At 69.3% G+C, this 461373-nt stretch carries 415 protein-coding genes, 4 tRNA genes, 1 pseudogene and 1 riboswitch (1 of these 421 cut by a window edge); of the genes and pseudogenes, 165 read left to right on the top strand and 255 right to left on the bottom strand.

From position 1 onward, the window contains the following. Positions 1-170 carry the beginning of a DUF3040 domain-containing protein gene (locus FB384_RS16055; RefSeq protein ID WP_183783939.1) on the bottom strand. Its footprint begins 289 nt before the window's first position, so only the first 170 of its 459 coding nucleotides appear in the window; it begins with the start codon at positions 168-170; its stop codon lies beyond the left edge, outside the window. A gap of 314 nt (positions 171-484) precedes the next feature. Between FB384_RS16055 and FB384_RS16050 the strand changes: the two genes are divergently transcribed. From FB384_RS16050 to FB384_RS16015, 8 genes are all read left to right on the top strand, one after another. Further along, complete coding sequence (locus FB384_RS16050; protein WP_183783937.1) at positions 485-1567, top strand: sensor histidine kinase; 1083 nt, start codon at positions 485-487, stop codon at positions 1565-1567. Further along, positions 1564-2379 (top strand): LytR/AlgR family response regulator transcription factor, encoded by an 816-nt coding sequence (locus FB384_RS16045; RefSeq protein ID WP_258936688.1) that lies wholly within the window; start codon positions 1564-1566, stop codon positions 2377-2379. The genes FB384_RS16050 and FB384_RS16045 overlap by 4 nt, the downstream gene beginning before the upstream one ends. Next, positions 2376-2813 carry a hypothetical protein gene (locus FB384_RS16040; RefSeq protein WP_183783935.1) on the top strand — a complete coding sequence of 146 codons (438 nt, stop codon included), beginning with the start codon at positions 2376-2378 and terminating at the stop codon, positions 2811-2813. Before FB384_RS16045 ends, FB384_RS16040 begins: the two co-directional genes overlap by 4 nt. Beyond that, entirely contained in the window at positions 2810-4594 is a 1785-nt protein-coding gene (locus FB384_RS16035; RefSeq protein WP_183783933.1) for a sodium/solute symporter, read from the top strand. The genes FB384_RS16040 and FB384_RS16035 overlap by 4 nt, the downstream gene beginning before the upstream one ends. 94 nt (positions 4595-4688) lie before the next feature. Then, positions 4689-5030 (top strand): DUF485 domain-containing protein, encoded by a 342-nt coding sequence (locus FB384_RS16030; protein WP_183783931.1) that lies wholly within the window; start codon positions 4689-4691, stop codon positions 5028-5030. Further along, the gene (locus FB384_RS16025; RefSeq protein WP_183783929.1) at positions 5027-6637 is read left to right on the top strand and encodes a solute symporter family protein; all 1611 of its coding nucleotides are present in this window, start codon (positions 5027-5029) and stop codon (positions 6635-6637) included. Before FB384_RS16030 ends, FB384_RS16025 begins: the two co-directional genes overlap by 4 nt. Positions 6638-6721: 84 nt before the next feature. Next, complete coding sequence (locus tag FB384_RS16020; RefSeq protein WP_183783927.1) at positions 6722-7939, top strand: cysteine desulfurase-like protein; 1218 nt, start codon at positions 6722-6724, stop codon at positions 7937-7939. 192 nt (positions 7940-8131) lie between these two features. Further along, positions 8132-8578, top strand: coding sequence for a lamin tail domain-containing protein (locus FB384_RS16015; protein WP_183783925.1), 447 nt, complete (start codon positions 8132-8134; stop codon positions 8576-8578). Positions 8579-8727: 149 nt separating this feature from the next. Here the strand turns inward: FB384_RS16015 and FB384_RS16010 are convergent. Beyond that, positions 8728-8801: transfer RNA gene (locus tag FB384_RS16010), tRNA-Pro, on the bottom strand. Between the two features lie 75 nt (positions 8802-8876). On the opposite strand from FB384_RS16010, the gene FB384_RS16005 reads away from it, so the two are divergent. Continuing rightward, positions 8877-8947, top strand: a tRNA-Gly gene (locus FB384_RS16005). A gap of 130 nt (positions 8948-9077) precedes the next feature. On the opposite strand, the gene FB384_RS16000 is transcribed toward FB384_RS16005, so the two are convergent. From FB384_RS16000 to FB384_RS15985, 4 genes are all read right to left on the bottom strand, one after another. Continuing rightward, entirely contained in the window at positions 9078-9545 is a 468-nt protein-coding gene (locus FB384_RS16000) for a GNAT family N-acetyltransferase (RefSeq protein WP_228726041.1), read from the bottom strand. 13 nt (positions 9546-9558) lie between these two features. Next, positions 9559-10224: a methyltransferase domain-containing protein gene (locus tag FB384_RS15995; protein ID WP_183785636.1), complete on the bottom strand. Its 666-nt coding sequence runs from the start codon at positions 10222-10224 to the stop codon at positions 9559-9561. Between the two features lie 166 nt (positions 10225-10390). Continuing rightward, the gene (locus FB384_RS15990) at positions 10391-10849 is read right to left on the bottom strand and encodes a nuclear transport factor 2 family protein (protein ID WP_183783923.1); all 459 of its coding nucleotides are present in this window, start codon (positions 10847-10849) and stop codon (positions 10391-10393) included. A gap of 13 nt (positions 10850-10862) precedes the next feature. Beyond that, a complete protein-coding gene (locus tag FB384_RS15985; RefSeq protein WP_183783921.1) occupies positions 10863-11732 on the bottom strand; it encodes a TIGR03619 family F420-dependent LLM class oxidoreductase in 870 nt (289 codons plus the stop codon). A gap of 231 nt (positions 11733-11963) precedes the next feature. Between FB384_RS15985 and FB384_RS27320 the strand changes: the two genes are divergently transcribed. Next, the gene (locus tag FB384_RS27320; RefSeq protein WP_258936674.1) at positions 11964-12740 is read left to right on the top strand and encodes a C40 family peptidase; all 777 of its coding nucleotides are present in this window, start codon (positions 11964-11966) and stop codon (positions 12738-12740) included. A 120-nt stretch (positions 12741-12860) separates the two neighbouring features. Beyond that, complete coding sequence (locus FB384_RS15975; RefSeq protein ID WP_183783919.1) at positions 12861-13655, top strand: hypothetical protein; 795 nt, start codon at positions 12861-12863, stop codon at positions 13653-13655. Between the two features lie 18 nt (positions 13656-13673). On the opposite strand, the gene FB384_RS15970 is transcribed toward FB384_RS15975, so the two are convergent. Further along, positions 13674-14483 (bottom strand): Fpg/Nei family DNA glycosylase, encoded by an 810-nt coding sequence (locus FB384_RS15970; protein WP_183783917.1) that lies wholly within the window; start codon positions 14481-14483, stop codon positions 13674-13676. Next, positions 14483-14956 (bottom strand): ribose-5-phosphate isomerase, encoded by a 474-nt coding sequence (locus FB384_RS15965; protein ID WP_183783915.1) that lies wholly within the window; start codon positions 14954-14956, stop codon positions 14483-14485. Before FB384_RS15965 ends, FB384_RS15970 begins: the two co-directional genes overlap by 1 nt. 59 nt (positions 14957-15015) lie before the next feature. On the opposite strand from FB384_RS15965, the gene FB384_RS15960 reads away from it, so the two are divergent. Next, positions 15016-15756 (top strand): 2-phosphosulfolactate phosphatase, encoded by a 741-nt coding sequence (locus tag FB384_RS15960; RefSeq protein ID WP_228726040.1) that lies wholly within the window; start codon positions 15016-15018, stop codon positions 15754-15756. Then, the gene (locus FB384_RS15955; RefSeq protein WP_183783913.1) at positions 15749-16546 is read left to right on the top strand and encodes an MBL fold metallo-hydrolase; all 798 of its coding nucleotides are present in this window, start codon (positions 15749-15751) and stop codon (positions 16544-16546) included. The genes FB384_RS15960 and FB384_RS15955 overlap by 8 nt, the downstream gene beginning before the upstream one ends. Before the next feature lie 188 nt (positions 16547-16734). On the opposite strand, the gene FB384_RS15950 is transcribed toward FB384_RS15955, so the two are convergent. The 3 genes from FB384_RS15950 to FB384_RS15940 all read right to left on the bottom strand — a co-directional run bounded on the left by FB384_RS15950 (position 16735) and on the right by FB384_RS15940 (position 19637). Then, the gene (locus FB384_RS15950) at positions 16735-17820 is read right to left on the bottom strand and encodes a fatty acid desaturase family protein (RefSeq protein ID WP_183783911.1); all 1086 of its coding nucleotides are present in this window, start codon (positions 17818-17820) and stop codon (positions 16735-16737) included. A 96-nt stretch (positions 17821-17916) separates the two neighbouring features. Next, a complete protein-coding gene (locus tag FB384_RS15945) occupies positions 17917-18774 on the bottom strand; it encodes an alpha/beta fold hydrolase (protein WP_183783909.1) in 858 nt (285 codons plus the stop codon). 251 nt (positions 18775-19025) lie between these two features. Continuing rightward, positions 19026-19637, bottom strand: coding sequence for a mycothiol-dependent nitroreductase Rv2466c family protein (locus tag FB384_RS15940; RefSeq protein ID WP_183783907.1), 612 nt, complete (start codon positions 19635-19637; stop codon positions 19026-19028). A gap of 290 nt (positions 19638-19927) precedes the next feature. Between FB384_RS15940 and pepN the strand changes: the two genes are divergently transcribed. Further along, positions 19928-22489, top strand: a complete 2562-nt coding sequence (pepN, locus tag FB384_RS15935; RefSeq protein ID WP_183785630.1) for an aminopeptidase N — start codon at positions 19928-19930, stop codon at positions 22487-22489. 166 nt (positions 22490-22655) lie between these two features. Here pepN and FB384_RS15930 read toward each other — a convergent pair whose 3' ends face one another. Further along, a complete protein-coding gene (locus FB384_RS15930) occupies positions 22656-23156 on the bottom strand; it encodes a DUF5130 family protein (protein WP_183783905.1) in 501 nt (166 codons plus the stop codon). Beyond that, on the bottom strand, positions 23143-23364 hold the full coding sequence (ctaJ, locus tag FB384_RS15925; protein ID WP_183783903.1) for an aa3-type cytochrome oxidase subunit CtaJ: 222 nt from the start codon (positions 23362-23364) through the stop codon (positions 23143-23145). The genes FB384_RS15930 and ctaJ overlap by 14 nt, the downstream gene beginning before the upstream one ends. 510 nt (positions 23365-23874) lie before the next feature. Here ctaJ and FB384_RS15920 point away from each other — a divergent pair. Continuing rightward, positions 23875-24240: a hypothetical protein gene (locus tag FB384_RS15920; protein ID WP_228726039.1), complete on the top strand. Its 366-nt coding sequence runs from the start codon at positions 23875-23877 to the stop codon at positions 24238-24240. Positions 24241-24734: 494 nt separating this feature from the next. Here the strand turns inward: FB384_RS15920 and FB384_RS15915 are convergent, their stop codons facing one another. After that, the gene (locus FB384_RS15915) at positions 24735-25469 is read right to left on the bottom strand and encodes an HNH endonuclease (protein WP_323985250.1); all 735 of its coding nucleotides are present in this window, start codon (positions 25467-25469) and stop codon (positions 24735-24737) included. 202 nt (positions 25470-25671) lie between these two features. Between FB384_RS15915 and FB384_RS15910 the strand changes: the two genes are divergently transcribed. Then, on the top strand, positions 25672-26655 hold the full coding sequence (locus FB384_RS15910; protein ID WP_183783901.1) for a mechanosensitive ion channel family protein: 984 nt from the start codon (positions 25672-25674) through the stop codon (positions 26653-26655). Between the two features lie 59 nt (positions 26656-26714). Next, complete coding sequence (locus FB384_RS15905) at positions 26715-27119, top strand: globin (RefSeq protein ID WP_258936665.1); 405 nt, start codon at positions 26715-26717, stop codon at positions 27117-27119. A 99-nt stretch (positions 27120-27218) separates the two neighbouring features. On the opposite strand, the gene FB384_RS15900 is transcribed toward FB384_RS15905, so the two are convergent. From FB384_RS15900 to FB384_RS15860, 9 genes are all read right to left on the bottom strand, one after another. Beyond that, positions 27219-27965 carry an ATP-dependent Clp protease ATP-binding subunit gene (locus FB384_RS15900; protein ID WP_183783898.1) on the bottom strand — a complete coding sequence of 249 codons (747 nt, stop codon included), beginning with the start codon at positions 27963-27965 and terminating at the stop codon, positions 27219-27221. Positions 27966-28050: 85 nt separating this feature from the next. Continuing rightward, positions 28051-28371: a hypothetical protein gene (locus FB384_RS15895; RefSeq protein ID WP_183783896.1), complete on the bottom strand. Its 321-nt coding sequence runs from the start codon at positions 28369-28371 to the stop codon at positions 28051-28053. A 79-nt stretch (positions 28372-28450) separates the two neighbouring features. Beyond that, on the bottom strand, positions 28451-29089 hold the full coding sequence (locus FB384_RS15890; RefSeq protein WP_183783894.1) for a hypothetical protein: 639 nt from the start codon (positions 29087-29089) through the stop codon (positions 28451-28453). After that, complete coding sequence (locus FB384_RS15885; protein WP_183783891.1) at positions 29082-29519, bottom strand: acyl-CoA thioesterase; 438 nt, start codon at positions 29517-29519, stop codon at positions 29082-29084. The genes FB384_RS15890 and FB384_RS15885 overlap by 8 nt, the downstream gene beginning before the upstream one ends. Next, positions 29516-34453 carry an NAD-glutamate dehydrogenase gene (locus tag FB384_RS15880; RefSeq protein ID WP_183783889.1) on the bottom strand — a complete coding sequence of 1646 codons (4938 nt, stop codon included), beginning with the start codon at positions 34451-34453 and terminating at the stop codon, positions 29516-29518. The genes FB384_RS15885 and FB384_RS15880 overlap by 4 nt, the downstream gene beginning before the upstream one ends. 107 nt (positions 34454-34560) lie before the next feature. After that, positions 34561-38400, bottom strand: a complete 3840-nt coding sequence (locus FB384_RS15875; protein ID WP_183783887.1) for a hypothetical protein — start codon at positions 38398-38400, stop codon at positions 34561-34563. A gap of 157 nt (positions 38401-38557) precedes the next feature. Beyond that, complete coding sequence (ettA, locus tag FB384_RS15870) at positions 38558-40234, bottom strand: energy-dependent translational throttle protein EttA (protein WP_183783885.1); 1677 nt, start codon at positions 40232-40234, stop codon at positions 38558-38560. A gap of 95 nt (positions 40235-40329) precedes the next feature. Next, the gene (gene ssb / locus FB384_RS15865; protein ID WP_183783883.1) at positions 40330-40770 is read right to left on the bottom strand and encodes a single-stranded DNA-binding protein; all 441 of its coding nucleotides are present in this window, start codon (positions 40768-40770) and stop codon (positions 40330-40332) included. Between the two features lie 155 nt (positions 40771-40925). Continuing rightward, the gene (locus tag FB384_RS15860; RefSeq protein ID WP_183785626.1) at positions 40926-42887 is read right to left on the bottom strand and encodes a cytochrome c oxidase assembly protein; all 1962 of its coding nucleotides are present in this window, start codon (positions 42885-42887) and stop codon (positions 40926-40928) included. 336 nt (positions 42888-43223) lie between these two features. Between FB384_RS15860 and FB384_RS15855 the strand changes: the two genes are divergently transcribed. Both FB384_RS15855 and FB384_RS15850 read left to right on the top strand, forming a co-directional pair. Beyond that, positions 43224-43700: a peptidase inhibitor family I36 protein gene (locus tag FB384_RS15855; RefSeq protein ID WP_183785625.1), complete on the top strand. Its 477-nt coding sequence runs from the start codon at positions 43224-43226 to the stop codon at positions 43698-43700. A gap of 400 nt (positions 43701-44100) precedes the next feature. Continuing rightward, a tRNA-Arg gene (locus FB384_RS15850) sits at positions 44101-44174 on the top strand. Between the two features lie 417 nt (positions 44175-44591). Here FB384_RS15850 and FB384_RS15845 read toward each other — a convergent pair. After that, the gene (locus FB384_RS15845; RefSeq protein WP_183783882.1) at positions 44592-45080 is read right to left on the bottom strand and encodes a DUF1707 SHOCT-like domain-containing protein; all 489 of its coding nucleotides are present in this window, start codon (positions 45078-45080) and stop codon (positions 44592-44594) included. Positions 45081-45325: 245 nt separating this feature from the next. Next, the gene (locus tag FB384_RS15840) at positions 45326-45655 is read right to left on the bottom strand and encodes a hypothetical protein (RefSeq protein WP_183783880.1); all 330 of its coding nucleotides are present in this window, start codon (positions 45653-45655) and stop codon (positions 45326-45328) included. A gap of 607 nt (positions 45656-46262) precedes the next feature. On the opposite strand from FB384_RS15840, the gene FB384_RS15835 reads away from it, so the two are divergent. Further along, positions 46263-46817: a glycerol-3-phosphate responsive antiterminator gene (locus tag FB384_RS15835; RefSeq protein ID WP_183783878.1), complete on the top strand. Its 555-nt coding sequence runs from the start codon at positions 46263-46265 to the stop codon at positions 46815-46817. A 3-nt stretch (positions 46818-46820) separates the two neighbouring features. Here FB384_RS15835 and FB384_RS15830 read toward each other — a convergent pair whose 3' ends face one another. From FB384_RS15830 to FB384_RS15810, 5 genes are all read right to left on the bottom strand, one after another. After that, positions 46821-48185 carry an FGGY-family carbohydrate kinase gene (locus FB384_RS15830; protein WP_183783876.1) on the bottom strand — a complete coding sequence of 455 codons (1365 nt, stop codon included), beginning with the start codon at positions 48183-48185 and terminating at the stop codon, positions 46821-46823. Beyond that, a complete protein-coding gene (locus tag FB384_RS15825; RefSeq protein WP_323985249.1) occupies positions 48185-49576 on the bottom strand; it encodes an FAD-binding oxidoreductase in 1392 nt (463 codons plus the stop codon). The genes FB384_RS15830 and FB384_RS15825 overlap by 1 nt, the downstream gene beginning before the upstream one ends. A gap of 83 nt (positions 49577-49659) precedes the next feature. Next, entirely contained in the window at positions 49660-50451 is a 792-nt protein-coding gene (locus FB384_RS15820; RefSeq protein ID WP_221212751.1) for an SDR family oxidoreductase, read from the bottom strand. Positions 50452-50462: 11 nt separating this feature from the next. Further along, the gene (locus FB384_RS15815) at positions 50463-51875 is read right to left on the bottom strand and encodes an MFS transporter (protein WP_183783872.1); all 1413 of its coding nucleotides are present in this window, start codon (positions 51873-51875) and stop codon (positions 50463-50465) included. Between the two features lie 436 nt (positions 51876-52311). Then, complete coding sequence (locus tag FB384_RS15810) at positions 52312-53913, bottom strand: BCCT family transporter (protein ID WP_183783870.1); 1602 nt, start codon at positions 53911-53913, stop codon at positions 52312-52314. 235 nt (positions 53914-54148) lie between these two features. On the opposite strand from FB384_RS15810, the gene FB384_RS15805 reads away from it, so the two are divergent. Genes FB384_RS15805 through FB384_RS27315 form a run of 8 tightly spaced genes read left to right on the top strand, consistent with a single transcriptional unit; the run spans position 54149 to position 61073 of the window. Beyond that, entirely contained in the window at positions 54149-54850 is a 702-nt protein-coding gene (locus tag FB384_RS15805) for a GntR family transcriptional regulator (RefSeq protein ID WP_183658693.1), read from the top strand. Position 54851: 1 nt separating this feature from the next. After that, on the top strand, positions 54852-55985 hold the full coding sequence (locus tag FB384_RS15800; protein WP_183783868.1) for an LLM class flavin-dependent oxidoreductase: 1134 nt from the start codon (positions 54852-54854) through the stop codon (positions 55983-55985). Further along, positions 55982-56605, top strand: coding sequence for an amino acid synthesis family protein (locus FB384_RS15795; protein WP_183783866.1), 624 nt, complete (start codon positions 55982-55984; stop codon positions 56603-56605). The genes FB384_RS15800 and FB384_RS15795 overlap by 4 nt, the downstream gene beginning before the upstream one ends. Next, positions 56602-57156: an amino acid synthesis family protein gene (locus tag FB384_RS15790; protein WP_183783864.1), complete on the top strand. Its 555-nt coding sequence runs from the start codon at positions 56602-56604 to the stop codon at positions 57154-57156. Before FB384_RS15795 ends, FB384_RS15790 begins: the two co-directional genes overlap by 4 nt. 2 nt (positions 57157-57158) lie before the next feature. Next, a complete protein-coding gene (locus FB384_RS15785) occupies positions 57159-57926 on the top strand; it encodes an alpha/beta fold hydrolase (RefSeq protein ID WP_221212750.1) in 768 nt (255 codons plus the stop codon). Next, on the top strand, positions 57923-59449 hold the full coding sequence (locus FB384_RS15780; RefSeq protein ID WP_183783860.1) for an aldehyde dehydrogenase: 1527 nt from the start codon (positions 57923-57925) through the stop codon (positions 59447-59449). Before FB384_RS15785 ends, FB384_RS15780 begins: the two co-directional genes overlap by 4 nt. An 11-nt stretch (positions 59450-59460) precedes the next feature. Then, positions 59461-59985, top strand: coding sequence for a flavin reductase family protein (locus tag FB384_RS15775; RefSeq protein WP_183783858.1), 525 nt, complete (start codon positions 59461-59463; stop codon positions 59983-59985). Then, positions 59982-61073 carry a 3,4-dihydroxy-2-butanone-4-phosphate synthase gene (locus FB384_RS27315; protein ID WP_183783856.1) on the top strand — a complete coding sequence of 364 codons (1092 nt, stop codon included), beginning with the start codon at positions 59982-59984 and terminating at the stop codon, positions 61071-61073. Before FB384_RS15775 ends, FB384_RS27315 begins: the two co-directional genes overlap by 4 nt. A 178-nt stretch (positions 61074-61251) precedes the next feature. Here FB384_RS27315 and FB384_RS15765 read toward each other — a convergent pair whose 3' ends face one another. From FB384_RS15765 to FB384_RS15745, 5 genes and pseudogenes are all read right to left on the bottom strand, one after another. After that, positions 61252-61833, bottom strand: coding sequence for a peroxidase-related enzyme (locus FB384_RS15765; RefSeq protein ID WP_183783854.1), 582 nt, complete (start codon positions 61831-61833; stop codon positions 61252-61254). Positions 61834-62239: 406 nt separating this feature from the next. Continuing rightward, positions 62240-64273, bottom strand: a complete 2034-nt coding sequence (locus FB384_RS15760) for a CocE/NonD family hydrolase (protein WP_183783852.1) — start codon at positions 64271-64273, stop codon at positions 62240-62242. Between the two features lie 87 nt (positions 64274-64360). Then, positions 64361-65629: an ATP-grasp domain-containing protein gene (locus FB384_RS15755; RefSeq protein ID WP_183783850.1), complete on the bottom strand. Its 1269-nt coding sequence runs from the start codon at positions 65627-65629 to the stop codon at positions 64361-64363. 140 nt (positions 65630-65769) lie between these two features. Next, positions 65770-66918 (bottom strand): M20 family metallopeptidase, encoded by a 1149-nt coding sequence (locus tag FB384_RS15750; protein ID WP_407676083.1) that lies wholly within the window; start codon positions 66916-66918, stop codon positions 65770-65772. Between the two features lie 17 nt (positions 66919-66935). Then, positions 66936-68494 (bottom strand): annotated as a pseudogene (locus FB384_RS15745) (AbgT family transporter). Positions 68495-68622: 128 nt separating this feature from the next. On the opposite strand from FB384_RS15745, the gene FB384_RS15740 reads away from it, so the two are divergent. Beyond that, the gene (locus FB384_RS15740; protein WP_323985248.1) at positions 68623-69624 is read left to right on the top strand and encodes an Lrp/AsnC family transcriptional regulator; all 1002 of its coding nucleotides are present in this window, start codon (positions 68623-68625) and stop codon (positions 69622-69624) included. An 84-nt stretch (positions 69625-69708) separates the two neighbouring features. Here FB384_RS15740 and FB384_RS15735 read toward each other — a convergent pair whose 3' ends face one another. Together FB384_RS15735 and FB384_RS15730 are read right to left on the bottom strand one after the other, a co-directional pair. Beyond that, on the bottom strand, positions 69709-71130 hold the full coding sequence (locus FB384_RS15735) for a sugar porter family MFS transporter (protein ID WP_183783848.1): 1422 nt from the start codon (positions 71128-71130) through the stop codon (positions 69709-69711). 191 nt (positions 71131-71321) lie between these two features. Continuing rightward, positions 71322-72083, bottom strand: coding sequence for a DeoR/GlpR family DNA-binding transcription regulator (locus FB384_RS15730; protein WP_183783846.1), 762 nt, complete (start codon positions 72081-72083; stop codon positions 71322-71324). A 766-nt stretch (positions 72084-72849) separates the two neighbouring features. On the opposite strand from FB384_RS15730, the gene FB384_RS15725 reads away from it, so the two are divergent. Further along, positions 72850-74439 carry a glycoside hydrolase family 32 protein gene (locus tag FB384_RS15725; protein WP_183783844.1) on the top strand — a complete coding sequence of 530 codons (1590 nt, stop codon included), beginning with the start codon at positions 72850-72852 and terminating at the stop codon, positions 74437-74439. A 145-nt stretch (positions 74440-74584) separates the two neighbouring features. Here the strand turns inward: FB384_RS15725 and FB384_RS15720 are convergent, their stop codons facing one another. From FB384_RS15720 to FB384_RS15690, 7 genes are all read right to left on the bottom strand, one after another. After that, positions 74585-75817 (bottom strand): cation:proton antiporter, encoded by a 1233-nt coding sequence (locus FB384_RS15720; RefSeq protein WP_183783842.1) that lies wholly within the window; start codon positions 75815-75817, stop codon positions 74585-74587. 111 nt (positions 75818-75928) lie between these two features. Beyond that, a complete protein-coding gene (locus FB384_RS15715; protein WP_183783840.1) occupies positions 75929-76915 on the bottom strand; it encodes a sugar kinase in 987 nt (328 codons plus the stop codon). Continuing rightward, positions 76912-77559 (bottom strand): bifunctional 4-hydroxy-2-oxoglutarate aldolase/2-dehydro-3-deoxy-phosphogluconate aldolase, encoded by a 648-nt coding sequence (locus tag FB384_RS15710; RefSeq protein ID WP_183783838.1) that lies wholly within the window; start codon positions 77557-77559, stop codon positions 76912-76914. The genes FB384_RS15715 and FB384_RS15710 overlap by 4 nt, the downstream gene beginning before the upstream one ends. Before the next feature lie 20 nt (positions 77560-77579). Further along, positions 77580-78824 (bottom strand): D-mannonate dehydratase ManD, encoded by a 1245-nt coding sequence (gene manD / locus FB384_RS15705; RefSeq protein WP_183783836.1) that lies wholly within the window; start codon positions 78822-78824, stop codon positions 77580-77582. A gap of 87 nt (positions 78825-78911) precedes the next feature. Then, a complete protein-coding gene (locus tag FB384_RS15700; protein ID WP_183783835.1) occupies positions 78912-80312 on the bottom strand; it encodes an MFS transporter in 1401 nt (466 codons plus the stop codon). Positions 80313-80360: 48 nt separating this feature from the next. Next, positions 80361-81365, bottom strand: a complete 1005-nt coding sequence (locus FB384_RS15695) for an L-idonate 5-dehydrogenase (protein WP_183783833.1) — start codon at positions 81363-81365, stop codon at positions 80361-80363. Between the two features lie 52 nt (positions 81366-81417). After that, on the bottom strand, positions 81418-82896 hold the full coding sequence (locus FB384_RS15690) for a mannitol dehydrogenase family protein (RefSeq protein ID WP_183783831.1): 1479 nt from the start codon (positions 82894-82896) through the stop codon (positions 81418-81420). Positions 82897-83045: 149 nt separating this feature from the next. Here FB384_RS15690 and FB384_RS15685 point away from each other — a divergent pair, with 149 nt between their 5' ends. The 6 genes from FB384_RS15685 (at position 83046) to FB384_RS15660 (ending at position 89182) form a co-directional block, all read left to right on the top strand. Next, positions 83046-83837 (top strand): IclR family transcriptional regulator, encoded by a 792-nt coding sequence (locus FB384_RS15685; protein ID WP_183783829.1) that lies wholly within the window; start codon positions 83046-83048, stop codon positions 83835-83837. 142 nt (positions 83838-83979) lie between these two features. Further along, positions 83980-84768, top strand: coding sequence for a DeoR/GlpR family DNA-binding transcription regulator (locus tag FB384_RS15680; protein WP_183783827.1), 789 nt, complete (start codon positions 83980-83982; stop codon positions 84766-84768). A 206-nt stretch (positions 84769-84974) separates the two neighbouring features. Then, entirely contained in the window at positions 84975-85874 is a 900-nt protein-coding gene (locus FB384_RS15675; RefSeq protein WP_183783825.1) for a PfkB family carbohydrate kinase, read from the top strand. Next, a complete protein-coding gene (locus FB384_RS15670) occupies positions 85871-86791 on the top strand; it encodes a hypothetical protein (protein ID WP_323985247.1) in 921 nt (306 codons plus the stop codon). Before FB384_RS15675 ends, FB384_RS15670 begins: the two co-directional genes overlap by 4 nt. An 8-nt stretch (positions 86792-86799) precedes the next feature. Beyond that, positions 86800-87810, top strand: a complete 1011-nt coding sequence (locus FB384_RS15665; RefSeq protein WP_183783823.1) for a zinc-dependent alcohol dehydrogenase — start codon at positions 86800-86802, stop codon at positions 87808-87810. Between the two features lie 10 nt (positions 87811-87820). Next, the gene (locus tag FB384_RS15660) at positions 87821-89182 is read left to right on the top strand and encodes an MFS transporter (RefSeq protein WP_183783822.1); all 1362 of its coding nucleotides are present in this window, start codon (positions 87821-87823) and stop codon (positions 89180-89182) included. Positions 89183-89246: 64 nt separating this feature from the next. Here FB384_RS15660 and FB384_RS15655 read toward each other — a convergent pair whose 3' ends face one another. Genes FB384_RS15655 through FB384_RS15640 form a run of 4 tightly spaced genes read right to left on the bottom strand, consistent with a single transcriptional unit; the run spans position 89247 to position 92940 of the window. Next, positions 89247-90017: an SDR family NAD(P)-dependent oxidoreductase gene (locus FB384_RS15655; RefSeq protein ID WP_323985246.1), complete on the bottom strand. Its 771-nt coding sequence runs from the start codon at positions 90015-90017 to the stop codon at positions 89247-89249. A gap of 8 nt (positions 90018-90025) precedes the next feature. Next, positions 90026-91420, bottom strand: coding sequence for a TRAP transporter large permease (locus FB384_RS15650; RefSeq protein ID WP_183783820.1), 1395 nt, complete (start codon positions 91418-91420; stop codon positions 90026-90028). After that, positions 91417-91929 carry a TRAP transporter small permease gene (locus FB384_RS15645; RefSeq protein WP_183783818.1) on the bottom strand — a complete coding sequence of 171 codons (513 nt, stop codon included), beginning with the start codon at positions 91927-91929 and terminating at the stop codon, positions 91417-91419. Before FB384_RS15645 ends, FB384_RS15650 begins: the two co-directional genes overlap by 4 nt. A gap of 3 nt (positions 91930-91932) precedes the next feature. Further along, positions 91933-92940 (bottom strand): DctP family TRAP transporter solute-binding subunit, encoded by a 1008-nt coding sequence (locus FB384_RS15640; RefSeq protein ID WP_183783816.1) that lies wholly within the window; start codon positions 92938-92940, stop codon positions 91933-91935. 131 nt (positions 92941-93071) lie between these two features. Here FB384_RS15640 and FB384_RS15635 point away from each other — a divergent pair, with 131 nt between their 5' ends. The 5 genes from FB384_RS15635 to FB384_RS15615 are packed head-to-tail and all read left to right on the top strand — an operon-like array spanning position 93072 to position 98428. Continuing rightward, positions 93072-93998, top strand: coding sequence for an IclR family transcriptional regulator (locus tag FB384_RS15635; protein WP_183783814.1), 927 nt, complete (start codon positions 93072-93074; stop codon positions 93996-93998). Then, positions 93995-95167, top strand: coding sequence for an acetyl-CoA acetyltransferase (locus FB384_RS15630; protein ID WP_183783812.1), 1173 nt, complete (start codon positions 93995-93997; stop codon positions 95165-95167). Before FB384_RS15635 ends, FB384_RS15630 begins: the two co-directional genes overlap by 4 nt. Next, complete coding sequence (locus tag FB384_RS15625) at positions 95164-96717, top strand: acyl-CoA synthetase (RefSeq protein WP_183783810.1); 1554 nt, start codon at positions 95164-95166, stop codon at positions 96715-96717. The genes FB384_RS15630 and FB384_RS15625 overlap by 4 nt, the downstream gene beginning before the upstream one ends. Next, positions 96714-97625, top strand: a complete 912-nt coding sequence (locus FB384_RS15620) for a PCC domain-containing protein (protein ID WP_183783808.1) — start codon at positions 96714-96716, stop codon at positions 97623-97625. Before FB384_RS15625 ends, FB384_RS15620 begins: the two co-directional genes overlap by 4 nt. Next, entirely contained in the window at positions 97622-98428 is an 807-nt protein-coding gene (locus FB384_RS15615; protein WP_183783806.1) for an SDR family NAD(P)-dependent oxidoreductase, read from the top strand. Before FB384_RS15620 ends, FB384_RS15615 begins: the two co-directional genes overlap by 4 nt. A gap of 16 nt (positions 98429-98444) precedes the next feature. Here the strand turns inward: FB384_RS15615 and FB384_RS15610 are convergent, their stop codons facing one another. The 6 genes from FB384_RS15610 to FB384_RS15585 form a co-directional block, all read right to left on the bottom strand. Next, a complete protein-coding gene (locus FB384_RS15610) occupies positions 98445-99977 on the bottom strand; it encodes an amidase (RefSeq protein ID WP_183783805.1) in 1533 nt (510 codons plus the stop codon). A gap of 244 nt (positions 99978-100221) precedes the next feature. Beyond that, on the bottom strand, positions 100222-100956 hold the full coding sequence (locus FB384_RS15605) for a hypothetical protein (protein WP_372497753.1): 735 nt from the start codon (positions 100954-100956) through the stop codon (positions 100222-100224). Continuing rightward, positions 100953-102770 (bottom strand): carbamoyltransferase family protein, encoded by a 1818-nt coding sequence (locus FB384_RS15600; RefSeq protein ID WP_183783803.1) that lies wholly within the window; start codon positions 102768-102770, stop codon positions 100953-100955. Before FB384_RS15600 ends, FB384_RS15605 begins: the two co-directional genes overlap by 4 nt. A 17-nt stretch (positions 102771-102787) precedes the next feature. Next, positions 102788-104086: a hypothetical protein gene (locus FB384_RS15595; protein ID WP_323985245.1), complete on the bottom strand. Its 1299-nt coding sequence runs from the start codon at positions 104084-104086 to the stop codon at positions 102788-102790. A gap of 2 nt (positions 104087-104088) precedes the next feature. Beyond that, the gene (locus FB384_RS15590; RefSeq protein WP_323985244.1) at positions 104089-105300 is read right to left on the bottom strand and encodes an ATP-grasp domain-containing protein; all 1212 of its coding nucleotides are present in this window, start codon (positions 105298-105300) and stop codon (positions 104089-104091) included. Beyond that, on the bottom strand, positions 105297-106232 hold the full coding sequence (locus FB384_RS15585) for a glycosyltransferase (RefSeq protein ID WP_323985243.1): 936 nt from the start codon (positions 106230-106232) through the stop codon (positions 105297-105299). The genes FB384_RS15590 and FB384_RS15585 overlap by 4 nt, the downstream gene beginning before the upstream one ends. 338 nt (positions 106233-106570) lie before the next feature. On the opposite strand from FB384_RS15585, the gene FB384_RS15580 reads away from it, so the two are divergent. Genes FB384_RS15580 through FB384_RS15560 form a run of 5 tightly spaced genes read left to right on the top strand, consistent with a single transcriptional unit; the run spans position 106571 to position 111662 of the window. After that, positions 106571-107356 (top strand): hypothetical protein, encoded by a 786-nt coding sequence (locus tag FB384_RS15580; protein WP_183783801.1) that lies wholly within the window; start codon positions 106571-106573, stop codon positions 107354-107356. Then, on the top strand, positions 107353-108414 hold the full coding sequence (locus FB384_RS15575; protein WP_183783799.1) for a peptidogalycan biosysnthesis protein: 1062 nt from the start codon (positions 107353-107355) through the stop codon (positions 108412-108414). The genes FB384_RS15580 and FB384_RS15575 overlap by 4 nt, the downstream gene beginning before the upstream one ends. Beyond that, entirely contained in the window at positions 108411-109541 is a 1131-nt protein-coding gene (locus FB384_RS15570; protein WP_228726037.1) for a hypothetical protein, read from the top strand. Before FB384_RS15575 ends, FB384_RS15570 begins: the two co-directional genes overlap by 4 nt. Before the next feature lies 1 nt (position 109542). Further along, positions 109543-110586, top strand: coding sequence for a GNAT family N-acetyltransferase (locus FB384_RS15565; protein WP_183783797.1), 1044 nt, complete (start codon positions 109543-109545; stop codon positions 110584-110586). After that, positions 110583-111662 (top strand): GNAT family N-acetyltransferase, encoded by a 1080-nt coding sequence (locus tag FB384_RS15560; protein WP_228726036.1) that lies wholly within the window; start codon positions 110583-110585, stop codon positions 111660-111662. The genes FB384_RS15565 and FB384_RS15560 overlap by 4 nt, the downstream gene beginning before the upstream one ends. A gap of 72 nt (positions 111663-111734) precedes the next feature. On the opposite strand, the gene FB384_RS15555 is transcribed toward FB384_RS15560, so the two are convergent. From FB384_RS15555 to FB384_RS15530, 6 genes are all read right to left on the bottom strand, one after another. Next, positions 111735-112112, bottom strand: coding sequence for a succinate dehydrogenase hydrophobic membrane anchor protein (locus FB384_RS15555; RefSeq protein ID WP_183783794.1), 378 nt, complete (start codon positions 112110-112112; stop codon positions 111735-111737). Continuing rightward, positions 112109-112612, bottom strand: coding sequence for a succinate dehydrogenase, cytochrome b556 subunit (sdhC, locus tag FB384_RS15550; protein WP_183783792.1), 504 nt, complete (start codon positions 112610-112612; stop codon positions 112109-112111). Before sdhC ends, FB384_RS15555 begins: the two co-directional genes overlap by 4 nt. Continuing rightward, entirely contained in the window at positions 112609-114354 is a 1746-nt protein-coding gene (locus FB384_RS15545) for an FAD-binding protein (RefSeq protein ID WP_221212749.1), read from the bottom strand. Before FB384_RS15545 ends, sdhC begins: the two co-directional genes overlap by 4 nt. After that, complete coding sequence (locus tag FB384_RS15540; protein WP_183783790.1) at positions 114341-115078, bottom strand: succinate dehydrogenase/fumarate reductase iron-sulfur subunit; 738 nt, start codon at positions 115076-115078, stop codon at positions 114341-114343. Before FB384_RS15540 ends, FB384_RS15545 begins: the two co-directional genes overlap by 14 nt. Continuing rightward, on the bottom strand, positions 115071-116582 hold the full coding sequence (gene argH / locus FB384_RS15535; RefSeq protein WP_183783788.1) for an argininosuccinate lyase: 1512 nt from the start codon (positions 116580-116582) through the stop codon (positions 115071-115073). The genes FB384_RS15540 and argH overlap by 8 nt, the downstream gene beginning before the upstream one ends. A 108-nt stretch (positions 116583-116690) precedes the next feature. After that, entirely contained in the window at positions 116691-117416 is a 726-nt protein-coding gene (locus tag FB384_RS15530) for a sulfite exporter TauE/SafE family protein (RefSeq protein ID WP_183783786.1), read from the bottom strand. Between the two features lie 126 nt (positions 117417-117542). On the opposite strand from FB384_RS15530, the gene FB384_RS15525 reads away from it, so the two are divergent. Further along, complete coding sequence (locus tag FB384_RS15525) at positions 117543-119183, top strand: SLC13 family permease (RefSeq protein ID WP_183783784.1); 1641 nt, start codon at positions 117543-117545, stop codon at positions 119181-119183. Positions 119184-119219: 36 nt separating this feature from the next. Here FB384_RS15525 and FB384_RS15520 read toward each other — a convergent pair whose 3' ends face one another. From FB384_RS15520 to FB384_RS15510, 3 genes are all read right to left on the bottom strand, one after another. After that, positions 119220-119954, bottom strand: a complete 735-nt coding sequence (locus tag FB384_RS15520; RefSeq protein WP_221212748.1) for a FadR/GntR family transcriptional regulator — start codon at positions 119952-119954, stop codon at positions 119220-119222. A 105-nt stretch (positions 119955-120059) separates the two neighbouring features. Next, positions 120060-121085 (bottom strand): Ldh family oxidoreductase, encoded by a 1026-nt coding sequence (locus FB384_RS15515; protein WP_183783782.1) that lies wholly within the window; start codon positions 121083-121085, stop codon positions 120060-120062. Continuing rightward, positions 121082-122065 (bottom strand): hydroxyacid dehydrogenase, encoded by a 984-nt coding sequence (locus FB384_RS15510; protein ID WP_183783780.1) that lies wholly within the window; start codon positions 122063-122065, stop codon positions 121082-121084. Before FB384_RS15510 ends, FB384_RS15515 begins: the two co-directional genes overlap by 4 nt. A gap of 181 nt (positions 122066-122246) precedes the next feature. Between FB384_RS15510 and FB384_RS15505 the strand changes: the two genes are divergently transcribed. Beyond that, positions 122247-122549, top strand: a complete 303-nt coding sequence (locus FB384_RS15505) for a UxaA family hydrolase (RefSeq protein WP_183783778.1) — start codon at positions 122247-122249, stop codon at positions 122547-122549. Beyond that, positions 122528-123688: a UxaA family hydrolase gene (locus FB384_RS15500; protein ID WP_183783776.1), complete on the top strand. Its 1161-nt coding sequence runs from the start codon at positions 122528-122530 to the stop codon at positions 123686-123688. Before FB384_RS15505 ends, FB384_RS15500 begins: the two co-directional genes overlap by 22 nt. A 72-nt stretch (positions 123689-123760) precedes the next feature. Here FB384_RS15500 and FB384_RS15495 read toward each other — a convergent pair whose 3' ends face one another. Further along, positions 123761-124684: a YeiH family protein gene (locus tag FB384_RS15495; protein WP_183785600.1), complete on the bottom strand. Its 924-nt coding sequence runs from the start codon at positions 124682-124684 to the stop codon at positions 123761-123763. Positions 124685-124852: 168 nt separating this feature from the next. Between FB384_RS15495 and FB384_RS15490 the strand changes: the two genes are divergently transcribed. The 4 genes from FB384_RS15490 to FB384_RS15475 all read left to right on the top strand — a co-directional run bounded on the left by FB384_RS15490 (position 124853) and on the right by FB384_RS15475 (position 129738). Beyond that, entirely contained in the window at positions 124853-125806 is a 954-nt protein-coding gene (locus FB384_RS15490) for a LysR family transcriptional regulator (protein WP_183783774.1), read from the top strand. Positions 125807-125903: 97 nt separating this feature from the next. Beyond that, positions 125904-127325, top strand: a complete 1422-nt coding sequence (locus tag FB384_RS15485; RefSeq protein ID WP_183783772.1) for an NAD-dependent succinate-semialdehyde dehydrogenase — start codon at positions 125904-125906, stop codon at positions 127323-127325. Positions 127326-127363: 38 nt separating this feature from the next. Next, positions 127364-128821 carry an MFS transporter gene (locus FB384_RS15480; RefSeq protein WP_183783770.1) on the top strand — a complete coding sequence of 486 codons (1458 nt, stop codon included), beginning with the start codon at positions 127364-127366 and terminating at the stop codon, positions 128819-128821. A 53-nt stretch (positions 128822-128874) separates the two neighbouring features. Further along, positions 128875-129738 (top strand): NAD(P)-dependent oxidoreductase, encoded by an 864-nt coding sequence (locus FB384_RS15475; RefSeq protein WP_183783768.1) that lies wholly within the window; start codon positions 128875-128877, stop codon positions 129736-129738. Between the two features lie 18 nt (positions 129739-129756). Here the strand turns inward: FB384_RS15475 and FB384_RS15470 are convergent, their stop codons facing one another. From FB384_RS15470 to FB384_RS15455, 5 genes are all read right to left on the bottom strand, one after another. After that, positions 129757-130866, bottom strand: a complete 1110-nt coding sequence (locus FB384_RS15470; protein ID WP_323985242.1) for an acetate/propionate family kinase — start codon at positions 130864-130866, stop codon at positions 129757-129759. Further along, positions 130863-133247, bottom strand: coding sequence for a phosphoketolase family protein (locus FB384_RS15465; protein ID WP_183783766.1), 2385 nt, complete (start codon positions 133245-133247; stop codon positions 130863-130865). The genes FB384_RS15470 and FB384_RS15465 overlap by 4 nt, the downstream gene beginning before the upstream one ends. 124 nt (positions 133248-133371) lie before the next feature. Continuing rightward, positions 133372-133548, bottom strand: a complete 177-nt coding sequence (locus FB384_RS15460; protein ID WP_183783764.1) for a hypothetical protein — start codon at positions 133546-133548, stop codon at positions 133372-133374. A gap of 30 nt (positions 133549-133578) precedes the next feature. Beyond that, the gene (locus FB384_RS27135; RefSeq protein ID WP_267459290.1) at positions 133579-133710 is read right to left on the bottom strand and encodes a hypothetical protein; all 132 of its coding nucleotides are present in this window, start codon (positions 133708-133710) and stop codon (positions 133579-133581) included. Then, positions 133685-134356, bottom strand: coding sequence for a GntR family transcriptional regulator (locus FB384_RS15455; protein WP_183783762.1), 672 nt, complete (start codon positions 134354-134356; stop codon positions 133685-133687). The genes FB384_RS27135 and FB384_RS15455 overlap by 26 nt, the downstream gene beginning before the upstream one ends. Before the next feature lie 105 nt (positions 134357-134461). On the opposite strand from FB384_RS15455, the gene FB384_RS15450 reads away from it, so the two are divergent. The 5 genes from FB384_RS15450 to FB384_RS15430 all read left to right on the top strand — a co-directional run bounded on the left by FB384_RS15450 (position 134462) and on the right by FB384_RS15430 (position 139266). Then, positions 134462-134677: a hypothetical protein gene (locus FB384_RS15450; RefSeq protein ID WP_183783760.1), complete on the top strand. Its 216-nt coding sequence runs from the start codon at positions 134462-134464 to the stop codon at positions 134675-134677. Then, on the top strand, positions 134674-135909 hold the full coding sequence (locus tag FB384_RS15445; protein ID WP_183783758.1) for a CoA transferase: 1236 nt from the start codon (positions 134674-134676) through the stop codon (positions 135907-135909). The genes FB384_RS15450 and FB384_RS15445 overlap by 4 nt, the downstream gene beginning before the upstream one ends. Positions 135910-135950: 41 nt before the next feature. Beyond that, positions 135951-136691 carry a 3-oxoacyl-ACP reductase FabG gene (gene fabG, locus FB384_RS15440; protein ID WP_183783756.1) on the top strand — a complete coding sequence of 247 codons (741 nt, stop codon included), beginning with the start codon at positions 135951-135953 and terminating at the stop codon, positions 136689-136691. After that, positions 136691-137920: an acetyl-CoA C-acetyltransferase gene (locus tag FB384_RS15435; protein ID WP_183783754.1), complete on the top strand. Its 1230-nt coding sequence runs from the start codon at positions 136691-136693 to the stop codon at positions 137918-137920. Before fabG ends, FB384_RS15435 begins: the two co-directional genes overlap by 1 nt. A 110-nt stretch (positions 137921-138030) precedes the next feature. Next, positions 138031-139266 (top strand): acyl-CoA dehydrogenase family protein, encoded by a 1236-nt coding sequence (locus FB384_RS15430; RefSeq protein WP_183783752.1) that lies wholly within the window; start codon positions 138031-138033, stop codon positions 139264-139266. Positions 139267-139291: 25 nt separating this feature from the next. Here the strand turns inward: FB384_RS15430 and FB384_RS15425 are convergent, their stop codons facing one another. After that, a complete protein-coding gene (locus FB384_RS15425; protein ID WP_183783750.1) occupies positions 139292-139825 on the bottom strand; it encodes a pyridoxamine 5'-phosphate oxidase family protein in 534 nt (177 codons plus the stop codon). A gap of 97 nt (positions 139826-139922) precedes the next feature. Here FB384_RS15425 and FB384_RS15420 point away from each other — a divergent pair, with 97 nt between their 5' ends. Continuing rightward, entirely contained in the window at positions 139923-140450 is a 528-nt protein-coding gene (locus FB384_RS15420; protein ID WP_228726034.1) for a winged helix-turn-helix transcriptional regulator, read from the top strand. 48 nt (positions 140451-140498) lie between these two features. Here the strand turns inward: FB384_RS15420 and FB384_RS15415 are convergent, their stop codons facing one another. The 5 genes from FB384_RS15415 to FB384_RS15395 all read right to left on the bottom strand — a co-directional run bounded on the left by FB384_RS15415 (position 140499) and on the right by FB384_RS15395 (position 144657). Further along, a complete protein-coding gene (locus FB384_RS15415; RefSeq protein ID WP_183783748.1) occupies positions 140499-141554 on the bottom strand; it encodes a zinc-dependent alcohol dehydrogenase family protein in 1056 nt (351 codons plus the stop codon). A gap of 86 nt (positions 141555-141640) precedes the next feature. Further along, on the bottom strand, positions 141641-142108 hold the full coding sequence (gene rraA / locus FB384_RS15410; RefSeq protein WP_228726429.1) for a ribonuclease E activity regulator RraA: 468 nt from the start codon (positions 142106-142108) through the stop codon (positions 141641-141643). Positions 142109-142194: 86 nt separating this feature from the next. Continuing rightward, the gene (locus FB384_RS15405; protein ID WP_183783746.1) at positions 142195-142404 is read right to left on the bottom strand and encodes a hypothetical protein; all 210 of its coding nucleotides are present in this window, start codon (positions 142402-142404) and stop codon (positions 142195-142197) included. Between the two features lie 29 nt (positions 142405-142433). Continuing rightward, complete coding sequence (locus FB384_RS15400) at positions 142434-143552, bottom strand: fatty acid desaturase family protein (protein WP_183783744.1); 1119 nt, start codon at positions 143550-143552, stop codon at positions 142434-142436. 10 nt (positions 143553-143562) lie between these two features. Then, positions 143563-144657, bottom strand: coding sequence for a ferredoxin reductase (locus FB384_RS15395; protein WP_228726033.1), 1095 nt, complete (start codon positions 144655-144657; stop codon positions 143563-143565). A 124-nt stretch (positions 144658-144781) separates the two neighbouring features. Between FB384_RS15395 and FB384_RS15390 the strand changes: the two genes are divergently transcribed. Beyond that, positions 144782-145399: a TetR family transcriptional regulator gene (locus FB384_RS15390; protein ID WP_183783742.1), complete on the top strand. Its 618-nt coding sequence runs from the start codon at positions 144782-144784 to the stop codon at positions 145397-145399. Positions 145400-145483: 84 nt separating this feature from the next. Here FB384_RS15390 and FB384_RS15385 read toward each other — a convergent pair whose 3' ends face one another. Genes FB384_RS15385 through FB384_RS15375 form a run of 3 tightly spaced genes read right to left on the bottom strand, consistent with a single transcriptional unit; the run spans position 145484 to position 148354 of the window. Next, positions 145484-147784 (bottom strand): heavy metal translocating P-type ATPase, encoded by a 2301-nt coding sequence (locus tag FB384_RS15385; protein ID WP_183783740.1) that lies wholly within the window; start codon positions 147782-147784, stop codon positions 145484-145486. A 41-nt stretch (positions 147785-147825) separates the two neighbouring features. Beyond that, on the bottom strand, positions 147826-148032 hold the full coding sequence (locus tag FB384_RS15380) for a heavy-metal-associated domain-containing protein (RefSeq protein ID WP_183783737.1): 207 nt from the start codon (positions 148030-148032) through the stop codon (positions 147826-147828). Between the two features lie 40 nt (positions 148033-148072). Continuing rightward, a complete protein-coding gene (locus FB384_RS15375) occupies positions 148073-148354 on the bottom strand; it encodes a metal-sensitive transcriptional regulator (protein WP_183783735.1) in 282 nt (93 codons plus the stop codon). A gap of 194 nt (positions 148355-148548) precedes the next feature. Here FB384_RS15375 and FB384_RS15370 point away from each other — a divergent pair, with 194 nt between their 5' ends. Together FB384_RS15370 and FB384_RS15365 are read left to right on the top strand one after the other, a co-directional pair. After that, a complete protein-coding gene (locus FB384_RS15370) occupies positions 148549-148989 on the top strand; it encodes an Hsp20/alpha crystallin family protein (RefSeq protein ID WP_183783733.1) in 441 nt (146 codons plus the stop codon). Between the two features lie 92 nt (positions 148990-149081). After that, a complete protein-coding gene (locus FB384_RS15365) occupies positions 149082-149477 on the top strand; it encodes a hypothetical protein (protein WP_183783731.1) in 396 nt (131 codons plus the stop codon). Here the strand turns inward: FB384_RS15365 and FB384_RS15360 are convergent. Together FB384_RS15360 and FB384_RS15355 are read right to left on the bottom strand one after the other, a co-directional pair. After that, positions 149467-149865 (bottom strand): hypothetical protein, encoded by a 399-nt coding sequence (locus FB384_RS15360; protein WP_183783729.1) that lies wholly within the window; start codon positions 149863-149865, stop codon positions 149467-149469. The genes FB384_RS15365 and FB384_RS15360 overlap by 11 nt on opposite strands. A gap of 245 nt (positions 149866-150110) precedes the next feature. Next, on the bottom strand, positions 150111-151436 hold the full coding sequence (locus tag FB384_RS15355) for an aminotransferase-like domain-containing protein (RefSeq protein WP_183783727.1): 1326 nt from the start codon (positions 151434-151436) through the stop codon (positions 150111-150113). 79 nt (positions 151437-151515) lie between these two features. On the opposite strand from FB384_RS15355, the gene FB384_RS15350 reads away from it, so the two are divergent. Continuing rightward, positions 151516-152343 carry an alpha/beta fold hydrolase gene (locus tag FB384_RS15350; protein WP_221212747.1) on the top strand — a complete coding sequence of 276 codons (828 nt, stop codon included), beginning with the start codon at positions 151516-151518 and terminating at the stop codon, positions 152341-152343. A 3-nt stretch (positions 152344-152346) separates the two neighbouring features. Here the strand turns inward: FB384_RS15350 and FB384_RS15345 are convergent, their stop codons facing one another. The 5 genes from FB384_RS15345 to FB384_RS15330 all read right to left on the bottom strand — a co-directional run bounded on the left by FB384_RS15345 (position 152347) and on the right by FB384_RS15330 (position 158385). Continuing rightward, positions 152347-153480, bottom strand: coding sequence for an NAD(P)/FAD-dependent oxidoreductase (locus FB384_RS15345; RefSeq protein ID WP_183783725.1), 1134 nt, complete (start codon positions 153478-153480; stop codon positions 152347-152349). Positions 153481-153577: 97 nt separating this feature from the next. Next, positions 153578-154444, bottom strand: a complete 867-nt coding sequence (locus tag FB384_RS15340; RefSeq protein ID WP_183783723.1) for an RNA polymerase sigma-70 factor — start codon at positions 154442-154444, stop codon at positions 153578-153580. Positions 154445-154481: 37 nt separating this feature from the next. Next, positions 154482-157067 carry an ATP-dependent Clp protease ATP-binding subunit gene (locus tag FB384_RS15335; protein ID WP_183783721.1) on the bottom strand — a complete coding sequence of 862 codons (2586 nt, stop codon included), beginning with the start codon at positions 157065-157067 and terminating at the stop codon, positions 154482-154484. Positions 157068-157198: 131 nt separating this feature from the next. Next, the gene (locus FB384_RS27130; RefSeq protein WP_258936610.1) at positions 157199-157333 is read right to left on the bottom strand and encodes a hypothetical protein; all 135 of its coding nucleotides are present in this window, start codon (positions 157331-157333) and stop codon (positions 157199-157201) included. Between the two features lie 128 nt (positions 157334-157461). Next, positions 157462-158385, bottom strand: a complete 924-nt coding sequence (locus FB384_RS15330; protein WP_183783719.1) for an AraC family transcriptional regulator — start codon at positions 158383-158385, stop codon at positions 157462-157464. Between the two features lie 92 nt (positions 158386-158477). Between FB384_RS15330 and FB384_RS15325 the strand changes: the two genes are divergently transcribed. Then, positions 158478-158918: a pyridoxamine 5'-phosphate oxidase family protein gene (locus FB384_RS15325; protein WP_183783717.1), complete on the top strand. Its 441-nt coding sequence runs from the start codon at positions 158478-158480 to the stop codon at positions 158916-158918. 297 nt (positions 158919-159215) lie between these two features. Here the strand turns inward: FB384_RS15325 and lpdA are convergent, their stop codons facing one another. The 7 genes from lpdA to FB384_RS15290 all read right to left on the bottom strand — a co-directional run bounded on the left by lpdA (position 159216) and on the right by FB384_RS15290 (position 166293). After that, a complete protein-coding gene (gene lpdA, locus FB384_RS15320; RefSeq protein ID WP_183783715.1) occupies positions 159216-160616 on the bottom strand; it encodes a dihydrolipoyl dehydrogenase in 1401 nt (466 codons plus the stop codon). A gap of 109 nt (positions 160617-160725) precedes the next feature. Next, entirely contained in the window at positions 160726-161130 is a 405-nt protein-coding gene (locus tag FB384_RS15315) for a nitroreductase family deazaflavin-dependent oxidoreductase (protein WP_183785587.1), read from the bottom strand. Positions 161131-161181: 51 nt separating this feature from the next. After that, positions 161182-162201, bottom strand: coding sequence for a threonine ammonia-lyase (locus FB384_RS15310; RefSeq protein WP_183783713.1), 1020 nt, complete (start codon positions 162199-162201; stop codon positions 161182-161184). A 24-nt stretch (positions 162202-162225) separates the two neighbouring features. Next, entirely contained in the window at positions 162226-163380 is a 1155-nt protein-coding gene (locus FB384_RS15305) for a Gfo/Idh/MocA family protein (RefSeq protein WP_183783711.1), read from the bottom strand. A gap of 96 nt (positions 163381-163476) precedes the next feature. Next, positions 163477-164253, bottom strand: a complete 777-nt coding sequence (locus FB384_RS15300) for an ABC transporter ATP-binding protein (protein WP_183783709.1) — start codon at positions 164251-164253, stop codon at positions 163477-163479. A 97-nt stretch (positions 164254-164350) separates the two neighbouring features. After that, on the bottom strand, positions 164351-165373 hold the full coding sequence (locus FB384_RS15295) for an ABC transporter substrate-binding protein (protein ID WP_183783707.1): 1023 nt from the start codon (positions 165371-165373) through the stop codon (positions 164351-164353). A gap of 38 nt (positions 165374-165411) precedes the next feature. Next, the gene (locus tag FB384_RS15290; RefSeq protein ID WP_183783705.1) at positions 165412-166293 is read right to left on the bottom strand and encodes an ABC transporter permease; all 882 of its coding nucleotides are present in this window, start codon (positions 166291-166293) and stop codon (positions 165412-165414) included. A 204-nt stretch (positions 166294-166497) separates the two neighbouring features. On the opposite strand from FB384_RS15290, the gene FB384_RS15285 reads away from it, so the two are divergent. Next, positions 166498-167535, top strand: coding sequence for a LacI family DNA-binding transcriptional regulator (locus FB384_RS15285; protein ID WP_183783703.1), 1038 nt, complete (start codon positions 166498-166500; stop codon positions 167533-167535). A 97-nt stretch (positions 167536-167632) separates the two neighbouring features. On the opposite strand, the gene FB384_RS15280 is transcribed toward FB384_RS15285, so the two are convergent. Next, positions 167633-167776, bottom strand: coding sequence for a hypothetical protein (locus FB384_RS15280; RefSeq protein ID WP_183783701.1), 144 nt, complete (start codon positions 167774-167776; stop codon positions 167633-167635). Between FB384_RS15280 and FB384_RS15275 the strand changes: the two genes are divergently transcribed. From FB384_RS15275 to soxR, 3 genes are all read left to right on the top strand, one after another. Further along, positions 167775-168944: a dihydrodipicolinate synthase family protein gene (locus FB384_RS15275; RefSeq protein WP_183783699.1), complete on the top strand. Its 1170-nt coding sequence runs from the start codon at positions 167775-167777 to the stop codon at positions 168942-168944. The genes FB384_RS15280 and FB384_RS15275 overlap by 2 nt on opposite strands. After that, entirely contained in the window at positions 168941-169756 is an 816-nt protein-coding gene (locus FB384_RS15270; RefSeq protein ID WP_183783697.1) for a sugar phosphate isomerase/epimerase family protein, read from the top strand. Before FB384_RS15275 ends, FB384_RS15270 begins: the two co-directional genes overlap by 4 nt. A gap of 68 nt (positions 169757-169824) precedes the next feature. Beyond that, positions 169825-170292: a redox-sensitive transcriptional activator SoxR gene (gene soxR / locus FB384_RS15265; protein WP_183783695.1), complete on the top strand. Its 468-nt coding sequence runs from the start codon at positions 169825-169827 to the stop codon at positions 170290-170292. A 213-nt stretch (positions 170293-170505) separates the two neighbouring features. On the opposite strand, the gene FB384_RS15260 is transcribed toward soxR, so the two are convergent. The 7 genes from FB384_RS15260 to nucS form a co-directional block, all read right to left on the bottom strand. Continuing rightward, positions 170506-171624 (bottom strand): alkaline phosphatase family protein, encoded by a 1119-nt coding sequence (locus FB384_RS15260; protein ID WP_228726032.1) that lies wholly within the window; start codon positions 171622-171624, stop codon positions 170506-170508. Positions 171625-171719: 95 nt separating this feature from the next. After that, complete coding sequence (gene dhaM, locus FB384_RS15255; protein ID WP_183783691.1) at positions 171720-172451, bottom strand: dihydroxyacetone kinase phosphoryl donor subunit DhaM; 732 nt, start codon at positions 172449-172451, stop codon at positions 171720-171722. Next, complete coding sequence (dhaL, locus tag FB384_RS15250; RefSeq protein ID WP_183783689.1) at positions 172448-173077, bottom strand: dihydroxyacetone kinase subunit DhaL; 630 nt, start codon at positions 173075-173077, stop codon at positions 172448-172450. The genes dhaM and dhaL overlap by 4 nt, the downstream gene beginning before the upstream one ends. Continuing rightward, positions 173077-174078 carry a dihydroxyacetone kinase subunit DhaK gene (gene dhaK, locus FB384_RS15245; protein WP_183783687.1) on the bottom strand — a complete coding sequence of 334 codons (1002 nt, stop codon included), beginning with the start codon at positions 174076-174078 and terminating at the stop codon, positions 173077-173079. The genes dhaL and dhaK overlap by 1 nt, the downstream gene beginning before the upstream one ends. A gap of 141 nt (positions 174079-174219) precedes the next feature. After that, on the bottom strand, positions 174220-174501 hold the full coding sequence (locus FB384_RS15240; protein WP_183783685.1) for a hypothetical protein: 282 nt from the start codon (positions 174499-174501) through the stop codon (positions 174220-174222). A gap of 10 nt (positions 174502-174511) precedes the next feature. Further along, positions 174512-176209 (bottom strand): sodium:solute symporter family protein, encoded by a 1698-nt coding sequence (locus tag FB384_RS15235; protein ID WP_183783683.1) that lies wholly within the window; start codon positions 176207-176209, stop codon positions 174512-174514. A 324-nt stretch (positions 176210-176533) separates the two neighbouring features. Next, the gene (gene nucS, locus FB384_RS15230) at positions 176534-177193 is read right to left on the bottom strand and encodes an endonuclease NucS (RefSeq protein ID WP_183783681.1); all 660 of its coding nucleotides are present in this window, start codon (positions 177191-177193) and stop codon (positions 176534-176536) included. 527 nt (positions 177194-177720) lie between these two features. Here nucS and FB384_RS15225 point away from each other — a divergent pair. Next, a complete protein-coding gene (locus FB384_RS15225; RefSeq protein WP_183783679.1) occupies positions 177721-178485 on the top strand; it encodes an amino acid ABC transporter permease in 765 nt (254 codons plus the stop codon). Beyond that, complete coding sequence (ehuD, locus tag FB384_RS15220; protein WP_183783677.1) at positions 178482-179138, top strand: ectoine/hydroxyectoine ABC transporter permease subunit EhuD; 657 nt, start codon at positions 178482-178484, stop codon at positions 179136-179138. The genes FB384_RS15225 and ehuD overlap by 4 nt, the downstream gene beginning before the upstream one ends. Positions 179139-179192: 54 nt before the next feature. Here ehuD and ehuB read toward each other — a convergent pair whose 3' ends face one another. Beyond that, positions 179193-180095 carry an ectoine/hydroxyectoine ABC transporter substrate-binding protein EhuB gene (gene ehuB, locus FB384_RS15215; protein ID WP_183783675.1) on the bottom strand — a complete coding sequence of 301 codons (903 nt, stop codon included), beginning with the start codon at positions 180093-180095 and terminating at the stop codon, positions 179193-179195. A 72-nt stretch (positions 180096-180167) separates the two neighbouring features. On the opposite strand from ehuB, the gene FB384_RS15210 reads away from it, so the two are divergent. Then, positions 180168-180701 carry an NUDIX domain-containing protein gene (locus FB384_RS15210; RefSeq protein ID WP_183783673.1) on the top strand — a complete coding sequence of 178 codons (534 nt, stop codon included), beginning with the start codon at positions 180168-180170 and terminating at the stop codon, positions 180699-180701. Here the strand turns inward: FB384_RS15210 and FB384_RS15205 are convergent. Next, the gene (locus tag FB384_RS15205; RefSeq protein ID WP_183783671.1) at positions 180698-181471 is read right to left on the bottom strand and encodes an enoyl-CoA hydratase-related protein; all 774 of its coding nucleotides are present in this window, start codon (positions 181469-181471) and stop codon (positions 180698-180700) included. The genes FB384_RS15210 and FB384_RS15205 overlap by 4 nt on opposite strands. A 121-nt stretch (positions 181472-181592) precedes the next feature. Then, positions 181593-182363, bottom strand: coding sequence for an ectoine/hydroxyectoine ABC transporter ATP-binding protein EhuA (gene ehuA, locus FB384_RS15200; protein WP_183783669.1), 771 nt, complete (start codon positions 182361-182363; stop codon positions 181593-181595). 381 nt (positions 182364-182744) lie between these two features. Here ehuA and FB384_RS15195 point away from each other — a divergent pair, with 381 nt between their 5' ends. After that, entirely contained in the window at positions 182745-183368 is a 624-nt protein-coding gene (locus FB384_RS15195) for a LysE family translocator (protein WP_183783667.1), read from the top strand. A gap of 42 nt (positions 183369-183410) precedes the next feature. Here the strand turns inward: FB384_RS15195 and murA are convergent, their stop codons facing one another. Beyond that, positions 183411-184688, bottom strand: a complete 1278-nt coding sequence (gene murA, locus FB384_RS15190) for a UDP-N-acetylglucosamine 1-carboxyvinyltransferase (RefSeq protein ID WP_183783665.1) — start codon at positions 184686-184688, stop codon at positions 183411-183413. Between the two features lie 142 nt (positions 184689-184830). On the opposite strand from murA, the gene FB384_RS15185 reads away from it, so the two are divergent. Next, positions 184831-185403, top strand: coding sequence for a cob(I)yrinic acid a,c-diamide adenosyltransferase (locus tag FB384_RS15185; protein WP_183783664.1), 573 nt, complete (start codon positions 184831-184833; stop codon positions 185401-185403). Between the two features lie 401 nt (positions 185404-185804). Here the strand turns inward: FB384_RS15185 and FB384_RS15180 are convergent, their stop codons facing one another. From FB384_RS15180 to FB384_RS15125, 12 genes are all read right to left on the bottom strand, one after another. Continuing rightward, positions 185805-186239, bottom strand: coding sequence for a DUF2550 domain-containing protein (locus FB384_RS15180; protein ID WP_183783663.1), 435 nt, complete (start codon positions 186237-186239; stop codon positions 185805-185807). Between the two features lie 27 nt (positions 186240-186266). Beyond that, positions 186267-186632 (bottom strand): F0F1 ATP synthase subunit epsilon, encoded by a 366-nt coding sequence (locus FB384_RS15175; protein WP_258936604.1) that lies wholly within the window; start codon positions 186630-186632, stop codon positions 186267-186269. Positions 186633-186767: 135 nt separating this feature from the next. Further along, positions 186768-188192, bottom strand: coding sequence for a F0F1 ATP synthase subunit beta (gene atpD, locus FB384_RS15170; protein WP_183783662.1), 1425 nt, complete (start codon positions 188190-188192; stop codon positions 186768-186770). A 3-nt stretch (positions 188193-188195) separates the two neighbouring features. Beyond that, entirely contained in the window at positions 188196-189146 is a 951-nt protein-coding gene (locus FB384_RS15165) for a F0F1 ATP synthase subunit gamma (protein WP_183783661.1), read from the bottom strand. A 12-nt stretch (positions 189147-189158) separates the two neighbouring features. After that, on the bottom strand, positions 189159-190799 hold the full coding sequence (gene atpA, locus FB384_RS15160; RefSeq protein WP_183783660.1) for a F0F1 ATP synthase subunit alpha: 1641 nt from the start codon (positions 190797-190799) through the stop codon (positions 189159-189161). 61 nt (positions 190800-190860) lie between these two features. Then, positions 190861-191682, bottom strand: coding sequence for a F0F1 ATP synthase subunit delta (locus FB384_RS15155; protein ID WP_183783659.1), 822 nt, complete (start codon positions 191680-191682; stop codon positions 190861-190863). 12 nt (positions 191683-191694) lie between these two features. Continuing rightward, positions 191695-192237: a F0F1 ATP synthase subunit B gene (locus tag FB384_RS15150; protein ID WP_183783658.1), complete on the bottom strand. Its 543-nt coding sequence runs from the start codon at positions 192235-192237 to the stop codon at positions 191695-191697. 49 nt (positions 192238-192286) lie between these two features. After that, complete coding sequence (locus tag FB384_RS15145; protein ID WP_308216334.1) at positions 192287-192523, bottom strand: ATP F0F1 synthase subunit C; 237 nt, start codon at positions 192521-192523, stop codon at positions 192287-192289. Positions 192524-192653: 130 nt separating this feature from the next. Next, positions 192654-193436, bottom strand: a complete 783-nt coding sequence (atpB, locus tag FB384_RS15140; RefSeq protein ID WP_183783656.1) for a F0F1 ATP synthase subunit A — start codon at positions 193434-193436, stop codon at positions 192654-192656. A gap of 242 nt (positions 193437-193678) precedes the next feature. Further along, positions 193679-194356 (bottom strand): hypothetical protein, encoded by a 678-nt coding sequence (locus FB384_RS15135; protein WP_407676082.1) that lies wholly within the window; start codon positions 194354-194356, stop codon positions 193679-193681. 56 nt (positions 194357-194412) lie between these two features. Next, the gene (locus FB384_RS15130) at positions 194413-195576 is read right to left on the bottom strand and encodes a glycosyltransferase family 4 protein (RefSeq protein WP_183783654.1); all 1164 of its coding nucleotides are present in this window, start codon (positions 195574-195576) and stop codon (positions 194413-194415) included. Positions 195577-195696: 120 nt separating this feature from the next. Further along, a complete protein-coding gene (locus FB384_RS15125) occupies positions 195697-196347 on the bottom strand; it encodes an L-threonylcarbamoyladenylate synthase (RefSeq protein WP_183783652.1) in 651 nt (216 codons plus the stop codon). A 117-nt stretch (positions 196348-196464) separates the two neighbouring features. Here FB384_RS15125 and FB384_RS15120 point away from each other — a divergent pair, with 117 nt between their 5' ends. Beyond that, the gene (locus FB384_RS15120) at positions 196465-196812 is read left to right on the top strand and encodes a hypothetical protein (RefSeq protein ID WP_183783650.1); all 348 of its coding nucleotides are present in this window, start codon (positions 196465-196467) and stop codon (positions 196810-196812) included. Positions 196813-196820: 8 nt separating this feature from the next. Here FB384_RS15120 and prmC read toward each other — a convergent pair whose 3' ends face one another. The 5 genes from prmC to FB384_RS15095 form a co-directional block, all read right to left on the bottom strand. Continuing rightward, entirely contained in the window at positions 196821-197684 is an 864-nt protein-coding gene (gene prmC / locus FB384_RS15115; protein WP_183783648.1) for a peptide chain release factor N(5)-glutamine methyltransferase, read from the bottom strand. 260 nt (positions 197685-197944) lie between these two features. Continuing rightward, complete coding sequence (gene prfA, locus FB384_RS15110; protein ID WP_183783646.1) at positions 197945-199015, bottom strand: peptide chain release factor 1; 1071 nt, start codon at positions 199013-199015, stop codon at positions 197945-197947. 204 nt (positions 199016-199219) lie between these two features. After that, positions 199220-199447 carry a 50S ribosomal protein L31 gene (gene rpmE / locus FB384_RS15105; RefSeq protein ID WP_183783644.1) on the bottom strand — a complete coding sequence of 76 codons (228 nt, stop codon included), beginning with the start codon at positions 199445-199447 and terminating at the stop codon, positions 199220-199222. A gap of 448 nt (positions 199448-199895) precedes the next feature. Continuing rightward, complete coding sequence (locus FB384_RS15100) at positions 199896-201251, bottom strand: GntP family permease (protein WP_183783642.1); 1356 nt, start codon at positions 201249-201251, stop codon at positions 199896-199898. A 77-nt stretch (positions 201252-201328) separates the two neighbouring features. After that, complete coding sequence (locus FB384_RS15095) at positions 201329-203080, bottom strand: IlvD/Edd family dehydratase (protein ID WP_228726031.1); 1752 nt, start codon at positions 203078-203080, stop codon at positions 201329-201331. 127 nt (positions 203081-203207) lie between these two features. Between FB384_RS15095 and FB384_RS15090 the strand changes: the two genes are divergently transcribed. Next, positions 203208-203834 (top strand): GntR family transcriptional regulator, encoded by a 627-nt coding sequence (locus tag FB384_RS15090; protein ID WP_183783640.1) that lies wholly within the window; start codon positions 203208-203210, stop codon positions 203832-203834. A 138-nt stretch (positions 203835-203972) separates the two neighbouring features. Here the strand turns inward: FB384_RS15090 and rho are convergent, their stop codons facing one another. The 6 genes from rho to argS all read right to left on the bottom strand — a co-directional run bounded on the left by rho (position 203973) and on the right by argS (position 212775). Next, positions 203973-205958 carry a transcription termination factor Rho gene (rho, locus tag FB384_RS15085; protein WP_183783638.1) on the bottom strand — a complete coding sequence of 662 codons (1986 nt, stop codon included), beginning with the start codon at positions 205956-205958 and terminating at the stop codon, positions 203973-203975. Between the two features lie 383 nt (positions 205959-206341). Next, positions 206342-207235 carry a homoserine kinase gene (gene thrB, locus FB384_RS15080; protein ID WP_183783636.1) on the bottom strand — a complete coding sequence of 298 codons (894 nt, stop codon included), beginning with the start codon at positions 207233-207235 and terminating at the stop codon, positions 206342-206344. Continuing rightward, a complete protein-coding gene (thrC, locus tag FB384_RS15075) occupies positions 207232-208326 on the bottom strand; it encodes a threonine synthase (RefSeq protein ID WP_183783634.1) in 1095 nt (364 codons plus the stop codon). The genes thrB and thrC overlap by 4 nt, the downstream gene beginning before the upstream one ends. After that, a complete protein-coding gene (locus tag FB384_RS15070) occupies positions 208323-209618 on the bottom strand; it encodes a homoserine dehydrogenase (protein ID WP_183783632.1) in 1296 nt (431 codons plus the stop codon). Before FB384_RS15070 ends, thrC begins: the two co-directional genes overlap by 4 nt. A gap of 58 nt (positions 209619-209676) precedes the next feature. Beyond that, positions 209677-211116 carry a diaminopimelate decarboxylase gene (gene lysA, locus FB384_RS15065; RefSeq protein ID WP_183783630.1) on the bottom strand — a complete coding sequence of 480 codons (1440 nt, stop codon included), beginning with the start codon at positions 211114-211116 and terminating at the stop codon, positions 209677-209679. Positions 211117-211119: 3 nt separating this feature from the next. Then, the gene (argS, locus tag FB384_RS15060; protein ID WP_183783628.1) at positions 211120-212775 is read right to left on the bottom strand and encodes an arginine--tRNA ligase; all 1656 of its coding nucleotides are present in this window, start codon (positions 212773-212775) and stop codon (positions 211120-211122) included. Positions 212776-212938: 163 nt separating this feature from the next. On the opposite strand from argS, the gene FB384_RS15055 reads away from it, so the two are divergent. Together FB384_RS15055 and FB384_RS15050 are read left to right on the top strand one after the other, a co-directional pair. Continuing rightward, positions 212939-213748, top strand: a complete 810-nt coding sequence (locus FB384_RS15055) for a DUF3105 domain-containing protein (protein ID WP_183783626.1) — start codon at positions 212939-212941, stop codon at positions 213746-213748. Positions 213749-213802: 54 nt separating this feature from the next. Next, positions 213803-214708, top strand: a complete 906-nt coding sequence (locus tag FB384_RS15050; RefSeq protein WP_183783623.1) for a DUF305 domain-containing protein — start codon at positions 213803-213805, stop codon at positions 214706-214708. Between the two features lie 23 nt (positions 214709-214731). On the opposite strand, the gene FB384_RS15045 is transcribed toward FB384_RS15050, so the two are convergent. Beyond that, positions 214732-215652, bottom strand: coding sequence for a cation diffusion facilitator family transporter (locus FB384_RS15045; RefSeq protein ID WP_183783621.1), 921 nt, complete (start codon positions 215650-215652; stop codon positions 214732-214734). Between the two features lie 247 nt (positions 215653-215899). On the opposite strand from FB384_RS15045, the gene FB384_RS15040 reads away from it, so the two are divergent. The 3 genes from FB384_RS15040 (at position 215900) to FB384_RS15030 (ending at position 218756) form a co-directional block, all read left to right on the top strand. Further along, positions 215900-215972: transfer RNA gene (locus FB384_RS15040), tRNA-Arg, on the top strand. Between the two features lie 274 nt (positions 215973-216246). Next, positions 216247-217002: a histidine utilization repressor gene (gene hutC / locus FB384_RS15035; RefSeq protein WP_258936596.1), complete on the top strand. Its 756-nt coding sequence runs from the start codon at positions 216247-216249 to the stop codon at positions 217000-217002. Between the two features lie 338 nt (positions 217003-217340). Continuing rightward, positions 217341-218756 carry an amino acid permease gene (locus tag FB384_RS15030; protein ID WP_183783618.1) on the top strand — a complete coding sequence of 472 codons (1416 nt, stop codon included), beginning with the start codon at positions 217341-217343 and terminating at the stop codon, positions 218754-218756. Between the two features lie 101 nt (positions 218757-218857). Here FB384_RS15030 and FB384_RS15025 read toward each other — a convergent pair whose 3' ends face one another. The 4 genes from FB384_RS15025 to FB384_RS27515 all read right to left on the bottom strand — a co-directional run bounded on the left by FB384_RS15025 (position 218858) and on the right by FB384_RS27515 (position 222813). Further along, on the bottom strand, positions 218858-219700 hold the full coding sequence (locus tag FB384_RS15025) for a serine protease (RefSeq protein ID WP_183783617.1): 843 nt from the start codon (positions 219698-219700) through the stop codon (positions 218858-218860). A gap of 628 nt (positions 219701-220328) precedes the next feature. Continuing rightward, positions 220329-220700 carry a LapA family protein gene (locus tag FB384_RS15020; RefSeq protein ID WP_183783616.1) on the bottom strand — a complete coding sequence of 124 codons (372 nt, stop codon included), beginning with the start codon at positions 220698-220700 and terminating at the stop codon, positions 220329-220331. Between the two features lie 325 nt (positions 220701-221025). After that, positions 221026-222276, bottom strand: coding sequence for a hypothetical protein (locus FB384_RS15015; protein WP_183783614.1), 1251 nt, complete (start codon positions 222274-222276; stop codon positions 221026-221028). Positions 222277-222489: 213 nt separating this feature from the next. Next, positions 222490-222813, bottom strand: a complete 324-nt coding sequence (locus FB384_RS27515; protein ID WP_407676081.1) for a helix-turn-helix domain-containing protein — start codon at positions 222811-222813, stop codon at positions 222490-222492. 66 nt (positions 222814-222879) lie between these two features. Between FB384_RS27515 and FB384_RS15005 the strand changes: the two genes are divergently transcribed. Then, positions 222880-224136, top strand: coding sequence for an amidohydrolase (locus FB384_RS15005; RefSeq protein WP_183783612.1), 1257 nt, complete (start codon positions 222880-222882; stop codon positions 224134-224136). Between the two features lie 235 nt (positions 224137-224371). Here the strand turns inward: FB384_RS15005 and FB384_RS15000 are convergent, their stop codons facing one another. Genes FB384_RS15000 through FB384_RS14985 form a run of 4 tightly spaced genes read right to left on the bottom strand, consistent with a single transcriptional unit; the run spans position 224372 to position 228198 of the window. Further along, positions 224372-225127, bottom strand: a complete 756-nt coding sequence (locus FB384_RS15000; protein WP_183783610.1) for a succinate dehydrogenase/fumarate reductase iron-sulfur subunit — start codon at positions 225125-225127, stop codon at positions 224372-224374. A 1-nt stretch (position 225128) separates the two neighbouring features. Next, entirely contained in the window at positions 225129-227042 is a 1914-nt protein-coding gene (locus tag FB384_RS14995; protein ID WP_183783608.1) for a fumarate reductase/succinate dehydrogenase flavoprotein subunit, read from the bottom strand. 24 nt (positions 227043-227066) lie between these two features. Next, complete coding sequence (locus tag FB384_RS14990; protein WP_323985297.1) at positions 227067-227876, bottom strand: hypothetical protein; 810 nt, start codon at positions 227874-227876, stop codon at positions 227067-227069. A gap of 19 nt (positions 227877-227895) precedes the next feature. Further along, positions 227896-228198 (bottom strand): hypothetical protein, encoded by a 303-nt coding sequence (locus FB384_RS14985; RefSeq protein WP_183783604.1) that lies wholly within the window; start codon positions 228196-228198, stop codon positions 227896-227898. Between the two features lie 256 nt (positions 228199-228454). Here FB384_RS14985 and edd point away from each other — a divergent pair, with 256 nt between their 5' ends. Together edd and eda are read left to right on the top strand one after the other, a co-directional pair. Then, a complete protein-coding gene (gene edd / locus FB384_RS14980; protein WP_183783602.1) occupies positions 228455-230359 on the top strand; it encodes a phosphogluconate dehydratase in 1905 nt (634 codons plus the stop codon). Next, positions 230356-230982 carry a bifunctional 4-hydroxy-2-oxoglutarate aldolase/2-dehydro-3-deoxy-phosphogluconate aldolase gene (eda, locus tag FB384_RS14975; protein ID WP_183783600.1) on the top strand — a complete coding sequence of 209 codons (627 nt, stop codon included), beginning with the start codon at positions 230356-230358 and terminating at the stop codon, positions 230980-230982. The genes edd and eda overlap by 4 nt, the downstream gene beginning before the upstream one ends. A gap of 114 nt (positions 230983-231096) precedes the next feature. Here the strand turns inward: eda and FB384_RS14970 are convergent, their stop codons facing one another. From FB384_RS14970 to FB384_RS14955, 4 genes are all read right to left on the bottom strand, one after another. Beyond that, the gene (locus tag FB384_RS14970; RefSeq protein ID WP_183783598.1) at positions 231097-232458 is read right to left on the bottom strand and encodes an MFS transporter; all 1362 of its coding nucleotides are present in this window, start codon (positions 232456-232458) and stop codon (positions 231097-231099) included. A gap of 42 nt (positions 232459-232500) precedes the next feature. Continuing rightward, positions 232501-233721, bottom strand: a complete 1221-nt coding sequence (locus FB384_RS14965; RefSeq protein WP_183783597.1) for a cytochrome P450 — start codon at positions 233719-233721, stop codon at positions 232501-232503. Positions 233722-233784: 63 nt separating this feature from the next. Continuing rightward, positions 233785-234675: a PDR/VanB family oxidoreductase gene (locus FB384_RS14960; protein WP_183785581.1), complete on the bottom strand. Its 891-nt coding sequence runs from the start codon at positions 234673-234675 to the stop codon at positions 233785-233787. A 179-nt stretch (positions 234676-234854) separates the two neighbouring features. Continuing rightward, positions 234855-235610 carry an IclR family transcriptional regulator gene (locus tag FB384_RS14955; protein ID WP_183783596.1) on the bottom strand — a complete coding sequence of 252 codons (756 nt, stop codon included), beginning with the start codon at positions 235608-235610 and terminating at the stop codon, positions 234855-234857. A 29-nt stretch (positions 235611-235639) separates the two neighbouring features. Here FB384_RS14955 and FB384_RS14950 point away from each other — a divergent pair, with 29 nt between their 5' ends. Next, positions 235640-236365 (top strand): CPBP family intramembrane glutamic endopeptidase, encoded by a 726-nt coding sequence (locus tag FB384_RS14950; protein ID WP_221212741.1) that lies wholly within the window; start codon positions 235640-235642, stop codon positions 236363-236365. 51 nt (positions 236366-236416) lie between these two features. On the opposite strand, the gene FB384_RS14945 is transcribed toward FB384_RS14950, so the two are convergent. Then, a complete protein-coding gene (locus tag FB384_RS14945; protein WP_183783595.1) occupies positions 236417-237988 on the bottom strand; it encodes a PucR family transcriptional regulator in 1572 nt (523 codons plus the stop codon). A gap of 160 nt (positions 237989-238148) precedes the next feature. Here FB384_RS14945 and FB384_RS14940 point away from each other — a divergent pair, with 160 nt between their 5' ends. The 6 genes from FB384_RS14940 (at position 238149) to FB384_RS14915 (ending at position 244448) form a co-directional block, all read left to right on the top strand. Then, positions 238149-239030, top strand: coding sequence for an FAD binding domain-containing protein (locus FB384_RS14940; protein WP_183783594.1), 882 nt, complete (start codon positions 238149-238151; stop codon positions 239028-239030). Continuing rightward, complete coding sequence (locus FB384_RS14935; protein ID WP_183783593.1) at positions 239021-239491, top strand: (2Fe-2S)-binding protein; 471 nt, start codon at positions 239021-239023, stop codon at positions 239489-239491. The genes FB384_RS14940 and FB384_RS14935 overlap by 10 nt, the downstream gene beginning before the upstream one ends. Beyond that, positions 239488-241830 carry a xanthine dehydrogenase family protein molybdopterin-binding subunit gene (locus FB384_RS14930; RefSeq protein ID WP_183783592.1) on the top strand — a complete coding sequence of 781 codons (2343 nt, stop codon included), beginning with the start codon at positions 239488-239490 and terminating at the stop codon, positions 241828-241830. Before FB384_RS14935 ends, FB384_RS14930 begins: the two co-directional genes overlap by 4 nt. Before the next feature lie 37 nt (positions 241831-241867). Continuing rightward, complete coding sequence (locus FB384_RS14925; RefSeq protein WP_183783590.1) at positions 241868-242362, top strand: nucleoside deaminase; 495 nt, start codon at positions 241868-241870, stop codon at positions 242360-242362. Positions 242363-242568: 206 nt separating this feature from the next. Then, positions 242569-244026, top strand: coding sequence for an NCS2 family permease (locus FB384_RS14920; RefSeq protein WP_183783588.1), 1458 nt, complete (start codon positions 242569-242571; stop codon positions 244024-244026). 44 nt (positions 244027-244070) lie between these two features. Then, positions 244071-244448, top strand: coding sequence for an allophanate hydrolase-related protein (locus FB384_RS14915; protein WP_183783586.1), 378 nt, complete (start codon positions 244071-244073; stop codon positions 244446-244448). A gap of 31 nt (positions 244449-244479) precedes the next feature. Here FB384_RS14915 and FB384_RS14910 read toward each other — a convergent pair whose 3' ends face one another. After that, complete coding sequence (locus tag FB384_RS14910; protein ID WP_183783584.1) at positions 244480-245280, bottom strand: LysR family substrate-binding domain-containing protein; 801 nt, start codon at positions 245278-245280, stop codon at positions 244480-244482. Between the two features lie 57 nt (positions 245281-245337). On the opposite strand from FB384_RS14910, the gene FB384_RS14905 reads away from it, so the two are divergent. Then, a complete protein-coding gene (locus FB384_RS14905; protein ID WP_183783582.1) occupies positions 245338-245748 on the top strand; it encodes a DUF5997 family protein in 411 nt (136 codons plus the stop codon). A gap of 246 nt (positions 245749-245994) precedes the next feature. On the opposite strand, the gene FB384_RS14900 is transcribed toward FB384_RS14905, so the two are convergent. The 3 genes from FB384_RS14900 to FB384_RS14890 form a co-directional block, all read right to left on the bottom strand. Next, on the bottom strand, positions 245995-246222 hold the full coding sequence (locus tag FB384_RS14900) for a DUF6480 family protein (RefSeq protein ID WP_183783580.1): 228 nt from the start codon (positions 246220-246222) through the stop codon (positions 245995-245997). 295 nt (positions 246223-246517) lie between these two features. Further along, positions 246518-247144 carry an MBL fold metallo-hydrolase gene (locus tag FB384_RS14895; protein WP_183783579.1) on the bottom strand — a complete coding sequence of 209 codons (627 nt, stop codon included), beginning with the start codon at positions 247142-247144 and terminating at the stop codon, positions 246518-246520. Beyond that, a complete protein-coding gene (locus FB384_RS14890; RefSeq protein ID WP_183783577.1) occupies positions 247141-248226 on the bottom strand; it encodes an S-(hydroxymethyl)mycothiol dehydrogenase in 1086 nt (361 codons plus the stop codon). Before FB384_RS14890 ends, FB384_RS14895 begins: the two co-directional genes overlap by 4 nt. A 137-nt stretch (positions 248227-248363) precedes the next feature. Here FB384_RS14890 and FB384_RS14885 point away from each other — a divergent pair, with 137 nt between their 5' ends. Together FB384_RS14885 and FB384_RS14880 are read left to right on the top strand one after the other, a co-directional pair. Next, complete coding sequence (locus FB384_RS14885; RefSeq protein WP_183783575.1) at positions 248364-249635, top strand: LuxR C-terminal-related transcriptional regulator; 1272 nt, start codon at positions 248364-248366, stop codon at positions 249633-249635. A gap of 68 nt (positions 249636-249703) precedes the next feature. Continuing rightward, on the top strand, positions 249704-250150 hold the full coding sequence (locus FB384_RS14880) for a hypothetical protein (protein WP_183783574.1): 447 nt from the start codon (positions 249704-249706) through the stop codon (positions 250148-250150). An 11-nt stretch (positions 250151-250161) separates the two neighbouring features. On the opposite strand, the gene FB384_RS14875 is transcribed toward FB384_RS14880, so the two are convergent. Genes FB384_RS14875 through FB384_RS14860 form a run of 4 tightly spaced genes read right to left on the bottom strand, consistent with a single transcriptional unit; the run spans position 250162 to position 254186 of the window. Further along, positions 250162-250998 carry an ABC transporter ATP-binding protein gene (locus tag FB384_RS14875; protein WP_183783572.1) on the bottom strand — a complete coding sequence of 279 codons (837 nt, stop codon included), beginning with the start codon at positions 250996-250998 and terminating at the stop codon, positions 250162-250164. Next, complete coding sequence (locus FB384_RS14870; RefSeq protein ID WP_323985240.1) at positions 250995-252044, bottom strand: FecCD family ABC transporter permease; 1050 nt, start codon at positions 252042-252044, stop codon at positions 250995-250997. The genes FB384_RS14875 and FB384_RS14870 overlap by 4 nt, the downstream gene beginning before the upstream one ends. Then, positions 252041-253192 (bottom strand): FecCD family ABC transporter permease, encoded by a 1152-nt coding sequence (locus FB384_RS14865; protein WP_323985239.1) that lies wholly within the window; start codon positions 253190-253192, stop codon positions 252041-252043. The genes FB384_RS14870 and FB384_RS14865 overlap by 4 nt, the downstream gene beginning before the upstream one ends. 10 nt (positions 253193-253202) lie before the next feature. Beyond that, positions 253203-254186 (bottom strand): ABC transporter substrate-binding protein, encoded by a 984-nt coding sequence (locus tag FB384_RS14860; protein ID WP_323985238.1) that lies wholly within the window; start codon positions 254184-254186, stop codon positions 253203-253205. A gap of 282 nt (positions 254187-254468) precedes the next feature. Beyond that, a riboswitch (cobalamin riboswitch) is annotated at positions 254469-254649 on the bottom strand. A 128-nt stretch (positions 254650-254777) separates the two neighbouring features. On the opposite strand from FB384_RS14860, the gene FB384_RS14855 reads away from it, so the two are divergent. Both FB384_RS14855 and FB384_RS14850 read left to right on the top strand, forming a co-directional pair. Further along, on the top strand, positions 254778-256736 hold the full coding sequence (locus tag FB384_RS14855) for an aconitate hydratase (RefSeq protein ID WP_183783567.1): 1959 nt from the start codon (positions 254778-254780) through the stop codon (positions 256734-256736). A 121-nt stretch (positions 256737-256857) separates the two neighbouring features. Then, positions 256858-258033 (top strand): AAA family ATPase, encoded by a 1176-nt coding sequence (locus FB384_RS14850; RefSeq protein ID WP_183783565.1) that lies wholly within the window; start codon positions 256858-256860, stop codon positions 258031-258033. Positions 258034-258241: 208 nt separating this feature from the next. On the opposite strand, the gene FB384_RS14845 is transcribed toward FB384_RS14850, so the two are convergent. The 3 genes from FB384_RS14845 to FB384_RS14835 all read right to left on the bottom strand — a co-directional run bounded on the left by FB384_RS14845 (position 258242) and on the right by FB384_RS14835 (position 260097). Next, positions 258242-258865, bottom strand: coding sequence for an MmpS family transport accessory protein (locus FB384_RS14845; RefSeq protein WP_183783564.1), 624 nt, complete (start codon positions 258863-258865; stop codon positions 258242-258244). 151 nt (positions 258866-259016) lie between these two features. Further along, a complete protein-coding gene (locus FB384_RS14840; RefSeq protein WP_183783562.1) occupies positions 259017-259553 on the bottom strand; it encodes a hypothetical protein in 537 nt (178 codons plus the stop codon). 328 nt (positions 259554-259881) lie between these two features. Continuing rightward, positions 259882-260097 carry a hypothetical protein gene (locus FB384_RS14835; RefSeq protein WP_183783560.1) on the bottom strand — a complete coding sequence of 72 codons (216 nt, stop codon included), beginning with the start codon at positions 260095-260097 and terminating at the stop codon, positions 259882-259884. A gap of 164 nt (positions 260098-260261) precedes the next feature. On the opposite strand from FB384_RS14835, the gene FB384_RS14830 reads away from it, so the two are divergent. Next, a complete protein-coding gene (locus FB384_RS14830; protein ID WP_183783557.1) occupies positions 260262-260561 on the top strand; it encodes a hypothetical protein in 300 nt (99 codons plus the stop codon). Positions 260562-260589: 28 nt separating this feature from the next. On the opposite strand, the gene FB384_RS14825 is transcribed toward FB384_RS14830, so the two are convergent. Beyond that, positions 260590-261138, bottom strand: coding sequence for an NUDIX domain-containing protein (locus tag FB384_RS14825; RefSeq protein WP_183783555.1), 549 nt, complete (start codon positions 261136-261138; stop codon positions 260590-260592). 433 nt (positions 261139-261571) lie between these two features. After that, positions 261572-262507 carry a mechanosensitive ion channel family protein gene (locus FB384_RS14820; protein ID WP_183783553.1) on the bottom strand — a complete coding sequence of 312 codons (936 nt, stop codon included), beginning with the start codon at positions 262505-262507 and terminating at the stop codon, positions 261572-261574. A 401-nt stretch (positions 262508-262908) separates the two neighbouring features. Here FB384_RS14820 and FB384_RS14815 point away from each other — a divergent pair, with 401 nt between their 5' ends. The 3 genes from FB384_RS14815 to FB384_RS14805 are packed head-to-tail and all read left to right on the top strand — an operon-like array spanning position 262909 to position 266263. Then, on the top strand, positions 262909-264099 hold the full coding sequence (locus FB384_RS14815) for an iron-containing alcohol dehydrogenase (RefSeq protein WP_183785573.1): 1191 nt from the start codon (positions 262909-262911) through the stop codon (positions 264097-264099). Between the two features lie 56 nt (positions 264100-264155). After that, positions 264156-265538 carry a MadS family sensor histidine kinase gene (locus FB384_RS14810; RefSeq protein ID WP_183783551.1) on the top strand — a complete coding sequence of 461 codons (1383 nt, stop codon included), beginning with the start codon at positions 264156-264158 and terminating at the stop codon, positions 265536-265538. Then, on the top strand, positions 265535-266263 hold the full coding sequence (locus FB384_RS14805) for a MadR family response regulator transcription factor (RefSeq protein WP_183783550.1): 729 nt from the start codon (positions 265535-265537) through the stop codon (positions 266261-266263). The genes FB384_RS14810 and FB384_RS14805 overlap by 4 nt, the downstream gene beginning before the upstream one ends. Positions 266264-266317: 54 nt before the next feature. Here FB384_RS14805 and FB384_RS14800 read toward each other — a convergent pair whose 3' ends face one another. The 11 genes from FB384_RS14800 to FB384_RS14750 form a co-directional block, all read right to left on the bottom strand. Then, positions 266318-266938, bottom strand: a complete 621-nt coding sequence (locus tag FB384_RS14800; RefSeq protein ID WP_183783549.1) for a hypothetical protein — start codon at positions 266936-266938, stop codon at positions 266318-266320. A gap of 9 nt (positions 266939-266947) precedes the next feature. Continuing rightward, the gene (locus tag FB384_RS14795; protein WP_183783548.1) at positions 266948-268189 is read right to left on the bottom strand and encodes a WXG100 family type VII secretion target; all 1242 of its coding nucleotides are present in this window, start codon (positions 268187-268189) and stop codon (positions 266948-266950) included. A gap of 12 nt (positions 268190-268201) precedes the next feature. Next, entirely contained in the window at positions 268202-268501 is a 300-nt protein-coding gene (locus FB384_RS14790; protein WP_183783546.1) for a hypothetical protein, read from the bottom strand. Then, positions 268498-268872, bottom strand: a complete 375-nt coding sequence (locus FB384_RS14785; RefSeq protein ID WP_183783543.1) for an SAV_915 family protein — start codon at positions 268870-268872, stop codon at positions 268498-268500. Before FB384_RS14785 ends, FB384_RS14790 begins: the two co-directional genes overlap by 4 nt. A 374-nt stretch (positions 268873-269246) precedes the next feature. Beyond that, positions 269247-270146: an ATP-grasp domain-containing protein gene (locus FB384_RS14780; RefSeq protein ID WP_221212740.1), complete on the bottom strand. Its 900-nt coding sequence runs from the start codon at positions 270144-270146 to the stop codon at positions 269247-269249. A gap of 143 nt (positions 270147-270289) precedes the next feature. Further along, a complete protein-coding gene (gene mftM, locus FB384_RS14775) occupies positions 270290-271315 on the bottom strand; it encodes a mycofactocin oligosaccharide methyltransferase MftM (RefSeq protein WP_228726030.1) in 1026 nt (341 codons plus the stop codon). Beyond that, positions 271312-272808 carry a VWA domain-containing protein gene (locus tag FB384_RS14770; protein WP_183783541.1) on the bottom strand — a complete coding sequence of 499 codons (1497 nt, stop codon included), beginning with the start codon at positions 272806-272808 and terminating at the stop codon, positions 271312-271314. Before FB384_RS14770 ends, mftM begins: the two co-directional genes overlap by 4 nt. Before the next feature lie 9 nt (positions 272809-272817). Continuing rightward, positions 272818-274011 (bottom strand): AAA family ATPase, encoded by a 1194-nt coding sequence (locus FB384_RS14765; RefSeq protein ID WP_323985237.1) that lies wholly within the window; start codon positions 274009-274011, stop codon positions 272818-272820. An 87-nt stretch (positions 274012-274098) separates the two neighbouring features. Further along, a complete protein-coding gene (mdo, locus tag FB384_RS14760; protein WP_183783537.1) occupies positions 274099-275391 on the bottom strand; it encodes an NDMA-dependent methanol dehydrogenase in 1293 nt (430 codons plus the stop codon). Between the two features lie 248 nt (positions 275392-275639). Further along, positions 275640-277142: an FAD-dependent oxidoreductase gene (locus FB384_RS14755; protein WP_183783535.1), complete on the bottom strand. Its 1503-nt coding sequence runs from the start codon at positions 277140-277142 to the stop codon at positions 275640-275642. 16 nt (positions 277143-277158) lie between these two features. Then, the gene (locus FB384_RS14750; RefSeq protein ID WP_183783533.1) at positions 277159-278073 is read right to left on the bottom strand and encodes an AurF N-oxygenase family protein; all 915 of its coding nucleotides are present in this window, start codon (positions 278071-278073) and stop codon (positions 277159-277161) included. A 284-nt stretch (positions 278074-278357) separates the two neighbouring features. On the opposite strand from FB384_RS14750, the gene FB384_RS14745 reads away from it, so the two are divergent. The 14 genes from FB384_RS14745 to FB384_RS14680 all read left to right on the top strand — a co-directional run bounded on the left by FB384_RS14745 (position 278358) and on the right by FB384_RS14680 (position 292153). Then, positions 278358-278963, top strand: a complete 606-nt coding sequence (locus tag FB384_RS14745; protein ID WP_183783531.1) for a class I SAM-dependent methyltransferase — start codon at positions 278358-278360, stop codon at positions 278961-278963. A 299-nt stretch (positions 278964-279262) separates the two neighbouring features. After that, positions 279263-279751 carry an NUDIX domain-containing protein gene (locus FB384_RS14740; RefSeq protein WP_183783529.1) on the top strand — a complete coding sequence of 163 codons (489 nt, stop codon included), beginning with the start codon at positions 279263-279265 and terminating at the stop codon, positions 279749-279751. A gap of 117 nt (positions 279752-279868) precedes the next feature. After that, positions 279869-281104, top strand: a complete 1236-nt coding sequence (locus tag FB384_RS14735) for a Tm-1-like ATP-binding domain-containing protein (protein WP_183783527.1) — start codon at positions 279869-279871, stop codon at positions 281102-281104. 1 nt (position 281105) lies between these two features. Next, positions 281106-281954: a phosphoenolpyruvate hydrolase family protein gene (locus FB384_RS14730; RefSeq protein ID WP_183783525.1), complete on the top strand. Its 849-nt coding sequence runs from the start codon at positions 281106-281108 to the stop codon at positions 281952-281954. Continuing rightward, the gene (locus FB384_RS14725; protein WP_183783523.1) at positions 281955-282383 is read left to right on the top strand and encodes an SRPBCC family protein; all 429 of its coding nucleotides are present in this window, start codon (positions 281955-281957) and stop codon (positions 282381-282383) included. Positions 282384-282787: 404 nt separating this feature from the next. Then, a complete protein-coding gene (locus FB384_RS14720; protein ID WP_183783522.1) occupies positions 282788-283774 on the top strand; it encodes an LLM class flavin-dependent oxidoreductase in 987 nt (328 codons plus the stop codon). Positions 283775-283946: 172 nt separating this feature from the next. Beyond that, positions 283947-284516 carry a DUF421 domain-containing protein gene (locus FB384_RS14715; RefSeq protein ID WP_183783520.1) on the top strand — a complete coding sequence of 190 codons (570 nt, stop codon included), beginning with the start codon at positions 283947-283949 and terminating at the stop codon, positions 284514-284516. 178 nt (positions 284517-284694) lie between these two features. Next, on the top strand, positions 284695-285606 hold the full coding sequence (locus tag FB384_RS14710; protein ID WP_221212738.1) for a bile acid:sodium symporter family protein: 912 nt from the start codon (positions 284695-284697) through the stop codon (positions 285604-285606). A gap of 512 nt (positions 285607-286118) precedes the next feature. Further along, the gene (locus FB384_RS14705) at positions 286119-287351 is read left to right on the top strand and encodes a YncE family protein (protein WP_183783518.1); all 1233 of its coding nucleotides are present in this window, start codon (positions 286119-286121) and stop codon (positions 287349-287351) included. 279 nt (positions 287352-287630) lie between these two features. Continuing rightward, positions 287631-288224 carry a DUF998 domain-containing protein gene (locus tag FB384_RS14700; RefSeq protein WP_323985236.1) on the top strand — a complete coding sequence of 198 codons (594 nt, stop codon included), beginning with the start codon at positions 287631-287633 and terminating at the stop codon, positions 288222-288224. A gap of 324 nt (positions 288225-288548) precedes the next feature. Further along, positions 288549-290636 (top strand): acyltransferase family protein, encoded by a 2088-nt coding sequence (locus FB384_RS14695; protein WP_183783516.1) that lies wholly within the window; start codon positions 288549-288551, stop codon positions 290634-290636. Between the two features lie 100 nt (positions 290637-290736). Then, on the top strand, positions 290737-291099 hold the full coding sequence (locus tag FB384_RS14690; RefSeq protein ID WP_183783514.1) for an ArsR/SmtB family transcription factor: 363 nt from the start codon (positions 290737-290739) through the stop codon (positions 291097-291099). After that, positions 291096-291584: an SRPBCC family protein gene (locus FB384_RS14685; RefSeq protein ID WP_183783512.1), complete on the top strand. Its 489-nt coding sequence runs from the start codon at positions 291096-291098 to the stop codon at positions 291582-291584. Before FB384_RS14690 ends, FB384_RS14685 begins: the two co-directional genes overlap by 4 nt. Positions 291585-291586: 2 nt before the next feature. After that, the gene (locus FB384_RS14680; protein ID WP_183785564.1) at positions 291587-292153 is read left to right on the top strand and encodes a TIGR03086 family metal-binding protein; all 567 of its coding nucleotides are present in this window, start codon (positions 291587-291589) and stop codon (positions 292151-292153) included. 175 nt (positions 292154-292328) lie between these two features. Here FB384_RS14680 and FB384_RS14675 read toward each other — a convergent pair whose 3' ends face one another. Further along, a complete protein-coding gene (locus tag FB384_RS14675; RefSeq protein WP_258936559.1) occupies positions 292329-294422 on the bottom strand; it encodes a BCCT family transporter in 2094 nt (697 codons plus the stop codon). 219 nt (positions 294423-294641) lie between these two features. Between FB384_RS14675 and FB384_RS14670 the strand changes: the two genes are divergently transcribed. Next, positions 294642-295211: a TetR/AcrR family transcriptional regulator gene (locus FB384_RS14670; RefSeq protein ID WP_183783509.1), complete on the top strand. Its 570-nt coding sequence runs from the start codon at positions 294642-294644 to the stop codon at positions 295209-295211. A gap of 3 nt (positions 295212-295214) precedes the next feature. Here FB384_RS14670 and FB384_RS14665 read toward each other — a convergent pair whose 3' ends face one another. Together FB384_RS14665 and FB384_RS14660 are read right to left on the bottom strand one after the other, a co-directional pair. Further along, entirely contained in the window at positions 295215-296414 is a 1200-nt protein-coding gene (locus FB384_RS14665) for an acyl-CoA dehydrogenase family protein (RefSeq protein WP_183783508.1), read from the bottom strand. Between the two features lie 20 nt (positions 296415-296434). After that, positions 296435-297643, bottom strand: coding sequence for a CaiB/BaiF CoA transferase family protein (locus tag FB384_RS14660; RefSeq protein WP_183783507.1), 1209 nt, complete (start codon positions 297641-297643; stop codon positions 296435-296437). A gap of 142 nt (positions 297644-297785) precedes the next feature. On the opposite strand from FB384_RS14660, the gene FB384_RS14655 reads away from it, so the two are divergent. After that, positions 297786-298694, top strand: a complete 909-nt coding sequence (locus tag FB384_RS14655) for a LysR family transcriptional regulator (RefSeq protein WP_183783506.1) — start codon at positions 297786-297788, stop codon at positions 298692-298694. Between the two features lie 46 nt (positions 298695-298740). Here the strand turns inward: FB384_RS14655 and FB384_RS14650 are convergent, their stop codons facing one another. From FB384_RS14650 to FB384_RS14625, 6 genes are all read right to left on the bottom strand, one after another. Continuing rightward, a complete protein-coding gene (locus tag FB384_RS14650; protein ID WP_183783505.1) occupies positions 298741-299592 on the bottom strand; it encodes a CoA-transferase subunit beta in 852 nt (283 codons plus the stop codon). Then, on the bottom strand, positions 299589-300512 hold the full coding sequence (locus tag FB384_RS14645) for a CoA transferase subunit A (RefSeq protein WP_183783504.1): 924 nt from the start codon (positions 300510-300512) through the stop codon (positions 299589-299591). The genes FB384_RS14650 and FB384_RS14645 overlap by 4 nt, the downstream gene beginning before the upstream one ends. Beyond that, on the bottom strand, positions 300509-302662 hold the full coding sequence (locus FB384_RS14640) for a TRAP transporter permease (RefSeq protein ID WP_183783503.1): 2154 nt from the start codon (positions 302660-302662) through the stop codon (positions 300509-300511). The genes FB384_RS14645 and FB384_RS14640 overlap by 4 nt, the downstream gene beginning before the upstream one ends. Next, the gene (locus tag FB384_RS14635) at positions 302655-303785 is read right to left on the bottom strand and encodes a TAXI family TRAP transporter solute-binding subunit (RefSeq protein WP_183783501.1); all 1131 of its coding nucleotides are present in this window, start codon (positions 303783-303785) and stop codon (positions 302655-302657) included. Before FB384_RS14635 ends, FB384_RS14640 begins: the two co-directional genes overlap by 8 nt. Before the next feature lie 467 nt (positions 303786-304252). Beyond that, on the bottom strand, positions 304253-305281 hold the full coding sequence (locus FB384_RS14630) for a Gfo/Idh/MocA family protein (protein WP_183783499.1): 1029 nt from the start codon (positions 305279-305281) through the stop codon (positions 304253-304255). Between the two features lie 253 nt (positions 305282-305534). Continuing rightward, positions 305535-306008 (bottom strand): small multi-drug export protein, encoded by a 474-nt coding sequence (locus tag FB384_RS14625; RefSeq protein WP_183783497.1) that lies wholly within the window; start codon positions 306006-306008, stop codon positions 305535-305537. A 158-nt stretch (positions 306009-306166) separates the two neighbouring features. Between FB384_RS14625 and FB384_RS14620 the strand changes: the two genes are divergently transcribed. Beyond that, positions 306167-306733, top strand: a complete 567-nt coding sequence (locus FB384_RS14620; RefSeq protein ID WP_183783495.1) for a TetR/AcrR family transcriptional regulator — start codon at positions 306167-306169, stop codon at positions 306731-306733. A 46-nt stretch (positions 306734-306779) separates the two neighbouring features. Here the strand turns inward: FB384_RS14620 and FB384_RS14615 are convergent, their stop codons facing one another. After that, entirely contained in the window at positions 306780-308279 is a 1500-nt protein-coding gene (locus FB384_RS14615) for an MFS transporter (protein ID WP_323985235.1), read from the bottom strand. Positions 308280-308380: 101 nt separating this feature from the next. On the opposite strand from FB384_RS14615, the gene FB384_RS14610 reads away from it, so the two are divergent. Further along, a complete protein-coding gene (locus tag FB384_RS14610) occupies positions 308381-308974 on the top strand; it encodes a TetR/AcrR family transcriptional regulator (protein ID WP_183783494.1) in 594 nt (197 codons plus the stop codon). Positions 308975-308997: 23 nt separating this feature from the next. Here the strand turns inward: FB384_RS14610 and FB384_RS14605 are convergent, their stop codons facing one another. The 5 genes from FB384_RS14605 to FB384_RS14585 all read right to left on the bottom strand — a co-directional run bounded on the left by FB384_RS14605 (position 308998) and on the right by FB384_RS14585 (position 311786). Beyond that, positions 308998-309180, bottom strand: coding sequence for a hypothetical protein (locus FB384_RS14605; RefSeq protein WP_183783493.1), 183 nt, complete (start codon positions 309178-309180; stop codon positions 308998-309000). A gap of 24 nt (positions 309181-309204) precedes the next feature. Then, positions 309205-310284, bottom strand: a complete 1080-nt coding sequence (locus FB384_RS14600; RefSeq protein WP_183783492.1) for an Rv2629 family ribosome hibernation factor — start codon at positions 310282-310284, stop codon at positions 309205-309207. Positions 310285-310298: 14 nt separating this feature from the next. Next, positions 310299-310679 (bottom strand): hypothetical protein, encoded by a 381-nt coding sequence (locus FB384_RS14595; RefSeq protein WP_183783491.1) that lies wholly within the window; start codon positions 310677-310679, stop codon positions 310299-310301. Between the two features lie 212 nt (positions 310680-310891). After that, positions 310892-311122, bottom strand: coding sequence for a hypothetical protein (locus FB384_RS14590; protein ID WP_183783490.1), 231 nt, complete (start codon positions 311120-311122; stop codon positions 310892-310894). A gap of 220 nt (positions 311123-311342) precedes the next feature. Further along, positions 311343-311786, bottom strand: a complete 444-nt coding sequence (locus tag FB384_RS14585; RefSeq protein WP_183783489.1) for a DUF4383 domain-containing protein — start codon at positions 311784-311786, stop codon at positions 311343-311345. A 136-nt stretch (positions 311787-311922) separates the two neighbouring features. Between FB384_RS14585 and FB384_RS14580 the strand changes: the two genes are divergently transcribed. Then, positions 311923-313314, top strand: coding sequence for a cytochrome P450 (locus FB384_RS14580; RefSeq protein ID WP_183783488.1), 1392 nt, complete (start codon positions 311923-311925; stop codon positions 313312-313314). Between the two features lie 59 nt (positions 313315-313373). On the opposite strand, the gene FB384_RS14575 is transcribed toward FB384_RS14580, so the two are convergent. From FB384_RS14575 to FB384_RS26875, 5 genes are all read right to left on the bottom strand, one after another. Then, positions 313374-314507 carry an ABC transporter permease gene (locus tag FB384_RS14575; RefSeq protein ID WP_183783486.1) on the bottom strand — a complete coding sequence of 378 codons (1134 nt, stop codon included), beginning with the start codon at positions 314505-314507 and terminating at the stop codon, positions 313374-313376. Then, a complete protein-coding gene (locus FB384_RS14570; RefSeq protein ID WP_183783484.1) occupies positions 314507-315412 on the bottom strand; it encodes an ABC transporter ATP-binding protein in 906 nt (301 codons plus the stop codon). Before FB384_RS14570 ends, FB384_RS14575 begins: the two co-directional genes overlap by 1 nt. Before the next feature lie 107 nt (positions 315413-315519). Further along, positions 315520-316197: a response regulator gene (locus FB384_RS14565; protein ID WP_183783482.1), complete on the bottom strand. Its 678-nt coding sequence runs from the start codon at positions 316195-316197 to the stop codon at positions 315520-315522. Then, positions 316194-317606, bottom strand: a complete 1413-nt coding sequence (locus FB384_RS14560) for a sensor histidine kinase (protein ID WP_228726027.1) — start codon at positions 317604-317606, stop codon at positions 316194-316196. Before FB384_RS14560 ends, FB384_RS14565 begins: the two co-directional genes overlap by 4 nt. A 46-nt stretch (positions 317607-317652) precedes the next feature. Continuing rightward, positions 317653-319497 carry an MFS transporter gene (locus FB384_RS26875; protein WP_228726026.1) on the bottom strand — a complete coding sequence of 615 codons (1845 nt, stop codon included), beginning with the start codon at positions 319495-319497 and terminating at the stop codon, positions 317653-317655. Between the two features lie 105 nt (positions 319498-319602). Between FB384_RS26875 and FB384_RS14550 the strand changes: the two genes are divergently transcribed. From FB384_RS14550 to FB384_RS14535, 4 genes are all read left to right on the top strand, one after another. Further along, positions 319603-320307, top strand: coding sequence for a TetR/AcrR family transcriptional regulator (locus FB384_RS14550; protein ID WP_183783480.1), 705 nt, complete (start codon positions 319603-319605; stop codon positions 320305-320307). Between the two features lie 125 nt (positions 320308-320432). Further along, a complete protein-coding gene (locus FB384_RS14545; RefSeq protein ID WP_183783478.1) occupies positions 320433-321734 on the top strand; it encodes a cytochrome P450 in 1302 nt (433 codons plus the stop codon). Positions 321735-321852: 118 nt separating this feature from the next. Beyond that, positions 321853-322725 (top strand): SDR family oxidoreductase, encoded by an 873-nt coding sequence (locus FB384_RS14540; RefSeq protein ID WP_183783476.1) that lies wholly within the window; start codon positions 321853-321855, stop codon positions 322723-322725. A 114-nt stretch (positions 322726-322839) separates the two neighbouring features. Beyond that, positions 322840-324297, top strand: coding sequence for a cytochrome P450 (locus tag FB384_RS14535; protein WP_183783474.1), 1458 nt, complete (start codon positions 322840-322842; stop codon positions 324295-324297). 21 nt (positions 324298-324318) lie between these two features. On the opposite strand, the gene FB384_RS14530 is transcribed toward FB384_RS14535, so the two are convergent. From FB384_RS14530 to FB384_RS14515, 4 genes are all read right to left on the bottom strand, one after another. After that, a complete protein-coding gene (locus FB384_RS14530; RefSeq protein ID WP_183783472.1) occupies positions 324319-325689 on the bottom strand; it encodes an FAD-binding oxidoreductase in 1371 nt (456 codons plus the stop codon). Positions 325690-325813: 124 nt separating this feature from the next. Beyond that, positions 325814-327220, bottom strand: a complete 1407-nt coding sequence (locus FB384_RS14525; protein WP_183783470.1) for a prolipoprotein diacylglyceryl transferase — start codon at positions 327218-327220, stop codon at positions 325814-325816. Positions 327221-327246: 26 nt separating this feature from the next. After that, positions 327247-328437 carry an MFS transporter gene (locus tag FB384_RS14520; RefSeq protein ID WP_183783468.1) on the bottom strand — a complete coding sequence of 397 codons (1191 nt, stop codon included), beginning with the start codon at positions 328435-328437 and terminating at the stop codon, positions 327247-327249. A gap of 166 nt (positions 328438-328603) precedes the next feature. Next, positions 328604-329320, bottom strand: coding sequence for an SDR family NAD(P)-dependent oxidoreductase (locus FB384_RS14515; protein WP_183783466.1), 717 nt, complete (start codon positions 329318-329320; stop codon positions 328604-328606). A gap of 59 nt (positions 329321-329379) precedes the next feature. On the opposite strand from FB384_RS14515, the gene FB384_RS14510 reads away from it, so the two are divergent. Then, the gene (locus FB384_RS14510; RefSeq protein WP_221212737.1) at positions 329380-329916 is read left to right on the top strand and encodes a MarR family winged helix-turn-helix transcriptional regulator; all 537 of its coding nucleotides are present in this window, start codon (positions 329380-329382) and stop codon (positions 329914-329916) included. A 42-nt stretch (positions 329917-329958) separates the two neighbouring features. Here FB384_RS14510 and FB384_RS14505 read toward each other — a convergent pair whose 3' ends face one another. The 3 genes from FB384_RS14505 to FB384_RS14495 all read right to left on the bottom strand — a co-directional run bounded on the left by FB384_RS14505 (position 329959) and on the right by FB384_RS14495 (position 333303). Beyond that, the gene (locus FB384_RS14505) at positions 329959-330369 is read right to left on the bottom strand and encodes a CoA-binding protein (RefSeq protein WP_183783464.1); all 411 of its coding nucleotides are present in this window, start codon (positions 330367-330369) and stop codon (positions 329959-329961) included. A 266-nt stretch (positions 330370-330635) separates the two neighbouring features. Further along, a complete protein-coding gene (locus tag FB384_RS14500) occupies positions 330636-332279 on the bottom strand; it encodes a thiamine pyrophosphate-binding protein (protein ID WP_183783463.1) in 1644 nt (547 codons plus the stop codon). Positions 332280-332301: 22 nt separating this feature from the next. Next, positions 332302-333303, bottom strand: coding sequence for a glutathione S-transferase family protein (locus FB384_RS14495; protein WP_183783462.1), 1002 nt, complete (start codon positions 333301-333303; stop codon positions 332302-332304). A 221-nt stretch (positions 333304-333524) separates the two neighbouring features. Here FB384_RS14495 and FB384_RS14490 point away from each other — a divergent pair, with 221 nt between their 5' ends. Continuing rightward, entirely contained in the window at positions 333525-334895 is a 1371-nt protein-coding gene (locus FB384_RS14490) for a WS/DGAT/MGAT family O-acyltransferase (protein WP_183783461.1), read from the top strand. Between the two features lie 129 nt (positions 334896-335024). Here the strand turns inward: FB384_RS14490 and FB384_RS14485 are convergent, their stop codons facing one another. Continuing rightward, entirely contained in the window at positions 335025-335999 is a 975-nt protein-coding gene (locus FB384_RS14485) for an aldo/keto reductase (protein ID WP_183783460.1), read from the bottom strand. Between the two features lie 135 nt (positions 336000-336134). Here FB384_RS14485 and FB384_RS14480 point away from each other — a divergent pair, with 135 nt between their 5' ends. Together FB384_RS14480 and FB384_RS14475 are read left to right on the top strand one after the other, a co-directional pair. Continuing rightward, positions 336135-336650: a helix-turn-helix domain-containing protein gene (locus FB384_RS14480; protein WP_183783459.1), complete on the top strand. Its 516-nt coding sequence runs from the start codon at positions 336135-336137 to the stop codon at positions 336648-336650. Beyond that, complete coding sequence (locus FB384_RS14475) at positions 336647-337894, top strand: MFS transporter (protein ID WP_183783458.1); 1248 nt, start codon at positions 336647-336649, stop codon at positions 337892-337894. Before FB384_RS14480 ends, FB384_RS14475 begins: the two co-directional genes overlap by 4 nt. A 19-nt stretch (positions 337895-337913) precedes the next feature. Here the strand turns inward: FB384_RS14475 and FB384_RS14470 are convergent, their stop codons facing one another. Then, on the bottom strand, positions 337914-338891 hold the full coding sequence (locus FB384_RS14470; protein WP_183785556.1) for a D-2-hydroxyacid dehydrogenase: 978 nt from the start codon (positions 338889-338891) through the stop codon (positions 337914-337916). Positions 338892-339050: 159 nt separating this feature from the next. On the opposite strand from FB384_RS14470, the gene FB384_RS14465 reads away from it, so the two are divergent. Further along, positions 339051-339776, top strand: a complete 726-nt coding sequence (locus FB384_RS14465; RefSeq protein WP_183783456.1) for a maleate cis-trans isomerase family protein — start codon at positions 339051-339053, stop codon at positions 339774-339776. Next, positions 339773-340468, top strand: a complete 696-nt coding sequence (locus FB384_RS14460; protein WP_183783455.1) for a GntR family transcriptional regulator — start codon at positions 339773-339775, stop codon at positions 340466-340468. The genes FB384_RS14465 and FB384_RS14460 overlap by 4 nt, the downstream gene beginning before the upstream one ends. Positions 340469-340499: 31 nt before the next feature. Here the strand turns inward: FB384_RS14460 and FB384_RS14455 are convergent, their stop codons facing one another. From FB384_RS14455 to FB384_RS14445, 3 genes are all read right to left on the bottom strand, one after another. Beyond that, a complete protein-coding gene (locus tag FB384_RS14455; RefSeq protein WP_183783454.1) occupies positions 340500-341111 on the bottom strand; it encodes a class I SAM-dependent methyltransferase in 612 nt (203 codons plus the stop codon). A 242-nt stretch (positions 341112-341353) separates the two neighbouring features. Further along, the gene (locus FB384_RS14450; RefSeq protein ID WP_183783453.1) at positions 341354-342409 is read right to left on the bottom strand and encodes a tartrate dehydrogenase; all 1056 of its coding nucleotides are present in this window, start codon (positions 342407-342409) and stop codon (positions 341354-341356) included. Next, the gene (locus tag FB384_RS14445; RefSeq protein ID WP_183783452.1) at positions 342406-343872 is read right to left on the bottom strand and encodes an NAD-dependent succinate-semialdehyde dehydrogenase; all 1467 of its coding nucleotides are present in this window, start codon (positions 343870-343872) and stop codon (positions 342406-342408) included. Before FB384_RS14445 ends, FB384_RS14450 begins: the two co-directional genes overlap by 4 nt. Before the next feature lie 331 nt (positions 343873-344203). Here FB384_RS14445 and FB384_RS14440 point away from each other — a divergent pair, with 331 nt between their 5' ends. From FB384_RS14440 to FB384_RS14425, 5 genes are all read left to right on the top strand, one after another. Continuing rightward, on the top strand, positions 344204-345457 hold the full coding sequence (locus tag FB384_RS14440) for an aspartate aminotransferase family protein (protein ID WP_183783451.1): 1254 nt from the start codon (positions 344204-344206) through the stop codon (positions 345455-345457). A gap of 14 nt (positions 345458-345471) precedes the next feature. Continuing rightward, entirely contained in the window at positions 345472-345969 is a 498-nt protein-coding gene (locus FB384_RS14435) for a DUF3830 family protein (RefSeq protein WP_183783450.1), read from the top strand. Positions 345970-346609: 640 nt separating this feature from the next. Then, a complete protein-coding gene (locus FB384_RS27125; protein ID WP_258935567.1) occupies positions 346610-346732 on the top strand; it encodes a hypothetical protein in 123 nt (40 codons plus the stop codon). A gap of 281 nt (positions 346733-347013) precedes the next feature. Continuing rightward, a complete protein-coding gene (locus FB384_RS14430) occupies positions 347014-348660 on the top strand; it encodes an FAD-binding dehydrogenase (protein ID WP_183783449.1) in 1647 nt (548 codons plus the stop codon). Between the two features lie 43 nt (positions 348661-348703). After that, entirely contained in the window at positions 348704-350248 is a 1545-nt protein-coding gene (locus FB384_RS14425; protein ID WP_183785554.1) for an acetolactate synthase large subunit, read from the top strand. 373 nt (positions 350249-350621) lie between these two features. On the opposite strand, the gene FB384_RS14420 is transcribed toward FB384_RS14425, so the two are convergent. Both FB384_RS14420 and FB384_RS14415 read right to left on the bottom strand, forming a co-directional pair. Beyond that, positions 350622-352793 carry a 3-hydroxyacyl-CoA dehydrogenase NAD-binding domain-containing protein gene (locus FB384_RS14420; protein WP_183783447.1) on the bottom strand — a complete coding sequence of 724 codons (2172 nt, stop codon included), beginning with the start codon at positions 352791-352793 and terminating at the stop codon, positions 350622-350624. A 16-nt stretch (positions 352794-352809) separates the two neighbouring features. After that, entirely contained in the window at positions 352810-354021 is a 1212-nt protein-coding gene (locus FB384_RS14415; RefSeq protein WP_183783445.1) for an acetyl-CoA C-acetyltransferase, read from the bottom strand. A 163-nt stretch (positions 354022-354184) separates the two neighbouring features. Between FB384_RS14415 and FB384_RS14410 the strand changes: the two genes are divergently transcribed. The 3 genes from FB384_RS14410 to FB384_RS14400 all read left to right on the top strand — a co-directional run bounded on the left by FB384_RS14410 (position 354185) and on the right by FB384_RS14400 (position 358480). Beyond that, positions 354185-355621 (top strand): TetR/AcrR family transcriptional regulator, encoded by a 1437-nt coding sequence (locus tag FB384_RS14410; protein ID WP_183783444.1) that lies wholly within the window; start codon positions 354185-354187, stop codon positions 355619-355621. Between the two features lie 332 nt (positions 355622-355953). Then, a complete protein-coding gene (locus FB384_RS14405; RefSeq protein ID WP_183785552.1) occupies positions 355954-357249 on the top strand; it encodes an acyl-CoA dehydrogenase family protein in 1296 nt (431 codons plus the stop codon). A gap of 22 nt (positions 357250-357271) precedes the next feature. Beyond that, complete coding sequence (locus FB384_RS14400; RefSeq protein WP_183783443.1) at positions 357272-358480, top strand: acyl-CoA dehydrogenase family protein; 1209 nt, start codon at positions 357272-357274, stop codon at positions 358478-358480. A 183-nt stretch (positions 358481-358663) separates the two neighbouring features. Here FB384_RS14400 and FB384_RS14395 read toward each other — a convergent pair whose 3' ends face one another. From FB384_RS14395 to FB384_RS14385, 3 genes are all read right to left on the bottom strand, one after another. Next, positions 358664-359590, bottom strand: coding sequence for a serine hydrolase domain-containing protein (locus FB384_RS14395; RefSeq protein WP_228726025.1), 927 nt, complete (start codon positions 359588-359590; stop codon positions 358664-358666). Between the two features lie 170 nt (positions 359591-359760). Further along, positions 359761-360405, bottom strand: a complete 645-nt coding sequence (locus FB384_RS14390; RefSeq protein WP_183783442.1) for a LysE family translocator — start codon at positions 360403-360405, stop codon at positions 359761-359763. A gap of 300 nt (positions 360406-360705) precedes the next feature. Then, positions 360706-361632, bottom strand: coding sequence for an NADP-dependent oxidoreductase (locus FB384_RS14385; protein ID WP_183783441.1), 927 nt, complete (start codon positions 361630-361632; stop codon positions 360706-360708). Positions 361633-361773: 141 nt separating this feature from the next. Between FB384_RS14385 and FB384_RS14380 the strand changes: the two genes are divergently transcribed. The 4 genes from FB384_RS14380 to FB384_RS14365 all read left to right on the top strand — a co-directional run bounded on the left by FB384_RS14380 (position 361774) and on the right by FB384_RS14365 (position 366049). Further along, positions 361774-362385 (top strand): TetR family transcriptional regulator, encoded by a 612-nt coding sequence (locus FB384_RS14380; protein WP_183783440.1) that lies wholly within the window; start codon positions 361774-361776, stop codon positions 362383-362385. Between the two features lie 75 nt (positions 362386-362460). Next, positions 362461-364113, top strand: coding sequence for an MFS transporter (locus tag FB384_RS14375; protein WP_183783439.1), 1653 nt, complete (start codon positions 362461-362463; stop codon positions 364111-364113). A 209-nt stretch (positions 364114-364322) separates the two neighbouring features. After that, the gene (locus tag FB384_RS14370) at positions 364323-365429 is read left to right on the top strand and encodes an LLM class flavin-dependent oxidoreductase (protein ID WP_183783437.1); all 1107 of its coding nucleotides are present in this window, start codon (positions 364323-364325) and stop codon (positions 365427-365429) included. Beyond that, a complete protein-coding gene (locus FB384_RS14365; protein ID WP_183783435.1) occupies positions 365426-366049 on the top strand; it encodes an FMN reductase in 624 nt (207 codons plus the stop codon). Before FB384_RS14370 ends, FB384_RS14365 begins: the two co-directional genes overlap by 4 nt. Here the strand turns inward: FB384_RS14365 and FB384_RS14360 are convergent. The 17 genes from FB384_RS14360 to FB384_RS14280 form a co-directional block, all read right to left on the bottom strand. Beyond that, complete coding sequence (locus FB384_RS14360; protein WP_183783433.1) at positions 366034-366789, bottom strand: maleate cis-trans isomerase family protein; 756 nt, start codon at positions 366787-366789, stop codon at positions 366034-366036. The two genes, FB384_RS14365 and FB384_RS14360, sit on opposite strands and share 16 nt — an antisense overlap. Before the next feature lie 5 nt (positions 366790-366794). After that, positions 366795-367838: a M29 family metallopeptidase gene (locus tag FB384_RS14355; protein ID WP_183783430.1), complete on the bottom strand. Its 1044-nt coding sequence runs from the start codon at positions 367836-367838 to the stop codon at positions 366795-366797. A 13-nt stretch (positions 367839-367851) separates the two neighbouring features. After that, the gene (locus FB384_RS14350) at positions 367852-368712 is read right to left on the bottom strand and encodes an alpha/beta fold hydrolase (protein WP_183783429.1); all 861 of its coding nucleotides are present in this window, start codon (positions 368710-368712) and stop codon (positions 367852-367854) included. Continuing rightward, positions 368709-369359 (bottom strand): isochorismatase family protein, encoded by a 651-nt coding sequence (locus tag FB384_RS14345; RefSeq protein WP_183783427.1) that lies wholly within the window; start codon positions 369357-369359, stop codon positions 368709-368711. Before FB384_RS14345 ends, FB384_RS14350 begins: the two co-directional genes overlap by 4 nt. Next, on the bottom strand, positions 369346-370044 hold the full coding sequence (locus tag FB384_RS14340) for an SRPBCC family protein (RefSeq protein WP_183783426.1): 699 nt from the start codon (positions 370042-370044) through the stop codon (positions 369346-369348). The genes FB384_RS14345 and FB384_RS14340 overlap by 14 nt, the downstream gene beginning before the upstream one ends. Next, positions 370041-370544 (bottom strand): (2Fe-2S)-binding protein, encoded by a 504-nt coding sequence (locus FB384_RS14335; RefSeq protein WP_183783425.1) that lies wholly within the window; start codon positions 370542-370544, stop codon positions 370041-370043. Before FB384_RS14335 ends, FB384_RS14340 begins: the two co-directional genes overlap by 4 nt. Then, positions 370541-372949 (bottom strand): xanthine dehydrogenase family protein molybdopterin-binding subunit, encoded by a 2409-nt coding sequence (locus FB384_RS14330; protein ID WP_183783424.1) that lies wholly within the window; start codon positions 372947-372949, stop codon positions 370541-370543. Before FB384_RS14330 ends, FB384_RS14335 begins: the two co-directional genes overlap by 4 nt. After that, complete coding sequence (locus FB384_RS14325) at positions 372946-373800, bottom strand: FAD binding domain-containing protein (RefSeq protein ID WP_183783423.1); 855 nt, start codon at positions 373798-373800, stop codon at positions 372946-372948. The genes FB384_RS14330 and FB384_RS14325 overlap by 4 nt, the downstream gene beginning before the upstream one ends. A 34-nt stretch (positions 373801-373834) precedes the next feature. After that, on the bottom strand, positions 373835-375220 hold the full coding sequence (locus tag FB384_RS14320; RefSeq protein ID WP_183783422.1) for an MFS transporter: 1386 nt from the start codon (positions 375218-375220) through the stop codon (positions 373835-373837). A gap of 90 nt (positions 375221-375310) precedes the next feature. Next, the gene (locus FB384_RS14315) at positions 375311-376579 is read right to left on the bottom strand and encodes an FAD-dependent monooxygenase (RefSeq protein WP_183783421.1); all 1269 of its coding nucleotides are present in this window, start codon (positions 376577-376579) and stop codon (positions 375311-375313) included. 256 nt (positions 376580-376835) lie between these two features. Next, positions 376836-377294 (bottom strand): MarR family winged helix-turn-helix transcriptional regulator, encoded by a 459-nt coding sequence (locus FB384_RS14310; RefSeq protein ID WP_258935555.1) that lies wholly within the window; start codon positions 377292-377294, stop codon positions 376836-376838. Positions 377295-377416: 122 nt separating this feature from the next. Further along, positions 377417-378478 (bottom strand): alpha/beta fold hydrolase, encoded by a 1062-nt coding sequence (locus FB384_RS14305; protein ID WP_183783420.1) that lies wholly within the window; start codon positions 378476-378478, stop codon positions 377417-377419. A gap of 23 nt (positions 378479-378501) precedes the next feature. Beyond that, positions 378502-379284, bottom strand: coding sequence for a type I methionyl aminopeptidase (map, locus tag FB384_RS14300; protein WP_183783419.1), 783 nt, complete (start codon positions 379282-379284; stop codon positions 378502-378504). A gap of 120 nt (positions 379285-379404) precedes the next feature. Beyond that, a complete protein-coding gene (locus FB384_RS14295) occupies positions 379405-380559 on the bottom strand; it encodes an acyl-CoA dehydrogenase family protein (RefSeq protein ID WP_183783417.1) in 1155 nt (384 codons plus the stop codon). Further along, a complete protein-coding gene (locus FB384_RS14290; protein WP_183783415.1) occupies positions 380556-382529 on the bottom strand; it encodes an ATP-binding protein in 1974 nt (657 codons plus the stop codon). The genes FB384_RS14295 and FB384_RS14290 overlap by 4 nt, the downstream gene beginning before the upstream one ends. Before the next feature lie 95 nt (positions 382530-382624). After that, on the bottom strand, positions 382625-384238 hold the full coding sequence (locus FB384_RS14285; RefSeq protein ID WP_183783413.1) for a carboxyl transferase domain-containing protein: 1614 nt from the start codon (positions 384236-384238) through the stop codon (positions 382625-382627). 102 nt (positions 384239-384340) lie between these two features. After that, positions 384341-385138, bottom strand: a complete 798-nt coding sequence (locus tag FB384_RS14280; RefSeq protein ID WP_183783411.1) for an SGNH/GDSL hydrolase family protein — start codon at positions 385136-385138, stop codon at positions 384341-384343. Positions 385139-385292: 154 nt separating this feature from the next. On the opposite strand from FB384_RS14280, the gene FB384_RS14275 reads away from it, so the two are divergent. After that, complete coding sequence (locus FB384_RS14275; protein WP_183783408.1) at positions 385293-385883, top strand: SACE_7040 family transcriptional regulator; 591 nt, start codon at positions 385293-385295, stop codon at positions 385881-385883. A gap of 73 nt (positions 385884-385956) precedes the next feature. After that, positions 385957-386445, top strand: a complete 489-nt coding sequence (locus tag FB384_RS14270; protein ID WP_183783406.1) for a hypothetical protein — start codon at positions 385957-385959, stop codon at positions 386443-386445. A gap of 63 nt (positions 386446-386508) precedes the next feature. Here the strand turns inward: FB384_RS14270 and FB384_RS14265 are convergent, their stop codons facing one another. Beyond that, positions 386509-386895 (bottom strand): glyoxalase superfamily protein, encoded by a 387-nt coding sequence (locus tag FB384_RS14265; RefSeq protein WP_183783404.1) that lies wholly within the window; start codon positions 386893-386895, stop codon positions 386509-386511. 81 nt (positions 386896-386976) lie between these two features. On the opposite strand from FB384_RS14265, the gene FB384_RS14260 reads away from it, so the two are divergent. After that, entirely contained in the window at positions 386977-388539 is a 1563-nt protein-coding gene (locus FB384_RS14260; protein WP_183783402.1) for a PucR family transcriptional regulator, read from the top strand. A 27-nt stretch (positions 388540-388566) separates the two neighbouring features. On the opposite strand, the gene FB384_RS14255 is transcribed toward FB384_RS14260, so the two are convergent. Further along, positions 388567-389526, bottom strand: a complete 960-nt coding sequence (locus FB384_RS14255) for a zinc-binding dehydrogenase (protein ID WP_183783400.1) — start codon at positions 389524-389526, stop codon at positions 388567-388569. Between the two features lie 213 nt (positions 389527-389739). Here FB384_RS14255 and ald point away from each other — a divergent pair, with 213 nt between their 5' ends. From ald to FB384_RS14230, 5 genes are all read left to right on the top strand, one after another. Continuing rightward, on the top strand, positions 389740-390846 hold the full coding sequence (gene ald, locus FB384_RS14250; protein ID WP_183785548.1) for an alanine dehydrogenase: 1107 nt from the start codon (positions 389740-389742) through the stop codon (positions 390844-390846). 931 nt (positions 390847-391777) lie between these two features. Then, positions 391778-392869 carry an ABC transporter ATP-binding protein gene (locus tag FB384_RS14245; RefSeq protein ID WP_183783398.1) on the top strand — a complete coding sequence of 364 codons (1092 nt, stop codon included), beginning with the start codon at positions 391778-391780 and terminating at the stop codon, positions 392867-392869. After that, positions 392869-393756 (top strand): ABC-2 transporter permease, encoded by an 888-nt coding sequence (locus FB384_RS14240; protein ID WP_183783396.1) that lies wholly within the window; start codon positions 392869-392871, stop codon positions 393754-393756. Before FB384_RS14245 ends, FB384_RS14240 begins: the two co-directional genes overlap by 1 nt. A 120-nt stretch (positions 393757-393876) precedes the next feature. Continuing rightward, positions 393877-397737: an ABC transporter ATP-binding protein gene (locus FB384_RS14235; RefSeq protein WP_323985296.1), complete on the top strand. Its 3861-nt coding sequence runs from the start codon at positions 393877-393879 to the stop codon at positions 397735-397737. 262 nt (positions 397738-397999) lie between these two features. After that, positions 398000-401806: a multifunctional oxoglutarate decarboxylase/oxoglutarate dehydrogenase thiamine pyrophosphate-binding subunit/dihydrolipoyllysine-residue succinyltransferase subunit gene (locus tag FB384_RS14230; protein ID WP_183783394.1), complete on the top strand. Its 3807-nt coding sequence runs from the start codon at positions 398000-398002 to the stop codon at positions 401804-401806. Positions 401807-402033: 227 nt separating this feature from the next. Here FB384_RS14230 and FB384_RS14225 read toward each other — a convergent pair whose 3' ends face one another. From FB384_RS14225 to FB384_RS14205, 5 genes are all read right to left on the bottom strand, one after another. Beyond that, positions 402034-403521: a S8 family peptidase gene (locus FB384_RS14225; RefSeq protein WP_183785544.1), complete on the bottom strand. Its 1488-nt coding sequence runs from the start codon at positions 403519-403521 to the stop codon at positions 402034-402036. 361 nt (positions 403522-403882) lie between these two features. Next, complete coding sequence (locus FB384_RS14220) at positions 403883-404803, bottom strand: ABC transporter substrate-binding protein (RefSeq protein ID WP_183783392.1); 921 nt, start codon at positions 404801-404803, stop codon at positions 403883-403885. Next, positions 404800-405486, bottom strand: a complete 687-nt coding sequence (locus FB384_RS14215) for an ABC transporter permease (protein WP_183783390.1) — start codon at positions 405484-405486, stop codon at positions 404800-404802. Before FB384_RS14215 ends, FB384_RS14220 begins: the two co-directional genes overlap by 4 nt. After that, a complete protein-coding gene (locus tag FB384_RS14210; RefSeq protein ID WP_183783388.1) occupies positions 405483-406178 on the bottom strand; it encodes an ABC transporter permease in 696 nt (231 codons plus the stop codon). The genes FB384_RS14215 and FB384_RS14210 overlap by 4 nt, the downstream gene beginning before the upstream one ends. Before the next feature lie 7 nt (positions 406179-406185). After that, entirely contained in the window at positions 406186-407325 is a 1140-nt protein-coding gene (locus FB384_RS14205) for an ABC transporter ATP-binding protein (RefSeq protein ID WP_183783386.1), read from the bottom strand. A gap of 178 nt (positions 407326-407503) precedes the next feature. On the opposite strand from FB384_RS14205, the gene FB384_RS14200 reads away from it, so the two are divergent. After that, positions 407504-408931: a bis-aminopropyl spermidine synthase family protein gene (locus FB384_RS14200; protein WP_183783384.1), complete on the top strand. Its 1428-nt coding sequence runs from the start codon at positions 407504-407506 to the stop codon at positions 408929-408931. Positions 408932-409021: 90 nt separating this feature from the next. Here the strand turns inward: FB384_RS14200 and FB384_RS14195 are convergent, their stop codons facing one another. Then, entirely contained in the window at positions 409022-410188 is a 1167-nt protein-coding gene (locus FB384_RS14195; RefSeq protein WP_183783382.1) for an NAD(P)-dependent malic enzyme, read from the bottom strand. Between the two features lie 587 nt (positions 410189-410775). Between FB384_RS14195 and FB384_RS14190 the strand changes: the two genes are divergently transcribed. Beyond that, positions 410776-411381 (top strand): dTDP-4-dehydrorhamnose 3,5-epimerase family protein, encoded by a 606-nt coding sequence (locus FB384_RS14190; protein ID WP_183783380.1) that lies wholly within the window; start codon positions 410776-410778, stop codon positions 411379-411381. A gap of 135 nt (positions 411382-411516) precedes the next feature. Here FB384_RS14190 and FB384_RS14185 read toward each other — a convergent pair whose 3' ends face one another. Further along, positions 411517-413136 carry a GMC oxidoreductase gene (locus tag FB384_RS14185; RefSeq protein WP_183783378.1) on the bottom strand — a complete coding sequence of 540 codons (1620 nt, stop codon included), beginning with the start codon at positions 413134-413136 and terminating at the stop codon, positions 411517-411519. Positions 413137-413504: 368 nt separating this feature from the next. After that, positions 413505-414008: a hotdog fold domain-containing protein gene (locus FB384_RS14180; RefSeq protein WP_183783376.1), complete on the bottom strand. Its 504-nt coding sequence runs from the start codon at positions 414006-414008 to the stop codon at positions 413505-413507. A 60-nt stretch (positions 414009-414068) separates the two neighbouring features. Between FB384_RS14180 and FB384_RS14175 the strand changes: the two genes are divergently transcribed. Then, positions 414069-414659: a histidine phosphatase family protein gene (locus tag FB384_RS14175; RefSeq protein ID WP_183783374.1), complete on the top strand. Its 591-nt coding sequence runs from the start codon at positions 414069-414071 to the stop codon at positions 414657-414659. Positions 414660-414714: 55 nt separating this feature from the next. Further along, positions 414715-415191, top strand: coding sequence for a GNAT family N-acetyltransferase (locus FB384_RS14170; protein WP_183783372.1), 477 nt, complete (start codon positions 414715-414717; stop codon positions 415189-415191). A gap of 47 nt (positions 415192-415238) precedes the next feature. Here FB384_RS14170 and FB384_RS14165 read toward each other — a convergent pair whose 3' ends face one another. Then, a complete protein-coding gene (locus tag FB384_RS14165) occupies positions 415239-415709 on the bottom strand; it encodes a hypothetical protein (RefSeq protein ID WP_183783370.1) in 471 nt (156 codons plus the stop codon). Between the two features lie 225 nt (positions 415710-415934). On the opposite strand from FB384_RS14165, the gene FB384_RS14160 reads away from it, so the two are divergent. Both FB384_RS14160 and FB384_RS14155 read left to right on the top strand, forming a co-directional pair. Beyond that, positions 415935-417077, top strand: a complete 1143-nt coding sequence (locus FB384_RS14160) for a diacylglycerol/lipid kinase family protein (protein WP_183783368.1) — start codon at positions 415935-415937, stop codon at positions 417075-417077. A gap of 287 nt (positions 417078-417364) precedes the next feature. After that, the gene (locus FB384_RS14155) at positions 417365-417619 is read left to right on the top strand and encodes a WhiB family transcriptional regulator (RefSeq protein ID WP_183655860.1); all 255 of its coding nucleotides are present in this window, start codon (positions 417365-417367) and stop codon (positions 417617-417619) included. 315 nt (positions 417620-417934) lie between these two features. Here the strand turns inward: FB384_RS14155 and FB384_RS14150 are convergent, their stop codons facing one another. Further along, entirely contained in the window at positions 417935-419419 is a 1485-nt protein-coding gene (locus FB384_RS14150; protein ID WP_183783366.1) for a sensor histidine kinase, read from the bottom strand. A 207-nt stretch (positions 419420-419626) separates the two neighbouring features. Between FB384_RS14150 and FB384_RS27510 the strand changes: the two genes are divergently transcribed. Further along, the gene (locus FB384_RS27510; protein WP_369299109.1) at positions 419627-419701 is read left to right on the top strand and encodes a 50S ribosomal protein bL37; all 75 of its coding nucleotides are present in this window, start codon (positions 419627-419629) and stop codon (positions 419699-419701) included. A gap of 168 nt (positions 419702-419869) precedes the next feature. Here FB384_RS27510 and rsrA read toward each other — a convergent pair whose 3' ends face one another. After that, complete coding sequence (gene rsrA, locus FB384_RS14145) at positions 419870-420220, bottom strand: mycothiol system anti-sigma-R factor (protein WP_183783364.1); 351 nt, start codon at positions 420218-420220, stop codon at positions 419870-419872. Then, positions 420217-420924, bottom strand: a complete 708-nt coding sequence (locus FB384_RS14140; RefSeq protein ID WP_183785542.1) for a sigma-70 family RNA polymerase sigma factor — start codon at positions 420922-420924, stop codon at positions 420217-420219. The genes rsrA and FB384_RS14140 overlap by 4 nt, the downstream gene beginning before the upstream one ends. A 235-nt stretch (positions 420925-421159) precedes the next feature. Here FB384_RS14140 and ybaK point away from each other — a divergent pair, with 235 nt between their 5' ends. Beyond that, positions 421160-421636, top strand: coding sequence for a Cys-tRNA(Pro) deacylase (gene ybaK, locus FB384_RS14135; RefSeq protein WP_183783363.1), 477 nt, complete (start codon positions 421160-421162; stop codon positions 421634-421636). Positions 421637-421710: 74 nt separating this feature from the next. Here ybaK and FB384_RS14130 read toward each other — a convergent pair whose 3' ends face one another. After that, positions 421711-422325, bottom strand: a complete 615-nt coding sequence (locus FB384_RS14130) for an alpha/beta hydrolase family protein (RefSeq protein ID WP_183783361.1) — start codon at positions 422323-422325, stop codon at positions 421711-421713. Continuing rightward, positions 422322-423146, bottom strand: a complete 825-nt coding sequence (locus FB384_RS14125) for an SOS response-associated peptidase (protein WP_183783359.1) — start codon at positions 423144-423146, stop codon at positions 422322-422324. The genes FB384_RS14130 and FB384_RS14125 overlap by 4 nt, the downstream gene beginning before the upstream one ends. Positions 423147-423318: 172 nt before the next feature. Between FB384_RS14125 and rsgA the strand changes: the two genes are divergently transcribed. After that, positions 423319-424317, top strand: a complete 999-nt coding sequence (rsgA, locus tag FB384_RS14120) for a ribosome small subunit-dependent GTPase A (protein ID WP_183783357.1) — start codon at positions 423319-423321, stop codon at positions 424315-424317. 163 nt (positions 424318-424480) lie between these two features. Beyond that, a complete protein-coding gene (locus FB384_RS14115; protein WP_183783355.1) occupies positions 424481-425323 on the top strand; it encodes a LolA-like protein in 843 nt (280 codons plus the stop codon). A gap of 116 nt (positions 425324-425439) precedes the next feature. Here the strand turns inward: FB384_RS14115 and pruA are convergent, their stop codons facing one another. From pruA to FB384_RS14100, 3 genes are all read right to left on the bottom strand, one after another. Next, positions 425440-427068: an L-glutamate gamma-semialdehyde dehydrogenase gene (gene pruA / locus FB384_RS14110; RefSeq protein ID WP_183785540.1), complete on the bottom strand. Its 1629-nt coding sequence runs from the start codon at positions 427066-427068 to the stop codon at positions 425440-425442. Positions 427069-427413: 345 nt separating this feature from the next. Further along, positions 427414-427947: a DUF6912 family protein gene (locus tag FB384_RS14105; protein WP_183785538.1), complete on the bottom strand. Its 534-nt coding sequence runs from the start codon at positions 427945-427947 to the stop codon at positions 427414-427416. Beyond that, entirely contained in the window at positions 427944-429356 is a 1413-nt protein-coding gene (locus tag FB384_RS14100) for a WS/DGAT/MGAT family O-acyltransferase (RefSeq protein ID WP_183783353.1), read from the bottom strand. Before FB384_RS14100 ends, FB384_RS14105 begins: the two co-directional genes overlap by 4 nt. A 51-nt stretch (positions 429357-429407) precedes the next feature. Between FB384_RS14100 and FB384_RS14095 the strand changes: the two genes are divergently transcribed. Then, complete coding sequence (locus tag FB384_RS14095) at positions 429408-430205, top strand: TrmH family RNA methyltransferase (RefSeq protein WP_183783351.1); 798 nt, start codon at positions 429408-429410, stop codon at positions 430203-430205. Between the two features lie 86 nt (positions 430206-430291). Here FB384_RS14095 and FB384_RS26515 read toward each other — a convergent pair whose 3' ends face one another. Further along, positions 430292-430747, bottom strand: a complete 456-nt coding sequence (locus tag FB384_RS26515) for an HAD-IA family hydrolase (RefSeq protein WP_258935540.1) — start codon at positions 430745-430747, stop codon at positions 430292-430294. Positions 430748-430852: 105 nt separating this feature from the next. Between FB384_RS26515 and FB384_RS26510 the strand changes: the two genes are divergently transcribed. Then, positions 430853-431407: an Rv3235 family protein gene (locus FB384_RS26510; protein WP_221212733.1), complete on the top strand. Its 555-nt coding sequence runs from the start codon at positions 430853-430855 to the stop codon at positions 431405-431407. A 152-nt stretch (positions 431408-431559) separates the two neighbouring features. Here the strand turns inward: FB384_RS26510 and secA are convergent, their stop codons facing one another. From secA to mtrA, 6 genes are all read right to left on the bottom strand, one after another. Further along, positions 431560-434409: a preprotein translocase subunit SecA gene (gene secA / locus FB384_RS14085; RefSeq protein WP_183783349.1), complete on the bottom strand. Its 2850-nt coding sequence runs from the start codon at positions 434407-434409 to the stop codon at positions 431560-431562. 388 nt (positions 434410-434797) lie between these two features. Further along, a complete protein-coding gene (gene hpf / locus FB384_RS14080) occupies positions 434798-435529 on the bottom strand; it encodes a ribosome hibernation-promoting factor, HPF/YfiA family (RefSeq protein ID WP_183783347.1) in 732 nt (243 codons plus the stop codon). Positions 435530-436048: 519 nt separating this feature from the next. Beyond that, complete coding sequence (locus FB384_RS14075) at positions 436049-436735, bottom strand: ComF family protein (RefSeq protein WP_308216699.1); 687 nt, start codon at positions 436733-436735, stop codon at positions 436049-436051. A 96-nt stretch (positions 436736-436831) separates the two neighbouring features. After that, positions 436832-438745, bottom strand: a complete 1914-nt coding sequence (locus FB384_RS14070; RefSeq protein WP_183785532.1) for an LpqB family beta-propeller domain-containing protein — start codon at positions 438743-438745, stop codon at positions 436832-436834. 62 nt (positions 438746-438807) lie between these two features. Continuing rightward, complete coding sequence (locus tag FB384_RS14065) at positions 438808-440577, bottom strand: sensor histidine kinase (protein WP_183783345.1); 1770 nt, start codon at positions 440575-440577, stop codon at positions 438808-438810. A gap of 7 nt (positions 440578-440584) precedes the next feature. Continuing rightward, on the bottom strand, positions 440585-441262 hold the full coding sequence (gene mtrA / locus FB384_RS14060) for an MtrAB system response regulator MtrA (protein WP_221213272.1): 678 nt from the start codon (positions 441260-441262) through the stop codon (positions 440585-440587). A 356-nt stretch (positions 441263-441618) separates the two neighbouring features. Between mtrA and FB384_RS14055 the strand changes: the two genes are divergently transcribed. Then, entirely contained in the window at positions 441619-442365 is a 747-nt protein-coding gene (locus FB384_RS14055; RefSeq protein WP_258935589.1) for an IclR family transcriptional regulator, read from the top strand. Between the two features lie 141 nt (positions 442366-442506). Here the strand turns inward: FB384_RS14055 and FB384_RS14050 are convergent, their stop codons facing one another. The 5 genes from FB384_RS14050 to hxlA form a co-directional block, all read right to left on the bottom strand. Beyond that, a complete protein-coding gene (locus FB384_RS14050; protein WP_183783339.1) occupies positions 442507-443889 on the bottom strand; it encodes an ATP-dependent 6-phosphofructokinase in 1383 nt (460 codons plus the stop codon). Positions 443890-443945: 56 nt separating this feature from the next. Beyond that, the gene (glpX, locus tag FB384_RS14045; protein ID WP_183783337.1) at positions 443946-444926 is read right to left on the bottom strand and encodes a class II fructose-bisphosphatase; all 981 of its coding nucleotides are present in this window, start codon (positions 444924-444926) and stop codon (positions 443946-443948) included. Between the two features lie 127 nt (positions 444927-445053). After that, positions 445054-445629 carry a 6-phospho-3-hexuloisomerase gene (gene hxlB / locus FB384_RS14040; RefSeq protein ID WP_183785530.1) on the bottom strand — a complete coding sequence of 192 codons (576 nt, stop codon included), beginning with the start codon at positions 445627-445629 and terminating at the stop codon, positions 445054-445056. Between the two features lie 236 nt (positions 445630-445865). Continuing rightward, a complete protein-coding gene (gene tkt / locus FB384_RS14035) occupies positions 445866-447998 on the bottom strand; it encodes a transketolase (protein ID WP_183783335.1) in 2133 nt (710 codons plus the stop codon). 254 nt (positions 447999-448252) lie between these two features. Continuing rightward, positions 448253-449029 (bottom strand): 3-hexulose-6-phosphate synthase, encoded by a 777-nt coding sequence (gene hxlA, locus FB384_RS14030; RefSeq protein WP_228726023.1) that lies wholly within the window; start codon positions 449027-449029, stop codon positions 448253-448255. Between the two features lie 21 nt (positions 449030-449050). On the opposite strand from hxlA, the gene rpe reads away from it, so the two are divergent. After that, complete coding sequence (gene rpe, locus FB384_RS14025; protein ID WP_183785528.1) at positions 449051-449731, top strand: ribulose-phosphate 3-epimerase; 681 nt, start codon at positions 449051-449053, stop codon at positions 449729-449731. Between the two features lie 145 nt (positions 449732-449876). On the opposite strand, the gene FB384_RS14020 is transcribed toward rpe, so the two are convergent. Further along, on the bottom strand, positions 449877-451463 hold the full coding sequence (locus FB384_RS14020; protein WP_228726022.1) for a DNA-binding protein: 1587 nt from the start codon (positions 451461-451463) through the stop codon (positions 449877-449879). 495 nt (positions 451464-451958) lie between these two features. Here FB384_RS14020 and FB384_RS14015 point away from each other — a divergent pair, with 495 nt between their 5' ends. The 3 genes from FB384_RS14015 (at position 451959) to FB384_RS26505 (ending at position 454310) form a co-directional block, all read left to right on the top strand. Then, positions 451959-453353, top strand: coding sequence for a DNA-binding protein (locus tag FB384_RS14015; RefSeq protein WP_183783333.1), 1395 nt, complete (start codon positions 451959-451961; stop codon positions 453351-453353). 73 nt (positions 453354-453426) lie between these two features. Next, positions 453427-453828: a VOC family protein gene (locus FB384_RS14010; RefSeq protein ID WP_183783331.1), complete on the top strand. Its 402-nt coding sequence runs from the start codon at positions 453427-453429 to the stop codon at positions 453826-453828. Between the two features lie 230 nt (positions 453829-454058). Beyond that, entirely contained in the window at positions 454059-454310 is a 252-nt protein-coding gene (locus FB384_RS26505; RefSeq protein WP_323985232.1) for a LytTR family transcriptional regulator DNA-binding domain-containing protein, read from the top strand. Between the two features lie 537 nt (positions 454311-454847). On the opposite strand, the gene FB384_RS14000 is transcribed toward FB384_RS26505, so the two are convergent. The 4 genes from FB384_RS14000 to katG form a co-directional block, all read right to left on the bottom strand. Continuing rightward, positions 454848-456527: a PQQ-dependent dehydrogenase, methanol/ethanol family gene (locus tag FB384_RS14000; RefSeq protein ID WP_183783329.1), complete on the bottom strand. Its 1680-nt coding sequence runs from the start codon at positions 456525-456527 to the stop codon at positions 454848-454850. Positions 456528-456544: 17 nt separating this feature from the next. Next, on the bottom strand, positions 456545-457000 hold the full coding sequence (locus tag FB384_RS13995; RefSeq protein ID WP_183783328.1) for an MSMEG_3727 family PQQ-associated protein: 456 nt from the start codon (positions 456998-457000) through the stop codon (positions 456545-456547). Between the two features lie 515 nt (positions 457001-457515). Continuing rightward, positions 457516-458595 (bottom strand): sodium:calcium antiporter, encoded by a 1080-nt coding sequence (locus tag FB384_RS13990; RefSeq protein WP_183783327.1) that lies wholly within the window; start codon positions 458593-458595, stop codon positions 457516-457518. A gap of 374 nt (positions 458596-458969) precedes the next feature. Then, positions 458970-461204, bottom strand: coding sequence for a catalase/peroxidase HPI (gene katG, locus FB384_RS13985; RefSeq protein WP_183783326.1), 2235 nt, complete (start codon positions 461202-461204; stop codon positions 458970-458972). Between the last annotated feature and the right edge of the window lie 169 nt (positions 461205-461373).

Here is a 461373-nt window from a genome sequence, read left to right as displayed (position 1 = left end):
ATCACGACGCCGCCGACGATGAAGAGGGCGACCAGGCCCGCGCCGATCCACAGCATCCGTGAGGTGCCGGGCCGCAGAGTGGCCAGGCGCTGGGCCAGACGTGGGTCGTCCTCGCCCAGGCGGCGTTCGATCTCGGCGAGCTGTCGCCGTTCCTCGTCACGCAGGCCCATACGGCATCACCACCTTCGATTATGGATCAGCGCGACCGTTACGGACAGTCCCAACCGGTATCGATTTCGATCCGGTCCGATACGGGTGTCCGCTCCGCCGCCGGTACTCACATGGGTCGCGGCCATTCGCTGGTCGCGGCCGCGCCTGCGGGTGCCGCTCCGCCTGGGGCACCCGGTCGGCCCGCCAGGTGCACGGGCCTTCACGCTGGGTACGCCGGGCGGCTAGATTCACGCTAGATTCACACCGTCGGTGACCCGCAACGGTGAACCGCCCAGGACATAGGACGCAGTCGTCGGCGCTACCGGGAGTTCGCATGTCCGTGCCAGCGCAGCACGAGCCCGTGGGCGGGCTCGCGTGGCCGCGCAGGCTGCGCGACCCGGCGGCGATCCTGCGGACGGCCCGGCACATCGCCGACGACCTGGTCGACGGGCTCAGCGGGCCGCGTGTCCGCTCCGCGGCCCGCGGCATCCGGCGGCTCCTCGCATCCGACGGCGTGGCTCTGTCGGACCTGTCCGGTGAGCTCACCGTCGCGGGGGCGCTCCCCCGGGACGTGGACGTCGCGGCGCTCGTCGACGACGTCCTGCACAGCGAACACCGCCGCCGCCGGGCCGAGGTCGTCGCCGAGCCGCTCGTCGTCCACGACGAGCTGGCCGGTGTGCTGGTCGTCGCGGGTACGACGCGGGTGTCGGCCTTGCGCGAGGTGAGCGGCGTCCTGGTCGCCGCCCTGGAGCGCGGCAGGCTGGAGGCGTCCGCGGAAGAGGCGGCCGAGGCCGAGCTACGGGCGTTGCGGGCAGAGATCTCGCCGCACTTCGTCTACAACGCGCTCACCGTCGTCGCCGGGCTGGTGCGCCCCGATCCGGCCCGCTCCCGCGAACTGCTGCTCGATTTCGCCGACTACATCCGCTACAGCCTCGCCGGCCACGGTGAGTACACGACCGTGGCGGACGAGTTCCACGCGATCGAGACGTATCTGGCGTTGCAGCGCGCAGTCCTCGGCGACCGGCTGAAGGTGCAGGTCCGGGTCGCACCGGAGGTACTGGCCGTCGCGATCCCGTACCTCGTGTTGCAACCGCTGGTCGAGAACGCCGTACGCCACGGCATCGAACGCCGCACCGGGGGTGGGGCCGTCCAGGTGTTGGGCGAGGCGGAAGGATCGGACTGCGTCATCACCGTCGAGGACGACGGCGCCGGCATGGACCCTCGCGATGCCGAACGTCTGCTGGCGGCGGGCGGCGCCGACACACGGGATACCGGAGGCATGGGACTGGCCAACGTGGACCGGAGACTGCGCAACGTGTACGGGCCGTGGTTCGGGCTCGTGGTGGAAACGGCCGAGGGCGAGGGCACCCGCGTCGTGGTGCGGGTGCCGCGGTTCCAACCGGGGGTCGTGCCGTGACGGTGCAGGAGACCCCGCAGCCGCTGCACACCTCGGCGCCCGGGCTCCGGGTGCTGGCGGTCGACGACGTACCCGCCGCACTGGACGACCTCTGCAGCCTGCTGCGGGAGGCACCCGAGGTCGCGTCGGTGACCGCAGCGGCCGATCCGCTCGACGCCCTGCGCTCCATCCGGGGCGGCGAGTACGACGCGGTGTTCCTGGACATCGCGATGCCCGGGCTCGACGGGATCGAGCTGGGCGAACTGCTGAGCAAGCTCGCGACGCCACCCGTGATCGTCTTCGTGACGGCCTACGACGAGCACGCGATCGCCGCGTTCGGCATCGGCGCGGTCGACTACCTGCTCAAGCCGGTGCGCGCGGAACGGCTCGCGGATGCGCTCGGCCGGGTCGCCCGGATGGCGGGCGCCGATGAGCAGCCGGCACGGCAGGCGGCGGACGCGCCGGTGCCCGACGCCATGGCCGCGCTGCCCGTCGAGGTCGCGGGCAGGACGCGGTACGTGCAGCGCAGCGAGGTGCGCTTCGCCGAGGCGCACGGTGACTACGTCCGACTGCACGCGCCGTCGGGCGTGCACCTGGTGCGCATGCCGATCTCGCGGTTGGAGGAGTACTGGGAGGGCGCCGGGTTCGTCCGGACGCACCGAGGGTTCCTCGTGGCGCTGTCGGCGGTGCGGGAGCTGCGGAGCGATTCGGTCGGCGGCGTACTGGCCCATACCGACCTGGGCGACGTTCCGGTCAGCAGGCGGCATGCCCGGCAGCTCAGGGAGCGGTTGCTCAAAGCCGCGCAGCAGGGCGAGTTCGAACGGCCGACATGACCGGTCGCCGTGTCGCCGTCACCAGTCCGCAGACCCGGCTCGCGCACGCCCGCAGGCGCTATCGCGGGCCGTGGCGGCCGACGACGCTCGATCCGGCCGAGATGCCGCGTGCGATCGCGCTGTACCGCGCCGGCCGCCGCCGTGCGATCGCTGCACTGGCGGCGCTCGGGGCGCTGATCTTCGGATTGCCGTTCGCACTGTTACTGTGGCCCGCGCTGGACGACATGCGCGTGGCGGGCGTGCCGGTGTCGTGGGCCGCGATCGTGCTGGTGCCGTTCCCGGCGATGGTCGCGATGGCGTTCTGGCAGTTGCGCCGCGCCGAGCGGGCGGAGCGCGACCTGCTCGACCCGGAGGCGCCCGCCGGCTCCGACGACGGCGGCCACGGTGACACGAGCGCCGGCCCCGGACAACCGGCGCGCGAGGGCGCCTCGTGATCGTCGCCCTCGCGGTCGCGCCGGTCGTACTGGTGACGATGCTGATCGGCCTGCGCGGTGTCGCAGCGATGCGCACCACCTCGGACTTCCTCGTCGCCTCCCGCCGCGTGTCGCCGTTGTTGAACTCCGCGGCGGTGTCCGGCGAGTACCTGTCGGCGGCCTCGTTCCTCGGTGTCGCGGGGCTGGTCGTCAAGGACGGCATCGGCTCCCTCTGGTATCCGGTCGGCTTCACGGCCGGATACATCGCGATGCTCGCCCTCGTGGCCGCCCCCATGCGCCGGTCGGGAGCGCTCACCGTGCCGGACTTCGCCGAGGCGCGGCTCGGCTCGGCCACGCTGCGCAGGCTCGCAGCGGTGGTCGTCCTCGTGATCGGTGTGCTGTACCTGGTGCCGCAGTTCCGCACGGCCGGACTCGTCCTCAGCGTCGTGACCGAGACGCCCTACTGGGTGGGCGTGGTCCTGGCGGGCGGGGTCGTCAGCGCCACCCTCGCGCTCGGCGGAATGCGGGCGGCGACGTACGTCCAGGCGTTCCAGTTCGTGTTCAAGCTGATGATGTTCATCGTGCCCGCGATGTGGCTGCTCATCCAGGCGGGACCGGACGTGCGCACCGAGGCGACACAGCCGACCGAGTTCACCCACTTCCGCGACGACACGACGGTCTCCTTCCGCGTCGGCGCGACGCTCGACGTCCCGACCGGTGTCGAGGTCGTCGGCCGCGACGGCGGTCTGCGCGAACTGGAGCCGGGCCCGTGGGAGGTGCCGCCCGGAACGACCGTCACCTTCGCCGACGGCACCCCGGTACCCGAGGTCCGCGGTGAAGCCGTGCCCGGGGCCGACGGCTGGGAGCGGCCCCTGCTCGATTTCGACGACGAGGGGTATCCGCTGCTGGGCACGTGGGCCGTGCTGATCGCGACGATGCTCGGCACGATGGGGCTGCCGCACGTGATCATGCGGTTCCACACCAGTCCCGACGGCCGCGCCGCACGCCGCACGGCCGCGTTCACCGTCGCCCTGCTGAGCGTGTTCTACCTGTTCCCCGGCATCTACGGCGTGCTCGGCCGGGTACTCGTGCCCCATCTGTACCTCACCGGTGCCACGGACAGTGCCGTCGTCGCATTGCCCGCACAGGTCGACGACGGCACGGCGGGAACGGTGTTCACCGGACTGCTCACCGCCGGCGCGTTCGCGGCGTTCCTCGCCACGTCGCTGGGACTGCTGCTCGTGGTGTCCGGGGCCATCTCCCACGACCTGGTCCCCGGCGGGCTGAGACAGCTGCGTCTGGCGGTCGTCGGCGCGGCGGCGGTGATCGTGCTGCTCGCCCTGCCCGCAGCCGCTTTCGACGCCGGAACACTGGTCACCTGGGGATTCACGGTCGCGGCTTCGACGTTCTGCCCGCTGCTGGTGCTGGGCATCTGGTGGCGCCGGCTCACGGCCGTAGGCGCGATCACCGGCGTCGCCGCAGGTCTGGTGTCCACGATCGGCTCGTTCCTGGTCAACGTCGGCGGGCCGGATCTGGACGGTTGGGTGGCGATCCTGGTCGCCCAGCCGGCACCGTGGACCGTCCCGCTCGCGTTCCTCACCATGATCGTCGTGTCGCGGCTGGGCCGGCCTGCCCCGTGGGCGACAGCCGCGATGCTGCGACTGCACCTGCACGAACACCGTCTCTCGCCGTTCGTGTCCCGCACTCAGAGCGACGGTGCCGCGCGTGACTTGGGCCACTCGTCGTGGCCCGCACGCCGCTCGTCGGCCGTTCGTCGCATCACACGCCGGTTGGGCCGCTGACCGGTTCACCCGGATCCGGCCCGCGCTTACGGTGTCGCGCACAGCACACTCCCCGTGCCTTTTCCGAGGCGTGCACCGTGACAAGGAGGTCACCGTGAATTCCACCGAGCCTCAGCCACCTGAGGCGGAAACGTGGGCGCGAGTCCACGCGAGCGAGGATTTCCAGCGGCTGCGCAGAAGGCTGCGGAACTTCGTGTTCCCCATGACCGCGCTGTTTCTGGTCTGGTACCTGACCTACGTACTGCTGGCCGACTACGCGCACGGCTTCATGTCGATCAAGGTCGTGGGCAACATCAACCTGGGCCTGATCCTCGGTCTGCTGCAGTTCGTGTCGACGTTCGTGATCACCGGGCTCTACGTGCGCTACGCGAACCGCAAGCTGGACCCGATCGCCGAGAGCATCCGGGCCGAGGTCGAAGGTGGTGACAAGCAGTGAGCACACTCGCTCAGGGCAGCGTCGAGGGCGGCAACCCGCTGGTCAACATCGGCATCTTCGCCCTCTTCGTGATCGTCACGCTGGTGATCGTCTTCCGCGCCTCCCGGAACACGAAGACCGCGTCCGACTACTACGCGGCGGGCCGGTCGTTCTCCGGACCGCAGAACGGCACCGCGATCGCCGGTGACTACCTGTCGGCGGCGTCGTTCCTCGGCATCGCCGGCGCCATCGCCGTCTACGGCTACGACGGCTTCCTGTATTCGATCGGCTTCCTCGTCGCCTGGCTGGTGGCGCTGTTGCTCGTCGCGGAGCTGCTGCGCAACACGGGCAAGTTCACGATGGGCGACGTACTGGCGTTCCGGATGCGGCAGCGTCCGGTGCGTGCGGCGGCCGCCACGTCGACGCTGGCCGTGTCGTTCTTCTACCTGCTCGCGCAGATGGCCGGTGCGGGCGGCCTGGTGTCGCTGCTGCTCGGCGTGGAGGGCGACGTCGGACAGGGCGTCGTCATCGCCGTCGTCGGCATCGTGATGATCATCTACGTGCTGGTCGGCGGTATGAAGGGCACGACCTGGGTGCAGATCATCAAGGCGGGCCTGCTGATCGCCGGTACGGCCGTGATGACCGTGTGGGTGCTCGGCAAGTACGGCCTGAACCTGTCGGAGCTGCTCGGCTCGGCCTCCCAGGCTGCGGGCGGCGGCGACGCGCTGCTGAACCCGGGTGAGCAGTACGGCGAGAGCGGCACGACGCAGCTCGACTTCCTGTCACTCGGTATCGCGCTGGTCCTCGGTACGGCGGGCCTGCCGCACGTGCTGATGCGCTTCTACACGGTGCCGACATCGAAGGAGGCGCGGCGCAGCGTGGTGTGGGCGATCTCGTGGATCGGCCTGTTCTACCTGTTCACGCTGGTGCTCGGCTACGGCGCCGCGGCGCTGGTCGGCACCGACACGATCACCAACGCACCGGGCGGCGAGAACGCGGCGGCTCCGCTGCTGGCACTCGAACTCGGCGGACCGGTACTGCTCGGCTTCATCGCGGCCGTGGCGTTCGCGACGATCCTCGCGGTCGTCGCCGGTCTGACGATCACGGCCTCGGCGTCGTTCGCACACGACGTCTACGCCAACGTGATCAAGAAGGGCAACGTCGACAGCAAGACCACCGAGGTGAAGGTCGCCCGGATCACCGCGTGCGTGATCGGCGCAGTCGCGATCATCGGCGGCATCCTCGCGAAGGACCAGAACGTGGCCTTCCTGGTGGCGCTCGCGTTCGCCGTCGCGGCGTCGGCGAACCTGCCGACGATCCTGTACTCGCTGTTCTGGAAGCGGTTCAACACCCGCGGCGCGCTGTGGTCGATCTACGGCGGTCTGACGACCACACTCGTGCTGATCGTGTTCTCCCCCGCCGTGTCGGGCAGCGACAGCGCCATGATCCCGGGTGCGGACTTCGCGTGGTTCCCGCTGTCGAACCCGGGCATCGTCTCGATCCCGTTGTCGTTCCTGCTCGGCATCATCGGCACGCTCACGTCGAAGGAACACCTCGAGGAGAAGCACAAGGAGATGGAGGTCCGCTCGCTGACGGGCGCAGGCGCCGAGAAGGCGAGCGCGCACTAACGAGCAGTCCCGCACCGCATGAAGGGCCGCCCGGCGCGTGTTGCGCCGGGCGGCCCTTCGCGTGGACTGGTCCATACTCGGGGCATGGCCGGTTTCGACGTCACCCAGTTCCGTTCCCAGTTCCCCGCGCTCGCCGATGGCGCCGCGCACTTCGACGGGCCCGGCGGTTCCCAAGTGCCGCGGCCGGTCGCCTCGGCCGTGGCGGACACGCTCTGCTCTGCCGTGGCGAACCGCGGCGCGAACACGGCCGCCGAGCGGCGGGCCGACGCGATCGTGCTCGACGCGCGCCGCGCCGCGGCCGACCTCGTGGGCGCCGCGCCCGGCGGAATCGTGTTCGGGCGCAGCATGACGCAACTGACCTACGACCTCGCGCGCACGCTCGCGAAAGGATGGGGCCCCGGCGACGAGGTGGTCGTGACCACGCTCGACCATGACGCGAACATCCGGCCATGGGTGCAGGCGGCCGAGGCCCGCGGGGCGACCGTCCGATGGGCCGAGTTCGACGCCGTCACCGGCGAGCTCGACGTCGCCGCGGTGACCGAGCTGCTGTCCGAGCGCACGCGGGTGGTCGCCGTGACCGCGGCGTCGAACCTGCTCGGCACGCGACCGGACATCCCCGCGATCACCGCCGCCGCCCGCGAGGCGGGTGCGCTGTCCTATGTGGATGGCGTGCATCTCACGCCGCATGCGCTGATCGACGTCGAGGCGCTCGGCGCGGATTTCTACGCGTGCTCGCCGTACAAGTTCTTCGGGCCGCACCTCGGGTTCGTCGCCGCGCGGCCGGAGCTGTTGGAGACGCTGAGGCCGGACAAGCTCGCTCCCTCCACCGACGCCGTGCCGGAGCGATTCGAGCTCGGCACTCTGCCGTACGAGCTCCTGGCCGGCACGACGGCCGCGGTCGACTTCCTCGCCGGCATCGGGGCGGGCGGGCCCACGGTGTCGCGACGGGACGCGCTCGCGGCCGCGTTCGACGCCGTGGTGCGGCACGAGGACGCCCTCATGGCGAACCTGGAGGACGGCCTGGCTGCGACCGGCCGCGTCACGCTGCACGGCTCGCGGATGCGGCGGCGCACGCCGACGGTGCTGTTCTCGGTGGACGGCCTCGCCCCGGCGGACGTCTACGCCCGACTGGCCGAGCGCGGGGTGAACGCACCGGCGGGCACGTTCTACGCGCTGGAATGCTCCCGCCGCCTCGGCCTCGGCGACACGGGCGCCGTCCGAGCCGGGATCGCTCCGTACACCACCGAATCCGAGGTGCAGCAGCTCGTGACCGCGGTCGAGGACATCGCGACGGCGGACTGACCCGCCGGTGGCCGAGGAGCACCATCGCCGACGCCACACGGGGGTGTCTCGGTGAGCCACGGAGCACGGTCGACGACCGGCGCGTACTCCCGAACATCGGGGCCTGTAACGGCAGCGCCTCGTGGTCCGACGTCAAGGCACATCCATCGGCCGCTCGCGGTGCAGCCGGGCCGCGTTCCCGGAAGGTTCGCCATGCGAAGATCCCTCGCCACAGTCCTGCTCACCGTCGGCATGCTGACACTCGGCCTCGTCACCGCGCTTCCCGCGGAAGCCGCGGCACGGATGCAGATCGCCGCCGTCCAATACGACTCCCCCGGCACGGACCGAGGCAGTAACAGCAGCCTCAACGCCGAGTGGGTCAAACTGCGGAACACGTCCCGGGTGCCCATCAACATCACTCGTTTCCGAGTGCACGACCGCCAAGGACACACGTACCGCTTCCCGCAGACGACCGTGATGCCCGGCAAGGAGATCACGGTGCACACCGGCCGAGGGAAGAACAATCCGTGGCACCGCTACTGGGGCCGCACGTCGTACGTCTGGAACAACACCGGCGACGGCGCCACGCTGCGCGACGCCCACGGTCGATGGCTCGACGGGTGCGGCTGGGGAAACGGCCGCGGCTGGGTCAGGTGCTGAGCTCGGTCCGCGACATACCTCGTGTCGACGACGGGCGGTGGCGCGGTCGCGCGCTGCATGCGACCGGACCGGGCGGCCCAGCCCCCAGTAACGACGAAGTCGCCTCTGACCCCGCAGCGTTCCTGCAGGTCAGAGGCGACCTCCGACGGTCGGGGTGACAGGATTTGAACCTGCGACCCTTCGCTCCCAAAGCGAATGCGCTACCAAGCTGCGCCACACCCCGGCCACCACGCGGGGTGGTGTGAATACACCATAGCGCTACCGGTAGACTGCCCACGCAGCCGGTCACCGGCGGCATGCGGGCGTAGCTCAATGGTAGAGCCCCAGTCTTCCAAACTGGTGGTGCGGGTTCGATTCCCGTCGCCCGCTCAGAGCACGAAACCCCAGGCCAGGAGCCCTTCAGGGCCCTGGCCTTTCGTGTGTCCAGGCCATGTGCGCGCCCCGGCCATGCGCGTGTCCCGCGACGGATCGTGACGCCGACCGTGGCCGGCCCGACCCGTCAGAGCGTCCTCGTCATGAAGACACTGTTCGGATCGGGCCGGTAGTCGGCGAACGGCTCGCAGTAGGAGAACCCGAACTTCTCGTACAGTCTCCGCGCCGGGAGGAAGAATTCGTCCGAACCGGTTTCCAGGCTCAGCCGCGTCAGCCCCATGCGCCACGCCTCGGCCAGGATGTGCTCCAGCAGTCCGGACGCGATGCCACCGCGTGCGTGGTCGGGCGAGGTGCGCATCGACTTGAGCTCGCCGTGTTCGAGGTCGAGACGCTTGATCGCGCCGCAGCCGACGACGGACTCGCCGCTGCGCACCGACCAGAACGTCACGTCCGGCTTGCGCAGGTCCTCGAGATCGAGGGCGTGCTTGCTCTCGGGCGGCGACGTGGCCCGCAGCTGCCGCAGGTGCTCGGCCAGGAACTCCGCGATCCGCGGACCGGACAGATCGTCGACCACGATCTCCATGCGCGCCTCCATCCACTCACCCTCATCAACCGCGCGTCACGAGCCGGAAGCCGACATCCAGTTCGTCGCGGCCCAGCAGGTCGCGGTGCCGTTCATGCCAACGACCGGAGGCAAGATCCTCTCGTAACCGCTCGATGCCCCGCGACACCGCCGCCTCGTCGGTCTGGGCCAGAGCGGAACAGTTCCGCCGGACCCGGGCATCGAGATAGGCCTCAGGGCGCCGCCAGTGCGCCGGAAAGACCCCGTCGGCGAAGTCCCACGGGACGGGCAACGCTGTCACATCGTCGGCGCCGAGCTCGTCGGCGATGTCGGTTGCGGACGGACGCGAGGCCTCCAGTCGTGCGATCTCGGGGATGTATTCGCGCGTCAGCCAGAACTCGGCGTGCAGGCGGGTCTCATAGGCCACGATCACCTGACGGTGGGAAGTGCGCCGCAGTTCCGCGAGGCCACGGCGCCAGTCGCGCCAGTGATGCACCGTGAGCACGGCCAACGTAACGTCGGCAGCCCGGTCGCGCAGCGGCAGCTGCTCTGCCACAGCCTGCACGGCGGGGACCGCGCCGGCCCGTTGCGCGAGCATGCGACATGACGGTTCCACCGCCAGCACGGTCGACCGGTCGGGCTCGTACGAGCCCGCACCGGCACCGACATCGACGACGGCGCCGTCGTCCACGGCCCGGGAGATGCGGGACATCCACCGGCGATCGGTGCGCCGGCCACGGGCGTAATCGGTACCGATGCGGTCGTACACGTGCGGCGACACGAGACCTCCGAATGCCCGGCACCGGCCGCTCACGACCGGGGTGTATCCGGAAGGAGATCACTCCCGCGGCGGGCCGTCCAGCCAATGTCGGCACGCGTCACAGGGACGTGTCGTCATCCACCTGCCGTGCCGTGGCCGCCGCACGGTCGGTCTCCCAGAACGCTCTGACCGACAGGAGCCGCCCGTCGGAGCCGGCCCGGTAGACGATCACGCAGTCGGTGTCGACACGGTAGCCGCCGTCGAAGAACGTGGTGATCGTGGCGACGTTCGCCACCTCGTCGCCTCCTGCGTGCGAATCGCGGACGACGAACTCGAACCGCTGCACGTGCGCGATCGTCAGGTCCCAGAACGCCGAGATGCCCTCCGCGCCGTGGTGTCCCTTGCCCTCCTCGTCGAACGGCGACGGCCCGACCGGATCCTCGATCACCGCCGCCGGGTCGAACAGGTTCAGCCAGCGCTGCTTGTCCCCCGCCGCGACGGCCTCCATGGACCGCAACGCCGCGACACGCGCGGGCGGCTGTTCGGAGTCGACATCCCAGCACACCGTGACACCCATACGCCGGACCTCCTCAGAACCGCTCGATGATCTCGTCGGCGAACTTCTTGATCGAGTCCTTCTTCTGCTCGACCGGGGCGTCGAACCCGAGACCGTCGAACACCCAGGGCACGGTGATCACGTCGGTGACGCCGACGTCGGCCTGCTCGCGGTAGCCGTCGAGGCCGAACCGGTCGATGCACACCGCCTGGAACTCGAAGGGCTCATCGGCGCGGCCGTACTCGGCGCGCAGCGTGTTCAGCCGGGCGATCGTGTCGCGCAGGTCGTCGAGTTTCATCATCGCCGACGACCAGCCGTCACCGACGCGGGCGGCGCGGCGTAGCGCCGGTTCGCTGTGCCCGCCGATGTAGAACGGCACGTGCCGCTTCGGCGCGGGGCTCATGCACAGCTTGTCGAAGTCGAAGAACTCGCCGTGGTACTCCACCATCCCGCCACCGAGGATCAGCCGGAGCACGTCGATGGCCTCGTCGACCCGCTTGCCGCGCCGCCGGTACGGCACCCCGCACCATTCGAACTCCTCCGGAGCCCAACCCACACCGAGCCCCAGTCCGAACCGGTCGCCCGTGAGGTTCGCGACCGAACCCACCTGACGGGCCAAGAGCACCGGATTCCGCGAACCGAGTTTCAGCACGGATGTGTAGAACGTGATCCTGTCCGTGGCCGCACCCATCGACGCCGCGGCGATCAGCGGGTCGACCCACGGCGTGTTCTCGTCCCAGAACCGACTTCCGTCCGGAGTGTACGGATAGTCCGCGGATACCTGCTCAGAATAGAAAAGCGAGTCGGGAAGGGCGATCGAGGAGAACCCGCACTCCTCCGCCGTGACGGCCAGTTCGGTCAGTTGATCCAGCGGGGTCAGGGCCACCGACAGTGTGAACCTCATGCCGCAAAACAGTAACGTGTTCTAGTTCGCTGCGCCAGAGTCGACGGCGATCCGGGGCCATACGCAGCTTCACCGGTGTGGGTGCTCTCGACTCGCGACCACCGCGGAACCCGTGTTTACGGTCGTCCCGGCCGGTGGTTCACCCCATCGGCCCAGCACGGTGCCGATGCCACGACGGCCTCGGCGAGGTCGGGGGACCATGACGTGTGACGTTCCTGTTGGAGGATCGGCGTGTCCACACCGTGGAAGCGCACAACGGTCATCGGACTGGTCGGTGGCACGGCTCTCGTCGCCTTCGCGGGCAACGCGGCAGCCGTCGTACCGAGCGAGCAGTCCCTGCACGACGTACCGAACACCGTGGAGAAGGGCACACGGGTGACGCTGTCGGGCACCCTGACCGGGCTGCGGGACCGCCCGGTCAGCGGTGAGCAGGTCGCCCTCGAACGCCGGGCCGCCGACGGCCGGTGGCAGGCCGTCGACACCACAACCACGGGCGACGACGGCAACGCCACGTTCCACCGCACCCCGGACCGCACCGCCGAGTGGCGGCTCACCTACGACGGCAGCACGTTCCTCGACCCGGCTGCCTCCTCACCCCAGCGGGTCGAGGTGCGCCTGCCTCCTCCGCCACCACCGGCACCGGAGCGGCCCACGAAACCGATCGGCAGACAGCTCGTGGACGTCGCGGCGGCCCAGGCCGGCAAACCGTACGCGTACGGTGCCGCGGGACCACAGCGGTTCGACTGTTCCGGGTTCGCCCAGTTCGTCCACGGGCAGGTCGGGATCCGGCTGCCTCGCACGTCGAGTGAGCAGCACCGGGCCGTGCGAGCCGTCGCCAACCACGCGAAGGTGCCGGGTGACCTGGTGTTCTTCCACGAGGGAGGCTCCGTCTACCACGTCGGCATCTACGCGGGCGGCAACCACGTCTGGGCCGCACCCGAGAGCGGTGACGTCATCCGCAAGCAGCGGATCTGGACGGACGCGTACTACACGGGCCGCGCCTGGTGATCACGTGGGAACTATCGAGGCGCCGCGGGCGTTGTCCGGTTCGAAGGAGTCTGTCCGGTCAGCCGGCAGCCTCCCCGCAACGCGTACGCCCCTGGAGCACCTCATGGAGCGGAGTACCTCATGGAGCTCGTCCTCGTCGTCCTCGTACTGATCATCGTCGGTGGCGGGTACTACCTGATCCAGTCGAACCAGCAGGCGAAACGCAGCCGGCTGGAGGATGCGAAAGCCGAGGCACGCCGCTGGCTGGAACGACTCGGCGGCCAGGTGCTCAACCTGACCGGCACCGACACGGCCTCACAGCAGGCGATCGCCGACGCGTCGGAGCGCTACAACGCGGCAGGCTCGCAGATGGAACAGGCCCAGACCGAAGAGCAGGCGAAACTCGTCAAGGAGACCGCGCTCGAAGGGCTCTACTACGTCCGCGCCGCGCGGGAGGCGATGGGCCTCGACCCGGGACCCGCACTGCCGGAGGACCGCGAGCGGCAGGCCGCGGGCAAGGTCACCGAGCACCGCTCGGTCGACGTCGAGGGCAAGCACTACGAGGCCTCGCCGCAGCCGAGCTCCGACACCCCGCACTACTACCCCGGCGGCCGTGTCGCAGGCAGGCCGGTGCCGCAGGGCTGGTACAGCGAGCCGTGGTGGAAACCCGCACTGGTCGCCGGCGCGTGGGGCCTGGGCTCGATGATGCTGTTCAGCACCATGTTCGCCGGCATGGCGGGTGTCCCCAGCGGCGAGGCCTGGGCCGACGGCTACAGCGCGGGCCAGGAGGACGCCATGAGCGAGGGCGGCGACGGCGGTGGCGGCGATGCCGGTGACGGCGGCGGCGACATGGGCGGAGACGCCGGCGGTGACATGGGCGGCGACTTCGGTGGCGGCGACATGGGTGACATGGGCGGGTTCGACTTCGGGTTCTGACCGCCCCGGTCCGTCACGTCACGCGGGCTGGCAGGACGGACACCAGTAGAGGTGTCTGCCCGCCAGTTCGGTGTGGGCGACCGGCGCGGCGCAGACCAGGCAGGGCTGCCCTGCCCGCCGGTAGACGTACACCTCGCCACCGTGCCGGTCCTGCCGCGGCGCGCGGCCCGTGACCTCGGGCAGGTGTTCGTCGGCGACCGTGTCGATCCGCCCGCTGCGCACACCCGCGCGCATGAGCGTGACGAGGTCGTCCCACATCGCCTTCCAAGCCGTCTCGTCGAGGTCGCGGCCGGCGAGCATCGGGGTGACGCCGTGGCGGAACAGCACCTCGGCGCGGTAGACGTTCCCGACCCCGGACAGCACCTTCTGGTCCATCAGCAGCGCCGCGATCGAGGTCCGCGACCGCGTGATGCGTTGCCAGGCGAGCTCCGGCCGGGCATCGCGGCGCAGCGGGTCGGGGCCGAGCCGCGCGACGATGGCGTCGGCCTCGGGCTCGGTGAGCAGTTCACACCGGGTCGGGCCACGCAGGTCAGTCCAATGTGTCCGGCCGGACAGTCGCATCCGCACCTGGCCGACGGGGTCCGCCTCGGGGAGCGCAGCCTCGGCGAACGCGCCGTACAGCCCGAGGTGGACGTGGACGACGCCGAGCGGACCGTAGTCGTGGAACAGGTGCTTGCCGTGTGCATCGGCCCGCACGAAGGTCGCACCGTCGAGCAGCGCGGCCTCGGCGGCGAACCTGCCCTGGGGGCTGCTCACCCGCACCGGCGCACCCGCGTAGCGCCGCTGATGCAGCCGGGCGAGCCGGTGCAGGGTGTGCCCTTCGGGCATCAGGCCTCCGGCAGAGCGGGGGCGTCGCCGGTCTGTTCGAAGTCGGTCAGCTGCTGCACCCGGCGCGTGTGCCGCGGGTCGTCGTCCACCCGCGTGTCCAGGAACGCCTCGACGATCCCGGTGGCCTCCTCGACGCTGTGCATCCGCGCGCCGACGCCGATGACCTGGGCGTGGTTGTGCTGCCGCGTGAGCTGGGCGGTCTCCACGCTCCAGCCCAGGCCGGCCCGGCAGCCCGGCACCTTGTTGGCGGCGATCTGCTCGCCGTTGCCGGACCCGCCGATGACGACACCGAGGCTGCCCTCGTCGGCGACGACGCGCCGCGCGGTCTCGATGCAGAACGGCGGGTAGTCGTCGGCGGCGTCGTAGACATGCGGGCCGACGTCGGTGACGTCGTGGCCCTGCTTCTCCAGATGGGCGACGAGGTGATTCTTCAGCTCGAAGCCGGCATGGTCGGATCCCAGATAGACACGCACAGCGGCAGTGTGCCATCCCCGCTGCATATGGCCTCGGGCCACCCGGCAGGGTGTGAGCCATGACGGATGCGATGCCGGCGAACTCGACTCCGACGACACCCGGGACGAACCCCGCGACCACGCAGACCCCGGCGCTGCTGGCCCAGGACGGCCACGACGTGCGGCTCGACTGGGGCGCGTCCGGGCTGGCCGCACTGGGCGGCCGGTGCGCGGTACTGGTGATCGTGGACGTCCTGTCGTTCTCCACGCGGGTGGACCTGTTGCTCGCGGAGGGCACCGCGGTGCAGCCGGTGCGATGGACGGACACCGTTACCGAGGCGCCCTCCGGCGGGGCAGAGCCGGTGCAGTCGCCGAACGGGGCGACACTGACGGCCGACGCCGCCACGACGGGTGCGCACGTGCTCACGGCCTGTCTGCGCAACGCCGACGCAGTGGCGAAGCACGCCGCGGACCTGGCGGCGGGCGAACCGATCGGCGTGCTGGCCGCGGGAGAACGGTGGGGCGTGGCGGCCGGCGCGGCGCCGGGATCCGACGGACCGTTGCGGCCGTGCGTCGAGGACCAGCTCGGGGCAGGGGCCGTCGTCGCGGGCCTGCAGTCCTACGGCGACGTCTCCCCCGAGGCGGTCGTGGCGGCGCAGGCGTTCGCCGTGGCCGACGTGCCCGCGGCGGTGAGCGGCTCGGCCTCGGGCCGCGAACTGACCGCACACGGCGACGGCGAGATCGTCGAACGGGCCGTCGAGGTCGGCATGTCCGCGGGTGTGCCGATACTGGGCACCGACGGGGTGCTGACCGGTGCCTGACTGGTCCGAGCAGGAACCGGGCGTGTACTCGCGCCGCTACGCCGAACTGGACCTGACCGTCGGGCTCGTCGTCGGGTCCGAGCGGTGCCTGGTGATCGACACCCGCGGCTCCCGCGGGCAGGGCGAGGAGCTGGCGGCGGCGGTCCGCGAGGTGACGTCGGCGCCGCCGGTGATCGTGCTGACGCACGCGCACTTCGACCATTCCTTCGGTGCCGCAGCGTTCGGCGACCGTCCGATATGGGCACACACCGGATGCCGGGGCGCACTGGCGGAACACGCCGAGACCGACCGTCGGGAATGGATGGATCGATACCGGGCCGAGGGCAGGCACGCGCTGGCTGACGACCTCGCGGCGACGCCGATCGCCGCACCGACGCGGACCTTCGACCGCGCAGCGCGGCTCGACCTCGGCGGCCGCACGGTCGAGCTCGTCCACCCGGGTCCCGGACACACCGACCACGACGTGATCGCCGTCGCCGGTGACGTCGTGTTCGCCGGCGATCTCGTCGAGCACGCACCGGGCGGATCGTTCACCGAGGAGTCCTTCGGGCCCGACACGCACCTCGCGGCGTGGCCCGCCGCCCTGGACCAGGTACTCGGACACCGGCCGCGGGTGGTCGTTCCCGGCCACGGCGAGCCTGTCGACGCCGCGTTCGTCGCACGGGCGCGGGCGGACCTGCACGCGCTGGCGGATCTGCGAACCGGAGTCCGCGCGGGCACGCTCACCGTCACCGCGGCCGTCGACGCCGCTCCCCTGCCGCCGGAGGTCTGCCGGGCCGCGCTGTCGTGAACCGCGCTCAGCGGGATCGCCGACCACGTCCCACTGTGGCGCTGGCTGCGGTCCGGTCCCGCCGGGGCGCTGAGCGCTGTCTCGCCATGCGCTGTGCTGTCCGGCCGCGACGCTGTGCTGTCCGGTCGCGACGCTGTGGTCTTCGGTCGCGACGCTGTGGTCTTCGGTCGCGACGCTGTGGCCTCCTGTCACGACCCTCGGCCGGTCTCACCACGGCGAAGCGGCTCGCCGACGCGGTGCAGATGGCCGAGCGCTTCGGCCCACGAGCTCAGCAGCCCCGTCTCGTGGTACGGCACGCCGATCTCCGCGCAGTACCGCCGCACGATCGGCTGCGCCTTCCGCAGGTGCGGCATCGGCAGATGCGGGAACAGGTGGTGCTCGATCTGGTAGTTCAACCCGCCCATCAGGGTGTCGACCACCGGACCACCGCGGACGTTACGGGTCGTCAGTACCTGCTTGCGGAGGAAGTCGAGCTTCTCGCCCGCCTGCAGCGTCGGCATTCCCTTGTGTCCCGGCGCGAACACCGATCCCATGTAGACACCCCAGAGCGCCTGATGAACCAGCAGGAACGCGAGCGCCTTCCCCGGCGAGAGGACGAGCAGCAGCGCGCCGAGGTATCCGGCGATGTGGGCGGCGAGCAGCGCCGCCTCCACACCCCGACTCTTGATGCGCGGGTTCGCGTTCCGGCCGATCACCGCCCGCACGCTGGAAAAGTGCAGGTTGAAACCCTCCAGAGTGAGCAGGGGGAAGAACCACAGCGCCTGCCTGCGCCCGATGAGACGCGGCAGCCCCCTGCTGGCGAGCGCCTGCTGCCGGGACCACACCAGGATGTCCGGGATCACGTCCGGATCGTGTTCCTCGTGGTTCGGGTTGGCGTGATGCCGGGTGTGCTTGTCCATCCACCAGCCGTAGCTCATCCCGATACCGAGGTTGCCCGCGATGAGTCCCGCGATCTTGCCGGCCCGCCGGGTGCGCAGCACCTGCCGGTGTGCCAGATCGTGCGACACCAGTGCGACCTGTGCGAACACGACCGCGAAGAACGCGGCGACGAACAGCTGCCACCAGGTGTCGCCGAACCAGAGGAACGCGGCGATACCGGCGCCGTACAGAGCGGCGACGATGCCGATGCGAGCGGCGTAGTAACCGGGGCGGCGGGCGAACAGGCCTGCATCGGCGATGCGGCGGGACAGCACGGCGAAGTCGCTGCCCTGCCTGGTCTCGGACGGTTCGGATACGTCGGCTGCGGCGGCCGTGTCGGCCGGGGTGGGCGTCATGCCCTCAACCCTGTCCCGCACCACCCTCGCGCGGACATCCCGCGCGCCCCCGGATCCCGCTGGTGCAGCCCCCACCGGCCTACCGCGCCCGCAGCGTCACGCCAGCGCGGCGCGCAGCGCGGGCGCGAACCGTTCCGGCACGCCCGCGTGGCCGAACTCCCCGCCGACGAAACCGCCGTGATCGCCGGGGAACACCGTGGCCTCCTGCCCGAGCAATGCCGCGGTGCCGACCGCGGTGCGCCCTGTAAGCAGGTTCGTGGACTCCTCCCCGACGCCGACGACGATGCGAGTGGGCCCATGCCGCAGCGCGCCGGCATCCGGCTGGAAATCGCTCACCGCCCAGGACCGTTCGGACAGCAACGGGTCGTCGCGGGAACCGTCGTCCTCGGCCGGCAGTCCGTACGTCGACGGATCCGGTGCCCGCCGGGCGAAGTAGGCATCGGTGAACTCGCCCTGCCACGACGACATGTCGATGAACGCCGCCATGCCCGCACCCCAACCCCGCGCGGCGTAGGCGTCGCGGACGCCCGCACGGGCGCGTTCGGCCGCGTTGGCGTCGGGCAGCACGGTGAGCAGCGGCGGTTCGTGGGCAACGAGCGTGTGCACATCGTGCGGGTAGGTCGCGACGAGCGCCAGCGCAGCGACGGCACCGCCGCTGCTGGCAAACATGTCGACCGGGCCCGCCCCAAGGGCTTCGATGAGCGTGTGCACGTCGACAGCCTGAACGAGGGGATCGTTGTCGACCCTGCCGTCCTTGCGGACACTCCTGCCCAGTCCGCGTGGGTCGTAGGTGACGACCGTGCGGTCCGGCATCAGTCCGACGAGCGCGGCGAATCCGCTCGCGTCCATCGGCTGACCGATCATCAGCAGTGGTCGGCCGTCACCGGGAGGCCACTGCCCGTGGACATCGTAGGCCAGATCCACGTCGGGGGTCTCGAGCACCTGTGCCGTCATCGCTCCCCCTTCCGCCTCGCCCTCCGATGAGTCACCACGTCAGACCCTAGTGGTCGTGACCGAAACCCGCGACGTCACGGAAGACCCCAAGGACACCCTGGTTGCACTGCGTGCGACGAATCCTCCGCTCACTCCGAGGCCGTCGATGTGCACGCACAGCGCGCCCTGACGCGAGGGAGATCGTGCTACGAGAGGACGATTCGTTGCGTTGAACGCCCCCAAGGGCACCTCGGGGGCGTCAACCCGCGGTGTCAGTCGAAGTTCAGCTCACCGGTGCGGGTGCGCTTGAGTTCGTAGAAGTCCGGGTAGCTCGCCATCGCGACGGCGCCGTCGAACAGCTTCACCGCGTCCTCGCCACGCGGAATGGAGGAGAGCACCGGGCCGAAGAACGCGACGCCGTCCACGTGCAGCGTCGGCGTGCCGACATCCATGCCCACCGGGTCCATGCCCTCGTGATGACTCTTGCGCAACGCCTCGTCGTAGTCGGTCGACGTGGCCGCGTCCAGCAGCTCGGCCGGTGCCGACACCTCGGCGAGCGCCTCCTTCAGCACCAGGTCGATGTCCTTGTTGTCCTGGTTGTGGTAACGCGTGCCGAAGGCCGTGTAGTAGTCGCGCAGCACCTGTTCACCCTGCTGCTGGGCGAGTGCGACGGCAACGCGCACCGGGCCCCACGCCTTCTTCATCAGCTCGACGTACTCGTCGCCCAGCTCGCGCCCGGAGTTCAGCAGGGCCAGGCTCATCACGCGGAAGTTGAGGTCGATGTCCCGGTGCTTCTCGACCTCGAGAATCCAGCGCGAGGTGATCCACGCGAACGGGCAGATCGGGTCGAAGTAGAAGTCGACGCGGGTGCGGGACTCGGTCATGAACGTTGCTCCTCGCTCGGCCTGGTCGGATCTATCCCGGCCAACACCGCCGGCACGGATGTTGTTCCCCGGCCGGCGGATCGTTCCCACGGCCTGACCGAACCGTTCCGCACGGGCAGGTACGCGCGGCACGGGAGGCGGCCGCCGAGGCGCCGGTCCGCCGCGTCTCCCCGTGCGGGGACACCGCCCTGGGCGCCGAGTGAGGCGATTCCCCGTGCGGGCGGAGCAGTGGCCATGATTGGATCGGCGAACGTCCTGTTGTCCGCCCACGATCGATGACCGAGGTGTCCGTGCCCGCCCCCAACCTGACTCGGGACGCTGCCCAGCAGCGCGCCGACCTGCTCGACGTCCAGTCCTACGACATCCTTCTCGACCTCACCGACGGCCAGGGCCGCCCCGGCGAGAAGACGTTCGACTCCAGGACCACGATCACCTTCGCCGCCGCCACTCCCGGGGCGGAGTCCTGGGTGGACATCGTCGCCGAGGGTGTGCGTTCCGCGACGCTCAACGGCACGCCGCTCCCGGTCGACGGGTACGTCGAGGACGACGGCCTCGCCCTGCCGGACCTCGCGGAGACGAACGAGCTCACGATCGAGGCCGACTGCCGGTACATGAACACCGGTGAAGGGCTGCACCGCTTCGTCGACCCGGTGGACGAGTCGGTGTACCTGTACTCACAGTTCGAGACGGCCGACGCCAAGCGCATGTTCGCGTGCTTCGACCAGCCGGACCTCAAGGCGACGTACCGGCTCACCGTGATCGCCCCGAAGGGCTGGAAGGTCGTCTCCAACGCGCGCGTCGAATCCGAGTCGGAGACACCCGAGGGTGCGGTGCGGCTCGTGTTCGCCGAGTCCGAGCGCATCTCGACGTACCTGGTGGCGCTCGTGGCAGGCCCGTACGCCGAGTGGCGCGACGAGTACCGCGACGAGAACGGCACCATTCCGCTCGGCATCTACTGCCGCGCCTCACTGGCCGAGTACATGGACGCCGACCGACTCTTCAGCGAGACGAAACAGGGCTTCGGCTTCTACCACCGCAACTTCGGTGTGGCCTACCCGTTCTCGAAGTACGACCAGCTGTTCGTGCCGGAGTTCAACGCGGGTGCGATGGAGAACGCGGGCGCGGTGACGTTCCGGGAGGACTACGTCTTCCGTAGCCGCGTCACCCGCTATTCCTACGAGCGTCGCGCCGAGACGCTGCTGCACGAGATGGCGCACATGTGGTTCGGCGACCTCGTCACCATGCGCTGGTGGGACGACCTGTGGCTGAACGAGTCGTTCGCGACGTTCGCCAGTGTCCTCGCGCAGGCCGAAGCGACCGAGTACACCGGCGCGTGGACGAGCTTCGCCAACATCGAGAAGTCGTGGGCCTACCGGCAGGACCAGCTTCCCTCCACGCACCCGATCGCCGCCGACATGGTCGACCTGCAGGCGGTCGAGGTGAACTTCGACGGCATCACCTACGCCAAGGGCGCGAGCGTGCTCAAGCAGCTCGTCGCCTACGTCGGGCAGGACAACTTCCTGTCGGGGTTGAAGGTGTACTTCGACCGTCACGCGTGGGGCAACGCGACGCTGGCCGACCTGCTCGCCGCCCTCGAGGAGGCGTCCGGCCGCGACCTGTCGTGGTGGAGCGCCCAGTGGCTCGAGACAACGGGGCTGAACTCGCTCCGCCCGGCGTTCGAAACCGGCGCCGACGGCAGGTTCACCTCCTTCGCCGTCCTGCAGGGCGGAGCCAAACCGGGTGCAGGAGAGTTGCGGACCCACCGCGCCGCCGTCGGCATCTACGACGACGTCGACGGCAAGCTGGTGCGCACCAAGCGCGTCGAACTCGACATCGACGGCGACCGCACGGAGGTGCCCGACCTGGTGGGCGCCGACCGCGGCAAGCTCGTGCTGGTCAACGACGACGACCTCACCTACTGCACGATGCGGCTGGACAACGAGTCGCTGGTGACGCTGATCGACCGGATCGGCGAGATCACCGACCCGCTCCCCCGAACGCTGTGCTGGTCGGCCGCGTGGGAGATGACGCGGGAGGCCGAGCTCAAGGCCCGCGACTTCGTCACGCTCGTGCAGCGCGGTATCGGCGCGGAGACCGAGGTCGGCGTCGTCCAGCGACTGCTGATGCAGGCCCAGACGGCCCTGAACTCCTACGCCGAACCCACGTGGGCGCAGCAGGAGGGCTGGCCCGCGTTCACCGCACGGCTGCTCGAACTGGCACGCACCGCCGAGGCGGGGTCGGATCATCAGCTGGCGTTCGTCAACGCGCTGACCGCGGCCGTGCTCGACGAACAGACCCTGTCGGTACTGGCGGGCTGGTTCGACGGCTCGGCGACCCTGGAAGGCCTGGTCGTCGACACCGACCTGCGGTGGCGGCTGTTGCACGCGCTGGTCGCCCACGGCCGGGCGGACGAAGCGGAGATCGCGGCCGAACACGAGCGGGACAACACCGCGACGGGCCGCCGCCACGCCGAGCGTGCCCGTGCGCTGCGGCCGACGGCCGAGGCCAAGGCGGAGGCCTGGGAGCGCGCGGTCCACGACGACGAGCTGCCCAACGCGGTCAACGAGGCCATCATCACCGGCTTCTCCCACCCGGGACAGAAGTATCTGCTCGAGGGCTACGTCGACACGTATTTCGCCACGATCGACGACGTGTGGACGCGCCGTTCCAGTGAGGCCGCTCAGCCGACGGTGGTGGGCCTGTATCCGTCGTGGTCGGTCACGCGCGAGTGCATCGCCGCGGCCGACGCGTGGCTGGAGGGCGAGCACTCGCCCGCGCTGCGCAGGCTGGTCTCCGAGGGCCGCGCCGGGGTCGTGCGCGCGCTCGCGGCCCGGGAGTTCGACGAGAGCTGAGGCCGGCCCGACACCACGACGCCCCGACACCACGACGCGTCGGGCAACAGGACGCGGATCCTCCCAGCACAACGCCCCGGCACCGAACTGATCGGTGCCGGGGCGTTGGGTTTGGCTGTGCTGAGTGGTCAACACCGCGCGCGGTGTCGCCCTCCGGCGTCGGCCGTCAGTGGGTGGGGCGGCTACCCGCCTGGTCGGCCATCATGCGCAGGCCGCTGACGAAGCCGCCGGTCAGATCGCCCTCCTTGAACGAGGCGACCATGCTCATGACGGCCAGCTTCACGGCACGATCGGGCACGCGCTGCGTCGTGTTCGCGCCCGTGACGATCTCGACGACCCGTTCACCCGGCGACACGGCGATCAGCACGGCGTCGTCGCCCCGCGTGCCGAGCCGGTCGTGCAGCTGCTCGGCGGCCGCACGCGAGTCCTCGGCGCCCAGTGAGCCGAGGTAGATGCTGAAGTCGATACCCGTGTCACGCGTCGCCAGCGCGAGCGCCTCGTCGATACGGCTCAGCTGTTGTGTCGTGAATGGGCCGTTCGGAGCAGCGGGTACGTACTCCTGGGCGCGCGAGATACGCCCGCTTTCCGTAACTGCGGCGCCGTACGGCAACTCGGCCGGGTCGACCGCGGCGGCGTCACGGTCGTGGACCAGTTCACCAGTTCCCACGGGCACCTCCTCGGTCCGTCGAGGGTTTGCCGGACGTACCGGCGCTGACCGGGTTGGCACTCCACCATGTCGCAGGGTGGTCCCATTCCTGCCCCGGGCGATACCGTGGCCGCCCTGCGAACTTCGAACGCAGGGTGACCAGGGCGAATACGCCGCAGATGGCGAGCGGGATCACCGCGAAGACCAGGGTCGTCTCGAGGATGCTCACGAGCGCAGGGTATCCGACGGGCCCGCAGGTGCGACCACCTGGAGCCTCCGCCACGCCGCACTGACCTGTGCCGCTCGCCGCATCTCAACCACCGTCCGCCGCTTGCCGGAGACGTAATGGCACGTTGAGCCGAAGCGCCACTGGCAGACGGTTGCAACTCGACGTACACCCGGACTCACCGGGCGCATCGTGCTTGTCAGGGGTCAGGGACCCTCGTACGTTTTTCACACGTACGGGTTCTTGCGCCCCGACGTTCCCAACCCCACTGACTTCCGCCTGTCACAGGAGGCCCACATGCTTCACGTCCTGAGCCCCGCCGCGACGAGCGACAACGCGACGTCGTCCGACGCCGCCCGCCCCGCAGAGCTCGGAACGCGAGTCACGCGCGGTACCCGCGTCACCTGTGGCACCCGAGTGACGGCAGGCACGCGCGTCACGCGCGGTACACGAGTGACCCGCGGCACGCGCGTCACGATGGGCACGCGTGTGACTCGGGGTACCCGGGTCACGATGGACACCGACGCCACCATGGGCACCCGCGTCACCCGTGGCACTCGGGTCACCTCCGGCACCCGCGTCACCATGGGCACGCGCGTCACCCGCGGTACTCGGGTCACGATGGACACCGACGCCACCATGGGCACCCGCGTCACCCGTGGCACCCGGGTGACGATGGACACCGACGCCACCATGGGCACCCGCGTCACCCGTGGCACTCGGGTCACCTCCGGCACCCGCGTCACCATGGGCACGCGCGTCACCCGTGGCACCCGGGTGACGATGGACACCGACGCCACCATGGGCACGCGCGTCACCCGTGGCACCCGGGTGACGATGGACACCGACGCCACCATGGGCACCCGCGTCACCGTCTGATCGGTACGACCCGGAACACCGCCTCGGCGTTCCGTTTCCGGCGACGCTCCCGACGAAAGTTCCATCGGCTACCGGCACCCGTGACCGTCCACGCCTCCGCGAGCGGCGTTCTCCTGGGCGACGTCTCAAGAGCGCCGTTCCGCGGGCGCTGTTTCCTCGGGGCTGTTCCGCAGGTAAGGACGTCACGTGCGGCCGGAAGGCTGGCATGCCTGCGCGGCGAGTTCGGTTCCGCCGGCGTGCGTTGTCCGGCGGGCACGACTCGGCAGTGAAGGTCGTCCCGGTGCCCACGGGTGCCCGAGGCCGGACGCCCGACAACACTCGGCCGGAGCATCACGGCTGCATGTCGCGCTCGGACACCGTCGTCCGCAGCGCTCCGCCGTGGTGGACCGGCCGCGAGAGTCGACCGACCTCGGAACGAGGGCCGGTGAGGTGCTGCCACGCGCGCCGTTGCAGACCGCGCCATTGCGGATGCGGACGCGTGGTGGCGGAACGCGCTAGGCTGCGGGCGCTCCGAGGTACTGCCGCCACAGCGGGTCGGTTTCCTTCGCGTGTGCGAGCAGCCGCCAGTGCGGCCCGTGCGGCGCGCGGGGAATGGTCCGCATGGTCCAGCCGAGTTCCGAGAGCAGCTTGTCGGCCTTGCGATGGTTGCACTTGGCGCAGCAGGCGACGCAGTTCTCCCACGAGTGTTCGCCGCCCCGGCTTCGCGGCTGGACGTGGTCGATCGTCTCGGCACGGCCGCCGCAGTAGGCGCAACGGAAGCGGTCTCGGTGCATCAGACCGGCACGCGTGAGCGGCACCTGCGCGCGATAGGGAACGCGCACGTAGTTCGACAACCGGATCACCGACGGCACGTCCACGGTCATCGTCGCGGCATGCAGCGTGAGCCCCGACGGATCCTCGTGCACGACTTCGGCCTTGCCGCAGACGAGCAGGACGATCGCCCTGCGCAACGGCAGTGCCGTCAGCGGTTCGAACGTCGCGTTCAGCAGCAGGACCCGGCGTTTTCCCCAGCCGGGGCCTGACGAACCGGAGCCAGCCTCACGGGAGCGCCACGCCCCGGGCGTTCGGGGAACCCTGCCCGCGCGCGGCGGGCCGGTGGGATGCGGCCCCGTCGGAGCCGTTCCACCGCGGTTCACGCCGGATGCCGGCGCGCACAGCATGACCTCCGACGCCGTCCCGGCCGGCTGCCGGGGGTGAGCGCCGTGAGGGCTCGGTTGTCGGTCTGGCACGCGACCACCTCCACCGGTGCTGCCCTAGTCGACCACACATCGCCCCTGAAACGCACGTGTGTTAATGCACGTGTCCGCCCCGAGTACCGTGGCTGTGGAATTCGACGTGGTCAACATGCCTCACCTGCGCCCGGGCGGGATCAGTGAAGTGGGCGGCGTCACACATTCCCTCGATCATGCAACGGAAGGAAAAACACGCCCCGTGGACCAGTTGCTCAGCGAACCCCCGTCCTGCATTCAGGAGGCGGGCACCTGGTGCCAGCAGATCTGGCAACTCACCGGCAACGAATGGCTGGCCGGTTCGGCGAACTGGCTGATCGCCAAGCCGCTGACCATCCTGCTCATCGCCATCATCGCGTTCTTCGTGCGCCTGGTCATCCGCAGGCTCATCGAGCGAATGACCCGCACTCCCGAGGACGACGCCAAGGACAAGGTCCCGGCGCTGCTGAAGCCGTTGAAGGAGAAGGCCCCCGACCTCATCGGCCCCGGCATCCTCGAACGCCGCAGGCAGCGGGCCAGGACCATCGGCTCGGTGCTGAAGTCGATCACGACCGTCGTCGTCTACACGATCGCCTTCGTGCTCATCCTCGGCGAGCTGGGCATCAACCTCGCCCCGATCATCGCCTCCGCGGGCATCGTCGGTGTAGCCGTCGGTTTCGGCGCACAGAACCTCGTCCGGGACTTCTTGTCCGGCATCTTCATGATGATGGAGGACCAGTACGGCGTGGGCGATGTCGTCGATGTCGGCGAGGCTGTCGGCACCGTCGAGGCCGTGGGGCTGCGCATCACGACGTTGCGCGACCTGAACGGGACCGTCTGGTACGTCCGCAACGGCGAGGTGCTCCGGGTCGGCAACTTCAGCCAGGGCTTCGCCGTCGGTGTCGTCGACATCCCGGTGGCCTACGACGCCGATCTGGACCGTGCGACGTCGCTGCTCAAGGAGGTCCTGGCCACGTCGGCCGAACGTGAAGACCTCGCGCCCGACATCTTGGAGACCCCGACGGTGCTGGGCGTCGAGAGCGTGACCCCCGAGGCGGTGCTCCTGCGCCTGACCGTGAAGGTGCGTCCCGGCAAGCAGTGGGCAATCCAGCGTGCGCTGCGCGCCGACGCGATGGCCGCGTTCGAGCGCGCAGGCTTCCAGCCGCCGTTGCGGCGGCTGTTCCAGAACGGCAACAACAACGCGTGACGTCACCGGGACAATGAAGACCAGCCCGACCATCGTTCGAGATATCCGAGGTGCCCGAAGTGTCTGAGGCCAGCGGCGGAACCGCCGACCCGCGCACGTTCTACGACGCGGTGGGCGGTGAGGAAACGTTCCGGAAACTCGTGGCGCGGTTCTACGCCGAGGTCGCCGACGACGAGGTGTTGCGACCGCTGTATCCCGAGGAGGACCTCGGCCCGGCCGAGGACCGGCTGCGACTGTTCCTCATGCAGTACTGGGGCGGTCCGCAGACCTATTCCGAGCAGCGCGGCCACCCGCGGCTGCGGATGCGGCACGCGCCGTACAAGATCGGCCCGATCGAACGGGACGCGTGGCTGCGGGCGATGCGCATCGCCGTCGACGAGACCGGTATTCCCGAGCCGTACCGGACGAAGCTGTGGGACTACCTCGAGATGGCGGCCCAGTCGATGATGAACAGCTGGGTCTGACGGCCGGCCGACGACTACGGGGAGGGCGCTGTGATCGCGTGATCACAGCGCCCTCCCCGTAGCGGCCGTCCTCGGGCGGCCGAGTCACGCGCGGCCGAGTCACGCGCCGTCCCGCTGGCCGACGAGCACGGCCAGCGCGGCATGGACGAATGCTTCGACATCGGCTTTGGCGACGCCGGCAGTGGTCAGGACGCCGTCGTCGCCCTCGTGTTCGAGCAGTGCCAGCAGCACGTGCTCGGTTCCGATGTAGTTGTGCCCGAGGCGCAGCGCTTCCCGGTAGGTCAGCTCGAGCGCCTTCTTCGCCTCCGCCGAGAACGGCGGCAGGTCCGGAGCGTCATCGGATTCGCCGTCCTCTGGCAGCGCGGCGATGGCGGCCGCCCGCAAGGACCGGTCGGTCACCCCCTGATCGGCGATCGCCTTTGCGGCCAGCGCCTCCGGTTCGGTGAGCAGGCCGAGCACGAGATGGACGGGTGTGATCACGGAGTGGCGGTGCTCGCGGGCAACGTCACCGGCCGCCATGACGGCGTTCCTGGCACGCGGGGTGAATCGCGAGAAGCCTTCGTTGGGGTCGAGCACCTCGTCCCCCTTCGCGACGAATCGCTTCTGGGCGGCCTGTTTGCTGACACCCATGCTCTGGCCGATGTCGGTCCACGAGGCGCCTGCGCGACGGGCCTGGTCGACGAAGTGCCCGATCAGATGGTCGGCGATCTCGCCGAGGTGCTGTCCGGCGAGGACGGCGTCGGAGAGCTGGTCGAGCACGTCGGTGCGTGCGGTTTTGATGGCGTCGATCAGGTCGTCGAGCCTGACCGGGTGCGCGATGACGCGCGGTTGCGGTGTTTCGGTCATGCGTCAACCATAGGTTGACCTTCTCCATGTCGTCAACACTGGGTTGACGACAAGCGGGTTGACGGCAGGTGTGGCGTGGGCGTGATCAGCCTTCGCCCATACCCATGTCTTCCATCCCGCCATGACCGCCGGCCTCGTCGGCGTACTCGTCGTAGGCCTGGGCGCTCACCCAGCCCGCCGCGCCGCCGGCAGCCAGATACGGCGCCGCGCCGCCGACAGCGCCGGCGACCCGTTGGAATCGGGTCCGCTCGTTGGCGTCGGGAATCGGTGACCCGGCTTGCTCGGCGGGCGGCCGTTCGGTCCGCCACGGTGTCTCCTCGGGACGGACGTCCGCCAGGAACTCGGCGGTCGGATCGGCAGGTTCGTCGGCCCGATCGTCGTCGGCGCGTCGCGACTCCTCGCTCATCGGCCAACTATGACACCCGCGACGGACCGCGGCCACTGATTCGCTGCGATCGCCGCAGGTCACCCGCAGCTGTGCGGTTTCAGAACAGCAGCGGCAGCAGCGCGTGCCTGCGGCGGACGACCGCGCCGTACCGGCCGTCGAGCCGCAGCCACGCGTCGGTGGCCGTGACCCGCACGACGTCATCGGCGACGGAGGAGTCGACGAACCCCATGCCGGACATCGCGAACAGGCACCGCATCGGCACCTCGAGCTCGGTGTTGTCGTCGCCGGACACGGTGAGCACGGTCTGATCCATGAGCGACGCGGGAGGCGTGCCCTGCGGTCCGACGTTCTCCCTGGCCACGGCGACCCCACGATCGGCGAGGTCGGCGACGACGGCCGCAGGCAGCGTGTCGACCTGTCGCCACCCCGCACCCGACGGTAGTTCGGAACGCCACAGCAGATCGCGCGACGGACCCGGGTCCATCCGCTCGCCCGGCGCGACGGTCAGTGCCGCGAGCAGCTCCGAGCCCGACACGGTCACGTCGCCCGGCTCGATCTCGCCCTCCACGGCACGCGTCACGAGCACCTCGAACGGGGTACTCGCCCATGCTTCCAGCACGCCGGGCCTGCGCATGCGCAGCCGCACGACCGCCTGCCCGTCGAGGCGGACCGCCCTGGCTATGAACGCACCCAGCGACTCGCGGTCGGCCGGGTCGGGGATTCGCAGCTCAGGCACGGTCCGCCTCCGGGATGTGGTCCGTCAGGAAGGCACGCTCCTGCGCGGCGAGCCTGCGGGGACGCGCGGCTCCGACGTCGTACGGCGCAAGCAGCGTCCACGCCGTCACGGCCACCGGGTCCGATTCGGACGGTCCGTTGTGGACACGATAGGCGAGTGTGAACGACGCCTGCTGCAATCGGGTCATGGTGATACCCACCCGCAGTTGTTTGCCGTCGACGATCACCGGCTCCTTGTAGTCGACCCCGAGCTTCACCACGACCGTACCCTTCGCGAACTCGCCGAGACCCTGAGCGGTCGCGTCGTCGAACAGCAGCGGCACCCGCGCCTCCTCCAGCAACGTCACCATGCGCGCATGGTTGACGTGGCCGAACGCGTCCATATCGGACCAGCGCGGCCGGACATGCGTGACGTACTCGCCGACACTCATCCGACCGTGCTCCGGATCTGCCGCGCGGCGACCGACAGCGTCGCGAGGTCGATCCGCCCGGACCGCGAGATCTCGTCGAGCGTCACCCGGGAACGGGCCAGCCGGGAAGCATTCGCCTGCTCCCACTTGGCGATCTTTTCGTCGACCGAGTCGCCCGGATCGCTGTGCCGCAGGGCGTCACGCGTGATGGCCCGCAGCGAACCGTACAGGTCGTCCCGCAACGCGAGCCTGGCCAGCGCGTGCCACCGGTTGTCACGCTCGAGCTGGTTCACCGACGCGAGCATGTGATCGAAACCCAGGTGGTCCGACAGCGCGAGATACAGTTCGGCGATGTCCACCGGGGTGCCCTCGCCGTCCGGCTCGGCCACCTCGGCGACCTCCGTGATGTCCAGCAGCGCATACCCGAGCAACAGCTCACTGACGCGCTCCGCGAGCTCCGTGGGCACGCCCGCCGCGGTCAGCCTGCCAACCTCGGCACGCACCTTCTCGGCCTCACGCCCGCGCACCAGCTTGCCCAGCCGGCCGGTCAGCGCCCGCACCGGCTCACCGAACCGGTTGATCTCGGCACCGACGGCCAGCGGCTGCGGACGGTTCGTCAGGAACCACCGGGACGCCCGGTCGAGGAGCCTGCGGGTCTCCAGCACCATCTCGTCGGCGATGTCGGTCGCCACAACGGTGTCCAGCTCCGCGATCGCCTGCCACACCTCGGAAAGGCCGTAGACGTTCGTGACGACCGAGTACGCCCGCACCGCATCGGTCGCCGTGGCGTTGAGCTCCTCGGAGAGGCGGAACGCGTACGTCAGGCCTGCACCGTCGACCACCTCGTTGACCAGCCAGGTCGTCGTGATCTGGCGCAGCAGCGGGTGCTTGGCCACCGACGCGCCGAATCGGTTGCGCAGCGGTGTCGGGAAGTACTCGGCGGCGCGACGGCTGAACACCTCGGCGTCGGGCAGTTCGCTGGCGAGGATCTCGTCCTTCAGGTCCAGCTTGACGTGCGCCAGCACAGTCGCCAGTTCGGGCGACGTCAATCCCTGACCGGCGTGCTCGAGCTCGCTGAACCCGGAGTCGACGGGCAGCGCCTCGAGGTGCCGGTCCAGCGCCCCCTTGGCCTCGAGCGCGCCGACGAGCCTGCGGTGCACCGACACCATCGCGTCCGTGTGATGACGCGCGACGCCCAGCACCGCGTTCTGCGTGTAGTTGTCCCGCAGCACCAGCTCACCGACCTCGTCGGTCATCACCTCGAGCAGCTGGTTGCGCTCGGAGACCTCCAGCTCTGCCGTCTCGACGAGCTTGTCGAGCAGGATCTTGATGTTGACCTCGTGGTCGGAGCAGTCGACCCCCGCCGAGTTGTCGAGCGCGTCGGTGTTGACCTTGCCGCCGTGCCGGGCGAACTCGATCCGCCCGCGCTGGGTGAGACCGAGGTTGCCGCCTTCGCCGATGACCTTCGCACGCACCTGGCTGCCGTTGACGCGCACGGCGTCGTTGGCCTTGTCGCCCGCGTCGGCGTGCCGTTCGCCGGTGGCCTTCACGTAGGTGCCGATACCGCCGTTCCACAGCAGGTCGACCGGCGCCTGCAGGATCGCGTGGACCAGCTCGGCCGGCGACATGCTGTCGACCCCGTCGATGCCGAGCGCCTCGGCCACCTGCGGCGTGATCGGGATGGTCTTCGCGCTACGCGGGTAGATCCCGCCGCCCTCGCTGATGAGCGAGCGGTCGTAGTCGTCCCACGTCGAACGCGGCAACTCGAACAGCCGTGTGCGCTCGGCGAACGCACTCGCCGCGTCGGGGTTCGGGTCGAGGAAGATGTGCAGGTGGTTGAACGCGGCCACGAGACGGATGTGCTCCGACAGCAGCATGCCGTTGCCGAACACGTCGCCGCCCATGTCGCCGATGCCGACGACCGTGAAGTCCTGGCTCTGCGTGTCGACGCCGAGCTCGCGGAAATGCCGCTTGACGCTCTCCCACGCACCCTTCGCGGTGATGCCCATGTCCTTGTGGTCGTAGCCGACCGATCCGCCGGAGGCGAACGCATCACCCAGCCAGAAGCCGTAACTCTTGGCGACCTCGTTGGCGAGGTCGGAGAACGTCGCGGTGCCCTTGTCCGCGGCGACGACCAGGTAGTTGTCGTCACCGTCGTAGCGGACGACGTCGCGGGCGGGCACCGTGACACCGTCGACGAGGTTGTCGGTGAGATCCAGCAGGCCGGAAATGAACATGCGGTAGCAGGCGACGCCCTCGGCGTGCTGCGCCTCGCGGTCGATGCCCGGGTCGCCCGTGGCCGCCGGCGGACGCTTGACGACGAACCCGCCCTTGGCTCCGACCGGCACGATGACCGCGTTCTTGACCGCCTGCGCCTTCACCAGGCCCAGCACCTCGGTGCGGAAATCCTCGCGGCGGTCGGACCAACGCAGCCCGCCCCTGGCGACCGAGCCGAAACGCAGGTGGACACCTTCCACGCGCGGCGAGCACACGAAGATCTCGTAGGCCGGACGCGGCTCGGGCAGGTCGGGCACCTGCTGCGGATCGAGCTTGAACGCGAGGTACGGGCGAGGGTTGCCGTCGGTGTCGGTCACCCGGTAGTTGGTGCGCAACGTCGCCACGATGACCGACAGCAGCCTGCGCAGGATCCGGTCCTGGTCCAGGCTCGTGACCTCGTCGATCATCGAGCTGATCTCGTCGACCTGCTCGTTCGAACGGTCCTCGCGCTGCGCGTCGTCCGGGCCGAAGCGGGTTTCGAACAGCCGCACCAGCGCCGTCGCGATGTCGGTGTGCGCGAGCAGCGTCGTCTCGATGTAGTCCTGCGAGTACGGCGAGCCAGCCTGCCGCAGGTAGCGGGCGTACGCGCGCAGCACCGCCACCTGCCGCCAGTCGAGTCCGGCACGCAGTACGAGAGCGTTGAACCCGTCGACCTCGGCATCGCCCCGCCACTCGGCGGCGAAGGCGTCCTGGAAGCGCACCTGGAGGTCCTTCTCGGCCTCCACCGCGGCCATCACGCCCGGGTCGATACGCAGGCCGAAGTCGTAGATCCACAGGCGGGCACCGTCCTCCCGCGAGAGTTCGTACGGCCGCTCGTCGACCACCTCGACGCCCATACGCTGCAACAACGGCAGCATCGTCGACAGTGTCACGCCGTCGCCCTGGGTGTAGAGCTTGAACCGGCGCTCCCCCGGCGCCGCACCGTCAGGCAGGTAGAACGACATGCGCACGTCGGCGCGCCCCTCGAGGGATTCGAGCATGCGCAGGTCGCGCAACGCCGACTCGGCGTCGAAGTCCTCCTTGTAGGCCTCGGGGAACACCGTCGCGTAGCGCTGTGCCTGCTCGGTGGCCGATTCCTCGCCGGCGAACGTCACGGCCTTGCCGTCGCCCGCACGCTCCCTCCGTTCGGCGAGGATCGCCTCCACCATCAGGTCGTCCCAGCTGCGCATGGCCTCGGCCAGCCGCTCCTGGATCCGCAACGTGTCGGGTTCGACGGTCGCACCGGGATCGGTGTGGACGGTGAAATGCACCTGAGCGAGCTGCGTCTCGCCCAGCCGCGTCGCGTACTCCAGGTGCGTGCCCTCGAGCTCGTCCAGCAGCACCTGCTGCATCGCCAGCCGCGACCGTGTCGTGTACCGGTCGCGCGGCAGGAACACCAGGCACGAGTAGAACCGGCCGTACGTGTCGCGGCGCAGGAACAGCCGCAACCTGCGCCGATCGGCCAGCGTGATCGCACCCGTGGCCGTGGCGTACAGCGAATCCGGATCCGCCGAGAACAGGTCAGCCCGCGGCCAGTTCTGCAGCACCTCCAGCATCCGCTGGCCGGAGTAGGACTGCATCGGGAACCCGGCGCGGTGGATGACCTCCCGCACGCGGCGTTCCACAACCGGGATGTCGAGTACGTCCTCGTGCAGGGCCGTCGTGGTGAACATGCCGAGGAACCGGTGCTCGCCGGTGACGTTGCCGTCGGCGTCGAAGGTCTTCACACCGACGTAGTACGGGTAGATCGGGCGGTGCACCGTCGACGGCGCACCCGCCTGCGTGAGCACCAACAGCTCCGGCTTCAGCGCCTGAGCTGTCGAATCCGGTCCGGCGGTGAGGTTGCGAGCGGCGAGGCTGTCCTGCCGCAGCACACCGAGCCCCGACGCCAGCACCGCACGCAGCGCGGCCTCGCCGCCGTCGTCGATCACCTCGTAGTGCCGGTAACCGAGGAACGTCAGGTGACCGTCCGCCAGCCAGCGCAGCAGCTCCGCACCGTCGCGGACCTCCTGCTCGGACAGCGGCGGCGGCGTGTTGTCGAGTTCGTCGGCCAGGGAGAGCGCGGCGGCGGCCATGCGGTCGGTGTCCTCGACGACCTCCCGGACGTCCTCGAGCACAGCCAGCAGCCGGTGGTCGCACTCGCGTGCGCGATCCACATCGGTGATCGAGTCGATCTCCAGGTACATCCACGACTCGACCGTCGCGCCCGCGGGCGGCTGTTCGACGTCCCCGCCAGGATGGAGCTGCTGCAGACCGCCGGACATGTCCCGCGTGACCAGCATGATCGGGTGGACGATGCGCTGCACGTGCACACCACCGCGCGCCAGCTCTGCCACGACCGAGTCGACCAGATACGGCATGTCGTCGGTGACGACCTGGATGACGGTCGATTCGCTCGACCAGCCGTCCTCGGCGGTCGTCGGGTTGAACAGACGGAGTGCGGGCCTGCCCGGCACCCGGTTGCGTGCCAGCTCCAGGTGCGACCGCACGGCGCCGACGAGGTCGTCCGGGCTCTCACCGATGATCTCCTCGGCGGGGATCAGGCGGTAGTAGTGACCGATGAGGTCGGCGATGTCCGGGGCCTGTGCCGCCGCAGCGGCGATCAGGTCGTCCCGGAGTTGTTCCGGGCTCCGCCGGCTGGGCGTGGGGCCTTCCCGGTCCGCGTTCTGCGAACGGGACTGGACACCGGTCGAGCTCATGTCGGGCAACGCAACTCTCCAACTCTGGCGATGACAGCTCGGACGTGCCGTTCGGTCGTCGCCACTGTATCGGGACGCTGCCCTCCGGGTTGCCGGATGGCGCGGTCCTAACGATCGTGGCGGCCGCCGTGTCCCCGAGCGTGCGCGCTGCCGTTACGGCGACGGCCGTTCACGCCCGCCCCACTGCCGACGGCGTGGCCGTCACGGTCGTCGCCACCCGGCGTCGATGCAAGGGCCGCACCCGACGCGACCTGGTGCTCCGCGAGTGCACGCGCGAGCAGCTCCGCCAACCCGGCGTCCTCCGGCGGTTCGTCGAGCGGAAGCTCGTGGCGTGGCAGGTCGGGCACGCCGGTATCGGACACGGCCGGTTCGTCGACGCCCGATTCCGGGCGGGCGGATTCCGACGGTCCGGGCTCCGACGGTCCGGGCTCCGAGGTGCCAGAACCCGCGGTGCCGGAGGCCGAGGTGCTGGGGTCCGCGGTATCGGAGTTCGCGGTGTCGGAGTTCGCGGTGTCGGAGTTCGCGGTGTCGAAGTTCGGGGCGCTGGGGTCGGATGCCGTGGTTTGCCAAGAAGTGGCTTGCCAAGCAGCGGGTTGCCAACCAGTGGGTTCCGGAGCGGCGGGTTCGGGAACGGTGGATCCGGAAGCCTCATGCTCCGAGGGGACGGAATCCGAGGCGCTGGGCTCCGTCGCGGTCGTTCTGTCGTCCCTGGGGTCGTAGAACGCCGAATCCGGGAACGTGGCGGATTCGGTATGTCGTCCGGCATCGCTACTCGGCGCGATGTCGGTGGGCCTGGCCGGAGTAACGCTCGCCCCCGAAGCTCCTGTCGAGGAGTCGGCGACCGGTTCGTGACCGGACAGCGCGTGAGTGGCCGACAGGTGCGCACCACCGCGTGTGGTCGTCCGGTCCGATTCGGCCCCCGCGGCGTCGCCCCCTGAGCCCGGTTCCCCTTCCGGCGCGAGCGCTTCCATCGGCAGCAACGGCGGCGGCAACTTGACCCGCGGCAGCCACGGGTCTGCCACCGACTCACTCGCAGCGCCGATGCCACTGCCGGAACTGCCGGTCTCGGTAATTCCGGGGTCGAACCCGCCGTCACCGACCTCTGCGCCCACACCGGCACTGTGATCGACGGCAGGGCTGAAGTCGGTGGTGCTGAAATCCGTGGTGCTGAAATCCGTCGTGCCGTGATCGGCGGCGCCGCGGTCGCCGCTGTGATCGCCGGCGCCGTGGTCAACTGCCCAGCGAGCGTCCGCACCGAAGTCCGCAGTGTCGTTGCCGGTACCGGTGGTTCCGGTTTGTGTGGCCGCCGGGCCGATCGTGGGCTCGTCGGTGATCGCGGGAAGGATCGCCGTCGAGTCGTCGACCTGGGGCGCAGACGCCGTCGCTGCCGCGAGGATCGGCTCGACGCTGGCTCCCGCCGTCCCGGAGTCCAGCACGTCCGCCGCCGCCGACTCCGTGGAGCGGGACCTCGCAGGGTCGTCGGCCCCCGCCGGCCTGGTCGCCCCGGCACGGGTATCGACCGTCGACGGCGACGCGGACGACGAAGCCTCCGATGACGGCGACGCGGGCGACGACGAGCCCGCATCCGCGGCCCGGTGCGAGGACGCTGCCTCGCCACCGTTGTCGGCATCGGGAGAGTCGGATGAGGCTGCGTGGCGGCGGCCGCCGCGCGACGGCGAGATGCCCAGCCGGTCCAGCACCGAGCGTGCGGTGACCGAGCCGTGATCCACATCGCGGCGGCGGCGCTTCCGCGGCGTGGCCGGTTCGGACGAATGTTCGGACGAGGTATCGGCATCGCCGGCATTCGATCCGCCCGATGCGACCGCGTCTGCCACGGAATCGGTCTCTCCTGCCGACGTGTGGGCCCGCCTCGGCGCCGCCTGGTCGGACTCCGCGGCGTCAGCGGCCGGAGCGTCCACGGCCGGGGTGTCCGCGGCCGGGGTGTCCGAAATTCCTGAGGCGGCGGTCGTCCCCGTGCCATCGGCCGATGACAAGGCTGTCCCGGCTGTGCCGATCACCCGAAGGTCCGCCGTCGAGGTTTCCGCGGCCCCGTGCGAGACGGCGGCGTCCGACTCACGGTCGGCAGCCGTGTGGTCGGTGACCCCGTGCGCCGTGGCCGGTCGTACCGGGGCCCGTTGTTCCGGGGCCCGCTGTTCCGGGGCCCGCTGTTCCGGGGCCCGCTGTTCCGGGGCCCGCTGTTCCGCGGCCCGCTGGGCTGTTTCCGTCTGTTCCGGGGCCGCCTGTTCCGTGGCGCTCTGCTCGGTAGCGCTCCGTTCGGTGGCGCTCGGTGCGGTGTCCGCGTCGCCGGTGTCCGTGGTCGACACCGCGGTCGCCGGAGCGTTCGACTCCGCGGTCGTGGACCGGTCCGCCGGTGGACCGTCTGCGCGCGGTATCGCGGGCATCACCATGGTGGCTTCGGCTGCCGCCTCAGCCGGTTCGTTCGTGGAGGCCCGGTCGGCCGCAGCGGTAGTCGCATCGCTCGACCGGGACGTCTCACTGCCCGCTGCCGACGACGCGCCACCGGCGACGGTTGCTCCGTTCCGGGCCTGCGGGCCGTGGCCGTTGACCGGCTGATGCCCGTTCACGGCCGCACTGTCGGCGCGGGTGGAGACGTCGCTCTTCGGGGACCTGCCGCCCGCGGGGGTTCCGTTGACCGCTCCGGCACGCTGGGCATCGGCCGCGACCTGCGATGCGGCGGGATGCGCGGACGCCGGTCCGACGGCCGAGGGCACCCCCGCGGCCGGAGCCGGGACCGACTGCTGCGGACGCGCCGAGGTGACGATCTCGGCCAGATCCACCGGCGCCTGCTCACCCGAACCGAATTCACCGTGCAGGACGGCACGCGCCTGACTGCGAGCACGCGCGTACCGCTGCTCGGCTGCCCGGGCGTTGTGCAGACACGTGACGGCTTCGGCGGGATTGCCGATGCGTTCCTCAACGTTCGCCAGTTCCAGCCAGAGCCGCGCGACCACGGTGTCGAGGTCGTGGCGCACCACGCCGTACAGCGCGTCACGCAGCATCGTGGCGGCGGATTCGGCCGCGCCGTTGCTCAGCAGGACGCGCGTGGCCAGCGCGGCACGGAGCCACGCGGTCGGCGCGACGGCCGCGGCACGCTCCGGTTCGTCGAACAGTGACTGCGCCGCTTCCAACGCGGGCTCACCGTCCCCGCGGTCCAGCAGCGAGCACACGAGCTCCAGGACGAGTCGGACCCTGGCGACCCCGCCGTCCCGGGACGGGTCGGCCATCCGATCGAGGAAGCCGATGCCCGTGCGGGCTGCATCGGCGGCGCCCATCGTGTCGCCGTGGCGCCTGCGGTGCGCGGACACCCCGAGCCTGATCATGCCGCGCGCCATGAGCTTGTCGTCCTCGTCGAGTGTGGCGTCGGCGGCCACGAGACGGTCGCCTTCGAGGAGCACCCGATCGAGCTCGGCCTTGCGTCCCAGCGTGCCAAGGCAGCCCACGAGGTGACACAGCGCGGTCGCGCGCCGCACTGTCGACAGGCCGCTCACGGTGAGCACCGGCCGCAGGATGGCCAGTCCGGTGAGGGGCGCACCGACACTGCGCGCGCACACGGCCAGGTCGGTACGGACCTGCGCGGCGATCACCGGGAGTTCGGCGTCCTCCGCCGCGCGCAGGGCCGCGACCGCCCGCCCGACAGTGGAGGCCCGATGCCCGAGCAGGACGTGTGCGTGAACGACCGTGGCCTCGGCCCGCACCCACAGCGCGTTCGCGCCGGAGGCCTCCGCCAGGCTCGCCGCCCGTTCACCGAGAATCGCGGCGAGCTCGGGCGCCCGCCACTCCATCGTGTCGGCGCGATCCAGGAGCTGCTCCACTGCGGACAGGTCGCCGACGCCGCCCGCCGTGACGTCGTCTCGGTGCACACCACGAGGAACCGCGGTGTCGCGGCCGTTGACCGCGTGCGTACCGGCCGACTCAGTGGCAACCACGGGGACTCCGCTCTGTGAGGCCTTCCATTCCTGCAGATGGGCGTGCCGACGAGCCGGCGGTCCGGGGCCGGTTCCCGTGCTCGGGTTACCCGGCCCGGCCGCCGACTCGTGAGAGACCGACCCTATCCAACGTCGCAGCGGTCCCTGGTCCGGGTGATCAGTCCCGGGTGAGCTTGCGGTGGGTCACGCGGTGCGGCCGCGCCGCCTCCTGCCCCATGCGCTCGATCTTGTTCTTCTCGTAGCCCTCGAAGTTGCCCTCGAACCAGAACCACTTGGCCGGGTTCTCGTCGTCACCCTCCCAAGCGAGGATGTGGGTGGCGATGCGGTCGAGGAACCAGCGGTCGTGGGAGATGACCACGGCGCAGCCCGGGAACTGTTCGAGCGCGTTCTCCAGCGAGCCCAGCGTCTCGACGTCCAGGTCGTTGGTCGGCTCGTCCAGCAGCAGCAGGTTGCCGCCCTGCTTGAGGGTCAGGGCGAGGTTCAGGCGGTTGCGCTCGCCGCCGGAGAGCACGCCTGCCTTCTTCTGCTGATCGGGTCCCTTGAACCCGAACGCACTCACGTAGGCACGGGACGGCATCTCGACCTGGCCGACGTTGATGTGATCGAGCCCGTCCGAGACGACCTCCCACACGGACTTGTTCGGGTCGATCCCGGCCCGCGTCTGGTCCACATAGGCCAGCTTCACGGTGTCGCCGATCTTGACGCTGCCCTCGTCCGGATCCTCGAGGCCGACGATCGTCTTGAACAGGGTCGTCTTACCGACGCCGTTCGGGCCGATGACGCCGACGATGCCGTTGCGCGGGAGCATGAACGACAGGTCGTCGATCAGCAGGCGGTCGTCGAAACCCTTCTTGAGGTGCTCGACCTCGACCACCGTGTTGCCCAGCCGCGGGCCCGGCGGGATCTGGATCTCCTCGAAGTCCAGCTTCTTGCTCTTCTCCGCCTCCTCGGCCATCTGCTCGTACCGTTCGAGACGCGACCGGGACTTGGTCTGCCGGGCCTTGGCGTTGGAGCGCACCCACTCCAGCTCGGACTTGAGCCGCTTGGCGAGCTTGGCGTCCTTCTTGCCCTGCACCTCGAGGCGTTCCCGCTTCTTCTCGAGGTACGTGGAGTAGTTGCCCTCGTAACCTTCGACACGGCCGCGGTCGAGTTCCATGATCCACTCGGCCACGTTGTCCAGGAAGTACCTGTCGTGCGTGACGGCGAGGACCGCGCCCGGGTAGTTCGCGAGAAACTGCTCGAGCCACAGCACGCTCTCGGCGTCCAGATGGTTGGTGGGCTCGTCGAGCAGCAGCAGGTCGGGCTTCGACAGGAGCAGCTTGCACAGTGCGACACGGCGCCGCTCACCGCCGGACAGGTGCTCCACGGGCTCGTCGCCGGGCGGGCAGCGGAGTGCGTCCATGGCCTGCTCGAGCTGCGAGTCCAGTTCCCACGCGTCGGCGTGGTCGAGGTCTTCCTGGAGCTTGCCCATCTCGGCCATGAGCTCGTCGGTGTAGTCGGTCGCCAGCTGTTCGGCGATCTCGTTGAACCGGTCGAGCTTGACCTTGATCTCGCCGAGGCCTTCCTCGACGTTGCCGCGCACGGTCTTCTCCTCGTTCAGCGGCGGCTCCTGCTGCAGGATGCCGACGCTGGCGCCGGGCTGGATGAACGCCTCGCCGTTGCTGGGCTGGTCGAGTCCCGCCATGATCTTCAGGACGGTCGACTTGCCCGCACCGTTCGGGCCCACGACGCCGATCTTCGCGCCCGGGAAGAACGCGGTGCTGACATCGTCGAGAATCACCTTGTCCCCGACGGTCTTGCGCACCTTCTTCATGGTGTAGATGAACTCGGCCATACCGCGATCGTAGAGCCGAGCCGCGAGCCGGCTGACGGCGCCTCGCCTTGTCGCCCTGAAGGTCCGCGGCTCGGCCCTCGACGGTCACGGACACGTCAGGCCGCCGAGGCGGTCGCCATCGCCGGCTCCGCCGTTTCCCCGACGCCGTGCCCAGGGTCGGGACGATTCCTGCCCCGGGGGTTTCGCTGAACCCCACTGGTGCACCACGAAAGATTCGGGCCGACGGCCTGTGCCTCCAACTCGGTCACCGTGCGCGACTGCCCGTCCGTGACGAACTCGGTTGTGTACAACCGCCCGCTCACCACGACGGGATCGCCCTTCGACAGCGAGTCGCGCACGTTCTCCGCGAGCCGCCGCCAGCAGGAGACGCGCACCGCGAGGGACCGGCCGTTGCACCACTCCCCCGATTCCTTGTCGTAGCGCCGTTCGTTGCTGCGCAGCCAGAATCCGGCCACCGAGCCGCTGTGGGTGTCCTTCATGAACACCTCGCTGGAGATGTTGCCCACCACGGTCACCGTGGTCTCACCGATCGCCATTGCCGTTCCTCTCGCCGGGTTTGTTCGGTGTCTCCACCGTGCCCGGCGACGTGGGCCGGCAAGGCCGCCGCGGCGAATCTGTGGACAGCTGTCGGCGACGTGGACAACCCGGCCGGGACCAGGCCGGTCCCGGCCGAAATCGTCGGTGGGGCGTGCTACTCGCGCCGGGTGCCGCTCGCGAGCTCCTTGAGCATCGTGTTGTAGGCGGCCAGGTCCTGCTCACCAGTGGCGTCCTCCCGCCGGTCACGGCGGCGTGCCTCGCGGTCGTCGGCCCTGGCCCACTGGACGAGCAGCGCGACCATCACGATCACCACGGGAATCTCACCCGTCGCCCATGCGATGCCGCCGCCGGTCTGCTGGTCGAGCAGCAGGTCCTCGACCCAGGGCAACCCGAGCCCCCGGTAGAACGCCTCGCCGATCACCGTCTGCATGTTCATGAGCGTCACGCCGAAGAACGCGTGGAACGGCATCGACACGAACACCATGCCGAGCTTGACCAGGTGCGGCAGTCGCCGCGGTGACGGATCGATGCCGATCACGGGCCAGTAGAAGACGTACCCCGCCAGCAGGAAGTGGGCCTTCATCGCCAGATGCGCCCAGTGGTAGTTCAGCGCGGCGTCGAACATCCCCGAGTAGTAGAGGCCGTAGAAGGAACCGACGAACAGCGTCGTCGCCACCACCGGGTTGGTCAGCACCCGCGTCACGGGCGAGTGGACGAACGCCAGCAGCCACTCCCGCGGCCCCGGGGGCGCGTTCCTGCCCGCGGTCGGCAACGCACGCAGCGCCAACGTGACCGGGCCGCCGAGTACGAGGAGTACAGGCACGCCCATCGACAGGAACATGTGGCTGACCATGTGCATGCTGAACATCGACGGCGAGTAGCGCCCGATGCCGGACGAGGTCGCCACCAGCAACATGGCGCAGCCGAGCACCCACGCCCAGGTCCGGCCGACGGGCCACGGGTCACCTCGGCGGCGCAACCTGCGCACCCCGGCCAGGTAGAGCCCCGCAAGCACGATCGCCGCTGTGCCGTAGACGAGATCGAACCGCCATGCGGTGAGCAGCGTCCAGAACGTGGGAGCGCCGGAGAGTTCGTAGCCGAGCAGCAGCTCGGTCGTCGACGGCTGAGCGGCGATCTCCGAGGGCGGCGGGGTCCGTGCGAGCGCGGCCGCGAGCCCGATCGTGACGAGCATGATCAGCACTTCGACACCGGCGAGGCGCAGCAGCTGCCCTCCGCCCGCACCGTCGCGCAGCCCCGCGATGCTGCGACTGCGCTGCTGGTGCCCGAACACTCCGAGCATCAGCAGCAGGACCACCTTCGCCAGCACGAGCAGGCCGTAGTCGGTGGTGAGCAGGTCTCCCGGCTCCACCCGCACGAGCGCGTTGACGACTCCGGACGCGGCCATGACGATCCAGGCGACCAGCGCGATCTTCGAGAACCGGGTGGCAGCGAGCGTCAGGTGCGCGCCGCGTCTGCGTCCGTGCGCGAGGAGCGCGATGAGCCCGCCGACCCACAGTGCGGCGCCGAGCAGGTGGAACAGCAGGCTGTTCGTCGCCATGTCGTGGGATCCGCCGCTGGCGGAGTGGCCGGTCACGGCGACGGGCAGCAGGCCCGCGACCGCGACGAAGAACAGCACCGTCGTCCAGCCCCACGTCAACACCAGGCGGCAGCCGAGGACGAGCAGCAGCGCGATGCCCGACGTCATGAGCCAGGCCTTCGGCTGTTCGATGGCGCCAACGAAGTTGAGGAAGACCTCGGGCTCGAGCAGCTCGGTGACCGGGCGGCCGGCACCGTCGGCGGCGACGAAGAACACCGAGGTCAGCGCGAGGACGAACCAGGCCCATGCGGCGTGACCGGCGGTGCGGACGGCCGCGTAGCCGTCGGCGGCGAGCGTGCCGGAACGCTGGGGCGGCACGAGGAACGCGGCGAGCAGCAGCGATCCGATGCACACCGCCGACGCGAGGTCGGCGGCTACCCGGACGACCGTGATGCCGTAGGTGGTGAGCGGGCCGGGGTCGGAGATGCCGGCGACCGCGCCGAGTCCGCCCGTCAGCGCTACCAGGCCGACCGCGACGACGATGCCGAGGAGCGCGCCAACGGTCAGGAGGGGTGCGATGCCCGCCCCGCGTGGCACGCGGACGTCGGATTCGGGGTCGGCTTCGGTGGACACGGTTACGAGGGTAGGCCGCCGACCAGCGGCCAGGGCCGCCGGTCGGCGCGTGACGCCGGGCACGCCGCGACCGCCTCGCCGTAGCAGCGTTCGACACCCGCCACAAGCGGTTCCCTGGAAAATGTGGACAACCGTCGAACGTGAGTAGGTACCCGTAACTCGAACGAGTCTTTCATCGCGAGTTGTCCACAGAATCGCGTTTCCGTGCTGACATTCCGGTCAACCTTCGCCATCGTTGGATCAGACCCGAACACGACGAATCGACCATGGGGGAGAAAACCGATGACCCGACGTCACGTCACCTTCCGTACCGCCCTGCCCGCCGTTCTGCTCAGTGCCGTCGCAACGGTGGCCGGCTTCGCGGCGCCGGCCGCCGCGGGAACCGCCGACGGCGCGTCCCCGCACCGCACGACCTCGACCGCACCGTCGGGGTCGACCTCGGCATCGGGTTCGGCGGCGTCACCGCAGCCGCACCATCCGGAGTCGGCCTGCAACTCGGGAGAGTTCTGCGCCTGGCAGGAGGAGTTCTACGACGGAAAGCTCCAGCGGTTCGACCTCCGGAATACCCAGACGGAACAATGCGTGACACTCGACAATGAGATGGAGGCACACTCGTTCGCTACCAGAATGGAGCGGCACGTGACGGTCTATCAGGACGACAAATGCGCTACGCAGGCCGATTTCAGCACTTATCCGGGCCCGGGAACGTACGTTCCGCAGGCGCCGTACGTGGTGCGTGCGATCCAGGTCTGGGAGTGACAGCGCGTCATCCCACCGGCCAGGCCGGTACGTCCGGACGTCACGGCTGGGGAACCCGTGACGTCACGACGGCCGGTCAGGATGCGGTCACGGAGCCCCGACCGTGACCGCGCCGTGGGGGCGCCGTTCGAGGGAGCGTGCTCCCCGCGCTCCGTCCCGCGCCCGGCGCCCCCACGGCACCTCCTCACTCGCAGGCAGCATGCCGCGCCGTATCCTGGGGCCACTCCCGGTGACCCCAGGTTCGCCGGCCACCGCGATGCGGACACGGGCGGCCCGCCCGCGGTGCAAGTGTGATCCACGTAGCACCATGAGACACGAGTGAAACGAATCGGGCACATTGCACGATCACCCATACGGCGATGACTAAGCTGGCTCACCGCGGCCGGCACGGTCGCGCCGAGCCTCCGTAGCTCAGCTGGATAGAGCAAGAGCCTTCTAATCTCTAGGTCGCAGGTTCGAGTCCTGCCGGGGGCGCTACCAGCGGAAACGCTGGAATCGTTGCAAGTAGAGCAAGAAAGTGGCGAGCGACGATTCGGCGTATGTCCGCCGATGCCTCTCCCCTGCGCGACCTCGCCGACGACTGGGAACGCTCCCCGGCCGCCGGCAGGGCCAAGGGCACCGTGTAGCTGTACCTGGGCCACGTGCGTTACGTCGATACCTGGCTCGCCGAGACCGATCGGCCGCGCGACCGGCCGGCCGACCGCCGAGACCTATTTCGCCGAGCCTGCCCAGCGCCGCACCCGCAGCAACGGGCGGGAGGGCGAACAGGCCAAGCCGCCTACGTCGCGGCCAACTACCGCAGCTTGCAACAGTGACCGTCGACGGGCTGTGGGATCCCACCCGCCACGCCTGAAACGGCGGTGGGAGTCAACAGCCTCCTGCCCGCACCAGCTAGTCATTGCCCCCGAGCTGCGGGGCGGAGTCGTCAGCGAGCCGCCGGCGCCCCTTCCTGTGTCTCACTGACTGCACGATCATGAGGGTCCCGCCCCAGCCCCCAGCGACCCAGATCCACCAGGGGTGGACGGCCTCGAAGCCCTGGTCGAGTCCGAGCACGATCCACACACCGAAGCTCAAGAAGCTCACGATGAACCAGGCGCGGACGGCGTCGAGCATCCACGGCGGTCCCATCGCGGTCTCGGCCCGTGCATTCTCGGGGAGTAGTTCTGTTTCCCCGGCCGGCGTTGGTGGCCTCTGGGGCAAGTCGGCGGTGAGCGTATGCAGCTCACCGTAGGTGGTGGCGCTGTACGCCTTCTGAAGTCGCGTGTCGAGCTCGTCCGTGCTCAGCCTGCCCTCCGCGTAACCGTCGCGGAGCTGCTGCGCGACCTGCTCACGATCCCGGTCGCCGGCACGAAGGAGGTCGCGCCGTTCGGATTCAGGCATCCTGATCACATCCACGAAGGGCTTGTCGCGACTTGACCAGCATCTTACCAAGATGTCAGGCAGCTGAGCGAGAGCGCGCCACCGGCTGCAGGTCGCTGAGCAGGCCGACGAATGGCGCCGCATCACACCATGTTGCCCCGCCACCCGGCCAGGGTGTTGAGCAGTGCGTCGAGGTCCGCCGCGCTCTCAGCGACTGCTGAGCCGCGGTGCTCGCACCACGCTGCCAGCGCTCGCATCGGTATCACTCAGCGCAGGGCTGCCGTTGCCCACACGTGGGGCGCTGACCGGTTGCGACAAACTCCCGGACCGCATCGAGCGCGGCCCTTGACGGCCACCTCGGCACCGACGGGCTGAACGAAGTGGTGACCGTGCCACGTGAAGTAGTCGACCTCGCTGTCGTTGGACCCGTTCGCGGGTACATACTCCGTGCCGTCCTCGGCCTCCCACGTCAGGCACCCGACGGCGCCGTTCACACCCGCGACCAGACCAGCGGGCGACTCCGTACCGGGCAGCAGGTGCCGGACCACGCCGCCCGCGCGGTCCGGGGCCAGCCCGTCGTCGAGTCGGCGCATCATGAGCACGACGCCACGGCTTGACGTCGGCGAAACCGAAGTCGGGATTCTTTACATGTCCCCGAAAAAGTCCGACAAGAGGCTCATGAGCGGCTTGGAAACACGCGCGACGCACGCCGGAGAGCACCGCCACGACTCCGCGCCCTGGGGTTGCGGCAGGAACGACACCGCCACCACTTGCGGAGTATCCGTTTCGACTCAGGCGATCGTCATCGACTACCCGGCCCCGGTAACGGCCACTGGTTCGATCCCGGCATCGCGCACCACCTGTTTCAGGGAGGACGTCGCAGGAGATGACCTGGCCCTACCTGTAGTCGCCCACATGTGTTCACCGGAAACCAACGACTCCGGGCGGGTTCGTAACCATCACTGATACGGCGCCCGCGGGCTGCTGACGACTGCCACCCGCGTCGGGGTGGCGCCCCGGACCCTGGCGCAGTCGTGGGACAACGCCGTCGCTAGATCCTGCGCATCGGCCTCGCCTTTCCGCAGGTTCGGGCCCGTCGAAACGCTCACCGCTGCAGTGATACGCGCGCCGATATCGGGATCGAGTACGCGGATCGACCTCCATCTCGTTCGGAGCATCGCGATCCTGTGTCATAGTTGAACCATGCACGAACTTTTGCTGGACCAGCCCGTCATTGCCAGCATTAAGGACGAGTCCGGACTTCAGGCTGTCGCCACGGCCGATCCGCAGGTCACTTTCCTGCTGCACGGGTCGATTCTGACGCTGCCTGATCTGGTTGAGCAACTGCGCGCCACCGGTAAGACCGTGCTGGTCAACGTGGACTTGGTCGAGGGACTGGTGAATCGGGACGTCGCCGTCGACTTCGTCGCTGAGCGGACGCGAGCCGACGGCGTACTCAGCAGCAAGGCGAGCATCGTGCGGGCTGCCAAGGCACGCGGGCTACTTGCCGTTCACCGCTTCTTTCTTGTCGACTCGTTCTCCTACCACAACCTCGGCAAACAGCTGGCGATCTCTAAGCCCGATTACATCGAGATCCTTCCTGGCTGCGTACCGCGCGTGATTACTTGGATACGGGAAGAGACCGACGTCCCGATCATCGCGGGCGGGCTCGTGTGCGACAAGGATGACGTGGTGGCGGCACTGCGTGCGGGAGCCACTGCCATCGCGTCGTCCAATGTGGGCGTTTGGGCTATGTGACGCTCACCCTCCCGCCGACGCCAGCCAGTTGAACAGCGGATCGGTGTAGGTTGGCAGCTCACGGTAAACCTCCTGCAACCGCCGGTAGTGTTCGTGGGCCTCGCGGGAAGGCGTGAACTCCTCGCCCGGTCGCACCATCGCCGCCACCGCCTCGTCGAAGCCGCCGAATAGGCCCAAACCCACACCTGCGCAGATCGCCGATCCCAATGCCGCGCCGCCCTGCGCACGTCGCGCCGGCCGGTCGAACGCGTCGGCGATGATCTGCATGAGCACATCGGATCCGGCACCGCCACCGGACACCAGTAGCTGTTCGAACTCCGTGTCCAGCTCCGCAGCCATCGCATTCCCGTTGCCGCACATGGTCAACGCGATCGCTTCGAGCACGGCTCGGTACATGTGAAACGGGCCCTGCGTGCCGTCGAACCCGAGGAACGCTCCCCTGCGGAAAGGCGCTCCCACCGGAGCAAGCCAGTCGAGAACCGCGATGAGGCCGTCGCACCCGGGCGGCACGGTACCGGCTCCCTCGTTGAGCCAGGCTTCTTCTCCCAGCATGTCGCGCAACCAGCTGACCGTCCACATGCCGCGGCGGATGCCATGACTCTCGTAGAGGTACTTCTTCGGGCGGCATGCGAAGTTGGTCCAGAACGCGTCGGCGTCGTGGATGTTCCTCGTACCGGTGGTCATGCCCGCGATGTAGGTGCCAAGCGACAGCAGCAGCGTACGCTCGTCGCCGAGGCCACCGCCGAGCGCTTCCACCGCCTTGTCGTTGGCGGTGGCGAACACCGGCACCCCCTCCGGCAGGCCGGTGTGTGCCGCCGCCTCCGCCGTCACCGTCCCGAGCTCGTCGCCGGGGTGGACCAGCTCGAACAGCATCTCGCGCGGGATGTCGGGTTGGTCTTCCCACGCCCACGTGTCGGTGTCGATCGGCCACATTCCCTGGTAATTCGCGGCAGTGTCGCGGAACTGCCCGGTCATCCGGGCTGTGATGTAGCCCGAGGACGCGGTGACGTAGTGGACGTCGGGGTTCACGTGCACATACGGCCGAGAGACGCGCTCGTCCATCCAGCTCAGCACCGGCTGGGCGAGTGTAGCGTCGGGGCGCAGCAGTGCACGGCAGAACCTGATCGTGCACAGTCCGACGCCGATGATGTCTTCGGGCTCACCGTTGAAGGCCACCAGCGCCGCGCGCGTGGCCGCGCCGATCGAGTCCCACAGATCGTCGTCGGGATGCTCGACTACGCCAGGCCGGGGTGTGTCGTTGGGGCGCAGCGGAACGCGGGCGCGCGAGTGCACCACGCCGCGTTCGTCGAACACGGTGACCTTGGTGCTTTGCGAACCGTTATCGATGCCGATCAGGTATCCGGTCATCAGCGGTTTCCAGCAGGGACGATGGTGCCCGGATTCATGATGCCGTTGGGATCGTACACTTCTTTGAGCTTGCGCAGGATCGGATATGCGCTGCCGTGTTCTTCCTCGGTCCACTGCGCGCGGTACTTGCCGATGCCGTGGTGGTGCACCATCGATCCGCCGCGCGCCAGCGTCTCCTCAACGATGATCGCGTTGAGCGGGATGTGGTACTTCGTGATTTCCTCGCGCGGCTCGCAGTCGATGTCATAGTCGTAGACGAAGTACATGTTCGTACCGGTCTGATAGCTGTGCGAGGAATGCCCGCCCAGCATCGTGATGTCCTGGAAGTGGGGGTACTCCTTGGTGATACGGGCGATCACCGCCTCGTAGATATCGCCGATCACAGACCAGTTCGCCGCCACCTCGGTGGTGTAACCGAGGTGACGCTCAGCGAGCATCGTCTCGTGCTCGGCGCGGATCTTGTCCGGGCCCCAGTTCAGGTTGTCGAACCATTCGCGGATCAGCTCCGGCGCCACCCGCTCGTGCGGTTGCCTGCCCACCACTCGTTCGATCTCCGCACTTGTCGCCTCCACGAGTCCGGCGGGCCCCTCTGCGAGGAACACTGCTACGCATTTGCCCCCGGCGAAGTGGGAGAAGTGCTGCGCGGCGTCCTGCTCGGAGTAGACCCTCGCGACCGATGGGCGGAAGCCGTTCGTCACGATCTCACGCAGGATCTCGATGCCGGTGCGCACGTCATCGAGCAGGTAGCCGTGGAAGCGGTTGTTCTCCGGCTGGTACTTGAACAACTTCACCGTGACTTCGGTGACGAAGCACAGCGCGCCCTCGTTGCCGATCACGACGTGCCGGATGTCCGGGCCGGCGGCGCGGCGCGGCACGTTCTTGATGCGGCCGACGGTCCCGTCCGGGAACACTGCTTCCAAGCCGACGACCATGTCCTCGATGCCGCCGTAGAGCGTGGAGAACTGCCCGATCGAACGCGTGGCGACCAGTCCTCCCATCTGCGCGAGCGGCTTGGATTGCGGCGAATGGCCGGTGGTCAGGCCCAGTTCCCGCACGCGTTCCTCCAGCAGCTCGAGCGACACCCCGCACTGCACGGTGACCTGCATGTCGACCGGGTCGACGTGCACAATCTCGTCCATTTCGGACCCATCGAGCACCACGGTGCGCTCGAAACTGGTCTCGAGTCCGCCCTCAGTGCCGGTACGTCCGGTACGCGGGACGATGTTGACACCGTGTTCGTTCGCGAAAGCCAGCACTGCGGCGACCTGCTCCGTGCTGCCGGCGCGCACGATGGCGATCGGGAACGGCCCGTCGTAAATGCCATGCACTGCCGTGTACTTCTTGAACCGGTCGACACTGGCCTCGCGCAGCAGCCGCTCGTCGGTGTCCACGCGCTCGGGCCCGGCGATCTCTCGCAGCCGTTCGATGATGGCGGTGGTGTCCATGGTTTCCTTCGCTCCGTTCCAATTGAGGTTCATCGGGTGAGGTAGCCGCCGTCGACGGTGAGGACGTGCCCGTTCACGTAGTCGGATGCCCGGCTCGCCAAGAAGACCAGTGCGCCCATCAAGTCTCCCAGCTCGCCCCAGCGCCCGGCCGGAATGTGGTCGAGCACGCGCTGGTTGGTGACCGGGTTCGCGCGGGTCTGCGCAGTGATCGGCGTGGCGAAATAACCGGGGGCGATGGCGTTGCACTGAATGTTGTGCGCGCCGAGCTCGTCGCAGTAGGCCTTCGTGAAGCCGACGATGCCGTGTTTGGTCGCCGCGTACGCGGGCGACATCTGGCCGCCGAGGAAGGAGAACAGGGAGGCAACGTTGATGATCTTGCCGTGACCCTGCTCCACCATCTGCCGTGCAGCCACCCACCCGAGCTCGAACGGTGCGGTCAGATTGAGCGCCACCATCGGATCCCACTCGTCGCGGCCGAACTCCGCCACAGGTGCCAGCTTGGAGATGCCCGCGGAGTTCACCAGGATGTCGACCGATCCGAGAACGTCCACGCAGGACTTCACGACCCTACCGGGCGCACCTTGCTCGGTAAGGTCGATCTGCAGCGTCTCGAACCGGGCACCTGCGTCCTCCACCAGCCGCCTGGTCTCGCCGTCGTCATCGATCACGCTCGGCACGTACACGTTCGCACCTGCCTTGGCCAGGGCAACGGTGAACGCTTGCCCGAGACCGGTGTTGCCACCGGTGACGATCGCGTTCCACCCGCGCAGCGAGAAGAGATCGAGGGAGAAGTCTCGGATTTCCAACGAGAAGCCTTTCATCGCATGGTCGGTCAGGTCAGGGTTGGGGTGAGCCGATCCGGCTCGGCAACCGGTTCCCGCCGCTGCACCCACAGGGTGACCGAGGTCAGGACCAGGCCCAGCACGCCAACGACCGCTAGGAAGCCGAACAGCGCGGTGTAGCCCCCGTTCGGAGCCGTGCCGGCGGTCGGATCGCCGATCCAGCTGGCCACGAGACCGGGCAGGAACGCATCCGGCAGGTAGGCAAGCCCCGAAGCCAGACCGATCACGCCGCCGCGCTGATCCTCCGGGATGCGCGCCTCTGTGATGCTCGCCCAGTACACACCGCGACTGGCGAACACCATCAACGACAGCATGAACATCAGAGTCACCGCCGCCCACTGCAGCGCGGCCGAACTGGGCAGTATCAGCAGCACCACGACGCACAGCGTCGCGCCGGCGAAAGTGAACCGCAGGAACCGCGGCGTGGACCGCGTCACCTTGTCCACGCAGAATCCGCCGAGTGGACCGGCGACGAACTGGAAGACGTAGCTGCGCACCACACCGAGGATGCCGATCAGCCCGGCCGTGACGCCGAAGTCGTGTTGCAGCATGGGCGAGAAGTAGCCGAGCGTGGTGTAGAAGCAGTACATCAGCATGATCGTGCCGCCGAGCAGCCAGGTGTACTTGTTCCGAGCAGCCGAAATCAGCTGGCGAATCGACAGGGCCGAGCGTTCACCGTCCGAGACGCGGTCCGCCTGGCCGCGCAGTGCGAACCAGATCAATGCGGCGAGCACAAGGCACAGGCCGCCGTAGATCGCGATGAGCACGAGCACCCCGACGGTCGGGGCCAGTGCGACACCGACCAGGTACGCGCCAAACCCGCTAATCAGCGTCGACGTGACACCGCGGATCGCCTCCAGGAAACCGAACAACCTGCCTTGCTGTTCGGCGGGACCGAACGAGCCGATCACCTTCACCAGTGCGGGCCAGTAGAGCGCCATTCCGGCGAATGCCATCGCGACGTGCGCGAGCAGCACCGCGGCGTAGCCTGGGATGGTGGTCAGTGCCATGTCTGCGAGGCCGGTGATCACCAGCGCAGCGACAACCAGCGTGCGCGGGGCGAAGCGGTCGGCGAACCAACCTCCGACGAAGTACATGACCGCGGCCACGGCGCCGAACACGGACATGATGTCGCCGTATTCCTGCGCGGTGAGGCCGAGTGCGTGGTAAGTCGGCTCCAGGAAAACGAAACGAATGTAGGCGACCTGGAAAACAACACCACCAGAAATGCACAGCAGCAGATAGCTGAACCGCCTCCGCGCATCGTTCACCCGGACCACCTCACTGTGGGTATTAGGACACAAAAAAAGAGAACAGCATAGCCCGGGGTCAAAATCCGGGTTGCTGTTCTCTGCATCTCTAGCAACGTTTATTCGATTATGAGCGAGTAGGATTCTAACCATAGGAATCCGACCGCGTCAACACCCATCCACCTGCAGGTTTACCCGTGCCCACATCGATCCCGCAGTCGATGGGACGGTCGCCACAAGACGACGGATCGCCCTGGATGGCTTGCCGGCACGTATTGACACCCCGAAAAATACTCCCGTGCTCGGTACTCAGCCCGACAGGAACGCGTTCCAAGACCGGAACAAAAGGCCGTTGGGGGTGGCTGTCCGAATCTGCTCACGAGGGGTTGCCCGTTTGGGGGTTCTTGCCGCCGTTCTCGAGGAGGCCCGCGCTCCCCTACGGCTGCGCACTCGCACGCTCGACCAACCCGCAGCCGGCGAGGTAGCCGTGAGGATTGTCGCAACCGGCGTGTGCGCCAGCGATGCTCACCATCAGCGAGCGCATCCGCCCGCTCGGCATTCGTTTCGAACCACTCGAGCGGCCCACTCCTCATTCCCGGGATGCCGCCGCCTCGTTCAGCTCGAGTCCGGATCGCTCAGCTCGCACTGTGTGCTCATTGGCCGCCGCCGGCGGACCTGTCTGCGGTCGCTCCGACATCACGTCTTTCGCGAAGGCGACCGCGACGGCGATCACGATGACGAGGAACGGTGCCGAACTGACGATCACCATCTGCTGGAGCGACTCCAGCCCACCAGCCGCCAACAGGGCAATGGCCGCCGCGCCGGTCACGGCACCCCACAGCGCCAGCACCCCGCGCGACGGTTGCTCCGTACCGTGACTGGTGAGCATTCCCAGCACGTACGTGTTCGCGTCGGCGCCGGAGATGAAGAACAGGATCACCAGCACGATCGTCACGATCGATGTGATGGCGGTCAGCGGCAGCGAGTCGAGAGTCGCAAAGAATGCAGCGTTCGTGTCCTCCGCGGCTGCGGCCCCGATCGCCGTCTCGCCACCCATGTCGCGATTGATCGCCGTACCACCGAAGGCCGTGAACCACGCCGTGAACACCACAGTCGGCACGAGCAGCACCCCGGTAACGAACTCGCGCACTGTCCGTCCCCGCGAGATACGGGCCAGAAAGACCCCGACGAAGGCCGCCCACGACAGCCACCACGCGAGCATGAAGTACGTCCAGTTCTGCATGAAGCCCAGGTCTCCGCTCGCCGGCGTGATGAGGCTGGTCGCGACGAGCTCGCTGAGGTACCGGCCGACCGACTCCACGTACAGGTTCGCCAAGTAGATGGTCGGGCCGACGATGAGGACGAACACGAACAAGGCCCCACCGAGCCCCATGCTCGCCTCGGACAGATAGCGAATCCCCTTGGCGACACCGGTCAAGGCCGACGCGGTGAACAACAACGTGATGACCGCGATGATGGCGAACTGCACCGGCAGCGAGTTCGGGATGCCGAACAGACTCGTCAGCCCTCCGTTGATCTGCAGAGCCCCGAGGCCGAGGGAAGTCGTGGTGCCGAACAACGTCGCGATGACGGCGAACACGTCGACTCCTTTACCCGCAGCTCCCTCCACACGGCGCCCCAGTAACGGGCGCAACAGCGCGCTGACGAGCCCGGGCCGCCCCCGGCGGAACATCGACCACGCCATAGCCAGCCCGACGACGGCGAAGATGCCCCAGGCATGCAACCCCCAGTCGAAGAACGAGAACTGCATCGCCGTGACCGCCGCGCCGGAGGTCATCGGTGCTGCGAGCCCGTGAGGCGGGGCAGCGAGGTGGCTGATCGGTTCCGCCACCCCGTAGGAGACCAGGCCGATCCCCATGACGGCTGAGACGATCATCGCGTACCAGGTGACACGACGGAACGCCGGTCGATCGTCGTCCTTTCCCAAACGCAACCGGCCATACCGGCTGCATGCCAGCACGAGAAGGAACACGAGGAAGCCGAGCGACGCCGCCAAGTAGGCCCACCCGAGCCCGCGCGTGATCCCGTCGAGAGCCGTGGCACCCGCTACCGCAAGCGAGTCACTCGCGACAGCGCCCCAGACGACGATCGCCAGGGCCAGCGTGAGCGAGACGTACAGGACAGGTCCGGGACGCCGGCGAACCGGCGGCACGGTCAAGAAATCGGACATCGTTGTCTCCGTCGAGATTCTCCGTGGGACCGCGGGAAGGAGCGTCCGCGCCGCATCCCGGTTCCGGGAGTGCGCATGACGCGTTAATGTGGCATGCAAGAAGACGACTGGTCAATGCCAACCCGGAAAGTACGAAAGACCCTCATTACCCGGAAGTTGGGAGTTTTCAGCGGTGACAAGCGTAGGAAGGTAGACGTCTTGACGCCGTACAGGGATCCGCCGTAGCTTCTCTTGCATGCAAGAACCTACCGAGGTTGTCGGGCGGAACGGGGCGCAGGCGCGGGTTCTGGCCGGTGTGCGGAGCGCGATCATCGAAGGTCGGCACGCTCCCGGCGAGCCACTCTCCGAACTCGCCCTCGCCGCCGAGTACGACGTGTCGCGGACTCCGGTTCGAGAAGCGCTCAAGCAGCTCCAGATCGAAGGACTGGTCGAGGTCCGCGCACGAGTCGGCACGTTCGTCCGTTCCCCGAGTCGGCGCGAAGTCGTGGAGCTGTTCGAGCTCAAGGAGATGCTCGAAGGCATGGCCGCACGACTGTTGGCCGCCCGCGGGCCGGTGCCCGTCCTGGACGAGATCGAGGACAACCTCGAGCGCTCCGGGCGGGCCGTGGCACAGGGCGACACCGAGGACTACGCGCGCCTCGTACACGGCTTCCACGAACTGCTCGTCGTCGGGGCCGACAACTCACAACTGGAATCGCACTACCGGACGCTCATGAACCAGCTCGCCTACCACCGGCTGGTATCCGCATCGCTGACCCGGCCCGGCCGACTCGGCGCATCGCTGGCAGAGCACCGGAACGTGCTGGAGCTGATTCAGGAGAAGGACGGCTTCGGAGCCGAATTCGCCATGCGTGACCACGTCCGTTCCAGTGAACGGGCGACCCTCGCCGCCGACGACCCTCTCGCCGGAGGCACGCCGCTGCGGAAGGAAGTGTGACATGCGGTTCTCGATCTTTCACAACATCGGAGCGCCGGGTCGGCTCGACGACGTCGCGACAGTCCTCGACGAGGTCCGAGAGGTCGCGACGTTCGCCGACAACGCGGGCTACCACTCCATCTGGTACACCGAGCACCACTTCGGACACGAGGGCTTCGAACTCGTCCCGAATCCGCTGATGGTCGGAGCCGACATCGCGGCGCGCACCTCCCGCATCCGCATCGGACAAGCGGCCAACATCGTCACGTTCTGGAATCCGATGCGCCTCGCCGAGGACATCGCGATGCTCGACCAGCTCTCCCGCGGCCGCGTCGAGGTCGGTGTCGGACGCGGTCTGTACGGCCGGGAGGCGATGAACCTCAACCCGCTCGCCGACCCTCGAGACCAGGAACAGAACCGCGAGCTGTTCGAGGAGACGATCGACATCCTCCGCAAGGCGTGGAGCGGCGACTTCTTCTCCCACAACGGACAGTTCCACCAGTACCCAGCGCCGGGTGTGTCCTGGGACCATCCACTCTCCCCAGCCTCCCCGGAATTCGTCGGCGACGACGGCACGATCTCCGCCATGAAGGTCGTGCCGAACACGTTCCAGGACCCTCACCCGCCGCTGTCCCAGGTCATCGACAGCCCTCGGTCGATCCAGAGTGCGGCCAGAGCCGGCATGAACGGCATGTTCTGGATGCCACCCGTCTCCGAGCTGAAGGGCCGGTTCGAGCTCTACCGCGACACGCTGTCGGAGGCCACCGGCGTCGAACAGGACCTGGGCACCGGGCTGTCGCTCGTCCGCGACGTCTACGTGGCGGACACGATGGAACAGGCCCGCGCGGACTTCGAGGAAGCGCTCCTCACCTCGTATCGTTGGGTGTGTCACTGGCGAGGGCTCGGCAATCTGCGTGAGGTCGGCGAGGACATCGCGGGTCGCGAGCTGGACTACGATTTCCTCGCCGAGCGCAACCTTCTCGTGGGCACGCCCGACTACGTGGCCGAGAAGGTTCACGAGCTGCAGCAGGAACTGAACCTGCAGGACCTGCTGTTGTGGACTACGCACCCCGGCATGGACCACGGCAAGGTGATGCGCAGTTTCGAGCTGTTCACCGAGAAGGTCATGCCCCAGTTCGCGGAGAACCCGGCGTGAGTAGGAGTATCCGCCGGATCGTCACGGTGACCGACGAACCGCTGCACGAGGCGGGAGAGCCGGTCCGAGTGCCGGTGCGCCGCGTCGCAGCCGTCGCCGTCGTTTCCAACCCATGGGTCGGCCGCGGGGTCCTGAACGACCTGTCCGCAGAGGTGTCGGCGCTCGCCCCGGAGATCGCACACGCCCTGTCGGACCGACTGGTCTCGGCGCTGGGCGGCGCCGAACACGTCGAGGCGTTCGGGAAGGCCGCCCTGGTCGGTGTGAACGGAGAAATCGAGCATGCCGGCGCACTGATCCACACACCGTACTTCGGCGACGTGCTGCGGAGGCGCACGGACGGCGAATCGATCATCGTCTTCGCCGATCAACGAGCCGGGGCCGGAACTTCCCTGCCGGTGCCGATCTGGCACAAGAACCACGCGTCCACCCGGTCGCACTACCAGACCGTTCCGGTGCGGGTGCCCGATGCGCCGCGGCCCGACGAGATCGCGGTGATCGCCGCGGCGTCGGACGGACCTCGTCCGAACGCGCGCATCGGCGACCGGCGCACCGACACCGCGCTCGCCGATCACATCCTGACCGGTCATCCCGTCGCTGCTGAGAAGGAGCCACTGCCATGAGCACCGTCCGCGCCATCCACACGATCGTCGACGAAACCCACATCGAAGGGGGCAAGCAGGTCGACCCGCCCGCCAGGGTCGCGGTCGTGCTCGCCGCCGTCGAGAATCCCTGGGCCGGTAAGGGCTTCGTCCAGGATCTCCAGCCCCTCATCGACGAAGTCGCACCACAGCTGGGCAAACTGCTGAGCGACCGCGTGGTCGGCGCTCTCGGCGCTCCGGTCGAAGCCTACGGAAAGGCCGCGATCGTCGGGTTGGACGGCGAGATCGAGCACGGCTCCGGTCTGATCCACACACTCAAGTTCGGCAACCACTTCCGCGACGCCGCACAGGCGACGACGCTGCTGCCCGCGGTGGAAAAGCGTGCCGCCGCAGGCTCGACGTTCGACATCCCCCTCAAGCACGTCACCGATGCGACGATCCGCTCGCACCACCAGACGGTCGAGGCACGGATGCCGGACGGGCCCCGTGCGAACGAGATCGTCATCGGGCTCGCCGCCGCCGCGCAGGGCCGTCCGCAGGCCCGGCTTGCCCCGCTGACCTCGGAGCAGTGAGCATGCCGGCCGATGTCGTCCTGCTGCACGGTGTGGGGCTCGACCACACGATGTGGCGGCGTGTCGCCGGCCCCCTGTCAGCCTCCGCGCAGCGAGTGCACACTCCGGACCTGCTGGGGCACGGAACCGCGTCCGACGCCGACGACGGCACCACGCTCGCGGATCTCGCCGCACCGATCACGGGCCTAGTCGGCTCGCTGCCTAGTCCGGCCCACCTGGTCGGATTCTCACTGGGCGCACTCGTGGCCACCCGCGTGGCACTCGACCGCCCGGACGAGGTGGCGTCGTTGACACTCGTCAGCGGGGTCGCCGACCGACGCCCCGAGGAACGCGCCGCCGTGGACCGACGCCTGGCCGCCGCCGAATCCGACCTGGCCGCGACGTTCGACGCCGCGATCGACCGCTGGTTCTCGCCGCGGTGGCGCCGAGCCGAACCGCGGTTGGCGGCGGAGACCCGTGCGGTACTCGCGGCCAACCGGCAGGCGAGTTACCTCGCCTGCTACCGGATTTTCGCCGAAGCGGACGCCGAGGTGTGGCCGGAGTTACCGGACCTGGTTCCGCCGGTGCTGGCCATCACCGGAGCCGACGATCCGGGATCGACACCTCGCATGTCCGCAGCCGTGGCCTCTCGCGTACCGAACGGCCGCTCGGCGACCGTTCCGGGAGCGCGCCACCTCCTGCCGTTGGAACGTCCGGACATGGTCACCGCAGCCGTCCTCGCCCAGATCGAAACCCGAACCTTCGCCGTTGCTGGAGAGACAACATCATGAGCACCACAGCTGCTGCCCAGTCGTCGTCCACCGGTTCCGCGCGCCTGCCACGGTGGGAGCACCATATTGCGGGAAAGGAAACCGCACCGGCCGACGGCCGCTACTTCACCAGCGACAACCCCACTACCGGCGAGGCCTGGTACGAGTCCGCGCGCGGCACAGCCGCCGACGTCGACCGTGCCGTAGCAGCCGCGCGGAGTGCATTCGAGTCGCCGCACTGGCGCAGAATGTCGCAGACGACGCGCGGCGCCCTGCTGCGCCGCGTCGGTGAGCTGGTCGGCCAACACGCCGATCGTCTCGCGTGCATGGAGTCGACCGACAACGGCAAGCTGCTCCGCGAGATGACGGCGCAGCTGGCGGGCTTGCCCGAGTATTTCCATTACTACGCCGGTCTCGCGGACAAGATTCACGGCGAAACGATTCCCGCGAGCAACGTCGACGTCCTCAATTACACGAGCCGGGAACCGGTGGGCGTCGTCGGCGCGATCACGCCGTGGAACTCACCGCTGACGCTGACGGTGGCGAAACTCGCCCCACTGCTGGCCGCGGGCAACACGGCCGTGGTGAAACCGTCGGAACACACCAGTGCCTCGATGCTGGCGCTTGCGCCACTGTTCGAGGAGGCGGGCTTTCCACCGGGCGTCGTCAACGTCGTGACCGGCATGGGTGACGAGGCGGGAGCGCGGCTGGTGGATCACCCCGACGTCGCGAAGCTGTCCTTCACCGGCAGCACCGCGACCGGAGCGTGGATCGCCGAACGCGCCGGCAGGCGGTTGATCCGTGCGGGTCTGGAGCTGGGAGGCAAATCGCCGCAGCTGGTGTTCGGCGACGCCGATGTGGCGAGTGCCGCGAACGGGGTGATCGCGGGGATCTTCGCCGCGGCCGGTCAGACCTGCATTGCCGGTAGCCGGGTGTTCGCCCACCGCAGTGTCTACGACGAACTCGTCGAACGGGTCGTCGGCAGAGCACGGACCATCCGGATCGGCGACCCCTTGGCGCCCGAGACCGAGCTGGGACCACTCGCCATGCGTGCGCAACTGGCCAAGGTGGAGGATTACGTCGCTGCAGGGCGCGCCGAGGGTGGTCAGGTCGCGCACGGCGGCAGGCGTCCCGAGATCGGGCTCGGCGGCTGGTTCCACGAGCCCACCGTGTTCACCGACCTGCCGAACGACGCCCGAATGTGCCGGGAAGAGATCTTCGGCCCGGTCGTCGCGATCATGCCTTTCGACGACGACGCAGAGGCTCTGCAGCTCGCGAACGACACGGCCTACGGCCTGGCCGCGGGTGTCTGGACCACGGATCTCTCACGCGCACACCGTGCCGCAGCCGCACTCGACGCAGGGACCATCTGGGTCAACATGTACCGCGCCATGTCGCCGATGTCGCCGCGGTCCGGGTTCAAGGCTTCCGGACTCGGCGTCGAGCACGGCACCGAGGTGATTCGGGAGTACACACGGTTGAAGAGCGTCTGGATCAACACCAGCGACGAACCCGCCGGCGACCCGTTCGTCCTGCGCTCCTGAAGGGAGGACTCATGAGTCTGAGCACGACCGTCGCACCGAACGGAACGGTCGACACCGATGCCGTGCGCGCCACGTTCGCCCGGTTTCCCAGCGGTGTGACAGCCGTCTGTGCGCTTGACGCCGACGGAACTCCGATCGGGTTGGCTGCCAGTTCGTTCGTGGGTGTCTCGCTTGATCCGCCACTGGTCGGCGTGTGCGTGCAGTACACGTCCACGACGTGGCCGCGGCTGGCGCACAGGCCTCGGTTGGGACTGTCGGTGCTCGCCGCTTCACAGGACCGGACGTGCCGCCAACTCGCCGCAAAAACCGGCGACCGATTCGCAGGACTGGACTGGCATGCCACCGACGACGGCGCGCTCCTGCTGCAGGGCGCGACCGCATGGCTGGACTGCTCGATCGAACGAACCGTTCCCGCCGGAGATCACGAGTTCGTGCTGTTCCGGGTGCACGAACAGGGCAGCCAGCCGCAGCGCGGCCCACTCGTGTTCCACGCAAGCGGATTCCACACCCTGTCCCGACTGGAACACGCATCGTGACCACACAGATCGACCGGGTGACTCAAGCGCCCGACGCATCCGACGTTCCGTCCGCGCTCTCCGCGTTGCGCTCAGGCAGCCCCGTGCTGCTGGTGAGCCGCGAACGGCCCGAGGTAGCCGACGTCCTGCTGCCTGCCGCGCTGGCCGAAGCCGACCAGGTCGCGTGGATCGTCAGGCACACGTCCGGGCTGCTGAGCACCCCGATGCCCGCCGACCGTGCCGACGCGCTCCACCTTCCCCCGATGGTCGGGTCCGTTCAGGCGCCGGATACGGCGGCATACGCGGTATCCGTGGACGCGGCGGACGGGATCGGCACCGGGATCAGCGCTCGCGACCGCGCTCGCACAGCACGGGTACTCGCCGACCCTGATTCGAGCCCGGATGCGCTGTGCCGTCCCGGACACGTGCTCCCCGTCCGCGTGGGAACTGCCGCGTCGTCCACCCCGCATGGAGCGGCGGTCGCACTGTGCCGGGAGGCCGGGCTTCCCCCGGTTGCCGTGACCGCGGGGCTGGTCGCGGGAGAGGACAACGCTGTGACCACCAACGGGCCGGGACAGTGGGAGGTCGTCGCGCTGGCAGACCGGCACGGTCTGCCCCTTGTCGACGTCGACGACGTGTGGTTCACCAGCCACGGTGCCGAAGCCGCACCTGGCGCATCGCTCACAGCCCGACCATGCGGGACGCTCACCACGGCGCACGGAGCCGTGTCGGTCGTGGAGTACCGGGACGAGTTAGTCGGCGTCGAGCACCTCGCGATCCACCGCGACCTCGCGGCCGCACCGCCCCGCTTGGCGGTACACATCGGATGCGCGGTCGGGGACCTTTTCGGCAGCAGCGCGTGTGCGTGCCGCGCGCGTCTCGACGACGCAGTCGCCGCGACCGCTCGATACGGCGGCCTGCTGGTGTACCTGCGCGCCGGAACCGACCCTGGACTCTGCGGCCGCGCCTCTGGTGCTGCCAGCGCTCCTACCCCGCTCGTCGCGACTGTCCTGGCCGATCTCGGGGTATCCCGGATCCAGCTGGACCGCGATGCCCCGATCTCTCCGCGGTATCTGATGACGCGGGGCATCGAGGTCGTGGCCGCCTGACCCGGCCAGCCGTTCGGTCCGAGCTACTCGAACACGGCCGCCAGCCCGGCAGAGCCGATCAGGGACGTGGTCTCCACGGGGGGTGGCCGATACGGCTGGTCCGGGGCGCCGCCCGGCGGCTGCGGCGGCTCTGCCATCGAGCCCGCCGTCGTACCGAGCGGACAACGCGCACCTGTTGTCAGTCGCGGCCCATACCGTAGAACTCGGGGTTCGGCCGCATGTCGGTGACATTCGCGATGCGGTTGGAAAGACTGAAGAAGGCGGATATGGCGGCGATATCCCAGACGTCCTCCTCGGTGAAGCCGTGCGAAGCCAAGGTAGCGAAATCTGCTTCGGACACCGCGTAGGCCTCAGCCGAAACCTTGATCGCGAAGTCGAGCATGGCCAGTTGCCTCTCGGTGATGTCGGCCTTGCGGTAGTTGGCAGCCACTTGGTCGGCGATGAGGGGATCCTTGGCTCGGATCCGAAGTATCGCGCCGTGAGCGACCACGCAGTACTGGCACTGGTTGAGGCTGGACGTGGCGACAACGATCATCTCGCGTTCCGCCTTCGTCAGGTTCCCTTCCTTCTCCATCAGCGCATCGTGATATCTGAAGAATGCGCGGAACTCCTCCGGCCGGCGCGCCAGCACGAGGAAGACGTTGGGGACGAAGCCGGACTTCTCCTGCACCTCGAGGATTCGCGCCCGAACGTCGTCGGGCAGGGTATCGAGCTCAGGGACAGGAAACCGGCTTACAGCGGTCTTCTCGGTGCCAGTCATGATTCGGGCTCCCTAAGCTCGTTGGGGTTGTTCCACGACCCTGCCCACGTCGCCATCCTGGCCCGTTGACACGGTGCGCACCACCGCCATCCGTCCGACGACGGCCGGCACGTCCCCGCGGCTCGACGTCGACCTGCCACCCGAACTGTCACATCTCCCTCGTCCCACCGCCCGACGGGAGCGCGATGGCCGACAGCTCGGAGACCGCGCAGCTGCACAGCTCGGCCAACCATATCGGATACGCAGTCCGCGCACCCGGCTGCCGACCACATGCCTGCCAGTGTCATCGCCGGCGAGCTGCCGGGTACACCGTGAGCGATGACAGCGACAAGCTCGTACTCATCTCGCCGTGGCTCGACCTCACCATGGCGCCCTGCCGTGGCGGCGCAGCGACAGGATGGCACGCTCACACGTGGTCTCGTGGAATAGTCGAGCTCCAGTTCAGCGACGTGACACGTTCACCGTTGTGATACGCGTCGAGCTGGGCGTGCAGCACGAAATGCTCCGGAGTGGAGGTCAGGATCGTGCGCGTGTCCGTACGCACGTGCCAGCCGCCCCTGGCGAAGGCGACCCGCCAGACGGTTTCGCCGCGCACCGTGGTGAAGTCGTCGCCGACCCACCGGTAGCGTTCCTCGCCACGTTGCGACACCTCCAGGTCGATGTCCTCGAACCGCTCGGTACCGGAATCCTTGACGACCTCGAGCTGCGACGCGTAGTCGACGAGATCCCGCGACACCTGCCACCGGTGCTCGCCAGGCCGCAGGGCCGTCGTGCCGAGACGCGGCGCCCCTTCCGGCGGGTCGAACGGCCGGAGCGTGACCTCGTCGGATTCTTCGACCGGCCGCGTCGGCAGGATCAGCGTGCTCGTGTCGGGGTACACGGTCAGCTGCACCGGTTTCGGTGGTGGCCACGCCAACGGCCAGTACGATGTGGACAGTGACAGCCGGATGCGGTGTCCCGTGGGGAAGGTCTGGGCCACTCCGTTGAGCGCCAGCGACAGCCGGTACCGCTTGCCGGGTTCGAGCTTCTCCGGCCGCGCGTGCGAATCACGGTGTGTCAGGTTCAGCAGTCCGTAGGTCACCCGGGTCGCCCTGCCGTCCTCGGCCACATCGGACAACCGCGCCGCGAGCATTGCCACGGGACGGTCCACGGAGATCTCCAGCTCCACCTCGGCGGCGCCGAGGATCTCCCACGGTTCGGTCAGAGTCTCGGTGTCGAACACCAGCGAACCGCCGTCCTCCTCGCGCTGGTCGTAGGGCAGGTCCGGCGGCGCGCTGTAGGAGCACCACTTCCCGGCGAACTGGCCGACCGACAGCGGCGACTGCAGGACCAGACCGTCCGGTGAGGTCGGCCCACCGCTGTCGTCGTCGGTGAGGATCCTGTGGCGGCGCAGCGGAAGCCGTTGCGGTCGCACGTGCGTCGACGGCCACGAAGGCTCGCCGACCCACCGGCCGGGCCGCTCCTCGTACGCGGTGGACGGCGGCACGCTGTCTTGCATCCACACGCGCAGCATCGGCTCGTCCATCACCGCGTTGTCCTCACCTTTGAGCCAGTGGTCCCACCAGCGCACCAGCTCCTGCAGGAAGCCGATGGCCGGGCCGGGATCACCCAGGTGCGGATACTTGTGCGACCAGGGTCCGATCAGTCCTTTGCGGGGAACTTCGAGGTGCTCCATCAGCCGGAACACCGCGTTCGAATAGCCGTCGGCCCAACCGCTGACGGCGAGGACCGGACACCGCAGTGAACCGGGGTCCTCGCAGATCGAGCCATGACGCCAGAACTCGTCCCGCCGCTGGTGACGCATCCAGTCCTCGAGCCACAGGCCGCTGCCGTGCAGGCGCTGCTGCCACATGTCGAACCAGCGATCCCCCACCAGCTCCGGATCCGGCGGCGTAGAGGTCTGGGCGAACATGGTCGAGGCCCACGACAGGTTGTCCCCGAGCAGACACCCGCCCATGTAGTGCACGTCGTCGGCGTAGCGGTCGTCGGTCGAACACACCGTGACGACGGCGCCGAGACTCTCCGGTCTGCGCGCGGCGACCTGCAGCGCGTTGAACCCTCCCCAGGAGATGCCCATCATGCCGGTGTTGCCGTCGCACCAGGGCTGCGCCGCCAGCCAGGCCAGCACGTCCTCCGCGTCCACGAGTTCCTGTTCCAGGTACTCGCCGGTGAGCACGCCCTCGGAGTCGCCGCTGCCGCGCAGGTCCACCCGCACGGCCGCGTAACCGTGGCCCGCCAGGTAGGGGTGGTGGATCGAATCGCGTTTGGCCGTTCCGTCCCTCTTGCGATACGGAATGAACTCCAGAATCGCGGGGACCGGGTCGTCGTTCGAGGACAACGGCCGCCACAGTCGTCCTGCCAGCCGTGTCCCGTCCGAGACCGGGATCCAGAAGTGCTTTTCCTCGGTCACCGTGTGGGGAAGACTGGTCACTTCGTGCATCGCAAGGCACTCCCCTTCGGTCGGGTGCGATGTCGCTTCGGCGGGCCGGTCTTCGCGGACGCTGGTCACTTCCCGTGCATGCCGCTGTCAATCGTCGAATTCGAACGGGAGGAGCTCGAGGCAGCGCTCGTACTTATCCTTCAGCTCCCGTTCGTCGGCGGCACCGACGTGGACGGTGGCGTAGGCGTAGCTGTAGCTGTCCTGCTCGCGCAGCTCGGAGAGCCGTTCGCCTTCATCGACCATGAGCTCGGCCCTGCAGCCGGGCAGCGCGCGCTCCACGTTCGCCAGTTCCTCCGCCGTCGGCACCCGCCGTGCGAGTCCGTCCGAGAACCGCCGGACGAACCACTTCGCCGCAACCCGGTACGGACCCTGCCGGTACGGCAGGTCGGGGTCGGCGCCGACCGCGAGACGCAGCACGCACTGGTGATTCGGTACGCCGTCGACCAGGTCGAAGAGGATGGCGTGCGACTGCGAGTGCCGCGGGTTGATCTCCAGTAGGGTGATCGCACCGGTGTCGGGGTCCCAGAAGTACTCGATGTTGAACGGCACCGAACGCAGCCCGATGTGCTCGACCACGCGCCGCGAGAGGTCGGCCAGGTGGGTCTGCACCTGCTCCGGCAGCGACGACGGGTACTGATAGCGCTGGAAGCTGGGCGTCCCGGGATAGTCGTGCGAATCGACGATGCCGTAGACGTGCACACCCTCGCCCGCGTCGTAGCCCTCGACGGTGACCTGCCTGCCCCCGACGGCCTCCTCCGCCAGACATGTCTGCCCACCGAGCCGTGCGATCTGTTCGGACAGCTCGGCGTGATCGAGGACGACGTCGAACGGCTTACCGACGCGGTCGATGCCCTCACGGATGCGGGCCAGCGCATCCGTGAAGCCGGCCGTGTCCTCGATCCGGAAAGCCAGCTCCGACGAGAACGCCTTCACAGGTTTGAGCCAGAATGGGAACCCGACGTCAGCGGGCAACTCGGCCGCGTCCAGCGGCACGGCGGCGAACCGCGGATACTCGTCGATCACCTCGGACTGGACCACGCGGCTCCAGTACTTGTGTTCGCACTTGAGTACCGACTCCAGCGTCGCCGACCGCAACCCGCGCTCCCGGCACAGGATGGGCACCATCGAACTCACCGGGAAGTCCCAGTACCCCACGATCGCGTCCACGCTGCCGTCGAACTCGGACAGCTGCCGCCGCGCCCTGTCGAGCAACGACTGCATCGGCAGCCGATCAGCCTCCACCAATTCCTCGACCGACAACAGCGGCCGGAACCGATAGTCGGCGAAGCCCGCGACATCGTGCAATGTGCTCAGGTTCTGCTCGTCGAGTCCGAGCACGAAGATGTTTCCGGCCATGCTCGCCGGATACCCGGCACCGGGCGCAGCACACTCCCGCCGCCGCGCCGGGCACCAGCGCATCGCACACGCACCTCGTAGCCATCGTCGAGTGGAACGGCGCCGCGGACGGCGGAGGTGACTGGTCCGGTCCTACCCGATCACCGGTCGGCCAGTGCCATGAGCAGTTCTGCGATCAACGCGGTGCGGCCCGGGACGTGGTCGAGCAGCACGTGCTCGTGCCGCGCATGGGCGCCGCCGCCCACCGCGCCGAGCCCGTCCAGCACCGGCCTGCCAAAAGCCGACACGAAGTTACCGTCACTCGCACCACCGACACCGACCTGCCCGAGCTCCCAGCCGGCCTCGGCCGCGATGCTCTCCGCGATCTCGAACAGTTCGTCGGAACCCGGATTGCGCACCATCGGCGGCCGGTTCCATTCACCCTCGACCGTCACGCTCGCCCGGCCGTCGGACGTCCGCAGCGCCGCGAACGCCGCGTCGATCCTCGCCATCTCGTCGGGCTCCGACACTCGCACGTCGATGCCGCACGTCGCGGACCCCGCGACGACATTGCAGCCGGTGCCGCCCTCGATGAGACCGACGTTCACGGTGGTGCCCCGCTCCCGGTCCCCGAACGTCGCGATCTGCCCGACCAGCCGCGCGAGCTCGTGGATCGCACTGACGCCGGCGTCGGGATCGAGCCCCGCATGCGATTCCACACCGGTGACCGTGACCTCGAACAGCCCGACCCCCTTGCGCACGGTCTTCAGGTCGCCGTCCGCCGACGCCTCGCACACCAGCGTCGCGCGAGCGTCCTCACTGAGCCGTTCGATGAGCGGCCGTGCGACCGGACTGCCGATCTCCTCGTCACCGTTCAGCAACAGCCGCACCGTCGGACGCGGCATGCCGAGCTCACTGAGGCACCGCAACGCCCACACCGCCTGCACGAGACCGAGCTTCATGTCGAACGCACCGGGCCCGCTCACCCGGTCGCCCTCCACCGTGAACGGCCACTCGGTCAGCGTCCCCTCCGGCCAGACGGTGTCGTAGTGGCACAGCACGAGCACGGTCCCCGGTGCGGTTCCGGGATAGGCGACCTCCAGTGCGTCCCCGTACTTGCCGCCGTCGTGCAGCCGCCGCTCGCCCGGCTCTCCGAGCCGTTCGGCGAGCCACCGCTCGATCGCCGCGATCCCTGCGCCCAGCAACGTCTTGTCGTCGCTGGGCGTCTCCAGCTCGACGAGCGTGCGCAGGTCGGCGGTCATGTCGGCCAGCGCGCGCTCCGTCCAGCCCTGAATGGTCAACTCCGACACGGTCTCTCCCCTCCTCGTCAGCGCACGGGTGCGCCGGGTCCGAGCGGGATGCCGATCCCCCACCAGACCAGGAACAACAACGTCCACGCCGTCAGCACGCTCAGCGCGATCGGCAACGTCAGTGACATCAGCGTCCCGATGCCCGCCTGCTTGCGGTACCGCTGCAGGAATCCGAGCGCCATCGCGAAGTACGGGCTCATCGGGCTGATCAGGTTCGTGCCCGAGTCGGCGATGCGGTACAGCGCGAGCGTCGTCTCGGCCGGGACGTTCAGCAGCAGGAACATCGGCACGAACACGGGCGCGATCAGCGTCCACAACGCGGACCCGCTGGTCAGCAGCACACCCATGACACACGCCGCGACCAGCATGCCGAGGAACATCACGACCGTCGGCACGTCGGCGTTGTCGAGCAGCTCCGCCCCGCGGATCGCGACGACCTCGCCCATGTTCGTCCAGCTGAAGTAGGCGATGAACTGGCTCGCCGCGAAGAACAGCACACGATCACCGGCGCCAGGTCCCGCACGCCCTGCGCCATGGCGACGGGGATCTCGCGAGCCCTCGTCAGGCTGCCGGTCGTGCGGCCGTAGACGTACCCCGTGAGCAGGAACGTCAGCCCGAGCACGACGGCGATACCGGTGACCACGGCGGAGTCGAGCACCCCGCCGTCCTCGCCGCGCGCCGGCGAGGACGGCGGGATCAGCGCGGCCGCCACCACGACGACGATGCCCAGCAGCACCCAGCCCGCGTTGCGCAGCCCCTTGCGCTCCGCGTCGGACAGCGTCATCGAGCCGAGTTCCTCGTCGACCCCGTCGCCGTCGACCTCGATGCTCTGCGCTCGCCGCGTGAGCACGAACTCGGTCACGGCGGTGATCACCAGCGCGAGCACGATCGCCGAGGACGCGGTGAAGAAGTAGTTCGCCAGCGGGCTGACGACGTGACCCGGCTGGACGAGCTCGGCGGCACTGGTCGTGATTCCGGCGAAGAGCACGTCGCCCGCCGTGATGAACACCGATGCGTCGTAGCCCGCGGCGATCGACGCGTACGCGACGACGAGACCGAGGATCGGGCTGCGCCCCGCCGCCTTGAACACGAGCGCACCCAGCGGCACGAGTACGACGTAGGCGGCGTCCGAGGCCACGCTCGCCGAGATCCCGGCGAGCGACAGCGCGAAGGTCAGGTACTTCGGCTGCACCCGCGTCACCGTGCGCCGCAGCAACGCCGTGAGCATGCCGCTGCGTTCGGCGACCGCGACGCCGAGCATCACCGCGACGATCAGCGCCAGCGGCGGGAACGACGCGAAGTTGTCGACGGCCTCGCCGAGCATCATGTGCAGGCCGTCCCGGGACAACAGGCTGGTGATCTCGACCCGCTCGCCGTCGGCGGGCGACACGGCGAACACGCCGAGGGCATCCAGGATGCCGCTGAGCACGATGACGACACCCGCCATCAACACGAACAGCCAGAACGGGTGCGGCAGCTTGTTGCCGACGCGCTCGATGACACCGAGCAGTCGCAACAGCCACCGCAGCGGCCGCGAGGTCTCCGGCGGCCCCGCGTTCGTCTCCGTGGAAGTCAACGAGGGCCCCCGATCGCCGTAGGTGGGAAGTTGCCTGATTAGAGAACCTAACGAACGGTCTAGTCAAGTTACGAGTTGGTGTCGCATGTTTCACGCGCAGCAACCCGCCTGAGTGCTAGTTTCATTCGGTGAGCACTGGGGAGTTGGCGAGCGCCGGAAAGCTGGAGCCCGGGGACCTCGATCTCGTCGCCGCGCTGCAGGTCGCGCCGCGTGCACCGCTGGCCGCGATCGCCTCGACACTCGGTGTCTCGTCCAGCACCGTCAGCAGGCGGATGGCACGGCTGGAGGCCGACGGTGTGCTCCGTGTCATCGGGCAGCTCGACTGGTCGGTGACCGGGCACGGCAACCCGTGGCACGTGTGGGTCAACGCGGGTGCGGGCAGTGCCAGGAAGGTGGCCGCCACCATCGCGGAGCTGCCGGAATCGCAGCTCGTGGCCACCACCGCGGGCCGTGCCGACGTCTACTGTGCGGTGCAGGCCGCGAGCCAGGACGCCGTGCAGGACCTGCTCGGTGAGCGGATCGCCGCGATCCCCGGAGTCGACTCGGCGCACAGCGAACTGGTGCTGCGCGGGGTCGCACTGGCCGACTCGTGGCGGCTGCCGAGGCTTTCCGACGATCAGCTCGCCGCGCTGCGCGCGCATGCAGAGGCCGACGACGTCAGGACCGAGCCGCCTGGCGAGCTCACCGAGGACGCACTGCGCGTGGCGAGGATACTGCGCGAACACGGCAGAATCACCGCCGCACAGCTGGCCAGGGAACTCGGCAGCACCCAGTCCACCGCCTACCGCCTGCTGCACACCCTGCTGGACCGCGGGATCGTGCGGCCGCGCGTCGAGATCGAGCCCCGGCTACTCGGCTACGGCCTGGAAGCGGTGATCGCGCTGACCGTCGCACCGGGGTCCATCCGCACCGTCAGCGAATCCCTCGCCCGTCACACCTCGGCGCGTTACGTCTCCATCGTCGCCGGCAACTCGTCGGTGATCCACCAGGGAGTGTTCCGCGACGAGGACGGGCTCGCGGAGTTCCTCACCAGCGATCTCGGCGCGCTGCCCGGAGTGTTGTCGTTCGACGTGTCGGTACTGCTGGATGTCCGCAAGCGCTACTGGCGGGATCGGACGACCGTGCGCTGAGGACGGGTCGGGCGGCGGGAGCACGAATACGGGCACGGCTTCCCGGCACCGCATCGGCGCCGGGAAGCCGTGCCCGCCGGGCCGCTACCGGCCCGAGTCCGAACGAACCTGCCGGTTGTCGCCGACGCCGAGCACGCTTTGCAGCTTCTCCAGCGGGACGCCCTTGGTCTCCGGCATCAACACCAGCACCCAGACGAGCTGGGCGACCATGCACACGAAGAAGAACGCGAACGCCGTACCCCCGCCGACGACTTCGGCCAGCAGCGGGAAGACCCAGGAGATGGCGGCCGCGAACCCCCAGTGGACCAGCGAGCCGAACGCCTGCCCGCGGGCCCGGACCGAGATCGGGAAGATCTCCGAGATGAAGACCCAGATCACCGCGCCCTGACCGAACGCGTGCGCCGCGACGAACAGCATCACCAGGACGACGACGAACATGCTGGCCGTGCCGGAGAAATCCTGCCCCTGGCCGAAGAAGATCGCCGAGAGGAGGCCCAGCGTGATCAGGTATCCGATCGACCCGATGAGCATCAGCTTGCGCCGCCCGAGCCGGTCGATCACGAACAGGGCGAGCATCGTCGAGATCAGGTTGATCAGCCCGACACCACCGCTGCTGAGGAACGACGCGCTCTCGCCCATCCCCGCCGAGGCGAAGATCGACGGGGCGTAATAGAGCACCGCGTTGATCCCGGAAAGTTGGTTGAACGCGGCGATCGCGAACGCGAGGAAGATGACCTTCCGGTGGCGGCGTGTGAAGAACGTGCCGCGCTGCTGCGCGCCGTCGGTCTCGAGTGCCTCGGTGATCTCCTGGTGGGCGAGGCGTGCCTCGTCCGGATCGGATGCGAGAGCTTCGATCACGCGGTCGGCCTCGTTCACCCGGCCCACCTTCATCAGCCAGCGCGGGCTCTCCGGCACCAGGAAGAGCAGGAGCACGAACGCGAGCGCCGGCAACGCCTCGACGCCGAACATCCACCGCCACGCCGTCGCTTCCGGCGCCAGTTGCAGCATGACGTAGTTCGACAGATACGCCAGCAGAATGCCGAGCACGATGTTGAACTGGAACAGTCCCACCATGCGACCGCGGAGCTTCGGCGGTGCCACCTCGGCGTTGTAGATCGGCGCGACCGCGGCCGCCGCGCCGACCCCGATGCCTCCGACGAACCGGAACACCATGAACGTCATCCAGTCCGGCGCGAGGGCCGAACCGACGGCGGATACGAAGTAGAGGATGCCGATCGCGTAGAGGACTTTCTTGCGCCCGAACAGATCGGCCGGCTTCCAGAGACCGGTCACGGCGGCACCCACGATGGTGCCGATCAGCGCGGTCGCGACGGTGAACCCCAGCCCGCCTGCGCTCAGCGAGAACACGTCCTGCAGCGCGTCGGTGGTACCGGAGATCACGGCGGTGTCGAAACCGAACAGCAGCCCGCCGAGCGCGGCGATGACGGCGCTCCGCATGGCCAGTCGGCTCCCGGACGTACCTGCCCGGGTCGGTGCGTTCTGCATGGCGGGGAACCTTCCTCGTTGAAGGAGACGGAAAACGGGGATCGTGGTGCGGCGCCGGAGGGTCGGTCCGGGTTCGTTACGCCGCCCCCCGGCGGACCTGCTGCGCTGCTAACGGGTCGCCGCACAGCGGAGCGGTTCGAAGGAACCCGCCCTGCCGATGGGCGTCGCTGCCGGACCGGCGCGTGTCGCGGTCATGCGAGCACCACCTCGATCGCGGCCTCGTTGAGTTCGGCCACGGCCTGTTCGTCGAGACCGGAGTCGGTCACCACGACGTCGATCTCGCCGAGCGTGGCGAACCGGGCGAACTGATCGTCGCCGTACTTGCTGTGATCGCTGAGCAGGACCCGACGACGGCAGGCCCCGACCATCGCCGCCTTCACCGCGGATTCGGCGGTGTCCGGTGTCGTACAACCGCGCGCGGCGGAGAATCCGTTCGTCCCGAAGAAGCCGATGTCCACGGTCAACCCGGCCAGGACGTGGAGCGCCCAGGACTCGACCGTCGCCAACGTCGCAGGCCGAATCCGGCCGCCCAGCATGTGCACGGTGACGTCGGTGCGGGTGGCGAGCTGGGAGGCGACGGGCAGCGAGTTCGTGACGATCGTCAGGTCCCGCCCCTGTGGCAGCAGTGCCGCAAGGCGGCTGCTGGTGGTACCGGCGTCGAAGAGCACGGTTCCGCGCTGCGGCACCAGATCGAGCGCGGCGCGCGCGATCCGGTCCTTCTCGGCCGAACGTGTCCGATCGCGTTCGTTGACCGCGGGTTCGAAATCCAGCCGTTCCAGCAGGATCGCGCCGCCGTAGACCCGGCGGACGAGGCCCTGGCGTTCCAGGGCTGCGAGGTCTCGCCGGATGGTTTCGGGCGCGACCCCCAACTGCTCGGACGTGGCGGTGACGTCGATCCGCCCGTCCGTGCGCACCTGCTGTGCCAGCAGCTGTTGGCGCTCCGCACCATACATGCCCGTTTCCCTCCGGTGCGTTTTGGTATTGCCTGATTCTGACGGTTGTTGCGTTCTTGTCAACCCTCGCAGCCCTAACCGCAGGACGGACCGCCACCCGGCGTGGCGCCCGTCGACACCCCGGACGCGGACATCGTCGGGGAATCACACCGAACACCGAGGACCGTCGGCCGCATCTGCACTTCCGGCCGACGGCCACGACCTCGGACAGCGCACGGAAGGTTCGAACCCCGCACGGCGCCGCACCCCGAGCCGCACGAGCCCCGCCCAGCCGAGTCCGCCGATTCCGAGGATTGACAACCCCGCAACAACAAGCACAATCAGTCGGCACCAGAGAGAAACCGGACCCAATCGGGCACCGGATCAATCGGACACCGCGAGACAGTCGGTCGCCGAAAGTCCCGGCGCGTGGACCGGGGACGCGGAGCTCCCTCCGGCAGCTCCGAACCCCTCGCCGAACTCGCCGGAGGACTACGGAGAGCGGCCGCTCTCCGCAGCGTCGTCACTTCCCGATCAAGGAGGATCGCGTGACCGCAGGCTCGCCGCCATCGACCCCGCCCGTTCCCGCTCCGGCAACCGAGCGATTCCCCATGTCCGGAGCCCGAGCACGGCGACCCGGCCCCCGCTCCGGTTCCGGTCCTGGCCCCCGCTCCGTCCCCTGCTCCGGTTCGTGAACACCGGTACCGCCCCGTTTCGACATCCGCAGAACCCCACCCATGCACTGCCGCGTGCCCACCGGGCGGCAGGAAAAGACGAGGAGGCAACGATGGAAAACTCCGCTGACGGCACCGCCGCTTCCCGGCATCCACTGACACGGGGATTCGGACGCCGCAACTTCCTGGCCGGGGCCGGCGCGCTGGCCGGGCTGGGGTTGACGGCGACGCTGCCCGGTTCACCGACCGCCCGTGCCGGAACGACCGGCTCCGCCTCGGAAACGTCGCAGTGGCGTCCCTCGGTGTGCTTCACCCCGGAACGCAACTGGATGAACGATCCGAACGGGATGGTCTACTTCAAGGGCGAGTACCACCTGTTCTTCCAGCACAACCCGTACGGCGACCAGTGGGGCAACATGTCCTGGGGGCACGCGGTGAGCACCGACCTCGTGCACTGGAAGCAGCTGCCGGTGGCACTCGAACCCGACGAGCTGGGCGACATCTTCTCCGGCTGCGCAGTCGTGGACCAACACGACACCAGCGGTCTCTTCGGCGGCGGGCCCGGCCTGGTCGCGCTCTACACCAGCGCGGGCGACACACAGCAGCAGAGCCTGGCCTACAGCAGCGACCGCGGTCGCAGCTGGACCAAATACTCCGGCAATCCGGTGATCCCCAACTCCGGCGAGGCCGATTTCCGTGATCCCAAGGTCTTCTGGCACGCAGCGACGAACCGGTGGGTGATGTCGATAGCCGTGGGCGACCGGATCCGCTTCTACGGCTCGCCGAACCTGCTGCAGTGGGAACAGCTCAGCGAGTTCGGCGCGAACCACGGCGCACACGGCGGCGTGTGGGAGTGTCCCGACCTGTTCCGGCTGCCCGTGGATGGCGACGACCGCCGTGGCAAGTGGGTCCTCATCGTGAGCATCAATCCGGGTGGACCGGCAGGTGGCTCGGGAATGCAGTACTTCCTGGGCGACTTCGACGGCACCACGTTCACCCCCGACGCAGCTCCCGACGACGTCCTGTGGGCCGATGAGGGCTCGGACTTCTACGCCGCGGTGTCCTGGTCGGACGTTCCCGACGGCCGCCGACTGTGGCTGGGCTGGATGAGCAACTGGTCGTATGCGGCCGACGTCCCCACCTCGCCGTGGCGAGGTGGCATGTCCGTCCCGCGCGAACTGGAACTGGTCTCCACCGCAGCCGGAACGCGGCTCGCGCAGCAGCCGGTCAGGGAGCTGGAGCGAGTACGCCGCAACCGGCGAGCCTGGAGCGGAACCGTCTCCGAGCAGGGCGGAGCTCCGGACACCGCGGGAACGGCGCTCGACATCGTCGCCGAGTTCCGGCTCGCCGGTGCGACGGCGACCTCGTTCGGATTCGACGTCTTCGCGGGTGGCTCCTACCGCACCCGCATCGGGTACGACGTCACGACGCAGGAACTGTTCGTCGACCGGCGCAGTTCGGGCCGGACGACCGTCCACTCGAGCTTCCCGGCACGCCACACCGTCGCGCTGCCACCGACCGACGGCGTGCTCCGGCTCCGCATCGTGCTCGACCGGGCCAACGTGCAGGTGTTCGGCGACCGGGGTCAGGCCGTGATCACCGACCTCGTCTTCCCGGACGAGGGCAGCACCAGGGCGAGCACGTTCGCCACCGGTGGTGAGGTCACCGTGCAGTCGCTCGAAGTCTTCGACCTGGACGCGTGAGGTCCGGTGCCGCCCCGCACCGGGCAGCGGGGCGGCACCGGCGACCTCCGACATCACGACTTCCGGTCGGCGGCCCCGTTCCCGCGACGGCGAGTACCGGGCCGGCGGGCACGCGCCGTGCCGCCCGTCTCAGGAGCCACGGCGTTCATCGCGAGCGGCGTGCCGTCCTCGAAGACCCGGCCTTCCCGCCGGCGACGATCCTGTTCGCCGCCAGCGGGAAGGCCAGCACCGTGACGGCACCGGCCGTCACCATCACCGAGGCGGTGGCCGCAGTGATCAGCTGCGACGAGGCCGCGATCTGCGTGACCGCCACGATGATGGGCAACCCGGTCGCCGCGTAGAGGCCGAGCGCGAGCCGGTCGCGGGTCGTCGTGACGCCCGAATGGGTGCTCGTCCACATCTCGCGGGCGAACACCGGGAATCCGCGCACGACGAGGATCGCCCCGACGAACGCGAGCAGCAGCGGCCACTTCGACGCGACGGCACCAAGGTCGATGGTCATTCCGCTCGTCACGAAGAACACGGGGATGAGCAGGCTGAATCCGACGATCTCCAGTTTGTGCGCGATCTCCTCCGCGTGATCGGCCGCGACCGCCCGCAGCACCGCGTTCGACAGCAGGCCCGCGGAGAACGCCCCGAGCGCGACGTCCAGCTCCAGGACGGCCGTCAGCAGCATCAACGTCACCAGCACCAGGACGGTGATCCGCGCCGTGGTCTGCATCGTCGTGTTCGACGCCCGCATCACGGCACGTCCCAGCAGCGGCACCCGGCGCAGAATCCTGGCGGGCAGTGCCACCACGACCACCGCGGCCGCGGCGAACGCCAGCAGCACCGCCGCCGCCTGCCACGTCGCCCGCGTCGACAACAGCACCGACATCGCCAGGATCGGCAGCAGCTCGCCGTAGGCGCCGTGGATCATCGCCGCTCGGCCCAACGGCGTCGCCAGCGCGCCGGAGTCCTTGAGGATCGGCAGCAGGGTGCCGAGGGCCGTGGACGTCGAGGCGATCGCGAGCACGATCGCCACCTGGACATCGCCCCGCACCAGCAGCAACCCCGCTCCCACGCCGAGGGCCGCGCAGATCAGCCACGTCAACGCCGCGTGCCCGCCCTGCTTGCCGCGCATGTCCTCGACCCGCACCTCGAACCCCGCGAGCAGGAACAGGAAACCGAGCCCGAGTTCGCGCAGGAACCCGACCGCCTCGGTCTCGGCCGCCAGCCCCAGGGCATGGGGCCCGATGATCGCCCCGAACACCAGCAGCCACACCACGTCGGGGATCGCGCGCCGGGTGATCAGGGCCAGAACGGGCCCCAGCGCCGCTGCGAGCGCGATCCACCACACCGACAGCAGATCCGCGACCAGCGCATGCCCCTCGCTCATGGCCGCAACGCTAGCCCGCGGCGGGCACGACGGCAGGTCGGCCGGTCACCCCGGTCCACACCGGCGACTACCGGCGCCGCGCCGGTCGGCACCCACCCGCCCACCGGCTGCTCAACGCTGGACCGGATCGCCTCCCGACGCCAGGAACGCGTCGAGTTCGGCAGGGGTGGGCGCCGCCTCCCAGTCGCCGGGCATCGTGCACATCACCGCACCGCAGGCGTTCGCGCGGGCGAGCTTCTTCTCGACGCTCCATCCGTGCACGTCACCACTGAGATAGCCGGCCACGAACGCGTCCCCCGCACCGACGGTGTCGACCACGTCGACCCGGTGACCGGGGGCGTCGACGAGGACGCCGTCGCGGTAGACCGTCGCTCCGTCGGCACCGCGCTTGACGACGATCTCGCGCGTCCCGCCGGGATCGAGCGCGCGTACCAGCGCGCCGATGTCCGCAGCAGCCGCCCGGTCGTCGGTGGGGGCAGTACCGTCGGGGGCGACGTGGGCGAGCTCGTCGGGTGAGCCGAACACGAGGTCGGCCTGCCCGACCAGTTCGCCGAGCACCTCGGCGGCCACGTGCGCCGGCGCGAGCGTCGACCGGTAGTTCACGTCGACGCTCACGCGCACGCCCGCAGCCCGCGCGCGCCCCACCACCGACCGGCACGTCTCCCGAGCCGAGTCCGACAGCAGCGGCGTGATGCCCGTCAGATGCACGAGCGCGGCGTTCTCGACCAGGCCCGCAGGAACGTCCGCCGCGGCCAGCCGGGAACCGGCCGAGCCCGCACGGTAGTAATACACCCGCGCGGTCCCCTGGCCCGTGAGTTCCTTGAGCATGAGTCCCGTTGCCGCGTCGACGTCGACCTGCGCACGCACGTCGACGCCCTCACCGCGGACCTCACGCACGATCCGCCTGCCGAGCGAGTCGTCGCCGACCCGCCCGATCCACGTGACGGGCACGCCGAGCCTGCTCAGGCTCACGGCGACGTTCGTCTCGGAGCCGCCGATGCCCACGTGCGCGTCGGACACGTGCGCGAGCGATCCGATGCGGCCGCCCGTGATCAGGCCCATCGTCTCGCCCAGAGTCAGAACCGGGGAGTCGGTCATGCCGCTCCACTCCCCGCACACACCTCGACGAATCGCCGCGCCCGCGCGGCGAGCGCAGTCAGCTCGCCGCCTGCGAGCGCGTCGCCGAGGAGCGGTCCGCCGACGCTGACGGCCGCGGCGCCGGCCGCGAGCCACGCCCCCGCCGCATCGAGATCGACGCCTCCGGACGGAACCACGGCAAGCTCGGGGAACGGACCGCGCAGGTCCTTCAGATACCCCGGCCCCACCTGGCCCGCCGGGAACACCTTCACCGCAGGCACTCCCCTGCTCCAGGTGGACCACACCTCCGTCGGGGTGAGCCCGCCGGGGACGACGGGGACGTCGCGAGCCAGGGCCCGATCGACGACCGTGACGTCCGAGATCGGGGTGACCAGGTAGCGCGCTCCCCCGTCGGCGGCGGCGTCGACCTCGCCGGGACGGGTCACGGTGCCGACGCCGATGTCCGCGGTGTCGCCGTACCGTTCGACGAGTCCGGGCAGTGCGGCGGCCGTACCGGGCGTGGTGAGCGTGAGCTCGAAACTGCGCACTCCCGCTTCGACCATGGTGTCGATCACCGGCACGTAGTCGTCGGCGTGTTCACCGCGGATGACGACGACGAGCCGCGTTTCGGCGGTCCACCGAGGCAAAGCCTGTCGCTGGCTCATGACGTGTGTCCTCTCCCGACTCACCAGTCGTGCACGGTGCCGTCGAGCAGGCGGTTCACCGGTAGATAGGCAGCCGTGTAGGGGTGGCGCGCCGCGACCTCCTCGTCGAGTTCCACGCCGAGACCCGGGGTCTCGCCCGGGTGCAGGAAGCCGCGGTCGAACGTGTACGAGGTGCGGAACGCCTCGAGGGTCAGCTCGCTGTGCGGCATGTACTCCTGGATACCGAAGTTGTGGATCGCCAGGTCGAGGTGCAGCGCGGCGGCCATACCGACCGGCGAGACGTCGGTCGGGCCGTGGATGCCGGAGCGGATGCCGTAGATCGCCGCGAAGTCGAGCAGCTTCTTCATCCCGGTGACACCGCCGGTGTGGGTGGGCGCCGATCGCACGTAGTCGATAAGCCGCTCGGTGATCAGCGTCCGGTAGTCATGCACGGAGTTGAACACCTCGCCGGTGGCCAGCGGTGTCGTGCTGTGCTGCCGGACCAGCCGGAACGCCTCCTGGTCCTCGCCGGGCGTCACGTCCTCGAGCCAGAACAGGTCGTAGGGTTCGAGCGACTTGGCAAGCCGCGCCGCCTCGATCGGCGACATCCGGTGATGCGCGTCGTGGAGCAGCCGCAGCTCGGGGCCGAACTCCTCCCGCACCTTCTCGAAGATCGCGGGTACGTGCCGCAGGTAGGCGGGCGTGTCCCAGTCCTCTTCCTCGGGACGCGTCGCGGCGCCGCCGTCGGCACCGCGGTGTGCGGGTTCGTAGTCGTAGCGCTGTCCCGGCTCCGCGGTGTCGGACACGCCGTACACCCGCTCGAGACCGGGAACGCCCGTCTGGATGCGCACCGCCGTGTAACCCTCGTCGACATATCCACGGATCGCGCGCGCCAGCGCCGGGTAGTCGTTGCCCGAGGCGTGGGCGTACACGCGGAGCTTGTCCCGGCTCGCCCCGCCGAGCAGCTGGTACAGCGGAACGCCCGCCTTCTTGGCCTTGATGTCCCACAGCGCCATGTCGACGGCGGCGATCGCGGCCATCGTCACGGGTCCGCGCCGCCAGTAGGCCCCGCGGTAGAGGTACTGCCACGTGTCCTCGATGCGGTCCTCGTCGCGGCCGATGAGCGTGCTCGCCAGGTGGTCCCGCAGGTACGAGGCCACGGCCAGTTCCCGCCCGTTGAGCGTCGCGTCGCCCCAGCCGACGACCCCGTCGGAGGTGACGACCTTGAGGGTGACGAAGTTGCGTCCGGGGCTGGTGACGATGACCTCGGCGGTCGAGATGCTCACGGCGGGTGTTTCCTTCCGGGCTGATGTGTCGATGGTGGACGGTGGGGCGGTCCCGGGTGCGGCGCGGCGGCCGCACCCGGGACCGGTTCAGACCGCGTTGCGCGGATCCCTCAGGTCGCGGCCCGCGACCTCCGGCATGAACAGCGTCCCGATGAGCGGGCACAGCGTGAAGAACCCGAGCAGGACCGCGACCGGGATCCACGAGCCGGTGGTGGCGGCGACCCAGGCGGCGGCGACCACTGGGCCGATGCCGGTGGCGATCATCGCGGCGATCTCCCGGATGACACCGGTCGCGGCGTAGCGGTGCCGGGAGCCGAAGATCTCCGGCAGCGTGAGGTTCTCGAGCGAGGCCAGCGCCATCACCGACACGTTGTGCATGACGATGTAGCCGACGAACACCTTCGGCACGTCCGCTCCCGCGATCAGCATCATGGTCGGCACGATGAGCACGAGCGAGATCACGCTCATCACCTGGTACATGCGGCGCCTGCCGAACCTGTCGCCGAGCGCACCCACGACGGGCACCGTGACGAACGCGCACAACGACGAGACGATCACGACGGTCGTACCCACCGACGCCGACATCGCCAGCGTCACCGTGATGAACGAGACCATGTAGGTCTGCAGGATTCCCGAGTTGCCTGCCTGCCCGAAGCGGAGCAGGAACGCCGGCACGAGTGCGCGCCACTTCTTCTGCTCGAGCGCCTCGAGCATTTGCGTGTCGTTCTCCCGCTCGGCCTTCGCCCTGACCTCGGCGGTCGACAGCGCCACCCCGTCGGAGACGTGGGAGCTCTCCTCGAACACCGGGCTCTCCTTGAGCCGGAACCGGATCCACACGGCCACCAGCAGGATCACGGCGCTACCGAGGAACGGAATGCGCCAGCCCCACGAGAGCAGCTGCTCCTCGGACATGACCGCCACGAGAATGCCCCAGATCGCGGACGCACCGAGCGTGCCGCAGTTGGTGCCCAGTGCCACGAGCGAGGCAATCACGCCGCGCCGCCGCCTCGGCGCGTACTCGGCGAGCATGACACCGGCACCGGAGATCTCCGCACCGGCGCCGAAGCCCTGCCCGAGCCGCAACACCACGAGCAGGATCGGCGCGAGGATGCCGATGTCGTGGGCCGTGGGCAGCGCGCCGATGAGCGTCGTCGAACCGCCCATCAGCGCGATCGTGATGAACAGGACCTTCGTGCGTCCCACCCGGTCGCCGAGGCGTCCGAAGTACCAGGCACCCACGGGGCGGGCGACGTAACCGACGGCGTACGTGGCCATCGCGGCGACGACGGCGAGCGCGGCGCTGTCGCCCACGAAGAAGAGCTGGCCGAAGACGAGCCCGGCCGCGAGCGAGTACAGCTGGAAGTCCATGAACTCGAGCGCGGTGCCCAGCCAGCCGGACATCGCGGCGCGTGTGAGGTCACTGGTGCTGCGTTCGGCCTGGCCTGCTTCGGCGGTGCCCGTGTCGGGCGGCGGTGCTGAAGTGGACATCGTTGTTCCTTCTGCGGTGTCGGATGGGGACGTGAGGGCGGGTGGGGGTCAGAACTCGATGAGGACCTTGCCGGAGGCGGCGGAGTCCTTCGCCGTCGCGAACGCCTCGACCGCGTCGGCCGCGGGCAGGACGTGCGTGACGACCCGGGCGATGGTGGGGTGGGCGGCGAGCAACTCGACGGCCTCGTCGATCTCCGTCGAGAAGCGGAAGGTGCCGCGCAGCTGCAGTTCCTTCGACACGAGCGGCGCGAGGTTCACACCGATCGCGGCGTCGGCGAGCATGCCGACCTGGACCACGACGCCTGCCCTGGCCGCGGATGCGACCGACTGGGTCAGCGAGGCCGGCGCTCCGGAGCATTCGAACACGACGGGATACGAGGTCGCGGGCACCTCGTCGCGTCCGATGAGGAACGTCTCGTGGGCTCCGAGGTCGCGGGCACGGTCGAGGGCGGACTGCTGGACGTCGCCGACCGCCACGTGACCGACGCCCCGCGCGGCGAGCGCCGCGACGGTCAGCAGGCCGACGGGCCCCGCACCCAGCACGAGGGCGCGGTCGCCCAGGTCGCCACCTGCGACCGTGAGAGCGTGCAACGCCACGCCGAGCGGTTCGGCGAGCGCGGCGTCCCGCAGCGACAACCCGTCGGGCAGCCTGCGGAGCATGGGTTTCTCGACGAGCACGTATTCCGCCGCCGCGCCCTGCCGGTGGGGGAAGTCCGCGGCGCTGCCGAGGTAGTCGCCGCCGGGCCAGAGGTGCGGCCGGTCGTCGAGGCCCGTCACCGGGCAGCCGTACCGAGCGGGGTGCACGGTCACCGGCGTGCCGGTAGCCCACTCGCCGGACGGATCGGACTCGACGGTCGCCGAGAACTCGTGGCCGGGAGCGAACGGCTCGCGGACGAGGTTCTCACCGTTCTTGCCGTGGAAGTAGTAGTGCAGGTCCGAACCGCAGATGCCGACGTAGCGCACGCGCAGCAGCACCTCGCCCTCGCCGGGTTCGGGCACGGCGACGTCGTCGAGGCGCATGTCCTCGGCGCCGTGGATGAACAGACCTTTCATCGGTGATCAGCTCCAGGGGTCGGGGCGGGGCTCCGGGGAGGGCGGGGCGGGCTCAACGGGAGGCTGCGGCCACGTCGGCGGCCGCGGTGCGCACCCCGTCTCGGGTGATGAGCGTCAGCAGCTCGGCGACACGGGCGGTGAAGACGTCCTGGTCGGCGAGCGCCGCGGGGAAGAAGCCGCCGGTCATGATCCGGCGCACGTGGTCACTCACGGTCACGGCGCCGTCGACCGTCTCGGCGAGCCGTTCCCGGGCGGGTTCGGCGATGCGCTCCGCCAGCGGGTCCGGGTCGAAGCCCGCGGGCGGGGCGACGCACGCGATCCACGCGGCGGTGCACAGCGCGAGACGGTGCGGTATGCGGCCGCGCCGGAGGTGGAACAACGCCGCGTCGGGGATGCGCTGGAGCAACTTGACCGAACCGTCGGAGCCGACCTGCGTGGTGGCGTGGCCGATCAGCGGGTTGCGCCACCGGGCGTCCAGTTCGGACACGTACGCGTCGGCATCGAACCCGGTGGGCGGGGTGAACGTGGGCAGGTAGTCCTCGGCGATCCCGCCGAGGACCGCTTCGCGCACGAAGTCCAGCCCCCATGCGGTGTCGATCGTGGGTGCACCGGCGAGGACGCCGAGGTAGGCGATGAGCGAGTGCGACCCGTTGAGCAGGCGCAACTTGACCATCTCGTAGGCCTCGAGCTCGGTCGAGAACGTCGCACCCGCAAGATCCCATGCGGGACGGCCGCCCGCGAAGTCGTCCTCGAGCACCCACATGCTGAAGTCCTCGGCCGGCACGGGACACCGGTCGGTCACCCCGAGCAGGTCCTCGACACGCTGCGAGTGCTCGGCCGTCGTCTTCGGCACGATGCGGTCGACCATCGCGTTCGGGAACGACACCGACGAGGACACAAAGGACAGTACGTCGTCGTTCACGCCCGCCGCGTTGAGGAACTCCTCGACCACGGCGCGCGTGACGTCGCCGTTGGACTGGAGGTTGTCGCACGAGAGCACGGCGACCGGCGCACCGGAGGCGGCCCGCAGTTCGAGGCCCCGCGCGATCATGCCCATCGCGGTGCGCGGCGTCGAGCCGGCGACGAGGTCCGCGGCGACCTCGGGGTGGTCGAGAGCCAGGCGGCCGGTCGCCGGATCGCGCGTGTAACCGACCTCGGACACCGTGAGCGAGACGATGCGATGCGCCGGATCCGCGATCGCGGCCACGACGGCCGCGGGGTCGTGCGCCGCTACGCCGGTGTCGCGGTGGACGTCGACGACACCGGCCTTGGTGCCGCCCTCGGTCAGCTGCAGGATCGAGTACAGGTTGTCCTGGGCGCGCATCGGCGCGACGACACGGTCCGACGAGTGAGCGAAGCCGCGGATGCCCCAGTCGCCTCCGGCCGCGGCCATCGCCTGCGCCGTGTAGACGGCACCGTGCGCGCGGTGGAAGTTGCCCAGACCGAGGTGCACAATGCCGGTCCGGTCGGGCGCTGATGCTCCGATGAGCGTTCCCGCGGGCACGCTGCTGCGCCCGAGTCCCTGTGTCATGACGTCCTTGTCCTTCCGCGACGCGCGGCGGGCGCTGCCGGCACCAACCGTGTGCGTTTCATATCGCGAACCGGTCGTTTTGTATGTCGGACCATAAGTTAAACTCGCACTGAACGCGACGCAATACCGACCCCGGCGACAATGGAGCCATGGAGACCGAACCCACATCGGAAACGCCACCCGTGACGAGCCTCGATCGTGCGCTCGTCGTGCTCGAGACGGTCGCCGCCGCCGGCCCGGAGGGCATGGCACTCGGCGAGATCGCGGCGCACACCGGGATCAACAAGGGATCGGTCCACCGGCTGCTCCGCGGGCTTGCGCACCGCGAGTACGTGACGCGCGACGATGACGACCGCAACTACATCCTCGGCGAGGCACTCCGGCGGATCGTGCGCACGTTCGGCGCCGAGGAGAACCTGCCGCTGCTGTTCCGCCCACTGCTGCTCGAACTGTCCCGCCGCACGGAGGAACTCGTCCACCTCGGCATGCTCGACGGACGCCGCGTCGTCTACCTCGACAAGATCGAGCCCGAACGTTCCGTCCGCGTGTGGTCACGCGTCGGCAGGCGTGCGCACATCGCGAGCACGGCGCTGGGGCGCGCGCTCATCGCAACCGCTCCCCCGAGCGACGCTCTGCTGACCGGCTACGCCGACGAGGCCGACCCCGACGGGCAGCACCCGACACTCGCGGACCGGTTCCGCCACGCCGTCGAGTCGGCGCGCACGCTCGGCTGGGCGGTCGAGAACGAGGAGAACGAGCCCGGAATCGCGTGTGTCGGTGTCGCCCTCACCTCGGGGACCGGACAGGACGTCGCGATCAGCGTCACCGGCCCCGCGGACCGCATGACCACCGACCGGCTGGCCGACGTCGGCGCACTGATGCGGGAGCTCGCAGGCAAACTCGCACCGGAGGAGTACACGCTGGCGCCGGCCACCGGGTGAGCGTCTCGGCAACGCGGAGACTCGCACCGCCGGACAGCGACCACCGCGACGATGTTGTATTTCCAACATCATCGTCCTCGCCTCCCGGCCCGGCGACGCCGCCCGTGTATCATTTCGAACAACTACGAGGGGAGGACGTGGCGTGGACAGTGCATCTGCCGGACTGCTGCGCTACGACGACGCCCCCGCGCGCCGCGGTGTGATCCTCGAACAACTCCACACCGCGGGATTCCTCGCGATCAGCGACCTCAGCAAACAGCTCGGCGTGTCGGACATGACAGTGCGCCGCGACGTGCGCCGGCTCGAACGGGACGGCAAGGTGCGGGTCGTGCACGGCGGCGTCAGCCTCCCTCCTGCCGACCAGCCACCGGCGTTCGAGGGCCGAGTTCGCGCCCGGCACGAGGCCAAACAGCGAATCGGCGCGCACGCGGCCGGCCTGCTCGCCGGATCCGACACGATCGCCGTCGACGCCGGTACGACGCCGTACGAACTCGCACTCGCCCTCCCCGACGACTTCGCCGGTTCCGTCGTCTCGCACTCGGTGCCCGTGCTGCAACGCATGCTGAGCCTGCCGGCCGCACGAACGGTCGCACTCGGCGGCGACCTCAACCACGACAGCCAGGCCTTCGTCGGGCCCATCACCGTGGACACCGCGGCCCAGCTGCGGGTGAAGACGTTCTTCCTCGGCGCCGCGGCCGTCGACGAGCGCGGCGTGTACGTCGCCACCGACCGGGAACGTCCGACCAAGCTCGCGCTGATGGACATCGCCGACCGCGTGGTGCTGCTCGCCGACCACAGCAAGTTCGACGCCGCCGCGGCGGTCCTGCTGTGCCCGCTGAGCCGACTCGACACCGTGGTCACCGACCGCAGACCCGCACTCGCCGACCTCTTCGACGGCGCCGGCGTCCAGCTCGATCTCGCCACCTCCTGACCCGGTCCGCACCGGCCTCGGGGCACCGGTGTGTCCACCGAACCGCCCCGCTGAGTCCTCCCAACGCCGAGTCCTCCCCACTGAGCCCTCTCAGTTCAATCTTTTCCACTGAATCTTCTCCGCTCAATGTTCTATTTTCGACAGCGAATGTTGACTTATGAACATCCCCGGCCGACACTATGGGCGCCATCGGGCGAGGAGGAACCGTGGACACCGTTGTCTTCGTTGGTGCGGCGACCGAGGACGCCATCGCCGTCACCGCGCATCACCCATCCCCTGACGAACGCGTCGTCGTCGACGACCTGGTCCGCAGCGGTGGTGGCCCCGCCGCCACCGCGGCCGTGACAGCCGCGCGCCTCGGAGTACCCGCCCAGGTCATCGCGGCCGTGGGAGACGACCGGCCCGGGCACGACGTCATCGACGGCCTCGACGCCGCAGGAGTCGACACGCGCCACGTGCGGGTGACCCCGCACGCCGGCACCCAGTCGGTCGTCGTCATCTGCAGCCGCAGCGACGCCACCCGCGCGATCTGTACCACCGCGGCACCACCCGTCGAACTCGACGAGGCCGCCGCGGAAGCCGTGCGTTCCGCCGACTGGGTCCACGTCGACCACCATGGGTGGCCACCGGTCGCCCGCCTGCTCGCGGACATACCGCCATCGGACCGTCCCCGACTGTCGGTCGATGCGGGCTACGCGGTCGATGATCTCCGATGCCGTCCCGACGAGGTCACCCTCTACGTGCCCACTGCGGACCGATTGCGAGCCGAGTACGGATCGACCGATCTCGACGCGGCACTCGCTGCCTGCACGGCCCACACCGTGGTGGCCACCGACGGCGCGAACGGTTCGATCGGCCGCGACCACCGCGGCCGACTACGCCGCGTGCCCGGACTGCCGATCGAGCCGGTCAGCACTCTGGGCGCAGGCGATGTCTTCCACGGCGCCCTGCTCACCGCCGTCGTTCGCGAACGTCCGCTGCACGAGGCGATGGCATACGCGGGTATCGCGGCGGCTCTCTCGTGCCGGGCCGTCGACGGCCGTTCCGCCATCTCCACCGACCACGAGATCGAGACCCACCTGAGCGAACTGAAGGAGTACGCGTGACCTCCCCTACGCCATACGACCTGACCGACCTGGCACGACCGTCGGGCGGCTTCGCGATGCTGGCGGTGGACCAGCGCGAGGCTCTGCGACTGATGTTCGCGGGAGCGGAGCCCGCCGCGGACGGCACGACGCCCGACGAGGTGCTTCGCCGCGTCGACGACGCGACCCTCACGGAGTTCAAGCTCGCCGCCACCCGCGCCCTCACTCCGTATGCCTCCGGTGTTCTGCTGGACAAGCAGTTCGTCTTCGACACCGCTGTCGACTCGGGAGCGGTCGCCCCCGGCTGCGGGCTCATCGCCGCCGCCGACCGGTTCGTGCCCGGGAACGGCGAGGCCGTCACCGACTCGGTGCTGGACGACACCGTCGACCCGCACACGGTGCGAACCCAGGGCGCCGTGGCGATGAAACTCCTCGTCGTGTGGCGGCCCGATGAGGACGCACACCGCCGAGTCGCCATGGTCGAACGCTTCGTTGCCAGGTGCCGCGCCGCCGGCCTCGTCAGCATCATCGAACCGGTGTCGAAAGCCCCTCGCCGCGGAGGCCACTGGGACTGGAACGCCGGCGTTCACGCGGCGGCCGACGAGCTCGGCGGACTCGGCGCCGACCTGTACAAGTCCGAGGTTCCCTTGCGCGGCAAGGCCGACGCCGACGTCCTGCACCGCGAATGCACCCGGCTCGGCGCACGGATCGCGTCACCGTGGGTGGTGCTGTCCTCCGGGGTGGATGCCGACGTTTTTCCCCGCGCGGTCGAGGTCGCCTGCGCGGCAGGAGCGTCCGGGTTCCTCGCCGGCCGTGCGGTATGGCGGGCCTGCGTCGGAGCCGCGAACCTGCCCGACGCGCTCGAGGCGGACGCCGTCCCGCGGTTGCAGCGGCTGGCGGATCTGGTCGATCGCGCCGTGAGCGCCCCCACTCGCTGAAGGAGGACATGGTGTTGGTCAAGGAGATCCGCTTCCCCGACGTCGGCGAGGTCGAAGTGGGCGAGGTCGCCGACAATCCTCGTCCCGGGCTGGGAGAAGCACTGGTGGCGCCCTCGTATGTCGGCATATGCGGCTCGGATCTGCACGTTTATGCCGGACGGCATCCGTTCGTCCGTCCTCCCGTGGTGACCGGGCACGAAAGCATCGGCGAAGTACTCGCGATCGGCGACGGCGTCACCGGGATCGACCGCGGCGAGCGGGTGCTGATCAATCCGCTGGTCCATTGCGGACAGTGTGCGGCGTGTGCGGCCGGTGCCCTCAACACGTGCGAGTCCGCGCGGGTTCTCGGGTTCAAACTGCCCGGCACGGCGCGCACCCGAACCGTCCAGGACGCGTCCCGCCTGCATCGCGTTCCCGACGCGGTGGCCACGGATGTCGCCTGCCTGGCCGAGCCACTGGCCACCGCAGTCCATGCGGTGGGCCGCACCCACGGGCCGCCGGCCCTGGAGAACGTGTTGGTGATCGGCGGCGGCTGCATCGGCCTGGCCGTACTGCTGGCCGCTCGCGCCCACGGTGCCGGCAGGATCACTCTCGTCGAACCCGTCGCGGCGAAACGTGACCTGGCTTCCCGACTGGGCGCCGACCGGGTGGTGGAACCCGAGCGCCTCGGCGAGCTCGCCGGATTCACGACGGCATTCGACTGCGTGGCCGGTGCGGACACGCTCCGCGCTGCCGTGGCCGGCACTCGCGGTGGCGGACGGGTCGTGGTCGTCGGCGTGCCGTCACGGACCGAGCTCGACCTGCCGTTGCCACGGATGCAGCGCTTCGAGGTCGACCTCGTCGGCAGCGGTATGTACCTGCCCGCCGACATCGACTCCGCGCTGTCGCTCATCGCCGACGGGGCCATCGACCCACGGCCCCTCATCTCCCGATGTTTCCCGCTCGCCGACGCCTCGTCCGCCTACCCGGCGGCGGCCGACCCGGACACCGTGAAGGTTCTCGTTCGACTCTCCGACTGAAGGAGCACACATGACCCCCGTCTCGCAGCGTGGCGAGCGGAAACGCATGCGCACCGTCGCCATCGCCAGTTTCATCGGCGCTCTCATGGAGTGGTACGACTTCTTCCTCTTCGGTACAGCCTCGGCGCTGGTGTTCGGCCCCGTGTTCTTCCCCGATGCGGAACCCACCGTCGGCACACTGGCCGCGTTCGCGACGTTCGGCGTCGGGTTCGTCGCACGCCCGCTCGGCGGTGTCGTGTTCGGACACTTCGGCGACCGGGTGGGACGCAAATCGATGCTCGTGATCACGCTGATGATCATGGGCGTCGGTACGTTCGCGATCGGATGTCTGCCCGACTACGAACAGATCGGCATCGCCGCTCCGATCCTGCTGGTCGTGTTCCGCCTCGCGCAGGGACTCGGGCTCGGGGGCGAGTACGCGGGCGCGGCCCTGATGACCATCGAACACGCACCCGAGGCCCGGCGCGGGTTCTGGGGCAGTCTCCCCCAGGCTGCCGCGTCCGGGGGCATCCTGTTGTCCACCGGCGCTTTCGCATTGGTCAGCCAACTGGACAGGGCGGAGCTGCTGTCCTGGGGTTGGCGGCTGCCGTTCCTCGTCAGCATCATGCTGCTCGGGGTCGGTCTGGTCATCCGGCTGAAGGTGAGCGAAAGTCCCGAGTTCGAGCGAACCGCGGCGGAACGGAAGCGGAACAACAGCGGCAAGCAGCCGATCCCGCTGTTGCAGGTGTTCCGCAAGCATCCCCGTAACCTGCTGCTCGCCTTCGGCGCTCGGCTCGGCGAGACGGTCACCTCGAACGCGATCAACGCCTTCGGTATCTACTACGTCTCGACCCACGTCGGCGTCGCGGAGTCGACGGCGCTGAACGGCATGCTGTTGGCCTCGGTCATCGGGCTGGTGACCGTGCCGATCATCGGAGCGCTGTCCGACCGGATCGGCAGACGCAGGATCTATCTCGCGGGCTCGGTGTTCGGCGTCGTGTTCGCCGTCCCGTTCTTCCTGATGCTCGACTCGGGGTCGATACCGATCATCACGCTCGCGTTCGTGATCGCATACGTGTTCGTACCGACCATGATGTTCGCCGTGCAGTCGACGTTCTTCTCGGAGCTGTTCGGTGCCGACGTCCGCTACACCGGACTGTCGCTGGCCTATCAGGTGTCGGCGATCGCGGGCGGGTACGTCCCTGCCGTCGCCACCTCCCTGCTGGTCGCGGGCGGTGGTGAACCGTGGCTGGTGGCCGCGGTGTTCGCAGTGGTGTGCCTGGTGACGACGGCCTGTGTGCTGCTGGTGGCACATCGCCCCGCGGGCGCCGCCGCCGACTCCGCCGCCGAGACCGCCGACCGGCCGGAGACGACCGGCGAGCGCATCTCCTAGCACCCGCGGCGACGGCCCGGCTGCTGCCCACGTCTCGGTGCGTGGCAGCGGCCGGGCCACGGTCTCAGCCGATGGCAGCACCGCCGCAGACCTTGAGCACCTGACCCGTCACGTATCCCGCGCCCGGTCCTGCCAGATAGCCCACGGCCGCGGCCACCTCCTCCGGCGTGCCCATACGTTTGATCACCTGGTCGTCCAGTGCGTAGGCGACGTCGGCGGTCAGCGCCGTCGCGATCGGGCCGGGAGCGACCGAATTACAGGTGATCCCGTCCTCGCCGAGCTCCTTGGCGAGCCACTTCGTCAACGCGATCACGCCGCCCTTCGACGCCGCGTACGCGGGACCGGACCGACCGCCGCCGGCACCTCCCGACCGCGGGCCGCCCATGATCCCGGAGATCGAGCTGACGTTGATGATCCGCCCGTCTCCCCGTGCCTTCATGTGGGGTTCGGCGGCGCGGCAGTACAGGAACATCCCGCGCAGGTTGGTGTCCAGGTCGCGGTACCACTCGTCGTCGGTGAGCGTGTCCAGGCCGTTCCTGCTGGCCGTGCCCGCGTTGTTGACCAGGACGTCGAGCGAACCGAGTTCGTCGACCGTGGCATCGACCGAGGCGCGCACGGCCTCCTCGTCACGCACATCCACTTTCCGGTACCGCACGTGCTGCTCCGGGAAGTCCGCGGCGAGAGACGTCACCTCGGCCGACTCGTCGGCCAGGTCGACGGCCACCACGTGCGCGCCCTGTCCCGCCAGGCCCCGTGCGACGGCCAGTCCGATACCGCGCGCTGCGCCGGTGACCAGGGCGACCCGGCCGGTGAGGTCGAACGGATTCACTTCCACGTTCCCTTCTAGAAGCCCAGCAGATCGGGAAGCCAGTTGGACAGCGCCGGTACGTACGCGACGAGCAGCAGCACGACCAGGCCGGCGGCGAAGAACGGCCGGATGCCCTTGACGACTTCGGCAAGCGGAACCTTCGCGATACCCGCGGCCACGAACAGGTTGACGCCGACCGGCGGGGTGACCAGCCCGAGCGCCAGGTTCACGACCATCATCACGCCGATGGTCGTCACGTCGACGCCCGCTTCGAGCAGCACCGGCGCGATGATCGGCACGAAGAGGTACAGCGCGGACACCGCGTCGATGAACGCGCCGACGATCAACAGCACCACGATGGCCATCAGCACGATCAGCACCGTGTTGCCGGTCAGCCCCAGCAGTGCTTCCGAGATGTTCTCCGCGATCTCGTTGACGGTGACCACGTAGGCGAACACCGAGGCCGAACCCACGATCAACATCACCACGGCCGACTGCGCCGAAGCGGTCACGAGGATGCGGTACAGCTGCCGTGGGCTGATCTCCCGGTATACGAACAGGCCGACCAGCAGCGCGTAGACCGCCGCGACCACGGCCGACTCGGTCGGTGTGACGATGCCGCCGTAGATGCCGCCGAGGATGATCAACGGGACCAGCAGACCCGGGATCGCCTTGCCGAAGGAGGCGGCGAACCCGTGCGACGCGATCACCTCGGCACCGTCGCCGGCAGCAGGCGCATCCGCGTCGCCGCCGCTGCGACCGCCGTTACCACCGCTGCCACCATTGCCGCCGCTGCCACCTGCGGCGCCCGCCGCGACCGTGACGGGTTGGGTCCGCGGCAGCAGCAGGCTGGCCACCACGAGCGCGGCGGCCAACAGGATGCCGGGCACGATGCCCGCCACGAACAGCCGCACGATCGACACACCGGCGTAATCGCTCACGACCACCGCGAAGATGATGAACGCGACGCTGGGCGGCACGATGATGCCCATCGAACCGGCACTGGCGAGCAGGGACGTCGCGTGCCGGGCTGCGTAACCCTGGCGGATCAGCGCCGGAATGAGGATCGACCCGATGGCCGCCACCGTGGCGGGGCCCGATCCCGAGATGGCCGAGAAGAAGAACGCGGCGATGATGACGACGATCGCCAAGCCGTGCTTGCGCCTGCCCACACAGGCGTGTGCGAAGTCCACGAGCCTGCGCGAGATACCGGCGTACTCCATGATCACGCCGGCGAGGATGAAGAACGGGATCGCCAGCAACGTCTCCGACGCGACGGAGGCGGTGAAGACGTTCGGCACGATCGACAGTTCCCCGAAACCGCCCATGGCCACCAGCGAGACGCAGGCCGCCACCCCGAGCGAGAACGCCACGGGAACACCCATCAGCAGCAACACGAAGAAGCTGCCGAACAGCACGAAACCGATCACCGGTCGGCCTCCTCACTCGGCTGAGAATCCACTGTGGACCTGCGGAAGCCGATCCGACTCGCCTGCAACGTGCGGTACACACCGAAGATCGCGCCCACTGGGAGAGCGGCGGTGAACAACCACTGCGGAACCCGGATCGACGGTGTCGCCCTGCCACTGCCGAGCTGAGCGATCGCCATGTCGATACCGAAGTACAGCAGTACGGCCAGGAACGTCAGGATGGCGATGGTGATCAGAACCGTCATGGCCTGCCGCACCACCCCGGTGGCCTTCTCGTGCAGTGCACTGAAGCCCAGGTGGGCGCCTTCCCTGAGCCCGATCACCGCGCCCATCATCACCATCCACACCGCGAGGTTCACGGTGAGTTCCGAGGTGAAGGCCAGTGAGGCGTTGAGGAAGTACCGGCTGATGACGTTGACGAACGCGACCACAGCCACCACCGCGAACGGGACGGCTGCCAGCACGTTCTCCGCGGCTGTGAGCACGCGTTCCGAAGTCGACTTCTGCATGGCTCAGCGCTCCGGGCTCACGGCGCGGACCATCGCGGGCCCCCACACCGGTTCGTAGGATTCGTACAGCGGCCGTACCGTCGCGCGGAAGCGGGCGAGCTGCGCATCGGTGAGCTCGGTCGTCTTCATCAGCTTCGACTGCTCGTCGATCTGCTGCTGTTCGAGCCCCCGGTTGGTCTCGATCTGGAAGGAGTTCGCGTCGGCCGCGGCCTTCTCCACGATCTTCCGGTCGGCGGGGCTCAGTGATCGGAACAGGTCCTGGTTCATCCCGAGGATCAGCGGGTCGTAGACGTAGTTCCACACCGTCAGATGCGGCTGCACCTCGGCGAGCCCGGCCGACGAGATGACGTCCATCGGGTTCTCCTGGCCCTCGATCGTGCCCTGCTGGAGCGAGGTGAACACCTCGGAGAAGTTCATCGTCGTCGGGTTGGCGCCGAGCCCGCGGAAGATGTCGGTGAACATGCCGATCCCCGGGATGCGCACCTTGATGCCGGCCAGGTCGGCGGGCTTGCTCACCGGGCGGACGTTGTTGGTCAGCTGCCGGAAGCCGCTCTCGCCGAACCCGAGCATCTTCACGCCGATCTCGGAGGACAGCTTCTCGTAGGCGGCGGTCGCACCGCCCTGCAGTGCGCGGTCGGCCTCGTCGTAATCGCGGTACAGGAACGGGGCGTTGATCGCGCCGAACCGCGGGTCGATGCCCGCGTAGATGATCGTGGAGTTGTAGGAGAAGTCCTTGTCGCCGTTCATCAGCTGTTCGACCCCGGCAGCAGGATCGCCCGCCGACAGCTGTTCGCCGGTGAAGATCCGGAGTTTCATCCGGCCACCGGACTCGCGTGACAGGGTTTCGGCGAACCTCTCCGCCGCTTGATACCAGGTGGAGGACTCGCCGACCGTGACGGTCATGTCCCAGGTGTAGACCGGTCTGTCCGGTGTGGCCGTCACCGAGCCGCATGCACCGAGCACCAGGCAGGCCAGCAGCGCGACGGCGCCCCGAAGGCGCTTCGACATCATTGTCCGTTTCTCCTCGTCCGCCCCGGAAGGGCACACCGATATTGAGAGAAGCCGATCAGCGATGTCAATGCACATTCGCGATCCATGGTCCACAATATGGACCATTGCGGTCCGGCTCGAATCGACCCATCATGGCTGATGTGAGCGCCGATGCCGACGCGCCGCGACCCGCCGCGCCCCCTCCTGAGCTTGGAAAAGCAGCACGTAGGTCCGCATCATGGACCATCGCTCACACCGCCGACGACGGCGCCGACCGGCCGTCCGGATCGCAGAGCATCCAGCGGGCACTCGTGCTGCTGAATCTCGTCGGTGTGCTGGCTCGTGACCGCCCGGACGGCGCGTCACTCGCCGAGCTCACGCGCGTCAGCGGCCGCCCGAAGGCGAGTGTGCACCGGATCCTCGTCGCGCTGGTCGCCGAGGGATACGTCGAACAGGATCCCGACACGGCGTGCTACCGCCTCGGACTGCAGGCGGGTGTGCTCGGCGAACTGGCGGGCCACCGGGCCGACGACCTCGGCGAGGCGAGCACCGACAGCCTCATCCGGATCGCGGACTCCTCGACGGACACGACGTTCCTGACCGTGCGCCACGGCAGCTACGGCGTGTGCACGCGCAGACAGGAAGGTCCCGGTCCGATCCGCAACTACGCCCTGGCCGTCGGGGACCGGCACCCGCTGGGCATCGGCGCGGGCAGTCTCGCCATTCTCAGCGCACTGTCCGACGACGACGTCGAAGACGTGCTGGCCTCGACGGCCACGACCCGCGACCACTACCCCGGATTCGACGACGACACGCTGCACGACCTCGTGCACCGGTCCCGTCAGAACGGGTACGCGCTGAACGACGGCCGCGTCATCGCCGGGTCCTGGGCACTCGGCGTCGCGGTGCGCGACGCCGCCGACCGGCCGGTCGCCGCGCTGAGCGTCGCCAGTATCGCCGAACGCTTCGACGGCGCCCGGCGCGACGAACTCGCCGCACTGCTGCACGCGGAGGCACGGTCCATCCGTGCCGCACTGACCGATTCTCAGAAGTCCCGATCCGCGAGAGGACGATCATGACAACCACCCCCGCGATCATCGGCTGGGCGCATTCCCGGTTCGGCAAGGCGTCCGAACCGGACGTGGAAGCGCTGCTGGCCGGTGTCACCGGCGCCGCCCTCGACCACGCGGGCACCGAACCCGGAGACGTCGACGGGATCTTCGTCGGCGTGTTCAACGGCGGGTTCTCCCGGCAGGGTTTCGAAGCGGGCCTGGTCGGTGCGGGCAGGCCCGAGCTGGCGACCGTGCCCGCGGTGCACACCGAGAACGCCTGCGCGACCGGATCGTCGGCACTGTTCACGGCGCTGGACTTCGTGCAGTCGGGCCGCGGCCGGATCGCGCTGGTCGCCGGTGCGGAGAAGATGACGGCGGCCGAGCCCGAGGTCGTGGGCGACGCGCTGCTCACCGCCTCCTACCGCAAGGAGGAGGAGCAGGCGGGCAGTTTCGCGGGCGTGTTCGCCGGGATCGCCCGTGACTACTTCGAGCGATACGGCGACCATCGCGACACGCTCGCCCGCATCGCCGCGAAGAACCACCGCAACGGTGTCGGCAATCCGTACGCGCACCTGCGCAAGGACCTCGGCTTCGAGTTCTGCGCCGAGGCGTCGGACCGCAACCCGCTCGTGGCCGATCCGCTCCGCCGCACGGACTGCTCACTGGTCTCCGACGGCGCCGCCGCACTCGTCGTGGCCTCCCCGGACGTCGCCGCGAGCGCACCGCGCGCCGTGGGCTGGCGCGGCAGGGCCCACGCCAACGATCACCTGCCGCTGAGCCGCCGCGACGACGTGCTCGCCTTCGCGGGTGCGAAGTCGGCGTTCACCCGGGCCACGGCCGAGGCCGGTGCCGGACTGTCCGACCTGGACCTCATCGAGACGCACGACTGCTTCACCGTGGCCGAGCTGCTGCAGTACGAGGCGTTCGGCCTGGCCGAGCCGGGCAAGGGTGCCACCGTCATCGACTCCGGACGCACCGAACGCGACGGCGAGCTACCGGTGAACCCGTCGGGCGGGCTCAAGTCGAAGGGGCATCCCATCGGCGCAACCGGGGTGTCGCAACACATCATGGCCGCCCTTCAGCTGACCGGCGACGCAGGCGAGATGCAGGTCCCCGGAGCCGAACTCGCCGCGGTGTTCAACATGGGCGGCGTCGCGGTCGCCAACTACTGCTCGGTGCTGGAGCGAGTGCGATGACCCTGCGTGCCGTCAACCTGGCCCATCTGCTGACCGCAACGGCCACCCGGCTGTCCGGCCGCGACGCCGTCGTGTCCGGCTCGACGCGGCTGACGTGGCGGGACCTGGACACGCGTGCGTCCGCGGTCGCCGTCGAGCTGCGCCGCCGGGGCATCGGCCGTGGCGACGCGGTGCTCGTGCACTCGCCCAACCACGTCGAATTCATCGCGGCGATGTTCGGGGTGTGGCGCGCGGGCGCAGTGTTCGCCCCCGCCAACTTCCGCCTCACCCCGTCCGAGGTCGCCGGGCTGGCCGAACTGACCACGCCCGCTGCGCTCATCTGCCACACCGACTACGCCGACCATGCCGATGCCGTCGCCGCGGCCTCGGAGCTCACCGGCGGCACGCTGTGGATCGGCGCCGCGTCCGGTGCCGACGGTGCGATCGCCGGCCTGCCCATCCCGCAGGCCGGCGAACCGGACGAGCCCGTGTGGAACGGTGACCACGCCTGGTACTTCTTCACGTCCGGCACCAGTGGCAGACCCAAGGCCGTCGTGCTGACCCACGACCAGCTGGGCTTCGTCGTCAACAACCATCTCTGCGACCTGATGCCCGGCCTCGGCGCCGACGACGCGCAGATCGTGGTCGCGCCGCTGTCCCACGGCGCCGGGATCCACCTGCTGCCGCAGGTCGCACGGGGCGCGAAGACGGTGCTGCCCACGTCGACCCGGCTGGAGCCCGCGGAGGTCTGGCGGCTCGTCGAGGCCGAGCGGGTGACCAACGCCTTCACCGTGCCGACGATCCTCACGACGCTCGCCCAGGCGCCGGAGGCGGCCCACCACGACCTCGGCTCGCTGCGCTACGTGATCTATGCAGGCGCACCCATGTACCGCGCCGATCAGCAACGCGCCCGCGCGGTGCTCGGCGACGTGCTCGTGCAGTACTACGGACTGGGCGAGGTCACCGGCAACATCACGGTGCTACCACCGGACGAGCACGACCGCAGGCCGCCGGACGGCGTCGAGTACGGCACCTGTGGTCATCCGCGCACCGGAATGCAGGTCAGCATCCAGGACTCCGACGGTACGGAACTGGCCGCGGGAGAGCAGGGCGAGATCTGTGTGGCGGGCCCCGCGGTGTTCGCCGGCTACCTGCGCAACGACGAGGCCAACGCCGAGTCCTTCCGCGACGGATGGTTCCGCACCGGGGATCTCGGCATGGTCGACGACGAGGGATATGTCTACGTCACGGGCAGGGCTTCCGACATGTTCATCTCGGGCGGGTCCAATGTGTACCCACGGGAGATCGAAGAACGCCTGTTGCACCATCCGGCCGTGGCCGAGGCGGCGGTTGTGGGTGTACCGGACCCGAAATGGGGCGAGATCGGCGTGGCGGTCTGTGTCGCCGCCGACGGCACCATCGCCGACGACGAGGAGTTGCGGTCGTGGCTCGGGGACTCGCTCGCGCGGTACAAGATCCCGAAACGCTTCGTGTGGTGGGACGAGATCCCGAAGTCGGGATACGGCAAGGTGGTCAAACGCACCATCAAGCAGCGATTGGCGGAGTCGTGACCGCGCACCGGGCCGGGTTCCCACTGCAGCACCCCGGGCCCCGCTCGGCGGAGCGGATCGTGTCGGTGCCCACCGGCGTGACGGTCGTGCGGACGGAGCTGCCGCCCGGCGCGCGCGTCGCAGCGGAGCTGTGGCGGATCACCGAGTCCGCAGGTCACCGTGCGGCGTGCGTCGAACTGGCGCACGGCAGCTTCGGCACGCTGCGCTACGTGCACCCGGCCGTCGGCGCCGAGCGTCCCGCCTACTTCAGTGAGACCTACGAACCCGCCGGTCCGTGTTTCGTACTGGGCGGTTCCGCGACCGTGGGGAGCCGTGAGGGTTCGGGGTTCGCACACGTGCACGCCACCTGGCTCGACGAGCACGGACGTGTCCGCGGCGGCCATCTGCTGCCGGACACGACGGTCGGCGCGGTGCCGATCGAAGCGACGATGCGGTTGCTGCACGACGTCGCGTACGTCAGCGACACCTGCCCGGAGACGGCGATGCCCGCGTTCAGCCCGCACCCGCGCTGGGAGGCGGCGGCCACGCAGGCCGTCGCGGCGCGCATCCGCCCCGGCGAAGACCTGCACACCGCGGTCACGGACGTGGCGGCACGGGCGGGTTTCCGTTCCGCGGTGGTCCGCGCCAGCCTGGGCAGCACCGTCGGCGCGCGGCTGCGCACCGGTCCCGGCCGGATCGCGGAGGCAGACTGGCCCGCCACCGAGTTCACCTCGCTCACCGGCACCGTCGCCGACGGCGAGGCCGTGCTCACCGCGTCGCTCGTGGACCGCAACGGTGACGTGCACTCGGGCCTCGTACTGCCGGGGCAGAACCCGGTGGCGGTGACGTTCGAGCTGTACGTCGAGCGCGCCGATTCCGGTGCGATATCCCGCGACATCGACAACACCGCCGAGGAGGCGCCAGCATGACCGACACTCCACGACTTGCCGGCCGGACGGCACTCGTGTTCGGCGGCGGTGGCGGGCCGGACGGAGCGACCAACGGCCAGGCCGCCGCGATGACCTACGCCCGGCACGGGGCGTCGGTCGCCGTCGTGGACGTCAGCGCGGAGGCGGCGGACCACACCGTCGATGCGATCCGCGCCGAGGGCGGTTCGGCGACGGCGATCACCGCGGACGTCACCGACGCGGGCCAGGTCGCCGACGCCGTCGGCCGTGCGGCCGAGGCGTTCGGGCCTGCGGACATCCTGCACAACAACGTGGGTGTCACGGTGTTGGGCGGTCCGATGGAGCTGAGCCTGGAGGAATGGCGCCGCGCATTCGCGCTCAATGTGGACGGTGTGTTCCTGGCGTGCAAGCACGTGCTGCCGGCCATGCTGGACCGCGGCAGCGGGGCCATCGTCAACGTCTCGTCGCTCGCGGCGCTGCGCCACGTCGGTTACGAGTACCCGGCGTACATGTCGGCGAAGGCCGCGGTGAACCAGGCGACGGTGTCGCTGGCGCTGACGTACGCCGCCCGCGGTATCCGCGCCAACGCCGTGGCACCCGGTTTCATCGAGACGCCCCTCGTGCGCCAACAGCTGGCGTCGCAGGCGGGGTCGATCGACGAGCTCATGGCCGACCGCCACGCGGCGAGCCCCACGGGGCGGATGGGCACCCCGTGGGATGTCGCCAACGCGAGCCTGTTCCTGGCCTCCGACGAGGCCGCCTACGTCAACGGGGTGTGCCTGCCGGTCGACGGCGGCCTGGCCATGACCTGCGCACCCGGCTGAGCCGGCCGGTCACCGGTCACCTGTCGCCGGCAGGCGGGGCCGGGAAGCCGCCGACGGCCTGTTCGAACGTCCGTGCCACCCGCAGCACCGCCGCGTCCTCGAAGTGCCTGCCGACGATCATCATTCCCGTGGGCAGGCCGTCCACCGGTGCGGTGGGCACGCTGCACGCCGGGTGGCCGGTCGTGTTGAACGGCGCGGTGTTGCCGATCATCGACAGCGCGGTGTCCAGGTACTGCCCCAGCGGGACGTCGGCGGCGGGCAGCGGGCGCGCGGGGTAGGGCACGGTCGGCATGACGAGGACGTCGCAGCGGGTCAACGCGGCGTCGTAAGCGGCCCGCGCCTGGTGCGCCAGGTGACGCGCCATCGCGTAGTACCGGCCACCGCCTTCCTCGAACGTGTAGCGCCCGGACAGGCCGACGAGTTTGACCGTCTTGGACAGTTCGGCGCCGTGTTCCAGCCGGTTCCTGCCGTAGTGCGCGATGAGCTCGGGATCGTAGAAGTCCTCGACGTTCATGCCGAAGGCGTTGCCGTCGAGCATCTGGTACGCGGCGCCTTCGGTGGCGATCACGTTCCAGGCGTGCATCACGTCGACGTGCCACGGGATCGACACGTCCTCGGTCTCCAGCCCCGCCGCGCGCAACACGTCCACACCTGCGCGGACCGCCTGGTCCACGGCGGGGTCGGACACCGGGGTGTCGAAGCCCTGCGTCACGACACCCACACGCATGCCCGCCGCGGACCGGCCGAGCGCCGACACGTAGTCGACGGCGGAGATCTCCGTGGGCTGGCGCGGATCGGCCCCGTCCACGCCGGCGAGCACGGTCAGCATGCGGGCCGCGTCCTCGACGGTGCGGGTCATGGGGCCCAGGTGGTCGATCGTCCGCTCGATCGGGAACGCACCGGTGTAGGGCACGAGCCCGTGGGTGGGCTTGTGCCCGACGATCCCGCAGAAAGCGCTCGGCATACGCACCGAACCGCCCTGGTCCCCGCCGAGCGCGAGGTCCACTTCGCCGCCGGCGACGAGCGCGGCGCTCCCGCTGGAGGAGCCGCCCGCGTTGCGTGTCCCGTCCCACGGGTTGCGCACCGGTCCCGGTTTCGAGGTGAAACTCCCGCCGGAGAAGCACAGGTCCTCGCACACCGACTTGCCCGCGATCGTCGCGCCCGCAGCGAGCAGCCGGGTGACGACCGTTGCGTCGCGAATCGGGACGAAGCCCTCGACGGCGCGCGAACCGTTCATCATCGGCACCCCGGACACGGCGACGTTGTCCTTGATCGCCACGGTCCGTCCGGCGAGCGGCCCCTGCTCCGACTCCCTGACGGACGTCGTCACGTGCCAGGCGCCCCACGGGTTGTCCTCCGGATAGGACCACTGCCGCTGTTTCGGAGCCGGCGCAGTGCGCCGGTACAGTTCCTCGACGGCCTCCGGATGTTCGAGGGTGCCGGCCACTGCCGGGCCGAACTCGTCGAGTTCGGCCTCGGACAGTCCGAACCGGAAATGCTCGTCGAGCGACGCCAACCGGGACCGGTCGGGCGGAGGCAACGGGGACATCGACAACACCGTCCTTTCGCCGCGGAAGCGACCCGGCACCACGAGGCCGGGGCGGATCGCGGACGGCGGCCTGGCAGGCCGGTCGGGATGTGCGAAACGTCCACGACCTTAAGCGGCTCCGCGACCTGGAGCAACGCGGCGAACAAGAGCATCGGACTCCCGCGCCGCCCACTCACCGCCGCCGCTCGCCGCCACTGCTCGCCGGTGAGCAGGCCGGCGAGGAGGCCGGCAGCAGGGCGGATCGTCAGCCGCGCGCCGGTTCGACTCCCAGCGCCCGGTCGACCCAGCGGCCCACCGGAAGCGCGATGACGACGGCGGCCAGCACGACGTGGACGACCATGAACACGACCGCAGTGGCGACGCTCGGCACGCCGGTGAACACGATGATGTGCGAGGCCCACGGCAGTTCCGACGGCCGCGATCCCGCCGCCCACACGTCGTTGAGCGCCCAGAACGTCAGGTCGTTGAGCCCCGACACCACGACCAGGATCGCCGCCACACCGGTCTTGAGCACGTTCGCGGTTCTGGCCCCGCCCAGCCGGTAGGCCAGCAGCATGAACAGCACGATGAAGGTCGTGATGAACAGCTCGAACTGGTACACCGGTTCGAAGGAGCCGTCCTGCTCGGCGTTGCGCCCGAACTCCTGGATGCGCATGACCATCTCGGTGTCGATGTAGGCCATGTACCCGATCACGCCGAGCAACAGCAGTCCCGGGGCGGCGCGCCATTTCGGCAACAGGGCTACAGCCACTACGGCGAACGCGAACGGGCTCAGTTTGAACGCCCATTCCGCCACGTTGTCCAGCGTCTGGTCGGGCGGCAGCACCACCATGATCAGCAGCGCCAGTACCGCCGCGGGAACCGTGGGCACCACCCACAGCCACCCGCGCGCGCGATACAGCGCGGCCACCCAGCCCGTGCCCTGGTCGCCACCCGGCCTCCCGGCCGCGGCATCCGCTCCCGGCATCGTCGCGGTCATGCGTCGTCGTCCTCCAAGCGCGGCTTCTCGACCCAGAACGGGCCGAGCGCGAGTGCGTCCACATCGGTCTTGAGGTAGCACGCCACGGCGTCGGCCGGCGTCATGACGATCGGTTCCTCGTTGTCGTTGAACGAGGTGTTGACGACCATCGGGACACCGGTCAGCCGCTCGAAGTGCTGGATCATGCGGTAGTAGAGGGGATTGTCCTCCTCCGACACCGTCTGCACCCGGGCGGTGCCGTCGACGTGGGTGATCGCCGGCACCACCTCACGCTGGTGCTCCAGCACGTCGAACACCAGCAGCATCACCGGCGACGGATAACCGCTGGCGAAGAACTCCCCCGCACGTTCGGCGAGACAGGACGGTGCGAACGGCCGGAACGCCTCGCGATGCTTGACCTTCTCGTTCATCCGGGTCTTCGACTCGGGATCGCGCGGGTCGGCCACCAGCGAGCGATTGCCGAGTGCACGCGGACCACACTCCATCCGGCCCTGAAACCAGCCGATGATCAGACCGTCGGCGATCCGCTGGGCGGAGTGAGCCGCGATGTCGTCGTGGCGTTCGTAGTCCAGTCCCGCGTCCTTGAGCGCCAGCTCCATGTCCGTCTCGGTGTACTCGGGGCCGGTGTAGGTGAAGCCGCTCCGGGGGCGCGGGCGGTGGTAGGTCCCCACGCTGACGTCGAGGGCCGCACCGACGGCGCACCCGTCGTCGGCCGCGGCAGGCTGTGCGAAGAAGTCCTCGAACGGGGTCTCCAGCAGGATCCGCCCGTTCATCACGCTGTTGAGCGCCACCCCACCGGCCACGCTCAGTCTCGTCGACCCCGTTTCGGCCTGCAGCCACCTGGCGAGGTGCAGACCGGCCTCCTCGAGCGTCACCTGCAACGCGTAGGCGATGTCGCAGTAGTGCTGCGGCACCGGGTTCTCGGCCGTGACCCGTGTCTTCGGCCGGGCTGGGCCGAACAGGTCGTGGAACTTCTGCGACATCACGTGTTTGCCGGTGCGGTGGTGCTCGAACCAACTCAGGTCGAGTTCGAACCCGCCGTCCGGGTCGAGGTGGACCAGGTCGCGGAACGCCTCGACATACGTGTCGCGGCCGAGCGGGGCCAGGCCCATGACCTTGCCTTCGTCCCGGGTCGGGTAGAAGCCGAGGTATCCGGTGACGCCCGCGTACATCGCACCCAGCGAATGCGGGAACTTCATCCGCCGCAGCTCGGTGATCGTGTCGCCCCTGCCGTGCGCCAACAGCGTCGAGGCGCCGTCGCTGCCGATGCCGTCGAGCGTCAGCACCGCCGATTCGTCCCAGGGACAGATGTAGTACGCACTTCCTGCGTGTGCACGATGGTGGTCGACCAGGTGCACTGTGAAGTTCATGGGCCCGGAGTGGCCGACGGCCTCCTTGATGTCTCGCTCGAGGGTGTAGGTGCGTTTGATGTGCGCGAGCAACGCACCGCCGACGTGGTAGTCGTCGACGCCCTTGCCTCCGCCGCTGCGGAGTGTCTTCAACAGCCCGGCGGCCCGGCCGCCCGACGCACCGTCCGGATTGCGGAAGACGTCGAGCGTGCCGGGGAAGTACCGCGCGAACACCTTCGCGGCGTGGATCGCCTCCCGCCACCGCTGCCAGTAGTAGGCGACGTGATCCACCTCGGCGAGCGTGATACCGGCCTGGTCGAGGCAGAACCGGATCGCGTTCGCGGGCAGGCCCCCGTCGTGCTTGACGCGGGTGAACCGCTCCTCCTCGGCGAAGGCGACGATCGTGCCGTCGTGGACCAACGCCGCCGCCGAGTCGTGAACCCTGCTGATACCCAGTACGTACATGTTCTCGCTCCGTGGTGTTACGTGGTGGATGACAGGCCGGACCGTGCGGGCCGTCCGGCAGGCGGACCGGATGGACGTCGTCGCACCATGTGGTGCAACGCCGCCGCCTCGGCCGACAACGCGAACACGACTGCGGCGAACCCACCCGCGGCGCCGAGGGGCGGCACCAGGCACAGCGCACCCACCGTCGTCGCGAGGAGCCGGCACAGCGCTCCCCTGAGGCTCACCCCCAGCAGCGGGCCCCCGGTGTTCTCGATCAGGAAGATTCCGTACATCACGGCGATCGCGGTGACGATCTCGACGGCGGTGAGCACGCCGAGTGCCGCCCACATCGCGATCCCCGTGTCGGCGAGCAGCGCGTCGCGCGATGAGGGCACCAGCAGGGCGGCACTGAACAGCACGGCGAACGCCGCCCCGCCCACGACGACCGCTCGCAGGATCGCCATGGCCTTCGCCCGCGCCACCACCGCGCCGGCTCCCCGCTGGCGGAGCGATACGCCCGGCTGGTGGATCCGGAACTGGTATCGCACGATCGAGCAGAACGCCCCCGCCGCGAGCATCGCGAGGTAGAACGGCCCGCTGTCGGACACCCGGCCCACGGCGGCGAGCACGAAGAACACCACCGCCACGGTGAGGGCGTCCAGCAACTCGGGCACACCGAGGAGCCAGGTGGTGCGCCCGTAGGCGAGCACGAACCGGCGCCGCCGCAGCGGTTCCGGCCGTCGCCAGTCCCGGGGCAGTAGACCGACGGCGACCAGCGCGACGGCGGCCAGTCCCGCGGGCAGCACCAGCAGCACGGTGCGCGGGGACCACTCGGCCAGCCAGGTCGACAGCGTCACGGCCAGCACCAGCACCGCGCCCGCGGTGAACGCCCAGGCGTCGAGCGCGGCCCTTCCCCTGAGCCGGTGGAGTCCGGCCACCGTCATCAGCATGCCGGAACACGTGTGCCAGCAGGCTGCGGCCAGGTACGGCAGCAGGGCCGATTCCGGTGCCACGACGACGGTCACGATCAGGCCGGTCGCGAACGCCAGCACCGGCGCGGCCGCGAACCGAACGGCCAGCGCCGCCACCGTCGCCCGCGTCGCCCTCACCCGCGGAGCCAGCCTCAGTGCGCTCTTCTCGGCCGCATTGGGCAGGAAGACCAGCCACGCGCACGCGCCGAGGGCGTTGGCGAACGGGCCGTAGGCGACGGTTCCCCACACGACGGCCAGCGCCACCTGCATCACCTGCACGCTGGCACGGAACGAGCCCCGGCCGAGGAGCAGCCGCAGCATCATCGATCGGCGGGGGGCCGCGCTCACCGCAGCGCCGGTCACGGCTACGGCACCGCCTGCGTCACGTCGTCGAGGCGGAACTTCAGTGCGCCGCGCACCGCCTCTGCCGCGGCACGCAGATCATCCATTGTGGGCGCTTGGAGAACCGCGTAGCCGAGTTTGTAGCCGGCCTGTTCGTAGGCACGCACGAACGTTCCCTCGTCGGCGAACAGCCGCAGATCGACCACGGCCGGATGCGAGCGGACCTCCTCGATGCCACAGACCTCGGCGAGTCTGCCGGCCCGGTCCGCCCCGAAGACCTGCACCATCGTGGGCACCGGTTCCCGGGAAGCGAGCACCGGCTCGTCACCCATCGCCGTCGCCATGGTCGCCGCCATGACGTCCACGCCGTAGCACGACTCGATGAGCTCGGCGAGACCGTTCCCTCCCATGCGCGCACCCATCTCGACCAGATACAGCCTGCCGTCACGGCCCAGCACCGCGTCGAGTGTCAGCGGACCGTCCGGGTAGTCGATCCGCTCGCAGACCGCTTCGAGCATGCCCACCAGCTCGGCGTCCACTCCGGACGGAAGTTCGGCCGGAACGAGGTGCGAGGTGGTGACGAAGTACGGCGGCGGCGTGATCGTCCGTTCGGTGACGGCGTGGAAGGCCACGCTGCCCTGCCGCATGAGAACCTCGACGGTGAGGTGCATCCCCGTCACGTACTCCTCCACGACGAGCTTGCCCTCGGGCGAGAACGCCACCGATTCGGCGAACGCCGATCGCAGGAATCCCGGTCCGGCGCACGCCACCACTCCCCTGCTCCCCGACGAGTCGACGGGCTTGACCAGCGCGGGGAATCGCAGTTCACGGGCGCGCTTGACGAGGTCGTCGTCCGGTGTGCCACTGACGGCCCGATACCCCGGCAGATCCAGTTCGGCGCACAGCTCACGAAACACCGATTTGTCGACCGAAGCGCGCATCGCCAGGTCCGGCAGCGAGGCGGGGAGGTTCCAGTGCCGGGTGAGCCAGGCCAGGGCCGGCAGTCCGACGTCGCTGGCCGGGCACAGCACACCGACGATGTCGTCGCGTCCGGCCAGCGCGCTCGCGATCCGCTCCGGGGCGCGCACGCTCAGCTGGACGAACTCGTCGGCGTGGAGCACGCCCGGCGCGCTCGGCCGGATGTCGACGCAGATCGTCCGGTATCCCAGCCCGCGCGCCCGTTGGTACACGCTGACCGAACCGTCGGCGCCGCCGAGCACCACCAGAGTCTTCACGAGGCCACCTCCGCACGCCGGGGCTGCGGCGCAGCCTGCCGTTCGTCGAGGAGCAGGTCGGCCGGATCGACTCGGTCGCACAGCGACGTCTCCCGGATGTAGAACTGTCGCGGCCGCGGCCCTCCGGATCCGACGGTGACGAGGTAGCGAATCCCCACCGACAGCACGGCCGTGATCACGGCGAGGACCACGAACACCGCGGCCGGCACCGCGGCACCACCGACCACTCCGGCGGCCGCACCGACGGCCAGCAGGCCGCACAACGCCGCGGTCCCCAGCGCGAGACCTGCCGCGACGCCGGGAAGCCTGCGGGTGAACCCGACGAACAGTTCCACCGCGTGCGAGGCGAGGAAACGGAACCCCACCTTCGACTCACCGCGCTCCCGCGCGCGATGGCCGACGGCCACCGTCGTGTACCGGCCGGTGAGCCGCGGCACGGTCGCCATGAAGTACGGAGTGCCGAGCTCGAGGTCGACGACGCGACGTGCGAGGTCCGTGCGGACCAGCCGGAACGCGGTCGCACCACGCGGTATCTCGACGCGCAGGACGCACTGGGCCAGATAGTGGAACACGGCGGTGCCCCATCGCCGCAGCAGCGGGTCCTGCCGGTTGGTCCGGACCCCGAAGACGGCGTCATAGCCCTGCTGCGCCTCGTCGATCAGCACCCGCGCCTCGGCGGCGGGGAACTGCTGGTCGGCGTCGATGTGCAGCACCCACGGCTGTGCGGCGTATCGATATCCGGCCGAAAAAGCCGCCTCGAAACCGAAGTTCCGCGTGAAGGAAATGAAACCGACTCGCGGGTCTTGTTCCGCGATTCCGCGAATGATATCCAGCGATCCGTCCGAGCTTCCGTCGTCGACATAGATGACTTCGAGCTCGATATCGCCGAGCTCTTCGACGATTTCCTCGTATGATGCCGTTATATTGTCCACTTCGTTATAACACGGAACCACAACTGTGATACTCGATATACTGGCGCGATCCCCACTCGGCCCTGTCACAGCTCACGCACCAGAACCGGAGCGGATTCCCGTAAGCGAATCCATCTCGGCGAACACGGCATGAATGTCCTCGCGTTTCTACTCGTCAGTAGTCTCTGCCCCCAGCAGGAACGATTCGAGAGTTATATCCGACAAAACGGCGGCAGCAAGGAGGAAAGTCCGGATTGAGCCGTTCAGCCGAGGTCGAAATGAGGGCATGGGCGACCTTTCGGCGCAATCACGGAATTCCCTGCACGAATCCGGTTACTGCGGTGGCACACTGCTCAGCCATGTGGAATTCGCTGGCCTTCCGGTTGTGGCGGGCCGCCTATCTGCGGGCCGTCTCCTCGGCCTTCGCGACCGTGCCGCTGTACCGCGAGACCTGGGCGCTACACGGCCGCACGGATCCGGTCCTCGTTCCGGGCAAAACCGGAAGCAACGGCGGGGCGCTGCCCGCCGACGAGGTGCACCGCCGACTGGTCGACACCGCTCCGCTCGCGGGCGGATCGACCGAACCGGATCCGGCACGCGGCCTCGCCGGGCTGCTGACCCGCGCCACCCACCGGCCCTCCCACCGGCTGGTCGTCATCGTGGACTCCGACGTCACCCGCCCGCCGACGGGACTGCCTCGCGGTTCCCGCGGATGCGTCCTGCACCCCGACGCCGCCACAGCCGCAGGGGACGAGCCGGTAATCAGAGAGGTCGTCGACACGCTGCGGCGTGGTGAGCGCGTACTGACCGTCGGCGAGGGCAAAGACCTCGACGCACTGACCGCGGCCCTGCCTGCGCAGCTGCCACCGCCCGATCGCGTCCCTCACCACCGCATCGACCGCCCGGGCACGGGGCCGTTCGGGCTGCTCCACGATCCGTTGCTCGGCTATCTCGGCGTCCTACGGGAGTGCGGCCGTCTGCACGTCGACCATTGGCACGTCTACGTGCGTGAGACCGCGGGCGGGCTCGCCTTCACCGTCCTCGACCGCACTTCGCCACGCCTGGTCGACGTACTCATCGGCGGCGGGGTGCCGGGCGAGGTGCACGCCTGCCCGAAGCACGGCTCTCCCGTGATCGAGACATGACGGCTGCGTCCGCGCGCACCGCCGTCGCCGCCGCGCGCATCTGCGACCCACGCGTCGACCCTGCTCCCGTCGGGTGGTCCGAGTTCATCGGCACCGCACGTCCGCACGCCGTGTGGGATCCGGATCTGCTGCGCATCGAGGGCTGGCTGGCGCGCAATCCGCCGCTGCTGGTCACCGTGCACGACGCCGACGGCATCGTGGCGGCACTGTCGGCGCTGGTCTGCCGGCCGACGCGCACACCCCGCTACGCGCCCCGTCGGCCCCGTCGCGGTCCGATGTGGGTGGAAGTCAGCCAGCCGTGGCTCAGCGGACTGCCCGGAATCGTGTGGCGGCCCGAGGCGCAGGGACACCGGTTGCACGCGGCCGTACGCGCGGCGGAGCGCGCCCTCGCACGGCACCTCGGGCCCGGCCTGGTCGGGGTGTTCTACCGCGGGGTCGGCCCGGAGCTGCTCCCCGAGCTCGACGGCCACGGCCGCATCCACCGGCGCACGGATTCCTCCGCCGTACTCGACAACACCTTCGCCGACGTCGACGAGTGGCTCGCATCGCTGAGCAAGAGCCGGCGCGCCGGTCTGCGCAGACAGCACCGGCGGGCCGAGTCCGACCGGACGCTGCTCATCCGCGGTGGCCCCGGCCGGACCGACATCGACGCAGCCGCCGTGGCGGATCTACTCAACGACCATCGCGCCCGGTTCGCCGCGCAGGCCGGCGACACGCGCTCACCCGTCGCGGCACCGTATGTGGAGGCGTTCGTGCGCAGATCCGACGTGCACACACTCACGTATCACGACACCGACGGCAGGCTGCTCGCGCTCAACATCCTGCTCGACCACCGCGACGTCGTCGTCAAACAGCACTGGGCGGCGCTGCCGCGCGAGGACGAGGGCAGACAGGGGCTGTACTTCGATGCCTACGTCCGCGCCGTGCGCTGGTGCATCGCGCACCGCAGGCCGCGAATCTCGTCGGGCCGGGGCAAACTCGACGTCAAGACGTCGATGGGGTTCGCCCCGCAGGACGTCCACGGGGTCATCGCGCCGAGGCCGGTGATGGGGCGGTGAACGTCGAGATCCTCGACCCCCGTGTCGACCCGGAACCGTCCGGCTGGGCGGGCTTCGTGGGCTCCCACGGCCTGCATCCCGTCTGGCGTTATCCGCTGCTGCGGCTCGAGGCGTGGACCGCCCGCAACCCGCCCGTGCTGGCCGTGGTGCGCGACCACGGGCTGGTGGTCGGAGGCCTTCAGGTCATGGTGTGCCGCAGCTGGCGCACCGGCCGTTTCGGACCCCCGGTCACTCGGCGGCCGGTCCGGTGGCGGCCGCGCTGGGCCGAGGTCTACCTTCCTCTGCACAGCGGCTACCCGGCCGCTGCCTTCCATCCGGACGCCGACGCGCCGGCCGCGGTCCGCGAGTTCGAACGCGCACTGGTGCGGTGGGTCGGCCCGGGCCTGCTCGGAGTGCTGTACCGGGCCATGACCGCCGAGCTGGCCGATGCGATGTCCGGACCGGGCCGGCCGCGCAGAGAGATCGACCCGGCGGCCGGGCTCCGCCCACCGGAGACGTTCGACGCGTGGCGCGCGAGCCTCGCCGACGACGTGCGCGCCACCATCGACGAGATCGACGCCGGCCCCGACGTGCGTACCGACGTCGGGGCCGGCCGCGACGACCTGGACGCGACCGAGCTCGCCGCGCTCCTCAACGCCCACCGGGCGCGCCAGGACGCCCGTGCGTGGTCGGGCGGGCAGCGTTCGCGGTTCGCAGGCCTGCACATGGACACCCGCAGTCCCGTGTCCCCCGCCTACCTGGATGCGCTGCTGCGCAGATCGAACGTGCTCACGCGCACCTACCGCACGGCGGCGGGCCGGCTGCTCGGGTTCAACACGATGATCAACGACCGGGCCACGGCCGCTTTCCATCACTGGGCGGCGCTGTCCCGACAGGACGGCGGCCAGCCGGGGCTCTACCTGCACGCCTACGCCCAGGCCGTGGCCAAGGCGATCGAACGGGGAACGACCGAGCTGACCGCGGGCAGGGCGATGCTGGACGAGAAGGCCGCCCTCGGCTTCCACGATACCCGCGAACTGCACACCGTCGCGGCGCCACGGCCCCTGCTCGGCGACCGCTGGTCGGCAGCGGCCTGGCGCCGGCGACCCGGCAGCACCCGTCCACGCCAGCACGTACCGGGAGCGTGACATGACCGTGCACATCGACGTCCTGGATCCGCGCAGCGAACCCGAGCCCGCCGACTGGGCCGATTTCGCCGCGGCCCAGTCGCTGCCCGCGCCCTGGGACTACGGCATGCTGCGCCTGGAAACGGCGTCGTCGCGATGCCCCAACCTGCTGGTCGTCGCACGCGAAGGGGGCGAGCCGGTCGCAGCGCTCTCGGTCACCGTCGCCCGCCCCGGCGATCCGCACCGCCGCAGGCCCGTCGGCGGCATGGCACGGTTCGCACCCCGGCTCGCCGAGGTGCACCAGCCGTGGATGCCCGGCACGTCGGGGCGGGTGTTCGCGCCCGGGCTCGACGCCACCACGCGGCGGGACATCACGCGGGCGGCCGAGCGCGCTGTCGTGGCCTTCATCGGCCCCGGCTGCTGCGGGGTCGTCCACCGCTATGTCCGTGACGGTGAGCTCCCGGACATCACCGGCAGGGGCAGGGCGGTGCGCGACGCCGTGCCCACGACGTTGCTCCAGAACGGTTTCACCGATGTCGACGAGTGGGTCTCGTCGCTCGCGCGGAGCAGGCGGCACAGCATCCGCGGCCAGCGCCGCAAGGTCGCCGCCGACCCGTCGTTGACGATCCGATGTGGACGAGGCAGGGAGGACGTCGACGGTGCGGAGCTGGCCACACTGCTGCACGCGCACCGGGCGAAGTTCGGCCGCGTTCCACTCGACCTGCGCGGAGCCGTGACCGCCGAGTACCTGCACGGGCTGGTGCGCAGGCCGGACGTGGCCACCCTGACGTACCGCGACGCGGCATCCGGGCGGCTGCTCGCGTTCACCAACGTGCTCGATCACGTCGTGACGCCGCTGCACCAGCACTGGGCGGCGGTCCCGCCCGACAGAGGAGGAAAGCGGCACCTGTACTTCGACGCCTATGCGCGCGTGGTCGGATTCATGATCGACAACGGCAGGCCGTCGATCTCGTCCGGCCGCGGCATGCAGGACGTCAAGGGATCGCTGGGGTTCGCGCCGCAGCCGCTGCATACCGTCATCGCTCCGCGGCCGGTGTGCCGATGATCGGGCCGCCGGCGGATTCCGGCTCCCGGGCGGCCGTTCGCACCCTGCAGGGTTCGGCGCGGGCCGCCCACTACGAGGTGTTCGACCCGCGTTTCGATCCCGAACCGGCCTACTGGTCCCGACTGCGGGCAACCGCAGGTCTGTACGCGGACTGGAGCTGGGCCGCCCTGGCCGCCCAGGCGTGGGCGGCTCGCACACCCCAGTACGTCACGGTGCTGCACGCCGACGACGGCCCGTGCGGGGTGGTGTGGGCCGCGTGGGTCGGACCTCCGACGAGGCGACACCGCTTCGCACTCACGACGCGCGGCGGACGGATCGGTGGGCTCGACGTCCGGGCACCGAACAACGCGTCGGCGCCGGGCTGGTGGTTCGCCGACGGCACCGGGCAGCGGCTGCTCACCGACTACGCGCCTGCGATGCGCGACCGACTGGGTGGCGGATCGCGCCTGCTGCTCGCCCGCCAGCTCGGCGACACCGATGCCGCGGCCGTGAGCGCGCCGCTGCGGATCGTCCGGCCGACCGAACCGATCAGCATGCTCGACACCGCCTCGTTCGAATCCGTCGAACACTGGCAGTCCGAACTGCGCGCCACCCGCAGGCGCAGCCTCACCCAGATCGAGCGGACCGTCGACGACGATCCGCACCTGGAGGTGAGAACCGGCCCGATGGCGGACACCGACGCCGGCGAGGTCGCCACACTGTTGCGGCACAACGCCGAGAAGCACCACGATGTGCCGATCGTGCCGCTGCCGATGTTCACCGGCTACCTCGAGCACCTGTTGCGCCAGCCGGACGTCGTCGGCGTACGGTATGTCGACCCAGTCTCCGGAGCGCTGCGTGCGCTCGCACTGATCCTCGACCATCCACAGTGGCCGGTGATTCGCTCGTGGTCGACGCTGCCGCTGCACCGCGGCGGGCGACGGAATCTGTACTTCGACATGTACACCCAGGCCGTGCGGTTCGCGCTCGCATCCGGCAAGAAGGGCATAGTGCTCGGCAAGAAGATGACCGAGCTCAAACGCACCTTCGGCGCCAGGACGGTGGCCCAGCACGCGGCCCTCGTCCCGCTGCACTGACCTCCCGTGAGCCGGCCCGGATCCGGCAACGACCGGTCAGGATGCTGTGGCCGGTCAGGCTGGCGTGCCCGGTCAGGATGCCGTGGCCGCGAGCCACAACAAGGTCATCCCGCCGACGAGGACGGCTCCCGCTCCGCAGAGCAGGACCACCCGCCATATTCGCCTGCGTCTGCCCGCGGTGTAGTCGGCGATCACCGCCCACAGGCCGAGCACCGCGTGGCCCAGTGTCGCCGCCAGCATCACCCCGTCCCAGACCAGCCACAGTGCGGTCGCCCACCGCTGGTCGATGAAGCGGGAGTCGGTGTCCGCGACGTCCGTGGTGACGTGGGTGGCGACGAAATGCCCCAGCACCAGCACGGCGAGCAGCACGCCGGACAACCGCAGCGCGACGTACGCCGCCCGCCTGCGGCGTGCGGAGTTCGCATCACCCTTGATGTCGGCCACCGTCATACGATCACCGGTCCCAGAATGAACACGGCACCCGCGAGCGTGCCGACCACACTCACCCCGAGGACGCCGTAGAGCGCTCGTGTGGAGCCCGTCAGCCCGAGATCGACGAGGTCGACCGCGACCAGCCGCAACCCGTTGGCCGTGTGGAACAGCAAGCCGAACAGCAACCCGACCTCGGCAAAGCGCATCGGCACGCTGCCGTACACCTGGTGTACCTCGTCGTAGATCTCACGCGAGATCACGTACAGGCTGACGTCGCCGACGTGCAGGCACAGGAAGGCGAACAGTCCCAGGCCGCTGACGCGGTGGAGGTAGAACGCCCACCGTTGCAGCTCGGCCCGGTCGCGTCCCGGCCGGGCGAGCCGAGCGACCAGCGAGCGCGACACGAACGGCCCGCCGTCGTCCCGGCGAGCGCTGCGCACGACCACGACGCTGAACGCCACGATCGCGACGGCCACCAGCGCGAATCCACAGAAGAACACGAACTGCGCCACGCTCACGAGCCCGGCCTCCCATCGAGATCGGCCGGCCGGAGGTGGCTGAACTCCACGTCGCGCACCTCCGACTCGATCGCACCGGTCGGGCCGTCGCCGGCCGCCCGCTGCACCAGATACCGGGGACGAGCGTCCGTATCGGGGAAGTCCGACCGTGCGTGCGCCCCGCGGGTCTCGGTACGCCAGGCCGCCGCGTGAGCCATGGCCCTGGCGACGGTCACCTGGTTGGCCAGGTCGAGCGCCTCCTGCCAGGCGAAGTTGACCTGTGGCGGACCGGGAACGGCGATGTGCTCGATCTCGTCGGCCAGCGCGTCGAGTTCCTTGCCCGCGTGCTCGAGCGAGGCACCGTCGCGTACGACGCCGACCGAGCGCCACATGAGTTCCTTCAGCCGCCGGGTCAGATCGAACGGCCACGGACCGAGTGATCGGGTCAGCGGCGCGTACGCTCGCGCCAGCGACGCGTTCACCTCGGTCCGCTCCGGTGTGCGTAACCGCCGCTGCCGGGCCAGCCGGGCGGCAGTGTCCCCGGCGCGTGCACCGAACACGGTCGACTCGGCGACGCCGTTGCCACCGAGCCGGTTGGCGCCGTGCGTACCGCCGGCGTCCTCGCCCGCCACGAGGAGTCCGTCGACGTCGGTCCGGCAGTCGGCGTCGATGAGCACACCGCCCATGTGGAAGTGTGCCGTGGGCGAGACCTGGACGGGACCGATCGCCAGGTCCTGTTCGATCTGCCGGGTTCTCGCGACCATGCCCGGAAAACGCCGCTCGACCTCGCCGCTGCCCAGGTGCGAGATGTCGATCAGGACGCCACCCTCGTCCGTACCGCGTCCCGCCATGATCTCGAGGTATCCGGCCCTCGCCACGACGTCCCGTGTGGATCGTTCCATCCGCTCCGCGTCGTACCGGGCCATGTACCGCTCGCCGGCCGCGTTGTACAGGTGCGCCCCTGCTCCGCGCAGCCCCTCCTCCAGCACCGCGCCGGTCATCCGGGACTTACCGGCCAGCAGCCCGGTCGGATGGAACTGCAGCATCTCCATGTCCCGCATCGGCAGGCCGGCTCGCCAACACATCGCCACGCCGTCGCCGGTCTTCTCTCTAGCCGGCGCCGCGACGCGGTACATCGTCGCCGAACCGCCCGTCGCCACGACCACCACCCGAGCCCGCAAGACCAACGGATCGCCGGTGCGCACGTTCAACGCCGTCAACCCGGCCAGTTCACCCTCGGCATCGTGGACGAGGTCGAGGGCACGAACGTCTTCCAGCTCGCGAGGACCGAGACGGAACATCTGATCGCGAAGCCGTCCCATGATCTCGATGCCGGTCAGGTCACCGCGATGCACCGTCCGATCGAACGCCTGCCCGGCGAAGGCCTTCTGATGGATGCGGCCGTCGGGCCTGCGATCGAAGAAGCACCCGACCCTGGTCTCGAGCTCGTTGATCACCCGAGGCGCGTCGTCGACCAGCGTTCTGGCCAACGACTGGTCGTTGAGGAACTTCCCGCCCTGGACCGTGTCGCGGAGATGCAGGTCCACCGAGTCGTCGGGGTCGAGGACCGCGTTGTAGCCACCCTGCACCATGCGGGTGCACCCGGAACGTCCCACCGCGCCTTTGCTCACCACGGTCACGTCCAACTCCGGACGAGCCGTCAAGGCGTGGAGCACGCACATCAGACCGGCTCCCCCGCTGCCGACCACTGCGACGTCGGTGTCCAGCACCTCCGGTTCCCGCCATACCTCACCGGTCGCCACGGAACCTCCTGCCACGCAGTCGGCGGATCGCACGCGCGGGATCGAGCCCCTTGGGACACGCAGCGGTGCATCCGTAGATGTAGTGACACCGGTCGACACCGGATTCCGCCCCGACGACCTCCAGGCGTTCGGCCGTGGCACTGTCCCGGCTGTCGGCGACCAGCACCATCGCGCGGTTCAGCGCCGCGGGGCCGACGAAATCCCGATGCGCACTCGCGATGCCACAGCTCGAGAAGCACGCCGCGCACCCGATGCAGTCCAGAGCAGGATCGATGGCGCGGCGTTCGGCCGAATCCGGCGCGATCACGGCCGGCTCGGCGTCCATGCCGACGTCGGCGTCCTCGCCGGGCACGAGATACGGCCGCACCGATGCCCACGCCTGCCAGAAGGGTCCGGTGTCGACGATCAGATCCCGCACCACGGGCAGGCCCGCGAGTGGGTCGACCCGGATCCGATCGGTGTCCGCCGGGATCTCCGTCTGACACGCGAGCGCCGAGCGTCCGTCGACCCGCACCGTGCACGTCCCGCACATGCCGACCCGGCACGAGAAGCGGAAGGCCAGCGCGGGATCGTGCTCCCGTTGTACGGCGAGCAGCGCGTCGAGAACCGTCATCGGACGGATACGCGCGACGAGGAACTCCGACCGCGTGCCCTCGACGCTGCGCGTCACGGTCACCCGTACCAGCCCGCCGGCGTTCGTGTCCGCATCGGCGGTATCAGCCATGGGAGTCGCCCAGGTAGTCGCGCACGCGGGTGGTGAGACGGTCCGACGCCTCGTCGAGTCCGCTCCGTGCGCGGTCCAGCCACTCCCGCCGATCGGCCAGCTGCTGCCGTGCACCGGCGAGCGCGTGCCGCATCGGTTCGGGTGCCGGCCCGCCCTGCACCTGGTGCGCCGCGACGAACCCGGACGGGTCGAGAGCGTCGCGCACCTGGGAATCGGCCAGACCCGCATCCCGTCCGAGGACCTCACGTGCCGCTTCGTCGAGCAGTGCGGCGCCGACCTCACCTGGCGACAGTCCTCGGGTCGTGGCCAGCAGCACCAGGTGCCCGACCACACGGTGGGCCGACCGGTAATCCAGGTCCGATTTCCGATGCAGCACGGCGGCGAGCTCGGTGGCCGTCGAGAAACCCGACGCGGCACGGGCAGCGCAACGTTCTCGGTGGACCACCAGCGTGCCCAGCGTCCCGCCGAGCAGACGCAGCGACGTCACCATCTCGTCGCACCCGCGGAACACCGGCGGCACCATCTCCTCCTCGACGTCCTTGATGTCGCCGAAGTTCGTGTTGTGCAGCGCACCGAAGGCCGAGGTCATCTCGCCGACCGCACGTGCGCCGCGGGCGCGCACGTACTCGAACGGGTAGGCATTCTTCTTCTGGGGCATCATGCTGCTGGAGCCTGCGAACGAGTCGCCGATCTCCACCAGCCCGAATTCGTCGGTGTGCCACAGGTAGAGGTCTTCGCAGAGCCTGCTGAGGGTGACACCGATGTTCGCGACGGCGGCCGCCGTTTCGAGCCCGTGGTCACCGGAGGCGACGCAATCGATCGTGTTCTCCCGCACCTCGTCGAAGCCCAGCAAGGCTGCCACGAGGTCCCGGTCGACGGGGTAGGACGTGCCGGCGAGAGCGCCGCAGCCGAGCGTGCAGGCGTTGGTCGTCCGGTAGGCGGCCGAGAGCCGGTCCACATCCCGCAGCAGCGCGCCGGCGATACCGAGCAGGTAGTGCCCGAAGGTCGACGGCTGCGCCGGTTGCATGTGCGTCCACTGGGGCATCACCGTGCCCGCCTCGCGGGCTGCAAGATCGAGCAGTACCTCGACCAACGACAGCAATTCCCCGTGAATCCGGATGATCCGTGGCCGAAGCGCCATCCGGGTGAGCGGCTCGGGCCGCGTTCTGCCCAGGTTGATCTCGCCCGCGGCCGCCGCACCGGCCAGTTCGGCCAGCCGGTGTTCGAGGTGGGAGTAGAAGTACTCGAAATCCGGGTTGAACTCCGCGAAGGCCGCCGCACCCTCCTCCGACATCCGGTCCAGCGCCCCCAGCAGGCGCCGGACGTTGTCGGGCGCGACGATCCCGGTGTCGCCCAACATGACGGCCCAGGCCCGGTTCGTCTCGAGCAATGGGTCGAAGTACTCGTCGAGCATGAACCGGAAGCTCGGCTCGAGCACGGTGGTCGTGTAGATCTCACCCGGTGGTTCGGTCAGTCGTTCGCGAGAGATCCGCTCGGCCGGCATCGCTACCTCCAACTCCGCGACGGTGCGGATGTGGTTTGACCTCTGCCCTCAAGGCACATGCTTACTACCTGTTGATCAGGTGTCAACGCCCCAGTGGCGCCGGCCACATCACACCGACAGCAGCGTCGCCACACCGGCCGCCATCACGAGCACGAACGTTGCGATACGGAACACGTCGGGCCGGACACGGCCACCCCATGCCGTGCCGATCCAGTTCGCGACCAGAGCACCGGGCAACCACCACGCCAGCAACCCGACATCGCCGAGGAACGCCCCGTCCCGAACGCCGAGCACGACGAGACCGACCACATTGCTCGACACGAAGTACACCGCCAGATCGGCGATGAAACTACGCTGACCGTCAGTATCTGCCGCGAGAGTCAGCGCCACCGGCACGCCGTTCAACGATGTCGTCGTACCCAGCGCTCCCCCGGCGAAGCCCGCGAGCGCATAGCGACTCCGCGACCGTTCACCAGGACTCGGCGTCCGGAACACCATCACCGGTGCGACGACGAGTACCACCACCCCGGTGACGAGCCGAATCCCGGACGGATCGATCAGGCCGCCGAGCAGCGCTCCGACGACAAGCCCGGGGAAGCTCGCGACGGCGAGTGGGATCGCACGACGCCACCGGATCGAATGCCACAGGCGCGCCACGACCGAGACCCGTGTCGCGAGCGCGATCGCCAGATTCACCGCCACGACGGTCGGGGGATCGAAGCCGAGCAGCAGTATCAGCGGAGTCGCGATGAGGTTGTAGCCGAATCCGGTCATGCCACCGAGCACGGCCGCAAGGATGACGATCCCGGCACCGCCGACGATCACCGTCGACATCGGCCACCCCTTCCGCTGATTGCGATCGCACCCTATCGCAGGATCGATTCATCCAGAAAGAAAGAGGTAAGACCTCTGGTGGTCTGGGTCTAGTGGTCTGCGTCACTCGTCGGTATGGTGCGGCGCATGGCTACTGAGGTCAACGACAACGCCGGACCCGACGGAGTGTCCGGCGACTCCCGGAGCAGCTCCGGAAGTGATGTCACCTCCGTCCTGCTGTCGGGAACCACATACCGGAGTCTCGGCGAACAAACCCTGTCCCCCACCGAAGAACGCTTCGAACGCGCCCGCCGCACCATCGGGCTCGTGCTGGCGCCGCTGGTGACCGTGGTGTTCCTGTTCCTGCCCACGTCGCTCGACGGTCCGCAGCACAAACTGGCCGCGATCCTGCTCGGAGTGGTCGTGCTGTGGGTCTGCGAACCCGTACCCATCCCTATCGGCGGACTCATCGGCGTATCCGCCATCGTCCTGTTGGGTGTCGTACCGGCCGACGAAGCACTGGCACCGTTCGGTTCGTCGACGATCTTCGTGTTCATCGGCGCCTTCATCCTGGCGCAGGCGATGCTTCGCCACGGCCTCGCGAGACGGTTCGCCTTCCTCGTGTTGTCACTGCCCGGGGTGGGCAAGACGTCGGCGCGCGTGGTGTGCGCGTTCGGCGCCATCACCGCCGTACTGTCCGCCGCGATCTCCAATACGGCTACGGTGGCGATGCTGCTGCCAACCGCCGTCGGCATCCTCGCCGTCATCGCGGAACTCGTCCGCAAGGATCTGCCCGAGGGCACCCCGTTCGACCCGCTGCGCCTGCGCATCGGTGTGGCACTGATGCTGATGCTCGCCTACGGCTCCGGAGCGGGTGGACTGCTCACCCCGATCGGATCCGCGCCGAACCTCATCGGTCGCGAGTTCATCGAGCAGGCCACCGGGCAGCAGATCTCGTTCCTCAGCTGGTTCCTCACCGCACTACCGGTCTGCATCGTGATGTTCCTGCTGCTCGCCGGTGTCCTCCTGCTGCTCAACCGTCCGGAAATCAAGAGGCTGTCCGGCATCGAGGACTACGTGACCGCTGAGCGGGCGAAACTAGGGCGCATGTCGTGGGCGGAACGCAACACCCTGATCGCCTTCGGGGTGACGGTCACACTCTGGATGGTGCCGGGTCTCGTGGCCTTGGTCGCCGGCGACGACTCGGCCGCCTACCGGACGGTGAGCTCCCACCTCGACGAAGGCGTGGTCGCGGTACTCGGGGCGGCGCTGCTGTTCGTACTGCCGACCAAATGGTCCAACCGCGAGTTCACGCTCACCTGGTCGGAAGCCAGTCGCATCGACTGGGGAACGATCGTGCTGTTCGGCTGCGGCATCATTTTCGGCACGCTGCTGGCCGAGACGCAGCTCGCCGAGTCGATCGGCACCGGAGCGGCAGCGATGCTGGGGCTGGGCAGCAACATCGCCATCCTCGTGTTCGCCGTCGTCCTCGCAGTCGTCATCTCCGAAACGACCTCCAACACCGCTGCGGCGTCGGTGGTGGTGCCGATCCTCATCCCGGTCGCGACGGCTGCGGGCGTCGATCCGTTCGTTCCCGCGCTGGCCGCGACGTTCGCGGCCTCGTTCGGCTTCATGCTTCCGGTGTCGACGCCGCAGAACGCCATCGTCTACGGGTCGGGCGCGGTGCCCATCACCAAGATGGTCCGCTCGGGTTTCACCTTCGACATCGCCGGAATCGTCCTGGTGGTGTTGTTGCTGCCGCTCATGGTGGGCATGGTCTTCGGCTGACAGCAACAGAACCCGAACCGTGGCGGTGGAAGCCGGTCAGAGTTCGCCGGCTTCCACCGCCACCGGGTTCTCCGTGTGTCTCCGCGCCGCCGCGTACGCACCGCGGATGTGTGCCCGAGCCGCCGAACGGGCCGCGCGCGAGTCGCCCGCCTTGATCGCCTCAAGAATCCGGGTGTGCTCGGCGGCCGACTTCTCCAACCTGCCCGGCAGGCGCAGCGTCGTTTCCATGCCGGTCACCATGATCTCGTTCAGCACCCCCAGGGTGCGCATGAGGAAACGGTTGCCCGCAACTCGCACGACCGCCTCGTGAAACGCGGCGTCCAGTCGCTGCACCTCGTCCCAGTCGACCGGATCCCGCGTGGCCTCGATGAGCTTGTCGTACGCGTCCTGGAGCCACTCGATGCCCACCTCGGTGCAGTTCTTCGCGGCCCAACCGGCGGCGGGCACCTCGAGTACCTCACGCATGGCGAACAGCTCGTCGAGGTCGTGCTCGTAAGAGGTGAGACTGTGGGTCAGCCGCTTCGTGGTCGCAGGCTCTTCGACGAACACGCCCTGACCGTGCCGCACAGCGAGCCGACCGCGCGCGGACAGGGAGCGGATGGCCTCGCGCAGCGACGGACGGCTCACGCCCAGCATCGTGGCCAATTCCCGTTCGGGCGGAAGACGATCACCCGGCCTCAATTGCTCCGCCGTGATCAGTTCCTCGATCCGCTCGGCGATCCGCGCGGCGAGCGAACCCGGTGGCTGAATCGGCTCCCACAGATTGTCCAACGCCTCATCCTTCCGGCCAACTGGTCTGGCCAGTCTACCTTCGGAATGGGGACGACCCCGGCACGGGACACGGCCGTGGCACGGTGCCCCCTGCCCGGGTGAACGTCACACCTGCGCAGCGGTCGTATTCAGGCGTTTCGCCCAGTCGTCCAGGTGCGCCGCGGTGCTGTCCGCCACCTCGACGACACGGTCGTCGGCCAGGTCCGCCGGGCCGATCCGCGAGGCGCCCGGTGTGCGCCCACCCGCGTCGCCCACCTGCTCGGCGAGTGCGGCGAATCGCTCCATCGCGGCCGGATCGAACGCACCGGGACGTACCGTCACCACCAGATGGCCGATACCCTGCGGAACCGCGTCGTCGGCCCGGTTGAACATGTCGGGCACCGCCGAGGACAGGTTGGGGCCCACCAGACCGCCGGTCAACGCTTCGACCAGCAGCGCGATGACGAAGCCCTTGCTACCGCCCATGGGAGCGAGCATGCCCTGCAGGGCTGCCTGCGCATCGGTGGTCGGCTCCCCGTCGACGTCGAACGCCCAGCCCGGTTCGAGCTCGATGCCCTGCTGCGCCCGCCACGCGATGGCACCGCGCGCCACAGCACTGGTGGCCAGGTCGACCACCACGGGCCGCGGCGCCGCGGGTACACCGGCAGCGAGCGGACTCGTCGACAGCACCGACCTCGTGCCCTGCCACGGTGGCATGACCGCAGGGCCGTTGCTGAACACCAACGTCAGCAATCCCTCGTCGAGAGCCGGGTACACGTACGCGCCGAGCGCGCCGCAATGAGACGAGTTCCGCACCGCCACGGCCGCGATGCCGGTCGAGCCACTCAGTTCCGCCGCCCGTTCGGCCGCGCGCCATAGCTGCCAGTGCCCCAGGCCGGCACCGCCGTCGTACACCACCACGCCGCCGGTGTCGGACACCGGCGTCAGTACCGCGTCCGCCCTGCAGCCTCCCGCAGCGAGCCGTTCCAGATAGTGCGGAAGCCGCATGAGTCCGTGCGTGTGCACTCCCCACACGTCCGCCAGCACGAGCATCTCGGCCGTCCGTGCCGCGTTCGGCTCGGGCACCCCGGACGCCGTCAACAGCTGCTGTGCGCGGGATCTCAGCTCGCCGGCTGTCCTGGTGCCGTTCATGCCGGTGTCCACAGGTCGTGCTTGCCGACCGCATTCACCGCGCGGCGCCCGGCCAGCACGGCCTGGACGTCGTCGGCGAGCACCGATGCGATGCGCTCCTGGCTCTCCACCGTCAACCCCGCTACGTGCGGGGTGTAGATCACCGTCGGGTGCGCGTCGAGCGGACTTCGGCCCGGTGGCTCCGACTCCCGCACGTCCAGGCCTGCCCCGGCCACGGTCCCCGACCGCAGTGCTGCCGCGAGCGCCGATTCGTCGATCACTTCCCCGCGGCCCGCGCTCACCAGCACCGCGCCGGGCCGTATCGCGGCGAACGCCTCGTCGCTCAAGACATGCCGAGTCTCGCGGGTCGCCGGGAGGTGGACACTGAGCACGTCGGCGGACCCGAGGACCTCGTCCCACCCCGTTACGGTCACCCCCGCCTCGCGGACGTCCGCCGCCGCCGGATCGACGTACGGGTCGTACGCCAGGACACGCACGTCGAACCCTCGCAGCACGCGCGCCACCGCCATACCGGTGGCGCCGAAGCCGAGCAGTCCCCACGTCTTGCCTGAGAGCTCCCGGCCCGAACTCCGGTTCCATTCCCCGTTCCGGACTCCACGGTCATGGGCGGGAATCTCGCGCAGTACCGCGAGCGCCAACGCCAGGGTGTGCTCGGCCACGCTCATCGCGTTCACGCCGAGCGCCGCAGACACCACCACACCCGCGTTGTCGGCGGCATCGAGGTCGATGTTGTCCAGCCCCGTGCCCGCCCGCGCCACGATCCGCAGGTCCGGCGCCGCCGCCAACATCTCCGCCGTCATGCGCGCCTTGTTCCGCACCACCACTGCCTGTGCACCGGAGAGCGTGTGCCGCAGCAGGTCATCGTCGACCCACGCATCAGGCTCCCATCGGACGTCGTGTGTTCGCGCGAGCTTGTCGAACGCCTCGCCCCACACGTTCTCGACAACCGCCACCGAACCGGCCATCTCCGCACCGTTCATTCGATCTCAATCCTCGTCCCATTGAGGTTTGACCTCTGTCCGATGAACGTAACGCACCGAAGATCGCTTGCCAACACGGCCGACACTGCGAGTGAGCCCTCACCTCGCGTTGACAACGCTTCTCCCCTGCTTCTAACGTCGGAAACGGAAGAGGTAAGACCACTTACCGAAAGAGGAGAACATGTCAGCTCCCCGGCCAGACTTCCTGGCCCATCGCTCGGGTGACGCGGTCGGCGTCGCGGTACGGGACCTCACCCCCGGCCCCGTCAAGGGCGGGTACCTCGACAGCGACGCCGTCGAGGAACTCGAACTCGCCCACGAGGTGCCGCTGGGCCACAAGGTGGCGCTGCGAGACATCCGCAGCGGCGACGACGTCATCGAGTACGGCGTCCGGACCGCCATCGCGTCGCAGGACATCGCACGCGGCGACTACGTCCACACTCACAACGTTAGGAGCGCACGGTGGCTCAGCAGCGTCGCCTGACCGGGTACCGACGGCCGGACGGTTCGGTCGGCACCCGCAATCATGTCGCAATCCTCCCGGTGGACGACCTGTCCAACTCCGCGGCCGAGGGCATCGCGTCGCTGGTGCCCGGCACCCTCGCACTCCCGCACGCATTCGGACGACTCCAGTTCGGCGACGATCTGGACCTCACGTTCCGCACCCTCATCGGCGTCGGCGCCAATCCGAACGTCGCCGCGGTCATCGTCATCGGGATCGAGCCGAACTGGACGGACGTCGTCGCAGACGGCATCGCCAAGACCGGCAAACCCGTGCATCGCATCGCCATCGAGGGACGAGGCGACCTGCGCGTGATCGAGAGCGCCTCGCGGTACGCCAAGAAGTTCCTCCAGGACGCCAGCGAGATCACGCGCGAACAGGTTGATCGGTCCGACATCGTGCTGTCCATGAAGGACGGCGAGTCCGACACCACCACCGGCCTCGGATCCTGTCGTGTCACCGCTCACCTCGTCGACCGGTGGGTCGAGTCGGGCGGCACCATGATCTTCGGTGAGACCAGCGAGCTGACCGGTGGGGAGCACCTCATCGCCGAGCGCTGTGTGAGCGACGAGGTCCGCAAGCGGTTCCAGGGTTTCTACGACGACTACGTCGAGATGATCGAACAGACCGGGGCGAATCTGCTCGGCTCCCAGCCGACGCAGGGCAACATCGCCGGCGGGCTGTCGACCATCGAAGAGAAGGCCATGGGCAACATCGTGAAGACGGGATCCGTGCCGATCATGGGTGCACTCGCCCCGGCCGAAGCACCGACCGGGCCCGGTCTGCACTTCATGGACACCTCATCGGCCGCAGCCGAGTGCGTCACGCTCATGGCAGCCGGGCGCGGGGTCGTCAACCTCTTCCCCACGGGACAGGGCAATGTCATCGGCAATCCGGTCCAACCCGTGGTCAAGATCAGCGCGAACCCGAAGACGACGTCGGCGATGTCCGATCATATCGACGTCGACTGCTCCGACGTGCTGACTCAGGAATCGACCGTGGAGCAGGCCGGAGATGCGCTGATCGACCTGGTCGAACGGACGATCAACGGCCGGGTGACCGCATCCGAGGCACTGAACCACCGCGAGTTCACGCTCACCAAGCTCTACCGCAGCGCATAAGCGATCGACCCCCGCGTGGATGGGGCGCACCTCGACCGGAGGTGCGCCCCATCCACATGTGCGGGTTGCGGGTCAGACCGCCCCGGCCGCCGCCAACGCGGTGTACCCGACGACGGCCACCAGCAGCGTGGACAGCGCCCCGAGCGCGAGCCCCCGCCGGCCTGTCCGGAGCAGGGAACCCAGGTTCACTCCCGTACCGAGGCCGAACAACGCGGCGGCGAACAGCAATGTACCGACCACATCGGACACCGAAAGCAGCACCGATGGCACGGCGCCCGTGCTCCGGACCAGCATCATCACCAGGAACGCGACGACGAAGAGCGGAATCAGCGGCGGACGTTTCCCGGTCGTCGCAGCGCCCGCGGGGCCGTTGCCGCGGCGATTCGCCATGCTTACTCCTGCCACCATGGGGGCCAGCAGCACAACGCGGGTGAGTTTCACGACCACGGCCACGGCCACGGCCGCCGCACCCGCCGGTGATGCCGCGGCCACGACCTGCGCCACCTCGTGGATCGACACTCCCGCCCAGGCGCCGAGTTGCTCGGGCACCATGCCGAGCCACTGGCCCAGCAGCGGAACCACGGCGATCGCCCCGCTGCCGTACAAGGTCACCAGAGTCACACCGGTTGCGACATCCTCCTTGTCGCTGTCGGTCACACTGTCCATCGCCGCGATGGCCGAGGCTCCGCAGATCGAGAACCCCGTGGCCACCAACAGTCGAAGGCCCGGCGACACTCCGATGAGACGCCCCATACCCAGCGTGCCGAAGAACGCCACGAGCACCGTCACCACGACGGCGGCGACCACCCCGGGCCCCAGTTCCAACACCTCGCCGAGCCCGAGCTGCAGGCCGAGAAGCACAACTCCCACTCGCAGGAATCGTTTGGTGGCCCACGCGAGCCCCTCCCGCGCCCGCTCGGGAATCCAGCGGCCGACGGCCACCCCGAGGACCACCGCAACGGTGAGGGCGCTCAGCACCGGCCACAGAAGCGACATCCCGAACGCCACGGCCGTTCCCGCCGTCGCCACCGCGACACCGGGTACGAGTGCACGCCAACGCGCGGACCCGTCCACGATCGACTCTTGCTTTGTCACCACTTCATCGTCGTTTCGGGGCTCGGACGGCGGTACCACCAGCTCGTTCGCACGTCATAACCTCTGGGAATGACCGAACTGCCGGACATCGAATCCCTGCAACTGCTCGTGCTCGTGGGTGAGCACCGCAGCCTCACCACCGCCGCCGCGCAGGTCGGAACCACCCAGCCCGCCGCCAGCAAACGTATTTCCGCGCTGGAGCGCCGACTCGGCGTACGGCTGCTCGACCGGTCCCGCACCGGTTCGACGCTGACGCCGGACGGGCGGCTGATCTGCAGCTGGGCGGAGCGGGTGATCGAGAACGTCAACCTGCTCGTCGAAGGCGTCAACGCACTGCGCAGGGAACGCACCGCCCAACTGTCACTGGCGGCGAGTCTGACGGTGGCCGAGCACCTGCTGCCCACGTGGATCGGTGAGCTGCGCAGACAGGTTCCCGATCTTCACGTGGGACTGCAGGTGCTCAACTCCACACGGGTGTGCGAGCTGGTCCGGAACGGCGAGATCGACCTCGGCTTCATCGAATCCCCCCGACGGCTCCGGAGACTGCGTTCCCAGATCGTCGCCAGGGACAGGCTGGTCCTGGTCGTCGCCCCGGGGCACCGCTGGGCGCGCAGGCGCACGCCCGTCGACGCAGCGGAACTAGCCGCAACCCCGTTGATCAGCAGGGAGAGCGGGTCGGGTACCCGTGACACCGTTGAACAGGCCCTGCTCGCGACAGGCCTCACCCCTGTGGAACCGCTGTTGGAACTGGGCTCCACCACCGCGGTACGCAGTTCGGTCGCCACTGGAGCGGGCCCTGCACTGCTCAGCGAACTCGTCGTCGCATCCGATCTCGCGGCGGGGAATCTGCGGGAAGTGGCCACCTCGGGAGTCGACCTGCACCGGACACTGCGCGCCGTCTGGCACACGGGCGCAGCACCGTCCGGTGCCGCGGCCGAGTTGCTCGCACTGGCTTCGCGCGCCGGCGCCGGGCCCCGTACAACATCGGTGCGCCGTACGCAGTCCGAACGCGACCGCGGCTGACCCGACGATCGATGCGGGACTTGTCCCGCACTCGTGCACCCGCTACCGTCACCCCCGCAAGAGGTAAGACCTCTCGCCAAAACGTGAGGAGTCGTTGATGGGGCAAGGGACCATGCTCGTGAACGGCGAGTGGTTCGACACGGAATCGGTCCGGGACGTACGGAATCCGGTCGATGACACCGTGATCGGAACCGTCGCCTGTGGAGGCGGCGCGGAGGCCACTGCGGCGGCCGACGCCGCGGCCGACGCGTTCCCCGGCTGGGCCGCGACACCACCACGACAGCGCGCCGATATCCTCCTGCGGGCCGCAGACCTGCTCCGCGAACGCTCGACGGAGCTCGGCACGTTGCTGGCCAGGGAGGCGGGAAAACGCCTTCCCGAGGGAATCGGCGAGATCGCCTTCTCGGCCGAATACCTGCGCTGGTTCGCCGAAGAGGCACGCCGGCCTGCCGGTACGGTGCATACCCACGAGGCAGCGGACCGCAGGCACCTCAGCATGCGCAGACCCGCGGGCGTCGTCGTGAGCCTGACCCCGTGGAACTTCCCGTGCTCCATTCAGGCTCGCAAGCTGGCCCCGGCGCTCGCAGCGGGATGCACCGTGGTAGCGCGGGTGTCGGAGAAGGCACCCCTGGCGGCGACCGAACTCGTGCGCTGCCTCCACGATGCCGGTCTGCCGCCGGGCGTGCTCAACCTCGTGCACGGCCCCGCAGCCGAGATCACCGAAGGGTACCTGGGCCATCCGGCGGTGCGGGTCGTCAGTTTCACCGGATCGACCGAAGTGGGCAGGCGCATCATGACCGCCGCCGCCGGTCGGATCGTGCGGCCGCTGCTCGAACTCGGCGGCAATGCGCCCTTCGTCGTGTTCGACGACGCCGACATCGACGCCGCAGTCGAGGGCGCCATGCTCGCGAAGTTCCGCAACACCGGACAGTCCTGCATCGCGGCCAACCGCTTCCTGGTGCACGCAGCGGTCTATCAGCAGTTCACCAAGCGGCTGGCAGCGGCCATGGATGCGATGTCGATCGGCGACGGACTCGCCGAGCCCACCCCCGACCTCGGTCCGTGCATCGATCACGACCGGGTGCGCGAGGTCGAGGCGATCGTCCAGGAGGCCGTCGCCGCCGGCGCACACAAGCTGACCCGTGACACCGAGGTACCGGGCCCGAATTTCGCCCGGCCCGCCCTGTTGGCCGATGTCCCCGGTCACGTCCGGCTGGCGACCGAGGAGGTGTTCGGCCCCGTAGCAGGAGTGTTCCCATTCCACACCGAGGAGGAAGCGCTCGCCGCGGCCAACGGCACCGAGATGGGCCTGGCCGCGTATGTGTACACCCGCGATCAGGCACGCGCATGGCGCTGGTCGGAGCAGTTGGACAACGGCATCGTCGGTGTCAACAATCCGCTTCCCAGTGTTGCGTTCGCCCCGATGGGCGGGACCAAACAATCCGGCCTCGGCCGCGAAGGCGCAGCCGCAGGCATCGAAGAGTTCGAAGAGACCAGGTACGTCGCAATCGGTCTCTGATCCGAGTACCGAACGGCCATGGACAAGGACGTCTCATCATGCCGACCCCACACTCCGACCCGCCCCCTGTCATCTCATCGGCGGCGGACGTCAACGAGCTCATCAATTCCGGACGGGCCAAAGGCGGTAAATCGACGGCGATCACCATCATCGCCCTCGGTGGAATCTTCATCGACGCCTACGACTTCTCGGCGATCGCCTTCGGCCTCAAGGACATCGCGGTCACCTTCGAGCTCAGCTCGATCCAAGAAGGCATCGTATCGGCCTCCATCATGGTCGGTGCGCTCCTCGGCGCCCTGGTCGGCGGATACCTCGTCGACCGCATCGGGCGCTACAAGATGTTCATGGCCGACATGGTCTTCTTCGTCGTCGCGGCCCTGGCCTGCGCGGTCGCACCCACCTTCGAGCTACTCACCGGAGCGCGATTCGTCCTCGGCATCGGGATAGGTATCGACTTCCCCGTCGCGCTGGCATTCATCGCCGAGTTCAACGCGCTCCGCGGCCGCGGCGGAAAGGTGTCGCTGTGGCAGCCGATGTGGTATTTCGCCACCGGCTGCAGCTTCCTGGTGCTGGTGCCCTTCTACTTCCTGATACCGGAATCGGGCCACGCCGACCTCTGGCGATGGGCCGTGGGCTTCGGCGCTGTTCCTGCTCTCATCGTGATGCTCATCCGGCATCGGTACATGAACGAATCGCCCGCATGGGCCGCTCGACAGGGTGATCTACACCGAGCCGCCGAGATTCTTCAGTCGTCGTACGGACTCACCGTCACCGTCGACGACTCGGCACAGGAACCCGCCGCGACAGGGCCGCCGTCGTCCGGACTGCGCGAGTTCGCACGCCTGTTCAGCCCGCGCTACCGAGCACGTACGATTCTGGCCGCGTCGGTGAGCGCGCTGCAATCGGTGCAGTACTACGCCGTCGGGTTCGCGTTGCCGGTGATCATCGCGGCGCTCCTGCACCAGGGCAGACTCACCTCCATCGTGGGCCCGCTGATCTTCAACCTCGTGTTCGGCGTCCTCGGCGGCCTGCTCGGTGTGCGGTTGAGCAACAAGCTCGGCTCCTGGAAGCTCGCGGCCGGCGGCTTCGCCGTCTGCTTCGCGATGCTCATCGGCCTGGGTTTGGTCGGCGACGCAGAAGGCGCGATGCTGATCCTCGTCGGAGCGATGCTCGGGGTGTTCGTGTTCTTCCACTCCTACGGCCCCGGCGCTCAGGGCATGACCATCGCAACCCTGAGCTATCCGACGTCCCTTCGCGGCGTCGGCAGCGGTTTCGGCCAGGCGATGCTGCGCATCGGATCCATGGTCTCGCTGTTCTTCTTCCCCATCCTCAGCGCGAACCTGGGAACCGGCGTGTTCTACGTCGTCGCAGCGGCCCCGCTGCTCGGCCTCCTCGTCCTGCTGGCGATCAGATGGGAACCCACCCGCGTGGACGTCGATGCCGAGGAAGCGGCCGACCTCGCTGCAGCGGCACCCGACCGACATCCAGCCGTGTGACGGCCGTACGCGCACACCCGATCCCCACGCGGGACCACAAAGGAGATGCTCGAATGAGAATCGCATTCATCGGCGCAGGCAACATGGGCGGCGCCGTGGCCCGCCGCCTCGCCACCGGCGGGTACGACGTCCGGGTCGCCGACACCTCGCCGTCCGCAGTGGAGCGCTGTACCGCAGTCGGTGCCGAAGCCGCCGAGAGCGCCGCGGCAGCGGCGAAGGACGCCGACGTCGTGTTCACCAGCCTTCCCACGCCGGAGGTCGTCACGGAGGTGTGGCGGGAGGTGGCACCGCACCTGTCCGGGACCGCGATCGCTGTCGACGTGTCGACCATCGACCCCGCCACGGCCGACCAACTGGAGACCATGCTCGCCGAACACGGTCACGCGTTCGTCCACTGCGCCCTGGGAAAGACCCCGGCCGCTGCGGAGCAAGGCGCCATCCCACTGTTCGCGGGCGGTTCCGGCGCGGCGATCACCACCCTCGCCCCGGTGTTCGACCGGATGGGCGAGCGGACGTACGACTTCGGTTCACCGTCGGCCGCGGCCGTGTTCAAACTCATCTCGAACATGATCGGGATGACGAACGTCGCCGTGCTGAGCGAGGGTTTCACGCTCGCGGAGAAGGCCGGGATCGACCCGGAACTGTTCGCCTCGGCGCTCGATGACACCGGCGCCTACTCGTTCCAATCGCAGGTCCGCCTCCCGTGGATGATCGCGGGCGACGACACGGCCCGGTTCAGCACGGCACTCGCGGCGAAGGACCTCCGACTCGCGGTGGACGCGGCGGGGCGGCTCGGGATTCCCACCCCCGTGTCCGCGCAGACCCTGGCGCAGTTGCTGAGCACCGTGGTGCACGGCTACGGCGACCGGGACGTCGTGGCCATGCGCTCGCTGCTGACGCCACCCGGCCGGGACTGAGCTCCCTGCCCACACCCGTCACTCGGCGAGCGTGCGACGGGTGTGGGCGGTGATCTCGAGGTCCTCCCGAGCGGGGACCACGAGCGTGCGCACCGGCGCCGCTGCCCCGCTGATGTCGGCCTCCCCGGTACACGCCTCGTTGGCCTTCGTGTCCAGGGTCACGCCCAGATACCGCAGTCCACCGGCGGCCTCGGCCCGCACCCGGGCGTTGTGCTCCCCCACGCCGCCGGTGAACACCAGCACGTCGATCCCGCCGAGACTGCCCGTCATCGCCGCGATCTCCCGTCGCAGCCGGTGGACGTACACGTCGAACGCCAGCCGGCACGCCTCGTCACCGGAGTCCATTCCGGACATGATCTCGCGCATGTCGCCGGTTCCGCCGGACAGTCCCGCGAGACCGGACTCGCGCTCCAGCGCGTGTGACAGACAGTCGGCGTCCATTCCCGCCTGTTGCTGCAACCACAGCACCAGGCCGGGATCGACGCTTCCGGTGCGGGTCGCCATCACCAGCCCCGCCAGTGGCGTGAAGCCCATCGTCGTGTCGACCGATCGGCCGCCCGCAACCGCCGCGAGTGACGCGCCGGCCCCGAGGTGGCAGGACACGATCCGCGGTTCCCGCGCCGGTGGCCTCGTCAGCTCAGCCGCCCTCCTGGTCACGTAGGCGTGCGACAGGCCGTGGAACCCGTACCGGCGCAGCCCCCACCGGCGATTCCATTCCGCGGGCAGCGCGTACGTGGCTGCCGCGTCCGGGATCGTCGTGTGGAACGCCGTGTCGAAGCACGCGACCGCCGGTGTGCCCGGCAGCACCTGCGCCACCGTATCGATCCCGGCCACGCCACGCGGCTGGTGCAGCGGGGCGAGATCGGCCAGGCCGCCGATCGCCTCGCGCACCTCGTCGTCGATCCGCACCGGTTCGCTGAACCGACGTCCGCCGTGGACGATGCGGTGCCCCACGGCATCGACCGAGGGCAGGCGGCGCACGAACCTCTCCAGTTCGGCCGTGTCGGCTCCGTCCCAGTTCTCGAGGGCCACGGCATCCACGACCTCGTCGGCGGCGTCGAGCAGCCGTAGCTTCAGGCTCGACGATCCGGCGTTGACCACCAGCACGTGCACCGGCGCTCCCGTCACGACTGCCAGACCCAGTCCCGCACCTCGGGCAGGTCGTCACCGTGCGCGCGGGTCCACGCGTCGTGGCGGGTGCGGGTGTCGACCATGTCCTGCCGCAGCCCCGCTGCCGGAACCCCGAGCTGGGGCACCCGGTCCAGCACATCGATGACCAGGCGGAACCGATCCATGTCGTTACGCACGACCATGTCGAACGGCGTGGTCGTCGTGCCTTCCTCCTTGTAGCCGCGGACGTGGATGTTCCGATGGTTGCGCCGCCGGTACGTCAACCGGTGGATCAGCCACGGATAGCCGTGATACGCCAGCAGCACGGGCCGGTCCGTCGTGAACAGCGCGTCGAACTCGGCGTCCGTCATGCCGTGCGGATGCTCGCTCGCCGGCTGCAGCCGCATCAGATCGACGATGTTGACCACCCGCACCGCCAACTCCGGCAGCCGCTCCCGCAGGATCGACGTCGCGGCCAGCACTTCCAGTGTCGGCGCGTCCCCTGCACACGCCATCACCACGTCCGGTTCCCTGCCGGCGTCCGAACTCGCCCACTCCCAGATGCCAGCGCCGCGGGCACAGTGCAGCACCGCCTCGTCGGCGTCCAGCCACTCCGGCGTCCGGTTCTTGCCCGCCACCACGACGTTGACGTAGTCGCGGCTGCGCAGGCAGTGGTCGGCCACCGACAGCAGCGTGTTCGTGTCGGGCGGCAGGTAGACGCGGATGATCTCGGCCTTCTTGTTCATCACGTGATCGATGAACCCGGGGTCCTGGTGCGAGAAGCCGTTGTGATCCTGCCGCCACACGTGCGAGGTCAACAGGTAGTTCAGCGATGCGACGGGCCTGCGCCAGTCGAGTCCCTTGCTCGTCTTCAGCCACTTCGCGTGCTGGTTGAACATCGAGTCCACGATGTGGATGAACGCCTCGTAGCAGGACAGCAGCCCGTGCCTGCCGGTGAGCAGGTACCCTTCGAGCAGGCCTTGGCACACGTGCTCGGACAGCATCTCGATGACGCGCCCGTCCCTGGCCAGGTTTTCGTCCGTGCCGCGGAGCTCGCCGAGCCACTGTTTCGCGGTCCCGTCGTAGACCGCGTCGAGCCGGTTCGACGCCGTCTCGTCCGGGCCGAACAGGCGGAAATTCCGGTGATCGTCGTTGGCGCGCATCACGTCCCGCAACCAACGTCCCAGCACCCGTGTCGGCTCCGACATCGTCGACCCGGGCTTCTTCACCTCCGAGGCGTACTCGCGGAAATCGGGCAGTCGCAACGGTTTCAGCAGCAGTCCGCCGTTGGCGTGCGGGTTCGCCCCCATGCGGCGGCCGCCCGCAGGGACCTGCGCCACCAGCTCGGGACGGGGCGCACCACGCTCATCGAACAGCTCCGCCGGCCGATAAGACCGCAGCCACGACTCCAGTTGCTCCCGATGCCCGGCGTTCTCCCGCACCTCGGCCAGCGGGATCTGGTGCGAACGCCACGTGTCCTCGATCGGCATACCGTCCACTTCGATCGGACCTGTCCATCCCTTCGGGGTGCGCAGCACCAAGACAGGCCACTGTGGACGGCCGGTGAGTTCTCCTTCGCGTGCGCTGTGCTGGATGACGTCGATCTCGCCCATGATGCGGTCGATCGTGGCGGCCATCTCCCGGTGCATCGTGGCCGGCTCGTCACCGTCGACGTAGTACGGCACGTAACCGCAGCCGCGCAGCAGCGCGTCGAGCTCCTCGCGCGGGATACGGGCGAGAACCGCCGGGTTGTCGATCTTGTACCCGTTGAGGTGCAGGATCGGCAGCACTGCACCGTCGGTTGCGGGGTTGAGGAACTTGTTGATGTGCCAGCTGGTGGCCAGCGGCCCCGTCTCCGCCTCGCCGTCCCCGATCACACACGCGACCAGCAGGTCCGGGTTGTCCAGCACCGCACCGTAGGCGTGTGCCAGCGAGTAGCCGAGCTCTCCGCCCTCGTGGATCGAACCGGGCGTCTCCGCGGCCACGTGGCTCGGCATGCCACCGGGGAACGAGAACTCGCGGAACAGCCGGCGCATGCCTTCCTCATCCTGCCCGACGGCGGGATAGGCCTCCGAATAGGTACCTTCGAGCCAGCTGTTCGCCAGCAGGCCAGGACCGCCGTGGCCAGGGCCGATCACGTACATGACGTTGCGGTCGCGGCGCCGGATCATCCGGTTCAGGTGCGCGTAGACGAAATTCAGACCGGGGGTGGTGCCCCAGTGACCCAGCAACCGCGGCTTGAGGTGCTCGACCCGCAGCGGCTCCCGTAGCAGCGGGTTGTCCAGCAGGTACAACTGCCCGACCGACAGATAGTTCGCCGCGCGCCAGTACGCATCGAGTGCGTGCAACTCGTCGTCGTCGAGCGGATGAACATCGGTCACGGTCGCCTGTCCGGCCATGTCGGATCCCCTCGTGTCCGGGTATTCCCACGTCGCCGTGGACTACCCGGACAGCGAGGCGACTCAATCCCGTGGTCGGTGGCGTGGCCCGATCGGAGGCCGTGATCGACCGGGCCGGGGACGGTCAGTCCTCGCCGCCCTCACCGTCGCCGTCGTCCTCGTCGCGGCCTTCGTCGCCGTACTGGCCGCCGCCGTCTTCCTCCTGCTGGTTGCCGTCATCCTCGACCGGCTCGTCACAGGCGGCCACTCCACCGAGCGCACTCACCGCGGCCAATGCCGCGACCGTCTTCCTGATCCTCATACGGGTCAGCGTACGGACATCACGGGCGTTTCACACGACGCCGACCGCCGCGCACGAGGACGACTCCGGACCGGAGCGCGGTCCGCCCGGCACGGCGATCTCACCCAGCACCGTGGCTTCGCCCGGTACGGCGATCTCACTCGGCGGCGCGGCGATCGACATGCCGCCCGAGCAGCTCACCGGCGTGACGGATGTGGTCCTGCATGGCCTTTCGCGCGGCCTCCGGATCTCGCGCGTGCAGCGCCTCGAGAATCGGATAGTGGTCGTCGACGGACGCCTGCACCCAGCCGTCGATCGTCTCGTAGTAGCGCGACGGCGTGTGCTTGACCGCCTGCCCGAGAAACCACGTCAGCTTGGGCGACCGACCCGCCATCGCCAGCAGGTGGTGGAACCGGTGGTTGAGGTCCTCGATCTCGTCGAGCCTGCCCTCGGCGAGCGCGTCGGCGAGGCCCCGCTGCAGCTCGTCGAGCCGGGCGAGGTCGTCGTCGGACAGCCGCGGTGCCGCGCGTGCCGCGAGCTCGCCTTCCAATTGCGCCTGCACCCAGAACAGGTCGCGGACGTCGTCCCCCGACAGCGGGGCGACCATGAACCCGCGCCGCGGTTCGAGCTGCAACAAGCCCTCGGCACGCAGCGTCAGCAGTCCCTCGCGGACCGGCGTGACGCTGATGCCGAGGTCGGCGGCGACCTGATCTAGCCGTACGAACTCGGGGAATCGCAACTGCCCGGACATGATGAGCTCGCGTACGTGCGCGGCGACCTGGTCGGGCAGGGACCGCTTTCCCCTGGTGCGTGACGTCGTGTTCGTCATGACCCGCCTCACTCACATCCGCCGAGGTTCGACCCTTCCCCAGATCATATATTTGGGCTATAAAAAATAGAAGGACGCCCGCCTGCACCGTTGGAGGTCGCGGACATGCCCGATGAGCCCATGCCGGTCGCGCCGTTGCCGGTCGCGCCGTTGCCGGTCGCGCCCGAGCTCGTGGCACCCGAACTCGTCGCGCCCGTGCCCACGGCACGCAGGCTCGTCGCGCCGGTGCACACAGCACTCGAGCCTGCCGTCCTCATGTCCGCAGCGCCCGCGCCCGGTGCCCACGTCCGCCCCGTCGGCGCCGCCGGACCGCGGGCATGACGGCGCCCGGGCCTCCGACCTCTGCGGCCGACCCGCTCGCCGGACTCCGTGTCGTCGAATGCGCAAGCTTCGTGGCTGGGCCTTCGGGAGGCATGGCACTGGCCAGACTCGGCGCCGACGTGCTACGGGTCGACCCGCCCGGCGGCGGGGGCGATTTCCACCGCTGGCCCGTCGACGATCGGGGCACGAGCCTGTACTGGGCCAGCCTCAACAAGGGCAAACGTTCGCTCGCCCTCGACTTCCGCGCCCCGGAAGGCCGCGAACTCCTCCTCGCGCTGGCCACCGATCCCGGCCCCGACGCCGGGATCTACCTCGACAACGTCGCGGGGCGCGCCCGGCTGACCTCGGACGAACTGTCCACCCGTCGGGCCGACACGATCCACGTGCACGTCGAAGGAGTGGCGGGAGGCAAGCCCGGCGTCGACTACACGGTCAACGCCGCCGTCGGCGTTCCGGATCTCACGGGCCCGGCCGACCACCACGGTCCGGTCAACCATGCCCTGCCGGCCTGGGATTTCCTGTGCGGCCAGTACGCCGTGACGGCGATTCTCGCCGCGCTGCACCGTCGCACCCGCACCGGTGCGGGTTCGTCGTCGACGATCGCGCTGTCCGACGTGGCACTGGCGGCCGTCGGCGACCTCGGCTGGCTCGCCGAGGCCCATCGGACGGGCCGCAGCCGCGAGCGCATCGGCAACCACACCTACGGCAGCTTCGGAGTCGACTTCCCCACTGCCGACGGCCGCCGGGTCATCGTCGTCGCGCTCACCGGCGGCCAGTGGACCGCGCTGTGCAGGGCCACCGGCACCACGGAGGTGTTCGCCGCGCTCGAACCCGCGCTCGGTGCCGACCTGTCGGACGAGTCCGATCGCTACCGGTTCCGCGAGACGATCGAGGCGATCCTGCGGCCGTGGTTCGCCGCGCGCCCCTACGACGAGGTCGCCGACCTGCTCGACGAGTCCCGCGTGCTGTGGGGTCCCTACCGGGACATGGCCGAGGCCACCCGGCTGGCGCTCGCCGACGCCACGTCCGTGGTACGGGAGATCGACCAGCCCGGCATCGGCCCGATGGCCGCCGCAGCCGGTCCCATCCGCACGGCGGGCGAAGCCCGCCCACCGCAATCCGCACCGGCGCTGGGCGCCGACACCGACGCGGTACTGAGCGAACGCCTCGGCCTCAGCCCTGCCGAGATCGGCAGGTTGCACGACGCCGGGCTCGTCGCGGGCCCCGCGTGATCCGTACGCCAGCATCCACAGAGAAGGGACACCGCCACCACATGGGTCTGCTCGACGGCAAGGTCGCCGTGATCACCGGCGCCGCACAAGGAATCGGCTTCGCCATAGCCGAACGATTCGTCGCCGACGGTGCGCGGGTGGTCGTCGGCGACGTCGACGACCACGCGGCAACGGCCGCGGCGGAGAAACTCGGCGGCTCCGCCGTCGCGACGGCCGTGCGCTGCGACGTCACCGCACCGGACGACGTCGACGCGCTCCTGGCCGCCGCCACCGACCGCTTCGGCGCGCTCGACGTCCTGGTCAACAACGCGGGCATCACCCGCGACGCCACGATGCGGACGATGACCGAGGAGCAGTTCGACCAGGTCATCGAGGTCCACCTGAAAGGCACGTGGAACGGCCTGCGGAAGGCCTCCGCCATCATGCGCGCGCAGCAGAGCGGCGCGATCGTCAACATCTCGTCGCTGTCCGGCAAGGTCGGCATGGCCGGCCAGACCAACTACTCGGCGGCCAAGGCGGGCATCGTCGGCATGAGCAAGGCGGCCGCCAAGGAGATGGCCCACCACGGCGTGCGGGTGAACGCGATCCAGCCGGGCCTGATCCGCTCGGCGATGACCGAGGCCATGCCCGAGCACGTGTGGGATCACAAGATGGCCGAGATCCCCATGCAACGGGCCGGCGAGGTGTCCGAAGTGGCGAGCGTGGCGCTGTTCCTCGCCTCCGATCTGTCGTCCTACATGACCGGGACCGTGCTCGAGGTCACCGGTGGGAGGTTCATGTGATGAGCACCGGAACGACCCGTGAGGCCGTGATCTGCGAACCGGTCCGCACCCCGATCGGCCGGTTCGGTGGCGTCCTCCGTCCGCTGAGCGCCGCCGACCTCGGCGAGGTCGCACTGCGCGGTCTGCTGGAGCGCAGCGGCGTCGCCCCGGATGCGGTCGACGACGTCGTACTCGGCCACTGCTATCCGACCAGCGAAGCACCCGCGATCGGCCGCATGGTCGCGCTCAACTCCGGGCTGGGCGAGCACACCGGCGGCATGCAGATCGACCGCCGCTGCGGTTCCGGGCTGCAGGCGGTGCTGCAGGCCGCGATGCAGGTGCAGAGCGGGGCGAGCGACGTCGTCGTGGCCGGCGGCGCCGAGAGCATGAGCAACGTGGCGTTCTATTCCACCGAGATGCGCTGGGGCGTCAAGGGTGCCGGCGTGATGCTGGAGGACGGACTCGCCCGGGGCCGCATCACCGCGGGCGGCCGGAACCATCCCGTGCCGGGCGGGATGCTGGAGACCGCCGAGAACCTGCGCCGCGAATACTCGATCCCGCGCGAGGAGCAGGACCGGCTGGCCCTGACCTCCCACGAGCGCGCCGTGGCGGCGCAGCGGTCCGGCGTGTTCGCCGAGGAGATCGTGCCGGTGACCGTTCGCACCCGCAAGAGCGAGTCCGTTGTGGATACCGATGAGCACCCGCGCGCCGATGCCTCGCTCGAGACGTTGGGCGGACTGAAACCCGTGCTCGGCAAGCAGGACTCGGACGCGACCGTCACCGCGGGCAATGCCAGCGGACAGAACGATGCGGCCGCGATGTGCATCGTGACCCACCCGGACAAGGCCGCCGAGCTGGGCCTGCGCCCGCTGGTGCGGATCGTTTCGTGGGCCGTCGCCGGGGTACCGCCCGAAACGATGGGCATCGGGCCGGTTCCGGCGTCACGGCAGGCGCTGGACCGCGCCGGCCTGGCACTGTCCGATATGGACCTCATCGAGCTCAACGAGGCGTTCGCCGCACAGGTGCTCGCGTGCACGCGCGAGTGGAACTTCGGGGCCGGCGATTTCGACCGCCTCAACGTCCACGGCTCCGGCATCTCGCTCGGCCATCCCGTCGGAGCGACCGGCACGCGGATCCTCGCCACCCTGGCCAGGGAAATGGACCGGCGCGAAGTGCGCTACGGCCTGGAAACGATGTGCATCGGCGGTGGTCAGGGCCTCGCCGCGGTCGTCGAACGCGTCACAGGCTGACACCCGCGGCGGGCATGCCACCCGGCCGGCCGCCCTCAGACCGACGCCCCGTCCGCCGGCCCGGCGGGCGGGGCGCGAACCCACACCGCTCCCTTGGAGGCCGCACAGCCATGGCCCGCTTGGCGCACACCGCAGGACTGTCCGATGTGCAGTCCGAGATCCTGGCGACGGTCAGGAAGTTCGTCGACAACGAGATCATCCCGCATGCACAGGAACTCGAGCACGGCGACACCTATCCCGCCGAGATCGTCGAGGGCATGAAGGAGATGGGGCTGTTCGGCATCACCATCCCTGAGGAGTACGGCGGGCTCGGCGAGTCACTGCTGACGTACGCGCTCGTCGTCGAGGAGATCGCGCGGGGCTGGATGAGCGTGTCGGGCGTGATCAACACCCACTTCATCGTGGCCCACATGATCGCCCGGCACGGCACCGAGACTCAGAAACGCCACTTCCTGCCGCGCATGGCCACCGGCGAGGTGCGGGGCGCGTTCTCGATGTCCGAACCCGGCCTCGGTTCCGACGTCGCCGCGATCAGCACGAAGGCCACCCTCGACAGTAATGGGGGCGCCTCCGCCGGTGGGGGCGTGGCCGGCGGGGGAGAGTACGTCATCGACGGCACCAAGATGTGGCTCACCAACGGCGGCACGTCCACCCTCGTCGCACTGCTGGCCCGCACGGACGAGGGTGCCGACAGCCCGCACCGGAACCTGACGACCTTCCTCGTCGAGAAGCCGGAGGGCTACGGCGAGGTGCTGCCGGGGCTCACGATTCCCGGCAAGATCGACAAGATGGGCTACAAGGGCGTCGACACCACCGAGGCCGTGTTCGACGGCTTCCGTATCGGCTCCGACATGGTGCTCGGCGAAGCTCCCGGCCGGGGCTTCTCGTACATGATGGACGGCATCGAGGTCGGTCGCGTGAACGTCTCGGCTCGTGCGTGCGGCATCGCGATCCGTGCCTTCGAGCTGGCGATCGAGTACGCCCAGCAGCGCGAGACGTTCGGCAAGCCCATCGCCGAGCACCAGGCGATCTCGTTCAAGCTGGCCGAGATGGCCACGAAGGTCGAAGCCGCCCACCTGATGATGGTCAACGCCGCACGCCTCAAGGACTCCGGCGCACGCAACGACGTCGAAGCCGGCATGGCCAAGCTCATCGCCAGCGAGTACTGCGCCGAGGTCACCCAGGAGGCGTTCCGCATCCACGGCGGCTACGGCTATTCCACGGAGTACGAGATCGAACGCCTCATGCGCGAGGCGCCGTTCCTGCTCATCGGCGAGGGTACGAGCGAGATCCAGAAGACGATCATCAGCAAGGGCCTGCTCAAGGAGTATCGCCTCCGCAGCTGAGCCGCTCACATGGCAGCGCACCGGGTCACGTGAATCGCCACCGGGTCGGCAGGAACGTGCCCTCCATGGGAAACGCGAACGCCGTCTCCGGGGCGATCTCGAATACCGCGTACGGCGGCCCACCGGAGGTCGGCGCGCCGAACGGAGCGTCGAGCAGCTCCCCCGCGACCGTCGTCGGCCAGCCGTAGACCGCAGCGAAGGCATCCGATGTGCGCCGGAGCGTGTCCTCATCGGACACCCGTAGGCCACGACCCTCGACGATCACGTGCGCCGCGTCGACGTCGGTGGTGACCACGCACCGGCCGTCCGCGATGAGGTTCCTGCTCTTGCGTGTCGTGTCCTTCGAGCACACGTACACCCGGGACTCCGACCACACCGCGAACAGCGGAGCCACGTGCGGCGCCCCGTCGGGGCGCACGGTCGCGAGCCAACAGGACGCGTCGGTGTTGAGGCGGCGTTCGGCCTCGGCCCAGGACAGCGGTTCCAGCTCGGCCTGCGCGTCGAGCGCGGTCCCGCGGCCGACGGGTGGAATCGCCTCGACGACGGGATGTGCCTGCATCGTTCCTCCTCGGATCAGCTACCGCTGCAATTTTGCAAGCAGTTGTAGACTAGAGGTGACCGATGCAAGAACACAACCGGTTGGAGAATCGAAGCGGATGGCAGAGCCGGATCGGATGACCGCGTCTCCTCGTTCCCTGTGCCCGGTCAACCTGTCGCTGGAGGTCTTCGGGGACCGCTGGACGCTGCTGGTGCTCCGCGACATCGTCTTCGCCGGGAAGCGGCACTACCGTGAGCTGCTCACCTGCGACGAAGGCATCTCCACCAACATCCTCGCCGACCGGCTGAAACTACTGGTCCACCGCGGACTGCTCACCAGGAGCGACGACCCCGGACACAAACAGAAGGCGCTCTACAACCTGACCGAACGGGCCATCACGCTGGTGCCGGTGTTCGTCCAGATCGGGGTGTGGGGCAGGAGGCAGCTCGGAGCCGACGACGAGCTGAGCCGCTACGCCGAGGTCCTCGAAGACGGCGGCCCTCCGCTGTGGGAAAGCTTCATGGACGACCTCCGTGAGGCGCACCTGGGCGCGGCGGCACGCCACCACCCACCCGGACACGGCCCGTCGTTCGAACTCGCCGTCGAGCGGGCCCGTACGGGCAGTCGATCCACGGGCGGTGCGTGAGCGGAACCCCACTCGCCCCTGCCGACGACCGCCTCGCTCGCCGGTGACTCAGCCGGGCAATTCGACCACGGTCATCCCTGCGCCGGTGCCGGCCGTCGGCTCGTCCATCGCCTCCAGTGCGGCCGGTGCCTGCCGGAGGCCGATGGTCTCGCCGATCAGCTCCTCGGGGCGCAGCGTGCCGTCGGCGAGCATCGCGAGCAGCTGCGGGTAGTCGCGCGCCGGCATCCCGTGGGAACCATGCACCTCCAGCTCCTGCGCGGTGACGACGTCCATCGGGATCGGCGGGGTCGCCGCCTCCCCGAACAGCAGGCCGACCTGCACGTGCCTGCCGCGGCGGCGCAGACTCCGCACCGACGAGATGCACGTACCGGCCGAACCGAAGGCGTCCATCGACGCGTGCGCCCCGCCGCCGGTGAGCTCCCGCACGGCCGCCGCCGTCTCCGGAGCATCCGATCCAGCCGAGTTCACGACGGCCTGCGCACCGAGGCGGCGCGCGTTATCGAGCGGCGAATCCGCGACGTCGACGGCGACCACCCGCGCGCCCAGCGCGACCCCGATCTGCACCGCCGACAGTCCCACGCCACCGCAGCCGTGCACCGCCAGCCAGTCCCCCGGCCCGACCCGACCGTGGACCGTGACCGCGCGGAACGCCGTGGCGAACCTGCAGCCGAGCGAGGCGGCCGCCGTGAAACCCACGGTCTCGGGCAGCGGCACGAGATTGAGGTCGGCCGCGTGCAATGCCACGCGCTCGGCGTAGGAGCCCGGCCCGGTGAAGCCCGGCTGCGTCTGATGGGGGCACACCTGCGCCTCACCGGCGGCGCAGTACTCACACCGCCCGCACCCGCACACGAACGGCACCGTCACCCGCGCGCCGGGCCGCCAGCGCGTGACGTCCACGCCGACCTCGGTGACGACACCGGCCAGTTCGTGTCCAGGGATCTGCGGCAACGGCACCTGCTCGTGCCCCTTCCAGGCGTGCCAGTCCGACCGGCACACGCCGGTGGCGCGCACGGCGACCACCACGCCGTCGGACGGGCACTCCGGCTCCGGGACATCGGTGAGCACGGGCGGTTCGCCGTAACCGGCGTAGACGACAGCCTGCATGCCGTCAGTCTGACCGCGGCGCCCCGGCGCATCACCCCCGGCCCGCCGCGAGTCGTGGACGGAGTCGGAGTCGGCCGCGCGGCCGGTCAGGCCCGTGGCAGCAGCACCACGCCGTCGTCGTCGGCGTACAGCGTGTCGCCGGGGTGGAAGGTGACGCCGCCGAACTCGACCGGGATGTCGACCTCGCCGACCCCGTCCTTGCTGCTCTTGCGCGGGTTCGTGCCGAGAGCCTGCACGCCCAGCGGCAACCCGCCCAGCACGGCCGAGTCCCGCACCGCGCCGTTGATGACCAGCCCGGCCCAGCCGTTGCGCACCGCGGCACCCGCGATCAGGTCACCGGTCAGTGCCGTGTGCAGCGACCCGCGGCCGTCGACCACGAGCACGCAGCCCTCGCCTTCCGAGTTCAGCAGCTGCTTGACCAGGCCGTTGTCCTGGTGACAGGACACCGTTCGCACCCTGCCGGAGAACTCCCGGTGCGAGCCGAACTGCCGGAACTGGGTATCGCACACGCGCAGCGCCTCGCCGTGCTCGTCGACGAGGTCTGCCGTACTCATCACGTCACTCACGCGGGACATCATGACCACCGGGTACGCACCCGGTCCGCCCGGGGAGGCGCACGCCACACAGGCGCGTGCCGGGCTCAGCGGTCGCCCGTCTCCCGATCCTCGTCGGCCACGGCCTTCCCCGAGGCCTCCCGCATCTCGATCAACTCGGTCACCCAGTCGCCCGTCTCGCGCGCGACGTCGCGCACCGCGCCGGTGATGATCCCGGCGATGTTGCCGACATGCGACGCCGCCTGCTCGGTGAGTACCTGGACCGTGTCCTTGCCCGCCTCGAATCGGCCGACCATGTCACCCTCCCTCGTCGTGTCTGCGTGCCTCAGGCCGCAGCAGGTGTCCGGTCGCGCTCGACTGTAGCCGGTTCGGGCTCGCGGTCCCCGCTGCCGGGAAGCGCGAACTTGACGATCTTTTTCGCCACCGACCACAGCTGCTTGTGCAGCGGTCCGGTGTGGTACGGCAGGCCGTACTTCTCGCAGATCGCCCGCACCTCGCCCGCGATCTGCGGGTACCGCCGCGCCGGGATGTCCGGGAACAGGTGGTGCTCGATCTGGTGCGAGAGGTTGCCGGAGAGGATGTGGAACAGCGAGCCGCCGGTGATGTTGGCCGAGCCGAGGATCTGCCGCAGGTACCACTGGCCGCGCGTCTCGCGTTCGGTCTCCTCCTCGGAGAAGCTCTCGACGTCGGCCGGGAAGTGGCCGCAGAAGATGATCCCGAACGCCCACAGGTTCCTGGCCAGGTTGGCCGCTGCGTTGCCCGCGAACGTCAGCGGCGCCAGCGGCCCGGTGAGCAGCGGGAACAGCACGTAATCCTTGCCGATCTGCCTGCCCATCTTCCGGCCGATGCGGCGCCGCTCCTCGCTGAACTCCGACCACTTGCGCTCGCCCTTGAGGACCCGGTCGACCTCGAGGTCGTGGAGCATGACGCCCCACTGGAAGAAGATCGCCAGCAACGTCGCGTACACCGGGTTGCCGAGGTAGTACGGGTGCCATTTCTGCGCCGGGTCGATGCGCAGGATGCCGTAGCCGACGTCGCGGTCCTTGTCGACGATGTTGGTGTAGGTGTGGTGGATGTAGTTGTGCGAGTGCCGCCAGTTCTCGGCGGGCGCCACGTTGTCCCATTCGAACCGCTGCGAACTCAGCGCCGGGTCACGCGTCCAGTCGTACTGACCGTGCATGACGTTGTGGCCGATCTCCATGTTGTCGAGGATCTTCGCCAGCGACAGTGCGCCCACTCCCGCGAGCCAGGCGGGCGGGAAGAACCCGGCGTACATCAGCGCCCTTCCGGCGACCTCGAGGCCCCGCTGGGTCTTGATGACGTTCTGGATGTACTCGACGTCCTCGGCGCCGAGGTCGGCGACGACCCGCCGGCGCAGTTCGTCCATCTCGCGGCCGAACTCTTCGACCTGTTCCGGCGTGAGCCGGTCCTGCAAGCCCGTCATGAGGTGGCTCCTAACAGTCGATCTCGACGTCACCCACCGCGGCGGTGACGCACAGCTGGATTTCTTCGTCGTCCTCGGCCGATTCCTCGCCACCTGCGGTGCGCACGACGCCGGACACCTTGCGCTGGGTGCACGAGAAACAGATACCCATGCGGCAGCCGTGTTCCGGGGACAGGCCCGCGTCCTCGGCCTGTTCCAGCAGCGGCCGACCGTCGCTCACGATGTCCACCCCACTGCGCACGAAGCGGATGCGACCGCCCGCCTCGGACGCAGCGACCGTCAGTACCGGCGGCGTGAACTCCTCGGTGTGCAGGTGTTCACTGATCCCCGCGTCGGCGTAGTGCGCGCGCACCGCCTCCATCAGCGACGACGGCCCGCAGAGATACGTGGTGGCGCGGGCGAACCACGGTGCGACCCGGCGAAGGTGGTCGGCGGTGAAGTGCCCGTCGGTCGCCGTGTGCCGGACGTGGATGCGTACGCCCCGCCTGGCCGCGAGCTCGTCGAGTTCGTCGGCGTAGGGCACGTCGTCGGGGGTCCGCGCGTAGTACAGCAACGACACCTCGCCCGGGTGCCGTTCGTCGACCAGTGTCCGCAGCATCGACAACACCGGCGTGATGCCGCTTCCTCCCGCGATGAGCACGATCGATTCGGGCCGCGGTTCGGGCAACGCGAACGTGCCGTCGGCCGGTGACAGCCCGAGCACCATGCCCACGTGCCCACGTTCGTGCAGGTGCCGGGAGACCAGTCCGCCCTCGTGCGCCTTGACGGTGAACTCGAGCTCGTCACCGCGATGCGCACTGCCGGCAGGCGAGTAACAGCGCGTACGCCGCACCCCGTCGATGTCGACGGTGACGCGGACGAACTGCCCCGCGGCGAAACCCCGCCACGCCCTGCTCGGGCGGACCGTCAGCGTGATCGAATCCCTGGTCGGCCTGCGCAGGGCCACGACCTCGCCACGGATCTCGCTGCGCACCAGCATCGGGTCGATCAGTTCGAGGTAGCGGTCGACCCCGTGCGGCGTCAGCAGTTTCTCCGCCAGTGACGCGAGCGAAGCGGGCAGCGATCCCGGCCGGGTCGCCGCTCGCCGCACTGTGCGCATCGCCATTCCGCGCCTCCATTTTCAGTGAACGACTGTACACTCAATCTTGTAGGCGATCAGGTGGAGGCGCAAGGTGACCAGGGTCGATGTGAACGGGGTTACAGAACCGGCCGACGTATGCTCGACAGCCATGACGGCACCGGAGACCCGCAACGAGCGCAAGGAACGGACGCGGCGCGCACTGCTCGACGCGGCGCTGCGACAGGCGTCCGAGCGGGGATTCGCCGGGTTGAGCCTGCGGGAGATCGCCAAGCAGGCCGGTGTCGTGCCGACGGCGTTCTACCGTCATTTCGAGTCGATGGACGAACTGGGCGTCACGCTCGTCGAGGAGTCGATGCGCACGCTGCGGACGATGATCCGCGGAGCACGCAACGCGCCCGGTGGTTCGGCCGACCTCATCCGCGCATCGGTGCGAACTCTTTCGGAGCACGTGCGTTCACACGAGGAGCACTACTGGTTCCTGGTGCGGGAGCGCTACGGCGGCACCGGCGCGGTGCGCCAGACCATCGGCGTGGAGCTGAAACTCCTCGCGGGCGAACTGGCGGTGGACCTCGCACGCTTCGACGGCCTGCGCGACTGGTCGACCGACGACCTGCGCATGCTGGCCGACCTCATCGTGTCCGCGATGCTGGCGACCGTGCTCGACCTGCTGGAAGCACGCCCCGGCTCGGAGGCCGAGATCACGGCCGAAGCCGAGCGGAAACTCCGCCTGATCTTTCTCGGCGTGCCGCACTGGCGCAGCAGCTGAGAGCACCGCGCTGATGCACGCGAGAAGCCCCCAAGGGCACTTTGGTTGCATTGAGTGCAACCAAAGTGCCCTTGGGGGCGCCGGTCAGGAGAAGCGGCGCAGCCGCAGGCTGTTCGTCACCACGAACACCGAGCTCAGTGCCATGGCGGCACCGGCGAGCATCGGATTGAGCAACCCGGCCGCCGCGAGCGGCAACGCGGCGACGTTGTAGCCGAACGCCCAGAACAGATTCCCCTGAATGGTCCGCAGGGTCCGGCGCGACAACCGGATGGCGTCGGCGGCCGCGGTCAGGTCGCCGCGCACGAGCGTCAGGTCGCCCGCCTCGATCGCGACGTCCGTGCCCGTTCCCATCGCCAGGCCGAGGTCGGCGCAGGCCAGTGCCGCGGCGTCGTTCACGCCGTCGCCGACCATGGCGACCACCCGGCCCTCGGACTGCAGCCGCTCCACGACGGCGACCTTGTCCTCGGGCAACACCTCGGCGATCACGTCCGCCGGCTCGATGCCCACCTGCGTGGCGACAGCCCGCGCGACGGCGTCGTTGTCACCGGTCAGCAGTACCGGGCGCAAACCCAGCGACCGCATCCGCCGCACCGCTTCGGCCGACGTCGCCTTGACCTCATCACTGACGACGAGCACGGCACGTGCCTCGCCGTCCCAGCCCGCGATCACCGCGGTGCTGCCGTTGCGTTCCGCGGCTTCCTTCGCGGCCACGAGTTCGTCCGGCAGCGTCAGGCTCCATTCCCTGGCCAGCGCCTCCCTGCCGACGACGACGGCGTGACCGTCGACGACACCGTGCACCCCGAGGCCGTTCGTCGTGGCGAAGTCGCCGGCCTCCGGCACGTCGCCGAGTTCCCGTTCCGCCGCATCCGCGATCGCCCGGGCAATGGGGTGCTGTGAGGCGTTCTCGACGGCACCGGCGAGTCGCAACGCCTCGACGCGGTCGGTGCCCTCGGCGACGTGCACCGCGCCGAGTGTCATCGTGCCGGTGGTGATGGTGCCCGTCTTGTCGAGCACGACGGTGTCCACCCGGCGCGTGGACTCCAGTACCTCGGGCCCCTTGATGAGGATCCCCAGCTGTGCGCCCCGGCCCGTACCGACGAGCAACGCCGTCGGCGTGGCCAGGCCCAACGCGCACGGGCAGGCGATGATCAGCACGGCGACGGCCGCGGTGAACGCCGCCTCGACGGCACCACCGGTGGCCAGCCAGCCGATCAGCGTGCCCACTGCCAGCACGATGACGATCGGCACGAACACCCCGGAGATGCGATCGGCGAGCCGCTGCACCTCCGCCTTACCCGCCTGGGCGTCCTCGACGAGCTTGGCCATCTGCGCCAGCCGCGTGTCCCCGCCGACGCGAGTCGCCTCGACCACGAGCCTGCCGCCCTGGTTGACGGTCGCCCCGACGACGGTGTCGCCCTCGGTGACCTCGACCGGCACCGACTCGCCAGTGAGCATGCTGGCATCGACCGCGGACACGCCGTCGACGACGACGCCGTCGGTCGCGATCTTCTCCCCCGGCCGCACGACGAACCGGTCGCCGACGCCGAGGTGGTCGACGGGGATGCGCTCCTCGCGACCGTCACGCAGGACGCCGACGTCCTTGACTCCCAGGTCCAGCAACGCCCGCAGCGCGGCACCGGCGCGGCGCTTCGCACGCGCCTCGAAGTACCGGCCTGCCAGCAGGAACATCGTGACGCCTGCCGCGACCTCGAGGTAGATGTTGGTGCTGCCGTCGCCGCGTTGGATCGTGAACTCGAAGGCGTGCGTCATACCGGGCATGCCCGCACCGCCGAAGAACAGTGCGTACAGCGACCACGCGAACGCAGCCGACACCCCCATCGACACCAGCGTGTCCATCGTCGCTGCGCCGTGCCGCAGGTTGACCAGCGCACTGCGGTGAAACGGCCACGCCGCCCACACCACGACCGGGGCCGCCAGTGCGAGCGAGGCCCACTGCCAGTTGTCGAACTGCAGCGGCGGCACCATCGCCAGCACGATCACCGGTACCGACAGCAGGATCGCGCCGATGAGGCGCTGCCGCAGCGATTCCGCCTCACGGTCCACGGGTTCGGCCGAGGCCGACCCGCCAGGCGCTCCCGTGGTGTCGGGCGTCTCCCTGACGGGTAGCACCGCTCCGTAGCCGGCGGCTTCGACCGTCTCGACCAGCCGGTCCGGCGATACCCCTTCGGGGTAGGACACGCGCGCCTTCTCGGTCGCGTAGTTCACCGACGCCGCGACACCGTCCAGCTTGCCCAGCTTGCGTTCGATGCGGTTCGCACACGAGGCACACGTCATGCCACTGATCGCGAGCTCGATCTCGTGCTCCGCCGCCGGGTCCTGCCCGGCGGCCTCGACGCCCTCCGATGCCCGAGATCCGGCCGTCATCACCGCCTCCTTCACGGATCATCCATTGCCGACGTGCAGCCTCACGCAGCCAGCGTGTACCCGGCTTCCTCGACCGCCGACCGCACCGCCTCGTCGGCCACCTCGGCGTCACTGCTCACGGTGACGGCTCCGGTGTCGAGGTCGACGTTCACGGCACGCACGCCATCGACCTCGCCGACCTCCTCGGTCACCGACGCCACGCAGTGCTGGCAGGTCATTCCGGTCACGGTGTAGGTCTTCTCGAACATCACGATCGCCTTCTCTTCAGAATCACCAATGGTTTGCCGGTCACGAGCGCACGAGGCGGGCAATCGCCTCGCTGGCCTCGCGAACCTTCTCGTCGGCCGTCTCGCCGCCTTCGGCGACGGCCTCCGCGACACAGTGCTTCAGGTGCTCGTCCAGCAGGCCCAGCGAGAGCGACTGGAGCGCCTTCGTAGCGGCCGAGACCTGCGTGAGGATGTCGATGCAGTACTCGTCGTCTTCGATCATCCGCTGCAACCCACGGATCTGCCCTTCGATCCGGCGTAGCCGCTTGAGATAGGCGTCCTTGTCGCCGCTGTAACCCCGCATGACATGCCTCCTTCGTTGTCGACACCATCATCATATACCCCCTACCCCTATAAGGCTAAGGTGGTCCCCCGGACTCGCGAGAAATCGCCTTGAGCGAACAAGGCTCAACTTTAGGAACAAGGACTGCCGCAACTCCGTTGGACGAGATGGCAGGCCCGAGCCGCGGGCCTCGAGCCCGAGAAGGGATGAACGAGATGGCATTCCCGGTACTGCACACCCGCACGGCGCGCCCGCTGCGCACGTCGACCCCGACCTGGAGCCCGCTGCGCGAGCTCGACGAACTGCAGCGCCTGCTCGCCGGCGCCGCGAACGACAGGACACCGGCCTGGTCGCCGGCCGCCGACGTCCGCGAGACGGACGAGGCCTACACGGTCGAGATCGAACTGCCGGGAGTCAAGCGCGAGGACATCGCCGTCGACCTCACCGAAGGGACCCTGGCGGTCAGCGGCGAGATCGCCGAGCGGGAAGGGCACTTCCGCCGACGCACCCGCCGCACCGGCCAGTTCCGGTACGCCGTCACCCTCCCCGAGGGCGTCGATCCCGACCAGGTGAGCGCGGAGCTCGCCGAGGGAGTGCTGACCGTGCAGGTGCCGAAGCGCCCCGAGGACGCGACGCGCCGCATCGAGATCAAGTAACGACGAGTTCGGCCGGGCCGGAATCCGGAATGCCGGGTTCCGGCCCGGCCGCGTCGCCATTTCTGTGCCGTGACTCACATCGAATGTGGCATGTGTCCTCAATGGACTTTCGTGCTGGACCGTGCCGGTTTGGGAACCATGGCGCCGGGTATCTGCAGAATATGGTGCACATCCCGGAACAGCAGGAAAATGACAATGCGAACATGGCCGAACTCGCAGAGTCGGCACGGGCCGTCGGTATCTTCGCCACGGCCCACATGAGCAAAGCGGAACTGATCGAAGCGATCAGGCAACAGCGTGAAACGAACGCAGTCCTACGTGCCGACCCGCAACGCACCGACGAACCGGACGCCGACCGTCGGCCGTCCGCCACGAAACCGTCCGATCAGCCGCGGTCCGACCGGCAGCGCACCGGAAGGCGACGCGCCGGTGACCGCACCGATCAGCGCGCGGCAGCGCGGCGGCTGGCCGGCGGCATCACTGGGTGACGAGCGACCGGCTGGCGAGTTCGGCGGTGTGGAGTTCACGACCCAACTGAGCCGCCATGCGCTGCGCACGCGCCAGCGCGGCAGCCGCTTCGAACGTCGACTGTGCCAGCTCGCCGTAGGCCGTGTCCTCACCGACGTTGCCCGACCAGAGCTGCTGCTCGAGCCACGTGCCCGATTCGGGCAGGAACCGGGCGAGGTTCTCGGCGAGCTGCCGCAGCGAACTCAGCACTTCGTGCAGCTCCGCCTCGTGATCGGCCCGCGGGTGAGAGCCGCGGCGGGCGGCCCACTGCTGCAGGGTGCGCGTCGCGTCTTCAGCACGGGCGGCCAGCACGCCGGGGTCGGCCGGGGCGCCCACGTTCGTCTGGTCGGCGTTGCCGGATGCGGTCATGGCGGTTCCCTACGGTCATGGCACAAAGCGCGGTGAAAACACGGGCATGAGAAACTCGGGGCCGGAAATATCTCCGGAGAATCCGAGCTCGCATCCACGTTAACGTCGGGTAGCCGGTGTTTCTGCCACGATGTGGCGAAGCTCAAGTTTTGCCGAGCTATCGTCGGCAAACCCGATTCCGGCGCGACTCGCCGACGAACGAAGATCGAATTCCGCTGAAACCGGATGACTCCCTCGGATTCGGATCAGCTCGGACCCGTGTCGTCCGGTCCGCCGCGGGCGAGTCGAGCGAGAACCTCGAGCGCTCCCGTGAGCACGGATTCGGGCGGTGCCGCCAACGCGAGCCGGACCGCGGACGGCGCATGTCCCTCGTCGACCGTGAACGACGCCGCCGGGCTGACCGCGATGCCGTGACGGGCCGCCGCGGCGACGAAGGTGTCCGCCCGCCACGGCTCGGGAAGCTCCCACCAGCAGTGATAGGCACGAGCATCGGCGCGGATCGCGAATCCGTCCAGTCGAGCACGCATCAGTTCCTGCCGCCAGGCCGCGTCCGCACGTTTTCCCCCGACGAGTTCGTCGAGCGTGCCGTCGACAATCCACCGCGTGGCCGCATCGAGGGCGAATCCGCTCGCGGCCCATCCCCCGCATCGCAACGCCCGCGCGACCTCGCCCCACAACTTCGGTGGCACGGCGACGAAGCCGAGGGTCAGCCCGGGGGCGATCCGTTTCGACAGGCTGTCCACGACGATCGTGTATTCCGGTATGTGGTCGGCCAACCGCGGTTCGTCACAGAGGAATGCGTTCACGCGGTCCTCGATCACCGGAACCCCGCGGTCGCGGACCACCTCGGCGAATGCCGTCCTCCGCTCCGCAGACATCGTCGATCCGAGCGGATTCTGCAACGCCGGCTGGACATACACGGCGTCGACCGCCGCCCGCTCGAGCGCATCGGGGCGAATGCCGTCCTCGTCGAGTTCGAGCGGTACGAGTGTGACGCCGCGATTCCTGGCGATCCCGCGGACGACCGGGTACGTCAGCGCCTCCACCCCGAGCCTGCCGCCCGCGGGCACGACGGCCGCGATGGCGGCGCCGATCGCCTGCCGACCGTTGCCGGCGAGCAGCACCTGGTCCGGGTCGACCTCTCCGAGCAAGCGGGCCACGGCCCGCCGCGCCTCGGCGGTACCGCCGACGGGGACCGGCGCCGACGCCGCGTCGAACGCATCCGGCCGGAGCGCGGCTGACAGGCTGCGGGTCAACATTTCCGACTGCCCCGGCAGCGACGGGAAGTTCAGTTCGAGATCCACTCCTGCCCGCGCCGGTTCCCCACCGGGCGGGTCGACGGGCGGTGCGGCGGCCCGGACGAACGTGCCCCTGCCGACCTCTCCGACGACGAGGCCGCGCCGCGTCAGCTCTGTGTACACGCGAGCGGCCGTCGACGTGGCGATGCGGCGGTCGCGCGCGAAGCGACGCTGCGGGGGCAGCTGCTCCCCCACACGCAACCGGCCCGCCGCGATGTCCGCGGCGACCCCGTCCGCGATGGCCCGATAGTCCTCGTCACTGGAACCGACCATGCTCGAACGATGAAGGAGAATTGCACCGATGTCAATGATTTTATTGCACCGATCAGAGCGGACTTCTAATGTCTCAACCATGACGGCGACGAGACCGACAGCGACCCCTGGCACCCGGATGGCCAACGACGACGCAGGACACGGACCCGCCGTCGTGCTGGTCCACGGACACCCGTTCGACCGGTCGATGTGGTGGCCGCAACGGGAACGACTGACCACGGCGGGATGGCGTGTCATCACCCCGGACCTGCGTGGATACGGCGAAACCCCGAGCAGCGACACGTGCACCCCGCTCGAGGTGTTCGCCGGGGACCTCCTCGCCCTGCTGGACGAACTCGACGTCGAACACTTCATCCTCGGCGGCCTTTCGATGGGCGGGCAGATCACCCTCGCGACCCATCGATTGCTCCGAGAAAGATCGGAGCAATATCGCATCAGGCGAATGCTGATCGCCGCGTCATCCCCGCACCCGGAGGACGCCGCAGGCGTCCGAGCTCGTCATGCCACGGCCGACCGGCTACTGACCGAGGGTATGGAACGGTTCGCCGAGGACATGCTGCCGCGGATGCTGGCCCCCGCCAGTATCCGGAGGCTGCCCGCCACCGCCCGGCACGTCCGCCGCATGATGGCCGCCGCGCCGCCGAACGGTGCCGCAGCCGCACTCCGCGGCCGCGCGATGCGGCCCGACTACCGAACCGAACTCGCCGAGGTCACGGTCCCGACGCTCGTCGTCGTGGGCCGGCACGACACCCTCACCCCGGTTCCGATCGCCCGGGACACGGCAGCCGCCCTGCCCCGGGGCCGGCTCGCCGTCCTCGACGGCACGGCACATCTGCCGAACCTGGAGCACGAGGTCGCCTTCAACGACACGGTGCAGCACTTCCTCGGCGAGACGATCGACGGCTGAGTTTCACGCCGGAACGGCGCGCGCCGGACGATACGGGCCGGGGTGTGCCGCGAACCACGACGCACCCCGCACCACGGCCTCCTTGTACGACGCGGCCACCCGCCCGCCGAGGATCATCCGAAGTGGACTGTCATCGCCGTCGACGGCCTGGATCACGCCGTCCCGCCTGCCGAGGCTGATGCACTGGTTGACATACCGGAAGCGCAGCCCGGCGGGCTTGCGCCCGGCCAACCGGTCGGCGATCGCCGTGCCCGCGGCCGCACTCATCGGCAACGCCGTCGCACAGGCCATGCGGAAGTCACGCCCGTTCGGCAGCTCCGGCACGGCCGCGTCGCCGACCGCGTAGACGTCCGGATGGGACACCGAGCGCATCGTCCCGTCGACACGGATCCGCCCCGTCCCTTCGACCGCCAGTCCGGATCCGGCAGCCAACGACGGCACCGCGAAACCCGTACACGCCAGCGTGAGACCCGCGCCGACCACCCGGCCGTCGGTCAGCTGCACCGCACCGTCCCGAACATCGGCGACCGAGCCGCTGACGACCTCGATCCCGAGCCTGCCGAACACCCGCCGCAGATGCCGCTGCGCCCGGTGCGACAACCACGACCCCGGATCCACATCGGACACCACCCGCACCCGCACGGCCGGATGCCGCTCGGCGAGTTCGGTCGCCGCCTCGATACCCGTCAGCCCACCTCCCACGACGGCCACCGGACCGGGTTCGGCCGCAAGTGCGCCGATCCGATCACGCGCCCGCCACGCGTCGTCCACCGTCGCCAGCGCGACGGCGTCGTCCGGTGCGGGCGCCGCCTGACTGCCGAGCGCATAGACGAGCGTGTCGTACGGCAGCCGCTGCGCGCCGGACGAGGCCCCACGCTCCAGTACGACTTCCCTCCGGTCGAGATCGATGCCACCGGCCCTGGCCACGACGACGGTGACGCCGGGCCGTACCCGCTCACGCAACGGCCGCAGGACGATCGACTCCCCCGCCGCGACCTGATGCAGTCGCACCCGCTCGACGAACGTGGCACGTTCGTTCACCAGCGTCACCTCGGCACCGTCGAGCCTGCGGGCGATCCGGTTCGCCGCCGTCACACCCGCGTAGCCACCACCGAGGATCACGATCCGATGAGCCATGAGGAACTCCTTCCGAACCCGAGCACGTCACCTCATGAACCGCACAGCGGCGCGAGAACTGACAACGGGCCGGAGTGTCACGCGTCACAACTCCGGATCACGGCACGACGAGCCGGGCGAGCTTGTCCGGGTTGGCGACGAGATAGATGTCCGCGATCGCCCCGTCGACGATATGCAGCGACACGGCCAGCACGGTCACGCCGTCGATCGAGGCCACCACGCCCGGCGTCCCGTTGATGTCCGGCAGGTCGACCACGAGGCCGGGGATGTCCCTACTCATCCACGCCAGGTAGCGGGTCACCCGGTCGGCACCCGAGACCGGGCGGCGGGCGGCCGTGGTCTTGCCGCCACCGTCGGCCCACGCGACGACGTCCTCGACGAACAGGCTGCGCAGCGCCTCCTGGTCGCCTCCGCGGGCTGCGGACAGGAAGCGTTCGGTGATCCGCCGGCACTCCTCGGCCGACGTGGTGAACCTGGCCCTGCCGTCGGCCACGTGCCCGCGGGCCCTGCGGTACAGCTGTTGGCTGGAGACCTCGGTGATGTCGAGCACGGCCGCGATCTCCGCGTGCGAGTGGCCGAACGCCTCCCTCAGCACGAACACCGCTCGCTGCGGTGGCGTCAGCCGTTCGAGGACCACGAGCATCGCCATCGACACCGACTCACGTTCGGCGAGCGTCGTCAGCGGTTCTTCGGTGACGACGGGTTCCGGCAGCCAGGGCCCGACGTACTCCTCACGCCGGGCCCTGGCCGACGTCAGCCGGTTCAGGCACACATTGGTCAGCACCCGCGTCAACCACGCGACCGGTTCGCGCACGTCCCCGTGCTCGGCTCCCGACCAGCGGACGTACGTGTCCTGCACGGCGTCCTCGGCGTCGGCGACGGTGCCCAGCATGCGATAGGCGATGGCCGACAGCCGGCCACGCGCCTCCTCGAAGGTGCGAACGTGTTCGTCGGCGATGGACACGCCCCCACCGTAGCCACGCGGTCAGCCGACCACCCGGTCACACTCCGGCGTGCTCGACCACGTCGAACCGCAACCCGCCTTCGGACGCGACGTCGATCCGCACCGTGGCACCCTCGCCGATCTCCCCGCCGAGCAGCATCCGGGACAACACGTTGTCCACCTCGCGCTGGATCGTGCGCCGCAGCGGCCGCGCGCCGTACTCGGGCTGGTAACCGGTCTCGGCGAGCCAGCGCACCGCCTCGTCGCTGACGTCCACCTCGACTTCCTGGGCACGTGCCTTGCGCCGCGTCTCCTCCAACAGCAGCGACGTCACCTGTTCCAGCTGCTTGGAGGTGAGCTTGCGGAACACGATGATCTCGTCGATGCGGTTGAGGAACTCCGGCCGGAAGTTGTCCCGCAACCTGCGCATCAGCCGGTCCCGCAGTGGTTCGTCCCCGTCGTCGCCGCTGGATGCGGTGAAGCCGAGCGCACCCTGCGTCCCGCTCAGCACGAGTTCCGACCCGATGTTGCTCGTCATGATCAGCACCGTGTTGGTGAAGTTCACGGTCCGACCGCGGCCGTCGGTGAGCCTGCCGTCGTCGAGAACCTGCAGCAGGACGTTGAACACCTCCGGGTGCGCCTTCTCGATCTCGTCGAGCAGCACCACCGAGTACGGCGTCCGCCGAACGGCCTCGGTGAGCTGGCCCGCCTCCTCGTAGCCGACGTAACCGGGTGGGGCGCCGAGCAATCGGGAGACGGTGTGCCGTTCGCCGTACTCGGACATGTCGAGCCGGATCATGCGGCCGTCGTCACCGAACAGCGCCTCGGCGAGCGCCCGGGCCAGCTCGGTCTTGCCGACCCCGGTCGGGCCGAGGAACAGGAAACTGCCGGAGGGCCGGTCGGGCTCGGCGAGGCCCGCGCGGGTGCGGCGCACGGCCTCCGAGATCGCCTCGACGGCCTCGTCCTGGCCGACGACCCGCCTGTGGAGGTGTTCCTCCAGCTTGAGCAGTCGTTCGCGCTCCTCCTGGGTCAACTGTGCGACGGGAATGCCGGTGAGCCGCGAAACGACCTCCGCGATGTCGGTCTGCCCGACCTCCGTCTCCCCTGCCGGCCGGTCCTGGCTGCGAGTCTGCTCGATCCGTTCCCGGAGTTCGTTGATCTCGTCCCGCAGCGCCGAGGCCCGCTCGTAGTGTTCCTCGCTGACGGCCTGGTCGCGGTCGCGGGACAGTTGGTCGAGGCGGTCTTGCAACTCGGTCAGGCCTTCCGGCCGCTGCGCCGACCGCATACGCACCCGCGCCCCGGCCTGATCGATGAGATCGATCGCCTTGTCGGGCAGATGCCGGTCGGTGATGTAGCGGTCGGACATGGTGACCGCGGCGTTCAGGGCCTCGTCGGTGAACCGCACCTGATGATGCGCCTCGTACTGGTCGCGCAGCCCGTGCAGGATCTTGAGCGCGTCCGCCACGCTCGGCTCCGGCACGAGGATCGGCTGGAACCGACGTTCGAACGCGGGGTCGGTCTCGACGTTGGTGCGGTACTCGTCGAGCGTCGTCGCGCCGACGATGTGCAGCTCACCGCGGGCGAGCGCCGGCTTGAGCATGTTGCCCGCACCCATCGAGCCCTCCGACGACCCTGCCCCCACGACCATGTGCAGCTCGTCGATGAACACGATCAGCTCGTCGCGGTGTTCACGGATCTCGTCCAGCAGCGCCGTCATCCGTTCCTCGAAATCCCCGCGGTACCGGGTGCCCGCGACCATCGCCGTGAGGTCGAGCTGGATCACCCTGCGGTCGCCGAGGATGTCCGGCACCTGCCGGTCGGAGATGCGCTGCGCGAGTCCCTCAACGATCGCCGTCTTGCCCACGCCCGCTTCACCGATCAGCACCGGATTGTTCTTCGTCCGGCGGGACAGCACCTCGATGGTCTGCTCGATCTCCGTGTCCCTGCCGACCACCGGATCGAGCTCACCACCGGAAGCCAACGCGGTGAGGTCGCGGCCGTACTGCTCCAGCGTCGGTGTGTTGCTCGTCCCGCCGCCGCCTCGCGACGTCCCGGAGCCCCCGCCACGTGCCGCGGCCTGCCCTGACTGGGGCGCACCGGCTGCGCCGCCGGCTTCCGGGCCGGCCAAGCCGCGGCGGATCGTCTCAGGGGTCACACCGCCGTCACCGAGCATCCGTCCAGCCGGGGAGTCCTGGTGCGCCACGAGCGCCAGCAGGACGTGCTCCGGGCCGATGTAGCTCGAGCGCAGCTGCCGGGAGATCTGGTGAGCGTCCATCAGAATGCGCTTGGCCCCCGGGGTGAGCACCGGCGCCGACGACGGGCCGCCGGTGGAACCCTCGGACTGTTCGCCGATCCGCGTGGCTAGCGCGTCCGGATCCCCGCCCGCGCGCTGGATCAGCTCGCGACTGCCCGGCACCTGCGTCGCGCCCCAGAGCAGGTGCAGCGAGTCGAGTTCGGCGCGTCCCTGTGCGGCGACCTGCTGCACCGACGCCGACAACAGTGCCAGCGCCTGCTCGCTCATCAGCCGCGTGATGCCCAGCGGGGCCTGTCGTCCCGGCATCCCACCGCGGCTGGAACCGCCGAAGAACTGTGCCAGCAGCTGGTCGAACGGACTGGGGCCGGGGTCGCCGAAGAAGCCGGACATGGACAGCCTCCTCCTTACCGATGGCGGGATCTGCCGCGCACGTGACTACCCACTGAGCCGAGGTGTCAACCAGCCTGCCGTGTTGCGGATCCTGGGGGCCGTGTTGCGCTTTCCGGAGTTCGTGTTGTCACCTACGGGGTCGCGTGTCCGCCACGTGGGTAGACCACGGATTCCCGGTGCGCGTGGAAGACCACGCGCGTCGGCGTGCTGCGGAGGTTCTCCCGGTGCCAGTCGAACCGCCACTGCGGCACGGCGTCTCCACCCACGGAATTTCCACCCACGATCCGCGCGGTGCCGGGTCATGGTGCGTGCTGCGAGCCCGCAGGTCTGCAACACGGGCCCCGGAAAACGCAACACGGGCTCCGGAATCGACAACACGGTGGTCAGACACCAGTTAGGCGGTCGCGGTCCTGCGGAACTCGCTGGGGTTGACACCTCGGACGCGTTTGAAGGCCGCACTGAAGCCGAACGGGTCGGAATAACCCACGGCGCGGGCGACGTCGGCGACGGTCGCCGAGCTCCGCTCGACCAGCATCTCCGCGGCGAGGGTCATCCGCCAGCGCGTGAGGTACGTCAGCGGAGGTTCGCCCATCAACTCGCCGAATCGTTTGGCCAAGGTCGACCGTGACACGCGGGCGCGATCGGCCAACACGGCGACGGTCCACGGCGCCGCAGGCTCGGCGTGCATCCGTCGCAGCGCATCGCCGACGACGGGGTCGTGCTGCGCCGCCCACCACGCCGGGGGCCGGCCACCCGGCCGGTCGAACCACTCGCGCAACGTGCAGACCAACATCCAGTCCAGTAACCGATCGAGGACCACTTGCTGACCCGGCCGGTCGATCGCGACCTCCTCGGCGAGATGGTCCAGCACGCCGTCACCGGTTCCGCCGCCGTCCACACGCAACACACCGGGCAGCGCCTCCACCAGTCTGCGGCTGATCTCGCCGCGCACGGGATAGGCACCGACGATCAACGTCACGTCGGCGTCACCGCTGTCGTGCCAGCCGCGGCGATGCCGCGTGCCTCCCTGGCCGGGGACCGCGCAGTGCTGCCCGCACGAGACGGGTGCGGCCCGCGTGCCGACCTCGTCGACGAAGCTGAACGGCTCCGGACCACGGACGACGACCGTCTCGCGATCTCGCAGTGGGACCGGCTCACCGTGCTCCGGCACGATCCAGCCCGCGCCGCCGAGCACGGCGCACAGCGTCAACGGCGCACCGTCGGCGAAGTGCAACGACCACGGCGGCGTCAGCACCGAGCTGCCGAACAGCGACCCGTGCGCACGCACCCCGCGGATCAGGTCGTCGAACACGTCCACCGTGCCGAGCATAACCGTGCCGAGACGAATACACAGGCGACTCGGTGTCCTACCTATGGGATCGTCCGATCGACTCGGATTGACTGGTCGACATGACTACCGAGACCGCTGTGTCGACTCCGTTGCTGACCGCCGCCGACCTGGCGTTCCTCCGTCGGCCGCTGCACGGCTTCCTGTCCGTGGCGGCGGGACCGCTTCCGCCGCAACCGCGCCCCGTGTGGTTCGAGGCCACCGAGGCGGGCACCATCCAGCTGTTCACCTATCCGGACGCGCCCAAGGTACGGCGGCTGCGCCGGGACCCACGCGCCTCGATCGTCGTCGCCGCACCGGTGGGTGAACAGGAGCAGTGGATATCGGTCGCCGGTCGCGTCACGATCGAGTCCGAGGGTGCGCACGAACTGCTGGACCGTCTCGCGGCTCGGTACTGGGACCTGGACGACCCCGGGCACGCCGCCGACCTGGCCACCATGCGGTCGGAGAACTGGGCGCGCATCGTCATCCGGCCAGAGTCCGTCCGGCGTGCCACGGGCTGACGGGCCTGAAAGGCGCTGACCTGGCCCCGCGGCACCGCCCCGGCAAGTTGGGTCTCGTGTCGGCGCGTCGACGAGGAACGGCAGCCGTACGACGGGTGGGAGCGACACGAACCCCGCATGCGCAACACGCGCGGGAACGCCGTCACGCGGCAGCATGTCGGTGAGGAGTGGGGACCGGGTCACGGACGCAGAACACGCGGCGTTGAGCGCAGAACACGCGGCCGAGGTCGGGGTCGCCCACCTCGGCCGCGTGTCGATTCGGCGCCTTCGCGCGTGTCTGCCGACAGCCCCGGACGGTCACATGTTGATCATGTGCCCCGCGAGGCCGTGGACCGCCTCCTTGATTCCCTCGCCGAGCGTCGGGTGGGCGTGCACGTTGCGGGCGACCTCGTGCACGGTGAGGTCCCACTGCTGGGCGAGCGTCAGCTCCGGCAGCAGCTCCGTGACCTCGGGGCCGATCAGGTGGGCACCGAGGAACTCGCCGTACGCCGAGTCGGCGATGACCTTGACGAACCCGACCGGCTCGGCGAGGCCGTGCGCCTTGCCGTTGGCGGTGAACGGGAACTTCTGCACCTGCACGTCGTGGCCCGCGTCGCGTGCCTCCTGCTCGGTGAGCCCGAACGAGGCGACCTGCGGCTGGCAGTACGTCGCGCGGGGGATCATGCGGAAGTCGAGTTCCATCGTCTCGGCGTCGGCGATGGTCTCCGCGGCGATCATTGCCATCGACTCGGCGGCGTGCGCGAGCATCAGCTTCGCCGTCACGTCGCCGATCGCGAAGATGTGCCCCGCGCTGGTGCGGCCGCGGCCGTCGACGTCGATCGCGCCCCGCTCGGTGAGCCGCACGCCGGTGTTCTTGAGCCCGTAACCCTCGACGTTCGGTGTGAAGCCCATGGCCTGCAACACCTTGTCGGCCTCGAGGACCTGCTGCTGGCCGCCGGACGAGACGGTGACGCGCACCCCGGTCCCGTTGTCCTCAATGGACTCGACCTTCGTGGACGTCAGCACGTCGACGCCGAGCTTGCGGTAGCGCCTCGCCAGTTCGGCGGACACCTCTTCGTCCTCGGCAGGCACCATGCGGTCGGCGAACTCGACGATGGTGACCTGTACACCGTAGTTGTGCAGCACGTAGGCGAACTCGACGCCGATCGCACCCGCGCCGGCCACAACGATGCTGTTCGGCAGCTCCTCGGCGAGGATCTGCTCCTCGTAGGTGACCACGTTCTGGCTGCGCTGCGTACCGGGCAGCAGTTTCGGGCTGGCGCCGGCGGCGATGATGCAGTGGTCGAACGTGACCGTGTCCGTCTCGCCGTCGCTGCGCCGCACGTCGATCGCGTTCGGGCCGGTGAACGAACCACGACCGTTGAACTGGGTGATGGCATTCTTCTTCATCAGGTAGTGAATGCCCTTGACGCGACCGTCGGCGACCTTGCGGCTGCGCTGGTAGGCCGCGCCGTAGTCGAAGGTGACCTCGCCGGTCGTCTGGATTCCGAAGGTCTTGGCCTCGGACGTGAACAGGTGGGCAAGCTCGGCGTTCCGCAACAGCGCCTTCGACGGGATGCAGCCCACGTTCAGGCACACACCGCCCCAGTAGCGCTCCTCGATGATGGCGGTGTCGTACCCGAGCTGGGCCGCCCGGACCGCGGCGGTGTATCCGCCGGGGCCGGCGCCCAGGACCACAACGTCGAAGTGTTCGCTCATGGCGGCGATTATGCCCCGGACCACACCGAGGGGCCGTCACCCCGGCCACGGGCGTGACGTGGGTCGCTCTGCCGGATCGGCTACCGACCCGGCAGAGCGTCTGTGCAGGTCACGCCGGGTCGAGGACCACGACGGGGATGTCACGGTTGGTCTTGGCCTGGTAGTCGTCGTAGGACGGCCACACCGCGGCCATCAGCGGCCACAACTCGGCCTTCTCCTCGGCACCGGCGGTGCGGGCGACCGCGTCGAACTTCTCGGCACCCACCTGGACCTTCACGTGCGGGTCGGCGTCCAGGTTCTTGTACCAGCCGGGGTTGTCGGGCGCGCCGCCCTTGGACGCGACGACGACGTACGCACCACCGTGCACCTGGTAGATCAGCGCCGACTTGCGCGGCTCGCCGGTCCTCCGCCCGGTGGTGGTGAGGACCAGTGTCGGCACGCCGTTCTGCCACACGTGGCCGACCTCGCCGTCGGTCTCCTCGTACCTCTGAACGTGTTCGTCGCCGAACAGCACGTCGCTCATCGTCGGCCCCTTCGTCACGCGTCGGCTGGCTCTGCTCTCCCGTCAGCCTAGGACGTCGGCGAGCATCGCGCGGTCCACGTTTCCGCCGGAGACCACCACGACGGTGCGCCCCCGGGGCAGCTCACCCGACCGGTGGAGATAGGCGGCCAGCGGGACCGCGCCGGACGGCTCGGCGATCAACCGGCTACGGGTGGCGAGGACCCGCATCGCGTCGCGGATCTCGTCCTCGGTGACGGTCACGATGCCGTCGACGACGGCCTGGAGGTGCGCGAACGTCAACTCCGACGGCTGTGAACGCAGCCCGTCGGCGATCGTCCTGACACGGTCCTCGACCGGCCACTCGACCACCTGCCCTGCGCGCAGACTGTCGGCGGCGTCCGCGGCCAGCTCCGGCTCGACCCCGACGACGGTGGCGTTCGGGCAGAGTGCCTTCACCGCGGTGCCGACACCCGAGGCGAGCCCTCCGCCACTGATGGGGACGAGCACGAGCTCGACGTCAGGCAGGTCGTCGCCGATCTCGAGCCCGGCGGTCCCCTGACCCGCGATGATGTCGGGGTGGTCGAACGGCGGCACCAGCACCGCGCCCAGCTCGTCGACCAGCCGGTAGGCCGCCGACTCGCGCTCGCCGACGGGCACCAGGACGACCTCGGCGCCGTACATCCGCGTGCCCTCGACCTTCACCTGCGGCGTGTTCTCCGGCATCACGATGTGCGCCGCGACGCCGAGCCGCTGCGCCGCACACGCCACCGCCTGGGCGTGGTTTCCGCTCGAGTACGCCACGACGCTCGGCCTCGCTGCGACACCCTGCCCATCGACACCCTGCCCAGCTGCGCCACCCTGCCCGGCGGCACCGCCCTGCGCACCGGCCCGTTCGTCGAGCGCCGCGAGCGCGTTCACGGCACCGCGGAGCTTGAACGCGCCGATCGCCTGCAGGCTCTCGGGTTTCAACCACAGCGGCCGGTCGGTGTCGGCCCAGGGAGCGGGCAGAAGCGGGGTGCGCAGGACCTGGCCGCGAACGCGGTCGGCGGCGGTCCGGATGTCGTCGAGTGAAACGAGCTGCATACCCCGCAGTCTGCCCGCGGCCCGTTACAGCGCCAGCGTCGGGATCTCGACCCTGCGGCCCTCCCGCGCAGACCGGAGTCCCAGCTCGGCGAGCTGGACACCCCGCGCCCCGGCGAGGAAGTCCCACGGGAAGGGCTCGTCACCCGCGACGTGCCGCAGGAACATCTCCCACTGGACCTTGAACCCGTTGTCGAACTCGCCGTTGTCCGGAACCTCCTGCCACTGGCCGCGGAAGTCCTCCGTGGCCGGCAGGTCCGGGTTCCACACGGGTTTCGGCGTCATCGAGCGGTGCTGCACCCGGCAACGGCGCAGCCCGGCAACGGCGCTGCCCTCGGTGCCGTCGACCTGGAACTCGACGAGCTCGTCGCGGAACACGCGCGTCGCCCACGACGAGTTCAGCTGGGCCACGACACCGCCCGCGAGCTCGAAGATGCCGTAGGCCGCGTCGTCGGCCGTGGCCTCGTACGTCCTGCCCTGCTCGTCCACCCGCTTCGGGATGTGTGTCGCCGCAAGCGCTTGCACGGAACGCACCGGCGCGAAGATGTCCTCGAGCACGTAGCGCCAGTGGCAGAACATGTCGACGATGATGCCGCCGCCGTCCTCGGCCCGGTAGTTCCACGACGGGCGCTGGGCCTCCTGCCAGTCACCCTCGAACACCCAGTACCCGAACTCCCCGCGCACGGACAGGATCTCGCCGAAGAACCCGCCGTCGACGAGCCGCTTGAGCTTGCGCAGCCCCGGCAGGAAGAGCTTGTCCTGCACCACGCCGACCTTCACGCCCGCGTCCCTCGCCAACCTGCCGAGTTCGAGCGCGCCCTCGGTGTCCTCGGCGATCGGCTTCTCGGTGTAAATGTGCAGCCCCGCGGCGACGGCCTTGCGCACGCCTTCTGCGCGCCTGCTGGTGACCTGCGCGTCGAAGTAGATCTCGGCGCCGGAACGCAGCGCCTCGTCGAGGTCGGTCGTCCACCGGTCGAGTCCGTGTTCCTTCGCGATGGCGGCGAGCTTCGATTCGCTCCGTCCCACCAGGATCGGCTCCGGCCACAGCAGTGTGCCGTCCGGCAGGGACAGTCCGCCCTGCTGCCTGATCGCCAGGATCGACCGGACGAGGTGCTGGCGGTAGCCCATCCGGCCCGTGACACCGTTCATCACGATCCCGACGGATCGCAGTTCGTTGACCATGACGCCCTTTCTGAGGTTGCCGTGCGCGTCGGGCCGGCGGCGGTCACCGCGGCCGGCTGGAAGTCGACGCCGTTCGGGTTTCTCGGTCTCGGCCCGCTATTCGGCCGCTGCGGCCGCACCGAGGTGATCGCGGATGTGGCGGGTGGCCTTGGCGAACTCGGGTTCGGCCATCGTCGGGCCGTAGTCCCGCTCCACCGGAAGGTTCACGTCGACGACGCCGGCGACCGTTCCCGGCCGAGCGGAGATCATCACGACCTGGTCGGACAGGTACACCGCCTCGGCGATCGAGTGCGTCACCAGCAGGACGGTCGTGCCCGTCTCCTGCCAGATGCGGCGCAGTTCGACGTTCATCTGCTCCCGGGTGAGTGCGTCGAGCGCGCCGAACGGCTCATCCATCAGCAGCACCGGCGGACGGTGCAGCAGCGCCCGGCACAGCGCGACGCGCTGCTGCATGCCGCCGGACAGCTCGTGCGGCAAGGCGTCCTCGAAGCCCGAAAGCCCGGTCATCTCGATCAGCTCGTCGGCGCGGGCCGCCGCCTCCTTGGGCGGCAGTTTCCGCATCTCGGCCTGCAGCAGGATGTTCTTGCGCGCCGAACGCCACTCGAGCAGCGCCGCCTTCTGAAAGACGTAACCGATGTCCTTGCGCGGCCCGTGCACCGGTTCGCCGAACAGCCGCACATCGCCCGTCGACGCCGGCAACAGTCCCGACGCGAGCTTGAGCAATGTGGACTTGCCGCATCCCGACGGCCCGACGATGGAGACGAACTCTCCCGGTTCCACGCGCATCGTCACGTCGGTCAACGCCGTCACGTCACGCTTCTTACTGCGGAACCGCACCGTGACGTCGTCGATTTCGACCGCGTAGCCAGCCATGTGCCTTCCCCACTCCTCGGACCTGTTCTCGGGTGGCGGTTGTCCTCCGGCGATGCGGGGCGGCCGCACCGGGGTGCGCGACCGCCCCGCGTCGCCGTTACTCCTGTGCGACGAGGTCGCGCTCCCAGTACTCACCGGGCTCGCCCGCCTCGTCGATGACGCCGGCGTCGGCGAAGATGCCGATGGTCTTCTCCCAGTCCTCCGGCGTGTTGACGCCGGGACGCTCACCCTCGGTGGCATCGGTGTGGAGCAGTTCGAGCGTCTCGTCGAACTGCTCGGTCAGCACCGGCTTCGACGGCAGTTGCTCGGAGGCGCCTTCCATGGCGTCGACCGCCGCCTCGCGGTCCTGCCCCGCCTGCTCCCACGCCTCGGTGGTCGCGGCAACCATGCGCTGGGCGAGATCGCCGCGGTCGTCGAGCACGTCCTGCGCGGTGAGCAGGCCGTTGCTGTAGAAGTTCAGCCCGTGCTCGGCCCACCGCAGGTACGAGACGTCCTTGCCCGCCTTCTCCTGCATCGTCGGTCCCTGGTCGGTGGCGTAGCCGAGCAGAGCGTCGGTCTGGTCCTGCATGACCGCGGCCATCTTCCCCGCAGCATCGGTGTTCTGCACCTGAACGTCCTGTTCGGACAGTCCGTTGGCTTCGAGGAACAGCGGGAACACGTTCGTCAGGGCGTCGCCCGCCGTGCTCGCGACCGTCTTGCCCTTGAGGTCGTCCGGCGACGAGATGCCCTCCTCCGAGAAGAACTGCACGGACGAAGGCGTGGTCTGCAGGTAGACACCGATGCTCTTGACGTCGAGGCCCTGTGACACGCCCGCCAGCAGCGCAGGTGTGTCGGCCCAGCCGAAGTCGGTCTGCCCGGCCGCCGTCGCCTGTACGGTCTTCTGCGAACCCTGGCCCGCGCGGATGTCCAGCGAGATTCCGTGTTCCTCGTAGATCCCCTGCTGTTTGCCGTAGTAGAAGGGCGCGTGTTCGCCGTACGGGTACCAGTTCAGGGTGAGGGTGACCTTGTCCAGCTCCTCGCCCTCGGCGTTGGTGACGGTCTCGCCTTCCGATCCGCCGCAACCGGCGGCCAGCAGCAGCGCTGTGGCGGCCGTGCCTGCGGTGAGTGCACGTAGCTTCATTGCTCTCCTTCGACTCACTGGGCTCTCGTGGATACGGGTCAGAGGGTGGTGCTGGCGCCCTCGTCGCGGCGGCTGGCGTGCCAGGGCAGCAGGAGCTGTTCGAGCCATTCCACGATCACGAACAACAGCACGCCGAGCAGCGACATGATCAGCAGACCCGCGAACAGCACCGGGGTGTCGAGATTGCCGTTGGCCTGCAGGATCACGAACCCGAGGCCGGCGTTGGCTCCGACGAACTCACCGACGACGGCGCCGGTGACGGCCATCGTCGCGGCCACCTTCAGGCCCGAGAACAGGTGCGGCAACGACGCCGGGAATCGGATCTTCCAGAACGTCTGCCCCGACTTCGCGCCCATGGTCGAGGACAGCTGCAGCATCTCCGGGTCGACGGACTTCAGGCCCGTGACCATCGAGATGACGACGGGGAAGAACGCCATCAGCACGGCGACCAGGATCTTCGGCCCGAGGCCGAACCCGAGCCACACGACGAACAGCGGCGCGATGGCGATCTTCGGGATGACCTGTGCGAACAGCAGCAACGGGTACAGCGTCTTCTCGAGCGTGGAGGACTGCACCATGGCCACGGCCGCGACCACGCCGACCGCGATGGCGATGACGAATCCCAGGATGGTCTCGTACGTCGTGGTCCAGGTGTGCTCCCAGAAGTACTCCGGGCGTGCCGCGATGGCGTCGAACGTGTCCCCGGGGGAAGGCACCAGGTAGGGCTCGACGAGCTCGGCCGCCGTGACGCCCCACCATGCCACGAACAGCGCTGCGAGCAGCGCGAACGGCCGCCACGAGCGTTCCAGGAAGCCGCCCAGCCGCTGCCCGATCCCGGGGCGGCCGCGCTCGGCGACGCCGGAGGCTTCGCCCGCTCGCTCCCGCTGCCCGGTCCGCGCGGACTGTGTGTGCGTGACCATGACCCTCCGTTCACCGTCGAACGTGTCGCTAACAAGAACCTGATCGAGACCCGGCACACGTTGTGTGAATGCGCTTTCTGAATGCGCTTTCACGCTAGGATGTGGACAGCGTATGCAGACCGGAGAGAGCCGGTCAAGCGTCGGGTGCCGAACCGAGGGGCCTACCCTGGCCGGTGCTCATGAGACGAGCTGGGAGAGTCGCGAATGGACGATCGGCCGCACGTCACGCTCGAAGACGTCGCGCGGGAGGCTCAGGTCTCCCTCGCCACGGCATCGCGCGCACTGAACGGAACCACAAAAGTACGCTCCGACCTGCGAGAACGTGTCCTGGCAGCGGCTAACCAGCTCGCCTACACGCCCAACGCGCATGCGCAGGCGCTCGCGGGCGGAGCACACCGCACGGTCGGTGTCATCTGCCACGACGTCAGCGACCCGTACTTCGCGGGCATCTCGCGCGGGGTCATGCGCGCGGCCGACGAGGCCGGCCTGCTCGTGATGCTGGCCAGCACCTTCCGCGATCCCCAGAAGGAGATCGCCTACATCTCGATGCTTCGCGCCCAGCGGGCCTCGGCGATCCTGCTGGTCGGCTCGGGTTTCGAGGACCGGGAGTGGGAGCGGGCGCTCGCGGCCGAGATCGAGCCGTACCAGCGCGGCGGCGGCCAGGTCGCGGTGGTCAGCAGGCATCGGACGCTGCGCGTCGACAGTGTGCAACCCGAGAACCGGGAGGGCGCCGCGCAACTCGCCCGCACGCTCACGGCACAGGGGCACCGCCGGTTCGCCGTGCTGGCGGGGCCGCGCGCGCTGACCACGGTCGTCGACCGGCTCCGGGGCTTCCGGGAAGGTCTCGCCGAGGCGGGCGTCGAGCTGGCCGAGAGCCACATCGTCGAGGCGTCGTTCACGCGCGACGGCGGGCACGCCGCGATGTCCGAGCTACTGGCACGCGGACTCGACGCCACCTGCGTGTTCGCGGTGACCGACGTGATGGCGATGGGCGCGCTCGCGGCACTGCGGGAGGCGGGCAAGTCGGTTCCCGAGGACGTCTCGCTCGCCGGTTTCGACGACATCCCCGTGGTGCGCGACCTCGCTCCCCCACTGACGACCGTGGCGCTCCCCCTCGAGGAGCTGGGCGAGAAAGTCATGGAGCTGGCCGTGCGTGACAACCGCGGCAAGCGCAGCCGCATTCTCCGCATGCCGGGCACGGTCGTGGTCCGCGAGAGCACCCGCGCCCCGACTGCCCCCTGACCCGCTCCCGACCAGCCCCTGCCCCGGGCCGACACGGCGCCTTGTCGCGTGCGGCGACGGCGTCTAAGGTGTGTGAAAACGCTTTCTACAAGCGCTTTCAGCAGACATCGCAGGGTTGGGCACGTGTCGCGAAGGCCGGGCCGAGCTGCCGTGGCCAGCCGTAGTCACCCACCGGGTGCCCGAGTCCGGAGTCGTCCGCATCGAATCCCTGGCCGACGTCCGGCCACAAAGGAGTGATCATGAGCTCGTTGCTGCTTCCGTCACGCGACCGCACGCTCGAACGGTGGTCCCCGTCCGGAACGCCGGTCCGACCACCGGCCGCGGCACAAGCGACGCCGCCGACCTCGCGCATCGCCTACGCGGCCGCGCACGTGGTGGCCGACGCCTCCTGCCCCGACGACCCGACGCACGTCGTGGAACTCGACTGGGAGACGACGCTCGCCTTCCGCGAGCACCTGTGGTCGTGCGGCCTCGGGGTGGCCGAGGCCATGGACACGGCGCAGCGCGGAATGGGCCTGCACTGGCCGGCCACACAGGAACTCATCCGCCGCACCGGCGCCGCGGCCCGCGCCGGAAACCGGCCGTGGGTCGCGGGCGTCGGCACCGACCAGCTCCCGCCCGGCCCCGCCACGATCGACGACGTCGTCGGGGCGTGGCGGCAGCAGCTCGACCTGGTCGCCGGGGAGGGCGCCGTGCCGGTGGTCATGGCGAGCCGGGCCCTTGCGGCCGCGGCAGCCGGCCCCGAGCTCTATCGCGACGCCTACGGCAAGCTCCTGTCCGCCGCGGACGGCCCCGTGCTGCTGCACTGGCTGGGCGAACCGTTCGACCCGGCCCTGGCCGGCTACTGGGGGCACTCGGACGTGCGCGCGGCCGCCCGCGAGCTCGCCGCGCTCTGCGCGGAGCACGCCTCGACCGTGGCCGGCGTGAAGGTGTCGGTCCTCGATGCCGACGTCGAGCGGGAGTTCCGGCGCGCGCTGCCGGACGGAGTCGCGTGCTACACGGGCGACGACTTCAACTATCCGGAGCTCATCGCTGGTGACGAACAGGGGCACAGCGAAGCACTACTCGGGATCTTCGATCCGATCGCACCGGTCGCCGGCGCTGCGCTCACGGCCCTCGACGACGGCGACCTCACCCGGTTCCACGAGCTGCTGGCACCGACCGTGCCGCTGTCCAGGGAGATCTTCCGGGCACCGACCCCGCACTACAAGGTGGGCGTGGTCTTCCTGGCGTACCTGAACGGCCATCAGGACCATTTCCGCATGGTCGGTGGGCTCGAGTCGGCGCGGTCGATCACGCATCTGTCCGACGTGCTGCGGCTCGCCGATCGCGCCGGACTGCTGACCGACCCCGAGCTGGCCGTCTCCCGGATGCGCTCGCTGCTCGACGCCGCGGGGGTGCGCTGGTGAACCGCCTCAGCCTGAACCAGATCACCACGAAGCGCTGGTCCCTGCCGGAGGCCGTGCGCGGCTGTGCCGATCAGGGAGTCGAGTGGATCGGACTGTGGCGGGACAAGATCGCCGAGGTCGGCGCCGCCGAGACCGCACGGCTGCTCGCCGAGCACGGTGTGCGCGCCTCCTCGGTGTGCCGCGGCGGCTTCTTCACCGGTGTGACGCCCGAGGGCGCCGAGGTCGACGGGGTGGCGGGGACCCGCGAGGCGATCGACGAGACCGCCACCGTCGGTGCGGACACCCTGGTGCTCGTGGTCGGCGGGATCGCGGGCGGCGACCTCGCCGCCTCCCGCCAGCGCGTCGCCGACGCCGTCGGGGAACTCGCCCCGTACGCCGCGCAGCGCGGGGTGCGGCTCGCACTCGAACCGCTTCATCCCATGCAGTGCGCCGAACGGTCCGTGCTGTCGACGCTCGACCAGGCGCTGGAGATCGCCCAGGAGCACCCGTCCGGCGCGGTCGGTGTGATCGTCGACGAGTTCCACGTGTGGTGGGACCCTCGCATCGAGGAGTCGATCGCGAAGGCCGCGGACCGGATCGCCGGCTTCCACGTCTGCGACCAGCAGGTGCCGATCACCGACGGGCTGATGGCACGCTCGCTGCCTGGCACCGGGCCGATCGACCACCGCAGGCTGCGGTCCTGTGTCGAGGCGGCGGGCTACGACGGGCCCATCGAGGTCGAGGTGTTCGACGCCGACCTGTGGCAGCAGCCGGGTGATGAGGTGCTTCGGCAGGTGATCGCGGCCTACGAGGAGCACGTGGCACCGCGGTGAACGAGCGGACCCGCCGCCGACTTCGAGTTAGGTGGAAGTCGGCGCGCGGGTTCGGTTACCGTGGCGGAGTGACCACCAGGCTCGCCGATCATCTCACGATCGGGCAAGTCGCTCAGCGCAGCGGCGTGCCGCACACCGCGTTGCGATTCTACGAGGACCGCGGCCTCATCTCGTCGGAGCGCTCCAGCGGCAACCAGCGACGCTACCCGCGTTCGGTCCTGCGCCGCATCGCCTTCATCCGCGCCGCGCAACGGGTCGGCCTGAGCCTCGACGAGATCGGCTCCGCCCTCGACACGTTGCCCCACGACCACGCGCCGACGAAGGCTGACTGGGCGCGGCTCTCGCGGGACTGGCGCGACGAGCTCGACGCCCGTATCGACGCGTTGCAACGTCTCCGCGACCAGCTCACCGGCTGCGTCGGCTGCGGCTGCCTGTCGCTGAAGGCCTGCGGGCTCCACAACGTCGACGACCGGCTTTCCCAGTTCGGGCCAGGGGCACCGCTGTTGAAGCCCGCCAACGAGGGCGGACTCGAGTAGGCGTCGGCCAGCCCAAGCTGCCCGGCCACGCGGCTGCCCGGCCACGCGGCTGCCCGGCCACTGTCCCGACGACACCCTGCCGCGCAGGCATCGTCGCGCGTGTTCTGCACTCAGCACCGCGTGTTCTGCGCCCGCCCGTCACCCGGCCACCGCCCCCAACGCCGCACTGACGCGCGACTGCATCCTCTCGCGTGTCCTGCACCCGAGCCCTGGTCAGCCCACGGTGTCGGCGACCGCGAGGGGCACTAGCTGCTCCGCGGCGGTGAACGAGCCGTGGTGCCCCGTCAACGAGGTCTCTGCGGGCTCGGCCGTCGCGCTCACGATGCCGTACCGGGCACGGGCCGCGGCGACGACGTCGCCGATCCGCGGGCGCACCCGATCGCCGACGTGTGGCCCGAACCAGCCCTCCTCGACGGCCTGTTCGCGCGATGCGACCCAGGCCCGTTCGCCGAGCAGTTCCCGCCAGGCCGCCAGCACGTCGTCGGCCGCACCGGGCTCGGCGTAGACGTGGCGGGCGCGTACCTCACCGCCCAGCGCACGCACCCCCTCCCGCAGCGCGGGTGTCGCGTCGACGTCGACGGTCTCCCCGATCCGCACCATCCCGTGGTCGGCCACCACCGCCAGAACCGCACCGGAGGGCATTCCCTCGACAACGGATTCGACGAGCCGGTCGACCTGGCGCAGCTGCATGCGCCACGCCGTCGACCCCGGTCCGTACAGGTGGCCGAGCATGTCGAGTTCGCTGTGATAGCCGTAGACGAACGCGCGCTCCGGCCGCAGCGCCTCCGTCACCCGCATCGCGAGATCCCCCAGCGCATGCACGCCGACGTACCGGCCGCCCCGTAGCACCGCCCTGGTCAGCGGTGACCCGTCGAACTGCGCAGCCGACACCACGCTCGTCGCCACGCCCGCCGCTGCGGCGCGCTCGAACGTCGTCGGCAGCGGCTGCACATCCTCCGCGGCGAGCTCGTCCGACAGGTCGCGCCCACCGGGATGCCTGCACCAACGCAGCGCATTCACCACGCCCGTGCCCGGCACCTCGAAGCTGTAGCCGGCCATGCCGTGCTCCCCCGACGGCGAGCCGGTGCCGATGGCGGCCAGCCCCGCCGCCGTCGTCGCCGGGTACCCGACCCGCAGCGGCCTGCGGCACAGCTCCAGCAGCACCGGCGCGCAGTCGGCGTGCTCGTGCAGCAGCTCCCAGCCGAGACCGTCGATGAGCAGGACGCACGACCGTGTCGTTTCGGGCAGTTCCGGCACCGAGCGTGCGAAGCCCGGCACTCCCGCCGCGGCGAGCATCGTCGGCACGACCTGGGACAGGTGCGGGTGATCCATGCCGCCCAGCATCGCCGCGACCCCGTTCCGCGCGCCAGCCGATAACCGGACGCCGGGCGCGGCTTCGGAGCACCGACGCCGGCGTGCGGCGGGACCTACTCGTCGAAGTTGCGGTCCGCCAGGGCGGTGATGCGCGCGACGGCGTCCTCGGCCTGCGTTCCCGTCGCCGTCACGACGACCGTGTCGCCCTTCCGGGCGGTCAGCGACATCAACGAGAACACACTCCTGGCGTCGGCGTCGGTGTCGCCGAGCGAGATCCGCACGTCGGCGTCGACGTCGGCGATGCTCCTGGCGAGCAGGGCCGCGGGCCGGGCGTGCAGTCCGACCTCGTTCTCGAGCGTGATCTCCGCGCGGGCGCCCGGCTCCGGCTGCGCACCGGACTCCGGCCCTGCACCGACGGTGTCACCGGAACCTGGCGCCTCGGCGGTATCGGCCACTTCGGACCGGCCCGCCGCCGCACGGGCCGCTGCCGCCACCGCACCACGGTCGCCGCCGCCCTGGGCCGAGACCGCAGCCGCGATCGCACCCTCCACGAGCGGGGCGTCGACGACCACGGCCGTCTCCGGCTCCGGCAACGATTCCACGGCCATCTCCGCCGTCATCTGCGCGCTTCCCAGGTCGTAGAGCACGACCACGCCCGCTGCCGCCGCGGCCTCGGTCACCGCGGCGAGCACGGCCTCGAAATCGGTGCCGATCCCGCCGTCGGGAAGCCCACCGGCCGGCTTCACCGTCACGTCGGGCGCCATCTGGGCGGCGACCTCGGCGACCCCGTCGGCCAGCCGGCCGCTGTGCGACACGATCACCAGCCCGACCAGGTCGCCGCTCATCGTGCGGCCTCCGCGAAGGACCGCAGCAGCAGCGCCGTCGACGTCGCGCCCGGATCGGCGTGACCGACACTGCGCTCGCCCAGATACGACGCGCGCCCCTTACGGGCGGTCAGCGGCACGGTCGAGTCGGCGCCCTCCTTCGCGGCGTCGGCCGCGGCGCTGAGTACCGCCGCCACATCCCCGCCGTCGGAGTGGGTGCGCTCCGCGGCTTCGACCGCGGGCTCGAGCGCGTCGACCATCGTGGCGTCGCCGACCTCGGCTTTGCCGCGGGCGACCACACCGTCCAGCGCTGCCCGCAACCCCGCGGCGACCGCGGCGCCGTCCAGTTCGGACACATCGCCGAGTTTGGTCGCCGCACGCAGGAACGCCGTACCGTACAGCGGCCCCGCCGCTCCGCCGACCTTCGAGATCAGCGTCGTCGCCGCGACCTTCAGAACCGCACCTGGCGTCTCCGGCACACCGGCGTCGAGCGCGGCGAGCACCGCCGCGAAACCACGGTCGAGATTCTCCCCGTGGTCGGCATCGCCGATGGCACGGTCCAGGTCGATCAGTTCGGCCTTGTGCTCGGCGACCGTCTCCGCGCCCGCGCGCAGCACCCCGGCCACCCGTTCCGCGTTGCAGCCCATCAGACCCCCCACCGCAGCGACGGGGTGTGCACCGGGGCGTCCCACAGCTCGGTCAACTCGTCGTCCATCCGCAACAACGTCAGGCTGATCCCCTGCATCTCCAGGCTCGTGATGTACGGGCCGACGAGCCTGCGGGTGACCCGGATGCCCCGGTCCGCGAGCAGCCGCTCGGCGATCCCGTGGGCCAGATACGTCTCCATCGGCGGTGTGGCGCCCATGGAGTTGGTCAGCAGCAGCACGTCGTCACCGTCGCCGAACGGCAAGTCCTCGACCACGGCCGTGACCATGCGCTCGACGAGCGCGTCGGCCTGCTCGGCGGGAATCCGCTCCCGGCCCGGTTCACCGTGAATGCCGATGCCGAACTCGAACTCGTCGGCTCCGAGGTCGAAACTCGGCTCCCCGGCGTGCGGCACCGTCGGCGGCGAGAGCGCCACGCCGATCGACCGCACCTGGCCGACCACTCGCCGCGCGAGCGCCTCGACGGCATCGAGCCCGTCCCCACGTGCGGCAGCCGCGCCGACGATCTTCTCCAACGGCACGGTGCCGCCCACACCGCGCCTGCCGGCGGTGAACGTCGAGTCGGCCACCGCGACGTCGTCGTCGATGACCACGCTGCGCACGTCCAGCCCTTCGGCGGCGGCCAGCTCGGCGGCCGTCTCGAAGTTCAGCACGTCGCCCGTGTAGTTCTTCACCACCAGCAGCGCACCTGCCTGCCCGGTCGTCGCCGAGACCGCCGCCTGCACCGCGTCCGGCGTCGGCGAGGTGAACACCGGGCCGGGAACGGCCGCATCGAGCATCCCCGCACCGACGAACCCGGTGTGCAACGGCTCGTGGCCGGAGCCTCCGCCCGAGATCACGGCCACCTTGCCGGAGACCGGTGCATCGGCACGCACCACGTGGTTCGGGTCGTAGGCCACGCGCACCAGGTCCGCGTGCGCGGCTTCCAGTCCTCGGAGCGATTCGGCGACCACCGCCGCCGGATCGTTGATGATCTTCTTCACGACGCCCTACTTTCCGTGTCACCTTCGACTTCGCCCGCGAACGCGGCGCGTGCTCGAGGCAACGCTAACGACAGAAGCAGGCCGGGCGCCACGCGAGATTCCGCGTCGGCAGCCCGGCCTGCTTCTCGTGTTCGGTCGTTCTCAGTCCTGCCCGGCCTGGGAGGAGTCGTTCTCCTCGTCCTCGGGCACAGGCACCGTCAGCGGACGGAGCTTCACCCACAGCAGGAACAGGCCGGTGAACACGAGCATGCCGATGCCCGCGAGCAGGTTGATGTTCATGCCGTCGGCCTTGGCCAGGTCCTCGTCGGAGACGAACCCGATCCCGAGGATCGTGATCACCAACCCGTACACACCGGTCAGCAGTGCGATGACCAGCCGGACGTCGAACGCACCGGCGGTGCGCTTGCGCGTGTCGCTGCCCATTGTCCGCCTCCTAGAAGAAGATGTTCAGGACGATCGTGAGGACCAGGACGATGCCCGCCAGCAGGCCCGGGTTGCGGTACCAGCCCGCGTCCTCGCCCACCGTCGAACGCTTCAGCTTCTCCTTCGGCGTCAGCGAGTAGACCAGGCCCACGAGCTGCGCCTCCGGCTTCGGCTTCGTCACCATGGTGACCACGACGCTGACCACGATGTCCACCACGAACGCGGCGCCGGCACCGATGAACGAGGCGCCCTGGCCCGGCAGGTCCCACACTCCGGTCTCGGCGAGCATGAAGACACCGACCGCGGCAGCGGTACCGGTGACCAGGCCCGTCCAACCGGCGGTGGGCGTCATCCGCTTCCAGAACATACCGAGGATGAACGTCGCGAACAGCGGTGCGTTGAAGAACGAGAACAGCTGCTGGAGGTAGTCCATCAGGTTGCTGTAGGTGGAGGCGATGAACGCCGTGCCGATCGCGAGGATCGTGGCGCACGCGGTGACCACCCGGCCCGCCCGCAGGTAGTACTGATCCGGCTTGTCCTTCTTGATGTAGGCCTGCCAGATGTCGTACGTGAAGACGGTGTTGAACGCGCTCAGGTTCGCCGCCATACCGGCCATGAACGAGGCCAGCAGACCGGCGATCGCGATGCCGAGCATGCCGTTCGGCAGCAGGTCACGCATCAGCAGCAGCAGCGCGTCGTTGAAGGTCGCGCCGCTCGGCGCGGCCTCGCCCGCCATCAGGGCGGCCTTGTTCTCGCCGGACAGCTCGGTGACGCTGACACCGGCGATCATGCCCGGAATGATCACGATGAACGGGACGAGCATCTTCGGGAACGCACCGATGATCGGCGTGCGCTGGGCTGCCGACATGCTCTTCGAGGCCATCGCGCGCTGCACCTCGACGAAGTTCGTCGTCCAGTAGCCGAACGAGAGCACGAAGCCGAGACCGAACACGAGGCCGAGCACCGACAGGAAGTTGTCGCCGAAACCGGTGAGCTGGTTACCCGGCCAGGAGCTGAGCTGTTCCTCGCCGCCGGGGCCGTTCGCGACCTTGTCGACGAGGCCCTCCCAGCCGCCGACCTCGTGCAGCCCGACCAGCGTCAGCGGCAGCAGGGCCGCGACGATGACGAAGAACTGCAGCACCTCGTTGTAGATCGCCGCCGACAGTCCACCGAGCGCGGTGTAGGCGAGCACGATGACCGCCGCGAGGATGATCGACACCCAGAGCGGCCAGCCCAGCAGCAGGTTCACGACGCTGGCAAGCAGGAACAGGTTCGCACCTGCGATGAGGATCTGCGCCATCGCGAAGCTGACACCGTTGACCAGGTGTGCCGGCTTGCCGAATCGCCGGAGCATGAACTCCGGGACACTGCGCACCTTCGACCCGTAGTAGAACGGCATCATCACGATGGCCAGGAACAGCATCGCCGGGATCGCGCCGACCCAGAAGTAGTGCACGGTCGGCAGGCCGTACTGAGCGCCGTTCGCCGACATGCCCATGACTTCGATCGCACCCAGGTTGGCCGCGACGAACGCCAGGCCGGTCACCCACGCGGGCAACGACCTGCCGGAAAGGAAGAAGTCCAGACTCGACGACACCTGTTTCCGCGCCAGGTAACCGATACCGAGCACCAGGGCGAAGTAGAACGCGAGCAACGCGTAGTCGACCGCGTTCGCGTCGAGCCGTAGATCCTGGGCTAGGACGGTCATCGGCCCACCTCCGGAATCAACAGTAGTCAACAGAAATGATCACAGATCAAGCTGCGCGCGAACATTACCGCACGCAGATACTCACCTGAATCCCACATCGCGAATTACGCAACGACCACGTCGAGACACGGACAGTGACGCCAATTGGTACATACCGGATGCCCGGCAAGCCGGTGAACGCGCATTCCGACACGGCCACGACGGCGAGGCCCGAACAGGAGGTCCGAACAGGAGGAGATCCGAACAGGCTGTGACCCACGGCGGCGCCCACGTCCCCACCAGGGAGCGAGAGCGGCCTGCACGGCTTGCTCGGCGCGCCGCCCGTCAGAACAGGCGGAACTCGTCCGGTTCGATGCCGCGAAGCGCGTCGTAGTCGAGCGTGACGCAACGGATGCCCCGGTCCTCGGCCAGCGTCCGCGCCTGCGGCCGGATCTGCTGCGCGGCGAACACACCCTGGACAGGCGCCAGCAACGGGTCCCGGTTGAGCAGTTCGAGATACCGCGTCAGCTGCTCGACACCGTCGATCTCGCCGCGCCGCTTGATCTCCACCGCCACGGAGGCCCCTTCGGAGTCACGCGCGAGGATGTCGACCGGGCCGATCGCGGTCGGATACTCCCGCCGCACGAGCGAGTAGCCGTCGCCGAGCGTGGTGATGTGTTCGGCCAGCAGCTCCTGCAGATGCGCCTCCACACCGTCCTTCTGCAGGCCCGGCTCGGCACCCAGATCGTGCGATATCTCCTCGACGACCTGGTCGATCGTGATGACCAGCTTCTCGCCGGCCTTGTTCTCGACGATCCACAGGTTGCCGTCCTCGATGAGCCAACACGGCGGACTCATCCAGTTCAGCGGCTTGTAGGCGCGGTCGTCGGAGTGCACCGACACCGAACCGTCCGACTTGACCAACAGCAGCCGGGTGGCCATGGGCAGGTGGGCGGTGAGACGGCCGGCATAGTCGACCTGGCACCGGGCAATGACCAATCGCACCCGGCAGAGATTAGGGGACTTGCCACGGCACGTGACGATGGCCCCGGCGATGGATCGCCCACGTCGGCCGAGAGGGGCGACCCTTCCACGGCGACGCGCGCACCACACCGATGACGTCTCCGGTGACCGTGGCGAAGGGGCACGGTGCGACCGGACCGGACATCGCACCCCACAACGGCATTGTCTTCGCTGGTCATCGCAGGAGCCGCGGACTGCACGCGGGACTACCGTGGTCCGGACATCGACGTCGGCATGGCCCGTGGCCTTCCCCGGACACACCGTGACGACCGGGCGAGCGCACGACCATGCCGAGCGGCCGGTCGACACGCCGGTCACGACTCCGAAAAGCCGGCTCACGGGAAAACCCGACTATGACATTCCTATATCGGTCGGCTCATTCGTCCGAGATCCATTCGGGAAGTCGCGGCGCACGAAGCCCTCTCCCCCGTTAGTGTCATGCGGGTGCCGGCGCTGGCCGCCGCCTGTCGCAGCAGGCGTCGCGAGCGAAAGACCGACGAGAGGTGCTGATGAACGATATACCGACTGTCTGGGACTGGACGGGAAACCTGCTCACCGGTTTACGCATCACTCTGCTGGTCACGGTACTCGGCACGATCCTCATGATCGCGATCGCCATCGTGCTGGGACTGATGGCCCGCTCTCGCCGCATCGCGGTACGGGGCATCGCGCGCGTGGTGATCGAGTTCTTCCGCGGCACGTCGCTGCCGATCCAGCTGTTCTTCCTGTTCTTCGGCCTGCCACTGCTGGGTATCCGCTTCGATCCGCTGGCATGCGGTGTGATCGCGTTCGGCCTGAACTACGGCGCCTACGGCTCCGAGGTGGTGCGCGGCTCCATCAACGCCGTGCCCAAACCGCAGTGGGAGGCCGCGACCGCGCTGAACCTGTCCGCGTGGCAGCGGATGACCCGCGTGATCTGGCCACAGGCGATCCCGCTGATGATCCCGGCGATGAACAACCTGTTCATCCAGCTGCTGAAGAGCACGCCGCTGCTGTACGCCATCTCGCTGGCCGACATCATGACGAAGGCGGAGGACTTCCGTAAGGCGGGTGGCGACGCCACGCTCATGTACCTGGCCCTGATGGTGATCTACTTCGTCCTGGCGTACGCAGTGACCCTGCTGTCCAATATGGCCGAGGTGATCGCCAAGACCCGACTCGGTCAGCACGCCGGTCTGCGCAGCGTGTTCACCTTCCGCAAGCCGAAACCCGCTGAGGAGGCGAAGCTCGTGGATGCGAGCTCCGCGGCCGGCGGACCGGGAGGTGTCCGATGAACTTCGACCTCGAATACGCGGGCGAGATCCTGCCCGACCTGCTGCTGGCCTTCGTTCAGTACACGTTGGTCGCCACACTCCTCGGTATCGGTGTCGCCGCCGTGCTCGGCCTGCTGTTCGCGGTGATCCGTCAACTCCGGATCCCGGTGTTGACGCAGCTGCTGACGGCGTTCATCGAGTTCATCCGCAGCACACCACTACTCGTGCAGCTGTTCTTCCTGTTCTACGCGTTGCCGGGCATGGGCGTAACGCTCTCGCCGATGATGGCCGGGGTGACGGGGCTCGGTGTGCACTACGCGTGCTACATGGCGGACGTTTACCGGTCCGGCATCGATGCGGTCCCGCGTGGACAGTGGGAAGCGAGCGTCGCGCTGCAGCTGCCGCCGCGGGTGACCTGGCAGCGTGTCGTACTTCCGCAAGCGATCCGCAACGTGCTGCCCTCACTCGGCAACTATGCGATCGCGATGTTCAAGGAAACCCCGTTCCTGGCGTTCATCACGGTGCCGGAACTGCTCCACCAGGCGCAGGAGGTCGGCGCCAACACCTACGAGTACGTCGAGCCGTTCGCGCTGGCAGGCCTGATCTTCCTGGCCGCGAGCTACCCGACCGCGCTACTGCTGCGTCGCTTGGAACGCAGGCTGGAGACACGCTGATGCGTTGAGGGGCGTGAGCGCTCGACCGCGTTCACGCCCCTCAACGCATTCTCCTCAACCCTCCGTGGCGCAGAGTTCCTCGGTGGTGGCCTTACGGGCCTCCTCGGCCGGGAATCCCCACTTGTTCATCAGCTGCTCGAACTCCGAGCTTTCCTTGAACTTCTCCAACTCCCTGTTGTAGTTGTTGAAGAATTCCTTGTCCCCTGGCCGGAACGCCGCGCCGGAACCCGTGGTCGGGAACGCTTCGAGCGGCTCGGTGATCTCGAAACCGCCCTGCTGATCCTTCAGCTTCTCCAGGGACAGTGTCGGCAGGAGGATCGCGTCCACCCGGCCGTCCCTCATACCCTGCAACGCGTCGGGCGCCAGCGGGTAGGTCGGCAGCTTGGACTCGTCGATGCCCAACGACTTCGCGGTCTTCAACTCGAAGCTGCCTTCCAGCACCGCGACCGTGACGTCCTTGTTCTTCAGGTCGTCCACCGTGGTCAAGCCCTTGGGATTGCCCTCCGGCACCGCGAACGACTCCGTCGACACGAGCACCGGCGACGAGTACTGGACTTTCGCGCACCGCGTCTTGTTCATGAATAGCCCGGCCGTCACCATGTCCCAGCGGTCCGCATTGAGCCCGGGGATCATCGAGTCGTAGTCGGCCTGCACGCCCTTGATGTTGTCGATGCCCATGCGCTTGAGCACGGCCTGTGCCACGTCGGGTTCGGCACCCGTGAGCTCACCGTTCTTCTCGAGCACGGTGTACGGCGGCTCGTTCGCGACCGCGAGGCGCAGCGCCTGGCCCGAGTCCACCCGCTGCTGCAGGCCCGGCGCATCGTCGGACTGTCCGGTCTCGGGGTCGGTCGTCTGGCACGCACCGAGGAGCAAGCCGCCCCCGACGGCGGCGACACCGGTCGCGGAGTAGCGCAACATAGCCCGGCGGGAAAGGCGGTTCATCTTCGGTTCCGACACAATCTCTCCGTTCGAAAGACAACGGTTCATCGGACCCTAACCCAAACGAGTGGATCGGGCAGAATCTTCGCCATGGAACAGCTGAACTCGCGGCAGGTATACGCGAACAACTGGATGACGGTGCGGGAGGACGCGATCCGGCGGGACGACGGATCCCCAGGTCTGTACGGGGTCGTCGACAAACCCGACTACGCGCTCGTCATTCCCTACGAGGACGGCAGGTTCCACCTCGTCGAACAGTATCGTTATCCGCTCGGTATCCGGCGATGGGAATTCCCGCAGGGCACGGCGCCCGATCGGGCCGACGTCGAACCGGCCGTGCTGGCCGCGCGCGAGCTACGCGAGGAGACCGGACTGGCCGCGGGCGAACTGGTCGAAATCGGGCGACTCGACGTCGCGCCCGGCTTGTCCAGCCAGCGCGGCAGGGTCTTCGTCGCCACCGGCCTCACACACGGTGAGCCGCAACGGGAGCACGAGGAGCAGGACATGCGCTCGGCGTGGTTCGAACGGGCGAAGTTCGAAGCCATGATGAGAGCGGGCGAGATCACCGACGCCCAGTCCGTCGCGGCGTACGCGCTGCTCCAGCTGTGGGAGAAGCGCTCCTAGTCCGGCCAGTCGGGCTTGCGCTTCTCCAGGAACGCGGCCATCCCCTCGCGGGCGCCCGGCAACTGGGACGCCGCCGCCATGACCTCGACGGCGATGCGGTACGCGTCGTCCTCGGGCCGGTCGAGCTGCGAGTACAGCGTCTGCTTGCCCAGCGCCTTGGCCGCCCGGCTGCCGCGAGTCGCCCTGCCGAGCAGCTCGGTGACGGCCTCGTCGAGCTCCGCGTCCGGCACGACGCGGTTGACCAGGCCCCAGTCCAGGGCCGTCACGGAGTCCACGACGTCGCCGGTCAGCGCCATCTCCATGAGACGTTTGCGGCCGATCGTCCTTGCCACGGGCACGGCAGGCGTGTGGCAGAACCAGCCGCCCTTGCCGCCCGGCAGCGCGAAGCCGGCCGATTCGGCCGCCACTGCGAGGTCGCACGACGCGACCAACTGGCAGCCCGCGGCCGTCGCAAGCCCGTGCACCCGCGCGAGGACGACCTGTGGCACCGACTGCATCGTGTGCATCAGCCGGGTGCACACCTGCAGGAGCTCGCGTACCCCGACGAGGTCGCGCTCCGCGACGTCGCCGAAGTCGTGCCCGGCCGAGAACACGGGGCCCGCGCCTGCCAACACGATCCCGGTCGCGTCCGACTCGCCGACCTCGGTGAATGCGGCGAGCAGCTCCCGGAGGTGCTCCTCGGTCAACGAGTTGCGCCTGCTCGCGCGGTTCATCGTGATCGTGACGGTCTCGCCGTCGCGCTTGACGAGGACGTGCTCGTACTCACCCATGCAACGACCGTAACCCCGCCTCACCGGCTCGCGGAAGCGGCAGCTTCGCGGCGGAACGGGACACCCTGCGCGCACGGTTCGATCATCGAGCGCGTCACGGCTCCGCGAGAACCGTGAGGGATTAGGACGCTTCCCTGTCGATCACGGCGTGCAGGAACGCCTTCGTGCGTTCCTCGTCGGGGTCGGTGAACAGCTTGTCCGGCGCCGCATCCTCCACGATCTGACCGGCGTCGAACATCATCACGCGGTCGGAGACGTCGCGCGCGAACTGCATCTCGTGCGTGACGCACAGGAACGTGATGTCGGTGGTGCGGGCGATCTCGCGCAGCACTGCCAGCACACCTGCGACCAGCTCGGGATCCAGCGCCGAGGTGACCTCGTCGAGCAGCAGGATCTCGGGCTCCATCGCCAGCGCCCGCGCGATCGCGACGCGCTGCTGCTGCCCACCCGAGAGCCGCGAGGGATGCTCGTCGACCTTGTCGGAAAGGCCAACCATGTCCAGCAGCTCCTTGCCGCGCTGCTCGGCCTCGTCGCGAGACTTGCCGAGCACCCTGATCGGGGCCTCGGTGATGTTCTGCAGCACCTTCATGTTCGGGAACAGGTTGAACTGCTGGAACACCATGCCGATGCGCTTGCGGACCTGGCGCAGGTGCCTCTCGTCCGCGGGGACGAGTTTGCCGCCGCGATTCATGTGACTGAGGTATTCGTCGCCGACCTGGATCGTGCCGCCGTTGATGCGCTCCAGCGTCATCAGCAAGCGCAGAATCGTCGTCTTTCCGGACCCGCTGGGCCCGATCAGCGAGACGAACTCGCCGGGACTCACGGAGAAGCTCAGATCACGCAACACGACGTTGTCGTCGAACTTCTTGACAACATCCTCGAACCTGATCATCACATCCGAGCCAAGACCGGTCGATGTCTCACTCTGGGGGCACAAAACGACGCTCCAAAAGTCGGACGAGCAAAGGCATGACGAGCAAGCCGTAGGGTAACTCACAAGCAGGAACCCGCACGCCCACAACGATGATCGGCTCAACATACTTGCGCGTTTGCCCACGAATCGTGGAGGGTTCCGCTCTGCGGCGCCCCGGCAGGGACCCCCGCGGTGTTGCCACGGGGAGGACGTCCCGCTCCGGCTGCGGCCGAAGCCCCCGCCGCCGCGCCCGACCAGATGGCCCGAGGGCTTCGCTGCCGGACCCCGCCACCGTGTGGTGCCCGTACGCGCTCACCTGTGCGGCGGGCTCCGGCACGTCATGCCCTACCGTGGAACGCCGTGACGTGGAGTGCGTACAGCAGCTACCTGATACTGACCATCCTGGTCGTGATCGCCCCGGGCCCCGACACCGTGGTGACGCTCAAGAACGCGTTCGCGGGCGGATTGCGGGGCGGCATGATGGCCACCTTCGGTATCGCCGTGGGCAACCTCGTACAGGGCACGCTCGTCGCACTGGGACTCGGCACCCTGATCGTCCAGTCGCAACCGGTGTTCACCACGATCCGCTGGGCCGGTGTCGTCTACCTCTGCTACCTGGGCATCCAGGCACTCCGGTCGGCCTGGCGGGGCGACTACGCCACGATGGACGCCCAGGGCGCGGACGTCAGCGCGTTCCGCCGGTGGCGCGAAGGCTTCCTGTCCAACGTCACCAACCCGAAGGTGCTGGCGCTGTACCTGTCGGTGCTGCCGCAGTTCCTCGATCCGGTCACCAGCACACCGCTGCACGCGCTGCTGCTCGCGTACACCGTGGCCGTCCTGGGCGCCGTGTGGCTGGTCCTGTTGCTGATGTTCGTGCACCGCGTCCGCGCGTGGCTGCAGCGACGCCGCGTGCGCCGCGGGCTCGACATCGCGACGGGCGGCACCCTCATCGGCTTCGGCGTGTCCCTCGCGGCTGGCGGCTGACCAGCGGCCCTGCGACACCGCCGCGGCGAACGCGGACGGTCCTCAGCCGCCTTCCGGACCCGACGTGCCGACCCGGTCGATGCGCGCGCCGAGCCGGTTGAGGTTCTCCACGAAGTGCGGGTAACCGCGGTCGATGTGGAACACGTCCCACACCTCGGTGATCCCATCGGCGCACAGGCCCGCGAGCACGAGTCCCGCACCCGCACGGATGTCCGAGGCCCACACCGGCGCGCTCGACAGCTGCTCCACCCCGCGGACGACGGCGTGGTGCCCGTCCGTCCGCGCATCCGCGCCGAGCCGCACCATCTCCTCGATGAAGCGGAATCGCGCCTCGTAGACGTTTTCCGTGATCATCGACGTGCCGTCGGACACCGACGACAGCGCGACCGCGAACGGCTGCAGATCGGTGGCGAAGCCGGGATACGGCAGGGTCACGAAGTCGACCGACTGCGGCCGTTCGGGCTGCCGGACCCGGAAACCCTTGCCGTCGTAGGTCGTCACCTCGGCGCCGGCCAGGCGCAGCTTCTCCAGGACCAGTTCGAGGTGATGCGGGTCGACCCCGGTGACGGTCACGTCGCCACGGGTCATGGCGGCCGCGAACGCCCAGGTCGCGCCGACGATGCGGTCGCCGATCACGCGGTGTTCGGTCGGCTTGAGCTCGGCCACCCCCTCGACGGTCAACGTCGACGTGCCCGCACCCGAGATCTTCGCGCCCATTTCGCCCAGCATCGCCGCGATGTCGGCGATCTCCGGCTCCCGCGCCGCGTTGTCGATGACCGTCGTGCCCTCTGCGAGGACGGCCGCCATGAGGATGTTCTCGGTGGCCCCGACGCTCGGGAAGTCGAGCCAGATCTGCGCACCGTGCAGCCCCTCTGCCTGGGCGACCACGCAGCCGTGCTCGATTGCGCTCGTCGCGCCCAGCTTGCGGAGACCGTTCTGGTGCATGTCCAACGGCCGCGACCCGATCGCATCCCCGCCCGGCAGTGCCACGACCGCCTTCTTCAGCTTGCCGACCAGCGGGCCCAGCACACAGACCGAGGCCCGCAGCTTGCTCATCGCACCCGAGGACGCCTCGTGGGACAACTCCGCCGGAGTGGTGATGCGCACCACGTCGTCGTCGATCTCCACGTGGCAGCCGACACTGCGCAGCACGTCGGCCATCAACGGCACGTCGAGGATCCGCGGGCAGTTCGTGATCGTGGTCGTGCCCTCGGCGAGCAACGCCGCCGCCATCAGCTTCAGCACGCTGTTCTTGGCTCCGACGACCTCGACCTCGCCGGTCAGGCGCGCTCCGCCATGTACGTCGAAGTGCTCGCTCATGCGGACATCTTGCCCGCCCGAACCACGCACTCTGCGCAGGGGCATGCTTACAGCAAGAGTGGTCACAATTCGGCCACGACCGAAACACATGATCTCCGCCCGACGATGCCCCGCGCACGAGATCCTGACGTAGCCTCGTCGCATGTCTGTCCGGATCAACCGCGTGTACACCAAGGTCGGCGACACCGGCACCACCGCTCTCGGCGACGGTTCCCGCGTCGCCAAGACCGATCCGCGCCTCGGCGCCTACGCCGACGTCGACGAGACGAACTCGGTCATCGGCGTCGCCATCGCCCTGGGTGAACTGTCCGACGAGGTCGCCGGCGTGCTCCGCGGGGTGCAGAATGACCTGTTCGACGTCGGCGCGGACCTGTGTTCCCCCGTTGTGGCCGACCCCGAGTACCCGCCGTTGCGCGTGACCGAGCCGTACATCGAGCGGCTCGAAGGCTGGTGCGACGAGTTCAACGAGCGGCTCGGCAAACTGACCTCGTTCATCCTGCCCGGTGGCACTTCGGGAGCAGCCCTGCTGCACCAGGCACGCACCGTCGCCCGGCGTGCGGAGCGGTCGGCGTGGGAGCTCGCGGAGGCCGATCCGGAGCGCACCAACACCCTCGCGGTGAAGTACCTGAACCGGTTGTCGGACCTGCTGTTCATCCTCGCCCGGTTGGCCAATCCGGACGGCGACGTCCTGTGGCAACCCGGCGGCGGCCGCTGAGCACGATCTCTGAGCACGGCCCCTGAGCGGCACGTCCCCGCCGCTCAGGGCTGGTCGTCCGCCAGCACGTCCAACGCCGTCACCAGCGCAGGAAGCCGTTCACGGCCAACAGTGAGAATCTGCGTATCGGTCGACCAGTACCCCTGGCCGACCCTCTTCCGCATGTCCGCGGGACGACGCCGAGGGGACATCGGGGTGGCGTTCCTGGACGGCGCTCGACACCTTGGTGGCCGCTTCGGCCAGCACAGTGAGTTTCCACAGGAGGGCGTCGACCACGTTCTGAGCGCAGAACACGCATTACGGAACGCAGGACACGCGTGAGGCGCAGTCGCGCGTCAGCGCGGCGTCGGGGGTGGTGGCCGGGCGACGGGTGGGCTCAGAACACGCGCCGCGAGGTCTCGTCAGGAGGCGCGACGTATGCGCCTGCCGGGAGGCGCCGATTCGAGCCACGACAGGAAGCCGGTGAGCGCGTCCGGTCCCATCGCCACCTCGATGGGTTCACCGTGTGCCGGCTGACAGCGCAACACGGTCGAACCGGACGGGACGGCGTAGGACTCGGTGCCGATGGGATCACGCCGATCCGCGATCTCCAGCCCTTCCCGGCCCAGCACCCGGTCGGGCCCGCTACGCAGGCTCCACACGCGATACCACAGGAACTGCTCGCCGTGATAACGCGCGATACCGAGGTGCCAGCCGGAACGCTCCCGGTCCGGGTCCCACCGCAGCGCCACGCTCACGCCACCGCGGCGGCGCATCGCGACCCACCGCAGGCCGTACCAGAGCGCGAAGACGAGCAGTACCAGCAGGAGGGCGGAGACCACGATCGCTGCGTCCACGGCCGGCACCCCTGCTGGTCTCGCCTGTCAGACCGACTGGCCGGCTGCGCGGAGTTTCGCGGTCGCTCTCTCGCGTTCGACCTCGTCGTCGTCGGTCAGCGCGGCGCGCGCGGCCTCGACGTCGACCTCCTCGCCCAACTCGGCGCTCTCGGCGAGGACGCTCACACGCTCGGCGGTCACCGAAAGGAAGCCGCCGTGTACCGCGGCCGTGACGGTCTCGCCGGCTGTCGTCGTCACCTTGACCACGCCGCCCTCGACCAGTTGGCCGAGCATCGGCTCGTGGCTCGGCATGATGCCGATCTCGCCTTCGGTGGTCTGCGCGACGACGAACGAGGCCTGGCCGGACCACAGCCGCCGTTCGACGGCGACCAACTCGACGGACATCTCAGCCACGTGGGGTCTCCTTCTTCATCAGCGCTGGCGCCAGTGTAACCGCCACGCTGTCCTTGCCAGGGGGTGAGTACGGAAGCGACGGGGCCGGGAGTCCCCGGCCCCGTCGCGCCGCATGTGTCACTCGAGGTCAGCCGGTCACTTGCCGGTGAGCTCGTGGTACTTCTTCTCCAGGTCCTCGAGGCCACCGATGCCCAGGAACGCCTGCTCCGGGTAGTGGTCGAAGTCGCCCTTGGCGATCTTGTCGAACGCCTCGACGGTCTCGGTCACCGGCACGGTCGAACCGGGCTGGCCCGTGAAGACCTCGGCGACGAGCATGTTCTGCGAGAGGAAACGCTCGATGCGGCGGGCCCGCTGCACCGTGAGCTTGTCCTCCTCGGACAGCTCGTCCATACCGAGGATCGCGATGATGTCCTGCAGTTCCTTGTACTTCTGCAGGATCCGGATGACCTCGGAGGCCACTCGGTAGTGCTCGTCACCGACGATCGCCGGGTCCAGAATCGTGGAGCTCGACGCCAGCGGGTCGACCGCCGGGAAGATGCCCTTCTGGAACACGCCACGCGAGAGCTCGGTGGTGGCGTCGAGGTGGGCGAACGTGGCCGCCGGAGCCGGGTCGGTGTAGTCGTCCGCCGGCACGTAAACCGCCTGCATCGAGGTGATCGAACGACCCTTGGTCGAGGTGATCCGCTCCTGCAGCACACCCATCTCGTCGGCCAGCGTCGGCTGGTAACCCACCGCCGAGGGCATGCGGCCCAGCAGCGTCGAGACCTCCTGGCCCGCCTGCGTGAACCGGAAGATGTTGTCGATGAACAGCAGCACGTCCTGGTTCTGGACGTCGCGGAAGTACTCGGCCATCGTCAGCGCGGACAGCGCGACCCGCATACGGGTGCCCGGCGGCTCGTCCATCTGACCGAACACGAGGGCCGTGTTGTCGATGGTGCCGTCCTCGCTCAGCTCGAGGAACATGTCGGTGCCCTCACGCGTGCGCTCACCGACACCGGCGAACACCGAGCTACCACCGAAGTTCTTGGCGATACGGGTGATCATCTCCTTGATCAGCACCGTCTTGCCGACACCGGCACCGCCGAACAGGCCGATCTTGCCACCCTGCACGTACGGGGTGAGCAGGTCGATGACCTTCAGACCGGTCTGCAGCACCTGCGTGCGGCCTTCGAGCTGGTCGAACGCCGGCGGGTGGCGGTGGATGGTCCAGTGCTCCATGTCGGAGCCGTAGCCGGGCTCGTCGAGGCACTCGCCCAGCGCGTTGTAGACGTGGCCCTTGACCTTGTCGCCGACCGGCACGGAGATCGCCGAGCCCGTGTCGGTGACCTCGGCGCCGCGGACGAGACCGTCCTGCGGCGCGAGCGAGATCGCACGGACCAGGTTGTCGCCGAGGTGCTGCGCGACCTCGAGCGTCACGGTCTTGCGGAGCTCGGCGAACTCGATCTGGACCTTGAGCGCGTTGTTGAGCTCGGGGATGTGGCCGCGCGGGAATTCCACGTCGACGACCGGACCGGTCACCGAGACGATGCGCCCCTTGACGGCAGCTTCAGTGCTAGTCATAGCTCAGTCATCACTTCCTACTGCGGCGAGCGCATCCACTCCGCCGACGATTTCGCTGATCTCCTGGGTGATCTGGGCCTGGCGGGCCTGGTTCGCCAGCCGGGTGTAGGTCTCCACGAGTTCGCTGGCGTTGTCCGACGCCGCCTTCATCGCGTTCCGCTGAGCCGCCAGCTCGGAGGCCGCCGATTCCAGCAACGCCGCGAAGATCCGCGTGTTGATGTATTTCGGCAACAGGGCGCCGAGCAGCGCCTCCGCGTTCGGTTCGAAGTCGTACGCGGGTGCGACCCCACCGCCTGCCTCCGCGGCACCGTCCTCACCATCGGTGTACTCGACCTCCAGCGGCGCCATCCGCTTGGCCACCGGTGTCTGCGTCAGCATCGACCGGAACTCGGTGTAGACGATGTGGAGCTCGTCCACGCCCAGTACCCCGTCCGGCCCCTCGGTGCCGCCCTCGTCGTCACCACCGGCGAGGAACGCATCGACCAAGGTCTCACCGACCTCGGCCGCGTTCTCGTAGTGCGGCTGCTGGGAGAACCCGGTCCAGCTGCCGGCCAGCTCCCGGCCACGGAACGTGTAGTAGTTCAGGCCCTTGCCGCCGATGACGTAGAGCTGCGGGTCCTTGCCCTGTTCACGCAGGAGCGAGAGGAGCTCCTCGGTGGCCCGCAGGACGTTGGCGTTGTAGCCACCGCACAGCCCCTTGTCACTGGTCACGACGAGCACGGCGACCCGACGTACCGGTTCGCGCTCGACCAGCAGCGGGTGGTCGAGGTTCGACGACGCGGTCGCCAGCGCGGAGAGCACCTCGGTGATCTCCGACGCGTACGGACGCGCGGCCTCGACCCTCGCCTGCGCCTTGCTGATGCGCGAGGTGGCGATGAGTTCCATCGCCTTGGTGATCTTGCCGATGTTCTTGGTGGACCGGATCTTCGACCGGAGCTCACGAAGCTGTGCCATGGCTACCGCCCACTACTTCTTCGGAGCCGGACGGTTCACCTTCACGGATTCCTGTCCGACCTTCTCGGCGTCCATCGCGTCGGCCTCGGCCTCGTTGAGCTGCTTACCCTCCGAGGTGGTGAAGCCCTTCTTGAACTCCGTGGCTGCGGCGGCGACCTTCTCGGCCAGCTCGTCGTTCCACTGTCCCTTCTCGCGGATCTCCGCCAGGACGTCCTCGTGCTTGTGCCGCATGTTCTCGAGCAGCTCGCTGTTGAACCGCGCGGTGTCCTCGACCGGGACATCGTCGAAGTGCCCGTTGGTGCCGAGGTACACGGTGACGACCTGCTGCTCGACCGGAACCGGCGAGTACTGCGGCTGCTTGAGCAGCTCGTACAGGCGGACACCGCGGTCCAGCTGGGCCTTCGAGGCCGCGTCGAGGTCGGAGGCGAAGGCGGAGAACGCCTTGAGCTCCTCGTACTGCGACAGGTCGATACGCAGCGTACCGGCGACCTTCTTCATGGCCTTGGTCTGCGCGTCACCACCGACTCGCGACACCGAGGTCGTGGTGTCGACGGCGGGACGCTGACCCGAGTTGAACTTGTCCGACTGGAAGAAGCACTGCCCGTCAGTGATCGAGATGACGTTCGTCGGAATGTAGGCCGAGATGTCGTTGGCCTTCGTCTCGATGACCGGCAGCCCCGTCAGCGAACCGCCGCCCAGCTCGTCGGAGAGCTTGGCGCAACGCTCGAGCAGACGCGAGTGCAAGTAGAAAACGTCACCGGGGAACGCCTCGCGGCCCGGCGGACGACGCAGCAGCAGCGAGATCGCTCGGTAGGCCTCGGCCTGCTTGGTCAGGTCGTCGAAGACGATCAGGACGTGCTTGCCCTGGTACATCCAGTGCTGGCCGAGCGCGGAACCGGAGTACGGTGCCAGCCACTTGAAGCCGGCCGGGTCGGACGCCGGGGCGGCGACGATGGTCGTGTACTCCAGGGCGCCCGCGTCCTCGAGGGACTTGCGCACCGCGGCGACCGTCGAGCCCTTCTGGCCGATGGCGACGTAGATGCAGCGGACCTGCTGGTTCGGGTCGCCGCTCTCCCAGTTGGCCTTCTGGTTGATGATCGTGTCGATGCAGACCGCGGTCTTACCGGTCTTGCGGTCGCCGATGATCAGCTGACGCTGGCCGCGGCCGATCGGCGTCATCGCGTCGATGGCGGTGATACCGGTCGCCAGCGGTTCGTCGACCGGCTGACGCTCGACCACCGAGGCTGCCTGCAGCTCCAGCGCGCGGCGCTCGTCCGACTCGATGTCACCGAGGCCGTCGATCGGCGTGCCGAGCGGGTCGATGACGCGACCGAGGAAGCTCTCACCGACCGGCACCGACAGGATCCGCCCGGTGCGCTTGACCTCCTGGCCCTCCTCGACCTTCTCGAAGTCGCCGAGGAGCACCACGCCGATCTCGCGCGGCTCCAGGTTCTGCGCAACGCCGTAGACGCCGCCGGGGAACTCCAGCAGCTCGTTCGCCATGGTCGACGGCAGGCCCTCGACGTGGGCGACACCGTCACCGGTGTCGACGACGACGCCGACCTCTTCCCGGCTTACCTCCGGGGAGTAACTCGAGACGTAGTTCTCGATCGCACTGCGGATCTCATCCGAGGAGATCGTCAGCTCCGTCATGTCGTTCCCGCTCTCACTTCGTGTCTTGCCACTGTGCAAAGTTTGTGTTGCGTCCGCGCCGTCAGCCCGCGAGCTGCCTGTGCAACGCCTCGATGCGACCCGCGACGCTTCCGTCGATGACCTCGTCACCGACGCGGATGACGAGCCCGGCACCCACCTTGTCGTCGACCTGGACGTGCAGGGCCAGCCTGCGCCCGTAGATCTGCTCGAGCCGCGCGGTCAGCTGCTCGCGCTGACCGCCGGTCAGCTCGGTGGCACTCCTGACGTACGCGACCGACTTCGAGCGGTACGCCGCGGCTTGCTCGACGAGCGCGTCGATACCGGTCGCGATGCCACGTCCACCCGGACGTGCCACGACCTGCTCGGCCAGTACGAGCGTGACCGCGTCGACCTTCTCGCCGACCAGACCGCGCAACAGCGACCGTCGTCCGGAGACGGACCCGACCTGGTCGGACAGCGCCCGCTCCAGTTCCGGTCTCGCCTCGACGATACGGGCGAGCTGGAACAGTTCCACCTCGACCGTGTCGAGCTTCCCGGCCTTGTCGGCGCTGATCAGCAGCGCCTTGCGGGCGACGGTCTCCAGGCCGTCCAGCAGCTCACGCGGGCTGGACCAGCGGCTGCCCACCACGGTGTCGAGCACGCCGAGGGCGGGTTCGGACACCTTGCCTTGCAGCAACGACCTGACGAGCCGCTTGCGGGCCTCGGGATCGGACGAACCGTCGCCGACGGACCGCCGCAACCCCACCTCCCTGGTGAGCAGTTCCACCACGGAGAGCAGCTCTTCCCCGACGGCGGACGGGTTCGTGCCCGCATCGCCGAGCACCTCGTCGAGACGGGTCTCGGCGAAGCCAAGAGCGTCCCGGCTCGCAGCATGCAGCGTCATGTGCGCCTACTCCTAGTTCCTGGCTCCGGCACCGTCGGCACCGGCGTCGAGTTCGGTGAGGAACCGGTCGACGGTGCCGCGCCTGCGGGCCTCGTCCTCCAGCGACTCACCGACGATCCGGCTGGCCAACGCCACCGAGTTCCGGCCGAGGTCGGCCCGCAGCTCAGCGACGAGCTGCGCACGCTGCTGCTGCAGCTGCGCCTCGCCCTGAGCGACGATCCGGCTCGCTTCCTGCTCGGCTTCGGCACGCAGTTCCGCCTTGATCGTCTCGGCCTCGAGCCGTGCGTCGTCGCGGATCTTGGCGGCCTCGGACCGTGCTTCGGCCAGCTGCGCCTTGTACTGCTCCAGCGCCTGCTCGGCTTCGGCCTGAGCCTTCTCCGCCTTCTCGATGCCGCCCTCGATCTTCGCGGTCCGCTCCTCGTACAGCTTCTCGAAGCGCGGCACCACGAACTTGCGCAGCACCCACAACAGAAGCAGGAAGGCGATCAGACCGATGATGATCTCGGCAACGTGCGGCATCACCGGGTTGTACTCTTCTCCAGCCGCCAGAATCATCGTCGTCTCCACTTCATCCTGTCATTACCGGCGTCGGCGGTCGCCGACGTCAGGCGAGGAAGAAGAGAACGAAGCCCAGCAGCGCCAGAACCTCGACCAGGGCGAAGGTGGTGAAGCCGATGTTCATCAGCTTGCCCTGGGCCTCCGGCTGGCGAGCGGTGCCGCTGATGACGGAGGAGAAGATCATGCCGACACCGATACCACCACCGATGGCACCGAGGCCGTAGCCGACGACGGCAAGGCCCGAGTTGATGCTGGTCTCTGCGGCCTGCTGGGCGAGAACAATGGAGCTCACGTGTTTTCCCTTTCCAACTTCGTCCGTGTTCGGTAACGGATGTCTTGTCTGTGGGTTCGGACGGACGTTCTCGTCGCTCGCGCGTGAGCCGTCCGGGATCTGAGGGTCGGTGCGGTTGTTCCTAGTGCTCGTCGGCCAGTGCCGCGCCGATGTAGTTGGCCGACAGCAGCGCGAAGATGAAGGCCTGGATCGACATGATCAAGACCTCGATGAACGTAATCGCGAGCGCTCCGCCGAACGAGAAGACGGAGAAGATCTTCGTGATGCCGTCGCCGTGGAGCAGCAGGAACTCCGCTGAGATGCCGAACAGCATGATCAGCAGATGACCCGCGAACATGGCCGCGAAAACTCGAATCGCGAGCGTCAGCGGGTTCATGATGAACTTCGTGAAGAACTCGATCGGTGTCAGCAGGATGTACACGGCCTTCGGCGCGCCCGGCGGAACCAGCTGGTGCTTCAGGTAGCCACCGAGCCCGTGCCGGCGGATGCCCGCGTAGTGGTACACGGGGTAGACCACCAGCACCGACAGTGCGAGCGGGAAGCCGATGTGCGACATCGTCGGGAACTGCAGGATCGGAACGATCCCGAACAGGTTGTTCACGAGGACGAAGCTGAACAGACCCAGAATCAGCGGTAAAAAGCGAAGGAAGTCCTTCGAACCGATCTGCTCCCGGGCAATGTTGTTGCGCCCGAAGTCGTAGAACGACTCGACCAGGAACTGTCCCTTGCCAGGCACGACGCTCAGCTTCCTGCTGGAGAGCAGGAAGAACCCGATGATCAGGACGACCGACAGCACAATCAACAGCATGGGTTTGGTGACCCAGCCGAAAATGGGAGGCAGATTAAACGCCTCGGCCGTCGGCGGCGTGAATTCGTCACCCGCGGCTAGTACCAGCGCGCCCAACTGGGCTCCTTCCGGTTCTCCCGGCCGGCGTTCACTCCGCCGGGGGAATCGATGCAACCTGGGCATAACGTACCGGATGCAGATCCGGTGCTATGCGGGGTGTCCCTTCACGTGAAGCAAGGGCAACCTTGGCGGGGACGTTATCAGCCCCGTAACAGCCCCAGCCGTACGGGCATACTTCTACGGTTTTGCAATGCCGCCGACCTGGAACTACGCCATGTCGTAGGGATTCGTGGAACGATTCAGTTGTCTTTCCCGGAACGCGTGTGCGCTGGGACGTCCGCGGCGGCCGTCGTGCCGGAAATGTCAGCAGCGTCACGTCCGGTGGGGACGCTGTCGACCGTCTCGGCGTCGTCATCGCCTGTCCCTCGGCCGGCCGGTTCGCCCACCTCGGCGCCCGGGTCGGCGGGCCCGGAACCCTCGGACTCGGCATCGGTGGGAGCGGACTGCGCCGGCGGGATGACCAGCGTCGGTGTCTTCGTGCGCTGGAAGGCGACGACCTCCCCCGCCGCCCACGCGACGACCACCACGAGCATGCCGAAGGCCAGTGCGGGCCTGCTGAACCCGTCGACGTCGCGCAACAGCAGCATGACGACCAGCAGCGCGGTCATCTTCAGCGCATATCCGCCGAGCGCGAAGCCCAGCAGCGAGTTCGGACCGCGCTGCGCGGCCATGCGCATCATCGTGATCGTCACCAGCGCCGACCCCTGACCGAGCACGACGCCGAAACCACCGCCCACCAGCCCAGCGGTGCCCGCGACCAGCACCGAGACACCCAGGGTGATCAGGCTGAGCGGCAGCGAGATCCGCAGCCCCCAGCTGAGCATGGCGTCGGCCAGCCGGTGCACCGACCGTGCATGCTCGGCACGGACCGCGGCGTCGGGCTCGGCCGGGGTCGCTGACTCGGTCTCGGCATTCATCGGATGGCCTTCGGATCGTGGACGTGGCGGACTGGGCGCAGCACCCCGGAAGCCGGTCAAGACCGCGCGGAGGGGCCTTCGCGCTGTCGTTTCAGTCTAGGGACTCCGGACACGGTCGCCGCGAGCAGCAGGCCGACGCAGGTCAGCCAGAACACCACGCCGGTGTCGAACAGCGTCACCGCGACGGCCCCGAATGCCAGCAACCCCGCCCACAGGTAGATCAGCAGCACGGCACGCCGCTGGGAGTGGCCGATCTCGAGCAGCCGGTGGTGCAGGTGCATCTTGTCGGCCGCGAACGGGCTCTCGCCCCGGCGGGTGCGCCGCACGACGGCCATCACGAGGTCCAGCAGCGGCAGGAACAGCACCGCCGCCACGACGAACAGCGGGGAGAGCAGGGCGACGACGTCGGTCGCGTCGAACGAGGTGTAGTTGATCTTCCCCGACGCCGAGGTGCTGGCCGCGGCCAGCATCAGGCCGATCATCATCGACCCCGAATCGCCCATGAAGATCTTCGCCGGCTGGAAGTTGTGGGGCAGGAACCCCAGACAGGCACCGGCCAGCGTCGCGGCGATCAGCGCGGGCGGATACGTCCCGACGTCCCCTCCGGACGAGGCGAGCAGGCCGAGCGAGAACGCGCACGTCGCGGCGGCGGCGATGAGCCCGAGACCGCCCGCCAGTCCGTCGAGGCCGTCGACGAAGTTCATCGCGTTGACCATCACCACGACGAGCAGCACCGCCAGCAGGCCGCCCTGGTTGCGGTCGAGGATCAGCACCTGACCGAGGGCTTCGCCCTCGCCGCCCCACGGCACCCAGAACGAGACCCACTGCAGGCCGAACAGCACCAGGATGCCGGCACACATGACCTGGCCTGCGAGTTTCGTCCAGGCGTCGAGCTCGAACCGGTCGTCGAGCGCGCCGATGAGCACGATCACCGCGCCGCCGATGAGGACGGCCAACGGGTCGTAGGAGTACTCGAACGCGCGGCGCAGCACCGGCAGCTGGTGTGCCAGCGCCATCCCGCCGACGACGCCGAAGTACATCGCGAGCCCGCCCATCCGCGGAATGGGCACCACGTGCACGTCGCGCTGCCGCGGTACCGCTACGGCACCGGACTTCATCGCGAACTTCCGCACGAGGGCGGTGAGCAGGAACGTCACGGCCGCGGACACGAGCGCGACCAGGATGTACTCGCGAATGGGCAGACCCGCCGTGGGAGTCACGGGCGCTCCGTTCCGGTGATTCCCCGGGCCCCGGCCCTGCGGCGAACCCCGGGGATCCGGTGGGTCCAGGCGAGTCGGTGGGAGGTCACGGCGGGCAACGCTATCGCCATACCGCCGACGTCACTCCTGCGGGCCGAGGTCGACGCCCAGCACCTCGGACACCGAGTCGGCCGTCACGGCACCTTCCCGCAGCAACACGGGAGCCGAACCGGTCAGGTCGACGATCGTCGACGGCACCGGCTCGCCGCTGGGGCCGCCGTCGAGGTACACCGACACCGACTCGCCGAGCTGCTCCTCGGCCTCCTGCGCGTTAGCCGCGGCGGGTTTGCCGGAGACATTGGCGCTCGAGACGGCCATCGGGCCGACCTCGCGGAGCAGCTCGAGTGCCACCGGGTGCAGCGGCATGCGGAGCATCACCGTGCCGCGGGTGGTGCCGAGGTCCCAGTTCAGGCTCGGCGCGTGGGGCAGCACGATCGACAGGTCGCCGGGCCAGAACGCCTCGATGAGGGCGCGCGCCTGCTGCGGCACCCCGAGCACGAGACCGTCCACTGTGGACCACGAGCCGACGAGCACGCCGACCGGCATGTCCGGCCCCCGGTGTTTCGCCTGCAGAAGTGCGCGCACGGCGGCGGAGTCGAAGGCGTCCGCACCGATGCCGTAGACGGTGTCGGTGGGCAGCACCACGAGCCGTCCCGAGCGGACCGATGCGGCCGCGGCCTTGAGTCCGTCGGTGCGGGAATCCGGGTCGCTGCAGTCGTAGACCACGCTCATGACCGGCAGCTTAGACCCGCCGGGGTCGGCCACTCGCAGCGGCGGTCGGTGCCCCGGACTGCGAACCGGCGGGCCGCCGGGTGCGGTACCGCGTGCGCCGTGGTGGACTCGACGCCGATGACGCCCATGACGACGCCCGAGGGAGCCGATGCGCAACCGGGCGTAGCGGGCTGGCACGGTCCCGCCGGGTTCGGCCGGACACTACTGGTCCTGCTCCCGCTGCTCGTGGCGCACGTGCTGGTCGACATCACGGCCTTGAGTGGCGGTCTCATGACGATCGTGTTCTGGCCGTTCGTGCTCGCCGGTTACGCCCTGATCTCCCTGCTCGTGTGGCTCATCGGGAGGCGCGGCACGAGATGGTCGGCGGGCAGGGCGGTGCTCACCGGGGTCATGGTCCATCTGTTCGTGGCACTGCCACTTTCGGCTGTCGCACTCGCGTTCCTCAACGAGGCACTGACGCAGTAGCGCACGTGTCAGCCACGCAGCGCGGTGGCGAACCGGGCACGGCCGGCGAGGTCCTGGTGATCGGCCACGTCGGACAGCACCTTCCGCGCGCGCAGTAGTTCCGGAACGGCACCGCCGTGGGTGTCGTCGTGTTCCATGGCGACGCCGCCGCCGGGTTTGAGCAGTCGCGCGGCCATGCCGACGACGTGGCGGATGACGGCCAGTCCTCCCCCCGGCGCGAACACGGCCTGTGGCGGGTCGTGGTCGGCGACCTCGCGCGACACGTCGGTGCCCTCGGGAACGTACGGCGGGTTGCACAGCACCAGGTCGACGAGCCCGTCGAGCTCGGCGAACACGGTCGGGTCGGTGACATCGCCGGAGTACAACCGGACGGGCGTGTCTCCCGTGGCGGCGCGCGCGTCGGCGTTGTGCCGCGCCCAGGCGAGCGCAGTGGGGTCGTTGTCGACGGCGTAGACGACCGCGTCGGGGCGCGCGTGGGCGACCGCGAGCGCGAGCGCGCCCGAGCCCGTGCACAGGTCTACGACCACGGGGTATTCACGCCCCTTCAGCAGCTTCAGTCCCCACTCGAGAAGCAGCTCGGTCTCCGGGCGCGGCACGAACACGCCCGCGCCGACGTCGACGGTGATGTCCCCGAGAGCGGCCCATCCGGTGAGGTGCTGCAGCGGCACCCGCTTGGCACGCTGTTCGACGACGCGGCGCATCGACTCGACGACGGGCGGATCGACCAGCGGCGTCAGCGGGAGTCGACCACGGTCGATCCCCAGCACGTGAGCCGCGATGAGCTCCGCGTCGTTGCGCGGCGAGGCCACACCGGCCTGCTCGAGGATGCGCGTCGCCTCCAGGATCGCCAGGCGGAGAGGCTGTCTGTTCACCCTTCTACCCTGGCATATTCGTCAGTCCTCGGGCGGGACGTGCCCCGCGAGTGCGGCTCCGGTGCGCCGCATCGAGCTGGTCCGGACCGCGCTCGGTGCCGGTAGGGAGTGGTGGACGATGCTGGGTACTTCCTCGGCGGTTCGGTCCGCTGGACGGATTCGCCGACCGCACGACGCGCTTCACCACGAGGTTCGGCCTGGGCAGAGGGGCTTGCGTCCGCCTCACTGTCTGCGGCTCCCACGCGGGCGGGCGCCGCGGGTCAGGACTGCGACTCGGCCATCCGCTCCTCGCGGTCGGCGGCCTGCAGCGCGTCGAGCACGGCGTCGAGCTCTCCTTCGAGCACCTGGTCGAGGTTGTAGGCCTTGAAGTTGACGCGATGGTCCGAGATGCGGTTCTCGGGGAAGTTGTAGGTACGCACCCGCTCCGAGCGGTCGACGGTGCGGATCTGTGACCGGCGCGCGTCGGCCGCCTTCGCTGCCGCCTCCTCCTCGGCCATCGCCTGCAGCCGTGCCTGCAGCACCTGGATCGCCCGCGCCCGGTTCTGGATCTGCGACTTCTCGTTCTGGCAGGACACGACGACGCCCGTCGGCAGGTGCGTCACGCGGATCGCGGAGTCGGTCGTGTTCACGCTCTGCCCGCCGGGGCCGGATGAGCGGAAGGCGTCGATGCGCAGGTCGTTCGGGTCGATCTCGACCTCGACCTCCTCGGGCTCGGGGTAGATCAGCACGCCCGCGGCCGAGGTGTGGATCCGCCCCTGCGACTCGGTCGCCGGTACCCGCTGCACCCGGTGCACGCCACCTTCGAATTTGAGCCGCGACCACACACCGTCCGCAGCCGGCTCCTTGGTCTTCAACGACACCGTGACGTCCTTGTATCCGCCCAGGTCGGACTCGGTGGAGCCGAGCACCTCGGCCTTCCAGCCGTGCCGTTCGGCATAGCGCAGGTACATGCGCAGCAGATCGCCCGCGAACAGTGCCGACTCCTCGCCGCCTTCACCGGACTTGATCTCCATCACGACGTCGGCGCCGTCGTGGGGATCGCGCGGCAGGAGCAGTTCGGTCAGCTTCGCCTCGAGCACGGGAATGCGCTCCTCGAGCTCCTCGGCCTCCTCAGCGAATGCAGGGTCGTCCGAGGCGAGCTCCTTGGCCGCCGCGAGGTCCGATTTCACGCCCTCGAGCTCGTGGACCGTCTTCACCACCGGCGAGAGCTCGGCGTAACGGCGACCCAATTTCCGTGCCCGCGCCTGGTCGGCGTGCACGGCCGGATCGCCGAGCGCCTCTTCGAGCTCGGCGTACTCGTCGAGCAGCCCCTTCAGGGACGCTGATTCCACTGCACTGCTCCTTCGTTGATCACCTCGCCGGGCGAGCCGCCTGGTCGGCGCGACTCGCGGGACTCCCGAACACCGGCGAGCCGAACCACTGGTGTCGCCGGACTACCGGAACCGGGATGCCGGGTCGTCGGACAACCGGGTCGCCGAAATACAAAGCGGCGCCCGTACCCGCCACACAGGCAGATACGGGCGCCGTCGGTGAAGCTACTTGGCGTCGGCCTTCTTGCCGCGCTTGCCGTAGCGCGCCTCGAAGCGGGCGACGCGGCCACCGGTGTCCAGAATCTTCTGCTTACCGGTGTAGAACGGGTGGCACGCCGAGCAGATCTCGACGTAGATGTGGCCGGAGTCCCGCGTGCTGCGCGTGGTGAAGGTGTTGCCGCAGCCGCAGACGACCTCGGTCACGACGTAATCGGGGTGAATACCGCTCTTCATGGTGTCCTCTCTTCGTGGTCCCGGGTCCTGCGCGAGGAAGGTGAACCGGGACCGGACGTCAGCGGGTCGATTCTGCCAGACGGCCCGTCACCACCTGCAACGCGGTCCGGGCCGCCGCCATTCCCACACGAGCACCCTGCGGATGCCACCAAGCCCCACACCCCAAGGGCACCTTCGGACATTCAACGCAGCCACGCGTCGGCGTGCCTGCGAGGGGTGGTGGTCGGGCCGGCGGGCGGGAGCCCCGAATCCTCCCCTCGCGATTGTCGACAACGCGAGAGTGGACGACGCCCCGGCGATAAACCCCCGAGCACACCTTGGTTGCGCCCACCCGTATCCCCCACCGCCCGACCGGACAAACGCCGCACGGCGGGCTCGACAGATACGGCGGGCTCGACAGCTGCAGCCACAGTGCACCCCGGGGCTCTTCGTAGCAGCGCTCGCGGTGTCAGACGAAGGCACTCAGCGCCGTCGCGGCGACACAGCCGGTCAGGCCGACGATCGTCTTCATCACGGTCCACGACTTCAACGTGTCGGCGACCGACATGCCGAAGTAGCGGTTCGCCATCCAGAAGCCCGAGTCGTTCACGTGGGAGAACGCGGCAGCACCGCTGGCGATCGCGATGCAGGTCAGGGCGACGACCGCGTCGCTGGCGCCCATCGTCGTGGCCAGCGGGGCGGTGAGCGTGGCACCCGTGATCATGGCGACGGTGCCCGAGCCCTGCGAGATGCGGATGATCGACGCGGTCACGAATCCGAACAACACGAGCGGCATGTTCATATCGCTCATCCAGCCGGCGAGCACGTCACCGATACCCGATTCGACAAGTAGCCCGCCGAACACGCTGCCGGCACCCGTGATGAGGATGATGACGCCGGCCGGACCGAGCGCCGAGGTCGTCATCTGCTGCAGCTCGTCCCTGGTCGCGCCGCGCCGGACGCCGAAGAAGTACAGCGTGTACAGGCAGGTCAGCAGCAGTGCGATCACGGGATGTCCGATGAACGCCAACGTGGTTCGGGCGGCGTTGTCCTCGGGCAGCACGGCCTCGCTGGTCGTGCCGGCGAGGATCAGCACCAGCGGCAGCAACAGCGCGCCGACGACGGCGCCGAACCGCGGCAGCGTGTCCGGGTCGCGCTCGTCGGCCTCACCGCGGGCGGCGTCGAGGTCGGCTGGCACGGGCACGAAGATCCGCTTCGAGATCCAGCGGCCGAAGACCGGCCCGGCGATCGCCATTGCGGGCAGGCCGCAGATCACGCCGAAGAGAATCACCAGCCCGAGGTCCGCGTTCATGATGCCGGCCGTGGCGATCGGCCCCGGGGTCGGCGGGATGAACGTGTGCGTGACGCTCACGCCCGCGCACAGCGGGATGCCGTAGAACAACAGCGACTTCCCGGTGCGCTTCGCGATCGTGTACAGCATCGGCACGAGGATCACGATCGCGACGTCGATGAACACGGCGATCGACACGAGGAAACCCGCGAACCCGAGTCCCCACGCGACATGCTTCTCGGAGAAGCGGTCGATCAGGGTCGAGGCGAGCCGTTCGGCTGCACCCGCCCGTTGGAGCACGTGCCCGAACACGGCACCCAGGCCGACGACGAGCGCGACCTGGCCGAGCCCGCCGCCCATCTCCTCGACGATGAGTTCGACGAGGTCACCGGGGCTGGTGCCGGTGGCGAGCCCGAACCCGATGCTCGCGATCAGTAGTGCGATGAACGCCTGCAGCCGAACCCAGATGACCAGGCCGAGCAGCAAAGCGATGGCGAGGACCGCTGCGACGAGCGTCCACGTCGTGGATGTCATGACATCACCATTGATTGTCTAAAAGGGACGGGTGGGTTGGGGAGAACGCCCGCGGCGGGACGCAGGCCGGGCCGCGCTCAGCGGGCGCGCGGCACCGAGGCCCGCTTCTGTTCGGCCTGCAGGAATCGGAAGTCGGCGCCGTCCTCGGCCTGGGTGACCTGGTCGACGAACAGTTTCCGGTAGCCGCGAGCCGGGGTTTCCGGCGGTGTCACGGGCTGCTGCTCACGGCGGGTGGCGAGTTCGTCGTCAGGCACCTCGAGCGAGAGCACGCGGTCGGCCACGCTGAGCCGCACGGTGTCGCCGTCGCGCACGTACGCGAGCGGACCACCGACCGCCGATTCCGGGGACACGTGCAGGACGATCGTGCCCCGCGCGGTGCCGGACATACGCCCGTCGGAGATGCGGACCATGTCCGTGACGCCCTGCCGGGCGAGCTTCTTCGGGATGGGGATGTAGCCGGCCTCGGGCATCCCGGGGGCGCCGAGGGGGCCGATGTTCTTGAGCACGAGTACGTCATCGGCGCGCACGTCGAGGTTCTCGTCGTCGATGCGCTCGGCCATGTCGGCGGAGTTCTCGAACACGACGGCACGTCCCGTGTGCTCGAGCAGTTCGGGCGTGGCGGCCGCCTGCTTCACGATCGCCCCACTCGGGGCGAGGTTGCCGCGCAGCACGGCGATGCTGCCCGCCGGGTAGATCGGGTCCTCGCGCGGCCGGACGACCTCCTGGGTGAACGAGGTGTCGCGGTCGGCGAGCTCCTCGCCGAGGGTGCGGCCCGTGATCGTGAGCGCATCCAGGTCGACCAGGTCGCGCAGGCGGTCGAGCAGCATCGGGATGCCACCCGCACGGTGCAGGTCCTCCATGTAGTGCGACCCGGCGGGTTTGAGGTTGACCAGCACCGGCGTCTCACGGCTGAGCTGGTCGAAGGTGGCGAGGTCGAGATCGAAGCCGAGGCGTCCCGCGACGGCCGCGAGGTGGACGATGCCGTTCGTCGAGCCGCCGAGGGCCAGCAGCACGCGCAGGGCGTTCTCGAACGACGACTCGGTGAGGATCTTGTCGACGGTGAGCCGTTCGCGCGCGATGCCGACGGCGCGGGTGCCGGTCTGCTCGGCGATGCGCATGCGGTCGGCGGTGACGGCGGGCGGCGTGGCGCTGCCGGGCAGGGCGATGCCCATCGCCTCGGCGATGCCGGCCATGGTGCTGGCGGTGCCCATCACCGAGCAGGTGCCGACGCTGCCGACCAGGCTCGAGTTGACCTCGGAGATCTCCTGGTCGTCGATCTCGTCGCCGCGGTACTTGCCCCAGAACGCGCGACAGTCGGTGCAGGCGCCGACCCGTTCGCCGCGGTGTCCGCCGGTGAGCATGGAACCGGTGACGAGCTGGATCGCGGGGATTCCCGCGGAGGCGGCACCCATCAGCTGCGCGGGGACCGTCTTGTCGCACCCGCCGATCAGCACGACCGCGTCGAGCGGCAGCGCCTTGATCATCTCCTCGGTGTCCATGGACATGAGGTTGCGCAGGTACATGCTCGTCGGGTTCGAGAAGCTCTCGTGCAGCGAGATCGTCGGGAAATCGACCGGGAGCCCGCCCGCGAGCATCACGCCTCGCTTCACCGCCTCGATCAGCTGCGGCATGTTGCCGTGGCACGGGTTGAACCCGCTGCCGGTGTTGACGATGCCGACGACGGTGCGGTCCAGCGCGTCGTCGGTGTACCCCGCTCCCTTGATGAATGCCTTGCGCAGGAACAACGAGAACCCGGAGTCGCCGTAGTTCGGCAGTCCCCGCGTCATGCCCTGAGTGGGGTCTTCCGCATCGCTCGCCCCGTCAGCCATTATCGACCTCATTATCAATAATCTAGTCAATGAAAACGGCGACATCTAACCACGGCCGTGTAGCGGGTGGCAACAGCCATGGGAAACTGACTCGCCCGCGCCGATACGTGATGGAGGTAGAGGCGAGTTGTCCCTGCTCGAACAACTGGAGGAGCAGATCGTCCTCGGGCTGCGCTATCCGAGGGAGCGGCTCGTGGAGGACGAGCTGATGCGGGCGTTCGCCGCGAAACGCCACGTGGTGCGCAGTGCACTGCAGGAACTCGAGAACCGGGGACTCGTCGAGCGGAAACCGAACGTGGGTGCGTTCGTCAAGGCCTACACATCACAGGAGGTGCGCGACCTCTATGCGGTGCGGGAGCTGCTGGAGGTCCACTGCGCGCGGCTGATCCCCGTACCGGTGCCGCCCGAGCGGCTCGACGAACTCGTCGCCATCCAGCGCAGTCACGACGCGGGCATCGACAGCGGTGAGCTGCGCGATGTGACGAAGGCCAACATGGAGTTCCACCGCGCCCTGTTCGGCCTGTCCGACAACACCGTCCTGGTGGAGGCGATCCGGAGGCACGCGCAGATGGCTCACGCGATCCGATCCGTCACCGTGACCTCGCCCGAGTATCTCGAGCAGAGCAGGCGCGAACACTGGGCGATGATCGAGGCGCTGCGCAACGGCGACACCGAGACGCTGGCCGAGACGTGCCGCGAGCACCTGCTCCCCTCCCGCGACGCCTACCTCAGCCGCCTGCCTCCTGCCGACTGACGCCCGCCCTCAAGGGCACCTTCGGGGCGCTCAACGCCACAGGGGTGTGCCCTGGGGCGCTTCCGGCGTGCCGACGCGAACGGCCCCTCGCCACACCTGGTGACGAGGGGCCGTTCGCTTGCGAGCCGCGGGCGCGGGTTACTGCTGCTCCTCCGTGCCCGGGGTGCTCTTCGAGATCTGCATCAGGAACTCGATGTTCGTCTTCGTCTTCTTCAACCTGTCGATGAGCAGGTCGATCGCCTGCTGCGAGTCGAGCGCGTGCAGCACCCGGTGCAGCTTGTGCGTGACGGCCAGTTCGTCCGGCGAGAGCAGCAGCTCCTCCTTGCGGGTGCCGGACGGGTTGACGTCGACCGCCGGGAACACACGGCGCTCGGAGATCTTCCGGTCGAGCTTGAGCTCGGCGTTACCCGTGCCCTTGAACTCCTCGAAGATGACCGTGTCACCGGTGGAGCCCGTCTCCACCATTGCGGTGGCGAAGATGGTCAGCGAGCCGCCGTCCTCGATGTTGCGCGCCGCACCGAGGAACCGCTTCGGCGGGAACAGCGCCGTCGAGTCGACACCACCGGAGAGGATCCGGCCGGACGCCGGGGCCGCCAGGTTGTAGGCGCGGCCGAGGCGGGTGATCGAGTCGAGCAGCACGACCACGTCGTGGCCCATCTCGACGAGGCGCTTGGCCCGCTCGATGGACAGTTCGGCGACCGTCGTGTGGTCCGACGGCGGACGGTCGAACGTCGAGGCGATGACCTCGCCGTTCACCGACCGCTGCATGTCGGTGACCTCTTCGGGACGCTCGTCCACGAGCACGACCATGAGGTGGCACTCGGGATTGTTCGTCGTGATCGCGTTCGCGACGTCCTGCATGATCGTCGTCTTACCCGCCTTCGGCGGCGAGACGATCAGGGCACGCTGCCCCTTGCCGACCGGCATCACCAGGTCGATGACCCGGGTCGTCAGCTTGTTCGGCTGCGTTTCGAGCCGCAGCCGCTCGTTCGGGTACAGCGGCGTCAGCTTCGTGAACTCGGGGCGCTTCTTGGCGACCTCGGACTCGAGCCCGTTGACCGAGTCGACCCGCACCAGCGGGTTGAACTTCTGCCGCTGCTGCTCGCCCTCCCGCGGCTGACGCACGACGCCGGTGATCGCGTCGCCGCGGCGCAGGCCGTGCTTGCGCACCAGCGACAGCGACACGTACACGTCGTTCGGCCCCGGCAGGTAACCGGAGGTGCGCACGAACGCGTAGTTGTCGAGCACGTCGAGGATGCCGGCGACGGGCAGCAGGACGTCGTCCTCGCGGATCTCCGTCTCGCCTTCGCCACGGCCGCCACCGCGACGGCGACGGTCCCGGTACCGGCGGCCACGGCGGCCGCCGCGGTCGTCGTCGTCCCGGTTGTCACCACGGTTGTCACCACCACGGTTGTCACCGCCGCGGTTGCCCTCGCCCTTGTTGTCGCCGCGGTTGTTCTGCTTGCGCTGGTCGCCGGATTCGTCGTCGGCCTTGTCCTGGCCGCCGTTGCCGTCACCGCGCGAGTTGTCGCCGCGGCCACCGTCGGCGTTGCGGCCGGAACCGCCACGACGACGGCGCCGTCCGCCGCCCTCGCCCTGCTGACCGGACTCGCCGTCACCGTCGGCCTTCTGCTTCGAGCCGCCCTTCTCGGGCTTCTCCGTCTTGTCGGCCTGCTCGGTCTTCTCGGCCTTGTCAGCCTTCGCCGGCTTGTCGGCGGTCTTCTCCGCAGACTTCTCCGCGGCCTTGCCTGCCGGCTTGTCGGTCCCACCCGCGGACGCGGTCTGGACCTTCTGCTCCGACTTGGCCGCCTTGCCGTTGGTGTCGCCGAGCGGCAGCGTCGCCTCGATGGCCTCGCCCGTGTCGTTCGACTCGGTGCCGCCCCGGGGCTTCTTGCTCTTGCCCTGGCGTTCACGAATGGCGGCGATCAGGTCCCCCTTGCGCATGCCCGTGGTGTCACCGATACCGAGTTCGGTGGCGAGGGCACGAAGATCGGCGATAACCATGCCGGACAGTCCGCCGGGACGCCGCTTCGGCGTCGACGCCGAGCCGCCCTGCGACTCCCCGTCACCCGGCGCTGCAGCCTGGGCACTCGCGTCGCCGCTCAAAAGATCGGTGTTACTCACACATGTCCTTCCTGACCGGTCCACTCCTTGTCGTTGGACCAGCGGACCGCCGCCCGCGTCCGAATTGCGAGACGGCGTTTCGGCTCCCTGCGAGCGGCCTGCGCTGAGACGTGGGAGTCGCAGCGGCGCCAGCCGCGTGCAAGAGATGGGGTCGACCACCGCGATACCGGTTACCCCCGTCGAGAAAACGGAAGATGCGACCGGGAGGAGTTCCCGTGACCATCGCCGGGTGCGGAATGAGCACGGTGACCGAACGCCCCCGAGCGTAGACCGCCCACCTTGCGGGTGCAACAACCACCCCGGTCAGTGGCGTGCCTCACTCTCGGCGATCGGACTGCGACGGGGATGCGGGAACCCTGCCGATCGGGGCCCTGAAGCCCTCGTCAGGCCAGGGAGACCTGCGCTCCGTCGAGGTCGATGGCCGGCTCGAGGATGTCGAATCCGTCAACGTCGACGTCCCGCGGAATTATTCCCGCACCGGCCCGTTCGCCGAACGGCAGCGCCAGCACGGTCGGCCCCGCCCCGGACACGGCAGCCGCGATGCCGTGGGAACGCAGCTCGTCGACCAGCCGCATCGTGTCGGGATAGGCGGGCCTGCGGTAGCCCTGGTGCAGCCGATCGTCGGTCGCCTCGAGTAGCAGATCGGGCCTGCTGGTCATGGCATGCACGGCCAGTGCGGTGCGCCCGCCCGTGAACACGGCGTCGGCCAGCGGCACCTGCTCGGGCAGCAGGCCCCGCGTCTGATGTGTCGACGACTGGGTCGGCGGTACTGCGACGACCGGCCGGATCGCCTCGTGCGGGGTGAGCCGCTCGGCGCGGTACCACTCGCCGGATTCCCACGCCACGACGAAACCGCCGTACAGGCTGGCCGCGACGTTGTCGGCGTGACCTTCGAACTCGGCGGCCAGGTGCAGCGCTTCGGCGTCGAGCTCACGGTCGGCGAGGGTGTAGGCAGCGACGACGCCGGTGACGATCGCGGCGGCCGACGAACCGAGGCCGCGGGAGTGCGGGATCGCGTTGTGACACCGCAGTCGCAGACCGGGCGGGGTGGTGCCGAGCCGGTGGCAGGCGGAACGCAGCGCACGCAGGACGAGATGCCTGCCGGTGCGCGGCACGCGGCTCATGTCGCCCGCCCCCGCGTCGAGCACCTCGATGTCCACACCGGACTCGGCGGTCTCGAACTCCACGACGTCGTGCAGCGCCAGCGAAAGCCCGAACGTGTCGAATCCGGGACCGAGATTCGCCGTCGAGGCTGGCGCTCGGACCGTGAACCTCACGAGAGCTCCAGCGCCGCCGCGACCGCCCGCGGGTCGACGGAGAGCGGCTCGACCTCGACGTTGCCTTCGAGCGCGGTGCCCGGGTCCTTCAGGCCGTGGCCGGTGACGGTGCACACGACTGTCGACCCGCGAGGGATCCGTCCGTCGGCCGACACCACGAGCAGTCCGGCGACGCTCGTGGCCGACGCCGGCTCGACGAACACGCCCTCCTTGCTCGCCAGCAGCCGGTACGCGGCGAGGATCTTCTCGTCGGTGACCGCGTCGAACAGTCCCCCGCTGGCCCGCTGGGCCTTCACGGCGCTGTCCCACGACGCCGGGCTGCCGACGCGAATGGCCGTGGCTACGGTCTCCGGCGTCTTGACCGGCTCGCCGTGCACCAGCGGCGCCGCCCCTGCCGCTTGGAAACCGAACATGCGCGGGGTGTTCTCGACGAGCCCGTCGGCCGCGTACTCGGTGTAGCCGGCCCAGTAGGCGGTGATGTTGCCCGCGTTGCCGACCGGCAGGCAGTGGATGTCCGGGGCCGTGCCCAGCGTGTCGCAGATCTCCCACGCCGCGCTCTTCTGCCCCACCAGCCGCACCGGGTTCACGGAGTTGACGAGTGTCACCGGGTAGTCGGCGGCCGTCTTGCGCGCGAGTTCGAGGCAGTCGTCGAAGTTGCCGTCGATCTGCAGGATGCGCGCGCCGTGGAGCACCGCCTGCGCCATCTTGCCGAGCGCGATCTTGCCCTGCGGCACGAGCACCGCCGTGGCGAGCCCTGCCCTGGCGGCGTACGCGGACGCCGAGGCCGACGTGTTGCCGGTCGAAGCGCAGATCACGGCCTTGAGCCCGCTCGCGCGGGCGTGCGTCATGGCCACGGTCATGCCGCGGTCCTTGAACGAGCCGGTCGGGTTGGCGCCCTCGACCTTGAGGTACACGGTCGCGCCGGTGAGCTGCGACAGGTGCGGCGCGGCGAGCAGTGGCGTGTTGCCCTCGCCGAGCGTCACGACGTCAGCGCCCTCGGGGATCGGAATCCGCGAGGCGTACGCGTTGATGATGCCGGGCCAGCCGGCCTTGACGTCGCCGCCCGTGCCCGCCGGGTTCTCGGTAGTCACTCCGCCTCGCCTTCCACCCGCATCACGCTGACGACCTCGCGTACGACGTCGAGCTTGTCGATTTCATCCACAGTGGACCGCAGTGCGGCGTCGGGAGCCTGGTGCGTCACGACCACGAGGCTCGCCGTGGATCGCCGGTCCCGTTGCCGCACCGTGGAAATGCTCACGCCGTGCGCTGCGAACACCTGGGCGACCTGCGCGAGCACGCCAGGCTTGTCGGCGACGTCGAGGCTGACGTGATAGCGAGTCGGCGTCTGCCCCATCGGGCGCACCGGCAGGGCCGCGTGTGCCGATTCGCGGGGACCTCGGCCGCCCGCGACCTTGTTACGTGCGGCCGACACGAGGTCACCGAGCACCGCGCTCGCCGTGGGAGCGCCGCCCGCACCCTGGCCGTAGAACATCAGCTGCCCCGCGGCCTCGGCCTCGACATAGACGGCGTTGAACGCGCCGCCGACACCGGCGAGCTGGTGCGACTTCGGGATCATGACCGGGTGCACGCGCGCGGAGACCGATTCGGAACCGTCCTCTTCGGTCACGCGCTCGCAGATCGACAGCAGCTTCACGGTGCGCCCCAGCGATTTCGCCGCGGTGATGTCCGACGAGCTGATGCCTGCAATGCCTTCGCGGTGAACGTCGGCCGCGGTCACGCGACTGTGGAACGCCAGCGACGCGAGGATCGCCGCCTTGGACGCCGCGTCGTATCCGTCCACATCGGCCGTCGGATCGGCCTCCGCATAGCCGAGCCGAGTCGCCTCGTCGAGCGTCTCGGCGTAGCCGGCTCCCGTGGAGTCCATCGCGGACAGGATGAAGTTGGTCGTCCCGTTGACGATGCCCATCACGCGCGTGATGCGGTCGCCTGCCAGTGATTCGCGGAGGGGACGCAGCAGCGGGATCGCACCGGCGACGGCGGCCTCGTAGTACAGGTCCGCACCCGACTCGTCGGCCGCCTCGGCGAGCTCACTCCCGTGCTCCGACAGCAACGCCTTGTTGCCCGTCACGACCGATCGGCCCTTGCGCAGCGCGGACAGCAACCAGTCGCGCACCGGGTCGATCCCGCCGATCAGTTCGACGACGATGTCCACATCGGAATCGATCAGCGCCGTCGCGTCCGACGTGACGAGGTGCTGCGGCAATTCCGGATGCTTGTCCGGCCTGCGGACTGCGATACCCGCCAGCTCGACCGGCGCGCCCACGCGCGCGGCCAGCTCGCCGGGGTCGTCGAGCAGTATGCGCGTCACCTCACTGCCGACGGTTCCGCATCCGAGCAGGGCAACCTTGACCGGCTCAGTCATTCACGCCCCTCCCCTACAAGCAGCTGGCCACAGCTCACGTCATCGCTCGCGCCGCAGCTCACGACGCCTCCAGTCGCAGCATGTCGTCGTACGTCTCCCTGCGCAGCAGCAGCCGGTGCTCGCCGTTTCGCACGGCGACCACCGCGGGCCGCGGCTGCCGGTTGTAGTTGCTGGCCATCGAGTAGCAGTACGCACCCGTGGCGGCGACCGCCAGCAGGTCGCCCGGTGCCAGGGTCTCCGGCAACCAGCAGTCGCGGACGACGATGTCACCGGACTCACAGTGCTTTCCCACCACGCGGGACAGCATGGCGGTCACGGGCTCGGGCTGACCGTCGTCACTGGCCCTGGAGACGAGGCGGACGTCGTAGGCGGCGTCGTAGAGCGCGGTGCGGATGTTGTCGCTCATGCCGCCGTCGACGCTGACGTACCGCCGCACGCCCTCGTCGCCGAGCACGACGTCCTTGATGGTGCCCGTCTCGTACAGCGTCACGGTGCCGGGCCCCGCGATCGCTCTGCCGGGCTCGCCCGCGATACGCGGCACCGGGATGTCGGCGAACGCGCACTCCTTGCGGACGATGTCGCGGATCTGGGTGACCAGCTGGGCCGGCGGGGGTGGGTTGTCCTTGTCGGTGTAGGCGATCCCGAACCCGCCGCCGAGGTCGACGGTCGTGAGGCTCTCCAGGGCCTCGGCGCCGTGTTCCTTGCGCAGCTCGGCGAGCAGGCCGACGACGCGGCGCGCGGCGACCTCGAAGCCGTCGGCGTCGAAGATCTGTGACCCGATGTGGCTGTGCAGGCCGACGAGCTGCAACGACGGGGCGTTGAGCACGCGGCGGACGGCTTCGGCCGCTTCACCGGCTGCGAGCGAGAACCCGAACTTCTGGTCCTCGTGCGCGGTGGCGATGAACTCGTGGGTGTGGGCCTCCACGCCGACCGTCACCCGCACCAGCACCTGCTGGACCACGTCGTGGCGAGCGGCGACGTCGGCGAGCCTGGCGATCTCGTAGTACGAGTCGAGCACGATCGTGCCGACGCCGGCCTCGACGGCCGCCTCGAGTTCGGCCACGGACTTGTTGTTGCCGTGGAACGTGATCCGCTCGGGCGGGAACTCGGCGCGCAGGGCGATGGCCAGTTCCCCGCCGCTGCAGACATCGAGACTCAGGCCCTGCCCGGCCACCCACCGGGCCACCTCGGTGCACAGGAACGCCTTGCCCGCGTAGTGGACCAGGGTCGGGTCCTCGAACGCGGCGGCGTACTCGGCGCAGCGGAACTTGAAGTCGGCCTCGTCGATGACGAACAGCGGCGTGCCGTAGGTACGTGCGAGCTCGCGGACGTCGACGCCCGCGATGCGCACGACGCCGTCGCCGGCGCGGTAGGTGTTACGCGGCCACACCTTCGCGTGCAGCCGGTCGAGCTCGCCCGAGGTGGACGGTGGGAAACCCGCCTGATCGGCGTGCGGGTAGACCTCAGCGTGGCGGGGCCCCGCGGGGTGTGCACACATTCATTACATCCGTTCCGGGGCCGAGACCCCGAGCAGGGACAGTCCGTTGGCGAGTACCTGGCGTGCGGCTTCGCACAACGCCAGGCGCGCATGGGTGAGGGCGGTCGGCGCCTCGTCACCCTGGGGCAGCACGCGCGCGACGTCGTAGAACTTGTGGTACGCCGACGCCAGCGACTCGAGGTAACGGGCGACACGGTGCGGTTCGCGCAGCTCGGCCGCCTTGCTGAGCACGCTCGGGAACTCGCCGATCGTGCGGATGAGGTCCCCTTCGCGGGGATGGGTGAGCAGGCTGAAGTCCGCCTCCGGGTCCAGCTCGATCTTCAGCTCGGCCGCGTTCCGCTGGAGGGAGGCCAGCCGCGCGTGCGCGTACTGCACGTAGAACACCGGGTTCTCGTTGGTGTGCTTGCGCAGCAGGTCGAGGTCGATGTCGATGCCGGAGTCGACGGAGTAGCGCGTCAGCTCGTACCGTGCGGCGTCGACGCCGACGGCCTCGACGAGGTCCTCCAGGGTCACGACGGTGCCGGCGCGCTTGCTCATCTTCACGGGCTTGCCACCGCTCACGAGGTTGACCATCTGGCCGATGAGCACCTCGACCACCGCGGGGTCGTAGCCGAGCGCCACGGCGGTCGCCTTCAACCTGCCGATGTAACCGTGGTGGTCGGCGCCGAGCATGTAGATGCACAGATCGAAGCCGCGCTGCACCTTGTCGCGCAGGTAGGCGATGTCGCCTGCGATATAGGCGGGGTCGCCGTCGCTCTTGATGACGACGCGGTCCTTGTCGTCGCCCTGGTCGGTGGTGCGCATCCACCAGGCGCCGTCGGCCTCGTAGAGGGTGCCGGACTCCTTGAGCTCCCCGACCGCCTGCGCCACCGCGCCGTTCGCGTGCAGCGAATCCTCGTGGAAGAAGACGTCGAAGTCGGTGCCGAAGTCGTGGAGACTTTGTTTGATCTCCTCGAACATGAGGCCGACGCCGATCTTGCGGAACGTCTCGCGGCGCTCGCCCTCGGGCTGCGAAAGCGCGTCGGGTTCCTTGCGCAGGACGGCGGCGGCGATGTCGTCGATGTAGGCACCCGCGTAGCCGTCCTCGGGCGCCGGCTGCCCCTGAGCGGCCGCCAACAGTGAGTTGACGAACCGGTCGATCTGCGCGCCGGCGTCGTTGAAGTAGTACTCGCGTGTCACCTCGGCGCCCTGCGCGCTCAGCACGCGGCCCAGCGCGTCACCGACGGCGGCCCAGCGGGTGCCGCCGAGGTGGATCGGGCCGGTCGGGTTGGCGGAGACGAACTCGAGGTTGATCTTGCGACCGGCGAGCGCGTCGCCGCGGCCGAAGGCGTCGCCCGAGCCGAGCACGCGGCGGACGATCTCGCCCTGGGCGTCGGCCGCGAGGCGCAGGTTGAGGAAACCGGGGCCCGCGACCTCGGCGGTGTCGACGCCGTCGGCGGCGGCCAGCTCGGTCGCGAGCGCCTCGGCCAGCTCACGGGGAGCCATACCTACTTTCTTCGCGACTTGCAGCGCGACGTTGGTCGCGTAGTCGCCGTGTTCCGGGTTGCGGGGTCGCTCCACCGTCACCTGCTCAGGAAGCACGCCGGTGTCGAGGCCGCGGGCCTCGAGAACCGTGACGGCAGACGAACGCACGAGGTCAGCAAGGGCGGAGGGAGTCACCCGGCGAGTGTACGTTCGGAGGGGGCGACGCTCGGTCACCGGCTCACCCCCGATGTGCGCGGTCACATACCGGATCCGCGAGCCGCCGCCCGGGGCCCGTCCGGACGTCCCTACACTGCTCGATCGGGGTACCCGACTCTCGCCGAAGGAGACATCTGCAGCCATGGCCAGCGGCAAGAAGGGCAAGAAGGCGCCGAGCGCGGTGCAGGCCGCCCGCGGATCCACGGTCGGCCAGAAGAACGTGCCCTGGGGCACGATCACCGCGGTCGTGGCCATCGTGCTGCTGGCGGCCGGCGTCTTCGGCTACTACTACGTCGCCTCGAGCGACTCGCGGGAGCAGCGGGAGCGCGAGGAGGTCGCGGCCGAGAACTTCACGCCCGACCAGAACAACCCCGATCCGTCGGAGAAGATCGACGGCGTCACGACCGAGCAGTACGAGGGCGGCGCCCACGTGCGCCCGAACGAGCGGGTCGCCTACGACCAGTCACCGCCGTTCGGCGGACCGCACGACGGGTTCTGGGCAGCCTGCACCGGCACCGTGTACTCGGAGGCGGTGCGCACCGAGAACATGGTCCACTCGCTCGAGCACGGCGCGATCTGGATCGCCTACGACCCGGAGCGGGTGTCCGGGGAGGACCTGGACACGCTGAAGCTCCGCGTCGAGAACAAGCCGTACATGATGCTGTCGCCGTACCCGGGGCTGGACTCGCCGGTCTCGCTGCAGTCCTGGGGACACCAGCTGAAGGTCGACGATGTCACCGACGAGCGCATCGATCAGTTCATCGCCGCGCTGAAGCGGAACTCGAACACCTACCCCGAGATCGGCGCCTCCTGCGACGCGCTGGGGCCGGGCCAGTTCGACCCGGACGACCCGCCGCCGTTCAACCCGGAGAAGCCGGGCCCGGACGCCAAGCCGATGGGCTACCAGGGCTCGGCGGGAGCGGCCGACGAGTCGATGGGCGGCGGACAGTAACCTTCCGGCTACTCCCCGCCCGCCGACGACCGTATTCCAGGGACTCCGCAGGTCATGAACGACACTCCTGACGAATCACGCTCCCCCGAACCGACAGGCCCTACCGGCGACGCCGAGGCGGAACCGCCCGCGGCGGCTGACGGTGAGCCGGAGTCCCCGGACGATTTCGGAACCGACGATTCGGCGTCGGACGATTGGGCCGCGAACGGTTCGGCGACCGCGGCAGCTCCCACGCGGCCGCCGCGGGAGCGCGAGTGGCCACGCTACGTGATCTTCGGTGCGGCGGCGCTGGCGTTGCTGCTGGTCGGCGCGACCGTGGGACTGCTGGTCGCCCGGGGCACCGACAGCGAGCCTGCGACGCGACCGGGGCCGGTGGACGTCGGGTTCGCGCAGGACATGTCGGTGCACCACCTGCAGGCCGTGACAATGGCGAACTGGGCGCGCGACCACAGCACGGATCCGGCGGTCAAACAGCTGGCGTTCGACATCGCGAGCACGCAGAACGAGCAGGTCGGCCGTATGAAGGGCTGGCTGATGCTCTGGGGCAAGCCGGAGGAGCCCGCGGGCGAGTACATGACGTGGATGTCCGAGCCGATGGGGCACGACCACGGCGGGGAGAGCGAGACGGCCTCGTCCGAGTCGGAGACGACCGAGCGGACGCCGTCGGGACCGTCGGGCGGCCAGGTCGGCGGCAGCAGGGCCATGCCGGGCATGGCTACCGAGCAGGAGCTGTCGAAACTGCGCTCGCTCGAGGGTGAGCGGCTGGACGTGTACTTCCTGCAGCTGATGCTGCGCCATCACCAGGGCGGCGTGGACATGGCCAAGTACGCGCGTGAACACGCGCGGCTCAGCGCGGTGAGCACGCTGGCCACGAGCATGCTGGCGTCGCAGTTGCCCGAGTCGGACACGATGCGGCAGATGCTGGCGCAGCGGGACGCGAAGCCGCTGCCGTTCTCGTGACGCTCTGACCCCGGCCCAACGACTCACCAGCTGAGTTCTTCGCAGCGCTGGGCGTGTTCGCGGGGTTCGACCTGCAGGGTGGCGTGCTCGATGCCGTAGCGGGTCGTCAGCAGGTCCTGGGCGGCGGCGAGGACGGCGGAGGTGTCGCCGTCGGGGCTGATCGTCAGGTGCGCGGAGGCGACTTCCATGCCGGACGTGAGCGTCCAGACATGCAGGTCGTGGACGTCGTCGACGCTGTCGAGCGCGGCGAGGTCTGCTTCGAGGGCGGCGACGTCGACACCTCGGGGCGCGTGCTGGAAGAGGATGCGCAGCGAGCGGGCGGCGAGCACGGCCGTGCGCGGGAGGATCCACACGCCGATGGCGACGCCCGCGACGGGGTCGGCGTAGCGCCATCCGGTCAGGAGTGTGAGCGCGGCGCTGACCAGTACGGCGACGGAGCCGACGAGGTCGGCGAGCACTTCGAGGTAGGCACCCCGGATGTTGAGGCTTTCCTTGGCGCCCGAACGCAGGAGCATGAACGCGACGATGTTGGCGATCAGTCCGGCCGCGCCGGCGAGCAATACGGGAACGCCGGGCACCTCGGGGGCACCGCCGATGCGGTCGATCGCCTCGTAGATGACGTAGCCGCCGACACCGAACAGCAGGAACGCGTTGGCGAGCGCGGCGAGCACCTCTGCGCGGTAGAGACCGAAGGTGCGGGTGTACGTCGGGCCGCTCCGGCGGGCGAGCATGACGGCGGCGAGCGCCATGCCGAGTCCGAGGACGTCGGTGAACATGTGCGCGGCGTCGGAGATGAGGGCCAGCGAGGCGGTCGCGAAGCCGACGACGAATTCGAGCACCATGAACGCGCCGCTGATCGCCAGGGCGGCGGTGAGCCTGCCCTGATGGGCGCCGGAGGCCGAGAGGTCGGCGTGCCCGTGACCATGGCCGTGTCCGTGGCCCATGTAGTCCCTCTCTCGTCGGCGGTTCTCCCGCGGATGCTGTCGCAGGCAGCGTTGTCGGCGGCGGTTGCGGCCACGCGCGGACGAACATATAGCGACATGCGCATGATTGCAATACAGGTAACCCTAACCTGCGGGCGCCGGGGACAGTACCGTGTCGCGGCGGACCTCACATGCCGGCGAACGGGGACCACGCGCACGGGCCGTGACGGGTATGCGATAGGCTTCTGACGTCACCGCGAGGTGGCGGGCCCTCGTAGCTCAGTGGATAGAGCACTGCCCTCCGGAGGCAGGTGTCGCAGGTTCGAATCCTGCCGAGGGCGCCCAACCAAGACATGCAGAAACGGCCCGTGACCAGCAGAAATGCCGGACGCGGGCCGTTCGCTTGTTACCCGGCCCAACCCGGCGAACCCCGGGCCTCTACGGGCAGCCGTGGACAATGTGTGGACAGAGCCTCGCCGCCTCGCCGCCTCGGAGACGACTACGCCGTGCGACTGCGGGAGCGATCCGCCGCCCCGCCTTCACCGGTGCGCGCTGTGTCCCGGATAAACTGTTCGTCTGATCCAGGCGTGATCGACGAACGGGATGGTGATCGGCGTGGCCATCGACGCTCTCGATTTCGCTGCGCTGTTCGGTGCGATCCGCCCCGATTCGGGCCCCGCGTACCGGCGCCTCAAGGACGTCATCACCGAGCAGATCGGCACCGGCCGGTGGCCGGAGGGCGAGATGCTGCCCTCGGAGAACCAGCTCGTGCATTCGCTGGGACTCTCGCGCATGACCATCAACCGGGCACTGCGGGAGCTCAGCACCGAAGGTGTTCTGGTGCGGATGCCGGGCGTGGGGACCTTCGTGGCCGAGCGCAAGAGCAGCTCTGCGCTCTACGGCGTGCGCAACATCGCCGAGGAGGTGAGCCGGCGCGGACGCCAGCACCGCACGGACGTGGTGTTCGTCCGGGAGGAAGCCGCCGACCTGCGAACGCACCGCCTGTTCGGCATCGCCGTGGGCAGTCCGATCTTCCACTCGTTGGTCGTCCACTTCGAGGACGACATCGCCATTCAGCTGGAGGACCGCCACGCCCACCCGGAGATCGCCCCGGAGTACCTCCAGCAGGACTTCACCCAGCGCACGCCGAACGACTACCTCTCGCGGATAGCTCCGATGGGCAAGGGCGAGCACATCGTGGAGGCCGTGCTGGGCACCGCCGAGGATTGCGAGCTGCTGGGCATCGACGAATCCGCGCCCTGCTTGCTGATCTACCGACGAACCTGGTCGGAGGGGCAGCTCGTCAGCGCGGCGCGGCTCCTGCACCCCGGATCACGCTTCCGGTTGGAAGGCACCTTCGACGGCGTCTGATCGCTGCGCTCGCGCACCCGCGGCTGCGAGCAGCACCCGGAGGCTGCAGGTCAGCTTCGCTGCCCGTCACACCTGGCCGATGCCCTTCGGGCCATGCTCCCGCAGTGCCGCCACCAGGTAGTGCTCCGCGCGGCGGCCGGCACGCGCCGCACGGCCGGCGACGTCTCCGATCCTTACCCACGGATCTCATGTCACCCGCTTGACTGATTGTATATACAGCACTATACCTATCGGTCGTTGTGAGCGCGTCGCACGGCACACGCCGACGGGACCGCTCCGGATGCTCGCGAACCCAGCCGCCAGCGAAGGGAACAAGGAAGTTCCCGAGGGAGGACAAGGTGAAAGAACGCACGGCGGCGCTGAGTCGAGGTCTCAACGCACGACACATCCGCTTCATCGCCCTCGGCTCGGCGATCGGCACCGGGCTGTTCTACGGATCGTCCGAATCCATCAGCCAGGCGGGCCCCTCGGTGCTGCTGGCCTACCTGATCGGTGGCGCCGCGGTGTTCATGGTGCTGCGCGCACTCGGCGAGATGGCCGTCGACGACCCGGTTCCCGGGTCGTTCGGCGAGTACGCGAGCAGACACCTCGGCCGACTGCCCGGCTTCCTGACCGGGTGGACCTACACGTTCGAAATGATCATCGTGTGCATCGCCGACGTCACGGCATTGGCCGTCTACATGGGATTCTGGTTCCCTGACGTGCCGCGGTGGATCTGGGTGCTGGCCACGTTGTTCATCATCGGCGCGGCCAACCTGCTCAGCGTCAAGGTGTTCGGCGAGCTCGAGTTCTGGTTCTCGATCGCCAAGGTCGCGGCGATCATCGCGATGATCCTCGGCGGGATCGCCCTCCTGGTCTTCGGGTTCACCGGGGACCACGAGGCCGGTGTGAGCAACCTCTGGTCACACGGCGGGTTCTTCCCGATGGGCGTCGAGGGATTCGTGCTGTCGTTCGCGGTCGTGATGTTCGCCTTCGGCGGCACCGAGATCATCGGAGTCAGCGCAGGGGAGGCCGAAGAGCCGCACAAGACCATCCCCCGTGCGGTCAACACCGTCCCGGTGCGCGTGCTGCTGTTCTACGTGCTGACCCTCGCGGTGATCATGTCTATCGCACCGTGGCAGTCGATCGGCTCCTCGGGCAGCCCCTTCGTGCAGATCTTCGAAGGAATCGGACTGAGCTCCGCGGCCGCGGTGCTCAACGTCGTGGTGATCACCGCAGCGCTGTCGGCCATCAACAGCGACATCTTCGGCGCAGGGCGGATGCTCTACGGGATGGCCCAGCGCGGACAGGCCCCACAGGCGATGCGCCGCGTCTCGCGCAACGGCGTGCCCTGGATGACCGTCGTCATCATGACCGCCGCCCTCCTGGTCGGCGTGGTGCTCAACTACGCCATGCCCGAAAGCGTCTTCGCGATCATCGCCTCCATCGCCACCTTCGCCACCGTGTGGGTGTGGCTGATGATCGTGCTCTCGCAGTACCGGGCGCGGCGGACAATGAACGCCGACCGGGCGGCCTCACTGCGCTTCCCCGCGCCCCTGTGGCCCTACGGCCAGATCATCACGATCACCTTCCTGATCTTCGTGTTCGTGGTGCTGGCCTTCTCGGCGGAAACACGGATTGCGCTCTACGTGGGAGCGGTATGGCTCGGCCTGCTCTCGGTGCTGTACCTGCTCCGCGTCCGCAAGAACGCCGAAGGCTACGAGACCGCGGGCGAGCACGGGATCGAAGCGCACTCCGAGGTCCCCGCTCGTTGATCGACTCCGGTGGTGGGCACGCACGTCCCCGCCCACCACCGGAGTCTCGCCCCGTCGCAACCGACACGGGTACCGAGCCGGTGCGCCGGACCTGCGTCGCCTCAGGGCAGCGGACCGCGGAACGGCTCGGTGCCGGCGACCAACTCGACACCGCCGTACGCGGAGTGATTCTGCAGATAGGCCAGCTCACGGCCCAGGTCGCCGACTCCGTTGCTGCCCGCAGTGGGCAGTACGGTCAATGTGGAGAGCACGCCGAGGGCCTGACCCTGGTCGTCGAGGAAGGCGCTGCCGGAGTCGCCGGGAATGCCCGGCGTCGCCGTGTAGGCCTGATGGCTCCACCCGCCACCGCTGTCGCCGATGCTGGTGCCCTGCTTCGGGCTCAACTGGGTGATGCCACCGCGGAGACTGGAGTTGCCGTACGACAACACGGTGTCGCCCGCCGCGGTGCCCTCGGTGTTGAGTCCCGCCGGGCCACCCCAGAACGGAACCGAAGGGTTGACCCGGTCCACATCGGCCGGATCAATGCGGACGAGCGCGAAGTCGTTGTAGGCACAGGTATCGGGATCGGTCTCGCCGCTCTCCTGCATGGCCAGCCAGGAGTTGTACACCATCGTGCCCGGCTCGCTGGCGCCCTCGATCTCGACCTTCGTCCCCAACGGCAACGACCCGGACTCGCACCCGTCGGTCGCCGTACTCCCGCCCGTGCCCGAGCAGTGGGCGGCCTGACCGAGGAACACGTCGACGCCGTCCCTGAAGACGAAGTTCGCCGTGCACTGCGCCCCCTCGGTGTAGGTCATGACGCCGGGGTGCACCGTTGCGCTGTCGGCAGGAGCCCACGCCGACACGGCCGGAGCCGCAGCCACGGTCCCGCTGGAGGCGATCAGGGCAGCGGAGAAGACGCCGCCTGCGAGCCAAGCGGTTCTCCGGGAGACGAGTCGTCGCATGAGACCCTCCACGGCCGTCGAGATAAGCTACTCGTAAGTAAAATAAGACGGCGCCTGCACTGTTGAGCAGGACTGGACAGTGCAATCGTGTTGGTCCGTTTGCCGCATCCGGGGCCGAGTTCGCAGGTCGAGTTCTCAGTTCGCGTTCGCCGCGGGTTCGGCAGGAAGGCCGCGAGGGCGAGAAACGGTCACCCGCCACCGAGGAGTCGGTTGAGGAGGGGTGCACGTCGCGGTGGACGTGTACCGGTGCCGTCGGCCGCGCCGAGGCGTGCGAGGTCGGTCGCCAAGGGGTGCTCGCCGTCGGCCCAGCAGATGCAGCTCGGGAAGCTCCTCGCAACGGGACGGGGGCTCGATGCGCGCCCACCAACGCAGGTTCGGATCCTGTCGAGAGCGCCCAGCCTGAACCACAAAGAAACCGGCCCCTACCAGCGGAAGCATGGTCGAGACCGATTCATGTCGTACCCGGCTCGCACCGGCTACACCTTGCGGCATGCGGCCGTCCACGTGCGATCCACGTGCACAGGCCCGCGGTTGCGAGCCTCCGAGAACCTCATCGATCCGTCCGGACCGGTCACCGACAGCACTCACGGCCACGATCCGTAACCGGAGCGTGGCCGTGTGGCGCGGGTCAGTGGCGGGTGGCCCGCGGCATGCGCCGACGCAGCTGACGAATGCGCAGTGAGCCGGCGATCGCGGTGAGCAGTACCCCGGCGACGGTGGAGAGCAGCATGGCCACGGCGAGCGAAACGCTGCCGCTGACGGTGAAGTAGGAGATCTCCACGGCTTGCGTGTTCTGCAGAATGAAGATCAGCAGGAGCGCAAGCACGGCGGCGAAGACGATGACACCGACCCACAGCGCGCTCGTGCGCGTCCTGCGTCGCGGGTCGGGAGTGGCCGAAGCCGCCGGTGGCTCGGTGGCGGCGCTCGGGCCGGCCGGTGGAGCCGAATTCGTAGGCGAAGGGTTGGACTGTACGGGCCCGGTGGCTGGCGTATCGGTCATGATGGCCCCCTCTCGATGGTGGGCCTGCCCCTCATCCTACGCCGGTTCGGTGTGGTCACGCGTGTGCAGACATGGGATGCCGAGTGGGCCCGGTGGGCTTCGACCCCATACGGGCCAGGACAAGGTTCCGCCCGAAATCGTGGCGTGCCGGTTGGCTTGTGCTGACGATGTTTCAGCAGGTCATCTCGCTGGTTCGGCACCTGCCGACACGGCGTCGTCTCTCGGCAACGCCCGGTGGTCGACGCCCGGTGGTCGACGCCCGAAGTCCGGCCCGGGAAGCGAGCACGGCCGGCGGGTGCGGACGCCGAGACGAGGTTGGTCTCGATCAGATCGAATGCGGCTGTGCGACCAGCGCGTAGGCGCTGAACCACAAACCGAACGCGCCCATCAGAGCGATCGCCCCGACGCCGGTCGGGGAACGCTTCCGCCCGGCCCAGACAGCGAGGAGCACGAGGAGCGGAAAGGCTGACAGCAGTTGCCGCACGCGGTCGTGCTCGGCGCCGGCATGACCGATCGTCAACAGCAGTACGAGCGCGGTGTATGCCCATACCGCCACCGGCAGGTGCCGCCATGCTGGAACCAGCGCGGCAGCGACGACCAGGCACAGCAACGCGGAGAGCACGCTGTAGGCCTCACGTCCGGTGCCGAGGGTGTCGAAGATCCACCCGACATAACTCAGGTCCAGCTGATTACCCCAGCCCTCGCGGGTGATCGCGAAGTATCCACCGGGCACGCCGCTGGTGAACTGCACCCACAGCAGGTAGCCGCCGACGCCGACGGGCGCGATGGCCGCAGCGAGTGCCGGACGCCATCCGTTGCCCTCGCCCCGGTACGCGGCGATCAGCCCCGCCACCACGATCACGGCCACCAGCGGCGCGCCCATCGGGTGGGTGTAGCCCGCGACCAACGCGCACAGCCCCGCGGTCAGCCACCGACGCTCGAGCATCGCGGCGAGCGCCCATGCGACCGCGGCGACGAGCAGCGCCTCCGGGTACGGCATCGAGTACACGATCGCCATCGGCGCCGCGGCGACCAGAGCGACGGCCGACAGCTCCGCAGATCGGTTCCCGCCGAGCGCGCGGGCCAATCTGGCGATCCCGTACGCCCCGACGATCCCGATGGCAGTCGACAGGATGACCGCGAACTCGAGGTACAGCTGCGGATCCTCGGGAAACAGCAGTCCGAGCAGCTGCGGGTAGGCGGGGAAGAACACCATCGCCGTGTACGAGTGGTGGGCGCCGTGAGCATCCGTCATTCCGGCGTCCACCTGCTCGTACCCGCCGGCGGCGATCTGCAGGTACCACCCGGCATCCCAGTGCTGCAGGGTGAAGTCCTGACCGTTCGCTGCGCTCATCACCCACAACAACGCGACGCCGGCCGCCCGCACGGCCAGGTAGATCAACGCGGGCGCCAGCAGCAACGCAACGCGGCGCCAATCGGCACTCGCCCGACGTTCCTGGTCGCGAATCAGCTTCGGCCCCTCGATCGATGTGGTGACCGGCGAATCGTATCGACCGGACGTAGCGGATGCAGACGGCGGCCGGGCCACCATCCGGGCGAACGGTCGACGATGCATGACCGTTCCGATGGTCCACTGTGGCCCGAAACCGGGACAGCGACGTCTGGACCACGCGACGTGCCGTTGTCCGCTGCGCGCTCGCGAAATCGACACAGGTCGGCAGCACCCGCCGCGGGCGGCCGACTTCGCTATCGGCATCGTGGCATCGATCCCGGCACCGGCGGAAAACGCCGGGCTAGTAGTGCTGCGACGGTGGGTCGTCGACGCGGATCAGGCGAAGGCGTACGGCCTCCGCACCGCCGCCATGCGGGTGTCGACACCGAGTTTGGTGTTGATGTGCACCAGGTGCGTCTTCACTGTCGCCTCGCTGATGAACAGCCGCCGCGCCATGTCCCGATTTCCCAAGCCCTGTGCCACCAGCTCCAGGATCTCGACCTCCCTGCCGCTGAGCGTGTCACCCGCGTGGCTTCGACTCCGCCCACACCGTCGCCCAACTGGAGATCCGCCAGCACCACTTCGGGCCGAAACGCTCCCGCCTGCTCTTGGTATACAAAACAGATGACAGGCGGGCCTCAGCCTGCACCTCCCGGACACCGTGGCTGACCGCGAACCTCCCCCGGATCGTCCGTCCCGACCCCCTTCGCCGACCAAGGAGCCCGCATGACCTCGCCCCGGTACGACGGAGCCCAGGGCACCGTCCCTGCCGACGACACCGCCGACGCCGTGGTCTTCCGCAACGTCCGCCCGTTCGGCACGGAATCGCCCGTGGACCTCACTGTGGTCGACGGCCGCTTCACGGACCACCCGGCGCCCGCTGCCGCCCGGGTCGTCGACGGCGGCGGGCGTGTCGCGCTCCCGACGCTCGTCAACGCCCACGTCCACCCCGACAAGACCACGTGGGGCGGCCCGTGGGTCTCGCGCAGGCCCGCCCAGGGCATCGCCGACTACTCCGAGCAGGACGCCGAGCTCTTCCGCAGCCAGGACCGCACCGTCGCGGAACGCGCCCTGGGCCTCATGTCCCATGCCGTGACCCGCGGTACCCGCGCCATGCGCGCCCACGCCGACGTGGCGCCGGCATACGGTCTCGCCTGCGTCGAAGGACTCGCCGCAGTCCGGCAGCAGCTGCGGCACTCGCTCGACGCCGAGATCGTGGCGTTTCCCCAGCACGGGGTCATCCGCACCCCCGGCACCGCGGAACTGCTGGAAGAGGCCGCACGCACCGGCACGATCGACATGATCGGCGGCATCGACCCGATCGACTTCGACCACGCCCTCGACGAACAACTCGACCTGATCTTCCGCCTCGCCGACCGCCACGCGCTGGGCGTCGACCTCCACCTCCACGACCGCGGCGACGCCGGCACAGCGGCTCTGCGCGCCGTCATCGACCGCACCCGCGCCCTGTCCCTGCAGGGCAGGGTGACCGTCAGCCACGTCTTCTGCCTGCTCGACCTCGACGAACGCGAACTCGACGCGATCGCCGCCGAACTGGGCCTGGCAGACATCGCACTGACCACGGTGGCGCCCTCCCCTTCCCGCGTGCTGCCGATCGCCCGGCTACGCGAACACGGCGTGCGCGTGGGCCTGGGCACCGACGGGGTGCGCGACGCGTGGAGCCCCTTCGGCAACGGGGACATGCTGCACCGGACACATCAGCTGGGCCGGGTCACGGGCGCACGCACGGACGACGAACTGGAACGGTGTTACCACGTCGGAGCCCACGACGGCGCCGACGTCCTCGGCCTGCCCCGTGTCGATTTCACGGCCGGATCCCCCGCCGACTTCGTCCTGGTGCACGGCGAATGCCTGCCGCAGATCGTCGTGGACACGCCTCCACCGGACCTGGTCGTGCGCGGCGGACGCGTCGTGGCCCGCGACGGCGAACCGGTCGACGCGACCGAGCAGTCACTCCCGTGAGAGGGCATCCGGTCGGCGCGACCGAGCAGCCACTCCCGTGAGAGTGCATCCGGTCGGCGCCGACAACGGGACCATCCGCTGACGACGCAGCCGATCCGGTCCTGCCCGTCGCGGTAACTGCAGGCCGGTCGACAACCGGTTCGCGCAGACGTTCGCCGGCGGTGGAGCCGGCATACCGCCCGTTACGCAGCGCTCGGCATGTTCAGGGCGCCGTTGCAGTCAGGCGCCGTCGTGGTCAGGCGCCGTTGCGCTTGAAGATCTTGTTGCCCAGCCAGACGATCGGGTCGTAGCGCCGGTCGGCGACCCGCTCCTTCATCGGGATGAGCGCGTTGTCGGTGATCTGGATGCCCTCGGGGCACACCTCCGTGCAGCATTTCGTGATGTTGCAGTAGCCCAGTCCGTGCGCGGACTGGGCCGCCTCGACCCGGTCGCCGGCATCGAGCGGATGCATCTCCAGTTCGGCCACGCGCATCAGGAACCGTGGTCCGGCGAAGGACTCCTTGTTCTCCTCGTGGTCCCGGATCACATGGCAGGTGTCCTGGCACAGGAAGCACTCGATGCATTTACGGAACTCCTGTGAGCGCTCGACGTCGACCTGCTGCATCCGGTACTCACCGGGCTCGAGCCCCTCCGGCGGAGTGAACGCCGGGATCTCACGAGCCTTCGTGTAGTTGTACGACACGTCCGTGACGAGGTCGCGGATCACGGGGAACGTGCGCATCGGCGTGACGCTGATGACCTCGTCCTCGGCGAACGTCGACATCCTGGTCATGCACAGCAGTTTCGGCTTGCCGTTCACCTCCGCCGAGCACGAGCCGCACTTGCCGGCCTTGCAGTTCCAGCGCACCGCCAGATCCGGTGCCTGCGTGGCCTGCAGCCGGTGGATCAGGTCGAGAACCACCTCGCCCTCGTTGGCCTCGACCTCGAAGTCCTGCAGCTCGCCGGCGGTCGCGTCGCCGCGCCACACGCGCAGTTTCGCCTGGTATGCCATCTCACGCGGTCCTTTCCGGGTGGCCGGCGAGTTCGTCCTCGGTGTAGTACTTCTCCAGTTCGGACAGTTCGAACAGTTCCAGCAGATCGGCACGCATCGGCTGCTGCTCCCTCGCCTCGACGTCCACCTCGGGCACCGGCTCATCACCGGTCGTCTGGCACACGAGCAACCGGTTGCGCCACTGCGCGTCCAGCTGCGGGTAGTCGTCGCGGGTGTGCCCACCCCTGCTCTCGGTGCGCCGCAGCGCCGCCCGCGCGACGCACTCACTGACCAGCAGCATGTTGCGCAGATCGACCGCGAGGTGCCAGCCGGGGTTGTACTGCCGATTCCCCTCGACCGTCACCCCGCGGATACGGCTGCGGATCTCCGCGAGCTTGTCGATCGCCTTCTCGATCTCGTCAGCCTTGCGGATGATGCCGACCAGCTCGTTCATCGTCTGCTGCAGCTCGGTGTGCAACGTGTAGGGATTCTCCGCGCTCGTCCCGTCCTCCGGACCGTCGAACGGGGCGAGCGCACGTTTCGCGGCGGCGGTGACCTCGGCGTCCGGCACCGACGGCCGCGCGCCGAGGGACTCGACGTACTCCGCGGCGCCCAGACCGGCGCGGCGGCCGAACACGAGCAGGTCCGACAACGAGTTGCCACCGAGCCTGTTGGACCCGTGCATACCACCGGAACACTCACCCGCAGCGAAGATCCCGGGGACCGTCGCAGCCGCCGTGTCCGGGTCGACCTCGATACCGCCCATCACGTAGTGGCATGTGGGGCCGACTTCCATCGGTTCGGCCGTGATGTCCACATCGGCCAGTTCCCTGAACTGGTGATACATGGACGGCAGGCGCTTGCGGATCTCCTCGGTCGGCAGCCGGCTGGCGATGTCGAGGAACATGCCGCCGTGCTCGGATCCCCGTCCTTCCTTGACCTCGGTGTTGATCGCCCTCGCCACCTCGTCGCGCGGCAGCAGGTCCGGGGTTCGCCGATTACCCTCCTGGTCGGAGTACCAGCGATCGGCTTCCTCTTCGCTGTCGGCGTACTGGCCTTTGAAGACGTCCGGGATGTAGCGGAACATGAACCGCTCCCCCTCGGCGTTCTTCAGCACACCGCCGTCGCCCCGCACCCCCTCGGTGACGAGGATGCCCTTCACACTCGGCGGCCAGACCATTCCGGTGGGATGGAACTGGACGAACTCCATGTTGATCAGGCCCGCACCGGCACGCAGCGCGAGCGCGTGTCCGTCACCGGTGTACTCCCACGAGTTGGAGGTGACCTTGAACGACTTGCCGATGCCACCCGTCGCGAGCACCACGGCCGGCGTCTCGAACAGCACGAACCGGCCGCTCTCGCGCCAGTACCCGAACGCCCCCGCGATGTGTCCGTCCTCTTTGATGAGTTCGGTGACGGTGCACTCGGCGAACACACGGAGTTTGGCCTCGTAGTCGCCGTAGCGCCGGTAGTCCTCCTGCTGCAGCGACACGATCTTCTGCTGCATCGTGCGGATCAGCTCGAGGCCGGTGCGGTCCCCGACGTGCGCGAGCCGGGGATAGGTGTGCCCGCCGAAGTTACGCTGGCTGATCCGCCCGTCCGGGGTGCGGTCGAACAACGCGCCATAGGTCTCCAGCTCCCACACCCGGTCGGGCGCCTCCTTGGCGTGCAGCTCGGCCATCCGCCAGTTGTTGAGGAACTTCCCGCCGCGCATGGTGTCGCGGAAATGCACCTGCCAGTTGTCGTGGGAGTTCGCGTTGCCCATCGACGCCGCACAGCCGCCCTCGGCCATCACCGTGTGCGCTTTGCCGAACAGCGACTTGCACACCACCGCGACGCTCAGCCCACGCTGTCGCGCCTCGATCACGGCACGCAGACCGGCGCCGCCGGCACCGATCACCACCACGTCGTAGTTGTGCCGTTCGACCTCGGTCATGAAATTGCCACCTTCGAGACGTGTTCAGTTGATGAAGCGCAGATCGGCGATCGCCCCACTGGAGACCAGCCACACGTAGAGGTCCGTGAGCACGAGCGTGCCCAGCGTGAGCCACGCGAACTGCATGTGCCGGGTGTTGAGCCTGCTGACCTGCGTCCAGGTCCAGTACCGCACCGGGTTGCGGGAGAAGTGTTTGAGCCTGCCGCCGGTGACGTGCCTGCACGAGTGGCAGGACAGCGTGTAGCACCACAGCAGCACGACGTTGACCAACAGGACCACGTTGCCGAGGCCGATGCCGAAGCCGTTCTCGCCGCCGAAGGCGAGTATCGCGTCGTAGGTGTTGATGATCGTGATGACGAGCGCGGCGTAGAAGAAGTACCGGTGCACGTTCTGCAGGATCAGCGGCAGGCGCGTCTCACCGGTGTAGCGCTCGTGCGGCTCGCCGACGCCACAGGCGGGCGGAGCCATCCAGATCGAACGATAGTAGGCCTTGCGGTAGTAGTAGCAGGTCAGGCGAAAGCCCAGCAGGAACGGCAGGGACAGGAACGCCAGCGGGATGAACCCCGGCAGCTCGCCGATCGGCGTGCCGAAGTGACTCGAACCCGCCACACACGAATCGCTCAGGCACGGCGAGTAGAACGGCGTCAGGTAGTGGTTCTCGGCGTCCCAGTAGTCGCTGCGCATGAACGAGCGGACCGTCGCGTAGACGACGAACGTCGCCAGTCCCAGGGTGGTCAGCAGCGGTGGCAACCACCAGCGGTCCGTGCGGAGTGTTCGGGCCGGGATGCTCGCGCGGCCAGGGGGCGGGGTATCGGTGGAAGAAGGGCTTGCCACGTCGAACGCCACCGGCCTCTCAGTGCCGGTGGCCGTGGTAGCCGCCGACGCCCTCGTCGTCGGCGTCGTGCCACAGCGCCGGGTCGTACGGGGTGTCGGGCACGGGCACGACCTCGCTGCGGTCGATGATCGGGGCGCCGCGACCCTGCGCGGGCACGGCCGAACACTCGTCCAACTCCACCGCGTCGATGTCGAGCCGTTCGACGTCGTTGATCAACCGGTGCACGGCCGGAACCTCGCCGTAGCGCGTTCGCAGGTCGCCGACGCACTGCCTGAGCCGGCCGATAGTGCTGCGAAGCTCGCTCATCTCTCTGTTGGACATCTGCGCACCCTCCGGATCGGTTCGGTCGGCGGCGCCGCCGTGGTGACGCACCGCCAACTCTGCCCTGTCGATGTTCACTGTGACAACTACCACATTGCCACACGTTTCCGTGATGTGGATCACCCCTGGGCGTCCGATTCACCCCGCCCCACCAGCGCTTTTGAGTCAAAACTGAATCGATTTTGATTCCAGGTCGGCGCTTCTGTATCGTGTCAGTCTCCACGGAGGACAAGCGCCCAACCGACCGGAGACGCTCGTGAATCAAGCGCAAGAGCACGTCCACCCCGTCGTCGCCGAGGTCACCGACCGCATCGCGGAACGTAGCCGCGAGAGCCGGGCCGCGTATCTCGCCCGCATCTCGGCAGCCACCTCGGCCGCGGCCGGACAGCCCACCAGGGCCGCCATGGGCTGCGGCAACCTCGCGCACGGCTTCGCCGCCTGCGCGGGCGACGACCGACTTGCGATGCGCGGACTGCGCAAACCCGGCATCGCGATCGTGTCCGCCTACAACGACCTGCTGTCGGCACATCAGCCGCTGCACGAGTTCCCCGAGTGGATCAAGGATTCGGCCCGCGAAGCCGGCGGTGTCGCGCAGTTCGCCGGCGGCGTCCCCGCGATGTGCGACGGCATCACGCAGGGCCGCGCGGGCATGGAACTGTCACTGTTCAGCCGGGACGTGATCGCGATGGCCACCGGCGTCGCGCTGTCTCACGACATGTTCGACGGCACGCTGCTGCTCGGGGTGTGCGACAAGATCGTCCCGGGGCTGCTCATCGGCGCGTTGTCGTTCGGACACCTGCCCGCGATGCTCGTGCCTGCTGGCCCCATGACGTCCGGCCTTCCCAACAAGGAGAAGGCACGCATCCGCCAGCTCTACGCGGAGGGCAAGGCGAGCAGGGAGGACCTGCTGGAGGCCGAGTCCGCGTCGTACCACTCGCCCGGTACGTGCACCTTCTACGGCACGGCGAACTCCAACCAGCTCGTCGTCGAGGTCATGGGCCTGCACCTGCCGGGCGCCAGCTTCGTGCATCCCGGAACCCCGCTGCGCAAGGCTCTCACCGAGGAGGCGGGCCGCCGCATCGTCGAGATCTCCCGCGGCGAGGAGTACACGCCGCTCGGGCAGCTCGTCGACGAACGTTCCGTCGTGAACGGACTGGTCGCACTGCTGGCCACGGGCGGGTCGACCAACCACACGCTGCACCTCGTCGCCATCGCCGCCGCGGCCGGCATCCAGCTGACGTGGGACGACTTCGCCGACCTCTCCGCAGCCGTGCCGCTGCTGGCCAGCGTCTACCCCAACGGCAGCGCCGACATCAACCACTTCCACGCGGCGGGCGGCGTGCAGTTCCTCGTCCGCACACTGCTCGACGCGGGCCTGCTGCACCGCGACGTGAAGACCATCGCGGGCCCCGGCCTCGACCGGTACCGGCAGGAGCCGGTCCTCGACGGCGACAAGCTGACGTGGCGTGAGGCGACCAGCCACAGTCTCGACGAATCGGTGCTGCGGCCGGTGGAGCGGCCGCTGGCCGACAACGGCGGGCTGCGCATGGTCGAGGGCAACCTCGGCAGGGCCGTCATCAAGGTCTCCGCGGTCGCACCCGAGAACCGCGCAGTGGAGGCGCCCGCACGGGTGTTCAGCACGCAGGCCGAGTTCGACGCCGCGTTCCGCGCGGGTGAACTGGACCGCGACGTCGTCGTGGTACTGCGCAACCAGGGCCCGCACGCCAACGGCATGCCCGAACTGCACGGACTCACACCTGCGCTCGGCGTGCTCATGGACCGTGGCTACCGCGTCGCGCTGCTCACCGACGGCCGGATGTCCGGTGCTTCGGGCAAGATCCCCGCGGCCATCCACCTCACCCCCGAGGCCGCGGCGGGCGGACCGCTCGCGCGTATCGCGGACGGGGACGTCGTCCGGCTGGACACCGAGGCCGGAACGCTGGAGATGCGGATCGACGCCGCGGAGCTCGACGCCAGGGAACCCTCCGACGGGGCTCCGGACGAGACGCAATGGAGCGGGACCGGACGCGAACTGTTCGCGGCACTGCGCCGCAACGTGGGCCCCGCCGACGCCGGAGCGAGCGTGTTCGGGCCGATGACACCCGGCCATCTCGGCGTGACCGCACCGAGGACCGAAGCCAGCGTGGGAGGACCATCATGACGACCAGCTCGGAACTGCTCGACCTGTCACCGGTCATGCCCGTCGTGGTGCTCGACGACGCCGAGGCCGCACCGGATGTCGCACGGGCCCTGCTCGCAGGTGGTATTCGCACCATCGAGCTGACGCTGCGCACCCCCGCCGCGCTCGAAGCCATCGAGAAGGTCGCCTCACAGGTGCCCGACATCGTCGTCGGCGCCGGCACCGTGACCACGCCCGAACAGGCAGCCCAGGCCGCCGACGCGGGCGCGGCGTTCCTGGTCACCCCGGGTACCACGGACGCGCTGCTCGACGCGGTCGCCGCCACCCGGCTGCCGTTCCTGCCCGGCGCCGCGACGGTGTCGGAGGCCATGCGGCTGGCCGAACGCGGCCTCGACACGCTGAAGTTCTTCCCCGCGGAGGCGAGCGGCGGCCCGGCCGCGTTGAAGGCGTTCGCGGGCCCGCTCCCGCACCTGAAGTTCTGCCCCACCGGGGGTGTCAGCGTGGCCAACGCGCCGGAATACCTCGGGCTGTCCAATGTGGGCTGTGTCGGCGGAAGCTGGCTGACGCCCAAGGACGCGGTGGCCGCCCGTGACTTCGCGACGATCGAGCGGCTGGCGAAAGAATCCGCGGCGCTCGCGAGCTGAGCGACCGGCCGCGAGAACGGATTCGGCTGCGGCACCCCGAGCGCCTTCCGCGCTCAGGGTGCCGCAGCCGTCGGCCCGAACCGCACTACCGTGCAGCTGTGCCGTGCCCGGTCGTCATCCGGCCGTGCTCGATGCGCCGGCCGGGGACGAAGCCGCGGCGGGGGTTCCGGTCCGCTCGCCACGGAGCAGGGTCAGCGCCGCCGCGGTGAGCACGAAGACGGCTCCGAAGGCCAGGTAGAGGTGGTGCGGCGTCCACCCCGCGTCGAGGAGGGTACCGGCGATCGTGGGCGACAGGATGGCGCCGATCCTGCCGATACCGATGGCCGTGCCGACTCCGGTGGCGCGCACCCCGCCGTCGTAGACGTTCGGGGTCAGGGCGTAGAGGCCCGCGACACAGCCGTTGACGAACAGTCCGATCAACGCTCCCCCGGCGAACGCGGCGGCGAGTGAGCCCAGCGCGAGCAGGAACAGCGCAAGCATGGCGGCCGTCGTGACGAGGTAGACGACGAGGACGTTGCGCAACGACCAGCGGGCGGCGAGCACACCCAGCGCGGTGGCACCGAAGATGCCGCCCAGGTTAAGCAGGGTTCCGCCGGTCAAGCCCTGGGTGGCGGACAGGCCCGCTTCCACGAGCAGGGTCGGCGTCCAGCTGGTCACGAAATAAAACCCTGCCATCACCAGGAAGAACGCCGTCCACAGGATCAGCGTGCCGCGCCGGAGCCGCGGCCCGAGCAGGGTGCGGAATCCCGCGGCGACCCCGGTCCGCCCCGGCCCGGTCGATACCGGCGGCAGTTCCTCCAGCGGTGCACGTCCGAACCTGCGGGCAACGCGGTTGATCTTGTCCAGCGCCCTGTTCGGGCGGCGACTGAGCAAGAAGTCGAGTGATTCCGGCATTCCGACGAGCACGAGCGGGATCGCGAACAGGGTGGCGACGCCGCCGAAGAGGAAGACCGACCGCCAGCCGAACTCGCCGATCAACACGACGGCGATCACGCCGCCGAGCGTGGCGCCGAGGGCGTAGCCGGTGGAGTTGAGACTCACCGCGAGACCTCGCCAGCGGCGCGAAGCGTACTCGGCCGCGATGGTGTTGCTGCAAGCGAGGATCCCGCCGATACCGAGTCCGGTCAGGACGCGCAGCAGCCCGAGCTCGGTCGCCGAACCGCTGACCGAGGCCAGCAGCATGCCGAGGCTCGCGATCCCAAGCGACACGAGGATCAGCGGTCGCCTGCCGAAGCGGTCCGCGAACGGTGCCAGCAGCAGTGACCCCGCGGCCATCCCGACCAGGCCCGCCGAGAGCAGCAGGCCGAGTTGGCCACCGTTGAGCCCGAACTCGGTGGAGACCGACTCGCCGGTGAAGGCCATGACGAGCACGTCGAACCCGTCGAGCATGTTGAGCAGGACACAGACGGCAACGGCAACCCATTGCGAACGGTGCATGGGGCCGCCGTCGAGGTCGGCACGCAGATCGTGGGACATCGTTGTCCTTTCGGTGCGGTGAAACGTCGGCTGCGGTGGACGTCAGGCGAGGTGGAGACGAAGTGGCAACGAGTCCCACGACCGCAGCGTGTTGTTGAGGTGCCGGCGCGGCGGCGCGGCGGGTTCGAGGTGCTCGACACGGCGTGCGAGCGCGGTGAGCAGCGCCTCGGCTTCGAGCCGGGCGACGTGCTGGCCGACGCACTGGTGGATCCCCATCCCGAACCCGACATGGCCGGAGGGATCGCGGCCGAGGTCGAACCGGTCGGCGTCGGCGCCCCAGCGTCGGTCGTCGCGGTTGGCCGCGCCGAGGAACATCAGGATCTTGTGCCCCTCGGGAACGGTCCGGCCGCCGATCTCGATGTCACGCGTGGCGGTGCGGAAGAAGACCTGGACCGGCGACTCCCAGCGGACGGCCTCGTCGAAAGCGACCCGTGCCGCTGCGGCGGGAGCCTCGCGGAACCGCGACCACTGCTCGGGATGGGTGGCCAGCGCGTGCAGCACGGCGGACAGCCCGTGCACGGTGGTGTCGACTCCTGCGGAGAGCAGGGACCGCACGATCAACGGCGCCTGGTCGAAAAGGATGTCACCACGGTCGGCGGCGGCCCAGATCTCGGCGCCGAACCCGTCGGGCGCAAGCACGTCACGCCGGCACTGCGCGCTCGTCCATTCCTGCAGCTCGCCCGCGCGGGACTCGCCCGCTTCGACGAGGTGGTTGCGCGGGCCGAAGCTGTTGAACAGGTGATCGCCGTAGGGAAGCAGGTTCTCCCGCCCCTGCTGCGGAATGCCGACCGCGTCGGGGAACACCCGCAGCGGAAACGCCTCGGCCAGTTCGGTGACGGCGTCGATCTCGACGATGTGGGTCCCGTCGGCCAGCACCTTTTCGACCAGGGCCTCGGCGTCGGCGAACCAGTCGTCCCGCAGCGTGCGCAGAGCCCGGGGAGACAGGATCTTCTGCAACACTCGTCGTGGTGCGTCGTGGTGCGGCGGGTCGGCCTCGAGGAGCAGGCTGGGCGGCCGCCACGGCTGCTCCGTACGGAAGTTCGCCAGTCCGACCCCTGCCGCGGACTGGAATCCCTGCCAGTCCACGAGAGCAGCACGGACCTGCTCGTAGCGGGCGAACGCGAGAATGTCGTAGCTGCCCAGGTGGACGACCGGACCTGCGGCACGCAGCTGTCGCTGCAGCGGGATCGGATCGGCGAGGACCTCGTCGCAGAACGGATCGACATCGATCGTCGGCGCATAGCCGAGCGTCGGTGCGCTCATGGTTTCACTCCATTGTGAACTAAGTCGTGTGGGACTTTCGGTGCGCTGTTGGGTGCGGAGCCGTCAGAGGTCGAGTACGAGCCGGTCGCCCGGAACGGCGCGCGAGACGCACGGGAACATGCAGTCCCCCGCCTGCCGATCGTCGTCGTCGAGAATGGAGTCGCGGTGGTCCGGACGGCCTACGAGCACGGTCGTCTCGCAGGTGCCGCACGTGCCCTGCCTGCAGGACGACAGCACGTCGACGCCCGCCGCGGCGACCGCCTCCAGCACCGTCTCGCTCCGGCCGACGACGATCGTGCGGCCGGACCGGGCGAGTGTCAGCTCGAAGGAGGTGTCGCTGCCTCCGTCGGAACGGTCGCGGGCGACGAACCGCTCGGTCCGCACCGAGCTCGATGGCCAACAGGCGGCCGCGGTGGCCAGCGCATCGAGCAGTGGAGCGGGCCCGCACGCGTAGATCCTGGTGTCCTCGCGCGGCTCACCCAGGAACGCGGGCAGGTCGAGCAGCCCGGACTCGTCCTGCGGCTCGACCCGGACCCGCTCGCCGTAGCGGCCCAGCTCGTCGAGGAACGCCATCGAGGTCCGGGTTCGGCCACCGTAGAGCAGGTTCCAGTCCGCGCCGAGCAACTCGGCCTGAGCGATCATCGGCAGTAACGGGGTGATGCCGATCCCGCCCGCGACGAAGAGGTACCGCGCGGCGGGCACGAGCGCGAAGTTGTTGCGCGGCCCGCCGATGCCGACCAGGTCGCCCTCGCGCAGCGAGTCGTGTACGAAGGCCGATCCCCCGCGGCTCGACGGTTCGCGCAACACGGCCACCCGGTACGAATGGGCGTCCCACCGGTCGCCGCACAGCGAGTACTGCCGGGTGGTCCCGTCCGGCAGCACGAGGTCGATGTGCGCGCCCGGCGCCCAGTCCGGCAGCCGGTCACCCACGGGGTCGGTGAGAACGAGGCCCATGACGCCGTCGGCTTCCCTGCGGATCTCCGTGACGCGCGCAGTACCCGCGCTCTCCTGTTCGGCCACGTGGCCGCGCTGGTGGATCGGAGCGACGTTGCTCACCGGTCAACCTCCCGAGGGGACGGATCCGAGACGCGGGAAAGCATGTGAGCCGGTGCGGCCGCGGCAGAAGAGCCTTCTCAATGATTGGAAGTACCGAGGGCACGTGACAACGCCCGTGCGGCCGTGCGCAGCACCGGCACCAGCGCGAAGGCGTCCGTCGACCGCGGCACGATGACCGAGAGGGCGGCGACGACGGCGTCCTCGCTCCCCCGGATCGGCACGGCGACGCTGGTGGCGTCGACGTGGATGTGGCCTTCGGAGATGACGTAGCCGGATCGGCGTGCTGCGGCGAGAGCTTGGCGCAACGTGTCGGCGTCGCCGATCGTGTGCTCGGTGTAGCGGTGCAGCGGGCGGTCGAGGATCCGCTGCTGGAACTCGGGGGACGAATGCGCCGCCAGCAGCACCCCGGACGAGGACGCGTGCGGTGGCAATCGGCCGGCGATCTCGGTGAAATTGATGATCGCGCCCGGCGCCGACAGGCGCTCGACACACAGCACCTCGTCGCGGTCGAGCACGCTCAGCTGGACGTGGTGACCGACCGCGTGGTGGACGTCCTCGAGGAACGGCATCGCCGCTTCCCGCAACGACAGCGCGGGCGAGGCCCGGTGGGCGAGCTCCCACAGCCGCATCCCGATCCGAACGTGCCCGCTGGAATCGCGCACGAGGAAACCGTGCCCGACGAGCTCGGCGACGAGCCGCGACGTCGTCGGCACCGGCAGCTCCGCCGCGCGGGCGATCTCGGTGATCGTCAACGAGCGGCGGCCGGAGGTGAAGACCTCGATGATCCGGACCACGCGGGCGAGGACCGATTCCCCCGTGGCGACCCTGGGCATGGTCGGCAGTCTGCCTCACCGGCGCCGCGGTGAGCGAGCCCTGCGCGGGGGTGTTCGCCGGTACGCTCGAACTCGTGCTGACCGACGATGCGATGCCGGTCGCCCACCGCGACTCGCCGTCCGCGGCGTATCGGGCCTACCTGGCGTTGGAGTTCCTGGCGCTGTTCTTCGGGATCATCGCCGCGTTCGCGGTGCTGGCCGACGGTGTCAGCCCCGTCCCGTTCCTGGTCGTACTCGGCATCGCCAGCGTGGTCTACCTCCTGCGGGTGGGCGAGTTCGACCGCCGCGACCTGTGGCGCGCCTCGGCGGTGCGCGCTCGGCTCCTGTCGATTCTCGGCCTGTGGGCGGCGGCGTGCGTCGTCGCGGTGGCCGGGGTCGCGGTGTTCCTGCCCGGCGACCTGTTCTCGCTGCCGCGCGGGGAGCCCGTCCTGTGGGCGATCATCGCGGTGGGTTATCCCGTGCTGAGCGTGTACCCGCAGGAGTTGATCTTCCGCGCGTTCCTGTTCCGCCGCTACCGGCCCGTGTTCGGCTCGGGCGCGGGGATGATCCTGGCGAGCGCTGCCGCGTTCGGATTCGCCCACATCATCTTCGGCAACCTGTTCGCCGTACTCGCGACGACCGCCGGCGGGCTGCTGTTCGCGTGGCGGTACGCGCGCAGCCGCTCGCTGCTGGCCGTGTCGATCGAACACGGGCTCTACGGCGTCCTGCTGTTCACCGTCGGCCTCGGCCGCTTCGTCTACCACGGCGCCGGCTGACGCATCCGAGGCCGAGTTCCGTCCGCCACGGGCCATCGCCGCCGCCGTTACCTAACCGAGTTGCAGGGCTAGGTAGAGGTCGACGCGGTCTGCGAAGCTCGCCAGGTCCTTACCGGTGATCTCCTCGATCCGGCGAATGCGGTACCGCAGCGTGTTGACATGGACGTGCAGTTCAGCAGCCGCCTTTGCCCAGGAACCCGAGGTCTCCAGGAACAACCACAGGGTGTGCACGAGGTCCGACTGGTGCCGCGCATCGTAGGCACGCAGGTCCCGCAGCAGCCGCTCGTGGAAGGAGCTGCGCAGCTCGTCGGGTAACGCTGCGAGCAGCAGCGCGTGCGAGGACACCTCGTCGCCGGCGACCACCCGAACACCGCCGCGGGAGCCGGTCTCTCGCGCGAGCTGGTGCTCGGCGAGCAGGCGGGCGTGGCGGGCTTCCTCGATCGTCGAACGAAGCCGATCGGCCGGCGCCACCCCACTCACCCCGAACGTCAACCGCCGCTTGCCGAGTGCCGGTTCGATGGCGGCGAGCTTCGCCCGCAGCGCGTCGACGATCTCCTGCTGAGCGGATGAATGGGTGGCCAGCACCGCTACCGTGTCCGCGTCGGCGGAGCCGATCAGCGTCGTCGGCGCCAGTTCGTCGCCGATCTCGGCCAGCAGCGCGGCAGCCAGACCCGCGTCCTCGCCTGCCTGGCAAGCGAGCACCCACACCGGGACGGCGGGGTCGTGCCCGAGGGTCCCGAGACGAGAAGCGATCTCGGCAGGCGGTGCCGAGCTGTCGAGCACCATCCGCAGGAACATGTCCGTTCCCTGGCGGGCGACCCGGCGCCCCTCGTCGAGCCGAGCGCGAAGCAACGCGACGGCCGTCCCGAGCTCCTGGACCACCGCCTGCTGCCCAGCGGAGAACTCGCGGTGGTCGGCACCGAGCACGACGCACCACTGCGCGGCTCTGCTGCCGGTGTCCGGACCGGCAGCCGTGACCGAATACGTGGTGGCCCGGTCGCCGAAGGTGAAGCTCGTGGGGAGTCGCTCGGTCCGGACGAAGCGGCGCACCGCGGTACGCCGGGCGGGCTCGGGCAGGTCGTCGACGTCCTGTCCGCCCGGGCTCGCCGCCGCGATGCTCCGGCCGGTCGTGGACAGCACCCAGCATCCGATGCCCAGTTCGGCCGCCGCCGAGCGCAGTACGTCCTCGAGATCCGCTCCCTCCGCGACGTCCGCGACGAGGCGCCGCGACCGGCCGAGCATGCCCGTGCGCTCGGCGGTCACGCCGAGCACCACCCGGTCGGAGATCTCGGCGAAGCTGACGTCCAGCGGAACCTCGATCAGGGGGAGATCGTGTCGTCCGCACGCCTCGATCAGGTCAGGCGGAGCCGCGCCGAGCCGAGCGGTGCCGGAGATCAGACCGGCGACCCCGGCATCGACGAGCGCGGCGACGAAGGTTTCCGAGTCGGCAGCCGACTCGTGCCACATCAACCCGGTCAGCACGACCTCGCCACCGGAGAGGTAGCGCCGCGGGTCACGCAGGTCGGTCGTGTACACCCAACGGACGACCCGGTCCAACCCGCCGGCCCCCGTCAGCAGCTCCAGCCGCAGATCGGGGTCGTCGAGAAGCGTGCGAAGCAGCATCGAGCACCTCCCTCAGCAGGTCGCGCGGCCTGCGCTTGTAGGAATCTACGATAGCCAGGTCGCCCGTGGCCGATGTTTTCGTCGGATCCACCGCTATCGCGGTGCCTCACGTCGGCTGTGTACTGAGTCACAGCAATCCGAACGCTAGGAGGCGCAGGACGTGGACTTTCTCCGCGCCGCATCACTGGACGATGCGCTGGCCACGAAGGCACAGCGACCCGACATCGCACCCATCGCAGGCGGCACCGACCTCATGGTGGGAATCAACTTCGACCATATCCGCCCGAGCGGGCTGCTCGACCTGACCTCGGTCCCCGAGCTGACCGAATGGTCCGAATCGGGCGACGTGGTCCGCGTCGGAGCCGGGGTGCCTTACGCACGAATCATCAGCGAACTCGGCGAACGCCTTCCGGGCCTGGCGATGGCCGCGCGAACGGTCGCGTCGCCACAGATCCGCAACCGTGGCACGGTCGGCGGCAATCTTGCGACCGCGTCTCCGTCCGGCGACGCTCACCCAGCCCTGCTGGCTTGTGACGCCGAAGTCGAACTGGCATCGACTCGCGGCACCAGGCGGATGCCGGTCACCGAGTTCTTCACCGGCGTCAAGCGCAACGCGGCCGAGCCGGACGAGCTGATCACCGCGGTGCATCTCCCGCGTGCCACCGGCCCGCAGCAGTTCGCCAAGGTCGGCACCCGCAACGCGATGGTGATCTCGGTGTGCGCGTTCTCGGTGGCGCTGCATCCGGATCGGGCAGCGGTCGGCACCGGTTTCGGCTCCGCGGCACCGACCCCGCGCAGGGCCGTCGAGGCCGAGCAGTTCCTGTCCGGCGAGCTGACCTCGCGAGGGATGTGGGCCGACCCGCGACCGTTGCCGGACACGGTGGTCGAGAGGTTCGGGGAGCTGGTCGCGGCCGCCTGCGCACCGATCGACGACGTACGGGGCACGGCGTCCTATCGCAGGCACGCGCTCGGTGTCCTCGCACGGCGAACGGTCCGCTGGACATGGGACGAGTACTCGATCGGGAGGCAAACATGCGCCTGAACCTGACTGTGAACGGCAGGCCGCACCAGGCGGACGAGGTATGGGAAGGCGAGAGTCTGCTTCACGCACTGCGTGAGCGGCTCGGCCTGCCCGGTTCGAAGAACGCGTGCGAGCAGGGGGAATGCGGTTCGTGCACCGTGTACCTGGACGACGTGCCGGTGTGCTCGTGCATGGTCGCCGCAGGGCAGGCGCAGGGGCGTGCGGTACGCACGGTCGAGGGACTGGCCGACGGCGAGCGGCTCGACCCCGTCCAGCAGTCCTTTGTCGACGCCGGTGCCGTGCAATGTGGATTCTGCACCCCCGGCCTGCTCGTGCAGGCACACGACCTCATCGAACGGAACCCGGAGCCGACCGACGCGGAGATTCGCGAGTCACTGGCGGGCAACCTCTGCCGCTGCACCGGCTACGAGAAGATCATGGACGCGGTCCGGCTCGCCGCACAGCGGAAGGCGGTGTCATGAACGCTCACGGCAATGCTCCGAGCAGGACCCCGCAGGATCTCAGCGAGTCGATCACGGGCGGAGTCGGCGAGTCCCCGTCCCGCCCGGACGGAAACCTGAAGGTCCGCGGCGACTACGCCTACTCCTCGGACCTCTGGGCCGAGGACATGCTGTGGGGCGCGACCCTGCGCAGCCCGCACCCGTACGCGCGGATCACCGGTATCGACATCGCACGGGCCCTCGCCTATCCCGGGGTGTACGCGGTGCTGACGCACGAGGACGTGCCCGGTGACAACCGCTACGGCCTCAAGATCACCGACCAGCCGGTGCTCGCCGAGGACGTCGTGCGGTTCCGGGGTGAAGCGGTCGCGCTGGTGGCCGCCGACCATCCGGAGACCGCGCGCCGGGCGCTGGAACTGATCGCGGTCGACTACGAGGTGCTGGAGCCGGTCACCGACCCGAAACGCGCCGCGCACGACGAGACGTTGCCGAAACTCCATCCGGACTCGGGGCGCGAGAACAATCTTGTCCGCTACCAGCCGATCGTCCGGGGCCGGCAGGACGTGACGGCGGAGGTCGTCGTCTCCGGCACCTACACACTCGGCATGCAGGATCAGGCGTTCCTGGGCCCGGAATCGGGGTTGGCGATCCCGGCCGAGGACGGCGGGGTCGAACTGTTCCTCGCAACGCAGGACCTGCACTCGGACCGCAAGCAGACCGCACGGGCCCTCGGCCTGCCCCCGGACAAGGTGCGGATGACCATGTCCGGCGTCGGCGGCGCCTTCGGCGGGCGGGAGGACCTGTCCATCCAGGTTCACGTGTGCATGCTGGCGATGCACACCGGCAAGCCGGTGAAGATGGTGTACAACCGGGAAGAATCGTTCTACGGCCATGTGCACCGGCATCCGGCGGAGATGCACTTCGAGCACGGCGCGACCCGCGACGGCGATCTGGTCTACGTCAAGGCCCGGATGTACTTCGACGGCGGCGCCTACGCCTCCAAGACCCCGGTCGTCGTCGGTAACGCCACAACCCTGGGAACCGGCCCGTACGAGGTTCCCAATGTGGACATCGCAGGGTGGGGCGTGTACACGAACAACCCGCCGTGCGGGGCGATGCGCGGGCTCGGTGCGGTCCAGCCGGCGTTCGCCTACGAGGCACAGATGGACAAGCTGGCAAGGGCCCTCGACATGGACCCGGTGGAGTTGCGGCAGCGCAACGCGGTCGCCCAGGGATCCGTCCTGCACACCGGGCAGCAACTGGACTACCCGGCGCCGGTCGGCGAATTGCTCGAGCGCGCCCGGAAGCTGCCGATGCCGCCGGAACGGGACCCGGCCGCCGAACCGGATATCCGGGACCTGCCCGGTGGTGCGGCCAACACCACGCACGGCGAGGACATCGCACGTGGGGTCGGTTACGCCGCGATCATCAAGAACGTCTCCTATGCGGAGGGAGCCGACGACTACTCGACCGCGCGGGTGAGCCTGCAGGCGGTCGGCGGCGAAGCGGTGGCGATGGTGCACACCGCCGCCGCGGAGGTCGGCCAGGGCCTGGTCACCGTGCAGCAGCAGATCGCACGAACCGAACTCGGGGTCGAGCGGGTGAACATCCACCCGAACGACACCAGCGTCGGTGAAGCCGGGTCGAGCTCGGCGTCCCGGCAGACCTACGTCACCGGTGGCGCGGTCAAGGCCGCGTGCGAAGCGGTTCGGGAGACGTTGTTCGACCGGGCCGCCGCCGCGCTCGGGCACACCCCGCCGGATCTCGCGGTCGTCGACGGAAAACTCGTCTCCGAATCGCACGGCGTACTGGCGGACGTGGTGGACGTCCTAGGCGACGGCGTCATCGAGTGCACGAGGGAGTATCACCACCGGCCGACCTACCCGCTCGACCCCGAGACCGGGCAGAGCGAACTGGTGCACGTGCAGCACGCCTTCTCCGTACACCGCGCCGTGGTGGACGTGGACACGCAGCTCGGTCTGGTCAAGGTCGTGGCGTTGGACTGTGTCCAGGATGTCGGCAAGGCGGTCAACCCGGACGCGATCGTGGGCCAGATCCAAGGGGGTGCCACCCAGGGCATGGGGTTGGCTGTGATGGAGGAGATCCAGGTCTCCGACGGCCTCATCCGCAACCCCTCGTTCACCGATTACCTCATACCGACCATTCTCGACACCCCGCCGATGAAGGTCGACATCATCGAGCGCGGGGATCCGCACGCCCCGTACGGAGTGCGCGGTGTCGGCGAACCGCCAACCATCTCCGCAGGGCCCGCCGTGCTCGCCGCGATCAGGGCGGCCACCGGCATCGACTTGACACACGCCCCGGCCGGCCCGGAACACATCACCGGCACGGCGCATTAAGCCAGCCGGTCTGCGATCGCGAAAGGACGAACCACGCATGACCCTGTCCACAACGGACCTGGATCTCGAGCGGTCCTGGATGGCCGAAGCGATACGGATCGCCACCGACAGCGTGAGAAGCGGCGGCGGACCTTTCGGCGCCGTCGTCGCACGGGACGGCGACATCGTTGCCACCGGCAACAACCAAGTCACCGCCACCTTGGATCCCACGGCGCACGCCGAGGTGACGGCGCTGCGTAACGCCTGCCGTGAACTCGGCACCTTCAGCCTCGCGGGCTGCATCCTGGTGACCTCGTGCGAGCCGTGCCCGATGTGCCTGTCCTCGGCGCTCTGGGCGCGGTTCGACCGGATCGTGTTCGCCGCGGACCGCGATGACGCCGCCGCGGGCGGCTTCGACGACAGAGCCTTCTACCAGCTCTTCGAGAAGAACCCTGCGGGCACCTGGCCCATCACCATGGACCGGATCGAGATGCCCAACCGTACCGAGCCGTTCGACACCTGGCTGACCAAGCCGGACCGGATCGAGTACTGATCCCATTCGGGTGGTGGCGCGGCGACCGGGCCGCGCCACCGCCCGAGAGGCCGACTGCATGCGCACCGCCATCGCGGCTGCGCCGACAACCCACGGCCAACCGACGGACGGCGACGTTCTGGCGCCGATCCGCACTTCGAAACGCCCAGCAGTCCGGACAGGCCGAACGCGCCTGTCGGAGGGCGCCCACCGGCATGGGAGGACTCATGACTCAACTGCGCACGGAGGCTGCAGGGTCCGGACGACCCGGTGATCCGTCCGGACCCCGCTCCCGGCTCGACCGGTTCTTCAAGATATCCGCCCGCGGCTCCACGGTGTCCCGTGAGCTCAGAGGCGGGCTCACCACATTCGTCGCGATGGCCTACATCGTCATCCTGAACCCGATGATTCTCGGCTCGTCCGCCGACATCACCGGCCGGGAACTGTCCACAGCGGAGCTGACCACCGCCACCGCTTTCACAGCTGCGTTCGCGACGATCCTGATGGGCGTCGTGGGTAACGCGCCTTTGGCACTGGCTTCCGGCCTCGGGGTGAACGCGATCGTGGCGTTCACGATCGCGCCGGTGATGACCTGGGAGCAGGCCTTCGGCCTGGTGGTGCTGGAGGGCATCTGCATCATCATCATGGCGGCCAGCGGGCTGCGGCAGAAGATCATCGACGCCATCCCGGACGCGTTGAAAACGTCCCTGACCGTCGGGATCGGACTCTACATCGCGCTGATCGGCCTGGTGCAGGCCGGTTTCGTGACGCGCAATCCCGATTCGGCGAACACGACGGTACCGGTCGGCATGGGTGACGGCGGCACCCTGCAGGGTTGGCCCATCACGGTGTTCTGCGTGACGCTGCTGCTGATGGTCGTCCTCGTGGCACGCAAGGTTTCCGGAGCCATCCTCATCAGTATCGCGACCGGCACCGTGCTCGGGGTCGTGGTGAACTATGCGTTCGGCCTCACCGAACAGGACTGGGGGTTGATCCAGCCGAACCTGCCGGACAAGGTGGTGGCCGCGCCCGACTTCGGACTCTTCGGAGATGTCGACCTCTTCGGCGGATTCGCTGCCGCAGGTGGCATCGCGGCCACGATGTTCCTGTTCACACTGGTACTTTCCGGGTTCTTCGACGCCATGGGCACGATCACCAGTGTGAGCAACCAGGCGGGGCTGGTCTCCGACGGCAAAGTGATCGGCATGGGTCGCATTCTGACCTCGGACGGGATCGCCGCCACCGCAGGCGGCATCACCGGTTCGTCGCCGAACACCGTGTTCATCGAATCCGCTGCGGGCGTGGGCGAGGGCGCGCGCACGGGGTTGGCGAGCGTACTGACCGGCGGCCTGTTCCTCGTGGCGCTGCTGTTCACGCCGTTCGTGTCCGTGGTGCCCGCGCAGGCGGCCGCGCCCGCGCTCGTCATCGTCGGCGGAATGATGATGGCCCAGTGCACAAAGCTGCCGTGGGACGACCCGGACTACACCATCCCGATGTTCGTGACCATCGCGCTGATTCCGTACACGTACGTGATCACCAACGGTGTCGGCGCCGGCATCATCGCCTTCGCGGTGATCAAGCTGGCGAGGGGGAAGGTCAGGGAGATCGGCTGGCTCGTCGGAATCCTGGCGATCGTGTTCGCGGTCTATTTCGGAATCGATGCTATCGAGATCCTGTTCGCCTGACCCGAGGCGAAACCATGCAAGTCGAACATGAAAGGAGCGAGGAGATGGCTTTGCTGTTCCTCAACGGCGGTGGCATGCGCGGAGGTCCGCTGAACCACCAGCTACAGGGTGCGCCCTTCGTGGGCAGGGCGACGTCGGCGCCGAAGTACCGGTACTACTCGGTCGGTGACCGGTTTCCCGCCATGGACGAGGTGGAGACCGACGGTCGGGCCGTGGTCGGTGAGGTCTACGACGTCTCGCTCGAGGTGCTGCGCGAACACCTGGTCCCGGCGGAGCCGCCGGAGCTGGAACTCGGCCTGATCGAGCTCGCCGATGGCGCCTCGTGCCTGGCGACGGTGCTGCGCAAGCCGTACCGGGGCGACAACGATCTGGTCGACATCTCGGACATCGGTGACTGGCGCCGCTACCACGGATGGGAGTGAGTCGCCGAGCGCGGCACTACTCCGCACGCAATCAGCGGCGGCGAGGTCTTCCGCCCTTGCCGCCGCTGCCGCGCTTGCCACCGCCCCCGGTGCCACCGCCCCTGCCGCCAGAGCGCTTGTCGCCGCCGCGCTTGCCCTGGTTGCCGGCACGGCCTCGCTGCGTCCCGCCGGTCGGCTGTTCGGTGGCGCGTTTCGGCTGCTTCGGGGTCGGGCCGCGGCCCCGGGTGCTGTTGACGGTCCGGCCGCGGACGATGCCGATGAACTCTTCCATCAGGTCGGTCGTCTCGCCCTCGGGCCACGACAGCGCGACCTGCGACTGCGGCGCGTCCGTGAGGGGCCGGTAGGTGAGGCTCTTGCGGTGGTGCAGCCGCGCGAGCGACTGCGGTACGGCGAGAACGCCCACCCCCGCCGCGACCAGCTCGATGGCCCCCGCGGTGGTCTCGGGGCGGGCGATCGCCGGCTGCCCGGGCAGCTGTTCCCAGGCGAGGGTGTCGTCGTGGGGGTGGAGCACGACGTCGTCGGCGAGATCGTCGACGGACACCTCGTCGGCGACGGTGAGCAGGTGTTCCTTCTCGACGACCACCACGGTCGTCTCGGTGTAGAGCGGGATGGCGTGGAGGCCGGTCCGATCGGACGGCAGCCGGAGCAGGACCGCGTCGGCGTGGCCCTCACGCACGTGGTCCGCCGCGTCGGCCGCGGCGATGCCGTCCAGCTGCAGCGGGACGTCGGGCACACGTTCGCCCCATTTCCGGACCCATTTGTCCGGGATCACCCCCGGGACATACGCGAGCCGGAACGCCTGGGGCTCGTCACGCTCGTCGGGGGTGGTCACCGGCCCAGATTACCGGGTGCGGTCGACCGGCACGCCCAGCCGGATACGCTGGGGACCATGACGTCGCGCAAGACCACCCAGACGATGAAGCCCGCCACCGCGGCCAAGAAGCTGGGCGTCTACCTCGAAGCCACTCCTGCCGAGTTCCAGGAGGGTGTGGTCTCCCGCGACGAGCTGAACGAACTGCAGGCCTCCCCGCCGGAATGGCTGCGGGACCTGCGCCGCAACGGTCCGCATCCGCGCCAGGTCGTCGCGGCCAAACTCGGCATCTCGATCGGCGGGCTCGCCCGCGCAGGCCTGATGGATCCGCTCACGACCGAGCAGATCAACGCGATCAAGGACGAGAACCCGGAGTGGCTGCAGCGCGAACGCGCCACGCAGGCCGAGGTGAAGAAGGAAGCGGCCCGCGTTAAGAAGGAAGCCACGGCCAAGGAGAAGAACACCGAGGCCGAGCAGCGGCGTTCCTGAAGCCGGGAGGCGGGTCCCAGCGCCTGACCGCTACCACTTCCCGCAACCGCCGAGCTGACATCCCGATGGCGTGATCGCCTGCGGTATCGCTCCACCCGGTCCTGTCGCCGAGCCTGCCCTCGGCGCCGACGTCACCCCCACCACAGGCGGCCGACGCGGCGGCGGGGACGACTCCGCACGCGGATCGTCGTCGCCTCGACCTGGTGACCCTTTCGCCCCTGCCGGCGAAGACGGCGCGGGCCGCGGTCACCAGATCTGGAAGATCATGACGACGAAGATGCCCGCGATGAGCAGAGCCGCCAGGGCCGTCAGCGCGATCGTCACGATCGGCAGTACGCGTGGTGGTGCGGGTTCCCGGTGGGACAGCCCGGACGTCTGGCCCGACTCCGGCGGAGTGTCGCCGGGCCGGACGCCCCCACCGGGCTCGAGGCCCGGGGTCTCCTCCGGTGGCGGATCCGGGGGTTGAGCCGTCATCGGCACGCCTCGCATTCGGCCGAACTCACAACGTCCACACGTGGCCGGAGCCCCGTGAAGACCGGTCACGCCGGCCCTACCCGAGCGCGGCGCCGCCGAAACAAGCGCGGCGGACCGGCCGGCTGTGCGGACCGGCGTGGATCGACCCCGTCATGACCTACGCCCCGGGCGGGTTCGCGGTGTCGGCCTGATCGCCTGTCGCAGTGAGGCGGTCCCCGGAGTGAGAACGAGCCGGCATGGAAATGCCCCTTGCCGGGAGCCTGTGCGCTTCCGGCAAGGGGCATTCGACCGCTGCTCAGTAGCCGCGGGCGATCCACTCTTCGAGATGTGGCGCTTCGGTGCCGATCGTGGTGCCGTCGCCGTGTCCGGTGTGGACACGGGTGTCGGCGGGCAGGCTGAAGAGCCGGTCCCGGATCGAGCCGATGATCGTCGGGAAGTCCGAGAACGACCGGCCGGTGGCGCCCGGCCCTCCGGAGAACAGCGTGTCGCCGGAGAACAGCGCCTTCGCCTCGGGCAGGTGCAGGCACATCGACCCCGGAGAGTGTCCCGGCGTGTGGAGCGTCTCGATGTCGGTGCCGGCGACGGAGATCCGGCTGCCCTCCTCCAGCTCGCTGAACGGCACGCCGGGGTGGGTCATCTCCCACAGTTGCCGATCGGCGGGGTGCAGCAACACCGGGGCGTCGAACTTCTCGCCGAGCTGCGGGGCGTGGGTGACGTGGTCGTTGTGCCCGTGCGTGCACACCACCGCGACGACGTTGCGGCCCGCTACGGCCTCGGTGATCTTGTCGGCGTCGTGCGCGGCGTCGACGATCACCACGTCGCTGTCGTCGCCGATGAGCCAGACGTTGTTGTCGACCTCCCAGCTGCCGCCGTCGAGTTCGAAGACGCCGCTGGTGACGACCTGGTCGATGCGCGCGCTCACACGATCACCACCGAACGCAGCACCTCACCGGCGTGCATGGTGTGGAAGGCCTTCTCGACGTCGTCGAGCGTGATCCGCTCGGTGACGAACTTGTCGAGCGGGAGCCTGCCCTCCCGGTACAGGTTGACCAGCATGGGGAAGTCCCGCTCGGGCAGGCAGTCGCCGTACCAGGACGACTTCAGGGCGCCGCCGTGGGCGAAGACGTCGATCAGCGGCAGCTCCAGCCGCATGTCCGGCGTGGGTACGCCGACCAGCACCGCCGTGCCCGCGAGGTCCCGCGCGTAGAACGCCTGGGTCCACGTCTCGGGCCTTCCGACGGCGTCGATGACCACGTCGGCACCGAAACCGCCGGTCAGGCCCTGGATGGCTTCGACGGCGTCGGTCTCGGCGGCGTTGACGGTGTGGGTGGCTCCGAGGTCGACGGCCCACTCGAGCTTCTTGGGGTCGCGGTCGACCGCGATGATCGGCGACGCGCCGGCCAGGCGTGCGCCGGCGATGGCGGCGTCACCGACGCCGCCGCATCCGATCACGGCGACCGAGTCGCCGCGGCCGACCCCGCCGGTGTTGACGGCCGAACCGATGCCGGCCATGACGCCGCAGCCGAGCAGCCCGGCCACGGCGGGGTCGGTGTCGGGGTCGACCTTGGTGCACTGCCCCGCGTGCACCAGGGTCTTGTCGGCGAACGCGCCGATCCCCAGCGCAGGCGAGAGTTCCGTGCCGTCGGTGAGGGTCATCTTCTGCGTGGCGTTGAACGTGTCGAAGCAGTACTGCGAGCGGCCGCGCTTGCATGCCCGGCACTGTCCGCACACGGCGCGCCAGTTGAGCACGACGAAGTCGCCCGGTTGCACCGAGTCCACGCCCTCGCCGACACTCTCGACCGTGCCGGCGGCCTCGTGACCCAGCAGGAACGGATACTCGTCGTTGATCCCGCCGTCGCGGTAGGTCAGGTCGGTATGACAGACGCCGCACGCGGCGATCGCGACGACGACCTCACCGGGCCCGGGGTCGGGGATGACGATGTCGGTGAGCTCGACGGGAGCTCCCTCGGTGCGGGCGATCACGCCGCGGACTTGTTGTGGCATCGGGGCGGTTCCTTCGGATCGACGAACAAGACATGCGCATCACCGCATGCCTTGCCGACACTAGTGTGCTGCGCCATCCATATGACCTGTCCGGACGGACAGCAATACCTCGACCTCCGACGAGTTAGACTGGCGGAATGCCGGACGAACTGGATCCCGTCGCCGCCCTGACCGGGCTGCGGGAGGTCCTCGACGGGCCGCTCCACGAGATCGCCCGCCGCCTGTCGCACCTCGTCGCGTCGCGGTGGCCGCACACGGCGCTCATCGTCTTCACCCGCGAGTGCGCAGGCCGGCCCCGCAAGGTCGCCGGCGACGTCGACATGCTCAACAAGGTCACCATCGGTGAGCTGGAGCAGGTCAAACAGGAACTCGACCCCGGCACTCCGGTCTGCTCAACGTTCGCGATCGCGGGTGAGCAACGGGCGGTGTGGGCGGTGCGCGACCCCTCGGACATGCTGCTCGTCCTGGTTCCCCGGTCCCCGGGCCAACCGCTGCCCCAACCCGGCCTGCTGACGGCGCTGTTCGGCATCGTCGCGACGTCGATCCGCCAACAGGTGGCCCAAGCCAGTCCGGACTACCTCGCCGAGTCCCGCGCGGCCGCGCTCGAACGTGAACGCACCATCACCGAACTGGCCACCGCGCACGAGTCCACACTGGTCAGACTGCTGACGACATTGCGGTCGACGGAGCTCGACGACCATCGAGCGCGGGTCACCGCGACCGACGCGACGTCGTCGGCCCTGGTGGCACTGCGCACCGCCCAGCAATCGCAGCAGGCACTGTCCACCGAGGCCGCCCCGGCCGCGTTCACCGTGCTGCGCAACGAGATCCGGCAGATGTTGCGGCATCACGAGGCGCCGATCGAGTTCGCGGCACCGACCGCCGCAGGTAGCACCCTCCCCGGCGACATCGCGCACGCCGCGCGCGCGATGACCCGCACTGCGGTGCTGGCACTGACCGCCGATCCCGAGTTGGCCCGCCTGCGCGTCGCGTGGACCTGCGACGACGCAACGCTGCTGGTCGACGTCCGCGATCAGAGCACGGGAAACCTCGACGGGGCGTCGCTGCGCCGGCAGTTGCAGGGCCGGGCACGGACGCTCGGCGCCACGGTCGGCGTCGACGCCACGCCCGGTTGGGGCAGCCGCGTCACGGTCGAACTGCCACTCGACGCGTCCGCCGACACCGGCGTGGAGACCCGGCTGACCAACCTCAACCGCCGCGAGCGCGAGGTGCTCGACCTGCTCGCACAGGGCAAACGCAACAAGGCCATCGCCGCAGACCTCGGTGTCACGGAGAGCACCGTCAAGTTCCACGTCACGCGGGTACTGCACAAACTCGACGTCAGCACCCGCGGCGAGGCGGCCGCGCTGGCTCTCACCGCGGGTGCCGACGCGGCGGCACGCACCTAGCGCAGACTCCGGCGCTACGCTGCTCACGGCCGGTCGGCAGCGACGCGGATCGTGAAGGGGTGGGCGGCATGGCAATGGTGACGCCGGCGGAACTGAGTCCCGACGCATCGTTCGCCCTCGGGTGCTGCACGAAGGTCAAAGGCGGCATCGTCGCCCCGCAGCGGATGACGTATGCGACCTACCGGTTCGCCACTCGCCGCCCGGAACGCGGCAAACAGCACGGAACCGTCGACTGTCCGCGGTGCGGCGCCACGATCCCGCTGTCGATCCTCGCGGTGTCCGACGTGCGCCGGCGGCGACGGAACTGCCGAACGGCCTGGACCGTGGCGAGCGTGATCTCGTTCGTGACACCGATCGCGATCATGCTCGCCACCGGCGACGACGAGTGGCTCGCGATCGGCCCGCTCCTGATCCCCGGGATCGGCCTCGCGATCGCGGCCGTCGTCCATCCGCCGTCGATGACCGGCATCAGCATCGCCCGGAAGGCGCGCGGCCAGCACATCGTCACGCGGTAGCCCGCCGGGAGTCAGCCGCCACGTCGATCGCCCGACGGTGGCCGGGGCAGGACGATCGGCGTCCCGGTGAGCGGGTCGTCGATGACGGCGCAGTTCAGCGAGAACACGGATTCGATGGTGTCGGGCTGCAGGACCTCGGCGGGTGGCCCCTCGGCGACGATGCGGCCGTCCTTGACGGCAACGAGGTGGTGGGCGTAGCGGCCCGCGAGGTTCAGGTCATGCAGGACGAGCAGGGTGGTGCGGCCGAGCGCGGCGTTCAGGTCGGTGAGCAGTTCGAGCAGGTCGATCTGGTGGGCCAGGTCGAGGTGGGTGGTGGGCTCGTCGAGCAGCATGACGTCCGGATCCTGGGCGAGTGCGAGCGCGAGCCATGCCCGTTGCCGCTGACCGCCGGACAGTTCGTCGACCGGTCGCTCGGCGAGGTGGGTGATGCCGGTGGACTCCATCGCCGCCGTGATCGCGGCGTCGTCGGCATCGGTGTGGTGGCGGAACCAGCGCTGATGCGGGTGCCGTCCGCGGCCGACGAGGTCGGCCACGGTGATGCCGTCGGGCGCGAGGGGCTGCTGGGGCAGCAGTCCGAGTCGCCGGGCAAGCGTTTTCGTGGCGAGCCGCGCGATGTCCTGTCCGTCGAGCAGGACGGCTCCGCGGCGTGGGCGCATCAGCCGAGCGAGCCCGCGCAGCAGGGTGGACTTCCCGCTGCCGTTGGCGCCGACGATGGCGGTGATCCGGCCGGGCGGCACGGTGACGGAGACGTCCCGGACGACGGGCTCTGCGTCGTAGCCGAGGGTGAGCCTGTCGGCCGACAGTTCCGTGGCCGGCGGCATGGCGGTCGCGGTCGCGTCAGGGTTCATCCGGTGTGTCCGATCCGGTTGGCACGAGCGAGGAGGTAGAGGAGAACGGGTGCGCCGAGGACTCCGGTCACGGCGCCGACGGGCAGTTCGGTCGGCGCGAACAGCAGCCGCGCGACGAGGTCGGCGCCGGTCACGAGCAGCGCGCCCGCCGCGGCGGCCGGGCCGAGCGTGACCGGCCTGCCCGCCAGCAGCCGCCGCGTGATCTGCGGGGCCACGAGTGCGATGAACCCGATCGGACCGGCCGCCGCGGTGGCCATGGCGGCGAGGACCACGGCGGTCGTGATCAGGGCGAGCCGGACCCGGGTCGTTCCGCCGCTGAGCGTTCTGGCCAGGTCGTCGCCGAGTTCGAGGATGCGAAGGTGCCGGCCGAGCACCAGCAGCACGGGCACCGCCGCCGCCAGTGCGACGAGGACGATGGTGACGTGCAGTGTGCCGCGGTTGGCGAGGCTGCCGGTGAGCCAGGACGCCGCACTCAGTACCTGGTGGTAGTCGGCCCGTACCAGCAGGTAGGAGATCGCGGACGAGAGCATGGCCGCGATACCGATGCCCACCAGCACGAGCCGATAGCCGTTCAAGCCCCGGTTGAGCGCGATGAGCACGATCGCCGCGGACGTCAGCAGCGCCCCGGCGAGCGCGCCCAGTACGAGGGACGCCCCGGCACCGCCCGCGATGGTCATCACGAGCAGCGCACCGAACGACGCGCCGGCGTTCACGCCGATCACGTCAGGGCTCACCAGCGGATTCGCGGCGATCCGCTGCAGGATCGCGCCCGACACGGCGAAGGCCGCGCCGACCCCGAGGCCGGTCACCACGCGGGGCAGCCGGTCCCGCACCACCACGTCGTACTCGATGAGCGTTCCCCTGCCGCCGAGCACGCGCAGGGTGTCGGCGAGCCGCAGGTCGAACTCGCCGAGGCCGAGCGCTGCCACGGCGAGCGTCAAGGCGCACAGCCACAGCATCGACGTCAACAGCGCCGAGCGCCGCTGCAGCCGGAACACGACGGCTCCGCGGGCGACACGCACGGCGACGGTGTCCTTGGCCGTCACAGCTGTGCCACCTTCCGGCGGCGCACCAGGTAGAGGAACAGCGGTCCGCCCGCGAGCCCGGTCACGATGCCCACCTGCAGCTGCTCCGGCTGCACCAGCCACCGGCCCGCGACGTCGGCGAGGAGCAGCAGGATCGGGCCCAGCAGCGCCGACAGCGGCATGATCCACCGGTAGTCCGGCCCGATCAGCAGGCGTGCGATGTGCGGGACCGCCAGGCCGACGAAGGCGATGGGGCCTGCGATCACGGTCGCCGTACCGGCCAGTAGCAGCACCGACACCGCCGCGAGCACACGGATCGCCACCAGCCGTGTCCCCAGGCTGCGCGCCATGTCCTCGCCCAGCGCGATCGTGTTGAGGCTCCCGCTGACCGTCAGCGCCAGCAGGAAACCCGTGACCAGGAACGGTCCGACGGCGGCCGTGACCTCGGCCCCGGCGCGGGTGAGTGAGCCGACGGCCCAGAACCGGTACTCGTCCAGCGTGGCCGCGTCGAGCAGCGTGACGATGGTGGTCATCGAGCCGACCATGGCGGTGAGCGCCGCTCCGGCCAGCGCCAGTTTCACCGGCGTCGCTCCGCCCCGGCCGAGGGAACCGAGAACGTAGACGAAGAGGGCGGCGGCTCCGGCACCGGCGAACGCGAACCAGAGATGGCCACCGGCCGTGGTCACGCCGAGCGCGATCGCGGTCACCACGGCCAGCGACGCGCCGGCGTTGACGCCCAGAATTCCCGGGCCCGCCAGCGGGTTGCGCGTGAGTCCCTGCATCACCGCGCCGGCCACTCCCAGGGCACTGCCCGCCAGCAGGCCGGACACCGTTCGCGGGATGCGCACGTGCCACACGATCGTGTCCACGTCTGCCTGTCCCGGCGAGAGGACCGCCGACAGCACGCGGGCGGGCGAGGAGGGATAACTTCCGACCACAAGGGACAGTGCACAGGCGACGGCGAGCAGCGCCACCGCCGACACCGTCCAGACCACTGTGGACCGCCACCCTGCCCGGCCTTCCCGCGGCCGCGGTGCCTGCGGCCGCGGCGATGCCGCCCGCTGCGACGGGATGCCGGCCACGTCGGCCGTCGTCGATGCGCGTTCCCCGGCCGACGAGACCCCCACGGCCACCCGGATCCTCTCGGTCGGCGAGCTCCGCTTGTTCACCCAGCTCGCCTCAGCCGACGCGGTCGGGGTGCAGCACCGACGCCACCAGTTCGACGCTGTGGGCGGCACGGACTCCCGCACTGCGGTCGGCGAACAGGAACGGGTGCACCGCCTTGTTCTCCACCGCGGTCAGACCGGACAGGGCCGGGTCGTGCAGGATGGCGTCGGCCTCGGGCCGGGCGTCCTGTTCGGTCATGCTCGCGTCACAGCACGCGTCGGTGAGGATGACGTCGGGGTCACGCTTGACCAGTTCCTCGGCGCCGACATCGATGTTGCGTTTCTTCGACAGGTCGGCGAAGGCGTTCGTGCCGCCCGCCCGTTCGATGATGTGCGAACCGAAGTCGATACCGCTCGCGACGCCGTAGGTGCCGTCCTCGTTGGGCGACACGATGGCGACCGACGGCCGGTCGACGCCGGCGACCTGTTTCTCGACCGTGGCGATCCGTTCGCGCATGTCGCTGATCACGGCCTCCGCGTTGTCCTCGACGCCGAACAGGGCGCCGAGATCGCGCAGGTCCCGGTAGATGTTCTCGACCTTCACGGTGGCCGGGTCGATCGACTGGTCGGTGAGGCCGTCCTCGCTGGGGCAGAGCGGTGAGAGGATCCAGCTCTGCACGCCGACCTCACGAAGGCTGGCGCGCGTGCCGACCGAACTATCGGCGCCCTGCTCGGCGAAGAATCCGTTGAAGCCGGACAGCACGAAGTCCGGGTTCGCCTGCAGCAGTGCCTCTCTGCTGGGGAGGCTGGGCAGGTAGTCCACATCGGCCTGACGGTCCGCGTACTCCGGCAGCACCTTCGCATCCAGGAACGCGGTTCCGGCGAGCCGGTCGCTCACCCCGAGAGCATGGGCCAGTTCGATGGCGGGCTGGTAGGCCGCGTAGATGCGCTGCGGCGGATCGCCGGTGGCCACGTCGATGCCGCAATTGGTCCGGCTGGTCGCACCGCCCGCTGCCGATGCGGCATCCGGCGGTGGCGGTGCGCAGGCCGTCGCCACGGCAGTCAGAACTGCCGCGCACAGGGCCGTGGCACGCCGAGCTGTGGCGTGCGGAGAAGTGGTCGCGACGGAGTTGCGCCCACGGCGCAGAGTGGAAGTGGCGCGCCGACGGCGCAGAGCGCCAGTTGAACGCCTTCGGCGCAGTGATACAGGGCGACTTCGGCGCGGTGATACAGAGTTGCGCCTTCGGCGCAGCGATACAGGGCGCCTTCGGCGCAGCGGCAATGACATCGTCAGCCCGCCCCTCCAGGTCCTCGTGGATCGGGTCATCGGTGTGCGATCGGGTCACACAGTGCCGTGGCCGGTCTCCTGGCTGACGGGTCGTACGCGCTGTGCCAGCCTTCCCGGAACGTTCGTTCCAGTGGCTCGCATGCTGAACGGCACAGCACTTCCCGAATCACAGTGGCGAGGGCCGCTCCGGTTTTCCACCGGATTCCCGTGCACCACGGCGGTGTGAACCTAACAGACCCGCGCGCCACCCGGGGTGTGTCGGCACCCACACGGCGCACGACGCAGTGGTCGACGTTTCGATCCGCCCCGCACCGGCAACCTCCACCCTGCAGACTCCCCGGGCCGAAGGAAGCGGAACGTATGCCTCGCAACGTTGCACAGAAGCTGATCGCCGACCACCTCGTGGACGGCACGATGACGCCGGGCGAGGAAATCGCGATCCGGATCGATCAGACCCTGACCCAGGACGCCACCGGAACGCTGGTCATGCAGGAGCTGGAGGCACTGGACCTGGACCGGACCCGCGCCGACGTCAGTGTCCAGTACGTCGACCACAACCTGCTGCAGGCCGACGAGCGCAATGCCGAGGACCACGCGTTCCTCCGTTCGGCGTGCCGCCGGTACGGCCTCTGGTACTCCAAACCGGGCAACGGCGTGTCGCACCCGACCCACATGCAGCGGTTCGGCGTGCCGGGTGCGAGCATGGTCGGCTCCGATTCGCACACGCCGGCGGCCGGGTCGTTGGGGATGCTGGCGATCGGGGTCGGCGGGCTGGACGTGGCCACGGCGATCACGGGCGAACCGATGTACGTGCGGATGCCGGAGATCTGGGGTGTGCGGCTGACCGGCGAGCTCCCACCGTGGGTGTCGGCCAAGGACGTCATCCTGGAGATGCTGCGCAGGCACACGGTGTCGGGCGCGGTGAACCGGATCATCGAGTACCACGGGCCGGGTCTGGCGAAGCTGTCGGCGATGGACCGGCACGTGATCGCCAATATGGGCGCCGAGCTGGGCGCCACGACGACGGTGTTCCCGTCGGACGACGCGGTGCGGCGGTTCCTGCGTACCGAAGGCAGGGAGCAGGACTTCGTGGAGATCGCCGCCGACGAGGATGCCCAGTACGACGTCACCGACGAGATCGACCTGTCGACATTGGTGCCGCTGATCGCGAAGCCGTCGGCGCCGGACAACGTCGTCGAGGTGCGCGAGGTCGCCGGAACGCCGTTGGGGCAGGCGATCATCGGCTCGTCGGCCAACCCGGGGCTGCGTGACTTCGCGATCGCCGCCGCAATGGTCCGCGGCAAGCAGACGGCGGGCGGCGTCAGTTTCGACATCAACCCGACGTCGCGGGAGATCTTCGCCGACCTGACGAAGATGGGCGGCACGTTCGACCTGGTGTCGGCGGGCGCGCGGATCCACCAGGCGGGATGCATGGGGTGCATCGGCATGGGGCAGGCTCCCGCCGTGGGGCACAACTCGCTGCGCACCTTCCCGCGGAACTTCCCCGGTCGTTCGGGCACGCGGGAGGATTCGGTGTGGTTGTGCTCGCCGGAGACGGCCGCGGCCAGTGCGCTCAAGGGTGTGATCACCGATCCGCGCGATCTGGGGATGGAGGAGCCCGCACTGGCGCTTCCCGAGCACGCGACGATCAACCCGGACACGCTGGAGGAGCCACCTCCGCCCGAGGTGTCGCGCCGCGCGGAACTGACGAAGGGCCCGAACATCTCGGCGCTGCCGGACTTCCCGCCGTTGCCGGACCGGATCGAGGCGCCGGTGCTGCTGAAGGTAGGTGACGACGTGTCGACCGACGAGATCTCCCCCGCCGGGGCCGCCGCGTTGCCGTACCGGTCGAACATCCCGGCGCTGGCCGAGTTCACGTTCACGCGGATCGACCCGGACTATCCGGCGCGGGCGCGGGAGACGGCCGGCGGTTCGGGGCACGTGATCGTCGGTGGCCGCAACTACGGTCAGGGTTCGTCGCGTGAGCACGCCGCGATCACGCCGCGCCACTTGGGGCTGCGCATGGTGATCGCGGTGTCGTTCGCGCGGATCCACTGGCAGAACCTGGCGAACTTCGGAATCCTGCCGGTCGAATTCACCGACCCCGAGGACTACGCCCGCATCGACGCCGACGACACGCTCGTGGTCGAGGACCTCCGCCGGCCGCTGGGTGAGCCGGACGCCCGGCTGAGGGTGCGGAATGCCACGAAGGACCAGCGCTACGAGGTGCGGCATACCCTGTCGCAGCGCCAACGTGACGCCGTGCTGGCAGGCGGGAAGATCCCGTTGTTGGCGCAGAGGTCGGCGACCGTGTCGTGAGTGGTGGGTGTCGGCCGTCTTGGGTCGCTGACCGGAGCCGGGTGGATGGTTCGTCGCGCGGTGCGGAACGTCCGCGCGCGACCGCCGGTGGGTGTCGGTGGTGGCGCTTACGGTCGTTCGCATGCTGACGACACTGGCCGTGCAGAACTACCGTTCGCTGCGGGATCTGGTGCTGCCGCTGTCGCGGCTGACCGTGGTGACGGGCGCCAACGGGAGTGGCAAATCGAATCTGTACCGGGCGATGCGGCTGTTGGCGGATGCGGCGCGTAGTGGTGCAGTCGGCGCGCTGGCACGCGAGGGCGGGTTGCCGTCGACGTTGTGGGCTGGGCCGGAGACGATCGGCCGCGCGGTGCGGGAGGGCAGCGCTCCCCCGCAGGGCACCGTGCGGACGAAGTCCGTCGGATTGCGGCTCGGCTTCACGGGCGACGAGTTCGGCTACGCACTCGATCTGGGGATGCCGGTGCCGGTCGAGAAGTCGGCGTTCAACCGGGATCCGGAGTTCAAACGGGAATGCGTGTGGAGCGGATCGGTGCTGCGCAAGGGCGCGTTGTTGGCCGACCGGGACGGCCCGGTGGTACGTACCCGTGAGGCGGGCGGGGCGTGGGGCCGGGAGGCGCATCGGATCCCGGTGACCGACAGCATGCTGACGTCGTTCGCCGATCCGCGGGTATCACCGGAGGTGCTGGTGGTGCGGGAACGGATCCGGTCGTGGCGGTTCTACGACCATTTCCGCACCGACGCCGATGCCCCGGCCCGGCAGGTGCGCATCGGAACCCGCACCTCGGTGCTCGACCACGACGGTGGCGACCTGGCCGCGGCGTTGCGGACGATCGAGGAGATCGGCGACATCGACGCGCTGCACACCTCGGTCGAGAACGCGTTCCCGGGGTCTCGGCTGTCGGTGGAGGTCGGTGAGGACGGCAGACTCGAGCTGCACGTGCACCAGTACGGGTTGTTGCGGCCGTTGTCGGTGGCGGAGTTGTCGGACGGGACGTTGCGGTATCTGTTGTGGGTGGCGGCGTTGCTGAGTCCGCGCCCGCCTGAGCTGCTGGTGCTGAACGAACCGGAGACCAGCCTGCATCCGAGTCTGCTGCCCGCGTTGGCGACGTTGATCGCGACGGCGGCGGAACACACGCAGGTCGTGGTGGTGACGCACGCCCGCCCGCTGGTCCACGCGGTGCAGGCAGCGGCGAGTGAGGCGAACCTGGTGGAGTTGGAGAAGGAGTTCGGTGCGACGGTGCTGGCCGAGCGGCCTGGCGTGCTCGACCGTCCGGCATGGGAGTGGCCGAAACGCTGAGCTGCGGCGCAGTGGTCACGATTTGGTCTTGCACTAAGCAGTGGCCACAGCCATGTCCCGGACTGCATCGACTCCGCTCGAGGTCCGTCGAGGAGCTACCCCGGAGAAGACCGGGGCGAGCGACCGTCAGGTCGACATCGAATGTCTGACCCGGTAACCGGCCCGCGCAGAACGGCGCGGGCCGGTTCTCAGTTGCACCGAGTCCGGCTCAACCGCCGAAGCCGTCACAGGTTGCTGTCGCGAACTGACCGTTGGCGGTGCTGGTCTTGGCGTCCTCACCGTCGACGGCCACCGTGCAGGTCACACTGCCACCGTCCCCACCGGTCATGACGGTGAGATTGCCGCCCTTGAACAGACCCTTCGTCGTGAGGTCTTTCGACCACGGCAGTTCGGTGACGTTCTCCTCGCTCGTCGACGTGGTCCCGTCGCCGTACGTGGTGTAACTGATGGTGGCGTTCGGCGCGTCACCGGTGACCTCGTAGTGAATCGCGACTTCACGGTTGGCCTCTTTGTCGACCTCGTTGGCCGCGTTGCCGAAGGCAGTGAGCCACAAGATGCAGATGACCAGCCCGACAGCCGAAACCACGACTCCGGCGATCGAGAGGCCCTTGTTTGTCGCTTTCCCGCGCCGGGCCCTGCTGAGCCCAATCGACGACAGAATGAGCCCGATAATCACCAGCGGCCAGGCGACCACTCCGATCAGCGGCAAGGGCGAGAAGATCAAACCGATCAGGCCGACGACGAACCCACTGGTACCGAGTCCGTTGCGCGGCTCCCTAGGTGGAGGGTCGACGGCACCCGTCGAGGACGAGTAGGGCGTTGGAGTGGTCATGGCGACCTTCCTTCATGATTCGATTGCCGAACCGTTGAGCCGATGTCGACGTCGAGTGGGGACTGATGCGGTTCCACCCGCTCTCAGGTTTCGCCCAAGCAGGCGCGGCGAGCGACCGTCCGATAGGGACGGTCACCACCGGAACCACTGGTCATTCCTGAAACCACATGCATGAGCCGTCGACGTTGAAGAACTCACCCTCTTCAACAGTCACCGACGCCTTGCCCATCGGCGTTCCGTTCGTGATGACCGACTCGAACTCGCCGGAGTCGTCCCGGGTGCGCTCCCAGTAGCACCCCATCAGGTCGCCAGGGTCCGGCCCGTCCGTCACGTACCGACCCGGTGGCGTGTCGACGCCCACCTGGTACATGCCCATCGTCAATCCCGTCCCCTCCGGCTCGCCCGCAGCTGTACTCTGCGCCGACTCGGCCGGGGCAGACTCAGTGACCGTCTCAGTGACCGGCGGGACAGACTCGGTCACCGTCTCGGTGTTCGGCGGGGCCGACTCGGTCACCGTCTCGAACACCGTCTTCGCAGGCGGTGCTACAGCAGCAGCCTGCTCCCCGCCTGCCAAGCCAACCGACGCGATACCGATCCCCACGCCCAACAGCAACGCCGCACTTACCGCGACCACCATCGGCCACCGCCGCCTACGCCGCGCCCTCACATCACCCGTGTACGCACTCATGCTCGTCCCTACCTTCTCCAGAGAATTACATCGTTGAGTTCGGCGGCGCCGCCGAGACCAGCGCAAGGACGACGAGTCCAGCAAGGTCGTTTCCGTTCAGCCGTCGTGAACATCCGACCTGCCGATTGTTTGCCTTGCTCCACCCCCAAGAATCGACCCAGTAAAGTCTCCGGATTCTCCAATAAATCCGAAGCCATACCCGTTCATCGTTTCCGGATCGCAAAACGCAACATCTACGTACAATTCGACCACGGAGAGGTCGATAATTCACCGAATTCAACAGCTTTAGGAAAATGGCAACGTTGGTGAGATGTAGTTGACTCGAGAATCAATACGTCCACTCCCAGCCTGCCGGACCGCCCATCAGAGCTCCGGGATCGAGCGCGAGTGTGCCGCTCGCCTCGGGGACGACGATCTCGATGGTGCCGCGGTACTTCTGGTTCACGCCGAACTGCCCTGACAGCTCGCCTTCGTAGCTGCGTTCTCCGGAGCCGCCGACACCGCGTTGGACATGGCACTGGCCGCTGGACAAACCGCAAGGCACGGCAACATCCCGGCCCTGGCGTCAGAGATCCATGTCCCGGAAGCGCATGGCCATTCCGACGTGACCAACGTGAATGTCTGACCGCGCTCCGCAACAGTGAACGAGCCCTCGACCGAGCCACCGACGACCGGCCACACTGGCTCGCGTACTTCGACCACTCCTCCATGGCAGCCAAAGCAGCGCACGTATTCCGCGACCTCGGAGCTCCACCGGAAGCCGAGCGTTACGCACGTCGCTCACTCGAAATGAGCGACGGCTACGAGCGCGGCCGCCTGTTCAACATCGCCTTGCTCGCCTCGACCTTGGCCGACCAACGACGGGTCGAGGAAGCGTGCGTGGAAGGCGCTCGCGCCGTCGGAATGATCAACCGCGTGCGATCCGTGCGCGCCACCAACTACCTGTCCGATCTCGCGCGCCGTCTCGCACCCTTCAGCGCAACACCTCAGGTCCCGCGACATGGATGACGTCGGCATCGCAACGCCACCCGTATAGTCAGCTCGGAGGGAAGGCCAGCACGTGCATGAGGCCCACCTGCGACGACGCACCCACGATCTCACCGCGATCCATCTTCTCGCGCACCGACGACAGCGGGAGCCAGGCGATCTCCTCGGCCTCGTTGATGTCGGTCGGGTCGCCGACGTACTCCGCACCGAGCGAGACGTACAGCCGGTTGTCCGCATCCGCCGAACCCACCATCGGCTGGGTCGACAACAACTTACGCACATCCCGCGGCCGCCAGCCCGTCTCCTCCTCGACCTCCCGCGCCACCGTCACCGCCGGATCCTCGTTCGGGTCGACATAGCCACCCGGCAACTCCCACACCCAACGGTCGAGAACCCACCGGTGCCGCCACATCATCAGCACATGCTCACGCGCGTCGTCGAGCACGACCATCATCGACGCCGTAGGCAACCGCAGCACGTACTGCTCGAACGTCACCCCGTCCGGCAACTCCACCGACGCGATCGACAACTTCAACTTCCGCGTGTCGTCGACCAGTCGCTCACCATGGATCGTCCACTGCGTCAGCCCGTTCCCCACGGCCCGCACCGTACCGGGCAGACGACGCTCCGGAGCCCAACGTCCACCGGCTGCGGTCGGGACTCGTGATGGCGCCACTCAGCGGTCCGACGCAGAAGCTGACATGACCACACGGAGCGGTCTGCCGATGCGAAGAGCCGCTCGCCGGTGCAAATCCGGCGAGCGGCTCAACCTACGCAAATCGCCCCGCAGGGCGCTCAGTTCGCAAGGCCCGCAGCCGCTCGGCCGCGTGCACGAATGCAGAACACGCGGTGCTGAGTGCAGGACATGCGACTCAGGTTATGTCGGTCCACACTCCACGAGGACTCAGAGCAGTCCCCGGAAAGCGCTACACGGACCCTGAAACGTCAACACGAGCACTCAGGAACGCAACACGGGCCCCGAGGGTGCAACACGGCGCCCATCCCGGCGGCCGGCCAACCCGCCGGACTCGTCAGCCGGATTGGGAGGCGCCGGCGTTGGCCAGGGGGAGGATCGGGTAGGCGACGCGGACGCCGGCGGCGTCGAGGCCGGCCTTCAGGTGGCCCCGCAGGTCGCGGCCGATCGACCACTGGTCGCCGGGCTGTGTCATGACCATGACCCGCACGGTGACGGCGCCGTTGCCGATGCCGACCACACCGGTGATGTCCGGACGCTCGATGATCTTCGGCGCGAACTCCGGGTTGTCGGCGAACTCGTCAATGCTGCGCTGGATGACGGCCTTCGCCTCCTCCAGGTTCACCGAGTAGTCCAGTGGCAGCTCCACGACCGCGTTCGCCCAGTCCTGGTTCATGTTGCAGACACGCATGATCTCGCCGTTGCGCACGTGCCACAGCCCGCCGTTGAGGTCGCGGATCTTCGTGATCCGCAGCGTGACCGCCTCGACCGTGCCGACCGCGTCGCCCACGTCGACGACGTCGCCGACGCCGTACTGGTCCTCGACCATCATGAAGATGCCGGACAGGAAGTCCTGAACCAGGCTCTGCGCACCGAAACCGATCGCCAGACCGATGACACCGGCGCTCGCGATGATCGGGCCGATGTTGATCCCGAACTGGCCGAGGATCGTCACGAACGCGATGCCGAAGATCACGAACGAGGCGACGCTCTTGAGCACCGACGCGATCGTGCCCGCCCGCTGGCGCTGCCGCTCGCCACGACTCTCGTTGTTCTGCTTGATGACCCGGCTCGCCGCCTTGGCCTTGGCCTTGTCGATCCGCTCCCGCGAGTTGACCATCCGCTTGGCCAGCTGGTCGATCACCCGGCCGACGATCGCGCGCAACACCAGCGCGATCACCACGATGATCACGACGTTGATCAGGCCGGACACGAACTCCGTGGAATTCTCCTCGAACCAATCCACGAACGCGTTCGCCTTGACAGGAGGCATGGGCACGGATCTCCCCTCTTCCGCTGGCAGCGGACACGTACTCGGCGTCACCTGGCAGGGTAGGCAGCCACCCGCGCGTCGCCCGCACGCGGGGCGCCGCACTCCCCTGACCGGCCGGTCAGGTAGCCCGGCCGGCCGGGCTCCGACCACCGCGACCACCTGTCCGATCGGGTAGGTACCCGCTACCGCGAACGGAGGGTGTGCCCGCCGTCTGACCGGCACTAGCCTGGTGGCAGTCCAGCACCGCGGCTGGAGGTGAGGAGGCGTTCCGCGTGCTTCATCCGACCCGGGCCGCGCCGGAACTGTCCGACGACTTCGGGCCCCGCGCCCGGCTACCGCGACTGCCGGCCCCGCCACCCATCGAACCGGACGACCGGGGCGTTGAAGACCGGGGCGTCGAACTGGCAGGCCCCGGCAGCGCGCCCGCATACCCCGACCCGTCCACGGGTTTGGCGAAGTTCCACGTGCCCGAGATCGTGTTCGGGCCGCACGCGCTGGCCGAACTCGGTCACTGTGCGCTGCGCGTCGGCGCGCGCAGACCGTTCCTGGTCACCGACCCCGGCATCGTGGCCGCCGGCTGGGCCGCCGAGGCCGTCGACCACCTCCGCGGCGCCGGGCTGCGGCCCGTCGTGTGGTCGGACGTGACGCCCAACCCCAAGGACGGCGAGATCGCCGCCGCCTACGAGCACTACCTCGACAGCGGTGCCGACGTGATCCTCGCCGTCGGCGGCGGCTCCTGCATCGACGCGGCCAAGGGCGTGGCGATCCTGTCCTCCAACGGGGGGACGATCCTCGGCTACGCCGGTGTCGACAAGGTGGTGCAGCCGATCCCGCCGCTGGTCATGGCGCCGTCGACGTCGGGAACGGGCGCTGACGTGTCCCAGTTCGCCGTCATCACCGACACCGACCGGCACATCAAGATCACGATCATCAGCCGGACGCTGGTGCCCGAGATCTCGATCATCGATCCGCGGTTGCTCACGACCATGCCGGAGGAGCTCAACGCGGCCACCGGACTCGATGCGCTCACCCACGCCGTCGAGGCCTATGTCTCGCGGGCGCACAATCGTCTCACCGACCACCACGCGCTGCACGCCGCGCACCTGATCACGAGCAATTTGCGCGACACGACCCTCGAACCGAGGCGCGCCGCCCCGCGGATCGGGATGGCGCAGGGCGCGCTCGAAGCCGGCATGGCCTTCACCAACGCCATCCTCGGCATCACGCACGCGATGAGTCACCAGGTCGGCGGGCTGCTCGACGCCCCACACGGCGTCCTCAACGGCGTGCTGCTGCCCCACGCGATCCGGTTCAACGCCGCCGAGGATCCGCACCGCTACGTGCCCCTCGCGGCGGCTGTCGGCATCGACGTCGAAGGCAGGCCCGCCGACGAGGTGGCCGACGAGCTCGCCTCGTTCATCCGCACGCTGGCCGACGACGTCGGCGTCCCGAAAGGCCTGTCCGACCTGGGCGTCAGCGAGGCCGACGTGCCGACACTCGCCCGCACCACCCTCGCCGACGCCTGCCTGGCCACCAACCCGCGGGAGGTCGACGTCGCCGACGTGTTCGCCCTGTTCCGGCAGGCCCTCTGATCAGGGGACGCCGTGACGCTCGTCATCGCGACCTCCGTGACCGTTGTGAGGAGCCCATGACCTCTTCCGCGCACAACGGTTCTACGCACACCGGTTCCGTGCACACCGGCTTCGGCCGTGACGAGGCCGACCTCGGCGCGCTCACCGGCGTGCGCTCGGGCAAACGCTCCTTCTATCCCGAGTACGTGCGCTCGGCCGAACGGCTGGAGAACGCGGTGCGCGCCCTCGACCGCATCTCGCGCGCGCTGGTCCGCACGGCCGAGGGCCCGCGCGAACTCGTCGAGGCCGTCGTTCACGCGGCAGCCGAACACCTGCACGCCGAGTGGCTGCTGGTGGCGGTCGCCGACGGGGCGCTGCAGGCTGCACGGCCGCGGTTCCTCGTGCTCCACGGTGGCGAACTGATCGACGACGAACGGTCCCTGCCCGCCGAGGCTCTGCCCCACCTGCACGTGCTGCGGGGCCGTCCGTGGGAGGCCGAGGACGAGCCCGGCGACGGCATCGTGCGCGTGTCGATGACCCTCGACGGCGAACCGATCGGCGGCATCGCCGGGCTGCCGGGCAAGACCGTCGACGTCGCCGACACCGACCTGGCGATCCTGCGGGTACTCGCCAACCAGGCAGCGGTCGCGCTGCACAACTCGTTCCTGCTGCATGCGGCGACCACGCTGCGCGGCAGGACCGAACAGCTCTCCGAGGCGGCCGAGCAGCAGGCCAAGGAGCTCGCCGAGACCCAGCAGCGCCTGATCGAGTCGATGCAGCGGCAGGCGCTGGACGACGAACGGCATCGCATCGCCCGCGAACTGCACGACAGTGTCACCCAGGACGTGCTCTCGGCGGGCATGACCGTGGAGGTGTGCCGGGCCGAGCTGGCGGCGAGCGGTGTACACGAGGAACTGGTCGACCAGCTCAGCGCAGCCAAGGACCTCACGGGCCACGCGGTGGAGCGGCTGCGCGCCGCGATCTACGCACTGCACAACGGCGCCGAGGAGCCTCCCGGGTCACTGCCCGTGCTGCTGGAACGACTGTCGTCGGTGCACCTTCCCAGCGACCTGAAGGTGCAGGTCCGCATCGCGGGTACGCCGGTGCCGCTGCCCGGCGAGGTCGAACACTCGCTGCTGCGGCTCGCGGGCGAGGCACTGTTCAACACCGTCATGCACACGACCGCCGACGAGGCGCTGGTGCGACTGCAGTACCTGCCGGAGCGGATCGTGCTGTCGATCTCCGACGACGGTGAGGGCGACCCGGCCCAACTGCGCAGGACACTCAAGCTCACCGCCGCGACCGACCTGGCGGGCGTGCACCGCGGCCTGGCGAACATGCAGGACCGGACCCACGAACTGGGCGGCACGATGTCGATCCGGCGCTCCGAACTCGGCGGGATCATGCTGGTCCTCGACATTCCCCTCCCCCTGCGGAGGCACGGAAAGGCGGCGCCATGAACACACCACCGTCCCGGGTGACGCATCCGGCATCCGCACCGGCGCGGCGTCCGAACCGGGAAACGGACCAGCAACCCGGCAGCGGCAGCCGCGACCAGCTGAGCATCGTGCTCGTCGACGACCACGCCATCGTCCGCCAGGGCCTGCGATCCATTTTGGACCGCGAGGAGGACATGCGGGTGGTCGGCGAGGCCGCGACGGCCGCCGAGGCGCGCACGGCGCTCGAACAGCTGCGCCCCGCCATCGTGCTGCTCGACCTCAAGCTCGGCACCGGGTCCGACACCGAGGGCCTCGACCTGTGCTCCGAGATCACGCGGCGCTATCCCGAGGTCGGCGTGCTCGTGCTGACCACGTTCCTCGACGATGCCTACGTGCTGGAGGCCGTGCACCGCGGCGCGAAGGGCTACGTCATCAAGGACGTCGACACGAGCGAGCTCGTCTCGTCGATCCGCACCGTCGCGCGCGACGAGAGCGCGTTCGACTCGCGGTCCGCGTCGGTCATGGCCCGTTCGCTCCGCACGACCCCGGAGGAGCCCGCGCTCACCGAACGGGAACACCGCGTACTCGAACTGCTCGCCTCCGGGCTGAGCAACCGCATCGTCGGCACGACGCTGTTCATCTCCGAGACCACGGTGAAGTTCCACGTCCGCAACATCATGCGCAAACTCGGCGCCTCCACCCGCGCCGAAGCGGTCTACGAGGCCAGCAAGAGGGGCCTCATCTGAGGCAGACCCGCCTCGGCGCCCGACCACCGTGGTCCGACGCCGAACTGTTCGGACCTAAACACCAATGTCGCCCCGGCGAGACCGGGGAGGATTCGGATATTCGTCAAGCTTCAGTACGCGGTATGTCTCCGGGTCGATCGTTGCACCCGCAGCCACGGAATGACGAATTCCGTTGAAGACCAAGTCCCACAAGAGTGGATTCTGCTGATAGTCCGCTATATTACCGCGGTCGACGTTTCCTCGCTGATCTTTCAGGATTAGTTCCCAGCTACCCGGAGTTCCGGAAGTTCCGATCTCTACCAGTTCATACGTATAAATGGTGTCACCTCCGGCGTTTACCCAATCTGCGCCAGCGGCCATTTTGGTATTCCGAGGAAGAAACCAGAACGCAACACCCGCAGCCGCCATGAACAGCCACGTCGGCCAAGCGAACACCCAGTCCAGCCCCGATTTGAACGTAAGGAAAGCGATGATCAAGACAACCACCGTGGCTGCTGACCACCACCCGGATTTTCGAGTGCCGTAGAGCCATTCCAGCGCTGCAGTAGGGCCGCTTGGAACCTTGTTGGCGTCGTAGGGTTGCGGCTCCTTGAGGCCGTTGAAATGGCCGGGAGCGGCCGGGGGTCTAGGCTCTCCCGTCTGCGGGTCGGGCTTCGGCGGTAGGTCAGGATTCACAGCTACCTTCTACCAGTTTCCGGTGGCGAACTTGGACAGCAGCTTCAAGTCAGGTAGCCACGGGTTGGTTTCGGCATTCTGGTAGCCGTCCTGGGACATTACGTCGAGAGCTTCCTTGACATCGTCACTGGCGAAGTTCTCGATCAGGAAGCCGGTACCGGTCGCCGCGATGAACCCGGCCAGAGCCCCGGGCGGACCGCCGATGGCACTACCGGCGGCGGCCCCGGCCACGATGCTGCCGCCGTTAGACAGCACAGTGACCGCCGGGTCCTTGCCTTGTGCCAAGTCGTCAACGAGGCTGAACCCGCCCAGCGTCGTCCCGACCGCAGGAAGCTTCGACAGCAGTGGCTTCGCACCGGCCAGGTATTTCGCGTTCCTCGGTACAAAATTGGCGAGGGTGCTTGTGAGCGCCTTCTTGACCCCATCGGGCAGCTTGTTGAGCCATTTGCCGAACTTCTTGCCCTCGGCCTGGGCCGCTTGGACGTTGGCCTTCGAGTTCGCGACCAGGGAGGCAACCAGATAGCGCGCCTGGTTCGACGATCCACGGGTGGCGTCGTCGGCGAGGTCACCCAGTTTGCTGCCGAGCTGACGGAAGTTCGAGGCAGTTGTCTTGAAGCTGTTATGCGCGGCAATGTGCGCTGCCGCGAGCCCGGTGCCGAAGTCGGGCACGTTGATGTACCACTTTTGGCCGACGTTCTGTAGGTAGTCGAGAAGCATGCTCTGCGAGTCGGTCTCGATCTTCCGAGCTTCGGTCACCACGGTGCCCGCTTGCGTGTAGGCCTTGGCCTTCTTCATCCAGGCGGTGTAGGTGTCCCACTGGGCGTCGAAGCGCTCCTTGTCGTCGCTGCTGATCGCCCCACTCTTGGCGTGCCGATGCGCTGGTTCGGGCTTCGGCGGTGGCTCGCCAGGTCCCTGAATCTCCTTGTCCGTGACAGTCAGGCCGCCCTTCTTGGCGATCTCGACGGCCTGCCCCATCCGGGCGTTGGTCGTATCAATGTCGGCCGCGTGCAGATCGATCGCGTTCGCCAAGCCGCCGTACCCGGCACTCAGATCATCGATCTTGGGCTTGAAGTGCAACATGTTCCGACGGAACGCAGTGGCCCCTTCGCCATCCCACCCGTCCTCGGAGCTGTTCGACGCACTCGTCACGTCCTCGTGACGAGCCGACACCTTCTTACCGGCCGTGCGCAGCCAGCCCGCGACCTCACGCAGACTGGCCGGTTGCGCCTCGACCTCAATGTTCAACGCCATGCTTCCCCCTCGTCAGACCGGCCGGTTGTCGCCCTGCTCCGGCTTCGGAAGGTGGTCGGTCGACCACTGTTCCTGCGCCTCGTAGTCGGTCCGACTTTGCTCGACCGCATCGCCAATCGAGTGCAACCCGGCCACCAACTGGCTCGACTGCTCGGCCAAGTGGGCGATCACCATGGCAATCGCCGCGCTCGGTTCCCCTGCTTTGACATCCTCCGGCGGCTGCTCGGTGGCGCCCAACTTGTCGGCCGCACTGTGGAACTTCGCCGACACGGTGTTCAGCGTGTCGGCCTCGACCCGGTAGCCCCCGGTCATGAGCCCTCCCCGTACTCGCCGTACTGCCGAATCTCCGGCGCCAACGTCGCATCCCACAACACCACGTCAGCGCCGACTTGATGCTGTAGCTCCTCCAGGCCAGCGGCGTGGAATCCGATCCACGGCTGTTCCTCGCCGCACCCCTCAACCAAGAGATCCAACGACGAGAACACCAACAACGCGAGCGACGCGTCCTCCAGCTCGCGCAACACCACCGTCAGGTCCTCGCCGCGCATCGGCGCCGCCGTCGGGATATAGACGACCTGCGGCGCCTCCTCGGTCATCTCCGCACCGAGCACGGGCCGAGACACCTCGGCCGTGACCTCGGGCTCCGGCACGTTGGCCTTCGTGCCATACCGCGACTCACGCAACGACTGACCTCCCCCGTCAAACGTGGCAATCGATTCTAGGAGCACAACGACAACCAGCCACCAAAACGGAGCAGAAAGTCACAGCCTCACCCGGACAGAGTACGGACCGGAAACCACTCAGGAGCCCTGATCAACGCACCGGACGCCGTCAGGCGCCCGCGGGTCCGCCGCCGAGTTGATCGCGCGGATCATCAACGGAAACCCTCCGAAGTACATCCGTTTCCGCGGGCTTCTGCCGAAACTCCATGCCCACCGAATGATCGCGAAGGAAGCCGTTGCGTCTTTGGGAGTCCGGTTCATCCCAGTGCGGCCGAAATGTCCGTCCCGTCGGTATGTAGGCCCAACCGGCTTCGCGATAAGGAGTCTCTGCCAGTTCATCCCGGCGGCGCTCCAGTGCGTCCGTACGCGCCCTGAGACGCTATCTGAGGCAGACCCGGCTCAGGGAAGGACACCCTGGTGGTTAGTGGCCTGGCAGATCGGCGGAGGCAAGTTCCGACAGCGCGCCGGTCAGCTGCTTCACGAACCGCTGGCGGCGCTTTTCGCTGATGCTGTCCAGCGACAGGTAGGGGTTTGAGGTCCTCCAGCTCGACCAGCAGCAACGTGCCCTCGGCAGTACGGCACGCGTCGACGCGCTGGATGCCGTGGCCCACCCCGTTCCAGTCAATGAAGCGCCGGGCGAAACCCAGGTCGGCCTGGGTCGGCTCATACGCCCTCAAATGCCAACGTTGCGCGGGATCGGGCGTGTACAACGCGTATTCGAAGGTGTGGTCGATGAAATAGAACGAGACTTCGTAATCGATCTCGACGTGCGGCTGGATCAGCACGTCGCCCTCGTCGATACCGCGGACCTGCGTCGGGTCCAGGATCCTCAGGCCCACCGAGTCGGCGCCGAATTTGGGCTTGACCACGTAGGCCTGGCAGTCCGGGAGCCGGTCCAAGCCCTCGGTGCCTTCCACGGTGGGGACCACCGGGTAACCGGCTTGAAACAGGTCGACGAGGTACTGTTTGCCGGCCATGTCGGCTTTGCCCGTCAGCTCGTTGAAGACCCGCGCACCGGTAGCCAGGGCATGTTCGCGGAACGCCTGGTACTGCTCCGGGTAGTAGATGACCGGACCACTGTTGCGGACGAGCACGACATCGAACCGGTCCATCAGCGCCACGGCGTCCCTGGGATGGCACAGCGCCACGTCGAAGGCCTCGCGCAATTGAGAGGACAGGTAGATGTCCTCATCGCAGTACCGGCGCCCGCGCGCTTCATACGACAGATCGGTCACGAAGAGCACACTGGGCCTGCCGGAAGACATGCCCCAATGTCTCACATACCTGCCTGACTCCCGCCGAACACAGCAGGCGTTCGCCTGCAGCACGCTGCCCCGTCACACGCACCCGACAGACGGCAGACGCGCCCTTGGAACCCTCACGCGCCGGGTGCGGTTTCGACGACGAGCCAGCCGCCGTGGTGTTCGGCCACGGTGAACGGCAGGCCCGTGCCGGCTCCCAGGCGGGCGAGTTTCGCACGGTCGAACCGGCGCACGTGGCCGAAGCAGGCGTCCGGTTCGTCCTCGAACGGCACGGCGACGACCACCCGGCGGGCCGCGAGCCGCGTCGCCTCGGCCAGTACAGCCGCCCCGGCGTCGGCGTCGAGGTGCTCCAGCAGGTGCAACACGGTCACGGTGTCGGCCGCGCCGCCGCGCAACGGGACCGAGGCCGCATCGCAGGCCAGCGTCGACAGCGGGACTCCTTCGGCGCCGGCGATCCGCGACAGCAGTCGCATGCTGCCGGGCACGACGTCGGACGCGGTCACCGCATACCCCGACTCGGCCGCGAGCAGCAGCGGGAAGAAACCGAAGCACGAACCGAGGTCGAGCACCCTGCCCGGCGGCACGAGCCTCCGGGCGTACTCGTACACCGGCGCGAGCCCGCGGGCGGGATCGTGCGCCGATCCGTGCAGGCGCGCGAACGTGTTGCGGTAGAAGGTCCGCCACGCCGCGAACCCACCGGGCACCGTCGAACGGACGAGTCCGACGAAGACCCGCTCGAACAGCTCCTGCTCGGTCACGAGACCGGGGCGGAACAGCTCCTCGGCGAGCAGCCCCGTCAGCGCGTCCTCGACGTCGCCGCGGCCGAGCCGATGACTCACGACGAGCCGCGCCTCGTCCCGATGCAGCCGAAAATGCCGGGTACTAGCGACGACCGGCCCGAGCGGGCCCTCCGGCAGCCCGCCGCCGCGGTGCACCACCCGGACCCGCTCGTCGCGATACTCGCCCGGCCGGCACGGCGCCATCGCGTCGACCGGAGCGGAGTTGCCCGGCGGGGCGGAGTTGTCGACCGGGGCGGAGTTGTCAACCAAAGCAGCGCGGTCCAGCGGAGCCGCGTTGTCGAGCGCCAGAGCGGCGTTGTCGAGCGGGGCGGCGTGGGCCCGGTCCCGCAGCGGACTGGTCATCGGACGGCCACCGGCAGGTCGCGCGCGGCGTTCTCCAACCCGGCGACGTCACGCACGACGCGCACCTGGCTGCAGTGCTCGGCGTAGTCCGGCAGGTCGCACGCACCCAGGCCCCACGAATGGCGCGGCTCAGGAGTCAGCCACAGCACGTCCCTGGCCTTGCGCGCGATCTCCTCGAACGCGCCGAGGTTCGGATCGTTGCCGTTGCCCCGCCCGTCCCCCAGCACCAGCACGGTGGTCCTGCGGCTCACCGCAGTGCCGTGCTCGTCGAGGAACGCGCCGAACACCGAGCCGTAGTCGGAGTTGGCGTCGACGTCGATGACATCGCCCCGGAACAGCGTCTGGAGTGCCTGGTCGATCCGCTGCTCGGCGAACAGGCCGCTGATCTCCGCGATCTCGGCGACGAACGCGTAGGAGCGCACCGAGGAGAACAGGTCGTGCAGCCCGTACAGCAGGTGCAGCGTGAAGCCGGCGGTGGCGCGCACGGACAGGCTCACGTCGGCGAGTACGACGAGCCGCGGCTTGTCGTCCCGCTGGTCAACGGTGACCGGCCGGAACGGCACGCCGTCGTAGCGCAGGTTCCGGCGCATCGTGCGAGCCGGATCGACCCGGCCACGCGACGCGGGTCGTTTGCGGTGCGTCACGGCGCCGCGCAGCGAGGCCACGATCGTGCGCAGCGCGTCCTCCAACTCGTCGTGGCCCCGATCGGCTCCTCGACCGGACCGGGAATCCTCCGCGACCGACTGTTCGAGCCGCATCAGATGTTCGAGGTGACGGCGCAGCGCCTCCGGCAGCCGGGCGAGGGCCTGCTCACCCATGTCCGACCGCAGGGCCACCGCATCGGTCTCGTCACCCTCGTCGTCCTCGCCGGACCCGCTGCCCTCCAACCAGTTGAGCAGGGCGTCCTGTTCGGCGAGGCTGAGCGTGGCCTCCACCGGCGTTCCCTGGGCCTTGCCGAGTTCGCCGGGTGCGACGCCGTGGCTTCGGTCGATCTCCAGCAGCACCTCGTTCGAACCGTCCATGGTGGACACGTCCTGCTGCGAGAACACGAGCTCGTCGTCGGTCTCGTTGTCGAGCACGATCGGGTTGAGCTCGGGGTGCGGGCTGTAACGCTCGATGAGGTCGTCCTCGTCGAACAGGTCGCCGAGGTCGGCGTCGGGGCTTTCCATGTCGGCCCGCGGCGGCCGCTGCCCCGCCTCCTCGGCGATCGTGAAGTCCTCGAGCAGTGAGACCGTGCCGGTGTCGTTTCGGCCGTCGCCGGGTTCGTCGCCGAAGCGGACGCAGGCGAAGAAGGCGTCGAAGAGCTCGTCGAACGTCGCGTTGTCACGGTGATCCTTGATCAGCGCGCAGCGCAGTCCCTCTCGGAACAGTTCGCGGTCTCCGAGCATCGCCGGGTCGGCCACGCAGCGGGCGGCATCGACGACCTCGATCGACGAGATCCGCAGGCAAGCACTGCGCAGCAGCCGCACGAACCGATGCAGTCCGGTCAGCATGTCCGCGGCCTACCGCTTGCCGCGGCCGTGGTTGGCCGCGAACGAGCGTTCACCCTGGCTGCTGCTCACCGGCCGCCGCGGCGCGGGGCCGTCGGCGTTCTCGCCGTAGTAACCGGCCCCGTGCCTGCCGGGGGTGTCCCGTGCGGCGCGCAACGCGGCACCCGTCCCCTCCTCGTCGGGATCGACACCCGGGACGGGCGCGCGCCGCTCCCCCTCGACCGGCGCCGCCCGATCGTTGCCGGTCCGGCCCGGACCACCCTGCTCCCGCAGTTCAGCCGAATCACGCAGTACCCGCATGGCCCGTTCGACGTCACGGTCGTACTTGGCCACCACCGAGATCGTGTCCGTCAGCAGCTCGGTGTCCGGTTCGGACGCCCCGAGCACCGCGAGCGTCCGTGCCCAGTCGAGCGCCTCGGAGATGCCGGGCGGCTTTCGCATCCCCTGCTGCCGCAGCTCCCGCACCACATCGACCAGATGGGTCGCGACCGCATCCGGCAGTCCGGTGCCCTTCGACCGGATGATGTCCAGCTCCCGCTCGGCCGACGGGTAGTCCAGCGACAGGTGCAGGCAGCGCCGTTTCAGCGCCGCCGACAGGTCGCGCGTGTTGTTGGAGGTCAGCACGACGTACGGCACGTGCTCCGCGGTGAACGTTCCGAGTTCGGGAACCGACACCTGGTACTCGGCCAGCAGCTCGAGCAGCACCGCTTCGAGTGCCTCGTCGGCGCGGTCCACCTCGTCGATCAGCAGCACGACGGGTTCGGGGGAACGGACGGCGCGCAGCAACGGGCGCTCCGCGAGGAACCGCTCGGAGAAGAACACGTTGTCGTGCTGCCCGATCGCCGCGACGGCCGTCGGCAGATCGTCGGCGTCGGCGACCACCTGCCCGATCTTCTCCCGCAGGATCTGCGTGTACAGCATCTGCTTGCCGTAGTCCCACTCGTAGAGGGCCTTCGTCTCGTCCTGGCCCTCGTAGCACTGCAGCCGCAGCAGCCGTCTGCCCGTCGCGGCGGCGAGCGCCTTGGCGAGCTCGGTCTTGCCGACCCCGGCGGGACCTTCCAGCAGCAGCGGTTTGCCCAGCTGGTCCTGCAGGTAGACGGTGGTCGCGAGTGGACGGTCGGCGAGGTAACCGACGTCGGAGAGAAGCGAAGTGACCTCGCCGACGGACGAGAAGGAATGGGGGTGGTGACCGTTTCGTGAGCTCACGCGGACAAACACCTTTCGGCCGGGGCCATGGGTGTTCCGCGACGCGGCGGGCCACCGCGGAACACCCATGGCTGAACGACAAGCGGCTCAGGAGATCAGGTCGTCGAGGTCACCGTTGAAGCAGTGCTCGACCACCGGTCGCACGGTCTCGAACGTCGTCTCCTTCGGATTGCCCGGCGTACAGGCGTCGCCGAGGATGTGGTTGGACACTCGGTCCACATCGGCCGCGTCGCCTTTGATCGTCGAGGCCTTCTTGTAGAACTCGGTCGGACCGGCGCCGAGGCGGTTCTTCGGGTGCGTGTCCTGGGTGATGTCGGTGAACCGCTCCGTGATGCCCACGTCGCGCAGCAGCCGGATCGCCGCCGCCACGGCCGCGTCGGCCGCCTTCACGTCGTTCATGCCCGTGGTGTCCACACCCAGCGCCTCGGCCAGCCGGGCGTAGCGCTTGTAGGCCACCGGCAGGTTCCACGCCCACACGCGCGGCAGCGCGATGGCGTTGTTGAGGCCGTGGTGGGTGTCGTAGAACGCGCTCACCGCGTGGGAGATCGAGTGGATGACGCCGAGACCACCGGAGTTGAAGGCCTGTGCCGCGGTGTACTGGGCGTACATCATGCCTTCGCGAGCGGGCAGGTTGTCAGCGTGCCACGTCGCCGTGCGCAGGTGCTCACCGACCAGCTCGGCCGAGAACAGCGCGCTGCCGAGCGACGGTGTGAAGTCCAACCTGGACACATACGGCTCGGAAGCGTGCGCCAGCACGTCGAAGCCGCACTGCGCGGTGAAATGCGAAGGGCACTCGTAGTACAGCACCGGGTCGTCGACCGCGAGCGTGACGACCGAGTGGTCGTCGAACGCGACGTACTTGTGCGGGTTGGCCGGGTCCGTCGTGGTGTCGGTGATGACGTACGCCCACGACGTCTCCGAGCCCGTGCCCGCCGTGGTCGATACGGCGATGTGCGGCGGGTTCTTCGGGTTCTCCGACTTGTTGAAGCCCTCGAACTCGTTGACATTGCGCCCGTCGTGCGCCACCGAGATCCGCGCGCCCTTGCAGGCGTCGTGGGAGGAACCGCCGCCGATCGAGATGAAGCCGTCGCAACCGTCCTGCTGGTACATCGCGACGGAGTCCATCACGTTGTAGTCCTTGGGGTTGGACTCCACCTTGTCGTACACGGACGGTTCGAGCCCGTGGTACTTCAGCGACTCGACAAGCTTGTTCACGATCTCGGTGCCGCGCAATCCGGAGGTCATCACCAGCGGCCTGCGCATCCCGATCTTCAGAGCTTCGGGGCCGATCATCTCGTGCGAGCCGGGGCCCAGCAGCGCTCGCGGAATCGGGTGGAATTCCTTGAGGGGAAACGGCTTGAGAAGTTCGTCGACCTGCATTGGCTGACCCTTTCCGTCGTGACACGTACCACGCCGAAGCTATGGCCCTGGTCACTCCGGCCCAAGGGGTCCGAGGCCGAAACCGCTCACCGGCGGAGGCAGAACGCACCCGTGGGAGAGGAGACCGCCCCGTCCGTTCGGTCAGGTTCCTGCACGGGGAGCGTGCGGCGACGCCGATACGATAACCGCACCGCCGCGGTCGTGCGGCGGTGCGGTTGGTCGTGCGACGGTGCGGTCGGCAGCGCGAGTCAGGACCGGCGGAGCAGCCCCGCGAGTTTCCGCGGCTGCCGCGGTTGCACCCGGTTGTTGCGGACGTCGTCCAGCAGGGCGGCGACGGTCTCCTGCGCACAGGTCTTGTTCGCACCGATTCCGCCGGACGGGCCGCGTTTGATCCACCCCACGACGTACGTGCCGTCCCGGCCCTGCACCCGGCCGGCCGTGTTCGGGATCGTGCCCGCCGCCTCGTCGTACGGCAGGCCCGGCACCCCGACGCCGCGGTACCCGACGGCCCGCACCACCGAGCCGGCAGCGATGTCCACATCGGACTCAGATCCGCTCGTGCGCAGTCCGGTCACCCGGTCGCCGCCCAGCACTTCCAGCGGCGAGGAGTGGAACCGCAGCACGATCCGGCGCCGACCCCCCACGGGCGGCGCCGACCAGTCGATGCGTTCCTGGACGAGGCTCCGCAGCAGCTGTGCCTTCTCCCCGGGCTCAGCGGCGTCGATCGCCTTCGCCACGCGGTCGTCGTGGTTGTCGACGACGACGTCGAAGTCCGGATGCCGGGTCAGCGCCAGCAGTTCCGGCTCGGTGTAGGCGGCGTGTTCCGGCCCGCGACGTGCCAGCAGCACGACCTCCTGCACCAAACTCGACCGAAGCCGTGCCAACGCACTCTGCGAGATCGACGTGCTCGCCAACGTGCCCGGATCGCTGGACAGGATGCGCGCGACGTCGAGCGCCACGTTGCCGTTGCCGATCAGCACGGCCCGCTGCGACGACAGGTCGACCACATCGTCACTCGCGTCCGGGTGGCCGTTGTACCAGGACACGACGTCGGTCGCGGCCACACTGCCGGGCAGCTGCTCCCCTTCGATGCCCAGCGACCGTGCCGACGACGCGCCCACGGCGTAGATGACGGCATCGTGCCGGGCGGCCAGTTCGTCGACCGTGACGTCCTTGCCGACCTCGACCCCGAGCCGCAGTGTCAGCCGCGGATGCTCGCGGTAGCGCGCGAACGTCTCGTCGATCCGCTTGGTCGACGGATGGTCCGGCGCGACACCGAAGCGGATCAGCCCACCCGCGACGTCGAGCCGGTCGATCAGCGTGACCCGTGCGCTCGTGTGCAGCAGCAGATCCTCGACGGCGTACATCCCCGCGGGCCCGCTTCCGACGACGGCGACGTCCAGCGCGGGGAAGTCACTGGAGATCGTCCGGTCGAAGGTGGGCGCGCCCCAGTTGTGGAATACCGGCGAGGACCCGAGCACGTCGGCCGACACCGGCTTGCCGTCGTAGAACCGTGCGTTCACGTCGGCGTACGGCTTGAGGGACTCGCTCAGCATGTCCACCGGGAAGATGGCGTCCACCGGGCACGCATCGGCGCACGCGCCGCAGTCGATACAGCTGCGCGGGTCGATGTAGAGCATGTCGGTGGTGCCGAAATCCGGTTCGTCCGGCGTCGGGTGGATGCAGTTGACCGGGCACACCGCGACGCACGAGGCGTCGTTGCAGCAGGTCTGCGTGATCGCGTAGGCCATGGTTACCGAGCCGGGTTCAGAGCAGGTTGGCGCGCTTGTAGATGCGCTTCGACGCCGGGGTCAGCAGTCCCGCCGAGTTGAGGAACTCCATCAGGCCCGAGCAGCTGGAACGCAGCATCGCCTTGTGGTTCTCGTTGTTCTTGGCCTCCCGGAGAGCACGCTTCGGGTCGAGTCCGGCGTTGGCGTACACCTTCGGGTTCCACATGGCGTCGACGATGAAGTAGGCGACGATCGCGATGTTGACGGCGTTGATGTGGCGGCGCAGCTTGCCCGCGCTCTTCATCCGCTCCTTGGTCTCCTCGCGGGCGAACTTCATGTGCCGCGATTCCTCGACCACGTGGATGTTGTTGATGGTGCGCACGAAGGGCACGACGCGCTCGTCGCGCATCCAGTCGCGCTGCATCACGTCGAGGACCTCTTCGGCCACGAGGATCGCCGCGTAGGCGGCCTCACCGCGCGCGGTGGCCGCGTAGACGCGGCCGCCGTGCACCGCGTACCACTTCGGGCGGTAGGCGGGCGCGTTCAGCTTCTCCGCACCGCGGGCGAACATGATCGAGTGGCGGCACTCGTCGGCGATCTCCGTCAGGGCCCACTGGAACTCGGGCGAGGTCGGGTCCTTGGCGTAGAAGTCGCGCAGCACCATCTGCTGCAGGATCATCTCGAACCAGATGCCGGTGCTGGCCACCGACGCGGCTTCCTGCCGCGTCAGCTCGCGCCGCTGGTCCTCGGTCATCTCGTCCCAGTAGGGCGTGCCGTAGAGCGTGCTCCACTCGGGGCTCGTCCCCCAGTACGAGGTGTCGAGCGGGGTTTCCCAGTCGACTTCGGTCGCGGGGTCGTACGACAACATTTCCGACGAGTCCAGCAGCCGCTGCGCGACCGAGTCGTGGCCGTGCTGCGCGTCCGCGTCACTGCGGTTGTCGACGCTGGTCATAGGAAGCTCCCTGACGACGAGAATGCCTGTTACCGAGATTTACTGTTACTCAAGGTAACACGACCTCCGGGCCAGGGCCAGCCTGGTACGTTTTCCCAGCGCAGAAGGCGAATTGAGGGTTTCGGACGGCCAAGATCGTGCGGATCCGGCATGCTGTTCGGGCACCGGACCTGCCCGTCCGCACCGCCGGGACGGGATCGACGTCTCGAGGGACCATGGCCGACCGACACCGTGACGACGCCGACCGGCGGCCTCCGGGTAGCGCACGGGGTTCCACCGCTCGCATGCGGCAGGACTACGACGCCTACGCCGCACGGTACGACCAGGAGACGAGCATCTACGAACAGGTGATGCTCGGAGACGGCCGCGCCTGGGCCTGCTCACAGGCTCGCGCCGAGGTGCTGGAAGTCGCGATCGGCACGGGCCGCAACCTGCCCTTCTACCCGCGGGACTCGCGGCTGTCCGGGGTCGAGCTCAGTCCGGCCATGCTCGCGCGGGCCCGTGCGCGGGCCGGCGAACTCGGCCGTGACGTTCAGCTGGTCGAAGGGGACGCTCAAGCGCTGCCGTTCCGCGACGCCGCGTTCGACACCGTGGTGTGCACCCTGGGGCTGAGCAGCATTCCCGACGACCGGGTCGCTGTCGCGGAGATGCATCGGGTCCTGCGCCCGGGCGGACACGTCGTGCTGCTCGGACATGTCGCGAGCCCCCACCGGCCGCTGCGGGGGTTGCAACGTCTCCTGGAACGGTTCCCTGCCGTCGTCGGTGCGCCGCGACCCGCTGACCGGCAGACCCGGCAGGTCGTTCCGCTCCTGTGCGCGGCGGGCTTCACCGTCCTGTACCGCGGTCGCACCCGCGGCGGGATCATCGAACGCGTGACGGCGACCAAGTAGGCACGGACACGGCCTCCCAGCCGGCACAGCGGCGCGCTCGTCGGCGACCAGCGCGCAACCCTGCCGACGAGAACGGCGCACCACGCTCCGTTGCTGCACAGGCGCGCGATGATCGTCTCTGACGCGCTTGAAGGAGATCAGTGTCGCGTCGACAAGGAGCGTGTCACGCAACGCACTCCCACGCCCGAGCGTCCGAGCGTCCGAGCTGGACGGACACACCGCACCGGCCCGCGTCGTCATCGACGCCCACTCCGAACAGCCGACAACAGCCCACACCGCACGCGCGTAGCCTGCGGGGTGTGGAGCTGCTGCCGTTCGACGAGTACGTGCGTTCGCTGCCCCGGCGGCGCATGGCCGCAGGAGTACTGTTCCGCGACGCCACCGGCAGGGTGCTGCTCGTCGAGCCGAGTTACAAGCGGTTCTGGGACATCCCCGGTGGCGTGGTGGAGGCGGGCGAACCGCCGTGGGAGGCGGCCGCCCGTGAGGTGCGCGAGGAGGTCGGCCTCGACCGGCGCCTCGGGCGACTCCTGGTGATCGACAACCTCTCCGCGTCCGGCCGCATGCCCGAGGGCCTCATGTTCGTCTGGGACGGCGGGCCGATCACCGAGACCGAGGTCGACACCCTCACACTCACCGACCCGGAGATCGTCTCTGCCTCACTCCACACGCCGGAACAGGCTTCGGCGAAGGTGCCGCCCTCACTGGCCGCCCGCCTCGACTCCGCGGCCCACGCCGCCGATACCGGAACCCTCGCGTTGTGCCAGGACGGCCACCGCACCGCGGCCTGACCCCACAGCCCGGCCCCTCAGCCTGCCCCCTGGCATCGAACCGGCGGTCGTGGTCAGATGGACGGTGATCACCGGTACCACCGCACGGAAAACGACCATGCGCCAAAGGAGGCGTCCGTGGGCAGTGCGTACGTTGTCGGCACGTTCGACACCAAGGGCGACGAGTTGCGCTACGTCGCCGGGCTGATCCGCGAGGCCGGCGTGCCCGTGCGCACCGTCGACCTGGCCACCGGCGGGCAGCACAGCGACACCGGCAGCAGCATCGGGAGCGGCAGCACCGGCCCTTCCGACGCCGACGTTCCCGCGCGCGAGGTCGCCGCCTGGCACCCCGACGGGGCCGACGCGGTGTTCACCGGCGACCGCGGCAGCGCTGTCGCCGCCATGACCGAGGCGTTCGCCCGGTTCCTGCCCGCCCAGCGCGACCTCGACGGCGTCGTGGGACTCGGCGGCTCCGGCGGCACGGCGCTGATCACGCCCGCCCTGCAGGCACTGCCCGTCGGCGTCCCGAAGATCATGGTCTCGACCATGGCCGCGGGCGACGTCGGCGCGTACGTCGGTGCGAGCGACATCGCCATGCTGCATTCGGTCACCGACGTCGCCGGGCTCAACCGCATCTCCCGGCAGGTGCTCGGCAACGCCGCCCACGCTCTGGCCGGCGCCTGCGCGCACCCCATCCCCGCGGGCGACACCCGTCCGGCCGTCGGCCTCACCATGTTCGGCGTCACCACCCCGTGCGTCGACGCCGTCGCCCACCGGCTCGGCGACACCTACGACTGCCTCGTCTTCCACGCCACCGGCACCGGCGGCGCCGCGATGGAGAAACTGGCCGACGACGGTCACCTCGCAGGCGTGCTCGACATCTCCACCACCGAGATCTGCGACCTCGTCGCGGGAGGCATCCTCGCTGCCGGCGAGCACCGGCTCGACGCGATCGCCCGCACCGGAATCCCCTACGTCGGCTCGTGCGGCGCCCTCGACATGGTCAACTTCGGCGCGCCCGACACCGTGCCCGACCGTTACGCCGGCCGCCTGTTCTACCCGCACAATCCGCAGATCACACTGATGCGCACCACCGCGGAGGAGGTCCGCGCGATCGGCGAGTTCCTGGCGCGCAAACTCAACGCCTGCGACGGCCCCGTCCGCTTCCTGCTGCCCGAGGGCGGCGTGTCCGCATTGGACGCACCCGGCCAGGCGTTCCACGACCCGGAGGTGGACGCCGTGCTGTTCGAGACCCTCGAACGCGAGGTCCACCAGACCGGCAACCGGCAACTGATCCGCTCGCCACGGCACCTGAACGACCCGGAGTTCGCCGAGGAGCTCGTGGCCGCATTCACCGACGCAGCAAGGAGTTAGCGTGCCCCGGATCGACAGGCAGGAACTGCTCGCGAAGTTCACGGCGATGGCCGCACGCGGCGAGCCCATCGTCGGAGGCGGCGCGGGAACGGGCCTGTCCGCCAAGTGCGAAGAGGCGGGCGGGATCGACCTCATCGTCATCTACAACTCCGGCCGCTTCCGCATGGCAGGCCGCGGTTCGCTCGCCGGCCTGCTCGCCTACGGCAACGCCAACGACATCGTCGTCGACATGGCCGACGAGGTGCTGCCCGTCGTCCGCCACACCCCCGTGCTCGCCGGGGTCAACGCCACCGACCCGTTCCTCGACACCGATCGGTTCCTGCGCCGCCTGAGCGACCTCGGTTTCTCCGGCGTGCAAAACTTCCCCACCGTCGGCCTCATCGACGGCACGTTCCGCGCCAACCTCGAAGAGACCGGCATGGGATACGCCCACGAAGTGGACCTGGTCGCCGCCGCCCGTCGCGCCGACCTGCTGACGACGCCGTATGTGTTCTCCTCCGACGACGCGCGGGCGATGACAGAGGCCGGCGCCGACATCCTCGTCTGCCACATGGGACTGACCACCAGCGGATCGATCGGCGCGGTCACCGCGAAGACCCTCGACGACTGCGTCACCGCGATCGACGAGTGGTCGGCCGCAGCCCGGGAGATCCGCGACGACGTACTCGTGCTGTGCCACGGCGGCCCCATCGCCGCTCCCGAAGACGCGGCCTACGTCCTGTCGCGGACCGAACGCTGCCACGGGTTCTACGGCGCCAGCAGCATGGAACGGCTGCCCGTCGAAGAGGCGCTCACCGCGCGCACCCGCGAGTTCAAGGCACTGCACACGCCGACCACGGAGGAGAAGTAGATGCCACGGCCCTACGCGAGCGGAATCGTGCCAGGCGACGTCGACGAGGTGTGGCGGCGCGTCCGCGACTTCAACGGCCTGCCCGCCTTCCACCCCGGCATCGCCAGCAGCGAGATCGAACCCGGCCACAGCGCCACCGAGGTCGGTGCCGTGCGCAAGCTGACCCTCGCCGACGGCGGCGTCGTGCGGGAACAGCTGCTGTGCCTCGACGACCCCGGCCGCAGCTACACCTACAACATTCTCGACGGCCCGTTCCCCATCCGCCGCTACATCAGCACCATCCGCCTCGCCCCGGTCACCGCCACCGGCGACACGTTCGTCGAATGGTGGACCGAGTACGACGCCGATGCCGCCGACGAGCCCACCCTCGACAAGACGTTCAGCCAAGGCGTCTTCGCGGCAGGTATCGCCGGCCTCGCAGGCGGCTGAACACCGGCCCCACAGGCACCCTGCGTACCGGTGCACGAATTTCGCGCGCACCGGTACGCGGCGGCGGCGACACCGACGTCGTCAACGCCCGATTCGTCGCCGGCGACCTCGTACTTCGCGCCGGGGGGCATCTGCGGCGATTGGTTAACGGACGGTCCTCGGTACTTCCTGTCGCCGGTGTGAACTGTGCCCGCCCCCGTTTGAGTGAGTCGCGTTGCTACGCGGTCGCCGTATGGAGCCGTTGTGGTGGAAGCGTGGTACCTGGGTTGTCCGATCGAGGGAGAAGATCACCTGGGTCACAACTGTGAGCTGCGCCCGACGTCGAAATATCGGATCCACCGCCGTGGTTGTTCCTGACGAGACACTCCGTCTCCCCGTGGACCACCGACGAAAGGCGCACGACCATGACTCTGCCGCTGTCCATCCTCGATCTCGCCACGATCGGCAGCGGAGAGTCCGTGGGCGACGGCCTCCGCAACAGCGTCGCCCTGGCACAGCACGCCGAGAAGCTCGGTTACCGGCGGATCTGGTATGCCGAGCACCACAACATGCCGACGATCGCATCGTCGGCCACCAGCGTGCTCATCGCGCACGTGGCCGCGCAGACCGAGTCGATCCGCCTCGGTTCCGGCGGCGTCATGCTGCCCAACCACTCCCCGCTGACGATCGCCGAGCAGTTCGGGACGCTGGAGACACTGCACCCCGGCCGCATCGACCTCGGCCTGGGGCGGGCCCCCGGTACGGACCAGAACACCCTGCGCGCGCTGCGCCGCGACCCGAGCTCGGCGGAAAGCTTCCCGCGCGACGTGCAGGAGCTGCAGGGCTACCTGGGTGAGCGCTCCCTCGTCTCCGGCGTCAACGCGACACCGGGCAAAGGCACCGGCGTCCCGCTCTACGTCCTCGGCTCGTCACTGTTCGGGGCGAGGCTGGCCGCGGCGCTGGGACTCCCGTACTCGTTCGCCTCGCACTTCGCACCGGACGCGCTGCAGGACGCCGTCGCGGCCTACCGGAGCGAGTTCCAGCCGTCCGAACAGCTCGACGAGCCGCATGTGATCGCGGGTGCCAACGTCATCGCCGCCGACACCGCGGACGAGGCGCAGCAGGACTTCCAGTTCGTCAAACGCGCACGGCTGCGGCTGCTCGCCGGCAGGGGACGCACCTTCACCGATGCCGAGGCCGACACCCTGCTCGACTCCCCGCAGGGGACGTCGATCAAGAACATGGTCCGTTACACCGCGGTGGGAACGGCCGACGAGGTCGCCGACTACCTCGACTGGTTCGGCAAGCACGCCGACGCGGACGAGCTGATCGTCACCCACCCGTCGTCGCGACTGGACAACCGGCTCCACTCGGCCGAACTCACCGCCAAGGCCACCGGAATCGGGAGCTGACGCCGGCCGGACCTTCGTGCGGTAGTTCAGAACGGCGTCTCGCCCCTGCGTCGACCACGACGACAGCCGTCCGGCGCCGGGCAGCCGCCGGAAACGAGGTGACACCTGCGCGGCGAGCGCGCACCCCGTCGACGAAGCTGCCCCGACCCGTCGGGCGGCCTATCCTGCCTCCATGTTCGTAGCGCAGCTCGGCTCTCCGTGGGGAACGCTCGCACTCGTCGCACTCAGCACCACCGCGATCTACCTGGCACTCATCGTGTACTCACGGCTGGCCGGCTTGCGGTCGTTCGCACAGATGACGAACTTCGACGTCGCCGCGACGGTGGCACTCGGGTCCATCACGGCGACGACCGCCGTGAGCACGGAGGTGTCACTCCTGCAGGGAGCCGCCGCTCTCGGCGTGCTGTTCGCGCTGCAGTGGCTCATCGCGCGCGTGCGCAAGTGGGACGGGGTCCAGGACGTCATCGACAACCGGCCGCTGCTGCTGATGGTCGGCACCACCGTCATCGAGGAGAACCTCGTCCAGGGCCAGATGACCCGCGACGACGTGCGCGCCAAGATTCGCCTCGCGGGCGTGACCCGGATGGACCGCGTTCGCGCCGTCGTGCTCGAAAGCACCGGTGAGGTCTCGGTACTCACGGACGACCCCGGCGGAGAACCCCTCGATCCGGACCTGTTCACCAGCGTCCGCGGTTACGAATGGCTCATCGGCGACCGGACGCCACCGGGGAAACCGTTGTGAACCACGCCCTGCCGGCTACGGAAACGAGCACAGCGGGTGCCCGAGACCGCAGGGGCGGCTTGCACATCGACAGCTCGCTCGGACACACGTTTCTCGGCTTCGGCATCACCTCCGGCCGCGCAACGGCGCGCGCACTCGCGGTGAAGCTGGGATGATCGCTGGCAGCCGGGAGGTGACCGTGAACGAGAATCACCCACTGCTCGACAACCCGCTGCTCGACACAGGGCTTCCGATCGCCCTGTTCGTCATCATGATCGGGATCGGACTGAGCCTCAGCGGCGGGGACTTCAACCAGCTGCTCCGCACTCCCCGGGGCGCCATCGCCGGGACTCTGGGCCAGGTGGTCCTGATGCCCTTGCTCGGCCTGGCGCTGGCATGGCTGCTGGCGTTGCCGCCGCTCGTCGCGGCCGGCCTGGTGATCATCGCGGCGTGCCCTGGCGGGACGACGTCGAACCTCATCGCGTACTTGGCCAGGGCCAACGTCGCGCTGTCGATCGTGCTGACGGTGATCGCCAGCCTCATCACGATCGTGACCCTTCCCATCTTCGCCAACCTGGCGCTCGGCATCTGGCCGGTAGCCGGTGTCGGCGAGATCCACGTGCCCGTGCTGCGAACCATCGCGCTGCTACTCGTGCTCGTCCTGGTTCCGGTCCTGATCGGGATGGCGGTTCGGGCCATCAGGCCCGCGATCGCCGATGCCCTGGAGCGAGCCGTGTCGGTGTTCGGCGGGCTCGTCCTCGCCGCGCTGATCGTGGTGATCTCGGTATCGCTGGGCGACGAGTTCTGGGAGTACCTGCGCAGCGCCGGCCTCCCGGTGATCCTGCTCAACCTGGGCGGACTGGCGGTCGGTTTCGGAGTGATGGCGTTGGCACGGACCTCGTGGGCCGACCGGGTCGCCGGGGCCGTCGAACTCGGTATCAAGAACGCCACGATCGGCATCCTGATCGCCGTCACCGTCATCGGACAGCCCGAGATGGCGGTTCCGCCCGGGGTGTACGGCCTGCTCATGTACGCCTCGGCGGCCGCCGTCATCTGGTACGGACGCCGACACGCACGAGGACTCGAGAACCGGGCCGACGAGCCCACCTGACACTGGACCGGGCAGGGAACCCACCGCACGCGACGAACTCCGATGATCGCTATCCACATCGGATAGTGACGAACCGGCAGGCTCGTTCGTTCGACGATGACGTGCGACCGGCCACGATCAGCTCCGATGCGTACTCGCCGGGGTGCGATGGCACAGCGCAGGAACACCACTCCCCGACACGGAACCGCGGCACTGCGTCTCGTGGCGCTGCGTCTCGTGGCGCTGCGTCTCATAGCACCGCTTCTCATGGCACCGCGTCGCATGTCACCGCGTCACGGGGCACCGCGTCACGGGGCACCGCGTCTCATGTCACAGCGTCACGGGGCACGGCGTCACGGCACCGCGTCTCATGGCGCGGGCGTCGCGGGACGGCGCCACGGCACCGAGCTAGACACGGAGTCGCAGCACAGGTCGGGAAGCGTTGCCTTGTCGTCAAACCGGAAACATGTTCTACTTCTGGCGCTCCGTGTCCACTGTCGCCGGTGTCCTAGAACACTCCCGGAAGGAGCCCCATGCGACGCCACCTCGCCCGGACGGTCACCGTGCTGAGCGCCGTGAGTGCACTCCTCACGACCTCCGTCGCGGTAGCCGACGACACCTCCGCCGCAGGACTGCGTGAGGTCCTGTTCGTCGGGAACAACTGGGAAGGAACAGTCGACGTCATCGAGCCCACCGAGCCCTACGCCAAGCTCGGCCGGATCGACATGGTCCCGGACAAGCGGGAGCGGCTCCGCGAGATCTACACCGATCCCGTGCGGCTGGCCTACTTCCTCGGGATCCGGGAGACCGTCGGCGAGGGCAACGACCAGCTCGTCGACGACATGTACTCGACTCCCGACGGGTCGGCGGTGGTGGCCTCACGTCCGAGCTTCGCCGACGTCGTCTCGGTGGACTCACGCAGCGGCGAGGTCAACTGGCGGTTTCCGGTGTCGGGCAACCGCGCGGACCACATGGCGGTCTCCCCGGATGGCGAACGCGTCGCGGTGTCGGCGTCGACGAGCAACACCGTGCACGTCCTGGACATCCGGACCGGCGACGAGGTGGGCTCCTTCGGAACCGGTGACAAGCCGCACGAGAACGTCTACACCGACGGCGGCCGATACCTGTGGAACATGTCGATCGGGGAAGTCCACACCCCGCTGGACGACCCGGCGATGGACTTCACCAAAGGCGACCGCAGGATCACGGTGGTCGACACCAGGACCTTCGACGTGATCCGGGTGATCGACATGCGCGAGCGGCTCGACGCTGCGGGGCTGGAGAAGTTCTCGGACGCGGTACGCCCCGCCGTGTTCAGCCCCGACGAGTCGAAACTGTACTTCCAGGTCTCGTTCTTCAACGGGTTCCTCGAGTACGACGTGGCCGAGGACCGGATCACCCGCGTCAAGACGCTGCCGAAGAACCCGGACACCACCGAGGACCGCACGAAGTGGGTCAACGACTCCCGGCACCACGGGATATCGATGAGTCCGTCCGGTGACGAGCTGTGCGTCGCGGGGACCATGGACGACTACGCCACCATCGTGGACCGGGAAACCCTGCAGGAAGGTCCGCTCATCACGGCAGGGAAGCCGTACTGGGCCACCGTCAACGGCGACGGCAGCCACTGCGTGATCTCCGAGAGCGCCAACGACAGGATGAGCGCGATCGACTTCACCACCGGGGAGAAGGTCGCCTCCGTACCGGTCGGCGACCACCCGCAGCGGATCCGGATCGGCCACGTCCCCCGAACCTGGGCGAACTGAACCCCGGCCGGTGAGCCGAGGCTCGAACCGCGGTGTCGGCCGATCGGCGGGCAACGCGGGCGCAGCGATCTGAGTCGACGAAACCGGGATCGCAGGATCTCAGGGGAGCCGGCCCACCCCCGGAGGCCCTGCGGCATCCACCCGGGAGCATGTAGCGAGCGCCGCGGCCCACCGGAACAACGGACGTCACCGGAGGCATGACCTTCGGCACTGGCGGCACCGGAGCGCTCCGGGGTGCACTGGCTCCACAATGGAATCGCCGGTGGGAGGACGGGCGCGGTGTTGTGGGTCGGAGCGGTCGGGACGGTGCTGTTCGTCATGGCCTTCATCGTCGACGGCTGGAGCCGCCCCGGTTACTCGCCCGTGCGGCATCCCGTCAGCGCACTCGCACTGGGCAGCCGCGGCGCGGTGCAGACGGTCAACTTCCTCCAGTGCGGCTGCGCCGTCGCCGTCGGAGCGACCGGCCTGCTGATCGCCGGTGCGCACCCCGCGCTCGCCGCGGTGCTGGCGGTCTTCGGTGCGGCTCTCGTGGCATCCGGCGTTTTCCCGATGGACCCGATGCTCGGTTATCCGCCCGGCGCGCCCGACGGGGTCCCCGACGAGAGCAGTCACCGTCACCGGCTCCACGACATCGCGGGCGCGGCCGTCTTCCTGTCCCTGCCGACCGCCATGGTGATCGCCGCGCTGACGCTCCCCGGAACCGGGTGGCGGATCGGCTCGGGCGTCGCCGCCGTCGCCCTGTTCGCCACGTCTGTCCGCTTCGCCCGATGTTGGGAGGAGGAGTCCGCACACCTCGGACTCGTCCAGCGCGGCGTCATCGTTCCCGGCTGGAGCTGGCTCGCCGCGCTGTTCGTACTGCACGTTCCCGCCTGATCGGAATCTCACCGCCGTGAACCGCGCGTGAGATCTCGCGTAAAACCCTTGTTAGTCAAGGGGAAACGTGGTCGACACCATTGACACCCGCAACGAAGGGCGGCAACTTTGCGGTGTCCCGCACCCGCGCGGCCGAGCACGTTCCCTTCCGCGACGACACCGACGTCGCCTCGCCTCTCCTCGCCCGCGACCCGACGCGGGCCAGCACGTCGATCGAGAGGTTGCACCACTGTGCGTTCGCTGCCGCCGCCGGAGCCTTCGCCGTCACGCCACGGACATTCGCCGTCGAACCACGGGGATGCACCGTCGCACCCGCGCCCGACGGTGACAACCGCCCCGGACGCCGCAGCGAGCACCAGCGGCCCGAATTCACCCGCACCGGAAACCGGCGCGGCGCGCCGGTTCCGGCCCGACATCGAAGGCCTGCGCGCGGTCGCGATCCTCGCCGTACTGCTCTACCACGCCGGTCTGCCGCTCACCGGCGGCTACGTCGGCGTGGACGTGTTCTTCGTGCTGTCCGGGTTCCTCATGACCCGGCTGATCCTCGACGAGATCGAACGCACCGGAACACTGTCGATAGGCCGGTTCTACGCGCGCCGTGCGCGGCGACTGCTGCCCGCCGTCGCCGTCGTGCTCGCGGCCGTGGCGCTGCTGTCCTGGGTGCTGCTCTCGCCCGTCGACCGCGACTCGGTGGCTACCGACCTCGTCGCCTCCGCCCTGTATGCGATCAACTGGTGGCTGTCGGGCCAGGCGGTCGACTACTTCGCGGCCGGACTGCAGGCCAGCCCCGTGCAGCACTTCTGGTCGCTGGCCGTCGAGGAACAGTTCTACCTCGTGTGGCCGCTGCTACTGCTCGGTGCCGCGTGGCTGGTGAAGCGGGTCACCGGTACCGGTGCTCCGCGGCGGGCACTGCTCGCGGTGGTCCTCGGCACGGGCGCGGTGTCGCTGGTGTACTCGTTGTTCGGCACGCTCACCGCCGCCGACACCGCCTACTTCGACACGTTCGGCCGCGGCTGGGAGTTCGCCGTCGGCGGCGCGGTCGCCCTCGTCCCGATCACCCGGCTCACGCCGAGGGCCGCGACGCTGCTGGCATTGGCAGGTCTCGCTGCGATCGGCTGGTCGGTGGTGTCGTTCGACGAGACGACGCTGTTCCCCACACCGTGGGCGCTGCTGCCGGTCCTGGGCACGGCGGCCGTCATCGCTGCGGGCACCGCGGTGCCGTCGGTCCGGCCACTGCAGCTCCTCGCGGTGCCGGTCATGCGGCACGTCGGGCGGATCTCGTACTCGTGGTACCTGTGGCACTGGCCGGCGTTGGTGTTCGCCGCGGCCGTCTTCGGCGAGTTGTCGGCGACGGAGGGCCTGGTGGCCGTCGCGGCCGCCTACGTGCCCGCCGTCGCGACCTACCACCTCGTCGAGCAGCCCTTTCGGCGGTCGGCGGCGTTCCAGCGGCCGCGACCGGCGCTGACACTCGGTGCGGCATGCACGGCGATCGCCGTGACCGCCGGGCTGGTGCTGTCGCTCACCATCCCGTCGCTTCCGACCAAGGCTCCGAACGAGGCCGCCGGCGCACCCGCGCTCGGCCACGGCGAGGCCGTCCAACGCTCCGTCGACGCGGTGCGCCCCGAACCGCGCCAGGCACCGCAGGACTGGCCCCGCAACTACGACGACGGCTGCCACGCCGACCAACCGGAGACCACCTCACCCGCGTGTGTCTACGGGGATCCGGAGTCCGACCGCACCGTCGTGTTGTTCGGCGACTCACATGCGATGCAGTACTTCCCCGCCCTCGAACGCCTCGCGAAGGACAGGGGCTGGCGACTGGTGTCGCTGACCAAGTCCGGCTGCCCACCCCCGCAGGTCAACCTGTTCAACGACGCATTGCGGCGGTACTACACCGAATGCGACACGTGGCGCGCGGACATGCTGCGCCGCATCAAGGAGAAGGAGCAGCCCGATCTGGTCCTCACCGGCGGCCGCGACACGTACACGGTGATGGACGACCAGCGGCGGCTCGATCCGGCAGACAGTGCCGAGGCGCTTCGCGATGGGTACACCGAGACGCTGACCGAGCTGCGCAGCACCGGCGCACGGGTCGTGACGATCAAGGACAACCCGCATCCGGACAAGGACGTGCCCAGCTGCGTCTCCCGCGCGCCACAGCAGCTGGACGAGTGCGCCATTTCGCAGGACACCGCCTTCGCCTACCCGCAGGTCGCCGACCACGCCGCGGACCGGGTCGAGGGTGCCCGGCTGCTCGACGCGACACCGGCGTTCTGCCGCGACGGCACGTGTCCGGCGGTCATCGGTGACGTCGTGGTCTACGGCGTGACGACCCACCTGACCGCGACCTACGCGCGCACGCTCGCACCCTGGCTCGACGAGCAGCTCTCATCGCTGAACGCCCTGGTCTGACCCGCCCGACCGTCACCGACCTCGTTATTCAACCGACGGGTTGACATCACTGCGCGCGCGGTCGTAGCGTTTATTCAACCAACAAGTTGAGGACAGAACGGTGGACGAACGTACGGAACAGCTCAACCGCGCTTTCGCCGCGCTGGCCGACCCCACCCGCCGCGACCTGGTCGCCAGGCTGGCCTGCGACGACGCGACCGTGGGTGAGCTCGCCGAGCACTACGACATGAGCCTCCAAGCGGTCTCCAAGCACGTGAAGGTGCTGGGAGAGGCCGGACTGGTAACCCGCAGCAGGGAGGCTCAGCGCCGCCCGGTCCACCTGGACGCGGACGTGTTCGACCTGATGTCGAAATGGATCGAGCGCTACCGCAGGCAAGCCGAAGAGCGATACCGCCGGCTCGACGCACTCCTGGCCGAGACGAGCGGCGACCGCGAGCAGCACACCGAGACGGAGGCATCATGACCACCACCACGCACGAGACCGAGATCAAGGCCGACGACCGGGTCCCGACGATCGAGATCGTCCGCGAGTTCGACGCCGAACCGGAGCACGTGTTCCGCGCCCACGTCGACCCCGAGCTGTACGCCCGGTGGGTGGGGCCGCGCTCGGTGAGCACACGGATCACCCGGTGGGACGCCCGCACGGGCGGCGAGTGGGCGTTCGCCAACGACCGCGACGGCGAGGAGATCGCGACCTTCTACGGCAGCTTCCACGAGGTCAGGGCCGACGAGCGGATCGTGTGGACGTTCACCTACGAGGGTGTGCCCGACGGCGTCGCACTCGAGACCCTGACGTTCGAACGACTCGACGGCGGACGTACCCGCCTGCGGGTGCTGAGCCTGGTCGAGGACTTCGAATCCCGCGACGGCATCCTGGCGAGCGGCATGGACGTCGGGGTCCGCGAGGGCTACGAGAAGCTCGACGAGCTGCTGACGAAGGACGCGTGACGATGGTTGCCGAACTCGACGGCCCGGCCCGGCGGCACGCCGAGGACGCAGCACGGTTCACCGCACTGGTCGAGTCGGCCGGACCCGGCGACTGGGCACGGCCGACACCGGTCGCTGAGTGGAAGGCACTCGACGTCGTCGAGCATCTCGTCCGGTGGTCACGCGGCTTCCTCACCGGTGCCGGAATCACGTTGCCGGACCTGGACGTGGCGGCGGACCCGGCCGCCGCCTGGAAGCAGCAGGTCACCGACATCCAGGCGATCCTCGACGCGCCCGCCGGACGGGTGCTCAGCAATCCGCACACCGGTGACAAACCCGTCGCCGAGGCGATCGACCAGTTCTACACCGCGGACGTCTGGATGCACTCCTGGGATCTGGCCAAGGCGCTCGGCCACGAGCCCGACCTCGGCCAGGAGCGGTGCGCCTCGGCGCTGGAAGGCATGCGGGCCATCGAAGGGCTCCTGCGCGACAGCGGACAGTTCGGCTCGGCCGTCCCCGTACCCGACGACGCGCCCGCGCAGGACCGGCTGATGGGGTTCCTCGGCCGTGACCCGGCCTGGCGTCCCTGACGCCGGGGCCGGCCCGCCGAGTCGCCCGGCCCCGGCCCCGCGACACCGGTATCTCTCGGGCCGCCGGGAGCCGGAGTCCGCAACGGTGGCGGAGTCTGCAAGGTGACGGCCACGGCCTCGACGGCCTTCGACGGCCGTTCCGGGCGCCGGCCGGTGGCCGGCGCCCGGAACAGGGTCAGTGCGAGGGGACCCGATCGCCGTCCTGGCCGTCGGCCCGCTCGCCACCCTGACTGTCGGTCCGGTCGCCGCCCTGGCCGTCGACGTAGCGTTCCAGCAGTTCCTGTGAGTGATGCTCGGCTCCCACGGCGGAGTCGGTGAACTCCGGCGTGTCGAACACCTCTCCCGCGGTCGGGTCGGTGTGCACGCCGTCGTCGTCGAGCCCGATCGCACCGGTTTCCGGGTCGACGGTCGTGGCGTGCGCGGGCACCTCGTGGACCGCGAGGATCGTGTTGTCGGGTGTCAGCCTCCGGGCGGGCGAGGCCGAGGGCCGCATGTCGAGCCCGCCCAGGGTGGCCGACACCCGCTTCAGCGCACCGCGGCTGCTCCCGTTGCCGTTCCCGTTGCCGTGGCCGTTGCTGGACCGCAGCAACTCGCGCAGGCTCCGCTCCATCTCACGGTCGGTGTCGGAGTTCTCGCGAGCCGCCTCGACCAGTGCCGATGGGGTGGCTTGGGACCGGATGCGGACGTAGCGGGGCATGGTGGCGACCTCGAGGCGGAACATCCGCCACATCGCGACCATCGCGAGCACGTAGACGATCGACAGCGGAGCCGCACCGGCCAGGGAACTGACCTGCAGCACCGTCAGCGCCGCCTCACCACCCGCCATGAGCAGCAGTGCACCGGCCACGCCGACGAGGACCGCCCAGAACACGCGCGTGACCCACGGGGTCTCGCTCCGCCCGTTGTGGGACAGCACGTCGACCACCAGCGAACACGAGTCGGCGCTGGTGACGAAGAACAGCGTGATCACCACGATCGCGATGACCGACAGTACGGTGACGATGCCCTCGGTGACGGGAAGCTCGCCGAACAGCAGGAACAGCGCGGTGTCCTGGTCGACCGCGCCGTCGCCGCCGACCAGGTTGCCGTCGGTGAGCTGGCTCAGCACGCCCGTGCTGCCGAAGATCGTGAACCAGACCAGCGACACCAGGGTCGGAGCCAGCAGCGCACCGAGGATGAACTCACGGATCGTGCGGCCGCGCGAGATACGCGCGATGAACATGCCGACGAACGGTGCCCACGCGAGGAACCACGCCTGGTTGAACAGGGTCCAGTCCAGCGTCCACGTGTCACCCGCGCCGGCCCCGGTGACGAACGCCAGCTGCGGAATGGTCTGCAGGTACTCGCCGAAGTTCTGCACCAGCGAACGCAGCAGGAACACCGTCGGCCCGACCAGCAGCACCACAACGGCCAGCACCGTGGCGAGCGCCATGTTGGCGTTCGAGAGCCACCGCAACCCCTTGTGGAGTCCCGTGACGACCGAGATGGTGCCGAGAGCCGTGATACCGAGCACCAGGACCACCAGCAGCGTGTCCGAGGGCTCGAACCAGCCCTGGTACGACAGCCCGGCCTGGATCTGCAGCACACCCATACCGAGCGAGGTGGCCACGCCGAAGACGGTACCGACGATGGCGACGACGTCGATCACGTGCCCGACCCACGATTCGATGAGCCTGCGGCCGAAGATCGGCTCCAGCAGCCAGCGGATCGACAGTGGACGACCACGGCGGAACGTCATGTAGGCGAGGCCGAGCCCGACGATCGCGTAGATGCCCCAGGCGTGCAGTCCCCAGTGGAACATCGACTGTCCGATCGCGGCGCGCCCCGCCTCCTCGGAACCTGCCTCGACGCCTGCCACCTCGGGCGGGCTGAACATGTGGTTCAGCGGCTCCGAGACACCGGAGAAGACCAGGCCGATGCCCATGCCGGCGGAGAACAGCATCGCGAACCAGGAGTACAGCGAGAACTCCGGCCGCTCATCGTCCCTGCCGAGCCGAATGTTGCCCACTTTGGACAACGCGGCCCACAGGCAGAACAACAGCATCGCGGTGACGACGATGATGTACCACCAGCCGATGTTGGTGCCGATGACGTTGCGCAGCTCAGTGAACGCGTCGGCCGCGCCGTCGCCGTAGCGCGCGCCGTACCACGTGGCGAAGCCCAGCGCGGCGACGATCACGATGACGGCCGGCACGAACACCGGTTTCGACAAGCGCGCCTTCGGCGGCGCCTGCGACGCCTCCGGTCTCACCTCTTCCTGCGAAGCCACGAATACTCTCCTGTTCGACCATGTCTCGAAGGCCCGCTTTGGCGCCGGCCCGCTCACACCCTGCACCGGAGGGCCCGGCCCGCGAACACGGGGCATGAGCGGGCAGCGTCGGCTGCCCTTCCGGTCGGGGTGTCACAATTCCCGAAAACCCGGTATACAGATCGGTAACCAGGCGGCGGTCAGGCTATGTATACAGATTTGTAAAGTCAAGGAGCGGGCGTGGACGACCAGCGCATCGACCTCGATCGCCTCACGCCGGGCGCACGCAGGATTCTCGAGGTCGCATCGGCGTTGTTCTACGAACAGGGCATCCATCCGGTCGGCGTCGACACCATCGCGGCCGAGTCGAAGGTCACAAAGCCGATCCTCTACAAGAACTTCGGCAACAAGGACGGCCTGGTCGCCGCCTACCTCCGGAATCGGCACGACACGTGGTGGCCCGTCCTCGAGGCCGCCATCGCCGCCACGGAGAAGCCGCGCGCGCTGGCGTTCTTCGACGTCTACGCCGAGGACGCCAAGACCATCACCCGCGGCTGCGCCTACCTCAACGCGGCGGCCGAGCTCACCGAGGAACACCCCGCCTACGCGGTCATCCGCAGGCACAAACACCTGGTGTGGAAGCGACTGGCCGAACTGATCGCCGAGGACCTGCCGGACACGACGGAACCGGAGCGCCTCGCCGACCACCTGTTCCTGCTCCTGGAGGGCGCGTTCGCCCACCACCGCATCTACGGCGCCGGCCTGCTCGCCGAGGGCCGCGAGATCGCCGAGGGATTGCTGCGAGGGTGAATCTCACCGGCCCCGCTGTGCCTCCTTGACCAGCCCACCGCCGATGATCAACCGCTGGATCTCGCTGGTTCCCTCGTACAGGCGCAGCAGCCGGACCTCACGGTAGATCCGCTCGACCGGCACCTCGCGCATGTACCCGGTGCCGCCGTGCACCTGGACGGCGAGATCCGCGACCCTGCCGACCATCTCCGTGCAGTGCAGCTTCGCCACCGACGGGGCGATCCTGCGGTCCTCGCCGGTGTGGTATTTCCGCGCCGCGTCCCGCACCAGCGCCTCGCCGGACATCACCCCGGTCTGCATGTCGGCCAGCATCGCCTGCACCAGCTGGAAATCGCCGATCGGCGTGCCGGCCTGGGTGGCGCCCGCCGCGTAGGCCACGGACTCGTCCAGCGCGCGCCGCGCCGCACCGACCGCGAGCGCGGCGATGTGCACCCGGCCGCGGGCCAGCGACATCATCGCCGCCCTGTACCCGACCTCCTCGGAACCACCGACCAATGCGTCGGCGGGCACACGCACGCCGTCGAACGTGACATCGGCCGTCCAGGCACCCTCCTGTCCCATCTTGCGGTCCTTCGGTCCCACGTGGACACCCGGCGCGTCTGCCGGGACCAGGAACACGGCGATGCCCGGATCCTTGCCCTCCGCCTCACGCGTGCGTGCGAACGTGACGAACAGGTCCGCGATCGGCGCGTTGGTGATGAACCGTTTGCCGCCACTGATCACCCAGTCGTCACCGTCCGCCTCGGCCTTCGTGCGCAGGCCCGCAGGGCTCGATCCGGCACCCGGCTCGGTCAGCGCGAACGAGGCGACCACCTCTCCCGAGGCGATCCGCTCCAGCCACGCGGCCTTCTGCGTGTCCGTGCCGTAGTTCACCAGCACCTGGCCCGCGATGCCGTTGTTGGTGCCGAACAGCGATCGCAGCGCCAACGACGTGTAGCCCAACTCCATCGCCAACTCGACGTCCTGCGTCAGGTTCAGCCCGAGCCCGCCCCATTCCTGCGGGATCGCGTAGCCGAACAGCCCCATGTCCGCGACCTGCGCGCGGAGGTCGTCGGGGATCGCGTCGGCCTCCATGATCTCGTTCTCCCGTGGCACCACCCGGCTGCGCACGAAATCGCGGGTGGCGGCGAGGATCGCGGCGAAGTCCTCGTCGCCGACCTGTTCGAGACCGGGCTTCGACATCGGATCGGGCGTCGTGGTCATGGCGGTCGCCTTCCTGTCGGTCACTGGATCACGCCGTCGGCGCGCAGGTTCTCGAGTTCCCCGGCTGGCACGCCGAGGGCGGTGAGCGTCTCGTCGGTGTGCGCGCCGAGCGCGGGCACGTCCCCCATGACGAGTTCGACGTCGCGGAACGTCATCGGCGGCAACAGCGCCCGCACGGGGCCGTTCTCGGTGTGCACCTCGCGCCAGCGGTCGCGTTCGGACAGTTGCGGGTGGGCGATGAGACCCGCCATGTCGTTGACCTGAGCGGCGGCCACGCCGGCCTCGACGAGGCGCGCTTCGAGGGTCGCCGTGTCGAACCTCGCGGTGCGTACGCCGACCTCCGCGTCGCACGCCCCGCGATGCTGCACGCGCAGCACGTTCGTCGCGAACCGCGGGTCGGCCGCGAGCTCGTCGTCGGACAGCACCTCGCGGCACAGCGCGTCCCATCCGCGGTCGTTCTGCACGCCGATCAGCACCTGGCCGTCCCGGGTCGGATAGGCGTCGTACGGCGCGATCGCGGCGTGGCTCAGCCCGAGCCGGGGCAGCTGCCGGCCGGCGTACATCGCCACGTACATGGGGTGTCCCAGCCATTCGGCCGTGGCGTCGAACATCGACACGTCCACGCTCGCGCCCTCGCCCGTGCGCTCGCGCCGCAACAGCGCGCCGAGCACCCCTGTCAGGACGTACATCCCGGCGGCGATGTCTGACGTGGGGATGCCGGTCTTGGTGGCCTGTTCGGGCGTCCCGGTGATCGACACCAGGCCGCTCTCCGCCTGCACGAGCATGTCGTAGGCCTTGCGGCCCGCCTGCGGCCCGCCGTCGCCGTAGCCGCTCAGGTCGACGGTCACCAGCCGCGGATTCCGGCTGCGCAGCACGGCTGCCTCGAGGCCGAGGCGGGCGGCGGCACCGGGCGCCAGGTTCTGCACGAAGACGTCGGCGGTGTCCAGCAGGTCCGCCAGCAGCCTGCCGCCCCGCTCGGATTTGACGTCGAGTGCGAGTGACTTCTTCCCGCGGCCCAGCCACACGAAGTGAGAGGCGACGCCGCCGACCGTGTCGTCGTAGGCCCTGGCGAAGTCGCCCTCGCCGACCCGCTCGACCTTGATCACCTCGGCGCCCAGGTCGGCGAGATGCCGCGTGGCCAGCGGCGCCGCGACGGCCTGCTCCAGCGCGACCACACGGATTCCCTCGAGCGGCAGCGCCGGCGGCGAGTCGGCGTCGGTGTCGACCATGCCTCGATCCTGCCAACACGACCAATACCCGGCAATGGCGTAATCGGTATGGTATCCATCATGCGCACGCATCAATCGCCTGTGCCCACGCGTACCGACGGTCGCCCGTGACCGCCGGTACGCCCGAGCCGGGAGACGCCGGATGGACCTCCACCACGTCAAGGCCTTCCTCGCCGTCGCCGAGGAACTGCACTTCGGCAGGGCCGCCGCACGACTGCACGTCGCCCAGCCACCGCTGAGCCGCACGATCCAGCAGCTCGAACGCCACCTCGGCGCGGCGCTGTTCGACCGCACCACCCGCCGCGTCAGCCTGACCCCGCAGGGCGAGGCGCTCGTGCCGGCGGCCTACGGCATCGTGGGCGCCTTCGACGCCGCCGAGCGGGCGGTCGCGCACGCGGGCGAAGGAGCGGTCGGCAAGGTGTCCATCGGCTTCGCCGGCCCGTCGTCGCACCCGCTGATCAGCGCGCTCGCCCAGCGCGTCCGCCAGGACCAGCCGGGCATCGAACTGGCGCTGAGCAGCACGACCTACGGCTCCGACGCCATCGGCCAGCTCACCGACGGCACCCTCGACATGGCGATCGTGCGCTGGGACGCCACACCATCGGGAATGCGCTCCCGGGTGGTCCGCGTCGACCACTACGTGATCGTCGTTCCCGAGTCGCACCCGCTCGCGGGACGCGACTCGGTCGGCATGGACGAACTCGCCGAAGAGCCGTGGGTCTTCCTCGAGGCCGCGACCGGCTCGTCCCTCCGCGACACCGCGATCCGCAAGGCCGAGCAGGCGGGGTTCACACCACGCATCGCCCAGCAGGGGCCCGACACGTGGACGCTCATGGCACTCGTCGCCGCCGGCGTGGGGCTGACGCTGACCGTGGACACGGCGTTCCGGAACGTCATCACCACCGGCCTGTCGGTCATCCCCCTCGAAGGGGGCAGGGAGGAGGCGCTGGCCCGCCTGATCTGGCGCGCCGAGACCACGCCCGCCGTCGACCGGGTCCTCGAACTGTCCGAACGTGCGCTGCCCACGCCCGAGGACTACGGCGGCCTGTGACCCGTCGCGGTCGGTGGCGGTCGACACGTCGTCGCCACCGACCGGCTCACCGCAGATACAGCCGCACCGTGTCGATCTCCTCCCGCAGCAGGCGGACGTCCTCGGCGCGGGGCCGCGGCGTCTCGGCCACGTCCGCGCGTACGCGCAGGTCCCAGCCGGTGTTCTCGGCCGCCTCGGCCACCGTTACACCCGGATGAACCGCCGCGAGCTCGAGTTCGCCGTAGCGGTCGGGCCTGCGCAGAATGCCGAGCGGCGTGATGACCGTGGTGACGCCCGCACCTTCCGGCTGGTGGAACCCCTCCTGCCGCCGCGCCCTGACCGGACTCGGCGAGGTGCAGAAGTCCACGTCCGCGGGCAGCGCGTGCGGATCGTGGCGGCGCAGCACGACCACGATCTCGCGGGCGGAAGCCATGATGTCGCTCGCACCGCCCGATCCGGGCAGCCGCACCTCAGGCCGCCTCCAGTCGCCGATGACGGAGGTGTTGATGTTGCCGACCCGGTCGACCTGTGCAGCGCCGAGGAACCCGACGTCGACGTACCCGCCCTGCAGCACATAGCCGAACAGCGCGTCCATGCTCAGCATCGCCTCGGACCCCGACACCAGCACCGAGTCGGCGATCCCCTCGGCCATCGCCTCCGGATGCGCACCGACGACGCCGGACTCGTAGACGAGTTCCACTCCCGGGTTGACGGTGCGTTTGGCCAGGTCGACGGCCAGCGTAGGGAGGCCCACCCCGGCGAACACCCGGTGGCGACCGGCGAGTTCGCGCGCGGCGACCGTGGCGAGGAACTCCGCGCTGTGCGGCGGAACATCGGCCACGTCCGCAACGGGTCGCCCGGCCGACGACCGTTCCGCAGTGGACGGTCCACTGCCGTGCCGGGAAGAGTCTGCCGTCATTCCTTCCTCCGTCCGTAGGAGACCGAACCGGAAGGGGCCGGCGCGACCCGCAGCCCGTCCCAGCGCTGCTGCCCGAGCTTGGCGAGATAGCCCGCGTGATCGGCGGTGCCATGAATCCACTCGTCGATCCACGCGAGCGCCGCCTCCCTGTCCCGACTGATCGGCGTCCACTCCCGGTAGAAGGCGCTGTCCCGGTCGTAGCAGCCCTGTGCGTACGAGGGGTGCGCCCCGCCCGGCACCTCGACGACCGCGTCCACCGCGTGTGCGGGGATCAGAGTGCGGTTCGGATCGGCGCGGACCACCTCCGGCGCGACGATCTCCTCGACCGTCACGATCACGGCGGAGGCGGCGTACGCCGCGGGCGCCTGCGCTCCGGTGATGCCCCACAGCTGCGTGTTGCCGCTCGCATCGGCCCGCTGGGCGTGCACGATCGTCACGTCGGGGTTGAGCGGCGGCACGACGTACACCCTGCCCTCGCCGTACGGACTCTCCACCGACCGGATGCGGGGATTGAGCGCGGGCAGGTCACTGCCCACATAGGACAGCAGCGGCTGGAACGGCAGTCGTTTCGCACCGGCCTCGTACCGGCAGTACATGCCGTAGTGCGAGTACTCCTCCGTCTCCAACGGCGCCGGATCGTGCTGTTCGACCCGGCGCCGGATCTCGTACAGCGAGCCCGCCGAACCGCTGGCGAAGAACGACGCCACGAGCCTGCTCACGCAACCGGCGACCAGGAGCTGGTCGGTGAGGATGTCCGGCGTCATCCGGCACATCGTCAGGTCACGCCTGCGCTGCCGGATGATCTCGTGCCCCGCCGCGAACGGGATCAAATGGCCGAAGCCCTCCAGCGCCACGGTCATGCCGTCCCGCACGTGTGCGGCGACCGCCTCGGTCAGCGTCGTCACCTTCGAGCCGGTCACGTGCGCACCTCCGGATCACCCTCACGCCGCTCGCCTGACCCGGCGCCGTCCGGCAGTGACTCGTCCCGCAGTGACTCACCCTGCAGGGCCTCGCCGGACCCCGCCGCGGCAGCGGCGACCGCGTCAGCGGCAGCCGCGTCATCGCCGCGACGCTCCGGCGGCCCGGCGTGGTGGCCGAACAACCGGAGCCCCGCCAGCAGTGCGACCACCACGACCAGGCCCGCCATCGACGACACCGTCTCCGGCAGCAGCAGTGCGACGCCCCCGGCGAGCGCGACCGCGCGCGCCCACCCCGGCATCCGGACCTCCACCAGCGGTGCGTATCCCTCGAACGCGGCACCCATCGCGAAGACACCGACGATCGCCAGCCCGACGGCCTGCAGCACGGATCCGACGTCGTCCTGCGCGACCAGTGCCGGGTTGAGCGCGAAGCAGAACGGCACGATGTACTTCGCGGCGCCCAATCGCATCGCCGTGACCGCCGTGGCCATCGGCGAGCTGCGGGCGATGCCCGCCGCCGCGAACGCGGCGAGCGCGACCGGTGGCGTGATGTAGGAGGCCGCCGCCCAGTAGATAACGAACAGATGCGCGGCGACCGGGTTCACCCCGAGTTCGATGAGCGCGGGCGCCATCACGATCGCGAGGAAGACGTACACCGCCGACACCGTCATCCCCATGCCCAGCACGAAACACGTGACCGCACCGGCGATGAGGATCAGCAGCACGTTGTCGCCGACGGCCGCGACGAGTTCGCGGGCCAGCGACAGCGACGCCCCGGACATCGACAGCGCGCCGACGATCAGTCCGACACCGGCGATGATGCCGACGATCTCGGCGATCGACCGTCCCGAATCGACGACGACTGCGAGCAGACCGCGGGCCCCGAGCCGGTGCCGCGGCCGCACCACAGCGATCGCCAGCAGCAGCGCCGCCGCCATGAACGGGGCCTGCGCCTCGTCGCGCTGCCACACCAGCAGCAGGATGAGCGCGCCCAGCGCCAGCAGATACGGCCAGCCCGTCCGCAGCGTCGCCAGGGCCTTCGGCAGGCGTGACCGCGGTTCGCCGCGCATGCCGGTGCGGGCGGCGTAGGCGTCGACCTGGGTGAAGACGCCGACGTAGTAGAGCAACGCCGGCGCTGCCGCCGCCTGTGCCACCTCGGAGTACGGGATGCCGAGGAACGAGACCATCAGGAAGGCCGCCGTGCCCATGATGGGCGGGGTGATCGATCCGCCGGTGGCTGCGGTCGCTTCGATACCGGCAGCGTACGTGCCGGGATAGCCCGCCCGCTTCATCGCGGGAATCGTCATCGGACCCGTGGTGAGCACATTGGACACCGCCGACCCGCTCATCATGCCCATGGACGCCGAGCTCGTCACCGCGACCTTGGCGGAACCGCCCCGAGCGTGACCGAACACGCTGCGCGCGAGGTCGATGAAGAACTCCGCACCGCCGGTGCGCTGCAGCACGACCCCGAACACCAGGAAGCCGATCAGGATCGCTCCCGCGGTCTGCAGCGGCAGTCCGAGGATCGAGTCCGGCCCCAGCGCGTGAACCGTGGCCGCACGTTCGATGGGGAACGGCACGCCCTGCAGGAACCCGATCGGCATCTGCTCCGCGATCAGCGGGTACAGCGAGAACGCGCCCGCGATGATCGTCACGACGAGTCCCGCAGTGCGCCGCAACGCCTCCAGTACCAGCAACCACAGCACGAACGACCCGGCGACCGCGAGCGGCGGCGCGGCGTAGTCCCAGCCTTCCAGCGAGATGTCCTCGGCGTGCACCGCGAAGTACAGGTTGGTCGCGACACAGACCACGGCGAGGACGGCGTCGTACCAGGGCACCGAGAACCGGGACCGGTCGGCGGACTTGCGCGCCCTGACGAGAATGAAGACCTGCGACAGGAAGCACGCCAGTACGACGTACAGGAAAGCGTTCAGCAGCAGCGTGAAACCGCCGGGGTTCCAGAAGAAGACCTGGTTCAGAACGATCAGCACCCCGGCGATGGTCAGCGTCACGGCCGCCCCCGCCCAGAACCGTTGCCCGCCGGTGAGCCGCGCCGTCTCCGCGGCCGTCACCACCGGGCCGTGCTGCCCGTCGGCCGGGCCGTCCCGGTGGTCGTCGGCCGAACGTTCGTCGATCACGTCATTCATCGCCGGCCTCCTCGAGGTGCTGCTTCTTCCAGGCCGCCCAGTCCCGGCGGAGGTTCTCCGACTCCTTCACCTGCTGCCAGCCGCGGCGGAGCTGCTTCTCCTGTGCCAGCAGTTCGTCCTGCCGCTGCTGGGCCTCGGCGGTCCACACGCCCTCCTGCTCGAGGACCTCGACCAGGCCAGGGTGGAACGGCACCTCCACCGGCGCGATCATCGCGTCGTCGGTCGACCACAGATCCGTGGTCGAGGTCGCGTCCCGGTACTTGTCGTAGCTATCCACAATGGATCGCGCCAGCTGGGAGGCGACCACGTCGGAGGTGTCGGCATACGTGATGACCGGCACCGCGTACCAGAAGCCGGTGTTCGAGCCGCCCTCCTCCTGGCCCGGCGCCCCGGTGAACGAACGCAGCTCCACCGACGGCACGTTCTCTTCGATGGCCCGCTGCGTACGCGGATCGTTCTCGTCGAACTCGAGCCAGTGCACCGGGGTGGTCGATTCGAGTTCCGCCAGCGAGGAGCCGTACACCTGCTGGAACAACACGTCCAGCTTGCCTGCCTTGAGCGCGTCGGGCTGCTCGCCGTACCCGATGTCGACCGGACGGACGTCGTCCCAGGTCAGCCCGGCGCTGGCGAGCATCGCCTTCGTCTTCTGGTTGACCGAGGGGTTGGCCGTGACCCGCGGGACCCGCTTGCCTTCGAGGTCGGCGGCCTCCTCGATACCGGAGCCGTCCCTGGCCATCCAGCTGTGCGGGGCGGTCGGGGCCCAGACCACCCGGGTCCGCTGTGGCCCCCAGTCCTCGTCGGCGAACTCGTGCTCGGCCCGGAACCCGAAGATGTACTCGTCGCCGACGCGCGCGAACTGGGTCTGGCCGTCCTTGAGCGGCAGCATCCGGCCGATAGCCGTGCCGGAGGTGATGATTCGGAACCGGGTCCCCTCCGCGGCGGTCACGGCGTCCGCGACGGCTGCCACGTCGGCGAACGTCGCGGTCCCCGTGCCGTAGGTGGACAGCGCCACCACGTCGATCGGGGTCTCACTGCGCGCCGGATCCTCACCCCCTCCACAGCCGGAGAGCAGGAGCAGGGCAGCGGCCACGAGCGCGGCCGGCGTGTGACGTCGTGTGTCCATCCATTCGTCCCGTCGTTGGGAGAAGCGCCACCCGCAACGGTGATGGACGGCACACGTTCGACGCCAATACTTCTTGTCGACCCGATTGATACCCGCACAGTGTCAGTGCTGTGGTCGATTTTTCCGGCAGTGGCCGTAATCAGGCTCGTTCCCCACTTCACCGCCGGCCGCAACCGCCAACGCCCCCAGGGCACCCTGGGGCGTTGATCGAGCGCTGCCGCGCGGGACGCATCCGTCTGGGTGGTGGGAGACGGTCGGGAGCCACGAGTCTTCCGCTCGCGGAGCGACTCCGACCACGTATCGCACCGGTCCCCCGGGGTCCTGACCCGACGGCATAGCCAGGGCAGCGCTTCCCGGCGGCAGGCTCGCCTCCCACAGCACGAACGGCTCAATCCCGGCCACGACACCGGTCGGCCCCGCACATGTGCGGGGCCGACCGGCGTGGCTGCAGAGGCGGCTACGCCGCTTCAGTGCTGGGTGGTGAGGGTGTGGGCACGTTCGACGAGTTCGAGGACCTCGACCGCCTCATGCGGGTCGACCGGCACCTCGCCCGTGCCGGCAATGGCCTCGGCGAGCCGGCGGTAGAACTCGCCGTAGTCCCCACGCCGCGGCTCGACCCGCCGCGACTCGTCTCGCGTACCGACCGTGGCCCACTGCCCCTCGGCGCGAACCCCAAGCCCGGCATCGCCCGGCCTGGCACCCCCACGCAGCGCATCCTCCTGCGGATCCAACCCCCAGATCGTGAACCCGGCCCGCGACCCCGACACGTGAAACCGCGGCCCCGGCAACGGCGCAACCCCCGACATGATCAACCGCGACCGCGTCCCATTCGCGTGCCGCAACACCACCACCGAATCGTCATCAGCGGCATCCGATCCCCGCGTGGTCACATCAGCCCACAGATCCTCGACCGGCCCGAACAGCCGCACCGCCTGATCGATCAAATGCGTACCCAGGTCGAACAGAATCCCGCCGCCCTCGCCGACACCCGCGCTCGCCTTCCACCCACGCCCGCCCTCGGGCTTCCACCACTCGAACCGCGACTCGAAGCTGTAGACCTCGCCCAGCTCACCGGAGGCGACCAGCTCCCGCAACGTCAGGAAATCCCCATCCCACCGCCGGTTCTGATACACCGTCAGCACCCGGCCCGCCGCCCGCGCCCGTTCGATCAACGCCCGGCCCTGCTCACTCGTCGTCGCGAACGGCTTGTCCACCACCACGTGCAAGCCCGCGTCCAACGCCTGCCCAGCGATGTCCGCATGCGACACAGGCGGCGTCCCGACCACCACCAAATCCACATCCGAAGCCCGCTCCAGCAACGCAGCCACATCCGGCAACACCGCCACCCCCGGATACGACTCCCGCGCCTCCCGCGCCCGCTCCCCATCCCCGGTCACAACGAAATCCAACGAAAACGCATCGTCATGATCCACAAACGGCGCGTGGAAGACGCGGCCCGCGAGTCCGAAACCGATGACGGCCGTACGTACGGTCATGTGCCCACCTTGCTGTTCTCGGGTGCTGCTGTCCTGGGATGTTGCTGTGCTCGGGTGCCGCTACCCTGCCGCTGGCCGGTGGTCGACAGGGTCCGTCGGCGTCCCGACGCCGGCCGACGATGGTACGCCCGCACCACCGCGGACTCGCGCCACTGCCACGACGCCACCGCCACGGCGCCTCCGTCACGGCATCACCGCCACAGCGCCTGCGTCACGGCGCAAGCGGCCGTGCTCATCGCTGCGTGGGGCACACTCAGGCGAAAAGGTTGACGCCGTAGACGGCGAGGATGCCGCACACCACGCCCCAGAGAATGATCGAGATGACCTGCCACAGGATCACCCGGTTCCGCGAGGCACCGAACGACACGATGAGTGCGGACGTGATCTGACTGGGCAGGACCATCTGGCCGAGCAAACTCACCCCGGCCACGCCGTACCTGTCGAACCGTTCCTTGAGCTTCTGCTTCCGCGGCGTCAGCGGGGCCTCTTCGCGGCCGGCCATGACACGGCCGCGTACCGCGTGCGCGCCGAACACGAACGCCAGCATCGAGACGACGTTGCCGCCGATCGCCACCGGGATCGCCACGAACGGCGACAGACCCGACAACACCCCGATGACCGATCCGAGGTACGACTCGACGAACGGAATCGCGCCGAGGGCCAGGATTCCCACCCAGTGGAGGAACCACGGAAGGGAAAGCGCCCACTCCTGCACACTGCTGATCATGTTTTCCCCTGATTCCTCTCATCCCCAGAAAATGCATCCGATCACCACCGGCGCAGTTATTAGTACACTGTACTAAAGTCAGCGGCACAATAGCACGAACCCGGCGTCGGAAACGGCGAAACCACCACGACAAGAACCACCACGACAAGAGGAGCGCCATGGGAGGCCACCGGCAGGGCATCGTGACCGCCGCCCGGGAGATCGCCGTCGAACAAGGCATGGCCGCCTTGAGTGTCCGCGCGGTGGCCGCTCGCGCCGGTGTCGGTGCGAGCACGTTGCGCTACTACTTCCCGACCCAACGCGACCTGTACGACGTCGTGACCGACGCGGTGTTCGACAGCAGACTCGGCGACCTTCGCATCCACGACACTCGCATCCCGGCGGTGGACCGGCTGGTCGAGTGCCTGCGGCAGTTCGTGACGCCCGCCGACGGCCTCGAACAGTGGGCGGCCACCGTGGCGGCGGTGGCCGGGCCGGATTCGACCCCCGATCGCCGCGCGCTGTGGGCATCGGCGGTCCGGCGCGCGCACGAACGCGTCACCGCATGGCTCGAGGTCCTCGCTGCGGAGGGCGCTCTCCGAGACGGCGACCCCGTCAGGCACGCCCGGTTGCTGGTGCTCGGCATCGACGGCGGCTCGCTGTGGCTGCTCACCTCGGAAGCTTCCGACCTGGAACAGGAGATCGACGAGATCCTCAGGGACCTCGCGGCGACGGTCCTGCGCTGACGCAACGAGGAGGGTGCCCGCCGGGCGGCGGGCACCCTCCTCGCCGTCAGACGGAAACCGGCACGGCGGCGTCCGTGCGCGTGCGGCGCAGCAGGACCATGGCCTGCACGGCGGTCAGCACCAGCAGCACGGTGCCGGCCACGGCGCTGATCCGCATGCCCGCGACGAACGCCTCCCGCGCCGTGTCGAGCAACGCCTCGGCCTGCGCAGGCGGAAGTTGCTGCGCCGCGGCGACGGCGCCGCCGAGCGTCTCGCGGGCCGCCGCCGGCGTACCGGCGGGCACCCCGGAGTGGTAGATCGCCATGGCGACGCTGCCGAGCACCGCGGTCCCCAGCGCGCCACCCAGTTCGAACCCGGTCTCGGAGATCGCCGCCGCCGAACCGGCGCGCTCGGCCGGCGCGGTCGACACGATGAGGTCGTTCGTGAGCACCTCCGACAGCGGAACGCCGAATCCGACCAGTACGAGTGCCGACACGACCAGTCCCGGCCCTGCGCCGCCGCCCAGCACGGCCACGAGCGCGAAGCCCACCGCGGCGAGCAGCAGTCCCGCGCCGATCAACCGCGGAACCGGGATGTGCCGGGCCAGTCGCGTCACCAGCAGCGACCCTGCGACACCTGCCGCCGTCATCGGCAGCATCCACAGCGCCGCGGTCAGGGGCGGCATACCCAGCACGAGCTGAAGATACTGCGGGACCAGCAACAACAGCCCCGCCATCGCGAACACGCCCAGCATGTTGGTGCCGATCGACACGCTGAACTCGCGTTTGGCCAGCAGCTGCAGGTCGATCATCGGGTCGGTGAGCATCCGCTGCCGGTGCACGAACGCCGCGCCGATCGCGATCCCCAACCCGATCGCGGCGAGGGGCGCAAGCCCGATCCCGTGCTTGGCAAGGTCCTTGATCCCGTAGACCACGGGCAGCACGGTGGCCAGTGAGAGCGCCGCCGAGAGCAGGTCGAACCGGCCCGGCGCAGGGTCTGCCGCCTCGGGCAGCAGCAGTGGTCCGACGACGAGCAACACGACCATCACCGGCACGTTCACGAGGAACACCGAGCCCCACCAGAAGTGCTCGAGCAGCCAGCCGCCCGCCACCGGCCCCAGCGCCATACCGCCCGAGAAGCCCGATCCCCACACCGCGATCGCCAGCCTGCGCTGCGCCGGGTCGGTGAAGATCGTACGGATGAGCGAGAGCGTCGACGGCATCAGCGTCGCGCCGCCCACGCCGAGCAGCGCCCGCGCGGCGATCAGCATCGCCGGACTGGCCGCGAACGCCGCGAGCACCGACGCCGCACCGAACACTGCAGCGCCCGCCAACAGGAGCCTGCGCCTGCCGATCCGATCGCCCACCGACCCCATCAACACGAGCAGACCGGCGAGCACGAACGAGTAGATGTCCACGATCCACAGCTGTTCGGCACCCGTGGGGGCGAGGTCCTCACTCAGGTACGGCAGTGCGAATCCGAGCACCGTCATGTCCACGCTGATCAGCAGCACCGGCAGCACCAGCACGCCGAGTGCGACCCAATCGCGCGTTCCCGCCCTGTCCACGTCTCCTCCAGTTTCTGAACCGTCCAGCCGGTACAGTTTGCCGGCCAATCCGAAAGTAGACCGTCTGGACGGTTCAGTCAAGGGCGGTAGAGTGGCCGGCCATGGGACGACCATCCGCACGCGAACAGGTCCTCGACGCCTACGAGGACCTGCTGATCGAGAAGGGCCTGGCCGCCGTCACGCTGGACGCCGTCGCGGCGAGGGCGGACGTGTCGAAGGGCGGGCTGCTCTACCACTTCAAATCGAAGGAAGCCCTCCTCGACGGCCTCATCGACCGACTCCTCGACCGCACCCGCCGGGACATGGAACACGCGAGGAACGCCCCCGAGGGCATGGTGCGGTACCTGCTCAGCACGTCAGTGACCGACGCCGACATGGCCAAGCCGGCCCACCGGACGTCCGTGGCAGCCCTCCGCCTGCTCGGCAGCGAACCGAAAGCCGACGAAGCCCTCGCCACCTCGTTTCGCATGTGGACGGACCTGGCCCACGAATACGTCGACGACCCGCTGACCGCCGAGCTGATCGGCCTGATCGGGGACGGGCTCTACCTGCGCGCCACCCTCATGGGCCGCGACATGCGTACACCCGTCCTCGACGAGCTCCCCGAGGTGTTCCGCCGCCTCGGGATCACCGACAGCCGCGTCACAGGCGGCCAGGAAGGCGACACCGGAGACGAAGACTCCGCAGGGCGCTGAACCACGGCCGAGTCACACCCGGCTCACTCGGGCTCGTCCTCGGTGCGCGGCGACCATCCCGCGACGTCGGGATCGTCATCGGCGGGCGGCTCCGGGTCCCTGGGCTCGTCCGCCCGCGACGGCCGGTTTCCCCGCAGCGCACCTTCCAGCTCCTGTTCGAGCTGGTCGTCCACCCACGGCGCGTGCTGATCACTCTCGCGTTTCATTCGGATCCCTCCGCCCCGGACGGCTCAGTAACGCAACAGCGCCCCGACCCCGTCCGGCAGCTCGACACCGTCGACCACCAGCACGTCCGCCCCCGCCGCGATCGCCGCGGCGGGCAGCGCCTCGTCCGCGCGGTGCTCGCTGACGTCCTGTTCCGACAGCCCGTCCTCGGCCGTCGCGACCCGCAGCAGGTCCTCGCCCCACAGCACGGTGCCGTCGCCGAGCCCGCCGCGGTCCACCAGCAATGTGGCGACCCGGCCGTCCCGCAGCGCCGCGGTCACCGCACGCAGCCCGGATGCCCCTTCGTCCCTGCCCGCGGCGGCCCGGTACCGCTGCACGATGTCGTCACGGTCCTCGGCCTGCTGCCGCGCGACCAGCTCGTCGAGCCACGCGTCGTACTCGTCCAGATCCGGTTCCCCCTCGGCAGGCCCCGCGTTCAGCTCGACCGCGATCTCCGCACACCGCGGCGAGAGCTCGTCGCGCAACGCCGACCGTGTCTGTGCCTCTCCGCCGATCGCGACCAGGCGCGCGCTCACCTTCTGTGCCAACAGATCCGCCTCGTCGGCCATGTCACGGGCGTTGCGTTTCACCGACTCCTCGGCGTACTGCTGGATCCGCCGATGCGACCAGCCACCCCCGCGAGGCTTGTGCACGTGGTAGTCCTCACCGCTGACGTCCTCCGTCGCGACCGGTTCCCCGCTGTGGTCGACCGCCTTCAGCCGCGCCTCCGTGCGGTCGGCGATCACGGCCACGTACGGCACGGGCCGGTCCATCGTCGCCAGCAGCGGCAGCAGGTAGGGCACCTCCGACCTGCGTGCCACCGTCTGCGGCGGCGACGGCAGCCACTCGTCGACGAGCAGGTCCCCGCCCGCGCCGATCAACGCTCTGCCCGCGGTACCGACCGGTGGCTCGCCGCCGGAGACCGCACGGTTCATCGCGTCCACCGTGGCTTGATCTGCGCCCTGCTCGGTCAACTGTTCGCGCACCGAACGCCACTGCAACCGGATCCGGTCGGCTGCGTCCTCGGTGTCGTGGGACGCGTCGAAGTACGCGCACGCGAACGGGCCCTCGGCGGCCAGTACGTCCTGCAGTTCGTTCCTGCGCATCGTCCCTCCTCGCGTCACTCGGGCGGCCGGGGTGCGCGGATCGCGTCCGCCACCGAGCCGCCCGCCTTGTCGGCCTCCTCACCGCGTTCGGTGTCGAGACCGCGCGGCAGGTCCGGTTCCTGTTCGGGAGGAGGTGGCGTGGGCGTGTCCGGTTGTTCCTCGGCCAGCCGCTCGTCCAGCGGTTCGCCCTCGCGCTGCTCGGACGGCGTGGTCCCCCAGCGGTCGACACCGGACCACCGTTCGGGCGGTTCGACGCCGCCCTCCAGCGGGTCCTGCTGCAATCGGTCCTCGTCGAGGTCCTCGGCACTGCCCAGGGCGGCCGGGTCCTGCTCGACGCTGTCGGGTGCACCGGTGTCCTGCGGCGGAGTCGCCGCGTCGAACTGATCGTGCTGCATCGGGCGCTCCTTTCGTGGCCGCCGCTGCAGGAGGGCTCCCTCAGCGTTGCCCGAGCTACGACCGGGTAAACGCGCGTGCCGGGCGCCGCGTTCGCGCTCCGGCGCACGGCGTGGTTCCGGCCTCGGCCGCGGTGGCCGTGGCATCCCGGACGATCCGGCTGCCGGCGACCACCGCGTGCACCCGTGCCGGAGCGCGAGCGCGGCCCGGTTCGTCAGGACGACAATCGCTTCCGCAGCAGTTCCTTGCCCTGCTCGGCGCCCTTGCGGCTGTCGGCCTGCGCCTTGCGGAAGAACTCGGCGAGCTCGGGGTCACCGTCCCGCTCGGCGTCGCCGACGTAGGTCTCCAGTCGCAGCGCGTTGCTCAGGCACGCCTCGACGTACCAGATGATGTTGTAGGTCTTGTCCTTCGTCCCGGTCACATGACCGCTCTCGGGCGTCGTCATCTCCTCCTCCTTCCAGAGGGGCCGTCCGGAGGGCCGGCCGGCATCGTCACCGCCGCGTCACCCCCGGTTCGTGTTCGCCGGCTCCCGCCGGTTTCCCAACGAGGCCGCGAACTAACAGGCCGCGGCGTCCCATCTCGGGGACGAGGCGTGATGTGACTCGCAGGCCGCGTCCGTCCCACCGCCGGCAACCACCACTGTGGACAGTGCCCGAGGTGGTGGCTCAGTCGTTCCGGTGTTCACCGGGAGCAACGGTGTCCCGCACGGGATACCGCGACATCCCGATCGCCAGTCCCAGCAACGCCGTCACCAGATGCGCGACGTTGTCGGCCCAGGAGAGCGGGAACACCTGTCCCACGTCGGCCGGATCCGCTGCGATCGCCGCGGGTACGCCGTAGGCCACCAGCGCGGTGAAACCGACGAACAGGAACCAGCCGAGCGCCGTGGCCGACGCACGTGGATGCAACGCGGTGAGGCACAACACCCCGACCGCTGCGCGAACGACGTCGAGCAGTGCCCCCGAACTGAAGACCAGCACTCTGCCGGGACCGCTCACCAGACCCGCCACACCGAGGACGAGGTAGCAGGCACCGATGACGCAGACGAGGGTCCGCGCCCACCGGCCGGTGTGCGGCCGGCCCTTGTCCCACGCATCCCTGTCCGACATGTCCGACGTGTTCCCGACATCGCGTCAGGCAAACGCACGCCGCGCACCCGCACCGCCCCGTGAGAGCTTCCGGCCGGCACCCGATCCTGCGCGACGAGGTCGATTCACGTCCGCTCCGTCTGGCAATCCCTGCGGCATGACGACTTCCGACCGATCCACGACGCCGACCACCACCCCCTCGGGCGGGGCGCTCCGTGCGGACGAACCGCACCCGACGTCGGATGCCGCCTCCCTCGCCGAGACGGCACGGGTCGCGGCGACGGTCCTGGCCCCGACGATCGGCGCGGGACCGATCACGCGCCGTCCCGCGGTGATGCAGCTGGCCGAACGGTTCGAACTCGACCGCCGCGCGATCACCACACTGCGTGCGCTCCGCCGCGCCCACCACGGCCGCCCGGTGCGGTTGCGGTTGCCGGGGCGTTCGGTCACCGTGCTCCTCGATCACGCCGACGTCGGCCACCTGCTCACGGATGCGCCGGTGCCGTTCAGCCCGGCGACACTGGAGAAGCGAGCCGCACTGAGCCGGTTCCAGCCCCACGGCGTGCTCATCTCGGAGGGCCCGCGCCGGCAGCGGCGACGCGACGCCAACGAGCACGCACTCGAACCGGGACGAGGACTGCACCACCTGGCGGGCGAGTGGGCGGGCCCGATCGGCACGGGTGCCGACGAACTGCCGTCCGGCATCGGCTGGGCGGACTTCTCCGCACTGTGGTGGCGGATCGTCCGGCAGCTCACGCTCGGCGGCGACACCGCAGCCGACCGGGAGGTCACGGATCTGCTCGGCCGGCTAAGGCAGGACGCCAACTGGGCCTATCTACTGCCGAAACAGCGGCGACTCCGGGACCGGTTCCTCGGGCTGGTCCGGCAGCAGGCCGGTCTGGACCGGCGGGGCAGTCTCGTCGCCGCACTCAACGCGGTCGCCGCGGACGCGGAACCGGACGACTCCGGGGTGGACGATACGACCGGGCAGGTGCCCCATTGGTTGTTCGCCTTCGACGCCGCGGGCATCGCCACGTTCCGTGCGCTGGCGCTGATCGCGACCCATCCCGGCGCACACGCCCGCGCACGCGAGGAGGCCGACCAGGGCGACGTCGGTGAGGTGCGGCAGCTGCCGTTCCTGCGCGCCTGTGTCCTCGAATCACTGCGGCTCTGGCCCACCACTCCCGCCCTGCTCCGCGAGGCACGCGCCGACACCGCATGGGGCGGGAAGGGGACCACGTTCCTGGCGTTCGCGCCACTGTTCCATCGCGACTCGGGACGGCTGCCCTACGCGGACCGATTCGAACCCGACATCTGGCTCGACGGCAGAGCACGGGCACAGCCCGCGCTCGTTCCGTTCAGCAGCGGTCCCGCGGCGTGCCCTGGCAGGGACGTCGTGTTGTTCACGACGGCCACCCTGCTCGCCGCGATCCTGCGCCGACGCGAGGTTCGGCTGACCGGCACGGGTGGCGCCCGGCTCGACCCGGGACGCCTTCCCGCCTCGCTCAACCACGTCGCGTTGACGTTCTCGGCCCGGCCTCGCCCGTGACGCGAACGGACCGGTCCCCGGCCGGCACTCGCCGACCGGGGACCCGGTTGTCACAACCCCTAGTCCGAAGCGGACGACCAGGCACGCGAGAGCTTGACCTTGCCCCCGGTCTGGAGCAACGAACCCGTGTAGAGCCGGGTCGCCACGGCCGTGATCACGACGATCATGACGGCGATGAGTCCCAGCGACACGAACGGTTCCCAGAGCTGTGCCTCACCGGTGAACAGGCGCACCGGCATCGCGATGGCCGCCGAGAACGGCACGTACGACAGCACGGTCATCGCCGTCGCGTTGTCGGACAGCATGATCACCAGCATGTACGGGCCGAACACCAGTGCCATGACCAGGCCCATCGTCGAGCCCAGGTCCTCCTGACGGCTCACCAGCGATCCGGCGACCGCCCACATGGAGGCCAACAGCACGAACGCGAACACGAGGAACGGCACGTACCAGCCGAGCGCGGGCAGGATCACCTCGAGCAGCGCCTCGTTGCCGCCGGCCTGCAGTGCTATCGGAGCGGCGATGGCCAGCACGATCACCTGGCCGACGGTGAGCAGGGTGTGGCCCACGATCTTGCCCGCCAGCAGCGATTTCACCGGCAACGTCGACACCAGGATCTCGACGACCCTGGTCTGCTTCTCGGTGACGGCGCTCTGCGCGATCGCCGTCCCTCCCATGGCGAAGAGCATGAACACCAGCGCGAACGCCATGATGACGAGCTGCTTCTCGCCCTCGCTCACATCGCCCGGCTCGAGCAGGTTCACCGGCGGTGGCGAACCCAGCGAGGCCATGAGGTCGCTGGGCGGGTTCTCGAGCGCGACGACCTCGACCCCGGTCGCCGACTGGCCCGTCGTGTCCGGCACGACCGCCGCCTCGACCTCTTCGGTGCGGACGAGTTCCTCCGCGGCGGCGACGTCGTCGGTGCGCTCGACGTCGAAGGAGCCCGCTTCGAGCGTCTGCGCCACCTCGGTGCTGGTGACGGCGACCTTCGTGTCGCCGCCGCCGAGCACGTTCGGCAGGATCGACGCGGCGAACAGGCCGATAACGATCGCCGCGAGCCCGATCCAGAATCCCTTCATCTGCACGAACGCCTTGATCTCACGTTCCGCCACGAGCCACGTGGCCTGCATGAACGTCACGCCGCCACTGTCGTTGCGAGACTCGACGGAGGTCCGCTCCTCGACGCTGGTCATCAGATCGCCTCCTTGAAGATCTCGTTGAGCGACGGCACGACCGGCGTGAACGCCCGCACCTCGCCGCGGCGCATCGCCTCCTGCAGGATCCGCTGGTCCAGCGCTTCACCGCCGGCGCGGAAGCCCTCCGCCGAAGCGGGCTCGATGACCGCCTTCGGACCGTCCACACTGGTCACCTTGATGCCCGGAACGTCGCGCAGCCACCCGGCGTCCGACCCGACGACCAGCTCGTATCGCGGGGTGCCGTAGCGCTGCTTGAGCTCGTCCCGTTCGCCACTGGCCCTGATCTCGCCCCCGGAGATGATCACCAGGTCGTCGCACAGCTGCTCGACCACACTGAGCTGGTGACTCGAGAACAGCACCGGCGACCCATCGGCGGCACGCTGGCGCAGCACCCGCAGCACCGTGTCGACCGCGATCGGGTCCAGACCCGAGAACGGCTCGTCGAGGATCAGCAGATCCGGATCGTGCACCAGCGAAGCGGCGATCTGCGCGCGCTGCTGGTTGCCGAGCGAGAGCGCCTCGAGCTTGTCGTTGGCACGCGTGCCCAGGTCTAGCTCGTCGAGCAGACGCTCGGTGCTCGCCGCCGCCTTCGCCTGCGACATGCCGTGCAGCCTGCCGAACCACTGAATCTGGTCCGCGACCTTCATCTTCGGATACAGGCCGCGTTCCTCCGGCATGTACCCGAACCGCTGCCGTACCGCCTGCGTGACCGGCTGTCCGTGCCACGTCACCGAGCCCGCGTCCGCCTTGAGGACCCCCAGAATGATCCGCATCGTGGTGGTCTTACCGGCGCCGTTGGCCCCCAGAAACCCCGTCATCCGGCCGGGCTTGACGTCGAACGACACCGAGTCGAGGACCCGGTGGTCGCCGAAGCTCCGGCTGACGCCATTCACCTTCAACATACGAGCAGACTAGGAGCACGGCACGGGCACGCGCGTCAGGCTGGCGATGTATCCCGGGCGTCAGCCTCCCGATGGACCCCGCTGCCGGACCAAGCCTGCTCGGCCGTTCACGCGATGCCCGGCGCGACGATGCCGTTCTCGTAGGCGAACACGACGGCGTGGGTCCGGTCCCGCAGATCAAGCTTCGTCAGGACCCGCGACACGTGGGTCTTCACCGTCGCCTCGCTGACGACGAACCGCTCGGCGATCTCCCCGTTGGAAGCCCCCCGCGCCAGCATGACCAGCACCTCGTACTCGCGTTCGGTAAGCACGTCGGGCCTGGTCGCCGGCAGCGGAGCCGCGTTCGGCGCGCTGAACCGGGCGATGACCCGCCGGGTGACCTCGGGCGACAGCAGCGCGTCGCCGCGGGCGACGATCCGCACCGACTCGACGAGGTCCTCCGGCGAGGCGTTCTTCAGCAGGAAACCGCTCGCGCCCGCCTGCAACGCCTCGAACAGGTAGTCCTCCCTGTCGAACGTCGTGAGGATGACGACTTTCGTCGGAGCTGGCGAGTCGGCCTGGTCGCCGAGGATGCGGCGCGTGGCCTCGAGGCCGTCCACCTCCGGCATCTGCACATCCATCAGGACGACGTCCGGGCGCAGCTCGCCGACCAGCCGGACGGCCTCGCGTCCGTCACCCGCCTCGCCGACGACCGACATGTCGGGCTCGGCTCCCAGGATGACCCGGAAGCCCGCCCTCACCAGATCCTGGTCATCCACCAGCACGACCCGCAACGACTCGGTCATCCGGTCTCCTCCTGCGTATGAGGGGACACCGGCCGCGGACCGAGCGGCATGCTCACCCACACCCGGTATCCCCGTCCGTTCTCCCGCGGACCCACCTCGACCTCGCCGCCGTGCACCGCGGCGCGCTCCCGCATCCCCGCCTGGCCGAGACCGCTGCCACCCGCCGACGACCGGCCGTAGCCGTCGTCGACGATCTCGACCTCGAGTGCGCTCGCCAGATACCGCACGCGCACGTCGACCTCCTCGGCGCCGGAGTGCTTGGCGACATTGGTCAGCCCCTCCTGCACGATGCGGTAGGCCGACAGCGCCACCGCGTCCGGCACCGGCCGCTGATCGCCGTACACGCCGTAGCGCGCCTCGATACCGGCGGCGTCCATTCTGGACACGAGTTCCGGAAGATCGCTCAGACCCGGGGATGCGGCGCGCAGGCCGGGGTCTCCCTCGCCGTCGCCGCTCCCGCCGGACACGTCGTGGCCGAGGGCGGCTTCGCCGGCACCCGCCGTGGCGTCGCCGTCGATCTCCGCGGGGTCCGGCTCCGACCGGAGCACGCCCAGCAGTCCGCGCAGCTCGCCGATCGCCGACCTGGCGGTCTCCTCGACCGTCTGCAACGCCTCACCGGCCAGCGCGGGGTCCCGATCGAGCGTGCGGCGCGCGGCACCCGCCTGGATTCCCATCACCGACACGCTGTGCGCCACGACGTCGTGCAGGTCCCGAGCGATCCGCACCCGCTCCGCGACGAGGGCTCCGCGCAGGTTCTCCTCCTGCGACCTGCGCAGCTGGTCGTTGCGTTCCTCCAGCTCGGCTCTGCGCCGCGCCGTCTCCCAGGCCATGTTTCCGAAGAAGTACGCGGCACCGAAGAACACGCCGTTGAACAACAGGGCGTACACGACCGAGGCGAGGACCGGATCGAACGGCCCTGTCGAACCGGGGAAATCGGGAAAGTCCTCGGCCATCGCCGTGATGAAGGAGACGGCGAGCCACAGGAACATCGCGATGATCACCACGACTCGCGACCAGTGCGCGAGTCTGCGGTTGCGCTCCCACGCGCCCACGCTGTAGCTCGCGAGGAACACGCACACCGACGGCACGGTGTTGTCACCGATCTGGCGCGCCTGCGCGGCGATGAACACCGCGCCGACGACCAGCAGCACCGCGACGGGGAAACGCCGCCTCGCCACAAGCGGAAGCGACAGCGCCGTGCCCCAGACCAGTTGCTCCTGCAGGGACGGCGCGGTCCCGAAGGTCTGGGCACCCATGCCGTTGACCGCCAGCATCACGATGACCATTCCGGCGAACATGCCGGCGGTGATCGCCAGATCCGAGCGCTGGATCGAAGGGTCGGGGCGGGGCCTGCGCCACTCGCTCCACGCCGCTGCGCGGCGCATCACGCCGACATCGGTACGGGCCATGCCCGGTACCGTATCCCGCTACCGGCCCGGCCGGAGGCGGTACGCGTCAACGGCTCCGCCGGACGAACACGGCGCGACCGACCGACCACACGGTGTCGAGCACGAAGATGAACGTCCAGATCCGGCCGGCGTTCAGCAGCCAGTGCCCCGAGGAGTTCCAGAAGTACTCCGCCTCGTGCGGCCACCCGATCACGGTTTCGACGGGCCAGCTGTAGCCAGCGATGGCCAGTGCGATCTGCGCGACGACGTACACCGCCGCGTGCACGCCCCACGCCTGCAACGGCGAGGCCTTCTCCCGGTGCCGTGTGGTTTCCGTGTCGTCGGTCATCACCGTCTCCGTTCCACTGTGCGACGTCGTGCCGGTAGGGGGTTCCGTACCGGCGGACTCCGGTTGGCGATCGGGCAGAGCGGCGGACACGGCCGACGTGCCGGTGGTCGACTCGGCCAGGGTTCTCGCCGTCGGCTCCCCCGGTGTCCCCGGCTCCGCTGTGGTGTCCGGCTCCGCTGTGGTGTCCGGCTCCGCTGTGGTGTCCGGCTCCGCTGTCCCCGACTCCGCTGGCGTCGCCGATCCCGGCTCCGCTGCTGTCGCCGGCTCCGGCGAGTCCTCGGTTGCCGCTCCGGGGCCGTCCGGCTGCTCCGCCGGGTCGCCTGTCTCGGAAGCCGTGGCAGGCCCCGCGGCACCCGGCGGGGGCACGGGCCGGTCGGTCACGCCGACCTTCCGCAGTGCGATGCGCATCAGGACCGCGGCCAGTACGAGCACGCCCGCGGCGAAACCGCACGCGAGCTGCCAGCCACCGTCGACCTCGTAGAGGGCCCCTGCACTCACGGCGCCGGCCGTCGCGCCGAGGAGCACCGCGCTCTCGTACACCGCCATGCCGCGGCCCAGGCTGACGCCCGCCGCCTCGGCGACGGCAGCCTGCTCGACGGGGATCGCCGCCGCGAACGCCGCCGCAGCGAGGATCCACGCGCCAGCGATCACCCACGGGTTCGGCGCGAAGGCGAGCGTGCCCGCGAACACCGCGCTGCAGCTCAGCGCCACCGACACGACGGTCGTCCTGCCCAGGCGCGTCACCACGCCGTGCAGGTACTCGGGGATCGTGCTGTAGACGATGAATCCGGGCAGGAAGACGGCCGCGATCGCGCCGATGTCGAGGTCGTGCCCGCGCTGCAGGTGGAGCATCAGCAGCAGCGCCACACCCGTCTCGGCGACCGCGGTGAGGGCGACCACGCCGAGCAGCGGCCACAGGCGCCTGCCCAGCGCGCGGAACGCAGGCACCGGTTCCCTCGCCGCACTGCGCGGGGATCTGCGGCCGACCAGCACCACCGCTGCGCCGGCCGAGGCCGCGGCGCCGAGCCAGAACACGCCCGCGTAATCGATCTGCGACACGGCGGTGAGTGCCACGACGAAGGCGATCCACGTGCCGGTGCCCTCCGCGGCGAACAACCGGGCGAAGGCGCTCGAATCGTCGGTGAGGCCCTCGGCGACCCGTGCCCGGAGCGCCACCCAGAACAGCGCGCCGCCGACGCCGCCGACGACCGCCGCGATCATCGCCATGGCCTGCCCGCCCGCCACCGCGTAGCCGGAGAAGGACAGGGCGTACAGCAGTGCACCGGCCGCGGCGACCCGGCCGCGATCCGCCCGGTCGGCCATGGCGCCCGCGACGGGGCGTGCCAGCAGTGACACGAGCGTCTCGGTGGCCGTCAGCACGCCGATGGCCGCCGGGGACAGGCCCAGCACGCTCCCCGCCCACAACGGCAGCACGAAGTCCAGGACCTCGACGGGTCCGCGTGCCAGCCCCGCGGCGAGCTCGTTCTCGCGCGTGACACGGCTCCTGCCACCCGTCGACTGCCGACGCTCCTCGTCGCGCTGCGACGCGGCCCGTTGCGCCATGGTCTCCCCCACATCACGGTTTCGGATACGATCGTATCCGAAACGTGGGCTGCGCGAGACGTTCACCCACCCGCCACGATCGTGGGATCGACGGGGAGAGGACAGATGCCGAAAGTCGTCGACCGGGAGGCCCGCAGGCTCGCCGTCGCGGACGCGACGCTGCGACTGGCCGCCACGAACGGACTCGAAGCGGTGAGCATCCGTACCGTCGCGGCCGAGGCGGGAATGTCGCCGGGTGCCGTGCAGAAGTACTTCGCCACCAAGGACGAACTGCTGCTGTGCGCGCTGGACCTGTCCGACGAACGCCTCGTCGCACGATGGAACGCGCTGCCCGACGACGCTCCATTGACCGACTACCTGCGCCAGGTACTGCCGCTCGACGACAACACCCGCGCGGAGAACGCCCTGCTGTGGTCGTTCACCGCGCGAGCGGCCTACCTTCCGGAGTGGGCCGAGCGCATCGCCACGAGCTACGCTCAGCTGCACGAGCGGCTCGTCGCCTCCCTCGACGCGACTTCCACCGGGAAGACCTCCGGCGACACGACCAGCGGTGACACGGCGTGGCGGGACCCGGCAGCACCCGACACGGGCGCGACCGACGAGGCAGCCACGGCCGGCGACACGACCAGCAGCGACACAGCGGCTCCGGCCATGGACACGGGAGAGCTGGCGCACGCGATCATCGCCCTGACCGACGGCTTCGCTCACCGGATGCTGCAGCACCCGCCCGGCGCCCCCGAGCTCGACACACTGCAGCGCGCCCTCGAATCCGCGATCGTCACGCTGGCCACCGCGAGCCGGCCCGACTGAGGCGCGAGCACGGGCGTCCGATTCCGACCCGCGCCGCGCGGTCGAAGCAGCCCCTTTCCCCGGTGGACCGTCAGGGGCAGACTGGAACGCGTACCTACTCGACAGTAGATTGCGGGAGGCCAACGGTGTCCGTCGCGAAGAAGGCCGTGCGCTGGGGCGTGACCCATGCGATTCCCCGCGTCGCGCTCCGCCGCGCCGCAGGAGAAGGGGACCTGCAGGCGAGACTGTTCACCGAATCGGCCGAGACGCCGACCAGGGGCCTGACCGGTCTGTTCGACGAGATCCACGGCCGCGGACCGGTCGTCCGGGGGAAGTACTCCTATCTGGTCTCGCGGCATTCCGTCGTCCGTGACGTGCTGACCTCGCAGGACGTTCGCGCCGGGATCGACCGGGTGGACGGCGTGCTCGGCAGGCTGAGCACCTGGTCGGCCTCGGATCACCTGCATCCGGTCGAGCCGCCGTCGATGCTGGCCACCGAGCCGCCCGAGCACACCCGCTACCGCAAGCTCGTGACCCGGGTGTTCACCGCCCGCGCGGTCGAGAACCTGCGCACACGCACCGAGGAGATCGCCGCCGAGCTGCTCGACGCACTGGAGACCCGAGCGCGGGCCGGCGAGGAGGTCGACCTGGTCGAGACCTACTGCAGCCTGTTGCCGGTGACCGTGATCGCGGAGATCCTCGGCGTTCCCGATCACGAACGAGACAAGGTCCTCACCCTCGGCACCGCGGCCGCGCCGAGTCTCGACATGGGCATGCCGTGGCGACAGTTCCGCGACACCGACCGTGCGCTGACCGAGTTCGACGCATGGCTGGGTGATCATCTCGCCGCGCTGAAGGCGAACCCCGGCGACAACCTGCTGAGCAAGCTCGTCGCGGCACGCGAGGACGGCGTGGGTCTCGACGACAAGGAGCTGCGCGCGACGGCGGGCCTCGTCCTCGCGGCCGGGTTCGAGACGACCGTGAACCTGCTGGGCAACGGGATCGCACTGCTGCGTGAGCACCCGGAGCAGCTCGACAAGGCGCGCCAGGATCCGTCGTTGTGGCCCGGCGCGGTCGACGAGATCCTGCGGTTCGACCCGCCCGTACTGCTCACCGGCCGCACGACCGTCCGCGACACCGAGATCTCGGGCACGCGCGTCCGTGCCGGCGCGCTCGTGACGACGCTGTTGGCAGGGGCCAACCGAGACCCCGAGGTGTTCGACGATCCGCACACGTTCGACGTGACACGGCCGAACGCCCGCGAGCACATCGCGTTCTCCTCCGGCAGGCACTACTGCCTTGGCGCGGCACTGGCCCGCATGGAGGGCGAGGTCGGGTTGCGCGCCCTGTTCGAGCGTTTTCCCGACCTGCGACTGCGGCCGGGTGCCGAGCATCGGCCGACGCGGATCCTGCGGGGATACGAGAAGCTCCCGGCCCTGCTGACCTGAGGTTCCACCGCGCGCCACCCGTTCGGTCGATATTGACATGCATGGTTGTCAGTTGGATGCTGACCCTCGCCGACCAAGATCAGGTGTGGCATTCGCCGGTCAGCGCGAGGAGGCGCCGATGGGACAGGCACGCGGACGATTCGGCCGCCGGGAACGGACGGTCGCAGGCACGGTCGTCACGATCACCGGCGGCGCACGCGGCATCGGCGCCGCGACGGCGACGGCACTGGCCGAGACGGGCGCCACGGTCGCGATCGCGGACCTGGAACCGGCGGCACTGCCGGAACGGCTGCGGGACCACCCCCGGGTGCACTGCTGGCGGGTCGACGTCACCGACCCTGCCGCGTACACCCGATTCCTCGACGCCGTGGAGGACACGCTCGGACCGGCCGACGTGGTGATCAACAACGCGGGAATCATGCCGCTCGGCCGCATCGACGACGAACCCGACGAGGTCACCGCGAAACAGTTGGCGATCAACCTGCACGCGGTGATCCACGGCAGTCGTGAGGCCGTGCGGCGGATGCGTGCACGCGGCCGTGGCCACATCATCAACCTCGCGTCCGAGGCCGGCCAGATCGGCTTCGAGGGCGCGGCGACCTACTGCGCCACGAAACACGGCGTCGTCGGTTTCTCCGACGCCGTGCGCGCGGAACTGCACCGCACGGGTGTCGACATATCGGTCGTCATGCCGTCGGTCGTGCGTACCGAACTGGCGACCGGTCTAGGCGAGTCGCGCGCAATCCGTGCGGTGACCCCGGAGGAGGTCGCGGCGGCCATCCTCGAGACGATCCGCAAGCCGCGGTTCGACGTCTACGTGCCGCGCGATCTGGTGGTGGCCAACGTCCTCGGCGCACTGCTGCCGCGACGGGCCTCCGACGCACTGTTGCGGGCATCCGGCGCGCATCGCGTGCTCGGCGCCGCCGACCACGCCGTCCGCAAGGAGTACGAGTCCCGCGCGGTCGGCGCGGCGCGGGACGTGGGCCACTAGTCCGGCCACGGCCGCACACCCATCACGCGGTCACGCCTGCATCCCGGTTCATCATCCATTGTGGACACCATGGGAGCGGCGTCCACGGAATCCCCTCTTCGAAGGGACGTTCACATGGTTTCACTGCTGGAACGTACGAACCGGGCGGCACGCGAGCGGCTGTCGTCCGTGCTCGCCGCACCCGCGCCGAAGGCGATCGACGACGCCTGGCTGCGCGCGACGCACGGCCGGGTCACCACGCTCGCTCCACCTCCTGCCGGTAGCGACCTCAAGCCGGTCCCCGGCGACCACGGTCCACCGCTCGTCGGGCACACGCTGAGCTACATCCGGTTCGGCAACGAGTTCCTGCGCGACCGCTACGACCGCTTCGGCCCGGTGTCGTGGATGGGCTCGGTCGGGCCCGCCGTGGTGACCGTCGGCGGACCGGACGCCACCCAACAGGTGCTCGTCAACAAGGACAAGGCCTTCTCGCAGGAAGGCTGGACCCAATTGATCGACGAGTTCTTCCACCGCGGACTGATGCTCCTCGACTTCGACGAGCACCGCATGCACCGGCGGATCATGCAGTCCGCGTTCACCCGCGACCGGTTGACCGGCTACGTCGACCAGATGGGCCCCTCGGTACGCGCCAATGTTCCACAGTGGACCGCTGACCGCCCGGTGCGCATCTACTGGCTGCTCAAGCAACTCACGCTCGACGTCGCGACGCAGGTGTTCATGGGCGGCCGTGGCGGCGACGAGAACCTCGACGAGATCAACCGCGCCTTCGTCGCCGCCGTGCGCGCGGCGACGTCGATCGTGCGATACCCGCTGCCCGGCACCCGGTTCCGCGCCGGTGTGGAAGGTCGCAGAACGCTCGAACGCTACTTCCGCAGGCACCTGCCCGCAGCACGCCAGTCCGACGGGTCGGACCTGTTCGCCGGACTGTGCCAGGCCGCGACCGACGACGGCGAACGCTTCAGCGACGACGACGTCGTCAACCACATGATCTTCCTGATGATGGCCGCGCACGACACCTCGACGATCACCACCAGCGCCGCGGCGCACTATCTCGGCAAGCACCCGGAGTGGCAGCAGCGTGCCCGCGAGGAGTCCCTCGCGCTCGGCGACGACGTCCCCGACATCCACGCGCTGGAAAGCCTCACCACGCTGGATCTGATCATCAAGGAGTCGCTGCGGCTCGTGGCGCCGGTGCCCACACTGATGCGGATGACCGTGAAACCGACGGAGATCGCGGGGCACCACATCCCCGCCGAGACGGCCGTCGTCGCGGCGCCGGGCGTGAACCACTTCGACCCCGGCATCTGGACCGACCCCGACCGCTTCGACCCCGACCGCTTCTCCGAATCCCGCCGCGAGGACTCCGGGCACCGGTTCGCGTGGATCCCGTTCGGCGGCGGTGTGCACAAGTGCATCGGGCTGCACTTCGGCACGCTCGAGGTGAAGGCGATCCTCCACGAGATGCTGCGCACCTACACCTGGACCGTGCCGGACGGGGTGCATCCGCGCTGGGACAACACGTCGCTCCCGGTGCCCGCCGACGGGCTGCCGATGCGACTGCACCGCCGCTGACGGCCGTCGCCGGAGGCCGCGTCAGTCCGGGATGACCTTGCCCGGGTTGAGAATCCCGTGCGGATCGAGCGCCGCCTTCACCGCCCGGTGCATGGCGACGACCTCACCGTCCAGTTCCGAGCCGAGACCGTCCTTCTTGAGCAGTCCCACGCCGTGCTCACCGGTGACGGTGCCGCCGAGTTCGAGGGCGTCGCGGATGATGTCGTGGAACGCCTCCTGCGCTCGCTCGCGGGCTGCGTCATCGCCGGGCGGGGTGCTCAGCAGCGGGTGCAGGTTGCCGTCGCCTGCGTGCGCGATGTTGGCGATGCGGGTGTCGTGCCGCTGCGCGGCCGCCTCGATGCGGGCCAACATCTCGGGCACGGCCGCCTTCGGGACGCACACGTCCTCGGTGAGCAGCGGGCCGAGCCGCTCCAACGCCGGGTACGCGAGGCGGCGCGCGGCGAACAGCGCGTCGGCCTCCTCCTGGTCCGTCGACCGCGCAGCCCACGTCGCACCGCCCTGTTCGAAGCAGGCCAGCATGCGGTCCGCCTCCTGCTCCCCCGCGGCCCCCGGCGCGTCGGTCCGGCCGAGCAGCACGACGTCCGCCTCGACCGACAGGCCCATGTTCTTCCACGCGTCGACGGCCGCGAGGCAGTGCCGGTCGACCAGTTCCAGCGCGGACGGTGTGATGCCCGCGTCGGCGACCGCGGCGACGGCCCGTCCCGCATCGACGATCGAGGAGAAGTACCCGGCCACCGTGTGCTCGGGATCGCGCAGCGGCCGCAACTTCACCGTCACCTCGGTGACGACGCCGAGCGTGCCCTCCGAGCCGACCATCAGCCCGGCGAGGTCGTACCCGGCCACGCCCTTCGCGGTGCGCCTGCCCAGTCGGACCAGCTCGCCGGTGCCGGTGACGACCTGCAAGCCGAGCACGTAGTCCCGGGTCACGCCGTACTTGACGCAGCACAGCCCGCCCGCGTTGGTCGCGACGTTGCCGCCGATCGTCGACCACGGCGCGCTGGCCGGGTCCGGCGGATACCAGAGGCCGCGTTCGGCGCACGCCGCGCGCAGGTCGTCGTTGACGACGCCCGGTTCGACGACCGCCAGGCGCTCGGACTCGTCGATCTCCCGCACGGCGGTCATCAGCTCGGTGGACAGCAGCACACACCCGTCGACGGCATTCGCCCCGCCGGACAGGCCCGTGCCCGCACCACGCGTGACCAACGGCGTTCCGTGTGCGAGGCACGCACGAACCACGGTCTGGACCTCTTCGGCAGAACGCGGCCGGACGACCACCTCCGGCTTGCCGCGTGGCGCCCATTCGGCCTCGTCGTGGACGTATCCGGCGACGACGTCGGGGTCGTCCACGAGCCGGTCGGCGGGCAGGTCACGGCGCAGGTCCTCGAGCAGCATGATCCCCACGATAGTGCGAAACCCGCCGCCTGGGGCCGGTCCGTGACATCGGAGTCATCACTGCCACGTGTCCGGCAGCGACATCGCCGACGGTGACGCCGGGCCGCGGCCCCTGGTCACGAGGTCACCAGCCGCTCAGTCGCACGGACACCTCGCCCGCCTCGTCGATCCGCACCTTGGCTGACACGAAGAAGCTCACCGGCATGTCGGTGCCGTCGGACAGCCGGGCGTCCACCAGGCCGTCGCTCTCGGTGTGCAGCCACAACTGCGGCGGCCCACCGCCACCCGACTGCGCGAGTCCCAGCGACCTCACCTCGGGGAAACGGTCGATGGTGGCGCCGGTCATCTCGCTGTAGCCCACGATGCCGTGCGGACACCGCGGCAGCGGATCGGGCACTGCCTCGGCACACGCCGTGAGCTCCCGTTCCATCTCCGCGGAGACCGCGTTCAACAGTTCTGGGGTCTCGTCGTAGCCGATCCTGGCCAGCCCGTGGGGCGGCGTGTGGTCCGCCGGTTCCCAGAACTGGTCGCCGTCCCACGACCGCTGCACGGCGACCAGCGTCTCCGGCTCGGACGTGAAGTACCGCGATGCGACGCCGCGCACGGTGTACACGCCCGGGTACAGCAGGACGTAGGTGCGGTTGACGGGATCGGCGCCGGGAGCGTTGGCCGGCGCGTGCGCCCCGCCGATCGTGGCTCCCGCCATGCCGGCGACGCCGTCGATCCGGTGCAGCGACGTCTCGAGGTACGCGGGGACGACGAGCGGGTCGATCACCGTCCAGTGTTCCCACACCCCGAGCGTCGATTCGGCCAGCCGTGCGCGCAGTGTGGCCTCACCACGGCGCTCCTCGGCGCCGTCGATGACATAGCTGACGTGAACCTCGGCGATCGCGTCGTCCGGGCTGAACCCCATCGAGCCGGCCGGCTCCCCGTTGATCTCTTCGACCTCGATCTCCTCGACGCTCAGCCGGTCCGCGGAGCCCAGCACGGCATCGGTCAGCAGGGACCTGTCGAGCTCACGGCCGGGGAAGGCCGCCGGGTCCACCATGCGGTTCGCCGCTGCGGCGTCCCCACGCGCGATCGTCTCGACGTAGTCACGCACCGCGTCGGCCGGTGCCGACGAGTTGTGCATCGCCACGACGACGAGTCCGGCGACGGCCGCGGTGACCACACCTGCCCCGCCCAGTACTGCGGCCTTGTGCCACCGCTTCGACCGTTTCCACCAGCCGCGCCGATGAGCTGCGACGGATTCGCCGCCTGCTGCTGCCACGGCCGATTCGCCCGGATCGTTGTCCCGATCCGCGGCTGTGTCGCGCTCCGCTGCCGCGCTGTCCCGCTCGGCTACGGCGTCGTCGTCAGGCTCCGCGGCGTGCCGGTCCGCGGCGTGCCGGTCCGCAGCGTTCCGGTCCGCAGCGTTCCGGTCCGCAGCGTTCCGGTCCGCAGCGTTCCGGTTCGCAGCGTTCCGGTCCGCAGCCGTGGTGTCCCGCTCGTCCCCCACCCCGTCCGGACCTCCGCTGCGTCGCTCACTCATCGCCGCGTCCCTTCACCCCTGCTGTGTCATCGGACGGCCCGGAACCGGCCGGGGTTCCGCGAGCGCAGCCCGGGTGTCACGGCGAGTGCGATCACCGCGGCGAGCACCAGCGCCGCGGTCAGGCCCGCAGCCGCCCACGCGGCGAACACCAGCAGACCGGCCAGCTCGGTGCCGACACCGGCGATCGAGGTGACGGTCGCCCGCGCTCCGCTCGTGATGCACTCCTGCAGCCGCGCCTCCGCGACGACGAGCACCCCGCGATACAGCGCGTAGAACACCGCGACGAGCGCCAGGCCCGCAGGCTGTGCCCACAGACCCGCGACGGCGAACAGGCCGATTCCCGCCGACAGCAACGGAGTCGCCCAGGTGTCGCGGATGCGCGCCGCGAGCAGCGCGCCCGCGGCTCCGGCCAGCGGGATACCGAGAACGGCGAGCGGCACCCACTGGACCGGGACGCGCCAGTCCTCCGCGAGCAGGCCGAAGTATTCCTCGATGTTGTCGAACGACGTCAGCAGCGCCACGACCAGCAGCGCCGCCGGCACACCGGGAGTACGCGCCGCGGCGACGACCCCGGCCCGCAACGTGGCGAGGTATCCGGGCCCGGCCGGTTCACCGGCCTCGCCGGTGGCCTCGGCGTCGTCGGCGTCGTCGGCGTCGTCGGCGTCGTCGGCGTCGTCGGCAGGCACCGGCCCGTCGTCGTGACGGGCCGGTTCGGGCAGCCGCGCGGCCACGACGGCGGCGCCGAGGCAGGTGGCGGCACTGACCCAGCCGACCAGTTCGAAACCACCGATAGGCAGCAGCACGGTGGCGCCGACGGCGGCGGGCACCTGGGCGAACAGTTCACACGCGTCGAGCCGGCCGTAGACGCGGCGGAACCGTTCCGGTGCGCCCAGTTCGACGAGGCTGTCGTACAGCCACGCCTCGACCGCACCGGAAACGAGCGTGCCGCCGATGCCCCACAGCACGAAACCGGCCGCGAACGCGGCGAATCCGGGAAACGCCGTCCACAGCACGTAGGCCAGCGCCTGGACGGCACCGCCGGCGGCCATCGAACCGGTGCGGGAGAAACGGTCGGCGAGCGCGCCGGTCGGCACTTCGGCGACGACCCCGGTCAGCGACCAGACCGCCAGCAGCGCGGAGATCTGCGCGTGGGACAACCCGTGCGCACTGAACAGCAACGCGTACAGCGGGTACAGCGGCACCGCGTCCGCGAGCACCGCCCAGGCGCAGGCGCGCCGGGTCAGGCGTGCGGCGGGGTCGCCGTACTGTTTCTTCGGAGGTCGCTGTTTCTTCGGACGTCGGTGGTTCGTCGGGCGTCACGGTGGAGACATGCCTCGCACGATACCGCCGGCGGACCCGCGCCGACAGGCTTTTCCACGGCGGCTATCGCGTCGGGTGGGAACCGCCGTCGACGTGGAGGTTCTGCCCGGTGACGTGCTGTGCCCGCGAGGAGAGCAGGAACTCGGTGAGGCCCACGACGTCGTCGGGGACTCCGGTCCTGCCGAGCGTGGTGGCCGCGCGCAGTTCCTCCTCGCGCTCGGGTGTCATGGTGCCGGCGAAGAACTCGGTGTCGGCGATGTAGCCCGGTGAGATGCAGTTGACCCGGATGCCGCGTGGTCCCAGTGCGGCGGCCAGCCCGAGTGCGTAGGAGGAGACCGCGGCCTTGGCCGGGCCGTAGAAGCCCACTCCGTGCTCCGCGGCGATCGAGCCGAAGAGCACGATCGCCGACCCGGCAGCCAGGTGTCCCGACAGTGCGGAGACGGCCAGGGCGGCCGAGGTGAGGTTGCTGTCGAGGGTGTCGCGCAGCAGGTCGGCCTCGGCGTCCAACGTGGCCGCCTCCGGGGTGCCGATGGCCGGGTTTCCGCCCGCGCAGTGGACGAGGCCGTCGACGCGGCCGGCCACCTGCGCGGCGAGCGTCCGCGCGCCGTCCGGCGTCGCGAGGTCGCAGCTGACGGCCGTCACCGCACCACCGGTGCGGGCGACGACGTCGTCGAGCGGCGCGCGCCGGCGTCCGGCGACGAGGACCGCCTCGCCGCGGTGGTGCAGTGACAGCGCGACGGCCCGGCCGATTCCGGTTCCGCCTCCGGTGACGACGTACACGAGGTCTCCTTTAGGTCTAAACGTTTGGATGATTAAGACCTTAATGTAGACTCGTGACCGTGAGCAAACCGGATCGAGCAGCGCAGATCATGGCCGCGTGGAGCAGGGAGCGGCCCGACCTGGACCCGTCGTCGATCGCCATCGTGACCCGCATCTGGCACCTGGCCCACGCATTCGGCATCGAACGGCGGCAACTGCTGAGCAGGCAGGGCATCGACCCGGCGCTGATGGACCTGCTCGGCACGCTGCGCCGCAGCGGCGCGCCGTACGCACTGACCACGCGGCAGCTCGCCGAGTTCGACGGAGTGACGCCCGCCGCGATCTCACAGCGACTGACCAGGGCAGAACGTCAGGGCTGGGTCTCCAGGGAACCCGGTGAGGACCGCAGCGTCGTCGTGCGCCTCACCGACTCGGGGCGCCGGATCGTGGACGAGACGGCCGGTGCGATCTTCGCCCACGAGGACCGCCTGCTGGCCGTCCTCGACGAGTCCGAACGCGACACCCTCGCCGGCCTGCTCCACACGTTGTGCCTCGAACACACCGGGGACCTGCCGGTCGACCACGTCGGCAGCGGCAAGCCTGCGCCCCAGGAGTGACGGGCACCGCGTGACCGCGGGGATCGCCGGCGTTGGCCGGGGCTACCGGGTGATGCCGGCGACCGCGCGGACCACGGCGATGCACTGGTCCTCGACGTAGTCCATACCGGCCTCGGCGGCGGTGGCGCGCGCCTCGGCCGAGACGATGCCCTGCTGCAGCCACAGCGCTTTCGCGCCGATCGCGGCGGCCTGCTTGGCGACCCCGGCCGCCTCGGCCGACGGGCGGAACACGTCGACGATGTCCACCGGCTCCGGGACGTCGGCCAGGGTGCGATACACCCGTTCCCCCAGCAGCACGTCGGCCGACGGATGGACGGGGATCACGCGGAACCCGGCGGACTGCATCGCCGCGGGCACCGAATGCGCGGACTTCGCAGGATCCCGGCTCAGGCCGACCACGGCGATCGTCGTGGCCTCGGAAAGCACTCGCTCTGCGTCGGCGGAATCGCTCATGCGGCCCAGCCTACGTGCCGAGCGGCCGCCGCGGCCCGGCCTCGCCGCCGGTCTCGCCGCCTGAGTGAAGCACCGATGCCACCGGTACTGCGATCCCGGGAGACCACGACCCCGCGAGCCCACCAACTGCGACCCACGAACCTGCGAGGACCCACGAACCTGGGAGCCACGAGACCGCGACCCCGGGAAAGCGCGCCCCGGGAGGGCGCGACCTGTGCTGCCGACCAGGGACGCCCGTGATCTCGGTACCGCCACGGCTGCGCGGGTCAGCGCCGGTACCAGCGGGGCGAGGTGTTCAGCGGCGGCGTCAGCTCGGCGGCCACGACGAGCAGGTTCGGCTCCTCCGAGCGCGTGAACTCCCGCAGCCGCCTGCGGAACGCGCGGCCGAACCCGTCGACCCGGTCGGCGTCGACACCGAACGACTTCGCCAGCCCGACGAAATCCGGCGTCACGAGATCGACACCCTCGTGCGGCAGGCCGCCGCGAGTCTGGTCGTAGCGGAGCATGCCGTACCCGCTGTCGTCGACCACGACCACGGTGATGGGCAGCTTCTCCTGGATCGCGGTGGCCAGTTCGCCGACGCCGTACAGGAATCCCCCGTCGCCGGTCACACACACCGCCCGGCCGCCGCCTGCGGCCGCGACGCCGAGCGACGCGGGGAAGCCGAATCCGAGCGTGCCCCAGCCCATCGGGTAGGCCAGTTTGCGCGGAGCCGGCACCCGGTAGAAGCCGCCGATCCAGTAGCCGGCGACGCACATGTCCGAGACGAGCACCGCGTCGTCCGGCACCGTCTCGGCCAGCGCCGTCAGCAGCTCCGCGGCCTGCGGTTCCTCCCTGCGGATACGCCTGCGCACGCGCGTTTCGATGTCGTCGAGCCTGCGCGAGAGCTCGGTCAGGCCCGCCCGCCGCGGCATGCCGAGCGCCAGGTTCTCGGTGACCTCGCGGGCGTCGCCGGTCAGCTGCAGGTCGGGCGGGTAGTTCTTGGCGGCGTCGGCGGTGTCGACGTTGATCGTGATCAGCGTCGGTGGCTTCGGCATCCGCCAGTTCTGCGTCATCATGCCGTCGAAGTCGGTGCCGACGGCGAGCACGACGTCCGCCTCGTCCCACAACGCGCCGACCTCGGGCGTGTGCACCGGATTCGAGGCCCGGCACGGGTGGTCCGGCGGCACGATGCCCCGCGCGGCGTAGGTGGTGATGATCGGTGCGGCCAGGCATTCGGCCAGTTCCCCGAGCGCCTCACCCGCACCCGCGCGGAGCGCACCACCGCCTGCCCAGATCACGGGCCGCCGCGCCGTACTCAACACTTCACGCGCCTGCAGCAGGTCGGCCACGTCGACGCGGTGGATCACCTCGGTCGACTCGGCCGGCAGCGGATCTGCGGCCTCGGCCGTGAGGAAGTCCGCGGGAATGCCGACGTACACCGGGCCGCTCTGGGGCCGCCGCGCGATCCGGCCCGCCCTGCGGACCACGCGCGCGATGTCGTCCGGCGAATCGGCGGTCAGCGTCGCCTTCGTCACCGGGGCGAACATCGCCGCCTGGTCGGACGTCTCGTGCAGCGCCCCGCGCACCACACCCGGAGTGCGCAGAGTGGAGGGCACGTCCGTGGCGATGACGATCACCGGGGACGCCGACGCGTGCGCCTCGCCCACGGCTGCGAGGGTGTTCGCGGCCCCGGGACCGGTCGTCACGACCGCAACGCCGAGCCGGCCGGTGGCGCGGGCGTAACCGTCGGCGGCGAACGCGGCCGACTGCTCGTGGCGCACGCCGATCAGCCGGATCCCCTGCTGCGGCAGCGCGTTCCACGCCGGCAGGTTGTGCACGCCGGGCAGTCCGAACGCCCGATCGACCTCGAGCTCGCGCAGTGCGTCCGCGAGCCGCCTGCCTCCCGTGCATCCTCCGGTCGCTGCCACGCCGAGAGGATACGAGGAGACCTCACGACCCCGAGGTGATGGCCTCCTCAGGGGGCGGCGGTGGCGGAGGCGTACCGTTGCCGAACGGCCGTCCGCCCAGTTCGTCCCTGCCGTGCGCGGTGGTCCAGCCCGACAGGTCCGGACCCTTCGGCACGACGCCCGTCGGATTCACCTGCTCGTGCACCTCGTAGTAGTGCCGTTTGATGTGGTCGAAGTCGACGGTGTCGCCGAAACCGGGCGTCTGGAACAGGTCTCGCGCGTAAGCCCACAGCACCGGCAGTTCGGTGAGCTTGTGGCGGTTGCACTTGAAGTGGCCGTGGTAGACGGCGTCGAAGCGCACCAGCGTGGTGAACAGGCGGATGTCGGCCTCGGTGATCGTGTCCCCGACGAGGTACCGCTGCCGCGACAGCCGGTCGGACAAGACGTCCAGTCGAGTGAACAGCCGGTCGTAGGCGTCCTCGTAGGCGGCCTGCTTGGTGGCGAAGCCGGCCTCGTAGACGGCCGCGTTGACGTCCCGGTGCACGTCGGCGTTGACGGCGTCGATCTCGTCACGCAGTGCCTCCGGATACAGCTCGGGCGCACCGTCGCGTTGCAGCGCCGTCCACTCCGTGTCGAGGTCGAGCGTGATCCGCGGGTAGTCGTTGGTGACGAGCTTCCCGCTCGGCACGTCGACGATCGCGGGCACGCTGATACCGCCGTCGTAGGACGGATCGGCCGTTTCGTAGGCCTCGTACAGGAACCCGATCCCGAGCACCGGGTCGACACCGCCCGGATCGAGCGTGAACCGCCAGCTGCGCGAATCCTGGATCGGGTCGGCGACCGCCAGCGACAGGACGCCCTCCAGGCCCAGCAGCCTGCGGACGACCAGCGCCCGGCTCGCCCACGGACACGCGCGGCTGACGACCAATCGGTAGCGGCCTGCCTCGACAGGCCAGCCGTCGCGGCCGTCGGCGGTGATACGGGCGGTGAAAGCGTTGGGCGCGCGGTGGAACTCCCCGGTCTCCGGGTCCGTCGGGATGGTCATGCCGCCGACGCTAGTGCGTACCCGCCTGCCACCGCACGCTCCGACAGTGCCGACTCCGGCGAACGCGTGCCGAATCAGTTCCGGCACACCGGTGTGCGGCACCCGGTGGAAATTCCCGATCGCCGGGCCCGTCGGGATGGCCATGTCACCGACCCCGGTGCGTACACTCCTGCCACCGCACGCTCGTGGCGGCGGTCCCCGACCCGTGGGAGGTGGCGCCGATGTCGCTGATGCCAGTGACCGACTCGATGTTCTTGGCGATCGAGACCCGCGAACACCCGATGCACGTGGGCGGACTGCAGCTGTTCACGCCGCCCGACGACGCCGGACCCGAGTACCTGCGCGAGATCCGGGAGACGCTGCTGCAGCGCACGACCGTCCGCGAGACCTTCCAGCGGCGGCTGCGCAGACCGGTCAACACCGCGGGATATCTGGCATGGCAGCGGGACCCTCAGCTCGACCTCGACTACCACTTCCGGCATTCGGCACTGCCCGGTCCAGGCCGCATCCGTGAACTGCTCGAACTGACGTCCCGCTGGCACAGCACGCTGCTCGACCGGCACCGGCCGCTGTGGGAGGTGCACCTCGTCGAAGGGCTCGCCGACGGCCGGTTCGCCGTGTACAGCAAGATCCACCACGCGATGATGGACGGCGTGTCCGCGTTGCGGCAGGCGACCGGCGTGCTGTCGGACGACCCGGACGACCGCTCGTGCCCGCCGCCGTGGGGCAAACGCGACACCCGGCAACGCGCTCCGCGCAGCGCGCCGGACCCGATGGACGTGCTGCGCACCGCAGCGGGAACCGCGCGGCAACTCGCCGGCGCCCCCGGCGCGGCGCTGTCGATCGCTCGCGAGGCGTTCCGCGAGCGCACCCTCACGCTGCCGCTCGAAGCTCCGCGGACGATGTTCAACGTGCCGATCGGCGGCGCCCGGCGGTTCGCCGCCCAGTCGTGGCCGTTGGAACGGATCAGGATGGTCGCCTCGGCCGCCGGGGTGAGCCGTAACGACGTCGTACTCGCCATGTGCGGCGGTGCGCTCCGCGAGTACCTGATCGAACGGCATGCACTGCCGACCGCGCCGCTCACGGCGATGGTGCCGGTGTCGATGCGGTCGGCGCGCGAGACCGGCGAATCCTCCGGCAATCAGATCGGCGCGCTGCTGGCGAACCTGGGCACCGACCTGCAGGATGCCGACGAACGGCTTACGACGGTCGCCCGGTCGACGGCGGAGGCCAAGCGGGTGTTCCGCGAGCTCACCCCGCTGCAGGCACTACTGCTGTCGGCGCTGAACGTCGCTCCCCTCGCAGCGAGCCCCGTGCCGGGAGTCGCGGGGAACACCCGTCCGCCGTTCAACCTGGTGATCTCGAACGTGCCGGGCCCGAGGAAGCAGATGTACTGGAACGGGGCGCATCTCGACGGCATCTACCCGGCGTCGGTGCTGCTGGACGGGCAGGCGCTGAACATCACGCTGACGACGTCGGGAGACAACCTCGACGTCGGCATCACGGGCTGCCGCCGGAGCGTCCCGCACCTGCAGCGGCTGCTGACGCACCTCGACACCGCGTTGACGGACCTGGAGAAGGCGACCCGCTGACGCCAACGCCCGGCCACCCGCGGTAGCTGGACGCCCCGACGCCTCGGCCTGCAAAAGCCCCAAGGGCACTTTGGTTGCATTGAGTGCAACCAAAGTGCCCTTGGGGGCATGGCTGCCGATCACTGTGGGTCAAGCGATGCCTTCGGGGCTGGCACCCGTCACGGGGACGCCCGCCGCGGTGATGCGCTCGATCTCCGCCAGGTCGCCCGCGGTCAGCTCGAGGTCGGCCGCGCCGACGCTGTCGGCGATGTTGCGTGCCCTGCGCGCACCGACGATCGCCACGTGCACGCCCGGCTGCGCGAGCGTCCACGCGATGGCGAGCTGGCTGACGCTCGCGTTCTTGCTGGCCGCGAACTCCTTCAGCTCCTCGACCACAGCCAGGTTCCGCTTGAGGTTCTCGCCCTGGAACGCCGACGACTGCGACCGCCAGTCCGACGTCTCGAACGTGGCGTCGGCCGTCAGCGCGCCGGTCAGCAGGCCACTGCCGAGTGCGCTGTAGACCAGCACGCCGATGTCGTGAGACCGCGCGTACGGCAGCGGATCGGCCTCGATGTCCCTGCGCAGCAGGTGATACGGCGGCTGCAGCGTCTCGACGGGCCGCGTCCGGTCGAACGCCGCGAGCTGCTCGCTGTCGTAATTGGACACTCCCGCGTGGCGGATCTTGCCCTCGTCGACTAGTTCCTGCAGCGCCGACGCGGTCTCCTCCGCCGGCGTCCGATCGTCGGGCCAGTGCACCTGGTAGAGGTCGATGTGATCGACACCGAGGTGGCGCAGGCTCTGCTCAACGCCGCTGCGCAGGAACTCCCGCGTCGCCTTCCGCGGCCGGTCGCTGCCCGGTTCGATGCCGCCCTTCGTCGCGATGACGACACTGTCGCGGTCGCGGTCCAGGTCCGGCCGCAACGCCTTGCCGAGCAGCTCCTCGGACGCGCCGAAGCCGTACGCCTGTGCCGTGTCGAAGAACGTCACGCCCAGTTCGCGCGCCTGCCGGATGGCCTCGATCGCCGTGTCCGAATCGAACGAACCCCAGTCACCGCCGATCTGCCACGTCCCGAAGCAGATGCGCGAGACGTCGAGGCCACTCCTGCCCAATGTGATCGTCTGCATGCCTCCAGGGGTACCCCGCGTCGACCCTGCCCGCACCGTGAGGTCCTCCACCTCGGCGACGGGAATAGGGTGCGGCGAACGACCCCAAAATAACTGTTTGACAGTCGGCGTGACGCGCGCGGAGACTGCCGCTCCGTGACCGAAGACAGCCTCGACCGCCTGCGCGTACTCGCCCACCCGCTGCGCATGCGGCTGCTCTCACTGCTGACCGGAGCGGCGATGAGCTCGGCCGAAGCCGCCCGCGAGCTGGGTGAGAAACAGGCCAACGTCAGCTACCACCTGCGCCGCCTGCACGCGGCCGGACTCGTGGAGCCCGCAGGGGAAGCAGTGATCCGCGGCGGGCGCGCCAAGCGCTACCGGCACGACCCGGCGAGCGCCGGCCCGTTCCTCGACCGGGAACCCGAGGAGGAACGCATCCTGCTCAGCGCACTCGCCGACGAGCTCACACGCAGGTCCGCGCAGCGGAAGCAGGGGGCCAAGTACTCGACCACGGACGCCGAGGTGTGGGTCGACGAGCGGGTGTGGCAACGTGCCCGCGCGCTGGCGGGCGAGCTCGGCGAGCTGCTGCACGCCGGTGCGAAGCCACCCCGGACGCCCGGCACTCACCGGGTCAGCGCCACGGTCGCGCTGTTCCGGCTCGAACAGCGATGACGGCGACGCCGCCGCGCGAGCCCGCGCCGAACCCCGTGGGGCTGACGGCTCCGCTCCGCCTGCCGGACTTCCGCAACCTGTTCGTCGGCCGCACGTTCGACGAGTTCGCCAACGCGCTCGCTCCGGTCGCACTGGCCTTCGCCGTCCTGGATCTCACCGGCTCACCCATCCAGCTCGGCCTCGTGGTCGGGGCACGGTCGCTGGCCAACGTCGCGTTCCTGCTGCTGGCCGGTGTCCTCGCAGACCGGTTCCCACGGGCGGTGATCCTCCAGGGAACCGGCGCCGCGGCGGCGCTGACCCAGGCGGCCATCGCGGCCAGTGTCCTCTGCGGATTCGCCAACGTGCCGTTGCTGGTCGCGCTGAGCGTCGCCAACGGAGCGGTGGCCGCGATCTCGCTGCCCGCGGCGGCGGCACTGACCCCACAAACCGTGCCGTCGTCGCTGCTCACCCAGGCCAACGCGCTCGTCCGTGCCGCGGCCAACGCCGGGCGCATCGGCGGCGCGGCGCTCGGTGGCCTCCTCGTCGCAGTCAGCGGTCCCGGATGGACACTCGGGATGAACGCGGCCCTCTTCGCGCTGTCGGCGGTCGCGTACCACGGCGTGCACGCCCCGGCGGCAGGCGACGGCTCACGCAGTTCCCCACTGCGCGAGCTCGCCGAAGGCTGGCGCGAGTTCACGGCACGCCGCTGGGTGTGGCTCGTCGTGCTGCAGTTCATGGTGGTCAACGCGGTCGTCTCCGGCGGCCTCGTGGTCCTGGGACCGACGATCGCGGACGAAGGCATCGGGCGCGGCGGCTGGGGCCTCGTCCTTGCCGCGCAGACCGCGGGGGCATTCGCGGGCGGATTCCTCGCCGCACGATGGCGACCCAGCCACGCGCTGCGCATCGGTGTCGGGGTGACGCTCGCCGAGGCAGTCCCGCTCGTGTTCCTGGCACACCTGCCCGAACTCGTGCCCCTCATGGCGGTGATGTTCCTTGCGGGCATGGCGGTCGAGCAGTTCACCATCGCCTGGGACGTGTCCCTGCAGGAGAACATCCCGCCCGACCGGCTCGCGCGGGTCTACTCCTACGACATGCTCGGCTCGTTCATCGCATTGCCGGTCGGCGAGATGGCCGCCGGGCCGCTGGCTGCGCAGTTCGGCAGGCCCGCGACGCTCGTCGGTGGGGCGGTGCTGGTGGCTGTCGTCACCCTGGTCACGCTGACCAGCAAGCAGGTGCGCACGCTCGAACGGCTACCGGAGAGCTGATCGCGCGTCACATGCGCGATCAGCTCCCGGACGGCACGTAACCCAGCTGCTTGTCGACGACGTTGCGCAGCGATTCGCCTGCGCGCCAACGGCGGAAGTTGTCCGTGAAGACACCGACGAGTTCGCGGCGCCAGCCCACGACATCACCTGACATGTGCGGGGAGATCAGCACGTTCTCCATCGTCCACAACGGATGGTCGGCGGGCAGCGGCTCGGTGTCGAACACGTCGAGTGCCGCGCCCGCGATCGCCCCCGACCGCAGCGCGGCGACCAGGTCGTCGGTGACCACCAGCTCGCCCCGGCCGACGTTGATGAACCGCGCGGAGGGCTTCATCGCCGCGAACGCGGCCTCGTCGAACATGTTCTTCGTCTGGTCGGTCAGCGGTGCGACCGCGACGACGTAATCGGTGTCGGCCACGCACTCGGCGAGGCGTTCCGTCGAGTGCACGGTGCCGAAGTCCGGGTCGTCGGAACGCGAGCGCCTGCCCGCACCCGACACCCGCAGTCCCGCCGCGCGCAGCAGCCGCGCGATCGCCCTGCCGATCGGACCGGTGCCGACGACGACGGCCGAGGCGCCGCCGATCCGTTCGGTCTCGCGATGCCGCCAGGTGCGCGCGTCCTGCAGGCGCAGCGAGCGCGGCATGTCCTTGGCGAACGAGAGCACCTGGCCGAGCACGTACTCGGCGATGGAGTCGTCGAACACGCCGCGCGCGTTGGTGAGCACGACGTCGCTCTCCTGCAGTTCCGGGAACATCACGGGGTCGACGCCGGCCGCGGCGATGTGCAGCCACTGCAACCGGTCGGCGGCATGCCACGCCGCCGGCAACACCGTGGACAGGAAGTCGTACATGAACAGCGCGTCGGCTCCCCGCAGCGCGTCGGCGAGCCCGGCGGCATCCGTGTACCGGACCTCGGCCTGTTGCTCGACGGCCGTCATGTCCGGGGGCGGGGCGTCACCTGTCAGCACGGCCAGCACGGGTGTGCCGGTCTCGGTCACCGCATTCACCGTTGACACGCTAGGAGTGGGTCGTATGATTGTCAACAATCCGGGGCACTCCTCGGATCCCACCGCCGCCACGCAGGCAGCCGCCGTCACTCGGGCAGTGGCCGACGGCCGTGTCCACCGTGGACCCCACGGACGCCGAGGAGGTGCCTCGTGCCCACGATCGGTTTCATCTACCCGGATCACGCCGCGGAGGACGACTATCCGCTGGCCGAACGGATACTCGGTGACGGCACCACGCTTCCCGTGGAGCACATCTACGGCACCGACCTGCACGCGGTGCCCGAACTGCTCGACCTGGGTTCACCCGCGCGCCTGTCCGGTGGAGCCGCGCTGCTGGCGAAGCACGCACCCGACGCCGTCGTCTGGGCCTGCACCAGCGGCAGCTTCGTCTACGGCTGGGACGGCGCCGCCGAGCAGGTCGCCGGACTGTCGGAGGCCGCAGGCGGACTGCCCGCGTCGAGCACGTCGCTGGCGTTCGTCCACGCCGCCCAGACCCTCGGGCTGCGCACCGTCGCCGTGGCGGCCAGCTACCCGGACGACGTGGCCAAACTGTTCGCCGATTTCCTCGGCCGCGGCGGGATCGACGTGGTGTCGGCCTCGGCCGCCGAGATCGACACCGCCGCCGAGGTCGGGAACCTGCCGCCGGAACGGGTCGTCGAGCTGGCGGTGAGCCACGATCACCCGGAGGCCGATGCGGTACTGGTGCCGGACACCGCGATGCGCACCCTCTCGCTCGTCGACGACATCGAGCGCCGACTCGGCAAGCCCGTGCTGACCGCCAACCAGGTCACCGTGTGGGAGGGCCTGCGCATCGCCGGCGTCACCCGCGCCTACGACGGGCTGGGCACACTGCTGCGCACCGAGGGCCGCCGATGATCGCCGACATCGAACCCGTCAACCGGGAATCCACGGCCGCGATCATCGCCCGCAGGCTGCGCGAGGCGATCATGGCGGGAACGCTGGCCCCGGGAACGCAGCTCGGCGAAGCGGATCTGGCCTCCCGGTTCCAGGTCTCCCGCGGACCGCTGCGCGAGGCGATGCAGCGGCTCGTGTCCGAGGGCCTGCTGCGCAGCGAACGTCACCGCGGCCTGTTCGTCATCGACCTCGAACCCGGTGACATCCAGGACATCTACATCGCGCGCTCGGCGGTGGAACGCGCGGCGGCGACACTCGTCGTGCACGCATCCGACCGGGACGCGATCGCCGCGGTACTGGACGAGGCCGTGGCACGGATGGCCGACGCGGACGCGCAGGGCGACCCGACCGCACTGTCCGAAGCGGACCTGCAGTTCCACGAGGCGCTCATCGAGGCCTCCGGCAGCCCCAGGCTGCGCCGGATGGCCCGCACGCTGATGATCGAGACCCGCATGTGCCTGACGGCGCTGCAGCGCACCTACCCCACCGACGACTACGAGACCGACGAGCGCATCGCCGAACACCACGCGATTATCGCGGCCGTGCGCGCAGGCGACGAACCGGAACTGCTGCGGCTGCTCGACGAGCACATGGCCGACGCCGTGCGCCGCCTCGCGCCGGGTTCCGGCGACGACGCGGCCGACAACGCCTGAACCGGGAGACCGCCGCGAGCGGGCGGCCCCGTCAGTCGGTGCCGCGAGCTCCGCGGCACAGGTAGGTCATCGCGGGCGGCAGGTTCCGCCACACCGGCGACTGCACCTCGACCTCCTCGAACACGGCCTCGACCTCGCTGCGGAACCGCTTCGACCCCGGAATCCGCGCGGCGTGGACGTAGGCGAACGTCGTGAACACCGCGTGCGGCGCCATGGCCGTGGAGATCTCACCGAGGATCCGGCGTTGCAACTCCACGGTGAACAGCGACCACGGCAGGCCGCACAGCACCGCGTCGACGCTGGTCACGCCGCGGTCGGCGAGGATCTTCCCCAGTTCGGCGGCGTCACCGTTCACGACCTCGACGCCCGGGATGGTGCGTTCGAGATGATCCGCCATCCGCTCGTCCTGTTCGATGGCGATGTAGCGGCCGCCACCGGCCACGCGTTCGCTCGCCACCCGGGTGAACGCACCGGTGCCCGCGCCGATCTCCACCACGGTCGGCGTGTCGACCCCGTCGGGCACGGCGGAGGCCATCCGCGCCGCGAGCGCGCGCGAACTCGGCGCAGCGGCACCGACGGCCTTCGGGTTGCGGACGGCCGCGGAGACGAACGGAGGGACCGAACGTTTCAGAGCATCGAGCATGACCACACCATCCGCGACAACCCGGCCTTTCGCCTCGTGTCGAACATCACAACAGGTCCTGACCGCCTGATTCCCGGCCGAGACGGTCCGAACGGACCGCCTCACCGAGCATAGCGGCCGCCGGGCCGCCGACGGTGCAGACGTCGGCATCCCGGCGGCCGCGGCCGCATCGCGCCACCCCTCCCGGAGCGGGTCCGGCTTCGCGTCGCGACTCGGTACCCGCTACAGCGACTCGGTACCCGCTACAGCGCCTCCGCCACGGCGGAACCCAGCTCGGCGGTCGTCGCACCGCCGCCGAGGTCGGGGGTGAGTACCTCGGAGGCCGCCAGCACCGATTGCACCGCACCGCGGACCGCCTCGCCCGCCGCCTTCTCGCCGAGCTGGTCGAGCATCATCGCCGCGGCGAGGATCTGCGCCACCGGGTTCGCGATGCCCTGCCCCGCGATATCCGGTGCGCTGCCGTGCACGGCCTCGAACATCGACGGGAACTCGCCCTCGGGGTTGAGGTTGCCGGACGGGGCCATGCCGAGCCCGCCGGTGACCGCCGCTGCGAGATCGCTGAGGATGTCGCCGAACAGGTTCGACCCGACCACGACGTCGAGCAGGTCCGGCCGTTGCACCATCCGTGCGGCCAGCGCGTCGATGTGCATCTGCTCGGCCTCGACGTCCGGGTACTCGGCAGCGACCTCGGCGAAGATCTCGTCCCAGAACGGCATCGTGTGGATGATCCCGTTCGATTTCGTCGCCGAGCACACCCTGCGCTGCCGCGTACGCGCCAGCTCGAAGGCGTAGCGGACGACGCGTTCCACGCCGACCCGGGTGAACACCGACTCCTGCAGCACGAACTCGCCGGGGCGGCCCGCGTTGTGCCTGCCGCCCACCTCCGAGTACTCGCCCTCGGAGTTCTCCCGGACGATCACCATCTCCAGCTCGTCGGCGCCGCGGCCGGCGAGCGCGGACGTGGTCCCCGGCAGCAGGCGCACCGGCCGCAGGTTGACGTACTGCTCGAACGCCCTACGCACCGGGATCAGCAGCCCCCACAGTGAGACGTGATCCGGCACGCCGGGGAACCCGATCGCACCGAGCAGTACGGCGTCGAACGACCGCAACGTCGCGATGCCGTCGGCGGGCATCATCGCTCCGGTCTCGGCGTAGCGCTCGCAGCTCCAGTCGAACTCGGTCCATTCCAGCCCGAAGCCGAACCGCTGCGCGGCGGTGTCGAGGACCTTGCATGCCTCACGCTGGACGTCGACCCCGATGCCGTCGCCGGGGATCGACGCGACGCGGTACGTGCTCACAGGCCACCCACCGCGATGTACTTCGTCTCCAGGAACTCGTCGATGCCGACCGTGCCGCCCTCGCGCCCGAGCCCGGACTGCTTGACGCCGCCGAACGGCGCAGCGGGGTTCGACACCACGCCCTGGTTCAATCCGACCATGCCCGTCTCGAGCCGCTCGCTGACGCGGATCGCCCGGGTGAGGTTCTGCGTGTAGACGTAGCCGACGAGGCCGTACTCGGTGTCGTTGGCCGCCGCGATCGCCTCGTCCTCGGTATCGAAGGTCGAGACCGGCGCCACCGGGCCGAAGATCTCCTCCGACGTCATCCGGGCCTCTTGCGGCACGTTCTTCAGGACCGTCGGCTGGTAGAAGTTGCCGGGACCGTCCACAGTGGCACCACCGGTGAGCACGGTCGCCCCCCGCTGCGCCGCGTCACCGACGAGCGCCGACACCTTCTCGATCGCGGCGGAGTCGATCAGCGGGCCCACCACGATGCCGTCCTCGGTGCCACGACCGATGGGCAGGCCTTCCATACGCTCGGTGAGCTTGCGCGAGAACTCGTCGGCCACGGAGCTGTGCACGTAGAACCGGTTGGCCGCCGTGCACGCCTCGCCGATGTTGCGCATCTTGGCCTGCATCGCGCCGTCGACGGCCGCGTCGAGATCGGCGTCGTCGAACACGACGAACGGCGCGTTGCCGCCCAGCTCCATCGACGTCCGCATGACGGTTCCGGCGCACTGTTCGAGGAGTTTGCGGCCCACGCCCGTCGAGCCGGTGAACGAGAGCTTCCGCGCGCGCCCGTCGCGGATCATCGGCTCCATCACGCCGCCCGCCTGCGTGGTCGTGACGACATTGAGCACGCCGTCCGGCAGACCGGCCTCCGCGAGGATGCCGGCGAGCGCCAGCATCGACAACGGCGTCTGCGCGGCGGGCTTGATGACCATCGTGCAGCCCGCGGCGACGGCGGGACCGATCTTCCGCGTGCCCATCGCCATGGGGAAGTTCCACGGGGTGATCAGCAGGCACGGGCCGACCGGCTGCTTGGTGACGAGGAACCGCCCACTGCCGTTGGGTGCGACGGCGTAGCCGCCGTCGATCCGCACCGCTTCCTCTGCGAACCAGCGGAAGAACTCGGCCGCGTAGGCGATCTCCCCCTTGGCCTCGGCGAGCGGCTTGCCCATCTCGAGCGTCATCAGCAGTCCGAGTTCGTCCTGCCGCGCCATGAGCTTCTCGTAGGCCCGCCGCAGAATCTCGCCACGTTCCCGCGGTGGGTACGCGGCCCAGTCGGCCTGCGCGGCGGACGCGGCCTCGAGTGCGGCGATGCCGTCCTGCGGCGAGGCGTCCGCGACCGCGCACAACACCTCGCCCGTCGCCGGATCGTGGACGTCGAACGTCGCGTTTCCGGCCGCCGGGGCCCATTTGCCGCCGATGAACAGTTCCTTGTTCACCGCCGAGACGACACCGGCTTCACTGACCGTGCTCATGCCACAGCTCCCAAGTTCGTCGAAGATCCCACGTGTGATCGGGGTTCCCGGCCCGCGCACAGACGACCCATGACCGAGTCGTGCCTCTCGCCGGAACTCCTGCCCGTCACGGGCATCGGCTCCGTTCCCACGAGGCGTCATTGCGCCGCCCGCATGGCTATGCTACGAACATTGTTGACAATCTACAACCCCGTCGGCCGTGGACTCCGGACCCGGAACCACGGCCCGATGGCGCCGGGTTCGAGCCTGGACCGGAACCACCGCGTCCGGCAACCGGTGACACCGACGCCGGACGAGGTCAGCCCCCGGAACCCGAGAAGGAGCCGCAGTCATGGCCACGCTGTCCCCTCTGCTCAAGCAGGCGACCCCGGTAGTCGTCGACCACGGCGAAGGTGCGTATCTGTACGACACCGACGGCCGCAGGCACCTCGACTTCACCGCGGGTATCGGTGTCACCAGCACCGGACACTGCCACCCGCGCGTCGTGGCCGCAGCGCAGGAGCAGGTCGGCAAGCTCGTCCACGGCCAGTACACGACCGTGATGCACAAGCCGCTGCTCGAACTGTCGGAGCGACTCGGCGACGTGCTGCCGACAGGCCTCGACTCGCTGTTCTTCGCCAACTCCGGCAGCGAGGCCGTCGAGGCCGCGCTACGGCTGGCCCGGCAGGCCACCGGCAGGCCCAACGTCGTGGTGTTCCAGGGCGGGTTCCACGGCCGCACGGTCGCCACCGCCACCATGACCACGTCAGGCACGCGGTTCAGCGCGGGCATCTCACCTCTGATGGGCGGCGTGCACATGGCGCCGTTCCCGTTCGCCTACCACTACGGCTGGGACGAGAAGACCGCCACCGACTTCGCACTCCGCGAGCTCGACTACCTGTTCGCCACCGCCACCGCGCCCGGCGAGACGGCGGCGTTCTTCATCGAGCCGATGCTCGGCGAGGGCGGTTACGTCCCGGCGAACCCCGAGTTCATGGCGGGCCTGCGCGAGCGCGCCGACGAGCACGGAATCCTGCTCGTGGTCGACGAGATCCAGACCGGGTTCGGCCGCACCGGCAAGTTCTGGGGCCACGACCACTTCGGCGTCCGGCCCGACGTCATCACGATCGCCAAGGGCCTTGCCAGCGGCTTCCCGCTGTCCGGCATCGCCGCGAGCGCGGACCTGATGGCGAAGGCGTTCCCCGGTTCGCAGGGCGGCACCTACGGCGGCAACGCCGTCTCGTGTGCGGCGGCCGTCGCGACCCTCGACGTCATCCGCGACGAGAACCTGGTCGCCAACGCGGCCGAGCGGGGCGAGCAGCTGCTCGCCGGTGCGCGGGCGGTCGCCGAGAAGACGCCGGCGATCGGTGACGTGCGCGGCCTCGGTCTGCTCGTGGGCTCCGAGTTCACGACCGCGGACGGCAAGCCGGACAACGCGACGGCGCAGGCGGCGCAGAAGCTCGCGGCCGAACGGGGTCTGCTGATGCTCACGTGCGGGGCGTACATGAACGTCGTCCGCATGATCCCGCCGCTGGTCGTCACCTCCGAACAGGTCGACGAGGCACTGGAGATCTGGGCCGATGTCGTGGCCGAGGTGACGAAGTAGCGGGCGGGCGCACAGTGAGCAGGTACATCACGATCACACTGGACAAACGCGGCGTGTCCTGCCGCGCGCGCCTGCTGGACGACGAGGCGCCGCGGACGTGCCAGGCCGTGTGGGACGCGCTGCCGCAGAGCGGGTCGGCGTATCACGCGAAGTACGCCAGGAACGAGATCTACACGCTCGTGCCGCCGTTCGCCGACCCGAAACCGGGACGGGAGAACCCGACGATCACCCCGATCCCCGGCGACGTCTGCTACTTCGGCTTCGAACCGTGGGAGATCGGCAACCCGGCCTACGGCTACGACACCGACAGCGAGGCACACAGCGACCGGGGCGCCACCGACCTGGCGATCTTCTACGGCCGCAACAATCTGCTCATCAACGGCGACGCGGGCTGGGTGCCGGGCAACGTGTTCGCCACGATCGAGGAGGGCCTCGACGCCATGGCCACGGCCGCACAGGACATGTGGCTACGCGGTGTCGAGGGCGAGACGATGACGTACGCGCGCGCCTGACACGCGCGTAGCCGCCACCAGCGGGGCGGGCATGCCGACACGGCGTGCCCGCCCCGCTGTCGTATCAGTGCCACGTGTCGTGTCCGCGCCACTGTCGTGTCCGCGCGCCTGGCGGACGCGGACCCGCCGCAGCCACGCGCCACCGTCGTATCCGCGCCACTGTGGTGTCCGCGCCGCCGTCGTCCGCGCCGCTGTCGTGTCCCTCACCCGTGTCCCTGTTTCACCCGCGTCCTACCCGCTGCCGAGTCGGTGCCACCCGTTCCCGGTTCCGCCCCTGCCGCGTGTCCGACCCCGGCATGCCGGGGCGACGACGAGCCGTGCAGCCGGTCCGGCATTCCCTCGAACGAGTGGTTCGATCGAACTCACGTGACGTGATCTCGCGTCACCCTTCGGGGAGGCGACACGCCACTACCGTGGTTCATGATCGTTATTACCGAGCGTGACGACGTCCGTTGTCATCACACATCGTGATCCCGCCACCCCGCGCTCCACCCAGACAAAAACACGAAAGCCTTACATGTTTAGAATGAGAAGATTTCACGTTTCATGACGAGGGTTCGAGCGGCCTTTTGACAGCGGCCGGGGGCGCTGAAAACGTTGCCGTGCTTTCGAAAGCAACGTGTGCGTCGCGAACACACGGATGTCAACGAATCACTCCAGTACGAAGGAGCCCCTCGAAATGCAGCACTTTGCCATGCACGGCGGCGACATCATCACGTCGGTTCTGGCCAACCTCTCGCACCTGCTGGGCTGGCTGGTCTGAACCACCTGCTAGGACACCGAGAGTGACCGAGGGGCCGGTATCGTTGGCGCGGACCGGCCCCTTCGGCTCTCTCCCGGCGCCGGCCCGGTGACACCTCCACGGGCCGGCGCTCCGCCGTCGCAGTGCCCTGATCCGCCGCCAAGCTGTGATCCGCCGCCACACGATGACCGGCCGTCGCGCATGATCTCCGCTCCCGACGGCCCGCCCGCAAATCCGCCGCGGCCCTGTCTCGGAACGGCGGCACAGCGGTAACCTGCAGGCGACTCGGAGCGGAGGTGTCCATGGACGCGGATGTCATCGTCGTCGGCGCGGGACTGGCCGGGCTGGTCGCAACGGCCACGCTGGCCGACGCGGGCAAGCGCGTCATCGTCGTCGAACAGGAACCCGAGGCCTCCCTCGGCGGACAGGCCTTCTGGTCGTTCGGCGGCCTCTTCCTCGTGGACAGCCCCGAGCAACGCAGGCTCGGTGTCCGCGACTCCCACGAACTCGCCTGGCAGGACTGGGTCGGCACCGCCGGTTTCGACCGCGACGAGGACGCCTGGCCGCGCCGCTGGGCCGAGGCCTACGTCGACTTCGCCGCCGGCGAGAAGCGGGCGTGGCTCGCCGCGATGGGCATCAAGTTCTTCCCGGTGGTCGGCTGGGCCGAGCGCGGCGGTTACGGCGCCATGGGCCACGGCAACTCCGTGCCCCGCTTCCACATCACCTGGGGCACCGGGCCCGGCGTGCTCGACCCGTTCGCACGACGGGTTCGCGAGGCCGTCGGCCGCGGACAGGTCGAGCTGCGCTTCCGGCATCGCGTCGACGAGCTGACCACCTCCGCCGGAGCCGTCGACGGTGTGACCGGTTCGGTACTCGCCCCCAGCGACGTCGCCCGCGGCGAGAGCAGTTCCCGCGAGGTGACCGGCGAGTTCGGGCTCCGCGCCCAGGCCGTGCTCGTCGCCAGCGGCGGCATCGGCGGCAACCACGACCTCATCCGCAAGAACTGGCCCGGCCGCCTCGGTGAAGCGCCGCGGTCGATGCTCTCCGGCGTCCCCGAGCACGTGGACGGCCGCATGCTGGGCATCAGCGAGGCCGCGGGCGCGCACCTGATCAACCGCGACCGCATGTGGCACTACGTCGAGGGCATCGACAACCACTCGCCCGTCTGGCCGCAGCACGGCATCCGCATCCTGCCGGGGCCGTCGTCACTGTGGTTCGACGCGACCGGCGAGCGGCTGCCCGTTCCCCTGTTCCCCGGGTTCGACACACTCGGCACGCTGGCGCACCTGCGCCGCACCGGACACGACCACTCGTGGTTCGTGCTGACGCAGAAGATCGTCGAGCGCGAGTTCGCACTGTCCGGTTCGGAGCAGAACCCCGACCTGACGGGCAAGGACCTGCGGATGACACTGCAGCGCGTCAAGCCCGGTCCACCCGGCCCCGTGCAGGCGTTCCTCGACAAGGGCCCCGACTTCGTGGTCGCCGACAACCTCGACGACCTGGTCCGAGGCATGAACGCCAAGACCGACGAGGACATGCTGTCGGTCGAGCAGATCCGACGCGAAGTCGTGGCCCGCGACCGCGAGATCGGCAACGAGTTCACCAAGGACATGCAGATCACTGCGCTGCGCGGGGCGCGGAAGTTCCGCGGCGACAAGCTCGTGCGCGTCGCCTCGCCACACCGCATGCTCGACCCGAAGGCCGGCCCGCTCATCGCGGTGAAGCTCCACGTGCTGAGCCGCAAGACGCTCGGCGGCCTGGAGACCGACCTGGACGGCCGCGTACTCGGCGACACGGGCGAGCCGGTGCCGGGCCTGTACGCGGCGGGCGAGGCGTCGGGCTTCGGCGGTGGCGGCATGCACGGCTACCGCTCGCTGGAGGGCACGTTCCTCGGAGGCTGCCTGTTCACCGGCAAGCGTGCGGGCGAGGCATTGGCCAAGTCCGGTTGACCGAGCGTTCCAGGAAGGCGGCAGGACACGCATGGGCGAGAGCATGACCGGCGCACAGGCGTTGCTGGCCACGTTGGCCGGTGCCGGGGTCGAGGTGGTGTTCGCCAATCCGGGCACGTCCGAGATGCACTTCGTCGCGGCACTCGAGGCGGATCCGCGGGTACGGGGCGTACTCGGGCTCGCCGAGGGCGCCGTCACGGGTGCGGCCGACGGCTACGCGCGGATGAGCGGCACTCCCGGCGTGACGTTGCTGCACCTCGGTCCCGGACTCGGGAACGGCCTGGCCAACCTGCACAACGCACGGCGTGCACACTCGCCCGTCGTGAACGTCGTCGGCGACCACGCCACGTATCACAAGCGGTTCGACGCACCGTTGGAATCCGACATCGACGCCGTGGCGGGCACGCTCGGCCGGGTGCTGCGCTCCGAGAATCCCGCCGACGTGGGACCGGACGCCGCCGCGGCGCTCGCGGCGGCCCAGGACGCTCCCGGCGGGGTGGCGACGCTGGTCCTGCCCGCCGACGCCTCGTGGAGCGACGGCGGAATCCCCTCCGCTCCGGTCGCACCCCGTGCCCCGGCTCCGGTGTCCACTGTGGATCCCATCGCCCACGTACTGCGGAGCGGTGAGGCGGTGACCCTGCTGCTGGGCGGCGTCGCATGCCGGGAACGCGGGCTGCGGGCCGCGAGCCGCATCGCCGAGGCCACGGGCGCGCGGCTGCTCCTCGAGACATTCCCGGCCCGGCTGGAACGCGGCGCGGGCCTGCCCACCGTGGAACGGCTCGGATACGTCGCCGAACAGGCCGAGCAACAGCTGGACGGTACCCGGCACCTGATCGTCGCGGGCGCGAAACCGCCCGCCACGTTCTTCGCCTACCCCGGGAAACGGGGCAACCTCGTACCGGAGCAGGCCACCCTGCACACGCTCGCCGAGCCGGGTGACGACGTCACCGGCGCCCTCGAGGAGCTCGCCGAGCTGGTCGCTCGCGACACCGAACCCGCGCTCGCGCCCGCGCACCGGCCGGACCTGCCGTCCGGGGAACTGACCGTGGCGAACTGGGCCGATGTCATCGGGGCGCTGCTGCCCGACGACGCGATCGTCGTCGACGAGACCAACACCTCCGGACTGCTGGTCGCCGCGGCCACCGCTGGCGCACCCCGCCACGACGTCCTGTCGCTCACCGGCGGCGCCATAGGACAGGGCATCCCCGTCGCCACGGGGGCCGCCGTCGCGGCGCCGGAGCGGCCGGTGATCAACCTGCAGGCCGACGGCAGTGCGATGTACACGATCTCGGCACTGTGGACGCAGGCCCGCGAAGGACTGAACGTGACGACGGTGATCCTCAACAACCGGGCGTACGCGATCCTGCGGATGGAGCTGCAGCGCACCGGCGCGGGCGACGTCGATCCCGCCAAGGCCGGCTTGTTCGACCTGTCCACTCCGGACATCGACTTCGCGAGGATCGCCGAGGGAATGGGCGTACCTGCCACGACGGCGACCACCGCGGAGGAACTCGCCGACCGGTTCCGCCGGGCGCTCGCCGAGCCCGGCCCGAACCTGATCGACGCCCGCATCCCGCCGCTGCTGTGACCCCGCGCGCCCACCTCCGAGCGTCCCGAACCCGTGTGTTGTGCATCCCGGGGCCCGTGTTGTGGCCCGCCGGATTGCAAGACGACACCGACGACGCGCGGCAACGCGGAAGCACTGCGGCGCGGCGGGCGATGGCCGACGTCGCAGGCGCCCGAAAGGGGCTGAGCCACACCGCGACCCGCCGGAATCGACCACACGGGCCCTGGAATCGACAACGCGATCCCCGGAACCCGCAACACGGCCGCCCAGAAACGCAACACAGGCCCCGGGAAACGCAACACGACCCCGGGTCGCGGAAGTTCGCGACCCGGGGCCGTGTCGTTCACGCCCGATTCAACCGGCGAGCGTTCACGCCTGGTTCAGGCGCAGGCGATCACTCGTAGATCTCGCCCTTCTCGGCCTTCGCGACCAGCGAGGCCGGCGGCTCGAAGTGGCTGCCGTACCGCGCGGCGAGTTCCTTCGAACGCGCCACGAAGCCCTTGAGGCCACCCTCGTAGCCGTTGATGTACTGGATCACGCCACCGGTCCACGGCGGGAATCCGATGCCCATGATCGAGCCGATGTTGGCGTCCTCGACGGTGTTGAGCACGCCCTCGTCGAAGCACTTCACGGTCTCGAGTGCCTCGGCGAAGAGCATGCGCTCCTTGAGGTCCTCGAACGGCACGTCGCCGCTTCCGCTGTTGAATGCCTCGCGCAGGCCCGGCCACAGCTGTGTCCGGTTGCCCTCGTCGTCGTAGTCGTAGAAGCCCGATCCCGTCGAACGGCCCTTGCGGTCGTACTCGTCGATCATCCGGTCGATGATCGCCTCCGACGGGTGCGCATCCCACGTACCGCCCGCGGCCTCGATCGCCTCCTTGGTCTCGAGACGGATCTTGCGCGGCAGCGTGAGCGTCAGCTCGTCCATCAGCTGCAGCGGCGGCGCCGGGTATCCGGCCTGCGAACCGGCCTGCTCGATGGTGGCGGGCTCGACGCCCTCACCGAGCGCGGCCACGGCCTCGGCGATGAACGTGCCGATGACGCGGGAGGTGAAGAAGCCGCGGCTGTCGTTCACGACGATCGGCGTCTTCTTGATCTGCAGCGTGTAGTCGAAGACCTTCGCCAGCGTGGCGTCGGAGGTCTTCTCGCCGCGGATGATCTCCACGAGCGGCATCTTGTCCACCGGCGAGAAGAAGTGGATGCCGATGAAGTCCTCCTGCCGCTGCACCCCCTCGGCCAGGCCGGTGATGGGCAGCGTGGAGGTGTTGGAGCCGAGCACGGCGTCGGGGTTGACGACGTCCTCGATCTCCTGGAACACCTTGTGCTTGAGCTCGGTGCTCTCGAACACGGCCTCGATGACGAAGTCGACGCCCTTCAGATCGGCCGGGTCGGCGCTCGGCGTGATGCGGCCGAGCAGCGCGTCCGACTTCTCCTGCGTGGTCTTGCCCCGCTTGAGTGCCTTCTCCTCGAGCTTGACCGCGTAGCCCTTGCCCTTCTCGGCGTTCTCCTGGGAGACGTCCTTGAGCACCACGTCGATGCCGGCCTTGGCCGACACGTACGCGATCGCCGCACCCATCATGCCCGCGCCGAGCACGCCGACCTTCTTGGCCTGGTACTGCTCGTGGCCGTCCGGGCGCGACTCACCGGCGTTGATGGCCTGCAGGTCGAAGAAGAACGCCTTGGTCATGTTCTTCGCGACCTGCCCGGTGACGAGGCTGACGAAGTAGCGCGTCTCGATCAGACCCGCCGTCTCGACGTCGACCTGTGCCCCCTCGACGGCGGCGGACAGGATGGCCCGCGGCGCCGGCATCGGCGCGCCCTTGAGCTGCTTGCGCAGGTTCGCGGGGAACGCGGGCAGGTTGGCGGCGAACTTCGGGTTCGACGGGCTGCCGCCCGGGATCTTGAAGCCCTTCTGGTCCCACGGCTGCACGCCGCCCTCGGGGTTCTCCTTGATCCAGGCCTTCGCCTTCGGCAGCAGTTCGTCCACGCTGGACACCAGCTCGTCCACCAGACCGAGCTCGAGCGCCTTGGCGGGCCTGTGCCGCTGGCCCTGCACGAGCACGTTCATGATGGCGCTCTGGATGCCGAGCAGGCGGACCGTGCGGACGATGCCGCCGCCACCGGGCAGCAGGCCCAGCGACACCTCGGGCAGGCCGATGGCCGTGCCCTTGACGTCGGCGACGATCCGGCGGTGGCAGGCCAGCGCGATCTCCAGGCCGCCACCGAGCGCCGCGCCGTTGATGGCGGCGACGACCGGCTTGCCCAGGGTCTCCAGCCGGCGCAGCTGCCCCTTCAGTTCGTTGCTCGCTTCCGTGACCTCGGCGGCGTCGTCGGGCGTCGCCTTGATCAGGTCGTTCAGGTCTCCGCCCGCGAAGAACGTCTTCTTCGCCGAGGTCAGCACGACACCGGTGATCGAGTCCTTCTCGGACTCGAGACGGTTCAGCACGACGCCCATCGACTCGCGGTAGTCCGCGTTCATCGTGTTGGCCGACTGCTTCGGGTCGTCCATCGTCAGCGTGACGATGCCGTCGGAGTCCTGCTCCCAGCGGATGGTCTTGGCTTCAGTCATTGTTTTTCGCTCGCCCTCACACACGCTCGATGATCGTGCCGATACCCATACCGCCGCCGATGCACAGCGACAGCAACGCGCGCCGCTCCTGGCGCCGCTCCAGCTCGTCGACCATCGTGCCGAGGATCATCGCGCCGGTGGCGCCGAGCGGGTGACCCATCGCGATGGCGCCGCCGTTGACGTTGACCTTCTCCTCGGGGAGCTTCAGGTCCTTCATCCACTTCATGACGACCGAAGCGAACGCCTCGTTCAGCTCGAACAGGTCGATGTCGTCGGTGGTCATGCCCGCCTGCGCGAGCACCTTCTCGGTGGCGGGCGTCGGGCCCGTGAGCATGATCGTCGGGTCCGACCCCGTGATCGCGGCCGACACGATGCGCGCACGCGGCGTCAGCCCCAGGTCCTTGCCGACCTGCTCATTGCCGATCAGCACCACTGCGGCGCCGTCGACGATGCCCGACGAGTTGCCGCCGGTGTGGACGTGATCGATCTTCTCGACCTGGTGGTACTTCTGCAGCGCCACCGCGTCGAAACCGCCCATCTCGCCGATGCCTTCGAAGGCGGGCTTGAGCTTGGCCAGGTCGTCGACCGTGGTGCCGGGCCTGCGGTGCTCGTCGTGGTCGAGGATCGTCACGCCGTTCATGTCCTTGACCGGCACGACGGACTTGGCGAAGTAGCCGCCGGACCACGCCGCCTCGGCCTTGTCCTGCGAGCGGACGGCGAAGCGGTCGACGTCCTCACGGGAGAAGCCCTCGAGGGTCGCGATCAGGTCGGCACCGATGCCCTGCGGCACGAAGTAGGTGTCGTAGTTCGTCGCCGGGTCGGTGAACATCGCCCCGCCGTCGCTGCCCATCGGTACCCGCGACATGGACTCGACGCCGCCTGCGAGCAGCAGGCCCTCCCAGCCGGAGCGCACCCGCGCAGCGGCCTGGTTGACGGCTTCGAGGCCCGACGAGCAGAACCGGTTGAGCTGCACACCCGCGACGGTGTCGGGCAGGCCACCCGCCATCGCGGCGGCACGCGCGATGTCGGCGCCCTGGTCGCCGACCGGCGAGACGACGCCGAGGACGATGTCCTCGATCTTCGCCGGGTCGAGACCCGGGTGCCGGCTCTTGAGCTCGTCGATCAGACCCGTGACCAGGTCGACCGGCTTCGTCCCGTGCAGGGCTCCGCCCTTGTTCTTGCCACGAGGCGTGCGGATCGCCTCGTAGATGAACGCCTCTGTACTCACACCAACGGTCCTTCCTCGCGGCTGACGGCAAGCATGCAGCCGACATGGTCGACAGTGCCCATGCGTGTAGATTCGGTGCTAATCGCTACTAACATAATCCGCCTTATTCCCATGGTGTCAATGGGTTGTCAGCTGAACCGGCCACGCTAAAGTTGTCTCACCTATGGCACGGACAGCACCCAGCGGCAAAGGGCCCCGCACAGGCGACAAGCGGCCCCGTGACCGCAAGACGCAGCTCGCCGCCGTCGCGGCCGAGCTGTTCCGTGCGCGCGGCTACCACGGCGTGGGCATCAACGACATCGCCGCCGCCGCCGGCATCACCGGACCGGCGCTGTACCGCCACTTCAAGGACAAGCAGGCGATCCTCGCGCACGTGCTGCGCGCCGGCCTGGAAGAGATCGAGGAAGCCACCGGCGCGGCGTCCCTGGCGGGCGCCCACCCCTCACCGGACCAGCTCAACACCCTGCTGACCGAGCTGGCAGGCAAGTCGGTGGAACGGCGCGACGCCGCGGCCCTGTGGCGCTGGGAGGGCAGGCACCTCGACGCCGAAACCCAGCGCGACCTGCGGGAACGATCCGGGGCGATGCTCGCGACGTGGACCAAGGTGCTGCTGCGGGTCCGCCCTGAGCTGCCCCCTGAGGACGCCGAACTGCTGTGCTGGGCCGTGCTCTCGGTGTTCGGCAGCGTGTCCGTCCACCGCACGAGCGTGCCGAAACGGCGGTTCGAGCAGCTGCTCGTCGACATCGCCACCCGCGTCCTGCGGGCCGGCCTGCCTACCGGCTCCGCCCCCTCCGGGCCCGACGCGCCGGCCACCGGCATCCCCCACGCGGCGGCGTCCGATGCGGCGGCATCCGGTGCGGTCCCGCCCGGTGGGGTGACGTCCGGTGCGGTCGCGTCCGGTGCGACGGGGACACCCGACCTTGCCGCCGGTGCCGTGGGTGCCGGACCCGCGTCCGAGCCGCTCACGACACCGTCCCGCCGAGAACAGATCCTCACCGAGGCCACCGAGCTGTTCGCCTCCCACGGGTTCAGCGCCGTGAGCATGGACGACATCGGCCGCGCGGCCGGCATCGCGGGGCCGAGTGTGTACCGGCACTTTCCCAGCAAGGCGAGCCTGCTGGGCGCCATCGGCCGCAGGGCGGGCGACCGGCTCCTGTTGGGCGCCGAGGATGCGCTGCGTTCCGACGGCGAGTGGCCCGCGCTGCACCGGCTCGCCGAGTCCTACGTCGCGACGCTGACCGGCCAGCCTGAACTCCTCGTGTCGTTCTCCGTGGACCGCGTGCACATCGACGAACGCGACCGCCCCGAGCTGCTGCGGATCCAGCGCGAGTACGTCTCTCGTTGGGTCCGGCTGCTGGAAGCCGCGCGTCCCGAACTCGACACCCGCGAAGCGAAGATCACCGTGCACGCCGCACTGACGGTGGCCAACGACCTCACCCGCACCCGCCGGGTGAACCGCAGGCCCAACCTGCCCGCCGAGCTGCTCACCCTCATGAGCACCGTGCTGGGCGCCGGCGGCCGCGACACGGCCCCGGCCCGGCAGTCGTCGACACCGGACGTTGCCGGACAGGACGGTCGCTCCGGATACACAGGACGATGACAGGCCGAGCCTGGTAGGGCAGCAAGGACCGAGAATCGGGCCGTCGCGGACCACCTGGGACCCGCCGGGTGGGCCCTGTGGACCGGCTCGCGCGGGTCGGCGTGGGGAACACTGACGGCTCACCTGTCGCGGTATCCGTGCGGCCGGGCAGTCGGTTGTCCCGCCGGACACTGCTCCCCACCTCGACCGACCACGCTCGCCGTGCGCGGCGCCACCTCCGCACTTCCCGCCCCTACTGGCGAGTCACCGTCATTCGCGTTAACCTACTCGCGAGTAGGTAACCGAAGGGGATGACTGTGGCTCGAGAGAATCCGCAGCAGGGGCGCGACGCCATGGGCCTCGGCCTCGCCGCGCTGAACCGGCTGGCAGGCAGCAAGCTGATCGACCGCGCGGGCCTGCGCAAGCCCGTGGAGGACCTCGTCTCGTCGGCCACTCGTGCCGGCTTCCAGGCGGCGGGCACGGCGAATCGCACGTTCAAGGCGACGACGCGGCTCGGCAAGCCCGCGCGCCTCGAGAAGGCTCCCGATTCGGGACTGTTCGACCTCGAACCCACCGACGAGCAGCAGATGATCGTCGAGACGGTCGACGAGTTCGCGGCGGAACAGCTCCGACCCACGGCGGCTCAGGCCGACGACAAGCTCGCACCCCCAGACGGCCTGCTGGACCGGGCCGCAGAACTGGGCGTGACCCAGATCGGCATTCCCGACGAGCTCGGCGGCGTCGGCTCGGAGCGCTCGGTCGTCACCAACGCGCTCGTCGCCGAGTCGCTGGCCCACGGCGACATGGGCCTGGCCGTGGCCGTGCTCGCGCCGTCGGCGGTGAGCAACGCACTCGTGCAGTGGGGCGATGCCGACCAGCAGGCGACCTACGTGCCCGCGTTCGCGGGCGAACACGTGCCGGCCGCGGCGCTGGCACTGCAGGAACGCACCCCGCTGTTCGATCCGTTCGCCCCGAAGACGCGCGCGAAGCGCACCCCGAACGGCTATCGGCTGGACGGCGTGAAGTCGCTCGTGCCGCGCGGGGCGGACGCCGAACTGTTCATCGTTTCGGCCGACCTCGAAGGCCGCGGGCCCGCCCTGTTCATCGTCGAGGGGGCCACCGCGGGCGTGTCGGTCGAGGCCGAGCCCGCGATGGGCCTGCGCAGCGCCGCGACGACGAAGCTCGTGCTCAGCGACGTGACGCTGCCCGCGGGCGCACTACTGGGCGGCGGCAGCCGCGAGGTGTTCGCCGACGTCGTGCGCCTGTCGCGGATCGGCTGGGCCGCGCTGGCCTGCGGTACGGGCAAAGCGGTGCTCGACTACGTCATCCCGTACGTCAACGAGCGGGAAGCGTTCGGGGAGCCGATCAGCCACCGCCAGGGCGTGGCGTTCCAGGTGTCGGACATCGCGATCGAGTTGGAGAGCATGCGGCTGACGATGCTGCGTGCCGCATCGCGGGCCGAACAGGGCAGGCCCTACGCGCGCGAGGTCGCGCTGGCCCGCAAGCTCGCGACGGACAAGGGCATGCAGATCGGCAGCGCGGGTGTGCAGCTGCTCGGCGGGCACGGCTACACCAAGGAACACCCGGTGGAGCGCTGGTATCGCGACCTGCGCGCGATCGGCGCCGTCGACGGCATCGTTCTCCTGTAGAGCAGCGCAGAAAGGGCTTGCTGTGATCAACCTCGAGATCCCCAAGAAGGCCAAGGCGCTGGTCAACCAGGCGCACCAGGCGGCCGCGGAAGTGTTCCGCCCGAACTCCCGTAAGTACGACCGGGCCGAGCACGCGTATCCCACCGAACTGGACATGCTGGCGTCCCTGCTGGACGGTCTGAACTCGTCCGGCGAGGGCGGCGCGGGCGCCTCCGGGGTGCGCAAGGACGACAACAACGAGGACAAGGGGAACCGCAACGGCGGCAACCTGTCCACTGTGCTCGGCGCGATCGAGATGTGCTGGGGCGACGTGGCGCTGCTGCTGTCGATGCCGCGGCAGGGCCTCGGCAACGCGGCGATCGCCTCCGTGGCCAACGACGAACAGTTGGAGCGGTTCAAGGGCAAGTGGGCCGCCATGGCGATCACCGAGCCGAGCTTCGGGTCCGACTCGGCAGCCGTGAGTGCCACCGCGGAACTCGACGGCGACGAGTACATCATCAACGGCGAGAAGATCTTCGTGACCGCGGGCGAGCGGGCCGACTGCGTCGTCGTGTGGGCCACATTGGACAAGTCGAAGGGCCGCGCCGCGATCAAGTCGTTCGTCGTCGAGAAGGGCACGCCCGGGTTCGAAGTGGTGCGACTGGAGCACAAGCTCGGCATCCGCGCCTCGGACACGGCGGTGCTGCGGTTCGACAATTGCCGGGTGCCGAAGGAGAACCTGCTCGGCAGCCCGGAGGTCGACACGAAGACGGGCTTCGCGGGGGTCATGCAGACCTTCGACAACACCCGTCCCATGGTCGCCGCGATGGCGGTCGGCGTGGCACGGGCAGCGCTCGAGGAGACCCGGCGCGTGCTCGAAGACGCCGGTGTCGACATCGACTACGACAAGCCGGCGAACGCCCAGAGCGCGGCGGCCGCCACGTTCCTGCAACTCGAGGCCGACTACGAGGCCGCGTACCTGCTGACGCTGGAGTCGGCGTGGATGGCCGACAACCGCAAGCCCAACTCGCTGCAGGCGTCGATGGCCAAGGCCAAGGCCGGTCGGTCCGGTGTGGACATCACGCTGCGCTGCGTCGAGCTGGCCGGTGCGTACGGCTACACGGAGGAGTCGCTGCTCGAGAAGTGGAGCCGCGACGCGAAGATCCTCGACATCTTCGAAGGCACCCAGCAGATCCAGCAGCTCATCATCGCCCGGCGCCTGCTCGGCAAGTCCAGCGCCGAGTTGAAGTAGAACCCCTTCCCGACGACCGCCCGGCTGCCCTCACCCCTGCAGCCGGGCGGTTTTTCGCTCGGTGCCTGTCTCACTCGGTGTCTCTCTGGCCGGCGTGGTCGTCCATCGACGGCGGTCAATCACCGTTCGACGGTTTCCGGTGGGCAGCACCGCCTACAGTCGCCGAACGCACGCCAGGCGCCGTCACACCGGGATGGCGTCGGAGATGTCGCGAACGAGCAGTCCGACCGAGTCGGACCAGCGCGAGACGATGACCAGTTCGCGGGCCGGATCGACCCACAACAGATGACGGTCGCCGCATCCCCTGGCGCACCGGCCGGTGGCAGGAGCGACGGCGAACACATGCAGCCGATCGTTCAGCCACCACAGGTAGCCGTAATCCGGGTTGACCGAGCAGGGACGCCAGCTCGCATCGATCCACTCGGTACTCAGCACCTGCTTTCCGTGCCATGACCCGCGTTCGAGGAACAGTTCGCCCAGTAGCAGCAGGTCCGCCGTGGACATCCACAGTCCACCACCCCAATGCGCACCACCCGAGACCACCGACAGTTCCGTCCCGTCCACCGCAATCGTCGCCTCGCGGTAGCCGTGCCACGACCAGGTCGGCGATGCACCGATCGGGTCGAACAGCTCCGTACGGGCCACCTCGGCCAACGGCCTACGCCACAGCGCTGTCAGAGCGAGTGCGAGCAGGTTGACCCGAACATCGTTGTACGCCCACGCCGCACCCGGCTCGGCGTAGGCGGCAGAACCACCGTCGCGGAGGCTCTGCGCGTCGACGTGAGCCGGCTTCCCCCACAGCTCACCCGCCCATCCGCTCGTCTGCTGCAGCAGATGACGCCACGTCAGATCCGGGCCGAGTCGCACCGGCAGGTCGACCGTGTCCTCGACCGGAGCGTGCACGTCGGGGAGCAGGCCACGGTCGGACGCCGCACCCGCGACCGCGGAAAGGACCGTTTTGGTGACCGAGAAACACATCTCGGGCCGATCGACGTCGCCCCACTCGGCGATAACCGCACCCCGGAAGCTCACCAGGCCGCTCGGACCGCCACCCGGCAACAGTGGTCCGACGACCCTCGCGGTGCGCCCGATCGGTGACCTGCGCCGCATGAAACCTGGCGATGTCCTCGATTCCAGGCGTCGCGCGACGTTCGGCCCGCTCGACGGCATCGTGAATCGCAGGCAGCGTGAACGCGAAATTCACCGACGCTCGGCTCGGTCCCATGCCGCAGTAACATGCCACGCCAGGGCCGGCGGCGTCATACCGGAGGCAGTCGGTGTCACGCGGACGCCGGGGTTCGGGACAGGGCAGTGCGCAGCGCGAAGGCACCGAGCACGCCTCCTGCCGTGTAACGCACGGCAGCCATGCCGCGAGGTCGGGCCGCCAGGAATCGCGAGGCCCGCGCAGCCCCCAGGACGACCACGGCATTCACGGCAAGACCCACAATGATCTGCACGGCCCCGAGCTGCAACAGCTGTGTCCATGCGGGACCGGCGTGCGGGTCCAGGAATTGCGGCAACAGTGCGGCGTACAGCAACGCGATCTTGGGATTGAGCAGGTTGGTGACCATCCCCATCGAGAACAACCGCACATCGGAGTCCGGAGTCAGATCCTGAGCCGGGTCCAACGGCGAACGGCTACCCGGCTTGATCATTCCCCAGGCCAGATAGCCGAGGTAGACGGCACCCGCCAACTTGACGACCGTGTACGCGACCGGCACGGCGGCGAACAGTGCGGACAAACCGGCAGCGGTGGCCACCAGGTAGCAGACGAATCCGACCCCGGTACCGGCCAAACTGACCAGACCCGCCCTGCGCCCCTGGGTCAGCGCGCGAGAGGCGAGGTAGACCATGTTCGGTCCGGGTGTCATCGCCATTCCCAACTCGAGGAGCGCCACTCCGGCCACGGCGGTCGTGGTGATCACCTGTCGGCCTCCTGACGCCTCGTCGTCGGGGAACAATCGGCGTCCGATCGTACGGCAGCACACCTGCAGAAACAGGTCGTGCGTCGGTAACTCACGCCACAATGCTCACGCCATAATGCCCACACCACAATGCTCACGCCTCGTCGACGATGGCCACGGCGTGGACCGACACGAAACCGTGGCAGCGCTCGCGCCACCCGTCGCCGCGCCAGCTCGGCGGTCCACTCGCGACAACGGGCGGGCCACCGCGCAGTGCGGCCGCGAGTACGTCCCCCTGCCGCCCGCGCTGCGACGCCGCGATCAGCCGACCGTCAGCACGAGCTTGCCCCGAACGTTGCCTGCCTGACTCACTCGCCACGCAACGGCGGCCTCGGCGAGCGGATAGGTGCGGTCGACGTGCACACCCAACTTCCCGGCGTCGGCCAGCTTGCTCAGTTCGGTGAGGTCCTCGGCGCTCGGCCGCACCCACATGTACCGACCGCCGTACTCGGTCACAGCGGGGTCGGCGATCGACGCCACACGCGTCCGGTCCTTCGTGACCTGCCGGGACACGTCGACCGCTTCCTCGCCGCCGACGAAATCGACCGTCGCGTCGACCCCGTCCGGCGCGACCTCACGCAGCCGGTCGGCCAGCCCTTCACCGTAGGAAACGGGCTCCGCGCCGAGCTCGTCCAGGAACGCGTGGTTGCGTTCACTCGCCGTGCCGATCACCCGCGCACCGAATTCCTTCGCCAACTGGACACCCAGTGCACCGACCCCGCCGGCGGCCGCGTGGATCAGGACCGTGTCCCCGGCGCCGACGCCGAGCCTGCGCAGCGCCTGGTACGCCGTGAGCCCCGCGAGCGGCAGCCCGGCCGCTTGCGCCCAGTCGAGCGCGGCCGGTTTCGGGGCCAGCAGCCGCACGTTGGCCGAGACCAGCTCCGCGTACGAACCGAGTTCCGCGTGGTCCTTACGGACATAGCCGATCACCTCGTCACCGACTGCGTACTCCTCGACGTCCAGGCCGACCGCTTCGACGGTGCCCGCCACGTCCCAGCCGGGAATCAACGGGAAACGCGCCTCCATCAGCGGGTCGAGCCCGCCTGCGGCGAGCTTCCAGTCGACGGGGTTGACGCCGGCCGCCTTCACCCGCACCAGCACCTCACCGGGCGCCACCTTCGGGTCGGGGTGGTCGGCCACGGTCACTTCGTCGGGTCCGCCGTATCGGTTGAGAACGATCGCCTTCATACGCCGTGCAACGAGGTCACCGCGGATGCACATTCCCGGTCTTCCGCACCCAACGGTGAGTCGACGGCGAGCCTGTGTCGTCGCTTACACGGCGCCGGAATTTTGCACTCGAGTGCACGTTTGCGGCGTAGGCTGGAGGGCATGCAGCCGGGACTTCGGGAGACGAAACGCGTGCAGACGCGACTCGCGCTGTGCCGCGCGGCCGTCGACCTCGCCACCGAGGCCGGCGGCACCGAGGAGGTGACCGTCGAGGCGATCGCCGAACGAGCGCAGACATCCCGACGCACGTTCTTCAACTACTTCCCCACCAAGGACGCCGCGTTCGTCCGGCCGCTGTACGCCCTCGGCGCCGCGTTCACCCACGCCCTCGCCGAACGCCCGGACGGCGAGCCCGCGTGGGAGGCCGTCCGCCACGCACTGCACGCGGCGCTGACCGTCCCGGAGGCTGATCCGGCGCTCATCGCCGCAGCGGACGCCCTGGTCACCGCCTCGCCCGCCATGGTTCTCACCACCGAGGCGCACGCGCCCGACGAACCGAGCGCTCCCGAGCTGCTCCGCCGGGGGAAGGCCCACATCGCCCGCCTCACCGGCGGCGACCCCGACCGGGACGTCTACCCCCAACTCGTCCTCGAGACGGCGGGCGTGGCCTTGCGCGTCGCGAGCCGAACCTGGGCCGCCCGCGGCGGTGACCCCCGAGGTCACGTCGACACCGTCGTCGACCTGCTCCGCGACGGCATCCGCCCGCAGCACTGAGCACCGCCGCTCCCCGCACCGACCACCTCCGCTCGCCGCCGAACGGAGGATCCGCCGACCGCCCGAAGGAGACCCATGAGCCAGTCCGGCGCGTCCGCCACGGCGGCCGAGTCGACATCGGATCGACGACAGCGACAGCTCGACGAGGCGATCGCCGAGGGCATCCCCCTCGACGTGTTCCGCAGGCGCTGGATCATCGTCGCCGCGATGTGCACGAGCCTGCTGGCCGTGATGCTCGCGAACTCGAGCATGAACCTCGCGCTGCCCGGGATGACGAGCGACCTGCGCATCACCCAGGCCGAGCAGACCTGGATCGTCGACCTGTTCTCGCTGGTGTTCGCGGCGCTGCTGTTCACCGCGGGTGCCATCGGTGACCGTTACGGCCGGAAGCTCGTCCTGCAGATCGGCATGGTGCTGTTCACGGTGCCGTCGCTGTACGCGGGGCTCATCGCCGACAGCGGCGCCGAACTGATCGTCGCGCGCGGCGTGATGGGCATCGGTGCCGCGATGGTCATGCCCTCGACACTGTCGATCATCAACACGACGTTCCCCCGCGGCCAGCGAGCGGGCGCGATCGCCGTGTGGACCGGCGTCGCGGGTGCGGGTGCCGGCCTGGGCACGGTCTTCTCCGGCGTACTGCTCGAGTTCTGGAGCTGGCGGTCGGCGTTCCTGATGAGCGTGGCGTTCGGCCTCGTTGCCTTCGTCGCGAATCAGATCCTGTCCCACGAGTCGAAGGACGAGAAGCAGACACCGATCGACTGGCTCGGTGGAATGCTGTCGACGGTGGGCGTGCTCGGGCTCGTCTACGCGATCATCGAGGGCCCGCACGACGGCTGGACCCAGCCGGGCGTGCTCGTGGCCGTCGCGGCCGCGGTCGTCGGCATCGGGCTGTTCATCTGGTGGGAACAGCGCACGCCGCACCCGATGCTCGACATGAAGCTGTTCCGCAACCCGCTGTTCTCGTCGTCGTCGGCGGCGGTGACGATCGCGTTCTTCGCGCTCGGCGGATCGTTCTTCCTGCTGGCACAACTGTTCCAGCTGGTGCTCGAGTACAGCGAACTGCAGTCGGCGTTGGCGACGTTGCCGATCATGCTGCCGATGCTGCTGCTGTCGCCACTGGTCCCGAAGGTCGCGGCAGCGATCGGATCGCGGTTCACGGTCGGGTCCGGACTGGCGATCATCGCGGCCGGGTTCCTGCTGTGCTCGACGTGGGACGGCGACACCGGCTATTGGGGCATCCTGCTGCCCCTGTTCGTGGTGATCTTCGGGATGGTGTTCGTGATGCCGCCCGCCACGAACCTGATCATCGCGTCGGTTCCGAAGAACCGGTCGGGCATGGGGTCGGCGATGAACGACACGGTGCGTGAGCTCGGCGTCTCGATCGGCATTGCCGTGCTCGGTTCGCTGATCGCACGGGGTTACAGCAGCGGTATCGGCGAGGCGACCAGGGGGCTGCCGCCGGAGGCCGCCGCGGCCGCGGAGAGCAGCTTCCCCGCGGCGGTGCAAGGCGTGGCGCCCGCGCTGGAGCAGCAGGCGGGTCCGGCCGTGACGGAACGGTTCGTCGGCCTGGCCACCGACGCGTGGATGACCGGCATGAACTGGGCGATGCTCGCCGCGGCCGGACTCGCGGCGGTGGCTGCGGTCGGCACCCTGATCGCCATGCCGAACAAGCGGCGTGAGCCCGAGTTCATCACCACCCCGCAGGACGCCCAACCCGCCCACGTGTGAGCCGACCCGACCCTCGTCCCCGGGCCTCTGGTTGCCGTGAAGGCAATCAGGGGCCGGGCGGCGACGAGCTCCGCAACACCGCTCCTCACCCATACGAGCGAGCGCGGAGCTGCACGTCTCGGGTGCTCGCGGGGGCGGGAATAGTGCCCGACCACCTGCCGTTAGGGTGGTTAGTTGAACGCACAACTACCTGAGGCAGGGTGACAGCGATGCAGTTCGGGATCTTCTCCGTCGGGGACGTCACCACGGACCCGACCAACGGCACGACACCGACCGAGAACGAGCGGATCAAGGCCACGGTGCGGATCGCGCGCAAGGCCGAAGAGGTCGGGCTCGACGTCTTCGCCACCGGCGAGCACCACAACCCGCCTTTCGCCGCCCCGCCGAACCCGCCCGTGCTGCTGGCCAACATCGCGGCGCAGACCGAGCGGATCATCCTTTCGACGGCGACGACGCTCATCACCACCAACGACCCGGTGCGCCTCGCCGAGGACTACGCCTATCTGCAGCACCTCGCGGACGGCCGAGTCGACCTGATCATGGGCCGCGGCAACACCGGACCGGTCTACCCGTGGTTCGGCAAGGACATCCGCCAGGGCATCCCGCTGGCCATCGAGAACTACGCCCTGCTGCACAAGCTGTGGCGCGAGGACGTCGTCGACTGGGAGGGCAAGTTCCGCACACCGCTGCAGAGCTTCACGTCGACCCCGCGGCCGCTCGACGGCGTGCCGCCGTTCGTCTGGCACGGTTCGATCCGCAGCCCCGAGATCGCCGAGCAGGCCGCCTACTACGGGGACGGCTTCTTCCACAACCACATCTTCTGGCCGTTCGAGCACACGCGCCGGATGGTCGAGTTCTACCGGCAGCGCTGGGAGCACTACGGTCACGGCTCCGCCGACCGCGCGATCGTCGGGCTCGGCGGGCAGGTGTTCATGCGCAAGAACTCGCAGGACGCCGTGAACGAGTTCCGGCCGTACTTCAACGACGCCCCTGTCTACGGCGGTGGACCGTCGCTGGAGGAATTCACCGAGCAGACCCCGCTCACGGTGGGCAGCCCGCAGCAGGTCATCGACCGCACGCTGACGTTCCGCGAGAACGTGGGTGACTACCAGCGCCAGCTGTTCCTCGTCGACCACGCGGGCCTGCCGCTGAAGACCGTGCTCGAGCAGCTCGACATGCTCGGCGAGGAGGTCGTGCCGGTCCTGCGCGAGGAGTTCGCCAAGAACCGCCCAGCGCACGTGCCGGACGCCCCGACGCACGCGTCGCTGCTGGCCGCCAAGAACACCGAGACCGTGACTGCGGGTGAGGCCCGATGAAACTCACGATCGTGTCCGCGGGCACCACGTCGCCGTCGTCGACCCGGCTGCTGGCCGACCGGCTCACGGAGTCGCTCACCAAACAGCTCGGCGACGGCGACGGCGAGGAGCTGGAGGTTCACGTCGTCGAACTGCGCGACGTGGCCGTCGACATCGCCAAGAACATGGTGACGGGCTTCCCGAGTCCGGCACTGCAGGCCGAACTGGACGCCGTGACCGGCGCCGACGGCGTCATCGCCGTGACCCCGGTCTACAGCGCGTCCTACAGCGGGCTGTTCAAATCGTTCTTCGACGTGATCGATGGCGGCGCCTTGGCTGGGCTGCCCGTGCTGATCGCGGCCACCGGCGGCACGCCCCGCCACTCGCTGGCCCTCGACCACGCCCTGCGCCCGCTGCTGTCCTACCTGCGCGCCACGGTGATGCCCACCGGCGTGTACGCGGCGTCGCAGGACTGGGGCGGCGAGGACGCGAGCGAACTCCACACGCGCATCGACCGTGCGGCGGGAGAACTGGCCGACGCCATGGCCGGAACGCCGAGAAGCCGCCGCGCGAGCGACGGCTTCTCGGACTTCGTCCCCTTCGAACAGCAGCTGGCGAACCTCGGTCAGCTCGACGTCTGAGCGAGCAGCCTGCCCGCGCCCGGCACCGTCGCGGGCACGCCGAGTTCGGTCAGGATGCGATAGGTCGTCGCCGTCGCCGCCGAGAGCACGGGCAGCCCCGCCGCGTCCTCGACCGCCTGGATCGACGACAGCGACGGCATCTGCACACACGCCGACAACACCAGCGCGTCCGCGTTCGACAAGTCCAGCTTCTTCCAGTGTTCCCGCAGGTCCGCCGGATCCAGTCTGCCCACGGCGAGGTTGTCGGCGACTTCGAGACTGAGCGCGTCGACGACCTCGATGCCGGCGTCCTCGATGTAGTCGGCGACCATCTTCGTGAGCGGTTTCAGGTACGGCGTGATGATGGCGACCCGCTGCGCGCCGAGAGCGTCGATGCCGTCGAGCAACGCACCCGCGCTGGAAACCACCGGAGCTTTCGCACCCTCGGCGTGCATGGCCGAGGTGATCGCCTCCTCGGCGGTGCAGTGGTAGCCGGGGCCCTGCGCCATGATCGCCACCAGACACGCCGTGGCGACCACGTCGGGCCGCGCGTCCGCCAGCTCGGCGGCCGCGCGTTCCGACTGGGCGTTCATCGCCCGCAGCTGTTCCTCGGTGACCTGCTGCATCCGGGTCCGCGCGCTGTGGAACACGAACCGCTCCGACGGATCGGCCTCCTCCCGCGCCCGCATCATCCGGGGCAGTTCGGTCTCCATCGTCAGATTGGAGCTCGGCACGATCAGTCCGATGTGGTGATCTGTCACGGCGATCACTTCCCGCCCGGCCGCATGTCCGGCACAACGATATCGCCGTCCACCACGATCGGCTCGTCGTCGAGGAACAGCGAGCAGCCGCGCATCGGGATGTCGAAGTGACAGGGCGTGTCGTTCGGTCCGCCGAGCTCGTTGTTCGGTCCGATGGAGAACATCACGTTGCCGTAGAAGCTCCGCAGTTCCATCCCCATGCCGCCGGGGAACTGCGTCAGTCCGTGCCACTGCGCACGCTCGTCCAGGCCCCAACCGACGTGCGACATGCCGTAGCCACGCGGGTCGTCGAACGACTTGATGTACGCCGCGAGCAGGTCCGCATCCAGGCTCGAGGCACCGTCGACGCCCCGGATGTCGGTGATGAACCCCTTCTCGATGGTCAGCTTCACCGGGTTCTGCACATAGGTGTTGAAGGGAAGGAGCACATCACCCGGAGCGAGCACGATGGTGCCGTCCACACCGTCGTCGGCGCCGCCGGTGAACACGAAGGCTGCGGGCCAATGGTCCCAGCGGCCCGGGGTGTCGGTGTAGCCGTACTCGGTCATCGTCGGGTAAACGCCTAGCTGGTACGTCACGTCCGTCCCGTGCGGACTCGTGATCCGCATCGTCGAGGCCTTCTTGAGGATCTCGTCGCCGACCTCCACCCGTTCGCGCAGTTCCTTGGTCGGCATGAGCTTGGCCAGCAACGGGGCCGGTTCGACGCACGTGAGGATCCGGGTACCGGCGTCCTGGATCGCGAACTGCTCCTTGCTGAACAGCAGGAACGTCAGGTCCACCAGCATGTCCGCCTGCTTGAGTGCGTCCACCGCGAGCGGGTTGCCCGCCAGCCCGGATTCGCCGACGGCCCATGCTCCCGCCGCGTCCGTCGCATCGGGAAGTCGCATGTGGTACGTGCTCGCGCCGAGCTGTTGCGCGGCGAACATGAACGAGTCCGCGTAGTCCGCACGTTCCGCTCCGCGGGAGAGCACCGCGACGGTCTCCGCCTCGTGCACCCCGCTGAACGTGAGCTGCCGGAGGCAGATGTCGTTGAGCTGGTTGGGATTCATTGGTCCTCCACATTCATCGTGTCGGCGAACTTGCGCTCGTCATGGCTTGCAGGGCGGTGCGCACCGAGTTCAGTGCGCCCTCCGGGTTGTCCCAGAACACCATGTGCCCGGCGTTCGGAATCTCGATCAATCGGGCGTCCGGATTGGACTCCGCGGCCTCACGCGCCCCGTCGGCCGTCACGACGGGGCTCTTCGCCCCGTACAGCAGCACCGGCGCGGCCGTCACCGAAGGCCACGTGTCGAAGAAGTCCTCGTGTTCGAAGCCGTGGTGCGTCGCCGTGATCGCGTCCACCCCGCAGCTGGCCAGCCAGCGAGCCCGCAGCTCGTGTTCCCGCCGTGGCCACGTGGGCCACCATCCGGCCACCTCGTCGGCGTCGGTCCCTCGCTGTGCCTGTTCCAGCTGGGTCAAAAACACCTCGAGCGTGGTGGGATACGGTCCACGACCGGGCCCGCTCATCGGCGGATCCACCAGCAGCGCGCCTTCGACATCCACAGTGGTCGAGACCATGGCCGCGATCCGCGCGCCCATCGAGTGCCCGAGCAGGATCGGCCGACGCAGACCGAGCGCGTCGATGATCGCGGCGGTGTCGTCGGCGTAGTCGCGCAGCGTCGCCGACGGCCCGTCGTCCGACAAGCCACGACCGCGCACGTCCACCACGACCGGGCGCACGAGATCGGTGAGCCGACGGGCCACGAAGTCCATGGTGATCGCCGGACTGGTGATGCCCGGCAGGACCACGACGGGCACCCCGTCGCCGCCGTAGTCCAGGACGTGCAGGCGCAGGCCGTCCCGTGTCACCACCCACCGGCTCGTGGCGGGAACGTCCGCGAGGTCGGCCAAGGCGGATTGGGCGAGAAGGCGTCGCGTCATCATGTGCTCACCGGTTCCGGGTTCGTGAGGTAGTCCAGGGCATCGGCGAGATCGATCACGTCGCCGTACTTGGCATGGATGTCGAACAGGGCCGCATCGTGCGGGCCCGGGGCACGGTCACCGACGCACTCCCGTGGCACGAGCACGGGGAAGCCGGACTGAACGGCGTCGACCGCCGTCGCGCGCACACAGCCGCTCGTGGTCGCACCGCACACCAGAACCGTGTCGCATCCGGCCGCCGCCAGCATCGGGGCAAGCGACGTCCCGAAGAAGGCCGACGCGCCCTTCTTCGTCACCAGGTAGTCGTTCTCGCCGAACGGAAGCCGGTCGTCGATAGCGACCTCGGCGCCGCCCTCCACCAGTGACCGCATGCCCGATGCCTTGTCGAGCCACGGCAATGCGTCACCGCGCGCTTCCGCGGGCGTGTAGGCGATCGTTGTGTACACGACCGGTACGCCGTTCGCCTTCCCACGTTCGACCAGCGCCCCGGTCGCACGGACCACCTCGGTCAGGTCGGCACCCGTCGGGTACTCGTCACGGGTGAACCCGTTCGTCAGGTCCACCACGACGATCGCCGGTCGCCCGCCACGGCGGACCGGTGCACCGAAACCCGCCTCGGCGTACGTCTCGTCGGTGTCAGTTCCGTACACGGCGTACCTCCTTGAGCTGCTTGGCCTGCGAACGGACGGTGGCCAGCAGCCAGCCCTGCGCTATCCCGACTGCGAACGCGCCCACCACGGGCAGGTACTTCGTGAGGGGTCCTGCGACCAACGCGAGTCCGTCCAGTTCCGACGGGCCGGATGCCGCTGCCGTGGGCGCCGCGGAGACGTGCTGCTGCGGACCCACGCCGCCCGTTCCCGATTGCCGTCCCGGCGGCTCGTCCCCCGCCAGCAGAGCCGACAGATTCACCGCGAACTGTTCGAGAATGCGATCCGAAACCTTGTTGATCGCACCCTTGCCGAACTGCGCGATCTTGCCACGGATCACCAGGTCCGTCTTGAGGGAGACCGTGGTGCCCTTGCCGGACTCGGCCAACGTCACCAGCACCTCGGCCTCGGCGTCGCCGTTGCCGTGTGCGTCGGCGCCGCGTGCCTGCAGCCGCAGCGAGAGTTCCGCGTCATTGACGTCCAGGAACCGCACCACCCCTGCGTACTCGGCGGAGATCGGGCCGACCTTCACCTTCACACGGCCGCGATACGCCTCGCCGCCCGTGTCCGCATCCCGCCCCTCGATCGCCGCCCCGGGCACGCATCCGGCCACCCGCTCGACGTCGCCGAGCAGGGCGAACACCTCTCGCGGCGGTGCCGCTACCGAGATCTCATGTTCGAGGATCATGCGCTGGCCTCCTTCGCGTTGCGCCTGCGCTCGGCGCAGTCCTGGATCGAGTCCACAATGGTCTGATAACCGGTGCAGCGGCAGAGGTTGGACGACACGACCTCCCGAATCTCCTCGCGGTCGGCATCCGGCCGCTCGGCGAGGAATCCTTCCGCGAGCATGAGGAATCCCGGTGTGCAGAAGCCGCATTGAAGTCCGTGATTCGCCGAGAACGCGGTCTGCAGGTCGGACAGCGATCCGTCGTCACCGGCGAGGGACTCCACGGTGCGGATCTCGCTGCCCTCCGCCTGTGCGGCGAACATGAGACAGGAACGAGCCGGGTCCCCGTCGACCAGCACGGTGCACGCACCGCACACGCCGTGTTCGCACGCCACGTGAGTCCCGGTCAATTCGAGGTCGTGCCGCAACGTGTCCGCCAGCGTGCGGCGCGCCTCGACCGCCACCTCGTGAACGGCGTCGTTGACCTTCAGGGTCAGCAGGACCTTGTCGGGTTCGGTCACGGGGCGACCTCCAGTGCGCCGGTCAGCGCGTCGAATACCTGTTGCGGGGTGATCGGCGTGTCGTTGAGCTCCACGCCCATCGGGCGCAGTGCGTCGTTGACGGCGTTGAGCACGGCCGCGGGCGCGCCGATCGTGCCGCCCTCGCCCGCACCCTTCGCGCCGTTGTCGGTGAACAGGCACGGCGTCTCGATGTGGTGCATCCCGACGTCCGGGATCTCACAGGCCGTCGGCACCTTGTAGTCGAGGAAACTCGCGGCCGAGGGCTCCCCGTTCTCGTCGTAGGTGACCTTCTCGAACAGTGCGCCCGCGATACCCTGGGCGATACCGCCCCTGGCCTGGCCGTCGACCACCTGCGGGTTGATCGCCACCCCGCAGTCCTCGACACACACGTAACGCAGGATCTCCACGCGGCCGGTGTCACGATGCAACTCGACGACCACACCATGGCTGGCATTGGAGAACGTACCGTCACCGACGCCGTCGAAGCTCGCGCTCGCCTGCAGTCCCGGCTCGGTCTCCTTCGGTAGCAGGTGAGACTTCAGGTAGGCCACGTCGGCGATGTCCCGATAGGACAGACCACGGGCGGGATCGTCCCGCTGCCGCACTCCCTCGTCACCGAGTTCGACGTTGTCACGCGGGGTTTCGAGCAGGTGTGCACCCAGATCGAGCAGTTTTCCGCCCAGGTTGCCCGCGGCGAGGGCCACCGCCGTCCCGCCGATGGTGATCGACCGGCTGGCGAACGAGCCCCAACCGTAGGCCACCCGGTCCGTGTCACCCTGCTGGATCTTCACTTTGTCCAGGGGCAGGCCCAGCTTGTCGGCCACGATCTGCGCCATGGTCGTCTCGTGGCTCTGGCCGTGACTCATCGTGCCCGTGGTGACGACGACTGCGCCGGCCGTGTCCATCCGGATCTCGGAGATGTCGAAGCCCGGGACGGCCTGCATCTTGCGCTTGGCGAACGCGTCGGAGCCGTAGCCGGTGCGCTCGTTGAAACACGAGTAGCCGATCCCGAGGACCCTTCCCTGATCCGCGGCGGCACGCCGGGTTTCGTACCAGCCCTCGTCGGCGATCACGCGCTCGCACAGGTTGAGTGACTCGAGGTATGAGCCCGGATCGTAGGTCACGTTGTTGACACCCGTGTACGGAAACACCGTGATCAGGTTCCGGCGGCGCACCTCGAGTGGGTCGAGTCCGAGTTCCCTGGCGGCACGCTCGACGAGCCGCTCCATCACCATCACGTGTTGCGGACGGGACACCCCGCGGTAGGGGGCCGTCGGCGCCTTGTTCGTCGCGATGGCACGCCCGCGCACCCGATAGGCGGGCACCCGGTACACGCCCGGCATCTCGGACGACGCCATCAGCGGTTCGATACCGACGGTGAACGGATAGCAGGAATAGGCACCCATGTCGCACAGCACGTCGACGTCCAGGCCGAGGATGCGCCCGGTCTCGTCGAACGCAGCCCGTGCGTCGTAGCGCTGCTCGCGGGCGAGGAAGGACGCCGACAACGCGTCCTTGCGGTCTTCGATCCACTTCACCGGCCTGCGCACGCGGATCGACGCGGCGGCGACGGCGATCTCCTCACGGCCCACCACACACTTGATGCCGAAGCCACCGCCCATGTCCGGCACGAGCACCCGCACCGTGCTCTCGGCCATGCCGAGCGAACCAGCCAGCACCGTGCGCACCTGGTGCGGAACCTGCGTGCAGGTCTGCACCAGCAGTTGCTCCGCCCGCGAATCCCAGCCGGCAACGACACCCCTGGTTTCCAACGGCAACGCGTTCTGCCTGCCCGTCCGGGTGTGCACCTGCACCACACACGGCGCTTCGGCGAAGACGTCGTCGATGCCGTCGGAGGCGAACATCGACACGTCCAGCAGCACGTTGCCGGGCGCCTGCTCATGCACCGCGTTCGCTTCCGGGGCAAGGGCCTGCTCCTCCGACAGCACGGGCGGCGTGACGTCGTAGGTGACGTCGGCAGCCTCGATCCCGTCCTCGGCCGCGTACGGGTCCTCCGCAAGAACCACCGCCACGGGTTCGCCGACGAAACGCACCCGATCGCGCGCCAGGATCGGCATCGACGTCTCGGTGTATTCCTCCGGCGGCCGATCGAGTCGCGGCGTGATGTCCCCGAGGTCGAGATCCTCGGCGGTGAACGCGGCCACGACGCCCGGTACCTCCAGTACCCGTGACAGGTCGACCGACGTGACGTGTCCACTCGCGACCGTGCTGCGCACGAACGCCGCATGCAACATCCGCGGAAGATGGATGTCGTCGACGAACCGCGCGCCACCGGTCAGCAACCGTGGATCCTCCTTGCGCGTCACCGGAGCGCCGACCCACGTGCCGTCGACGCGGAAACCCGCTCCCCGCTCTCCGTCTCCTGTCGCCGTTCCGAATGTCACCGGGCCACCGCCTCCTCACACGCACGGACCACGAGATTGCGCACCAGCGCCTTGCGGTACCCGGTGCCCGCATCGTCGTCCCCCGGCGGTTCGACGGCCTGCGCGGCCGCCTGGGCACACGTCTCGAACAGGTCGGTGCCCGCGCGTCCGCCCGCATGCAGCACCCGCTCCGCTTCCGGGACCCGCACCACGGCGGGGCCTACTCCGCCGAGCGCCACCCGGCCGCCGGACACGGTGCCGGAGCTGACGTCGAGGTCGACGGCGGCGGAAACGAGCGCGAAGTCGCCTTTGCGCTCGGCGAACTCTGTAACGGCGGCGTGTGGTGCCGGCCTGCCGAACGCGACTTCCACGATCAATTCGTCCTCCTCCAACACCGTCGTGTAGAAACCGAGGAACGCCTCACTCGCGGCGATCGTGCGTCGTCGGCCACCGGCGCCGGCGACAACGATGTCCGCGTCCAGCAGCACCGCGAGCAGGCACCACTCCGCGGTCGCATCGGCGTGCGCGAGACTCCCGCCGACGGTTCCCTTGGTCCGGATCGGCAGGTGACCGATCCATCGCATCGTGTCCCGCACGACCTCGAAACCCGCACCGAGATCGGCCGTTTCCACCGCCCGGTGGGTACTCAGCGATCCCACCCGCAGGGACTCCGGGCCCACATCCACGAAGGACAGCTCGCCCAGTCGGCCGATGTCGATGAGGTGCTCCGGTCTCGCGAGCCGGAAGTTCATCATCGGGATCAGGCTCTGCCCGCCCGCGAGGAACTTGGCATCCTCTCCGAGCTCGGCGACCAGGTCGGTTGCACCCGCGACGTCGCGTGCCCGGTGGTACGTGAACGGCGGTGGCTTCATTTGTGTCCGCTCCTCCCTGCGTGCGGGATCTCGCTCAGGCCGCCGGCGTGGGGTCGGGATCCGGCGCTTCCTCCTCGACCCGGTCCAATTCCTTGCCCTTCGTCTCGGGCGCAGCCACGGCCATCCACACCACGGCGACCACGACGACCGCACCGAGCAGGATGAACGTGTTCGTCAGCCCCAGAACCGGCCAGAGCAGGCTGCCGAAGATGAGCGGAATGAATCCGCTGAAGACCCGGCTCATCGAGGACGCCCAGCCGAATCCACTCGCACGGAGGTGAGTGGGGTACAGCTCCGAGACGTAGGCGTACAGCACCGGGATGGCGAGCTGAACGACGAATCCGAAGATACCGAGCCAGATCAAGCCCACGGTCTCCATACCGAGAGTCAGCGAGAATGCCACCAGCACCACGGACGCCAGGGGTGCCGACAAGCCCAGCACCCACTTGCGGCCCATCCATTCGACGAGGAACACCGAGGTGGTCACACCGAGAATGCCGATGCCGGTCATCAGGGTCGTGTTCGCGAACGCGGCGTAGGTGTCGTAGCCCTCCTCCTTCAGGATCGACGGCATCCAGGTCAGTGCGACGTAGTAGACGGTCATGACCGTGATGAACAGGACCCATGCGACCGAGGTGATCCTCGGGTTGAAGGTCCAGATCATCCGCAACTGACCCAGCGCCGCACGCACGCCACCAGGCCCCTCTTTCTTCGGCTCGTCCGCGGTGACCGAGTAATCCTGTGCCGTCGCCCCGGTCTGCGCGACGAGCCGGTCGACCACGACGCGAGCCTCGGCTTCCCTGCCGACATTCGCCAGATACAGCGGCGACTCAGGAATCCCACGCCGAATCCAGAACAACAACAGCGCCGGCACGACCATGATCATGAGCATCCAGCGCCAGTTGCCGTCCAGCGGCGAGAGAAAAGTCGCCGAAAGGCCGCACAGCGTGCCGCCGATCGGCCACCAGAGGTCCATCGCGGCGAGCACCTTGCCGCGCACTTTTCGCGGCGAGAACTCCGCGACCAACGCGTAGTCGACCGGGATACACCCACCCAGACCCACGCCCGCGAGGAACCGGAACAGCAAGAAGATCTCGTAGTTCGGCGAAACTGCCCCGAGTACCGAGAACAGCGCGAACAGCGCCAACGTGATGCTGAACGCCTTCTTGCGACCCATGCGGTCGGCGATGGTGCCCCACATGACCGCCCCAACCGCCATACCGACGAGATTGGCCGTGGCGACCAAGCCCCGCTCGCCGGTGGTCAGTCCGAAGTGGTCCCCGACGAGGGGCGTGAGGAAGCCGTTGAGGATGACGTCCCAGGCATCGAACATGTACCCGAGGCCGCCGATGATGAAGATCTTTCCTTGGACGGACCACTTCCAGGGTAGGTCCTGAACGATCTGCTCGGCCGTTTTCATTGCAGACCTGCCTTTTCTTCCGTGAGTGGGGACGGGAAGTGTGCATCGGCGCCGCTTACCGCCGGCAGTACGTTCCTCAGGGGAAGCAGCTCATCGGGGGAACTGATAGGCGAACGATTCGGCGTCCGGATCGTTCAACGGGGTTCCGCTCCACAACCATTGGTAGGAAACGTGGGACTCTCCGGTGAAGTTCTTCAGCTTCGCGTCCCGTTCCCGCTGATCCGGCCCATCGGGAAGGTGATAGAAGCGCTTGTTCTCGAGTGAGGCATCCTGCACCATGGCCGCGTGTTTCGCGCGCCGCGACACATATCGGGTGAGCGCCTCTTCGACGCCGGCCACCGGCACCGATCCGAGCTCCTCGGCAAGCACGGCCGCATCCTCCATCGCCTGCGAGGCACCCTGAGCCTGATACGGGAGCATCGCGTGGCACGCATCGCCGAGTAGCGCGACGTGACCGTCGATCCACACGGGATCCGGCCGCCGGTAGTAGAGGGCGAAAGCCATCGCGTCACCTTCGGTCTTGGACAACATCGCAGGCACTCGGTCATCCCAACCCGGAAACGCATTGACGAGTTCGTCCGATCCGACGGGCGCGCTCCATTTCTCGGCGACCTCGTCACTGCACGGCACGAGGGCGACCACATTGAGATACTCGCCGCCCCGGATCATGTAGTGCACAAGATGCCTGCCGGGGCCGTACCAGATGGTGCTCTGGAACCGATCCACCAGCCACCGTGTCGCCGGGTCAGCAGCGATCTTGTCGCCCGGAATCAGCACACGGTAGGCCATTTCACCGGAGAATTCGAGAGTGTCGGGCATTCCGATCAGATCGCGTACCGCCGAGCGGATACCGTCCGCGCCGACCACGACGTCGCTTTCGTACCGCTGACCGGATTCGGTCAGCACAACGGGCCGATGTCGCCGTTCTGTGTCCACTGTGGTCACGCGACTTCCGGTGTGTACCGCAACAGCAGGACCGGGACGTTGCTCGTCGAGGCAAGCCTCGAGCAGAACCTTGTGCAGGTCGGCCCGGTGGTAGTGCCAATACGGAGCGTTGTAGGTCCGCTTGCAATGCTCGCCGAGCGAGGTCAGACCGATGACGCTGCCGTCCTGCCAGCGCCGGCGCACCTGGTCGAGCGGCTCCGTGTGGATCGCCTCCAGCTGCCTGCGCAGTCCCAGACTCGTGAGCACCCGGCTGGCGTTGGGCGCGGTCTGAATTCCTGCACCCACCTCGCCGAGCTGCGGAGCCTGCTCCAGCACTGTCACCCGGAGACCCTTTTGCCGCAGGGCGAGTGCGGCGGTCAGGCCGCCGAGCCCGCCGCCAACGATCGTGACCTCATAGGACTGACTAGCGTGCACAACGCCTCCACATCGCCGTGGCCACGCGGCCGGAAAAACCATCCGCGTTCGGACTGATTTGATCCGAACACGGACTAACTCCGAAAGTCAATAGGGGGACGAAGGTTTAATACGCGGGAAACAGGCGGGTAGCACGGACGTATCCGCGAGCGGCCCGCGGAATCGATCCGGCATCGTGGACCGGCCACGACGTGAAGATCCGGCCAACGTCGATCTTCGACGGCTGCGACCGGCGAAGCGGCGGCGGAGCCGAAGGTCAGTCCTCGACCAGGGATTCCCAATGCTCGGCAAGGGCGTTGAGCTCGGCCAGCCATTGCTCGGTGACGGTGACGTCGTTACCTTGAACGAGCTTCTTGTCCAGATCACGAGCACGGCGGTTCACGCCTGCCAACTGCTCGCGACCCTCCTCGGTCAGGTACAGGAGCTTGCGGCGCGCGTCGTTCTCGGCCGTTTCCCGCGTGATGAGTCCGCGCACCTCGAGACGGCGCACGACGTCGGCCATCGTCGATCGGTCCAGTGCGGCGACGTGTCCCAACGATCGCTGATCCTCGCCCGGGTAATCGTTGACGGCCACGAGCACGGCGAATTGCGGGCCCGTGATGCTCGCGTCGACCATGCGCACCCAGGCAGCGAGATACGCCTGGTAGAGCCTGCGTGCGACGTATCCGGGTGCGTCGAGCAGCTCCTGCGGAATCGGCAGTTCGTCGTCAGCCACCACGGCCCTCCTGCCGTTCGCCACTGCGCCACCCCTTCCCGTCGGCAACCTCGGCTCAGACCTTCCGTACCCGGACCATTTGCACCATACCCGGCCGCCGAATGTCCGAGTGACGGATCGTCCTACCGAGGACTCGCGTGTTCGTCGACGAACTCGTCGACGTGGCGCCAGGTCGTACTGCGCGCACGTCGCCCGGTGAGCACACCGAGGTGCCCACCGGGGGCGACGCGGAAACGCGTCTCCGGCGTGTTCTCGAGCAGACCGACCAGTCGTTCCACCGCACGGCGCGGCGCGATGCTGTCGTTCTCGCCGGCGATGACAAGCGTCGGAACGTCCAGCTTCGACAGTGAGATCGTGCGGCCGTCGAGCGCGAACGTGCCCGCGGACAGGTCGTTCGCGCGGAAGAACCGGTGGTAAATCTGTCCGAACGTGCGACCCGGGTAGGCCAGCATGTTGGCCATGAAGTGATCCACCGCCTCGATCTGCGCCAGGTAGTCGCGGTCGTCGAGGTTGCGCAGAATGGCGAGCGGCTTCGTGATCTCCTTGTCGATCCCGGTCGCACGGAACACCTGCGTCACCACGGCCGACGGCGCGCCGCCGAACATGCGATAGAACGGCGTGAGGATGTGCCCGCCGGTGAACTCCACGAGCGGTCGGAACGGGGCCACCAGCGGGATCGCGGTGTAGTCGAACGGCGAGGCGATCGTGGTCAGAGACGCGATCGGCAACTCGGGCCGGTCCGCGGCCGTCAGCACGGAGAAGATACCGCCGAGACACCAGGCGACGACGTGCACGGGCCGCCCGCCCGCGTCGTCGCTGACCTTGCGGATGGTGCGCGGCAGCACGTCGTCGATCCAGTGCTCGATGCCAAGGTTGCGATCGGCGAACGCGACACTGCCGTAGTCGACGAGGTAGGTGCGCCTGCCCGCGTCGGTGAGGTGCTCGGCAAGGCTGCAGCCGCGCCGCAGGTCGAAGCACAGCGCGGGCGCGGCCAGTGGCGGGACGAGCAGCACCGGGTCACCCGAAGCGGGTGGCTGCTGTCCCGTCATCCGGTAGACCGACCGGTTCGGGCCGCGGTCGATCAGCACCCGCGGCACGGGCCGGAGGTCGGCCACGCCGCCCTTGGCGAACTTGTCGGTGACGTTCGCAGCCACCGACGCCAGCTGCGACGGAATCGCGATCACCGGGACCTCCAGCCGGCTCGGGTTCAGCTCGTGAGCGTCAGGATACGCGGCCCGTCCTCGGTGACGGCGATCGTGTGCTCACTGTGTGCAGTGCGCGAGCCGTCGGCCGACCGGATCGTCCAGCCGTCCGGGTCGTAGACGATGCGGTCGGTGCCGGCGGCGAACCACGGCTCGATCGCGATGGTCAGCCCCGCGCGCAGCAGCATCCCGCGGCCGGGACGCCCCGCATTGGGCACGTGCGGGTCCTCGTGCATGGTGCGGCCGAGACCGTGCCCGCCGAACTCGGTGTTGACCGGGTAGCCGTACCGCGACGCGACCTCGCCGACGGCCGCCGAGATGTCACCGAGCCGGTTGCCCGGCCGAGCGACCGCGATCGCCTCGTCGAGCGCGCGTTCGGTCGCCTCGATGAGCCGCACGTCGCCGCGCCCCAAGTCACCGGGCCGCGGGGTGCCGACGATCACCGTGCGCGCAGAGTCGGCCACCCAGCCGTCGATCGACACCGCCATGTCCATCGTCAACACGTCGCCGTCGCGCAGGTCGTAGTCGTGCGGCAGGCCGTGCAGCACCGCGTCGTTCACCGCGAGGCAGATCACGTTGCGGAACGGCCCCTTGCCGAACGACGGCGCGTAGTCCCAGTAGCAGGATTCGGCACCGCGGTGTTTGACCATGTCGCGGGCGCGGTGTTCGAGGTCGAGCAGGTTGACACCGGGTTCGGCACGCTGCGCCAGGTCGGCCAGCACCTCGGCGACGAACGTGCCGGTCACGCTCATCGCCTCGATCTCACCGGGGGTCTTCAGCTCCACCATCGCCTGCCTCCACCACGGACTCGCACGCCCGCCGCCGAACACGAATACTTATACCGGTATTTCTATCACGACCGGTCGAGTGCGACGACACGCCCGCAGCGGCGACACGTCGACCCGGCGTCACTCCAGGCCGAGCTCACGCGCGATCAGCATCCGCTGCACCTCGCTCGTCCCCTCACCCACCTCGAGGATCTTGGCGTCCCGGTAGAAGCGGCCGACCGGGAACTCGTTCATGAATCCGTAGCCACCGAAGATCTGCGTGGCGTCACGGGCATTGTCCATCGCGGCGTTCGACGAGGCGAGTTTGGCGATCGCCGCTTCCTTCTTGAACCGTTCGCCACGCAGCATCTTCGCCGCCGCCTGGTAGTAGGCCAACCGCGCGGAGTGCACCCGCGCCTCCATGTCGGCGATCTTGAACTGAATCGCCTGGTACGCGCCGATCTTGTTGCCGAACGCCTCCCGCTCGCCCACGTACCGCAAGCACTCGTCGACGCACCCCTGGGCCAGGCCGACGCTCAGCGCCGCGATCGCGATCCGACCCTCGTCGAGGATGCGCAGGAACTGTGCGTACCCACGGCCGCGTTCGCCGAGGAGGTTCTCCACCGGCACGCGGCAGTCGTCGAACGCCAGCTCGTGCGTGTCCGACGCGTTCCAGCCGACCTTCGAGTACTTCGGCGCCACCGTGAATCCCGGCGTACCCGACGGCACGAGAATCGCCGAGATCTCCTTGCCGCCGTCGGGTTTCGTGCCCGTGACGGCGGTGACGGTGACGACGCTGGTGATGTCCGTACCCGAGTTGGTGATGAACGACTTGCTGCCGTTGATGACCCAGCGGTCCCCATCGACGACGGCGTGGGTCTTCGTCGCACCGGCATCCGATCCGCCACCCGGTTCGGTCAGCCCGAACGCGCCGAGCGCCTCACCACTGCACAGTGACGGCAGCCAGCGGCGCTTCTGTTCCTCGGTGCCGAACCGGTAGATCGGCATGGCCCCCAGCGACACGCCCGCCTCGACCGTCACCGCCACCGAGGAATCCACCCTGGCGAGCTCTTCGAGTGCGAGACACAGGGCGAAGTAGTCGCCGCCCATACCGCCGTACTCCTCGGCGATCGGCAGCCCGAACAGGCCCATCTCGCCCATCTTCGCGACGATCTCGTAAGGGAACTCCTCACGGATGTAGAAGTCCCCGATCACCGGCTTCACCTCGGCCTGGGCGAAGTCGTGGACGGTCTTGCGCAGCGCTTCGTACTCGTCGCCGAGCCGGAAGTCGATCATGATATCTGCTCCTGAGGGGTGACCAGTGCAAGCTTTTCGTCGAGCGCGACCTGTTGGCCCGCCCGCACGGGTAGTTCGGTGACGACGCCGTCGACCGGCGCGGTGATCGTGTGCTCCATCTTCATCGCCTCGACGACCAGCAATGGAGTGCCGGCGGTGACCTCGTCGCCGCGGGCGACCTTGACCACCAGCACGGTGCCCGGCATGGGACTCGTCACCGGTCCCGCGTCGACGTCGTCGGCTCGCGCGGCGAGCAGGTTCGGCCGTTCCCCGACCGCCACCGCGACGCCGTCGCAGCTCAGCCACACGGTGCCGTCGGGCGCCTCCGCACGCGTGTACCGCCGAAATCGCGATCCACAGTGGACGTCGAGGCCGCGGGAGGAACGGCTCGCCGAGGCAGCGACCGGTTCGGCGTCGCCCACGGTCACCCGCGCACCCGAGGTGGGCCCTTCGACCCGCACCAGCCGTTCCGCATCGCCCGCGCGCAGCAGGAAGGTCACACCGGCGGCGGCTCCCATCCGCCATCCGCTCGGCACGTCCCACGGATCGACCACCGGACCGGTCGGTTCCAGTGCGAGCAGCCGGTCGAGGGCGGCCGCCACGAAGAACTCCTCGGGCACGCCGGAATCGGTGAGTTCCTCGAGTTTCCGCTCCACCAGGCCGGTGTCGAGATTTCCGGAACGCACGTCCTCATCGGACACGAGGCGACGCAGGAACTCCACATTGGTCTGCAACCCGAGGACCGCGGTTCCGGCCAGCGCCCGGTCCAGCCGGTGCAGTGCGGCGCTGCGATCCGGGCCCCACGCGATGACCTTCGCGAGCATGGGGTCGTAGTCGGAGCCCACCCGAGTGCCCTCGGCGATGCCGGAATCGACGCGCACGTGCGGCCCGGCCCCCTCGACGAGGCCCAGGACGGTGCCACCCGTGGGAACGAAGCCGCGGGCCGGGTCCTCGGCGTAAACCCTGGCCTCGACCGCGTGGCCGTCGAAGCGCACGTCCTCCTGACCGATCGTGAGCGGCTCACCCGCGGCCACCCGCACCTGCCACTCGACGAGGTCGACGCCGGTGACCTCCTCGGTCACCGGATGCTCAACCTGCAGCCGCGTGTTCATCTCCATGAAGAAGAACTCGTCGGGGTTGGTCGCCGACACGATGAACTCGACCGTGCCCGCGCCGACGTAGCCGACCGATCTCGCCGCCTCCGCCGCGGACGCGCCCATACGGGCACGGGCGTCGGCGTCCAGCAGCGGCGACGGAGCCTCCTCGATGATCTTCTGATGCCTGCGCTGCAGGCTGCACTCACGCTCGCCGAGGTGCAGCACGGTGCCGTGGGCATCGGCCAGCACCTGGATCTCGATGTGGCGGGGCGTGTCGACAAAGCGCTCCATCAACAGCCGGTCGTCGCCGAACGCGCCGCGTGCCTCACGCTGGGCGGCCTCGACGGCGCCCGCCAGCTCGCCCGGCTCGGTGACCAGCCGCATGCCCTTGCCGCCGCCACCGGCGGACGGCTTGAGCAGGACCGGATAGCCGACCTCGTCCGCAGCCGCCGCGTAATCCACCACATCGGACTTGCCGGGGACGACCGGGACGCCCGCGGCCGACACGGTGGCCTTCGCCCGGATCTTGTCCCCCATCGCGTCGATCGCCGAGGTCGGTGGACCGATGAACACGATCCCCGCATCGGCGCACGCGGCCGCGAACTCCGCGTTCTCCGCGAGGAAGCCGTAGCCGGGATGTACCGCCTGTGCGCCGGTGTCGACCGCGGCCTTCACGACATCCGGTACGGACAGGTAGCTCCGGGCCGCTTCCGCGGGACCGAGACGCACGGCCACGTCCGCCTCGCGGGTGTGCCGGGCGCCGGCATCGGCATCGCTGTAGACCGCCACCGACCGGATGCCCATGCGCCGCAGTGTGGCGATGACGCGGACGGCGATCTCGCCGCGGTTGGCCACCAGAACCGTGTCGAACATGCCTGTCGAACCGTCCTCTCTCACAATGCCTGTTTCCGGGCGAACGCTGCCTGTTTCCGAGTGGGCGCTGTTCGCCTCCTGCGGCCCGTCACCGGTCACATCCGGAAGACGCCGTAGCCGACCGGGTCCAGCGGTGCGTTGGCCGACGCCGACAGCGCCAGGCCCAGCACCGTCCTGGTGTCGGCGGGGTCGATGACGCCGTCGTCCCACAGCCGCGCGGTCGAGTAGTACGGGTTGCCCTGCTGTTCGTACTGCTCTCGGATCGGATCCTTGAACGACTCCTCCTCGTCGGCGGACCACTCCTCGCCGCGCCCCTCGACGGTGTCCCGCCGCACGGTCGCGAGCACCGATGCCGCCTGCTCGCCGCCCATCACGGAGATCCGCGCGTTCGGCCACATCCACAGGAACCGCGGCGAGTACGCCCGGCCGCACATCGAATAGTTGCCGGCGCCGAACGAGCCGCCGATGATCACGGTGAACTTGGGGACCCTGGCGCACGCAACGGCGGTGACCATCTTCGCGCCGTGCTTGGCGATGCCGCCCGCCTCGTAGTCCTTTCCGACCATGAAGCCCGTGATGTTCTGCAGGAACACGAGCGGAATCGAACGCTTGTCGCACAGTTCGATGAAGTGGGCGCCCTTCATCGCGGACTCGGCGAACAGCACGCCGTTGTTGGCGATGATCCCGACCGGGTGCCCGTGGATGCGGGCGAACCCGGTGACGAGAGTCGTGCCGTACTCCTTCTTGAACTCGGCGAACCCGCTGCCGTCGACGACGCGGGCGATCACCTCGCGGACGTCGTACGGCGTGCGCGAGTCGGTGGGCACGACGCCGTACAGCTCGCGCGGATCAGCGGCCGGTTCCTCGACGGGCTCGACGTCCCACGGCTTGGGTTCCCGCGGCCCGAGGGTCGAGACGATCGAGCGCACGATGCGCAGTGCGTCGGCGTCGTCGGTGGCGAGGTGGTCGGTGACACCGGACTGTCGCGAGTGGACGTCCCCACCGCCCAGCTGCTCGGCCGTGACAACCTCCCCGGTCGCGGCCTTCACCAGCGGCGGACCGCCGAGGAAGATCGTGCCCTGGTTGCGCACGATCACGGCCTCGTCGCTCATCGCCGGTACGTAGGCACCACCCGCCGTGCAGGATCCGAGAACGGCGGCGATCTGCGGGATGCCGCGCGCCGACATGGTCGCCTGGTTGTAGAAGATGCGGCCGAAGTGCTCGCGGTCGGGGAACACCTCGTCCTGTCGGGGCAGGAACGCCCCTCCGGAATCGACGAGGTAGATGCACGGGAGGTTGTTGTCCAGCGCCACCTCCTGCGCGCGCAGGTGCTTCTTGACCGTCATCGGGTAGTACGTTCCGCCCTTGACGGTGGCGTCGTTGGCGACGATCACGCATTCGCGGCCGGAGACCCGGCCGATGCCGGTGATGATGCCCGCGGCAGGCGCCTCGTCGTCGTACAGCCCGGTCGCCGCGAGCGGCGACAGCTCGAGGAACGCCGACCCCGGATCCAGCAGCGCGTCGACCCGGTCGCGCGGCAGCAGCTTGCCGCGTTCCACATGCCGGGCGCGCGCCTTCTCCGCGCCGCCCAGCCGGGCGGTGGCGAGCCGCTTGCGCAGATCTTCGACCAACTCACCGTGCCCTGCGACATTGCGGGAGTACGCCTCGCTGTTCGGGTCAGCGTGGCTGGCGAGCGTCGGACCTTCCATGACACACCTCAGGGTTAGCAGCCGTTAACACCGTGTCCGATGTTAGAGGCTACTAACCCTGAGGTCCAGGCGTTCGACAGGAAAACCCCGCCGGAATCGACGTCAGCCGGCCGCACCCGCCAACGCTGACAGGTAACCGTGCTCCTGACCGGCCACGTTCGGGTGATAGGACTCGTCGATCGGCCATTTCACGCTGTGCAACCACCAGTCGTCCGAGCAGATCTCGTGGCCGGCGAACTCGTCACGGACGTCCACGAACGTGAAGCCGGCGGCTGCGGCGCGCTCGGAGACCGCTTCCGCGAGGGCATCGGCACCCGAGTTGATGGCCGCCCGCTTGGTGTCGCTCAGGCCGGCGTTGCAGGAGCCGCCGATCTCGTAGAACTGCGGGTACCCGAGCACGAACACCTCGGCGTCCGGCGCATTGGCCCTGATCTTGTCGTACACGCCGTCCAGCAGACCGGGCAACGTGGTCTCGACGTATTCCTTGGCCTCGTCGACCCGGTCGACACACCCCTGCTCGGAGCTCGTCGTGCAGTCGATCATGACGTCGACGAACCCGGCGTCGTTGCCGCCGACCGACACCGTGACGACGTCGGTACCCGAGGAGAGCGAATCGGCCTGCGCGAGCACGTCGTCCGTGCGCGCCCCCAGACAGGCTGCGAACTGGAAGTCACTGATGCCGTTGGCGTCCGCGTAGAGCTGCGGGTAGGCGTTCGCGCTGCGCTTGCAGCCGCCCGAATCGCCGTAGTCGCCCGCGCCGACACCGCTGGAGTAGGAGTCGCCGAGGGCGACGTAACTGTCATAGGCGGTCGTTTCCGCCGCACCCGCGGTGGCCGCACCACCGACCAGTGCCAGCGACGCGATCACCGCCGTGCCGACGATACGGGAACAATTGACCATCTGGGGCCGCCTTTCCGTTTTCCGTTGGCCGGTAGACGAATACCAGCGGAAACGGTCCGGAAAGGAGGGAAAGAGCCGGAGTTACCCCGCACGGCTCATATCGGAAGTCGGGATGAAGTTAGCATTCGCTAACTTCATCCCGTACAGTGACATCATGATCCCCAGTGCAGCGACATCACCCGGCGGCGGGAAGCCGTCCCGGCGGGATCAGATCCTCGCCGCAGCGGCGGAGCTGTTCGCTCAGCACGGGTTCCGCGGCGTCGGCATCGACGACATCGGCGCGGCCGTCGGAATCACCGGTCCGGCACTATACCGGCACTTCCGCAGCAAGGATGCCATGTTGGGCGAAATGCTCACGGGCATCAGCGAGTACCTGCTCGCGGGCGGCACCGAACGCGTCCGCCGGGCCGGCGACGTCGACACGATCCTCGCCGGTCTCGTGCGCTTCCACGTCGACTTCGCACTGCAGCAACCCGCGCTGATCACCGTCCACGAACGCAGCCTGGCGAGCCTCGCCGACGAGGACCGCAGACGTGTCCGCAGACTGCAGCGGCAGTACGTCGAGGTGTGGGTCACGGCGCTACGCGCGGCCGTCCCCCGCTTGGATGAACCACACGCCCGATCCGCGGCGCACGCCGTCTTCGGCCTCATCAACTCCACGCCGCACAACCGGCACCTGCCCCACGAGGACCTGGCCGAACTGCTCACCCGGCTCGCCCTCGGCGCGCTCTACGCGGCGAAGTAGAACCCCTCGTAACGCCGCAGCGACGATGATCACCCCTGCGGGCGCACGACGATCACGGCGCGTCTGGTGTTTGATGACACCCGTGCACGAGGAAGGAACGCCGTCACGGCTCGTCGAAACCGCCCAGCGGGCGCTGCTCGCCATGCGTCTCGGCGATGACGCCGCTGCGATCGAAGCGGCAGCGCTCGAAGCGCTCGCCACCGACGACACGCGCGCGCTCATGCTGCTGCTGTTCGGCACCTGCAGCGAGATGGTCACGACCCTCGGCGACGGGGGCGCCGCACCCGTCAAGGTGCAGGTATTCGACTCCGAGGGCGAGGAGGTCGCGATCGACGACGCCGAGCCGCCCGTGCGCACGGCCGTCCGCACACTGCTGGCCGAGGTCCACGGCAACACCGACGACGCCAGCCAGCAGCTGGAGATCGCACTCGCCAACGCCTCCCCTGACGAGGTGGAGAGCCTCATCGTGCAGGCGCTGCGCTGGACCATGCGGCTGTCGACCGCGTGCCTGGAACGCGACCTGCCCGTGGAGCCGTGGATCGCCGAGGCGCTCCTCGACTGAGGTCCTGGCGTGTCCGCTCACGGTCGGTCAGGCTAGGCCGGTCGAGGCCAGCCGAGGTCCCGGTCAGCGCTCCTGCAGGGCGAAGCGGTTGCCTTCAGAATCGACGAACGTGGCCCACCAGCCCCACGGCTGCCGGAACGGTGGGCTCGGGAACTCGACGCCCTTGGCCGACAGCTCGGCGTAGGTGCCCTCGATGTCGTCGGCGTAGAAGAACACGTTCGTGTTGGGCCGCTCGTCACCCGACTCCCTGCGGTGTTCGGCCTGCGGATCCGGACTGAGGATCAGGATCGTCTCCCCGTCCGGCGACGTCACCTCCAGCCAGCGGGTTCCCTGGTCGTCGTACGGCGCGTCCGTCGTGACCGTGAAGCCCAGCCTGTCGACCCAGAACTCCTTCGCCCGCTGTTGATCGCTCACGCCGACGATCACCTTCGCCACTCCGCGCACACCCATGTCCGCTCCTCTCCTCGGGTCGGGAAGGCAGGCTCTCACGGTAGGCTGCCGACCCATGACGAGCAGCAGGTCCGCCGGCCGATGATCACCGTCCGCACGGTTGTCGACCGCGTCGGGCCGACGTTGCTCCACGCGCTGCACCTGCCGGACGAGTCGGCCGCGGTCGCCGACGTCGTCATCGCCGAACCGGCCGCCGCGACCACTCCCGGGGCGGGCGATCTCGTCCTGGGCGTCGCCGTACCGGACGCAGGCGCGGCCGTGGCGCTGCTGAAGGACTCCGCCGGCCGCGAGGCGACGGCGGTGCTGGTCAAAGCACCGATCGCGCAGCAGTCCGCCGTGCGCGGTGCCGCGAAGCGCGCGGGCATCGGCCTGATCGAGGTGCACGAGGCGACCGCGTGGGCCCAGCTCGTGTGGCTGCTGCGCACCGTGCTGGACGCCGAGGCCGACGAGTCCGACACGCTCGAGGCGGACCCGGCCGCAGGTGACCTGTTCCGGCTCGCCGACGCCGTGGCCTCCGTCGTCGACGCGCCCGTGACCATCGAGGACACGAATTCCCGCGTGCTGGCCTACTCGGCACGGCAGGACCTCACCGACCCCGCGCGCGTGGCCACGATCGTCGGCAGACGCATCCCCGACGACGTACTCGCCCGCTTCCGGTCCCGTGGTGTCTTCCGCGACCTCACCCGCGGCAGGCAGACGATCTTCGTTCCGGGACAGAAGGACGGCACCCTGCCACGCCTCATCGCGCCGGTCCGCATGGGCGGTGAACTGCTCGGATCGATGTGGGCCGTCGTCGACGGCCCCGTCCCCGACGAACGGGCCGCCGCGTTCGCCGACACCGCACCCGTCGTAGCGCTGCACCTGTTGCGGCGCCGGGCCCACTCCGATGTCCGCCGCCGCGCCTACGCCGAGGTGCTGCGGGAACTGCTGCACGGCGAGGCCGGCCCCCGCAAGGCCGTCGCCGAGCTGGGCCTGACCGAGCAACCGCACCGCGTCGTCGTCATCGACACTCCCGGCGGCGACACACTCGACGGCGAGGGCATGCGGCTGGCGTTGCTCGAACGGCTGTCGCAGGGCGTCGGCCGTCAGCCCGTCGCCGCCGAGCACGCCGGCCTGCTGTACGCGGTCGTACCGGAACACGGGGGCGCGGGAACCTGGCCGCAGCTGCGAACGGCGCTCGACGACATGCAGGCGGGCCCGAAGGCCGGCGAACTCCACGCGGCCGCGGGCGGCGCCTACGAGCTCGGCGACATGCCTGCGTCACGGGCCGAGGCCGACGAAGCGTTGGGCCTGCTGCGATCGGGCGTCGTGCCGGGGCGCACCGTCACGTTCGACGAGGTGTGGACCCCGCTCATTCTGCACCGGACGGCCACCGCCGCCCGCGCCGCGAACGTGACCGGGCTGGGCCCCCTCCGCGTCCTCCTCGAGCACGATCAGGCACAGGGCACCGAGTACGTCGACACGCTCTACCACTGGTTGCGCCATCCCGGGGATCCGCGCAGTGCGGCCGCAGCGCTACAGGTGCACCCCAATACGCTCCGCTACCGCATGCGCAAGCTCCTCGACCTCGCCGGTCTCGACCTCGACGACCCCGACGTCCGACTGGCACTCATCGCGCAGCTGCTCACCCTGCGCTGGTCGTGACGAGCACGGCCTACCGCGGCGACGTGGTCACGGATTCACCGCGAGCAGGGTCTTGCCGATCACCGTCCGCGCATCGATGGCGGCGTGTGCGTCGGCCGCACGTTCCAGCGGATGGATCGCGCCGATCCGGGGCCGCAGCCGGCCCGCGGCCACTTCCGCAAGGGCATCGCGTGCACACTCGTGCAGCGTCTCCGGGGTGACGTCGAGTCCGCCCGTGACGGTGACGCCTCGCGCCTCGGCCTCCTCGGCAGGGATGTCGGTCATGACTCCACTCGCCATGCCGTGGACGAGCATGCGGCCGCCCTGGGCGAGCAGACCGAACGCCGCGCGCCCGATGTCCCCGCCGACCCCGTCGTAGACGACGTCCACCCCACCGATCCGTTCCCGCAGTTGATCCGTCCACTGTGGATCGAGATAGTCGACGGCATGGGACGAGCCCGCCTCGCGCACAAGACGGGTCTTCCGCTGGCCGCCCGCCGCAGCGACCACGACGGCACCCGCGTTGGCCGCGAGCTGCGCGAGCAGACCGCCCACTCCACCCGCGGCCGCCTCGACGAGCACCCGCTCCCCCTGGCGCGGATCCGCACCGCGGTGCAGCAGCATCGCGGTGCGGCCGTCGGCGAGCACTGCGACCGCGTCGGACATCGACACGCCGTCCGGCACCGGCAGCAGCCGGTCCGCCGCCACGACGGCGTGCTCGGCGTAGCCGCCGCTACCCGACAGCCCACTCACCACCCGGGCACCGACGAGCGCAGGATCGACGGCGCCGCCGATCCGCGACACCACACCCCCGACACCGTTGCCCGGAATGAGCGGCGGTTCCCACGCGAACGGCCCGAGCCCGGCACGCAACTGTGTCTCCACGAACGTGATGCCCGCGTATTCGACGTCGATCAGCACCTCACCGCGCCCCGGCGCCGGCAGGTCCGCCTCTCCCGGTTGCAGCACTTCCGGCCCGCCGGGCTTCGTCCACCACACCACTCGCATGACGACCAGCCTGCGACCTCGAGCCAACTGGAGGTCAATTACTTGTCATCGGAAAACCACACTGTCCGCGGATAATTGTCCTCGCAGCACGATGACACCGCCGTCCGGGTGGTTCACCGTGGTCGGAGACACCATTCCCATCCGTTCCCACAAGGAAGCGGAACCGACGTGCGCCGGCCCAGCGGGCGGGCGCCCGCCACCGAGGAGGAAGCCGTGCGCATCGCCGTCCCGAAGGAAGTCAAGAAGCACGAGTACCGGGTTGCACTGACCCCGGCGGGGGCACACGAGCTGACCGCGCGCGGCCATCAGGTCTACGTCGAGACGGGCGCCGGACTCGGTTCGGCGGTCCGGGACGAGGAGTACGCGTCTGCTGGCGCGAAGATCCTCCCGACTGCCGACGACACGTGGTCCGAGGGCGACATCGTGCTGAAGGTCAAGGAGCCGATCAGCGAGGAGTACGGCAGGCTGCGGTCGAACCAGGTGCTGTTCACCTACCTGCACCTGGCCGCGGACCGGGCGCTGACAGAGGCGCTGATGGCGGCGGGCACGACGTCGATCGCGTACGAGACCGTGCAGCTGCCCAACGGGACGCTGCCGCTGCTGGCTCCGATGTCGGAGGTCGCGGGCAGGTTGGCTCCGCAGGTGGGCGCGTACTCACTGATGCAGCCCGGCGGTGGCCGCGGCGTGCTGATCGGCGGTGTCCCCGGCGTGCATCCGGCGCGGGTGGTCGTGATCGGCGGCGGCGTGGCCGGCCTGAACGCGGCGCGTATCGCGCTGGGCCTCGGCGCCGACGTCGAGGTGCTGGACACGAACGTCGACCGGCTGCGGCAGATCGACAGCGACTTCGGCGGGCGGATCCGCACGGTGACGTCCAACGCGTTCTCGCTCGAACAGGCCGTGCTGGAGGCGGACCTGGTGGTCGGCGCCGTGCTGGTGGCGGGCGCGAAGGCCCCGAAGCTCGTCTCGAACGACCTCGTGGCCAGGATGAAGCCGGGCAGCGTGCTGGTGGACATCTCGATCGACCAGGGCGGCTGCTTCGCCGATTCCCGGCCGACGACGCACGACGAGCCGACCTACCGGGTGCACAACTCGGTGTTCTACTGCGTGGCGAACATGCCGGGCGCCGTGCCCAGGACGTCGACCTACGGCCTGACGAACGTGACGCTGCCGTATGTGCTGCGGCTCGCCGAGGACGGCTGGGAGGGTGCGCTGTGGGCGGACCCGAACCTGGCGAAGGGCCTGAACACGCACGCGGGCGCGCTGACGAACGAGCCGGTCGCGAAGGCCCACGAACTCACCTACACCCCGGCCGACCTGTAACCCGACGGTCCTGTCGGTCGGCGCCGGGCGAGCGACGGCCGAGCGGCGGGGCGGCGCCCACCCGGGCACCGCGCCGCCGCTCAGCACTCTTCACCACTTCGCCGTGATCACACAGGGTGCGCGGACCGCCCGGCCATCCACGCTGTACAGCCTTTGGCCGGGGCCGGGGTCGCGGTCGGCCCCCGGAAAACACGCGGTTGAGTGGCAGAGGGAGTGCCGGCGCGAAGCGCCACACGACCTCGTCGAAACGTGACGAAGTCACTTGCGGCGGGCCGACAACTCGCACGGCCGCAGGTTCTCGGTGCGCTGCTGACGAGGACAGCGACGACGTGGTGAATCGGCACCGATGAGTGACACCAGAACCCACCGCCCCGGCACCGGCCCACCCGAACGCATCCGCCCACCTACCCGGGGTCCGGGGGCGAAGCCCTCCGGCCGGGCCCGGGGTTGGACCCCGGAAACACGAGGTTGAGCGGCGGAGGGAGTGCCGGCGCGAAGTGCCACACGACTAGGGGCGGCCCGCTCAACCAGCCTGGGGGTCACCGGGAGCGGGCCGCCACGTACCAGCTTAAGTCGTCGGTCGGCGGTTCGCCGCCCCGGGGTCGGCAAGTCTTCAGGTTTTTTGTTCACATGCCCGGCGCAGGCCCGGCCAACGGTTGACTTCACACACGGTGAATGCCGACAGCAACACCCAGAGTCGCCGATTTCGGGCATCGGTTCGCTGTCGACCACCGTGAATCTCGCAACCTCCCCACCTGCATCACAGGGCATACGGCAGGATGGCGACCGCCACCGTGACGGGCGCCCGTTCGCGAGCGCCGCGAACGCCCTCACCCACCAGAAGGACGAGGGATGCGCATCGCCGTCACGCGGCGCGACCGCACGCCAGGCGCGGTCGCAGGGGCCACAGCGCACCAAAAGGGGATGGACAATGCACGACGGCAGTGGCCGCATCGCGGTGCAGAACCTCACCAAACAGTTCGGGGCCGTGACGGCGGTCCAGAACCTGAGCTTCACCGTGGAACCGGGTTCTGTCACCGGGTTCCTCGGGCCGAACGGCGCAGGGAAGACGACGACTCTGCGCATGCTGCTCGGACTGGTGACACCGACATCGGGTGCGGCGACGATCAACGGACGCCCGTACACGCAGCTCGGCAACCCGGCGCGGATCGTCGGGGCGGTGCTGGAGAACGAGGGCTTCCACGCGAAGCGCACGGCGCGGAACCACCTGCGGGTGTACGCGGCCGCGATCGGCGTTCCGGATCAGCGGGTGGACGAGTTGCTGGGGCTGGTCGGACTCTCCCCGGCGGCGGACCGCCCTGCGGGCGGCTACTCGCTCGGCATGCGGCAGCGGCTGTCGCTGGCGACCGCGCTGCTCGGCGATCCGCAGGTGCTGGTGCTGGACGAACCGTCCAACGGCCTGGACCCGGAGGGCATCGCGTGGCTGCGCGGGTTCCTGCAGTCGTTCGCCCAGCAGGGCCGGACGGTGTTGGTGTCGAGCCACCTGCTGTCCGAGGTGGAGCAGATGATCGACCAAGTCGTGATCGTCAGCGCGGGCATGACGCGTTACTACGGCCCGCTGGAGCAGCTGCGCGCCTCGCAGCGTTCCCGGGTGCTGGTGCAGCCCGCGGACGCGAACGCGCTGGTGACGGCACTGCGCGAGGCGGGCGTCGGCGAGGTCCAGCCGGCTCACGACGGCCGGGTGGCCGTGACGAACGCGGGCGTGCAGCAGATCGGTGACGTCGCGGCGAAGGCGGGCGTGGCCGTCTACGGCATGGAAGAGGAGAAGGCGGACCTCGAGCAGCTGTTCTTCCAGATGACGAGCCCGCAGTACGCCGGGGGCGCGATGCCGCCGGGTCAGCCTCCGCAGCAACCGCCGCAGCCGCCGCCGGGGCCGCCGCAGCAACCACCGGGGCCGCCACCCGGCTTCCAGCAGGGGCCGCCGGCCGGTCAGCCGCAGAATCCGTACCAGGCCCCGGGCTACCAGCAGCCGGGCCAGCAGGGCTGGGGAGGTGGCCAGTGATGGGCAACCTGATCAAGGCCGAGATGCGCAAGATCGTCACCACGAAGAGCTGGTGGGGCCTGCTCATTCCGACGGTGGTGCTCGCCCTGCTGTTCGCACTGGGCTGGGGCGCGATCACCAACGACATCAACGACTACCTCGGCAGCAGCGACGCGCGGGAACTCGGGCGCGCGGCGGGTGTGGAGGTCACGACACTGCCCGTCGGCCTGTTGGCGCTCGCCCACGGGATCAACATCGGGCTGCTGTTCCCGCTGATCCTCGGGATCCTCGCGATCGCGGGCGAGTACGGCAAGAAGACGATCACGACGACGTTCCTCACTGCGCCGAACCGGGTCTCCGCCCTGACGGCGAAGATGCTCACCTACATCCTGTGGGGTGCCATCTACGGCGTGGTCATCGTCGGCTTCGCCAGCCTCGGCACGGTGATCACGGTCGACTCGCCGGGAATCCCGGACGCCGGGTACTGGTTCGGCATCCTCGGCGCGGGAGTGCTGGCTTCCATCCTGGCTACGCTGTTCGGAGTGGGCCTCGGCGCGCTGTGGAACAGCACCACCGGTGCGACCGTGACGTCCATCATCTGGATCCTGATCGTCGAGAACCTCCTCGTGCTCGTCATGTGGGGCTGGGGCGGCATATCGTGGCTCGGGGGTGTCCTGCCCAACGGCACGCTCAACGGCATCGTCGGTGCGATCGGCGCCGAGGCGTTCGGCGCAGCGGGCACGGCGGTTCCCGACGCGATCGACGACGAAGCGGTGTGGCTCATGCAGTTCACCGCGGGTGCGCCGGGTGCGTTCTCGTGGTGGGCCTCCGCGCTGATCTTCTTCGCCTGGGCGATGCTGCTGTTCGGCGGCGGCTGGGCGGCCAATCAGAAGCGCGACATCACATAGCAGCAAGTCGACGAGGAGGAGCCGGGAGTGTCGGGGCGGATCGGCAGCGCGGAGAGCGACACCGCGAACGAAACCGATCCGCCCGGCACTCCCGGACCGTCCGGCCGCCGTAACGGCTGGGTGCGTCGGGTCGCCGCCGCGTGCTGGCGGCACCCGGCGCTCGTCGTCCTCGCGTTCGGTGCCGCCGTCCTCGGCGTCGGCGTACAAGCGGTGAGCCCGCTGCTCATCCGCGAGGGCGTCGACGGCGCCGTCGCGGGCTCGACGGCGAACCTCCCGTGGCTGGCCGTCGCGCTCCTCGCGCTGCACCTACTGGCGTTCGGCGCCGCATTCGGCAGGCGCTACGTCGGCGGCAGGCTGGCCCTCGACGTCCAACACGACCTGCGGCAGTCGGTGTTCGCGGCGGTCTCGAGGCTCGACGGCGGCAAACAGGACTCGCTGCGCACCGGGCAGATCGTCTCGCGTGCCATCACCGACCTGCAGCTCGTGACCGGGTTCCTGATGCAGGTGCCGTTGTCGGCCGGGTCGGTGGTGTTCGCGTTCCTGGCGCTCGGGGCGATGCTGTGGATGTCGCCGCTGCTGACGGTGATCGCACTGATCGTCGGCCCCGCGGTCGCGATCGTCCTCGCGGTCAGCAGGCGCAAGCTGTTCCCCGCGACGTGGTCGGCCCAGCAGCGCGCCGCCGAGATCGCCCAGCACGTCGAGGAGACGGTCACGGGCGTGCGCGTGGTCAAGGGCTTCGGCCAGGAACAGCGCGAGACGGCCGAGCTCTCCCGCTCGGCGCGCACGCTGTTCGCCGAACGGCTCCGCGCCGCCAAGCTGTCGGCAGTTCCGACGGCGACGACCGGGGCACTGCCCGCAGCCGGCCAGATCGCGGTACTGGCGGTCGGCGGCATCCTCGCGCTGCGGGGCGAGATCAGCCTCGGCACGTTCCTGGCGTTCGCCACGTACGTCTCGTCGCTGACCGGGCCTGCACGCATGCTCGCGAGCCTCGTCGTGCAGGCCCAGCTCACGCGCGCGGGTGCGGAACGCGTGCACGAGCTCATCGACGCCCAGCCCGAGGTACGCGAGCGTGCCGACCCGGAACCGGTTCCCGATGGATCGCTGGACGTCGAACTGGAGGACGTGCGGTTCGGCTACACCCTGTCCGAACCGGTACTCGACGGCATGTCGCTGCGGGCCCGACCAGGCGAGACCCTCGCACTTGTCGGAACCGCCGGTTCCGGCAAATCGACGATCTCGCTGCTGCTGCCCCGCTTCTACGACGTCCACGAGGGCGCGGTCCGCGTCGGAGGGACCGATGTCCGGGATCTCGGCCTGACCGAGCTGCGGCGCACCGTCGGCGTCGTGTTCGAAGAGGCATTCCTGTTCTCGACCTCGGTCCGGGACAACATCGCCTACGGCAGACCGGACGCCTCCGACGAGGAGGTGATCGCCGCGGCGAAGGCCGCCGAGGCCCACGAGTTCATCTCCGCACTGCCCGAGGGCTACGACACGCAGGTCGGCGAGCGCGGGCTCACGCTGTCCGGCGGCCAGCGGCAGCGCCTCGGCCTCGCGCGTGCACTGCTGACCGATCCGCGCGTGCTCGTCCTCGACGACGCCACGTCCGCCGTCGACACCGCGACCGAAGCCGCCATTCACGACACGCTGCGCGAGGTGATGCGGGAGCGCACCACGCTCCTGATCGCCCACCGCCGCTCCACCCTGGCACTGGCCGACCGGATCGCCGTGCTCGACGAGGGCCGGGTGGTCGACATCGGCACGGCGGCCGAGCTCGAGACGCGCTGCCGGTTGTACCGCGACCTCGTGTCCGGCCCCGGCGACGACGTCGACGAGCCCGGTCACCCGGTGCCGGCCGAACCTGCACCGGGCGGTGTCACCCCGGAACTGTGGCCGCGCCACGACACCGACGACGGAGACGCCGCCAGCGCCGACCGCGACGACCCACACCACGACGGCCCACACCACGACGGCACAGACCACGAGGGCACCGCCGCACCGGCCGCCGCCACGTCCGCGGCCGGTTCCTCGTCGATACCATCGGTCTCGATGACGAGGCCCGCCGCCGCGACCGGCCGAGGTGGCGGCCCCGGCGGCCATGCGTCTCTCGACCTGCCGCCCACGCCCGAACTGCTCGACCGGGTTCGCGCGCTCCCTCCCGCCACCGACCGGCCCGATCTCGGCGACCTCGATCCGACGGCACCGGACCCGCGGTTCCGCCTCGCGAGCCTGCTGCGCCCGGTCCGGGGACTGCTGGCCGCGGTCATCGCGTTCGTGGCGATCGACGCGCTGGCGACGATCGCCGTACCCGCGCTCTACCAGCGCGGTGTCGACGACGGGGTGCGGACCGGCGCCGAGTCCGTCGTGCTCATCGCGGCGGCCGTCGGCGTCGTGGTCATCGCGTTCGACTGGCTCGCGATCGCGCTGCAGACCCGGCTGACCGCCCGTACCGGTGAGTCCGTGCTGTATCTGCTGCGGGTCCGCAGCTACGCCCAACTGCAACGACTCGGCCTCGACTACTACGAGCGCGAACTGTCGGGCCGGATCATGACGCGGATGACCACCGACGTCGATGCGCTGTCGACGTTCCTCCAGACCGGTCTCGCCACCGCGGTCGTCAGCGTCCTGACGCTGGTGGGCATCAGCGCCGCGCTCATCGTCACCGCGCCGGGACTGTCGCTGTACGTGTTCGCCGTACTGCCGGTCCTGATCGTCGCGACGGTGCTGTTCCGCAGACGCGCCTCGGCCGCCTACACCGAGGCGCGCGAACGGGTCAGCGCCGTGAACGCCGACATGCAGGAGAACGTCAGCGGGCTCCGCGTCGCCCAGGCCTACACCCGCGAAGAGCGATCCGCCCGCGATTTCGCCTCCCGCAGTGACGCCTACCGCCGCTCCCGTCTGCGCGCACAGCGATATGTGGCGACGTACTTCCCGTTCGTGACGCTGCTGTCGGGCGTGGCGGAGGTCCTCGTGCTCACCGCGGGGGCGGCAGGAGTGGCGGCCGGAGAGCTCTCGCCCGGCGTGCTGATGGCGTTCCTGCTGTATCTCGGGCTGTTCTTCTCGCCGGTGCAGCAGCTCTCGACGGTGTTCGACGGCTACCAGCAGGCGAAGGTCGGCCTCCGCCGGATCGGTGACCTGCTGCGGACGCCGACGTCCGTGCCGCAGCCCGAGCACCCGGTCACCACGGGCGAGCGGCTGCGTGGGGACGTCGAGCTCGACGACGTCGGCTTCCACTACCCGGGTGCCGACACGCCCGCGCTCGCCGGCCTCTCGCTCGCCGTGCCCGCAGGCACGACCATCGCGTTCGTCGGCGCGACGGGCGCGGGCAAGTCCACGGCCGTCAAGCTGCTCGCGCGGTTCTACGACGCCACGACCGGCACGGTGCGGATCGACGGCGTCGACGTGCGGGACTACGACCTCCCGCAGCTGCGCAGCCGGGTGGGCGTCGTGCCGCAGGAGCCGCACCTGTTCGTGGGCTCGGTGGCCGACAACGTCCGCTACGGCCGCCCGGCCGCGACCGACGCCGAGGTGGAGGCCGCCGTCCGCGCGGTGGGCGCGCTCGAGGGCGTCGCCGCATTGCCGGACGGGTTCGCCCAGCAGGTCGGCGAACGCGGGCGTGCGCTGTCGGCGGGCCAGCGGCAGCTCGTGGCGTTGGCCAGGGCCGAGCTCGTCGACCCCGACGTGCTGCTCCTCGACGAGGCGACGGCCGCACTCGACCCCGCCACAGAGGACGCCGTGCTGCGGGCCACTGACCGGCTCGCTGCCACACGCACGACGTTCGTCGTCGCGCACCGGCTGGCGACCGCCGCACGCGCCGACCGGATCGTCGTCCTCGACCACGGGCGGGTCGTCGAGGAGGGATCACACTCCGAACTGCTCGCTGCCGACGGGGCGTACGCCCGGCTGTGGCGCCTCGGTGACGGAGCCGCGGAGCGGCCTCCCGCGGCCGGGACTCCCCTGGCCGGCGCGCCTGCCGCCGAGTGACCCGACCGCCGAACGACCCGGCCGGGTCCCACCGCCCGGCGCCGCCATGACTCCGGTCACGAAAACCGGCGCCGGTCGCCACTGTCGACGAGTCTCGGGTGTACGCCCAGCGACCGGTATCGATTCAGTGAGAAATCCGGGTTGCCCCGCGCCTGCGGATCCGGCCACCAAGTGCGAGTTCGGTGACTGTCCCGCCGGCACGGGGGTTAGCCTGGTACGCGCGTAATTGGCACATCGAGACAGATAGAGGCGAGTCCCAGCCGTGTCCAGCAGCAGCCCTGCGTCACAGTTCGGCCCCAACGAATGGCTCGTCGAGGAAATGTACGACCAGTTCCTCGCCGACCCTTCTTCCGTCGACTCCGCGTGGCATGAGTTCTTTGCCGACTTCTCCCCCACGCAAGAGCGAAAGCCGGACACGACGGAGGCCGATCCGTCGGCCAACGGTCAGCCGCAGGCTCCGGCGCAGACGCAAGGCAACGGCCGGCCCAGCCCGTCGCAGGCACCGAAGTCCGCAGCTCCCTCGACTCCCGCCCAGTCCGGCTCGGCTCAGTCCGGCTCGGCTCAGTCCGGCTCGGCGCAGTCCGCTCCTGCCCAGTCCGGCTCCGCGAAGCAGGCGCCCGCCGAGGCCGCTGCACCCGCTGCTCAGCCCTCCACTGCCGGCAAGAAGAAGGCCGCGACCAGCGAGGCGAAGAGCGACCAGGCGGCCAAGCCCGAGAAGAGCGAACCCGAGTCGAAGGTCCTCCGGGGCCCGGCTGCGGCGATCGCGAAGAACATGGACGCGTCGTTGAGCGTGCCGACGGCAACGAGCGTGCGTGCGGTGCCGGCGAAGCTGATGGCCGACAACCGCATCGTCATCAACAACCATCTGAAGCGTTCGCGCGGCGGGAAGATCTCGTTCACGCACCTCATCGGCTACGCGATGATCCGGGGGCTGCACGCCTACCCGAACATGAACCGGCACTACAAGGTCATCGACGGTAAGCCGCATTCGGTCACGCCGGAGCACGTCAACATCGGTCTGGCGATCGACATGCCGGGCAAGGACGGTGCCCGCAACCTCGTCGTGGCGTCGATCAAGAACTGCGAGAGCATGACGTTCCTGCAGTTCTGGCAGGCCTACGAGGACATCGTCCGCAAGGCGCGCAACAACAAGCTCACCGCCGACGACTTCGCGGGCACCACGATCTCGCTGACCAACCCGGGCGGCATCGGCACGAACCACTCGGTGCCGCGGCTGCAGTCCGGGCAGGGCACGATCATCGGCGTGGGTGCGATGCAGTACCCGGCCCACTACGAGGGCACCAGCGAGAAGACCCTCATCGACCTGGGCGTCAGCAAGATCATGACGCTCACGTCGACCTACGACCACCGCATCATCCAGGGTGCCGAGTCGGGCGAGTTCCTCAAGCGCATCCACGAGCTGCTGCTGGGCGGCGACGGGTTCTACGACGACATCTTCACGTCGCTGCGGATCCCGTACGAGCCGGTGCGCTGGGTCTCGGACATCCCCGAGGGCGAGATCGACAAGACCGCCCGGGTGCTCGAGCTCATCGAGGCCTACCGGATGCGCGGCCACCTGATGGCCGACACGGACCCGCTGAACTACCGCCAGCGCCGCCACGAGGACCTGGACATCCTCTCGCACGGTCTGACGCTGTGGGACCTGGACCGCGAGTTCGCCGTGGGCGGGTTCGCGGGCCAGGAGAAGATGAAGCTGCGCGACGTCCTCGGCGTGCTGCGCGATTCGTACTGCCGCACCGTCGGCGTCGAGTACACCCACATCCTCGACCCCGACGAGCGCCGCTGGATCCAGGACCGCGTCGAGATCCCGCACGACAAGCCCGAGCCCACGGTGCAGAAGTACGTGCTCAGCAAGCTGAATGCGGCCGAGGCGTTCGAGACGTTCCTGCAGACCAAGTACGTCGGCCAGAAGCGGTTCTCGCTCGAGGGCGGCGAGACGGTCATCCCGATGCTGGACACGCTGCTGGACAAGGCCGCCGAGCACAGCCTCGACGAGGTCGTGGTCGGCATGCCGCACCGCGGCAGGCTGAACGTGCTGGCCAACATCGTCGGCAAGCCGATCTCGCAGATCTTCCGCGAGTTCGAGGGCAACCTCGACCCGGGTCAGGCACACGGCTCCGGCGACGTGAAGTACCACCTCGGCGCCGAGGGCAAGTACTTCCGCATGTTCGGCGACGGCGAGACGCGCGTGTCGCTCACGGCGAATCCGTCGCACCTGGAGACGGTCGACCCCGTCCTCGAGGGCATCGTCCGCGCCAAGCAGGACATCCTCGACAAGGGCGGCGACGTCGACGGCTTCACCGTGCTGCCCGTCCTGCTGCACGGCGACGCCGCGTTCGCCGGCCAGGGCGTGGTCGCCGAGACGCTCAACCTCTCGCTCCTGCGCGGCTACCGCACCGGCGGCACCGTGCACGTCATCATCAACAACCAGGTCGGCTTCACCACCGCGCCCGAGCACGCGCGGTCGTCGAAGTACGCCACCGATGTCGCCAAGATGATCGGCGCGCCGATCATCCACGTGAACGGCGACGACCCGGAGGCCGCCTACTGGGTCGCGCGGCTGGCGGTGGACTACCGCCAGGCGTTCAACAAGGACATCGTGATCGACATGATCTGCTACCGGCGGCGCGGTCACAACGAGGGCGATGATCCCTCGATGACGCAGCCGGGGATGTACGACATCATCGACAAGAAGCGCAGCGTCCGGAAGACCTACACCGAGGCGCTCATCGGCCGCGGCGACATCTCGATGGAAGAGGCCGAAGCGGCGCTGCGGGACTTCTCCAGCCAGCTCGAACACGTCTTCAACGAGGTGCGCGAACTCGAGAAGCACCCGGTCACGCCCAGCCCGTCGGTCGAGGAGGAACAGCAGGTCCCCGCGAACCTGCCCACCGCCATCTCCCGCGAGACCGTCCAGCACATCGGCGACTCGTTCGTCAACGTGCCCGAGGGCTTCAACCCGCACCCGCGCGTCAAGCCGGTCATGGACCGGCGCGCCAAGATGGCCCGCGAAGGCGGCATCGACTGGGCCTTCGGCGAACTGCTGGCGTTCGGATCGCTCGCCCTGGAACAGCGGCTCGTGCGGCTGTCCGGCCAGGACTCGCGCCGCGGCACGTTCACCCAGCGCCACTCCGTGCTGATCGACCGCGACAGCGGCAAGGAATACTCACCGCTGCAGCACCTCGCCGACGAGCAGGGCCGCGTGATGATCTACGACTCGGCACTGTCCGAGTACGCGGCGGTCGGCTTCGAGTACGGCTACTCCGTGGCCAACTCCGACGCGCTGGTGATGTGGGAGGCCCAGTTCGGCGACTTCGTCAACGGCGCCCAGTCCGTCATCGACGAGTACATCTCCTCCGGCGAGGCCAAGTGGGGCCAGCTCTCCGACGTCGTGCTGCTGCTGCCGCACGGCCACGAGGGCCAGGGACCGGACCACACCTCCGGCCGCATCGAACGCTTCCTGCAGCTGTGCGCCGAAGGCTCGATGACGGTGGCCGTGCCCTCGACCCCCGCGAACTACTTCCACCTGCTGCGCCGCCACGCCCTCGACGGCGTCAAGCGCCCGCTGATCGTCTTCACGCCGAAGTCGATGCTGCGGAACAAGGCGGCGACGTCGAACGTCGAGGACTTCACCGGCGACTCGAAGTTCATGTCGGTGATCGACGACTCCGACGTCGACCCCGCCAAGGCGCGCAAGGTGTTGCTCACCTCGGGCAAGCTCTACTGGGAGCTGGTGGCCGAGCGGACCAAGCGCGAGATCGACGACGTCGCGATCGTGCGGGTCGAGCAGTACTACCCGCTGCCCAAGAAGAAGCTGGCCGAGACGCTCAGCCGGTTCACGAACGCCCAGCAGGTCGTGTGGGTGCAGGAGGAGCCGGAGAACCAGGGCGCCTGGCCGTACTTCGGCCTGAACCTGCCGCGCAAGCTGCCGGAGGTGCTGGCGAACCTGGACGTGGTGGCGCGCAGGCCGATGGCCGCACCGTCGGCGGGCTCGTCGAAGGTGCACGAGGTCGAGCAGAAGGCACTCATCACGAAGGCCTTCGAGTAGACCGAGAACCACGGCAAGCAGAAGACCGGCCCGGCGGAGTTCGACTCCGCCGGGCCGGTTTTCTGTATCACCCACCGGTGACGCCTGGGCGAACACGCGACGTGACCACACGATGCCCCCAAGGGAACCTTAGGGGCGTTGAGTGCCACGAAGGTGCCCTTGGGGGTTTTCACGTGACCGCCCGGTCGGGGGGGTGTAAACCCGGGCGGGCGTGCGTCACGCCGGACTTACAGGGTGAGGGTCCAGCTGTTGAGCGAACCGGTGTCCCACGAGTAGGCGTCGGTCACCTTCAGCGTCCACTCGCCGTTCGGCTCGGAAGCACCCGACAGGTCGACCGTGTAGGTCTCGTTGATGTCGTCGCGGGAGTCGTACCCCGACGTCTTCAGGTTGTAGTCCGAACCGTCCGGGGCAACCAGGTCCAGCGCGATGTCACCGCGGTAGGAGTGAGTGATGTCGACGTCGACCGTGGCGTCGGCCGAGGCGGCCTCACAGCCGGAGACCGTGACCGTGCTGGTCACCGAGCCGGCGTCCGGGATGTCGGTCGTGTCGTTGTTGGTCACGGCCTCGCAGTCACCCGGCTCCGGGTCCGGCTCGTCCGGCGGCGTCGAGCCGTCGCCCACCACGTTCAGCAGCACGTTCGGCGAGTCCGTGCCCGGGTCGGACACGACACCCTCGGAACCGCCCGCAACCAGCGCGTCACCGACCTGCTGCGGAGTGGCGTCCGGGTTCGCCGACAGGTACACCGCGGCCGCACCAGCGACGTGCGGGGTCGCCATCGACGTGCCGGAGATCGTGTTCTCCGAGGTGTCGCTGTCGATCCACGCGGAGGTGATGTCACTGCCCGGGGCGAAGATGTCCACGCAGGAGCCGATGTTCGAGAAGCTCGAACGGGCGTCGGTGTTGGTCGTGGAGCCGACCGTGATGCCCTCCGGAGTACGGGCCGGCGAGGAGTTGCACGCGTCGGCACCGTAGTCGTTGCCCGCGGCCAGACCGTAGGTCACGCCGGAGGCGATGGAGTTCTGCACGGCCTCGTCGATCGCGTCGGAGGCACCGCCGCCGAGGCTCATGTTGGCGACCGACGGACCCGAGGCGTTCTCGGTGACCCAGTCGATGCCGGCGATGACGCCCGCGTTGGTGCCGCTGCCCTGGCAGTTCAGCACCCGGACGCCGACCAGATCGACGTTCTTGGCGACGCCGTAGTCGGTGCCGCCGACGGTGCCGGCGACGTGCGTGCCGTGGCCGTTGCAGTCGGTCGCGTCGTCGTCATTGTCGACGGTGTCCACACCGTGTGTGGCCCGGCCGCCGAAGTCCTCGTGCGAGGTCAGAATGCCGGTGTCGATGATGTAGGCCGTGACACCGTCACCGTCGTTCGGCGAGGAGTAGTTGTCGTCGAGCGGCAGCTCATGCTGGTCGATTCGGTCCAGCCCCCACGACGGCGGGTTCGCCTGGTCCGCGGTGATGTGCATGGTCTGCACCTGCTCGACGTAGTCGACGGCAGGGTCCGCCGCGATGCTCTTGGCCTTCGCCTCGGACATCTCGGCCGAGTAGCCGTTCAGCGCGCTCGAGAACCTGTGCTCGACCTTGCCACCCAGGTCGGCGGCCGTGGTCGTCACGCCGTCCTTCAGTTTGACGATGTACTTGCCGGCGACCGCCGTGTCCGCATTGGCACCGATGATGGTGCCTTCCTGCGGTACGGCGCCCGCGGTGCCCGCCATGCCCAGCACGAGGGCCGCGGCGGCTGTGCCCACCCCGACGGCCGTGCCGATCCTTCGCTTGTCGGTACGCACGCTTTTCCCTTCCGTTCGAACTTTGTCCGGAATGCGCCGAACAGTAAGCGAGAAAGCGGCGAGATCACATCAAGGAAAAGTTTCCCAGAATGGCGACGAAAGTAGTATTCCTACTCCGTTCGACGCAATCACGGCGGCGCAATGGTCCATACGTTCCGGGAAAATGCGTTCAAACCGTGACCAGCAGGTGCAATTCGCGTTGCACCGCCGCGGCAAGAACCATCGTTCAGCCCCCGACGAAGGTCTGCTACCAAGGTCGCACCCCTGCCGCCGTGCGACGGGAGTGGAATCACCGATTCCGGGCCTGCGCCAGGAACTCGTCGGCGATGTCGGCCGGATTGCGTTTCCGCTCCGAGAACTCGACGTTCAACTCCGTCAGTTTCTCGGTCGTGAGGGCTGCCGATACACGGTCGAGCGCATCGCGTTCGCGTTCGGACAGCGATCCTTCGACGGCGAACGGCACGATGTTCTGCGCGGGGAACATGTCGCGATCGTCCTCCAACGGCACGAACCCGTTGGCATACACGGAGGCCGACGTGCTGAACATGTTCGCCACCTGCACTTCGCCGGACCGCAGCGCCTCCACCGTCACCGGCCCGCCCGTGTCCGTCGTGCGGATCTCCTTGAACTCACAGCCGTACAGCTCACGGATCTCCCGACGCCAGCGCTCGCCCCACTGGCCCGGCCCGCCGAACACGAGCCGGTCGCAGCGCGGAGCAAGATCCGAGATCGTGCGCACGCCCTGTGCTGCCAGCTCCTCCCGCACGACGAGCATGTCGGTGTTCTCTGCCGGGGACTGGTCCAGCACCTCCAGCCCCTCCGGCAGCGCACGGGGCAGCTCCCGGTAGACCTCGTCCGACGTCGTCGCGGACGTGTCCTGGTCGAAGTACCGGAGTAGATTGCCGCTGTAGTCGGGTGCGAGTGTCAGCGAGCGGTCCTGCAATGCCTGGACCAGCACCTCACGACCACCGACCGGCGGCCGCACCGTGACGTCATCGGCCCCCGCGCCGCGCAATGCACCGGCGTAGATCTCCGCGAGCAGCAGGCTCTCCCCGACGTCGGAGGCGCCGATGACGATGCGCCCGTCGTCGCCTCCCTCGGCCCCTCCGCGCAACGGGTTGCCGCAGGCGGTGGCCAACACCAGTACCGCGCACACGGCGATGATCCGTCGCCATCGACCGATGACCCCGTGGCTCGACGCACCGATCATGCGGGCCCCTTCGACCTCGTGAGTTCGGCCAACCGCACGCCGCGCGGCACCACGATCCGCTGCAACCCCGCCAGCAGCAGATCCAGCACCACCGCGAGTGCCGCGGTGAGCACCGCACCGGCCACGACCTCGGCATAGTCGAGAATGGCCAGTCCGTCCATGAGATAACGGCCTAGGCCGCCCAGCCCGACGTACGCCGCGACTGCGGCCGTCGCCACGAGCTGCAGCACCGCGTTGCGCACCCCGCCGAGCACCATGGGCAGTGCGATGGGCACCTCGACCTGCCACAGTCGTTGCATCCCGCGCATACCGACCCCACTCGCCGCATCGACGACGTGGGCATCGACCGACTGCACGCCCGCGTACGTGCCTGCCATGACGGGTGGCACCGCCAACACGACCAGTCCCACGACCGCCGCAGGCGTGCTCTCGGCCAACAACAGGAAGAACAGCGTGACCACACCGAGCGTCGGCAACGCACGCACGATGTTGCCGGCCCCGACCAGCAGCACGGCACCTCTGCCGGTGTGCCCCACCAGCAGTCCGAAGGGAACGGCGATGACCAGCGCGATGGCCAGTGCCAGGGCGACATAGCCCACGTGTTCGAGCACGCGGGCCGGCACGCCCCCGGGGCCGCTCCAGTTCGCGGCGTCGCCGAACCACGCGACAGTCTCGGCGATCATGCTGCGACCTCCTCGTCAGCCCGCCTCGTGGGAGCCGGACGCTGCCACGGGGTGAGCACCCGGCGCAGCAACACCAGCAACAGATCCACCACGAGTGCGAGCAGGAGGGTCAGTACGACACCGACCACGATCGGCGCGTAGTACTCGCGCTGGAAGCCGTCGGTGAACAGCCTGCCGAGCCCGCCCACCCCGATGAGCGCACCGACGCTGACCAGGCTGATGTTGCTGACCGCCGCGACCCTGACCCCCGCGGCGAGTACCGGCACGGCGAGCGGGAGTTCGACACCGAAGTACCGGCGTGCGGGGCGGTATCCCATGGCTGTGGCGGACGCCGTCACGGCCTGCGGCACAGCGGCGATGGCGTCGAGCATCGGGCGTACCAGCAATGCAGCCGTGTACAGGGACAGCGCGACGACGACGTTGATGCTGTCGAGGATCGTCGTGCCGATGACGCCGGGGATGACGACGAACAACGCCAGCGACGGGATCGTGTAGACGAGGTTCGCCACGACGGCGAGCGTTCCGCGTACCTGAGGCCACGTCTGCCCCAGCCACCCCGCACCGACGGCCAGCACGACACCGAACAGGATCGGCAGCAGGGCCAGGTAGCCGTGCTCGGCCAGCGCAGCCCACAGCTGGGCGCGGGTGTTCGCGCTGCCGAGGTAGGTGCCGAGCTCGTCGATGAGACTCATGTCGCGGTCACGCTCTCGCGGTGCGGCTTGTCGCGGTCGCACTGGCGGTGCGGCTTGTCGCGGTCGCACTGGCAGGGTGCCGCTCGATCACGTCGAGCACGTGGCGCGCAGTGACGACCCCGACGGCCGCGCCGTCGTCGTCCACCACGACGCCGAGGCTCGCGGGCGAGGACAACGCGGCATCGAGCGCACCGCGCAGGGACGTGCCCCGCCGGTACAGCGAGCCGCCCGCGACGAGATCCGCCTCCGCCAGTGATCCGTCCACTGTGGAGCCGGGTGCGAGCCAGCCGCGCGGCCTGCGCTCGTCGTCGATCGCGAGCCGCCATTCGCCGGACTCTCCGGGCACCGAACCGATCTCCACGGTGACGACCTCGCCGACCTCGAGAGCACCCGCCGACAGGAACGACAGCCCCCGGTAGCCACGGTCCTTGCCGACGAACTCCGCGACGAAGTCGTCGACCGGATGGCGCAGCACGTCGGCGGGCGTGCCGTACTGCGCCAACCTGCCGCCCACCCGCAGGACGGCGACCCGGTCTCCGAGCCTGACCGCCTCGTCGATGTCGTGCGTGACGAACACGATCGTCTTACCGAGCCGCCGTTGCAGGTCGAGCAGCTCGTCCTGCAACCCCTCCCGCACGACCGGGTCCACGGCCGAGAACGGTTCGTCCATGAGCAGCACCGGTGGATCCGCCGCGAGAGCGCGCGCGACCCCCACCCGCTGCTGCTGACCCCCGGACAGCTGGGCCGGATATCGCGAACCCAGCTCGGCGGGCAGGCCGACGGTGTCGAGCAGCTCACCGGCCCGGCGGCGCGCCGACCTCCTGCTCCACCCGGACAGCATCGGCACGGTCGCGATGTTGCCCAGCACGGTCCGATGTGGAAACAGACCCGCGTGCTGGATGACGTAGCCGATTCCGCGCCGCAACTCGGCCGGATCGATGTCACGCACGTTGCGCCCGTCCAACAGCACGTCGCCGTCGGTGGGCTCGACCATCCGGTTCACCATGCGCAGCGACGTCGTCTTGCCGCATCCGGAGGGACCGACGAACACCGTCATGCTGCCGTCCGGCACGGTCAGCGACAGCTCGTCCACCGCTGCCGCCCCACCCCCGTACCGCTTGGTGACGCCGCGGAACTCGATCGTCATGGTCGCCTCCCTGCTCCCTCGGCACCGGGACCTGCCAGCCGTACCCGTGACGCTCTGAACCGGATCTGTGACCCGGGTGACAGGTCTGCACGACAGTAACCGAGGAGGCCGACAGAATCGCGCCTTCGAGGTCGGCCGGGCGTCCGCTCCGCTGCTCAGGGCCTCTAGGGTAGGCGCCATGAATTCGGTGCGTCAGGTGTTCGGCGTGGACGCGAAGTCACTGCGACATGCCATCGCGTTACTGGCCGAGCGCAGCTGGCAGTTCGACGACCTCGTGCGCGAACTGGCCGCTCCCCGGCGCACGGTCGAGGAACTGCTCCAGGCCCTGGGTGACGACCTCGAACGGGACGGCGACCGCGTACGGCTGCGTCCCGACGTCGTCGACGACCACCGGGAGCAGGCGGGCAGTCCGCACACCACCGACGGCCTCGAGGCGGAAGTCGCGCGCCACATCGCGCACGTGCCGCCGCCGCTGCCAGCGCTCGACCACGTGCAGGCGACCGCCGACACCGTGGTGCGCCGCGCGCGCTGGCTCGACGAGCACTACGACCTGCGCACCACCCGACTGACGTTCCTCGGCGATCACGACCTGACCTCCCTGGCGGTGCGTGCGCTGCGCCCCGAGGCCGACCTGACGGTCATCGACGTCGACGATCGCATCCTCGACTACGTCGACCGGCAGAGCTCCCGGACGATCCGCACCGTCCACGCCGACCTGCGGTTCGGCCTGCCGCTGTCGGTGATGGGCAAGGCCGACATCGTGTTCAGCGACCCGCCGTACACCCCGGAGGGCATGGGGCTGTTCGCCACCAGGGGGCTCGAATGCCTCGCCGATCCGCCTGCGGGACGCCTGGTGCTCGCCTACGGCTACAGCCCTCGGCATCCGGCACTCGGCCACCGCACGCAGCGAGCGCTCGTCGGTCTGGGCCTCGCGTTCGAGTCGATCGTGCCCGGTTTCCACCGCTACAGCGGAGCGCAGGCGATCGGCAGCGCGGCCGACCTGTACGTGTGCCAGCCCACCACGAAGGCGCGCAAAGGCGGCAGGAAGACCAGCAAGCAGACCATCTACACGCGCGGGGCACAGTCGCTCGAGGCGGGCGAGACCACGGCCGAATTGCTGACCGCGCTGCGGAGTATCGCGGGGCACAACGGACTCGACGTCGAAGAGCGCGGCGCCGACTGGACGAAACCGGTCACGACGAAGCCCGGCACGGCCGTGGCCGTGGACCTCGGTGCCGATCCAGGGCCGTGGCTGCTGCGCACGCTGTTGGCCGTGAACGCCGACCGGGTGGCGGTGCTGCTGCCGAACTCGCATCCCGACCTCGTCGACGCGGCATCACAGCGCGGGCTCACCGACCTGATCGGCCCGAAGTACCGCCTCCGTCTGCTGCGCAGCACGCCCGACAACACGCACGCGGTGGTCGTCGCCGAACCGCCGGCCAGCGCCACCGGTCACACCGACGCGGCGGCACGGGCCCTGCTCACCCGGGCGCACGGCCGGCTGGGCAACATCTGGCCGGACGCCCCCGACGACGTCTCCGACGACCGGCTCATCGACCTGCCGCGGCACCGCGTCGCCGAGGTCCGCAACGAGCTGGGCGACTGACTCTTCCGACGAACTGCGAGGGCCCCGTGGTCGGCCGGGAACGCCTGACCACGGGGCCCTCGCAGTGCTGAGAGCGTGACCGGCCGGAGGTCAGCCGACGACGCCGTCGGCTTCCGCGGCCTTGGCGACCGCGGTGGCGACCTCCTCGGCGACCCTCGGGTCGAGGGGGCTCGGCACGATGCGGTCGGCCGAGAGCTCATCGGCCGCCACCGACACGATGGCCTCCGCCGCCGCGAGCTTCATGTTCTCCGTGATCGCCCGCGCACCGGCGTCGAGCGCCCCGCGGAACACCCCGGGGAACGCCAGCACGTTGTTGATCTGGTTCGGGAAGTCGCTGCGACCGGTGGCCACCACGGACGCGTACTTCGCCGCGACGTCCGGATGCACCTCCGGGTCCGGGTTGGACAGTGCAAACACGATCGGTTCCGGCGCCATCGTCGCGAGCAGGTTCTCGTCGATCGTCGCGCTCGACAGGCCGATGAACACGTCCGCGCCGGCCATGGCCTCGTCGATCCCGCCGCGCAGGCCCGCCTTGTTGGTCGTCTCGGCGAGTTCGTCCTTGATCGCGTTGAGGTTGTCCCGGCCCGCGTGGATGATCCCTCGCGAATCGAGCATCGTCACGTCACCGACACCTGCGGCCTGCAGGATCCTCGCGCACGCCACACCCGCGGCACCCGCGCCGGAGATCACGACCCGTTGGTCGGCGATGTCACGGCCGGCCACCAGGTTCGCACCACGCAGCGCGGCGAGCACCACGATGGCCGTGCCGTGCTGGTCGTCGTGCATGACCGGGCAGTCCAGCGCCTCCTTGAGCTTGTCCTCGAGCTCGAAGCACCGGGGCGCCGACACGTCCTCCAGGTTCACCGCGCCGAACGAAGGGCGCAGCCGCACCAGCGTTTCGACGATCTCATCGACGTCGCTGGTGTCCAGCACGAGCGGGATCGAGTCCAGCCCGGCGAACGTCTTGAACAGAACCGACTTGCCCTCCATGACCGGCAGCGAAGCGCTCGCGCCGATGTCACCGAGTCCGAGTACCGCCGTGCCGTCGCTGACCACTGCCACGAGCCGGTCCGCCCACGTGTAGCGCTTCGCGAGCGCGGGCTCCTGCTCGATGGCGCGGCTGACCTTCGCTACCCCGGGGGTGTAGGCGATGGACAGGTCACGTGCTTGCGTGATGGGCCGGGTGGCCGACACCGAGAGCTTGCCGCCCTCGTGTCCGCCGAAGATGTCGTCGTCACTCACCTGAGCTTGGGACACGTCTATCTCCAGGGCTGAAAAAGGGAACTGCCAGCGGACACTCCGCTGGCTCGTGGGCTCCTTGGTCCCGGCGACTCGGCGCGGTAGCACCGTACTGCCGGCAAGGTGTCCGTCATAAGGCCCTTGGTTCAGGCGTAGCCGCGGACGCGGCGGTTCGTCCAGTGTGACATCTTCTGCGGCGATCGGCCGTGCCGGTGCGGCCCGGATCACAGATATCGACCCATTTGCGCAGGTCACGTCACCGATAGCAAGACGGACGTCCGACTTGGGTAGCCGTCGAACCGCCCATCCGCTGCCCGACCGCCGAGACCCGGCGCCTGCGGCCGGCCCTCACCCGCCGACCACCACCGACGACACGATTGCCCGCGACTGCGCTCGTCCCTCCAGCCAGGAGGGGCTTCGCGGTCCCGAATGGGGCCACCCGTCGCCCACTCCCGCCCGACCGGACCCGCTCCTCAGGGCCGCATAAGGCCGCCCGTCAGCCCACCACCGCCCAACCGGACCCGCTCCGCGCCGCTGCATATGCCCACCCGTCACCCACCGCCACCCGACCGGACCCGCTCCGCGGGGCTGCATAGGATCCCGGCATGGAAGCCCGCACGCTGGCCGTCCCGCACGCCGTGGAGTTCACCCCGCCGGTCTTCGGTGACCAGCGCGGCCTGTTCACCGCCCCGTTCCAGGAGCCGACGTTCCTCGAAGCCGTCGGGCATCCGATGACCGTGGCGCAGACCAATCACAGCGTGTCCCGGCGTGGCACGATCCGCGGCATCCACTTCGCCGACGTCCCACCTGGCCAGGGCAAGTACGTCTACTGCCCGAAGGGTTCCCTGCTGGATGTCGTCGTGGACCTGCGCACGGGTTCTCCCACGTTCGGCGCATGGGACACGGTGACGCTCGACAGCCGGACCTTCCGCGGCGTCTACCTCGCGGAGGGCCTGGGGCACGGCTTCATCGCGCTCGAGGACGACACGATCATGTCGTACCTGTGCTCCACGTCGTACAACCCGCCCGCCGAGCACGGCATCGATCCCCTCGACCCTGACCTCGGCCTGCCCTGGCCCGGCGACGTCGAGTACCTCCTCTCCGACAAGGACCGCGCCGCCCCTTCGCTCGCGGAGGCCCGCGACTCCGGCCTGCTGCCCCGGTACGAGGACTGCCTCGCCCGCTACGCGGAGCTACGCGCGAACGCGTGACGCCCAAGGGCACCGTTGGGGCATCGAACGCAGCCACGCACCAGCGTGCCGATGAGGGGCGGTGGCCGGGCCCGCGGACGGGAGCCCCAATTGTTCTCTTTGGGCACGCCACCGCCACCACGGTCGTGACTGCGGTCAGCTGCGGATGTCCTCGGCCAGGATCCGGTCGACGTTGCGCTCCGCCAGGGCGGTGATGGTCACGAACGGGTTCACGCCGGTGCTGCCGGGAACCAGGGCGCCGTCGATGACGTACAGGTTGTCGTAGCCCTTGACGCGCCCGTACAGGTCGGTCGCCTCGCCGAGGACCGCACCGCCGAGCGGGTGGTAGGTGAACCGGTTCTCGAACGCCCGCGTGTCGCCGAACAGGTCGTGGCGGTACACCGTGTTGTTGACCCCGTTGATCCGGTCGAAGTGCACCTTGGCCGCGTCGATCGATGCCTGCCCCTGCTCGGCGGTCCAGTGCAGCTTCGCCGAGTCGGACGCCGCATCGTAGGTGAAATGGCCGCGCGCGGGGTTCTTCGTGATCGCCAGGTACAGGCTGACCCACAGCTCGACACCCGCCGGCATGGGTGCGATCTCGGCGAACACCGGGTTGTCGGGGTCGTCCCAGGCGTCGATTCCCAGCGCGGGCATCCCGGACTGCAGCGTCCCCGTGAGGTCCCACGCGTGGTTGGCGCGCCCGAGCATGACGTTGCCGTTCGGGCCCCAGCCCTGCCCGATCTCCTCGCCGAGACCGGGCAGCGTGCCGGTGTCCCTGGCGCGCAGGAGCAGTTCGGTGGACCCGATGCTGCCCGCACCCAGGAACAGATGCCTCGCGCCCATCTCCCGCCGCGCGACGGTGCCGCCCGTCTCGTCGAGTTCGCGCACCGTGAGCCGATACGTACCGTCGGCGCTGCGGCGGATGTCACGCACCTCCTGCAACGTCTTGATCGTGACGTTGCCGGTGCCCAGGGCTGCGGCGAGGTAGGTCTTGTCGAGCGAGCGCTTGCCGTGGTTGTTACCGAAGATGACCTCGGAGTCGAGCGCGGATCGCGGCACCTCCCCCGCCTCTTCGCGACGCATGTAGTCGAAGTCGTAGACGCTCGGCACGAACGCCGTGCGGTAGCCGGCCTTCTCGGCGTGTTTCCGCGACAGCCGCGCGTACCGATACGAGTCGCAGTCCTCGAACCAGTCCCGGTCGATCTCGTTGACGCCGAGTGCCGCGTTGGCGCGCGGGAAATAGGTGCCGTACATCTCGTCGGCGTCGACGTCGGGAAGGATCTCCTCGAAGTACGACCGCCGCGGCGTCACGGCCATGGCGCCGTTGACCAGGGACCCGCCGCCGACTCCACGGCCGAGGTAGACGGACATGTCCCCGTAGTGCACGCGGTCGAGCACACCGGCGTAGCGCTCGATGTTCGTGTTGATGTCGATCCACAGGAACGACGCGAGCGGCATCTCGCTGCGTTCCTTGAGCCACATGGACCGTTTGTCGGGCGAGAGCATCGGCGAGAAGACCGAACCGTCCGCGGTCGGCGTGTCCCACAGCTGCCCCATCTCGAGCATGACCGTCGGAATGCCGGCCTCGCCGAGCCGCAGCGCCGTCGCCGCAGCGCCGTAGCCCGTGCCGATCACGACGGCCGGGGAGAAGTCCGGCAGGCCGTCACGGCCGTCGGCCGCGTGGGCGGGCCGAGTGGAAATGGTGGTGAGGCCGTAGGCGGCGGCCGAGCTCAGAGCCGCGTACCCGAGGAACTTCCGGCGGGACAACTGTGTCATGGATCGGAATGCTGAACCGCCTACCCGCGAGTAGACAAGCAAAAACGCGAAGACACTTCACATTGACACGGAAGTTCACTCGGTTGACTTAACAACGAGCGCGCGCGGCCTCACCGATACCGACACGAACCTCGAAGCCGGAACACCTCGGAACCGGGGCACGCCGAAACCCGAGCACACCGAAGTCCGAACACGCCGGGTCCCGAACACGCTGAAGTCCGAACACGCCGAGGCCCGACCGCACCGACGCCCGGGCACACCGAAACCCGACGACGCCGAGACCCAAGGACACCGAGACCCGAGGACGTCGAGACCCGAGGACACCAGGAACGGAACGGTCCGGGCATCACACCCGGCCGCCGCCCGGGTCACTTCCTCGCGGTCACCCAGATGGTGATGTCGGCGGTAACGACCGTCCGGCCGGACCGGTCCCGAACGGCGACCGGCACGAGCACCTCGACGCCCTCGTCGCCGCTCTCGGGAAGCTGTGGCAGCTCCGGCAGTTCGGCGACGGCCGTCAGCGACGTCCCCGCCTTCGCGACGTACGACACCGACATCCCCTTCGGAATCCACCGGTGCGTGGCCGGGACCGTCGCCTCCGCGAGCATGCCCATCGCGATCTCGGCGAGATTGCAGGCTGCGATGGCGTGGAAGGTCCCGAGGTGGTTGTGCACGCCCCACCACTTCGGTGCCGCCACCTCGCAGCGCCCCGGCCGCATGTCCCGTACCCGCGGCAGCACCGAACCGAAGTACGGCACACGCAGGCACAGCGCCGCGGAGAACACACCCTTGCCGATCGCCGAGCCGGACAGCTTCCGCCACATCGCATAGGTCGGGTTGATCGCCGGGCTCGCCACATCCTGAGAGGTCATACCCGCATATTACCCGCCAGTAACCGGCCGGTGAGCACGGTGCCGGGATACGGTTCCCCCGTGTCCGAACACTCGATCCTGCTCCTCCGGCACGGCCAGACCGAATGGTCCGCCACGGGCAAGCACACCAGCCACACCGACGTCCCGTTGACCGGCGTCGGCGAGCGCCAGGCGCACGCCGCGGGCCGCACCTACGCCGTCCTGCACGGCGGCACGGCCCCCGCTCTCGTACTGTGCAGTCCGCGGGTACGCGCACAGGACACGGCCCGACTGGCCGGCATCGACGTCGACGAGACCTGCGACGAGCTCGCCGAGTGGGACTACGGCGAGTACGAAGGCATCACGACCGAGCAGATCCACCGCAACGTTCCCGATTGGACACTGTGGACCGACGGCGCACCGAACGGCGAAACCCCCGCTCAGGTCGCTGCCCGCGCCGACCGCGTACTCGAGCGCGCCCGTAAGACGCTGACCGACGGCGACGTCGTGCTCATCGGCCACGGCCATTTCAGCCGGGTATTGATCGCCCGCTGGCTCGGCCTCGACGCCGCGCTCGGGGAGGGCTTCCGCGTCGACCCGGCGAGCATCTCCGCGCTCGGCTACGACCGAGGCGCGCCGCAGATCCGCCACCTCAACGTCCCACCCACCTGAACCGGCACCGACCCGCGGCCCCGCACCTCACACCCGCGGTGCGAAGCTCGAGGTCATGACGATCCGCCGAATCCGCACCGACGACGTCGACGCCGTCGTCGACCTGGTCCACGCGCTCGCCGAGTACGAGAAGGCTCCCGACGAGTGCCACCTGACCTCCGAGCAGCTGCACATCGCGCTGTTCGCGGACAAGCCCGCCCTCTACGGCCATGTCGCCGAGGCTGACGGGGAGGTCGTGGGCTTCGCGCTGTGGTTCCTCAACTTCTCCACCTGGCGCGGCGTGCACGGGATCTATCTGGAGGACCTGTTCGTCCGTCCCGAGCACCGCGGTTCGGGCCTCGGCAAGGCGCTGCTCGCCGCGCTGGCCGCCGAATGCGTCGAGCGCGGGTACGCGCGCCTCGAATGGTGGGTGCTGAACTGGAACCCGGCGAGGGTGTTCTACGAATCGCTGGAGGCCGTGGCCATGGACGAGTGGACGGTCTACCGCCTCACCGACGCCCCGCTGCGGAAACTCGCCGACGAAGCGAGCTGACCTCCCGCCGACCTCACGTCCGGCGCAGCTCGTGAGTTGGGAGCGCCTCAGCTGTCACCGGGTTCGTCGCGTTCACGTTCGGCAGCCCGTCCGGACACGCCGCCGCGCCGGGCCGCCTCATCCTCCGTCTCGTCGGGCCGCTGGCCGAGCACCCACGCGCGCGAGTCCCTGCGGAACAGCAGCACGATCACGGCGACACCGGCGATCATGATCGGCACCCCGAACGCCGACTGGTCCGACGGGCCTGCCGCGTACCAGCCGACACCCACGAGGATCATCGCGACGACGAGGGACGGCGACCGCGCCCAGGTCTTGCCCAGCAGCAGCCCCGTCGCACAGGCCAGCACGGCGACCCCGAGCACGACGTAGTAGCTCACCTCGGCGGCCAGGTCGGGGCTCCTGCCGGTGACCGCGAGCATGATTCCGATCGCGATCAGTGCGATGCCCGGCAATGCCGTCAGCAGCCCCGCGTACCGGACTTCGCGGGGCGCGGGCGAGATCTTGTCGGCGAGCGCCACGAGCGGGCCTTCCCTCGGATGTGACCGTGCGTGAACGGTTTCGATGGTATGCCACCCGGACGGCCGTTTTCCGGTGCCCACCATCGGGACAAGGATTCGAGGTGTCGTCGATGAGCCGGCGGTCGTCCGGGGTGCACTCGTCACGGCGGAAGTCGACACGTTCGCCGACCATGCAGGAGGCAGCAGGCGAGGAGAACGGGCTGACGATTCACCTACGCTGGACGAGTGCGCGCAGTTCTCGTCGTGAATCCGCAGGCCACCGCCACCTCACCGGGAGGACGTGACGTTCTGGCGCACGCCCTCGCCAGTCAGGTGAAGCTCGAGGTGGTCGAGACCGAGCACCGTGGTCACGCGATGACGGTCGCCCGTGCGGCCGCGCGCGGCGAACTCGGGGACGTCGGCCTCGTCGTCGCGCACGGCGGGGACGGCACGGTCAACGAGGTCGTCAACGGCCTCATGGACGGTGCAGGGCGCGCTGCGCGCTACGCCTCCGGAGGCCTGCGCGATGCCCGCGACCCCTCAGCGCACAGGGACACTGCGCACGACGACACGGCGCACAGGGACACGGCGCGCGGAGACGTGGGGCACAGAGACTTGGGGCACATCGTTCGGCCGGAGTCACCGGCCGGCCCCGGTTGGACGTCGCCGGTGCCCGCGCCGATGCTGGGTGTGGTCCCCGGCGGTTCCGCGAACGTCTTCGCCCGCGCGCTCGGCCTGCCCCGCGACCCCGTCGAGGCGACCCACCGGCTGTTGCACGCCGTGGACACCGGCTCCACCCGGCGAGTCGGGCTCGGCATCGCCGACAGCGGAGGCACCGCACGCGCGGAGGACACCACGGGCGCCGTCGCGAGCGGAGCGCGCTGGTTCACGTTCAACGCGGGCCTGGGCTGGGACGCGGACGTCGTCGCAGGCGTGGACGCCAAGCGCGGCAAGCGCACGAGCCCCGCGCTGTACACCCGTACGGCCGTCTCCGCCTATCTGAAGCCGCCGCACGGCAGGCCCGCGATGAGCCTCGAGCTGCCCGGTGAGGATCCGGCGGACGTGCGGACCGTGTTCGTCTCCAACACCGACCCGTGGAGCTACCTCGGTTCGCGCCCGGTGCACCTGAACCCGACCAGCTCGTTCGACACCGGACTGGGGCTCTTCGCATTGCGCGGGATGGGTATGGCGACGGTGCTGCGCTACCTCAGGCAGGCCTTGCACCAGGGCAAACACCGAGGTCGACGGCTGATTCGCCATGACGACGTGTCATCCGTCTGCGTGAAAGCCGAAAAACCCGTAAACTTTCAGGTCGACGGAGACCTGGTCGGAACGCGCACCAGGGTGGAGTTCCGGAGCGTCCCACGGGCGCTCACCGTCGCGGTATGACTGGTCGCAGCCGGTGAACAGCAACCAGCTGATCACCTCCGGCAAACCCCGGTTGCCGCTTATCGACGCTGAGGCTCCACTCGCCGCAAAGTTCGGTCGACGGGCGGCGTTGCTGAAACGCAAAGCCGCAGGTCAGATCGGCGTTTTGCGGCCGTGACCTGACTCACCGATCCGCCGAAAACACTTGTCGAAGCCCGGGACTCGTGAAAGCATTCACAAGCACCCCGAAAACGACCGCCAAGACGACGTTGGCGCGGCACCCCCGCGTCTTGAGAAGGAGCTCAAGAATGGACTGGCGCAACCGCGCGGCCTGCCGAGACGAGGACCCGGAACTCTTCTTCCCCGTGGGGACGAGTGGCCCCGCTCTCTCGCAAGTAGCCGCCGCGAAGGCAGTATGCCACCGCTGCACTGTCGCTTCCGACTGCCTCGCCTGGGCCCTGGCCAGCGGCCAGGACGCCGGTGTGTGGGGCGGCATGGACGAGGACGAGCGTCGTGCGCTCAAGCGTCGCCGCGCACAGGTCGGTCAGCACAGCAACGCCTGAGCAGACCGTCGCAGGCAATACGACCTGCCTTTTGCCCGGATTGACGTAAATACTTTTACTGGGGCCGTGGCAAAAGGTTTGAGGGCCGGCATCCCTATTCGGGTGCCGGCCCTCAAGCGTGTCCGGGGCAGGTCGGGCGAATGCATTCGGCTGCCCGGTTACCGCGAATGTGCGCGGTTTCCGGCGGCGTCGTCGAGCGCGTTCTCGCGCCGTTCCAGCAGTTCCCTGCCGCCGATGTCGTGCCTGCTCACCGGCTACGGACTCACGCCGGAAACGCCCGGCGGCAGAAATCCGGACGCTTTCGCGGAATCCGATTCAGCCGCGACGGTTGAGCGGCACCCGTAGCGTTGCCTCGGTGCCGCCGTCGCTGCCGCCCCGCAACGACAGCGACCCGCGCAGCTCGGATTCCACCAGCGTCCGCGCGATCTGCAGCCCGAGTCCGTCGGCGCGCTCCAACGAGAACCCGGGTGGCAGGCCACGTCCGTCGTCGCGAATGGCGATGTCGAGCCGTCCGGCCGACCTGTCGACCGCGATCTCCACCTCGCCGGCCTTTCCCGGTTCGAACGCGTGCTCCACGGCGTTCTGCACCAGTTCGGCGACCACCATCACCAGCGGCGTGGCGATATCGGCCGCGACGACGCCGAACGAACCGCTGCGCGAGAGCTTCACGTGCGCTTCCGCGGTGGCGACCTCACCGACCATCGGCAACACGTTGTCGAACAACTTGTCGAGATCGACCTTCTCGTCCACCGACATCGACAGTGCCTCGTGGACCATGGCGATCGACGACACGCGGCGCACCGACTCGGTCAGCGCCTGCCGCGCCTCGCCACTGGGCGTCCGGCGGGACTGCAATCGCAACAGGGCGGCGACGGTCTGGAGATTGTTCTTCACCCGGTGGTGAATCTCGCGGATCGTCGCGTCCTTCGACATCAGCGCCCGGTCGCGGCGCTTGACCTCGGTCACATCGCGGGCGAGCACGAGCGCACCGGCCGGCCTTCCGGCAGGGCGCAGCGGCAGGGCGCGGAACAACGCGACGGCGCCGCGACGCGACTCCGCCTCCGCGCGCGTGCTCGGCTTGCCCGCAATGGCATCGAGGATGCGGTGTGAGATCTCGGTCGCGTCGAACGGGTCGCGGATCAGGGATCGCGTCAACGGTGCCAGCCGCGCACCGATCAGATCCGACTCGTACCCCATGCGGTGGTACACGGACTGGCCGTTGGGGCTGGCGAACACGACCGTGCCGTGCTGGTCGACGCGGATCAGCCCGTCACCCACCCGCGGGCTCGTGTGCACGTCGGTGCCGCCGTCCGGGCTCGGATACGTACCGTCGGCGAGCATCTGGCACAGGTCGGCCGCGCTTCCCAGATAGGCGATCTCGAGCGGGCTCGGCACCCGCGGCGACGCCAGGTTCGTGTCGCGGCTCAGCACGGCGACCGCCCGGTCGCCGAACCGCACCGGGATCGCTTCCCTGCGCATCGGCAGGTCGTTGTACCAGTGCGGTTCCTCTTCACGGCACAGCCGCAGCTCCCGCGCGGCCCGCGAGAGCTGCGGATGCTCCTCCGGGGTGAACCGCGTGCCCACCACGTCCTCGACGTGCGCCGTCGGACCGGTCGTCGGCCGCACCTGCGCGACGCACACGAAGTCGCCGTCCCCGCCCGCGACGGGAACCCACATGAGGAAGTCCGCGAACGACAGATCCGCCAGCAACTGCCATTCGGCCACCACGAGTTGCAGATGGTCGACCGCCTCGCCCGGCAGGCCTGTGTTGTCGGCGAGCAGCTCCGCAAGTGTGGACATCGGTTATCGACCACCGCACATCGTCAGGATTCGTACGCGGACCGGTCGTGATCCGCTCTGCCATACTCCCACCCGGCCCGCCCGGCTCCCACCTGTCGGCAGCAGGCATCACAGCCGACGGCCTCCGGCGGGAGCCTTCCCGCCCAGCCGAAGGGACCGCGGAGCCTACATGCGACACTGGAGTCAGCAAGTCATGGAGGAATGAACATGTCGAAGCGTGCACGTAAGCGCCGCGATCGCAAGAAGAACAAAGCGAATCACGGCAAGAAGCCCAACTGCTGATCCGCCGCCCCGAGCGGCCGTCAGCAACGGCGAAGACCCCGGCACTTCCGTGGAAGTGCCGGGGTCTTGCTGTGCTATGGGTGCTGTGACCGTGTCATGGGTGCTGCGACGTCATGAGTGCCGTGACGGGGCCCGTGTCGCGGAACACGACGTCCGCATCGGCTCCGGTCAGGCGCCGTCGGAGCCTCCGCGGATCTGCTCGATCGTCAGCTCCGTCTCGCTGAGCCGCACACCGCCGCGTTCCTCGACGGTCCTGCGGATCGACGCCCGCAGCCGCTCCTTGAGGTCCACCGGCGCCTGCTCCCCGCCACACTTGCGGTGCAGCAGCTGCTTGATCTGGTCGTCGATGCCGTACTCCTCGAGGCACGGCGGACAGTCCTCGATGTGCTTGCGCAGCTGCGCGTCACGTTCGGCGCTGCACTCGCGGTCGAGCAGCAGGTAGATCTCGGCGAGCGCCTCGTCGCAGCACACGTCACGGCCCTGCTCGGGCTTGTGGTCCGGATGTTCCAGGGTGCTCATCGGCCCGCCACCTCCCGCGTCGCGTTCGCGGGCCGGATGAAACCACGGTCGGTGGCGACGTCGGCGAGCAGGTTCCGGAGCTGGCTGCGACCACGGTGCAACCGCGACATCACGGTGCCGATCGGCGTGTCCATGATCTCGGCGATCTCCTTGTAGGCGAAACCCTCGACGTCGGCGAGGTACACCGCCAGCCGGAACTCCTCGGGCAGCTGCTGCAGCGCCGCCTTCACGTCCGTGTCGGGCAGCTTGTCCATGGCCTCGACCTCGGCCGACCGCAGTCCCGTCGAGGTGTGGCTCTCCGCCTGGGCGATCTGCCAGTCGGTGATCTCCTCGGTGGGCTGCTGCAACGGCTGCCGCTGGCGCTTGCGGTAGCCGTTGATGAACGTGTTGGTGAGGATGCGGTACATCCACGCCTTGAGGTTCGTGCCCTTCTTGAAAGAAGAGAACGCCGAGTACGCCTTGAGGTAGGCCTCCTGGACGAGATCCTCGGCGTCGGCGGGGTTGCGGGTCATGCGCAGCGCGGCCGAGTACAACTGGTCGATGAGCGGCATCGCGTCCCGCTCGAACCGCGCGATGCGAGCCTGCTCGTCCTCGGGGCTCTCGGCCTCCGCGGCACGGTCGGGCACGGCCGTCGCCGTCTCGGCGCTCGGTCGCTCGGTTGTCTCGGCGGTTGCGGGCTCGGCAGAGTTCTGCGTGCTCGGCAAACCGTTCCCTTCCAGATCGGTGGCCGGGTCGACGATGATCTCGGCGCTCGTGCTGTGCCTCTCACGCCGGCTTCGGGTCCCCGCCACCGACGGCACATATGTCTCGTTCGAGGATACGCCTCGGGCGCTCTCGGGTCTGGTCAGAATCGTCGGCACACCCCCTGCAACGACGACCCTCGATCGGGTATTCCCACCCCCGGCGGCTGCGTTCCGCGGGTCGCTTAGCCTGCACCTCATGGCGGGCAAGGGGACACCGGCGACGGCACTGTTGGCCAAGCGCGAGTTCGAGCACAGACTCCACACCTACGAGCACGACCCGCGCCACGAGTCGTACGGACTGGAGGCCGCCGAAGCGCTGGGGGTCGAACCGGAGCGGGTGTTCAAGACGCTCGTCGCGACCGTCGACGGCGCGCCGACCGTCGGGGTCGTGCCGGTCACGGGCCAACTCGATCTCAAGGCGCTCGCCGCAGCCACGGGCGGTAAGAAAGCGAAGATGGCCGACCCGACCCTGGCGCAGCGGGCGACTGGTTACGTCGTCGGCGGGATCTCACCGCTCGGCCACCGCTCGCGGCTGCCGCTCGTCGTCGACGCCTCCGCCGAGACGTTCACCACGGTACTGATCTCGGGCGGCCGCAGGGGCCTGGAGATCGAACTCGCCCCGGCCGACCTCATCGCGCTGACTGCAGCGACCGTGGCATCTATCACGTTCTGACTCACCCGTGCGGGTGAGCACTCCGTAGGGCTATCGGTCGGCATGCAGAGCCCGTGGGCCGGTCATGGTCCGTCTCAGGACACGAGCGGGCGGGTCACGCGGGCAAGCCACTCCGAAGCCGCCCGCGCGACGCCGTCGAGGTCGGCCTTCAGGCTGTGATCGCCCTGCACCATGACGATCTCCCGGTGCGGTCCCGCCACCGGCCTGCCGAACGAATCCTTCTCCCCCTGCACCACGAGGGTGGGTACCCGGACGCCGTCCAGCTCGGCCTGCCTCGACTTCTCCGGCTTGCCCGGCGGGTGCTCGGGGAAGGCGAGGCACAGCACCGCATCCGCCTGTCCCTGCTCGGCGGTCCGGCACGCCACGCGCGCTCCCGACGACCGCCCGCCGAACACCAGCGGCAGTCCTTCGAACCAGCGGCCGGACAGCTCCTCGACGACCGCCAGCCACGCCGCGTCCAACTGTTTCGCGGGCGCAGGCGCCTTCCGTCCGGCCACGCGGTACGGCTGCTCCACGAGCGCCACGTGCACACCCTGTTTCCGCGCCGCTCCGGCGACGGCGACGAGGTCCGGCGCGTCGATCCCGCCTCCCGCACCGTGTCCCAGCAGCAGTCCCGCGCCGGCCTCGTCGGCGAGGTGCAGTTCGACCCGCGCCGGGCCGTGCGGCGTGTCCACCTGCGCCGTGGTCATCGCGCACCCGGCACGTCGAACAGGGCGGCCTCCGAGGCCGCCGCACCCTCGCCGTCGAGCTCGACCGCCTCGTCGGCGCGGTCGAGCAGCTGCGGGCCGTTGTTGCGCACGTTGTTCACCAACGTCGACACCGGACGCAGCTCGAGCGTGTCGACGACGTCGAGGCCCGGCGGTTCCAGCAACGACGTCGCGTCCGTGCGGTCGGGGTCGAGCCAGTCGTGCCAGCGGTCCGGCGGCATCAGCAGCGGCATCCTGTCGTGGACCTCGACGAGCCGGCCACGCGCCTCCGTGGTGATGATCGAGCACGTCACCAGCGGCGGAGCATCCGGATCGCCCTTCGGGTCACGCCAGGTCTCCCAGATGCCCGCGAACGCGAGCGACGATCCGTCCCCGCTGGTCATGAAGAACGGCTCTTTCGGCGCCTTCTTCTTCGGCTGTCCGTCCGGAACCGGCCCGACCTTCCACTCGAACCAGCCGTCGGCCGGGATCAGGCAGCGGCGCCGCGACAGTGCCTTGCGGAACGCGGGCTTCTCCGCCGCGGTCTCCGCACGCGTGTTGATCATGCGGTTGCCGATGGCGGCGTCCTTCGCCCAGAACGGCACCAGACCCCAGCGCAGCACCCGCAGGGCACGCTCGGCCGGCGCGTCGGCGTCCACGTTGCCCTCGGCGTCACGAGGGTGCCGCTCGACGACACCGACCACGTTCTTGGTCGGTGCGACGTTGTAGTTCTCCGCGGGTGCGTGCCCCTCCGTGCCGTCGGCCGCCTCGAACTCCTGCATCAACGCGGCCGGGCTCTTCGTGGCGGCGTAACGGCCGCACATGGCGTCTCCCTGTGTTCGTCGACGGACTCCTCACCCAGCGTGGCACGCCTGCCGACCCCGGGCGAGGCCGATGAGGGATCATTACCCACCGACGAGCCCGGCGGCAACGCCGTGCGCCGCGGCGGCGCGGGCTCGATCCTCGGTAGGTGAACCGGCAGGAAGGTGAACGTCCGTGGCCCGTGGCGACTGGCGCAGGCTCGACGAGAGCGACGTGCACGTGCGCCCCGGAAAGAGCACCCGTCCGCGCAGCAAACGCCGCCCCAGCCACGCCGACGCCGTACCCGCGATGGTCACGTCGGTCGACCGCGGCCGCTGGCGGTGCGCCGTCGAGTCCGATCCGGACCGTGCCATCACCGCCATGCGCGCCCGCGAGCTGGGCAGGACGCCGATCGTCGTCGGCGATCGCGTGCAACTCGTCGGCGACGTCAGCGGCAAACCCGACACGCTCGCGCGGATCGTGCGCGTCGAGCAGCGCTCCAGTCTGCTCCGGCGCACCGCCGACGACACCGATCCGTACGAGCGGGTGGTCGTCGCCAACGCCGAGCAGCTGCTCATCGTCACCGCACTCGCCGACCCGCCGCCGCGCACCGGGTTCATCGACCGGTGCCTCGTCGCCTGCTACACGGGTGGACTCGACCCGGTGCTGTGCCTGACGAAGGCCGACCTCGCCTCCCCCGACCAGCTGCTGGCCGAGTACGCCGACCTGGCGGTACCCGCCGTCGTGACCAGCCGTGACGGCGACATCGACGACCTCGTCGAACGGCTGGCCGGCCGGGTGTCGGCGTTCGTCGGGCATTCCGGCGTCGGCAAGTCCACGCTCGTCAACCGGCTCGTGCCGGAGGCGGAGCTCGCGACGGGCGAGGTCAGCGCGGTCGGCAAGGGCAGGCACACGTCGGTGAGCGCAATCGCGCTGCCGCTGCCCGGTGACGACGCGGGCTGGGTCGTCGACACCCCTGGGGTGCGTTCGTTCGGACTCGCACACGTCACGGCCGACGACATCGTGGGCACGTTCAGCGGATTCGCCGAAGCCGCTGAGGAATGCCCTTCGGGCTGCGGCCACCTCGGCCCGCCCGCGGACCCGGATTGCGCGCTGGACGACGTCGAGGGAACCGGCGCGCGGCTGGCTTCCCTGCGGCGGCTGCTGGCCTCCCGTGCGGGCCTCGAACCGTGACGAACCGCGACGGCTGAATCACGCGGGGTCGTGCAGGCCGTGACCTCCTCGCGTCGAGGCACCCGCGAAGCGTGGCACAGGCCACGGAACCGCTACCGTGATCGGCACATCGAAGTGGAAAGCGGCGCAGCAGCGCCTGCATCGACGATTTTGGGGATCTCACATGCGCAAGACCTCTCTGGTCGCCGGGTTCGCAGCCCTGGTGCTCACCCTGTCGGCCTGTGGTGGCGGCGACGACAACGCCGCTGGTAACGGCGGCTCGGGCGACGACGGTAACGGCAGCACCTCGGTCGGCAACCTGTTCAAGGACGCCAGCACGCTGGCCGACGCCGCCTCGCAGAGCACGTCCGAGAAGAAGACCGCCAAGTTCGACGGGACGATGTCGCTCGGCGGCCAGGACATGACCTACAAGGGCGAGGGCGAGTTCGGCAGCGAGCCGAAGGTCAGCATGACCATGTCGATGCCCGGCGGCGGCCAGGAGATCGAGACCCGGATGATCGGCCAGACCATGTACATGAACATGGGCGGCACCTGGATGAAGGGTGACATGGCCGAGCTCGGTCAGGGCGGGGCGCAGAGTGCCGAGATGAACGACCCGACCAAGATGCTCGAGTTCGCGCAGAAGGCCGGCGAGATCACCGACAGCGAAGAGACCACGCTGGACGGCGAGCCGACCACGCACTACACGCTCGACCTCGACTTCGCGAAGCTCGCCGAAGAGGTCGGCCAGATGACCGGCGCCAACAAGGCCATGTTCGACGGCGTCGAAGCCACCATCCCGATGGAGATCTGGCTCAACAGCGAAGACCTGCCCGTCAAGGTCACGATGGACATGAGCGAGATGATGAAGCAGGTCGCCGAGAAGGCAGGCGGCAACGCCTCGCAGATGGCCCAGGGCGGCATGACCATGGAGATGAACTACACCGACTGGGGGACTCCGGTGAACGTCGAGGAGCCTCCGGCCGACCAGGTTCAGGAGATGCCATCGAGCGGCATGCCGAACTGACACACCCCTGCCGGTCTCCGGCGTCCGACGAGCCCCGGGCTTTCGCCGTCGCGCGAAAGCCCGGGGCTTTCGGCTGCGCAGGGGCCGCCTGCAGGTCGAGCTGAGACCGAGACCGGTCAGCCCATGTGCGGGTAGCCGATCGACGTCGGCGCGTCGAACGTCTCCTTCACCGATCGCGGGCTGGCCCAGCGGAGCATGTTGAACATCGACCCGGCCTTGTCGTTCGTGCCCGAGCCACGGCTGCCGCCGAACGGCTGCTGCCCGACGATCGACCCCGTGGGCTTGTCGTTGACGTAGAAGTTGCCGGCCGCGTGGCGCAGCGCGCGGTGCGCCTGGCCGATCGCCGCGCGGTCGTCGGCGAACACCGCGCCCGTCAGCCCGTAGCCCGCCGTCGTGTCACACAGCTCCAGCGCCCGCTCGTACTCGGCGTCGTCGTAGACGTAGACGGCGACGATCGGGCCGAAGTACTCGGTCGACATCACCTCGTGCCGTGGGTCCGTCGTCACCAGCACGGTCGGGTCGACGAAGTAGCCCACCGAGTCGTCGCATCCACCGCCGACGAGCACCTCGAGTGCGGCGTCTCCGTCCACACTCGACAACAGCTCGCGGTGCTTGGCGAACGCGCGCCCGTCGATGACCGCTCCGCCGAAGTTCGACAGGTCGGTGACATCGCCGTAGGTGACGCTGCGGGTCAGATCAGCGACGCGGTCCCGCAGTCCGCCTTCCCACAGCGAACGCGGCAGGTAGGCCCGTGAGGCAGCCGAACACTTCTGACCCTGGTACTCGAACGCGCCGCGCACGAGCGCAGCCGCGACCTTGTCGGAGTCCGCGCTGGGGTGGGCGACGATGAAGTCCTTGCCGCCGGTCTCCCCGACGATCCGCGGGTAGCAGCCGTAGGAGTCGAGGTTGTCGCCGATCGTGCGCCACAGTTTCTTGAACGTCGCGGTCGAGCCGGTGAAGTGCAGGCCCGCGAACCCGGCATCGGTCAGGGCCACGTCGCTGACGGCCTGTCCGTCGCCGGTGACCAGGTTGATCACACCCGGCGGCAGACCCGCCTCCTCGAACGCCCGCATCGTGTAGTGCGCCGCGAGCTGCTGGGTCGGTGTCGGCTTCCACACCACCGTGTTGCCCATGAGAGCCGGCGCGCTCGGCAGGTTGCCCGCGATCGCGGTGAAGTTGAACGGCGTGATCGCAGTGACGAAGCCGTCCAGTGGCCGGTACTCCATCCGGTTCCACACGCCGCGCACCGAGTTCGGCTGCTCAGCCAGGATGCGCCGGGCGTAGTGGACGTTGAACCGCAGAAAGTCGATGAGCTCGCATGCCGCGTCGATCTCGGCCTGCTGGATCGACTTCGACTGGCCCAGCATCGTGGCGGCGTTGATCGTGGCGCGGTAGGGCCCCGCCAGCAGGTCGGCGGCGCGCAGGAAAACGGCGGCCCGCTCGTCGAACGGCAGCTCGCTCCATTGCCGGGCCGCGTCCTTCGCCGCCGTCACCGCATCGCCCACGTCCTCACGCGTGGCCTGCGCACTCACGCCGAGCACATGGCCGTGGTCGTGCGGCTGGACGACGTCGAACCGGTCACCGCCCGCCATGCGGCGTTTCCCGGCGATCGTCTGGGTCAGCTCGGCCTTCTCCCCTTCGAGTTCGGCCAGCCTGCGCTGCAGACTCTCACGTTCGGCACTGCCGGGGGCGTACGTGTACACAGGCTCGTTCGCCGGCACCGGTACGGATGTCACGGCGTCCATGGTGGTCATGACGCTCTCCTCTGCTGCCTTGTGGGCGGTTTCCTCTGGTGCCGATTCTGCCGCCGCACCGGGCCGTGAGGGGAGAACAACCGCGACATCCGTTCGGTGCGCATCCGCCTGCGCCGGCGCCGGGTACGGCACCGGACGGCCCGCGGTCACGGCGAGTCGACAGGCGCCACCGTGCGTCAGCGCCCATGTGAGGCGAGGCCCTCGGGAGTGGAGCGGGCCCAGGGCGCGCGGCAACCCGCCCTGAGGGTCGGCGGTCGGGTGACCGGCGGGAGGAACACGCAATACAGCCCCGGCGGGCCCAACGCGGTCACCCGAGCGGCACCGGGCACCGGGCGGTCACAACAGCTCGAGGAAGAACGGCACCTCCTGCGGCGCGTACCAGGCGAGCTCGTGGTCCTCGGCCTCTCCCAGCACGAAATCCGCGTCGAGATCGCCCAGGTCGGCCCGGTCGATCGCATCGGCGGCGGCCACCACGGCTTGTTCGGCCTCCACCGCGTCGACGTGGACCGCGGCGATGTCGTCCAACGTCACCGAACCGGCGACGCGCACCACGGCGCTGTCCAGGTCGGGCCGCGGCGTGACGTCGGATTCCTCGACGTCCGCGGCGATCACCACCCGGCGAGGCGGCTCCTTCTCGTCGATCCCCGACCCCGAGTCCTGCTCGGCGTCGTCGTGCGAAGCCAACAACCGCAGCGACGCCCTCGCGGCGTCGAGCAGCGCGGCGTACTCGAGCTCCTCGTTCGACCCGCTGACGTACGCCTCACGCAGCGCAGGGGTCAGCGAGAACGCCGTCCCCCGCACGGGGGCCAGTTGCCCTTCGGAGACGAGATGCCGCAGCATGCCGATCGTCGCGGGCACGTACACCCTCACCATTTGTTACCCCTCAGCTCTTCCAGCGACTCCTCGATCATGTCGGCGAGGACGTCGACGTCATGCATGGCCTTCCGGTCACCGTTCAGTCCGAAGTAGACGTCACCCTGGTACGAGGTGACGCCCACCGCGAGCGATTGATCCCGCCCGAGTGGAAGCACCGGGTAGATCGCCGACAACCGTCCCGGACCCGCGTACAACGATTCCTGCGGGCCCGGCGTGTTGGCGATGAGCACGTTGAACCCGCGCCGCGGCAGCGAGCCGGCGACCCGGGCGGCGAGCGCGTTCATCGTCGCGGGTGCGAATCCTCCCATCTTCACCATCGTCCTGGCCGTCACCGGCCGGTCCGAGCCGAACTGCTCGGCCATCTCGTGGGCCACGTGCTGCAGCCGCAGCATCGGGGCGGGCTCGCCGACGGGAAGGTCGATCAAGTACGGAACCAGCCTGCTGGTGGTCAGTTCCGCCGGGGAGAACTCGGCGTCCTCGTGCTGTAGCGCCGTGGGCACCAGTGCCCGCACCGAGGCCGATGGCGGCACGTGCTGACCCCGCGATTCGAGCCATTTGCGCAGCGCACCCGTCAATACGGTGAAGATCACGTCGTTGACGGTGCAGTCGCGGGCGGCCCGGATGAGCTTGAAGGAGTCCAGGTCGGTGCGGACACCGGCGAACACGCGCCCGCCCGAGACGCGCGAGTTGAGCCGCCGCGCCGGCCCGGTGCGGGCCGGGGCCGTGGCCGACCGTGCGGCCGCTGCGAACGAGCCCGCCGTCCGTGCGGTCCGGCCGAGACCCGACACGACGTCCTCCGCCAGGAACCGCACGTTCCTGGCCAGCTCGGCGGGCCTGGTCGCGGCGTCGGTGATCGCATCGGTGACGAGCCGCGACCAGCCGGGCATGCGCCGCGGCGTCCACTCGCCCTCGGCCGGTGTCCGGTCGGCGGCGCCCTCGTCGAGCAGCACCTGGGCAAGGTCGACCGTGCGCGCACCGTCGACGAGCACCTGATGCGCCTTCGTCACCAACGCGACACGGTCACCTTCGAGGCCCTCGATGTAGTACGCCTCCCACAGCGGGCGTTCCCGGTCCAGCGGCCGCTGCATCAGGCGGGCGACCAGGTCGAACAGCTGGTGGTCGCTGCCGGGAGCGGGCAACGCCGACCGGCGCACGTGATAGCCGAGGTCGAAGTCGACGTCGTCGGTCCACACCGGCGGCGCCAAGTGCCCCGGCACCGGCAGCAATCGTTTGCGGTAGCGCGGCAGGTAGTCGAGTCGCTGCCCGATGACCTGCATCGCCGTATCGAAGTCGAAATCACCGCTTCGGCGCTCGAACACGGCCACGCTGCCGACGTGCATCGGCGTCGAGGGCTGTTCGCCGTACAGCAGGGCGGCGTCCAGCGCAGGCAGACGGTCGGGCATGCCCCGATCCTGGCACAGAGACCCCGCCGGGCACGTGGAACACTCACGAGCGTGACCGACCCGAACGCCGTATCGCCGAAGGACCGGTTCTTCACCGTCTACGGCCGCAAGCCCGTTCTCGAAGCACTCACCGACCCGGAGCTCGAGGTCGACAAGGTGATTCTCGCCGACACGGCGCGGGGCGCCGCCGCATCGGAGATCCGCAGGGCGGCGACCGACGCGGGGGTGGCGGTGCAGCACGCCAGCGCACACCGGGTGAAGGTGCTCGCCGGCAACGGCAAACAGGACCAGGGCGTGCTCGCCGACGTCGTCGCCCCGCGCATGCGACCCCTCGCGCAGGCCCTGGCCGACCGCAACCCGCCCTCGCCGCTGCTCGTGCTCGACGGCATCACGACACCCGCCAACGTCGGCATGATCCTGCGGACGGCCACGGCGGCGGGACTCGGCGGCATCGTCGTCCCGCGCAGGGGCGTCGCCGCACTCGACCCGCTCGTGGTCAAGGCCTCGGCCGGGGTCGCGTTCCGCGCACCCGTGCTGCGTACCGGCACCGCGCTCGACGCGGCGGAGCAGCTCACCGACGCCGGCTTCGCCGTGTACGCGCTCGGCTCCACGGACTCGACGTCGACCGATGCGGCCCACGGCACCGGCGAGTCGCTCTTCGATGCGGAGCTGCCGGCCCGGTCGGCGTTCGTACTGGGCGGCGAGACCGAGGGCGTGGACCCCGACGTCGCGGGTTACGTCGCGAGCTGGCTGTCGATCCCCATGCCCGGTGACGTCGAATCGCTGAACGTGTCGGCCGCCGCGGCCGTGCTCTGCTTCGAGCTGGTGCGCCGCGGCCACGCGGGCTGAACAAGCCTCCCCCGCAGGGTCAGCACGACAGCGGCCGCCCCGCCACCGCGTCGAACGGTGCCGGGGCGATGCCGGGACCGAACGGGTCAGAACGGTGCGTCGGTCGAGGGTTCGCGGGGCGTGCCCGCCCGCAGGTCGGGGAACAGCGCCAGCAACTCGCCGATCGTCTCCGCGACGCTGCTGTGCCGGATGCCGACCATCCCCGCCGCGACGGCGCCCCACACGTTGCCCGGGGCGTCGTCGACGAAGACGCACGCCTCCGGTGGCACACCGAGCCGCTCCGCCGTGAGCAGGAAGATCTCGGGCTCCGGTTTCATGACGGCGACCTCACCGGAGAACACGAGGTCGTCGAACCGCCCGTGCAGTCGCCGCCGTACGGACCCGCCGCCGGCCGCGTTGGAGAGCAGTGCGGTGCGCACCCCGTGATCCCGCGCGATGTCCACGAGCTCCAGCAGGTTCTCGCCGCCGCTGTCGGTCAGCACGCCCGCGTAGTCGAGCACGATCCCGCTGAGCGTGCGGCCGTCGGTATCCGATCCGGTCACACCGACGAGGGTAACCCGACGGCGCCCTAGCCGATCGTTGCGACATTCGCGGACATTTTCTTCAAATACATCAAACCGGGCGTCTTGGGAATCCGTTCCGGCACGGTGAACCTCTATTCCATAGCGGGTCACGACGAGCCCGCAGGAATTGCGAGAAATTACCCAGAGGGGGAAATGAGTATGACTACTCAGACCGACCGTCCGCGCATTCAATCGCTCGACGAGCGCGAGCACCACGGCGCCGGGGCGACCGGCCACGGCGGGTCGGGTGCACTGCCGGACGTCGATATTGCGGCTCTGTTGAGCGGAATCCCGGATCAGCGCACCGGAAGCAGACCTCGCAGGGACCTGTCGAAGAATCAGGTGGAACGGATAATCGGCGCACTTCTGGAAGTGCACGGTGGACTGCGCGCGGTCGCGCAACTGACGCCGTGGCTCTCGTCCGAACTCGCCACCCGAATGCGCGACGACACGCCGCGCAACCGGCCACGATATCAACTGCAATCGGCACATCTGTGCCGGTCGGCCGACGATTCTCTCGAAGTCGCGGCGACCGCACGGGCGCGGGCGCGAACCGTGGCGGTGACAGCACGCTTCGAACGCCGCGACCGGCAATGGCGCTGCAGCCAGTTCGCCGTCCTCGACCCGCGGACGGCCTGACACACCGCCGGGCCAGGGCGCACGTCCCGCCGAACCACGAGTGGGGCCTGTCGGGAACCGTTCCCGACAGGCCCCACTCGAGGCCATGGTGCATGGACGCAGTGACCAGTTCAGCCGAGCGGACGGCCGATCAAGCGATCAACCAAAATCCTTCACTTCTTGGCGGACTTCTTGTTCTTCTTGGCTTCCTCGCGTGCGGCTGCGCGGCGTTCGCGCCGGCTGCCGCCCGCTGCGGAGTTCTTGGGCTTGTCCGCACCGGTGCCGCGGGCCTCGACACCGCCGTCCTCCGACGGTCCCGAGTACGTCAGTGCCTGCGGCGCGGCGGCGCCATCGAGCCCCTTGCCCTGCAGTGCGGCCGGTTCGGCCGCCGGCTGCGGCGGGGCCGGCTTCGCGTGCCTGCCCGACCGCGAACCGCCCCCCTGGTTCGAGGCCTGGCTCGACCCGGCGCCCTGTGCGGCGCCGGAGACCGGTGCCTCCGCGGCCGCGGGCGCCTCGGCCTGCGGCTGCTGCGCCTCGACCTGGAGGTTGAACAGGAAGCCGACCGTCTCCTCCTTGAGGGACTCGAGCATCCCGGAGAACATGTCGAAGCCCTCGCGCTGGTACTCGACGAGCGGGTCACGCTGCGCCATCGCGCGCAGGCCGATGCCCTCCTTGAGATAGTCCATCTCGTAGAGGTGCTCGCGCCACTTGCGGTCCAGCACCGACAGCACGACGCGCCGCTCGAGCTCGCGCATGGCGCCCTCGCCGACCGTGGTGTCGAGTTCGGCCTCACGCGCCTCGTACGCAGCGGTGGCGTCCTCGAGCAGCAGTTCCTGCAGCCGTTCGGGACTGAGGTCCTCGTCTTCCTCGACCAGCTGCTCCCAGTCCAGCGACACCGGGTACAGCGTCTTCAGCGCCGTCCACAGCTGTTCGAGGTCCCAGTCCTCGGCGTAGCCCTCGGACGTGGCGCCCTTGACGTACTCGCTGACGACGTCGCGGAGCATGTTCTGCACCTGCTCGCGCAGGTCCTCGCCCTCGAGCACCCGGCGACGCTCGGCGTAGATCACCTTGCGCTGCTGGTTCAGCACCTCGTCGTACTTGAGGACGTTCTTGCGGATCTCCATGTTCTGCTGCTCGACCTGCGTCTGAGCGCTCTTGATGGCCTTGGTGACCATCTTGTGCTCGATCGGCACGTCCTCGGGCAGGTTGAGCCGGTTCATCACCGTCTCGACCATCGCGGCGTTGAACCGCCGCATGAGCTCGTCACCCAGCGACAGGTAGAACCGCGACACACCCGGGTCACCCTGCCGGCCGGAACGGCCGCGCAGCTGGTTGTCGATCCGCCGCGACTCGTGCCGCTCGGTACCCAGGACGTACAGACCGCCCGCGTCGCGGACGGTCTCCGCCTCGGCCTTCACGCCCGCGGTGACCTCCTCGAGCACCTTCGGCCATGCGGACTCGTACTCCTCGGAGTTCTCGACCGGGTCGAGCCCGCGCTCACGCAGGGTCTCGTCGGCGATGATGTCCGGGTTACCGCCGAGCACGATGTCGGTACCGCGGCCCGCCATGTTCGTCGCGACCGTGACCGCGCCGCGCTGACCCGCCTTCGCAATGATGAGCGCCTCGCGATGGTGCTGCTTCGCGTTGAGCACCTCGTGCGGCACGCTGAGCTTGAGCAGCAGCTTCGACAGGTGCTCCGACTTCTCGACACTGGTCGTGCCGACCAGCACCGGCTGACCCTTCTCGTGCCGCTCGGCGATGTCCTCGGCGACCGCCTCGAACTTGGCCTGCTCGGACTTGTAGATCAGGTCCGACTCGTCGGCACGGACCATCGGCCGGTTCGTCGGGATCTGCACCACGCCGAGCTTGTAGGTCTGGTGGAACTCGGCCGCCTCGGTCTCGGCGGTACCGGTCATACCGGAGAGCTTCTCGTAGAGGCGGAAGTAGTTCTGCAGCGTGATCGAGGCGAGCGTCTGGTTCTCGGCCTTGATCTCGACGCCTTCCTTGGCCTCGATCGCCTGGTGCATGCCCTCGTTGAAGCGCCTGCCCGCAAGGACGCGGCCGGTGAACTCGTCCACGATGATGACCTCACCGCTGCGGACGATGTACTCCTTGTCCTTGTTGTAGAGCTCCTTCGCCTTGAGGGCGTTGTTGAGGAACCCGACCAGCGGCGTGTTGGCCGCCTCGTAGAGGTTGTCGATACCGAGCTGGTCCTCGACGAACTCGACGCCCGCCTCAGTGACACCGACCGCGCGCTTGCGCTCGTCGACCTCGTAGTGGGTGTCCTTCTGCATCAGCGGCGCCATGCGCGCGAACTCGACGTACCAGCGCGACGACTGGTCCGCGGGACCCGAGATGATCAGCGGCGTCCGCGCCTCGTCGATCAGGATCGAGTCGACCTCGTCGACGATGGCGAAGTTGTGCCCGCGCTGCACACAGTCGTCGAGGCTCCACGCCATGTTGTCGCGCAGGTAGTCGAAACCGAACTCGTTGTTCGTGCCGTACGTGACGTCGCAGTCGTAGGCCTCCTTGCGCTGCGACGGCGGCATGTCGGCGACGATCGAGCCCACGCTCACCCCGAGGAAGCGGTGCACCCGGCCCATCCACTCGGCGTCACGTTTCGCCAGGTAGTCGTTGGTCGTGACGATGTGGACGCCCTTGCCGGAGATGGCGTTGAGGTAGACGGCCATCACCGAGGTCAGGGTCTTGCCTTCACCGGTCTTCATCTCGGCGACCTGGCCGAGGTGCAGTGCGGCACCACCCATCAGCTGCACGTCGTAGGGGCGCTGCCCCAGGACCCGGTGGGCGCCCTCACGTGCGACCGCGAACGCTTCCGGGAGCAGGTCGTCGAGCGACTCCCCGTCCTCCTGATGCCGCTTGCGGAACTCGTCCGTCTTGGCCGCCAGCTCGGCGTCGGAGAGGCCTGTGACGTCGTCTTCGAGGGTGTTGATGTGCTGAGCGATACGGCTGAGCCGCTTCACCATCTTGCCCTCGCCCGCACGGAGCAGGCGGTTCAGAAGCATCCGGGTCGACCTCGCTAGTTGGTTCGGTTTCTCGTGCGCCACCCCGGCCCGCGCCTGGGCAGCCGAGTCCGCCGCGCGGCGGCCGGCGTTTCGCACACACCCGCGACCACGCAGCAATGCCCATCGTAGGGAATGCGCAGGCCCGTGCGCACACGGCTCGGCATGCGAGTGCGCCGGGTGCGACGAAAGTGCCGTTCCGGGCTCACATCGATTGAACACCGCCCGGCCTGCGCCGCACACGACCGCGGCGGCACCAGCACCCCGGCGCGCCTCCGCCTGATGGCTCCGGGCTCCGGGCTCCGGGCTCCGGGCTCCGGGCTCCGGGCATGACGGTGGCCCGCGCACACCTGGTGTACGCGGGCCACCGTTGGGCGCATGGCCGGCCGGATCAGCCCAGCCGGATCACGCCGTAGTCGAATCCCTTCCTGCGGTAGACGACGCTCGGCTTGCCCGCGTCGGCGTCGTTGAACAGATAGAAGTCGTGCCCGACGAGTTCCATCTCGGAGAGAGCCTCGTCCACGGTGATCGGTTTGGCCGAGTGCTGTTTCTCGCGCACGATGCGGCCGGGTTCGTGGTCGTCACCGATATCGCCTCGGTCGTCGATCGCCAGATCGTCGAAGCCGTCGTCGAGCCGCTGGGACGGGAGCCTGATGGCGCCGTCCGCGCTGACGGTGTCCGCTGCCGACGACATGACCGCGCCGTTCATGTCCTCGGTCTCCATGGGTGCCTCCATGACGGCGGTCGTAGCGCCGCCGGACCGGCCGTCGGCCCCGCCCGCGGTGGCCTCTGCAACGGATTCCGGAACGCGCCGTCCGTAATGCACCTTTCTACGGTCGTGTGCCCGACGCATCCGATTCTCGAGCTTACTCACCGCGGCGTCGAGCGCGGCGTAGAAATCGCCCGCGCTTGCCTCCGCACGCATGGCAGGTCCCTTACCCCTACCCGTGATTTCCACACGCTGGCAGTTCTTGGATTGGCGTCGATTGCGCTCGTGGAAAAGCTCCACCTCGTAGCGGATGACTTTGCGGTCGTATCGTTCGAGCCGGTCCAGCTTCTCACTCACGTGCTGCCGGTAGTGCTCCGGGACCTCCACGTTGCGGCCCTTGACGACGATATCCATACGCGACCTCCCTCGCAGAATGCGAGTCCATTGCAGCGAACACCGGCACCGGGGAGAAGAAATCGATCATGCCTCATTCATGAGACGTGTTGATCAATTTCGGGGATTTCAGCTTTCCGCCGGCGCCAGGGACATTTACTGGCCACCTCCCTGCTGCCGGGAATTGCTGTTAGCGGTGCACATTAGCCCGGTTCCGGCTCGGAGAACAGCCCCCGGTGCGGGGGACGTCGGACGGTGAACCACGGTCACGTTCCGAAACCGCGAACCGGCATGCAAGCCCTTGTCCGGACTCGATCGGAGCAACATCGGAGTGAACGACACCCGACCGCCGCACGACGAGCACATGAGCGCCTGGCGGACGGTGACGGGGCGGTTGCTCATACCGGGACAACGAACAGCCGGCCGCCACGGTTCCGACTCACCCGATCGCGCGGACCTTTGCGGTGAGCGGTACCGCCGGCCACGCACACCGGGTGCGCCGGGCCGCAGGAACCGGCCGCACCGAACCGGCCGTGCGAATCAGGCCGCCGTCAGGGTCAGCGCCGCACAGGGTTCGATTCCGGCCCGCCGTAGCGCGGTACGGCATGCGCCCAGGGTCGCCCCGGTGGTGACGACGTCGTCCAGCAACACCACCGGAACGCCGGGCGGCGGCGCTCCCGCCGCCGTGACCCGGAGCCTGCCCGCGAGGTTCGCCGTGCGCTGGGCACGGTCGAGCCCGACGGCGTCACGCGCCCCCACTGCGAGCCGGAGCGCCGGTGCGACCGCGGCTGGCAGGCCCGCCTCGCTCAGTACAGCCGCGCCCGCCCTCGCGAGGGCCAGCACGTGTGAACCGCCCCGGGCGCGGGCGGCGCTGGGCCGGGACGGCGCCGGGACCAGCCACCAGGTGCCTGCGGCGTCGGGCCTCGCCCCCGGCAGGTGCGGCACGGCTGCGGCGAGGGCGCTGCCCAGCGGGCGGGTCAGGCTTCGCCTGCCGCGTTCCTTGTGCGCCACGACGAGTGTCCTGGCGACGTCGGCGTGCCGCGCGAGCGCATACGTGGGCCCGCCCGACGCGCCCGAATCGTCGACGGCAACGGGCCGCGGGGCGCCGAACGCGGCGAGGCACGACCCGCAGCACGCCTGCCCCGGTGCATCACAGCCCGCACAGCTCTCCGGCAGCACCAGGTCCAGCAGCGCCGCGGCGCCCGCGGCCATCCCTCGTTTCGTCACGTCCGGCAGCATGCCGCTCTGGCCCGACATTTCCGGCGCCTGCGGGCCACCGCCGCGGCCCGTTCCTCGCCGGTTCCCGGGCGCAGCGGGTGAACGTCACCCGGGGTAGAACGGCACCGCCGACGCCGAACGCTGGTCGTGCGGACGCCAGACGTCGCCGAGGTCGCTCGCCGTCCACAGCCCCGTCGCGTCGGCGACGACCGTGGGCCGCCCCGGGGCGGCGGTGATGCCGCGCATCGGCGCGATGAGGTTCGAACTGTTGAACTGGTCGAGCCGCAGCCCGTCGACCGGCACGCGCACCACGGGACTCGACTCCGACTGGGTGGCGACCGCGAGGGCGTCCTGCCCCGTCCAGTCCAGTGCGACCGCGTCGTCGAGCTCATTGCCCTGGAGCACCCGCGGCGAACGCAACGACACCGACGCCCGGCTGTCGGCATCCCGCACGACCGCCGCGACGACGACCTTCCCGCCGATGACCATCGCGGCCCGCGTGCCGTCGCGCGACAACCGCAGCTCGTCGATGTCACCGATCGGGTTGATCTCGGCCGAGTTCACCGACTGCGTGACCCACCGGCCCTCGGCGTCGGTGACGACCTGCACCACCCGGTCACCGCCGGTGACGGTCCACACCTCGCGCGACTGTTCGCTGCGCGTGGTCGCAGGCACCCACGTCGGCCGGGTCATCGAGCGCGCATCGAGTTCGACGGCCTGTCCTCGCGAACCGTACGGCCCTATCCGCAGCCGCACCCCGCGGTCGGCCTGTTCGACGACGGCCAGCTGGTCCCCGCCGAGCGACTGGGCCGCGCTCTGCACCTGGGCGTTGCCCGACCCCGCGGGCCCCGGGATCGGAGCCCCGTTGCCCAGCGAGAAGACCTTGCCACCGGAGGTCATGAGACCGGGCAGGTCGGAGCTCGGCGTCGCCGCCGCCTGGTAGGACGGCAGCTCACCTGGTCGCCAGTCGCGGTGGTCCTCCACGAGCGGGCTGCCGTTCGACAGCAGCCTGACCCGGCTCGTCGTGACCGTCTGCAGCGACCGCACGAGCTGCGCCACGATGAGTTCCCGGTCGTGGTCGCTCTTGTCCTCGACCCCGGCGAGCGGTACGGCCAGCGCACCATCCCGCGTGGTCGTCACGTTCGTCTTGAGTGAAGCGGTGTCGCCCAGCGGGTTGCGGACCGCTCCGGTCAGCCCGTCCGACGGGCCGGCCAGCAACAGGTCCACCACCCGCGCAGGCAGCCCCGACTGCGGGCTGGCCACGACGTACCGAAGGTCGGGCACCAGCACGTTCGACTCCGGGGCGAAGAAGTACACCGGCACACGGAAGTAGGTCTCGTCGAAGTCCGAGACCGTGATCAGCACGCTCTGCGGCGGATCGATGATCCGCCACTCCCCGTTCTCCTTGCGCAGGCGCACGTTCTGCTCGACGGCGTCGTCGGCGGGGATGAACGAACTGTCGGCGGCCAGCCTGCCGACGTGCCCGCCGCGGACCGTGACCATTTGTTCGTCCGGCGGCGGCGAGGCCGTCGATCCGTCCGGGGGCGACGTCGTGGCCGTCGGGGCCTGCTCGTTGGGACCCGCCGGCCGGGGTGTGCTGCGCGGCGCGGCACCCTGATCGCCGTCCGGGCCGTCGCCGCCCGAGTCCTCGCCTGCCTCGTCACCGCCGCGCTCCTCGCGGCGTTCGCCGGGTTCCGCGTCGGGCCGGGTGGTGGCGGGTCCGCTCGACTCGTCTTCGGAGCCGAAGACGGTGCTGAACTCGTCCTCGATCACGGCGACGGACTGGTCGGGCTGCCACTGCTTCCGTGCCCGCTGCGACAGGTAGGCACGCGCGGCCGCGTAGTCGCTGGCCGGCTCGGCGCTCGCCTCCACGAACTCCCGCACGACCGACAACGGGTCCAGTCCGGGTGCCGGTTCCGGAACGGCCTCGGTCTGCTGCCCCCGCTGCTGCTGCGGCAGGGCCTCCGGCTGCGATTCGGCCGGGATCGCGGCGCAACCGCTCACCAGCAGGGCGGCCATGCCCAGTGCCGCCCACGGGCGCAGCCGGCGCGGACGCGCCCGAGCGCACGAGTCCTGAGTCGTCACACCGTCTCCCCTGGTCGCAGGTCGGTCCGGACGTCGCGGTCCCCTTCGGCATCGGCCGCGGGGCGGGCGTCCTCCGGCGGCAGGGGCAGCGGGTTCGCGGTGTACGCACCGCCGACCCTGCGAGGCAGGGTGAGGCGGAAACACGACCCGCGGTCGGGCTCACCCCACGCATCGAGTGTGCCACCGTGCAGGCGCGCATCCTCCTGGCTGATGGCCAACCCCAGGCCGGTGCCTCCGGTCCGCCGGTTCCGGGACGGGTCCGCACGCCAGAATCGGTTGAACACCAGCTCGGATTCCCCTGGACGCAGCCCGACGCCCTGGTCCCGGATCGTGATGGCCACGGCGCCCGGCCACTCCGCGGGCCCGAGGGACTCGGCGGCGTCCCCGCCTTCGCCGGCGGTGTCGTCCACGGCCTCGGCCGCTGCGGGAACCTCGGGTTCCGTCGCCGCGAGACGCAGCCGAACCGGCCTGCCCTCGCCGTGGTCGACGGCGTTGGCCAGCAGGTTCCGCAGGATCCGTTCGATACGCCGGGCGTCGACCTCCGCCTCGACCGGGCTGTCGGGCAGGTCGACCTCGATCGGACTGCCCATCGACTCGGCGAGCCCGCTCACCTGCTCGGCCGCGCGCTGCGCGATCGGCCGGACGTCGGTGAGTTCGGACGACAACTCCTCCACCCCGGCGTCCAGCCGGGAGATCTCCAACAGGTCGGCCAGCAGCTGCTCGAACCGGTCGAGTTCGTCGGTCAGCAGCTCGGTCGACCGCGCCAGCCCGGCGGGGAACTGTTCCCGCGAGGCGTGCAGCACGTCCGCGGCCATCCGCACCGTGGTCAGCGGGGTGCGCAGCTCGTGGGAGACGTCCGAGGTGAACCGACGTTGCAGCTCGCCGAACTCCTCGAGCTGCCGGATCTGCCGCTGGATACTCGCCGCCATCTCGTTGTAGGCGACGGCCAGCTTCGACAGATCGTCCTCGCCGATGACCTCGAGCCTGCGGTCCAGCTCCCCGTGCGCGAACTGTTCCGCCGCACCTGCGGCCCTGCGCACCGGCTGGACGACCTGCCGCACCACGATGTTGGTGATGCCCGCCAGCAGGGCGAGCAACGCGAAACTGCCCACGACCAGTGTGTTCTGCACCGTCGCGACCGTGTTCTGCTCCGAGGTGAGCGGGAACAGCAGGTAGACCTGGAGCGGGCGGGTCGTCGTCGTGATCGGCGCACCGATCGCGAGGTACGTCGTGCCGTCCGCGGTGTGGAACTCCTTGGCCGGCGTGTTGTTCTCGACGAACCCGCGCAGCCGGTCGGAGACCTTGTCGTAGGGCCCTGCGGAGATCGTGCGGCTCGCGGGGCGTTCCGGGTCGCCCGCGGCGAGCACGGGTTCGAACGTGCCTGCTGCCGAGCTGGACGCGTCCTGTGCAGCGACCGAGCTGGTCGTGATGCGGTTGACCGCGTTCGTGAGCCGCTCGCGCAGGGCGTCGTCCTGGCCCGCGTCCCCGACGAGTTCGCTCTCGACCGTGCGCACCACCGCGTCGAGCTGGGCGGTGGCTGCGTCCTCCTTGGTCGTCATGAGCCGGTCGGTGATCTGATTCTGCAGCACCATACCGAGCACGAACACGACCGCGGCCGACATCGCCAGCGTCGACACCGTGACCCTGAACTGCAGCGAATGCCGCCACAGCTCGCTGAACGCGGTGCTCTTACGCCGCCCGAACGCCGCGACGCGGCGGGCCAGCCCCAGCAGCAGCCCGCCGAGTCCGGTCAGGCGATCTCTCATGAGCCGATTATGGTGGGCCCGCCTTGTAGCCCACACCGCGCACGGTCAGCACGACCTCGGGGTGTTCCGGATCGCGCTCCACCTTCGACCGCAGCCGCTGCACGTGGACGTTGACCAGCCGGGTGTCCGCCGCGTGCCGGTAACCCCACACCTGCTCAAGCAACACCTCGCGGGTGAACACCTGCCTCGGCTTGCGCGCGAGCGCCACGAGCAGGTCGAACTCCAGTGGCGTGAGCGAGATGGGCTCGCCCTCCCTGGTCACCTGGTGACCGGGCACGTCGATGGCGAGGTCGCCGATGACGAGCGACTCGGCCGGTTCCCCGTCGTTGTGGCGCAGGCGGGCGCGCACGCGTGCGACGAGTTCCTTCGGCTTGAACGGCTTGACGACGTAGTCGTCGGCCCCGGATTCGAGGCCCAGCACGATGTCCACCGTGTCGCTCTTGGCCGTGAGCATGACGACCGGGACGCCCGATTCGGCGCGGATGGCCTTGCAGACGTCGATGCCGTTCATCCCGGGCAGCATGAGGTCGAGCAGCACCAGGTCGGGCTTCATCTCGCGGAACGCCGACAGCGCGCGGGAACCGTCGGACACGACCGCGGTCTCGAAGCCCTCACCGCGCAGCACGATGGTCAGCATCTCCGCGAGAGCGGGGTCGTCGTCGACGACCAGCACACGTGCCTTCATGTCGCCCATATTCGCACTGTGGTCCCCCGCGACTGCGGGAGACCCTGGTTCGGCGTGTCCGCAGCATCCGGCCACTGCTCCGACTGGCGTAACGACATGGCCCACGGGCCGCTGGACGGTTACTCGTGCGAGCGGCTGCGGCGGACTCGACAAGGTGATACCTCACATCTACCGCCGAAAGGGGCGATTCTCGTCGCTGTAGGAGTTACTGTTGCGTTATGCGGAACTCCGACGCTGCCCCTCCCGCCGCCCGGAACTCCGATGACTCTCCGTTGGGCGCCGCCGAACCGGTCCGGACCGGCCTCGGCCCCGAACCCGTCGCCGAACCGGACCAGCCCGAAGAGCCGAAGAGCCCGGTGCAGTCCGTCGACCGCGCGGTGAGCATCCTCGAGCATCTCGCCAAGGACGGCGAGGCCGGCATCACCGAGATCGCCGACGAACTGGGCGTGCACAAGTCCACCGCGTCGCGGCTCGTCTCCGCGCTGGAGATGCGCAACCTCGTCGAGCAGGTCAGCGACCGGGGCAAGTACCAGATCGGACTGGGGATCGTCCGGCTCGCGGGCGCCGCGACCAGCCGGATGGACCTGGCCAAGCTGGGCAACCAGACCTGCCAGGGCCTGGCCGACTCACTCGGCGAGACGGTCAACATCGCGGTCGCCGACGGCGGCATCGCGATCAACATCAGCCAGGCCGTCGGATCGGCGTCGATCACGGCACAGAACTGGACCGGCAGGCGCACACCGCTGCACGCGACGTCCAGCGGCAAGGTACTGCTGGCGTACATGCCGCCCGCGCAGCGCCGCGACATGCTGCGGGGCCGCCTCGAGGAGTACACACCCCGCACCACGACGGCGCCCGACGAGCTGACGGCCGAGCTCAGCCGGATCGCCGACGACGGGTACGCCGCCTGCTTCGAGGAGTTCGAACTCGGGCTGCACGCCGTGGCGGTACCGATCTACGGCGACGGCGGATCGGTGATCGCGGCGATGAGCGCCTCCGGGCCGTCGTATCGCCTTTCCCGGCAGCGCATCCGGCAGATCATCGGCCCGATGAGGGAGGCGGCGATGGAGCTGTCAGCCCAGCTCGGCCACTTCCCCACCTGACGCGCCCGTCACCAGTCCGGCCCTCGTCGCGACGTCACCGTGCACCACGACGGCGCGGCACCGAGCGCAAACGGCCGGTGCCTGCGCCCGCCGGCGACGGCTCGGCGGACCGAACCGTCGCCGTGGAACCGCGTCCCGGGGTCAACAGAACCCGGAGGGGACCTTCTCGCCCTCCCGCTGCACCCCGAACTCCGCAGGCTGGCACGTGGTTTCGAGTACCGACATCCACAGGTCACCGTCGGGATCGACCTGGTTCCGGCGGCTGGTCATCAGCGACAGCGGCACGTGCACGAAACGCCGCCGCCAGCGCGCGACGGCCACCTCGGTCCTGCCCGCCATCGCCGCGTGCGCCGCGGCGTGGGCCAGCCGCAGACAGTAGACGCTGTCGTAGGCGTTCGCGACGACGCTGCGGATGGCGTAGCTCGGGTCGATGTACCGCATCGTGGGGGCCAGGCCGACCGCGGTCAGGTGGTCGGTGATGCGCTCCTTGAGCAGATCGTCGATCTTGCCGAGCTTGACGTTTCCCGACGCGTCGGTCGCCTTGCCGTTCCGATGGGACAGGTCCGCGTCCTCGAGCAGGTCCTGGCCCGCCCCTTCGGCGAGCACGATGACGACGTAGCCCTTCTTCCGCACGTGCTGCTCGACATAGGCCAACAGCCCTTCTGGCCCGTCGAGCGCGAACGGGATCTCCGGGATCAGGACGATGTCGGCACCGTTGGCCGCCAACGCGGCGTAGGCGGCGATGAACCCGGAGTGCCGGCCCATCAGTTTCACGAGTCCGACACCGTTCGGACTGGCCGCGGCTTCGACCGAAACCGACGAGATGAAGTCCATCGCGCTGGCGAACGCGCTCTGGAACCCGAACGACTGATCCGTGAAAGGCAGGTCGTTGTCGATCGTCTTCGGCACGCCGATGACGGCGATGTCCAGTCCCCGCGCCTCGATCGCGTTGCTGAGGCACGTCGCGGCCCGCATACCTCCGTCGCCACCGATGACGAACAGGACGTCGACACCGTGTTCGACGAGGCTGTCGACCATCTCGTCGGGGTCCTGGTTACCGCGCGAACTGCCCAGGATGGTGCCGCCCGCGTTATGGATGTCGCGAACATGCTCCGGCGTCAGCTCGACCGTGTCGTCGCGGTGCTCGGACGTCAGGCCGCGCAGTCCGTTCCGGAACCCGAGAATCCGCTTCACCTTGTAGTGCACGGCGAGTTCCTGCACGAGCCCTCGGATGACGTTGTTGAGCCCCGGGCACAGTCCACCGCACGTGAGGATTCCGGCGGTGACCGACGACGGGTCGAAGTAGATCTTCTTGCGGGGACCCGCGGCTTCGAAACTCGGGACCTGTTCCGGAGGAACGTCGTGCCCGGCGAGCATGGACACGGTGTCCTCCAGCAGGACCCGATCGCCCTCCGCGACGTAGTGCGGAGAGGTCTGTTTCGTCGTGAGCATCTCGGAGAGCGGCGAATCGTAACGACACTCGCCGAGATGACGAACGCGGAGGTCGTCGAGATACAGCGTCACCGAAGCTCCCTGGTCGTCATCGAATATGGCGGGTTGCACGGCGAAGCCGATGCGGCCTAACCCGCGGCTTCGTCGAACGTCGTGTGGGCGATGCGGCGAATCTGGTTCCGCGAGATCAGGAGCGATTCGGCGGTCGCCGCGCCTTCGCGGGTCCGTGGCCGCCCGAGCAGGGTGCCCCCGCTGACGCCTGTGGCGACGAAGAAGGCGTCGCCGGCCACGAGCTCGTCGCAGCTGTAGATGCGGTCGAGCGACATTCCCGCCGCGCGGATGGCATCGGCCTCCTCGTCACGCTGGGGAGCCAGGCGACCCAGCATGCCCCCGCCCAACGCGCCGACCGCCGCGGCCGTCATGACACCTTCGGGGGTGCCGCCGACGCCGAGGAGCAGATCGACGTCGAGCGTCGGCAGGAGTACCGCCAGACTCCCTCCGACATCGCCTCCCGCCGGCGTTTGCACCGACGCACCGGCCTGCACCACACGTTCGATCAGTGTCTTGTGCCGCGGCTTGTCCATGATCATGACGCGAAGCTCACCGACCTGCTTGCCGAGAGCCTTCGCGACGTTGGCCAGCGTCTGCTCCGGCGGGTCGTCGAGATCGATGCTGTGTTTCGCCTCCGGCGGCACCACGATCTTGTCCATGTAGAACCCGGGCCCCGGCGACCACAGGGTGCCCCGCTCCCCGAACGCGATCGTGGCCAGCGCACCGGGAAGATCCTTCGCGCAGAACGAGGTTCCCTCGAGCGGATCGACGGCGATGTCGAACTCGGGGCCGAACCCGTTGCCCACTACCTCACCGTTGAACAGCATCGGGGCGTCGTCCTTCTCGCCCTCCCCGATCACGACGGTCCCCCGCCCGGGCGCGCCGGCCAACGCCTCCCGCATGGCCCTGGTGGCCGCGGCGTCGGCCGCATCCTGGTCGTACCGGCCGACCCACTCGTAGCTCGCGACCGCCGCACTCCGGGTCGCCTCCAGCGCCACGGACTCCAGCGCTCGAATATCGCCACGATTCACCGGGGTGATCTCATTCTGAGACTGCATCATGGTCTCCTGTTCCTGCGGGTAGAATCAGCACAGCGAGATCGCCCGAGCCGCACACCGTCCGAACGAATCGCACATGTCCGCTTTCGGAAAACGATGAATCGCGGCGAAATCGGCGATTATGCCCTCATTCGAGATTCGCGTGGAGGCGCCACAGTTCGCGCGCCTGCGTTCCGCTGGTCTGCCAGAGAGCGTGGAACAGCGCATCGGTGACCAGCAGCACCGACTGCTCGAACAGGCTGCCGCCGTACTGGACGGAGGCGTTCCCGTCGAAGTCCTGCTTGTCCGCCGCAGGCACCACGAGTACCTCGGTAGCGGCCCTGGCGAGCGCGGATTCCGGAGCCGTGGTCAGCGCGACCACCTCGGCGCCCTGCTCACGAGCGGTCTCAGCTGCCCGGACCACTCGCTTCGTCGACCCGGAACCCGAGGCCGCGACCAGGACGTCGCGCGCACCGATAGCCGGAGCGGTCGTCTCGCCGACGACGTGCGTGGCGAGCCCAAGGTGCATGAACCGCATCGCGGCCATCTGCAGAGCGAGTCCGCTCCGTCCGGTCCCGATGGTGAACACCGCCGGCGCCTCGAGCAACAGGGCACCGGCACGGATCCACGCCGCGGACTGCACCGCCGCGCTCACCCTGTCCACCTCACCGACGACAGCACGTGTCGCATCCGAGAAAAGAGTGTCATCAAGCTTCTTCGGCATCGACTTCGTCAACGGAATTTCCCTCCACTTTCGGAACCGGACAACATTCACCGGACACTTGCCTGGTATGGATTACGGGTCATCGGCAAGAACCGTCGTCCGGACGGCCAAGAAAGCCATAACAATGGTCTGCCACCGACTCGGCGGGCAGCAAGGTTCACGGCATTTACAACCATTATCGCGTGATTGGGATAACGAATACTGCCCGCGAGTCCCGCGACCGGGTCCGCCGGACCTCAGCTCGAGCGCGCCAACCGCATGCTGCGCCGTGCCGCCTCGACCACGGCCTCGGCCGTGATGCCGAACTCGCTGAACAATGTCTTGAAGTCGGCCGAAGCACCGAAGTGCTCCAACGAGACGACCTCGCCCGCGTCCCCGGCGAACCGGTGCCACGGCTGCGCGATTCCGGCCTCGACGACCACCCTGGCACGCACCGACGGAGGCAGAACCTGCTCCCGGTACGACCGGTCCTGGTGATCGAACCACTCCACGCACGGCATCGACACGACCCGCGTGGCCACCCCGTCGGCCTCAAGCACGTCCCTGGCTTCGACCGCCAGCTGGACCTCGGAGCCGGTGCCGACGAGCACCACGTCGGGACTGCCCGAGGACGCCTCGGCCAGTATGTAACCGCCGCGGGCGACCCCCTCGGCCGAGGTACCTTCCAGGGTCGGCACATTCTGCCGGGTCAGCGCCAGTCCGGCCGGCCCTCCGGTGTCCTCCAGCACGGCCTTCCAGGCATGCGCGGTCTCGTTCGCGTCAGCAGGCCGCACCATCGACAGGCCGGGGATGGCGCGCAGCGACGCCAGCTGTTCGACGGGCTGGTGGGTCGGGCCGTCCTCGCCGAGGCCGATCGAATCGTGCGTCCACACGTAGACGACAGGCAGCCGCATGAGCGCGGCCAGGCGAACCGCAGGGCGCATGTAGTCACTGAAGATCAGGAAAGTGCCGCCGTACGGACGGGTTCCGCCGTGCAGTGCGATGCCGTTGAGAATCGAACCCATCGCGTGCTCGCGGATGCCGAAGTGCAGGGTGCGGCCGTACGGCTGCGCCTTCCAGGCATTCGTGGAGATCTCTTCCGGGCCGAAGGAGTCCGCACCCTTGATCGTGGTGTTGTTGCTCTCGGCCAGATCCGCCGAACCGCCCCACAACTCCGGCAGCACGTCACCGAGCTTCGCCAGCACGGCGGCCGACGCCTTACGGGTGGCGACGCCCTGCTCGTCGGGCTCCCACACCGGCAGCTCGTCCGCCCACCCGGCGGGCAGCTCGCGGGAGCCGAGGCGGTCCAGCAGCGCCTTGCGCTCGGGATTGCTCCGTGCCCAGGCGTCGAACTCGAGCTGCCACTTCTCGTGGTCGGCCCTTCCCCGCTCGGCCACCGCACGGGTGTGGCGCAGCACGTCGTCGTCGACCTGGAAGCTCCGCTCCGGGTCGAAGCCGACCGTGCGCTTGAGCCCCGCCAGTTCCTCGCCGCCCAGGGCCGCACCGTGCGCCTTTCCGGAGTTCATCTTCGTCGGTGCTGGATAACCGATCACGGTGCGGAGCACGATCAGGGTCGGCCTGGAGGTCTCGCGCTCGGCCTGTTCGACTGCGTCCAGGAAGCCGGCCACGTCCTCGCCGCCGTGCACCGTGAGCACCTGCCAGCCGTAGGACTCGTAGCGCTTGGCGGTGTCCTCGGACAACGCGATGTGCGTGTCGTCCTCGATAGAGATCTCGTTGCTGTCGTAGATCACCGTGAGGTTGCCGAGCTGCTGGGTGCCTGCCAGCGACGAGGCCTCCGACGTGACGCCCTCCTCGATGTCGCCGTCGGAGGCGATCACGTAGATCTGATGGTCGAACACGCTCGTGCCCTGCTCGGCGTCGGGGTCGAACAGCCCGCGTTCACGGCGGGACGCCATGGCCATGCCGACCGCGTTGGCCAGTCCCTGGCCGAGCGGCCCGGTGGTGGTCTCGACGCCCGTGGTGTGCCCGTACTCGGGATGCCCCGGCGTGAGCGAGTCCCACGTGCGCAACGCCTTCAGGTCGTCGAGCTCGAGACCGTAGCCGGAGAGGAACAGCTGAATGTACAGGGTGAGACTCGAATGCCCGGCCGACAGCACGAACCGGTCCCTGCCGATCCACTCCGCATCGGCGGGGTCGTGCCGCATGACCCGCTGGAACAGCGCGTACGCGGCGGGCGCGAGACTCATCGCCGTGCCGGGGTGCCCGCTCCCGCACTGCTCGACGGCGTCCGCCGCCAGCACCCGAGCCGTCTCCACCGCGCGCTGGTCCAGCTCGGTCCAGTCGTCGGGGATCCGCTTGGTGGTCAAGCGAACAACCTCGTCAGCTGATTGGGTCACCCGGTGGTCCGAGACCGACTCGTTTGCTGCCATCGAAACGCACTCCTGTTGATTTCGGTTTTCCTTGACTGCCACAAACAGGCGGCAGGCGTGAACCCCGCCACGCGATCGTTTCCCGCGAATCTCGCCTCACCGATCGAGCGGAATGCCCACTCGCTTCCTCGTGAAACCGGCGGATCCATTTCACGATTCGGTCGCCACGAGACTTCCGGCGGATGGACGGTTCCACCCGCCGGAAGGCCGTGGATGTCGGGTTGTGGTGCCCGGGGGCACGTGGGTGTGGTGGGTCAGGCGTTGGCGCGCTTGCGGAGTTCGCGGGCGGCCGCGCCCGGGTCCGGGGCGTTGTAGATCGCCCCACCGGCCACCGCCACCGTGGCACCGGCCTCACGCACCGAACCGATCGTGTCCGGACCCACACCACCAGCGATCGAGAACGGCACCCCGGCCTCACGACCATCAGCCAACAACGTCTCGATCGAATACCCCGGCCGCGCCTGCTCGTCCAGACCCGCATGGATCTCCACGAACGACACCCCCATCTTGGCCACCTCACGGATCCGATCCACCCGGCCCTGCACCACCGTGATCATGTCCGCCACCACACTCTTGCCGTACTTGAGGCCCGCAGCCACCGCACCCCGCACCGTGTCGTCATCAGCCGTGCCCATCACCGTCACCAGATCCGCACCGGCCTCGAACGCCAACCCGGCCTCCAACTCACCCGCATCCGCAGTCTTCAAATCCGCGAACACCAACTTGTCCGGATGCGCCGCCTTCACCGCACTCACCGCACCGATACCCGCCGACTTCACCAACGGCGTACCCAACTCCAAAATGTCCACATGCTCAGACACCTGATACGCCAACGTCAACGCCGACGGCAAATCCACAACATCCAACGCCACCTGCAACCGCACAACAAACTCCTCACCGAAGAAACACAAAAACCGGACCCGCCAACAATCACCCACCACCCCGAAAAACAGCAACAACCAGCACATAAAAAACCCCAACCCCCCAATACACACAACCAATAACCACGCCCATGAAACACTGACTACCATCGAAACGTGGCTAATCATCCGTTGATCGCTCCATCCATTCTCTCCGCCGACTTCGCGCGGCTGGCCGACGAAGTGGCCGCCGTCCAAGGCCCCCCGGGCAGCGGGGCGGACTGGCTGCACGTCGATGTGATGGACGCGCATTTCGTGCCGAACCTGACCCTGGGACTTCCGGTCGTTAAGTCGCTGATGAAGAGCGCCGCCGTACCGCTGGACTGCCATCTGATGATCGAGAACCCGGACCGCTGGGCGATCGGTTACGCGGAATCAGGTGCTTACAACGTGACGGTCCACGTCGAGGCCGCGGACGATCCGGTCAAGCTGGCGCGGGATCTACGAGCCGCGGGTTCGAAAGCAGGGTTGGCGATCAAGCCGAACACCCCGCTGGAACCCTACGTCGACGTACTCAAGAGCTACGACACCCTGCTCGTGATGTCCGTCGAACCGGGTTTCGGCGGACAGAAGTTCATCGTCGACGTCCTCGACAAGGTGCGAACGGCACGAACGATGGTCGACACGGGGCATCTGAATCTCGTCGTGGAGATCGACGGCGGCATCAATGCCGACACGATCGAACAGGCGGCAGAGGCCGGTGTCGACTGCTTCGTGGCCGGTTCCGCCGTCTATGCGGCCGACGACCCGGCACGTGCCGTCGAGGGGCTGCGCAACCAGGTGCAGTCGCGGTCGTCACACAGTCGGCCCTAGTCCTCGTCCGGCCGGCGCCGGCTCCTACGGCGCCGGCGCACGCCTGCCTCTACGGGGCACCACCTCGGCCGGGGTTCCGCAGCACGTGCTGCGGAACCCCGGCCGAGATGTCTGCGGGGAGTGCCCGCTGTCACTCCCCGCCACCTCACACCCCGAGCATGCGCCGGAGATCCGGAGCGTGGCGCCGCGAGACGGGGACGAACTCGTGGGAACGCGCATCCGTGATGAGGAACAGTTCCCCCTTGATCCCACGCTCGAGCTCAGCCACTCGCCGGAGGTTGACCAGGAAGCGCCGATGGACGCGGCGGAACCCGTGGGGCGCCAGTGCTCGCTCGACATTGTCCAAGCCGCGCGTCGACGCCTGGATCCTCCCTCGCTCCGTAACGAGCCACACGATGTTGCGATCGGCCTCGGCGTAGCGGATCTCCGTCGGAGCGAGCAGCACCAGGCGGTCGTTGCGAATTCCGACCACGCGCTGCGGTATCGAGCCGGAGGCGGGTTCCGCCACACCCTCGTACGGTTCACCCTCCTGGATCCCGAAATAGCAAAGCATGCCGACGAGGCGGTCCGAATCGACGACGGGCCGGAAGGTCACCGGAGTTTCTTCTTCTTCCTCACCCACCGGCAGGCATGCATAGCCGCTCCACTCCGCCGGTTCACGTGCCCGCTCCTTTGCCCAACGGACCACATCGGACATTCCGGGGATGTCCGGGGTCCACCGTTGCGCCGGCTCGAGCGCGCCCGCCAGGACCGGACTCTCACTCGTCAACCCGAGCAGCGAGGCGGCGGATTCGTTGGCGGCGACCGCGTTGCCGCCGCGGTCCATCGCCATCACCGGAACACCGACCTCGCCGGACTTCTTGCTGAACTCCGACCACACCTTGTCGGTTTCAAACATGGCGCGCCGGTAGATCTCTTTCTCGACGCACTTCGCCGCTTTACTGAGCCACGACGGCGTCAGCGGCGAAAGCGACGCGTTCCAGCGCGAAATGTTGATCGACGCCACCGGTGCGGAGGTCACGACATCGCGAATGGAGATCCCTGCGCACGCCCAACTATGGAAGGCCTCGCACCAGTGTTCCGGGCCCGTCACGGTGACCGGACCGGCCACCTCGAGCGCGGTCCCCATGCCGTTCGTTCCGGTGCATTCTTCCGACCACGACGACCACGGGGCGAGGTTGTGCAACTCGGCCCTCCGCTGTGCGGCGGGGTCGCCCCACGATCCGAGGACGCGCCCATCACCGTCGGTCACGGTGACCACGGCGCCGTCCCGCTCCACTTCACTGCCTGCCAACGCGCCGAGGCCGCCGAGCGTCGTGAAAATGATGCTGTTGTCCAGTCGCTGAACGTCCTCGCATCGTGCGCCCGGTGCGACATCAAGGGATCGGTCGACCTCATACCGGTCCCGGCATCGATACCAGGACGCCAGGATCTCGGGCCGGACACCTGCTGCGACGTCTTCACCGGAGGCGAAGTTCTCCCAAGCACGAGCCACTTCCGCGGAGGAAGTGGCTTCAACAGAGTCAGCCGTTACGTGGTCGAGTTGGGGGCGCCGACTCGGTGCGATCGCCAGCGGTGGCAAGCCTCCAGCCATGATGACCTCCTTGTCATCCACCGCCGCGGACCACACAAAAAAGGGCCACGGCCCGTGACGGACGACACAGTCTAACGTCACCGAGTACGCAGCCTCAAGCACCGTGGAGTCCTTGCACTCTGTTGCGCGCTTCTGCATCAGTAGTTCGGGCGCGGCGATGGCGGTGTGTCCCACCACCGTCTCCTACGACCGGCCGGTCCAGTCGCGCTGTCGGCCGATCAGCCGAAACCGATTCACCGTTTGCTCGGCTGACACGCACGTTCGCTCCGGACGGCGGCCGAGATGCGGAGCACTACGGGACCGTGCCGGCTGCGTGCGGTGATGCCGGACAACCACCGCGCCGCACCCGTCGTTATCGCACCCCGGCTGCCAACTGCGGTTCCGTACCGCGAACCGTCCGTACGGGAACGTGCGCGAACCGCTGCCGAGCGAATGGCCACCGGTCAATGCCGCTTCACGACCGCTCGTTGGATGTACTCCCACAGTCATCCCAGTCTGCTTGCCCTCGAATCGAGCGCCCGTTTAGCTTGCGTCGCGGAGGCGACGTGGCCCTGCCTCGAACACGGAGCGGTACACGCACGATGACCGAGTGCTCGTGCCGCCGGGTCAGCAACAGACCAAAGGCGGTCTTCGATGACAGAAGTAGGCTGGCACGATCCGACATCTCCCAGCGCCGACAGCGCAACGGTTTACAGCGCGTGGGAGCGGTTCGTGCGGGGCGAGGACGATCTCCGCGGTGTCCGCCCCGAGATCGCGATCTCATGGCACCGGTGTCGGGACCAGCACGGGGTCGACCCGCACCTCACCGAAGCCCCGGTGGCAGTCGCGCAGGTCGACCACGCCCTCCAACACGATGTGGTGATCGCAGAACTCGGGTTCCGTGCCGCTTCACTGGCACACGAGGTCGGCAACGTCGGCGGGATCGTGACCATCACCGACGGTTCCGGCCGGGTGTTGGCCCAATGGGGTGATCAGACCACGCGCAACGTCGCGGCCGACGCCAATCTTGCGCCGTGGTTCTGCTGGGCGGAGGGCGCCACCGGGACGAACGGCATGGGTACGGCGCTGTTGTCCTACACCCCGGTGCTGATCCGTGGCGCCGAGCACTGGTGCGAGGCGTTCCACGACTGGACCTGCGGCGGGGTGGCGATCCGGGACGTGGTGACCAGGGAGCCGGTCGCGACGCTCAACATCTCCTGCTGGCGTAGTGAGCTTCCCGGCACCGCGGGAACCTGGCTCGGCAATGTCGCCAAGATGACGCAGCGCATTCTGCGGCAGCGCGCTCAGGGCGACGGCGCCGAACTGATCGCCGCCTACAGTCAAGCCAGATCCGGCTCGAGAGTGCCGCTTGCGGCCGTAGATCCCGCGGGCAAGGTCGTACTCGCCGATGACACGGCCGCGGTCCTCCTCGGCATTCCTGGCTCCACGCCGGCGTCCGATCCCGCGGTGCGGTGGAAGCCGGAACTGCCGGAATTCATCGGTGCCGCCCAGTACGCCGCCAAGCAGGCGACGCACAATCGCGGCTGGGTCGGCTCCACCCAGATCTTCACCCGGCTCGCCAACGAACCGACATCGGTCACCTTCCGGCCGGTCTTCCTGTCCGGCCATCTGGTCGGGAACCTCGTCTCGTTCGGCCTGTCCGACGGCGATCCATTGCCCCGAGCGGCGGACGACGGGGCGACACGAACACAGCCGCAGCGCGTGGTCGGCACGCGCGAGAACCGCATGGTGCTGCTGCGCCTTCCCGAAGTCTCGTTCGCACGGTCCGACGGCAGCGACGTGTGGCTGTCGACGGACCAGGGACGGTTGCGTGCCGCGGCACCTGGACTCGATAAACTCGAGACCGAGCTGAGCGGTGCCGGTTTCCTGCGGGTGCACCGTCAGTACGTGGTCAACCTCAGTCGGATCCGCGAGGTCGAGCGCCGGATCAAAGGCGAACTGTGCCTCGTCATGGACGACGAGGCCAACACGATGGTGCCCGTTTCCCGCCGGAACACCCCGGCGGTGCGCCAACTGCTGGAAATCTGACACATCCCTGGCCGGGCCTGGAAGGCGCCGGTTCATCTCCGCGCCCGTGCACCCACGATAGAGGAGAGTTCGAATGGCTTTTCCCGGACTGCAGCATATCGCGATCACCGTCAGCGACCTGGAGCGCAGCACGAAATGGTATTCGGCACTGTTCGGTGCGGACCCCGTCCTCGACGAGGATGAAGAGGGCGGCAGGTTCCACCATGCCGTCTACGCCCTCGACGGAGGAACCTTGCTCGGCCTGCACACTCACCAGGGACGGGAGTCCGGTGATCGCTTCGTGGAGGAACGCACGGGCCTCGATCACATCGCCTTCGGCGTCGGCTCGCATGCCGACCTGGAGCGGTGGGCACAGAAGTTGACCGAGTTGGGCATTGCGCACGACGGCATCAAGAAAGCGCATTACGGCAGCGGAGTCTCTTTCCGGGACCCGGACAACATCGCCTTGGAGTTCTTTGCCGCGCCCGAGGGCTGAGCCGTACTGACCGACCGCAAGTGAGGCCTCGAGTGCCGAGCACACGGAGTGGGTAGCGAAACCCGAAACGGGGTTTCGCTACCCCACAAGCATTTTCTTCAGCCCCGATACCGGTGCACGTCGCATACGCAATACGTCGGCCGATAAACGAGGCACCCGGGGTTGTCGACGCACGCGATACGACGGCCGCAACGCACCGGGTCGGTGCGACGGGCACGATCGCCTGGTGCGTGGACCTCCCCGCAGTGAAGGCGTCCCCCGACCACCTCGCCTCCGGGAACCGGGCGGCTGACTCCGGCGGTTTCCTGGCGGCGCACCGCCAGTACGTGGTCAACCTCAGCCGGATCCACGACATCGAGCACCGGATCAACGGCGAACTTCGCCTTGTCATGGACGACGAGGCCAACGGACGACACAGCGCTTCCGACGACACAGCGCAACGGACGACACAGCGCTCCGGACGACACAGCGAAACCCGGTGATCCGGCCGTAGCGGGGTCACCGGGTTCGAGCGCTCGTCAGCCTCGGAACTTGTGCACGTCGCACGCGCAGTACATGAGACCGCACCTGAAGCAGGCGGGCTTGCCGACGCATTGGATACAGGGACCGCACTGCACCGGCTCGTTGTGCCGAGCCAGATCGCCGGATTCGTAGGATTCTCCGCAGTAGGGGCACGGCAGTCGCTCGGTCCCGGCGCCCTGGGGTATCGACGACTGGTTCATCGGATCACCTGCTGTCGCTGTCGTTCGTTCCATGATCGAGGTTCGCCGGACGCTCCACTGCCGACGGCCGGCGGACGACCCACCGGTGCCGGCAGCACCACGGAGACTGCGCTGCCACGGCAAACCGGCACGGCCTCGCGCCATGCTGCCGACAAAGCGAAAGCACCCGCTCGGCGATCGAAACGCCACCGGGACGATTCGATCACCGAGCGGGTGAAAGGGCAACCGTCGGGCGGTCACCGCTGATCGTGCATCGCTGTCACTTCGAAGCCACGGTCACCTCGGTGACCGTCCGCGTCACAGCGAGAACGTGATCAGCGAGGCACCCTTGCCCTGACCGGACATGCCGGGGACGATGCCTTCGAGCCAGCCACCCCAGCCGACCGGCACCGTGATGTACTGCTTGCCATCAACGGTGTAGGTGCTCGGGCTGCTGTGGTGGCCGCTGCCGCACTGGAACTTCCAGAGTTCCTCACCGGTTTCGGCGTGCAGCGCCACGAACTCGCCTGTGGGCGTGCCCGCGAAGACGAGGTTGCCCGCCGTGCTCAACGTCGATGCGGCCATCGGCACGTTGAGCCGGTAACGCCACTTCTCCTCGCCGTGCGAGTCGAATGCGCTGACCGAACCAGCCATGTTGTCGACGTCGACCTCGACGGCGGCACCCCAGTAGGGCATGCCTTCCTTGAATTCGCGGCGACGTCGCGTAGCAGTGGCGCCCACGTCGGCGACCGGAACGTAGAACAGGTCGTGCTCCGGGTTGTACGACGCGTGAGTCCATTCCTTCGCACCGGCGGGGCCGGGGAAGAAGTGGCAGGGCTCGCCTTCCTTGTCCGGGTACTTGCGCGGCATGAACTTGCCGTCGCGCGTGATGGCACCCCAGTCGATCCGGTCCACGAACGGCGTCACGTGCTGCAGCTCGCCGTTGGTGCGGTCGAGGACGAACATGTACCCGTTCTTGTCGAAGTGGGCCAGCAGCTTCTTGCCGTCCCGCTCGAACAGGGTCATCTCCATGGTGGAGTCGTAGTCCCACAGATCGTGCGGCGTGAACTGGTAGTGCCACTTGATCTCGCCGGTGTCGACGTCCAGCGCGACCACGCTGTCACTGTAGAGGTTGTCGCCCGGCCGGACCTCGCCGTCGAAGTCCGGGGCCGGGTTACCGGTGCCCGCGTAGTAGAGGTTCAGTTCCGGGTCGAAGGTGCCCGTGACCCAGTGGTTCGCGCCGCCCCGCTGCCAGGCCTCGCCCTCTGCGGGCCAGGTCTCCGAACCGGGCTCGCCCGGCTTCGGCACGGTGTAGGTGCGCCAGCGCTGCTCACCCGTCTCCAGGTCCCAGCAGTCGATGTGGCCGCGAACGCCGAACTCACCGCCGGCCGAACCGGTGATGAGCGTGTCCTTGACGACCAGCGGTGCGAGCGAGGCACTCTCACCGGCACGCACGTCACCGATGGTCTTCTGCCACACCTTCTCGCCGGTGGTCGCGTCGAGCGCCAGCAGCTGGGCGTTCTGGGTGACCATGTAGACCTTGCCGTTGGCGACCGCGCAGCCGCGGTTGACGTTGGCGCAGCACAGCGTCACGTCGAAGGGCACCGCGTGCTTGTACCGCCACAGCTGCTCGCCGGTGACCGCGTCGAGGGCCCAGAGCAGACCGTCCCAGCCGGTGACGAACATGACGCCGTCGACGACCAGCGGGCAGGCCTCGAACGCGTAGGTCGACGTGGAGGCCATCATGCCGGTCGCGCTGGACTGATGGATCCACGCGACCTTCAGGTCCTTGACGTTCTCGACGTTGATCTGGTCGAGCAGGCTGTGACGCTTGCCGTCGTAGTCGCCGTAATAGGTGATCCAGTTGTGCGACTCGCTGCGCGCCTGGAGGATGCGGTCGTAATTGACACCGCGGGTCACGTCCGGAGCGACGTGCGGCATGCTGGAGAGCTGGCTGTGATTGATCGCCTCGCCGGCATCGACGTATTCGATGGTCATGATGGGTTCCTTACCTTTCAGGGGCGCGGCTGAGCGGGTCGGTCGAGCTTGGCTTCCGGCGGCACTTCGCCGCCCACGACGATGGCGGCGGTCAGGCCCCTGCCCTCGTCGTTACCGGCCGGCGAGCCGTACCAGTAGTAGCCGGGGCCGTCCAGCTCGAGCGTCGCGCGACCCTTCGAGTGGTTCAACAGACCGATGAACTTCCTGTCGCCGTTACTCGGCAGCAGGCAGGCGTGCGTGTTCTTGTCGTCGTTGATGATCGTCAGCTCGACGGTCCCCGCGTGCGGCAGTACCAACACCGACGGTTCCCACGCCAGAGCGTCTTCGGCGATCCGGATGGTCGCTTCCATCGTCCCGTCGGCCCGCTCGGTCGCCTTCGCGATCGAACCGGACCCGAGCACTGCACCGATGGTCGCCTTGTTCTGTCCGCCGATCTCGGCCAGGAGCGCCTCTCGGTCCTCGGCAATCGTCACCGGACTTCACCTCCTTGTGAGCATGGAATGACGTTGACTGACAGGTTTCGCGGAACATGCCAACTGGAGCGAAAGCACCGGGCTCACACGGAAACCCGCATATGCCCTCTTGCGCTGCGCGCCGCAGCAGAACCCGACGCCGCACCGCAATTACAGGTATCGCTCGCACTCGAATTTCGTTGCCGTGCCTGTAACGAGGTCGACGCTACACACGGGCACGTCTTTTCCATATCCCTTACCACCGACCGGCTCACTGCCGCCGTTCCCCGGCAAGGAGATACCGTTCGTGCGGACCGGCCCCGGCGGACGTCCGCACCGAGCGGGATTCGTTGTCACCGGCGCACCGTCCGACCCGCTCCGGACGTCACCAAGATGGACCACACACTCCGTGCAAGATGCACTGCGACACCACCACAAACCGAACTCGGTTGTGTCCACAATGGATAATCCACGAGCACAACCGCCCGGCGCGCCACACGAGGCGCGCCGGGCGGTTACGGGGAACGCGATACCTGCTAGTCCATCTCCACCGGCACGATGCCCAGGAGGCCGAAGCAGACCGCCCAGTACACGACGTAGAGACTGAGCAACGTCACGCCGTGCCAGCGTCGTAGCTGCCCTGTGGACAGGAAGTACGCGGACAATCCGGTCAGCAGCAACAACGCCGGCATGTGCACGGTGAACACGCTCGAGTGCACCATGACACCACCTGCCAGCAGGATGATGCCGAGCTTGCCGGTCACCGAGAACACCACGCTGCCGATCACGTTGGCCACACCGATCTCCGGTGCACCACGCCGAGCCGGCTCCACCGTCAGGAAGATGTCCTCGATAGTGAGAACCAGCGTGGCGATCGTGGCACCGAAGAGGGTCGCCTCGAGTCCGTACTGCTCGAGGATTCCCTCGGTTCCCTCACCGGTGGCCCAGGCGCCCGCGACGATACCGACCAGAGCGAGGAGCGCCAGCGCCAGCCCGGCCCAACCGTTGAGCTTGCGCGCCTCCGAGAACGGCATCGCGTCCGAGAAGTCCTGCCCCTGCGTCGGATCCTTCGGCGGTTCCTGCGTCCGAGGGGGCGACACCAACGTCGCGGTGCCTCCGCCGCTCTCGCGTGCAGCCGCATAGGACTCGTAGAGCTCGGCGTCCCGGAAGATCGGGCGTTCCCCGCGGGTCTCGCGCACCACCATGTAAGCCAGGAAGGCACCGAACACCAACACCAACACGATGCCGGTGATCGGATTCAGCGGGGTCAGCGCCACGAACCCGCATACCACCAGCGGCGAACAGGCGTACAGGATCAGATAAATACGTGGGATGTTGACCTTCGTCGGCACCAGCAGCGCGGCCAGCGCGAGCACCACGCCGGGCAGTGAGAGCGCGGTGCCGAACACCAGCCCCAGTGCCGCCCCGTCGAGGTCCTCCATGTTGAGCACGAGCCCGAGCGCGATGTCGTCGAACTCGATACCGGTGAAGACGATGGCGAGCAGGAACACCGATATTCGGAGTCCGGCGGCCACCCCCACGAGGTATCCGATCAGTTTCTCGGCGCTGTAGATGAGAATCGCAGCTCCGACGACGAAAAGGGCGATGGATTCCATGGCACCTCGAACTTCTTCGGTCTCGGCGGGACGGAACTCGCTCGCCAGCCGGCGAACGTTGTCCCACCTTGGCTCCGCCCCAGCGGACGGGCAACGCTCGAGGCACGGACGGGCGGCGCTGTGCAACAGGCGGAGGCCACACGGTAACGAGCGGCGGCGCCTCTTCGAACGCCCGATAGGCCGGAAACCCACTGCCGCAGCAGGCTCTCCACAGCTGCCACTCATGCCTGCGGACCACAGTATCGAACTCCGGGGCCTACGGCCGACTAGCGCAGCGTATCGCCCGAACGATCCAGCCATCCGGGTCATGCAACAGGAAACCAGCCGTGGGGCTCGGGTCGAACCCGGGCCCCACGGCTGGCCGATACGACGAATCAGCGAAGATCGAACCGGTCGAGTTCCATGACCTTCACCCATGCGGAGACGAAATCGCGAACGAATTTCGCGCTCGCATCCTCGCACGCGTAGACCTCGGAAAGCGCCCTCAGTTCGGAGTTCGACCCGAATAACAGGTCGACCCGGCTCGCGAACCATCTCACCTCACCGGTGTCGCGATCGCGGCCCTCGTAGTTCCCCGGTCCGCGCGCCTCCTGGCTCGGCACCCACTCGGTCCTCATGTCCAGCAGATTCACGAAGAAGTCGTTCGTCAGCACCCCCGGCACCGGTGTCAGCACGCCGACCCGGGAACCGCGGTGGTTGGCGCCGAGCACGCGCAGTCCCCCGATCAGCACGGTCATCTCGGGCGGGCTCAGGGTCAGCAGATCCGCCCGCTCGACCACCGCGTGCTCCGGCGGCATGCGCAACTCCGGGCCCACGTAGTTCCGGAAACCGTCCGCCTTGGGCTGCAATACGCCGGACCATCCGACGTCGGTCCATTCCTGGGTCGCATCGGTGCGGCCCGGCCGGAACGGCACCTCGATCTCGTAGCCGCCTGCCGCGGCGGCGTATTCCACCGCGACACAACCTCCGAGCACGATCAGGTCGGCCAGGGAGATCCGCTTGTCTCCCCCGCAGGTGGCGTTGAACCGCTCCCGGACCGAATCCAGCACGTCCAGGACCACGCACAACTGCTCGGGCTCATTGACCGGCCAGGTGCATTGCGGTTCGAGGCGAATCCGCGCCCCGTTCGCCCCGCCGCGCTTGTCGGTGTCGCGGTATGTCGACGCCGAGGCCCATGCGGTTGTGACAAGCTGCTCCACCGTGAGACCGGATGCGAGTAGTTCACGTTTCAGGGCCGCGATGTCGTCGGCGTCCACGATTTCGTGGTCCGGCTCCGGAACCGGGTCCTGCCAGAGCAACCGCTCGTCCGGGACGAGTGGTCCCAGGTAACGCTGGACCGGCCCCATATCGAGGTGCGTCAGTTTGAACCATGCTCGCGCGAACGCATCCTCGAACTCGTCGGGATGTTCCAGGAAGCGCCGCGAGATCGGCTCATAGGCCGAATCCTCCTGCAGCGACAGGTCCGTGGTGAGCATGACCGGGTGGTGCTTCGTGTCCGGGTCATACGGATCCGGCACGGTATCCTCGCCTTGGCCATCGCTCGGAATCCACTGCCACAATCCGGCGGGACTGAGTTCAATGTCCCATTTGTACTCGAACAGCGTCTCGAAGAACGTGTGGTCCCAAGTGACGGGCGTGCGCGTCCACATTCCTTCGAGCCCGCTCGACGTGGTGTCCGGCCCCTTACCGGTGCCGTCCGAGTTGGCCCAGCCGAGGCCCTGCGCCTGGAGCGGCGCGGCCTCGGGTTCGGGGCCGAGTTCAAGGACCGGGTCCACGAGCCCGTGGGTCTTGCCGAACGTATGACCGCCGGCGATCAGCGCGACCGTTTCCTCGTCATCCATGCCCATCCGCTGGAACGTCTGCCGGATGTCGCGGGCCGCGAGCACCGGATCGGGGTTCGTGGCGGGACCCTGCGGATCGACGTAGATCAGCCCCATGTCGCTGGCGGCCAGGTCCTCGTCGAGGTCGCGGCGACCACTGTGCCGCTCATCGGCCAACCATTTGTGTTCCGGGCCCCAGTAGGCGTCGTCGGGCTCCCACACCTCGCCGCGACCGCCGCCGAAACCGAACGTCTTGAAGCCCATCGACTCCAGCGCCCGGTTACCCGCGAAGATCATCAGGTCCGCCCAGGAGATCTTGCGGCCATACTTCTGCTTCACCGGCCAGAGCAACCGGCGCGCCTTGTCCAGGTTGCGGTTGTCCGGCCAGCTGTTCAACGGAGCGAAGCGCTGCATTCCGGCCGCGGCCCCACCCCTGCCGTCACTCATGCGGTAACTGCCCGCCGCGTGCCAGGCCATGCGCAACACCAGCGGCCCGTAGTGCCCGAAGTCGGCAGGCCACCAGTCCTGCGGGGTCGTCAGCACCTCGTCGACATCGCGCGCGAGCTCGTCCAGGTCCAGCGTGTTGAACTGCTCGGCGTAGTCGAAATCCGCGCCCAGCGGATCGTTCGAGGGCCCGTGTCGACGCAGTCTCGTCAGGTCGACGCGACAGGGCCACCAGTCATTGACGTTGCCACTCGCCGTCGGATGATTCCGCCGACGGTTCGGGCGCCCCTCGTTCAGAACCTTGTCGTACGTGCGGTACACGTGAGTGTCGGGATTCTCCGGCATTGGTGTCCTCCCACATCGCACCGAGCGCGAACCGTCGCTCGCCTCGACACTGCGCACCGGGTGAACCGCGACCACACGAGCTCTCGGCCACCCGTGACCGCTTCGGTTCGACCTCGATGCGGGCTCGACCGAAAGCGGCTGCTACCTCAAAAGTACTGCGCTACCCACT

The sequence above is a fragment of the Prauserella sediminis genome (genome assembly GCF_014195435.1).
Taxonomy (GTDB): domain Bacteria; phylum Actinomycetota; class Actinomycetes; order Mycobacteriales; family Pseudonocardiaceae; genus Prauserella; species Prauserella salsuginis.
This window is presented reverse-complemented; position numbering and strand designations above follow the sequence as displayed.

Coding starts and splice junctions, on each gene's coding strand:
- FB384_RS14660 (WP_183783507.1), bottom strand. CDS start 297,643: ATGGTCGACACCGACGCCGACTCGCCGCCGGCGCTGCCGCTCGAGGGA.
- pruA (WP_183785540.1), bottom strand. CDS start 427,068: ATGGACGCCGTGACATCCGTACCGGTGCCGGCGAACGAGCCTGTGTAC.
- FB384_RS15720 (WP_183783842.1), bottom strand. CDS start 75,817: ATGAGCGAGGGGCATGCGCTGGTCGCGGATCTGCTGTCGGTGTGGTGG.
- FB384_RS15790 (WP_183783864.1), top strand. CDS start 56,602: ATGAGCACCGTCCGCGCCATCCACACGATCGTCGACGAAACCCACATC.
- murA (WP_183783665.1), bottom strand. CDS start 184,688: ATGAGCGAGCACTTCGACGTACATGGCGGAGCGCGCCTGACCGGCGAG.
- FB384_RS15695 (WP_183783833.1), bottom strand. CDS start 81,365: ATGAAAGGTCTGTTCATCCACGGCGCCGAGGACATGCGCCTCGACGAC.
- atpD (WP_183783662.1), bottom strand. CDS start 188,192: ATGACTAGCACTGAAGCTGCCGTCAAGGGGCGCATCGTCTCGGTGACC.
- FB384_RS14650 (WP_183783505.1), bottom strand. CDS start 299,592: ATGACGGCAGACTCTTCCCGGCACGGCAGTGGACCGTCCACTGCGGAA.
- FB384_RS15920 (WP_228726039.1), top strand. CDS start 23,875: ATGGACACCGACGCCACCATGGGCACCCGCGTCACCCGTGGCACTCGG.
- FB384_RS14625 (WP_183783497.1), bottom strand. CDS start 306,008: ATGATCAGCAGTGTGCAGGAGTGGGCGCTTTCCCTTCCGTGGTTCCTC.
- FB384_RS15495 (WP_183785600.1), bottom strand. CDS start 124,684: ATGTCGCTTCTGTGGCCGGTGCTGAGCGCCCTCACCGTTGCGGTGGTC.
- FB384_RS14185 (WP_183783378.1), bottom strand. CDS start 413,136: ATGACACAGTTGTCCCGCCGGAAGTTCCTCGGGTACGCGGCTCTGAGC.
- FB384_RS15530 (WP_183783786.1), bottom strand. CDS start 117,416: ATGTCGACGGTGATCGTCGGCGGTGCCGGGATCGTCATCCTTGCGGCC.
- FB384_RS15485 (WP_183783772.1), top strand. CDS start 125,904: ATGGGGCAAGGGACCATGCTCGTGAACGGCGAGTGGTTCGACACGGAA.
- FB384_RS14930 (WP_183783592.1), top strand. CDS start 239,488: ATGAACGCTCACGGCAATGCTCCGAGCAGGACCCCGCAGGATCTCAGC.
- FB384_RS15490 (WP_183783774.1), top strand. CDS start 124,853: ATGACCGAACTGCCGGACATCGAATCCCTGCAACTGCTCGTGCTCGTG.
- FB384_RS15295 (WP_183783707.1), bottom strand. CDS start 165,373: ATGAAGCTACGTGCACTCACCGCAGGCACGGCCGCCACAGCGCTGCTG.
- mtrA (WP_221213272.1), bottom strand. CDS start 441,262: ATGAAGGCACGTGTGCTGGTCGTCGACGACGACCCCGCTCTCGCGGAG.
- FB384_RS15785 (WP_221212750.1), top strand. CDS start 57,159: ATGCCGGCCGATGTCGTCCTGCTGCACGGTGTGGGGCTCGACCACACG.
- FB384_RS15100 (WP_183783642.1), bottom strand. CDS start 201,251: ATGACATCCACGACGTGGACGCTCGTCGCAGCGGTCCTCGCCATCGCT.
- FB384_RS14565 (WP_183783482.1), bottom strand. CDS start 316,197: ATGACCGAGTCGTTGCGGGTCGTGCTGGTGGATGACCAGGATCTGGTG.
- ehuA (WP_183783669.1), bottom strand. CDS start 182,363: ATGATCAGGTTCGAGGATGTTGTCAAGAAGTTCGACGACAACGTCGTG.
- FB384_RS15455 (WP_183783762.1), bottom strand. CDS start 134,356: ATGACGAACACGACGTCACGCACCAGGGGAAAGCGGTCCCTGCCCGAC.
- FB384_RS14755 (WP_183783535.1), bottom strand. CDS start 277,142: ATGGCCTACGCGATCACGCAGACCTGCTGCAACGACGCCTCGTGCGTC.
- FB384_RS14925 (WP_183783590.1), top strand. CDS start 241,868: ATGACCCTGTCCACAACGGACCTGGATCTCGAGCGGTCCTGGATGGCC.
- FB384_RS15070 (WP_183783632.1), bottom strand. CDS start 209,618: ATGACTGAGCCGGTCAAGGTTGCCCTGCTCGGATGCGGAACCGTCGGC.
- FB384_RS15385 (WP_183783740.1), bottom strand. CDS start 147,784: ATGACGGCCGGATCTCGGGCATCGGAGGGCGTCGAGGCCGCCGGGCAG.
- FB384_RS14100 (WP_183783353.1), bottom strand. CDS start 429,356: ATGCCCGACCGTCTGCCTGCGCTGGACGCCGCCCTGCTGTACGGCGAA.
- FB384_RS15005 (WP_183783612.1), top strand. CDS start 222,880: ATGACCTCGCCCCGGTACGACGGAGCCCAGGGCACCGTCCCTGCCGAC.
- FB384_RS15430 (WP_183783752.1), top strand. CDS start 138,031: ATGGCCCGCTTGGCGCACACCGCAGGACTGTCCGATGTGCAGTCCGAG.
- FB384_RS14750 (WP_183783533.1), bottom strand. CDS start 278,073: ATGACCAGCGTCGACAACCGCAGTGACGCGGACGCGCAGCACGGCCAC.
- FB384_RS15610 (WP_183783805.1), bottom strand. CDS start 99,977: ATGTCCCCGTTGCCTCCGCCCGACCGGTCCCGGTTGGCGTCGCTCGAC.
- dhaM (WP_183783691.1), bottom strand. CDS start 172,451: ATGAGCGGCGACCTGGTCGGGCTGGTGATCGTGTCGCACAGCGGCCGG.
- FB384_RS15805 (WP_183658693.1), top strand. CDS start 54,149: ATGCAAGAACCTACCGAGGTTGTCGGGCGGAACGGGGCGCAGGCGCGG.
- FB384_RS15940 (WP_183783907.1), bottom strand. CDS start 19,637: ATGACCGAGTCCCGCACCCGCGTCGACTTCTACTTCGACCCGATCTGC.
- FB384_RS15335 (WP_183783721.1), bottom strand. CDS start 157,067: ATGTCCGGCTTCTTCGGCGACCCCGGCCCCAGTCCGTTCGACCAGCTG.
- FB384_RS15635 (WP_183783814.1), top strand. CDS start 93,072: ATGGCTGATGTGAGCGCCGATGCCGACGCGCCGCGACCCGCCGCGCCC.
- FB384_RS14430 (WP_183783449.1), top strand. CDS start 347,014: ATGGACGCGGATGTCATCGTCGTCGGCGCGGGACTGGCCGGGCTGGTC.
- hxlA (WP_228726023.1), bottom strand. CDS start 449,029: ATGGTAGTCAGTGTTTCATGGGCGTGGTTATTGGTTGTGTGTATTGGG.
- FB384_RS14285 (WP_183783413.1), bottom strand. CDS start 384,238: ATGGAAGGTCCGACGCTCGCCAGCCACGCTGACCCGAACAGCGAGGCG.
- FB384_RS14635 (WP_183783501.1), bottom strand. CDS start 303,785: ATGGACACACGACGTCACACGCCGGCCGCGCTCGTGGCCGCTGCCCTG.
- FB384_RS16050 (WP_183783937.1), top strand. CDS start 485: ATGTCCGTGCCAGCGCAGCACGAGCCCGTGGGCGGGCTCGCGTGGCCG.
- FB384_RS14245 (WP_183783398.1), top strand. CDS start 391,778: ATGCACGACGGCAGTGGCCGCATCGCGGTGCAGAACCTCACCAAACAG.
- FB384_RS15575 (WP_183783799.1), top strand. CDS start 107,353: ATGACGGCTGCGTCCGCGCGCACCGCCGTCGCCGCCGCGCGCATCTGC.
- FB384_RS14840 (WP_183783562.1), bottom strand. CDS start 259,553: ATGAGTGCGTACACGGGTGATGTGAGGGCGCGGCGTAGGCGGCGGTGG.
- FB384_RS14880 (WP_183783574.1), top strand. CDS start 249,704: ATGGCAATGGTGACGCCGGCGGAACTGAGTCCCGACGCATCGTTCGCC.
- FB384_RS15360 (WP_183783729.1), bottom strand. CDS start 149,865: ATGACCGCATCCGGCAACGCCGACCAGACGAACGTGGGCGCCCCGGCC.
- FB384_RS15510 (WP_183783780.1), bottom strand. CDS start 122,065: ATGAACGGTGCGGAGATGGCCGGTTCGGTGGCGGTTGTCGAGAACGTG.
- FB384_RS16000 (WP_228726041.1), bottom strand. CDS start 9,545: ATGGAGGCGCGCATGGAGATCGTGGTCGACGATCTGTCCGGTCCGCGG.
- ybaK (WP_183783363.1), top strand. CDS start 421,160: ATGGCGGGCAAGGGGACACCGGCGACGGCACTGTTGGCCAAGCGCGAG.
- FB384_RS14610 (WP_183783494.1), top strand. CDS start 308,381: ATGGGACGACCATCCGCACGCGAACAGGTCCTCGACGCCTACGAGGAC.
- FB384_RS15995 (WP_183785636.1), bottom strand. CDS start 10,224: ATGTCCCGCATCTCCCGGGCCGTGGACGACGGCGCCGTCGTCGATGTC.
- FB384_RS14240 (WP_183783396.1), top strand. CDS start 392,869: ATGGGCAACCTGATCAAGGCCGAGATGCGCAAGATCGTCACCACGAAG.
- glpX (WP_183783337.1), bottom strand. CDS start 444,926: ATGCAGTCTCAGAATGAGATCACCCCGGTGAATCGTGGCGATATTCGA.
- secA (WP_183783349.1), bottom strand. CDS start 434,409: ATGCTTCTGAACCGCCTGCTCCGTGCGGGCGAGGGCAAGATGGTGAAG.
- FB384_RS15125 (WP_183783652.1), bottom strand. CDS start 196,347: ATGAGCGTGGTCTACGACTGCAGCGACCCGGATTCCCGCACCGACGGA.
- FB384_RS13990 (WP_183783327.1), bottom strand. CDS start 458,595: ATGGAATCCATCGCCCTTTTCGTCGTCGGAGCTGCGATTCTCATCTAC.
- FB384_RS15950 (WP_183783911.1), bottom strand. CDS start 17,820: ATGACGCCCACCCCGGCCGACACGGCCGCCGCAGCCGACGTATCCGAA.
- FB384_RS15425 (WP_183783750.1), bottom strand. CDS start 139,825: ATGCAGGCACATCCCGTCGTCGAGGCGATTCCACCCGTCGGCCGCGGG.
- FB384_RS15820 (WP_221212751.1), bottom strand. CDS start 50,451: ATGAAAGGCTTCTCGTTGGAAATCCGAGACTTCTCCCTCGATCTCTTC.
- lysA (WP_183783630.1), bottom strand. CDS start 211,116: ATGTGTGCACACCCCGCGGGGCCCCGCCACGCTGAGGTCTACCCGCAC.
- FB384_RS14705 (WP_183783518.1), top strand. CDS start 286,119: ATGCGACGCCACCTCGCCCGGACGGTCACCGTGCTGAGCGCCGTGAGT.
- FB384_RS14255 (WP_183783400.1), bottom strand. CDS start 389,526: ATGCGAGTGGTGTGGTGGACGAAGCCCGGCGGGCCGGAAGTGCTGCAA.
- FB384_RS15240 (WP_183783685.1), bottom strand. CDS start 174,501: ATGGGCAGCGACACGCGCAAGCGCACCGCCGGTGCGTTCGACGTCCGG.
- FB384_RS14365 (WP_183783435.1), top strand. CDS start 365,426: ATGAAACTCACGATCGTGTCCGCGGGCACCACGTCGCCGTCGTCGACC.
- FB384_RS15120 (WP_183783650.1), top strand. CDS start 196,465: ATGACGCCCATGACGACGCCCGAGGGAGCCGATGCGCAACCGGGCGTA.
- FB384_RS15435 (WP_183783754.1), top strand. CDS start 136,691: ATGAGCACCGGAACGACCCGTGAGGCCGTGATCTGCGAACCGGTCCGC.
- FB384_RS14970 (WP_183783598.1), bottom strand. CDS start 232,458: ATGTCCCACGATCTGCGTGCCGACCTCGACGGCGGCCCCATGCACCGT.
- FB384_RS14955 (WP_183783596.1), bottom strand. CDS start 235,610: ATGCCCAGGGTCGCCACGGGGGAATCGGTCCTCGCCCGCGTGGTCCGG.
- FB384_RS14485 (WP_183783460.1), bottom strand. CDS start 335,999: ATGCAGACGATCACATTGGGCAGGAGTGGCCTCGACGTCTCGCGCATC.
- FB384_RS14845 (WP_183783564.1), bottom strand. CDS start 258,865: ATGACCACTCCAACGCCCTACTCGTCCTCGACGGGTGCCGTCGACCCT.
- FB384_RS15480 (WP_183783770.1), top strand. CDS start 127,364: ATGCCGACCCCACACTCCGACCCGCCCCCTGTCATCTCATCGGCGGCG.
- FB384_RS15450 (WP_183783760.1), top strand. CDS start 134,462: ATGCCCGATGAGCCCATGCCGGTCGCGCCGTTGCCGGTCGCGCCGTTG.
- FB384_RS14395 (WP_228726025.1), bottom strand. CDS start 359,590: ATGCGGCGCAGGTCACCGATCGGGCGCACCGCGAGGGTCGTCGGACCA.
- FB384_RS14595 (WP_183783491.1), bottom strand. CDS start 310,679: ATGCAGCACGATCAGTTCGACGCGGCGACTCCGCCGCAGGACACCGGT.
- FB384_RS15135 (WP_407676082.1), bottom strand. CDS start 194,356: ATGAATGCCGAGACCGAGTCAGCGACCCCGGCCGAGCCCGACGCCGCG.
- ettA (WP_183783885.1), bottom strand. CDS start 40,234: ATGGCCGAGTTCATCTACACCATGAAGAAGGTGCGCAAGACCGTCGGG.
- FB384_RS14560 (WP_228726027.1), bottom strand. CDS start 317,606: ATGGCCCGTACCGATGTCGGCGTGATGCGCCGCGCAGCGGCGTGGAGC.
- FB384_RS14170 (WP_183783372.1), top strand. CDS start 414,715: ATGACGATCCGCCGAATCCGCACCGACGACGTCGACGCCGTCGTCGAC.
- FB384_RS15420 (WP_228726034.1), top strand. CDS start 139,923: ATGGCAGAGCCGGATCGGATGACCGCGTCTCCTCGTTCCCTGTGCCCG.
- FB384_RS15900 (WP_183783898.1), bottom strand. CDS start 27,965: ATGACCGAAACACCGCAACCGCGCGTCATCGCGCACCCGGTCAGGCTC.
- eda (WP_183783600.1), top strand. CDS start 230,356: ATGACGACCAGCTCGGAACTGCTCGACCTGTCACCGGTCATGCCCGTC.
- FB384_RS15640 (WP_183783816.1), bottom strand. CDS start 92,940: ATGATGTCGAAGCGCCTTCGGGGCGCCGTCGCGCTGCTGGCCTGCCTG.
- FB384_RS15015 (WP_183783614.1), bottom strand. CDS start 222,276: ATGCATCGTCGACCGTTCGCCCGGATGGTGGCCCGGCCGCCGTCTGCA.
- FB384_RS14820 (WP_183783553.1), bottom strand. CDS start 262,507: ATGCCTCCTGTCAAGGCGAACGCGTTCGTGGATTGGTTCGAGGAGAAT.
- FB384_RS14275 (WP_183783408.1), top strand. CDS start 385,293: ATGATCCCCAGTGCAGCGACATCACCCGGCGGCGGGAAGCCGTCCCGG.
- FB384_RS14830 (WP_183783557.1), top strand. CDS start 260,262: ATGGCAGCCAAAGCAGCGCACGTATTCCGCGACCTCGGAGCTCCACCG.
- FB384_RS14920 (WP_183783588.1), top strand. CDS start 242,569: ATGACTCAACTGCGCACGGAGGCTGCAGGGTCCGGACGACCCGGTGAT.
- FB384_RS14380 (WP_183783440.1), top strand. CDS start 361,774: ATGCAGCCGGGACTTCGGGAGACGAAACGCGTGCAGACGCGACTCGCG.
- FB384_RS15380 (WP_183783737.1), bottom strand. CDS start 148,032: ATGTTCGAGAAGACCTACACCGTGACCGGAATGACCTGCCAGCACTGC.
- FB384_RS14600 (WP_183783492.1), bottom strand. CDS start 310,284: ATGCGCAGGAACGAACTGCAGGACGTACTGGCCGCCGAGGGCCCGTTC.
- FB384_RS15775 (WP_183783858.1), top strand. CDS start 59,461: ATGAGTCTGAGCACGACCGTCGCACCGAACGGAACGGTCGACACCGAT.
- FB384_RS15600 (WP_183783803.1), bottom strand. CDS start 102,770: ATGTACGTACTGGGTATCAGCAGGGTTCACGACTCGGCGGCGGCGTTG.
- FB384_RS14065 (WP_183783345.1), bottom strand. CDS start 440,577: ATGAGAGATCGCCTGACCGGACTCGGCGGGCTGCTGCTGGGGCTGGCC.
- FB384_RS15765 (WP_183783854.1), bottom strand. CDS start 61,833: ATGACTGGCACCGAGAAGACCGCTGTAAGCCGGTTTCCTGTCCCTGAG.
- FB384_RS15815 (WP_183783872.1), bottom strand. CDS start 51,875: ATGGTTAGAATCCTACTCGCTCATAATCGAATAAACGTTGCTAGAGAT.
- FB384_RS14130 (WP_183783361.1), bottom strand. CDS start 422,325: ATGACCACGGCGCAGGTGGACACGCCGCACGGCCCGGCGCGGGTCGAA.
- FB384_RS14875 (WP_183783572.1), bottom strand. CDS start 250,998: ATGAACCCTGACGCGACCGCGACCGCCATGCCGCCGGCCACGGAACTG.
- FB384_RS15305 (WP_183783711.1), bottom strand. CDS start 163,380: ATGGTCAACGAACTGCGATCCGTCGGGATCGTGATGAACGGTGTCACG.
- FB384_RS15970 (WP_183783917.1), bottom strand. CDS start 14,483: ATGCCCGAAGGGCACACCCTGCACCGGCTCGCCCGGCTGCATCAGCGG.
- FB384_RS14575 (WP_183783486.1), bottom strand. CDS start 314,507: ATGACCAGCGTCGAGGAGCGGACCTCCGTCGAGTCTCGCAACGACAGT.
- FB384_RS15355 (WP_183783727.1), bottom strand. CDS start 151,436: ATGGTCGGTTCCAGTGACGAGGACTATCGGGCCATCGCGGACGGGGTC.
- FB384_RS15605 (WP_372497753.1), bottom strand. CDS start 100,956: ATGACCGCGACGATGCCGGGAGCGGATGCCGCGGCCGGGAGGCCGGGT.
- FB384_RS15780 (WP_183783860.1), top strand. CDS start 57,923: ATGAGCACCACAGCTGCTGCCCAGTCGTCGTCCACCGGTTCCGCGCGC.
- FB384_RS14965 (WP_183783597.1), bottom strand. CDS start 233,721: ATGAGCGCACCGACGCTCGGCTATGCGCCGACGATCGATGTCGATCCG.
- argH (WP_183783788.1), bottom strand. CDS start 116,582: ATGCCGGCCGAGCGGATCTCTCGCGAACGACTGACCGAACCACCGGGT.
- FB384_RS15020 (WP_183783616.1), bottom strand. CDS start 220,700: ATGACCGATACGCCAGCCACCGGGCCCGTACAGTCCAACCCTTCGCCT.
- FB384_RS16015 (WP_183783925.1), top strand. CDS start 8,132: ATGCGAAGATCCCTCGCCACAGTCCTGCTCACCGTCGGCATGCTGACA.
- FB384_RS15280 (WP_183783701.1), bottom strand. CDS start 167,776: ATGATCACTCCTTTGTGGCCGGACGTCGGCCAGGGATTCGATGCGGAC.
- FB384_RS14960 (WP_183785581.1), bottom strand. CDS start 234,675: ATGGGCCTCGTTCTCACCGACCCCGTGGGTGACCGGCTGCCGGACTGG.
- FB384_RS14795 (WP_183783548.1), bottom strand. CDS start 268,189: ATGGCGTTGAACATTGAGGTCGAGGCGCAACCGGCCAGTCTGCGTGAG.
- FB384_RS15945 (WP_183783909.1), bottom strand. CDS start 18,774: ATGACGGCACAGGTGCTCGAGACCCCCGACGTGGATCTGGCCTACGAT.
- FB384_RS15465 (WP_183783766.1), bottom strand. CDS start 133,247: ATGGCCGGACAGGCGACCGTGACCGATGTTCATCCGCTCGACGACGAC.
- FB384_RS14180 (WP_183783376.1), bottom strand. CDS start 414,008: ATGACCTCTCAGGATGTGGCGAGCCCGGCGATCAACCCGACCTATGCG.
- FB384_RS14190 (WP_183783380.1), top strand. CDS start 410,776: ATGGAAGCCCGCACGCTGGCCGTCCCGCACGCCGTGGAGTTCACCCCG.
- FB384_RS15460 (WP_183783764.1), bottom strand. CDS start 133,548: ATGAGGATCAGGAAGACGGTCGCGGCATTGGCCGCGGTGAGTGCGCTC.
- FB384_RS15685 (WP_183783829.1), top strand. CDS start 83,046: ATGGAGACCGAACCCACATCGGAAACGCCACCCGTGACGAGCCTCGAT.
- FB384_RS15665 (WP_183783823.1), top strand. CDS start 86,800: ATGGTGTTGGTCAAGGAGATCCGCTTCCCCGACGTCGGCGAGGTCGAA.
- FB384_RS14020 (WP_228726022.1), bottom strand. CDS start 451,463: ATGCAGAAGCGCGCAACAGAGTGCAAGGACTCCACGGTGCTTGAGGCT.
- FB384_RS14935 (WP_183783593.1), top strand. CDS start 239,021: ATGCGCCTGAACCTGACTGTGAACGGCAGGCCGCACCAGGCGGACGAG.
- FB384_RS15310 (WP_183783713.1), bottom strand. CDS start 162,201: ATGCAGCTCGTTTCACTCGACGACATCCGGACCGCCGCCGACCGCGTT.
- FB384_RS15710 (WP_183783838.1), bottom strand. CDS start 77,559: ATGAGCCAGCGACAGGCTTTGCCTCGGTGGACCGCCGAAACGCGGCTC.
- FB384_RS14585 (WP_183783489.1), bottom strand. CDS start 311,786: ATGTCGGACAGGGATGCGTGGGACAAGGGCCGGCCGCACACCGGCCGG.
- FB384_RS15760 (WP_183783852.1), bottom strand. CDS start 64,273: ATGCACGAAGTGACCAGTCTTCCCCACACGGTGACCGAGGAAAAGCAC.
- FB384_RS14530 (WP_183783472.1), bottom strand. CDS start 325,689: ATGCTGCTCGAGGACCTGCGCCGTGACCTGCCCGCCGACCGGCTCGTG.
- FB384_RS15235 (WP_183783683.1), bottom strand. CDS start 176,209: ATGACCGTCCTAGCCCAGGATCTACGGCTCGACGCGAACGCGGTCGAC.
- FB384_RS15150 (WP_183783658.1), bottom strand. CDS start 192,237: ATGATTCTGGCGGCTGGAGAAGAGTACAACCCGGTGATGCCGCACGTT.
- FB384_RS15810 (WP_183783870.1), bottom strand. CDS start 53,913: ATGTCCGATTTCTTGACCGTGCCGCCGGTTCGCCGGCGTCCCGGACCT.
- FB384_RS15260 (WP_228726032.1), bottom strand. CDS start 171,624: ATGGATCACCCGCACCTGTCCCAGGTCGTGCCGACGATGCTCGCCGCG.
- FB384_RS14570 (WP_183783484.1), bottom strand. CDS start 315,412: ATGTTGAAGGTGAATGGCGTCAGCCGGAGCTTCGGCGACCACCGGGTC.
- FB384_RS15225 (WP_183783679.1), top strand. CDS start 177,721: ATGAACGATATACCGACTGTCTGGGACTGGACGGGAAACCTGCTCACC.
- FB384_RS15475 (WP_183783768.1), top strand. CDS start 128,875: ATGAGAATCGCATTCATCGGCGCAGGCAACATGGGCGGCGCCGTGGCC.
- FB384_RS14475 (WP_183783458.1), top strand. CDS start 336,647: ATGACGGCGACGCCGCCGCGCGAGCCCGCGCCGAACCCCGTGGGGCTG.
- rsrA (WP_183783364.1), bottom strand. CDS start 420,220: ATGAGCACCCTGGAACATCCGGACCACAAGCCCGAGCAGGGCCGTGAC.
- FB384_RS14535 (WP_183783474.1), top strand. CDS start 322,840: ATGGTTTCACTGCTGGAACGTACGAACCGGGCGGCACGCGAGCGGCTG.
- FB384_RS14000 (WP_183783329.1), bottom strand. CDS start 456,527: ATGACCATCGAATACGTCGATGCCGGCGAGGCGATCAATCACAGCCAG.
- FB384_RS15700 (WP_183783835.1), bottom strand. CDS start 80,312: ATGTCCACTTCAGCACCGCCGCCCGACACGGGCACCGCCGAAGCAGGC.
- FB384_RS15025 (WP_183783617.1), bottom strand. CDS start 219,700: ATGCGACGACTCGTCTCCCGGAGAACCGCTTGGCTCGCAGGCGGCGTC.
- FB384_RS15735 (WP_183783848.1), bottom strand. CDS start 71,130: ATGCAGAACGCACCGACCCGGGCAGGTACGTCCGGGAGCCGACTGGCC.
- FB384_RS14010 (WP_183783331.1), top strand. CDS start 453,427: ATGGCTTTTCCCGGACTGCAGCATATCGCGATCACCGTCAGCGACCTG.
- FB384_RS15210 (WP_183783673.1), top strand. CDS start 180,168: ATGGAACAGCTGAACTCGCGGCAGGTATACGCGAACAACTGGATGACG.
- rraA (WP_228726429.1), bottom strand. CDS start 142,108: ATGAGTACGGCAGACCTCGTCGACGAGCACGGCGAGGCGCTGCGCGTG.
- FB384_RS15375 (WP_183783735.1), bottom strand. CDS start 148,354: ATGCGGGGTTACAGCGGCGACAAGGACGCCTATCTCAAGCGGCTACGC.
- FB384_RS15350 (WP_221212747.1), top strand. CDS start 151,516: ATGACGGCGACGAGACCGACAGCGACCCCTGGCACCCGGATGGCCAAC.
- FB384_RS14410 (WP_183783444.1), top strand. CDS start 354,185: ATGGCACGGACAGCACCCAGCGGCAAAGGGCCCCGCACAGGCGACAAG.
- FB384_RS15630 (WP_183783812.1), top strand. CDS start 93,995: ATGACAACCACCCCCGCGATCATCGGCTGGGCGCATTCCCGGTTCGGC.
- FB384_RS15405 (WP_183783746.1), bottom strand. CDS start 142,404: ATGGTCGGCCGATTCGAGGCGGGCAAGGACACGGTCCAGGTACTCACC.
- FB384_RS15155 (WP_183783659.1), bottom strand. CDS start 191,682: ATGACGCTGCATGCTGCGAGCCGGGACGCTCTTGGCTTCGCCGAGACC.
- FB384_RS14590 (WP_183783490.1), bottom strand. CDS start 311,122: ATGACGACGCCCGAGAGCGGTCATGTGACCGGGACGAAGGACAAGACC.
- FB384_RS14200 (WP_183783384.1), top strand. CDS start 407,504: ATGAATTCGGTGCGTCAGGTGTTCGGCGTGGACGCGAAGTCACTGCGA.
- FB384_RS15275 (WP_183783699.1), top strand. CDS start 167,775: ATGAGCTCGTTGCTGCTTCCGTCACGCGACCGCACGCTCGAACGGTGG.
- FB384_RS14215 (WP_183783390.1), bottom strand. CDS start 405,486: ATGATCGCCGAGACTGTCGCGTGGTTCGGCGACGCCGCGAACTGGAGC.
- FB384_RS14210 (WP_183783388.1), bottom strand. CDS start 406,178: ATGAGTCTCATCGACGAGCTCGGCACCTACCTCGGCAGCGCGAACACC.
- FB384_RS14405 (WP_183785552.1), top strand. CDS start 355,954: ATGGGCCTCGGCCTCGCCGCGCTGAACCGGCTGGCAGGCAGCAAGCTG.
- FB384_RS14655 (WP_183783506.1), top strand. CDS start 297,786: ATGGACCTCCACCACGTCAAGGCCTTCCTCGCCGTCGCCGAGGAACTG.
- FB384_RS14295 (WP_183783417.1), bottom strand. CDS start 380,559: ATGATCGACTTCCGGCTCGGCGACGAGTACGAAGCGCTGCGCAAGACC.
- atpA (WP_183783660.1), bottom strand. CDS start 190,799: ATGACGGAGCTGACGATCTCCTCGGATGAGATCCGCAGTGCGATCGAG.
- FB384_RS14745 (WP_183783531.1), top strand. CDS start 278,358: ATGCGGCAGGACTACGACGCCTACGCCGCACGGTACGACCAGGAGACG.
- lpdA (WP_183783715.1), bottom strand. CDS start 160,616: ATGAGCGAACACTTCGACGTTGTGGTCCTGGGCGCCGGCCCCGGCGGA.
- FB384_RS15660 (WP_183783822.1), top strand. CDS start 87,821: ATGACCCCCGTCTCGCAGCGTGGCGAGCGGAAACGCATGCGCACCGTC.
- FB384_RS14220 (WP_183783392.1), bottom strand. CDS start 404,803: ATGATCGGTGCGTCGAGCCACGGGGTCATCGGTCGATGGCGACGGATC.
- FB384_RS15895 (WP_183783896.1), bottom strand. CDS start 28,371: ATGAGCGAGGAGTCGCGACGCGCCGACGACGATCGGGCCGACGAACCT.
- katG (WP_183783326.1), bottom strand. CDS start 461,204: ATGCCGGAGAATCCCGACACTCACGTGTACCGCACGTACGACAAGGTT.
- ssb (WP_183783883.1), bottom strand. CDS start 40,770: ATGGCGATCGGTGAGACCACGGTGACCGTGGTGGGCAACATCTCCAGC.
- dhaL (WP_183783689.1), bottom strand. CDS start 173,077: ATGGGCTGCAACGCGGAACGGGTGGCCGGGGTGCTGCGCGCGGGCGCG.
- FB384_RS15290 (WP_183783705.1), bottom strand. CDS start 166,293: ATGGTCACGCACACACAGTCCGCGCGGACCGGGCAGCGGGAGCGAGCG.
- FB384_RS14290 (WP_183783415.1), bottom strand. CDS start 382,529: ATGTTCGACACGGTTCTGGTGGCCAACCGCGGCGAGATCGCCGTCCGC.
- FB384_RS15840 (WP_183783880.1), bottom strand. CDS start 45,655: ATGATGCGCCGACTCGACGACGGGCTGGCCCCGGACCGCGCGGGCGGC.
- FB384_RS14855 (WP_183783567.1), top strand. CDS start 254,778: ATGCCTCGCAACGTTGCACAGAAGCTGATCGCCGACCACCTCGTGGAC.
- FB384_RS15390 (WP_183783742.1), top strand. CDS start 144,782: ATGACGGCACCGGAGACCCGCAACGAGCGCAAGGAACGGACGCGGCGC.
- fabG (WP_183783756.1), top strand. CDS start 135,951: ATGGGTCTGCTCGACGGCAAGGTCGCCGTGATCACCGGCGCCGCACAA.
- FB384_RS14915 (WP_183783586.1), top strand. CDS start 244,071: ATGGCTTTGCTGTTCCTCAACGGCGGTGGCATGCGCGGAGGTCCGCTG.
- FB384_RS14540 (WP_183783476.1), top strand. CDS start 321,853: ATGGGACAGGCACGCGGACGATTCGGCCGCCGGGAACGGACGGTCGCA.
- FB384_RS14770 (WP_183783541.1), bottom strand. CDS start 272,808: ATGCTGACCGGACTGCATCGGTTCGTGCGGCTGCTGCGCAGTGCTTGC.
- FB384_RS27135 (WP_267459290.1), bottom strand. CDS start 133,710: ATGTCGATCGCCGCGCCGCCGAGTGAGATCGCCGTACCGGGCGAAGCC.
- FB384_RS15885 (WP_183783891.1), bottom strand. CDS start 29,519: ATGAGTGTCGGCGAGTACGTCACGCATGTCCGGCCGCGCTGGTCCGAT.
- mdo (WP_183783537.1), bottom strand. CDS start 275,391: ATGCAGGTCGACGAACTTCTCAAGCCGTTTCCCCTCAAGGAATTCCAC.
- FB384_RS15000 (WP_183783610.1), bottom strand. CDS start 225,127: ATGGCATACCAGGCGAAACTGCGCGTGTGGCGCGGCGACGCGACCGCC.
- FB384_RS14890 (WP_183783577.1), bottom strand. CDS start 248,226: ATGCCACAACAAGTCCGCGGCGTGATCGCCCGCACCGAGGGAGCTCCC.
- rpmE (WP_183783644.1), bottom strand. CDS start 199,447: ATGAAGAGCGGTATTCACCCCGATTACGTCGTGACCGAGGTCGTCTGC.
- FB384_RS15990 (WP_183783923.1), bottom strand. CDS start 10,849: ATGGGTGTCACGGTGTGCTGGGATGTCGACTCCGAACAGCCGCCCGCG.
- FB384_RS14790 (WP_183783546.1), bottom strand. CDS start 268,501: ATGACCGGGGGCTACCGGGTCGAGGCCGACACGCTGAACACCGTGTCG.
- FB384_RS15560 (WP_228726036.1), top strand. CDS start 110,583: ATGATCGGGCCGCCGGCGGATTCCGGCTCCCGGGCGGCCGTTCGCACC.
- FB384_RS15565 (WP_183783797.1), top strand. CDS start 109,543: ATGACCGTGCACATCGACGTCCTGGATCCGCGCAGCGAACCCGAGCCC.
- FB384_RS14420 (WP_183783447.1), bottom strand. CDS start 352,793: ATGACTGAAGCCAAGACCATCCGCTGGGAGCAGGACTCCGACGGCATC.
- FB384_RS14995 (WP_183783608.1), bottom strand. CDS start 227,042: ATGACCGAGGTCGAACGGCACAACTACGACGTGGTGGTGATCGGTGCC.
- FB384_RS14550 (WP_183783480.1), top strand. CDS start 319,603: ATGCCGAAAGTCGTCGACCGGGAGGCCCGCAGGCTCGCCGTCGCGGAC.
- FB384_RS14605 (WP_183783493.1), bottom strand. CDS start 309,180: ATGAAACGCGAGAGTGATCAGCACGCGCCGTGGGTGGACGACCAGCTC.
- FB384_RS14325 (WP_183783423.1), bottom strand. CDS start 373,800: ATGAAGCCACCGCCGTTCACGTACCACCGGGCACGCGACGTCGCGGGT.
- FB384_RS14885 (WP_183783575.1), top strand. CDS start 248,364: ATGCCGGACGAACTGGATCCCGTCGCCGCCCTGACCGGGCTGCGGGAG.
- map (WP_183783419.1), bottom strand. CDS start 379,284: ATGGTGGAGCTGAAGACCCCCGGTGAGATCGAGGCGATGAGCGTGACC.
- FB384_RS14905 (WP_183783582.1), top strand. CDS start 245,338: ATGACGTCGCGCAAGACCACCCAGACGATGAAGCCCGCCACCGCGGCC.
- FB384_RS14350 (WP_183783429.1), bottom strand. CDS start 368,712: ATGATGACGCGACGCCTTCTCGCCCAATCCGCCTTGGCCGACCTCGCG.
- FB384_RS14445 (WP_183783452.1), bottom strand. CDS start 343,872: ATGAGCACGGTCAGTGAAGCCGGTGTCGTCTCGGCGGTGAACAAGGAA.
- FB384_RS14810 (WP_183783551.1), top strand. CDS start 264,156: ATGACCTCTTCCGCGCACAACGGTTCTACGCACACCGGTTCCGTGCAC.
- FB384_RS15975 (WP_183783919.1), top strand. CDS start 12,861: ATGGAGCTCGTCCTCGTCGTCCTCGTACTGATCATCGTCGGTGGCGGG.
- FB384_RS14850 (WP_183783565.1), top strand. CDS start 256,858: ATGCTGACGACACTGGCCGTGCAGAACTACCGTTCGCTGCGGGATCTG.
- FB384_RS14715 (WP_183783520.1), top strand. CDS start 283,947: ATGTTCGTAGCGCAGCTCGGCTCTCCGTGGGGAACGCTCGCACTCGTC.
- FB384_RS14680 (WP_183785564.1), top strand. CDS start 291,587: ATGGTTGCCGAACTCGACGGCCCGGCCCGGCGGCACGCCGAGGACGCA.
- FB384_RS16040 (WP_183783935.1), top strand. CDS start 2,376: ATGACCGGTCGCCGTGTCGCCGTCACCAGTCCGCAGACCCGGCTCGCG.
- FB384_RS15555 (WP_183783794.1), bottom strand. CDS start 112,112: ATGACGGTGGCCGACATCAAGGGTGATGCGAACTCCGCACGCCGCAGG.
- FB384_RS14340 (WP_183783426.1), bottom strand. CDS start 370,044: ATGATCCTCGAACATGAGATCTCGGTAGCGGCACCGCCGCGAGAGGTG.
- hpf (WP_183783347.1), bottom strand. CDS start 435,529: ATGGATATCGTCGTCAAGGGCCGCAACGTGGAGGTCCCGGAGCACTAC.
- FB384_RS14260 (WP_183783402.1), top strand. CDS start 386,977: ATGATCACCGTCCGCACGGTTGTCGACCGCGTCGGGCCGACGTTGCTC.
- FB384_RS15615 (WP_183783806.1), top strand. CDS start 97,622: ATGACCGACACTCCACGACTTGCCGGCCGGACGGCACTCGTGTTCGGC.
- FB384_RS14225 (WP_183785544.1), bottom strand. CDS start 403,521: ATGGCGGGCACCGCGGGCGCCGTACCGCAGGAAGGCACCATCATCGGT.
- FB384_RS15830 (WP_183783876.1), bottom strand. CDS start 48,185: ATGACCGGATACCTGATCGGCATCGATAACGGTTCGCAAAGCACCAAG.
- FB384_RS15515 (WP_183783782.1), bottom strand. CDS start 121,085: ATGAACGGCACCAGGACAGCCGGCGAGCTGAGATCCCGCGCACAGCAG.
- FB384_RS15985 (WP_183783921.1), bottom strand. CDS start 11,732: ATGAGGTTCACACTGTCGGTGGCCCTGACCCCGCTGGATCAACTGACC.
- FB384_RS15845 (WP_183783882.1), bottom strand. CDS start 45,080: ATGCCTGAATCCGAACGGCGCGACCTCCTTCGTGCCGGCGACCGGGAT.
- FB384_RS14370 (WP_183783437.1), top strand. CDS start 364,323: ATGCAGTTCGGGATCTTCTCCGTCGGGGACGTCACCACGGACCCGACC.
- FB384_RS14580 (WP_183783488.1), top strand. CDS start 311,923: ATGACGACTTCCGACCGATCCACGACGCCGACCACCACCCCCTCGGGC.
- FB384_RS14490 (WP_183783461.1), top strand. CDS start 333,525: ATGTCGCTGATGCCAGTGACCGACTCGATGTTCTTGGCGATCGAGACC.
- FB384_RS14455 (WP_183783454.1), bottom strand. CDS start 341,111: ATGCTCGATGCTCTGAAACGTTCGGTCCCTCCGTTCGTCTCCGCGGCC.
- FB384_RS15445 (WP_183783758.1), top strand. CDS start 134,674: ATGACGGCGCCCGGGCCTCCGACCTCTGCGGCCGACCCGCTCGCCGGA.
- FB384_RS15050 (WP_183783623.1), top strand. CDS start 213,803: ATGAACGACACTCCTGACGAATCACGCTCCCCCGAACCGACAGGCCCT.
- FB384_RS14460 (WP_183783455.1), top strand. CDS start 339,773: ATGATCGCCGACATCGAACCCGTCAACCGGGAATCCACGGCCGCGATC.
- FB384_RS14355 (WP_183783430.1), bottom strand. CDS start 367,838: ATGAATCCCAACCAGCTCAACGACATCTGCCTCCGGCAGCTCACGTTC.
- FB384_RS15755 (WP_183783850.1), bottom strand. CDS start 65,629: ATGGCCGGAAACATCTTCGTGCTCGGACTCGACGAGCAGAACCTGAGC.
- FB384_RS15055 (WP_183783626.1), top strand. CDS start 212,939: ATGGCCAGCGGCAAGAAGGGCAAGAAGGCGCCGAGCGCGGTGCAGGCC.
- FB384_RS14385 (WP_183783441.1), bottom strand. CDS start 361,632: ATGAAGGCGATCGTTCTCAACCGATACGGCGGACCCGACGAAGTGACC.
- FB384_RS14720 (WP_183783522.1), top strand. CDS start 282,788: ATGACTCTGCCGCTGTCCATCCTCGATCTCGCCACGATCGGCAGCGGA.
- FB384_RS14945 (WP_183783595.1), bottom strand. CDS start 237,988: ATGCTGCTTCGCACGCTTCTCGACGACCCCGATCTGCGGCTGGAGCTG.
- FB384_RS15285 (WP_183783703.1), top strand. CDS start 166,498: ATGGACGATCGGCCGCACGTCACGCTCGAAGACGTCGCGCGGGAGGCT.
- FB384_RS14320 (WP_183783422.1), bottom strand. CDS start 375,220: ATGAAAACGGCCGAGCAGATCGTTCAGGACCTACCCTGGAAGTGGTCC.
- FB384_RS15725 (WP_183783844.1), top strand. CDS start 72,850: ATGGAAAACTCCGCTGACGGCACCGCCGCTTCCCGGCATCCACTGACA.
- FB384_RS15960 (WP_228726040.1), top strand. CDS start 15,016: ATGACGGATGCGATGCCGGCGAACTCGACTCCGACGACACCCGGGACG.
- tkt (WP_183783335.1), bottom strand. CDS start 447,998: ATGGCAGCAAACGAGTCGGTCTCGGACCACCGGGTGACCCAATCAGCT.
- ehuD (WP_183783677.1), top strand. CDS start 178,482: ATGAACTTCGACCTCGAATACGCGGGCGAGATCCTGCCCGACCTGCTG.
- FB384_RS15580 (WP_183783801.1), top strand. CDS start 106,571: ATGTGGAATTCGCTGGCCTTCCGGTTGTGGCGGGCCGCCTATCTGCGG.
- FB384_RS15505 (WP_183783778.1), top strand. CDS start 122,247: ATGTCAGCTCCCCGGCCAGACTTCCTGGCCCATCGCTCGGGTGACGCG.
- FB384_RS14725 (WP_183783523.1), top strand. CDS start 281,955: ATGCCACGGCCCTACGCGAGCGGAATCGTGCCAGGCGACGTCGACGAG.
- FB384_RS14070 (WP_183785532.1), bottom strand. CDS start 438,745: ATGGCCGCCCTGCTGGTGAGCGGTTGCGCCGCGATCCCGGCCGAATCG.
- FB384_RS15370 (WP_183783733.1), top strand. CDS start 148,549: ATGGCATTCCCGGTACTGCACACCCGCACGGCGCGCCCGCTGCGCACG.
- FB384_RS14440 (WP_183783451.1), top strand. CDS start 344,204: ATGGCCACGCTGTCCCCTCTGCTCAAGCAGGCGACCCCGGTAGTCGTC.
- FB384_RS15625 (WP_183783810.1), top strand. CDS start 95,164: ATGACCCTGCGTGCCGTCAACCTGGCCCATCTGCTGACCGCAACGGCC.
- FB384_RS15690 (WP_183783831.1), bottom strand. CDS start 82,896: ATGACACAGGGACTCGGGCGCAGCAGCGTGCCCGCGGGAACGCTCATC.
- FB384_RS16020 (WP_183783927.1), top strand. CDS start 6,722: ATGGCCGGTTTCGACGTCACCCAGTTCCGTTCCCAGTTCCCCGCGCTC.
- FB384_RS15540 (WP_183783790.1), bottom strand. CDS start 115,078: ATGGCTGATACCGCCGATGCGGACACGAACGCCGGCGGGCTGGTACGG.
- mftM (WP_228726030.1), bottom strand. CDS start 271,315: ATGACCAGTCCGCTGCGGGACCGGGCCCACGCCGCCCCGCTCGACAAC.
- FB384_RS15325 (WP_183783717.1), top strand. CDS start 158,478: ATGACTACCGAGACCGCTGTGTCGACTCCGTTGCTGACCGCCGCCGAC.
- FB384_RS15185 (WP_183783664.1), top strand. CDS start 184,831: ATGTCTGTCCGGATCAACCGCGTGTACACCAAGGTCGGCGACACCGGC.
- FB384_RS15645 (WP_183783818.1), bottom strand. CDS start 91,929: ATGCAGAAGTCGACTTCGGAACGCGTGCTCACAGCCGCGGAGAACGTG.
- hxlB (WP_183785530.1), bottom strand. CDS start 445,629: ATGCCGAAGAAGCTTGATGACACTCTTTTCTCGGATGCGACACGTGCT.
- FB384_RS15525 (WP_183783784.1), top strand. CDS start 117,543: ATGGCTACTGAGGTCAACGACAACGCCGGACCCGACGGAGTGTCCGGC.
- FB384_RS14505 (WP_183783464.1), bottom strand. CDS start 330,369: ATGAGCGATTCCGCCGACGCAGAGCGAGTGCTTTCCGAGGCCACGACG.
- FB384_RS15415 (WP_183783748.1), bottom strand. CDS start 141,554: ATGCAGGCTGTCGTCTACGCCGGTTACGGCGAACCGCCCGTGCTCACC.
- FB384_RS14280 (WP_183783411.1), bottom strand. CDS start 385,138: ATGGTCAATTGTTCCCGTATCGTCGGCACGGCGGTGATCGCGTCGCTG.
- FB384_RS14270 (WP_183783406.1), top strand. CDS start 385,957: ATGACACCCGTGCACGAGGAAGGAACGCCGTCACGGCTCGTCGAAACC.
- FB384_RS15400 (WP_183783744.1), bottom strand. CDS start 143,552: ATGACGGGCTTGCAGGACCGGCTCACGCCGGAACAGGTCGAAGAGTTC.
- FB384_RS15880 (WP_183783889.1), bottom strand. CDS start 34,453: ATGAGCTCGACCGGTGTCCAGTCCCGTTCGCAGAACGCGGACCGGGAA.
- FB384_RS14425 (WP_183785554.1), top strand. CDS start 348,704: ATGACCGGCGCACAGGCGTTGCTGGCCACGTTGGCCGGTGCCGGGGTC.
- FB384_RS14375 (WP_183783439.1), top strand. CDS start 362,461: ATGAGCCAGTCCGGCGCGTCCGCCACGGCGGCCGAGTCGACATCGGAT.
- FB384_RS15855 (WP_183785625.1), top strand. CDS start 43,224: ATGACCCGACGTCACGTCACCTTCCGTACCGCCCTGCCCGCCGTTCTG.
- FB384_RS15045 (WP_183783621.1), bottom strand. CDS start 215,652: ATGGGCCACGGACACGGCCATGGTCACGGGCACGCCGACCTCTCGGCC.
- FB384_RS14125 (WP_183783359.1), bottom strand. CDS start 423,146: ATGTGCGGCCGTTACGCCGCCACGAAGAGCCCGGCCGCGTTGATGCAG.
- FB384_RS15345 (WP_183783725.1), bottom strand. CDS start 153,480: ATGGCTCATCGGATCGTGATCCTCGGTGGTGGCTACGCGGGTGTGACG.
- FB384_RS15800 (WP_183783868.1), top strand. CDS start 54,852: ATGCGGTTCTCGATCTTTCACAACATCGGAGCGCCGGGTCGGCTCGAC.
- FB384_RS14665 (WP_183783508.1), bottom strand. CDS start 296,414: ATGACCACGACGCCCGATCCGATGTCGAAGCCCGGTCTCGAACAGGTC.
- FB384_RS26875 (WP_228726026.1), bottom strand. CDS start 319,497: ATGGCGCAACGGGCCGCGTCGCAGCGCGACGAGGAGCGTCGGCAGTCG.
- FB384_RS15095 (WP_228726031.1), bottom strand. CDS start 203,080: ATGGCTGACGGGGCGAGCGATGCGGAAGACCCCACTCAGGGCATGACG.
- FB384_RS15395 (WP_228726033.1), bottom strand. CDS start 144,657: ATGGCGATGCGCACAGTGCGGCGAGCGGCGACCCGGCCGGGATCGCTG.
- FB384_RS14630 (WP_183783499.1), bottom strand. CDS start 305,281: ATGACCGTACGTACGGCCGTCATCGGTTTCGGACTCGCGGGCCGCGTC.
- FB384_RS14620 (WP_183783495.1), top strand. CDS start 306,167: ATGGGAGGCCACCGGCAGGGCATCGTGACCGCCGCCCGGGAGATCGCC.
- FB384_RS14900 (WP_183783580.1), bottom strand. CDS start 246,222: ATGACGGCTCAACCCCCGGATCCGCCACCGGAGGAGACCCCGGGCCTC.
- FB384_RS14640 (WP_183783503.1), bottom strand. CDS start 302,662: ATGAATGACGTGATCGACGAACGTTCGGCCGACGACCACCGGGACGGC.
- FB384_RS15300 (WP_183783709.1), bottom strand. CDS start 164,253: ATGGCTGGCTACGCGGTCGAAATCGACGACGTCACGGTGCGGTTCCGC.
- FB384_RS14525 (WP_183783470.1), bottom strand. CDS start 327,220: ATGAGTGAGCGACGCAGCGGAGGTCCGGACGGGGTGGGGGACGAGCGG.
- FB384_RS14115 (WP_183783355.1), top strand. CDS start 424,481: ATGCGCAAGACCTCTCTGGTCGCCGGGTTCGCAGCCCTGGTGCTCACC.
- FB384_RS14150 (WP_183783366.1), bottom strand. CDS start 419,419: ATGTCCACACTTGCGGAGCTGCTCGCCGACAACACAGGCCTGCCGGGC.
- FB384_RS14985 (WP_183783604.1), bottom strand. CDS start 228,198: ATGTCCAACAGAGAGATGAGCGAGCTTCGCAGCACTATCGGCCGGCTC.
- FB384_RS14495 (WP_183783462.1), bottom strand. CDS start 333,303: ATGACCATCCCGACGGACCCGGAGACCGGGGAGTTCCACCGCGCGCCC.
- FB384_RS15715 (WP_183783840.1), bottom strand. CDS start 76,915: ATGACCGACTCCCCGGTTCTGACTCTGGGCGAGACGATGGGCCTGATC.
- FB384_RS14155 (WP_183655860.1), top strand. CDS start 417,365: ATGGACTGGCGCAACCGCGCGGCCTGCCGAGACGAGGACCCGGAACTC.
- FB384_RS15730 (WP_183783846.1), bottom strand. CDS start 72,083: ATGTATGGTGCGGAGCGCCAACAGCTGCTGGCACAGCAGGTGCGCACG.
- FB384_RS14265 (WP_183783404.1), bottom strand. CDS start 386,895: ATGGGTGTGCGCGGAGTGGCGAAGGTGATCGTCGGCGTGAGCGATCAA.
- FB384_RS15835 (WP_183783878.1), top strand. CDS start 46,263: ATGCACGAACTTTTGCTGGACCAGCCCGTCATTGCCAGCATTAAGGAC.
- FB384_RS14685 (WP_183783512.1), top strand. CDS start 291,096: ATGACCACCACCACGCACGAGACCGAGATCAAGGCCGACGACCGGGTC.
- FB384_RS14015 (WP_183783333.1), top strand. CDS start 451,959: ATGACAGAAGTAGGCTGGCACGATCCGACATCTCCCAGCGCCGACAGC.
- FB384_RS14205 (WP_183783386.1), bottom strand. CDS start 407,325: ATGACGATCGAGTTCCGCGGCGTCACCAAGCGGTACGGGGGTGGGGCG.
- FB384_RS27125 (WP_258935567.1), top strand. CDS start 346,610: ATGTCAACGAATCACTCCAGTACGAAGGAGCCCCTCGAAATGCAGCAC.
- FB384_RS14805 (WP_183783550.1), top strand. CDS start 265,535: ATGAACACACCACCGTCCCGGGTGACGCATCCGGCATCCGCACCGGCG.
- FB384_RS15165 (WP_183783661.1), bottom strand. CDS start 189,146: ATGGCACAGCTTCGTGAGCTCCGGTCGAAGATCCGGTCCACCAAGAAC.
- FB384_RS15205 (WP_183783671.1), bottom strand. CDS start 181,471: ATGGGTGAGTACGAGCACGTCCTCGTCAAGCGCGACGGCGAGACCGTC.